The sequence below is a fragment of the Rhizobium rosettiformans genome (genome assembly GCF_016806065.1).
Taxonomy (GTDB): domain Bacteria; phylum Pseudomonadota; class Alphaproteobacteria; order Rhizobiales; family Rhizobiaceae; genus Allorhizobium.
The window spans coordinates 2,289,384-2,737,656 of the sequence record NZ_CP032405.1; the positions used below are offsets into that span (position 1 = coordinate 2,289,384).

At 62.0% G+C, this 448,273-nt stretch carries 456 protein-coding genes, 3 tRNA genes, 6 pseudogenes, 1 riboswitch and 1 other annotated feature (2 of these 467 only partly in view); of the genes and pseudogenes, 262 read left to right on the forward strand and 203 right to left on the reverse strand.

What is annotated here, in order from left to right; all coding sequences use genetic code 11:
• A protein-coding gene (locus D4A92_RS10980) for a hypothetical protein (protein ID WP_203012946.1) crosses the window boundary here: on the forward strand, positions 1-503 show its 3' portion. It extends 13 nt beyond the left edge of the window; the window shows 503 of its 516 coding nt (coding positions 14-516); its start codon lies off the left edge, out of view; it ends in the stop codon at positions 501-503.
• Between the two features lie 46 nt (positions 504-549).
• Here D4A92_RS10980 and D4A92_RS10985 read toward each other — a convergent pair whose 3' ends face one another.
• Entirely contained in the window at positions 550-2,082 is a 1,533-nt protein-coding gene (locus D4A92_RS10985; protein WP_203012948.1) for a sensor histidine kinase, read from the reverse strand.
• A gap of 233 nt (positions 2,083-2,315) precedes the next feature.
• Here D4A92_RS10985 and D4A92_RS10990 point away from each other — a divergent pair, with 233 nt between their 5' ends.
• Positions 2,316-2,549 carry a DUF6894 family protein gene (locus tag D4A92_RS10990; protein ID WP_203012949.1) on the forward strand — a complete coding sequence of 78 codons (234 nt, stop codon included), beginning with the start codon at positions 2,316-2,318 and terminating at the stop codon, positions 2,547-2,549.
• 357 nt (positions 2,550-2,906) lie between these two features.
• On the forward strand, positions 2,907-3,992 hold the full coding sequence (locus tag D4A92_RS10995; RefSeq protein WP_203012951.1) for an AI-2E family transporter: 1,086 nt from the start codon (positions 2,907-2,909) through the stop codon (positions 3,990-3,992).
• 346 nt (positions 3,993-4,338) lie between these two features.
• Here D4A92_RS10995 and D4A92_RS11000 read toward each other — a convergent pair.
• Together D4A92_RS11000 and D4A92_RS11005 are read right to left on the reverse strand one after the other, a co-directional pair.
• Positions 4,339-6,488 (reverse strand): annotated as a pseudogene (locus D4A92_RS11000) (sensor histidine kinase).
• Positions 6,485-7,225, reverse strand: coding sequence for a response regulator transcription factor (locus D4A92_RS11005; RefSeq protein ID WP_203012954.1), 741 nt, complete (start codon positions 7,223-7,225; stop codon positions 6,485-6,487). Before D4A92_RS11005 ends, D4A92_RS11000 begins: the two are co-directional and overlap by 4 nt.
• 215 nt (positions 7,226-7,440) lie before the next feature.
• On the opposite strand from D4A92_RS11005, the gene D4A92_RS11010 reads away from it, so the two are divergent.
• On the forward strand, positions 7,441-8,463 hold the full coding sequence (locus D4A92_RS11010) for an ABC transporter substrate-binding protein (RefSeq protein ID WP_203012956.1): 1,023 nt from the start codon (positions 7,441-7,443) through the stop codon (positions 8,461-8,463).
• On the opposite strand, the gene D4A92_RS25230 is transcribed toward D4A92_RS11010, so the two are convergent.
• Entirely contained in the window at positions 8,447-8,569 is a 123-nt protein-coding gene (locus D4A92_RS25230; protein WP_281435248.1) for a hypothetical protein, read from the reverse strand. The genes D4A92_RS11010 and D4A92_RS25230 overlap by 17 nt on opposite strands.
• Between D4A92_RS25230 and D4A92_RS11015 the strand changes: the two genes are divergently transcribed.
• From D4A92_RS11015 to D4A92_RS11030, 4 genes are all read left to right on the forward strand, one after another.
• Positions 8,568-9,593, forward strand: coding sequence for an ABC transporter substrate-binding protein (locus D4A92_RS11015; protein ID WP_203012958.1), 1,026 nt, complete (start codon positions 8,568-8,570; stop codon positions 9,591-9,593). The two genes, D4A92_RS25230 and D4A92_RS11015, sit on opposite strands and share 2 nt — an antisense overlap.
• A 77-nt stretch (positions 9,594-9,670) precedes the next feature.
• Positions 9,671-11,902, forward strand: coding sequence for an ABC transporter permease (locus D4A92_RS11020; RefSeq protein WP_203012960.1), 2,232 nt, complete (start codon positions 9,671-9,673; stop codon positions 11,900-11,902).
• Positions 11,899-12,957, forward strand: a complete 1,059-nt coding sequence (locus D4A92_RS11025; RefSeq protein WP_203012962.1) for an ABC transporter ATP-binding protein — start codon at positions 11,899-11,901, stop codon at positions 12,955-12,957. Before D4A92_RS11020 ends, D4A92_RS11025 begins: the two co-directional genes overlap by 4 nt.
• Positions 12,958-12,992: 35 nt before the next feature.
• The gene (locus tag D4A92_RS11030) at positions 12,993-13,796 is read left to right on the forward strand and encodes an inositol monophosphatase family protein (protein WP_203012964.1); all 804 of its coding nucleotides are present in this window, start codon (positions 12,993-12,995) and stop codon (positions 13,794-13,796) included.
• Between the two features lie 332 nt (positions 13,797-14,128).
• Here the strand turns inward: D4A92_RS11030 and D4A92_RS11035 are convergent, their stop codons facing one another.
• Both D4A92_RS11035 and D4A92_RS11040 read right to left on the reverse strand, forming a co-directional pair.
• Entirely contained in the window at positions 14,129-15,391 is a 1,263-nt protein-coding gene (locus D4A92_RS11035) for a type II toxin-antitoxin system HipA family toxin (protein ID WP_203012967.1), read from the reverse strand.
• Positions 15,388-15,612 carry a helix-turn-helix domain-containing protein gene (locus D4A92_RS11040; protein WP_203012970.1) on the reverse strand — a complete coding sequence of 75 codons (225 nt, stop codon included), beginning with the start codon at positions 15,610-15,612 and terminating at the stop codon, positions 15,388-15,390. The genes D4A92_RS11035 and D4A92_RS11040 overlap by 4 nt, the downstream gene beginning before the upstream one ends.
• Positions 15,613-16,408: 796 nt before the next feature.
• Here D4A92_RS11040 and D4A92_RS11045 point away from each other — a divergent pair.
• The 9 genes and pseudogenes from D4A92_RS11045 to D4A92_RS11085 form a co-directional block, all read left to right on the forward strand.
• A complete protein-coding gene (locus D4A92_RS11045; RefSeq protein WP_203012973.1) occupies positions 16,409-16,657 on the forward strand; it encodes a hypothetical protein in 249 nt (82 codons plus the stop codon).
• Positions 16,654-16,941 (forward strand): DUF1488 family protein, encoded by a 288-nt coding sequence (locus tag D4A92_RS11050; protein ID WP_203012976.1) that lies wholly within the window; start codon positions 16,654-16,656, stop codon positions 16,939-16,941. The genes D4A92_RS11045 and D4A92_RS11050 overlap by 4 nt, the downstream gene beginning before the upstream one ends.
• Positions 16,942-17,059: 118 nt before the next feature.
• The gene (locus D4A92_RS11055) at positions 17,060-17,362 is read left to right on the forward strand and encodes a hypothetical protein (RefSeq protein WP_203012978.1); all 303 of its coding nucleotides are present in this window, start codon (positions 17,060-17,062) and stop codon (positions 17,360-17,362) included.
• A gap of 244 nt (positions 17,363-17,606) precedes the next feature.
• Entirely contained in the window at positions 17,607-17,885 is a 279-nt protein-coding gene (locus D4A92_RS11060; RefSeq protein ID WP_203012980.1) for a hypothetical protein, read from the forward strand.
• Between the two features lie 15 nt (positions 17,886-17,900).
• Positions 17,901-18,104 carry a hypothetical protein gene (locus D4A92_RS11065; protein ID WP_006727798.1) on the forward strand — a complete coding sequence of 68 codons (204 nt, stop codon included), beginning with the start codon at positions 17,901-17,903 and terminating at the stop codon, positions 18,102-18,104.
• A 98-nt stretch (positions 18,105-18,202) separates the two neighbouring features.
• Positions 18,203-20,482, forward strand: a complete 2,280-nt coding sequence (locus tag D4A92_RS11070; protein WP_203012982.1) for a glycosyltransferase family 4 protein — start codon at positions 18,203-18,205, stop codon at positions 20,480-20,482.
• Positions 20,483-20,520: 38 nt separating this feature from the next.
• The gene (locus D4A92_RS11075) at positions 20,521-21,834 is read left to right on the forward strand and encodes a glycoside hydrolase family 130 protein (protein WP_203012984.1); all 1,314 of its coding nucleotides are present in this window, start codon (positions 20,521-20,523) and stop codon (positions 21,832-21,834) included.
• Positions 21,835-21,847: 13 nt separating this feature from the next.
• The gene (locus tag D4A92_RS11080; protein WP_246753927.1) at positions 21,848-23,038 is read left to right on the forward strand and encodes an AGE family epimerase/isomerase; all 1,191 of its coding nucleotides are present in this window, start codon (positions 21,848-21,850) and stop codon (positions 23,036-23,038) included.
• A 519-nt stretch (positions 23,039-23,557) separates the two neighbouring features.
• Positions 23,558-23,773 (forward strand): annotated as a pseudogene (locus tag D4A92_RS11085) (hypothetical protein); the annotation flags it as partial.
• A 43-nt stretch (positions 23,774-23,816) separates the two neighbouring features.
• Here D4A92_RS11085 and D4A92_RS11090 read toward each other — a convergent pair.
• From D4A92_RS11090 to D4A92_RS11100, 3 genes are all read right to left on the reverse strand, one after another.
• Entirely contained in the window at positions 23,817-24,209 is a 393-nt protein-coding gene (locus tag D4A92_RS11090; RefSeq protein WP_203012986.1) for a response regulator, read from the reverse strand.
• 67 nt (positions 24,210-24,276) lie between these two features.
• Positions 24,277-25,329: a sensor histidine kinase gene (locus D4A92_RS11095; protein WP_203012994.1), complete on the reverse strand. Its 1,053-nt coding sequence runs from the start codon at positions 25,327-25,329 to the stop codon at positions 24,277-24,279.
• 251 nt (positions 25,330-25,580) lie between these two features.
• Positions 25,581-26,582: a sensor histidine kinase gene (locus D4A92_RS11100; protein ID WP_203012996.1), complete on the reverse strand. Its 1,002-nt coding sequence runs from the start codon at positions 26,580-26,582 to the stop codon at positions 25,581-25,583.
• Positions 26,583-26,821: 239 nt separating this feature from the next.
• On the opposite strand from D4A92_RS11100, the gene D4A92_RS11105 reads away from it, so the two are divergent.
• The 7 genes from D4A92_RS11105 to D4A92_RS11135 all read left to right on the forward strand — a co-directional run bounded on the left by D4A92_RS11105 (position 26,822) and on the right by D4A92_RS11135 (position 32,928).
• A complete protein-coding gene (locus tag D4A92_RS11105; protein ID WP_203012998.1) occupies positions 26,822-27,139 on the forward strand; it encodes a PepSY domain-containing protein in 318 nt (105 codons plus the stop codon).
• Between the two features lie 31 nt (positions 27,140-27,170).
• Entirely contained in the window at positions 27,171-27,782 is a 612-nt protein-coding gene (locus D4A92_RS11110) for a general stress protein (protein WP_203013000.1), read from the forward strand.
• 107 nt (positions 27,783-27,889) lie between these two features.
• Positions 27,890-28,975: an extracellular catalytic domain type 1 short-chain-length polyhydroxyalkanoate depolymerase gene (locus tag D4A92_RS11115; RefSeq protein ID WP_203013002.1), complete on the forward strand. Its 1,086-nt coding sequence runs from the start codon at positions 27,890-27,892 to the stop codon at positions 28,973-28,975.
• Positions 28,976-29,577: 602 nt separating this feature from the next.
• Positions 29,578-29,736, forward strand: a complete 159-nt coding sequence (locus D4A92_RS11120) for a hypothetical protein (RefSeq protein WP_203013005.1) — start codon at positions 29,578-29,580, stop codon at positions 29,734-29,736.
• Positions 29,737-29,767: 31 nt separating this feature from the next.
• Positions 29,768-30,940 (forward strand): mechanosensitive ion channel family protein, encoded by a 1,173-nt coding sequence (locus tag D4A92_RS11125; protein ID WP_203013007.1) that lies wholly within the window; start codon positions 29,768-29,770, stop codon positions 30,938-30,940.
• Positions 30,937-31,401 (forward strand): hypothetical protein, encoded by a 465-nt coding sequence (locus D4A92_RS11130; protein WP_203013010.1) that lies wholly within the window; start codon positions 30,937-30,939, stop codon positions 31,399-31,401. The genes D4A92_RS11125 and D4A92_RS11130 overlap by 4 nt, the downstream gene beginning before the upstream one ends.
• Positions 31,402-31,476: 75 nt before the next feature.
• Positions 31,477-32,928: a phospholipase D-like domain-containing protein gene (locus tag D4A92_RS11135; RefSeq protein ID WP_203013012.1), complete on the forward strand. Its 1,452-nt coding sequence runs from the start codon at positions 31,477-31,479 to the stop codon at positions 32,926-32,928.
• Between the two features lie 22 nt (positions 32,929-32,950).
• Here D4A92_RS11135 and D4A92_RS25080 read toward each other — a convergent pair whose 3' ends face one another.
• Together D4A92_RS25080 and D4A92_RS25085 are read right to left on the reverse strand one after the other, a co-directional pair.
• Entirely contained in the window at positions 32,951-33,370 is a 420-nt protein-coding gene (locus tag D4A92_RS25080; RefSeq protein WP_246753928.1) for a CBS domain-containing protein, read from the reverse strand.
• Positions 33,360-33,983 carry a CNNM domain-containing protein gene (locus D4A92_RS25085; RefSeq protein WP_246753929.1) on the reverse strand — a complete coding sequence of 208 codons (624 nt, stop codon included), beginning with the start codon at positions 33,981-33,983 and terminating at the stop codon, positions 33,360-33,362. Before D4A92_RS25085 ends, D4A92_RS25080 begins: the two co-directional genes overlap by 11 nt.
• A gap of 853 nt (positions 33,984-34,836) precedes the next feature.
• Here D4A92_RS25085 and kdpF point away from each other — a divergent pair.
• The 6 genes from kdpF (at position 34,837) to D4A92_RS11170 (ending at position 42,766) form a co-directional block, all read left to right on the forward strand.
• The gene (gene kdpF / locus D4A92_RS11145) at positions 34,837-34,938 is read left to right on the forward strand and encodes a K(+)-transporting ATPase subunit F (protein ID WP_203013014.1); all 102 of its coding nucleotides are present in this window, start codon (positions 34,837-34,839) and stop codon (positions 34,936-34,938) included.
• A 14-nt stretch (positions 34,939-34,952) separates the two neighbouring features.
• Positions 34,953-36,662, forward strand: coding sequence for a potassium-transporting ATPase subunit KdpA (kdpA, locus tag D4A92_RS11150; RefSeq protein ID WP_203013016.1), 1,710 nt, complete (start codon positions 34,953-34,955; stop codon positions 36,660-36,662).
• 10 nt (positions 36,663-36,672) lie between these two features.
• On the forward strand, positions 36,673-38,709 hold the full coding sequence (gene kdpB / locus D4A92_RS11155; RefSeq protein ID WP_203013018.1) for a potassium-transporting ATPase subunit KdpB: 2,037 nt from the start codon (positions 36,673-36,675) through the stop codon (positions 38,707-38,709).
• A gap of 2 nt (positions 38,710-38,711) precedes the next feature.
• Positions 38,712-39,275 carry a potassium-transporting ATPase subunit KdpC gene (gene kdpC / locus D4A92_RS11160; protein WP_203013020.1) on the forward strand — a complete coding sequence of 188 codons (564 nt, stop codon included), beginning with the start codon at positions 38,712-38,714 and terminating at the stop codon, positions 39,273-39,275.
• Positions 39,276-39,389: 114 nt separating this feature from the next.
• A complete protein-coding gene (locus tag D4A92_RS11165) occupies positions 39,390-42,080 on the forward strand; it encodes a sensor histidine kinase (protein WP_203013022.1) in 2,691 nt (896 codons plus the stop codon).
• On the forward strand, positions 42,077-42,766 hold the full coding sequence (locus D4A92_RS11170) for a response regulator (RefSeq protein ID WP_203013024.1): 690 nt from the start codon (positions 42,077-42,079) through the stop codon (positions 42,764-42,766). The genes D4A92_RS11165 and D4A92_RS11170 overlap by 4 nt, the downstream gene beginning before the upstream one ends.
• A gap of 513 nt (positions 42,767-43,279) precedes the next feature.
• Here D4A92_RS11170 and D4A92_RS11175 read toward each other — a convergent pair.
• Complete coding sequence (locus D4A92_RS11175; RefSeq protein WP_203013027.1) at positions 43,280-44,740, reverse strand: FAD/NAD(P)-binding protein; 1,461 nt, start codon at positions 44,738-44,740, stop codon at positions 43,280-43,282.
• Between the two features lie 140 nt (positions 44,741-44,880).
• Between D4A92_RS11175 and D4A92_RS11180 the strand changes: the two genes are divergently transcribed.
• Together D4A92_RS11180 and D4A92_RS11185 are read left to right on the forward strand one after the other, a co-directional pair.
• On the forward strand, positions 44,881-45,435 hold the full coding sequence (locus tag D4A92_RS11180) for a flavin reductase family protein (RefSeq protein WP_203013030.1): 555 nt from the start codon (positions 44,881-44,883) through the stop codon (positions 45,433-45,435).
• Positions 45,436-45,465: 30 nt separating this feature from the next.
• Positions 45,466-46,344 (forward strand): hypothetical protein, encoded by an 879-nt coding sequence (locus tag D4A92_RS11185; RefSeq protein ID WP_203013033.1) that lies wholly within the window; start codon positions 45,466-45,468, stop codon positions 46,342-46,344.
• Here the strand turns inward: D4A92_RS11185 and D4A92_RS11190 are convergent.
• Positions 46,320-46,766 (reverse strand): Rrf2 family transcriptional regulator, encoded by a 447-nt coding sequence (locus tag D4A92_RS11190; protein ID WP_102019265.1) that lies wholly within the window; start codon positions 46,764-46,766, stop codon positions 46,320-46,322. The two genes, D4A92_RS11185 and D4A92_RS11190, sit on opposite strands and share 25 nt — an antisense overlap.
• Positions 46,767-47,030: 264 nt before the next feature.
• Between D4A92_RS11190 and D4A92_RS11195 the strand changes: the two genes are divergently transcribed.
• From D4A92_RS11195 to D4A92_RS11210, 4 genes are read left to right on the forward strand one after another with little or no spacing between them, the layout of a single operon-like run.
• Entirely contained in the window at positions 47,031-48,383 is a 1,353-nt protein-coding gene (locus D4A92_RS11195) for an LLM class flavin-dependent oxidoreductase (RefSeq protein ID WP_203013035.1), read from the forward strand.
• Positions 48,384-48,394: 11 nt separating this feature from the next.
• A complete protein-coding gene (locus tag D4A92_RS11200) occupies positions 48,395-49,234 on the forward strand; it encodes an ABC transporter permease (protein WP_203013037.1) in 840 nt (279 codons plus the stop codon).
• 47 nt (positions 49,235-49,281) lie between these two features.
• Positions 49,282-50,259, forward strand: coding sequence for an ABC transporter substrate-binding protein (locus D4A92_RS11205; RefSeq protein WP_203013039.1), 978 nt, complete (start codon positions 49,282-49,284; stop codon positions 50,257-50,259).
• Positions 50,260-50,261: 2 nt separating this feature from the next.
• Positions 50,262-51,035 carry an ABC transporter ATP-binding protein gene (locus D4A92_RS11210; protein WP_203013040.1) on the forward strand — a complete coding sequence of 258 codons (774 nt, stop codon included), beginning with the start codon at positions 50,262-50,264 and terminating at the stop codon, positions 51,033-51,035.
• A gap of 234 nt (positions 51,036-51,269) precedes the next feature.
• Here the strand turns inward: D4A92_RS11210 and D4A92_RS11215 are convergent.
• Positions 51,270-51,343: transfer RNA gene (locus D4A92_RS11215), tRNA-Gln, on the reverse strand.
• A gap of 297 nt (positions 51,344-51,640) precedes the next feature.
• Between D4A92_RS11215 and D4A92_RS11220 the strand changes: the two genes are divergently transcribed.
• From D4A92_RS11220 to D4A92_RS11230, 3 genes and pseudogenes are all read left to right on the forward strand, one after another.
• Positions 51,641-53,299 carry a Ppx/GppA phosphatase family protein gene (locus D4A92_RS11220; protein ID WP_203013042.1) on the forward strand — a complete coding sequence of 553 codons (1,659 nt, stop codon included), beginning with the start codon at positions 51,641-51,643 and terminating at the stop codon, positions 53,297-53,299.
• 2 nt (positions 53,300-53,301) lie between these two features.
• Entirely contained in the window at positions 53,302-54,084 is a 783-nt protein-coding gene (locus D4A92_RS11225; RefSeq protein WP_203013044.1) for an RlmE family RNA methyltransferase, read from the forward strand.
• 56 nt (positions 54,085-54,140) lie between these two features.
• Positions 54,141-54,523: pseudogene (locus D4A92_RS11230) on the forward strand (VOC family protein).
• On the opposite strand, the gene D4A92_RS11235 reads toward D4A92_RS11230, so the two are convergent.
• Positions 54,524-55,930, reverse strand: a complete 1,407-nt coding sequence (locus D4A92_RS11235; RefSeq protein WP_203013047.1) for a DHA2 family efflux MFS transporter permease subunit — start codon at positions 55,928-55,930, stop codon at positions 54,524-54,526.
• Between the two features lie 227 nt (positions 55,931-56,157).
• Here D4A92_RS11235 and D4A92_RS11240 point away from each other — a divergent pair, with 227 nt between their 5' ends.
• A complete protein-coding gene (locus D4A92_RS11240; RefSeq protein WP_203013050.1) occupies positions 56,158-57,147 on the forward strand; it encodes an MBL fold metallo-hydrolase in 990 nt (329 codons plus the stop codon).
• Between the two features lie 46 nt (positions 57,148-57,193).
• On the opposite strand, the gene D4A92_RS11245 is transcribed toward D4A92_RS11240, so the two are convergent.
• Positions 57,194-57,505, reverse strand: coding sequence for an ATPase inhibitor subunit zeta (locus D4A92_RS11245; RefSeq protein WP_203013051.1), 312 nt, complete (start codon positions 57,503-57,505; stop codon positions 57,194-57,196).
• Between the two features lie 301 nt (positions 57,506-57,806).
• Here D4A92_RS11245 and guaB point away from each other — a divergent pair, with 301 nt between their 5' ends.
• The 5 genes from guaB (at position 57,807) to adhP (ending at position 62,466) form a co-directional block, all read left to right on the forward strand.
• Positions 57,807-59,297 (forward strand): IMP dehydrogenase, encoded by a 1,491-nt coding sequence (guaB, locus tag D4A92_RS11250; RefSeq protein WP_203013053.1) that lies wholly within the window; start codon positions 57,807-57,809, stop codon positions 59,295-59,297.
• Positions 59,294-59,863, forward strand: coding sequence for a hypothetical protein (locus D4A92_RS11255; RefSeq protein WP_203013055.1), 570 nt, complete (start codon positions 59,294-59,296; stop codon positions 59,861-59,863). Before guaB ends, D4A92_RS11255 begins: the two co-directional genes overlap by 4 nt.
• Positions 59,864-59,899: 36 nt before the next feature.
• Positions 59,900-60,313, forward strand: a complete 414-nt coding sequence (locus D4A92_RS11260; protein ID WP_203013057.1) for an MAPEG family protein — start codon at positions 59,900-59,902, stop codon at positions 60,311-60,313.
• A 91-nt stretch (positions 60,314-60,404) separates the two neighbouring features.
• Entirely contained in the window at positions 60,405-61,280 is an 876-nt protein-coding gene (locus D4A92_RS11265) for a dienelactone hydrolase family protein (RefSeq protein ID WP_203013059.1), read from the forward strand.
• A 157-nt stretch (positions 61,281-61,437) separates the two neighbouring features.
• Positions 61,438-62,466, forward strand: a complete 1,029-nt coding sequence (adhP, locus tag D4A92_RS11270) for an alcohol dehydrogenase AdhP (RefSeq protein WP_203013061.1) — start codon at positions 61,438-61,440, stop codon at positions 62,464-62,466.
• Between the two features lie 69 nt (positions 62,467-62,535).
• Here adhP and D4A92_RS11275 read toward each other — a convergent pair whose 3' ends face one another.
• On the reverse strand, positions 62,536-62,991 hold the full coding sequence (locus tag D4A92_RS11275; protein ID WP_203013063.1) for a hypothetical protein: 456 nt from the start codon (positions 62,989-62,991) through the stop codon (positions 62,536-62,538).
• A gap of 186 nt (positions 62,992-63,177) precedes the next feature.
• Between D4A92_RS11275 and D4A92_RS11280 the strand changes: the two genes are divergently transcribed.
• On the forward strand, positions 63,178-64,317 hold the full coding sequence (locus D4A92_RS11280; protein WP_203013066.1) for a DUF3734 domain-containing protein: 1,140 nt from the start codon (positions 63,178-63,180) through the stop codon (positions 64,315-64,317).
• Positions 64,318-64,451: 134 nt separating this feature from the next.
• Positions 64,452-65,081: a TetR/AcrR family transcriptional regulator gene (locus tag D4A92_RS11285; protein ID WP_203013069.1), complete on the forward strand. Its 630-nt coding sequence runs from the start codon at positions 64,452-64,454 to the stop codon at positions 65,079-65,081.
• Between the two features lie 6 nt (positions 65,082-65,087).
• On the opposite strand, the gene D4A92_RS11290 is transcribed toward D4A92_RS11285, so the two are convergent.
• Positions 65,088-66,041, reverse strand: a complete 954-nt coding sequence (locus D4A92_RS11290; protein ID WP_203013072.1) for a LysR substrate-binding domain-containing protein — start codon at positions 66,039-66,041, stop codon at positions 65,088-65,090.
• A 194-nt stretch (positions 66,042-66,235) separates the two neighbouring features.
• Between D4A92_RS11290 and D4A92_RS11295 the strand changes: the two genes are divergently transcribed.
• Complete coding sequence (locus D4A92_RS11295) at positions 66,236-66,547, forward strand: DUF1127 domain-containing protein (RefSeq protein ID WP_203013074.1); 312 nt, start codon at positions 66,236-66,238, stop codon at positions 66,545-66,547.
• Positions 66,548-66,756: 209 nt separating this feature from the next.
• A complete protein-coding gene (locus D4A92_RS11300) occupies positions 66,757-69,264 on the forward strand; it encodes a methyl-accepting chemotaxis protein (protein WP_203013076.1) in 2,508 nt (835 codons plus the stop codon).
• Between the two features lie 75 nt (positions 69,265-69,339).
• On the opposite strand, the gene D4A92_RS11305 is transcribed toward D4A92_RS11300, so the two are convergent.
• The 11 genes from D4A92_RS11305 to D4A92_RS11355 form a co-directional block, all read right to left on the reverse strand.
• Positions 69,340-70,254, reverse strand: a complete 915-nt coding sequence (locus tag D4A92_RS11305) for a DUF937 domain-containing protein (RefSeq protein ID WP_203013078.1) — start codon at positions 70,252-70,254, stop codon at positions 69,340-69,342.
• A gap of 111 nt (positions 70,255-70,365) precedes the next feature.
• Complete coding sequence (locus tag D4A92_RS11310; protein WP_203013080.1) at positions 70,366-71,739, reverse strand: glutamate--cysteine ligase; 1,374 nt, start codon at positions 71,737-71,739, stop codon at positions 70,366-70,368.
• Positions 71,740-71,882: 143 nt separating this feature from the next.
• Positions 71,883-72,620, reverse strand: coding sequence for a 16S rRNA (uracil(1498)-N(3))-methyltransferase (locus D4A92_RS11315; RefSeq protein WP_203013082.1), 738 nt, complete (start codon positions 72,618-72,620; stop codon positions 71,883-71,885).
• A 19-nt stretch (positions 72,621-72,639) separates the two neighbouring features.
• Complete coding sequence (locus D4A92_RS11320; protein ID WP_203013084.1) at positions 72,640-74,145, reverse strand: inorganic phosphate transporter; 1,506 nt, start codon at positions 74,143-74,145, stop codon at positions 72,640-72,642.
• 177 nt (positions 74,146-74,322) lie between these two features.
• A complete protein-coding gene (locus tag D4A92_RS11325) occupies positions 74,323-74,832 on the reverse strand; it encodes an NUDIX hydrolase (protein ID WP_040300122.1) in 510 nt (169 codons plus the stop codon).
• Between the two features lie 174 nt (positions 74,833-75,006).
• Positions 75,007-75,765: an HAD-IIB family hydrolase gene (locus D4A92_RS11330; RefSeq protein WP_203013086.1), complete on the reverse strand. Its 759-nt coding sequence runs from the start codon at positions 75,763-75,765 to the stop codon at positions 75,007-75,009.
• Positions 75,762-77,099: a glycosyltransferase family 4 protein gene (locus D4A92_RS11335; protein WP_203013089.1), complete on the reverse strand. Its 1,338-nt coding sequence runs from the start codon at positions 77,097-77,099 to the stop codon at positions 75,762-75,764. The genes D4A92_RS11330 and D4A92_RS11335 overlap by 4 nt, the downstream gene beginning before the upstream one ends.
• Before the next feature lie 133 nt (positions 77,100-77,232).
• On the reverse strand, positions 77,233-77,910 hold the full coding sequence (locus D4A92_RS11340; RefSeq protein ID WP_203013092.1) for a LutC/YkgG family protein: 678 nt from the start codon (positions 77,908-77,910) through the stop codon (positions 77,233-77,235).
• A gap of 3 nt (positions 77,911-77,913) precedes the next feature.
• A complete protein-coding gene (locus D4A92_RS11345) occupies positions 77,914-79,338 on the reverse strand; it encodes a LutB/LldF family L-lactate oxidation iron-sulfur protein (RefSeq protein WP_203013094.1) in 1,425 nt (474 codons plus the stop codon).
• A gap of 23 nt (positions 79,339-79,361) precedes the next feature.
• Positions 79,362-80,135, reverse strand: coding sequence for a (Fe-S)-binding protein (locus tag D4A92_RS11350; protein ID WP_203013097.1), 774 nt, complete (start codon positions 80,133-80,135; stop codon positions 79,362-79,364).
• On the reverse strand, positions 80,132-80,962 hold the full coding sequence (locus D4A92_RS11355; protein WP_203013100.1) for a FadR/GntR family transcriptional regulator: 831 nt from the start codon (positions 80,960-80,962) through the stop codon (positions 80,132-80,134). The genes D4A92_RS11350 and D4A92_RS11355 overlap by 4 nt, the downstream gene beginning before the upstream one ends.
• A 165-nt stretch (positions 80,963-81,127) precedes the next feature.
• Between D4A92_RS11355 and D4A92_RS11360 the strand changes: the two genes are divergently transcribed.
• A complete protein-coding gene (locus tag D4A92_RS11360; protein WP_203013104.1) occupies positions 81,128-82,399 on the forward strand; it encodes a DUF3422 family protein in 1,272 nt (423 codons plus the stop codon).
• 66 nt (positions 82,400-82,465) lie between these two features.
• Positions 82,466-83,884 (forward strand): DUF6880 family protein, encoded by a 1,419-nt coding sequence (locus D4A92_RS11365; protein ID WP_203013108.1) that lies wholly within the window; start codon positions 82,466-82,468, stop codon positions 83,882-83,884.
• Here the strand turns inward: D4A92_RS11365 and D4A92_RS11370 are convergent.
• Positions 83,881-84,777: a LysR family transcriptional regulator gene (locus D4A92_RS11370; RefSeq protein ID WP_203013110.1), complete on the reverse strand. Its 897-nt coding sequence runs from the start codon at positions 84,775-84,777 to the stop codon at positions 83,881-83,883. The genes D4A92_RS11365 and D4A92_RS11370 overlap by 4 nt on opposite strands.
• Positions 84,778-84,916: 139 nt before the next feature.
• On the opposite strand from D4A92_RS11370, the gene D4A92_RS11375 reads away from it, so the two are divergent.
• From D4A92_RS11375 to D4A92_RS11395, 5 genes are all read left to right on the forward strand, one after another.
• Positions 84,917-86,350 carry an FAD-linked oxidase C-terminal domain-containing protein gene (locus tag D4A92_RS11375; RefSeq protein ID WP_203013113.1) on the forward strand — a complete coding sequence of 478 codons (1,434 nt, stop codon included), beginning with the start codon at positions 84,917-84,919 and terminating at the stop codon, positions 86,348-86,350.
• An 8-nt stretch (positions 86,351-86,358) separates the two neighbouring features.
• Positions 86,359-87,552, forward strand: coding sequence for an FAD-binding protein (locus tag D4A92_RS11380; RefSeq protein WP_203019925.1), 1,194 nt, complete (start codon positions 86,359-86,361; stop codon positions 87,550-87,552).
• Positions 87,553-87,564: 12 nt separating this feature from the next.
• Positions 87,565-87,942, forward strand: coding sequence for a DUF4870 family protein (locus tag D4A92_RS11385; RefSeq protein ID WP_203013116.1), 378 nt, complete (start codon positions 87,565-87,567; stop codon positions 87,940-87,942).
• 49 nt (positions 87,943-87,991) lie between these two features.
• A complete protein-coding gene (gene glcF / locus D4A92_RS11390) occupies positions 87,992-89,305 on the forward strand; it encodes a glycolate oxidase subunit GlcF (protein WP_203013119.1) in 1,314 nt (437 codons plus the stop codon).
• 63 nt (positions 89,306-89,368) lie between these two features.
• A complete protein-coding gene (locus D4A92_RS11395) occupies positions 89,369-89,842 on the forward strand; it encodes a hypothetical protein (RefSeq protein ID WP_203013122.1) in 474 nt (157 codons plus the stop codon).
• Between the two features lie 78 nt (positions 89,843-89,920).
• On the opposite strand, the gene D4A92_RS11400 is transcribed toward D4A92_RS11395, so the two are convergent.
• Together D4A92_RS11400 and D4A92_RS11405 are read right to left on the reverse strand one after the other, a co-directional pair.
• Entirely contained in the window at positions 89,921-90,607 is a 687-nt protein-coding gene (locus D4A92_RS11400) for a L,D-transpeptidase (RefSeq protein ID WP_203013125.1), read from the reverse strand.
• Between the two features lie 91 nt (positions 90,608-90,698).
• Complete coding sequence (locus tag D4A92_RS11405) at positions 90,699-91,520, reverse strand: L,D-transpeptidase (RefSeq protein WP_203013128.1); 822 nt, start codon at positions 91,518-91,520, stop codon at positions 90,699-90,701.
• A 206-nt stretch (positions 91,521-91,726) separates the two neighbouring features.
• Here D4A92_RS11405 and D4A92_RS11410 point away from each other — a divergent pair, with 206 nt between their 5' ends.
• Positions 91,727-92,362 carry a DNA-3-methyladenine glycosylase I gene (locus D4A92_RS11410; RefSeq protein ID WP_203013129.1) on the forward strand — a complete coding sequence of 212 codons (636 nt, stop codon included), beginning with the start codon at positions 91,727-91,729 and terminating at the stop codon, positions 92,360-92,362.
• Here D4A92_RS11410 and D4A92_RS11415 read toward each other — a convergent pair whose 3' ends face one another.
• The 6 genes from D4A92_RS11415 to relB all read right to left on the reverse strand — a co-directional run bounded on the left by D4A92_RS11415 (position 92,363) and on the right by relB (position 95,295).
• Positions 92,363-93,067, reverse strand: coding sequence for an HAD family hydrolase (locus tag D4A92_RS11415; RefSeq protein WP_203013132.1), 705 nt, complete (start codon positions 93,065-93,067; stop codon positions 92,363-92,365).
• Positions 93,068-93,166: 99 nt separating this feature from the next.
• Entirely contained in the window at positions 93,167-93,550 is a 384-nt protein-coding gene (gene copM / locus D4A92_RS11420) for a CopM family metallochaperone (RefSeq protein ID WP_203013134.1), read from the reverse strand.
• A gap of 65 nt (positions 93,551-93,615) precedes the next feature.
• A complete protein-coding gene (locus D4A92_RS11425; protein WP_203013136.1) occupies positions 93,616-94,068 on the reverse strand; it encodes a hypothetical protein in 453 nt (150 codons plus the stop codon).
• A complete protein-coding gene (locus D4A92_RS11430; RefSeq protein WP_203013139.1) occupies positions 94,065-94,811 on the reverse strand; it encodes a hypothetical protein in 747 nt (248 codons plus the stop codon). The genes D4A92_RS11425 and D4A92_RS11430 overlap by 4 nt, the downstream gene beginning before the upstream one ends.
• A gap of 3 nt (positions 94,812-94,814) precedes the next feature.
• Complete coding sequence (locus D4A92_RS11435; protein ID WP_203013142.1) at positions 94,815-95,084, reverse strand: type II toxin-antitoxin system RelE family toxin; 270 nt, start codon at positions 95,082-95,084, stop codon at positions 94,815-94,817.
• Positions 95,068-95,295 (reverse strand): type II toxin-antitoxin system RelB family antitoxin, encoded by a 228-nt coding sequence (gene relB, locus D4A92_RS11440; RefSeq protein WP_203013145.1) that lies wholly within the window; start codon positions 95,293-95,295, stop codon positions 95,068-95,070. Before relB ends, D4A92_RS11435 begins: the two co-directional genes overlap by 17 nt.
• A 153-nt stretch (positions 95,296-95,448) precedes the next feature.
• Between relB and hisS the strand changes: the two genes are divergently transcribed.
• The 3 genes from hisS (at position 95,449) to hisG (ending at position 98,918) form a co-directional block, all read left to right on the forward strand.
• Positions 95,449-96,939 carry a histidine--tRNA ligase gene (gene hisS, locus D4A92_RS11445; RefSeq protein ID WP_203013147.1) on the forward strand — a complete coding sequence of 497 codons (1,491 nt, stop codon included), beginning with the start codon at positions 95,449-95,451 and terminating at the stop codon, positions 96,937-96,939.
• Positions 96,940-97,104: 165 nt separating this feature from the next.
• Positions 97,105-98,226: an ATP phosphoribosyltransferase regulatory subunit gene (locus D4A92_RS11450; RefSeq protein ID WP_203013149.1), complete on the forward strand. Its 1,122-nt coding sequence runs from the start codon at positions 97,105-97,107 to the stop codon at positions 98,224-98,226.
• Complete coding sequence (hisG, locus tag D4A92_RS11455) at positions 98,223-98,918, forward strand: ATP phosphoribosyltransferase (RefSeq protein WP_203013151.1); 696 nt, start codon at positions 98,223-98,225, stop codon at positions 98,916-98,918. The genes D4A92_RS11450 and hisG overlap by 4 nt, the downstream gene beginning before the upstream one ends.
• A gap of 210 nt (positions 98,919-99,128) precedes the next feature.
• Here the strand turns inward: hisG and D4A92_RS11460 are convergent, their stop codons facing one another.
• Positions 99,129-99,578, reverse strand: coding sequence for a DoxX family protein (locus D4A92_RS11460; protein WP_203013153.1), 450 nt, complete (start codon positions 99,576-99,578; stop codon positions 99,129-99,131).
• A 223-nt stretch (positions 99,579-99,801) separates the two neighbouring features.
• On the opposite strand from D4A92_RS11460, the gene D4A92_RS11465 reads away from it, so the two are divergent.
• Entirely contained in the window at positions 99,802-100,509 is a 708-nt protein-coding gene (locus D4A92_RS11465) for a glutathione binding-like protein (protein WP_203013155.1), read from the forward strand.
• Between the two features lie 67 nt (positions 100,510-100,576).
• Here D4A92_RS11465 and D4A92_RS11470 read toward each other — a convergent pair whose 3' ends face one another.
• Positions 100,577-101,017, reverse strand: coding sequence for a hypothetical protein (locus tag D4A92_RS11470; protein WP_203013157.1), 441 nt, complete (start codon positions 101,015-101,017; stop codon positions 100,577-100,579).
• Positions 101,018-101,713: 696 nt separating this feature from the next.
• Between D4A92_RS11470 and D4A92_RS11475 the strand changes: the two genes are divergently transcribed.
• Positions 101,714-102,637: a lytic transglycosylase domain-containing protein gene (locus D4A92_RS11475; protein ID WP_203013160.1), complete on the forward strand. Its 924-nt coding sequence runs from the start codon at positions 101,714-101,716 to the stop codon at positions 102,635-102,637.
• Between the two features lie 223 nt (positions 102,638-102,860).
• Here D4A92_RS11475 and groL read toward each other — a convergent pair whose 3' ends face one another.
• Both groL and groES read right to left on the reverse strand, forming a co-directional pair.
• Positions 102,861-104,501, reverse strand: coding sequence for a chaperonin GroEL (groL, locus tag D4A92_RS11480; protein ID WP_006726593.1), 1,641 nt, complete (start codon positions 104,499-104,501; stop codon positions 102,861-102,863).
• A 69-nt stretch (positions 104,502-104,570) separates the two neighbouring features.
• On the reverse strand, positions 104,571-104,867 hold the full coding sequence (gene groES / locus D4A92_RS11485; RefSeq protein ID WP_006726594.1) for a co-chaperone GroES: 297 nt from the start codon (positions 104,865-104,867) through the stop codon (positions 104,571-104,573).
• A gap of 150 nt (positions 104,868-105,017) precedes the next feature.
• Between groES and chrA the strand changes: the two genes are divergently transcribed.
• The 6 genes from chrA to D4A92_RS11515 all read left to right on the forward strand — a co-directional run bounded on the left by chrA (position 105,018) and on the right by D4A92_RS11515 (position 109,647).
• Positions 105,018-106,373: a chromate efflux transporter gene (gene chrA / locus D4A92_RS11490; RefSeq protein WP_203013163.1), complete on the forward strand. Its 1,356-nt coding sequence runs from the start codon at positions 105,018-105,020 to the stop codon at positions 106,371-106,373.
• 109 nt (positions 106,374-106,482) lie between these two features.
• A complete protein-coding gene (locus D4A92_RS11495; RefSeq protein ID WP_203013166.1) occupies positions 106,483-107,331 on the forward strand; it encodes a TIGR01459 family HAD-type hydrolase in 849 nt (282 codons plus the stop codon).
• 13 nt (positions 107,332-107,344) lie between these two features.
• A complete protein-coding gene (locus tag D4A92_RS11500) occupies positions 107,345-108,325 on the forward strand; it encodes a bifunctional riboflavin kinase/FAD synthetase (RefSeq protein WP_203013168.1) in 981 nt (326 codons plus the stop codon).
• Positions 108,326-108,416: 91 nt separating this feature from the next.
• Positions 108,417-108,860 (forward strand): YeeE/YedE family protein, encoded by a 444-nt coding sequence (locus D4A92_RS11505; RefSeq protein ID WP_203013171.1) that lies wholly within the window; start codon positions 108,417-108,419, stop codon positions 108,858-108,860.
• Positions 108,860-109,306 (forward strand): DUF6691 family protein, encoded by a 447-nt coding sequence (locus D4A92_RS11510; protein WP_203013174.1) that lies wholly within the window; start codon positions 108,860-108,862, stop codon positions 109,304-109,306. The genes D4A92_RS11505 and D4A92_RS11510 overlap by 1 nt, the downstream gene beginning before the upstream one ends.
• A gap of 101 nt (positions 109,307-109,407) precedes the next feature.
• Positions 109,408-109,647 (forward strand): BrnA antitoxin family protein, encoded by a 240-nt coding sequence (locus D4A92_RS11515; RefSeq protein ID WP_203013177.1) that lies wholly within the window; start codon positions 109,408-109,410, stop codon positions 109,645-109,647.
• A gap of 39 nt (positions 109,648-109,686) precedes the next feature.
• On the opposite strand, the gene D4A92_RS11520 is transcribed toward D4A92_RS11515, so the two are convergent.
• The gene (locus tag D4A92_RS11520; protein ID WP_203013180.1) at positions 109,687-109,956 is read right to left on the reverse strand and encodes a hypothetical protein; all 270 of its coding nucleotides are present in this window, start codon (positions 109,954-109,956) and stop codon (positions 109,687-109,689) included.
• A 318-nt stretch (positions 109,957-110,274) separates the two neighbouring features.
• On the opposite strand from D4A92_RS11520, the gene ileS reads away from it, so the two are divergent.
• From ileS to D4A92_RS11535, 3 genes are all read left to right on the forward strand, one after another.
• Positions 110,275-113,253 (forward strand): isoleucine--tRNA ligase, encoded by a 2,979-nt coding sequence (gene ileS, locus D4A92_RS11525; RefSeq protein WP_203013183.1) that lies wholly within the window; start codon positions 110,275-110,277, stop codon positions 113,251-113,253.
• A 147-nt stretch (positions 113,254-113,400) separates the two neighbouring features.
• Entirely contained in the window at positions 113,401-114,033 is a 633-nt protein-coding gene (locus D4A92_RS11530) for a hypothetical protein (protein WP_203013186.1), read from the forward strand.
• A 68-nt stretch (positions 114,034-114,101) separates the two neighbouring features.
• Complete coding sequence (locus D4A92_RS11535; protein WP_203013189.1) at positions 114,102-114,584, forward strand: GNAT family N-acetyltransferase; 483 nt, start codon at positions 114,102-114,104, stop codon at positions 114,582-114,584.
• A gap of 7 nt (positions 114,585-114,591) precedes the next feature.
• Here D4A92_RS11535 and D4A92_RS11540 read toward each other — a convergent pair whose 3' ends face one another.
• The gene (locus tag D4A92_RS11540; RefSeq protein WP_203013191.1) at positions 114,592-114,912 is read right to left on the reverse strand and encodes a hypothetical protein; all 321 of its coding nucleotides are present in this window, start codon (positions 114,910-114,912) and stop codon (positions 114,592-114,594) included.
• Positions 114,912-115,364: a nucleoside deaminase gene (locus D4A92_RS11545; RefSeq protein WP_203013193.1), complete on the reverse strand. Its 453-nt coding sequence runs from the start codon at positions 115,362-115,364 to the stop codon at positions 114,912-114,914. Before D4A92_RS11545 ends, D4A92_RS11540 begins: the two co-directional genes overlap by 1 nt.
• 69 nt (positions 115,365-115,433) lie before the next feature.
• On the opposite strand from D4A92_RS11545, the gene D4A92_RS11550 reads away from it, so the two are divergent.
• The 3 genes from D4A92_RS11550 to D4A92_RS11560 are packed head-to-tail and all read left to right on the forward strand — an operon-like array spanning position 115,434 to position 118,841.
• A complete protein-coding gene (locus D4A92_RS11550) occupies positions 115,434-117,371 on the forward strand; it encodes a pseudouridine synthase (RefSeq protein ID WP_203013196.1) in 1,938 nt (645 codons plus the stop codon).
• Positions 117,372-117,377: 6 nt separating this feature from the next.
• Positions 117,378-117,938: a 16S rRNA (guanine(966)-N(2))-methyltransferase RsmD gene (gene rsmD / locus D4A92_RS11555; protein WP_006726609.1), complete on the forward strand. Its 561-nt coding sequence runs from the start codon at positions 117,378-117,380 to the stop codon at positions 117,936-117,938.
• Between the two features lie 27 nt (positions 117,939-117,965).
• Positions 117,966-118,841: a patatin-like phospholipase family protein gene (locus D4A92_RS11560; RefSeq protein ID WP_203013199.1), complete on the forward strand. Its 876-nt coding sequence runs from the start codon at positions 117,966-117,968 to the stop codon at positions 118,839-118,841.
• Between the two features lie 3 nt (positions 118,842-118,844).
• On the opposite strand, the gene D4A92_RS11565 is transcribed toward D4A92_RS11560, so the two are convergent.
• Entirely contained in the window at positions 118,845-120,653 is a 1,809-nt protein-coding gene (locus D4A92_RS11565; RefSeq protein ID WP_203013202.1) for a monovalent cation:proton antiporter-2 (CPA2) family protein, read from the reverse strand.
• A 136-nt stretch (positions 120,654-120,789) separates the two neighbouring features.
• On the opposite strand from D4A92_RS11565, the gene D4A92_RS11570 reads away from it, so the two are divergent.
• The 6 genes from D4A92_RS11570 to lpxK all read left to right on the forward strand — a co-directional run bounded on the left by D4A92_RS11570 (position 120,790) and on the right by lpxK (position 126,606).
• Positions 120,790-122,136 (forward strand): TldD/PmbA family protein, encoded by a 1,347-nt coding sequence (locus tag D4A92_RS11570; RefSeq protein WP_203013204.1) that lies wholly within the window; start codon positions 120,790-120,792, stop codon positions 122,134-122,136.
• Positions 122,123-122,953 (forward strand): 3'(2'),5'-bisphosphate nucleotidase CysQ, encoded by an 831-nt coding sequence (locus tag D4A92_RS11575; protein WP_203013206.1) that lies wholly within the window; start codon positions 122,123-122,125, stop codon positions 122,951-122,953. The genes D4A92_RS11570 and D4A92_RS11575 overlap by 14 nt, the downstream gene beginning before the upstream one ends.
• A gap of 63 nt (positions 122,954-123,016) precedes the next feature.
• Positions 123,017-123,253 (forward strand): DUF4170 domain-containing protein, encoded by a 237-nt coding sequence (locus D4A92_RS11580; RefSeq protein WP_203013208.1) that lies wholly within the window; start codon positions 123,017-123,019, stop codon positions 123,251-123,253.
• A 155-nt stretch (positions 123,254-123,408) separates the two neighbouring features.
• Complete coding sequence (gene waaA / locus D4A92_RS11585; protein ID WP_203019926.1) at positions 123,409-124,728, forward strand: lipid IV(A) 3-deoxy-D-manno-octulosonic acid transferase; 1,320 nt, start codon at positions 123,409-123,411, stop codon at positions 124,726-124,728.
• A gap of 22 nt (positions 124,729-124,750) precedes the next feature.
• On the forward strand, positions 124,751-125,458 hold the full coding sequence (locus D4A92_RS11590; protein WP_203013210.1) for an HAD family hydrolase: 708 nt from the start codon (positions 124,751-124,753) through the stop codon (positions 125,456-125,458).
• A gap of 113 nt (positions 125,459-125,571) precedes the next feature.
• Entirely contained in the window at positions 125,572-126,606 is a 1,035-nt protein-coding gene (gene lpxK / locus D4A92_RS11595; RefSeq protein ID WP_203013212.1) for a tetraacyldisaccharide 4'-kinase, read from the forward strand.
• Between the two features lie 5 nt (positions 126,607-126,611).
• On the opposite strand, the gene D4A92_RS11600 is transcribed toward lpxK, so the two are convergent.
• Positions 126,612-126,842: a DUF2093 domain-containing protein gene (locus D4A92_RS11600; RefSeq protein ID WP_006726618.1), complete on the reverse strand. Its 231-nt coding sequence runs from the start codon at positions 126,840-126,842 to the stop codon at positions 126,612-126,614.
• A gap of 94 nt (positions 126,843-126,936) precedes the next feature.
• The gene (gene mutL, locus D4A92_RS11605; protein ID WP_203013214.1) at positions 126,937-128,787 is read right to left on the reverse strand and encodes a DNA mismatch repair endonuclease MutL; all 1,851 of its coding nucleotides are present in this window, start codon (positions 128,785-128,787) and stop codon (positions 126,937-126,939) included.
• 277 nt (positions 128,788-129,064) lie between these two features.
• On the opposite strand from mutL, the gene D4A92_RS11610 reads away from it, so the two are divergent.
• Together D4A92_RS11610 and D4A92_RS11615 are read left to right on the forward strand one after the other, a co-directional pair.
• On the forward strand, positions 129,065-130,810 hold the full coding sequence (locus D4A92_RS11610) for a response regulator (protein ID WP_203013217.1): 1,746 nt from the start codon (positions 129,065-129,067) through the stop codon (positions 130,808-130,810).
• 116 nt (positions 130,811-130,926) lie between these two features.
• Positions 130,927-132,288: a putative bifunctional diguanylate cyclase/phosphodiesterase gene (locus tag D4A92_RS11615; protein WP_203013220.1), complete on the forward strand. Its 1,362-nt coding sequence runs from the start codon at positions 130,927-130,929 to the stop codon at positions 132,286-132,288.
• Between the two features lie 12 nt (positions 132,289-132,300).
• Here D4A92_RS11615 and D4A92_RS11620 read toward each other — a convergent pair whose 3' ends face one another.
• On the reverse strand, positions 132,301-133,203 hold the full coding sequence (locus D4A92_RS11620; protein WP_203013222.1) for a LysR substrate-binding domain-containing protein: 903 nt from the start codon (positions 133,201-133,203) through the stop codon (positions 132,301-132,303).
• Positions 133,204-133,291: 88 nt separating this feature from the next.
• Here D4A92_RS11620 and D4A92_RS11625 point away from each other — a divergent pair, with 88 nt between their 5' ends.
• Positions 133,292-134,833, forward strand: a complete 1,542-nt coding sequence (locus D4A92_RS11625; protein ID WP_203013223.1) for a trimethylamine methyltransferase family protein — start codon at positions 133,292-133,294, stop codon at positions 134,831-134,833.
• A 16-nt stretch (positions 134,834-134,849) separates the two neighbouring features.
• A complete protein-coding gene (locus D4A92_RS11630; RefSeq protein ID WP_203013225.1) occupies positions 134,850-136,892 on the forward strand; it encodes an NADH:flavin oxidoreductase in 2,043 nt (680 codons plus the stop codon).
• A 65-nt stretch (positions 136,893-136,957) separates the two neighbouring features.
• On the opposite strand, the gene D4A92_RS11635 is transcribed toward D4A92_RS11630, so the two are convergent.
• Together D4A92_RS11635 and D4A92_RS11640 are read right to left on the reverse strand one after the other, a co-directional pair.
• Entirely contained in the window at positions 136,958-137,620 is a 663-nt protein-coding gene (locus D4A92_RS11635) for a PRC-barrel domain-containing protein (RefSeq protein WP_203013227.1), read from the reverse strand.
• A 207-nt stretch (positions 137,621-137,827) separates the two neighbouring features.
• Positions 137,828-138,718 (reverse strand): SMP-30/gluconolactonase/LRE family protein, encoded by an 891-nt coding sequence (locus tag D4A92_RS11640; RefSeq protein ID WP_203013229.1) that lies wholly within the window; start codon positions 138,716-138,718, stop codon positions 137,828-137,830.
• Positions 138,719-139,060: 342 nt separating this feature from the next.
• Between D4A92_RS11640 and D4A92_RS11645 the strand changes: the two genes are divergently transcribed.
• The 5 genes from D4A92_RS11645 (at position 139,061) to D4A92_RS11665 (ending at position 145,711) form a co-directional block, all read left to right on the forward strand.
• Positions 139,061-139,798: a helix-turn-helix transcriptional regulator gene (locus D4A92_RS11645; protein WP_203013230.1), complete on the forward strand. Its 738-nt coding sequence runs from the start codon at positions 139,061-139,063 to the stop codon at positions 139,796-139,798.
• A 344-nt stretch (positions 139,799-140,142) separates the two neighbouring features.
• A complete protein-coding gene (gene apbC, locus D4A92_RS11650) occupies positions 140,143-141,294 on the forward strand; it encodes an iron-sulfur cluster carrier protein ApbC (RefSeq protein ID WP_203013232.1) in 1,152 nt (383 codons plus the stop codon).
• A gap of 154 nt (positions 141,295-141,448) precedes the next feature.
• Positions 141,449-142,426 (forward strand): magnesium transporter CorA family protein, encoded by a 978-nt coding sequence (locus tag D4A92_RS11655; RefSeq protein WP_203013235.1) that lies wholly within the window; start codon positions 141,449-141,451, stop codon positions 142,424-142,426.
• 15 nt (positions 142,427-142,441) lie between these two features.
• A complete protein-coding gene (locus D4A92_RS11660; protein ID WP_203013238.1) occupies positions 142,442-144,343 on the forward strand; it encodes a potassium transporter Kup in 1,902 nt (633 codons plus the stop codon).
• Positions 144,344-144,535: 192 nt separating this feature from the next.
• Entirely contained in the window at positions 144,536-145,711 is a 1,176-nt protein-coding gene (locus D4A92_RS11665; RefSeq protein ID WP_203013242.1) for a cell wall hydrolase, read from the forward strand.
• A 7-nt stretch (positions 145,712-145,718) separates the two neighbouring features.
• Here D4A92_RS11665 and D4A92_RS11670 read toward each other — a convergent pair whose 3' ends face one another.
• Positions 145,719-145,913 (reverse strand): hypothetical protein, encoded by a 195-nt coding sequence (locus D4A92_RS11670; protein WP_203013245.1) that lies wholly within the window; start codon positions 145,911-145,913, stop codon positions 145,719-145,721.
• A 383-nt stretch (positions 145,914-146,296) separates the two neighbouring features.
• Here D4A92_RS11670 and D4A92_RS11675 point away from each other — a divergent pair, with 383 nt between their 5' ends.
• The 5 genes from D4A92_RS11675 (at position 146,297) to D4A92_RS11695 (ending at position 148,923) form a co-directional block, all read left to right on the forward strand.
• A complete protein-coding gene (locus tag D4A92_RS11675) occupies positions 146,297-146,659 on the forward strand; it encodes an AtpZ/AtpI family protein (protein WP_006726633.1) in 363 nt (120 codons plus the stop codon).
• A gap of 57 nt (positions 146,660-146,716) precedes the next feature.
• Complete coding sequence (locus tag D4A92_RS11680) at positions 146,717-147,466, forward strand: F0F1 ATP synthase subunit A (protein WP_203019927.1); 750 nt, start codon at positions 146,717-146,719, stop codon at positions 147,464-147,466.
• A gap of 72 nt (positions 147,467-147,538) precedes the next feature.
• Positions 147,539-147,766 (forward strand): F0F1 ATP synthase subunit C, encoded by a 228-nt coding sequence (locus D4A92_RS11685; RefSeq protein ID WP_006726635.1) that lies wholly within the window; start codon positions 147,539-147,541, stop codon positions 147,764-147,766.
• Between the two features lie 81 nt (positions 147,767-147,847).
• On the forward strand, positions 147,848-148,438 hold the full coding sequence (locus tag D4A92_RS11690; protein ID WP_203013247.1) for a F0F1 ATP synthase subunit B: 591 nt from the start codon (positions 147,848-147,850) through the stop codon (positions 148,436-148,438).
• A 5-nt stretch (positions 148,439-148,443) separates the two neighbouring features.
• Positions 148,444-148,923, forward strand: a complete 480-nt coding sequence (locus tag D4A92_RS11695) for a F0F1 ATP synthase subunit B (RefSeq protein ID WP_203013249.1) — start codon at positions 148,444-148,446, stop codon at positions 148,921-148,923.
• Positions 148,924-149,094: 171 nt separating this feature from the next.
• Here D4A92_RS11695 and D4A92_RS11700 read toward each other — a convergent pair whose 3' ends face one another.
• Together D4A92_RS11700 and D4A92_RS11705 are read right to left on the reverse strand one after the other, a co-directional pair.
• Entirely contained in the window at positions 149,095-149,769 is a 675-nt protein-coding gene (locus D4A92_RS11700) for a ribonuclease HII (protein WP_203013251.1), read from the reverse strand.
• Between the two features lie 141 nt (positions 149,770-149,910).
• A complete protein-coding gene (locus D4A92_RS11705) occupies positions 149,911-151,068 on the reverse strand; it encodes a PA0069 family radical SAM protein (RefSeq protein WP_203013253.1) in 1,158 nt (385 codons plus the stop codon).
• Between the two features lie 131 nt (positions 151,069-151,199).
• Here D4A92_RS11705 and D4A92_RS11710 point away from each other — a divergent pair, with 131 nt between their 5' ends.
• Positions 151,200-151,721, forward strand: a complete 522-nt coding sequence (locus tag D4A92_RS11710; protein WP_203013255.1) for a glycosyl transferase — start codon at positions 151,200-151,202, stop codon at positions 151,719-151,721.
• Here D4A92_RS11710 and moaB read toward each other — a convergent pair whose 3' ends face one another.
• From moaB to D4A92_RS11730, 4 genes are all read right to left on the reverse strand, one after another.
• Complete coding sequence (gene moaB, locus D4A92_RS11715; protein WP_203013257.1) at positions 151,722-152,270, reverse strand: molybdenum cofactor biosynthesis protein B; 549 nt, start codon at positions 152,268-152,270, stop codon at positions 151,722-151,724. It lies immediately after the preceding gene.
• Positions 152,270-153,166, reverse strand: coding sequence for a 4-(cytidine 5'-diphospho)-2-C-methyl-D-erythritol kinase (locus tag D4A92_RS11720; protein ID WP_203013260.1), 897 nt, complete (start codon positions 153,164-153,166; stop codon positions 152,270-152,272). Before D4A92_RS11720 ends, moaB begins: the two co-directional genes overlap by 1 nt.
• 5 nt (positions 153,167-153,171) lie before the next feature.
• Entirely contained in the window at positions 153,172-154,983 is a 1,812-nt protein-coding gene (locus tag D4A92_RS11725; RefSeq protein WP_203013261.1) for a tetratricopeptide repeat protein, read from the reverse strand.
• A 120-nt stretch (positions 154,984-155,103) separates the two neighbouring features.
• Positions 155,104-156,120: a polyprenyl synthetase family protein gene (locus D4A92_RS11730; protein ID WP_203013263.1), complete on the reverse strand. Its 1,017-nt coding sequence runs from the start codon at positions 156,118-156,120 to the stop codon at positions 155,104-155,106.
• A gap of 125 nt (positions 156,121-156,245) precedes the next feature.
• Here D4A92_RS11730 and D4A92_RS11735 point away from each other — a divergent pair, with 125 nt between their 5' ends.
• The 6 genes from D4A92_RS11735 (at position 156,246) to D4A92_RS11760 (ending at position 160,786) form a co-directional block, all read left to right on the forward strand.
• The gene (locus tag D4A92_RS11735) at positions 156,246-156,476 is read left to right on the forward strand and encodes a DUF2007 domain-containing protein (protein WP_054148845.1); all 231 of its coding nucleotides are present in this window, start codon (positions 156,246-156,248) and stop codon (positions 156,474-156,476) included.
• A 7-nt stretch (positions 156,477-156,483) separates the two neighbouring features.
• Entirely contained in the window at positions 156,484-157,290 is an 807-nt protein-coding gene (locus tag D4A92_RS11740; RefSeq protein WP_203013265.1) for a tRNA1(Val) (adenine(37)-N6)-methyltransferase, read from the forward strand.
• Positions 157,291-157,383: 93 nt separating this feature from the next.
• On the forward strand, positions 157,384-158,247 hold the full coding sequence (locus D4A92_RS11745; protein ID WP_203013267.1) for a S49 family peptidase: 864 nt from the start codon (positions 157,384-157,386) through the stop codon (positions 158,245-158,247).
• A 36-nt stretch (positions 158,248-158,283) separates the two neighbouring features.
• On the forward strand, positions 158,284-158,478 hold the full coding sequence (locus tag D4A92_RS11750) for a hypothetical protein (protein WP_076392673.1): 195 nt from the start codon (positions 158,284-158,286) through the stop codon (positions 158,476-158,478).
• A gap of 110 nt (positions 158,479-158,588) precedes the next feature.
• On the forward strand, positions 158,589-159,728 hold the full coding sequence (locus D4A92_RS11755; RefSeq protein ID WP_203013269.1) for a sensor histidine kinase: 1,140 nt from the start codon (positions 158,589-158,591) through the stop codon (positions 159,726-159,728).
• A gap of 125 nt (positions 159,729-159,853) precedes the next feature.
• Positions 159,854-160,786, forward strand: coding sequence for a glycine--tRNA ligase subunit alpha (locus D4A92_RS11760; protein WP_203019928.1), 933 nt, complete (start codon positions 159,854-159,856; stop codon positions 160,784-160,786).
• Positions 160,787-160,789: 3 nt separating this feature from the next.
• On the opposite strand, the gene D4A92_RS11765 is transcribed toward D4A92_RS11760, so the two are convergent.
• Together D4A92_RS11765 and D4A92_RS11770 are read right to left on the reverse strand one after the other, a co-directional pair.
• Positions 160,790-161,191 carry a response regulator gene (locus D4A92_RS11765; RefSeq protein ID WP_203013271.1) on the reverse strand — a complete coding sequence of 134 codons (402 nt, stop codon included), beginning with the start codon at positions 161,189-161,191 and terminating at the stop codon, positions 160,790-160,792.
• A 26-nt stretch (positions 161,192-161,217) separates the two neighbouring features.
• Complete coding sequence (locus tag D4A92_RS11770) at positions 161,218-163,230, reverse strand: sensor histidine kinase (RefSeq protein ID WP_203013273.1); 2,013 nt, start codon at positions 163,228-163,230, stop codon at positions 161,218-161,220.
• 201 nt (positions 163,231-163,431) lie between these two features.
• On the opposite strand from D4A92_RS11770, the gene D4A92_RS11775 reads away from it, so the two are divergent.
• From D4A92_RS11775 to D4A92_RS11815, 9 genes are all read left to right on the forward strand, one after another.
• Complete coding sequence (locus tag D4A92_RS11775) at positions 163,432-163,983, forward strand: LemA family protein (protein WP_203013275.1); 552 nt, start codon at positions 163,432-163,434, stop codon at positions 163,981-163,983.
• Positions 163,984-164,107: 124 nt separating this feature from the next.
• Complete coding sequence (locus D4A92_RS11780) at positions 164,108-165,373, forward strand: 3-phosphoshikimate 1-carboxyvinyltransferase (RefSeq protein ID WP_203013278.1); 1,266 nt, start codon at positions 164,108-164,110, stop codon at positions 165,371-165,373.
• Positions 165,370-167,307: a DUF2207 domain-containing protein gene (locus tag D4A92_RS11785; RefSeq protein ID WP_203013282.1), complete on the forward strand. Its 1,938-nt coding sequence runs from the start codon at positions 165,370-165,372 to the stop codon at positions 167,305-167,307. The genes D4A92_RS11780 and D4A92_RS11785 overlap by 4 nt, the downstream gene beginning before the upstream one ends.
• 52 nt (positions 167,308-167,359) lie before the next feature.
• A complete protein-coding gene (locus D4A92_RS11790; RefSeq protein ID WP_203013285.1) occupies positions 167,360-167,641 on the forward strand; it encodes a type II toxin-antitoxin system RelE/ParE family toxin in 282 nt (93 codons plus the stop codon).
• Between the two features lie 14 nt (positions 167,642-167,655).
• Complete coding sequence (locus D4A92_RS11795) at positions 167,656-167,961, forward strand: HigA family addiction module antitoxin (RefSeq protein ID WP_203013288.1); 306 nt, start codon at positions 167,656-167,658, stop codon at positions 167,959-167,961.
• 97 nt (positions 167,962-168,058) lie between these two features.
• A complete protein-coding gene (gene glyS / locus D4A92_RS11800; protein ID WP_203013291.1) occupies positions 168,059-170,392 on the forward strand; it encodes a glycine--tRNA ligase subunit beta in 2,334 nt (777 codons plus the stop codon).
• Positions 170,393-170,497: 105 nt separating this feature from the next.
• The gene (locus D4A92_RS11805; RefSeq protein ID WP_203013294.1) at positions 170,498-170,743 is read left to right on the forward strand and encodes a type II toxin-antitoxin system ParD family antitoxin; all 246 of its coding nucleotides are present in this window, start codon (positions 170,498-170,500) and stop codon (positions 170,741-170,743) included.
• Positions 170,740-171,042, forward strand: coding sequence for a type II toxin-antitoxin system RelE/ParE family toxin (locus tag D4A92_RS11810; protein ID WP_203013296.1), 303 nt, complete (start codon positions 170,740-170,742; stop codon positions 171,040-171,042). The genes D4A92_RS11805 and D4A92_RS11810 overlap by 4 nt, the downstream gene beginning before the upstream one ends.
• Before the next feature lie 9 nt (positions 171,043-171,051).
• Complete coding sequence (locus D4A92_RS11815; RefSeq protein WP_203019930.1) at positions 171,052-171,534, forward strand: DUF523 domain-containing protein; 483 nt, start codon at positions 171,052-171,054, stop codon at positions 171,532-171,534.
• Between the two features lie 58 nt (positions 171,535-171,592).
• On the opposite strand, the gene D4A92_RS11820 is transcribed toward D4A92_RS11815, so the two are convergent.
• The 3 genes from D4A92_RS11820 to purD form a co-directional block, all read right to left on the reverse strand.
• Positions 171,593-173,413 (reverse strand): methyl-accepting chemotaxis protein, encoded by a 1,821-nt coding sequence (locus D4A92_RS11820; RefSeq protein ID WP_203013299.1) that lies wholly within the window; start codon positions 173,411-173,413, stop codon positions 171,593-171,595.
• A gap of 271 nt (positions 173,414-173,684) precedes the next feature.
• Positions 173,685-174,134 carry a plant virulence effector HPE1-like domain-containing protein gene (locus tag D4A92_RS11825; protein ID WP_203013302.1) on the reverse strand — a complete coding sequence of 150 codons (450 nt, stop codon included), beginning with the start codon at positions 174,132-174,134 and terminating at the stop codon, positions 173,685-173,687.
• A gap of 125 nt (positions 174,135-174,259) precedes the next feature.
• Complete coding sequence (gene purD / locus D4A92_RS11830) at positions 174,260-175,531, reverse strand: phosphoribosylamine--glycine ligase (RefSeq protein ID WP_203013305.1); 1,272 nt, start codon at positions 175,529-175,531, stop codon at positions 174,260-174,262.
• Positions 175,532-175,703: 172 nt separating this feature from the next.
• Between purD and D4A92_RS11835 the strand changes: the two genes are divergently transcribed.
• Positions 175,704-178,022 carry a Tex family protein gene (locus D4A92_RS11835; RefSeq protein ID WP_203013307.1) on the forward strand — a complete coding sequence of 773 codons (2,319 nt, stop codon included), beginning with the start codon at positions 175,704-175,706 and terminating at the stop codon, positions 178,020-178,022.
• A 63-nt stretch (positions 178,023-178,085) separates the two neighbouring features.
• On the opposite strand, the gene D4A92_RS11840 is transcribed toward D4A92_RS11835, so the two are convergent.
• Both D4A92_RS11840 and D4A92_RS11845 read right to left on the reverse strand, forming a co-directional pair.
• On the reverse strand, positions 178,086-178,406 hold the full coding sequence (locus D4A92_RS11840) for a TraR/DksA family transcriptional regulator (protein ID WP_040300134.1): 321 nt from the start codon (positions 178,404-178,406) through the stop codon (positions 178,086-178,088).
• 28 nt (positions 178,407-178,434) lie between these two features.
• Positions 178,435-178,845: a universal stress protein gene (locus D4A92_RS11845; RefSeq protein ID WP_203013310.1), complete on the reverse strand. Its 411-nt coding sequence runs from the start codon at positions 178,843-178,845 to the stop codon at positions 178,435-178,437.
• A 213-nt stretch (positions 178,846-179,058) separates the two neighbouring features.
• Here D4A92_RS11845 and D4A92_RS11850 point away from each other — a divergent pair, with 213 nt between their 5' ends.
• The 6 genes from D4A92_RS11850 (at position 179,059) to D4A92_RS11875 (ending at position 184,011) form a co-directional block, all read left to right on the forward strand.
• The gene (locus tag D4A92_RS11850) at positions 179,059-179,940 is read left to right on the forward strand and encodes a VOC family protein (RefSeq protein ID WP_203013313.1); all 882 of its coding nucleotides are present in this window, start codon (positions 179,059-179,061) and stop codon (positions 179,938-179,940) included.
• A gap of 136 nt (positions 179,941-180,076) precedes the next feature.
• Positions 180,077-181,153 carry an AI-2E family transporter gene (locus tag D4A92_RS11855; RefSeq protein WP_203013315.1) on the forward strand — a complete coding sequence of 359 codons (1,077 nt, stop codon included), beginning with the start codon at positions 180,077-180,079 and terminating at the stop codon, positions 181,151-181,153.
• Positions 181,154-181,218: 65 nt separating this feature from the next.
• Positions 181,219-182,115, forward strand: a complete 897-nt coding sequence (locus tag D4A92_RS11860; protein ID WP_203013317.1) for a metallophosphoesterase — start codon at positions 181,219-181,221, stop codon at positions 182,113-182,115.
• A 147-nt stretch (positions 182,116-182,262) separates the two neighbouring features.
• A complete protein-coding gene (locus D4A92_RS11865; RefSeq protein WP_203013319.1) occupies positions 182,263-182,706 on the forward strand; it encodes a c-type cytochrome in 444 nt (147 codons plus the stop codon).
• A gap of 86 nt (positions 182,707-182,792) precedes the next feature.
• A complete protein-coding gene (locus D4A92_RS11870; RefSeq protein WP_203013320.1) occupies positions 182,793-183,710 on the forward strand; it encodes a cytochrome c in 918 nt (305 codons plus the stop codon).
• A gap of 76 nt (positions 183,711-183,786) precedes the next feature.
• Positions 183,787-184,011, forward strand: coding sequence for a hypothetical protein (locus D4A92_RS11875; RefSeq protein WP_203013322.1), 225 nt, complete (start codon positions 183,787-183,789; stop codon positions 184,009-184,011).
• Positions 184,012-184,026: 15 nt separating this feature from the next.
• On the opposite strand, the gene D4A92_RS11880 is transcribed toward D4A92_RS11875, so the two are convergent.
• Together D4A92_RS11880 and D4A92_RS11885 are read right to left on the reverse strand one after the other, a co-directional pair.
• On the reverse strand, positions 184,027-184,596 hold the full coding sequence (locus tag D4A92_RS11880; RefSeq protein ID WP_203013324.1) for a DJ-1/PfpI family protein: 570 nt from the start codon (positions 184,594-184,596) through the stop codon (positions 184,027-184,029).
• 31 nt (positions 184,597-184,627) lie between these two features.
• Entirely contained in the window at positions 184,628-185,119 is a 492-nt protein-coding gene (locus D4A92_RS11885) for a GNAT family N-acetyltransferase (RefSeq protein ID WP_203013326.1), read from the reverse strand.
• A gap of 300 nt (positions 185,120-185,419) precedes the next feature.
• Between D4A92_RS11885 and D4A92_RS25090 the strand changes: the two genes are divergently transcribed.
• Positions 185,420-185,680: a toxin-antitoxin system TumE family protein gene (locus D4A92_RS25090; protein ID WP_348649880.1), complete on the forward strand. Its 261-nt coding sequence runs from the start codon at positions 185,420-185,422 to the stop codon at positions 185,678-185,680.
• Positions 185,661-186,020: a transcriptional regulator gene (locus D4A92_RS11890; RefSeq protein ID WP_203013329.1), complete on the forward strand. Its 360-nt coding sequence runs from the start codon at positions 185,661-185,663 to the stop codon at positions 186,018-186,020. The genes D4A92_RS25090 and D4A92_RS11890 overlap by 20 nt, the downstream gene beginning before the upstream one ends.
• Positions 186,021-186,064: 44 nt before the next feature.
• Here D4A92_RS11890 and D4A92_RS11895 read toward each other — a convergent pair whose 3' ends face one another.
• Positions 186,065-186,478 (reverse strand): MerR family transcriptional regulator, encoded by a 414-nt coding sequence (locus D4A92_RS11895; RefSeq protein WP_203013332.1) that lies wholly within the window; start codon positions 186,476-186,478, stop codon positions 186,065-186,067.
• An 80-nt stretch (positions 186,479-186,558) separates the two neighbouring features.
• On the opposite strand from D4A92_RS11895, the gene D4A92_RS11900 reads away from it, so the two are divergent.
• Positions 186,559-187,290: a cation transporter gene (locus tag D4A92_RS11900; protein ID WP_203013335.1), complete on the forward strand. Its 732-nt coding sequence runs from the start codon at positions 186,559-186,561 to the stop codon at positions 187,288-187,290.
• Positions 187,291-187,359: 69 nt separating this feature from the next.
• Here the strand turns inward: D4A92_RS11900 and D4A92_RS11905 are convergent, their stop codons facing one another.
• The 3 genes from D4A92_RS11905 to D4A92_RS11915 form a co-directional block, all read right to left on the reverse strand.
• On the reverse strand, positions 187,360-187,677 hold the full coding sequence (locus tag D4A92_RS11905; RefSeq protein WP_203013338.1) for a hypothetical protein: 318 nt from the start codon (positions 187,675-187,677) through the stop codon (positions 187,360-187,362).
• Between the two features lie 220 nt (positions 187,678-187,897).
• Positions 187,898-190,006 carry a S9 family peptidase gene (locus D4A92_RS11910; RefSeq protein WP_203013340.1) on the reverse strand — a complete coding sequence of 703 codons (2,109 nt, stop codon included), beginning with the start codon at positions 190,004-190,006 and terminating at the stop codon, positions 187,898-187,900.
• 100 nt (positions 190,007-190,106) lie between these two features.
• The gene (locus tag D4A92_RS11915; protein WP_203013342.1) at positions 190,107-190,994 is read right to left on the reverse strand and encodes a branched-chain amino acid aminotransferase; all 888 of its coding nucleotides are present in this window, start codon (positions 190,992-190,994) and stop codon (positions 190,107-190,109) included.
• A gap of 301 nt (positions 190,995-191,295) precedes the next feature.
• On the opposite strand from D4A92_RS11915, the gene D4A92_RS11920 reads away from it, so the two are divergent.
• A complete protein-coding gene (locus D4A92_RS11920) occupies positions 191,296-192,093 on the forward strand; it encodes a MipA/OmpV family protein (protein ID WP_203013344.1) in 798 nt (265 codons plus the stop codon).
• Positions 192,094-192,174: 81 nt separating this feature from the next.
• Positions 192,175-193,128 (forward strand): 4-hydroxybenzoate octaprenyltransferase, encoded by a 954-nt coding sequence (ubiA, locus tag D4A92_RS11925; RefSeq protein WP_203013345.1) that lies wholly within the window; start codon positions 192,175-192,177, stop codon positions 193,126-193,128.
• A gap of 132 nt (positions 193,129-193,260) precedes the next feature.
• Here the strand turns inward: ubiA and D4A92_RS11930 are convergent, their stop codons facing one another.
• The gene (locus D4A92_RS11930; RefSeq protein WP_006726684.1) at positions 193,261-193,827 is read right to left on the reverse strand and encodes a DUF6101 family protein; all 567 of its coding nucleotides are present in this window, start codon (positions 193,825-193,827) and stop codon (positions 193,261-193,263) included.
• A gap of 352 nt (positions 193,828-194,179) precedes the next feature.
• Here D4A92_RS11930 and D4A92_RS11935 point away from each other — a divergent pair, with 352 nt between their 5' ends.
• From D4A92_RS11935 to modC, 4 genes are all read left to right on the forward strand, one after another.
• A complete protein-coding gene (locus D4A92_RS11935) occupies positions 194,180-196,363 on the forward strand; it encodes a DUF1217 domain-containing protein (RefSeq protein WP_203013347.1) in 2,184 nt (727 codons plus the stop codon).
• Positions 196,364-196,446: 83 nt separating this feature from the next.
• On the forward strand, positions 196,447-197,256 hold the full coding sequence (gene modA / locus D4A92_RS11940; protein WP_246753930.1) for a molybdate ABC transporter substrate-binding protein: 810 nt from the start codon (positions 196,447-196,449) through the stop codon (positions 197,254-197,256).
• Positions 197,257-197,325: 69 nt separating this feature from the next.
• The gene (gene modB / locus D4A92_RS11945) at positions 197,326-197,988 is read left to right on the forward strand and encodes a molybdate ABC transporter permease subunit (RefSeq protein WP_246754106.1); all 663 of its coding nucleotides are present in this window, start codon (positions 197,326-197,328) and stop codon (positions 197,986-197,988) included.
• Positions 197,988-199,073, forward strand: coding sequence for a molybdenum ABC transporter ATP-binding protein (gene modC / locus D4A92_RS11950; protein WP_203013349.1), 1,086 nt, complete (start codon positions 197,988-197,990; stop codon positions 199,071-199,073). The genes modB and modC overlap by 1 nt, the downstream gene beginning before the upstream one ends.
• Before the next feature lie 4 nt (positions 199,074-199,077).
• Here the strand turns inward: modC and D4A92_RS11955 are convergent, their stop codons facing one another.
• The 3 genes from D4A92_RS11955 to D4A92_RS11965 are packed head-to-tail and all read right to left on the reverse strand — an operon-like array spanning position 199,078 to position 201,891.
• Positions 199,078-199,461: a winged helix-turn-helix domain-containing protein gene (locus D4A92_RS11955; RefSeq protein ID WP_203013351.1), complete on the reverse strand. Its 384-nt coding sequence runs from the start codon at positions 199,459-199,461 to the stop codon at positions 199,078-199,080.
• 4 nt (positions 199,462-199,465) lie between these two features.
• Positions 199,466-200,902, reverse strand: coding sequence for an FAD-binding oxidoreductase (locus tag D4A92_RS11960; RefSeq protein WP_203013353.1), 1,437 nt, complete (start codon positions 200,900-200,902; stop codon positions 199,466-199,468).
• Positions 200,899-201,891 (reverse strand): L-threonylcarbamoyladenylate synthase, encoded by a 993-nt coding sequence (locus tag D4A92_RS11965; RefSeq protein ID WP_203013356.1) that lies wholly within the window; start codon positions 201,889-201,891, stop codon positions 200,899-200,901. The genes D4A92_RS11960 and D4A92_RS11965 overlap by 4 nt, the downstream gene beginning before the upstream one ends.
• Before the next feature lie 217 nt (positions 201,892-202,108).
• On the opposite strand from D4A92_RS11965, the gene D4A92_RS11970 reads away from it, so the two are divergent.
• Positions 202,109-203,188, forward strand: a complete 1,080-nt coding sequence (locus D4A92_RS11970) for a GGDEF domain-containing protein (RefSeq protein ID WP_203013359.1) — start codon at positions 202,109-202,111, stop codon at positions 203,186-203,188.
• Between the two features lie 16 nt (positions 203,189-203,204).
• On the opposite strand, the gene D4A92_RS11975 is transcribed toward D4A92_RS11970, so the two are convergent.
• Positions 203,205-203,810, reverse strand: a complete 606-nt coding sequence (locus D4A92_RS11975; RefSeq protein ID WP_203013361.1) for a DUF6656 family protein — start codon at positions 203,808-203,810, stop codon at positions 203,205-203,207.
• Positions 203,811-204,113: 303 nt separating this feature from the next.
• Positions 204,114-204,316, forward strand: a riboswitch (cobalamin riboswitch).
• 99 nt (positions 204,317-204,415) lie between these two features.
• Between D4A92_RS11975 and D4A92_RS11980 the strand changes: the two genes are divergently transcribed.
• The 7 genes from D4A92_RS11980 to minE all read left to right on the forward strand — a co-directional run bounded on the left by D4A92_RS11980 (position 204,416) and on the right by minE (position 210,142).
• A complete protein-coding gene (locus D4A92_RS11980) occupies positions 204,416-205,660 on the forward strand; it encodes an aromatic ring-hydroxylating oxygenase subunit alpha (protein WP_203013362.1) in 1,245 nt (414 codons plus the stop codon).
• A gap of 1 nt (position 205,661) precedes the next feature.
• On the forward strand, positions 205,662-206,747 hold the full coding sequence (locus tag D4A92_RS11985) for a hybrid-cluster NAD(P)-dependent oxidoreductase (RefSeq protein WP_203013364.1): 1,086 nt from the start codon (positions 205,662-205,664) through the stop codon (positions 206,745-206,747).
• Between the two features lie 225 nt (positions 206,748-206,972).
• Positions 206,973-207,392, forward strand: coding sequence for a BA14K family protein (locus D4A92_RS11990; protein WP_203013366.1), 420 nt, complete (start codon positions 206,973-206,975; stop codon positions 207,390-207,392).
• A 207-nt stretch (positions 207,393-207,599) separates the two neighbouring features.
• Complete coding sequence (locus tag D4A92_RS11995) at positions 207,600-208,082, forward strand: BA14K family protein (protein ID WP_203013368.1); 483 nt, start codon at positions 207,600-207,602, stop codon at positions 208,080-208,082.
• Between the two features lie 187 nt (positions 208,083-208,269).
• Positions 208,270-209,040, forward strand: a complete 771-nt coding sequence (minC, locus tag D4A92_RS12000) for a septum site-determining protein MinC (protein WP_006726698.1) — start codon at positions 208,270-208,272, stop codon at positions 209,038-209,040.
• Between the two features lie 29 nt (positions 209,041-209,069).
• Positions 209,070-209,885, forward strand: coding sequence for a septum site-determining protein MinD (gene minD / locus D4A92_RS12005; RefSeq protein ID WP_076392751.1), 816 nt, complete (start codon positions 209,070-209,072; stop codon positions 209,883-209,885).
• The gene (gene minE, locus D4A92_RS12010; RefSeq protein ID WP_006726700.1) at positions 209,882-210,142 is read left to right on the forward strand and encodes a cell division topological specificity factor MinE; all 261 of its coding nucleotides are present in this window, start codon (positions 209,882-209,884) and stop codon (positions 210,140-210,142) included. Before minD ends, minE begins: the two co-directional genes overlap by 4 nt.
• 111 nt (positions 210,143-210,253) lie before the next feature.
• Here minE and D4A92_RS12015 read toward each other — a convergent pair whose 3' ends face one another.
• The gene (locus D4A92_RS12015; protein ID WP_203013370.1) at positions 210,254-212,164 is read right to left on the reverse strand and encodes a PhoX family protein; all 1,911 of its coding nucleotides are present in this window, start codon (positions 212,162-212,164) and stop codon (positions 210,254-210,256) included.
• A gap of 403 nt (positions 212,165-212,567) precedes the next feature.
• On the opposite strand from D4A92_RS12015, the gene D4A92_RS12020 reads away from it, so the two are divergent.
• The 4 genes from D4A92_RS12020 (at position 212,568) to D4A92_RS12035 (ending at position 218,052) form a co-directional block, all read left to right on the forward strand.
• Positions 212,568-214,346 (forward strand): acyl-CoA dehydrogenase, encoded by a 1,779-nt coding sequence (locus D4A92_RS12020; RefSeq protein ID WP_203013372.1) that lies wholly within the window; start codon positions 212,568-212,570, stop codon positions 214,344-214,346.
• A gap of 155 nt (positions 214,347-214,501) precedes the next feature.
• On the forward strand, positions 214,502-215,263 hold the full coding sequence (locus D4A92_RS12025) for a crotonase/enoyl-CoA hydratase family protein (RefSeq protein ID WP_203013374.1): 762 nt from the start codon (positions 214,502-214,504) through the stop codon (positions 215,261-215,263).
• Between the two features lie 183 nt (positions 215,264-215,446).
• Positions 215,447-217,537 carry a methyl-accepting chemotaxis protein gene (locus D4A92_RS12030; protein ID WP_203013376.1) on the forward strand — a complete coding sequence of 697 codons (2,091 nt, stop codon included), beginning with the start codon at positions 215,447-215,449 and terminating at the stop codon, positions 217,535-217,537.
• Between the two features lie 110 nt (positions 217,538-217,647).
• Positions 217,648-218,052: a hypothetical protein gene (locus tag D4A92_RS12035; RefSeq protein WP_203013377.1), complete on the forward strand. Its 405-nt coding sequence runs from the start codon at positions 217,648-217,650 to the stop codon at positions 218,050-218,052.
• Here the strand turns inward: D4A92_RS12035 and D4A92_RS12040 are convergent.
• The 3 genes from D4A92_RS12040 to D4A92_RS12050 all read right to left on the reverse strand — a co-directional run bounded on the left by D4A92_RS12040 (position 218,046) and on the right by D4A92_RS12050 (position 221,831).
• Entirely contained in the window at positions 218,046-219,650 is a 1,605-nt protein-coding gene (locus D4A92_RS12040; RefSeq protein ID WP_203013380.1) for a peroxidase family protein, read from the reverse strand. The two genes, D4A92_RS12035 and D4A92_RS12040, sit on opposite strands and share 7 nt — an antisense overlap.
• A 97-nt stretch (positions 219,651-219,747) precedes the next feature.
• Complete coding sequence (locus D4A92_RS12045; protein ID WP_203013383.1) at positions 219,748-221,004, reverse strand: class I SAM-dependent RNA methyltransferase; 1,257 nt, start codon at positions 221,002-221,004, stop codon at positions 219,748-219,750.
• Positions 221,001-221,831: a TlyA family RNA methyltransferase gene (locus tag D4A92_RS12050; RefSeq protein WP_203013386.1), complete on the reverse strand. Its 831-nt coding sequence runs from the start codon at positions 221,829-221,831 to the stop codon at positions 221,001-221,003. Before D4A92_RS12050 ends, D4A92_RS12045 begins: the two co-directional genes overlap by 4 nt.
• Before the next feature lie 613 nt (positions 221,832-222,444).
• On the opposite strand from D4A92_RS12050, the gene D4A92_RS12055 reads away from it, so the two are divergent.
• Positions 222,445-224,349, forward strand: a complete 1,905-nt coding sequence (locus D4A92_RS12055; RefSeq protein WP_203013389.1) for a methyl-accepting chemotaxis protein — start codon at positions 222,445-222,447, stop codon at positions 224,347-224,349.
• A gap of 86 nt (positions 224,350-224,435) precedes the next feature.
• Here D4A92_RS12055 and D4A92_RS12060 read toward each other — a convergent pair whose 3' ends face one another.
• Positions 224,436-224,837, reverse strand: a complete 402-nt coding sequence (locus D4A92_RS12060; protein WP_203013391.1) for an acyl-CoA thioesterase — start codon at positions 224,835-224,837, stop codon at positions 224,436-224,438.
• Positions 224,838-225,015: 178 nt separating this feature from the next.
• Here D4A92_RS12060 and D4A92_RS12065 point away from each other — a divergent pair, with 178 nt between their 5' ends.
• Both D4A92_RS12065 and D4A92_RS12070 read left to right on the forward strand, forming a co-directional pair.
• The gene (locus tag D4A92_RS12065; RefSeq protein WP_203013393.1) at positions 225,016-225,951 is read left to right on the forward strand and encodes a histone deacetylase family protein; all 936 of its coding nucleotides are present in this window, start codon (positions 225,016-225,018) and stop codon (positions 225,949-225,951) included.
• Positions 225,952-225,953: 2 nt separating this feature from the next.
• The gene (locus tag D4A92_RS12070) at positions 225,954-226,205 is read left to right on the forward strand and encodes an exodeoxyribonuclease VII small subunit (protein ID WP_054148903.1); all 252 of its coding nucleotides are present in this window, start codon (positions 225,954-225,956) and stop codon (positions 226,203-226,205) included.
• A gap of 100 nt (positions 226,206-226,305) precedes the next feature.
• Here the strand turns inward: D4A92_RS12070 and D4A92_RS12075 are convergent, their stop codons facing one another.
• From D4A92_RS12075 to D4A92_RS12105, 7 genes are all read right to left on the reverse strand, one after another.
• Positions 226,306-227,325, reverse strand: a complete 1,020-nt coding sequence (locus tag D4A92_RS12075; RefSeq protein WP_425958352.1) for a TerC family protein — start codon at positions 227,323-227,325, stop codon at positions 226,306-226,308.
• Positions 227,326-227,578: 253 nt separating this feature from the next.
• Positions 227,579-228,490 carry a homocysteine S-methyltransferase family protein gene (locus D4A92_RS12080; RefSeq protein ID WP_203013395.1) on the reverse strand — a complete coding sequence of 304 codons (912 nt, stop codon included), beginning with the start codon at positions 228,488-228,490 and terminating at the stop codon, positions 227,579-227,581.
• 23 nt (positions 228,491-228,513) lie between these two features.
• Positions 228,514-229,746 carry a trans-sulfuration enzyme family protein gene (locus D4A92_RS12085; protein ID WP_203013397.1) on the reverse strand — a complete coding sequence of 411 codons (1,233 nt, stop codon included), beginning with the start codon at positions 229,744-229,746 and terminating at the stop codon, positions 228,514-228,516.
• A 22-nt stretch (positions 229,747-229,768) separates the two neighbouring features.
• Positions 229,769-230,458 (reverse strand): ABC transporter permease, encoded by a 690-nt coding sequence (locus tag D4A92_RS12090; protein WP_203013399.1) that lies wholly within the window; start codon positions 230,456-230,458, stop codon positions 229,769-229,771.
• Between the two features lie 12 nt (positions 230,459-230,470).
• Positions 230,471-231,196 carry an ABC transporter permease gene (locus tag D4A92_RS12095; protein WP_203013401.1) on the reverse strand — a complete coding sequence of 242 codons (726 nt, stop codon included), beginning with the start codon at positions 231,194-231,196 and terminating at the stop codon, positions 230,471-230,473.
• Positions 231,197-231,217: 21 nt separating this feature from the next.
• Positions 231,218-231,988 carry a transporter substrate-binding domain-containing protein gene (locus D4A92_RS12100; protein ID WP_203013403.1) on the reverse strand — a complete coding sequence of 257 codons (771 nt, stop codon included), beginning with the start codon at positions 231,986-231,988 and terminating at the stop codon, positions 231,218-231,220.
• A gap of 41 nt (positions 231,989-232,029) precedes the next feature.
• Complete coding sequence (locus D4A92_RS12105) at positions 232,030-232,821, reverse strand: ABC transporter ATP-binding protein (RefSeq protein ID WP_203013405.1); 792 nt, start codon at positions 232,819-232,821, stop codon at positions 232,030-232,032.
• A 182-nt stretch (positions 232,822-233,003) separates the two neighbouring features.
• On the opposite strand from D4A92_RS12105, the gene D4A92_RS12110 reads away from it, so the two are divergent.
• The 4 genes from D4A92_RS12110 (at position 233,004) to D4A92_RS12125 (ending at position 237,127) form a co-directional block, all read left to right on the forward strand.
• Positions 233,004-233,474, forward strand: coding sequence for an Lrp/AsnC family transcriptional regulator (locus tag D4A92_RS12110; RefSeq protein WP_203013409.1), 471 nt, complete (start codon positions 233,004-233,006; stop codon positions 233,472-233,474).
• Between the two features lie 115 nt (positions 233,475-233,589).
• Positions 233,590-234,546, forward strand: a complete 957-nt coding sequence (locus D4A92_RS12115) for a TAXI family TRAP transporter solute-binding subunit (RefSeq protein WP_203013411.1) — start codon at positions 233,590-233,592, stop codon at positions 234,544-234,546.
• A gap of 92 nt (positions 234,547-234,638) precedes the next feature.
• Positions 234,639-236,756 carry a TRAP transporter permease gene (locus D4A92_RS12120; protein ID WP_203013414.1) on the forward strand — a complete coding sequence of 706 codons (2,118 nt, stop codon included), beginning with the start codon at positions 234,639-234,641 and terminating at the stop codon, positions 236,754-236,756.
• A complete protein-coding gene (locus D4A92_RS12125; RefSeq protein WP_203013417.1) occupies positions 236,753-237,127 on the forward strand; it encodes a DUF1850 domain-containing protein in 375 nt (124 codons plus the stop codon). Before D4A92_RS12120 ends, D4A92_RS12125 begins: the two co-directional genes overlap by 4 nt.
• Before the next feature lie 44 nt (positions 237,128-237,171).
• Here D4A92_RS12125 and D4A92_RS12130 read toward each other — a convergent pair.
• A pseudogene (locus D4A92_RS12130) lies at positions 237,172-237,525 on the reverse strand (response regulator).
• A gap of 263 nt (positions 237,526-237,788) precedes the next feature.
• On the opposite strand from D4A92_RS12130, the gene D4A92_RS12135 reads away from it, so the two are divergent.
• The 4 genes from D4A92_RS12135 (at position 237,789) to D4A92_RS12150 (ending at position 242,617) form a co-directional block, all read left to right on the forward strand.
• Complete coding sequence (locus D4A92_RS12135; protein ID WP_203013419.1) at positions 237,789-239,147, forward strand: GntP family permease; 1,359 nt, start codon at positions 237,789-237,791, stop codon at positions 239,145-239,147.
• Between the two features lie 155 nt (positions 239,148-239,302).
• A complete protein-coding gene (locus tag D4A92_RS12140) occupies positions 239,303-240,229 on the forward strand; it encodes a pirin family protein (protein ID WP_203013422.1) in 927 nt (308 codons plus the stop codon).
• Between the two features lie 89 nt (positions 240,230-240,318).
• Complete coding sequence (gene dxs / locus D4A92_RS12145; RefSeq protein ID WP_203013425.1) at positions 240,319-242,238, forward strand: 1-deoxy-D-xylulose-5-phosphate synthase; 1,920 nt, start codon at positions 240,319-240,321, stop codon at positions 242,236-242,238.
• A gap of 67 nt (positions 242,239-242,305) precedes the next feature.
• Positions 242,306-242,617 carry a helix-turn-helix domain-containing protein gene (locus D4A92_RS12150; protein ID WP_203013428.1) on the forward strand — a complete coding sequence of 104 codons (312 nt, stop codon included), beginning with the start codon at positions 242,306-242,308 and terminating at the stop codon, positions 242,615-242,617.
• Here the strand turns inward: D4A92_RS12150 and D4A92_RS12155 are convergent.
• Positions 242,614-242,955 (reverse strand): type II toxin-antitoxin system RelE/ParE family toxin, encoded by a 342-nt coding sequence (locus D4A92_RS12155; protein WP_203013431.1) that lies wholly within the window; start codon positions 242,953-242,955, stop codon positions 242,614-242,616. The two genes, D4A92_RS12150 and D4A92_RS12155, sit on opposite strands and share 4 nt — an antisense overlap.
• Positions 242,956-243,110: 155 nt before the next feature.
• Here D4A92_RS12155 and D4A92_RS12160 point away from each other — a divergent pair, with 155 nt between their 5' ends.
• Together D4A92_RS12160 and D4A92_RS12165 are read left to right on the forward strand one after the other, a co-directional pair.
• Entirely contained in the window at positions 243,111-244,295 is a 1,185-nt protein-coding gene (locus D4A92_RS12160; RefSeq protein ID WP_203013434.1) for an MFS transporter, read from the forward strand.
• 4 nt (positions 244,296-244,299) lie between these two features.
• The gene (locus D4A92_RS12165) at positions 244,300-244,641 is read left to right on the forward strand and encodes a YkgJ family cysteine cluster protein (protein WP_203013437.1); all 342 of its coding nucleotides are present in this window, start codon (positions 244,300-244,302) and stop codon (positions 244,639-244,641) included.
• A 5-nt stretch (positions 244,642-244,646) separates the two neighbouring features.
• On the opposite strand, the gene D4A92_RS12170 is transcribed toward D4A92_RS12165, so the two are convergent.
• Positions 244,647-244,976, reverse strand: a complete 330-nt coding sequence (locus D4A92_RS12170; RefSeq protein ID WP_203013439.1) for a hypothetical protein — start codon at positions 244,974-244,976, stop codon at positions 244,647-244,649.
• A gap of 193 nt (positions 244,977-245,169) precedes the next feature.
• On the opposite strand from D4A92_RS12170, the gene D4A92_RS12175 reads away from it, so the two are divergent.
• From D4A92_RS12175 to D4A92_RS12185, 3 genes are all read left to right on the forward strand, one after another.
• A complete protein-coding gene (locus tag D4A92_RS12175) occupies positions 245,170-245,772 on the forward strand; it encodes a superoxide dismutase (protein WP_054148921.1) in 603 nt (200 codons plus the stop codon).
• 147 nt (positions 245,773-245,919) lie between these two features.
• Positions 245,920-246,327 carry a hypothetical protein gene (locus tag D4A92_RS12180; RefSeq protein ID WP_136556160.1) on the forward strand — a complete coding sequence of 136 codons (408 nt, stop codon included), beginning with the start codon at positions 245,920-245,922 and terminating at the stop codon, positions 246,325-246,327.
• A gap of 8 nt (positions 246,328-246,335) precedes the next feature.
• On the forward strand, positions 246,336-246,593 hold the full coding sequence (locus tag D4A92_RS12185) for a DUF2188 domain-containing protein (RefSeq protein WP_054148923.1): 258 nt from the start codon (positions 246,336-246,338) through the stop codon (positions 246,591-246,593).
• A gap of 92 nt (positions 246,594-246,685) precedes the next feature.
• Here D4A92_RS12185 and D4A92_RS12190 read toward each other — a convergent pair whose 3' ends face one another.
• The 5 genes from D4A92_RS12190 to D4A92_RS12210 all read right to left on the reverse strand — a co-directional run bounded on the left by D4A92_RS12190 (position 246,686) and on the right by D4A92_RS12210 (position 251,912).
• Positions 246,686-248,701 carry a methyl-accepting chemotaxis protein gene (locus D4A92_RS12190; protein ID WP_203013441.1) on the reverse strand — a complete coding sequence of 672 codons (2,016 nt, stop codon included), beginning with the start codon at positions 248,699-248,701 and terminating at the stop codon, positions 246,686-246,688.
• A gap of 228 nt (positions 248,702-248,929) precedes the next feature.
• Positions 248,930-249,955, reverse strand: coding sequence for a DUF4424 domain-containing protein (locus D4A92_RS12195; protein ID WP_246753932.1), 1,026 nt, complete (start codon positions 249,953-249,955; stop codon positions 248,930-248,932).
• Positions 249,956-250,037: 82 nt separating this feature from the next.
• Entirely contained in the window at positions 250,038-250,601 is a 564-nt protein-coding gene (locus D4A92_RS12200) for a biotin transporter BioY (protein ID WP_203013443.1), read from the reverse strand.
• A gap of 31 nt (positions 250,602-250,632) precedes the next feature.
• Positions 250,633-251,238 (reverse strand): energy-coupling factor transporter transmembrane component T family protein, encoded by a 606-nt coding sequence (locus tag D4A92_RS12205; RefSeq protein WP_203013445.1) that lies wholly within the window; start codon positions 251,236-251,238, stop codon positions 250,633-250,635.
• Positions 251,232-251,912, reverse strand: coding sequence for an energy-coupling factor ABC transporter ATP-binding protein (locus D4A92_RS12210; RefSeq protein ID WP_203013447.1), 681 nt, complete (start codon positions 251,910-251,912; stop codon positions 251,232-251,234). Before D4A92_RS12210 ends, D4A92_RS12205 begins: the two co-directional genes overlap by 7 nt.
• Before the next feature lie 177 nt (positions 251,913-252,089).
• On the opposite strand from D4A92_RS12210, the gene D4A92_RS12215 reads away from it, so the two are divergent.
• The 4 genes from D4A92_RS12215 (at position 252,090) to D4A92_RS12230 (ending at position 254,978) form a co-directional block, all read left to right on the forward strand.
• A complete protein-coding gene (locus tag D4A92_RS12215) occupies positions 252,090-253,277 on the forward strand; it encodes a winged helix-turn-helix domain-containing protein (RefSeq protein ID WP_203013450.1) in 1,188 nt (395 codons plus the stop codon).
• A 91-nt stretch (positions 253,278-253,368) separates the two neighbouring features.
• Positions 253,369-253,728, forward strand: a complete 360-nt coding sequence (locus D4A92_RS12220; protein WP_425958354.1) for a GNAT family N-acetyltransferase — start codon at positions 253,369-253,371, stop codon at positions 253,726-253,728.
• Positions 253,729-253,846: 118 nt separating this feature from the next.
• Positions 253,847-254,278: an antitoxin Xre-like helix-turn-helix domain-containing protein gene (locus D4A92_RS12225; protein WP_203013456.1), complete on the forward strand. Its 432-nt coding sequence runs from the start codon at positions 253,847-253,849 to the stop codon at positions 254,276-254,278.
• Between the two features lies 1 nt (position 254,279).
• The gene (locus tag D4A92_RS12230) at positions 254,280-254,978 is read left to right on the forward strand and encodes an RES family NAD+ phosphorylase (RefSeq protein WP_203013459.1); all 699 of its coding nucleotides are present in this window, start codon (positions 254,280-254,282) and stop codon (positions 254,976-254,978) included.
• Positions 254,979-255,185: 207 nt separating this feature from the next.
• On the opposite strand, the gene ribB is transcribed toward D4A92_RS12230, so the two are convergent.
• The 3 genes from ribB to D4A92_RS12245 all read right to left on the reverse strand — a co-directional run bounded on the left by ribB (position 255,186) and on the right by D4A92_RS12245 (position 260,621).
• On the reverse strand, positions 255,186-256,286 hold the full coding sequence (gene ribB / locus D4A92_RS12235) for a 3,4-dihydroxy-2-butanone-4-phosphate synthase (protein ID WP_203013462.1): 1,101 nt from the start codon (positions 256,284-256,286) through the stop codon (positions 255,186-255,188).
• Between the two features lie 11 nt (positions 256,287-256,297).
• A complete protein-coding gene (gene aroC, locus D4A92_RS12240) occupies positions 256,298-257,392 on the reverse strand; it encodes a chorismate synthase (RefSeq protein WP_203013466.1) in 1,095 nt (364 codons plus the stop codon).
• A 175-nt stretch (positions 257,393-257,567) separates the two neighbouring features.
• Positions 257,568-260,621: a putative bifunctional diguanylate cyclase/phosphodiesterase gene (locus D4A92_RS12245; protein ID WP_203013469.1), complete on the reverse strand. Its 3,054-nt coding sequence runs from the start codon at positions 260,619-260,621 to the stop codon at positions 257,568-257,570.
• 279 nt (positions 260,622-260,900) lie between these two features.
• Between D4A92_RS12245 and D4A92_RS12250 the strand changes: the two genes are divergently transcribed.
• A complete protein-coding gene (locus D4A92_RS12250; RefSeq protein WP_203013472.1) occupies positions 260,901-261,161 on the forward strand; it encodes a DUF1344 domain-containing protein in 261 nt (86 codons plus the stop codon).
• 41 nt (positions 261,162-261,202) lie between these two features.
• Here the strand turns inward: D4A92_RS12250 and D4A92_RS12255 are convergent, their stop codons facing one another.
• Both D4A92_RS12255 and fabI read right to left on the reverse strand, forming a co-directional pair.
• On the reverse strand, positions 261,203-261,793 hold the full coding sequence (locus D4A92_RS12255) for a histidine phosphatase family protein (protein WP_203013475.1): 591 nt from the start codon (positions 261,791-261,793) through the stop codon (positions 261,203-261,205).
• 16 nt (positions 261,794-261,809) lie between these two features.
• Positions 261,810-262,628, reverse strand: coding sequence for an enoyl-ACP reductase FabI (gene fabI / locus D4A92_RS12260; protein ID WP_006726747.1), 819 nt, complete (start codon positions 262,626-262,628; stop codon positions 261,810-261,812).
• 222 nt (positions 262,629-262,850) lie between these two features.
• On the opposite strand from fabI, the gene D4A92_RS12265 reads away from it, so the two are divergent.
• Positions 262,851-263,633 (forward strand): DUF2243 domain-containing protein, encoded by a 783-nt coding sequence (locus tag D4A92_RS12265; protein ID WP_203013478.1) that lies wholly within the window; start codon positions 262,851-262,853, stop codon positions 263,631-263,633.
• A gap of 33 nt (positions 263,634-263,666) precedes the next feature.
• Here the strand turns inward: D4A92_RS12265 and D4A92_RS12270 are convergent, their stop codons facing one another.
• Both D4A92_RS12270 and D4A92_RS12275 read right to left on the reverse strand, forming a co-directional pair.
• A complete protein-coding gene (locus D4A92_RS12270; RefSeq protein ID WP_203013481.1) occupies positions 263,667-264,938 on the reverse strand; it encodes a J domain-containing protein in 1,272 nt (423 codons plus the stop codon).
• Between the two features lie 224 nt (positions 264,939-265,162).
• A complete protein-coding gene (locus D4A92_RS12275; protein ID WP_425958303.1) occupies positions 265,163-265,618 on the reverse strand; it encodes an RT0821/Lpp0805 family surface protein in 456 nt (151 codons plus the stop codon).
• A 65-nt stretch (positions 265,619-265,683) separates the two neighbouring features.
• Here D4A92_RS12275 and pdxH point away from each other — a divergent pair, with 65 nt between their 5' ends.
• Positions 265,684-266,298: a pyridoxamine 5'-phosphate oxidase gene (pdxH, locus tag D4A92_RS12280; RefSeq protein WP_203013487.1), complete on the forward strand. Its 615-nt coding sequence runs from the start codon at positions 265,684-265,686 to the stop codon at positions 266,296-266,298.
• A 13-nt stretch (positions 266,299-266,311) separates the two neighbouring features.
• On the opposite strand, the gene D4A92_RS12285 is transcribed toward pdxH, so the two are convergent.
• Together D4A92_RS12285 and D4A92_RS12290 are read right to left on the reverse strand one after the other, a co-directional pair.
• Positions 266,312-267,358 (reverse strand): polysaccharide deacetylase family protein, encoded by a 1,047-nt coding sequence (locus D4A92_RS12285; RefSeq protein WP_203013490.1) that lies wholly within the window; start codon positions 267,356-267,358, stop codon positions 266,312-266,314.
• Positions 267,359-267,437: 79 nt separating this feature from the next.
• Positions 267,438-268,931 (reverse strand): MFS transporter, encoded by a 1,494-nt coding sequence (locus tag D4A92_RS12290; RefSeq protein ID WP_203013492.1) that lies wholly within the window; start codon positions 268,929-268,931, stop codon positions 267,438-267,440.
• Between the two features lie 79 nt (positions 268,932-269,010).
• On the opposite strand from D4A92_RS12290, the gene soxR reads away from it, so the two are divergent.
• The 4 genes from soxR to D4A92_RS12310 all read left to right on the forward strand — a co-directional run bounded on the left by soxR (position 269,011) and on the right by D4A92_RS12310 (position 271,756).
• Positions 269,011-269,454 (forward strand): redox-sensitive transcriptional activator SoxR, encoded by a 444-nt coding sequence (soxR, locus tag D4A92_RS12295; RefSeq protein ID WP_203013494.1) that lies wholly within the window; start codon positions 269,011-269,013, stop codon positions 269,452-269,454.
• 214 nt (positions 269,455-269,668) lie between these two features.
• Positions 269,669-270,985, forward strand: coding sequence for a D-alanyl-D-alanine carboxypeptidase (locus D4A92_RS12300; protein WP_203013496.1), 1,317 nt, complete (start codon positions 269,669-269,671; stop codon positions 270,983-270,985).
• A 168-nt stretch (positions 270,986-271,153) separates the two neighbouring features.
• Entirely contained in the window at positions 271,154-271,318 is a 165-nt protein-coding gene (locus D4A92_RS12305; RefSeq protein ID WP_432445035.1) for a type II toxin-antitoxin system HicA family toxin, read from the forward strand.
• A gap of 24 nt (positions 271,319-271,342) precedes the next feature.
• The gene (locus tag D4A92_RS12310; RefSeq protein ID WP_203013500.1) at positions 271,343-271,756 is read left to right on the forward strand and encodes a type II toxin-antitoxin system HicB family antitoxin; all 414 of its coding nucleotides are present in this window, start codon (positions 271,343-271,345) and stop codon (positions 271,754-271,756) included.
• Position 271,757: 1 nt separating this feature from the next.
• Here D4A92_RS12310 and D4A92_RS12315 read toward each other — a convergent pair whose 3' ends face one another.
• From D4A92_RS12315 to D4A92_RS12325, 3 genes are all read right to left on the reverse strand, one after another.
• Complete coding sequence (locus D4A92_RS12315) at positions 271,758-272,429, reverse strand: HAD family hydrolase (RefSeq protein WP_246753933.1); 672 nt, start codon at positions 272,427-272,429, stop codon at positions 271,758-271,760.
• A 36-nt stretch (positions 272,430-272,465) separates the two neighbouring features.
• Positions 272,466-273,881: a metalloprotease TldD gene (gene tldD, locus D4A92_RS12320; RefSeq protein ID WP_203013502.1), complete on the reverse strand. Its 1,416-nt coding sequence runs from the start codon at positions 273,879-273,881 to the stop codon at positions 272,466-272,468.
• Between the two features lie 110 nt (positions 273,882-273,991).
• The gene (locus D4A92_RS12325) at positions 273,992-274,471 is read right to left on the reverse strand and encodes an invasion associated locus B family protein (protein ID WP_371418469.1); all 480 of its coding nucleotides are present in this window, start codon (positions 274,469-274,471) and stop codon (positions 273,992-273,994) included.
• Positions 274,472-274,847: 376 nt separating this feature from the next.
• On the opposite strand from D4A92_RS12325, the gene coxB reads away from it, so the two are divergent.
• From coxB to D4A92_RS12375, 11 genes are all read left to right on the forward strand, one after another.
• Complete coding sequence (coxB, locus tag D4A92_RS12330) at positions 274,848-275,732, forward strand: cytochrome c oxidase subunit II (RefSeq protein ID WP_203013504.1); 885 nt, start codon at positions 274,848-274,850, stop codon at positions 275,730-275,732.
• A gap of 14 nt (positions 275,733-275,746) precedes the next feature.
• The gene (gene ctaD, locus D4A92_RS12335) at positions 275,747-277,405 is read left to right on the forward strand and encodes a cytochrome c oxidase subunit I (protein WP_203013507.1); all 1,659 of its coding nucleotides are present in this window, start codon (positions 275,747-275,749) and stop codon (positions 277,403-277,405) included.
• A gap of 90 nt (positions 277,406-277,495) precedes the next feature.
• Positions 277,496-278,452: a heme o synthase gene (locus D4A92_RS12340; protein WP_203013510.1), complete on the forward strand. Its 957-nt coding sequence runs from the start codon at positions 277,496-277,498 to the stop codon at positions 278,450-278,452.
• Positions 278,452-278,586, forward strand: coding sequence for a hypothetical protein (locus D4A92_RS25235; protein WP_281435250.1), 135 nt, complete (start codon positions 278,452-278,454; stop codon positions 278,584-278,586). The genes D4A92_RS12340 and D4A92_RS25235 overlap by 1 nt, the downstream gene beginning before the upstream one ends.
• A gap of 14 nt (positions 278,587-278,600) precedes the next feature.
• A complete protein-coding gene (locus D4A92_RS12345; protein WP_203013513.1) occupies positions 278,601-279,209 on the forward strand; it encodes a cytochrome c oxidase assembly protein in 609 nt (202 codons plus the stop codon).
• Positions 279,210-279,264: 55 nt separating this feature from the next.
• Positions 279,265-280,140: a cytochrome c oxidase subunit 3 gene (locus D4A92_RS12350; RefSeq protein ID WP_203013516.1), complete on the forward strand. Its 876-nt coding sequence runs from the start codon at positions 279,265-279,267 to the stop codon at positions 280,138-280,140.
• A gap of 141 nt (positions 280,141-280,281) precedes the next feature.
• Positions 280,282-280,665, forward strand: a complete 384-nt coding sequence (locus tag D4A92_RS12355) for a DUF983 domain-containing protein (protein ID WP_203013519.1) — start codon at positions 280,282-280,284, stop codon at positions 280,663-280,665.
• Positions 280,666-280,672: 7 nt separating this feature from the next.
• A complete protein-coding gene (locus D4A92_RS12360) occupies positions 280,673-281,416 on the forward strand; it encodes an SURF1 family protein (RefSeq protein ID WP_203013521.1) in 744 nt (247 codons plus the stop codon).
• 72 nt (positions 281,417-281,488) lie between these two features.
• A complete protein-coding gene (locus D4A92_RS12365; RefSeq protein WP_203013523.1) occupies positions 281,489-281,854 on the forward strand; it encodes a DUF1304 domain-containing protein in 366 nt (121 codons plus the stop codon).
• Between the two features lie 10 nt (positions 281,855-281,864).
• Positions 281,865-282,863 carry a 4-hydroxy-3-methylbut-2-enyl diphosphate reductase gene (ispH, locus tag D4A92_RS12370; protein ID WP_425958356.1) on the forward strand — a complete coding sequence of 333 codons (999 nt, stop codon included), beginning with the start codon at positions 281,865-281,867 and terminating at the stop codon, positions 282,861-282,863.
• A 44-nt stretch (positions 282,864-282,907) separates the two neighbouring features.
• Entirely contained in the window at positions 282,908-283,306 is a 399-nt protein-coding gene (locus tag D4A92_RS12375) for a DUF5333 family protein (protein WP_246754108.1), read from the forward strand.
• 20 nt (positions 283,307-283,326) lie between these two features.
• Here D4A92_RS12375 and D4A92_RS12380 read toward each other — a convergent pair whose 3' ends face one another.
• Positions 283,327-285,030 (reverse strand): putative bifunctional diguanylate cyclase/phosphodiesterase, encoded by a 1,704-nt coding sequence (locus D4A92_RS12380; RefSeq protein ID WP_246753934.1) that lies wholly within the window; start codon positions 285,028-285,030, stop codon positions 283,327-283,329.
• Between the two features lie 236 nt (positions 285,031-285,266).
• Here D4A92_RS12380 and D4A92_RS12385 point away from each other — a divergent pair, with 236 nt between their 5' ends.
• The 3 genes from D4A92_RS12385 to D4A92_RS12395 all read left to right on the forward strand — a co-directional run bounded on the left by D4A92_RS12385 (position 285,267) and on the right by D4A92_RS12395 (position 287,102).
• A complete protein-coding gene (locus D4A92_RS12385; RefSeq protein WP_203013529.1) occupies positions 285,267-286,232 on the forward strand; it encodes a homoserine kinase in 966 nt (321 codons plus the stop codon).
• A complete protein-coding gene (gene rnhA, locus D4A92_RS12390; protein ID WP_203013531.1) occupies positions 286,229-286,699 on the forward strand; it encodes a ribonuclease HI in 471 nt (156 codons plus the stop codon). Before D4A92_RS12385 ends, rnhA begins: the two co-directional genes overlap by 4 nt.
• Positions 286,700-286,793: 94 nt before the next feature.
• Positions 286,794-287,102, forward strand: coding sequence for a Dabb family protein (locus D4A92_RS12395; RefSeq protein ID WP_203013533.1), 309 nt, complete (start codon positions 286,794-286,796; stop codon positions 287,100-287,102).
• 67 nt (positions 287,103-287,169) lie between these two features.
• Here D4A92_RS12395 and D4A92_RS12400 read toward each other — a convergent pair whose 3' ends face one another.
• Together D4A92_RS12400 and D4A92_RS12405 are read right to left on the reverse strand one after the other, a co-directional pair.
• The gene (locus D4A92_RS12400; protein WP_203013536.1) at positions 287,170-287,661 is read right to left on the reverse strand and encodes a peroxiredoxin; all 492 of its coding nucleotides are present in this window, start codon (positions 287,659-287,661) and stop codon (positions 287,170-287,172) included.
• 71 nt (positions 287,662-287,732) lie between these two features.
• Entirely contained in the window at positions 287,733-288,605 is an 873-nt protein-coding gene (locus D4A92_RS12405) for a protein-disulfide reductase DsbD domain-containing protein (RefSeq protein WP_246753935.1), read from the reverse strand.
• Between the two features lie 163 nt (positions 288,606-288,768).
• Between D4A92_RS12405 and D4A92_RS12410 the strand changes: the two genes are divergently transcribed.
• Positions 288,769-289,374, forward strand: coding sequence for a YqgE/AlgH family protein (locus D4A92_RS12410; RefSeq protein ID WP_006726783.1), 606 nt, complete (start codon positions 288,769-288,771; stop codon positions 289,372-289,374).
• 30 nt (positions 289,375-289,404) lie between these two features.
• Here D4A92_RS12410 and D4A92_RS12415 read toward each other — a convergent pair whose 3' ends face one another.
• The 4 genes from D4A92_RS12415 to thrC all read right to left on the reverse strand — a co-directional run bounded on the left by D4A92_RS12415 (position 289,405) and on the right by thrC (position 295,712).
• Positions 289,405-292,317, reverse strand: coding sequence for an EAL domain-containing protein (locus D4A92_RS12415; protein ID WP_203013539.1), 2,913 nt, complete (start codon positions 292,315-292,317; stop codon positions 289,405-289,407).
• Entirely contained in the window at positions 292,314-292,925 is a 612-nt protein-coding gene (locus tag D4A92_RS12420; protein WP_203019940.1) for a GNAT family N-acetyltransferase, read from the reverse strand. The genes D4A92_RS12415 and D4A92_RS12420 overlap by 4 nt, the downstream gene beginning before the upstream one ends.
• 61 nt (positions 292,926-292,986) lie before the next feature.
• Positions 292,987-294,285: a M16 family metallopeptidase gene (locus D4A92_RS12425; protein WP_203013543.1), complete on the reverse strand. Its 1,299-nt coding sequence runs from the start codon at positions 294,283-294,285 to the stop codon at positions 292,987-292,989.
• A 20-nt stretch (positions 294,286-294,305) separates the two neighbouring features.
• On the reverse strand, positions 294,306-295,712 hold the full coding sequence (gene thrC, locus D4A92_RS12430; protein WP_203013545.1) for a threonine synthase: 1,407 nt from the start codon (positions 295,710-295,712) through the stop codon (positions 294,306-294,308).
• Between the two features lie 303 nt (positions 295,713-296,015).
• Between thrC and D4A92_RS12435 the strand changes: the two genes are divergently transcribed.
• Positions 296,016-296,570 carry a hypothetical protein gene (locus tag D4A92_RS12435; RefSeq protein WP_203013548.1) on the forward strand — a complete coding sequence of 185 codons (555 nt, stop codon included), beginning with the start codon at positions 296,016-296,018 and terminating at the stop codon, positions 296,568-296,570.
• A 55-nt stretch (positions 296,571-296,625) separates the two neighbouring features.
• On the opposite strand, the gene D4A92_RS12440 is transcribed toward D4A92_RS12435, so the two are convergent.
• Together D4A92_RS12440 and D4A92_RS12445 are read right to left on the reverse strand one after the other, a co-directional pair.
• Positions 296,626-297,024 (reverse strand): hypothetical protein, encoded by a 399-nt coding sequence (locus tag D4A92_RS12440; protein WP_203013550.1) that lies wholly within the window; start codon positions 297,022-297,024, stop codon positions 296,626-296,628.
• Between the two features lie 83 nt (positions 297,025-297,107).
• Positions 297,108-297,698 (reverse strand): helix-turn-helix domain-containing protein, encoded by a 591-nt coding sequence (locus D4A92_RS12445; protein WP_246753936.1) that lies wholly within the window; start codon positions 297,696-297,698, stop codon positions 297,108-297,110.
• Between the two features lie 119 nt (positions 297,699-297,817).
• Between D4A92_RS12445 and D4A92_RS12450 the strand changes: the two genes are divergently transcribed.
• Together D4A92_RS12450 and D4A92_RS12455 are read left to right on the forward strand one after the other, a co-directional pair.
• Entirely contained in the window at positions 297,818-299,182 is a 1,365-nt protein-coding gene (locus tag D4A92_RS12450) for an LLM class flavin-dependent oxidoreductase (protein ID WP_203013553.1), read from the forward strand.
• A 178-nt stretch (positions 299,183-299,360) separates the two neighbouring features.
• Entirely contained in the window at positions 299,361-300,281 is a 921-nt protein-coding gene (locus D4A92_RS12455) for a diacylglycerol/lipid kinase family protein (protein ID WP_246753937.1), read from the forward strand.
• Between the two features lie 20 nt (positions 300,282-300,301).
• On the opposite strand, the gene D4A92_RS12460 is transcribed toward D4A92_RS12455, so the two are convergent.
• From D4A92_RS12460 to D4A92_RS12470, 3 genes are all read right to left on the reverse strand, one after another.
• Entirely contained in the window at positions 300,302-300,991 is a 690-nt protein-coding gene (locus D4A92_RS12460; RefSeq protein ID WP_203013556.1) for an HAD family hydrolase, read from the reverse strand.
• Positions 300,992-301,099: 108 nt separating this feature from the next.
• Complete coding sequence (locus tag D4A92_RS12465; RefSeq protein ID WP_203013559.1) at positions 301,100-301,696, reverse strand: TetR/AcrR family transcriptional regulator; 597 nt, start codon at positions 301,694-301,696, stop codon at positions 301,100-301,102.
• Positions 301,696-302,040, reverse strand: coding sequence for a DMT family transporter (locus D4A92_RS12470; RefSeq protein WP_203013562.1), 345 nt, complete (start codon positions 302,038-302,040; stop codon positions 301,696-301,698). The genes D4A92_RS12465 and D4A92_RS12470 overlap by 1 nt, the downstream gene beginning before the upstream one ends.
• A 217-nt stretch (positions 302,041-302,257) precedes the next feature.
• Here D4A92_RS12470 and D4A92_RS12475 point away from each other — a divergent pair, with 217 nt between their 5' ends.
• Positions 302,258-302,992, forward strand: a complete 735-nt coding sequence (locus tag D4A92_RS12475) for a carbonic anhydrase (protein WP_203013565.1) — start codon at positions 302,258-302,260, stop codon at positions 302,990-302,992.
• Between the two features lie 295 nt (positions 302,993-303,287).
• Here D4A92_RS12475 and D4A92_RS12480 read toward each other — a convergent pair whose 3' ends face one another.
• On the reverse strand, positions 303,288-303,662 hold the full coding sequence (locus tag D4A92_RS12480; RefSeq protein ID WP_246753938.1) for a DUF4440 domain-containing protein: 375 nt from the start codon (positions 303,660-303,662) through the stop codon (positions 303,288-303,290).
• Positions 303,663-303,753: 91 nt separating this feature from the next.
• A complete protein-coding gene (locus D4A92_RS12485) occupies positions 303,754-304,440 on the reverse strand; it encodes an ArsR/SmtB family transcription factor (protein WP_203013568.1) in 687 nt (228 codons plus the stop codon).
• A gap of 164 nt (positions 304,441-304,604) precedes the next feature.
• Between D4A92_RS12485 and D4A92_RS12490 the strand changes: the two genes are divergently transcribed.
• The 9 genes and pseudogenes from D4A92_RS12490 to D4A92_RS12525 all read left to right on the forward strand — a co-directional run bounded on the left by D4A92_RS12490 (position 304,605) and on the right by D4A92_RS12525 (position 309,939).
• A complete protein-coding gene (locus D4A92_RS12490; protein ID WP_203013571.1) occupies positions 304,605-304,934 on the forward strand; it encodes an NIPSNAP family protein in 330 nt (109 codons plus the stop codon).
• Positions 304,931-305,275 carry an antibiotic biosynthesis monooxygenase family protein gene (locus D4A92_RS12495; protein ID WP_203013574.1) on the forward strand — a complete coding sequence of 115 codons (345 nt, stop codon included), beginning with the start codon at positions 304,931-304,933 and terminating at the stop codon, positions 305,273-305,275. Before D4A92_RS12490 ends, D4A92_RS12495 begins: the two co-directional genes overlap by 4 nt.
• 107 nt (positions 305,276-305,382) lie before the next feature.
• Positions 305,383-306,063 (forward strand): GntR family transcriptional regulator, encoded by a 681-nt coding sequence (locus D4A92_RS12500; protein ID WP_203013577.1) that lies wholly within the window; start codon positions 305,383-305,385, stop codon positions 306,061-306,063.
• A 617-nt stretch (positions 306,064-306,680) separates the two neighbouring features.
• Positions 306,681-307,271, forward strand: coding sequence for a biotin transporter BioY (locus D4A92_RS12505; protein WP_203013580.1), 591 nt, complete (start codon positions 306,681-306,683; stop codon positions 307,269-307,271).
• Between the two features lie 26 nt (positions 307,272-307,297).
• Entirely contained in the window at positions 307,298-307,738 is a 441-nt protein-coding gene (locus D4A92_RS12510; RefSeq protein ID WP_203013582.1) for a DUF1284 domain-containing protein, read from the forward strand.
• Positions 307,739-307,811: 73 nt separating this feature from the next.
• Positions 307,812-308,054 carry a DUF1902 domain-containing protein gene (locus D4A92_RS12515; protein ID WP_203013584.1) on the forward strand — a complete coding sequence of 81 codons (243 nt, stop codon included), beginning with the start codon at positions 307,812-307,814 and terminating at the stop codon, positions 308,052-308,054.
• 7 nt (positions 308,055-308,061) lie between these two features.
• Positions 308,062-308,255, forward strand: a pseudogene (locus D4A92_RS25095) (type II toxin-antitoxin system HicA family toxin).
• Between the two features lie 18 nt (positions 308,256-308,273).
• Entirely contained in the window at positions 308,274-308,615 is a 342-nt protein-coding gene (locus D4A92_RS12520; RefSeq protein ID WP_203013586.1) for an MmcQ/YjbR family DNA-binding protein, read from the forward strand.
• Positions 308,616-308,808: 193 nt separating this feature from the next.
• Positions 308,809-309,939, forward strand: a complete 1,131-nt coding sequence (locus tag D4A92_RS12525; protein WP_203013588.1) for a site-specific DNA-methyltransferase — start codon at positions 308,809-308,811, stop codon at positions 309,937-309,939.
• 174 nt (positions 309,940-310,113) lie between these two features.
• Here the strand turns inward: D4A92_RS12525 and D4A92_RS12530 are convergent, their stop codons facing one another.
• The 4 genes from D4A92_RS12530 to mutY are packed head-to-tail and all read right to left on the reverse strand — an operon-like array spanning position 310,114 to position 312,585.
• Positions 310,114-310,455: an XRE family transcriptional regulator gene (locus D4A92_RS12530; protein ID WP_203013590.1), complete on the reverse strand. Its 342-nt coding sequence runs from the start codon at positions 310,453-310,455 to the stop codon at positions 310,114-310,116.
• Positions 310,456-310,457: 2 nt separating this feature from the next.
• A complete protein-coding gene (locus D4A92_RS12535; RefSeq protein ID WP_203013592.1) occupies positions 310,458-310,814 on the reverse strand; it encodes a type II toxin-antitoxin system RelE/ParE family toxin in 357 nt (118 codons plus the stop codon).
• Positions 310,815-310,863: 49 nt separating this feature from the next.
• Positions 310,864-311,475, reverse strand: coding sequence for an HAD family hydrolase (locus tag D4A92_RS12540; protein WP_203013594.1), 612 nt, complete (start codon positions 311,473-311,475; stop codon positions 310,864-310,866).
• A 3-nt stretch (positions 311,476-311,478) separates the two neighbouring features.
• The gene (gene mutY / locus D4A92_RS12545; protein WP_203013597.1) at positions 311,479-312,585 is read right to left on the reverse strand and encodes an A/G-specific adenine glycosylase; all 1,107 of its coding nucleotides are present in this window, start codon (positions 312,583-312,585) and stop codon (positions 311,479-311,481) included.
• An 82-nt stretch (positions 312,586-312,667) separates the two neighbouring features.
• Between mutY and D4A92_RS12550 the strand changes: the two genes are divergently transcribed.
• Positions 312,668-313,159 carry a DUF721 domain-containing protein gene (locus D4A92_RS12550; RefSeq protein ID WP_203013600.1) on the forward strand — a complete coding sequence of 164 codons (492 nt, stop codon included), beginning with the start codon at positions 312,668-312,670 and terminating at the stop codon, positions 313,157-313,159.
• A 199-nt stretch (positions 313,160-313,358) separates the two neighbouring features.
• Positions 313,359-315,629 (forward strand): SulP family inorganic anion transporter, encoded by a 2,271-nt coding sequence (locus tag D4A92_RS12555; protein ID WP_203013602.1) that lies wholly within the window; start codon positions 313,359-313,361, stop codon positions 315,627-315,629.
• An 11-nt stretch (positions 315,630-315,640) separates the two neighbouring features.
• On the opposite strand, the gene D4A92_RS12560 is transcribed toward D4A92_RS12555, so the two are convergent.
• The 3 genes from D4A92_RS12560 to D4A92_RS12570 are packed head-to-tail and all read right to left on the reverse strand — an operon-like array spanning position 315,641 to position 321,703.
• Entirely contained in the window at positions 315,641-317,875 is a 2,235-nt protein-coding gene (locus tag D4A92_RS12560; protein WP_203013604.1) for a CHASE2 domain-containing protein, read from the reverse strand.
• Positions 317,872-320,394, reverse strand: coding sequence for a FecR domain-containing protein (locus D4A92_RS12565; RefSeq protein WP_203013606.1), 2,523 nt, complete (start codon positions 320,392-320,394; stop codon positions 317,872-317,874). Before D4A92_RS12565 ends, D4A92_RS12560 begins: the two co-directional genes overlap by 4 nt.
• A gap of 10 nt (positions 320,395-320,404) precedes the next feature.
• On the reverse strand, positions 320,405-321,703 hold the full coding sequence (locus D4A92_RS12570) for a tetratricopeptide repeat protein (protein ID WP_203013608.1): 1,299 nt from the start codon (positions 321,701-321,703) through the stop codon (positions 320,405-320,407).
• 451 nt (positions 321,704-322,154) lie between these two features.
• Here D4A92_RS12570 and D4A92_RS12575 point away from each other — a divergent pair, with 451 nt between their 5' ends.
• The 6 genes from D4A92_RS12575 to D4A92_RS12600 all read left to right on the forward strand — a co-directional run bounded on the left by D4A92_RS12575 (position 322,155) and on the right by D4A92_RS12600 (position 328,999).
• Positions 322,155-323,456, forward strand: coding sequence for an NAD(P)/FAD-dependent oxidoreductase (locus tag D4A92_RS12575; RefSeq protein WP_203013610.1), 1,302 nt, complete (start codon positions 322,155-322,157; stop codon positions 323,454-323,456).
• 10 nt (positions 323,457-323,466) lie between these two features.
• On the forward strand, positions 323,467-323,820 hold the full coding sequence (locus D4A92_RS12580) for a DUF5368 domain-containing protein (protein WP_203013612.1): 354 nt from the start codon (positions 323,467-323,469) through the stop codon (positions 323,818-323,820).
• 185 nt (positions 323,821-324,005) lie between these two features.
• A complete protein-coding gene (locus D4A92_RS12585; RefSeq protein ID WP_203013614.1) occupies positions 324,006-324,752 on the forward strand; it encodes a DsbA family protein in 747 nt (248 codons plus the stop codon).
• Positions 324,753-324,833: 81 nt separating this feature from the next.
• Positions 324,834-328,298, forward strand: coding sequence for a chromosome segregation SMC family protein (locus tag D4A92_RS12590; protein ID WP_203013615.1), 3,465 nt, complete (start codon positions 324,834-324,836; stop codon positions 328,296-328,298).
• 93 nt (positions 328,299-328,391) lie between these two features.
• Positions 328,392-328,568 (forward strand): hypothetical protein, encoded by a 177-nt coding sequence (locus D4A92_RS12595; protein ID WP_203013618.1) that lies wholly within the window; start codon positions 328,392-328,394, stop codon positions 328,566-328,568.
• The gene (locus D4A92_RS12600) at positions 328,565-328,999 is read left to right on the forward strand and encodes an Ivy family c-type lysozyme inhibitor (RefSeq protein ID WP_203013621.1); all 435 of its coding nucleotides are present in this window, start codon (positions 328,565-328,567) and stop codon (positions 328,997-328,999) included. The genes D4A92_RS12595 and D4A92_RS12600 overlap by 4 nt, the downstream gene beginning before the upstream one ends.
• A 1-nt stretch (position 329,000) precedes the next feature.
• Here D4A92_RS12600 and D4A92_RS12605 read toward each other — a convergent pair whose 3' ends face one another.
• From D4A92_RS12605 to D4A92_RS12615, 3 genes are all read right to left on the reverse strand, one after another.
• Entirely contained in the window at positions 329,001-330,167 is a 1,167-nt protein-coding gene (locus D4A92_RS12605) for an MFS transporter (protein ID WP_203013624.1), read from the reverse strand.
• 383 nt (positions 330,168-330,550) lie between these two features.
• Positions 330,551-331,864, reverse strand: coding sequence for an enoyl ACP reductase FabMG family protein (locus tag D4A92_RS12610; protein ID WP_203019946.1), 1,314 nt, complete (start codon positions 331,862-331,864; stop codon positions 330,551-330,553).
• Between the two features lie 154 nt (positions 331,865-332,018).
• Positions 332,019-333,020, reverse strand: coding sequence for a VOC family protein (locus D4A92_RS12615; RefSeq protein WP_203013627.1), 1,002 nt, complete (start codon positions 333,018-333,020; stop codon positions 332,019-332,021).
• Between the two features lie 223 nt (positions 333,021-333,243).
• Here D4A92_RS12615 and ppdK point away from each other — a divergent pair, with 223 nt between their 5' ends.
• The 3 genes from ppdK to D4A92_RS12630 all read left to right on the forward strand — a co-directional run bounded on the left by ppdK (position 333,244) and on the right by D4A92_RS12630 (position 337,439).
• Positions 333,244-335,910 (forward strand): pyruvate, phosphate dikinase, encoded by a 2,667-nt coding sequence (gene ppdK, locus D4A92_RS12620; RefSeq protein ID WP_203013630.1) that lies wholly within the window; start codon positions 333,244-333,246, stop codon positions 335,908-335,910.
• 62 nt (positions 335,911-335,972) lie between these two features.
• Positions 335,973-336,176, forward strand: a complete 204-nt coding sequence (locus tag D4A92_RS12625; RefSeq protein WP_246754109.1) for an addiction module antidote protein — start codon at positions 335,973-335,975, stop codon at positions 336,174-336,176.
• Between the two features lie 519 nt (positions 336,177-336,695).
• Complete coding sequence (locus D4A92_RS12630; protein ID WP_203013633.1) at positions 336,696-337,439, forward strand: hypothetical protein; 744 nt, start codon at positions 336,696-336,698, stop codon at positions 337,437-337,439.
• A 22-nt stretch (positions 337,440-337,461) separates the two neighbouring features.
• On the opposite strand, the gene D4A92_RS12635 is transcribed toward D4A92_RS12630, so the two are convergent.
• A complete protein-coding gene (locus D4A92_RS12635) occupies positions 337,462-337,746 on the reverse strand; it encodes a ribbon-helix-helix domain-containing protein (RefSeq protein ID WP_203013636.1) in 285 nt (94 codons plus the stop codon).
• A 207-nt stretch (positions 337,747-337,953) separates the two neighbouring features.
• On the opposite strand from D4A92_RS12635, the gene D4A92_RS12640 reads away from it, so the two are divergent.
• Together D4A92_RS12640 and D4A92_RS12645 are read left to right on the forward strand one after the other, a co-directional pair.
• Positions 337,954-338,250, forward strand: a complete 297-nt coding sequence (locus D4A92_RS12640; RefSeq protein WP_203013638.1) for a cupin domain-containing protein — start codon at positions 337,954-337,956, stop codon at positions 338,248-338,250.
• Positions 338,247-339,185 (forward strand): MBL fold metallo-hydrolase, encoded by a 939-nt coding sequence (locus tag D4A92_RS12645; RefSeq protein ID WP_203013641.1) that lies wholly within the window; start codon positions 338,247-338,249, stop codon positions 339,183-339,185. The genes D4A92_RS12640 and D4A92_RS12645 overlap by 4 nt, the downstream gene beginning before the upstream one ends.
• A gap of 180 nt (positions 339,186-339,365) precedes the next feature.
• Here the strand turns inward: D4A92_RS12645 and D4A92_RS12650 are convergent, their stop codons facing one another.
• Positions 339,366-340,301, reverse strand: coding sequence for a DUF1499 domain-containing protein (locus tag D4A92_RS12650; protein WP_203013644.1), 936 nt, complete (start codon positions 340,299-340,301; stop codon positions 339,366-339,368).
• Positions 340,302-340,387: 86 nt separating this feature from the next.
• A complete protein-coding gene (locus D4A92_RS12655) occupies positions 340,388-341,389 on the reverse strand; it encodes a hypothetical protein (RefSeq protein ID WP_203013647.1) in 1,002 nt (333 codons plus the stop codon).
• A gap of 116 nt (positions 341,390-341,505) precedes the next feature.
• On the opposite strand from D4A92_RS12655, the gene D4A92_RS12660 reads away from it, so the two are divergent.
• Positions 341,506-341,832 (forward strand): hypothetical protein, encoded by a 327-nt coding sequence (locus tag D4A92_RS12660; protein WP_203013650.1) that lies wholly within the window; start codon positions 341,506-341,508, stop codon positions 341,830-341,832.
• A 77-nt stretch (positions 341,833-341,909) separates the two neighbouring features.
• On the opposite strand, the gene D4A92_RS12665 is transcribed toward D4A92_RS12660, so the two are convergent.
• The gene (locus tag D4A92_RS12665; RefSeq protein WP_203013653.1) at positions 341,910-342,470 is read right to left on the reverse strand and encodes a type 1 glutamine amidotransferase domain-containing protein; all 561 of its coding nucleotides are present in this window, start codon (positions 342,468-342,470) and stop codon (positions 341,910-341,912) included.
• A gap of 172 nt (positions 342,471-342,642) precedes the next feature.
• Here D4A92_RS12665 and D4A92_RS12670 point away from each other — a divergent pair.
• Together D4A92_RS12670 and D4A92_RS12675 are read left to right on the forward strand one after the other, a co-directional pair.
• A tRNA-Gln gene (locus D4A92_RS12670) sits at positions 342,643-342,717 on the forward strand.
• A 248-nt stretch (positions 342,718-342,965) separates the two neighbouring features.
• Positions 342,966-344,666, forward strand: a complete 1,701-nt coding sequence (locus D4A92_RS12675) for an ABC transporter ATP-binding protein (RefSeq protein ID WP_203013655.1) — start codon at positions 342,966-342,968, stop codon at positions 344,664-344,666.
• A gap of 260 nt (positions 344,667-344,926) precedes the next feature.
• Here D4A92_RS12675 and D4A92_RS12680 read toward each other — a convergent pair whose 3' ends face one another.
• The 7 genes from D4A92_RS12680 to D4A92_RS12710 form a co-directional block, all read right to left on the reverse strand.
• Positions 344,927-345,694 carry an iron ABC transporter ATP-binding protein gene (locus D4A92_RS12680; RefSeq protein ID WP_203013657.1) on the reverse strand — a complete coding sequence of 256 codons (768 nt, stop codon included), beginning with the start codon at positions 345,692-345,694 and terminating at the stop codon, positions 344,927-344,929.
• Complete coding sequence (locus D4A92_RS12685) at positions 345,691-346,635, reverse strand: iron chelate uptake ABC transporter family permease subunit (protein ID WP_203013658.1); 945 nt, start codon at positions 346,633-346,635, stop codon at positions 345,691-345,693. Before D4A92_RS12685 ends, D4A92_RS12680 begins: the two co-directional genes overlap by 4 nt.
• Positions 346,628-347,605 carry an ABC transporter permease gene (locus tag D4A92_RS12690; protein WP_203013660.1) on the reverse strand — a complete coding sequence of 326 codons (978 nt, stop codon included), beginning with the start codon at positions 347,603-347,605 and terminating at the stop codon, positions 346,628-346,630. Before D4A92_RS12690 ends, D4A92_RS12685 begins: the two co-directional genes overlap by 8 nt.
• A complete protein-coding gene (locus D4A92_RS12695; protein ID WP_203013662.1) occupies positions 347,605-348,516 on the reverse strand; it encodes a siderophore ABC transporter substrate-binding protein in 912 nt (303 codons plus the stop codon). The genes D4A92_RS12690 and D4A92_RS12695 overlap by 1 nt, the downstream gene beginning before the upstream one ends.
• 73 nt (positions 348,517-348,589) lie before the next feature.
• Positions 348,590-350,884, reverse strand: a complete 2,295-nt coding sequence (locus D4A92_RS12700; protein WP_203013664.1) for a TonB-dependent receptor — start codon at positions 350,882-350,884, stop codon at positions 348,590-348,592.
• Between the two features lie 140 nt (positions 350,885-351,024).
• Positions 351,025-352,035, reverse strand: coding sequence for a FecR family protein (locus D4A92_RS12705; protein WP_203013667.1), 1,011 nt, complete (start codon positions 352,033-352,035; stop codon positions 351,025-351,027).
• Between the two features lie 172 nt (positions 352,036-352,207).
• Positions 352,208-352,723, reverse strand: a complete 516-nt coding sequence (locus tag D4A92_RS12710; protein ID WP_203013671.1) for a sigma-70 family RNA polymerase sigma factor — start codon at positions 352,721-352,723, stop codon at positions 352,208-352,210.
• 242 nt (positions 352,724-352,965) lie between these two features.
• Here D4A92_RS12710 and D4A92_RS12715 point away from each other — a divergent pair, with 242 nt between their 5' ends.
• A complete protein-coding gene (locus tag D4A92_RS12715) occupies positions 352,966-353,889 on the forward strand; it encodes a fatty acid desaturase (RefSeq protein WP_203013673.1) in 924 nt (307 codons plus the stop codon).
• Positions 353,890-353,924: 35 nt separating this feature from the next.
• Positions 353,925-354,713 (forward strand): phosphate/phosphite/phosphonate ABC transporter substrate-binding protein, encoded by a 789-nt coding sequence (locus tag D4A92_RS12720; RefSeq protein WP_203013675.1) that lies wholly within the window; start codon positions 353,925-353,927, stop codon positions 354,711-354,713.
• Positions 354,714-354,755: 42 nt separating this feature from the next.
• Here D4A92_RS12720 and D4A92_RS12725 read toward each other — a convergent pair whose 3' ends face one another.
• Positions 354,756-355,016 (reverse strand): hypothetical protein, encoded by a 261-nt coding sequence (locus tag D4A92_RS12725; protein WP_040300825.1) that lies wholly within the window; start codon positions 355,014-355,016, stop codon positions 354,756-354,758.
• 446 nt (positions 355,017-355,462) lie between these two features.
• Complete coding sequence (locus D4A92_RS12730; protein WP_203013678.1) at positions 355,463-355,882, reverse strand: hypothetical protein; 420 nt, start codon at positions 355,880-355,882, stop codon at positions 355,463-355,465.
• A 339-nt stretch (positions 355,883-356,221) separates the two neighbouring features.
• Here D4A92_RS12730 and D4A92_RS12735 point away from each other — a divergent pair.
• Together D4A92_RS12735 and D4A92_RS12740 are read left to right on the forward strand one after the other, a co-directional pair.
• A tRNA-Pro gene (locus D4A92_RS12735) sits at positions 356,222-356,298 on the forward strand.
• A gap of 285 nt (positions 356,299-356,583) precedes the next feature.
• Positions 356,584-357,624 carry a LacI family DNA-binding transcriptional regulator gene (locus D4A92_RS12740; RefSeq protein WP_246753939.1) on the forward strand — a complete coding sequence of 347 codons (1,041 nt, stop codon included), beginning with the start codon at positions 356,584-356,586 and terminating at the stop codon, positions 357,622-357,624.
• A 39-nt stretch (positions 357,625-357,663) separates the two neighbouring features.
• Here the strand turns inward: D4A92_RS12740 and D4A92_RS12745 are convergent, their stop codons facing one another.
• The 5 genes from D4A92_RS12745 to D4A92_RS12765 all read right to left on the reverse strand — a co-directional run bounded on the left by D4A92_RS12745 (position 357,664) and on the right by D4A92_RS12765 (position 364,087).
• A complete protein-coding gene (locus D4A92_RS12745) occupies positions 357,664-359,355 on the reverse strand; it encodes a methyl-accepting chemotaxis protein (RefSeq protein ID WP_203013680.1) in 1,692 nt (563 codons plus the stop codon).
• A gap of 275 nt (positions 359,356-359,630) precedes the next feature.
• A complete protein-coding gene (locus D4A92_RS12750; RefSeq protein ID WP_203013682.1) occupies positions 359,631-360,539 on the reverse strand; it encodes a MerR family transcriptional regulator in 909 nt (302 codons plus the stop codon).
• 146 nt (positions 360,540-360,685) lie between these two features.
• Positions 360,686-362,173: a sulfate adenylyltransferase subunit CysN gene (cysN, locus tag D4A92_RS12755; RefSeq protein WP_203013684.1), complete on the reverse strand. Its 1,488-nt coding sequence runs from the start codon at positions 362,171-362,173 to the stop codon at positions 360,686-360,688.
• 1 nt (position 362,174) lies between these two features.
• On the reverse strand, positions 362,175-363,131 hold the full coding sequence (gene cysD / locus D4A92_RS12760) for a sulfate adenylyltransferase subunit CysD (protein WP_203013686.1): 957 nt from the start codon (positions 363,129-363,131) through the stop codon (positions 362,175-362,177).
• Positions 363,132-363,340: 209 nt separating this feature from the next.
• Positions 363,341-364,087, reverse strand: a complete 747-nt coding sequence (locus tag D4A92_RS12765; RefSeq protein WP_203013688.1) for a phosphoadenylyl-sulfate reductase — start codon at positions 364,085-364,087, stop codon at positions 363,341-363,343.
• Between the two features lie 221 nt (positions 364,088-364,308).
• Between D4A92_RS12765 and D4A92_RS12770 the strand changes: the two genes are divergently transcribed.
• A complete protein-coding gene (locus D4A92_RS12770) occupies positions 364,309-364,740 on the forward strand; it encodes an RrF2 family transcriptional regulator (RefSeq protein ID WP_203013691.1) in 432 nt (143 codons plus the stop codon).
• A gap of 89 nt (positions 364,741-364,829) precedes the next feature.
• Here the strand turns inward: D4A92_RS12770 and D4A92_RS12775 are convergent, their stop codons facing one another.
• The 5 genes from D4A92_RS12775 to D4A92_RS12795 all read right to left on the reverse strand — a co-directional run bounded on the left by D4A92_RS12775 (position 364,830) and on the right by D4A92_RS12795 (position 366,493).
• Positions 364,830-365,078 (reverse strand): hypothetical protein, encoded by a 249-nt coding sequence (locus D4A92_RS12775; RefSeq protein ID WP_136538455.1) that lies wholly within the window; start codon positions 365,076-365,078, stop codon positions 364,830-364,832.
• Between the two features lie 109 nt (positions 365,079-365,187).
• Entirely contained in the window at positions 365,188-365,436 is a 249-nt protein-coding gene (locus tag D4A92_RS12780; protein ID WP_203013693.1) for a hypothetical protein, read from the reverse strand.
• Between the two features lie 97 nt (positions 365,437-365,533).
• Positions 365,534-365,782: a hypothetical protein gene (locus D4A92_RS12785; protein ID WP_203013695.1), complete on the reverse strand. Its 249-nt coding sequence runs from the start codon at positions 365,780-365,782 to the stop codon at positions 365,534-365,536.
• A 119-nt stretch (positions 365,783-365,901) separates the two neighbouring features.
• Positions 365,902-366,150: a hypothetical protein gene (locus tag D4A92_RS12790; RefSeq protein ID WP_203013697.1), complete on the reverse strand. Its 249-nt coding sequence runs from the start codon at positions 366,148-366,150 to the stop codon at positions 365,902-365,904.
• Positions 366,151-366,253: 103 nt separating this feature from the next.
• Entirely contained in the window at positions 366,254-366,493 is a 240-nt protein-coding gene (locus D4A92_RS12795; protein WP_203013699.1) for a hypothetical protein, read from the reverse strand.
• Positions 366,494-367,093: 600 nt separating this feature from the next.
• On the opposite strand from D4A92_RS12795, the gene D4A92_RS12800 reads away from it, so the two are divergent.
• The 5 genes from D4A92_RS12800 (at position 367,094) to D4A92_RS12820 (ending at position 371,368) form a co-directional block, all read left to right on the forward strand.
• Positions 367,094-368,113 carry a sulfate ABC transporter substrate-binding protein gene (locus tag D4A92_RS12800; RefSeq protein WP_203013700.1) on the forward strand — a complete coding sequence of 340 codons (1,020 nt, stop codon included), beginning with the start codon at positions 367,094-367,096 and terminating at the stop codon, positions 368,111-368,113.
• Positions 368,114-368,252: 139 nt separating this feature from the next.
• Positions 368,253-368,308, forward strand: a sequence feature (sul1 is cis-regulatory element that is thought to sense ions involved in sulfur or methionine metabolism; They are found in Alphaproteobacteria).
• A gap of 73 nt (positions 368,309-368,381) precedes the next feature.
• Positions 368,382-369,869: a SulP family inorganic anion transporter gene (locus tag D4A92_RS12805; protein WP_203013701.1), complete on the forward strand. Its 1,488-nt coding sequence runs from the start codon at positions 368,382-368,384 to the stop codon at positions 369,867-369,869.
• Between the two features lie 159 nt (positions 369,870-370,028).
• Positions 370,029-370,406 (forward strand): DUF6152 family protein, encoded by a 378-nt coding sequence (locus D4A92_RS12810; protein ID WP_203019948.1) that lies wholly within the window; start codon positions 370,029-370,031, stop codon positions 370,404-370,406.
• 4 nt (positions 370,407-370,410) lie between these two features.
• Positions 370,411-370,881: a DUF6644 family protein gene (locus tag D4A92_RS12815; protein ID WP_203013703.1), complete on the forward strand. Its 471-nt coding sequence runs from the start codon at positions 370,411-370,413 to the stop codon at positions 370,879-370,881.
• Between the two features lie 115 nt (positions 370,882-370,996).
• Positions 370,997-371,368: a hypothetical protein gene (locus D4A92_RS12820; protein WP_203013705.1), complete on the forward strand. Its 372-nt coding sequence runs from the start codon at positions 370,997-370,999 to the stop codon at positions 371,366-371,368.
• 4 nt (positions 371,369-371,372) lie between these two features.
• Here the strand turns inward: D4A92_RS12820 and D4A92_RS12825 are convergent, their stop codons facing one another.
• Positions 371,373-372,032: a DUF2161 domain-containing phosphodiesterase gene (locus D4A92_RS12825; RefSeq protein ID WP_203019949.1), complete on the reverse strand. Its 660-nt coding sequence runs from the start codon at positions 372,030-372,032 to the stop codon at positions 371,373-371,375.
• Positions 372,033-372,181: 149 nt separating this feature from the next.
• Here D4A92_RS12825 and D4A92_RS12830 point away from each other — a divergent pair, with 149 nt between their 5' ends.
• A complete protein-coding gene (locus D4A92_RS12830) occupies positions 372,182-372,460 on the forward strand; it encodes an Ada metal-binding domain-containing protein (RefSeq protein WP_203013707.1) in 279 nt (92 codons plus the stop codon).
• Here the strand turns inward: D4A92_RS12830 and D4A92_RS12835 are convergent.
• The 3 genes from D4A92_RS12835 to D4A92_RS12845 all read right to left on the reverse strand — a co-directional run bounded on the left by D4A92_RS12835 (position 372,438) and on the right by D4A92_RS12845 (position 375,394).
• Positions 372,438-373,748: a TRAP transporter large permease gene (locus D4A92_RS12835; protein WP_203013709.1), complete on the reverse strand. Its 1,311-nt coding sequence runs from the start codon at positions 373,746-373,748 to the stop codon at positions 372,438-372,440. The two genes, D4A92_RS12830 and D4A92_RS12835, sit on opposite strands and share 23 nt — an antisense overlap.
• The gene (locus D4A92_RS12840; RefSeq protein WP_203013711.1) at positions 373,748-374,287 is read right to left on the reverse strand and encodes a TRAP transporter small permease; all 540 of its coding nucleotides are present in this window, start codon (positions 374,285-374,287) and stop codon (positions 373,748-373,750) included. Before D4A92_RS12840 ends, D4A92_RS12835 begins: the two co-directional genes overlap by 1 nt.
• A 72-nt stretch (positions 374,288-374,359) precedes the next feature.
• Positions 374,360-375,394: a TRAP transporter substrate-binding protein gene (locus D4A92_RS12845; RefSeq protein WP_203013713.1), complete on the reverse strand. Its 1,035-nt coding sequence runs from the start codon at positions 375,392-375,394 to the stop codon at positions 374,360-374,362.
• A gap of 372 nt (positions 375,395-375,766) precedes the next feature.
• Here D4A92_RS12845 and D4A92_RS12850 point away from each other — a divergent pair, with 372 nt between their 5' ends.
• The 4 genes from D4A92_RS12850 to D4A92_RS12865 all read left to right on the forward strand — a co-directional run bounded on the left by D4A92_RS12850 (position 375,767) and on the right by D4A92_RS12865 (position 377,831).
• On the forward strand, positions 375,767-376,909 hold the full coding sequence (locus tag D4A92_RS12850; protein ID WP_203013715.1) for an alpha/beta hydrolase: 1,143 nt from the start codon (positions 375,767-375,769) through the stop codon (positions 376,907-376,909).
• A gap of 193 nt (positions 376,910-377,102) precedes the next feature.
• Positions 377,103-377,186, forward strand: coding sequence for an AcvB/VirJ family lysyl-phosphatidylglycerol hydrolase (locus D4A92_RS25320; protein ID WP_203019950.1), 84 nt, complete (start codon positions 377,103-377,105; stop codon positions 377,184-377,186).
• A 64-nt stretch (positions 377,187-377,250) separates the two neighbouring features.
• The gene (locus D4A92_RS12860; RefSeq protein ID WP_203013717.1) at positions 377,251-377,529 is read left to right on the forward strand and encodes a prevent-host-death protein; all 279 of its coding nucleotides are present in this window, start codon (positions 377,251-377,253) and stop codon (positions 377,527-377,529) included.
• Positions 377,526-377,831, forward strand: coding sequence for a type II toxin-antitoxin system RelE/ParE family toxin (locus D4A92_RS12865; RefSeq protein WP_203013718.1), 306 nt, complete (start codon positions 377,526-377,528; stop codon positions 377,829-377,831). The genes D4A92_RS12860 and D4A92_RS12865 overlap by 4 nt, the downstream gene beginning before the upstream one ends.
• A 3-nt stretch (positions 377,832-377,834) precedes the next feature.
• Here D4A92_RS12865 and betA read toward each other — a convergent pair whose 3' ends face one another.
• Positions 377,835-379,487, reverse strand: coding sequence for a choline dehydrogenase (gene betA, locus D4A92_RS12870; protein ID WP_203013728.1), 1,653 nt, complete (start codon positions 379,485-379,487; stop codon positions 377,835-377,837).
• Positions 379,488-379,537: 50 nt separating this feature from the next.
• Between betA and D4A92_RS12875 the strand changes: the two genes are divergently transcribed.
• Positions 379,538-379,783: a type II toxin-antitoxin system RelE family toxin gene (locus tag D4A92_RS12875; RefSeq protein WP_203013730.1), complete on the forward strand. Its 246-nt coding sequence runs from the start codon at positions 379,538-379,540 to the stop codon at positions 379,781-379,783.
• A gap of 3 nt (positions 379,784-379,786) precedes the next feature.
• Positions 379,787-380,137: a helix-turn-helix domain-containing protein gene (locus D4A92_RS12880; protein ID WP_203013732.1), complete on the forward strand. Its 351-nt coding sequence runs from the start codon at positions 379,787-379,789 to the stop codon at positions 380,135-380,137.
• Between the two features lie 226 nt (positions 380,138-380,363).
• Here the strand turns inward: D4A92_RS12880 and betB are convergent, their stop codons facing one another.
• On the reverse strand, positions 380,364-381,827 hold the full coding sequence (betB, locus tag D4A92_RS12885) for a betaine-aldehyde dehydrogenase (protein WP_203013734.1): 1,464 nt from the start codon (positions 381,825-381,827) through the stop codon (positions 380,364-380,366).
• Positions 381,828-381,938: 111 nt separating this feature from the next.
• Entirely contained in the window at positions 381,939-382,571 is a 633-nt protein-coding gene (gene betI / locus D4A92_RS12890) for a transcriptional regulator BetI (protein WP_203013736.1), read from the reverse strand.
• A 344-nt stretch (positions 382,572-382,915) separates the two neighbouring features.
• Here betI and D4A92_RS12895 point away from each other — a divergent pair, with 344 nt between their 5' ends.
• Both D4A92_RS12895 and D4A92_RS12900 read left to right on the forward strand, forming a co-directional pair.
• Entirely contained in the window at positions 382,916-384,718 is a 1,803-nt protein-coding gene (locus D4A92_RS12895) for a bifunctional diguanylate cyclase/phosphodiesterase (protein ID WP_246753940.1), read from the forward strand.
• Positions 384,719-384,795: 77 nt separating this feature from the next.
• Positions 384,796-385,266: a GNAT family N-acetyltransferase gene (locus tag D4A92_RS12900; RefSeq protein WP_203013740.1), complete on the forward strand. Its 471-nt coding sequence runs from the start codon at positions 384,796-384,798 to the stop codon at positions 385,264-385,266.
• A gap of 23 nt (positions 385,267-385,289) precedes the next feature.
• Here the strand turns inward: D4A92_RS12900 and D4A92_RS12905 are convergent, their stop codons facing one another.
• Positions 385,290-387,002 (reverse strand): flagellin, encoded by a 1,713-nt coding sequence (locus D4A92_RS12905; protein WP_203013741.1) that lies wholly within the window; start codon positions 387,000-387,002, stop codon positions 385,290-385,292.
• A gap of 224 nt (positions 387,003-387,226) precedes the next feature.
• Between D4A92_RS12905 and D4A92_RS12910 the strand changes: the two genes are divergently transcribed.
• Positions 387,227-388,228 carry an NAD(P)H-quinone oxidoreductase gene (locus D4A92_RS12910; protein WP_203013744.1) on the forward strand — a complete coding sequence of 334 codons (1,002 nt, stop codon included), beginning with the start codon at positions 387,227-387,229 and terminating at the stop codon, positions 388,226-388,228.
• 39 nt (positions 388,229-388,267) lie between these two features.
• Here the strand turns inward: D4A92_RS12910 and D4A92_RS12915 are convergent, their stop codons facing one another.
• The 3 genes and pseudogenes from D4A92_RS12915 to D4A92_RS12920 all read right to left on the reverse strand — a co-directional run bounded on the left by D4A92_RS12915 (position 388,268) and on the right by D4A92_RS12920 (position 390,417).
• Positions 388,268-389,206 carry a hypothetical protein gene (locus tag D4A92_RS12915; RefSeq protein WP_203013747.1) on the reverse strand — a complete coding sequence of 313 codons (939 nt, stop codon included), beginning with the start codon at positions 389,204-389,206 and terminating at the stop codon, positions 388,268-388,270.
• A 73-nt stretch (positions 389,207-389,279) separates the two neighbouring features.
• Positions 389,280-389,363, reverse strand: a pseudogene (locus D4A92_RS25100) (VOC family protein); the annotation flags it as partial.
• A 28-nt stretch (positions 389,364-389,391) separates the two neighbouring features.
• Complete coding sequence (locus D4A92_RS12920) at positions 389,392-390,417, reverse strand: hydroxyacid dehydrogenase (RefSeq protein WP_203013749.1); 1,026 nt, start codon at positions 390,415-390,417, stop codon at positions 389,392-389,394.
• Between the two features lie 273 nt (positions 390,418-390,690).
• Between D4A92_RS12920 and D4A92_RS12925 the strand changes: the two genes are divergently transcribed.
• Positions 390,691-391,386, forward strand: a complete 696-nt coding sequence (locus D4A92_RS12925; RefSeq protein ID WP_203013752.1) for a proteasome protein — start codon at positions 390,691-390,693, stop codon at positions 391,384-391,386.
• Between the two features lie 11 nt (positions 391,387-391,397).
• On the opposite strand, the gene D4A92_RS12930 is transcribed toward D4A92_RS12925, so the two are convergent.
• The 4 genes from D4A92_RS12930 to D4A92_RS12945 form a co-directional block, all read right to left on the reverse strand.
• Positions 391,398-391,703: a hypothetical protein gene (locus tag D4A92_RS12930; protein ID WP_006727133.1), complete on the reverse strand. Its 306-nt coding sequence runs from the start codon at positions 391,701-391,703 to the stop codon at positions 391,398-391,400.
• A 78-nt stretch (positions 391,704-391,781) separates the two neighbouring features.
• Entirely contained in the window at positions 391,782-392,081 is a 300-nt protein-coding gene (locus D4A92_RS12935) for a type II toxin-antitoxin system RelE/ParE family toxin (protein ID WP_203013755.1), read from the reverse strand.
• Positions 392,078-392,350, reverse strand: a complete 273-nt coding sequence (locus D4A92_RS12940; RefSeq protein WP_203013759.1) for a hypothetical protein — start codon at positions 392,348-392,350, stop codon at positions 392,078-392,080. The genes D4A92_RS12935 and D4A92_RS12940 overlap by 4 nt, the downstream gene beginning before the upstream one ends.
• 269 nt (positions 392,351-392,619) lie before the next feature.
• Entirely contained in the window at positions 392,620-393,354 is a 735-nt protein-coding gene (locus D4A92_RS12945; protein ID WP_203013762.1) for a DUF3750 domain-containing protein, read from the reverse strand.
• Positions 393,355-393,426: 72 nt separating this feature from the next.
• Here D4A92_RS12945 and D4A92_RS12950 point away from each other — a divergent pair, with 72 nt between their 5' ends.
• The 3 genes from D4A92_RS12950 (at position 393,427) to D4A92_RS12960 (ending at position 397,164) form a co-directional block, all read left to right on the forward strand.
• The gene (locus tag D4A92_RS12950; RefSeq protein ID WP_203013765.1) at positions 393,427-394,434 is read left to right on the forward strand and encodes an asparaginase; all 1,008 of its coding nucleotides are present in this window, start codon (positions 393,427-393,429) and stop codon (positions 394,432-394,434) included.
• 118 nt (positions 394,435-394,552) lie between these two features.
• Positions 394,553-395,833, forward strand: coding sequence for a GNAT family N-acetyltransferase (locus D4A92_RS12955; RefSeq protein WP_203013768.1), 1,281 nt, complete (start codon positions 394,553-394,555; stop codon positions 395,831-395,833).
• A complete protein-coding gene (locus D4A92_RS12960) occupies positions 395,830-397,164 on the forward strand; it encodes a lipopolysaccharide biosynthesis protein (RefSeq protein ID WP_203013771.1) in 1,335 nt (444 codons plus the stop codon). The genes D4A92_RS12955 and D4A92_RS12960 overlap by 4 nt, the downstream gene beginning before the upstream one ends.
• Before the next feature lie 12 nt (positions 397,165-397,176).
• Here the strand turns inward: D4A92_RS12960 and D4A92_RS12965 are convergent, their stop codons facing one another.
• Complete coding sequence (locus tag D4A92_RS12965; protein WP_203013774.1) at positions 397,177-397,836, reverse strand: glutathione S-transferase family protein; 660 nt, start codon at positions 397,834-397,836, stop codon at positions 397,177-397,179.
• 301 nt (positions 397,837-398,137) lie between these two features.
• On the opposite strand from D4A92_RS12965, the gene D4A92_RS12970 reads away from it, so the two are divergent.
• Positions 398,138-398,695, forward strand: a complete 558-nt coding sequence (locus tag D4A92_RS12970; protein ID WP_203013776.1) for a DUF2087 domain-containing protein — start codon at positions 398,138-398,140, stop codon at positions 398,693-398,695.
• A 45-nt stretch (positions 398,696-398,740) separates the two neighbouring features.
• Here the strand turns inward: D4A92_RS12970 and D4A92_RS12975 are convergent, their stop codons facing one another.
• Positions 398,741-400,579 carry a putative bifunctional diguanylate cyclase/phosphodiesterase gene (locus tag D4A92_RS12975; RefSeq protein ID WP_203013778.1) on the reverse strand — a complete coding sequence of 613 codons (1,839 nt, stop codon included), beginning with the start codon at positions 400,577-400,579 and terminating at the stop codon, positions 398,741-398,743.
• Between the two features lie 122 nt (positions 400,580-400,701).
• A complete protein-coding gene (locus D4A92_RS12980; protein WP_203013780.1) occupies positions 400,702-402,081 on the reverse strand; it encodes a TIGR03808 family TAT-translocated repetitive protein in 1,380 nt (459 codons plus the stop codon).
• A gap of 219 nt (positions 402,082-402,300) precedes the next feature.
• On the opposite strand from D4A92_RS12980, the gene D4A92_RS12985 reads away from it, so the two are divergent.
• Positions 402,301-402,504 (forward strand): hypothetical protein, encoded by a 204-nt coding sequence (locus tag D4A92_RS12985; RefSeq protein WP_054151139.1) that lies wholly within the window; start codon positions 402,301-402,303, stop codon positions 402,502-402,504.
• A 164-nt stretch (positions 402,505-402,668) separates the two neighbouring features.
• Here D4A92_RS12985 and D4A92_RS12990 read toward each other — a convergent pair whose 3' ends face one another.
• Positions 402,669-403,277: a MarR family winged helix-turn-helix transcriptional regulator gene (locus tag D4A92_RS12990; protein ID WP_246754110.1), complete on the reverse strand. Its 609-nt coding sequence runs from the start codon at positions 403,275-403,277 to the stop codon at positions 402,669-402,671.
• A 64-nt stretch (positions 403,278-403,341) separates the two neighbouring features.
• Between D4A92_RS12990 and D4A92_RS12995 the strand changes: the two genes are divergently transcribed.
• From D4A92_RS12995 to D4A92_RS13005, 3 genes are all read left to right on the forward strand, one after another.
• Complete coding sequence (locus tag D4A92_RS12995; protein WP_246753941.1) at positions 403,342-404,946, forward strand: MDR family MFS transporter; 1,605 nt, start codon at positions 403,342-403,344, stop codon at positions 404,944-404,946.
• A 72-nt stretch (positions 404,947-405,018) separates the two neighbouring features.
• Positions 405,019-405,837, forward strand: coding sequence for a L,D-transpeptidase (locus D4A92_RS13000; protein WP_203013783.1), 819 nt, complete (start codon positions 405,019-405,021; stop codon positions 405,835-405,837).
• Positions 405,838-405,993: 156 nt separating this feature from the next.
• A complete protein-coding gene (locus D4A92_RS13005; protein WP_203013785.1) occupies positions 405,994-406,701 on the forward strand; it encodes a L,D-transpeptidase in 708 nt (235 codons plus the stop codon).
• Between the two features lie 110 nt (positions 406,702-406,811).
• On the opposite strand, the gene D4A92_RS13010 is transcribed toward D4A92_RS13005, so the two are convergent.
• From D4A92_RS13010 to D4A92_RS13030, 5 genes are all read right to left on the reverse strand, one after another.
• Complete coding sequence (locus tag D4A92_RS13010) at positions 406,812-407,216, reverse strand: host attachment family protein (protein WP_203013799.1); 405 nt, start codon at positions 407,214-407,216, stop codon at positions 406,812-406,814.
• 131 nt (positions 407,217-407,347) lie between these two features.
• Positions 407,348-407,713: a hypothetical protein gene (locus D4A92_RS13015; RefSeq protein WP_203013802.1), complete on the reverse strand. Its 366-nt coding sequence runs from the start codon at positions 407,711-407,713 to the stop codon at positions 407,348-407,350.
• Complete coding sequence (bla, locus tag D4A92_RS13020; RefSeq protein ID WP_203013805.1) at positions 407,710-408,606, reverse strand: class A beta-lactamase; 897 nt, start codon at positions 408,604-408,606, stop codon at positions 407,710-407,712. The genes D4A92_RS13015 and bla overlap by 4 nt, the downstream gene beginning before the upstream one ends.
• An 83-nt stretch (positions 408,607-408,689) precedes the next feature.
• Positions 408,690-410,030 carry a DUF2254 domain-containing protein gene (locus tag D4A92_RS13025; RefSeq protein WP_203013808.1) on the reverse strand — a complete coding sequence of 447 codons (1,341 nt, stop codon included), beginning with the start codon at positions 410,028-410,030 and terminating at the stop codon, positions 408,690-408,692.
• Positions 410,031-410,118: 88 nt separating this feature from the next.
• The gene (locus D4A92_RS13030) at positions 410,119-410,574 is read right to left on the reverse strand and encodes a MarR family winged helix-turn-helix transcriptional regulator (RefSeq protein WP_203013810.1); all 456 of its coding nucleotides are present in this window, start codon (positions 410,572-410,574) and stop codon (positions 410,119-410,121) included.
• Positions 410,575-410,718: 144 nt separating this feature from the next.
• Here D4A92_RS13030 and D4A92_RS13035 point away from each other — a divergent pair, with 144 nt between their 5' ends.
• Positions 410,719-411,141 carry an organic hydroperoxide resistance protein gene (locus tag D4A92_RS13035; protein WP_203013812.1) on the forward strand — a complete coding sequence of 141 codons (423 nt, stop codon included), beginning with the start codon at positions 410,719-410,721 and terminating at the stop codon, positions 411,139-411,141.
• A gap of 210 nt (positions 411,142-411,351) precedes the next feature.
• Entirely contained in the window at positions 411,352-411,564 is a 213-nt protein-coding gene (locus D4A92_RS13040) for a hypothetical protein (RefSeq protein WP_203013814.1), read from the forward strand.
• Between the two features lie 7 nt (positions 411,565-411,571).
• Here the strand turns inward: D4A92_RS13040 and D4A92_RS13045 are convergent, their stop codons facing one another.
• On the reverse strand, positions 411,572-412,018 hold the full coding sequence (locus D4A92_RS13045) for a MarR family winged helix-turn-helix transcriptional regulator (protein ID WP_203013817.1): 447 nt from the start codon (positions 412,016-412,018) through the stop codon (positions 411,572-411,574).
• Between the two features lie 50 nt (positions 412,019-412,068).
• On the opposite strand from D4A92_RS13045, the gene D4A92_RS13050 reads away from it, so the two are divergent.
• The 3 genes from D4A92_RS13050 to D4A92_RS13060 are packed head-to-tail and all read left to right on the forward strand — an operon-like array spanning position 412,069 to position 414,110.
• Positions 412,069-412,800, forward strand: a complete 732-nt coding sequence (locus D4A92_RS13050; protein WP_203013819.1) for a DUF899 domain-containing protein — start codon at positions 412,069-412,071, stop codon at positions 412,798-412,800.
• 12 nt (positions 412,801-412,812) lie between these two features.
• The gene (locus D4A92_RS13055) at positions 412,813-413,304 is read left to right on the forward strand and encodes a DUF1579 domain-containing protein (RefSeq protein WP_203013820.1); all 492 of its coding nucleotides are present in this window, start codon (positions 412,813-412,815) and stop codon (positions 413,302-413,304) included.
• A gap of 29 nt (positions 413,305-413,333) precedes the next feature.
• Positions 413,334-414,110 carry a VOC family protein gene (locus D4A92_RS13060; RefSeq protein WP_203013822.1) on the forward strand — a complete coding sequence of 259 codons (777 nt, stop codon included), beginning with the start codon at positions 413,334-413,336 and terminating at the stop codon, positions 414,108-414,110.
• 72 nt (positions 414,111-414,182) lie between these two features.
• Here the strand turns inward: D4A92_RS13060 and D4A92_RS13065 are convergent, their stop codons facing one another.
• The 4 genes from D4A92_RS13065 to D4A92_RS13080 all read right to left on the reverse strand — a co-directional run bounded on the left by D4A92_RS13065 (position 414,183) and on the right by D4A92_RS13080 (position 415,523).
• A complete protein-coding gene (locus D4A92_RS13065; RefSeq protein ID WP_006727163.1) occupies positions 414,183-414,410 on the reverse strand; it encodes a hypothetical protein in 228 nt (75 codons plus the stop codon).
• Positions 414,411-414,542: 132 nt separating this feature from the next.
• Positions 414,543-414,779, reverse strand: coding sequence for a 30S ribosomal protein S21 (gene rpsU / locus D4A92_RS13070; protein WP_054151125.1), 237 nt, complete (start codon positions 414,777-414,779; stop codon positions 414,543-414,545).
• A 240-nt stretch (positions 414,780-415,019) separates the two neighbouring features.
• Positions 415,020-415,229 (reverse strand): cold-shock protein, encoded by a 210-nt coding sequence (locus D4A92_RS13075; protein WP_006727165.1) that lies wholly within the window; start codon positions 415,227-415,229, stop codon positions 415,020-415,022.
• Between the two features lie 12 nt (positions 415,230-415,241).
• A complete protein-coding gene (locus D4A92_RS13080; RefSeq protein WP_203013824.1) occupies positions 415,242-415,523 on the reverse strand; it encodes a hypothetical protein in 282 nt (93 codons plus the stop codon).
• A gap of 168 nt (positions 415,524-415,691) precedes the next feature.
• On the opposite strand from D4A92_RS13080, the gene D4A92_RS13085 reads away from it, so the two are divergent.
• Both D4A92_RS13085 and D4A92_RS13090 read left to right on the forward strand, forming a co-directional pair.
• The gene (locus tag D4A92_RS13085) at positions 415,692-416,183 is read left to right on the forward strand and encodes a histidine kinase (protein ID WP_203013826.1); all 492 of its coding nucleotides are present in this window, start codon (positions 415,692-415,694) and stop codon (positions 416,181-416,183) included.
• A 315-nt stretch (positions 416,184-416,498) separates the two neighbouring features.
• Positions 416,499-417,551: a fatty acid desaturase gene (locus tag D4A92_RS13090; protein ID WP_203013828.1), complete on the forward strand. Its 1,053-nt coding sequence runs from the start codon at positions 416,499-416,501 to the stop codon at positions 417,549-417,551.
• Positions 417,552-417,640: 89 nt separating this feature from the next.
• Here D4A92_RS13090 and D4A92_RS13095 read toward each other — a convergent pair whose 3' ends face one another.
• Entirely contained in the window at positions 417,641-418,333 is a 693-nt protein-coding gene (locus tag D4A92_RS13095) for a helix-turn-helix transcriptional regulator (RefSeq protein ID WP_203013830.1), read from the reverse strand.
• Positions 418,334-418,454: 121 nt separating this feature from the next.
• On the opposite strand from D4A92_RS13095, the gene D4A92_RS13100 reads away from it, so the two are divergent.
• Positions 418,455-419,090 carry a LysE family translocator gene (locus tag D4A92_RS13100; RefSeq protein ID WP_203013832.1) on the forward strand — a complete coding sequence of 212 codons (636 nt, stop codon included), beginning with the start codon at positions 418,455-418,457 and terminating at the stop codon, positions 419,088-419,090.
• Between the two features lie 9 nt (positions 419,091-419,099).
• On the opposite strand, the gene D4A92_RS13105 is transcribed toward D4A92_RS13100, so the two are convergent.
• From D4A92_RS13105 to D4A92_RS13130, 6 genes are all read right to left on the reverse strand, one after another.
• Positions 419,100-419,591 (reverse strand): GNAT family N-acetyltransferase, encoded by a 492-nt coding sequence (locus D4A92_RS13105; protein ID WP_203019954.1) that lies wholly within the window; start codon positions 419,589-419,591, stop codon positions 419,100-419,102.
• Between the two features lie 29 nt (positions 419,592-419,620).
• Positions 419,621-419,932 (reverse strand): BrnA antitoxin family protein, encoded by a 312-nt coding sequence (locus D4A92_RS13110; RefSeq protein ID WP_203013833.1) that lies wholly within the window; start codon positions 419,930-419,932, stop codon positions 419,621-419,623.
• On the reverse strand, positions 419,929-420,177 hold the full coding sequence (locus D4A92_RS13115; RefSeq protein ID WP_203013835.1) for a BrnT family toxin: 249 nt from the start codon (positions 420,175-420,177) through the stop codon (positions 419,929-419,931). The genes D4A92_RS13110 and D4A92_RS13115 overlap by 4 nt, the downstream gene beginning before the upstream one ends.
• A gap of 60 nt (positions 420,178-420,237) precedes the next feature.
• Positions 420,238-420,558, reverse strand: coding sequence for a YnfA family protein (locus D4A92_RS13120; protein WP_203013837.1), 321 nt, complete (start codon positions 420,556-420,558; stop codon positions 420,238-420,240).
• A gap of 50 nt (positions 420,559-420,608) precedes the next feature.
• A complete protein-coding gene (locus tag D4A92_RS13125) occupies positions 420,609-421,415 on the reverse strand; it encodes an EAL domain-containing protein (RefSeq protein ID WP_246753942.1) in 807 nt (268 codons plus the stop codon).
• Between the two features lie 153 nt (positions 421,416-421,568).
• Positions 421,569-423,137, reverse strand: coding sequence for a helicase HerA-like C-terminal domain-containing protein (locus tag D4A92_RS13130; protein WP_203013840.1), 1,569 nt, complete (start codon positions 423,135-423,137; stop codon positions 421,569-421,571).
• Positions 423,138-423,363: 226 nt separating this feature from the next.
• Here D4A92_RS13130 and D4A92_RS13135 point away from each other — a divergent pair, with 226 nt between their 5' ends.
• Positions 423,364-423,756 (forward strand): DUF937 domain-containing protein, encoded by a 393-nt coding sequence (locus D4A92_RS13135; RefSeq protein WP_076395111.1) that lies wholly within the window; start codon positions 423,364-423,366, stop codon positions 423,754-423,756.
• A gap of 341 nt (positions 423,757-424,097) precedes the next feature.
• Positions 424,098-425,786, forward strand: coding sequence for a methyl-accepting chemotaxis protein (locus tag D4A92_RS13140; RefSeq protein ID WP_203013843.1), 1,689 nt, complete (start codon positions 424,098-424,100; stop codon positions 425,784-425,786).
• 22 nt (positions 425,787-425,808) lie between these two features.
• Here D4A92_RS13140 and D4A92_RS13145 read toward each other — a convergent pair whose 3' ends face one another.
• Complete coding sequence (locus D4A92_RS13145; RefSeq protein ID WP_203013846.1) at positions 425,809-426,867, reverse strand: LacI family DNA-binding transcriptional regulator; 1,059 nt, start codon at positions 426,865-426,867, stop codon at positions 425,809-425,811.
• A gap of 55 nt (positions 426,868-426,922) precedes the next feature.
• Here D4A92_RS13145 and D4A92_RS13150 point away from each other — a divergent pair, with 55 nt between their 5' ends.
• Together D4A92_RS13150 and D4A92_RS13155 are read left to right on the forward strand one after the other, a co-directional pair.
• Positions 426,923-428,116 (forward strand): phytanoyl-CoA dioxygenase family protein, encoded by a 1,194-nt coding sequence (locus D4A92_RS13150; RefSeq protein ID WP_203013849.1) that lies wholly within the window; start codon positions 426,923-426,925, stop codon positions 428,114-428,116.
• Positions 428,113-428,940, forward strand: coding sequence for an SDR family oxidoreductase (locus D4A92_RS13155; RefSeq protein WP_425959129.1), 828 nt, complete (start codon positions 428,113-428,115; stop codon positions 428,938-428,940). Before D4A92_RS13150 ends, D4A92_RS13155 begins: the two co-directional genes overlap by 4 nt.
• A gap of 42 nt (positions 428,941-428,982) precedes the next feature.
• Here the strand turns inward: D4A92_RS13155 and D4A92_RS13160 are convergent, their stop codons facing one another.
• Complete coding sequence (locus D4A92_RS13160) at positions 428,983-430,506, reverse strand: sensor histidine kinase (protein ID WP_203013854.1); 1,524 nt, start codon at positions 430,504-430,506, stop codon at positions 428,983-428,985.
• 220 nt (positions 430,507-430,726) lie between these two features.
• Here D4A92_RS13160 and D4A92_RS13165 point away from each other — a divergent pair, with 220 nt between their 5' ends.
• On the forward strand, positions 430,727-430,948 hold the full coding sequence (locus D4A92_RS13165; RefSeq protein ID WP_203013857.1) for a hypothetical protein: 222 nt from the start codon (positions 430,727-430,729) through the stop codon (positions 430,946-430,948).
• Positions 430,949-430,970: 22 nt separating this feature from the next.
• Positions 430,971-431,456, forward strand: a complete 486-nt coding sequence (locus D4A92_RS13170) for a DUF421 domain-containing protein (protein WP_203013860.1) — start codon at positions 430,971-430,973, stop codon at positions 431,454-431,456.
• Here the strand turns inward: D4A92_RS13170 and D4A92_RS13175 are convergent, their stop codons facing one another.
• Entirely contained in the window at positions 431,457-431,843 is a 387-nt protein-coding gene (locus D4A92_RS13175) for a DUF1622 domain-containing protein (protein WP_203013862.1), read from the reverse strand.
• 141 nt (positions 431,844-431,984) lie between these two features.
• On the opposite strand from D4A92_RS13175, the gene D4A92_RS13180 reads away from it, so the two are divergent.
• Positions 431,985-432,287 (forward strand): hypothetical protein, encoded by a 303-nt coding sequence (locus D4A92_RS13180; RefSeq protein ID WP_006727184.1) that lies wholly within the window; start codon positions 431,985-431,987, stop codon positions 432,285-432,287.
• 211 nt (positions 432,288-432,498) lie between these two features.
• Complete coding sequence (locus tag D4A92_RS13185) at positions 432,499-432,936, forward strand: YqaA family protein (protein WP_203019955.1); 438 nt, start codon at positions 432,499-432,501, stop codon at positions 432,934-432,936.
• Positions 432,937-432,975: 39 nt separating this feature from the next.
• Here D4A92_RS13185 and D4A92_RS13190 read toward each other — a convergent pair whose 3' ends face one another.
• Entirely contained in the window at positions 432,976-433,224 is a 249-nt protein-coding gene (locus tag D4A92_RS13190; RefSeq protein ID WP_203013865.1) for a DUF982 domain-containing protein, read from the reverse strand.
• 352 nt (positions 433,225-433,576) lie between these two features.
• On the opposite strand from D4A92_RS13190, the gene D4A92_RS13195 reads away from it, so the two are divergent.
• Complete coding sequence (locus D4A92_RS13195) at positions 433,577-434,665, forward strand: magnesium transporter CorA family protein (protein WP_203013868.1); 1,089 nt, start codon at positions 433,577-433,579, stop codon at positions 434,663-434,665.
• A 45-nt stretch (positions 434,666-434,710) separates the two neighbouring features.
• Here D4A92_RS13195 and tam read toward each other — a convergent pair whose 3' ends face one another.
• The 3 genes from tam to D4A92_RS13210 all read right to left on the reverse strand — a co-directional run bounded on the left by tam (position 434,711) and on the right by D4A92_RS13210 (position 436,474).
• Positions 434,711-435,481: a trans-aconitate 2-methyltransferase gene (gene tam / locus D4A92_RS13200; RefSeq protein ID WP_203013871.1), complete on the reverse strand. Its 771-nt coding sequence runs from the start codon at positions 435,479-435,481 to the stop codon at positions 434,711-434,713.
• Positions 435,478-436,185 carry a haloacid dehalogenase type II gene (locus tag D4A92_RS13205; RefSeq protein ID WP_203013874.1) on the reverse strand — a complete coding sequence of 236 codons (708 nt, stop codon included), beginning with the start codon at positions 436,183-436,185 and terminating at the stop codon, positions 435,478-435,480. Before D4A92_RS13205 ends, tam begins: the two co-directional genes overlap by 4 nt.
• A 76-nt stretch (positions 436,186-436,261) precedes the next feature.
• The gene (locus D4A92_RS13210) at positions 436,262-436,474 is read right to left on the reverse strand and encodes a hypothetical protein (protein ID WP_006727191.1); all 213 of its coding nucleotides are present in this window, start codon (positions 436,472-436,474) and stop codon (positions 436,262-436,264) included.
• 358 nt (positions 436,475-436,832) lie between these two features.
• Here D4A92_RS13210 and D4A92_RS13215 point away from each other — a divergent pair, with 358 nt between their 5' ends.
• A complete protein-coding gene (locus D4A92_RS13215; RefSeq protein ID WP_203013877.1) occupies positions 436,833-437,513 on the forward strand; it encodes a hypothetical protein in 681 nt (226 codons plus the stop codon).
• Positions 437,514-437,538: 25 nt separating this feature from the next.
• Here the strand turns inward: D4A92_RS13215 and D4A92_RS13220 are convergent, their stop codons facing one another.
• Entirely contained in the window at positions 437,539-438,750 is a 1,212-nt protein-coding gene (locus tag D4A92_RS13220; RefSeq protein ID WP_203019956.1) for an ROK family transcriptional regulator, read from the reverse strand.
• Between the two features lie 239 nt (positions 438,751-438,989).
• Between D4A92_RS13220 and xylF the strand changes: the two genes are divergently transcribed.
• The 4 genes from xylF to D4A92_RS25325 all read left to right on the forward strand — a co-directional run bounded on the left by xylF (position 438,990) and on the right by D4A92_RS25325 (position 443,365).
• A complete protein-coding gene (gene xylF / locus D4A92_RS13225) occupies positions 438,990-440,030 on the forward strand; it encodes a D-xylose ABC transporter substrate-binding protein (protein ID WP_006727194.1) in 1,041 nt (346 codons plus the stop codon).
• Positions 440,031-440,275: 245 nt separating this feature from the next.
• Positions 440,276-441,589 (forward strand): sugar ABC transporter permease, encoded by a 1,314-nt coding sequence (locus D4A92_RS13230; protein WP_203013880.1) that lies wholly within the window; start codon positions 440,276-440,278, stop codon positions 441,587-441,589.
• A 14-nt stretch (positions 441,590-441,603) separates the two neighbouring features.
• Positions 441,604-442,389, forward strand: a complete 786-nt coding sequence (locus D4A92_RS13235) for an ATP-binding cassette domain-containing protein (protein WP_006727196.1) — start codon at positions 441,604-441,606, stop codon at positions 442,387-442,389.
• Between the two features lie 241 nt (positions 442,390-442,630).
• Complete coding sequence (locus D4A92_RS25325) at positions 442,631-443,365, forward strand: metallophosphoesterase (protein ID WP_203013883.1); 735 nt, start codon at positions 442,631-442,633, stop codon at positions 443,363-443,365.
• A 73-nt stretch (positions 443,366-443,438) separates the two neighbouring features.
• Here the strand turns inward: D4A92_RS25325 and D4A92_RS13245 are convergent, their stop codons facing one another.
• The 3 genes from D4A92_RS13245 to D4A92_RS13255 form a co-directional block, all read right to left on the reverse strand.
• Positions 443,439-443,798, reverse strand: a complete 360-nt coding sequence (locus D4A92_RS13245; RefSeq protein WP_203013886.1) for a hypothetical protein — start codon at positions 443,796-443,798, stop codon at positions 443,439-443,441.
• A 126-nt stretch (positions 443,799-443,924) separates the two neighbouring features.
• Positions 443,925-445,736: a HAMP domain-containing methyl-accepting chemotaxis protein gene (locus D4A92_RS13250; RefSeq protein WP_203013889.1), complete on the reverse strand. Its 1,812-nt coding sequence runs from the start codon at positions 445,734-445,736 to the stop codon at positions 443,925-443,927.
• Between the two features lie 352 nt (positions 445,737-446,088).
• Positions 446,089-446,472 carry an MAPEG family protein gene (locus tag D4A92_RS13255; protein WP_203013892.1) on the reverse strand — a complete coding sequence of 128 codons (384 nt, stop codon included), beginning with the start codon at positions 446,470-446,472 and terminating at the stop codon, positions 446,089-446,091.
• Between the two features lie 201 nt (positions 446,473-446,673).
• On the opposite strand from D4A92_RS13255, the gene trhA reads away from it, so the two are divergent.
• Positions 446,674-447,333, forward strand: a complete 660-nt coding sequence (trhA, locus tag D4A92_RS13260) for a PAQR family membrane homeostasis protein TrhA (protein ID WP_006727200.1) — start codon at positions 446,674-446,676, stop codon at positions 447,331-447,333.
• A gap of 156 nt (positions 447,334-447,489) precedes the next feature.
• Here trhA and D4A92_RS13265 read toward each other — a convergent pair whose 3' ends face one another.
• Positions 447,490-447,969 carry an ABZJ_00895 family protein gene (locus D4A92_RS13265; RefSeq protein WP_203013894.1) on the reverse strand — a complete coding sequence of 160 codons (480 nt, stop codon included), beginning with the start codon at positions 447,967-447,969 and terminating at the stop codon, positions 447,490-447,492.
• 134 nt (positions 447,970-448,103) lie between these two features.
• On the opposite strand from D4A92_RS13265, the gene D4A92_RS13270 reads away from it, so the two are divergent.
• Positions 448,104-448,273, forward strand: the start of a protein-coding gene (locus D4A92_RS13270) for a GNAT family N-acetyltransferase (protein ID WP_006727202.1). It continues 328 nt past the right edge of the window; 170 of the gene's 498 nt are visible here — the first part of the coding sequence; it begins with the start codon at positions 448,104-448,106; its stop codon lies beyond the right edge, outside the window.

Here is a 448,273-nt window from a genome sequence, read left to right on the forward strand (position 1 = left end):
CTGCCAGGTCCATCGCTGCCGCTACGGTGATCGTCTTGGCCTCGGGAAGCATCGCCCATGCCGAGGACCCCGTCTTTCTGAAGTCCATTGCCGGGAGCTGGAGCGGCAAGGGCACAGTCAAGGTGCGGGCCAATTCCGCGCCGATAAACGTGACCTGCAGCTTTACGTCGGCCACGACGCCCCAATCGCTCTCGCTTGACGGAAGATGTACGAGCCTTGCGATATTCTCGCGTGCCATCAGCGCCGATCTCAAGGCCAGCGGAACGCGATACGCCGGCTCTTATGTCGGGGCTGGCACCGGTACTGCGGGACTGGGCGGACAGCGTGCCGGAGACAAGATCAATCTTGGCATCACCTGGGCGAAAGAGGTCAATGGCGACCGTCGCGCGCAGATGACGATCGAGAAGATCGGCGATTCCGGAATGCGTCTGACAACTGTCGATACGGATCCCGCCACCGGCCGGTCGATCGTCACCAGTCGTATCGATCTGCGTCGAGGTTGATACTGTCAGGTATCTCCCGCTCGAATATCGTCATTGCAGGCAATGACTAGATCAGCCTCACTCGCGCGGAAAAATGGGTGCCGTCACTGCCATCCAGGGTGTAGCTGCCGTCAAGTTGCCTGATGGAGCCTTCCATGAGCTTTGTCCCGGTGCCCCTGACGGCTGCCGCCGTGTCGAAACCTATCCCGTTGTCCGACACTTCGAGCAGTGACATATCGCCGGTCTCTTCCTTGTGGAGACGGACCTGGATTCTGCCGCTGTCCTTACCCCCGAACGCGTATTTGAGACTGTTGCTGACGACCTCGTTGACGAGCAGGGCAAGTGCTGTCGCTCGGTCATTGGATACGCAAAGCGGGGCAAGGTCAAAGTCGATGGCAACCCCACTACCATAGGCAGAGATCACGTTCTCCGTGACCCGCCGGACCAGTTGGGCCGCGTCAAGGGCTTCGAATGCATCGTGCTGGTAGATCAGTTCGTGCACGGCGACCATCGCTTTGATGCGGTCACTCAAGGCCTGTGACTGCTCTCCCGGCTTCAGATGGATGCGGATCAGCGACATGACGGACTGAAGGTTGTTCTTCACCCGATGATGGATCTCTCGCAGGAGAAGCTCATTTTTATCCAGTGCGTTTTGAAGCGCCGCTGCCTGGCCATCCTGGATGCGGAGCAGGCTTCTGATCCGAAACCCTGCAGCGACCGAACCCAGGCAGGCGAGAGCGGTGACCACCGACAAAACTTGGATGTTGTGCCAGAAGGGCCGCATGAGTACGCCCAGATCTGCGGCTGCGACCGCGACGAAGGGGGTGTCCTCCACTTTTCTGTATCCGACGATCCGTTGCACACCATCGAGCGGTGATGCAGCAGCAGTGTAGGTACCGCTTGATTGGCGCTTCAGATAGTCTGTGAAAAGCACATAGCCGCTCATATCGAGACCGGCTTCCGGCTTGGGGTAGCGCGCGACGAGTTGCCCGTCATCTCTGATAAAGCTGACGGCGAAGTTACCCCCGAGGTTGACGGCCTCCCAGATCGGCTCCATCAAATCTGTCGAGAGCGATACCGTGACGACGCCTGCAAAAACCCCGTTTAGCTCGAACCTGCGACTGAATACGAAGATCTGCTCGCCACTGAGTCGACTGATCAGAAGTGAGGACACATATTCCTCACGGCCAGCTGCGAGCTCTCTAAAATACTCGCGATCCCGGATGTCGATTGGCTTCAGATCCGGGTCAGTCGAGTAAAGGGTTTTTCCATCAGCGGCGACCACATAGGCCTTGACGGCTCCCGGCAGTCCTTCCAGAGCGCCCTTGATGTCCTGTACCGTGTTGACCTGCAGCGGGGCCCGACCAGATTCGACGAGATCGGCAAGCCGCCGCGTGGCTTGCCCGCCGAACTCATAGATCCATTTCGCGTGCGTTGCGACAACAAGGCTGGAGGTTGCAACGCGTTCCTCTGCGGCCTTGACTGTCGCTTGGTAGGACTGAAATGCCCAGGAGGACGCCAGGGCGATAAAGCCCACCCACGCCGCCACGATCGCCATGACGACGAACTTCTGGGCCTTGCCCGGTGCGTAACGCTCCATGAATTGTCCCGGCCCTGCGGTGCGGCTCATACTCGAGCCGGCCCGCTAATTTGTATTGTATTAGCAGAAGGATAGGGCATGCCGGAGATCCTATCAACCCGACACGACGAAGTAGTCCAAGCGATAGGCAGTTCTGTCGGCTGGTTGCCGGCTTTGCGCACACATCGTAGACCTCTTATAAATCCGCCCGGCGACCGGATCGGAACCTTCCACAGGGAATGCCGTTGAAGTGAATGCAAAGATATTTCTTTCACATTCGCGAGCGCAACGAATTGGAGCTGGATGTCGAAGGTGTCGAGTTTTTGGACGACGCTGCGGCTCGATGTGGAGCCATATCGGCTGCAAAGGAAATGGTTGTAGAGGCTGTGGTCGGTGACGCGAACATAGATGGCCGACAGCTTGAGGTGATGACTGCCGGCGGAGATCTTGTGGCTGTTGTGTCGTTACAGTCGGTCATTAAAATGTGATGGCCGCGTTTGCTTTTTTGTCTTCGTGATCACCAAGGGCCGGTTCCTGCTTTGGCTTGGCTAGTCTGGAGGAGCAGACCTGATGTAGGGACAGCAATTCACAGCCGCACGGGCCATGCCTGGTTTGACGCAAGAGGAGGTCGGTGATGGTGTGCACCTGTCCATTGCGGTCATGCTGGCGATCGAGGCGAGCGCGGGCAATGTAGGGATCCGGAGATGGCCAAGAATGGATCTTTCGGCGCCGGCGGCTAAAGTGAACAATCGGCTAACCGCAGTCGTGCGGCACGTCCTGGCGACAGCTGACCGCGAAGATTGCCGCCTCCCTCTCCCGAGCCGCAACAGAAAGAACACGCTAGAATGTCCATCCAAAGAGCAAGCTTTTATGTGCTCCTGGTCATCGTGACGGTGGCCTTCCTCTGGCTGCTCATACCGTATTACACTGCGGTTCTCTGGGCCGTCATCCTGGCAATCCTGTTCTTTCCCGTCCACAAACGGCTCGAAGGCTGGTTGGGAGGCCGTTCCACGATCGCGGCGCTGCTGACACTGCTTCTGTGTATCTGCCTCGTCATCCTGCCGGCACTCGCCATTCTGGCATCCCTGATCCAGGAGGGTTCGAGCCTCTACCAGCGCATCAGCAGCAATGAAATCGACCTGAACGCCCAACTGCTGCGTCTTCAGTCCATCCTTCCTACCTTCGTCGACAACTGGCTGACCTCGCTCAAGCTGGAAGGCTTTTCCGAATTGTGGACGAGACTGTCATCAGGTTTTATGGAGGCGGGCCAGTCGATTGCCGGCGGTGTGTTGAGCTTCGGACAGAACACGCTGCAGTTTTTCGTCAGCATGGGGCTCATGCTCTATCTCTTGTTCTTCCTGTTTCGGGATGGCGCATCCTTGGCACGAACCCTGCGTCACTCCATTCCGCTCAGTGATGACTATACGCGCCAGTTTGTCGACAAGTTCGCCGCCGTTGTCCGCGCCACGGTTCGCGGCAATGTGATCATTGCGATCATTCAGGGCGTGATCGGCGGCTTGACCTTCTGGGCCCTCGGCATTGAGGCCGCACTGCTCTGGGGCGTTGTCATGACCTTCCTGTCTATGCTGCCAGCGATCGGCGCCGCGATCGTCTGGGTGCCTGCTGCCATCTGGCTCTTCCTCATCGGCTCGTGGATCAAGGGCATCGTGATGGTGGTGATCGGCGCCTTCGTCATAGGGTTGATCGACAACCTCCTACGTCCCCCTCTGGTGGGTCAGGCGACCAGACTGCCGGATTATGTCGTCCTAATCTCCACCGTCGGCGGAATATCCCTCTTCGGCCTGAGCGGTTTTGTCATCGGGCCCCTGATTGCAGCCCTTTTCATTTCCGCATGGTCCCTCTTCACGCTTCAACAACACGAACCGCCATCGGCATCGGTCGGCCCGAGCGTCGAGCAGAGAGCCAGTTGAAGCGCACGGAACATGTCGTAACGCCAAAAAATGCACATGCCCCCAAATGGGGCTGAGCTGCTGCCAAGCGCAACTCCGCCGCTTTATTCTTCACTCCCCGAGTACGGACGCTACCTGCGGGTCCCCAGCCAATTCTGCGGAACCCGTTTCGAGCAGGAAGGATGGCCAGACATCAGTTGTCAGGCTTGCTCAAGTTCCTGAGAAGGCGTCGCTTTCTCGTGTGAGAAACAGTCGCTGATTTCCAGCATGAACCGACATGGAATGGCTCGCCTGCAGGGCGTGGATTCTTTCATTTTTCAAGGGTTTATTGTGCTTGCCCCTATTGAATGGTCAAGGCTAAACGCCTTCATTGGGTAGCGCAGACCCCCTCGTGTTCCGCCTGCCAAGACGTCGTATCCGACTTCGACGGAAGGAAACAAAGCTCCACGCGTGTGCCTTCCCCTAAGCGAGAGGTAATCCTGACTTCACCGCCGGACTGTCGGACGAACCCATAGACCATGGCGAGCCCGAGGCCGGACCCTCCGGTTTTCGATCGTGTGGTAAAGTAGGGTTCCATCGCCTGGTCGAGGACTTCAGGAGACATGCCCACACCCTGGTCAATGACCGCGATGGTCACGGTGTCTGCCTCCCCCCGCGCTTCCACGCGGACCACTCCGCCATCTGGCATGGCTGCAGATGCGTTGAGGCAAAGGTTGAGTATTGATTGCTCCAGCAGCGCAGGATCAAGGCTGACGGTTGGTAGATTGGCTCCAAGCTCCAGCTCCAGACGATTGCGGGTGCCAATTGCCATTTCCAATACATCAGCCATCCCTTGAAGGATCGTGGCAACCTCGATCGAGGCTGGACGGATCTGCTGCTGACTGCCGACGGATAACATGCTGGAGGCGAGTGCGCGCCCTCGTTCAGCGGCCTTGCGTATGCGCCCGAGGTGGCGCTTCTGCCGTTCGGTGAACCCCGGTTCGCGCTCGAGTAGGCCAAGACTTCCGGTGATGATGCCGATCATGTGCCAACCTCGTGGCTCACCTGATGCGTCATGCGCATGACCACATCCAGGCGCTGGGCGCGGGCCGCCTCGATCTCCTGGCGATCCATGGCCGTTACATCGCGGGCGAGCAGGACCACGCCGCCATCAGGTTGCCTTGATGCAGAAATCTCCACCACCTGGTCGTCGATGAACCGGTGCCGCAGCATCTGACGCTCGACGAGCGAGCCGCTCTCGTTTTCGTTTGGCATGAGAAGGGGATCGATCTCCGGGACCGTTCCAACGAACCGGCGCAGCGACATCTTCCGCGACGAGCCCGTCTGCCGCATCAGTTCGATGATACGACGGTTCATGGTGATCGGTCGGCCTGTCGGATCGAAGAGGGCGATCCCTTCATTCATCGACCGGAATGTCGATCGGATAGTCCGTGCAGCCGCTTCTGCCGTGCGTCTCAGACGGGACACGCGATCGACGCTCTCCTTGAAAGCGCGAAACGCGTCGAGCAACCGGATCAGTTCCGTCTCCGTCCCGGCATAGAGCGGTGGTCCGACATTTCCCTCCCCGCGGGCAAGGGCGTTCATGCCGCGCGAGAGATCTCCGATCCCGTGTGAAACACGCATGACCGAGCGGATGGAGATGATAGCGAGGATGACGACTGCGAAGGATGCAAGTACGATCATCACGAGCAACTGCCGCAAGGCACTGGATGTGGATTCGAGGTTTTGGTTGAGCGCATTGGCCACCAGCGCGCTCTGGGTTTCCGTCGCCTGCGAAAGATCACGCGAGACTGTGTGCAGGCGCGAGACGGATGCGCGGATTGTGAACATTTCGAGGAGGTAGCGTGTCTGTGCCTCGAAGATCCTGCGGTAGGGCTCAAGCTGCTCAGGCGATACCCTCAAGTTAGGTCCCGGTACCTGCATTCGGACGGTCGTCTCTGCCACGAAGCGTCGTTGAAGTTCTCCGAGCTGGAAGAGGCTGTCCGATGTCGATGCGGATTGTGCGATGCCATTCAGACGCTGGCGCAGATCCTGATCCTGAATGGCCCGTGCGGTCGCGATCTCTCCCAGTGCAACAGCGGCTTCAGCCTTGTGTGCTTGCGCCGCATCAGCGTTCTGAGCCAGTGCGAGTGTTTGCCCTTCGATACTTTCAAGTAGTTTGATGATCCGGCGTGCTTCAAAGCCCTGCAATCCAGTGCCGTCCTCATCCGGCGACATGGTCGTCAGGAGCGCCTCAACCTGCGCGACCACAGCGCGGCTTTCGCTGGAAACGCGATAGGGCGACGTGGCATTCATCAGAAACGGCGCACTTGAGACGAGGTCGGAAACTTGTCTTGAGACGAGCGAGGCCTTGGCGAGGCTCGAAAAGGCCTGCACGCTGTAGGCTGACATTTCACTGCGTGCCCTCTGTAGACCATATATGGCGACGGTCGACAGGAGGAGAACCGAGACGCAGATGAAGGCGATTGCGAAGGGCAATCGAAAGGCGATCGAGGAGAGGAAGGCGCGGTTGATCAAGGCACCAATCCAGCGTCGTCTGTATGCAAGACATAGCCCCTGCCGCGCCGGGTCTGGATATGGCGTGGGAGGTCCGGGTTCCGCTCGATCTTACGCCTGAGACGCAGCACCAGGACATCGACGTTGCGATCAACGAAACGATCAGAGTCGGCGCCCATTCGGTCGAGAATCTGGGCGCGGCTCACAGGCGTGTTCGGCGTTTCGGCGAGGATTTCTAGCAGGGCAAACTCGGCTGCCGTCAGCGTCTTTGTTGGATCGGCGAGGCAAACGGCACGGCGTTGACCGAGATCGACGGCCCATTCGCCAAGCCTGAGCGCCGTTGGCGCCTGCTCGCGTTCACTCTCCCTGTCGTGGCGAAGTTGCGGATGGGTCCGACGGAGCACGGCCTTGATCCGTGCTGTGAGTTCGTTCGGTTCGAAGGGTTTGACCACGTAGTCATCCGCCGCAGTTTCGAGCCCCAGCACCCGATCCGTCGCACTTCCTGCTGCCGTCACCATGACGATGCCGACATCGGTCTGCGCCCTCAGACGCTGCGCGAAGGCTCGGCCCGAAAGGCCCGGCAGATTGTGGTCGACCAGAACCAGTTGCACGGTCTCATGCTGCATCCGTTCCTGTGCAGCTTCGGCAGATGGGGCGGTCACTGGTATCCAGCCTTCTGCCTCCACCAGATCGCAGATGAGCTCCGCCATATCCGGATCGTCCTCGACGATCAGAATTTTCACCTTCTGGTTCAACACGTTGCAGTCCTCCCATGGGCATCATAACCGGGCAGGGAGAAAACGCCAAAGATTTGCTGGTTATCGCCTGACGTCACAATTGTAATATTTGAAATCTCTGAAACGCATGGAGGCGGCCGTGTTGAAAGATCGGTAACCATTCTCCGGGTTGCCAGCCGGAACCGATATGGACATGCTTCAGTCATTGGAACGGGGAGGTTCCAAGGGAGGACGACGTGAAGTTATTGACCGCCTTCGGCGCCGGGGTACTTGTGACCCTCGCCGCGGCTCCGGGTTCCCGGGCAGCCGACACTCTGAACATTCTGTGCGGTGTTGACGAGGTCTGGTGCGCCGTCATGGAGAAGACCTACGAGGCTAAGACCGGCCTGGCGATTAACATGCCGCGGATGAGCACCGGGGAGATACTCGACTACGTTCGGGCTGAGAAGGATGCGCCGACGGTCGATGTGTGGTGGGGCGGAACTGGGGTAACGCACCTTCAGGCCGCCTATGAAGGGCTCCTTGAGCCCCATCGGCCCCAACAGGAAGCAGACCTTCTGCCCTGGGCGCGAAACTTTCTCTCTTTGTCTGGCGGCACGGCCGTTGGCCTCTATGCCGGTGCGCTCGGCTTTGCCTACAACGCAGATCTTCTCTCTTCGGCAGGGTTGCCGGCACCCAACTGCTGGAGGGATCTCGCCAAGCCCGTCTATCGCGGCCATATCCTGTCAGGAAACCCGCATTCGTCAGGCACCGCTTTCACAACGCTTGTGACGCTTGTTCAGTTACTCGGCGAAGACGAGGCGTTTGGCTATATGCGCGAACTCGGTCGCAACATTACCGAATATACCAAGGCCGGTGCCGAGCCGGTCAAGGCGGCGGGCAGGGGAGAGATCACCATCGGCATCTCCTTCATGCATGATGCTGTCACGCAAAAGGAGGCGGGCGCTCCGCTCGTGATCGTCGCGCCCTGCGAGGGCACCGGCTACGAAATCGGTGCGGTCAGCATCGTCAAGGGCAGCCGCAATCTGGAAGAAGCACGCCGCTTCGTCGACTTTGCGCTCAGCCCCGAAGGTCAGGCAACCGGCGCCGCTTCGGGCCAGAACCAGGTGCCATCCAATGCCCGGGCCGTGCTGCCGCCCGCCGCCCCCGATATCTCGATGATCAAGATGGTGGATTATGACTTTGCCACCTTCGGCTCGCCCGAACAGCGAAGTCGGCTCTTGAGCCGCTTCGATAGCGAGATCAACCCGACGAACTGATTTCTTCAGACAGGACCATCTGCCACTGCGCCTCAGCGGCGCTGCCGCCGAAGGCTTGTCCGCTTTCTTCGACTTCCATCAGACGCAAAAACAGGAGGATACCCATGCGACTGACAGTGCTTTCCACCCTTTTTCTCGCCACGACCAGCCTAAGTGCGGGCGCAGCGCTCGCCGCTGGCGACCTTAACCTCATCTGCGCCGCCGACGTCGTCATCTGCGAACAGATGCAAGGCGATTTCCAGAAGGCCCATGACATCAAGGTCAACATGGTGCGCATGTCCTCTGGCGAGGCCTATGCCAAGATCCGGGCCGAGGCGCGCAACCCGAAGACTGATCTCTGGTGGGCCGGCACCGGTGACCCCCATCTGCAGGCGGCGTCCGAAGGACTGACCGAAGAATACAAGTCGCCGATGCTCGACCAATTGCAGGATTGGGCAAAGAGCCAGGCCGAGAGCTCTGGCTTCAAGACCGTCGGCGTCTATGCCGGTGCGCTCGGTTGGGGTTACAACACCGAGATCTTCAAGCAGAAGGGCTATAAGGAACCGGTCTGCTGGGCCGACCTCCTGGCGCCGGAACTGAAAGGTGAGATCCAGATCGCCAACCCCAATTCTTCGGGTACCGCCTACACCGCACTCGCATCGCTCGTACAGATCATGGGCGAAGACAAGGCCTTCGAATATCTGAAGTCCCTCAACGCCAATATCTCGCAATACACCAAGTCCGGCTCTGCGCCGGTCAAGGCTGCTGCCCGTGGCGAAATCGGCCTCGGTATTGTCTTCATGCATGACGCGGTCGCCCAGACTGCTGAGGGCTTCCCGGTCAAGTCGATCGCACCTTGCGAAGGCACCGGCTACGAGATCGGCTCGATGTCGATCGTCAAGGGCGCCCGCAACATGGAGAATGCCAAGACCTGGTATGACTGGTCGTTGAAGCCGGAGGTCCAATCCCGCATGAAGGATGCCAAGTCCTTCCAGCTTCCGTCGAACAAGACAGCCGAAATTCCGAAGGAAGCGCCGCGCTTCGAGGACATCAAGCTGATCGACTACGATTTCAAGACCTATGGCGATCCGGACAAGCGCAAGGCACTGCTCGAGCGCTGGGATCGTGAGATCGGTGCCGTCGCCAACTGACGCGTCATCCTTCCGGCCGGCGGTCTGCGGGCTGCCGGCCCCTCTCACTTTTGCTAGACTTACGAATGAGGTCGACCATGAGACATGGCAACCGCAGACTGGACCTGTTGCTCGCCTTCGGGGCCGCGTCCTTCATTCTGCTTCCCTGGTATCGGCTGGAATCCGGCTTTTTCGGCCTGAACTGGCTGGGTGATTTTCCTTTTTCGGAGCAAACCGCGCCGGGTCTGCTGCAGCTTCTGGGCTATGGTCGGCTATGGCTGCTCGGTGTTGTCCTCTTCTTCGGTCTCGGTCTTGGCTCCCGTTTCATCGCTGACCCAATGCGCCGCGGTGCGTTCTTCGCGGCAGCAGGTGCAGCGGGTCTCGTCTATCTCTGCCTTCAGGGACTTGCGGTCGGGTTTTCCGGATGGACCTGGGGGATCAGCGAATCCCTTTTTGGGCCACTCTCTGATGGGCAACCTTCGATGGGTGCCGGTGCCGTCTCCATGGCGATCGTCTTCGTGCTCATGTTCGCCTTCGGTCTTGTCGAACGCGGCGTGATGAAAGGCGACGCCTTCGTCGTCGGGTCGATCTCACTCCTGGTATTTCTGGTCTTCGTCTTCGTCTTCTATCCGATCGGCAGCATGCTGGTTGCGGCCGTCCAGGATTTCGATGGCTCCTTCAAGCCCGACGGGTTCATCAAGAATTTGCAGGATCCAGGCATCTGGAGCCTAAGCTGTGTGATCGGTGAAGGACGCTGCGGCGTTGCCTGGCGCACCTTTACCCTAGCCATCATGACGGCCTCCGCCTCGACGCTTCTCGGCCTCGCCTTTGCGCTCGTCGCCACCCGCACCCGATTCCCCTTCAAGAAGGGACTGCGGCTGCTGACCGTCCTGCCGATCATCACGCCGCCCTTCGTCATCGGCCTTGCACTCGTCCTGCTCTTCGGCCGCGCCGGTGTGGTCACCGAGACCCTGTCGAGCTTGTTTGGGATTGAACCTGGCCGCTGGCTTTATGGTCTGACCGGCATCTGGATCGCTCAGGTCCTGTCCTTCACCCCAATCTCCTTCCTGGTTCTGATCGGTGTCGTCGAGGGCGTCAGCCCGTCGATGGAGGAGGCATCCCAGACTCTGCGTGCGGATCGCTGGCGCACCTTCTGGCGTGTTTCGCTGCCGCTGATGAAGCCTGGCCTCGCCAATGCCTTTCTGATCGGCTTTATCGAAAGCATGGCCGACTTCGGCAATCCGCTGGTCCTCGGTGGAAGTAATGGCGTCCTCTCGACCGAAATCTTCTTTGCCGTCGTCGGCTCGCAGAACGATCCATCCCGGGCAGCAGTACTTGCGCTCGTCCTCCTCTTCTTCACGCTATCGGCTTTTCTTGCCCAGCGCCTCTGGCTGTCGGGAAAGAATTTCGCGACCGTCACCGGCAAGGGAGACAGCGGCGCCCATATCGCGCTGCCGCGTGGCATCTCCATCGGCGTGCACGCCATCGTCATTCCGTGGATGCTCTTCACCGTCGTCGTCTATGGCATGATCCTCGTCGGTGGCTTTGTCACCACCTGGGGTCTCGACAACACACTGACGCTCAAGCACTACGCCCGTGCGTTTTCGGTCAGCATTCAGGATGGTTCGATCGCCTGGACGGGTGTCGCCTGGAATTCCTTCTGGACCACCATGGAGATCTCGCTCATCTCCGCACCGCTGACGGCTGCCGTCGGTTTGCTGACCGCTTACATCATCGTGCGGCAGAAATTCGCCGGCCGGAACCTCTTCGAGTTCGCCCTGATGATGAGCTTTGCCATTCCCGGCACGGTCATCGGCGTCAGCTACATCATGGCCTTCAACCTGCCTCCGCTCGAAATGACCGGTTCGGCGCTCATCCTGATTGCCTGCTTCGTATTCCGCAACATGCCGGTTGGCGTGCGCGGCGGGATTGCGGCCATGAGCCAGCTCGACAAGAGCCTGGACGAAGCCTCGCTCACGCTTCGAGCCGACAGCTTCCGCACGGTGCGCAAGATCATCCTGCCGCTCCTGCGCCCCGCCATCACGGCAGCCCTGGTCTATTCCTTCGTCCGCGCCATCACGTCTATCAGCGCTGTTATCTTCCTCGTCAGCGCCGAACACAACATGGCGACATCCTACATCGTCGGTCTGGTCGAAAACGGCGAATACGGCGTGGCGATCGCCTATTCCTCCATGCTGATCGTCGTAATGATCACCGTCATCGCCGGTTTTCAGCTCCTCGTCGGCGAACGAAAGCTGCGCCGCGAAAATCGTGTTGCCGGTCTAGGTAACAAAAATCCCGTTCCTCTTGGTCAGGAGAAAACCGCATGATCAATGTCAAAGCCGGATCCGTCACCTTTCAGAATGTCCGCAAGACCTTCGGTGCCTTCACCGCCATCCACGATCTGTCACTCACCATTGAACCGGGCACGCTGGTCACCCTGCTCGGACCCTCCGGCTGCGGCAAGACGACGACACTGCGCATGCTGGCGGGCCTCGAACACCCAACCTCCGGCAAGATCCTGATCGGCGGCAAGGATGTGACCATGCTGCCGGCCAACGAACGCGACGTGTCGATGGTTTTCCAGTCCTATGCACTCTTTCCGCACATGACCTCGCTCGAAAACGTCGCCTATGGCTTACAGTCATCAGGCCTGGGCAAGAAGGAGGCGCGCGAGAAGGCAGAGGAGGGACTGAAGCTTGTCGGCCTCGCCGGTATGGGCCATCGCCTGCCGGCCGAGCTTTCGGGCGGCCAGCAGCAGCGCGTCGCCGTCGCCCGTGCCCTGGTGTTGGAGCCGCAGGTCCTGCTTCTCGACGAGCCGCTCTCCAATCTCGACGCGCGCTTGAGGCGCCGGGTCCGTACGGAAATCCGCGATCTCCAGCAGCGTCTGGGTTTCACCGCCGTCTATGTCACCCATGACCAAGACGAGGCGCTTGCCGTCTCCGACACGATCATCGTGATGAAGGACGGGGAAATCGCCCAGTCCGGGGCGCCCCGCGAACTATACGAAGCGCCGGCCTCGCCCTTCATCGCCGACTTCATGGGGGAGGCCAACGTGCTGCCCTGTGAGGTTGTCAAATCCGATGCCGGCGAGGTGCTGGTGCGGGTCAACAATCTTGAGCATCGCCTCCGTTCCAGCGCGGGTCGGGGTCCGGCCAAGCTTGCAGTCCGACCTGGTGCGATCAGGATCGGTGCAGCCGGCGCGGAGGGGTTGCGGGGCCGCGTCCTCCACTCCGCCTATCTCGGCGGTCATGTCGAATATGAGGTCGAGACCGATGTCGGCACGCTCTTCGTCATCGATCACGATGTCGATCATGCCCATGCCGCCACCAGTGATGTCACACTCGCGTTCAAGAACCGTGGCATTGCCGTCATCAGCGGCTGATGAATTTTTTTGAGAGAAGACCAAGGAAGAAGAGAATGACAGTGAATGATACGGCACTCGCGGCGCGTTTTGCGCTGGCCAAGACGCTTGCCGCCGAAGCGGGCGCCATGGCGCTCGACTATTTCAATCGGCGCGACACGCTGGTGATCGAGACGAAGCGCGACCTGCAGGATGTGGTGTCGATCGCCGACCGCAATGTTGAGACTTTCCTGAAGGAGCGTGTTGCCGAGATCTACGCCAATGACGGCTTCCTCGGCGAGGAGTTCGGCCACGACGAAGGCTCCTCAGGCTACACTTGGGTCGTCGACCCGATCGACGGCACTGCGCCCTTCGTCAACGGCATGCCGACCTGGTGTGTCTCTGTCGCCATCGTCCGGGATGGGGAGCCGGTTGTCGGCGTCATTCATGTGCCCTGCTCGGACGAGATTTACGCCTCGGCACTCGGTTTGGGTGCGTCCCTGAACGACAAGCCCCTGCGCCTCGATCCCAGCCGCAACCTGCAAAACGCGATGACTGGGATCGGGTGCAACAACTACGTCACCCCCGAACGCGTCGGTGCGATCATCGCCGGCCTCATGGCGCAGGGCGGAAACTTTATCCGCAATGGTTCCGGGGCGCTGATGCTGGCCTATGTCGCAGCCGGTCGCTTGGTGGGGTATTACGAACCACATATGCGTGCCTGGGATTGCATGGCCGGTTTCTGCCTTGTCCGCGAAGCCGGCGGCAAGAACCTTCATTTCCCGGGAAGTGGTCCCGAGTTCCTGAATGGGCATCCGGTTCTTGCCGCAAACCAGTCCTGCTTTGATGAACTGATGCAGCTTCACCTTGGCAATCTTTGACGCCTGCGGGGCCCGATGACCTGCCGTTCCACGCCGTGGGGCGGCTGACCACGTTGAGGAATATGATAGGCTGAGCTGCGCAGACGGGACGAAGCTACTCCCATACGCTTGCTCCTAAGATGATCGACAACAGCGAGAAGCACATTCGGCGAGCGAGGCCAGGTTACAAGCCGCTGGACGCTGGTGACCTCGTGACCAGAGAATATGAGCGCCATGGGGAACTCATGGAAGCGCTCAGGCAGTCCGAGGCTGATGAGGGCGCTGCCCAGGATCCGGTGAACAACACGGACGTCGAGCAGTAGGTCGTCCTTCCTGCGAGTCAGCTCTGGCACCTACAGGCTAGGCTTCTCCAGCGCCCTTCTGACCAGGGCGCATCTGGTGTCGATGATCTTTCGGACGGTCTTCAAGATCGGGTGGTCAGTGCCATTCTCGGACATCTCTTCCATCAGCGCATCGGCTTCCGGCCCGATCGCGTCTGCCATGCGGACCAATTCGCCGGCCAGCATACGCGTTGCAGCCTTGTTGGACGGCACGAGCGATGCCCAGTGTTCCATCTGGATCGTATCCGGCAGTGACCTGCCGCCGAGAGCCATCGCCATCTTCTTTGACAGTCGTGGATAGGCAGCCGTGCAAATAGCGTCATACATCGGTGCCAGGTCCGGCGCCTTCCCACGATAGAGCAGGGCATAATTCTTGGCATGGGCGTCGGCATTGCCAATCAGGTAGTGGAACATCAGCATTCGCTGGAAGCGCAATGTCTCGGCCGCGGGCCTGGCCGTCGTCTGTCGGATCAGCTGGAGGCACTGACTGATGCCGGGGCCACCCTCTTCCTCATACTTGAGCTCCGGAGGCACGCTCAGCGCCTGGCAGAAGTCTTCCTGGTGCAGCCGCTCGATCCGCCCGTCTTCAAGCGTCAGCCGATCGTAGCGCTCGACCAGGAAGTAATCGACCTTGCCGGCTGCGGCCTTCGACACAGCGGGGACATCGAGGCCGAGACGACGTCCCAGGCTCATGCAGAACACTTCGTTCTCCACCGTGCCGTCGAGGCCCTCGATGAACGGTTTCAGGATATGCGTCGTCGGGCGCCCGCCTCGCGGCAGCAATATCTGACCGTTGAGAACGGTGACAGCCAGCTTGTCCTGAGCGCCGGCAAGCGAAAGGCGTATGTCCGCTTCCCCGCCGAGCAAGGGCCTCTGTCTGAGCAGGGAGAGGATCTCTTCCAGGCGCTTCTCATCGAGTGCTTCGGCATCGTCTGTCGTCGAGGCCGGCGGGAGTTGTCCTGGTGGAACAAGCGACAAGGCACCCGCGCATTCCCCACCGATAACCTCCAGCAGCCCGAAGGCGTTGCCTGAGGATATGCCCAGTGCTGCAGCCAATCGACGCCTGGCGCCTTCATCAGGCAGGAGTCCAGAGAAGAAGGGGCGGGCGATTCGATCGAGGAATGGCTCTTCCCTCACCGGGAGCGACATTGACAATGCGACCGGATCATTGGCGAGGTAGTCGCCGTCATAAGTAAAGGTAAGCGAGGCGTCGCTATCCTGCCTAAGCTCGCCGGCCTTCCGATCTTTTGCGTAGACGTCCAGCACGCGGCTCATGAGGAAGCTCCACGGTTGGTGATGCTCACGGTCAAGCCGAGCGACTGAAGGACGGTCAAAGCAAGTCCGACACGGCAGCTTTCCTTGCCGCTCTCCAGTTCGCGCACGAACCGCACGCCCACGCCCGCGACGCCAGCAAGCTGTTCCTGGGTCAGTTGCTGACGCTTTCGCTCTGCGCGGATTAGCTGACCGAGAGCTGCGCTGTCAGAGATCGTCGACATGTGAATCATCCCTTTCGGGATTATTGAAGCACAATAGTCGAGTGATTGCACGAAAAAGCACCGAGCGGGATGATCGAGGCTTGAGCTGCTCGCCGCGAACTCAAATCGACCCGATCGGGACTGATGACGGACTGCGGGCAGGGAGGTGTCGATACGAAGGGCAACCAGCCGTCAGCCACAGGTCGGTGTGATCCGGAAAAGTGGTTCGGAAAACTGTTCCGGTTGCCCTTTGCGTCGGTCCGCTAAGTGTCTGAAAAATAACAGAAAAGAGAGGTTGGCCGGGGAACCTGGATTCTCACATGATTTCAATGACTTAGAAAAATCGCCTTTGATTTTCCTCTGTTTTCCTGCCGCGAGCGACCGTGGATACCATCTTTGTGCCCTGGGTTTGGGCCGACGTCAACATGGCGCGAGAGCGGAATTTATTTCCGTCCATCCACACCTGTGGAAGGCGTTGAATGATTGCGCGACGGCGCTTGCGCATTTGCTGCAACCGCGTCGATCAATTGATTGACTTGCCAGAGCAGACGGTCCTTATCTCGTCGCAAGATAACGGCGAGGGAACTCGACGTCCCTCCTTAAAGGCCAGTTTTTGAGGCATCATTCCGCCGTCGCCGAGAGCGATGTGCGGCGCTCGCCTAAAGTGGATGCTAACTCCACCACGCCCTATGGATGGTTTTCGAAGGCCCTTGCAAGTTCTGGTAGGAGAGCCCATATTCATTAAAGTGGCAGCCATTGAACGGGCACTGCTACTTTCTGGGCGGCACGCACCCTGGCCCCAATAAAGGAGGACATCATGTCTTCCGACCTTCATCAGCCTATCGGCAGCTTCGATATCAGCATCATCAGAAAAGCGCTCCGGCATGCCGGGTTTCGCTATGAAGAACCCCTCTGCGAGCTCGACCGTGGCGCGGCGCGTCATGCGATGACGCTTTACCAGAAGGGCGTCCACAGATCCGGCGAATTGATTTCCGCCGTGATCCTTTGGGCAGACAAGGCCGTCCTCGCGCGGCTGAACAGCAGCAGTCGGGTTACGAGTCCATGACCCTCTCCTTCCCCAATCCGACCCGTGCCTATGACGAGACCCGCGGTCTCATTCGTTTCATCGGGCATGATGGCCTCAACCAGGTTCTGTTTCTCTTGCCCGTCGCCGTGTTCGATCGCGAGGGCGCCCCCGGACGCCGGAAGGAACGCGACTATCTCCTGGCATTCGATCGCCTGCGGGAGCGCATTCTGACGACAGCGAGGAAAGCCTATCAGTCTCGGCCACGACATACGATCGAACTCGATCTCAGTGCATTCGGGTCGTCCCTCCAGTCGGCGACCTGACGACGCCAACACAGCGCTTGGCGAACTTCGAAGAGGAACAGGTCATGGTCGATCGTGAGCAATCCACTGCAGTGACCGTCCATGACGACCGCCTTGCGCAGACACTTGGCCTTCGACCATGCTGAAGAACGATCCTCCAGAGGGTGAGCGAGAGACGGCTGACCAGGCGCTGCTGCGTGCGCTGGTCCATCGCTCCAGCTATTCGAGCGCGGATCTCCGGGCGCAATCAAGTGGCAACTGTGCAAGGGAAATCGCGATCATCGATCGCCTTCGCAAGGGAATGGTCATGAGCGATATGCAGGCAGCCGTCTGGGAGAATGTCGTATTCAGTCACGCTGCGGCTCTGTCGCGCTGGGAAGGCGAGGGTGGAAGTCCGTGCGGTGGCGATCAGGCCGTCACGCCCGAGAAGCGAGGCATCTGATGGAGCCTTCGGACAAGGTGATCATACTGGCCGACATTCGCAAGAAACGGATCGCGTCTGCGACATGCCGACCGAACGTCTTCGAGATCAGGACAGGGGCCGGGAAGCGGCCCGATTGCAGTATCCATCCGTTTACAGCGCGGCCCGCTGTTCCGCCGAAGCAGGCGTGATGACCGCAGAGGTCGCATCTCGATCTGATCGCTACACCGTACTCCCGTGACACCGGTCCCAAAAGGAGACTCATATGTTTACGCGAACGAAGACAAGAACCGTGCATTTCGATGCGCCCTTCACACTGACAGGACTGGAGGGTGTGCAACCGCCCGGCGACTACCAGGTGCAGGACGACGAGGAACAGATCACCGGGATTTCCTGGCTCGCCTATCGGCGCGTGGGAACCATGATCGAAGTGTTTGCGGGGAAGAAGAAGAGCCTGGTCCAAATAGATCCGTCGGACCTGGATACCGCTCTCGACAGGGACCGGGTCCTGTCCGGCCAACAGAGCCTGAACACAACGCACTGAAGATTGGAAAAACTCATGTCGTCTCACCGTTTTACCGTCGGCCAAATGGTTCGTCTCGTGACCACGAAGGGGCTCTCGCCGGCTGCCGCTGTCACCTACACGATCGAGGCCCCCATGCCGGCCTATCGGAACAGCCCCCAGTACCGGCTCTGGAATCCGGAGCTCCGCCAAGGGCGCGTCGCCCTGGAGCGGGATCTGGAGCCTGTCGGCTCCGCGTGATTTAGATGCCGACGCGCGTGCATCCGCCTTGCGGTCGCGCTGTGCGTCCCTGGCTTTTTTTGGCGAGACCTCGCCACCATGTTCCGGAGGGAACGCAGATGAACAGACCGTCACGTATCGCCTTCATTGGCAACTCTCTTCCGCGCAAATGCGGCATAGCAACCTTCACCGGCGATCTTTCCCAGGCGCTGGTCGACGCGGTCGAGCCCGTCCAGACGAGCATCGTCGCCGTGACGGACGCCAGGCAGATTTACGCCTATCCGAGCGACGTGATCTTCGAGATCCGTGAGGAGGAAGTCGAAGACTATGTGACGGCCGCGCGGGTTCTGAATGAAGGCCGGTTCGATGTGGTTTCCCTGCAGCATGAATTCGGTATCTTCGGGGGGCCGGACGGCGAACACATTCTGATGCTTCTGGAAAACCTGCGTATTCCGCTCGTCACCACCTTCCATACGATCCTCGCCGAGCCGACTCCGTCTCAACACCGCGTGTTGCAGAAGGTCGCCGCCCATTCCAGCCGTGTCGTCGTCATGGCCGAGAAGGCGCGCACGCTGCTCACAGACATCTATGGCGTGGCCCCCCAGAAGATCGACGTCATTGCCCATGGCATACCCGACCGCCCCTTTCACGATCCGGACCTGGCCAAGATCGAGCGCGGTTACGCCGATCGCCCCATCATCCTGACATTTGGTCTGCTCTCTCCCAACAAGGGTATCGAGGTGGTCATCGATGCCATGCCCGCGATCCTGAAAGAGAGCCCCGAGGCCCTGTACATCGTCCTCGGCGCCACGCACCCGACCCTCCTGCGCCAGCAGGGCGAGGCCTATCGCGACAGTCTTCGCCAGCGCACCGAGCGGCTGGGTGTCGATCATGCCGTGCAGTTTCTCAATCGCTTCGTCGATCTGCCGACGCTTCTCGACTTCATTGCCATGTGTGATGTCTACGTGACGCCCTATCTCGACGAGGCGCAGATGACGTCGGGAACGCTCTCCTACAGTTTTGGCATGGGAAGTGCTGTGGTTTCTACACCCTATTGGCACGCCTGCGATCTCTTAGGCGACGGCCGAGGCATTTTGGTTCCTTTCGGCGACGCGTCGGCCACGGGTAAGGCAATCTCTACCTTGCTCGACGATGACGCGGCCCGGACGGCTATGCGCAAGAGGGCCTACGAGGCTGGCCGCGCGATGATCTGGTCGCATGTCGCCACGCTCTACCTCGACAGCATGGCGAAGGCGCGAACGGCCTTTCGGCCAAAGCTCGTCAGCGACCTCGTATCCTTGCGGATCAAACGCCCACCGCAGCAGACGGCTTTGAGGCTCGGCCATTTTCACGCGATGTGCGACGACACGGGAATTACGCAGCACGCGGTCTTCTCCGTGCCGGACAGGTCGCATGGCTACTGCGTCGATGACAATGCGCGAGCTTTGCTTTTATCCTCACTCCTCTCGGCCATCGGCGAAACGGGCATCGCGGACCGCATGACTGCCTCCTTCGCAGCCTTCGTCGAACACGCCTGGAACCCGGACACCGGTCGCTTCAGAAATTTCATGAGCTACGACCGCCGCTGGCTGGAAGATGAAGGCTCAGAAGATAGTCATGGGCGAACCCTCTGGGCGCTCGGAGCCTGCGCCCTGTCCGATACCGACGCGCCGCGCCGCCGATGGGCGAGTGCCCTTTTCGCCCGGGCGATGTCCGTCACACTCGACTTCCGTTCACCTCGCGCCTGGGCCTTCACGCTTCTCGGCCTCAACGATTATTGCGCGGCCAATCCCAACGATTCTCGCGCGCGCATGCTGCGCATACGGCTCGCTGAAAATCTCATGGACCTGGAGCGTCGTGTGTCGACGGGCGGGCGCCGTTGGTTCGAGCAGGGACTTTCCTATGAAAACGCCCGGCTGAGCCAAGCCTTGATAACAACGGGCCTGTCGACCAACGTGCCGGCTTTCGTCGAGATGGGTGTTGCGACGCTTGAATGGCTTATGACCCAGCAGACGGGCGAGAAAGGCTATTTCCGTCCCGTCGGCACCGATGGCTTCTTTGAGGTCGGACAGGCGCCCAAGCTCTTCGACCAACAGCCGGTCGAGGCGACGGCCACCGTGGCCGCCTGTCTTGCTGCCTATGAGGCGACCTCGGACAAAAGCTGGATTGAGGCTGCTAACAGGGCCTTCGACTGGTTCACCGGCAGCAATGACCACGGCGTCTCGCTGGTCGACCCGGAAACCGGCAGTTGCCGCGACGGCCTTCATGTGGATCGGCCCAACGAGAACCGTGGCGCCGAATCCGTGCTCTGTTACCTGATCTCCTGTGTCGAACTCGGGCGTGCCAACCAGATGCTGCGCCCGATACTTCCAAGGGTCGGCGTCAGGCAGTTGTCATGAGCCGCTCCACCCACAGCAAAAACTCCGAAAGACCAACGTTGACCCAGTCCAGCCTCCTCAACCGGCAGGCCCTCTATCTGAAGCCGGATCCGACACGGGTCATCGTGCGCCCGTTCAAGCCATCGACCGAACCTCGGCATCTCAATCCGCGCGACAAGACAAGGGCGAATGAAATCGTCGATCGCGTTCTGTCGCTCGACCCGACCTCGACCGCCAATCAGTTGCGCGACATCCTCGCCAATTTCGATGGCCGGCATCGCAACCTGTTGCGACAGTTCGAGGCGCGGGCGGATGCGATGGAGGATGCCTTTATCCACCATCAACAGTTCAGCCAGCAACAGAGGCAGTTGGTCGGGGCCTATTTCATGAACGAATATTCGTTCGAGTCCGCCGCCCTGTTCAATCCGAGCATCGTGCCGCATCCCGACCAGTCCGACATTGCCGAGGGAAGCCGCCGGGTGATCCTCAGTTTGAGGGCCGTAGGCGAAGGACATATCTCCTCGCTGACCTTCCGCTCCGGAGTGATCGACCCGGAGGGGGCCGTCACCATCGATGCGCCGACGCAAATGGCGGTGTTGCCCCACATTCATGCGAGCGACGGTCTGGCGCCCGCCGGCTGTATCGGGATTAGTTTCAAAAGCGAAAGCGATCTCAGCGAGCGGGTCATATTCCCGGTGACCGAGGCTCAAGCGAACGGCATAGAAGATGCCCGCTTCGTCGCCTTCGAAGACGATGGCAAAACGATCTACTTCGCCACCTACACCGCTTATAGCGGTTCTTCGATCCGCTCCGAGCTTCTGGAGACCACAGACTTCCTGAACTTAACCCTGACGCCGCTGCGGGGACCTGCCGCCCGCAACAAGGGCATGGCGCTCTTTCCCCGTCGCATCGACGGTCGCTATGCGATGATCGCCCGGCAGGACAGTGAAAACCTCTTTCTGCTTTATTCCGACGACCTGCATCAATGGGATGAGGGACGTCTCCTGATGAAGCCGGAATTCGCCTGGCAGTTTGTCCAGATCGGCAATTGTGGCTCCCCTGTAGAGATCGACGAGGGATGGCTCTTGTTCACCCACGGGGTGGGACCGATGCGGCGCTATGCGATTGGGGTGACCCTGCTCGACAAGCATGACCCGAGCATCATCTTGTCGCGCACGGTCGAACCGCTGCTGCAGCCCGAACCGACGGAGCGCGAGGGTTATGTGCCGAACGTCGTCTATTCTTGCGGTGCTATGCGGCATGGCGATCTGATCGCGCTGCCTTATGCGGTCTCGGACACCTATTCCAACTTCACCACCGTGAAGATCAGCAGGCTTCTGGAGACGATGCATCCCACCGGGACAGCCTTGTGAATGCGGAGGGCAGGTGTGGCGCCGCATCAGGCGATCGGCCATGAGCGTCCAGCAACTGAAACGCGTCTTCCTCGATGACATTCTGCCCACCTGGAGCAGATCCGGCTTCGATGAGACCTGCGGCCAATTCGTCGAATATCTGGAGCTGGATGGATCGCCTCAGAAGGGGGGTGACGTTCGGACCCGGACGGTAGCCCGCCAGATCTATGTTCATGCCCATGCGGCCCATCTCGGCGTTGCCCCTTCAGCTTCGCTCGACTTAGCTGAACGGGCATTCGCCAACCTGCACCGCGTCGCCTGGGTCGGCGGGAAGCGCGGTGGATATGTGAGAACCTTCAACCGCCACACCGAAATCATCACGGATCCCGTTCGCGACCTCTACGACAATGCCTGCGTGCTACTCGCACTCTCCTGGCTGCTGACGGCGACCGGCAAGAATGTCTACAGACACCAGGTCGACCAGACGATCCTGGCGGTTGACCGGACCCTGACGGATCCCTTTGGCGGTTGGGCCGAAGACAGCGACGGCACGCTGCCTCGCCGCCAGAACCCGCATATGCATTACCTCGAAGCGACACTGGCCTTGTGCGAGAACAACCGGACCTCCAGTCATATGAGGTCGGAAAGCAACGCCTTCGCACTCTTGCGCTCCCATTTTCTAGTCGGACCGAATGGGCCGCTACACGAATTCTTCGGCCCCGAATGGGAGCTTGCCGACCGATACGGATCCGATCGGCTGGAGCCAGGCCACATGTGCGAGTGGGTCTGGTTGACGACTCGTCACGATATGCTCGCTCACAGCGATAACACAAAGATATGTATGGACCTGTTTTACACAGCATTAGCGGTTGGGCGCACGGAAGGATCGCTCTTTTTGGTCGACGCCGTTTCGGCAAGCAAGCCCATCAGCCCGTCAAGGCGGTTGTGGCCGCAAGTGGAGATGCTAAAGGCTTTCTTAGCGCTCCATAAGCGACTGGGCGTTCCGCGCTATTGCACAGAGGCAGACGACGTAGCCTCTGCAATCATTGCTTCATACATGACGGGCGTGCCACAAGGCTGCTGGCACGACCGTCTGGACATGAACGACACTCCAATGGGTAGCACGATCCCGGCCAGCTCCCTTTATCACCTCTGGACGGCTGTCGGAGATCAAGTCGAGGGTGTCAAACCAATCGGCTCTATACAGGAAGCTGAAAGCCGTTAAGTATTCGCGCGGGTTAGCAACTGCAATCGATCGCTAGTGACTAAGTGCGACGTTAGTAGCAGCAGCGGCAAGGACCGATGACACTGAGTTTCGAGGTATCAGCAGATGGTTCATGCGGCACCATCGCGGAAATTAGGTGTGGGTCCCCAGTCAGTTTTGCGAGACCCGCTCAAGCACGAACGGACCAGACATCAGCAGCCACAATTGCTCAAGGTGTTGAGAAGGCGTCGTTTTCTCTGTGAGAAACAGTCGCTGATTTGAGCGGAAAAACAACCTACAACGGCCTGCCTGAAAAACTTTGATTCCGACATAATTTTAAAGGCTTAGCGGAACAGCCTTGAAGCTCCCTTGGTTTTCCCCTCGCGAGCGACCGTGGATGCCACTTTCGTGCCCTGGCTTTGGGCATCAGTCAACAAGACGGCCGAGCGGCAATAATTTCCGTTTTCAGGCAAAAGCTTACGCTATCGCGGTCACCGCGGGGATGGCCGCTTCCCGCCTTCATGTCAGTCGTGCAGCCATTTCGTCGCCGATGCCTTTCAGCATTGCAAGTTCATCGGCTACGACCAGTCGGCCATGGCGCTTCTGGAAAAAGCAGGCATTGCGGATGCGCTCGATGAGGGCGTGATTGCCTTGCCTGGAGACGGTCTTGCTGCGTTCGTATCATCCCTTCGCAAGCTCAGGGTCTGGGGACGAGAGCCGTCCGTGAAACTGGGCAAGGCTTCCGTACCGAAGTAACAGGTTAGGCCCCCAGTTGAGGGGGCCAGCCATCATCTCTGCTTCAGAGCGACCGGGCCTTCGGGTCGTCGCTCGCAAGCAGGCGCGCCATCGCTTCGGTGATGGTGAGGTCGTCATAGGGCTTGGGGAAGAAGCGGCTTCCGACCGGCAGCATGCTTTCTTCGACGATGGCTGCACCGGAGGCGACAATCAGTTTCAAGGGCGGCCAACGATCGCGGATGTAGTGGGACAGTTTGATACCGTCCATCGTCCCTGGCATCTGGACATCGGTGAATACGAGATCGATGTCGTCCCGTCCTTCGAGAATGCGGATCGCCTCGTCGGCGTCGCCAGCCTCCAGCGCTTCGTAACCCGCCGACAAGACGAGATCGACTGCACTCATGCGGATTATCGCACTGTCTTCCACGATCAGGACGACGGGTTTGCCGTTCTTCATTGTTCACTCGCTGTATGAGAATGGCTGCAGTTCTGCAGCCTTGGGCGCCTCAGGAACCGATCTGTCCCTATGCCGCCGGCGAAAAGTCGGTCCGAAGGCCTGACCTTTCCGTATGCCTGATCGTCACGACCGTGCCTGGAGAAGCGTCGCTAACCGTCAATTCGCCGTCGAGATTCTTGACGAGTGCCTCGACGATACCGGTGCCTAACCCGGCCTTGGGCGCTTCGTTCCCGATGGGCATTCCAATTCCGTCGTCGGAAATGGAAAGGGTCCAGTCTTTTCCCGAAGACAGATAATTGATCTCGATCGTTCCGTTCCGATCGTCGCTGAAGGCATGCTTCAGAGCGTTGATCACGAGTTCGGTAACGATCAGACCCAGACTGATTGAGACATCCGCCGGGACGGTGCTGTCATCGACCGTCACCTGGATCGACAGCCGCTCGGGGTCCGCGATCATCGATGCGCCGAGACTTTGGCTAAGCTGCGTGAAATAGGCACGCAGCTCAACACTGCCGCCGGCAGAGGTGGAGAGCTGACGCTGCAGGGCTGCAATCGACATGATGCGATGACGGGCGTCATGGAGATGCCCGCGGACCTCCTCCGACTGAACGCGGCGCGCACTCTGCATGAGCACGCTAGCAATGATCTGCAGACTGTTGGCGACCCTGTGCTGGACTTCCTGCAGAAGGATGGCCTTGTCGCGAACCAGATCGTCTTTCAGGCGAGCTTCAGCGCGCATGTCGGTCACGTCGGTAATGGCGACAAGCAGGCGAATATGCTCCAGGTCGCCATCGTCGAGCTTTCGCGCATTGATGATCAACTGTCGCGTTTTCTGGTCCGGACGCTTCAGGTCGATCTCGTAGGCATCAATGCTCACACTGCCGGTGACGGTCGCCGTCAACAAGGAGTCGAGCCTCGGCATGGCCCATTCCCCGTGCCCGAGTTCGCCGAGGCGCTTGCCTGTGACGGAGGCCGGGGCAATCTCGAATGCTCGGCAGAAGGATGCGCTCGCTGCAATGATCCTCAGATCATCGGACAGAAATAGCAGTGGTTCGTTGGACGAGGTCACAACGGCAAGTGTGCTTGCCGCTTCGAAATGCACTGCTGGTGTCTGTGGCATATAGAGGCCCTCAAGGGCCGAAGACTCACGGCGCAAGTCATGACTCGGCAGGAGTGTCGACAGAAACGATAAGGTCAATTCCGACAGGGGGATGGTAACACACCGGATGTGCGTTCCCTGCATCATTTGTTCGATTGATTGGCAAAAACGAACCTGGAGCACCAGAAACTTGCTGATTATCAAGCGAATGCGGCGTTCTACCTCCAGGAGCGACTGAAGGCCCCTCCCATCTGCAGTCGGCACAGGTCCGATCAATGTGTCAGATCGCTCACCCGCATCGTCAAGGTCACAACGACCCCTCCGGCGGTCCACTCGTGCGCAATCGAGCCCCCGAGGTGACCACTCACTGTGCGGTGGAGAAGCTTGCTTCCATATCCTTCAGGTGAGCGGCTCGGTATCTCTGGCCCGCCCTGTTCGCTCCAGAGGATCTCGACATTCTCTTCGACGGTAGAGCCGGAGATATCGAGCAAACCTTGCTCGGAGGACAGGGCGCCGTATTTCAAAGAATTGGTCGCCAGCTCATGGATCACGAGGGCAAGGCTTGTCGCCGCCTTTTCGCCGATCCCCATGCGCGGAACGGCGACACGGATCCGACCTGCGAAGGCGCCGATCTCATCATAAGGCGCCAGCAGCACCGAGAACAGGTCGCCAAGCAGGGCGGCACTCCCCTGACCATTGGGTAGAGGCCGCACCAGGTCATGGGCACGCCCCAGCGCGGTCAGTCGCTGGGTCAACTGCTTCGCCATCTCCTCTTTCGTCTCGGTCGTCCGTGACGTGATTGTCGTCAGGCCAGACGCGAGAGCGAGAAGGTTCTTCACCCTATGGCTCATTTCACCTGCCAGCAACTCGTGGCCTTCCTCCGCCTGCTTGCGCCCCGTAACATCGAGGAAAATGCCCGACATCTTTCCGGCGGCGGTATCTCCGTTGCTTCCTTGGCCCCGCGCCGAAATCCATCGCACATCCGATGCGCTCGTCAGAATTCTAAAGTCGATCTCGAACTGGCCTTCGATGACACGGGTAGCCATGAAGGCCGTCCTCACGCGGTCGCGATCCGCAGGATGAACCTGCGCGGACAGGTGTTCAAAAGTCAGTACGGTGTCCGGAGAGATGTCCCAGAGTTCGAAGCCTCGTGCATCCATGACGAATTCATCGTTCTCGATAATCCAGGTCCAGAGAGCGACCCCGGCGGAGTCAATCGCGCTTCGCAGTGCTTGCACGTCCCAGTCTGTATGCGTTGGACCGTCGTCTTTCATTCAGGCTCTCCCGTTCGACGGTGCAGCGCATCGATCCACAATCCGTGGACGACCTTATAGGCAAAAGACTGCCCGTGACCAGTCGGTTCCCTTCGCAGCACATTTCCGCCACGCGCTTTGGAGTGCGGCGGGAAGAAGTTGTCGATTATAACGAAAGGCAGGCAAGGTGCGGAACTTTAATCACGCGCTCGTGTTCTTGCTGCGAGACCTAGCAACCAGGTCTGCAAAGAGGAAAACCCATGAAAAAGATGATTTTCGCGGCGGCGCTCGTGTGCGCCTCGGCAGTGTCTGCCTATGCCCAGACCACGACGGTTCCGGCCACGGATGGCGATACTCCTGCCGTTGCGACACCGGATACGCCAAATGCTGCTGCCCCTGTGGAGGGCGCAAATTCCTTCACCGAGGAACAGGCACGGCAGCGCATTGAAGAGGCAGGCTACACCGGCATTGCCGACCTAATGCTCGACGACCAGGGCGTTTGGCAGGCCACGGCGATGAAGGATGGCAGGTCCATGCCGGTGGCCATGGATTACCAGGGCAACGTCGTCTCGAAATAATTTTGCGGAAACGCAGAGAAAGGTCATTCCAATGAAAACCATTACCGGACTTTTTGACAACTATGCTGAGGCAACTTCGGCCGTCAGTGCACTTGAAGCCCGTGGCGTCCCATCCGACGACATCAGCATTGTTTCCAACAATGCCGACAACCGCCACAAGCATGAAGACAACGACAACGGTGCCGCAGAAGGTGCGGGCGCCGGTGCCGGTATCGGCGCTGTCGTTGGTGGTGCAGGTGGTCTTCTAACTGGCCTTGGCATCATGGCCATTCCCGGTGTCGGCCCGGTCGTGGCGGCCGGTTGGCTTGCCGCCACTGCCGCCGGTGCGGTCGCCGGCGCGGTTGCCGGTGGTGCAGCGGGCGGATTGATCGGCGCACTCACCGATTCCGGCGTCTCCGAAGATGAAGCCCATGTCTACGCCGAAGGTGTTCGCCGTGGCGGCACACTTGTCACCGCTCGGGTGGATGACGGAATGGAAATCGAAGCAGAATCGATCCTCAAGCAGTCAAACCGCGTCGATCCGATGGCGCGCCGCCAGGCCTATTCGGAGCAGGGCTGGACGAAGTTCGACCACGCAGCTGATCCTTACGGCCCAGCCGAAATCGAACAGGAGCGGGACCGCTATCGCGTTCGCACTCTCTAACCGATAACAATCGAGGATCGGTTCATGCCGGTCCTCGAACTCGCTGTGAAACATCATCTATCAACAGGGATGTCGGTTGGCTTTCCGGAACCCCAGAAGGTCACCCCATGCGAAGCATTTCCGATACCATCGAGCGGCTCGCTCGTGCCCGCGCTCAAACACACGGCGCCGTCGACCAGCCGAACAAGCTGACCAGACTGGCTGACCCTGCGCAAAACCCCGGCCAGCTTACGGGCTGGTATCAGTGCCCGGATAGTCCGGCGTCCCCTCCCGCCCTCGTAGTCGTCCTGCATGGCTGCACACAGTCGGCAGCCGCCTATGATCATGGTTCCGGCTGGTCGCGGCTCGCGGACGACTATGGTTTCGCGGTCCTCTTTCCAGAACAGTCCCGCCAGAACAATGCAAATCTCTGCTTCAACTGGTTCCAGAGCAATGACGTCACGCGCGACGAGGGAGAGATCCTGTCGATCCGCGAGATGATCGCGAGCATGATCGACCTTCACGGTGTCGATCCGCGTCGTGTGTTCGTCACCGGCCTTTCGGCAGGTGGCGCAATGGCCAATGCACTTCTCGCCTCCTATCCCGAAGTCTTTACCGGTGGTGCGATCATCGCTGGCCTTCCCTTCGGCGTCGCCTCCACGGTGCCGGAAGCATTTGATCGGATGCGGGGGCATGGTCTTCCATCCTCCACGATGCTTGATGCCAAGCTGAGGAACGCCTCAGCCCATGAAGGACCTTGGCCGACGGTATCCGTATGGCACGGAACGACCGACAACACCGTTTCAGACGCAAACTCCCGTGCGATCATCGATCAGTGGCTCGGTGTCCACGGGGCGGACGTGGGATCGAGCGAGGCTCAGCTTCTCGATGGCGGCCACGCGCTGGAAACGTGGAAAGACGCATCCGGCCGTGATGCCATCGAGCATTACCGCATTGTCGGAATGGGTCACGGAACACCCGTCGATGCAGCCTCCGGATACGGCCGGCCTGCCGCCCATATGCTCGATGCCGGGATTTCCTCGACCGTGCACATCGCGCGAGCCTGGGGGCTTACACCATCCTTCGAACGGCGGGGGACCGCAACCGAGCGCGATACCGCGTGCGTAGCTCCACGGCAGAGTGAACCCTCGAAGCCTGATAGCATTCAGGAGGTCATCGAGAGCGCGCTGCGGGCTTCGGGCCTCATGAGATGAGGTTATCGGGTGCGCGCTTGCTGGCTGTCGATCATTTAAACACTACCCAAGCGGATTTCGGAGCCTCGTGCAGGCTTACGCGACCATAGTTCCGGTGTTCACGTAGCTTACTGGCTGCCATGAGGTTCGCCAACACAACTTCGTGCGAGATCTGCCCGCGTCACGCGCCAGTCATCCGCGAGTGGAAGACAGGTTCGCGATGAGATTTTCTGCCATGATCCATGGCCAGTTGCTGCGGTGCTCGCCTTTGGGTGAGCACGCTTTGCTCATGCCAAGCAGCCTTCCCAAGCCCATGGCCGGAAATTGGAACGGTAGGGTCTCGGGCGCCTGCCGTCCGATTTTCAGGCTTCCTGGCAGACTTCCCTGATTTCGTGGGGTCGTTCATCTGTTTGGCCTGCAACAGCCGCGCGTTGGTGTGGAGGGAACTATGTGTCCCCCGAACCTGTTCCCTCAATGGAACGCGAAGTTCGAAAGGCTCGCCGATTCCTCCGTTCAACTCGGTAAAGGCGATTATTCATGCTGAAGTTTCTCGGCGGCACGATTGGTGTCATATTTCTCATCGGCTTGGCCGTGGTGGTTCTTCTCCTGATGCTGATCTTCTGATGCCTGAAGGTGCTGGCGCAGGCAGGCGGTTCAGCCTGCTGGTGGCCACGCTGTTCCTCGGGATCCTCCTCATTCTGGTCGATCGGGCCGTGGCGCAGGAGGGGGGCGGAGACGGTCAGGCTGGATGGTCGCGCGCTTTTCTCTGTCAGCTCGAGTGATACCCTTGGCGCTGAAGAACGGGCTCGGCGGGTGGAACAGCGGCTTGGTGTTCTGGTCAGGGCGCTCGAAACTGTGCCGAATGCTGCCGTCGAAGCTTCGGGAAACGAGCGCGTCATCGTCGTAGCGGGTGTGCGGATCACGACCGTCTCGCCGATCGATGCGGAAGACAGTCTGACTGACATCGACACTCTGGCCGCCCGTTGGGCAAATGCGATCGAATTGGGTTTACGAGATGCTGTCGATCGCCGTCAGGGTTTCGGTGGCAGTTTTTTCGCAGACACACTCGCGGCCCTGCAAACCGTTCTCTCGCGAGCCTGGAGTTCGGTGGTCAGCGTTGTTCCGCGATTGCTGGCTGCGGCACTGGTGATGGGAACCACCTTGCTGGTTGCTTCAGGTGTCAACCGTGTGCTCGTGGTCGTCTTCAAACGCCGAATCGCTGACAGAACACTCGAGAACCTGATCCGGCAGTTGTCGTACTACTCTCTCATTCTACTCGGCGTGCTCGTTGCCGCTGATGCGCTGGGGTTCAGCCCGGGCGCGCTGGTGACCGGGCTTGGCCTGACGGGTCTCGTGCTCGGTTTCGCGCTCAAGGACATCTTGTCGAATTTCGTCAGCGGTCTATTGATCCTGGCGCTTCGGCCGTTCGAAATCGGGGACCAGATTGTTGTCGGACCGACGGAGGGTTCGGTCGAACGGATCGAACTGCGTGCAACGCAGATCCGCACCTATGATGGCCGCGTGGCACTGGTGCCCAATGCCGAAGTCTTCACTTCGCGTATTGTCAACAACACCGCAGATCCGATCCGTCGTGGCAATGTTCTGCTTCAGGTCGGATATAGCACTGATCTCGACACTCTCGTCGAGCGTTTGCGCGGATCTGTCGCTTCGGTACAGGGGGTGCTTGACGACCGCCCGGTGACGGTTCGGATCGATGAACTGGCTGCCGATGCGATCACCATGAACATCGGTTTCTGGACGGATTCACTCCGGTCCGATTACAAGCAAACCACATCCGATGTTCGCCGGCACATCGCCTCCACCATGGAAGACATGGGCCTTCCGCTTCCAGAGCCTGACCTTTGGCGCGTCGCACCTGCCCATCTGGAAGAATGGAAAACGGCTTTGTCATCACGCCGAGAGCCATTGCATCCGACATCAGGCGCAGAGAAGAACGATTATATGAAAGGAAAGAGCAGCAAATGAAACACAATCAAGCCATTGCATTGTTGGTCGCCCTCGCCAGTTCGGCCGCAGCGTCACAGGCTTTTGCACAGTCGGCCCCTTATCCGGGAGAAGATCCGGCCAAGCTGTTCGGATACGAAATCGATGCCAGGGAGACGGACAGCACGCGGGTTGCTGAGAAGGCGCTAAGAGCCGTTCAGCGGGCCAGAGAAACTGCCGATGAAGTGAAGATGGTCTTTGGCGCCAACCGCTTCCATTTCGTTGCGTTGAAACCGGACAGCATGGACATGGTAAGGCCGGAGGTTGGAAAGCGAGAGTCCGACGTCTCGCGCTTGCAGGCAGCGATCGAAAGCAACGCATTGTTTTACACAGCCATGCGAAGCGAGGGCATCGCCGCGAGCGATATCATTGGAGCGGAACTTGCAGACGGAGAAAGTGGCTTGAGTTCCGAAAAACGAGTGACGATCTATCTGGCGCCATGACTGGCTCGTTCCCAGAACTACATCTCCGGAAGAGTAGCGATCGCGCCTCTTTTTCAAGGACAGAATGAGCGAAGCATGACATCGAGCATCCTGCAATCAGGTCGCAACTGTTGGAAGAAGGCGCGCGCAGATCGTTTCGGCGTCATCTTCGACGCCGAAGACTATTTCGTTGCCGTCAAGCAGGCCATCCTCGAAGCTCGGCAGGTGGTTTACCTGATCGGCTGGGATTTCGACACCCGGATCGAGTTCGAGCCTGAGGGTGCCAGTCTTGAAGGGCCGAACAAGCTGGGACGGTTTCTGAAGTGGATCGGCAAGACACGTCCAGACCTGCAAGTCCACATCCTCAAATGGCATCTGGGCTTGTTCACTTCATTGGGACGCGGAAGCATGCCCTTTCGTCTGCTGAACCTTATGTCCACTTCCAATATCCACTTCAAACTGGATGGCGCGCATCCGCCTGCCTCCGCCCATCACCAGAAGATCGTGGTCATCGACGACGTGCTGGCCTTCTGCGGCGGGATCGACATCACCACCGAGCGCTGGGACACGCGCTGGCATTTGGACGACGACGCGCGTCGCAAAATGCCGAATGGCAAGCCCCATGGCCCCTGGCACGATGCGACATCTGTTCTGAGCGGACCTGTTGCAAAACTGCTGGGGGATGTCGCCCGGGAGCGATGGTTTGCCGCCACCAGCGAAAAACTCCTCGAGCCCAACCGCAGCGATCCCCTGTGGCCGGAGGCAGTCCAGGTGCTGCTTAGAGATGTCGAGGTTGCAATCGCACGCACGCTCCCCGCCTATCGCGATCAATCCGAGGTCCGGGAAATCGAGACGCTCTATCTCGACGCGATCGCCGGCGCAAAAGACATCATCTATTGCGAGAGCCAGTATTTCGCATCCCGACGGATTGCAGAGGCCATGGCAGCCCGCCTGCAGGAGCCGGCTGGTCCCGAGATCATCGTGATCAACCCCGAATCCGCAGATGGATATCTGGAAGCCAAAACCATGGATACGGCGCGAGCACGTTTGCTCCAACTCGTAGGCGCGGCAGACCGCCACGACAGGTTTCGCATCTTCACGCCCGTCACCGAGCAGGGAAGACCGATCTACGTGCATGCGAAGATCACGATTATCGACGATCGGCTGCTGCGTGTAGGCTCCTCCAACTTCAACAACCGCTCTCTGGGATTTGATTCCGAATGTGATGTTGCCATCGAGGTCCCATCTGACGATAGGGCAGGCGCAACCGCATCGGTAATCGAGACGATCCGGACAGAGCTATTGGCCGAGCATCTTGCGACCGAGCCGCATGCGATCCGCGACGCCATCGCTTTGGCGAAAGGGTCGTTCGTGAAAGCGATTGATCGTCTGCTCGGGCCGGGAAAGACGCTGCGGCCTTATGTGCCTGACGAGGTCGGCGCCTTCGAGGAGATGTTGGCAGAGAATGATCTGCTCGATCCTGAAAGCCCGAGAAACTTCTTTGTAAGCTTGACGGGAGGCAGTTGGCGCCCTGAGGCTTTGCGGTGAACTGGAACCTCTGCGTGGCGCGCTAGCTCTTGACGTTACGGTCGCTCCATTTCTGGCGGGCATGGGCTTGAAGATCCGGTATGCTGTCGAACTCATCGACGATCTCTTCGCCGATCAGCGTTTCGATCAGATCCTCCAAGGTCACGATGCCGGCAGTTCCTCCGAATTCATCGACGACCAGAGCGACATGCCGATCCTTGTGGATGAGGAAATCGAAAAGCTCCTCAAGTGGCATCGCCTCTGTGATCGCCTCCAGATCGCGCTTCATGTCCTGTAGACGCGTGCCGCCCTTGCCCTCCACGGCTTCGTAGAGAATGTCTGTCTTGAGCACGAAGCCTGTGACCTGATCGATCGACCCTTCGAAGACCGGGATGCGAGAGAACTTGAGCTCGGCCTTGCATGCTATCACCGCATCGATCGTCGACTTCTGTTCAAGGGGCATAAACGACAGTACGCGGTGTCATGATGTCAGCGACGGTCAGTCGATCAAACTTCAGAAGGTTACGGAAGACCTTAGAATCCCCCTTGTCGATGACCCCTTCGCGATGACCGATGTCGGCCATTGCCGCAATCTCGTCGCGGCTGACGGGCGGCTGCGGCCTGCCGCGCGACAGGAGACGGGTGATGAGCTGAGACATCTTCACCAATGGCCACATCGACCAGATCATCGGCGGCAGGATGCGCGCGGCCAGCGGCGTAAATGCTCTCCAATACATCGCACCCAGCGTCTTCGGGATGATCTCCGAAAGCACCAGGATCAGCAGTGTCAGCACGGCCGAGAAAACGGCGATCGCGGCATCTCCGAAGACATGGGCCGCTTGGGCGCCCGCTCCGGCCGCACCCGCAGTGTGGGCAACGGTATTTAGGCTGAGGATGGCTGCCAAGGGACGATCGACATCGTCCTTGAGCATCTTCACCTTGCGGGCTGTCTCTGGCTGTGTCGCTTCCAGCGTAGCAGTATAACTCGGCGTAATGCTCAACAATACAGCTTCGAGTATCGAGCATACAAACGAGATGGAGATCGCAATTGCAACGTAGACGACAAGAAGGGTCATGGGGTTTTCCAGACTCGAAGTAGAGCTCGGGGCGCAACCTCGTAAGGCTCCATCCATTCGCCAATGGTTTCGACGCTGGATTGTTCCTAACTCCTCGGCCTTCCCTTTACTCACCGCTACCGCGCAGTAGACGGCCGATTATCTGGGTGACGACGTTGAACATGTCCTGGAGCTCGTTGCGCGAACTGAGAACTGAGCAAATATGATGTGCTGCGGCCGGTGCGTTTCTTACTGTGGAGCTTGGATGCGAAATGTCTGCTTGCGTGGCGTGTTAGACAAGAGCGGACTGCCACTCACGGCCCCAACACGGAGATTGCCTGCGGGTCCCCAGCCAGTTTTGTGAGGCCCGCTCAGGCACGACGGATGGCCTGAAGAACAACAGCCACGATTGCTCAAGTTGTTGAGAAGACGTCGCCTGACGCGAGCGACCGTAGATGCCAACTTTGTGCCCTGGCTCTGGGCCGACGTCAACATGGCGGGAGAGCGGCAATTATTTCCGTTCGGGAGCGCCAAGCCGGAGGTGAGGGGAGCATTTTCGCGTGGCACCTTCGCGTCAATTCGGTCGTACACGTCGGCATCCTCGCACCGACAAGCGGACATCCCGTTCCGCGGGACACGGACCACCATTTGCTCTGAGTTCAAGCGGTCATCGATCGACAGTCAGCCCTGCTGATGCATCCTTATTTTTTCTTTACGCCCGCCATGCCGCTTCCCAATCGAAGCCTTATCCGCCCGGGCGTAAATCATCTTCTGTATCAACGGGAGATCCTGATGTGTCCGACCTCATCTTTATTGCGCTCACCTCTGGCACGCTTCTCGTGCTCGCATTTTACGCCCGCGCGCTCGACCGGCTGTGAGGGCAAAGCCAATGCTTGAACCCCTCTTCGGCCTCGCCGTCGCCATTGCCCTTGGCGTCTATCTCGTCGTGACGCTTCTGCGTCCCGAACGCTTCTGATCGGGAGCAGACCCATGACACTAGTCGGATGGCTGCAGATCAGCCTCCTCTTCCTCGCCGTCCTTCTCGTCATCAAACCACTCGGCCTTTACATGGCGCGGGTGTTTTCCGGCGAGCGGGCCTCTCTGTCCCCCGTGCTCGGCCGCGTGGAGCGTGATCTCTACCGCGTGAGCGGCATCAGCCCCGAGAAGGAGCAGAGCTGGCTCGGCTATACGCTCGCCATGCTGACTTTCTCGCTCGGGGGCTTTCTTGCGCTCTATGCGATGCTGCGGCTGCAGGCCTATCTGCCGCTGAACCCCCACGGGTTCCCCGGTCTCCCTTCGGATCTCGCCTTCAACACGGCTGTCTCCTTCGTCACCAACACCAACTGGCAGAACTACGGTGGTGAGACGACGATGAGCCACTTCTCCCAGATGGCCGGCCTCACCGTGCAGAACTTCCTATCGGCGGCCACAGGCATGGCACTCGCGATCGCCGTCACCCGCGCACTCGCTCGTTCGAAGGTCGCAACGCTCGGTAATTTCTGGGTGGATATGACGAGAGCCACTCTCTACGTCCTGTTGCCGCTCGCCATCGTCGTCGCACTTGCCTTCGTCGCCATGGGGCTCCCCCAGACGCTCGACGGCTCCGTCACCGCGACGACGCTGGAAGGCGCCAATCAGGTGATTTCGCTCGGCCCCGTCGCCTCCCAGGAAGCGATCAAGCAGCTCGGCACCAATGGCGGCGGCTTCTTCAACGTCAATGCCGCGCATCCGTTCGAGAACCCGACCGCGTGGTCGAACTATCTCAACATCTTCGCCATGCTGTCGATCTCGGCGTCGCTCGTCTACACCTTCGGGCAGATGGTCGGCAATCGCCGACAAGGCTGGGCGTTGCTCGCTGCCATGGCCTTCCTGCTGATCTCGGGCGTGGCCGTGACCTACTGGGCCGAGGCCCAAGGCAACACCATCCTGACAGCGATCGGAGTCGATCCCTCGCTTGGGAACATGGAAGGCAAGGAAGTCCGCTTCGGCCAGGCCATGACCGCGCTTTATGCGGCAGTGACGACAGGCCTGTCCGATGGCGGCGTCAACGGCATGCACGGCTCGTTCACGGGCTTGGGTGGTCTGGTGCCGATGTTCCTCATCCAGCTCGGCGAAGTGCTGCCGGGCGGCGTCGGCTCGGGTCTCTACGGCATGCTGGTCTTTGCAATTCTGTCCGTCTTCGTCGCCGGCCTGATGGTCGGGCGCACGCCGGAATTCCTCGGCAAGAAGATCGAGGGACGCGAGATGAAGTTCGCCATGCTCGCCGTGCTGATCCTGCCGCTGGTCATCCTCGGCTTCACATCAGTCTCGGCCATGCTGCCCTTTGCAGCGGCAAGCGTCGGCACCGCAGGCCCGCACGGTCTGTCGGAAATCCTCTATGCCTACAGCTCGGCAGCCGGCAACAATGGCTCGGCCTTCGGCAGTCTGTCAGGCAACACGCCCTGGTACAACACGACGCTTGGCATCGCGATGCTGCTCGGCCGCTTCGCATATGTCGTGCCGGTCATGGCAATCGCCGGATCGCTCGCCGCTAAGGTGAAGTCACCGGCCTCCGCCGGCACCTTCCCGACCGATGGCCCGCTGTTCGTCGGCCTCTTGATCGGCATCATCCTCATTCTCGGCGGCCTGCAATTCCTGCCCGCACTGGTGCTCGGCCCGATCGTCGAACACTTCGCCATGCTCGCCGGCCAGACCTTCTAAAGGACCCATCATGTCAAAAGAAAACAAGGCATCAGGTCTTCTCGACCCGTCGATCCTGTTTCCGGCGATGCGTGACGCAGTCGTCAAACTCGATCCGCGCAAGCTGATGCGCAACCCGGTCATATTCGTGACTGAAATCGTCGCCGTCGTCGTCACGATCCTCTTCATCCGTGACCTCGCCGCCAATCCCGGCGAGGCAGGTTTCTCCGGCCAGATCGCCGCCTGGCTCTGGTTCACCGTGCTCTTCGCCACTTTTGCCGAAGCCGTGGCCGAGGGCCGGGGCCGTGCCCAGGCGGACAGCCTGAAGAAGACCAAATCCGAACTCGTCGCCCGCCGTCTTGGAGCTAACGGCAAGACGGAAACCATTCCGGCTTCCAGCCTCAAGGTTGGCGACATCGTTCTGGTCGCGGCCGGCGAACTGATCCCCGGCGACGGCGAAGTGATCGAAGGTGTCGCCTCGGTCAACGAAAGCGCCATCACTGGTGAATCCGCCCCGGTCATCCGCGAATCCGGCGGCGACCGGTCGGCGGTCACAGGCGGCACCCAGGTTCTGTCAGACGAGATCAAGATCAAGATCACCGTCCAGCCCGGCTCCTCCTTCGTCGACCGCATGATCGCGCTGATCGAAGGGGCCAAGCGCCAGAAGACGCCGAACGAGATCGCGCTGTCGATCCTCCTCTCCGGCCTGACGCTGATTTTCCTGTTCGTCTGCGTTGCGATCTGGGGCCTTGCCGGTTATTCCGGCACGGTGCTTTCGGTCACGGTGCTGGCAGCACTGTTGGTCACCCTGATCCCGACCACGATTGGCGGCCTGCTCTCGGCCACCGGCATCGCCGGTATGGACCGTCTGGTGCGCTTTAACGTGATCGCCACCTCCGGCCGCGCCGTCGAAGCCGCCGGCGACGTCGACACTCTGCTCCTCGACAAGACAGGCACGATTACCTTCGGCAACCGCATGGCCAGCGACTTCCTCGCCGCTCCGGGCGTCACGCCGACCGAACTTGCGGAAGCCGCCCTCATCGCCTCGCTGTCGGACGAAACGCCGGAAGGGCGCTCTGTCGTCGCGCTGGCGACAGGTGAATTCGGCGTGCCCATGCCGAAGGCCGAGTTCGATGCCGTCATAGACTTCACCGCCGAAACGCGTCTCTCTGGCGTCGACATCGGCCAGCGCCGCCTGCGCAAGGGCGCCGTCGATGCGGTGCTGAAATTCGCTGGTCTCACCGATCAGGATGCGCCGGCCGAATTTCGTCGCGCCGTCGACCAGGTCGCTCGCACCGGTGGCACGCCGCTTGGCGTTGCCGACGGTGACCGCCTGCTCGGCGTCATCCATCTCAAGGACGTCGTCAAACCCGGTATCAAGGAACGTTTTGCGGCCCTGCGCGCCATGGGCATTCGTACGGTCATGGTCACCGGCGACAACCCGGTCACGGCAGCTGCCATTGCCTCGGAAGCCGGCGTCGACGATTTCCTCGCCCAGGCAACACCGGAAGACAAGCTCGCCTATATCCGCCGCGAGCAGCAGGGCGGCCGCCTGATCGCCATGTGCGGCGACGGGACCAATGATGCGCCGGCGCTTGCCCAGGCGGATGTCGGTGTCGCCATGCAGACCGGCACCCAGGCCGCGCGCGAGGCCGCCAATATGGTGGACCTCGATTCCAGTCCGACCAAACTCATCGAGATCGTCGAGATCGGCAAGCAGCTCCTGATGACGCGCGGGTCGCTGACGACGTTTTCGATCGCCAATGATGTGGCCAAATACTTCGCCATCATCCCGGCCTTGTTCGTGGCCACCTATCCGGCGCTCGAAGCCCTCAACATCATGGCGCTGACCTCACCGCAATCCGCCATCCTGTCTGCCGTCATCTTCAACGCGCTGATCATCGTGGCACTCATTCCGCTGGCATTGAAAGGCGTGGCTTACCGTCCGGCGGGTGCCGCAGCACTGCTTCGCCGCAACCTCTTGGTATACGGTCTCGGCGGCCTGATCCTGCCTTTTGCCGGGATCAAGGTTATCGACATCGCTGTCAGCGCTCTTCATCTGGTGTAATCATGCTCAGCCATATCAGACCCGCACTTACCCTCGTTGTCGCCATGACCGCACTCACCGGTCTCGCCTATCCGCTGGCGATCAACGGCATCGCCCAGGCGGTCATGCCTGTAAACGCGAATGGCAGCCTGATCGAACGCGACGGCGCGGTCGTAGGCTCCGCCTTGATCGGCCAGAACTTCACCTCCGACCGGTATTTCTGGCCGCGTCCCTCTGCGACGGGGCCAGACCCCTACAATGCGACAGCCTCGTCCGGCTCGAACCTCGGCACGACCTCGGCGACATTGAAGGAGCGCGTCACAGCCGATGTCGCCCGTTTGACCGAAACCGGCATCGCGCAGCCTATCCCAGCTGATGCGGTCACTGCCTCCGGCTCCGGTCTCGACCCGCATATCTCGCCGGCCTTCGCGGAAGCTCAGGTGGCGCGCGTTGCGCAGGCGAGGGGAATACCGCCGGCTGCCATCGCCTCGCTCGTCGCGCAGCAGAACGAAGTTCCGACCTTCGGCATTATCGGCCAAGCAAGGGTCAATGTGCTAGAGCTCAACCTGGCACTCGATGCCCTCTAGAGCATTTCCGGCGAAATCAGATCGCCTGCAATGCTCTATTTCTTTGCTTTAACGCAATTCCGAACGCAAAACCGGTTCCCACTTTGCTGGAATTGCTCTGGATGTGAGACCTGAATGGCGGATGACGACCGCAGGGACGATAGACGTCCCGATCCCGATGCCCTGCTTGCCCTGGCGGATAAGGACCGCCGGGGCAAGCTGACCGTTTTTCTGGGTGCCGCACCCGGCGTCGGCAAGACCTATGCGATGCTCTCACGGGCCAGGCGCCTCAAGGCTGACGGCATCGACGTCGTCATCGGGCTGGTCGAGACCCATGGTCGCGGTGAGACGGCAGCACTACTCGACGGTCTCGAGATCCTGCCTCGACGCAGGGTGGCTCATCGTGGCCGGATGCTCGAGGAGTTCGACCTTGATGCGGCGCTTGAACGGCGTCCCCGCATCGTCATCGTCGACGAGCTCGCCCATTCCAACCCCGAGGACAGCCGCCACCCCAAGCGGCATCAGGACATTGAGGAGCTGATATCATCAGGCATCGATGTCTGGACGGCGCTCAACATCCAGCATTTGGAAAGCCTGGCCGATCTTGTCGCCCAGATCACCGGTGTCACGGTGCGCGAGCGGGTGCCCGATGTCGTCCTCAAACGCGCCGATGAAGTTCTGCTCGTCGACCTTGCGCCATCCGAGCTGATCGAGCGTCTGAAGGAGGGCAAGGTCTATCTTCCCGAAAGCGCCAACCGCGCTGTCGACCGCTTCTTCCGCCTCGGCAATCTGACGGCGCTGCGCGAACTGGCGCTGCGTCGCACCGCCGACAGAGTCGACGATCAGATGGTCGACTATCTCAAGCAGAACGCCATCGATGGTCCCTGGGCCACGGGCGAACGCCTCATCGTCTGCGTCGGCTCCGACCCGCTATCGGAGAAGGTTGTCCGCGTTGCGAGCCGGCTCGCCTCAGGGCTCAACGCACCTTGGCTGGTTATCTCGATCGAGCGGGCCGACCGGGAAGTCGAGACGCCGGAACGCCTGCAGAGGATAGAGACGCTCTTCCGGCTTGCCGAACAGTTGGGCGCTGAAACACGCCGTATCATCGGCAATGATTTCGTCGAGGAGATCCTGAAACTCGCCCGGCGCGAGCATGCGACCCAGATCGTCATCGGCACGCGCAAGCGCAGCCGCTGGCAAAAGCTCGTCTCGCGGTCCCTGCCGGATACTCTGGCGCGTGAGGCATCAGGTCTCGGCATCCATATCGTCACGCCGGACGGCCCGACGGTCGACCGGGCAGGCAAGACTCTGATCGTGCCACCGAGTGCCGTGCTTCGGCAATCGGCGCTGACGGCACTGGGTTTCGTCGCTGTGACCACGCTGCTGGGTAAGGCAATCGACGTCTTCGTTGTGCTGCCCAACATATCCCTGCTTTTCCTGCTCGCCGTTCTCGGCGCGTCGGTGATTGGCGGTTACGTCGCGGCCTTCCTCGCCGCAGTTCTTTCCGCACTCGCCTACAACTTCTTCTTCATCGATCCCCGTCACACCTTCACAATCGCCGCACCGCACGAGGTCTTCGCGCTCTTCGTCTTTCTGGCCGTGGCCATCATCGCAGGCGGTCTTGCCTCGCGCATCCGCGAACAGGCCGATGTCGCGCGGATCCGCGCGACCGCGTTGCAATCGCTCTACGATTTCTCCCGAAAGCTCGCGAGCACGGGAAAGGGCGAGGACGCGATCTGGCTTGCTGTCTCCCAATTGCAGGCGAGCCTCAAGCGCAAGGTCGTACTGCTCGTTCCGCGCAAGGGCGATCTCGGCGTGGCCGCCGCCTGGCCGCCGGATGCCGAGCTCGACGTGACGGACATGACCGCCGCTCGCTGGTCCCATGACAAGCGCGAGCCCGCCGGCCACGGCACGGGCACGCTGCCGAACAGCCGCTTCGAGTTCCGCCCGCTGCTCGGACCCCATGGCATCGTCGGGGTCTGCGGCATCGAGCACAGGCGCGATCGGCTCGACCTGAACGCCGAACGCGCGCTGACCGCCATTCTTGACCAGACGGCGATCGCGCTCGATCGGGCACGCCTCGCCGACGAGACTGTCGAGCAGGCGGCAAGGCTTGAGGGTGAACGTTATCGGGAAGCGCTGCTCTCCTCCATCTCCCATGACCTGCGAACCCCGCTGGCGACGATCACCGGTGCTGTCACCGGCTTACGTCAGCTCGGTGAGCGCATGACGCCTGAAAACCGCGATGATCTTCTTCAGTCGATCGAGGAGGAAAGCGGTCGGATGAGCCGCTTCGTCGCCAATTTGCTTGACATGACACGCATCGAGGCGGGCACGCTGAAGCCGAAACAGGATTGGGTGGATGTCGCAGACGTGGTGCAGTCCGCTGTCGAGCGGACGCGCAAATACGCGCCGGGACGTGTCGTCGAGACGGGCATTGCCTCTGACCTGCCCCTGATCCGGGGTGACAGTGTTCTGATCGGTCAAGTGCTGTTCAACCTTCTGGACAATGCGGTGAAATATGGCGGCGACGAGCCGATCAACGTTTACGCCCGCCGCGACGGCAAGGATGTGCTGATCTCGGTCACCGATCACGGCAAGGGCATTCCGCCTGAGGATCTGGACCGGATCTTCGAAAAATTCTATCGCAGGGGAAAGCCGGATGGACGGGCTCCCGGCACGGGGCTCGGCCTTTCCATCGCCCGTGGCTTTGTCGAGGCGATGGGCGGCAAGATCCATGCGGAGAGCCCGGCTCTCAAGAAGCGGGGCACGCGCATCGTTATGCGGTTTCCCGGAAGCAATGAACCAAGGGGCGATGTCCAATGAACCAGTCCCGCATTCTGGTCGTCGATGACGAGCCCCAGATCCAGCGTTTCCTGAAACCGTCTCTGACGGCCGCAGGCTACGAGGTCGTCGAAGCCGGAACGGGCGCCGAAGCGCTGAAGGCTGTCGCCACCCAGGCGCCGGATCTGGTCATCCTTGATCTCGGTCTGCCGGATATGGACGGCAAGGAGGTCATCGCCAGCCTGCGCGGCTGGTCGGATATCCCGATCGTCATCCTCTCGGCCAGGGATCGCGAGAGCGAGAAGATTGCGGCACTCGATCTGGGCGCCGACGACTATGTCGAGAAGCCCTTCGGCATTGGAGAGCTGACTGCCCGTATCCGCACCGCGCTGCGTCATCGTGGACGCCGGGACGCGATCCCCACCGTGATGGAAATCGACGGCCTGACGATCGATCCGGTGAAGCGGCTCGTCTCGCGAGGCGGCGAGTTCGTGCATTTGACGCCGAAGGAGTACGACCTGCTCCTGTTGCTCGCCCGCCATACCGGTCGGGTCGTTACGCACCGCACATTGCTGACATCCGTCTGGGGCCCCGCCCACGGCGACGACCTGCATTACCTGCGCGTCTTCATCGGCCAGCTCCGCCAGAAGATCGAACGCGATCCGACCCAGCCCCGGATCGTGCGCACGGAACCGGGCGTGGGCTATCGGATGGCGGAGCAGGAGTAAAACCTGCTGCCGGTACCCAGCCAATTTTCGCGAGACCCGTTTCGGAACGACGGATGGACTGAAGACCAGCAGCCGGGATTGCTCAAGTTGTTGAGAAGGCGTCGCTTTTTTCTGTGAGAAGCAGCCGCCAAATTTACGCGGAAAACCAACTTAAAATGGCCTGCCTGGAAAACCTGGATTCTCACACGATTTCAAAGGCTTAAAAAAATTGCCTTTGATTTTCCTCTGTTTTCCTGTCGCGAGCGACCGTGGATGCCATCTTTGTGCCCTGGCTTTGGGCCGACGTCAACATGGCGGGAGAGCGGCAATAATTTCCGCTCAAGAACGCGCTGCTGACGGCTAATATTGGCGACCTGGGATGAGGTGATTAGCGTAAGTAAAGGCTGACCGTTACGGGGTCCGGACGGGTACCAGTTTGCGCGCAGCGCCGCCACCAACCTGCTGACCTTCTTCGTCCCATGGCAGGTGTGGGGTTGTTCGCTACGGGCTTAGGCAAGGCTAGTTGCCAGCCATTCACACCGTGGGGCTAATGACGATGGTCCTCGTCTCGCGGGCACAACAGCCGATGATCCGGTCCACCAAGCTCGCAGCTTGCGCGGCAATTTCCGGGACGCCTGTCAGCTCACCGAATGCTGGGCGAGCGGGCGGTCCGGCGACGAAGAGCGTGGATTTCGGTGTTCCTGCAACAGTGAGGGCTCTGCCAGCAAAGTCGCAAGCAAGGCCGAGACCGAGCGGATCCGGTTGGATGAAGCCATCCCGGTGCATGCCGAGCAGAAACCGCTGATGGGCCGCATAGTCCTGGAAATCAGGGCCAGTCGCCAGAAGGATGTGGCGGCAGCGAAACTCGGTCTTTCCTTCGCGGGTATCCACCGCCGCAAGAAGCTCTTGTCCGTCGTCCCTGATGGACATGAGATCGCCCGTTTCCAGTCTGACCCGACCAGTGTCGATGCCCAGTTCGAGGATGGCGGCCCCTTGGGGTGGCATCCGGTACCGATGAACATCATACCAGCGGCGGAGGCGCCTCAGGAATTTTTGTCGCTCGCGCATCGGCAGCGCTTGCCACAATGACGGTGCATGCTGACGCAGAGCATCGAACACGGACTGCCAGGGTATGCCATGCACCTGCGCATCTCTGATCGTCGCTCGCACCTTCGAGAGAAGCTTTCTGGCCGACGTGAGGTCGGTGCTGCTGAAGTCACCAAAGGGTGAAAAGCCACCGCCAGCATGCTTTCGCGGCATAAGGCCTGTGCGGGAGAGTAGGCTGACGGTCCCGGTGTGGCCAAGGGCCTTCAGGCGGCAGAGGGCATCAATTGCGGTGAGACCGGAGCCGACGATAAGGACGGGATCGCACTTTCCGATTTCGTTGAACGCATCAGCGGCAAGGATATCTTTGACACGGCTCGTTGCCAAAGCGCTCAGCCTGTCGACGACGGGTGGTCTAGAGGCAGGAGGATGCCCGGTCGCAAGGATCAGAATGTCGGCCATGACGATGGTGCCGTTAGCCCCGCATATCCGCCACTGCTCGTTCTCTCGCTCGACAACCCGAACGACATCTCGGATGTGTCGCACCGCGCCACTGTCGAGATGGGGCGCAAGTTGCGCCTGCATGAAACGTCCGAAATCTCGACGCCGGGCAAAGATGCCTTCCGGGGTCACGGCCTGTGGATCGACCGTGAGCGTTCCGCTGGTCTGCAGCCAGTCGAGGAAGGCTGTCGGCGCGCCGGGGATGGCGCGCATTCTGTGTGCCGCGACATTCAGGCGAACATCGATGTTCTGGACATCATAGGCAAGGCCACATCCGAGCTGCTCGCGGGACTCGAAGACCGTTACCTCTTCGATCTCCCGAACCCCGCGCTCGACCAGAAGTTTGGCAACAATCGCGCCCGTATATCCGCCGCCGATGATTGCGACGCGGGAGCCGGGGCGCGGCGTTTGCGCCTGCAGTCTCGGGGACGACATCCTGATCTTCAACATGGCAGTCTTCCTTCCGGTTCGCGGGTGGCAGATCTGGGCATATTTTCTATAAAATATATGGAGATTAAAAACGCTTGTCTACTGCTTCGGTTCCGCGGCTGTTACCCATGCTTCAGATGCAGTCTTCACGGAGAGGTCAGATGAACGTTTTTGTCGCCAGCGAATTCAGCGAGCCCCGCCTTCGCCCAGCGTCAGATCGACTGGTGTCCGATAGACCAGCCGACGCGGCCGGTTTGAAGGAGGCCTTGAGAACACTGGGTGGCGGTGTCAGCGTGATCACGGCAGGTGAAGGTGCCGAGCGCTCAGGCGCCACGGTCACCTCTGCGACGGCTCTGTCCGTCGATCCCCCGCGTATGCTGGTGTCCCTCAACAGATCCTCCTCCACCTGGCCCGTCGTGGAGCGCTATCGCCACTTCGCGGTCAATGTGATTGGTGCCGCCCATCAGGATATTGCAAACCGCTTTGCGGGCATTGGTGGATTGAAGGGACCCGAGCGCTATGTTGGTGCCGAATGGACAAGGCTTGCCAGCGGAGCGCCCGTGCTGGAAGATGCGGTAGCAGCACTCGACTGCGAAGTTGAGGAGGCGATCGAGCGACACAGCCATGTCATCCTGATTGGTCGCGTCCTTTCGATACGTTTGAGCGGTGGGAGTTCACTCCTGTATCAGAATGGCAAATACCACGCAGTGACGTAACTCTGGCTTGAGTGGAGGAGGGTCTGTTTGATGGTGGTATCGACGGCTGATCGATTGCGACCCGTACCGGTTGCCCTGACGCGTGAGGCCGATGTCTTGGCCGCACTCGATCGCTTGGGACCTTCGGCGACAAGTCACAATCTGGATCAGGTCTCCGGTCTGCCCACGAGTGGGCTTCTCGCCATGTCCATTCCCGCGAGCTTCGGGGGAGCGGACATCTCGAACCTCATCGTCGCCGAGGCCGTCAGCCGACTGACCACCTGGAACGCAAAGGCGGCGGAGAAACTGCTCCGACATCTTGTGGCCTTGGAACTGGTTCGCACCAGCGGATCAGCAGAACAGCGCAGGGCGATTTACGGACGCGTTGTGCTGGGCGATGTCTTCGACTTGAGCGCCCATCGCGAGGGTGTTTCGCCGCCGAGGCTGGTACAGTCGGGTCTGGCTTTCGCCTTGGACAATGCTGGCTCGGATTTCGAGGTTGGTGCGGCAGACTGGCAAATCATCAGGGCGTCTGGATCAGGTTCTGAACCGGTGGCCGCCATTCTCGACAGCAAGCGCGTGTCACTCCGCGGCGAAGAGTCGTCATCGGAGTTGACCGTGCATCCCGATTACATTCTCTCCCTCGGTGAGAATGCGGACTGTCTGGCGCGGCTGATGGCGGCGTTTCTGATGGCTGCCGCAGCCCGCGGACGAGTTGGCGCGAAGACACTGACCTCAGGGGCAGTTCCTTCTGCTGCAATCGAACTCGAACTTCTGGACGCGATGATCCAGAAGGCAGCCTCCTTCATCGATGGCATTCAGGTGGACGACCCGCCAGTCGACTTAGCGCAGATCGATCGGTGTTGCCTCGCACTGGACACGGCGCGTTTGCGCTGTTCCGCGGATCACTCGCCGGCGATCAGATCCTGATCGGGCTGTTCCGACGCCACGAATTGCGTCAGCGTCATTGTGTCGAGAACAGCGGCCATGGCATCGCGAACCTGCGTCATGGAAATCCGGATCTGGCATGATGCTGGGTCCCGGCAATCGTCGCAGGCTTCGAATGCCGTACGACTGGCGCAGCGGATTGGCGCAAGTGGCCCGTCAAGGGCGCGGATGACCTGACCGATCATGATCTCGTCGGCGGGTTTTGACAGCGCGTAACCGCCATTCGGCCCCTTCTTCGAGCGCAGGAAGCCGTTGTTGCGCAGCTCCAGCAGGATCGTGTCGAGGAACTTCTTCGGAATATTGTTTCGCGTCGCGATGTCGGTCACGAACGCCGTCTGCCCTGGCTCCAGACCCGCGAGGTCGACCAGCGCTTTCAGACCATACTTGCCTTTGTTGGTGAGCATCGCGGAGATATCCGGCCGAAGGCCTCAAGGGTGATTTTGCTCATCGTATATAGTTTTTATGAAGTAAGCGTTCAAGCCGTATTCCGGATCGAGTGAGCCAAGTGCGTCAGCCTTTTTGCTTCCGCGTCGCAGATGTCTCAGATCGGCGTCACATTCGAAAATCCATTCGCCGACGGGCTGAATCTTTGCAATCCCATTTCTCTATATAAATTATAGACATTGTAGGCTGACCTCATTCGATAATCGAGTGAGAGAGGACCAGCCATGACACGCAAGATCAGATTAGGCGCATTTCTTCCCGGCGGCGGACAGCATGTCGCCTCCTGGCGGCATCCGGATCAGCCGGCGGATGGTGCCCTCAGCTTCGAGTTTCACAAGCAGTTGGCTCTCACCGCCGAGAGGGGATTGTTCGACGCCTACTTCCTTGCCGACGGTCTGGCCGTCGGCTTCGGCGGCGCGCGGGAAGGCGGAAATGCAAGGGTCGCCGGCTTTGAGCCCGTTACGCTGTTTTCGGCGCTTGCCCCGTTCACCACCCATCTCGGTTTCATCGCGACGGCGTCGACGACCTATGAGGAGCCCTACAATACGGCGCGCAAGTTCGCCTCGCTTGACCTGATCTCGGACGGCCGGGCCGGCTGGAACGTCGTCACGACAACGGGCGATGCCACGGCGCAGAACTTCAACCGTGATCAGCAGCTCCCGCATGCCGACCGCTACAAGCGCGCCGCCGAGCATGTCGATGTCGTCAAGAAGCTCTGGGACAGTTTTGAGGACGATGCCTTCATCCGCGACAAGGAAACGGGTGTCTTCTTCGATCCCGGCAAGCTGCATGATGCCGCGCACAAGGGCGAGCACTTCAAGGTCAAGGGACCACTCAACGTCTCTCGCTCGCGCCAGGGGCATCCTGTCATCGTCCAGGCAGGCCAATCCGATGACGGCCGTGGTCTGGCCGCTGCGACGGCAGAGGTGATCTTCACCGCCCACCAGCACATCGAGACCGCGCAGGAATTCTACCGCGACATCAAGAATCGTGCCCGTGGCCTAGGGCGCAACCCCGACCACATCCTGATCATGCCCGGTGTCTCGCCCTTCGTCGGTCGCACAGAGGAAGAAGCGCGCGAGAAATACGATCGCCTGACCTCGCTGATCCTGGAGGAAGACGGCATCGGCCTGCTCAACGGCCTGACAGGTGGCACGCTCGACTTGAGGGGCTACGATCTCGACGGTCCACTGCCACCCGCGCCCCCGACTGAGGGCATGAAGAGCCGGCAGGCGTTGATCCGCCAGATCGCCGACGAGAACAATTTCTCGATCCGCCAGCTCTACCAGTGGGTCGCCTCGGCGCGCGGTCACTTCACCATTGTCGGAACGCCCGTGCAGATTGCTGACACGCTGCAGCAATGGTTCGAAAATGAAGCGGCTGACGGCTTCAACATCCTGCCGCCCTGGCTTCCGACAGGTCTCAACGACTTCGTCGATCTCGTCATTTCCGAGCTGCAACGCCGCGGGCTCTTCCGCACCGCCTATGAGGGCCGGACGCTCCGCGAAAACCTTGGCCTGCCGTTTCCGATCAACCGCTATGCCGCCGACCATCAGGTCGTGCAGGCCGCCGAATGAGGAGGTCCCCCATGTCCTACGAAGACATCCATCACGGACGGGCTTATGGCCTCGATCTCTCCCCAAATGTCGACACCGCACCCCGCTGGCTCAGTCAGGCAACGGCAGCGATCGGGCCCCTCCTGGGCCGCTATGGTCTCGTGATCGCCTTCCTCATCCTCTGGCAGGCCTCGTCGAAACTCGGATGGGTGAATGCATCCGTCTTCCCGCCGCTCGATCAGATCATCGGCGCCTTGTGGAAGGCGCTCTCCTCGGGCGCCATCGTCGATGACATCGCGATCAGCCTGCAGCGCTCCGGCATCGCCTTTGTTGCCGCCGTCGGCCTTGGCATTCCGCTCGGCCTCTTCATGGGACAGGTCAGGGCTGTCGAGCGGGCACTTGATCCGCTCTTGCAGTTCTTCCGCCAGACCTCGGCGCTCGCCCTTTATCCGGTTTTCATCCTGCTTCTCGGTCTGGGCGAAGCGTCGAAGGTCTTCGTCATCTTCTGGGCGACGCTCTTCCCGATCCTCCTGTCGACGATCGGTGGGGTGAAGGAGGTCGACAAGAAGCTTATCGAGATGGCTCGCACTTATGGTGCTGGGTCTTTGCAGATATTCCGTCGTGTCGTGCTTCCAGCCTCAGTGCCCGCAATCTTCGTCGGCCTCAGGCTTTCCGCGACGACGGCGCTGCTGCTCCTCATCGCAGCGGAGATGATCGGTGCCAACAAGGGCATCGGCTTCCAGGTGATGAATGCCCAATACAACTTCCAGATCCCGCTGATGTTCGCGGCCATCCTGCTTCTCGCGCTGCTTGGCCTCGCCGCGAACGCCGCCCTCGTCCTTCTGCAGCGGCGACTTTGCCGCTGGGCCTGACCAGACATCGCACGCATCCCTCCATTCTCGTTACAAAGGAAACTCTCATGACCTTCCATTCCCGCAAGCTCGCTCTTTCCGCAGCACTCGCAATAGCCCTCTCGGGTTCCGCCTACGCTGCCGATGAGGTCAAGTTCCGCTATCTCGCTAGCCAGGGCGGATTGTCCGCCCATGAGTTGGCCGCTGAACTCGGCTATTTCGAAGGCACCGGCATCACCATCGAGAATGTCGGCTATGCCACTGGCGGCCCGGCCTCGCTCATTGCGCTGGCCTCCGGCGATGTCGAGATCGGCAGTGCTGCCACCTCTGCTGTCTTGAACTCGATCATCGGTGGCAACGACTTCGTCGCGGCCTATCCCTCGAACGGCATCAACGACGAGGTCCAGTCGATCTTCTACGTGTTGGAAGGCAGTCCAATCCGCGAGATCAAGGACATTGCCGGAAAGACCGTCGCAGTGAACACGCTCGGTGCTCATCTCGACTACACGATCCGCGAAGCGCTGCATTCCGTCGGTTTGCCGTCGGATGCCGCCAATCAGATCGTCGTTCCTGGGCCGCAGCTTGAACAGGTCCTGCGCTCCGGTCAGGTCGACGTCTCGGCCTTCGGCTACTGGCAGACGACCTTCGAGGGTGCGGCGAAGCAGAAGGGTGGGCTCCGTGCGATCTTCGACGACACTGATGTTCTGGGCGAAATCGCCGGTGGCTTCATCGTCCTGCGCCGCGACTTCATCCAAAAACATCCGGAAGCTGCCAAGGTCTTCGTCGAACAGTCCGAGCGTGCACTCGACTATGCCCGCGAAAACCCTGAGGAAACCAAGGCAATCCTTGGCAAGGCACTGGCAGAGCGCGGCGAGAACGCTGATATCGCCCAGTTCTTCCGAGGCTATGGAGTTCGCCCCGGCGGCAAGGCAGTCGAGCGTGACCTGCAGTTCTGGATCGATGTCCTGGTTCGGGAAGGCAAGCTGAAGGAAGGTCAGCTCTCGGCCAACGAGATCCTCTATTCCCCCGAGACGGCGAGCAATTGATCATGGCGCTCGCTCAGTCCAACAGCATTCGCGGAGAGGTGACGATCCGTAACCTCTCCAAGACCTTCACCCTCAATGGACAGCCGCTGCCGGTCCTGAAGGATCTAAACCTCACCATCCGCTCGGGCGAAAGCCTGGCGATCGTCGGTGCCAGCGGTTCGGGCAAGACGACCCTTCTGCGGATACTGGCGGGGCTCGAAGATGCGGACAGCGGCGATGTCCTGATCGACGGCCGTCGCATCCGCGGCGTTGGCACGGAACGGGCCGTCATCTTCCAGGAGCCGCGCCTCCTGCCCTGGCTGACAGTTATCGACAATATCGGCTTCGGATTGGAGACCAGAGGCCTCTCCCGCGACGAGGCGCACTTCATCTCACAGCGCTATGTCGATCTGGTCGGCTTGAAGGGCTTTGAAACCGCCTATCCACGCCAGCTCTCCGGAGGTATGGCACAAAGGGTCGGTATCGCGCGCGCGCTCGCTGTCCAGCCGGAAATCCTGCTGCTCGACGAACCGCTCGGTGCGCTGGATGCCATGACGAAGATCGGCATGCAGCAGGAGCTGGCGCGGATTTGGAAGGAGGAGGACGTGACAACAGTGCTCGTCACCCACGATCTCGAAGAAGCGATTTTCCTTGCCGACCGAATCCTGATTCTGCCTCGAGACAAGGGCGGAGAGCCCCGGCTGATCAACATCGACTTGCCCCGGCCCCGCGATCGCAGCGCGCCCGATTTCGTGCGCCAGCGAGAGGAACTGCTTGGGCTGTTTGGACTGCATTGAAATGGATGAGCAGGAAAGAGGAAGCGCGGTCTTTGGCTGCGCTTCTTTCTTCGACTTTAGCTGGGCGGTAAGCGAAGCGAGCCAAACTGTGGCAGCTATTTTTACATGATGCCGATAACCGGAAATTTGCCTCCGCAGCCCTTTGAGGTCGGCGTTCGCGGGAGAGGTCCGCACACGCCATAGCGGCTGCACCAAGTCACTGTTATCCATACGCAATTTTTAGCTGAAAAAGTTTGGCTGGGGAACCTGGATTCGAACCAAGATTAACGGAGTCAGAGTCCGTCGTTCTACCGTTGAACTATTCCCCACCAGGGTATCGCTGCCGCGATCGGTGAGCGGGCTTATAGCCAAAACATCCGGCATTGCAAAGACTGAATTTAAAAAAAATGACAGCTTTCGCAAAAGAGCGTGACGCGAGGTTGAAAGCCGCTTGATGAGCGCTGTGGCCGGCCGCTTGCAGCCGTGCCTCATGCTCCCGGCGGCCCATTCGAAAAACCGTTTGGTGCTCGGGGCAGGCGCTGGTATGCTTTGCCCAACGAAACGAATGATGACACCAGCGGCATGCGTCGATCTTGGCGCCTTGCGCGGTGCAGTGGAAAACTTCAGTGACAGACCCCAATCGCGGCGGACAGCCGAACAGCGAGGGGGCGTCGACAGGCAAGCGCAAGGGCGGGTCTCCCCGTCGGCGCGGCAAGGGCAAGAAGACGGGACCGGGTAAAAACGGTCACGAGGCTTCTGCCTCGGCAGGATCGGCGGGCACGCCGGTCGCCGAGCGACGTTCCGAAACAGTCTTTGCGGATGGTCCCATCCGCAAGCGAAAGCGCCGTCGTCGCGGCAAGGGCGGCGGTCCCGGCGCTGCGGATGCGACGATTGGCAACCCCAACGGTAAGATCCATGACCGTGGTGTGACGGGCAGCACAGAGACTGCGGCGTCCGCGAACCTGCGGGACAACGGCCGCAGCGAGCAGGGCATGCAGCCTCAGTCGCGTGCGGCGCGGATCCGAGAGCAAGGCGGGTCGGATCCGGCAAGCCCGCGCTCCGGTCGCAAGCGCAAGCGCAATCGAAATCGCCATGCGGTAGCCCAGAAGCCGGGCCATGTGCGCCCGCTGGCCGGTTCCGAGCCGCCCTCGGCCGCTGCGGCAAAGCCGAGTCGAGCCCAGGCGCATGCTGCACCCCACGCAGATCCGGTTGCCCATGTGCCGCAAAAGACCGTGCCCGCTGTTGAGCGGGTCCGCCCGGCCCAGGACGGCGGGCCGGATGACCTCTATGCGGCACTCGATCTTGGCACCAACAATTGCCGCCTGCTGATTGCCCAGCCGACCCGGCCTGGCCAGTTCCGTGTCGTGGATGCCTTTTCCCGCATCGTGCGTCTCGGCGAAGGCCTTGGCACCACCGGCCGCCTGTCGCAGGACGCCATGGACCGCGCGGTCGACGCCCTGCGCGTCTGCGCCAGCAAGCTGTCTGGCCGTGACATCAGGCGGATGCGGCTGATCGCAACCGAAGCCTGCCGTGCGGCGGAAAACGGTGAGCTCTTCCTGGAGCGGGTCACCGCCGAAACCGGGTTGCAGCTTGAGATCATCAATCGCGAGACCGAGGCGCGCCTTGCCGTTTCCGGCTGCTCTTCGCTCGTCGGCCGGGAAGCGCGCTCCGTCGTGCTCTTCGATATCGGCGGCGGGTCCTCGGAGATTGCGGTCATTCGCATCCATGACAATCGCTCCAGCCGGCTTGCCAACCACATCACCCACTGGACCTCGCTTCCCGTGGGCGTGGTGACGCTCTCCGAGCGCCATGGCGGTCGCGACGTCACGCCTGATATTTTCGAAGGCATGATCCGCGAGGTCGAAGGCATGCTGGCCAAGTTCGAATGCCCCGATATCCCGCGCAGCATGGACGATTTCCACCTGATCGGCACCTCGGGAACGGTGACGACGCTCGCCGGCGTGCATCTCGACTTGCCGCGCTACGATCGCCGCAAGGTCGATGGCCTCTGGCTCTCCGATGCCGAGGTGACCGCCATGCAGGCAAAACTTCTGTCCTGGGATTATGCCGGCCGCGCCGCCAATCCCTGCATCGGCCCTGATCGTGCCGACCTCGTTCTGGCCGGCTGCGCCATCCTCGAAGCGATCCGCCGTCGCTGGCCCTCGAGCCGCATGCGCGTCGCCGATCGCGGCCTTCGCGAAGGCCTGCTCACCGACATGATGGCCGATGACGGCGTTTGGCGCCGCGGCCGCAACCGACGTCCTCCAGTTTTGAGGGAGCGCTGACCATGGCGAAACCACCCATCGGCGGCAACCGCACGGGCCGCAAGCTCGGCCAGAAGGTCAAGAAGGGCAAGCTCAAGGCCTCTTCTAGACGCTGGCTCGAGCGGCATATCAATGATCCCTATGTCCAGCGGGCGAAGCTTGAGGGTTACCGCGCCCGTGCAGCCTTCAAGCTGCTGGAGATCGACGAGAAGCATCAGGTCCTGAAGGGCGCCAAGCGCATCATCGACCTTGGCGCTGCCCCCGGCAGCTGGTCGCAGATCGCCGCCAAGGTGACCGATTCCACCGACGAGGACATCCGCGTCGCCGCAATCGATTTCCTCGAAATGGCGCAGATCCCGGGCGTGAAGATCCTGCATCTTGACTTCCTGGATCCGGACGCACCCCGCCAGCTGATCGAAGCCGTCGGCGGCACGCCGAACCTCGTCCTGTCGGACATGGCAGCCCCCACCACCGGCCACCAGAAGACCGACCACATTCGCACCATGCATCTCTGCGAAGTGGCGGCACACTTTGCCGTCGAGGTTCTGGCCGAAGGCGGACATTTCCTTGCCAAGACCTTCCAGGGCGGCACGGAAAAGGATCTGCTCAACATGTTGAAGCAGAATTTCCGCCAGGTCCTGCATATCAAGCCAGCCTCGTCGCGCCAGGAATCGGTCGAGATGTTCCTGCTTGCCAAAGGCTTCAAGGGCCGCAATGGCCCAGGCGTTGTCGAACTCGACGAGGAAGGTTTCGCCCGCGATCCGCGCGAAGATATTCCCGCCACCGAGGATCTGGATCAGGACTGAGGCCAAGCTGGAAGCGCGGTGTCTTGAGCCGGGGCTAAGCGGAGGGATCGTCCGTCATGTTTACTTATATCACCGTCGGCATCAACGATCTGCCTCGCGCCATCCGCTTCTATGATGCCGTCCTTGCCACGCTCGGTATCGAGCGCCGTGAAACGGACGAGAACGAGGCGGGTTATGCCACCACCGGCGATAGCCGCTGCCGGTTCTGGATCAATCATCCCTTCGATCGCCGCGCGGCATCGGTGGGCAATGGCTCCATGCGGCCTTCGAGGCGTCTTCGCGGGCGGCAGTCGATGCGTTCCATGCCGCAGCAATCGTCCATGGCGGCACGGACGACGGCGCCCCCGGCATTCGCCACTTTCATCCCAATTTCTATGCCTGCTACGTGCGCGATCCGGACGGCAACAAGCTTTCGGCGCTTTGCGAGCGGCCCGAATAGTCACTTCACACTAATGGTCTCGTCCTCGCTTGCCCGCCGGTAGCCGGAAACGGCCGAGCCGACGTCGCGCGGCAGGCCGAAAAAGGGCACGACCGCAAACAGCGACAGTCCTGCGACGATCGCAAACGCCAGATGGAAATCACCGAGCGACAGCTCCCCGCCTGACATCCGCGTGCTGGCTTCCAGGATCGAGGCGGCGGCTGCAACGCCGAGCGCCAGGCTCACCTGCTGCATTACGGAGGTGAGCGAGGTCGCTTGAGAGGCGGCACGATCCTCGATCTCCGCATAACCCAACGTATTCACTCCGGTGAAGAAGAACGAGCGGCAGAAGCCGCCGACAAGCAGGACCGCCATGATCAGAAGAACAGGCGTGGCCGGCGTGAACAGCGCATTGGCGGCCGTGGTGAGCGCGCCGAAGATGCCGGCCATGATCAGCACGTTTCGAAAACCCAGAGCGGCAAAGGCACGTCTTGCGATGAACTTGGTGGAAATTGCCCCGACGGCGGCAATGAAGGTGATCATGCCGGATTCAAAGGCAGACATGCCGAAGCCGAGCTGCAGCATCAGCGGCAGCAGGAAAGGCGTGGCACCGGCGGCGATGCGAAACAGCGTTCCGCCGACGATCGAGGCGCGGAAGCTTCTGTTGGCAAAGAGGGTCAGGTTCAGGATTGGTGCGGGATGTCGCCGGGCATGCAGCACGTAGAGGATCATCGACAGCAAGCCGATCAAGGTCGCGGCAGCACCGACCCAGACGGGCAGGGCCGGCAGGCTCATCACCGATAGCCCGAAGACCAGACCGGATGCCGCCACCGCACTCAGGAAAAAGCCCTTCCAGTCGATCCGCGCCGTCTCCACCAGCTCGATCTCGGGAAGGTAGACGCTGGACAGCCAGAGGCCGGCGAGACCGATCGGGATATTGATCAGGAAGATCCAGTGCCAGCTGAAGAATGTCGTGATGAACCCGCCGACCGGCGGCCCGGTAATCGGGCCAAGCAGGCCGGGAATGGTCAGGAGCGCCATGGCGGAGACCAGTTCGCTCTTCTTCGTGGTGCGCAAGAGAACGAGACGTCCGACCGGCGTCATCATCGCCCCGCCCATGCCCTGCAGGAAGCGGGCAGAAACGAAGGTAAGAAGCGAATCGGAGATGGCGCAGAAGAGCGAACCGAGCATGAAGACGACAATCGCCGCCCGGAATACCCGCTTGGCGCCGTAACGATCCGCCATCCAGCCACTCGCCGGAATAAAGATCGCAAGCGCCACCATATAGGAAGTGAGCGCGAGCTTCAGCGTAATCGGCCCCACCCCGAGATCAGCTGCGATCGTGGGAAGCGCCGTGGCGATCACGGTCGAGTCCATTTGCTCCATGAAGAGCGCGACGGCGAGGATCAGGGGCGTGATGCGGTTCATCGGCATTCCGGGCGGAGCCGCAGCTGCGGCAGAGGCCGGTTCTCATACCCCAATCGCGCTGCGGTTGAAACTCGACAATTACGATCGGCAGCCTTCAGCAAGCACGGTTCCGGCGCCCAGTGTGAAACACCATCACGATGGTGTGAGAGCGCTACCCGGCGCGAAGCTCTCCCCTATGTCGAGGTCAGCCCGCGCAGGGGCGAGGTGATTTTTTTGAGGAGATTGCAATGGTTTCGATGAAAAGACGCATGTTGCTCGGAAGCGCCGGTGTAGCCTTGGCCGCCCCGCTGATCATGACCCGGGCTGCAGTTGCACAGCAGTCGGGAGCCGATACGTCAATGAATATCAATCACGCCATGCCGCCGGAAACCCACCGCTTCAACGTCGGCAAGTTCGAGGTCGTCGTGGTCAAGGATGGCGCACGGCCCTCCGGCAACCCGCAGGAAACCTTCGGCACCAATCAGAGCGTGGAAACTGTGGGCGCCCTTCTGGAAGCGAACTTTCTGCCGCCTGACAACTTCGTCAACAGCTTCGCCCCCGTGCTCGTGAACACCGGCTCCGAGGTCATTCTGTTCGACACCGGTCTCGGTGAGGGCGGTCGCGCCAATGGTCTTGGTCGACTGGCAGAAGGTCTGACCGCTGCTGGCTACAAGCGCGAGGACGTCAGCATCGTGGTCCTGACCCACATGCATGGCGACCATATCGGCGGCCTGATGGAGGGCGGTCAGCCGGCCTTCCCGAATGCGCGCTATGTGACAGGTCAGGCTGAGTACGACTTCTGGGTCGATACGGCCCGCGCCGGCACCCCGGCCGAAAACGGCCACAACGCGGTCCTCGCCAATGTTCAGCCCATGGCAGACAAGATGACCTTCATCGGCGATGGAGGCGAAGTTGTCTCCGGCGTGACTGGCATGGCGGCCTTCGGCCATTCGCCGGGCCACATGATCTATCGTCTGGAATCGGAAGGTCGCGAACTTGTTCTGACGGCGGACACCGCGAACCACTTCGTCCTGTCGCTGCAGCGTCCGGATTGGGAAGTGCGATTCGACATGGATAAGGCCGCCGCCGCCGCGACCCGTGCCAGGGTCTTCGACATGCTGGCGACCGACAAGCTCGCTTTCCTCGGCTATCACATGCCGTTCCCGGCTGTCGGTTATGTCGAGAAGGTCGACCAGGGCTATCGCTACGTGCCGAAGGCCTACCAGTTCGACATCTGAGCCAGATCAGGGGCCGCGCAAAGGTGCGGCCCCTTCATTGTAAGGATTACTGACCGGCGAAGATTTCGTCGGTGGCCTGCTCGATGAACTGATGGATGCGGCTGTCGATATCGGCATCGCTCACAGCGACACCTGCCGAGGAAAAGTCCTGGCGCAACTGCTCAAGCAGCCGATGCGGCTCGACAACCTGCTTGACGGCAACGGTGCGCGCATAGGCTTCGACATCGTCGAGCCCCATCGTATAGGCAGCCCATCGGCCGAGCATCTTGCTGCCGCGCACGCGGGCCTTGAACTGGATTTCCGCCTGGCGGGCGAACTGGTTTTCGAGTGCCTGAGCACGCTTCTTCAATGCAGTCATTGTCGATCCCCTGGTCTTCTTGTTCTTGGTTGTGCCCCCAGCCCCGAGAGCACATCCCTTATATAAGCAAGAGCTTCAAGGACCGTGTAGCAGCTCGATACAATTCTAACGATCGCGGATTTTTCTGTATTGGCGCGGCCTCGATCGGCCGCCTGGGAACTTTGCCAGCTTTTGCTATTCCTTTCCTGTCATGAACGTGTTACCAGCCCTCGCCAACTTCCAAGCATTTCATGCAGAAGCGACCGAACGGGATTTCTCGTTTTCCGGCCGGATTCTGCCTATTCAAACGAAGGAATTGGCAATGGCACGCATCGTAATGTCGGCAACTGGCGCAGAAGCGCTCACCTTTGACGACGTCCTCCTGCAGCCGGGGCACTCCGAAGTGATGCCGGGGCAGACCAACATCGCGACGCGGATTGCCCGGGACATCGACCTCTCTCTTCCGATCCTCTCCTCCGCCATGGATACCGTAACCGAAAGCCGCCTTGCGATCGCCATGGCCCAGGCCGGCGGCATCGGCGTCATCCACCGCAACCTGACCCCCACCGAGCAGGCCGAAGAGGTCCGCCAGGTCAAGAAGTTCGAGAGCGGCATGGTCGTCAATCCGGTGACCATCGGCCCCGAGGCAACACTGGCCGAAGCCAAGGCGCTGATGGGCGCCCATGGCATTTCCGGCATTCCGGTTGTCGAAGGCTCGAGCCGTCCCGGCCGCCTCGTCGGCATTCTGACCAACCGCGACGTGCGCTTTGCGTCTGATCCGAGCCAGAAAATCTACGAACTGATGACCCGCGAAAACCTCGTGACGGTCAAGGATGGGGTCGATCAACAAGAAGCCAAGCGCCTCCTGCATGCCCACCGCATCGAGAAGCTCCTGGTCATCGACAATGAAGGCCGCTGCGTTGGCCTGATCACCGTCAAGGACATCGAGAAGTCGCAGCTCAACCCGCATGCCGCCAAGGATGCGCAAGGCCGCCTGCGAGTCGCGGCTGCCATCTCCACCGGTGATGATGGCGTCGAGCGTGCCGAGCGCCTGATCGACGCCGGCTGTGACGTGATCGTCGTCGATACCGCCCATGGCCACAGCCAGAAGGTTCTGGATGCCGTCGCGCATGTGAAGAAGATGTCGAACGCCATCCGCATCATCGCCGGCAACGTGGCAACGGGCGAGGGCACTCGCGCGCTCATCGATGCCGGCGCTGACTGCGTCAAGGTCGGTATTGGCCCGGGCTCGATCTGCACCACCCGCGTCGTCGCCGGCGTCGGCGTTCCCCAGCTCGCAGCCGTCATGGCGGCTGTCGAGGAAGCCAACAAGCTCGACATTCCCGTCATCGCCGATGGTGGCCTGAAGTTCTCGGGCGACGTCGCCAAGGCGATCGCGGCCGGCGCCTCCGCCGTCATGGTCGGCTCGCTGCTCGCTGGCACGGATGAAAGCCCGGGCGAGGTCTATCTCTACCAGGGCCGCTCCTTCAAGGCCTATCGCGGCATGGGCTCCGTCGGTGCCATGGCCCGCGGCTCGGCCGACCGTTACTTCCAGGCGGAAGTGCGCGACACGTTGAAACTCGTGCCCGAAGGCATTGAAGGCCAGGTTCCCTATAAGGGTCCGGTCTCGGCTGTGCTGCACCAGCTCGCCGGCGGCCTGAAGGCCGCCATGGGTTATGTCGGCGGCAAGGACATCAAGGACTTCCAGGAAAAGGCGACCTTTGTGCGCATTTCCGGTGCCGGCCTTCGCGAAAGCCATCCGCATGGGGTGACCATCACCCGCGAAAGCCCGAATTACCCGGGCGCCGCGTGATCCTGGAACGAACACCCGGACCGCGCCGGGCGCCGCTCCTCTGGGCAAGCGGCGTCCTGTCGGCTGGGCTGCTCGCCTGGATGCATATTGGCTTTGCACGACCGTTCGCCGCATTGACCGGCGGACGGGCCATGCCCGACCTGGATATTGAGAGCACGGGGCAGGGGCTGCTTGCGCTGAAGTCGCTTCTGGAGACGAGGCCGGAAGCGGCCGAACTCTTGCGCGCCATGCATCTCGGTCCCGACCTCCTGCTCCCGGCGGTGCTTGGCCTGTTTCTCTTCCTGCTGATGCGACAGGCCGCGCCGGGTGCGACCCTCTATGGCCGCCCGGCCGAGCGTCTGCTGCCGGCACTGACGGCTCTGCCCGCGGCCTATGTGGCAGTCGACTATGCCGAAAACATCCTGAGCCTGATGCTTTTTCCGCCCGCGATGCCGGCGTCGGGCACCGCAGACCTTCTGGCGGAAGCCATCTCCTGGCTCACGCGTCTGAAGTTTGCCGCTCTCGTCATTTCGGGCATCCTCATTCTGCGGCTGACTTTTGGCCCGAAGCCCGAAAACGAGCCCTGATTCCTCCGCCGCATCAATTTAAGGACGTGATTTTCCATGACCGGTTTTGAAATGTTCTGGCCCCTCGCGGCCCATGCCTTTCTCGTTTTCTGCCTCTATGCCCTGCTGGTCATGCGCCGCGCCTCGGTCGTCCGTTCGGGCAAGGTCGAGCGCATTGCCTTCCGCGAAAACCTCGCCGAGCCAGAAGAGAGCCGTGTCGTCAATCGGGCAATCGCCAACCAGTTCGAACTGCCGGTCCTCTTCTATGCGGTGTCCGTGCTGCTCTTCATCACCGAAGCCGACAATATTGTCGCCGTCGTGCTCGCCTGGTTCTTCGTCGCCGCCCGCTACGTCCAGGTTGCCATGCAATTGACCGGCAACCTTCCGCTTCGCCGTCTCTCCTTCATGCTGGGCTTCGTCGCGCTCTTCCTCATGTGGGTGTGGCTCGTCGCCTGGATGGCGACCAGCTGACGGCTTGACCCTTCACGGCAACGTGTCTGGGCGCTCCGTGCCTCGGCCCTATCTTGCCGTGGCATCCCATCCGTCCCCCGAGGAGAGTGTCATGTCGAAGCCCGAAATCACGCAAGGTATGATCGATGCCTATGATGAGTACACTCACCTGACCCTGGACCGCCGCGGCTTCATGCAGAAGCTGACGGCGCTTGCAGGTTCCGGTGCCGCCGCTGCCGCCATCATGCCGATGCTCGCCGCCAATCAGGCAAATGCCGCAATCGTCGAAGAGACGGACGCGCGCCTCGACGTGTCGGACGTGACCTATCCCGGCGCATCCGGCGAAATGAAGGGTTATCTGGCGATCCCCAAGGACGCCGCTGACCGGCTGCCCGCTGTCATCGTCATTCACGAAAACCGTGGCCTCAACCCGCATATCCGCGATGTCGCTCGCCGCATGGCGCTCGAGGGCTTCGTGGCGCTCGCCCCCGATTTCCTGTCGCCCAATGACGGCACGCCGGCCAATGAAGACGAGGCGCGCAACATGTTCCAGTCGCTGGACATGGCGGGCGCCACGGCCAATGGCGAGGCGACACGCGCGTTCCTCGCCGGCCATGAGAAAACCAATGGCAAGGTCGGCGCGATCGGCTTCTGCTGGGGCGGCGGCATGGTCAACCGCATGGCGGTCGCATCCCCAGAACTCGGCGCAGGCGTCGCCTATTACGGCTCACAGGCCCCGGCCGACCAGGTGCCTTCTATCCAGGCACCGCTGATGCTGCACTATGCGGGCCTCGACGAGCGCATCAATGCAGGCATCGACGCCTACAAGGCGGCCCTCGACGCCAATGGCAAGACCTACGAGCTGCACATGTACGAGGGCGTCAACCACGCCTTCAACAACGACACCTCGTCGGCGCGCTACGACAAGGCCGCCGCAGATCTTGCCTGGTCACGCACCGTCGAATTCCTCAAGAAAAACCTTGCCTGATCGGATGGGGGGAGCGTCGCGCTCCCCCACTCCATGACATTTCGATGAAATCTCCGTACCTTTTGACACCGATCAAACCGCTTCACCTCTCCTGCGCCTAGCTTGCCCTCAATTCGCCGGCACACGCGCCGCGCGCAATCAAGCGAGGGAGATTGACATGGCATCAATGATGAAAGCTGCGGTGGTCCGCGAATTCGGCAAGCCGTTGGTGATCGAGGAAATGCCCATCCCGGATCCGGGCCCTGGCCAGATCCTGGTGAAATACGAGGCGACGGGCGTATGCCACACGGACCTGCATGCCGCCAATGGTGACTGGCCGGTCAAGCCCAACCCGCCTTTCATTCCCGGCCATGAGGGTGTCGGCTATGTTGCGAAGCTCGGCTCCGGTGTCTCGCGCATCAAGGAAGGCGACCGGATCGGCGTGCCGTGGCTGCACACAGCCTGCGGCTGCTGCAATCCCTGCCGCACCGGCTGGGAAACGCTTTGCGGTAGCCAGCAGAACACCGGCTACTCGGTGAACGGCACCTTTGCTCAGTATGGCCTTGCCGACCCCGACTATGTCGGCCGCTTGCCGGATAATCTTGAATTCGGTCCGGCAGCCCCCGTGCTCTGCGCCGGCGTTACCGTCTACAAGGGCCTGAAGGAAACCGAAGTCCGTCCGGGCGAATGGGTGGTCATCTCGGGGATAGGCGGCCTCGGCCACATGGCCGTGCAATATGCCAAAGCCATGGGAATGCATGTGGTCGCCGCCGACATCTTCGACGACAAGCTGAAGCTTGCCAAGGATCTCGGCGCCGATGTTGTGGTGAACGGCACGGCCGCCGATGCCATCGAACAGGTGCAGAAGGCAACCGGCGGCGTACATGGCGCACTCGTCACAGCCGTCTCGCCAAAGGCCATGGAACAGGCCTATGGCTTCCTGCGCTCCAAGGGCACCATGGCGCTGGTCGGTCTGCCGCCAGGCTTCATCTCGCTGCCGGTCTTCGAGACGGTGCTGAAGCGCATCACCGTACGCGGCTCGATCGTCGGCACGCGTCAGGACCTTGAGGAGAGCCTGCAATTTGCCGGTGAAGGCAAGGTCGCCTCGCATTTCAGCTGGGACAAGCTGGAAAACATCAACGCGATTTTCGACCGTATGAAGGAAGGCAAGATCGACGGCCGTATCGTTCTCGATCTCGCAGCCTGATCCGAAACGACAAATGGAGGCGGTATCACGGATGCCGCCTCTCTTGCATTTCTGACAGGTGGGCTTGGACTAGTTGCCCGACTGGATGACGGCGATCCGCGGCGGTGCGCTGGTGCAGGCGGTGTCTTCGCAGATGCCCGAGATCCAGACCTCGCCATTGCCGATCATGACGCCTTCTGAGTTGACGAAGAGATCGCCGTATTCCTGGTTGGACACGGCTTCGACGATCGTTTCGGTGAAGACGCTGTCATAAGCCTCCAGCAACTCCTGCTCCGAAGCATAGGTCGCCTCGTCACCGTCGATGGTCACGGTGATCGGATAGTTCACGAGGCTGACCACGATATCGGACTTGCCTTCCTCGAGCGCCACCTTGAAGGCGTAAAACAGCTCCTTGTAGTCTGCGACATCGCCGAGGAGGGTGTCGATCTGTTGATCGACCGAGGCTTCATCGGCTCGCGTGACCTGGGTTGTGAAGACGGCTGCGGCAAGCGCAGCGGAAAAGAGAATGGCAGTCGATCGGATCATGTGATGTCGGTCCCCGGACAAGCTTCACCCTCCTGATAATCCAGATCCGCGACGGTGCATCGCATCACTTTTGGAGGGACCTGCAATAGATCGCGGTAATTGTGAACGCAGAGTGAAGGAGGCCGATCTGGTTGCCCGACTGGCGCGTCGCTATATATTGCGTTGCAGCAAGATAGGGATCGCGACATGACGCAAACAGAGACCAACGCCGCAACGGACAAGATTTACGTCTTTCAGGGTGGTGGCGCGCTCGGCGCGTATCAGGCGGGCGCCTACGAGGCCTTGCATGAAAACGAGGTGGAGCCCGACTGGCTGGCCGGCATTTCCATCGGTGCGATCAATGCTGCCATCATTGCCGGCAGCCCGCGTGAAACGCGCATCGCCAATCTCCGGGACTTTTGGCACACCGTGTCATCGACCCTCGATTTCGGCTGGACCGCCAAGGACAATACGTTGCGCCGGATGCAGAACGATGCCGCGGCGATGACCGCCATGGCCTTCGGCATTCCGGGTTTCTTCTCGCCGCGTTTACCGACCTTCCAGCAGTTGTTCGCCAATCCGGATCACCGCGTCAGCTTCTACGACACCGAGCCGCTGATGAAGACACTCGACCGGCTGATCGATTTCGACCTCCTCAACGACTGCCAGACGCGGCTGAGCCTCGGCGCAGTAGAAGTCCGCTCCGGCAATTTCGCCTATTTCGACAATCGCAAGAACCGTCTCGACGCCCGTCACATCGCCGCCTCCGGCGCCTTGCCGCCGGGATTTCCGCCGATCGAAATCGATGGCCGACACTATTGGGACGGCGGCCTTGTCTCCAACACGCCGTTGCAGCACGTGCTCAATGTCAACGATGCCTCGCGCGACCTCGAAATCTTCCAGGTGGATCTCTTCAATGCGCGGGGTGACATGCCGCGCGACCAGTTCGAGGTGGAAAGCCGGATCAAGGAGATCCGCTACTCCAGCCGCACGCGCATGAACACCGACGATTTTGCGAGGCGGCAGATTGTCCGCCGCGCTGCCAAGCGTCTCCTCGAAAAGCTGCCGCCGGAGTTCCGCGACGACGAGGACGCGCAGATCCTCCGTTCCATCGGTCACGAGTATGACGTGACCATCGTTCACCTGATCCACCGGCGCGCGTCGCACGCCACCCATGCCATGGATGCGGAATTCTCCCGCCGCTCGATCGAGGAGCATTGGAAGGCAGGTTACGACGACGCCTCCTATACGCTAAAGCATCCGAAGTGGCGCAATCGCGGTCGCCCGAAGGACGGCATCCAGATCTTCGACCTGGCGCGCGAGCGTCATCTGCAACTGGAAGCTTGAGGACCGCGACCTTTTTTGTGGGAGAAGCAACCAAAGATGGGTGCTGCCTCTTGCATTAACACTTTTGCCAGACCGCTCGATTTATGTCGGTGACACAAATCTGACAGCCATGACGGTTGCAGCGGATGGGGGGAATGATGAGCGATTACGCCGTGGAGGGGCGACTGCAACTTCGCAAGAAGCCGCAGCAGGAACGAAGCATCCAGCGACTGGAGGCCATTCTCGAGGCTGCCATCGAGCTTTTTCTCGAAAAGGGCGTCGCAGAGACAACGATGAGCGAAATCGCGGTACGGGCCGGAATTTCGATCGGTTCGCTGTACCAGTTTTTTCCCCAGAAGGCGGCCGTGATCAAGGCGCTGCATGAGCGGTTCTCGGCCGAGCTCGAAGGATTCATCCGGCAGATCTTTGCAAATGTCCAAACGCTGGATGAGGCGGCAGAGCGCGCCGCGGACAGTTTGATTGAGCTGAATGCCATGTTTCGCGAACAACGCATCTATATGTCGTTGTGGCAGGCAATCGTCGTCGACAAGGATCTCTCCCAGCTGTCGCACGAATTTCACGAGCAGATCATCGCAAGTTTCTACCGCGATCTGGCCCATCTCGTCCCGCAAAGCGAATTCGAGCGTTTTCGCGTCAACATCAAGCTGATGATCCTCGCCACCGGCGAGGTCATCCGCTTCACCACCCAGCAGCCGGACGAGGTTGCACGGGTTCACCTCGACCAGTGGCGCCGCATTATTCGCAGCAGCATCTTCGCCTTTTGATCGGCCTCACCAGCCGGGGATCATGTTGCCGGCGCGTAGCCGTGGATAGTAGCGCGAATAGGTTTTCGGCTCGCCGTCCATGTCGTCTTCGACCTGTGCGGGGGTAATGTTGTCCAGGCAGGCAGTGATGTGGTCTGTGATCGCATTGACCAGCGAGGTCGAAAGCCCTGGCCGCTTCATCAGGCCGATCTGCACCGGCGGCAGCGGCGGAAAGCCGTCATTCGCCGTCAGGACCTTCATCCCCGTTCGCAGCGCTGATTCCGGCAGGATCGACACCGCCATGCCGGCAAGCACAGCGGCCGCAACGACGGTCGAAGACCAACTGGTGAACAGGATCTGATACTCACGACCATCCGCATCCAGCGCCGAGCAGGCGAGCTGCCGCCACTGGCAGTCGCGTCGTCCGACCGCGAGCGGAACGGGAGCGTCATCCTTCAGTGGATGGTTGGCGGATCCGACCCAGCAGAGCGGTTCGGTACGCACGACATCGGACTGTCTGAGCAGCGGATTGTGGGTTACCAGCGCGATATCGAGTTCGCCCTTGCCCATCTTGTCGGCGAGATCCATCGAGGGCTCGCAGACGATGTAGAGCTCTACATTCGGATGGGTCTTGGCGAAGCGCCCGATGATCTCGGGCATGTAGCGGTCGGCATAATCATCCGGCGTGCCGATCCTGAGCGTTCCCTCGAGCCTGTTGTCGTCGAAGGCCGCGATCGCCTCGGAGTTCAGTCGGATGATGCGACGCGCATAGTTCAGCAGCTTGTCGCCATCGGCTGTGAGCCGGTTGCCCCGGCCATCCTTGATGAACAGCTGCTTTCCGACCCGTTCTTCCAGGCGGCGCATCTGCATGGAAACGGCGGACTGTGTCTTGAAAACACGCCCGGCAGCCTTGGTGAAGCTGCCGGTGTCGACGATGGCAATAAAGGTCTGCAACTGATCGATATCGAGGGGAGCCGACATGAGAGTGATCCATCAGAAGGGTTGATGGCTACCATTAGAAACATTCGTTGGACTGATCAATATCCTTTCGGCATCTTCGTAATTGTAATCCTCACCGACCGGTCTCCGGCCAAGCATCCACTTCCAACCCTCGTCGCCTGTCCGCTTTCTGGCGGACGGGAGAAATTTCTCGTGCCCGCTGAAAGGAAATAGCCATGCGCACGAACGATCGGATCCTCGACTTTGACCTCGACCTCGCCGTTGACCGGCCGGCCCGGACGCTTGCCGCACGTCTCGCCCGCCTCCAGGCATGGATCGGATCCCTTCGCGTGGCGCTGCGCAATCGACTTGCCGCGAACAGCCTCGCCGATCTCGACGAGCGCCTTTTGAATGACCTCGGCCTCAGCGGGGCCGAGGTACAGGAGGTGCTGCGCCGTCACGGCTATACTGACGATCCTTCGCAGCAGTTGACCCGTCTCGCGCGTCGCCGCGCCGAGCGATCCCTTCGCGGTCACAAGAGCGACTGAGACCCCCTCGACCATCCCCGCAGGGTGACAGCCAATAGCCCTGCCTCTTGCCCGGTCCGTTTATTCTGGATCGGGCTTTTTTGTAAACGCTAAAATAACGATGAATGGTGTGAAATACGAGGGGAAAAGCGACCGGAAGTAACCTGTTGCTAACGAGCGTATGTCAGCGATGAAAACGCCTGACGTGCTACCTTTTTCGGAGACCCCTCATGCGTATATCGACCAAGCTGCCCCTGGCCGCCACGCTGTTTGCCCTCGTGATCCTGAGTGCCTCCGTGGCCATCGGTCTGGTTCAGCAGAGCCGCATCCTTGATGAGCAGGTCTACCAGAAGCTTGAGGCGACAGCCGACGGTCGCCGCAACGAGGCACGCCGCTTCCTCGAAGCCATCAGGCTCGACGCGCGCGGCACCGCCGCCGACATGATGACCCAGCAGGCGCTGTTCGGCATCACCGGTGCCTGGCCGAAGCTGGGAGACGATCCGGCCGCTGAACTGCAAAAGCGCTATATCGACGAAAACCCCAATCCCGCCGGCGAGAAGCAGAATCTCGACAGCGCCAAGAAGGACAGCTACGACCGCGCCCACCGTCAGGGCCATGCAACCTTCCTCAAGCATCTTGAGGCGCAGGGTTACTACGACATCTTCCTGATCGATGCCGATGGCAACATCGTCTATACCGTGAAGAAGGAACGGGACTTCGCCACCAATCTCATTGATGGCCCCTACAAGGACACAGGCCTGGCGCAGGTCTTCAAGAAGGCGATCGCGAGCGACGATCCCGAAAGTTTTGCTAATTCGGAATTCGAGGCCTATGCGCCCTCCGGCGGCGCGCCGGCAGCCTTTGTCGCTGTTCCCATCATCATGAATGAGCGCAAACTCGGGGTGCTGGCCTATCAGCTGCCCAATGATCAGTTGAACAGCATCTTTGCCAACACCCGAGGCCTTGGTCAGACCGGGGAAACGGTCCTGATCGACAAGGCCGGCATGCTGGTGTCTGACAGCGCCCGGACGTCAGATGTCGACAGTCTGAAGGTGAGCCTGTCCTCATCCATGCTGGCCAGCGCCATTGGCGGCCAGGATGCGAGCGGCGACATCACTGGCTATCGCAACATGACGAGCTATGCGGCCGTGGTTCCGCTCGACTTCGGCGACGTCCGCTGGGCGGTTGTGGCGCTGATCGGCGAGGACGAGGTGGGCGCGCAGCTGGTCACCGCGGGCCTGAAATCAGTCGGCATCGGTGCAGTGCTCGTGCTGGTCGGCTCGCTGGTCGGCTTTATCTTCTCGCGCAGCCTCACCCGTCCGATTTCCGAACTCGTTAGCTCCATGGGTCAGCTGGCCGACGGCAATACGAACATCGACCTCAAAGGTATCGACCGTTCCGACGAAATCGGCGACATGGTGCGGTCGGTCGCCGTCTTCCGCCAGGCCGAGATCGACAAGCGCGAACTCGAGGCGGAAAACGAAAGCCGGCGCACGGCCACCGAAAGCGAGCGTCACCAGCGCGAGGCAGAGCGTGCTGCTGCCCAAGCAGAGCTTACCGAAGCCATCGACGTGCTCGGAACAGGTCTGCAGCGTCTGGCCAATGGCGATCTGACCGGCACGATCCGCAAGCCGCTTGCCGGCAATCTCGACCGGCTGCGCCTCGACTTCAACGCCTCGCTCGAACGCCTGTCGGGCACCGTTGCCGCCGTGCACGGCAATGTCACCGAGATCAACCGCAAGAGCAGCACGGTGAGCTCGTCCACCGCCGACCTCAGCCTGCGCACCGAACAGCAGGCGGCGGCTCTGGTCGAGACCTCGACTGCCATCCGGCAGATCATGGATGCGATCCGCCATTCCTCGGAACGCGCCGAGAATGCCTCGCGTCTTGCTCGCGAGGCCCGGGCCAATTCCGACCGCTCTGGCGAAATCGTCGGCGGCGCCGTCGATGCCATGCAGCGCATCGAGAATGCGTCGAGCGAGATTTCCAAGATCATCAACGTCATCGACGAGATCGCCTTCCAGACCAACCTGCTGGCCTTGAACGCAGGTGTTGAGGCGGCCCGTGCCGGTGAAGCCGGCAAGGGCTTTGCCGTCGTCGCCCAGGAAGTCCGCGAACTTGCTCAGCGCTCGGCGACCGCCGCCAAGGACATCAAGGCCCTCATCACCAAGTCGGGTGATGAAGTCGCAACCGGGGTCGGCATGGTTCGTGAAACCGGCACCGTGCTCTCGTCGATCGCGGGCCAGGTGGTGCAGATCGGCGATCACATCCATTCGATCGCGTCGGCTGCCAAGCAGCAGTCGGCAAGCCTCAACGAGATCAATGATGCGGTTGCCCGCATGGAGAATGTCACCCAGCAGAATGCACGGGCTGCCGAACAGACCAATGCCGACATGGCGGGGCTGACCCGCGATGCCGAGATGCTCTCCGGTCTCGTCGGGCAGTTCACGCTCGAAGCCAATGCCACGACCATTCAGAACCGCTTCGCCGACCAGCGCGACACGAGCTTCGGTCGTCCGGTTCCGCCGGCACCGTCCCAGCCTGCCTCATCAACCGGAGCCGCGGCAAAGCCCGCGACGCGATCTTTCATCAAGCCGAAGGTGGCACCGGCAGAAGCCGGAAGCCGAGCCGTGGCGTCTCCAGCACGCTCGCTGATGGACAAGATCTCGATCGGCCTTGGCGCCAAGCTCAACCAGGCGAAGGACGGTAAGCCTGACGGAGAATGGGAAGAATTCTGAGGCTGCACGACCGCTGAAATGGAAAACGGCGCGGGAAACCGCGCCGTTTTCGTTTGCCTGCGATGCTTCGGCCGCTTAAGCCTTGTCTTCGGGAGCCTGATCGGCAGGCTCCGGCGCGTCCTTCCGCGATGCCGTAAGGTAGGTGTCGAAGATCTGCTCCATGCTCTTCTGGTAGCTCTTCTGCACTTCAAGCCCGCTGTCGAACATGGTGTTGACCATGGCCGCAAAGCTTTCCTGCGCTTCCTTCTCCGGAGCCTTTGGCGCTTCTTGCTGAGGTTTCGGCGCTTCTGCTGGCTGCCCGGTCATCTGCGCCGTATAGGCGGTAGCCATGTCCTGGAAGGCCTTGGTGAAGGGGTTGTCGAGGAAGGGGTTGGCGGCTGCCTGGGGTTCCGGCTTTTTCTGACCGCCCATCATGTCCTGGAAGGCGCGCATGAACGGATTGTCGAACATCGCCGCCGCCATCGCAGCCGGCTGGGGCTGCGGCTTCGGCTGCAGGCCGGTGTTCTCCAGCCATTGCTGCATCATTGCCGCCATGGGCGTTCCGGCAAAGGCATTGGCGCCCGGGAACTGCCCCGTCGTCTGCTTGAAGAGCCCACCCATCAGCGTGTCAGCCATGGCGGGCATCATCTGTTTCAGTATGTCCTGTCCGATGCCCGTCAGTTGGGCTGCCTGCGCGGCGATCGCCCGCGACACTTCCTTGGAGCCGAAGAGTTGCTGCAGAACCTGGTTGCCGTCGGCGATGCCCTGTGGCGTGAATGCCGAGCTCATGTCCTCGAAATACTTGGCATAGTTGCCCGACGTCATCGCCTGGACGAGCGCGGAGAAATCGTAAGGATTGGTGGTGTTGCGCTTGAAGCCCGAGGCGAAGGCCGGCATCAGCGCTGCAACGGCCTTGGCGGCCTGTTCCTGCGCCAGACCATATTGTTTGGCCATGGCGTCCATCGCCATGCCGTTCTGGGCCTGCAGCATCATGTCGAACAGTGGCAGCATGGCATTTCTCCCCGGATGCGTGCAGATGATTCAGCACTATATCCGGAATGGCCTTCAGGCAAACCGCTTTTTGCCTGAAGGCTCAATGCCAGGCGCGGCGCGATCGCTTGCTCAGTACTGATAGTCCTCGAAGACCGGCTCGACCGACGCGTTCCACCGTCCGTGGTAGAGAGCCAGCATGTCATCGGCCAGCGTCATCCGCTTGGCGAGAACCTCGTCCAGCGTGTTCAGGAACACCGTCTCGTCCTGGCCTTCGGAATTCAATTGGCCGCGCGCCTTCAGCCCCGCGCGGGACATTTCGACGACCTCGCGTGCCACCTCCATCAGCGGGCGCCCCGCGACTGATGCCTTGAGCCCCTGGACCGGAACCGCATCGCGCATGGCAATCACGTCCTCGACGGTCCAGTCGGCAGTCAGATCGTCGGCCGCAGCCAGCGCCGTTTCATCGTAGAGCAGGCCGACCCAGAGCGCAGGCAGCGCACAGATGCGCCGCCACGGGCCACCGTCAGCGCCACGCATTTCGAGGAAGCGCTTCAGGCGCACATCGGGGAAGAGGGTGGAGAGGTGGTTGGTCCAGTCGCCCAGCTGCGGCGCCCAGTCGGCGATCTCGCCCTTCAGCGCGCCATCCATGAACTGGCGGAAGGTGATGTGGGTACAGTCGTGGTAGCGCCCGTCGCGCACGATGAAATACATCGGGGCATCGATGGCCCAGGCGACGTAATCGCCGAACGAGAAGTCCTTCGAGAAGGTGAAGGGCAGCACGCCGGCGCGGCGGTTGTCGGTGTCGCGCCAGATGTCGCCGCGCCAGGAGAGAAGCCCGTTCGGCTTGCCTTCCGTGAACGGCGAGGAGGCGAACAGCGCGGTTGCCAGCGACTGCAGCTTCATCGACACACGCATCTTCTGCCGCATGTCGGCTTCCGACGAGAAGTCGAGGTTCACCTGGATCGTGCAGGTCCGGTACATCATGTCGAGACCCTGGCTGCCGACCTTCGGCATATAGCGGGTCATGATGTCGTAGCGTGATTTCGGCATACGCGGCGTCTCGGCCAGCGACCACTTCGGGCTGCCGCCGATCCCCAGGAAGCGGATGCCCATCGGCTCCGCGATTTCCCGAAGCACTGCGAGATGCTGGTTCGATTCCCTGCAGGTCTGGTGGAGCGTCTCGACGGGTGCACCGGACAGTTCGAACTGGCCGCCTGGCTCGATCGAAATCGCGCCCATGCCGTGTTGCTCGCCGAGACCGATGATGTTCTCGCCGTCCATGATCGGCTCCCAGCCGAGCTTCTCCTGCATGCCTTTGAGCAGAGCGGAGATGCTGGCGTCCCCATGATAGGGAACCGGGCTGTTGTCGGTCCGGAAGAAGGCAAACTTCTCGTGCTCGGTGCCGATCCGGAACTGCTCCTTCGGCTTCGACCCGGCTGCCATATAGGCTGCCATGTCGTCGAGAGTGCCGAGAGGGGTCTGGTCGGTGGTATCACGGGCCATGGAAGCTACCTTGCTGGGCGTCGTCGGTGGGCAAGAATGGGCCCATCACTGATGGCTGATTGAACCGGATTTCTGTGCCGTGCAAGTGAAAATCTCTCATGCACGGCTCAAAAAACTGGAACGAAGTGAAGTGGAAATAAAGGCTAGCGCCAGTCGCCGATGGCGGCCTGCACGACGGCCATTGCGGCGACCGCTGCCGTGTCTGCTCTCAAGATGCGGGGGCCGAGCGGAATGGCCGTCACGAAGGGCAGGGACCGCAGCAGAGCCCGCTCGTCTTCCGAGAAGCCGCCTTCCGGGCCGACCAGAAGCGCGAGCGACTTCTCTTCGATCCGCGAGAGCGCGGGGAGGGGATTTTGCGTGGTGCTGTCTTCGTCGCAATAGATGATCCGGCGATCGGACGGCCAGCGCTCGAGGAGGTCGCGCAGCTTGACCGGCTCGACGACCTTCGGAATGGCGAGCACACCACATTGCTCGGCGGCTTCCACCGCATTGGCCTGCAGGCGATCGATGTTGCCGATCTTGCCCTGAACGTGTTGTGTCATTACCGGCTGTAGAATGCCGGCGCCCATCTCGACGGCTTTCTGCACGAGGTAATCCATGCGGCCGACCTTGAGCGGTGCGAAGAGAAAATGCAGGTCGCAATCGTCAGGCTGCGGGCGTGTCTCTTCGGCCGGCGTGATCATGATCTTTTTGCGTGTCGGAAAATGCACGCGCGCCTTCCACTCGCCATGCCGCCCGTTGAAGACGAGTAATTCGGCACCCTCTTCGAAACGCAGCACATTGGCGAGGTAGTTGAACTGCTCCGCCGTCGCCTCGAAGGCTTGGGCAAGAGCAAGGTCGGCGGTCACAAAGAGCCGCTGCATCCGGTAATTGGCACGCATGATTGTCTCGTCTCCGGGATCAAAGAGCGATCAGAGACATAACCCAATAAAGCATGGCTGCAAGGGCAGCCGACGCCGGAACGGTGATGATCCACGCCGCCACGATCGTCATGAAGTGCGAACGGCGCACGAGATAACGACGGCGGATCTCTTCGGGATTGCGCTCCGGCTTCGGCTCGATCACGAAACGCTCCGCCTTGTTGCGCATGTATTCCATGCGCCGCTTGGAATTGCGCGTGTACCATTCACGGAAGAAGCCGACGCCGAAGACGGCACCGACGGCAATGTGGGTGGAGCTGACCGGCAGGCCCAGCGCCGACGCCACGATCACGGTGATGGCTGCCGAAAGCGAGACGCAGAAGGCGCGCATCGGGTTAAGCTTGGTGATCTGCTCGCCGACGAGCCGGATTAGGCGCGGACCGAAGAGAAGCAGACCAAGCGAAATGCCGGCAGCACCGATGACCATGACCCAGAAGGGCACCGTGACCTGCCCCGAAATCTCGCTGTCCTGCGCGGCATGCACGATCGCCGAGAGCGGGCCGATGGCATTGGCCACATCATTGGCGCCATGGGCGAAGGAGAGCAGTGCGGCCGAGAAAATGAGCGGCAGCTGGAAGAGCTTGCGCAGCGACTGGTTTCGGTTCTCCAGCCCGCGCGACTGTCGGCGGATCAGCGGCACGCTGAGCCACCACGACAGGAAGCCGAAGGCAAGGCCGATCAGGCAGGCCTGCAACAGGCTGATCGAGATGAGCTTATTAAGGCCCTTGAGCGCAAGATAGGCGATGAAGGAGCCGGTCATGATCCCGATCAGCACCGGCACCCAGCGCTGAGCCGCCGAGATCTTGTCTTCGCGATAGATGATGAATTCTTTGATGAAGGCGAGGAAGAGTGCAGCAATGACTCCGCCAAGGACTGGCGAAATGACCCAGCTTGCCGCGATGCCGCCCATGACGCCCCAGTCGACGGCAGACATGCCGGCTGCCGCGACACCTGCGCCAAGAACGCCGCCCACGACTGCATGGGTCGTGGAGACAGGTGCGCCGATCCATGTCGCGAGATTGACCCAGAGCGCTGACGATAGGAGCGAGGCCATCATCGCCCAGATGAAGACATCGGCACTCGGCATCTTGCCCGGATCGACGATGCCACGCGAGATCGTGGAGACGACATCGCCGCCTGCGATCAGCGCACCGGCCGTCTCGAAGACCACGGCGATGGCGAGCGCGACCCCCATGGTCATCGCACGAGATCCGACCGCGGGGCCGACATTGTTGGTAACGTCATTCGCGCCGATGTTCATCGCCATATAAGCGCCGATCGCGGCTGCAGCGACGATGATCCAGGCGCCCGGCCGGTCCATGGCAAGCGCTCCGGCAAACACGGTGGCGAGCACCATGAAGATCAGCGCAATGCCGAGTGGCGCAAAACCTCTGGACACGTGCTGCGCCGCTTCCTCGACATGGGCGATCTTGTCGAGATCCTTGTCGAGGGTCGGCTTCACAAGTTTCGGCTTTTGCTTGCCCATGGCGGGTGTCTCCGGAAGAGGGTCCCTGTCCGGTTTCCTCGTTCTCTTGTTGTAGCGGCGGATGATGACGCTTGATCCGTTCGCGATAGGCGCGCCACGGCAGATCTCATCGGGTCGCAGAAGCCCCTAGCGACAAAGGGGCCGCGCTGCAATATGACAGTTTTGTGACAGTCGCTTTCAGGCCCGTTTTGCAGCCTTTTCTGGGATCGGCGCGGGCATTTGTGTCAGTTTCGGGAATTCCAGAAACAGCGCCTTGAGTTCCGGCTCCTCGACGCGGGTGGCTGCTTCCGCGCAACTGACCCATTCGAGACGACGTACGCCCTTCTCGGGGAACTCCTTGACGAAGCCCTTCACGTCGAGCGCATGGACCTGAACGCGGGTCGGGACCTTGTGCCCGCCACGCATCTTCTTCATGTAGGTATAGTAGCCGACGGGCTCGATACCCGCCTTCCCCTTGATGCCGGCCTCTTCAAAGGCCTCCCGCTCGGCAATGGCATGGGGCTGCTTGCCCGGCATGTGCCAACCCTTCGGAATGACCCAGCGCCCGGTATCCCGGCTTGTGATCAGCAACACCTCGAGCTCACCTGTCTTCTTGCGCGTCCGGTGACAGATCGCAGCAAACTGCTGCCGCGGCGGACGCTGCAGCATGAGCCTGAGGTCGGATGTGATACGGCCAATGATACCCAATGAACTTGCACCTCGATTCGTCTATCAGAATACGCCAAAATACCGCGCTTTCGCGGCCAATCTTGTGCGGATGATACGCTTTTCACACGATGGTTATCGCTGCCTATCAGGTGTAGGCGCCATGTGTTCAATTCAATGCGACATTCGGTACTCGAAAGTCGCATTACCCGACATCTAGCTGTCTTTCGGCTTCGCAAACACGCCGAATTCCTTCAGCCCGTCAATCACGCCGCGGGCAGCGGTCCCTTGAGTGGCCATCATGCCTGGCCTTTCCTGCGCGAGGCTGACGAGTTCGGGCAGCGCATTGCCGGGCATGATGCCGCGCACGCCATCAAGCTCGAACATCGCCCGGTCATTGCCGGTGTCGCCGGCAACCACCACCTCGTCCAAGCCGATCTCAAGCTCGCCGCAGAGCCAGGTGAGCGCCTTTCCCTTGTCGGCGAGATCAGGCAGCACGTCGAGATCACGAGCGCTGGAATAGACGACCCGTGTTCGATGGCCCGAACTGGCGAGCATCTGTTCCAGTTCCAGAATATCCTCCGCCGACGCATCATGAAGATACCAGCTCGACTTGTAGGCGTGCTGATACTGTGCCGGTTGCCGCGTCAGCCGGTCCATCATCACGAGTTCCGCCTCGATCAGGTCGACATCGAAGCCATCAGCGATCAGCGCCGTATACTGGTCCGACAGATGGGGATGGTCATACGAATGCACCATGGTGCCGACGCCACCGATCAGAAAATCAGCTTGCGGCAAACCTTGTTCCCATGTGAATTCCATGATGTCGTCGATCAGGCGGCCACTGTTGTAGACCAACAGCGGTCGCTCGCCGTCCGGCAAGGCTTGCCACAGCCGCGCAAACTCGACCGACGCATCGCGGTCCCCCGCGAGCGTCCCGTCGAGATCGGACGAAAAGAGCCGGATCGGTTTCAATCCCCGTCGTTCCATGGTTCTGCCCAGTCGCTTTCTTCAAGAGCTTGCGCCACCGGACGGCCTTCGACAAGAGCCACGAGTTGCTGAGCGATCCCGGTCCAGGTGAAAAGACTGCGCGCCTTATGCGCGCCCATGCGCGACAATCGCCCGTAAAGCCTCGGATGCTTGAAGGGCTTCATCATGGTGATGCCGAGATCGTATTTGTCGAAGGGATCCGCAAATAGGGCATGGCGACCATAGCTGACGGCGCGGAACAGGCCACCGTGAATGGTGACGATCGTTGGCGTGCCGCTGGCCATCGCCTCGATCGCGGTCATGCCGAAGGGCTCGTAGCGACTGGAGAGCACGAAGAGATCGGCGGCCCGGTACATGTCGGGCAGGTCGTCATCGGGAATGAAGCCAGAGAATTCGACCTTGTCTGAGATGCCGAGATCGGCCACCTGCTGCTTGAGTTGGGCAAGGATCGTCTCTTCCTGCGCATCGAGGCTTTCACCACCAAGCGCCAGCCGCAACCGCGCTTCCGGCACCCGCTCCGCCATGACGGCAAAACCGTCGATCAGGAGGTCGTAGCCCTTGTTGGTCGCAAGCCGGCCGAGCGCCAGAACCGTTTTGCCTTCGAACCCAAAGCGCTGGCGCACCATCTGCCGCGAGGATTCCGACACCGGGTAGAAGCGATTGTCGTCATAGCCCGGCGGGATCATGTGCACGCGATTGCGTGCCAGTCCGTAATCCTCGGTCAGCATGTCCAGCTGGATGGGGGTCGTGGCGATCACCAGCTGGCAGCTGCGATAGACGATCAGCTCGTGCTGAATGCGTTCCTTGAAGTTGAATTCTTCTTCGAACCGGTCGGCGCGTTCCGGATAGTCGGTCTCCATCTGACGCTTCTTCCACATGCCGAGCGAATGCGGCGTGTGGATATGCGGCACACGCAACGCTTCGGACAGGCGCTGCCCGGCAACGCCTGCATCCCAGTAGTGACTGTTGATGAAGAGATAGGTCAGCCCCTCGCGCTTGATCCAGCGCAGCGCCTTCTCGTTCCATTCGGTCAGATGCCGGTGCAGATATTCCTTGGGAATGAAGTCAGGCCCGCCACAGGGAATCCGCACGACGCGCACATTATCGTCCACCGCGTCGATCTCCGGCTGGTCTTCGAAGCGGCGGGTAAAGATATCGACCTTGTGGCCGAGCTGGGCGAGTTTCTTTGCAAGTTCGAGAACATAGACCACCTGGCCACCGGTATCGGCGGCTCCGAGTGGCGGCTGGGCTGCGACATAGCCATGCGTTGAGACGAGCGCGATGCGCGGCGTCTCATGCGGATCCGTTTGAAGTGCCATAATCCCCACCTTCTGAAAATTTCGTTCTTAAGAAGCGGGAATGATAACGCGTTGTGGCAGGAATTGTTTCATTTTTTGGATGAAATTTTCGCGACGGCCCGGAACTTTTACGTCCGGGCACTTTCGCAAGCGCTCACGCCGGCGTCCCGACGATGATGATATGGAGTGCCCGCGGACCGTGGGCACCCAGGAGCAGCGTCTGTTCAATGTCGGCGGAACGGGACGGGCCGGTGATCATGTTGACCGTCCGCGGCATGGTCTCTTCGTCAGCCTTTCGCAGATTGGCCCAGACGCTTTCCATGTCTCCGACAATCGCGGCGGCCTCGACGACGACGATGTGATGGTCGGGCAGGAAGTTGAGCGTCACCGGGTTGTCGGGTCCTGAGAGAACGCAAAGCGTCCCTGTCTCGGCGATCCCGCCAAAGGCGTGGCTCACTGCGACCAGATCATTGCCGTCGGATGCGCCGTGACGGATATCCAGAGCGCCAGCACTATGCCACGGGAGTGATGTCAGGCGCGCATCCGCGCCGATCCGTATTGCAGCGGGCAGGTTGCGCTGCTTCAGATACTCGGCAACAGACTGCGGCAGCGCCTCGAGGGTGGAAAGACGCTCCGTCGTCGCGTTGTATTTCTCGGCCATCGCGATGAAGAGAGCCAGACGCTCTGCAGGCGGCAGCTGGCCCCTTTTCGGAATGATCCCTTGTGGGCGCTCGGCAAGCCGTTTTGCCACGACGGCAGCGCGCTCCGTATCGCCAGCGTCAACCTTCAGCGAGGTGCGGATGCGGGAAAGAATGGCTTGGCGGCTGTCCATCGGTCAGGCTCCCTGCTTCTGGCGTGCGGCCCATTGCTGGGCAAAGGTCTGCCCCTCTGGCGCCGGCAGATCGCGGATATCGGTCCAGCCCGAGGCAAAGGGCAGGGACGCGATCCGTCCACGACTACCGCCGATGAGGTTCAGCATTCGCGCGCCGATCGAGGTCGCCATGCGGTAGAGCTTCGGTCGCTTGGCAAAGAAGGCCCAGACACCGAGCCCGTAGCGCGCCGTCGCCGGATTGAGATGCTTCTCGAACTCGCGCTCGCGCCAATGCCGCATCATTTTCGGCAGCGGGATATGCATGGGACAGACACTCTCGCAGCGCCCGCAAAAGGTCGAGGCATTCGGCAGATGGCCTGAAATGTCGACGCCAAAGAGAGACGGTGTGAGGACAGCGCCCATCGGCCCCGGATAGACCGAGCCATAAGCATGGCCACCGACAGCGTGATAGACGGGACAGTGGTTCATGCAGGCGCCGCAGCGGATGCAGCGCAGCATGTCCTGGAACTCGCTGCCGAGCATGGCGGTACGGCCGTTGTCGAGCAGGATGACGTGATATTCCTCCGGCCCATCAGGGTCTTCAGCCCGGCGCGGCCCTGTCGAGAAGGTTGTATAGACGGAGATGTCCTGGCCGGTCGCCGAGCGGGCGAGCAGCCTGAGGATCTGTGAGCAGTCTTCGAGCGTCGGCACCAGCTTTTCGATCGAGGCGACGACGATATGCACCTTCGGCAGCGATTGCGTCAGGTCGCCATTCCCCTCGTTGGTGACGATCACGGAGGTGCCGGTCTCGGCGATCAAGAAGTTGGCGCCGGTGATCCCCACATCCGCCTGGAAATAGCGCTTGCGTAGTACCTGCCGCGCTTCCGACAGCAGCGTCTCCGGCGCCGTCAGGTCGCGCTTCGGGTCCAGATGCGTATGCACCCGGCGGAAGTCCTCCTCCACCTGTTCCTTGTTGAGATGCACCGCCGGCGCGATGATATGGCTCGGATGCTCGCCGCGAAGCTGGATGATGTATTCGCCGAGATCGGTCTCGACCGGCTCGATCGCATGCTCGAAGAGGAAGTCGTTGAGATTGATCTCCTCGGTGATCATCGACTTGCCCTTGGTCACGGTCTTTGCCCCGACCCGCTGGCAGATGTCGAGCACCAGCCGGCGCGCATCCTCGGCGCTCTCGGCCCAATGCACATGCCCGCCGGTTTCCGTTATCTTGCGCTCATAGGCTTCGAGATAGAGATCGAGGTGGGCAAGCGTGTGGTTCTTGATCTCCCGGCCCTTGTCGCGCAGGGCGTCAAACTCTGGAAGGGCGGCGGCGGCCGCGGCACGCTTGGCGATGAAACCCTTTTCGACATTGGTGAGCGCCTTCTGCAACTGGCCATCGGCCAGCGCTCGGGCTGCATTGTCCTTGAACTGCGGGGCGGTGAATTGCATGCCTTCCTCCTCCCTCGTGTCGTCTATTTGCCGCTGCCGGCAATCGGCCGGCTGTCGGTCATCCCGGCCAGCACCTCCGCGACATGGCGCACTTCGATGGTCGAGCCCTCGCGCTTCAGCTTGCCGCCCATGTTCATCAGGCAGCCCATGTCGCCGGCGAGCAGCAGTTCGGCGCCGGTCTCTGAAATCATCGCCGTTTTCTTCGAAACGATCTTGCCGGAAATATCGGGATATTTGACGCAGAAGGTGCCGCCGAAACCGCAGCAGACATCCGGTCCGGCCATCTCCTTGAGCTCCAGCCCCTCGACGCTCGACAGAAGCGCGCGCGGTTGCTTCGAAATGCCAAGCTCCCTGAGGCCAGAACAGCTGTCGTGATAGGTGACGGTTCTGTCGAGCCGGACCTCGACTTCGGTCATCCCTCTGACGTCGGTGAGAAAGGAAACGAGCTCGAACACCTTGTCCGAGAAGCGCCGACAGCGCTCTTCCCAGAGCGAGTCACCCTTGAAGAGCTCCGGATAATGCATCTTCAGCATGGCCCCGCAGGACCCGGAGGGGGCAACGACATAGTCGAAGCCTTCGAACTGCTCGATCACCTGCTTTGCCAGATCGCGCGTATCCTTGGTGTCGCCGGAATTATAGGCCGGTTGACCGCAACAGGTCTGGGCGATCGGCACATGCACGTCGCAGCCGGCATCCTCGATCAGCTTGGCCGCTGAAAAGCCGACGCTCGGCCGGAAGAGATCGACAAGACAGGTGGCGAAGAGGCCGACCTTCGGCCGGGTTTGGACTTGGCTCACGCTTTTGTCTCCGTCTTCGAGTGGCTGGCTGCACGGCCCGTGCGACCGCCGTCGCGGCGGATCAGCCTGAGTTTTGCGACGCGACCCCATTCGCCGGCGCGGGCACTTTCATCGGCCGCACGCATGACGAAATCGATATGCGCCTGGGCTGCGGCCTTGGCCGCTTCCGGATCGCCGGTGAGGATCGCGTCATGGATCGCCACGTGCTGGTCCAGAAGCTGTTCGCGCGCATTGGGCAGCGAGAAGACAGCCTTACGATTGAAGAAGATGCCCTCAGACAAAAGCCGGTAGCAGGCCCGCATGGTGTGTAGGAGGATGATGTTGTGTGCCGCCTCACCGACGGCATTGTGGAAATCGACGTCGGCCGCGAGCTCGTCTTCCGGCTCCTGTGTCCCATGGGCGTTCCGCATGTCCTCGATGATCCGGGACAAGAGTGCCTTGTCGGTTTCCGTCGCGCGTTGCGCCGCAAGCTCCGCCGTCAGCCCTTCGAGTTCGCGGCGATATTCGAGATAATCGCGCGTCGCACGGGCATGGCGGGAGATGAGATCGGTGATCGGCTTTGAAAACACCTGTCCGATGATATCGGCGACGAAGGTGCCGCCGCCATGATGGCTGATCAGCAGCCCCCGGGTCTCCAGCTCCTTCAGCGCATCGCGCAGGATCGGCCGCGATACTTCCAGCGACTGCGCCAGTTCCCGCTCGCCCGGCAGCCTGTCGCCATCCCGCAGCACACCGTCGAGGATCAACAGCTCGATCTGCTGCACCACCTCGTCGGCGGTGCGGCTGTGGCTCACGCCGGAAAACAGTGTCTGGTCGCTCTCGGTCATCACCCTCTCCAATGCCGTTTCATAGCAAGCGAAACGACAAGTGGTCAACTTTCTTGTCCAGTCGATGCGTGAGCACTTTGTCGAATGCGGGTCTGTGACGTTTGCACCTTTGCGCGGAGACGAGCGCACTGCTAGCTTGAGGAACGGGCAAGGGAGACGGTCGGCGTGGCAAAGGGTGATTTTGCATTTCCAATGGCGCCGGAGCGGGCGCTGGCGCTCGGGGAAATCCACGCGCGGCCCTATGCGCTGGTCAAATCCGGCCGGGTCATCTTTCAGCTCGCCTTCATGATGGATGGCGGCTCGGCCGTGCATCACGCAGCCATTTCCGAACTGTCCCGCGCCCGCGGCGTCGCCCCGCCGGAGAAAAATGGGCGCTATCATTCACTCGCCTGGGGACAGGGGACGCTCCGTTGGGAACGGCATACCGAGTTTTCCACCTGGTTCTGGGATGGACCGCTGCCGGAAAGCTTCGGTGGTGATGTGCCGATCCACCCCTTCGGCGACGGCTTCATCGCGCCCGGTCCGCTGATTTCGGGGATCCGCCTCGAACTTCGTCCTGATGGTCCCGAAATCGCCGATGCCCATGCCGCCTTCGATCCGGCAAGCCTTTGCTACAGCGAACTCAAGAACGGCCAGGCCGCCGTCCTCACCGACTTCCGCCAGGATGGACATGGCCTCACCCAGATCCTCGTCATCGATCGCGGCATGACCGAGGCCGGCCGCGGCGCAGTCGTCCAGCGCCTGCTCGACATCGAAACCTATCGCACCATGGCCATGCTCGGCCTGCCGCTTGCCCAGACGCTGTCCCCCGAAATCCGCCGCATCGAGGACGGTCTGACCGCCGTCACCCAGCGGATGAAGGCGCATGCCCGCGACGAATCCGACGAGATGCTCTCCGAGCTCACGCGCCTGGCTGCCGAGCTCGAAGCCAATGCAGCCTTGAGCCTCTACCGTTTCGGTGCCAGCCGCGCCTATGACGGCATTGTGCGCGAACGCATCAAGACGCTGGATGAAACACCGGTGCCCGGTCACGAGACGCTGGGCTCCTTCCTCGAGCGGCGCCTGGCGCCCGCCATGCGCACCTGCCAGTCCGTCGAGGAGCGCCAGGCCAACCTGTCGCGAAAACTTTCCCGTGCGACTGCGCTCGTTCGCTCCTGGATCGATGTCGAGCTGGAGCGTCAGAACTCCGACCTGCTGACCGCCATGAACAGCCGTGCCGAAATGCAGCTTCGCCTGCAGCAGACGGTCGAAGGCCTCTCGGTCGCCGCTATCTCCTATTATGTCGTCGGTCTCGTCGGTTACGCCGCCAAGGCGATCCCGCACGACCTCCTGCCCTTCGACACGGCCATCATCACCGGCATTTCGGTGCCGCTCTCCGTGCTTGGCGTCTGGTGGGTTGTTCGACGGATCCGCAGAAGCCACGAACGGCAGGGCTGATCAGGTCTTGCTGACGCGCCCTGCGGATCGATATAAGATCGCACACAGTGGCGGGTAACAGGCAGTATGGCGAAGCAGACCAAGGCGAAACTCGACAAGAAGGGGCTATCAGGCCTTGGGCTCGAGAAACTGGTCGATATCCTCTTGGAGGAATCCGCTGCCAACAAGGCGCTGAAGGCCAGACTCCAGACGGCGCTCGCCGGCGAGACAGGTCCGGACGAGATGGCGCGACTGATCGACAAGCGCCTCGACGCGATCGACCAGGCAACGACGCGCATCAACCGCGCCCGCGCCAGGGATCTCGCCGGAGAGTTTGCCGCCCTGGCCCGCAATATCCTCTCCGAACTCGGCGCTGCCGATCCCCAGGCTGCTGCCGAGCGCATCCTGCGTTTCCTCGGCCTGCGCTTCCCCGTTTCCGCCCGTCTCGCCACCGACAATGCCCGTCTCTGGAAGGTCTTCGAGGATACGGAACTTGCCACGCTTGAGCTCATCAAGGGAGTTGGTGCCGAGGAGCAGGTCCTGCTGGTGCCGCATCTGGAACGCTTGCGGTTGCGGGATCGCTACGGCGAGCATACGGGTTTCCTTCGCGCGCTGACCGGCGTGGTCTCAGGCCCGGCCGCCAAGGCCTGGCGAACGGTGCTGGCGGAGGTCCTGCCCTCTGAACCCCTGAAGCTCGGCGCGCTCGACCTTCTCCAGTCGCTCGCTTTGCACCAGGGCGATATCGACGACTTCCTGGCGCTCGAACGCCAGAAGCCCGACAACCGCCGCGACACGCTGGCCGTGGCCAGCATGCTGCATCAGGCCGGTCGCCATGAGGACGCACTCGAATGGGTCCGCGAGCGCCCGCGCGGCGTGCGCCTCATCCCGGTCAACGGCGTGCTCGCCTCCGTCGGTCCAGACTACGGCGCCCATGAGCGCCGCCTGCTGGAGGCCGAGATCCTCGACAAGCTGAAGCGCCGCGAGGACGCCCAGGAACTGCGCTGGCGGGAATTCGGCGAAACCCTCGATCCAGCCGTACTGAAACTCTATTTGTCGAAGCTCGACGATTTCGCCGAGTTCGACGAACTCGACCGTGCCTTGGCGCTCGCGAAGGAGCACGAGGACATCTACCTCACGCTCGACTTTTTCCTCGCCTGGCCGCGTCTCGATCTGGCGGCCGCCCACGTCCTGCGCCACCAGCATGATTGGGAGGGCCGCCACTACGACGATCTCGCCCCCGCCGCCGAGGCGCTCTCGGCCAAGGAGCCGCTGGCCGCCGTGGTGCTTTACCGTGTGCTCGTCGAAGATATCCTCAGGCGCGGCATCGGCATGGCCTATCCGCATGCCGGGCGTTACGTCGGTGAACTCGCGCGCCTCATGCCGAACCTGCCCGAAGGTCACGGTCTAACGACCCATGCCGCCTTCCTCGCAGAACTCAGGCGCATTCACTCGAAGAAGTATGGTTTCTGGAGCTCGGTACCGGGCGGGCTTTCCGGGCAGCCCTAACGTTCCCAATAAGGCACCGGCCCATAAAGCTCCGCCAGATAATCGATGAACAGCCGTACTTTCGCGGGCAAAAACTGGCGGCTCGGATAGACGGCCGACAGAGCCACATTGCGCGAGCTTTCATATTGCGGCAGCACCTGTACCAGCTTGCCGCTCTTCAGTTCCGCGCCCACATCCCAGGTGGAGCGAAGCGCGATCCCGAGGCCCGCGATCACGGCTTCACGGATCACTTCGCTGGAATTGGTGATCAGCATGCCCTCGGGGCGCAGGGTGATCGGACCGGTCGGACCTTCCAGGCGCCAGGATTCATGGTTATGCGCTGGCAGGCAGCGATGCTTTTTCAGGTCGTCGAGTGTTTCAGGCGTTCCGTGTTCGGCAACATAGCTTGGTGCTGCGCAAAGCACGCGGCGTACGGGCGCAAGCCGCCGAGCGACCAGCGAGGAATCGTTCAGCTCCGCAATACGGATCGCGAGATCGAAGCCACCGCCGACGATGTCGGTGAATTCGTCCGACAGCACCAGATGTATCGCCAGATCCGGATGCGCCTCCATGAAGGGTTTCAGGTGCGGCGCGACATGCATGCGACCGAAGGAGGTCGACGCCGAGATCTTCAGCGTGCCGTTGACCTCCGAAGAACGTCCTGACGCGAAAGCCTCCGCCTCTTCCAGCCCGCCCAGCACCGTCAGCACCCGCTCGTGAAACCCCAGGCCGGCTTCCGTCAGCGAGATCTGCCGCGTCGTGCGCTGCAGGAGCCGCGTGCCGAGCTTGTCCTCCAGCCGCTTGATGCGCTTGGAAACAACGGCAGGGGACAGCCCGAGGTCGCGCGCCGCCGTCGACATGCTGCCGGCCGCGATCACCCGGACGAAGACTTCGAGATCACCGAGATTGGTCATGAGTGGATCTTACTATTTCCGATTTGGTCATAAGTGCATAGCATTTGCCCTGCGAAAGTCCTAGTGGTAAGAAAAATAGACCAGTTGAGCGGCGCGGCCCATCCGGCTAGGATCGGGGGCACATGGGGAGGAAACCGTCATGAGCGAGGCCATCGCCTTTTTGCCGCCGAGACCGGAGGTGCTTTCGCGCCGCGCCGAGATCCTTGCCGATCTGAAGGAACTGGTGCCGCCAGGCCGCCTTGTCGAGGAGCGAAACGCGCTCGTCCCCTTCGAGACGGACGGCTTCATCGCCTATCGCCGCCGTCCGCTAGCCGTCGTCCTGCCTGAGACGACAGCCCAGGTCGCGGCCGTTATGAAATACTGCCACCGCTATGGCATCCCTGTCGTACCGCGCGGCGCCGGCACGTCGTTGTCGGGCGGCGCAATCCCGCAGGAAGATGCCGTGGTCCTCGGCCTGTCCGCCATGACGCGCATCCTTGACATCGATTATCAGAACCGCACGGCTACCGTGCAGGCCGGCGTCACCAATCTTGCCATCTCCGATGCGGTCGGCGCCGACGGCTATTTCTACGCCCCCGATCCGAGCTCTCAGCTCGCCTGCACGATCGGCGGTAATATCGCCATGAATTCCGGCGGCGCCCACTGCCTGAAATACGGTGTCACCACCAACAACCTCCTTGGGGTCAAGATGGTCCTCGTCGATGGCACGGTGGTCGATCTCGGCGGCAAGCATCTCGATGCCGAAGGTTATGACCTGCTCGGCCTCGTCTGCGGCTCGGAGGGCCAGCTCGGCGTGGTCACCGAAGCGACCGTTCGTCTGCTCGCCAAGCCCGAAGGCGCACGCCCCGTGCTCTTCGGCTTCGACAGCGCGGAAGCAGCCGGCTCCTGCGTCGCCGACGTCATTGGCGCCGGCATCATTCCGGTCGCCATCGAGTTCATGGACAAGCCCGCGATCGAGATCTGCGAGGCCTTCGCCAAGGCCGGCTATCCGCTGGATGTCGAAGCGCTGCTGATCATCGAGGTCGAGGGCTCCGAAGCCGAAATGGAGGCAATGCTCGCCGCGATCGTCGAGATCGCCAAGCGCCATGGCGTGAAGACGGTGCGCGAAAGCCAGTCGGCGACGGAAGCGGCCCTCATCTGGAAAGGCCGTAAATCTGCCTTCGGTGCCACCGGCCGCATCGCCGACTATATCTGCATGGACGGAACCGTGCCGCTCAGCCAGCTCGCTTACGTGTTGCGCAAGACTTCCGAGATCATCGACCGCTACGGCCTGCGTGTCGCCAACGTCTTCCATGCTGGTGACGGCAACATGCACCCGCTGATCCTCTACAACATCAACGACCCGGAAGATGCCGCGAAAGCCGAAGCCGCCGGCATGGAGATCCTCAAGCTCTGCGTCGATGCGGGGGGATGCCTGACCGGCGAACACGGTGTCGGGATCGAAAAACGAGATCTGATGCTGCACCAGTTCACCCAGGTCGATCTTGATCAGCAGATGGCCGTGCGCTCGGCCTTCGACGCGGACTGGATTCTCAATCCGTCGAAGGTCTTTCCGCTGGAGGGGAGGGGATGATGACGAGTATGCTGACCCCCTCGACCGAAGCCGAAGCCGTCGAACTCATCCGCAACCATGCCTCCCGCAAGATCCCGCTCCACATCCGTGGCGGCGGCAGCCGTGCAGGCTTCGGCAATCCTGTAGCCGCAGACGCCACCCTGTCTTCCGCAGCCTTGTCTGGCATCGTCGAATACAACCCCGCCGAAATGGTCATCACGGCCCGCACTGGCACGCCTGTTGCGGAGATCGAGGCAGCCCTTGCCGCAAATGGCCAGGCAATGGCCTTCGAACCCATGGATCATCGTGGCGCCATGGGTACGTCTGGCACGCCCACGATTGGCGGCCTCTTTGCGGTCAACAGCTCCGGTCCGCGCCGCATTACCGCAGGTGCCGCCCGCGACCATCTGCTCGGCGTCCGCTTCGTCAACGGGGCCGGCGATGTCGTGAAGGCCGGTGGCAAGGTGATGAAGAACGTCACCGGTCTCGATCTCGTCAAGCTGCTCGCCGGATCCCACGGCACGCTCGGCTTTCTCACCGAAGTTACCTTCAAGGTCCTGCCCGTGCCGAAGACGGCCACCACGATCGTCCTTTCAGGGCTGGAAGACGAGCAGGCCATGAATGCGCTCGCCGCTGCCCTGTCGCTCTCCGTCGAAGTCTCCGGTGCAGCCCACCTACCGGAAAGTGTCCGCGGTCGTTTCATCGGCGGCAAGCTTCCCGAAGGTGCTGCCACGGTGATGCGTCTGGAAGGGTTGGAAGCCTCGGTGGCCGTCCGTGCGGAAAAGCTGATCGCAGCCATGGCAGTCTTTGGACCGGTGAGCCGCCTCGACGCGGAGCACTCGAAGACCCTCTGGGCAGAAATCCGCGATGTCATGCCCTATGCTGATGGCACGGCCCGTCCGCTCTGGCGCCTGTCCATGGCTCCGACGCAAGCCTGGAAGCTGGTCGCGGGCCTCAGGCTCCGGGCCGGTATCGACGCCTATTACGACTGGCAGGGCGGCCTTGTCTGGATGCGCATGGAAGCCGACCCGGAGGCTGAGGTCTTGCGCCATGGCATCCGCACCCTTGGCGGCGGCCATGCCACGCTGCTCCGAGCCGCCCCCCAGATCCGCGCCGAGGCGGCAGCCTTTGAACCGCAGACCCCGGCGGTCGCCTTGCTATCCGGCCGGGTCAGGGCAAAACTCGATCCTCATGGGATTTTCAATCCCGGACTGATGGCATGAAGGAGTTTTCTGATGGCTGATCCGAATTACCGTCCCCCGGTGACCTCCGGCGAAGGCTGGTTCTCGCCCGGCCGCCTCAATGTCCAGCTGGTCTACTGCCTCTATCTCGTGAGCTTCGTCGTCGGCATCACCGGCATCATCGGCTTGATCTTGGCTTATGTGAACCGCGGCAAGAGCGAGCCTTGGATCGATACCCATTACACCTATGCGATCAGAACCTTCTGGATCGGTCTGCTCTATGCGCTGATATCGAGCATCCTGATGCTTGTGGCCATCGGCGCCATCCTGATCTTCGGCGTCGCCATCTGGATTGTCGTCCGTTGCGTCATCGGCTTGCAGAAGGCCTCTGCCGGCGAGCCGATCGCCCGTCCCACCAGCTGGTGGATTTGAATTTAAGCCATGGGCGCGGCCATGCCGGCCGCTCCGGGGGAGGAACAGCGTGCAGACCAATTTCACCGCCGAGCAGCTCACCGATCCCCATGTCGCGGAAGCCGAAAGCATTCTGCGCAAATGCGTGCATTGCGGCTTCTGCACCGCCACCTGTCCCACCTATGTGACGCTCGGCAACGAGCTCGACAGCCCGCGCGGCCGCATCTACCTGATCAAGGACATGCTGGAAAACGGCCGCCCGGCGGATGACCAGATCGTCACCCATATCGACCGTTGTCTCTCCTGCCTCGCCTGCACCACGACCTGTCCCTCCGGCGTCGACTACATGCATCTGGTCGACCATGCCCGCATCCATATCGAAAAGACCTATCGCCGCCCGCTGATGAACCGGCTGACCCGCAACATGCTGGCGATGGTCCTTCCCTATCCGGGCCGCTTCCGTTTGGCGCTCAGACTCGCCGCTCTCGGTCGCCCCTTCGCCGGCCTTTTCGATCAGGTGAAGTCACTCAAGCCCATGGCCGCCATGTTGAGGCTCGCGCCTTCCAAGGTCGCGCCACCCTCGGACTTCGCCAAGCCCGCCATCCATGCCGCAGCCGCAACCCGTCGTGGCCGCGTCGCGATACTCACCGGCTGCGCTCAGCCTGTCCTCGATCCCGGCATCAACGAAGCGGCGATTTCGCTTCTCACCCGCTTGGGCGTCGAGGTTATTGTACCTCAGGGTGAAGGCTGCTGTGGCGCGCTCGTCCACCATATGGGTCGCGAAGAACAGGCGCTCGACAGCGCTCGCCGCAATGTCGATGTCTGGACCCGTGCGATTGAAGCGGGTGGTCTCGACGCGATCATTGTCACGACCTCGGGCTGCGGCACGACGATAAAGGACTATGGCCACATGCTGCGTCTCGATCCGGCTTATGCTGAAAAGGCCGCGCGCGTTTCGGCACTCGCCAAGGACGTCACCGAATATCTTTCGACCATCGATCTGCCGATCGCGGAGACGAAGGGGCTGACGGTTGCCTATCATTCCGCCTGTTCGCTGCAGCACGGTCAGAAGGTGACGATGGCACCAAAACTCCTTCTGAAATCGGCCGGCTTCACCGTCAAGGACCCGCCGGAAGGCCATCTCTGCTGCGGTTCAGCCGGCACCTACAACATCATGCAGCCGGAGATTTCCGCCAAGCTGAAGGCCCGCAAGGTGAAGAACATCGAGTCGACGAAACCTGACATCATCTCTGCCGGCAACATCGGCTGCATGACCCAGATCGGCTCGGCGACGGGCATTCCCGTTGTCCATACGGTCGAGTTGCTGAACTGGGCCTATGGCGGTCCGCGTCCGAAAGCGCTCGATCGCCGCGCGGCGGTTTGAGCGAATTGTTAAGCGATAGCTGTAATGATTGTCCCGGGATGGAGCAGCCCGGGAGAGGCCATCATGGCGAGAAAGACGATTGTTATCGCATTGCTGTTGCTGTGTCCGACCGTGACCCCGGCGGCAGCGATCGAGCGGATTTACTGCGCCACTTCCGACAGTGTCATAGACATGTCGCTGGAAAGCGGCTTCAGCAGCAAGGATCAGGAAAAGCTGGTGCATTTCCGTGGCATGGCCGGGGTCAAAGACAAGGCCGCACCATCCGGTTTTCGCCGCTTCCAGATCCGATCCGATATGCTGCGCCAATACTGGATCGATGAGCGCGACCTGCGCTTCAGCATCCATGCCTTTGCCCCGGAAAGGGAGCCGCTCTATCGCGTGTCTGTGGCGATGATCACAGACCGTGGTTCGACCACCGCAAAGCGGTTTACCGGGCGCTATGACCTGAAGGTCGTTAAGCTGAAGATGGGCAGCGCCGTCGGCGGTGAGCAGATCCTCTCCCACGAGGGTGATATTTTCTGCGACATCAAGCGTTGACCGAGTGACACGAACCGAAAAGACAACGGCCGCATCTTGGCGATGCGGCCGTCTGCATTTCATGAGCGGTGTTTGGGCTCAGCCGCCGAAGATCGTGCGCAGGATATCGACACCCTTGTCGTCGAAGGAGACGTCACCCTGGCGGTTGCCGGGGCCGATGACGATCACCTTGCTGCCAATCGCGGCGCGCTCGTAGAGATGCTCGACATCCTTGTTCATCATCCGGATGCAGCCCGACGACATGTTGAGACCGATCGTCCAGGGCTGGTTGGTGCCGTGGATGCGGAAGATCGTGTCGCGACCGCCCTTGTAAAGATACATGGCGCGCGCACCGAGCGGATTGTCCGGTCCGCCTTCCTGCACGACCGGCAGAATATGGCCCTTGGCGGCTTCGCGGCGGCGCATCTCTGCCGGCGGACGCCATTCGGGCCATTCCGCCTTGCGGCCGATCTTCACCACGCCAGACCAGCCGAAGCCTTCACGACCCACGCCGACGCCGTAGCGGGTCGCGCGGTTCTTGCCCTCGACATAGTAGAGAAACTTGTTGTTCGTATCGATGATGATCGTGCCCGGCTTCTCGTCCGTCGTCAGGCGCACGACCTTGCGCTTGAACTTCTCCGGCACTTCCTTGCGCTGCTGCGCAACGAGTGTGACGTCACTCGTCGTCTGGATGCGATTGAGGCTGATGGCGCTGGCGGGCGCCGGCAAGGCGATGGTAAGCGCGATCACCGCCACCGCCGCCTTGCGGAAAGTCGTGTTGAACATAGGCAGTCCCCCTGATTTACAGGGCTTAGAGCCTAGCCGCTTCCCCTCTCAAAGCAAGCGCTAATCGATCGATTGTGATATTTCCTGTGTCTCAGATCACAATGACCTTGGTGCCGACCTTCACGCGCTCATAGAGATCGGTCACGTCCTCGTTGCGCATGCGAATGCAGCCGGAGGACACGCCATTGCCGATCGACCACGGCGCATTCGTTCCGTGGATGCGGTAAAGCGTCGAGCCGAGATAGAGCGCGCGCGCGCCGAGGGGATTTTCCGGGCCGCCGGGCATGTGGGCAGGCAGGAAGTGCCCCTTGGCTGCCTCGCGGGCGATCATCTCCTGCGGCGGGCGCCAGTCCGGCCATTCGCGCTTGGACGTCACCTTGTGGGTGCCGGCCCATTCGAAGCCCGGCTTGCCGACGCCGACACCGTAACGCTTTGCCATGCCGTCGGCCATGACGAGATAGAGGAAGCGCTCGCGCGTATCGATGACGATCGTACCCGGCTTGTGCTTGGTCTGGTACTGGACCATCTGCGGCAGGAATTTCGGCTCGATCTGGGTGCGCACCGGCTTGTCCGGCCGCATCGCGACCTGCTGCGGCGCCGGCTGCTGCTGCGGGAAAAGCACGCGCCGCTGCTGCACGAGACGACGCTGCTGCTGCACCGGCTGCTGGCGCAGCACCTGTTGCGGCTGCTGCACCACCCGCTGACGCCCTGCCGGAACGGCCTGACGCATCCGCTGTGGCGTGGCAGAACTGCGCGTCTGTGCCGGGACGCCGCCGAGTTGCAGGACCCAGGACGCCTGGAGGTCGGGACTGACCATCACAGGCGGACGGCTCTTGTAGCGATCACTCGCATGGACGGGCAGGGCAATCGACAGGCTGGTCAGCAAGGCCAGTAACAGGGAACGCTTCGACATCGGACAACTCATGAACTAGGGACCGGATGCGGCGGCACAACATGCCGCCAATTCGAGCCGATGGTGCCAGAGCGAAGGCCGCCAATTGGTAAAGAGGCGTTCATGAAAATGCGATCGAAGTCGTAAACCTTTCGGAAGGGTTAGCGTCCGGTTTGGAAAACTCGTGAACAAATGGTAAACGCGTTTCCGCATTGGGGGAGAATCGCATGGAGACGACAGCGGAAGGCCTGATCCGGGGAGAGGACGGTCTCGACCGCTGCTTCTGGCATGGCGGCCTCGACGACTATCGCCGCTACCATGATGAAGAGTGGGGCCGCCCGGTCACCGATGATGTCAGGCTCTTCGAGAAGATCTGCCTCGAAGGATTTCAGTCCGGCCTCTCCTGGCTGACGATCCTGAGAAAGCGCGAGAACTTCCGCGCAGCCTTCGCCGGCTTCGACTTCCATCAGGTCGCCCGCTTCGGCGATGACGAGATTGCCCGATGCCTGGCGGACGCGGGCATCATCCGCCATCGCGGCAAAATCGTCTCGACCATCAACAACGCCCGCCATGCGATCGACCTCACGGCGGAATTCGGCTCGCTGTCTCGTTACTTCTGGAGTTACGAACCCGACGCATCGGAACGCCCGGAACGCATGGACTATGCAACACTCAGGGCCAATCCGACCTCGCCCACCTCGATCCGCCTGTCGAAGGATCTGAAGAAGCGTGGCTGGACCTTTGTTGGCCCGACAACGGTCTATGCCTTCATGCAGGCCATGGGCCTGGTCAATGACCATATCGAAGGCTGCTGCCGTCGCGCGCCGACCGAGGAACTTCGGTCCCGGCTCGTCCGCCCCTGACTAGGCCAGGTTGGCGACAAGCTCAGGTACATGCCCGAGATCCGGGATCTCGCGGAAGCGCGGCGCCTCCTCGGGCTTGTCGACATGCTCCAGCACCCAGGTCAGTTCATGCGGCACGAACACGCCCCAGGCGCCGGCGGCAATCGCCGGCACGATGTCTGACTTCAGCGAATTGCCGATCATCATCCCCCGCTCCGGTCCTTCGCCATGTTTGCCGAAGATCCGCCGATAGGTGGTGGCGGTCTTGTCCGAGACGATCTCGACTGCGTCGAAATAGTCGCCGAGGCCGGATTGTGCCAGCTTGCGCTCCTGGTCGAAGAGATCGCCCTTGGTGATCAGCACCAGGAAGTACTTGCCCGAAAGCGCCTCCAGCGCATCTCGTGCATGCGGCAGACATTCGACGGGGTGGCTCAAGAGATCGCGTCCAATCGCCAGGATTTCGCTGATCACGGAAGAGGGCGCACGGCCCTCCGTGACCTCCAGCGCCGTCTCGATCATCGAGAGCGTGAAACCTTTGATGCCGAAGCCGTAATGGGCGAGATTGCGCTTTTCCGCCTCCAGCAGACGGTCGGACACATGCTCACCTTCGGCATAATCGGCAAGCAGGCTGCGGAAATGGCCTTCGGTCAGCTTGTAATACTGCTCGTTCTGCCAGAGCGTGTCGTCGGCATCAAAGCCGATCACGGAGACAGGGCGGTTGGACATGACGCCTCCTTATCGATCAGGGAGCGTGAGACTAATCCGTCTGAACGGCAAAGCAATGGCGCCCGAAGGCGCCATTGCGGTTTTCGGATCTGGCGGAGCTTATTGCCCGTTCTTGGCAAGCCATTCCTTCATCATGGCGATCTCGCCTTCCTGGGCTGAGATCACCTCTTCGGCGAGCTTGCGGATCTCCGGATCCTTGCCGTGCTCCAGCACGATCTTGGCCATGTCGATCGCGCCCTGGTGATGCGGGATCATGCCCCGGACGAAATCGACATCGGCATTGCCGGTCAATTCCATGGTCATGTCCTTGTGCATCTTCGCATTGGCCTCCTGGAAGGCCTTGGAAGAGGGGCTATCGTTCATCATGCCATGGTCCATGCTGGACATGTCGTGGCCCTGATGCATGTTTGCGTCCTGGGCGAAGGCGGCAGAGGTGTAAAGCGCGGTCGTGAGCGACGCGGCAACGAGAATTGTCTTCAGCATTGAAGTCTCCTGTGCTGATCTGATGAGAAAAATGCGCGTGCCAAAGGCAGCGCGGTGTCATCGGATCAGGCGCGGGGAGGGGGCGTCTGCGGCGCCATCAGCTGAGACACGAGCCGTGGCGCAAGAGTGATCGCTTCGGCGGCGCGCGCCGGCTTTCCGCTGTCGGCAACGGCGGGAAGGGCCGGCAGGGTCAAACAGGCTGAGCAATGCCAGCTTCTCTTCATCGGCTTGGAGCTGTGCTCAGTAGCATCGTCATTATCGGCAGCCGTCATGCGGCTGACCAAATGAGGGCAATCGACATCGATCATGGCTTGGATCGTGGGTGCGGAAAACGTCCCATGCGGATCGCTGGCGTCCATCGCATGTGCCATGGGCATCGCCATCACCGACATGCCGGTCATCGGCATGGTGCCATAGGCGAAAGCTGCGATCAGCAGCAGGAGGCGGGCGAGCACTTGCATGCGATGAAGATGATGCTGGATCGAGGCGAATGCAAGGCCGACAGTGCCGCCGCTCAATGCGCAATCACGTGATGCACGATCTGATAGTCGCGGCTTTCCTCGCCGAAGGGAACCACCGGCCAGTCCCAACGCTCCCGAGCTGCGCCCGTATCGACGCCGTGCATCAGGTCTATAGTCTCCTGCGCAGCTCCGGAGCGGTCGATGACGGTACAGCTGACATCTGTCACGAGGCAGGTCTCGGCCGAAACCTGTGCCAGTCCCTCGACATGCGCGGCGATCGCCTGACGGATCAGCGCTTCTTCCTCGGCATGACCTTCGAGACGCCGGCTCATGCCGATCCCGATCTGCGACAAGAGATTGGCAGAGACGACAAGATCGAGATAGGGCACCTGTCGGAGAAACGCGAGCGGCTGCAAAGGCTGGCGGGCAAGCAGCGCATCCAGCCCGGAAAGATCCCGCTCGATCAGCCGGACATTCTTCAGCCGCTTGACCGTGAGCCAGCTTCTTACGCTTGCCAGATGCACGAGATCCACCAGCACCACCGTGTCGAACAAGCGCGACAGCTCAATGACCGGCACATCGCGCAACAGCCCGGAACCGAGCACCACCACCGTCCGCCGCTGCCGGCATCCTTTAGCAGCCCCGAGAATGGCCGCCTTCGTCCGGCGTTCATGCTCGACCCATGCCGCACGACAGCGATTGGCACGCGCCCAGAGATTGACGGAGGAACGGATCAACGGGCGATGCGCTGTCGAGGTTAAAGGCCACGTCGCGGCATAGTTCAGGGCTTCGAGGATCATGTCTTACCGATAGACGGAACAGCGATGGCCGATCTCGACCACAAGCACGATGAGTTTTCCGTCTTGGATATCGCAGATGATGCGGTAGTCGCCAACTGTGTAGCGCCAATAGGCACCGAGTTTGCTCCCATGGAGCGGGTCTCCAAGGCTTCTGGGATTATCGTGTTTGGCAAGCCGCTCTTCCAGAAACCGTTTTATACGGCGGCGAATGACAGGATCGAGTTTCTCGACCGTTTTCCGAACGGGCTGACGATACTCAATCGTCCAGGCCACGCCAGAACTCCTCGGAACTGACAACCTTGTCTTCGCCGCTCCTGATACGCTTCACGGCCTCGTCGGCAGCGGCGAGATCCTGGAGATTTTCAAGTTCGCGCTGAATCATCTGGCGCAGATAATCATCCGGCTCCGCGCCGGCTTCCGAGGCGTATTCGACGATCAACTGATGCATTTCTTCCGGCATATCGAGCGTGACGCGCTTGTTCATCGGAGCGATCCCTGTTTCGAAGCCTCAGCATACCAGTGAAAGCGCCCATTTTCCAGCATCCGCCCTCGCGCCCACCCGCCTTCGCCCTTGCCGCCAAATCCTTGATCCTCTAAGACACCGGCACCTTTTTGAAACGAAATTCCGGTTGTCATCATGAGCGATAAGAACAAGAAGCCCCAGAAGCTGAAGGCCCGCCTGCCGCGCGGCTTCGTCGATCGCGAGGCTGCCGACATCCGTGCTGCCAACCAGATGATGGAGACCATCCGCGAGGTCTATGAGCGCTATGGTTTCGACCCGATCGAGACCCCGCTCTTCGAGTATACCGACGCACTCGGCAAGTTCCTGCCGGATTCGGACCGCCCGAACGAAGGCGTCTTCTCGCTGCAGGACGATGACGACCAGTGGATGTCGCTGCGCTACGACCTGACCGCGCCCATGGCCCGCCATGTCGCGGAGAATTTTCAGGAAATCCAGCTGCCGTTCCGCACCTATCGTGCAGGCTATGTCTTCCGCAACGAGAAGCCGGGTCCTGGACGCTTCCGTCAGTTCATGCAGTTCGATGCAGACACTGTCGGCGCGCCGGGCGTCCAGTCCGATGCCGAAATGTGCATGATGATGGCCGATACGCTGGAAGCGCTCGGCATCAAGCGCGGCGACTATGTGATCCGGGTCAACAACCGCAAGGTTTTTGACGGTGTGCTCGACTCTATCGGCTTGAGCGGCGATGAAAATGCTGCGCAGAGGCTGAATGTTTTGCGGGCTATCGACAAGCTCGACAAATTTGGATTGGACGGCGTCAAGTTGCTGCTCGGCGCAGGTCGTAAAGACGACAGCGGAGACTTCACCAGAGGCGCAGGCCTGAACGATACGCAGATCCAGTCGGTCTTGTCCTACCTTTCTGACGATGACTTCTACCCATCGAGCGACTTGTATGTTCAGGGGCAGAGCGAACTCATGCAGATAGAACAGCTAGTCACGGCTGCTGGCTATCAATCCGATCGCATCAAGATTGATCCGTCGGTAATTCGCGGTCTCGAATATTACACCGGCCCCGTCTACGAAGCCGAACTCACCTTCGACGTCACCAATGAAAAGGGCGAAAAGGTCGTCTTCGGCTCGGTCGGCGGCGGCGGACGGTATGATGGCCTCGTCTCGCGCTTCATGGGCCAGCCGGTGCCGGCCACCGGCTTTTCCATCGGCGTCTCGCGCCTGATGACGGCGCTCAAAAACCTCGGCAAGCTCGGCCAGGACGAAGTGCTTGGTCCGGTCCTCGTCACCGTCATGGATGGCGATGTCGAGAGCATGGGCCGCTACCAGCGCTTCACGCAAGCGCTGCGTGCCGAAGGCATCCGCGCCGAAATGTACCAGGGCAACTGGAAGAAATTCGGCAACCAGCTGAAATATGCCGACCGCCGCAATGCTCCCATTGCCATCATCCAGGGCGGCGACGAGCGCGCGCAAGGCGTCGTGCAGATCAAGGACCTGATCGAGGGCAAGCGCCTCTCCGGCGAGATCACCGACAATGCCGAATGGCGCGAGGCGCGCGTGGCCCAGGAAGTCGTGGCCGAGGCGGACCTGGTCGCCAAGGTCAAGGAGATCCTGGCCGCCCAGGCGGAAGATCGCCGTCGGGCGAAGGGTGTTTGAGTTGAGTTCGTGGTTTTACCCCCCTCTGTCACTTCGTGACATCTCCCCCACAAGGGGGGAGAGTGGGGTCAGCGCGAGAGGTCGGCCCCAACCCGCTCTCCCCCCTTGTGGGGGAGATGCCCGGCAGGGCAGAGGGGGGTATCAACACATTCCAGGTTCAATTCCATGCCCCTGACCGACATGCCCGATTTCGCCGGCACCATCCTGCAAGAATTCACATCCCGCGGCACGACCCGCGTCGATACGCCCGTGATCCAGCCGGCGGCGCCCTTCCTCGATATGGCCGGCGAGGACCTGCGTCGTCGCATCTTCCTCACCGAAAACGAGCGCGGCGAAAGCTTGTGCCTGCGTCCGGAATTCACCATCCCCGTCTGCCTCCGCCACATCGAAACCGCGACCGGCACGCCGAAGCGTTATGCCTATCTCGGCGAAGTCTTCCGCCAGCGCCGCGAAGGCCCGCAGGAATTCTACCAAGCCGGCATTGAGGATCTCGGTGACATCGCCGTTGCCGCCTCGGATGCCCGCGCGATTTCAGACAGCGTCGCCATCCTTACCCGACTGCTGCCGACAAAGCCGCTCACAGTCACCCTTGGCGACCAGTCGGTCTTCGAAGCCGTGGTCAAGGCGCTCGGTCTGCCCGCCGGCTGGCAGAAGCGCCTGATCCAGGCTTTCGGCAATTCCGCCCAGATCGAGCAGCTGCTGCGCACTCTGGCGACCCCGACGCCTGTGCCGGGTCTCGATCCGCAAGTTTCCGCACTCCTCGCCAAGGGAGATCAGGAGGCCCTGATCGCCCATATCGATCAAACCATGCAGGAAACCGGCTATCTCACTAATGCCAGCCGCACGCCGGCCGAGATCGCCCGCCGTCTGAAGGAAAAGCTGGAGCTCTCGGAGACTCGCCTTGATGGCGCCGCCCTGCTGCTGCTGCGCGAATTCCTCTCGCTCGAACTGCCGCTTGCCGATGCCTCGGCCGCCCTTGCCGGCTTTGCCGATGCCGCAGGCCTGAAGCTTGGGGCAGCACTCAGCCGCTTCGACGAACGCGTTGCGGCACTCGCCAGCACGGGCGTCGATCTCGATCGGATCACCTACCGCGCCGCCTTCGGTCGTCCGCTGGATTATTACACCGGCCTCGTCTTCGAGGTCGCGGTGAAGGGGAAACCCGCAGTCCTCGCCGGCGGTGGCCGCTTCGACCGGCTGCTCACCCTGCTTGGCGCCGAGACGCATATTCCGGCCGTCGGCTTCTCGCTCTGGCTGGATCGCATCGAAACCGAGAGGAGCGCGTCATGACCATCACCATCGGTCTGCCCTCCAAGGGCCGCATGAAGGACGATGCTTCCGCGATCTTCGAGCGCGCGGGAATGAAGATTGTCGCCGTCGGCAACGACCGCTCCTATCGCGGCCGCGTCGAAGGTTTTGATGATGTCGAGATCGCCTATCTCTCGGCCTCCGAGATCTCGCGCGAGATCGGCAATGGCACGGTCGATTTCGGCGTCACCGGCGAAGACCTGATCCGCGAGGGGCTCGCCGAAGCTGATGCCCGCGTCGAGATCGCGGCTCGCCTCGGCTTCGGCCATGCCGATGTCGTCGTCGCCGTCCCCGAGATCTGGTACGACGTCGATACCATGGCTGACCTCGGCGATGTCGCCGCCGAATTCCGCACCCGCCATGGCCGCCGGCTCGCCATCGCCACCAAATACTGGCGCCTGACCCAGCAGCATTTTTCCGGCAGCCACGGCATCCAGCTCTATCGCATCGTCGAAAGCCTGGGCGCCACCGAAGGCGCGCCCGCTGCCGGCCAAGCCGATATCATCGTCGACATCACCTCGACCGGCTCGACTTTGCGCGCCAATCACCTGAAGGTGCTCTCCGATGGCGTCATCCTGCGCTCCGAGGCCTGCCTCGTGCGGGCAAGGAAGCCGGAGCACGAGGGTAATGAGATGATCGGCCGTATCATCGAGGCTGTGCGCGGCGTACTCTGAGTCTGCTTGAGATTTGCCCCTCACCCTGACCCTCTCCCCGCGAGCGGGGAGAGGGGACTGCAGGCCTTGGCGGGTTCGTCCTTCTCCCCGCCTGCGAGGAGAAGGTGCCGGCAGGCGGATGAGGGGCATTTTCAGAACATAACTCTCACTCACGAAAAAACCCGCCGGATCGCTCCAGCGGGTTTCTTTTTGCCTTGTGGGGCAGGGATATCAGGCTGCGACGGCCTGGGCCGAACCGCGGCGGGCGTCGATCGAGTAGGCGCCGGCGCCGACGATGGCGAGAGCGATATAGCCGCCAGCCAGCGTGACGTTCTTCATCACCATGATCTGGTTCAGGGTGTTGATCCAGCCGAGTGCGCCTTCCGGCCAGCCTTCGATGGCAACGGTGCCGGTGTGGAAGACGAGACCGGTGAACACGCAGAAGAGAGCGATGGTCCAGGCGGTGATCTTGGTCTGGAAGCCGACGAGGATGAAGAGACCGGCAACCAGCTCATAGAGACCGGCGGCATAGGCCAGAAGGTCGGCGGCGGGAAGGCCTGCGCCGGAGATCATGCCGGCAGTGCCGGCCGGATCGGTCAGCTTGCCGAAGCCGGACATGATGAACATGAATGAGAGAAGGATACGGACGAGAACGAGAAGGCCGTTATTGGTCGCGGACATGGGGGAACTCCGTTGAGCGTTGACGCTGAAACCCCCATCGGTGGCGGCCTCAGTCAGTGCCGCCTTGATGCATGCTTTTTTGTCGCAGGCATAGGTAAACAGTCTTTGACTGATCGTTCACAAAAATGAAACGCTCAAAGCGGTTTCGTTCTCCGCCGAACCCTTCCCGTCGTCGCCCGCGCTCCCTACCTTTGCCCTGTCAAACCGCAAAGGAGCCTCCCCCATGGCAGATCTTTCGACCTTTCCCATCACCGCCAAATGGCCGTCCGCCGATCCCGGCATCATCCAGCTCTATTCCCTGCCGACCCCGAACGGCGTGAAAGTCTCCATCGCTCTGGAAGAGCTCGGGCTCGCCTATGAACCGCATCTGGTGGATTTCGGCAGTAACGCGCAGAAGAGCCCTGAATTCGTCTCGCTCAATCCGAATGGTCGCATACCCGCCCTGATCGATCCCAATGGCCCGGACGGCAAGCCGATCGGCCTCTTCGAGTCCGGTGCGATCCTGATCTATCTCGCCGACAAGACCGGCAAGCTGCTCCCCAAGGACGGCGCAGCCCGTTATACGGTCCTGCAATGGTTGATGTTCCAGATGGGCGGTGTCGGCCCGATGTTCGGCCAGTATGGCCACTTCTACAAATTTGCCGCCGACAAGGTGAAGAACAATCCCTATCCGGCGGAGCGCTATCGTGACGAGACCCGCCGCCTGCTGGGCGTGCTGGAGGCTGCTCTTGCGAAGGGGCCGTGGTTGACGGGAGAGGACTACACCATTGCCGACATCGCCACCTGGCCCTGGGTCCGTTGCCTGAAGGTTTTCTACGACGGCGAGGAGGATATCGGCCTTGCCGATTTCCCGCGCGTGCTTGACTGGTGGGCGAGGGCCGAAGCCCGCCCGGCGAGCCAGAAGGGCCTGAACATACCGTCGCGAGACTGAGACGGTATCAAATCCTCAGAGAAGGTGCCGGATCACGGCGCCTTCTCTGACTTCGCCCTCAGAAGGCTCAACTCGGCGTGACGGATGCGGTCGTCGGCAGTTGAAAACGCGGGAAGATAAACAGGCCGACCATGTTGCCGCCGCTGCCTTCGAATCCGGAGGACTCGCCGATGCAGAATACCGGTTGCCGGTGCTGGGCGCCCGACACAATGGTGGTCGAATAGCAGAAGCGCGACGGCTGTGTTGCCGCCTGTTCGAATAGGCGCAGGATATGGCCGCGATCCGTCTGATCATAGCAGCGCATCACGGTCAGCAGGCCGCATTCATGGTTTTCGAGGCCATGCAGGCTGCGTGCATGGTTCCCGAGCTTCAGCAGGCCGTTGGTCAGGTCGCCGGTCCAGTCCTCGGACAGTCCGAAACGGCAGGCATGCTGCCCCAGCAGGCCGTTTCCATCCTGTTCGCTCACCGTGAAGGTGGTCGCAAGATTGGCATTTGCTATTTTGAACAAGGCGTTCCCCAAGTCGATAGCCAGAACTGGCCCCAATTTCCCCGGCCCGAAGTATGTGACCCCGCAGCCGACCCCATCCGGCCGAAACCGAAAACGCCGGCGAGCGGATGCCCGTTCACCAGGTTCTTCAAGCGGTCCGCCAGAACCGCAGACACCGTGCTTCCGTCCATCGGGACCACACGACGTTGACGCTGAGACCTTGCGGCGGATCCGAAAGGTCAGCAGGCGTAAAACACCGTCGCGAGTTGCCCCCAATCGCCACGATGTGTGCCCCTTGCGCGCAAGCTAGAGAAGGCTTTCAACCGACTCCCACAAGAAGGTTGAAGAAGAAAATCTTGCACGCATCGGAATTAACAGTTTCGATACCATGATTTATTCAGCGTGAAAACGGTTCATGTCCCGAATTGGTGCAGGAACTGTGTCAATTCCAAAAGCACTAAATATTAGAATAATATAAAATTAAGAATTTCGAAGAAGGTCTTTTCGCCGATGTGACTTGCGAACACATCCGGTGCAACGCAACTTGTTATACGATGCTGACCACTGTCAACTGCCCGCAGGCCGATACAGCTTGGCCATCTTTGGATCTATCAACGAGAAGTACGAGAGAAGGCGGGTCGAGGGAATCCCCGGTTGTGCTGGTGGTAAACGCGAATAAGATAATGGTCCGAAGTTCGGTCGAGGGGAGTGGTCTGGATGGATGTCACGCGGCGAGCCCTCATCCTGACGGGTATAATTCTCGTGACTGCGGCTGCATCCGCGCCGTCAAGCGCGCGGGCCGAGCCGTCCGCCGATGAGCCGGAATGTCTTTATGAGGGAACCTATGGCTCATCTTCGCTGTGCATCAGGCGAGACACGTTCAACGCCGATCTCTGCGGTGCGATCGAACATTTGTCGGTGGCACATGACGTGCCGCCTTCGTTTTTTGCGCGCCTGATCTGGCGGGAAAGCCTTTTCAGGCCGGAAGCGGTCAGTCCGAAAGGGGCGGAAGGCATCGCCCAGTTCATGCCCGGCACGGCGCGCATGCGCGGGCTGTCCAACAGCTTTGACGTTCTGGACGCGCTCGATGCCTCCGCCGCCTATCTTGGCGAGTTGAAAACGCGCTTTGGCAATTTCGGCTTTGCTGCCGCGGCCTATAATGCAGGCGAATACGGGTTTTCCCGGTACCTCACCACCGAACGCCTGCCCATCGAAACGCGCGATTATGTCTTCGCCATCACCGGTGCCACCGTCGAGATGTGGCGGGACAAGCCACCGGAGATCGTGGCGCCGGCGCTTGATGAAGCCTCCAGCTTTCAAGATGCTTGCGTGGTGCTCGCCGACAAGCGCCGGATGAAGGAGCCGGTATTTGCAGGCTCGGCCGATTGGGCGCCCTGGGGCGTGCAATTGGCCGGGCATTTCCGGCCAGCCGTGGTCGATCAGCTGTTCACCCAAGCCATCAGCCGGCTGCCGGCACCGCTCAATGCCGAGCGCGCGCTCATCGTGCGCCAGCGCGGCGGCAATTTCGGCTACAGCCCGCGTTACGCCGCAAGGATCGGCCGCGAGACCCGTGCCGAAGCGAACAGGCTCTGCGCCGAGATCCGGGCCGCAGGTGGCTATTGCACGGTTCTCAGGAACTAGAGCTGCAACGAAGGGAAGTCCGAGGGCTCCCGATCCCATCCTCGCACAAAACAAAAGGGCGGCCCGAGGGCCGCCCTTCCGAAAGACTGAACCGGATGGCTCAGATGTCAGACCCGATAGGTCCTACATCATGTCCATGCCGCCTGTTCAGCGCGCTTGACGCGCTGAACCACTTTAGGTGATGGGCGGCTTTTCTGGACCCGATGGTAAGACCCGATGGGTCTTACATCATGTCCATGCCGCCCATGCCGCCCATGCCGCCCGGCATGCCGCCAGCAGCTTCCTTCTTCGGAAGTTCGGCGATCATGGCTTCGGTGGTGATCAGCAGGGAAGCAACCGAAGCTGCGTTCTGCAGAGCCGTACGGACAACCTTAACCGGATCGACGATACCCATGGCGATCATGTCGCCGAATTCGCCGGTCTGGGCGTTGTAGCCGTAGTTTTCTTCGTTCTTGTCGAGGATCTTGCCGACGATGATCGAAGCTTCGTCACCAGCATTGGTGGCGATCTGGCGAACCAGCGACTGCAGGGCGCGGCGAACGATGTTGATGCCGGCTTCCTGGTCGTCGTTGACGCCCTTGACCGTGATCTTGGTCGAGGAGCGAAGCAGAGCCGTACCACCGCCAGGAACGATGCCTTCCTGAACAGCAGCGCGCGTTGCGTTCAGCGCGTCGTCGATGCGGTCCTTGCGTTCCTTGACTTCGATTTCGGTCGAGCCGCCAACGCGGATGACGGCAACGCCACCAGCCAGCTTGGCAAGGCGTTCCTGCAGCTTCTCGCGGTCGTAGTCCGAAGAGGTTTCTTCGATCTGCGCCTTGATCTGGGCAACGCGGCCTTCGATGTCGGACTTCTGGCCAGCACCATCAACGATGGTGGTGTTTTCCTTGGTGATCGAGACCTTCTTGGCGCGGCCGAGCATGTCGAGGGTGACAGACTCGAGCTTGATGCCGAGGTCCTCCGAGATGACAGTGCCGCCCGAGAGGATGGCGATGTCTTCCAGCATGGCCTTGCGGCGATCGCCGAAGCCAGGAGCCTTGACGGCAGCGATCTTCAGGCCGCCACGCAGCTTGTTGACGACGAGCGTAGCAAGAGCTTCGCCTTCGACGTCTTCAGCGATGATGACGAGCGGCTTGCCGGTCTGAACGACGGCTTCGAGAACCGGCAGCATGGCCTGAAGGTTCGAGAGCTTCTTTTCGTGCAGCAGGATGTACGCGTCGTCGAGATCGGCGACCATCTTTTCCGGGTTGGTCACGAAGTAGGGCGACAGGTAGCCGCGGTCGAACTGCATGCCTTCGACGACTTCGAGTTCGGTTTCAGCGGTCTTGGCTTCTTCGACGGTGATAACACCTTCGTTGCCAACCTTCTGCATGGCTTCAGCGATATCGCGGCCAACCTGGGTGTCGCCGTTTGCCGAGATCGTGCCGACCTGAGCTACTTCTTCCGAAGTCGAGATCTTCTTTGCCTTGGCCTGCAGGTCCTTGACGACTTCTGCAACAGCGAGGTCGATACCGCGCTTCAGGTCCATCGGGTTCATGCCGGCAGCAACGGCCTTGTTGCCTTCGCGAACGATGGCCTGGGCAAGAACGGTAGCCGTGGTGGTGCCGTCGCCAGCGATGTCGTTGGTCTTCGAAGCAACTTCGCGGACCATCTGGGCGCCCATGTTTTCGAACTTGTCTTCGAGTTCGATTTCCTTGGCAACCGATACACCGTCCTTGGTGATGCGCGGAGCACCGAAGGACTTGTCGATGATGACGTTGCGACCCTTCGGGCCGAGCGTTACCTTCACGGCGTCTGCGAGGATGTCGACGCCATGCAGCATCTTTTCGCGCGCGGTGCGGCCAAACTTGATTTCTTTAGCAGCCATGTTCAAACTCCCGGGCGTCTAGCCCATTGTTGACTTGGTTAAATATGAAGAGGGGTGATCGCGCTGAAATCAGCCGATGACGCCCATGATGTCGGCTTCCTTCATGATCAGCAGGTCGACGCCATCGAGCTTGACCTCGGTGCCGGACCACTTGCCGAACAGGACGCGATCGCCGACCTTGACGTCGAGAGCAACCTGCTTGCCGCTTTCGTCGCGGGCGCCCGGGCCAACAGCGATGACTTCGCCTTCGGCCGGCTTTTCCTTGGCGGTGTCGGGAATGATGATGCCGCCCTTGGTCTTTTCTTCAGACTCAACGCGCTTGACTACAACGCGGTCATGAAGCGGACGGAAAGTTGTGCTTGCCATTGTCTAATCCCTCGATCAAATGACATTCGCGGACCGCAGAGCGGGTCCGCATCGATACTGTTAGCACTCGCCCTTGGTGAGTGCCAGCGAGGTTGAGATAAGAACAGCGCTCGGCCGAGTCAAGCGAGCGCGTGAAAAAAGGACTGGTGAATGCCGGCGAATTCCACCGACATCCACGCAAGTGAAGTTTCCCTGCAGCCCCAGGTTTCGCCTGCATTTCCCGAGTTGGTCTCGGCCTTCGCCCGCATCGGCCTCATGTCCTTTGGTGGTCCAGCGGCGCAGATTGCGCTGATGCACAAGATCTGCGTCGAGGAAAAGCGCTGGATCGACGAGGACCGTTATCTGCATGCCCTGAATTATTGCATGCTGCTTCCGGGGCCCGAAGCCCAGCAGCTTGCGACCTATATCGGCTGGCTGTTGCACGGCGTACGCGGCGGCATCGCCGCGGGTCTGCTCTTCGTCGCTCCGGGTCTGGCCGTCATTCTTGTTTTGTCTGGCCTCTATGCGGTCTATCAGGAGGCGAGCCTGGTCACGGGCCTGTTCTTCGGCCTTAAGGCGGCGGTTCTCGCGATTGTCGTGGAAGCTGTGGTCCGGATCGGCAAACGGGCCTTGAAGAGCGGTTTCCATCGCGGCCTCGCGGCGGCCGCCTTCATCGCGCTTTTTCTCTTTTCTCTGCCGTTTCCGCTAGTCGTCCTTGCGGCAGCCCTGGCGGGCCTCGTTCACGCCCGAGGCACCACCTCGGCCGCCGTCGAGATCACCGAAGAAGTGCGGGCAAGACCACCGCTTCTCGGCCAGATCGCAACGCTGCTGTTCTGGGTCGCCGTCTGGCTGGCACCCCTGCCACTTCTGTGGCTACTGCTGGCGGAAACGGCACTTCCCGAAATCCAGAGCTTCTTCTCGAAGATGGCGCTCGTCACCTTCGGCGGCGCCTATGCCGTGCTCGCCTATGTCGCGCAGGTCGCCGTCGATCACTATGCCTGGCTGAAACCCGGCGAAATGCTCGATGGTCTGGCGCTGGCCGAAACGACGCCGGGACCGCTGGTTCTCGTGCTCTCCTATGTCGGTTTCCTCGCCGGCTTCCGGGAAAGCGGCACGCTTGACCCGCTCGTCGGCGGTCTCCTCGGTGGCCTGATCGCGGCTTGGGCCACCTTCATCCCAAGTTTCATCTGGATCTTCGCCGGCGCTCCCTATATCGAGCGGCTGCGTGGTAACCGGCTCCTCAGCGCAGCCCTCTCCGCCATCACCGCCGCTGTGGTCGGCGTCATTCTGAACCTGGCCGTGTGGTTCGCGCTGCACGTGATCTTCACGGAGGTCGAGCCGGTCGTACTCGCCAGGCTCGGCCCGCTCACCCTCTCCCTGCCGCATCCCACCTGGTCATCGCTTGACTGGCAGGCACTGGTCATCGCCGTGCTCTCCGCAGTCATGATCTTCCGCTTCCACCTTGGCATCGGCAAGACGCTTCTGGTTGCCGGCGCGCTTGGTCTCGCGGCGCGTTTCCTGCTCTGAAGCGCTGCGAGCAGCCGGAGCAATTTCGATCTCCGGCGCTCTTGCCCCTTGCCTTGCCGCCCGTCCTTTGCCATGTCACCGGTCACACTTTGACCAGTCAGGACAGACGATGACCCGCAGCATTTCCACCCTCGGCGACGTGACCGGCTCCTATGATGTCATCCTCTGCGATGTCTGGGGCGTGCTGCACAATGGCATCGATGCCTTTCCGCTCGCCGGTGAAGCGCTGACGGCAGCCCGCGAAAAGGGCCTGACGGTGGTGCTGATCACCAATTCGCCGCGTCCGGCCATCGGCGTCATTCCGCAATTGCGCGCCATCGGCGTTCCCGACACGGCTTACGACCGCATCGTCACCTCGGGTGACGTCACCCGCACACTGATCGCTGCCGGCCCGAAGAAGGTGTTCCTGCTTGGCCCCGAGCGTGACATGCCGCTCTTCGACGGGCTCGACGTGACGGTTGTCTCGGCAGACGAAGCCGATTGCGTCGTTTGCACCGGTTTCTTCGACGACGAAGTCGAGACGCCCGAAGATTACCGCGACATGCTGACCGCCTTCGTCGCCCGCAAGGTGCCGTTCATCTGCGCCAACCCGGATCTCGTGGTCGAGCGTGGGCACCGCATCATCCCTTGCGCTGGCGCAGTCGCTGCTTTCTACACCGCACTCGGTGGCGAGACCCGCATTGCCGGCAAGCCGCACAGCCCGATTTATGAAGCGACGCTGGCGGCTGCCCGCGAAGCCCGCGGCGAGTTCGACAAGTCCCGCGTGCTTGCCATCGGCGACGGCATGCCGACCGACGTCAAGGGTGCGGTGGATGCAGGCCTCGATCTCCTCTACATCTCTGGTGGCATTCACGCTGCCGACTACGCGACGAACAATGTGACCGACGAGGCCCGCCTTAAGCTTTTCCTCGACCGGGAAAAGGTCGCGCCTCAATTCTGGATGCACAGGCTGGCATGAGGCGGGACCTGCGATGACCGTCTTTCACCGCAATGAGAAGAAAGAGCCGCTGCCATCAGCCCTGCGCGGTGGCGTGGTCGCAATCGGCAATTTCGATGGCGTGCATCGCGGTCATCAGGCAGTCTTGAGCCGTGCGCTGGAGCGCGCGGAAGCGCTTGGCGTTCCCGCCTTGGTCCTCACCTTCGAGCCGCATCCGCGCACTGTTTTCAACCCCGACAAGCCGGTCTTCCGTCTGACGCCGCCGCCCCTTCGCGCCCGCATCCTCGAGGCCATGGGTTTCCATTCGGTGATCGAATATCCCTTCGACCGGGAATTCTCGCAGCGCTCGGCCGAGGATTTCGTCCAGTCGATCCTGGGCGAATGGCTGGGTGCGAAAGAAGTCGTGACCGGCTTTGATTTCCATTTCGGCAAGGGCAGGGAAGGCGGCCCCGCCTATCTCATGCAGGCCGGCAGCCGTCATGGTTTTGGTGTCTGCCTCGTGGATGCCTTCCGCGACGAGGGAACCGAGGTCATTTCCTCGAGCCGCATCCGCGGCCTGATCGCAGATGGCGACGTCGCCCAGGCGGCCGGTCTCCTCGGCTATCGCTATACGGTCGAGGCGGAAATCATGAAGGGCCAGCAGCTCGGCCGCACGCTTGGCTTCCCGACTGCCAACATGCATCTGCCGCCGGAAGCAACGCTCAAGCCTGGCATCTATGCCGTCCGCTTCCGCCGCCCCGACGGCATCATCCGTGATGGCGTCGCGAGCTTCGGCTATCGCCCGACGGTCACCAGCAATGGCGACCCCTGGCTCGAGACCTTCGTCTTCGATTTCTCCGGCGATCTCTACGGCGAAATCTGTTCGGTTTCGCTCTTCGGCTTCTTGCGCGACGAGTGGAAGTTCGACGGGCTGGATCCGCTCGTCGCCCAGATCCGCAAGGATGCGGAGGAGGCGAGAGCGCTTCTCGCGGGCGTCAAGCCAATTGGCGCCCTCGACGCTGCCATCGCGTTCTGAGGCACCTCGGTCTCGCCGATTTGAATTGCCGCCTGGCATTGTCTCACATATGGATGCGCCTATGTGATTGATCCCCCGTGTCAAAGCGGGAATGCCGGAGTTTGTCTTGACCGAATTCACCCCCCTGATGTCCTTTGCCGGTGGCCTGCTGATCGGCCTCTCGGCGCTCCTCCTGATGCTCACCTGGGGCCGGATTGCCGGCATGACCGCGATCATCGGCGGCATCCTGCCGCCGCTCGGTTCTGACTGGAAATGGAAGGCCGCCTTTCTCGCCGGGGCGATCCTTGCGCCGCTTGCCCTGACGCTCGGCGGCTACGAGGTCGAGTATTCGGTGCCGGTCTCAACGACCGCTCTCGTCGTCGGCGGCCTGATCGCCGGCATCGGCGTTACCTTCGGCTCGGGCTGCACCTCCGGCCACGGCATCTGCGGCATGGCGCGCCTGTCGCGCCGCTCGATTGCGGCCACCGCTACCTTCATGGCATTCGCCATCCTGACCGTCTTCCTCATCCGCCACGTCTTCGGGGTCACGATCTGATGCGCTTTCTCCTGGTCTTCCTGATCGGTGCCCTCTTCGGAACCGGTATCGCCCTTTCCGGCATGGCAAACCCTGCCAAGGTGCTCAACTTCTTCGATCTTGCAGGCAGTTTCGATCCGAGCCTCGCCTTCGTCATGGCGGGAGCGTTGTCCGTTGCAGCTCCCGGCTATGCGATCCTTTTCCGGATGCGCGAGAAGCCACTCTTCGACCAGTCCTTCCGCCTGCCCAAGGCGAGCGCCATCGATGCGAAACTGATTGGCGGCTCGGCCGTCTTCGGCATCGGCTGGGGCATTGCCGGCTTCTGTCCTGGCGCCTCGATCCCCGCACTCGGCCTCGGCCACAGCTCCGCGGCGATATTCGTTGTGGCCCTGCTCGTCGGGATCCTCATCGCCCGTAGGCTGGCCAAGGCCGAATTTTTTGCCGATGCGGCCGGTCGATCGGGCTGAGTTGTTCCCGGTATCCTCACGACCGTCTCTGCTTGACGCCTGGCACACATTGACGCCTAGTGCGCCCAGCAAATCACTTGAGACAGCCCGAAAGGCATCCCATGGCCATGACGCCGCGTAGACCCGTAAACCCGAAGGATGCCGCCGAGGCGCTGTTCAAGCCCGTGAAAAAGCCGGCAGCCCCGGTTGTCGAGCGCCGCGCGGCACCCGACGTCAAGGAACTCGTCTCGATCAAGCTCGACAGCGCAGTGCTCTCCCATTTCCAGAAGGACGGCCCCGGCTGGCAGGACCGCATCAACGACGCCCTGCGTGCGGTCGTCGAGGCAGACGGCGGCGAGTAAAACCGCGGTCGAACTGACGAGGCAAGGCAGGAGCAATGGTCAGGCGACTATTTCCCGTCGCTCTGCAAACATCTGTTCGGCATCGTCTGCCGCGACGACCTCTCCGGCAGCCACGTCTTCGCGGCCACGCGCAACCTTGGCCTCCAGAAACTGACGATAGCTGCTATCGACCTTCTGGCGCTCGACGTAGTGTTCGACCATCTCCCGCAGCGCTGCGGCTTCAGACGTCTGCGCGGAGGTAACCGCGGCAGCGAATTCATCGGCCAGTTTTGCCTCGATGTCGATTTGAATATGCGCCTTGCGCGTCATGGCACTTCCGTTCTGCCGTCAAAATGGCTCAGGACCTGCAGTTGTGAAATGAGTTTAGGCGTGTCGTTTCGACCTCTCCATCTCGCCCATCTTGCCCCTTCCTTTTGCCGCGAAAAACCCCTAAAGAACGCGGCAACATGACGTATCTTTCGGCGGCCCGGATCATTCGAATTATTGGCCCGGCCCTCCCGGTGGCTTGAAGAGCTGCGGGAAGGTCCGGGTTTTTGGCGTTGGGTCTGAAAGCTCGGCGCCCGCTTGCCGCCAATCCATGACATAATTCCGCGACCGCTTGAGGTCGCCCCATCCGATGGCTGATCCATGACCGATACCCCTGAAAAGATCGACTACTCCAAGACCCTCTATCTGCCTGAGACCGAATTCCCGATGCGCGCCGGCCTTCCCCAGAAGGAGCCGGAAATGGCGGCGAAGTGGAAGCAGATGGGTCTCTACAAGAAGCTGCGCGCCTCGGCCGCCGGCCGCGAGAAATTCGTCCTGCATGACGGCCCGCCCTATGCCAACGGCAACATCCATATCGGCCATGCGCTGAACAAGGTGCTGAAGGATGTCATCACCCGCTCGTTCCAGATGCGCGGCTTCGATAGCAACTACGTGCCCGGCTGGGACTGCCACGGCCTGCCGATCGAATGGAAGATCGAAGAAAAGTATCGCGAAAAGGGCAAGGACAAGAACGAGGTCCCGGTCAACGAATTCCGCAAGGAATGCCGCGAGTTTGCGCAGGGCTGGATCAACATCCAGTCGGACGAGTTCCGCCGCCTCGGCATCGAGGGTGACTTCGACAATCCCTACACGACCATGGCCTTCCACTCGGAAGCCCGCATCGCCGGCGAACTCCTGAAGATCGCCATGTCCGGACAGCTTTACCGTGGCTCCAAGCCGATCATGTGGTCGGTCGTCGAGCGCACGGCGCTGGCCGAGGCCGAAGTGGAATATGCCGAGGTCGAGAGCGACACGATCTGGGTGAAGTTCCCTGTGAAGGATGTGCGTGGGGCATTGCAGCTCCGGGGAGGCGATGGTGCGCATGCAGTCGCTGATGCGGTGGCCGACACTAAGGCGCTGAACGAGCTTTTGCAGGCCTCCGTCGTCATCTGGACCACCACCCCCTGGACCATCCCCGGCAACCGCGCGATCTCCTACTCCTCGAAGATCGAATACGGTCTCTACGAGATCACGGAAGCCACGAACGATTTCGGTCCGCAGCCGGGCGAAAAGCTGATCTTCGCCAAGCGCCTTGCCGAAGACGCAGCAAACAAGGCCAAGGTGACCTTCAAGCTGGTCCGCGACGTGACCGGTGCCGAACTTGGCGCCATCACCTGCGCCCATCCGCTGGCCGACCTTGGCTACACCTTCGCCGTGCCCATGCTCGATGGCGACCACGTCACCGATGACGCCGGTACCGGTTTCGTCCACACCGCGCCGTCCCACGGTCGCGAAGACTTTGAAGCCTGGATGGCAAACGTCCGTGCACTGGAAGCCCGTGGCATCGACGTGAAGATCCCGTTCCCGGTCGATGATGCCGGCTTCTACACGGAAGACGCGCCGGGCTTTGGCCCCTCGGCCGAAGGCGGTGCTGCCCGTGTGCTCGACGACAACGGCAAGAAGGGCGACGCCAACAAGCGCGTCATGGATGCCTTGATCAAAACGAACAATCTCTTTGCCCGTGGCCGCATCAAGCACGAGTATCCGCATTCCTGGCGCTCCAAGAAGCCGGTCATCTTCCGCAACACGCCCCAGTGGTTTGTCTACATGGACAAGGAACTCGGCGACGGCACGACGCTGCGCACCCGCGCCTTGTCTGCCATCGACCAGACCCGCTTTGTCCCCGCCGGCGGCCAGAACCGCCTGCGCGCCATGATCGAGCAGCGTCCGGATTGGGTTCTTTCTCGTCAAAGAGCATGGGGTGTCCCGATCTGCGTGTTCGCCGATGCCGAAGGCAATGTTCTGCAGGATGAGAAGGTCAATGCCCGCATCCTCGAAGCCTTCGAAGTCGAGGGTGCCGATGCCTGGTTCGCTGAAGGTGCCAAGGAACGCTTCCTGGCCGGCGAGCATGACGGCGAAAAGTGGCAGATGGTCACCGACATCCTCGATGTCTGGTTCGACTCTGGCTCGACCCACACCTTCACGCTGGAAGACCGCCCGGACCTGAAATGGCCGGCGGACGTCTATCTGGAAGGCTCCGACCAGCATCGCGGCTGGTTCCATTCCTCGCTGCTCGAAAGCTGCGCCACCCGCGGCCGCGCGCCCTACAATGCCGTCGTCACCCATGGCTTCACGATGGCGGAAGACGGTCGCAAGATGTCGAAGTCGCTCGGCAACACGGTGACGCCGCAGGAAGTCATGAGCCAGTCCGGCGCTGATATCCTGCGCCTCTGGGTGATGAACACCGACTATTGGGAAGATCAGCGTCTCGGCAAGACGATCATCCAGACCAATATCGACAGCTACCGCAAGATCCGCAACACTGTTCGTTGGATGCTCGGCACACTCGCCCATGATCATGGCGACGAGATTGCCTATGCCGATCTGCCGGAACTCGAAAAGCTGATGCTGCATCGCCTGGCCGAGCTCGACCAGATCGTCCGCAAGGGCTACGACGAATTCGACTTCAAGCGCATCGTCCGTGCTCTCAGCGACTTCGCCAATGTCGAACTCTCGGCCTTCTACTTCGACATCCGCAAGGACACGCTGTATTGCGACGCCCCGTCGAGCCTGAAGCGCCGCTCGGCCCTCTTCGTCATCCGCAAGCTCTTCGACTGCCTGGTCCTGTGGTTTGCGCCGATGATGCCGTTTACGACGGAAGAGGCCTGGCTGTCGCGTGACCCGAACGCCGAGTCGGTGCATCTCGAACAGTTCCCGACTGTTCCGGCCGAGTGGTCAAACGAGGCTGTTGCCGAGAAGTGGAAGGGCGTTCGCGCCGTCCGCCGTGCCGTCACCGGCGCGCTCGAAATCGAGCGCAAGGAAAAGCGCATCGGCTCCTCGCTGGAAGCAGCCCCGGTCGTGCATGTCGCCGATGCCGAGCTTCTGAAGGCGCTCGATGGGCTCGACTTCGCCGAGATCTGCATCACCTCGGATATCCAGGTCGTGGCAGGTGAAGGTCCGTCGGAAGCCTTCCGTCTGGACGATGGCACCAAGGTCGCGGTCGAGCCAAAGCTGGCAGAGGGCACGAAATGCGCCCGCTCCTGGAAGATCACCAAGGATGTGGGTTCCGATCCTGATTATCCTGACGTGTCGGCCCGCGATGCACAGGCGCTGCGCGAGCTCGCTCAGGCGGCCGGATAAGGGCAGTTTGAGGAAATGTGACCGGATGATTTGCGCTTTCGCGGGTCATCCGGTAAAACTGCCTGAAAATGGCCGAAATCGACCGGCAGGGCTGGTCGCTAGCATTCGGCATGACTGATGTAACTGCGGCGAGGCTGGTAGGCATTCATGAATTCGGCATATCTGTTCAGAGTTGGCCTCGGTCTGGTTGGTCTCTTCGGCGTGACGGCAGGTTTGTCCGGCTGCGTCGGCAGCCCGACCTACGGCACGGACAAGACGGCGATGGAGCAATTGGTGGACGACGTCGGCTCGGCCGTGTCGATCGCGCCGCGCGAGCCCGCCAACAAGGGCACGAAGTACAATCCCCGTCCTGACCTCGTGCTGCCTCCGGGCGGTACGCAGACGGCAGGGCTCGTCGCGCCGCAGCAGTCGGTAGCAAGCCGCGAAGCGAACCCGCAATGGGTTGAATCGCCGGAAGAAGCCCGCGAACGTCTCGTTGCCGAGGCGGATGCGAATGCAGACAACCCGCGTTATCGCTCGCCGTTGCTCGCCGGTTACGGCACGGCCGGCACGATGACCGAGACACAGAAATGGCAGGCCTTCCGCGACGCGCGCGCCCTGCAGAAGGGCGCCTATCTCGACCAGCGTCGCCTGCTTTCGGATCCGCCGACCGAATATCGCCAGACCCAGGACGTGGCCCTGAGCGATTTGGGCGAGCCGGAAGCCAAGAAGGAAAAGCGCCGCAAGGCCGAAGCCAAGGCGGCGCGTCAGGGCAGCTCCTGGTGGATGCCCTTCCAGTAAGTCTTCTTCGATATCGTGATTTTCAGGGCAGGGCGGAAACGGCCTGCCCTTTTGCTTGAGGTGCCACCATGTCCTTCACCATCCGCTCCGCAACCCCAGACGATGCCGCCACCATTCTCGGCTTCATCACCGAACTCGCCGTCTACGAAAAGGCGGGCCATGAGGTGGAGGCGACGGAGGAAACGATCCGCACCTCGATCTTCGGCGAGGGCTCGGTGACTGAAGCTGCCATTCTCGAACATGATGGACGTCCGGCGGGGTTTGCCGTCTGGTTCTACAGCTATTCCACCTGGCAGGCGAAAAATGGCCTCTATCTGGAGGATCTCTATGTTTCGCCCGATCACCGCGGATCGGGCGCCGGCAAGCTTCTGCTCCGGCATTTAGCAAAGGTTGCGGTGGCGAAAGGCTGTGGCCGCTTCGAGTGGAGCGTGCTCGACTGGAACGAGCCTGCCATACGCGTTTATGAAGCTGTCGGTGCCGAGCCGCAGAACGAATGGATCCGCTACCGCCTGGCCGGTGACAAGCTGAAAGACTTCGCCGGCGCAGAGTAAGTTTGCCTCACTCCTCGTTCTCGGCCGTCCGCGCCACCAGCGCCATGTGCAGGGCGTGAAGCGCCGGCCCGAGGAAGGAGATCCACAGGAGTGCCATGTTCCGCTCGGCATGATCATCGCGCGAGAAGATGAAGATCACGACGATCAGTGTCAACATCAGCAGCGGTGTTACCGCAACGGCAATCAAGCGTGGCGCCCGCCAGTTGACCTCGCCGCGCACAGACCACTGCATCGGTAGCCGATCGGCGTCCGGAGCGACGTTGCGATAGGCCCAGATCGCGATGCCAGCCATGGCCGCAATCGACACGGCAAGCACGACATAGATCATCAATCTCTTCTTTCCTGAAAGAAGCTGCGCAACAGTTCCGCGGCCTCGCTTTCCCGAATACCGGAATAGACCTCCGGAACATGGTGGCATGTCGGTTGCTGGTAGAAGCGCACGCCGTTCTCGACCCCGCCGCCCTTGATATCCTGCGCGGCATAATAAAGTCGGCGAATTCGAGCGAAGGAGATCGCGGCCGCGCACATCGTGCATGGCTCGAGCGTTACATAGAGATCGGCATCGATGAGACGCTCGTCGCCGACGGCGGCCGCGGCGCGGCGAATGGCGAGGATTTCGGCGTGAGCGGTCACGTCGTTGCACGCCCGGGACTCGTTGCCGGCACGCCCGATGATCTCGCCGTCGCGCACCACCACCGCGCCGATCGGAACTTCGCCGCGCGCCCCGGCGGCATGTGCCTCCTCGAAGGCCGCCTCCATGAAGCCGTTTGTCTTCCCCATGCACGAACTTTCCACTTAACCAGAGCCGCGCGACCTGATACGACAGCCCAAACCACAGGCAAACAACAAATGACATTCAAAGACAAGTCCAAGCGTCCGGGGGCAAAGTCCTCCGACCGCAGCGGCAAGCCGCAAACCAGAAAACCGTCCGCCAAGCCGTCCGTAGCCGCCGCAGACAAGCCCGCCCGTGCGCCGCGCGCCGATGCGCCGGCCGGCGACGAGACGATGAAGCCCGAACGCATTTCCAAGCTTCTCGCTCGCGCCGGCGTCGCGTCGCGCCGTGATATCGAGCGTATGATCATGGAAGGCCGCGTTTCCGTGAACGGCAAGGTGCTGGAGACCCCGGTCCACAACGCCACGCTTGCCGACACGATCGAGGTCGATGGCCAGCCGATCCGCGGCATTGAGCGCACGCGCCTCTGGCTTTACCACAAGCCGGCCGGCCTGGTGACCACCAATTCCGATCCGGAAGGCCGCCCGACAGTGTTCGAAAACCTGCCGGAAGAGCTGCCGCGCGTCATGTCGATCGGCCGCCTCGACATCAACACCGAGGGCCTGCTGCTGCTGACCAATGACGGTGGTCTCGCCCGCGTGCTGGAATTGCCGACCACCGGCTGGCTGCGCCGTTACCGCGTGCGCGCCTATGGCGAGGTCGATCAGCCGGCACTCGATGCGCTGAAGGAAGGCATCGCCGTCGATGGCGTGCTCTATGGCGCGATTGACGCCACGCTCGACCGCAAGCAGGGCCACAATGTCTGGATCACCATGGGTCTGCGCGAAGGCAAGAACCGCGAGATCAAGAACGTGCTCGGCGCGCTCGGTCTCGAGGTCAACCGCCTGATCCGCATCTCCTATGGCCCGTTCCAGCTCGGCGATCTGCCGGAAGGCAAGGTGCTTGAGGTCCGCGGCCGCATGCTGCGCGATCAGCTCGGCCCACGCCTGATCGAGGAATCCAAGGCCAATTTCGATGCTCCGATCTACGCCCATGGGGCCGAGGTCGACGACGAGGACGCCCCAGCAGTATCGGGGAAGAAGCCTGCTCGCGAAGCGAAGCCCGAATGGGGTCGCGACGAACGCTCAGCTGAAAAGAAGCGCGCGCCGAAGGATTGGTCCGACAAGGGTGACCGTCGCGAGAAGGTCCTCGGACGCCTCGACACCCGCCGCGACGAGGGTGCCAAATCCGGCGACAAGTTCTCTGACAAGCCGAAGCGCCCGGCCGGCAACACCAAGGGCCGCACCGCCAACGTCTGGATGGCGCCCGGTGCGCGTCCGCTCGGCGAAAAGGCGGCAGCAGCAGCTGCCCGTCGCAAGCCCGATCCGCGTGGGCCTAAGCCCGCAGAGCGCTTCGACGATCGTCCGACCTCCACCGTTCAGATCACCCGTGCCCGGGACGAAGAGGGCGATTGGATCCGCGCCGACGGCCCGGACCAGAAGCCCGGCGGTCGCGGTGGTGACCGTGGTGACCGTGGTGGAAAGCCCGGTGGCTTCGGCGCCCGTCCACCCCGCCGCGACGGTGATGATCGTGCACCGCGTCGTGAGGGATCGGATCGTGGCCCGCGCCGCGAGGGAGCAGAACGCGGCCCCAAGCGTGATTTCGGCGATCGCTCCGAGCGTGCGCCGCGCCGTGACGGCGACGAGCGTGGCCCGCGCCGCGATTTTTCCGACCGTGGCCCGAAACGCGATTTCGGTGACCGGCCCCCGCGCGGCGACCGCCCCCGTGATGATCGCCCCCGCGACGACAGACCCCGCGATGACCGGCCCCGTGGTGAGCGTCCATTCGGCGACAAGCCGCGTGGTGCAAAGCCCTTTGGCGACAGACCGGCGGGCAAGTCCTTCGGCGGCAAGCCGTCTGGCAAACCTGCTGGCAAGTCATTTGGTGGCAAGCCGGGTGGCGGCAAGAGCTTCGGCGGCAAGCCGGGCGGACGCCCCGCGGGCGGCCCGCGCTCCGGTGGTCCCGGGGCTAAGCCCTCGGGCAGCCGCGGCGGTGCGCCGAAGGGCAAGAGGTAAGCCGTCATGCGCATCGTCGGCGGTGAGTTTCGTGGCCGCAGCCTGGCCACGCCGAAGTCGAATGACATCAGGCCGACCGTCGACCGGACGCGCGAGAGCCTGTTCAACATCCTGGCGCATGCCCATCCGGGCGTGCTCGACGGCACCCGCATCCTCGATCTCTTTGCAGGCACAGGTGCTGTCGGCATCGAGGCGTTGTCGAGGGGATGCAAGTCGGCACTCTTCGTCGAAAATAGCGTCGAGGGTCGCGGTCTACTCTGGGAAAACATTGATGCGTTCGGTCTACATGGCCGCGCCCGCATGTTGAGGCGCGACGCCACCGATCTCGGCCCAGCTAACAACATCGAGCCCTTCGAACTGGTTTTTGCCGATCCACCCTATGGCAAGGGTCTGGGTGAGAAGGCGCTGCTCTCGGCCCATCGAGGCGGCTGGCTGGCGAAGGACGCCCTCGTCATCCTCGAAGAGCGCGCCGATGTTCAGGTTTCTGTCGATCCGGTTTTCGCCTTCGTCGAGGAGCGGACCTTCGGTGACACGAAAATGTACTTCTTTTCCTATAGGCCGTCCTGATCCCCTCAGCGGAGAAAGGCTCAGCCCATGGATCTCGTCGCCGAAACGCCCATTCCCTCTGAAGCCGTAAAGGCCGATCCGACCATCGGTCTGGCACTCGGGGCAGGGGGCGCGCGCGGCTTTGCCCATATCCCGGTTCTTGAAGTCTTCGATGAACTCGGAATCAAGCCGGCGCTGATCGCCGGCTCCTCAATGGGAGCGATCCTCGGTGCCGGTTATGCCGCCGGCATGTCCGGCCGTGACATCAGGGACTATACGCTGCAGCTTGCCGACAACCGGGGCCTCGTGCTCAACCGCTTCTGGGGCTTGCGGCCTGCCAGCATTCGCGCCCTTGGTGGCGTCCGTCTGGGACAGTTCAATCTGCCGCGCCTCTTGCGGGCCTTCCTCCCGCCTGAGATCCCCGAGAGCTTTGCCGATCTCCGGCTGCCGCTTACGGTGATCGCCACCGACTACTACGGCCAGTGCGAACTGGTCCGCAGTGAAGGCGATCTCTATGAGGCGCTCTCGGCTTCTGCCGCCATTCCCGCGCTCTTTGCACCCGTCACCATCGATGGCCGCCTGATGATCGATGGAGGCATCTTCAACCCGGTGCCCTATGACCATCTGGTAGGCAAGGTCGACATCATGATTGCCGTTGATGTAATCGGCGCCCCGGAAGGTGATGGCTCCCTGGTGCCGAACCGCATCGACAGCCTGTTCGGAGCCTCGCAGCTGATGATGCAGTCCCACATTGCGCTGAAGATGAAGATCTGCCAGCCGGACATCTATCTGCGGCCTGAGGTCAACAGTTACAAGGTCCTCGATTTCTTCAAGGCGCGGCAGATCCTTGACCTCTGCGATCGTCTCAAGGAGCCCCTGAAGCGGGACCTATCGGCCCGCATGGAGGATTTCATACGTCGGTGAGGATCAGGCGGCCGGCGCTTGTTCTTCCTCCTCGACGGCCTGGATCGGCTTCTTAGGCTTGATCAGCGGTTCGGGCTTGACCGGTCGCTTGTGCATGAGCTCCCGGCCCGCCAGAATGCCTTCCTGGGCCTGCAACCTCAGCCGCTCCTCGTCACGCCGACGGATATCCTCGGCGATGTCATAGGCCTCGTCTTCGCTGGCGCCCAAGCCTTCCAGCGTCCGCCGTCCGAAGAGCAGACCGGACTCGAAGGTTTCGCGCAACTCGTATTCCACGTCCCGTGCCCGCAGTTCCAGGCTGTGGATTCGGTCATAGGACCGCACAAAAAGGCGCACGTCCGGATATTCGGAGCGGATGAGATCGACGATCTTGTCGGTGATCTCCTTCTTGTGGGTGCAGACCGCGACAATCTTCGCCTTCTCGATGCCGGCAGCCCTCAGCATGTCGAGCCGTGTGCCGTCACCGAAATAGATGCGGAAGCCGAAGGTTGCCGCCTGTCGCACGCGATCGGGGCTGTCATCGAGAATGGTTACGTCCCGCCCGCTTGCGAGCAGGATTTGCGCTGCGATCTGGCCGAAGCGGGAAAAGCCGACCATCAGCACGTCCGAGCCGGCGCCCTCGAAGTCCTCGTCCATGTGTTCTTTATCGACTGCCTGTCGGGCCAGGAGCCGTTGGCCGAGCAGCGCCGTCAACGGCGTGAGCGCCATGGACAAGGTGACGATGGAAATCAGCAGTGAAGATTGCGCACTGCTGAAAAGTCCCGCTGCAGCAGCCGTGGTGAAGAGCACGAAACCGAACTCGCCACCTTGCGGCAACAACATGCCGATACGGATCGCATCGTTGCGCGACGAGCCCGAGACGCGGCAGATCGCGTAGATCACCAGCGCCTTGACCGCCATCAGCACCGGTACCGCAACGGCAATCAGGACCAGGTTGTCGACGATGACCTGCAGCTCCATAGACAACCCGACAGCGATGAAGAAGAGCGCCAGCAGGAGTCCGCGGAAGGGCTCGATATCGGCCTCCAGCTCGTGGCGATAGGAAGACTCGGCCAGCATGACGCCGGCCAGGAAGGCGCCCATCGCCATCGAGAGGCCTGCCACCTGCATCAGATAGGCCGATCCGAGAACAACGAAGAGTGCTGCCGCGATCATCACCTCGCGCGCACCCGTCCGCGCGATGATCTGGAACATCGGTGTGAGCAGGTAGCGCCCGGCCAGGATCATCCCAATCACCGCGCCAACCGCGATACCGATTTCGATCAGCGGAGATTGCTGCGTCTCGCCACCCTGGGAGCTGAGGATCGTGACCATGGCCAGCAGCGGCACGATGGCGAGGTCCTGGAAGAGCAGGATGGAGAAGGAGCGCTGCCCGTAGCGGCTGTTCATGTCGCCATAGTCTTCGAGCAATTGCAGCGCAAAGGCTGTCGACGACAGCGCGAGGCCGAAGCCGGCAACCAACGCGCCGCGCCAGTCAAGCAGGCCTGCCGCATAGACCAGCGCCGTCAGCACGAGGCCGGTCAGCACGACCTGACTGGTCCCCAGCCCGAAAATGTCGCGTCGCATGTGCCACAATCGGCTGGGCTTCAGTTCCAGTCCGATGATGAAGAGCAGGAGTACGACGCCAAGTTCGGCGACCGCCAGGATTTCCCCCGAGCCACCGATCAGGTGCAGGACGGGGCCGATCACCACGCCGGCGGCGAGATAGCCGAGCACGGTTCCAAGCCCGAGCTTGCGGAAGAGTGGCGCTGCGATGACCGCCCCTCCGAGGAGAAGCAGGGGTTGGGCGAACAGGGCTTCGGTTGCGCTGGCCAAGGGTTCTGTCTCCTCGTTTGCCCGAACGGGCTGACCTGAAATGAGCCTATGCCGGGCTCGTGAACGGAAAAGCCCGATCCACCCTTGATGCCCCATCACAGTCACAATAAATGGAGCGGGAAGGAAAGGCCAACCTATGCCCAATCAAATCGATTCCGCCAACCTCCTCGAACGCGCCGAGCAGCTCGTCGACCTCGCCGTCAAGGCAGGCGCCGACAAGGCGGATGCGGTCGTCGTGCGCTCCCGGTCCAAGGGGGTCAGCGTCCGGCTCGGCAAGGTCGAGTCGACCGAGGCATCCGAGAGCGACGACTTTTCGCTGCGCGTCTTCATCGGTCGCCAGGTGGCGAGCGTGTCGGCCAATCCGGGCTTCGACCTCAAGGCGCTCGCCGAACGCGCCGTCGCCATGGCCAAGGTCTCGCCCGAAGATCCCTTTGCCGGTCTCGCCGACGAGAGCGATCTCGCCCGGGATATTCCCGACCTGGAGCTCTTTGATGAGACGGAAGTCTCTGGCGACCAGTTGCGCGAAAGCGCACTCGCCATGGAAGAAGCGGCCCGTTCGGTCAGCGGCGTCAGCAATTCTCTGGGCGCCGGAGCCTCGGCCGGCATGGGTGGCCTCGTGCTCGTCACCTCACATGGCTTTTCCGGCAGCTATGCCGCGTCACGCTTCTCCCGTTCGGTTGGCGTGATCGCCGGCGAGGGGACCAAGATGGAGCGCGACCATGATTTCGACAGCCGCCTCTATTTCGCCGAACTCGACAGCCCCGAGGAAATCGGCCGCCGCGCCGCGGAGCGCGCGATCCGGCGACTGAACCCGCGCCAGGTGCCGACCGCCTCCAACCTCACCGTCGTCTTCGACCCGCGCGTCGCCAGAGGCTTCGCGGGCACGATCGCCGGCGCCATCAATGGTGCGTCGGTTGCCCGCAAGACCTCCTTCCTGCGCGACAAGATGGGCCAACAGGTTCTGAAGGCCGGCCTCAACATCACCGATGATCCGCTGAAGGTCCGCGGCTCCTCGTCTCGCCCCTTCGATGGCGAGGGTGTGTCGGGCAAGCCGCTGACGATGATCGAGGACGGTGTGTTGAAGCACTGGTTCCTGTCGTCGTCCACCGCCCGGGAGCTTGGCCTCAAGACCAATGGCCGTGGCGTACGGGGCGGCACCTCGGTCTCGCCGTCCTCCACCAACCTGGCGCTGGAGCCTGGTGACATGTCTCCGCAAGACCTGATCCGCAGCGTCGGCACGGGGCTCTACATCACCGATATGATCGGAAGTGGCGTCGACATGATCACCGGCGAATACAGCCGGGGTGCAAGCGGTTTCTGGATCGAGAATGGTGAACTCACCTATCCTGTCTCCGAGATCACGATCGCGTCCAATCTGAAGGACATGTTCATGCGGATCACGGTGGCGAATGACATCGACCGCAAGTTCGGTGTCGCAGCTCCCACCCTTGCCATCGAGGGTATGACCCTTGCCGGACTCTGATCGAAAGGCCGAGGCCATACCGCATTTCGACTGGCAGGCGGACCTTGCGCTGATCACCGAGGCGGCCCGCGAGGCCGGCAAGGTGGCAATGGCCCATTTCGGCCAGTCGCCGGAGGTTTGGTGGAAGAACGAGGGCCGCTCGCCGGTGAGCGCGGCCGACTACGCCGCCAACCGCATCCTTGAGGAGATCCTTCGTCACGCCCGGCCGAATTACGGCTGGCTGTCTGAGGAGACCGACGACGATCCGGCTAGGCTTTTCTGCGACACGCTCTTTGTCATCGACCCGATCGACGGCACCCGGGCCTTCCTCGCAGGCAAGGATACCTGGTGCGTGTCTGTGGCGGTTGTCCACAAGGGGAAGCCTGTGGCCGGCATCCTGGTTGCGCCATCCCTGGGCGAGGAATTTACCGCGACGATCAACGGCCCCGCGCGCCGCAACGGGCAGGACATATCGGTTTCGTCGGCCGGCATCGAGGGCAGCCTGAAGCTCGCCTCGGCACAGGACATGGTTGCAAGTTTCAGCTCGGTGCTCAGGCCCCGCATCGAGCGCGTCGATCACATACCCTCGCTCGCCTACCGGCTGGCATTGGTGGCCGACGGGCGCATCGATGCGACGCTGGTGAAGAAGAGCTCCCACGACTGGGACCTTGCCGCTGCCGATCTGATCCTCGCGCGTGCCGGCGGGTCGCTCACCGATCTCGACGGTGAAGCGCTCGTATACAACAGGCAGGAGGTGACGCATCCGGTGCTCTGCGCAGCATCGCGAGAGCTACTTCCAGCCTTGCTGAAGAACATCTCCCGAATTCCTCGGAGTTGACCTTTGGGGCGAAATCGCGCAGATGGTTCCCAACAGACTAGGAATGAGAAAAAGGCCGCAAACATGACGGAATCCAACGAAAACAAGCAGCTTCTCCATCTCGTTTTTGGCGGTGAATTGTCAAACCTTGAACAGGTGCAGTTCCGTGATCTGACCACGCTCGATATCGTCGGCATTTTTCCGGACTATGCCAGCGCGCTTGTCGCCTGGAAGGCGAAAGCGCAGGAGACGGTCGACAACGCCCATATGCGTTACTTCATCGTCCACATGCATCGGCTGCTCAATCCTTCAGAGAAGTAAGGACGGGTCGGCGGCCACCGGGCCGCCATCGCATTCGACCTCCAATGGTCACGGTTTCAACTCAGTCTTCTTGCATCTCTCTTGTTGCGTAGCGACGCCTCCTGAACGGGAAGAACGGCATTGTCGATGAAGATGAGCAGGTTTGATCGATGGCACTGAGCGACGGTCTCGCATCCCTCGCTCTGACGTCCTACGGCTGGTTGGGCCTCGCGGCCTATCCGCTGTCGCGTCCCCTGCTTGCCTATCGGGCCGCCAAGGGCAAGGAAGATCGTGCTCGCCGCAGTGAACGCTTCGGCCATGCGAGCCTTGCTAGACCCGCCGGTCCGCTCGTCTGGATCCATGCCGCGAGCGTTGGCGAAACGACGGCCGTCGTCGCCCTGATGCGCGAACTGCGCCGCCGCGACATTCATGTGCTCTTGACCACCGGCACGGTCACCTCTGCGGAAGTTGCAAAGAACCGCCTCGGCGACATGGTCCTGCACCAGTATGTGCCGCTCGACCTTCTCCCCTGCATCCGTCGTTTCCTCGACTACTGGCAGCCGGATGTCGCGATCGGTGTCGAATCCGAGATCTGGCCCACAACGCTTGCAGAACTGCATCGGCGGCATATCCCGCAGATCCTGGTCAATGCCCGCATGTCCGATCGGTCCTTCGATCGCTGGAAGCGCCATCCCTCGATCGCCGAAACCCTGTTCGGCAAACTGGCGCTGGTGATTGCCCAGTCCGACCTTGATGCGGAACGCTTCCGTGATCTGGCCGCCTGGCCGGTTAGCGTGTCGGGCAATATCAAGGTCGATAGCGATGCACCGCCCTGCGATGAACAGGTGCTGGAGCGCTACCGCCAGCAGATCGGCGACCGCAAGACCTGGGCGGCGATCTCGACCTTCGAGGGCGAAGAGAAGATCGCCTCCATGGTGCATCGGGCACTCAAGGCCCATACCGGCATGCTGACCGTTCTGGTGCCGCGCCATCCCGACCGCTGCGATGAGATCGAGGCCATGCTGGTCGAAAAGGGTCTGGTGGTCGCGCGCCGTACGCGCGGTGATGTCATCACGCCCGAGACCGATGTGTTCCTCGGCGATACCATCGGCGAGATGGGGCTTTATCTGCGCCTGACGGAGGTCGCATTCGTCGGCCGTTCGCTCTCCGCCGAAGGCGGTCAGAACCCGCTGGAGCCTGCCATGCTCGGCTGCGCCGTGCTGTCGGGCCCGCAGGTCAGCAATTTCCGCGAAAGTTACCAGCGCCTCGTGCGCAAGGGCTCGGCCCGGATCGTCCGCGATGCCGAAATGCTGGCCAAGGCCGTCCACTTCCTGCTCAATAATGAAGTCGCGCGCGCGAAGATGATCGACGCCGGCCTCGAGAGCATGCAGGAAATGCGCGGTGCGCTGACGACGACCCTCAAGGGTCTCGAACCCTATATCAGCCCACTCTCCGTCAAGGCCAAGCTCGAGCCGCGCGCCGCGGGCCAGAGCTGACACGCACCTCAGGACCTCTTCCATGAACGACAAACCCCGGATTGCCGGCATCCTGTTCGACAAGGACGGGACGCTGCTCGATTTTGACGCCAGCTGGGGTCCGGTCAACCGGGAAGTGGCGCTAATGGCGGCGGATGGTGATCAGGCACTGGCCGATGCGCTGCTTCAGGCCTGCGGCATGGATCCGGTGTCCGGTGACATCGTGCCTGACAGCCTGTTTGCGGCCGGCAATACGGTCGAGATCGCCGAAGGCATGATCGTGGCTGGCTCGCCCTTCGCTCTGGATATTCTGGTGCCGAAGATCGACGCGTGCTTCGCCAAGGCCGCCGAGTTTTCCGTGCCGGTTACAGAGCTGCAACCGCTTTTCGCCAGCCTGCATGGCAAGGGCCTTCGCCTCGGCATCGCCTCCAGCGACAACGAACGCTCGATCCGGGTTGCTGCCGAACGGTTCGGCATCCTGCCCTTCGTGGACTACATCGCCGGCTACGACAGCGGCCACGGCAAGAAGCCGGAGGCCGGTATGGTGCTCGGCTTTTGCGCGGCAACCGGGCTTGCCCCGTCGGAAGTCGCCGTCGTCGGAGACAACAATCACGATCTGCATATGGGGCTGAATGCCGGGGCCGGTCTGAAGATCGGTGTCCTCTCAGGAACCGGCTCGCGGGAAACGCTGACCCAACATTCCGACATGATCTTGAGCGACATCACCGGGCTCGAAGCCCTTTTCGCCTGAGACGCGCCGTACCATTTCGGCACGCTCGCGCTTGACCATCTTGCGTCGCAATGGTTCTTGTTGCGCCGATGAGAAGGCGTCCGCGGGGCGCTGAGGTCACGACAGGGACAAGAATGGTATCCGAGGCACCGCCCTTCTGGTGGACCAAGACCGGCTGGCAGGCGATCTGCCTCTATCCGCTCTCCTTCGCCTATGGCCGCATTTCCGGTGCCGTCATGCGCCACCGCCGCAGGCATGCCTTATCCGTCCCCGTCATCTGTGTCGGAAACTTCACCGTCGGCGGCGCCGGCAAGACGCCGACCGCGATCGCCATCGCCAGAGCCGCGAAGGCGCGGGGGCTGAAGCCTGGTTTTCTAAGCCGTGGCTACGGCGGCTCTCTCGATGTCACGACCGTCGTCGATCCGCATCATCATCGTTCGACCGCCGTCGGTGACGAGCCCTTGCTGCTCGCCCGCGAAGCGCTGACGGTTATCTCCCGTCGGCGGGTCGCCGGAGCCGAAAAGTTGGTGGCCGAGGGTGCCGATCTCATCATCATGGATGACGGTTTCCAGAGTGCGCGCCTCACGGTCGACTACGCCCTGATCGTCATCGACAGCCAGCGCGGCATCGGCAATGGCTGGGTCGTGCCCGCAGGGCCGGTCCGCGCCCCGATCGGCATCCAGATGTGGCACCTCGATGCGATCCTCAAGGTCGGCAAGGGCGATGCCGCCGACCAGTTCGTCCGCAAGGCGTCCCGCAGCGGCAAGCCGGTCCTGGTCGCCAATGTCGTGCCGAGCACTGGCTCGGAGCTTTCCGGTCAGTCAGTGCTCGCTTACGCAGGGATCGCCGACCCCAACAAGTTTTACCGGACCTTGGACGAACTCGGCGCCGTCATCGCCGATCGTCAGGATTTCCCCGATCACCATCACCTCGCCGAGGACGAGATATCCGATCTGATCAGCCGCGCCAAAAAGCAGGGGCTGCAACTCGTCACGACGGCCAAGGACAGCGTCCGCCTGTCGGGCGGTCATGGACGTTCGGAAGAGCTTCGGGAAAAATCGAGGGTCGTCGACGTCGACATGCTCTTCGACGATCCGAAGGCACCGGACCTGATCATTGACCGGGCCATTGAGGCCTTCCGCCGCAGGCGTCTCGACAAGAAGGCGTGAAGAGCTCAGCGCCGCTGGTTCGGCAGGGCGCCTGCGCGCTTTTCGGCCTCGAGCGAAGCTGCCGCATCCACATAGGCCTCTTGTCGTGCCACGCTCCAGTATTTCAGCTCATCAACCAGCACCGGTCGACCGGTGATCGCGCAGGTGACGAAGGTCCCCGGTGTCAGGATCTGGAAATCGGCATCGAGATAGCGGATCTTGGCTTCGCGGTTTCCGCCGCCTTCGAAACGGTTCATCACTCTTCTCCTGCGCCGCGTGTCACGGAACTGCAATACAGCGCCCTCCGGGCGATTGAAAGATGGCTCGCCCTAAAACCCACCATCCGGCGGCTCAGCTGCGTCCGAACAGCCGTTCGATATCAGAGAGCTTGAGCTCCACATAGGTCGGCCGCCCATGATTGCATTGGCCGGAGCCCGGCGTCTGCTCCATCTGGCGCAGAAGCGCGTTCATTTCCTCGACCCGAAGCCGCCGGCCTGATCGCACCGAACCATGGCATGCCATGGTCGCGGCGACATGTTCGAGCTTGGCCGACAGCCGGTCGGCCGTGTCCCATTCGGCAATCTCGTCGGCAAGGTCGCGCACGAGCTGCGTCGCGTCCATCTCGCCCAGCATGGCGGGCGTCTCGCGAACCGCAATTGCCCCCGGGCCGAAGCGTTCGATCGCAAGTCCCAGCTGTTCCAGGCTTTCCGCGTGTAGCATCAGCCGGTCGCAATCCTCTTCCGGCAGGTCGACGATCTCGGGGATGAGAAGCCCCTGCGAGGGAAGCCGGCGCCCCGTCAAAGCCTTGCGCATCTGCTCGAAGACCAGCCGCTCATGGGCGGCATGCTGGTCGACGATGACAAGCCCGTCATCCGTCTGCGCCACGATATAGTTGGCATGCACCTGTGCCCGGGCGGCACCCAGCGGATAGTTCGAGATCGCCTCGACAGAAGTGCTTGTAGGGGCAGGGGCAGTCACCATCGGTTCGCTGCGGGCGGTCGGCACGGAGAGGCTGTCGAATGCCGCCTGTGCCACCTCACCAAAACCGCGCGCAGCCGGTGCGGCCGCTGCCGCAAGCCCGCCGCCAAAGCTCGGCGCACCTCCATAGAGAGGCCGCGACGGCGAACTGGCCGGTGACCACGCCTGTGCCGGTTGCGGCGAGAAACCCGGACGGAAGGCGCGCAGCATGCCACCGGCCCCGGTCGTCGCTGCCCGGTCGCCCTCGCGCTGCAGCGATTGCCTGATGGCACCGACGATCAGCCCGCGCACCAGCGCCGGATCGCGGAAACGCACGTCCGATTTCGCCGGATGCACGTTGACGTCGACAAGCGCCGGATCGAGCGTCAGCGAGAGAACCGCCACCGGATAACGTCCCTGCGGGATCGTCTCGGCATAGGCGCCACGGATGGCCGACAGGATCTGCTTGTCCTGCACGGGGCGGCCGTTGACGAAGGCATATTGATGGGCGGAATTGCCCCGATTGAAAGTCGGCACACCGGCAAAGCCTGTGAGCCGCACATCCTCCCGCTCGGCATCGAGCTCGATCGCGTTGTCCTTGAAATCGGCGCCCAGTATCTGCGCAATCCGCGCCAGATGATCGTCGCCGGTGCCGGGAAATTCGAGCGTCGAGCGGTCGGTGCCTGAGAGCACGAAACGGATCGCCGGAAAGGCGATCGCCATGCGTTTGACGATCTCGGTGATCGCACCCGCTTCCGCCTTTTCCGTCTTCATGAATTTGAGCCGCGCCGGTGTCGCAAAGAACAGGTCGCGCACCTCGACCGTCGTCCCCGGATTGGCCGCCGCCGGACGAACATCCCCGACCTTGCCACCGACCACAGCGATCTCCGCGCCGCTGCCGGCACCCACCGGGCGGCTTGTGATCGTGAGCTTGGCGACCGAGCCGATCGAAGGCAGGGCCTCGCCCCGGAAACCGAGCGAGCGGATGTCGAACAGCGTCTCGTTGAGCTTCGACGTGCAATGCCGGCGAATGGCAAGCGCCAGATCCTCCGGCCCCATGCCGCAGCCATTGTCGATGACACGCAAAAGCGTCTTGCCGCCGCCAGCAGTCGCCACCTCGATCCGGGTAGCGCCGGCGTCGATCGCATTCTCGATCAATTCCTTCGCCGCGCTGGCCGGTCTTTCGATGACCTCGCCGGCGGCGATCTGGTTGATGAGCGTTTCGGAAAGCTGCTTGATGATCATCTGTCTATTTTCGCGGATTCGGGGCTGCGACGAAAGACGAAATCGCAACGGCTGAGACGATGCCCATCATTAAGTGGGCCTTAACGGAATGTCTCTAATCTGAACAATGACTTGCAATGTCTCTGAGCGCAGGTCCGCTGGCAGCGGAATGAGGACACAGCCGCGGTGTCTCTCGTGTGGGTTCCCGCCAGAAGCATGGTTCGGCATGTCTCCGTCATGGCATCAGCCCCACAAAAGTCTTGTTGCGTTCAGCAACGAGGTTCTAAGAGGCAGCAGTGTGAGCGAGTTTCCACCGGCCCCCGGCCAGGATAAGAGACGGCAGGGGCACGACAATCCGTCGGCCGAAGCTGCGCTCGACGCTGCCCTGCTGGATGCGGTGTCCGAAGCCTTCTCCTCCGCCTTCATCGTCTATGATCGCAACGATCATCTGATCTTTGCCAGCCGCAGCGCCCGCCAGTTCCTGCCGCTGCCAGCCGCCTTCTTCGCGCCCGGCACGCGCCTGAGAGATATTCTCGGCGCTGCCTATGACCTCGGCCTGCGCCAGCCGGCGAGTGGCCAGTCGGAGACAATTCTCAGTCGCGAGGAATGGCTGACCCGCCAGATCGCCGCCCACTGGAAGGAGCGCTACGAAATTCAGTCCTGCGACGACAGCAAGCGCTGGACCCGCTTCTCCAAGCGTCGTCTGCCCTCCGGTTTCGGCTTCTGCGTCATGAGCGACATCACCGAGCAGAAACGCCGGGAAGAGCAGTGGCGTGCCGATATCGAGCGCGTCCAGCTGACGGAGGAAATCCTCGACAATCTGGCCCACCCTGTTTTCGTGCAGGACCGCAACCTCCAGCTCGTGGCGGTCAACAAGGTCTTCTGTTCGGCAATTTCCGTTGGTGCGGACAACGCACTGGGCGGGACGATCGCCCCCTTGTTCGAGGCAGAGGTCGCCCAGCGGCTCACGACGGTGTCGCGCCAGGTGCTGGAAACCGGTGTCACATCCTCGCTGACCCTGACCATGCGTCTCAACGGCGATCCACCACGGCCGATCCTCGTGCATGTCCAGCGGGTCGGGACGCCCGGTCGCTATCTGGTTGTCGCAAGCCTTGGCGAAGTCGGCAGTGGTGCTGACCTGCAGTCACCTCCGGTAGACACACCTGAGACGAGGCAGGACGAGGGCGGTGGATATGCGGCAGTCGACGGACGGTTGATCGGCCGCAAGGCATTGCTCATCACCGGCGACCGCGAGTTCGAGGCGAGAGCGCTGGAGATCCTGCAGCTCCTGGGTCTCGACAGCTGCTGCGTCCGCAACGACGACGAACTCGACGCATTCCTGTCCGTCGCCCGCTCGGTGGGTGTGGTCATTGATCTTGCCATCGTCGATGTCGACCTCGACATGCAATGCCTGGAGCTGCTGCAGGCCGTCGATATCGATTACATGACGCTTGCGGAAAACGAAATCGCAACGGACCTCGCCTTTACCGTCCTCGACCGCATGACCGCCCTGCAGGCGCGACCATCTCCTGCGGACGACTGGGAAATCACCACGGAGGATGGTCCGACAGCACGGGAGCCGGCTGTGACCATGCGGCCGGCGGAGCCCGCCGCGGCGGTCCCTGTCAAGCCAACACCGCCACGCCAGCCCTCTCTGGTGCTCGTGGCCGAAGACAACGAGATCAACCAGATCGTCTTTTCGCAGATCCTCGAAGGGCTTGGCTATGCCTATCGCATCTGCGCCGACGGCGAAGCGGCGGTAAACCTCTGCTCTGAATTGAAGCCGGCCATCGTGCTCATGGATGTGACGCTGCCGGGTCTGAACGGTTTCGAGGCCGCCCGCCGCATCCGTCAGTCACCGGAGGACACATTGGTTCCGACGCCGATTATCGGTGTCCTCGCCCAGGCCTTCGACAGGGACCGCGAAGCTTGCTTCGCATCGGGCATGAACGACGTCATCCTGAAGCCGCTGAGCCCTGACGTCGTCGATCAGGCCATTCGCCGCCTCGTTCCCGATATCGCAAGACTGGCGTCCACAGCCTGATCCAGACCCCGATTTTTGGGGTGTCCTTGGTAGCCGCTTTACATGCATCGATATGATAATTTTAATGTTTTGGACCCATTCTGGGACGTGTGAAAGAACCGTACCAGGAAGCATGAATGGGTCCCGCCGGACTAGGCCCTGAGCACCAACGCCAGAGCGACCAGACGACGACAGGCTACACCGATCGCTTGACCGGCCTTGGCAATCGCCATCGGCTGGGCGACAAGGTGCGCCAGCTTGCCGCCGACCGCGCATCGGATCCTGCCCCTTTCACCGTCGGCATCGTCAATCTCGACGGCTTCAAACCGATCAACGACCTGTTCGGCCAGGCCGCGGGCGACGAGATCCTCTGCCAGGTCGCTCATCGGTTAAAGGCCTGTGTGCCGGATGGCGCGACCGTCACCCGCCACGATGGCGATGAATTCGCAATTGTTCTGCCGCTGGTCTTCGAGCGCCTTGGCGCCGAGCGTGCCGGCCAGCTGATCAAGGATGTGCTTTCCGCCCCTTACGATCTCGGCGACCGCAATGTGCGCCTTTCCGCTTCCCTCGGCTTTGCCGTCTATCCCTTTGCCGGCGAAGATTTTGAAGAACTGATGAAGAGTGCCGAGACGGCGCTTTACCGCTCCAAGCGTCGTGGCCGTGGCCAGATCACTGTCTATTCGCGCGAGATCGCCCAGGAGATGAAACAGGCGACGCAGCTCGAACAGGCGCTGCGCAACGCCATCATCAACGATACGGTCGATGTGCATTTCCAGCCGATCGTGCGCCTGCGGGACAACCGCATCGTCGGCTTCGAGGCGCTCGCCCGCTGGATCGATCCCGATCTCGGTTTCGTCTCGCCTGCCGTCTTCGTGCCGCTCGCCGAAGAGCGCGGCTTCATCGACACGCTGTCTGAAACGCTGCTACGCAAGGCAGCCGAAGCGACGCTCGCCTGGCCGCGTGATCTCTTCCTGTCCTTCAATCTCTCCTCGGTCCAGCTGATGGACCTTAGGACCTCGTTCAACACGCTCTCGATTCTGAATAGCGTCGGCTTTGACCCGCGCCGCCTTGAGATGGAAATCACCGAGACGGCCGTCATGTCCTCGGCCGATACTGCACGGCGTATCATCAAGGAATTGAAGGACGCCGGCATCCGCATTTCGCTCGACGATTTCGGCACTGGCCAGTCGAGCCTCGGGCGCTTGCGCGAATTCACCTTCGACAAGGTGAAGATCGACCGCGCCTTCGTCTCGGCCATCACCACTGACCGCACCTCGGAACACATCATCAAGGCGATCGTCAGCATGTGCGAAGGCCTCGATCTCGAGGTTGTTGCCGAAGGCATCGAGACAGATGCAGAAGCCCAGAAGCTGCGCGAACTCGGCTGCGGCATGGGGCAGGGCTATTATTTCGGCAAGCCGGTCGATGCTGCCGCCACCTTGCGTTACCTCGCCGAGAACCACCACGACTTCGCGCTCGTCGATCGCGCCTCCGCCTGATCCTCTTGTCCCTCAGGTCTGTTTCAGCAGCCAGTCGCGCACCCGTGTGGCAGCCGCGCTAAGTTCGCGCGACCGCGGCCAGACGACATGGAAGGCCTGACCGGTTCTAAGCGCATGGCCGCCGACTTCCACGAGTTGCCCCTGGTCGATCAACCGCTCGACCAGATGCTTCCAGCCGAGCGAAATGCCTTGGCCGGCGAGCACCGCCTGGATCACCAGAACATAGTCGTTGATCGCCAGTCGTCGCCCCGTTGGCCGATAGTCTATCCCGGCCGAGGCAAACCATTCCGGCCAGCTGCAGGCCTGGCGCACCGGTTCTTCCAGCCAGATCAGCCGGTGCCGGGCGATCGCTTCGGGACTGTCCGGCAAGCCGTTCGCCTCGACGAAGGCGGGGCTCGCGACGGCCGTCACGATCTCCGGCGCCAGCTCCGCCGAATGATAATGCGGCCAGTCTTGCGGATTACCACCGCGCACCCCGAGCGGAATGTCTTCCTCGTCGAGATCGAGATCCCGCACGCTGGTCTGGATCCGGAGGTCGATATCGGGCAGGTCGTCCCTGAGGGCGGAAAGTCGCGGCAGCATCCACATTGAAGCAAAGGCAGTGGAGGCCGCCAGCGTCACGTTCACCTCGCGCCCCTTCATCCTGATCTCTTCTGCCGCCCGGCCGATCCGCGATAGCCCGGCCGAGACATCGGCATGAAACCGCTCGCCAACCTCCGTCAGCCGCGCTGCCCGGTGCTGCCGCTCGAAGAGCTGCGTGCCGAGCTGTTGTTCGAGCCCACGGATGGCATAGGAGACCGCCACCTGCGACATGCCGAGCTCTTCGGCCGCCCGAGTGAAGTTCTCGTGTCGACCCGCGGCTTCGAAGATCACCAGCGCATTGGCCGAGGGGATGAGGCTGCGAAATGTAGTCATAAGTTGAGCTTATCGCATCTCCAGCAATTTTCCAGCGTCACAGCAGCTTTGGCCTGAACTAGCCTCTGAGAAAACGAGGGGAAGCGTCATGGATCAGGCACTTGCGGAAAACCCGGGCACGCGCAGGCAGCGATCGGCTCGCAGGGGTGGGGCGATCGTTTCGCCGCTCGTAGTGCCGTACATCCGACGCAACATCCCGACCTACGACATCCTGTCGGAGGAAAATCTCGAACGTATCGAAGCGGTTGCCGATCGCATCCTCGCCGAAATCGGCATCGAGTTTCGCGACGACCCGGCAGCGCTGGAGCTCTGGCGCAAGGCGGGCGCCGAGATGGATGGACTTCGCGTGCGGTTCCCCAAGGGAATGCTGCGCGAGATCCTTGCCTCGGCCCCGGCAGTCTTTACCCAGCACGCCCGCAATCCGGCCAACAATGTCGAAATCGGCGGCAATGCCGTCGTCTTCTCGCCGGCCTATGGCTCGCCCTTCGTCATGGACCTCGATAAGGGCCGCCGCTATGGCACGATCGAGGACTTCCGCAACCTGATAAAGCTTGCCCAGTCCTCGCCCTGGCTGCACCATTCCGGCGGCACGATCTGCGAACCTGTCGACGTGCCCGTCAACAAGCGCCACCTCGACATGGTCTACAGCCACATGAAATATTCCGACCGCCCTTTCATGGGCTCGGTGACGGCAGAGGACCGTGCCGAAGAATCGATCGAAATGGCCCGCATTCTCTTCGGAGCCGATTTCGTCGACCGGAACTGCGTCATCCTCGGCAATGTCAACGTCAACTCGCCGCTCGTCTGGGACGGCACGATGACCCGGGCCCTGCGTGCCTATGCCCGGGCCAACCAGGCAGCCGTCATCGTCCCCTTCATCCTCGGCGGTGCCATGGGCCCGGTCACCAATGCCGGGGCAATCGCCCAGTCGCTGGCTGAGACCATGGCCGGCTGTGCCCTGACCCAGCTGGAACGTAAGGGTGCGCCGGTCATCTTCGGCAACTTCCTCTCCTCAATGTCCCTGCGTTCGGGCTCGCCGACCTTCGGCACGCCGGAACCTGCGATCGGCTCCATGGTCATAGGCCAGCTCGCCCGGCGGCTGAAGCTGCCGCTCCGCTGTGCCGGAAACTTCTCCAATTCCAAACTGCCGGATGCCCAGGCCATGCAGGAGGGCGTCATGTCGATGCTATCAGCCGTGCATTGCGGCGCGAACTTCATCCTTCATTCGGCCGGCTTCGTCGACGGACTGCTGGCCATGTCCTACGAGAAATTCGTCATGGACACCGATTTCTGCGGCGCCCTCCATTCCTATCTCGCCGGTGTCGTGGTCGACGACAACACACTCGCCATGGATGCCTTCGAAGAGGTCGGCCCCGGCAGTCATTTCCTCGGTTCGGCTCACACCATGCGCAACTACCAGACCGCTTTCTGGGATTCGGCCCTATCGGACAACGAGCCCTTCGAAAAGTGGTCGGAAGCCGGCTCGACCGACATGGCGACGCGTGCCAATGCCCGCTGGAAAAAGACGCTCGCCGAATACGAAGCGCCGCCTTTGGACATCGCCATCGACGAAGCGCTTCTAGACTATGTGGATCGCACAAAGCGCGCCAAGCCGGACGCCTGGTATTGAACGGAATGCATGACGAATGACCGGGAACCGTGATCCCCTTCTCCAGCCTTTCCAGCTGAAGCACCTGACGCTGAAGAACCGCATCATGTCGACGGCGCATGAACCGGCCTATTCGGAAGCGGGCATGCCGACAGAGCGCTACCGGCTCTATCATGTCGAAAAGGCGAAAGGCGGCATCGCGCTCACCATGACGGCGGGCTCGGCCAGTGTGAGTCGCGACAGCCCGCCGGCCTTTGGCAATCTCTTGGCTTGGAAGGACGAGATCGTCCCGCATCTGAAGCGTCTGACCGATGACTGTCACGAGCATGGCTGCGCCGTGATGATCCAGCTCACCCATCTCGGCCGTCGTACCAATTGGAACAAGGGTGACTGGCTGCCGGTGCTGGCGCCTTCGCCGATCCGCGAGCCGGCCCACCGGCATTTTCCCAAGGAGATCGAGGACTGGGACATCGAGCGCATCGTCGAGGATTACGCGACGGCCGCCGCCCGTATGCAGGAAGCCGGCCTCGATGGGATCGAGTTTGAAGCTTACGGCCATCTGATGGACAGCTTCTGGTCGCCGGCCACCAACCGGCGCGAGGATGAGTACGGCGGCTCCCTCGACAACCGCATGCGCTTTTCCAACCTGGTGATATCAGCCGTTAGAAAAGCCGTCGGTCCGGATTTCATCGTCGGCATCCGCATGGTCGCCGATGAGGATTGGGACAAAGGTCTTTCGCGCCACGAGGGCGTCGAGATCGCGAAGCGCTTCGCAAGCTCCGGCAAGATCGATTTCCTGAACATCATCAGGGGCCATATCGAGCACGACGCGGCACTCAACAACGTCATCCCCATCCAGGGCATGGCGGCCTCGCCACATCTCGACTTCGCCGGTGATATCAGGGCGGCGACCAAGTTCCCGGTCTTCCATGCTGCCCGCATCGCCGATGTCGCAACCGCCCGCCATGCGATTGCCGAGGGAAAGCTCGACATGGTCGGCATGACCCGTGCCCATATCGCCGATCCGCACATCGTCAGAAAAATCATCGAGGGCCGCGAGCACCAGATCCGCCCCTGTGTCGGCGCGACCTATTGTCTCGACCGCATCTATGAAGGCGGCGAGGCGCTTTGCATCCACAATGCCGCGACCAGCCGCGAGGCGCTGATCCCGCATGATCTGCCAAAGGCGGAAAAGCCACGCAAGGCGGTGGTGGTTGGGGCAGGGCCGGCAGGCCTGGAAGCCGCACGCGTGCTCGCCGAGCGCGGCCATCATGTCGAGGTGCTGGAAGCGTCGAGCCGGGCTGGCGGTCAGGTGAACCTACTGACCCGCAATCCGCGCCGCAAGGAAATGGTTGGCATTGTCGATTGGCGTCTGGCGGAACTGGAGCGGCTGGGGGTGAGCATCCACTATGACACCTATGCCGGTGTCGACGACGTGCTTGGCTTCGATCCCGATCTTGTTGTCATCGCAACCGGCGGCATCGCTCAGTCGCCGGAACTGGAGGCAGGCGATGATCTCGTCATCTCCAGCTGGGACATCCTCGCCGGCAGCGTAAAGCCCGAGGGGCCGGTTCTTCTCTACGACGACAATGGCGGTCATCCCGGCATGAGTGCCGCAGAAGTCATTGCCAATGCCGGCGTCGAACTTGAAGTCGTCTCGCCGGAACGCTTCTTTGCGCCGGAGATGGGCGGCATGAACCATGTGCCCTATGCCAAGACCTTCGCTGAAAAGAATGTCCGGGTCACGATCAACACCAAGTTGGTGGGCCTTCGCCGCGATGGCAATGCTTTGCTCGCGACACTCGGCTCGGATTTCTCGGATGTGCGGGTGGAGCGACGCGTCGCCCAAGTGGTCGTGGAGCACGGCACCATGGCCAATGCCGATCTCTATCTGGACCTCAAGCCGCTTTCACGCAATCGCGGCGCCGTCGACTATTCCGCGCTAATCGCGAGACGCGATCCACTGCCGCTCAAGGATGAGGCCGCCAGCTTCGACCTTCTGCGCATCGGTGACGCCATCGAAAGCCGCAACATCCACGCTGCCGTCTACGATGCCCTGCGCTTTTGCAGCCTTCTGTAGCGCATAGCAAAAGACGGCGCCGAAGCGCCGCCCCTTAGGACCTTAACACGTCCCACGTTCCAGGATTAGTTGTCCGTCGACGAGGTGGTGGTGCCGTCGGTCGGAGCCATTGTGCCCGTGTTACCAGCGTCGGCAGCCTGGTCAGACAGAGTACGGAACTCCGGCGCGTTGCGCAGGCTGTCAGCCGTTTCCGTGGTGGTCAGGCGAACTTCTGCGTCAGCGACAGCCTCGGTGGTAGTCGTCGTCGTGGCTGCATCGCCCGTGCCGGTCATGGTCGCATCATCCATTTCGCGGCTGATGGTGATCTTGTCGAACGGGATGGCGACGTTCTTCTGGCCAATGCCGAGGAAGCCACCCACGCCGACAACTGCGGCGACGATGCCACCGTCTTCCTGCACGAGCAGGTCGTTGATGTCACCGATCGACTGGTTGTCGGAGGTGTAGATCGGCTGGCCCATGAAATCGTTGACCGAGATCTGGTTTTCAGCCTGTTCCGTCAGATAAGTGGCCGAGCCGGCAGCGTCAGCGGGAGCCTGGGCAGTGGTGCCCATCGTGCCGTCCGTCGAAGCGCCCGGGGTGACCGGAGCAGGCGTCGTGGTGGTGCCGTCCATAGTGGCCGGCGGCGTCGTCGTTGCACCCGGAGTTGCGTCCTGAGCGACGGCAAACGGGGCCATTGCGGTGGAACCGAGCAGCATGGCTGCGGCGAGGGTCTTGAGAGACTTGTTCATGGTGGACCTACCTTTCCTCTGAGATGGTCTGCGACTGACACTGCCCTTGCTGAAGTGCTGGGCGGCGTCGGTTCGAGAGGAAAATGTCCGGCGGCCTAGATCGTTCCGCTGGCGAAGTCCTGAATATTTTGAGGGGGTTGCGGGAACAAATTACGCCGATCGCAGTTTGCGGGGCCGCTTCAGGCCCCGCCCCTCAGAGCCAGACACTCAGAGTTTGAACCGCGGCTCGGTCTTGCCCTTGACGCTCACGCCGAGATCGAAGGTGACGCCTGCGAGCGGGTCTTTGGACCGTTCCGCATCTGTGAGTCCCTCCCAGCAGGAGGTCACGGCGAGGCGATCGAGATTGACGCCATAGAATGCCGGGCAGGTCGGCCGGCGCATCGGGGCTGCGTAGCGAGCGATATGGCGACCGTCAGGCGCGTAGCGATCCACCGCGCCGCCGTCCCAGTTGGCATTCCAGATCGTGCCTTCGAGATCGACGACCGATCCGTCAATGACGCCCTCGCGCTGAGACTGATCGATGAAGACAGTCGGAGCGGCAGTGGGCAGACCGGTCGCCGAATCGAGCTCGACCCGCATCATGTGGTTGACCTTCGAATCGTTGAAGTAGCCGACAGACCCATCCGGCGAGAAGCAGATACCGTTCGGAATGCTGACTGCGTCAAAGAGCTTGGTCACGGTTGTCCCGGACACATGATAGATGGCGCCGGCACCGGTCTCCGCTGTACGGCTCATCGTGCCGATCCACAGGGCGCCGCTCGGATGGACGCGGCCGTCATTCGAGCGGTTCTGCGGCTTGTCCTCGATATTTCCATAAAGGGAGAGGGTGCCGCTCATCGTGTCGCGCAGGAAGAGCCCCTGGTCGGAAGCGATAAGCTGCCGCGTCTCATCGACGATAGCGAGCACGCTGCCGAGGAAGGGCAGGGCATGTCTGGTCAGACGGCCGCCGGCAACATCGAGTTCGCACAGCGTCTTGCCGAGGATGTCGAACCAGAACAGCGCGCCGGTCGTCGGATCGTAAGTCGGACCCTCTCCCAGTTCCATACGCTCTTCGGTTAGCGTCCTGCCGGTGAAGCTCTCTGTCGCGATCACGCTCATCCTCCTTGTCGATTTCGTCTATCTCTGCCGTGCGACTAAGGTCGCAAACAGGGGTTTACGGTAAAATTTATGGGGTATCTGGACCCTCGGCGCTTTACAAGTCTATGCTCCGGCAACCCAAGGGAACAGATTCGGTTTTGGTATCGCCTTTGGGGGGCCTTCAAGCATTCTTATCGCAAGGTCTCTGACACGGGAGCACGCGAGATCAAAGGATCGGCTGAAGCCAGGTTTCGCCACGCCTTCGATCCGCAGCCAATGGCAGGTGTTTTAGCAGTTGACGTATACGTCTTGGACAATCTCCTCGATAATCACGACCGGTGACCCGGTATGGACGGGTGTGTGATGACGAACCAGGACATGGCAGCCGCCGAGCGCGTCGAGGGTCTGATCACCGACGTCAAAGGTTTCAAGACCCAGTTCGACGTCTTCCGTTTTATGAAGCGTGTGACGGAGCTTTACGGCGCCCGTGCCTTTATGGTGCTGAATATGCCGGGCGCGACGGCGCAGGAACTCGGCAGCAGCTCGATCATCACCAACTGGCCTTCCGATCTCCTGACTGAGTTCGATCAGATTTCCCTGTTGTCGGGCAGTCCTGTGCTGGCGCATCTGCGCCGCTCGTCCGTCCCCCTGCGTTTCGACATCGATGACGTGGCACTGCAGCGTGATCCTCGATCCGGCGAGGTCTCGAAGGCGCTGTTTACCCGCTTCCGCATGAACCGCGGATCCTATTTCCCCGTCCATGATGCAACGGGTGCCCGAGGGGCCGTCTCCTTCATCGGCGACCGCGACCCCTTCAACACGCTTGAGATGATGGAACTCGCCTATATCGCGACGCATGTCTTCAATCGCCTCGCTGAAATCCGCGAGATGGACAGCCGCAACAGTGACATGCTGACCGAACGGGAACTCGACTGCCTCAACTGGACGGCGGCCGGAAAGACCAGCGTTGAGATCGCGGAAATCTTGACGCTCTCGGAGCACACGATCAACCACTACCTGAACCGCGCGACGAAGAAGCTGGACGCGGTCAACCGCACCCAGGCCGTCGCCAAGGCCCTCCGGCTCGGCTTGATCAAGTAAGAGTAAACGCTGGTGCATTTTTGTGCGCCACCCACCACGTCAGCCTAGTTTCCCGGCACAATTCCGATCTGGTGAGGCACATAACGCCTTTGCAGCCACATTTCCCGCCCTTTGAAAACTGGCACGCTTTCTGCATTGCTAGTGCCAGTCCAGAGGGGACGTTGCACGACACCCGTTAACGGGTGCAGCCTGACAAGCCGCCGCGGGGGGTGCTCTCCGCAGGCGGCTTGTCTGTTTTGGCCGCAATGGTCGCAGCCACGATCCGTATTTGCTGTTGGCGAATGTCTCCTGCTCCCTTATCTGATTTCGCAGACGTGAAAGACGTAAGTGGAAAGAAGATTGAAATGGCCGAACTGTCGCGTGATCGGGTGATTGAGGCGCTGAAGGGGATCCGCGGACCGGATCTCGATGGCAACATTGTCGACCTTGGCATGGTATCGGATGTCTTCATCTCCGACGGCAAGGTCTACTTCTCCATTAATGTGCCTGCCGAGCGCGCCCAGGAACTGGAGCCACTGCGCCAGGCTGCCGAGCGAACAGTGAAGGCTCTGCCCGGTGTGAGCGGTGCGGTGGTCAGCCTGACAGCCGAGCGCAAACAGGGCGCCACCCCGCCGCCGCGCCCGCAGCCTGCAGCCCCCGCCCACAACCACGCCCACAGTCATGGCCCGGCGCAGAGCGGACCACAGCGCACGAAGGCTGGAGTCCCTGGCATCGAAGCCATCATCGCGGTCGCCTCCGGCAAGGGTGGCGTCGGCAAGTCGACCACGGCCGTCAACCTGGCCCTGGCGATGAAGGCGAACGGCCTGCGTGTCGGCATTCTTGACGCCGATGTCTACGGTCCTTCCATGCCGCGCCTTCTCGGCATTACCGGGCGCCCGCAGCAGATCGAGAACCGCATCATCGTGCCGATGGAGAATTACGGCATCAAGGTTATGTCGATGGGCTTCCTCGTCGATGAAGGGACCGCGATGATCTGGCGCGGCCCGATGGTCCAGTCCGCCCTGATGCAGATGCTGCGCGAAGTCGCCTGGGGCGATCTCGACGTGCTGGTCGTCGACATGCCGCCGGGCACCGGTGATGCGCAGCTGACCATGGCCCAGCAGGTGCCGCTGTCGGGGGCGGTCATTGTCTCCACCCCGCAGGACCTTGCCCTTATCGATGCGCGCAAGGGCCTGAACATGTTCAACAAGGTCGAAGTGCCCGTGCTCGGCATCGTCGAGAACATGAGCTACTTCATCGCGCCGGATACGGGCAATCGCTACGACATCTTCGGTCATGGTGGCGCGAGGGCCGAGGCCGAGAAGATCGGCGTGCCCTTCCTCGGCGAAGTGCCGCTCACCATCTCGATCCGCGAGACCTCGGATGCCGGAACGCCTGTTGTGGTGAGTGAGCCCGACGGGCCGCAGGCGAAGATCTACCGCGACATCGCGACCAAGGCCTGGGAACAGGTCAAGGCTCGATCGGGTCGCGCAGCGCCGGCGATCGTCTTCGAATGATCGCCGCTTGAAGGGGGCTTCGGCCGGCATCGCGCCTTCTTGAAGCGTGCGCCGGCTGCATTGCTGTGCTGCAACAATTGCTTTGGCGTTCCATCCGGGACTATGATTGGTTCCGGATCCAAACCGCGCGGCGTGCCATGAAGGTGACCAGTCCTTGATACGGGCCTATCGACGAGACGGAAGTGCCGAAATCATCGGCGCCGAGCCTCAAGCCAGCAATTTCCCCGATGACATCATCTGGATCGACCTGATCAAGCCGAGCCGCGACGAGGAGCACTTCGTCGAGAGCCGGATCGGCATTCCACTTCCGACACCGGAAGAGCTGAAGGACATCGAACCGTCCAGCCGGCTGTATGTCGAGCACGATGCGATCTACATGACGGCCTCGCTGCTCTACAGAGCCGATTCCAGCTATCCGTTGCTCACCGACGTCGCTTTCATTCTCCATCGCGGACGCCTGATCACCATCCGCTATGCCGAGCCCAAGGCCTTCGAACTCTTCAGTGCGAGCCTCCTGCGCCTGAACGGACAGTGCGACACCGGCGCGAAACTGCTCGGCCATCTCTTGGAGACGATTGTCGACCGGACCGCCGAGATCCTGGAAACGCTGGCTTCACGCCTCGATGCGCTCTCGATCACGGTCTTCGTCAATCGCAAGGCCGCCAAGCGCCGTCCGCCGCGCTTCCTGGAAGACAAGCTGCTCGATATCGCCAGCCATCATCAGCTTGTAGGCAAGGTGCGTGATAGCCTCGTCTCCTTGTCTCGCCTGGTTCTATTCCTGCAGTCGCAGCCGGCGGTGCGCCGGGAGGAAGATGCCGCCGAACTCTGCGGCCTGGTTGTCCGCGACCTTCAATCCCTTGGCGAGCACGCGGCTTTTGTCGCCAACAACATCACCTTCATGCTTGATGCCTCGCTCGGCCTCATCAATGTCGAGCAGAATGCCATCATCAAGATCTTCTCGATCGCCTCGGTGGTCTTTCTGCCGCCGACCCTTGTCGCGTCGATCTACGGCATGAATTTTGAAGTCATGCCCGAACTCGCATGGAACTTCGGATACCCCATGGCGCTTTTTGCCATGCTGCTCTCCGCCATCATCCCCTTCTTGTTTTTCCGTTGGAAAGGCTGGCTCTGACGAGCCTGGTATCCCATGCCACAACTCGATCACCAGCCCGCGGCTGGTCCGAAGGATGCACGCAGTCTTTTTCTTCTAGCCCTCGGTTCGGTCGGTGTCGTCTACGGCGACATCGGCACCAGCCCGCTTTATGCCTTCCGCGAGGCCCTGAAGCCGATCGGTGTCGACGGCATCACCCGCGTCGAAATCATCGGCCTTATCTCGCTGATGATCTGGTCGCTGACGATCATCGTCACGCTCAAATATGTCCTCTTTCTGCTGCGTGCTGACAATGACGGCGAAGGCGGCACCCTGTCGCTTCTGGCGCTGCTCTCTAAGTCGGCAAACGGTCACGGCCCGGTCCTGATGGTGCTGGGCCTGATTGGCGCCGCACTCTTCCTCGGCGATTCCATGATCACGCCGGCGCTCTCGGTCTTGTCGGCCGTCGAGGGCTTGAAGCTCGTTGCGCCGGATATGTCCGATTACATCGTGCCGATTTCGCTTGCGATCCTGATTGGCCTTTTCGCGGTCCAGTCACGCGGTACGGCAGCCGTCGCCCGTTACTTCGGGCCGATCACGGCGCTCTGGTTCATCGTCATGGCAGCTGGCGGCATTATTCATATCTTTGATGACATCGGCATCTTTGCCGCCTTCAATCCATGGTATGCGGCAAGCTTCCTGCTGCACGAAGGCTTTCTCGGCATTGTTGTCCTCGGCGCCGTCTTCCTCACCGTCACGGGTGCGGAAGCGCTCTATGCCGACCTTGGACATTTCGGCCGCAAGCCGATCCAGCTTGCCTGGTTCGCGCTCGTCTTTCCGGCGCTCGTGCTGAATTATCTGGGGCAGGGGGCGCTGGTCCTCAGCGATCCCTCCACGGCCTCGGATCCCTTCTTCCTGATGTTTCCATCCTGGGCGCTGCTGCCGATCGTCATCCTCGCGACCTTCGCCACCATCATCGCCAGTCAGGCCGTGATCACCGGCGCGTTTTCGCTGGTTCGCCAGGCGATACACCTCGGCTTCCTGCCGCGCATGCAGATCCTGTTCACGTCCGAAACCCAGAGCGGCCAGATCTATCTGCCCTCGGTCAACACACTTCTGCTCGTCGGCGTGCTCTCGCTGGTTCTTCTCTTCGAAAGCTCGGAGGCGCTCGCCACCGCCTACGGCATCTCGGTAACCGGTGCCATGGTGGTGACGACCGTCATGGCTTTCGAATTCGTTCGCAAGAGATGGAACTGGAGCCTGGCGCTCGCAGCCGCGGTGCTGACCCCGTTACTCCTTCTCGAATTGGTCTTCCTCGGCGCGAACCTTCTGAAGATCCATGATGGCGGCTACATACCGGTCCTCTTCGCCGCAGCCTTCACCGTGGTCATGTGGACCTGGCGCCGCGGCACGGCGATCCTCTTCCAGAAGACCCGCCGCGACGATGTCCCGCTTGAAGCCTTCATCGCCATGATCGAGAAGAAGGGCGAACACGGCCCGACCTGCGTCGCCGGCACGGCCATCTTCCTGACCAGCGACCCGACCTGTGCGCCGGCCGCCTTGATGCACAATCTGAAGCACAACCATGTCATCCACGAGCGCAACATCATCCTGACGATCCGCACACTTGGACGCCCCCGGATCGCCGAGGTGGATCGGTTTGCGGTCGAGGAATTGTCCGAACGTTTCTCGCGGGTCGAGATCCGCTTCGGTTTCATGGAAACGCAGAACGTCTCCAAGACGCTGGCGAGCCTCCGCCGTGGCGGGTTGAAGTTCGACATCATGTCGACCTCCTTCTATCTCGGCCGTCGCAAGCTGGTCGCCGGCCAGGGCATGGGCATGCCCCACTGGCAGGACCGGCTTTACATCGCGCTTGCGGAGGCAGCGGCCGACCCGTCCGACTATTTTCGCCTGCCGGCAAACCGCGTGATCGAACTCGGATCACACGTCATCATCTGACCGGCCCAACATACCTCCATGAGCTTCAGGACCGTCGGCATGCCCGGCGGTCCTGCCATTTTTGCCCTGCTGCTCCCAAAGCTGTGATCGCGCATTAACCAAGCATCAAGGTTAACGAGAGATATTCCTCTAATGTAATCCTGTTTGGGTTCGAAGCGTCGGACCCGTGTCAGCGTGTGTTGGAGTGTGGCCTTGCGTCCCAAGTTTCGTCCTTCGAAGAAGGTCCTCTCCCGACTGGAGAACTGGACCTCTCCCCTGGTCTTCGGCCTTGCGTCGTGGCTGATCTTCCCCACCGTCGCCGCTCAGGCCGATATGGCGGGCCTTCTGACCGGTCTCGACCGCGGTGCCAGCAATTGGCGCATGGTGATGACGTCGACGCCGGCCGGCTCGATCCACGAAGCCAGTCTCGCCTTCTCGGAAGGGGAGGCGTCCGAGGCGCTGTCCGGTGGTGCTGGCTTGATCCTGCCCGACGGTCGCCGCATCGCTTTCGATGGCGGCAAGGCCGATCCTGATTCCTTGCCGGACGAAATGCGTGTCACCCGCGACCAGAAGAAGGGCCGGGTCATGGCCGTCGAGCCCATGCTGCCGCCGCGCGCCTTCTCGGCCGGATCTATCTTGCAGCGGACGAGCTCGCTTATGGAGCCGGAGCTCAAGACACCGTCCGTCTTTGCCCGCGAGGAAGACAAGTCCAAGCCCGTCGAACTCGCAAGCTTCTATTTCAAGCGCGAAAAGCCGGTCGCCGATCCCTCACTGTCGCCGATGATTGCAGATCTCGTGACCAATTCCGTGCCTGATGTGCTGGCGACTGCCTATGCGCCACCGGCCCCGGACTATGCGAGCGTTTCGCCCTTCGACAGCATCCTGACCGACAAGCAGCAAGACCAGGGCCGTTTCATCCCCGATATCGATCCCGAGGATCACGCCTGGGCCGCGACGCCGCTGCCGGCGGCCGTCTTTTCCGACAAGGAACAGAAGTGCCTGGCGGAAGGCATCTATTTTGAAGCCCGTGGCGAATCGGTGAAGGGCCAGGCGGCCGTCGCCCAGGTCATCCTCAACCGGGTGCGCAATCCGCATTATCCCGACACGATCTGCGGAGTGGTCTATCAGAACGAAAATTGGCGCAACCGCTGCCAGTTCTCCTTCGCCTGCGATCGTATCCCCGACATCGTCACGTCTCCGCGCCACTGGAAGATTGCCAAGGAGATTGCCATGGCCGTCACTGCCGGCAAGATCTGGTTCAAGGATGTCGGCTCCGCCACCCACTACCACGCGACCTATGTGAAGCCCGCCTGGGGCCCGACGATGAAGCGCGTGGACAAGATCGGCAAGCACATCTTCTATCGCACCTATGGCGGCGGCTGGAGCTGAAAACCCTTCAGCGCTGCCTGTCGAGCCAGTTCGACAGCAGCGGCACGACCAGGAATGACAAGGCATAGGTGAGTGGCACCGTGACGAAGATGTAAAGCATCGGCGTCAGATTGCCTTCCGGGCCGAAGGCGAATGCTGCCTGCACGCCGATCATCCAGCCGAGGATGACACTGATCAGGATGCGGACTAGAAAGCGCGTCATCTCTTCCCCCCGGGCAGGACGTCTCCCAGGAGCCTCCCATGTCCGTCCCCGTTCCGCAATCGTCACGCATGCCCGCCCTGAGCCTGCAATCAACCGACCCACACGTCTCCGTGAATGTGGCAGATTCTGGTCCATGGTTGCGACGGATTGACCGGATTTGTCGTCCGTCATCTGCGACGATTCTGCATCTTGGACTTAAGTCTATGATTTTTCGGGGTTAATTTGTGGTGAAACTTGGTGCTGTCACGCCTTGACTATGCAGGGGCTCAAAATTATGGTGCGCCCGACTTCAAAGCGGGCCAGAAGGGTTTCTATCTCGCCGTTTCTGCATTCAATTCGGGCGCATAAACGGCGCTTGAGACAGGCGACGGTCGGAGAAAGCCATGACGGACCACCGGGAAGAAGATCTGGAAGAGCGCCGCAGACGGCTGACCACGGAACTCGCTGAGCGGGACGCCAAGGTCAAGGACGACGAGCGAGCCGAGATCAATGCCGACCAGACCCGTAAGGGATATGGTATGGCAATGAAGATCTCGAGCGAATTCATCTCCGCCATCATTGTCGGTGCCCTCCTGGGTTATCTTTTCGACTACTTTGTGGGCACGGGGCCGTGGGGCATGATCGTCATGCTTATGATCGGTTTCTGCGCCGGCGTGTTGAACGTCATGCGCGTCGTCGGGGTCGTGGCATCGCCACATCCTGCGGATCGCAGACTGGACTTGGACGACAAGGGCAACGGTCGCTGACGCGCCGGCCCGGAAACGAGAATGACCGCTTCGGCGGCGAAAGCGAAAGAGCAGAACGTGGCAAACGATCCCACTTCCCAGTTCCTTGTGAAGCCGATTGTACCGATCGAAATCGGCGGGATTGATTTTTCGTTCACCAACGCATCCCTGTTCATGGTGGCAACCGTTGCCGCTGCGTCGGGCTTCCTCTACTTCTCGACAGCCAATCGCGGCCTGATCCCGACGCGCATGCAGTCGGTCGCCGAAATGGCCTATGAGTTCATTGCCTCCATGCTGCGCGAAGGTGCTGGCGCCAAGGGCATGCACTTCTTCCCGATGGTGTTCTCGCTGTTCATGTTCGTCCTGACGGCAAACCTGCTCGGCATGTTCCCCTACTTCTTCACGATCACCAGCCAGATCATCGTGACCTTCGCGCTGGCCCTGTTTGTGATCCTGACGGTCCTGATCTACGGCTTCTACAAGCACGGACTGCACTTCCTCTCGATCTTCGCGCCGTCTGGCGTGCCGGTGGCCCTGTTGCCGCTGGTGTCTGCAATCGAGGTCGTGTCCTTCCTGTCGCGTCCGATCAGCCTTTCCGTCCGTCTTTTCGCCAACATGCTGGCCGGTCACATCACGCTGAAGGTCTTCGCAGGCTTCGTCGTGTCGATGAGTGCTGCCGGTGCCGTCGGCGTCGCAGGCTCCATCCTGCCTCTCATCATGACGGTCGCCATGACCGCTCTCGAATTTCTCGTTGCCTTCCTGCAGGCTTACGTCTTCGCGGTACTGACTTGCATGTACCTGAACGACGCCGTGCACGGTGGTCACTGAGAATAAAGTCGCTGGCCCCGGTGTCCCGGGTGTCAAAAACAGCCGCAACAACCCATTCGAAGGAGTATCCATATGGAAGCGGAAGCAGCAAAGTACATCGGCGCGGGTCTCGCATGCCTCGGCATGGCTGGTACGTCCCTCGCTCTCGGCCGTATCTTCGGTGACTACCTGACCGGCGCACTGCGCAACCCGTCTGCTGCTGACAGCCAGTTCGGCCGTCTGGTATTCGGCTTCGCCGTTACGGAAGCTCTGGGCATCTTCTCGCTGCTCATCGCTCTCCTTCTCCTGTTCGCCGTCTAATAACGGCTGGAGTTTGAGATCACGGCGCGCCGACAAGGCAGCCGTGATCTCGCGCATTTGAGCATACACCTGGAGGTGAGCATGTTTGTGACCCCCGCCTTTGCCCAGGAAACCCCGGCAGAAGGCCAGCTTCACACAGAGACCGGCGTGGCCCACGACGAGGCTCATGGCGGCGGCGTGTTCCCGCCGTTCGATTTTTCGACCTATCCGTCGCAGCTTCTGTGGCTGGTGATCACGTTCAGCGTGTTCTACATGCTCATGCAGAAGGTCATCGTTCCGCGCCTTGGCGGCATTCTTGAGAACCGCCACGACCGCATCGCTCAGGATCTCGACGAGGCTGCTCGTCTGAAGTCCGAAGCCGATGCCGCCATCGAAACCTACGAGCGCGAGCTGACCGCGGCCAAGGCGAAAGCCGGCCAGATCGCTTCTGCCGCTCGTGACGCATCCAAGGCCAAGGCCGATGCGGAGCGTGCTGCGATTGAGACGGAACTCTCCGCCAAGATCGCCGCTGCCGAAAGCCGCATTGCCGATATCAAGGCGCGCGCTTTCGCGGAAGTCGACACGATCGCCATCGACACCGTTGGCACGATCGTTGAAGAACTGATCGGCGCCAAGTCGACCGCAGCCGACATCAAGGCCGCCGTCTCCGGCGTCGCCAAGCAGGGAGCGTAAGCATCATGGACGCTTCATTTTTCGCACTCGTTGCCCTCGTTCTCTTCTTCGTCCTGCTCGCCTACCTGAAGGTACCGGGCATGATGGGCAAGGCTCTCGACGAGCGCGCCGACAAGATCCGTGACGAACTGGCCGAGGCCAAGCGTCTGCGCGAAGAGGCCCAGCACCTGCTGGCCGAGTACCAGCGCAAGCGCAAGGAAGCCGAAGCCGAGGCTGCAGCCATTGTGGCTGCCGCCGAGCGCGAAGCGGCTGCCCTGACCGCGGAAGCCAAGCAGAAGACCGAAGAGTTCGTTGCACGCCGCAACGCGCTTTCCGAGCAGAAGATCAAGCAGGCCGAGACTGAAGCCGTGAACGCCGTTCGCGCCGCAGCCGTCGACCTGGCGATTGCCGCTGCCGAGAAGGTTCTGGCTAAGAAGTCTGACGAAGCCGTGCAGCAGACGCTGTTCAAGGCCTCCGTCGGTGAAGTGAAGTCGCGCCTGAATTAAGGCCGGCCGACTGCCGACATCATCTTCATTCTGACGCCCCGATCGGTCTCCGCTCGGGGCGTTTTCTTGTTCGGCTGAGGGCCGTCGAGTGAAGCAGCGTGACCTTTGATCGGCTGTGCCTCGCCGACGCACATGCGCGGGCAAGATCGTGGCTAAGCGCGGACAAGGATTTTAGAGATTTTCGTCCGCTGGCGCTGCGATTTTCAACGGCCGGAAGCTCATCCGATGCAAGGGGCAGGGGCCGTGCGTCGCGATGGCGCTGCGGTGGCGATCCGTGCCGTATCCGGCATGGACCTCGAAACCATAGCCGGGATAGACGAGACCTGCCCTCACCATCATGCGGTCCCGCATCACCTTGGCGATGATAGAGGCGGCGGCGATAGAGACCGATCGCGCATCGCCCTTCACGACGGCCTCGCCGGCGCAAACCAGGCCGGGGGGAACATCTCGGCCATCGGCCAGCACATGCCGGGCCTCGTGGTCGAGACCGGCGACGGCCCGGCGCATGGCATCGAGGCTCGCCTTGCGGATATCGATGAGATCGATGCGCTTAGGCGAAGAGGACGCAATCGAAACTGTCGCCTCGGCCAAGATATGCTCATAGAGCACGTCGCGCTGGGCGGCGGAGAGCTTCTTGGAATCGTTCAGCCCATCAGGGATCCGCTTCGGATCGAGGATCACGGCTGCGGCGACCACAGGGCCCGCCAGAGGACCGCGGCCGGCCTCATCCGTCCCGGCCACCGGCCAAAGGCCTTGACGCTTGGCGCGGCTCTCCAGCGAGAAATCCGGGACAAGCGGCATGTCTGGAAAGAGGCCAGGAGAATCGGGTGGCGTGCGACGTTTCATGCGGCAGAAATCGCACGCGCACCCGACCTCCTGCAAGTCCCCGGTCCCGATCGCGATCATGGCGAAGGGGGCGGCTTACCAGGGACTACATCCGGTGCGAGGCGGCGGACAACGGCACCGGAAAACAAAAACAAACCCAAATCAGAGCAGCGACAGTTGCACGCCGTCGCTATTGGGCGAGATGAACAGGTCTTCCCTCAAATGCAGGCTGCGACGCATCAGACCGAGTCGCTTGGTCGCCATCTCGAAGCGACGGCTGATCTGCCACGCATAGGGACCGGCCCCCTTCATCCGCTTGCCAAATTCGGCATCATAATCCTTGCCGTCGCGCATCGAGCGCACCAGCGACATCACGTGCCGATAGCGATCCGGGTAATGCTGCAGCAACCAGTCACGGAAGAGCGGGCTCACTTCGAGCGGCAGGCGCAACAGCACATAACTCGCCTCCGTCGCCCCTGCGGCTTTGCCGCTGTCGAGGATCCGTTCGATCTCGTGGTCGTTGAGGGCCGGAATAACGGGCGCCATCATCACGGCCACGGGAATGCCGGCCTCCGACAGGGTCTTGATCGCCTCCAGCCGCTTGGCCGGCGTCGAGGCACGGGGCTCCATCGTGCGTGAGAGCTTGCGATCCAGTGTGGTCACTGAGATGCCGACCTTGACCAGCCCGCGCTCGGCCATCGACTTTAAGATGTCGATATCGCGCAGGATGAGCGCCGACTTCGTCACGATCACCACGGGGTGGTTCGCCTTGTCCAGCACTTCGAGGATCTGTCGCATGATGCGCCATTCCCGCTCGATCGGCTGATAGGGATCGGTGTTGGTGCCGATCGCGATCGGCTTCACCTTGTAGCCCGGCTTCGACAGTTCTCGTTCCAGCAGGCGCGGCGCATCGGGCTTGGCAAACAGCTTTGCCTCGAAGTCGAGACCTGCCGACAGGCCCATATAGCTGTGGGTCGGCCGGGCAAAGCAGTAGATGCAGCCGTGCTCGCAGCCCCGGTAGGGGTTGATCGACCGGTCGAAGGGAATGTCGGGTGAATCGTTGCGGGTGATGACCGTGCGCGGCTTCTCGACCTGAACTTCGGTCCGGAAGGGTGGCATGTCCTCGAGCGTGTGCCAGCCGTCGTCGAAGGCGACGCGTTCCTGGCTCTCGAACCGGCCGGCCGGATTGATCCCGGCCGCACGTCCGCGCCGCCGATCGATCTCGATCCGCATGCCGGACGCATTCATCAGTGCATCGGCAATATCTGCCGTATTGCCGGGCTGAAATGCAGCTTGGCTCACAAGAGACAGCTCGGTCATGTTTGGCTCCTCGCGGGCGTTGCCGCCTCGCTCAATGACTTTATTCCTAGCGGCAAAAGGAGAACAATGCAAGAACAAACTTCAAGAAACTGGCTGTGGCAAAACTTTGTGCAATGCGATAGATATAGGCAATGCTGACAGTGATCATGGAATGCCACGACCAGGAACCCGAGCTCGCACAGACCTTGTCCGTGCTGGTGGCCGGCGCGGTCGAGGGTCTGGTCAGCGATGTCATCGTGCTCGATCACGGCTCGACCGATGGCTCGTCCGTGGTTGCGGACGCTGCGGGATGCCGCTTTTATCAGCAATGGGACATGAAGCATGTGCTGGCGACAGCGCGGGGCGAATGGCTGCTGCTGATCGAACCGGGCGCGCGGCTCGGGCAGGGTTGGGTGGATGAGGTTGCGGAATATGTCGCGCTCAACAAGGCGCCGGCCCGGTTCTCCGAATCGCGGTTATACCGGCTGCCCTTCTATCGGCGGCTCACGCGCTCGACGCCGCTGCTTGAGAATGGCCTGCTGATCCCGAAGCGTCAGGCACAGGGGCTCGCAGGTGAGGGCAGGGAGCTGTTACAGCTGGCCCGCGGCCATAAGCCCCGCCGTCTCGACTCCGAGATCATTCCCTCCTGGGTCGCCCGCGAAGCGCGCCGCTAATCAGCCTTGGCTGCGTCTCAGGTGTTCGTCGAGCCTGGGCATGATTTCCACGAAATTGCAGGGCATGTGGCGATAGTCGAGCTGAAGCTTGATGATCCCGTCCCAGGCATCCTTGCAGGCGCCGGGAGAGCCCGGCAGCACGAAGATGAAGGTGGCATTGGCGACGCCACCCGTCGCGCGTGACTGGATCGTGGAGGTGCCGATCTTGTCGTAGGAGATTCGGTGGAAGACTTCCGAAAAGCCATCCATGCGCTTTTCGAACAGCGGCTCCAGCGCCTCGGGCGTCACGTCGCGCCCGGTGAAGCCCGTGCCACCGGTGGTGATGACGACATCGATCTCGGACGTCTTCGTCCAGGTCTCGACCTGTTCTCGGATCGCCGTCTTGTCGTCCTTGACGATCGCCCGGGCGACAAGCCGGTGACCAGCCTCTTCGATGCGCGCCACCAGAGTGTCGCCGGATTTGTCGTCGGAAAGGCTGCGGGTGTCGGAAACGGTGAGCACGGCAATGCCCACGGGAATGAAGGGGCGGCTCTCGTCGATGCGGCTCATCATCTCTCTCCCGGAACGGTGCGTGTCAGCAGCACATACCAGTTCGGCCGATAGGCCGAAAGAGCCAAGGCCGCCTTCATCGCCGCAGCCTCGGTGTCGTAGAGCCCAAAACAGGTGGCGCCCGAGCCGGACATGCGCACGTAACCGGCAAGGCTCTGCCGCAACAGGTCGCAGGCCTCGGCAATCTCCGGCACCAGCGCTTCCGCCGGCGGCTGAAGGTCGTTGCGCAGGGCTGAAAGCGACTGCATCCACGCAGAGACATTGGAAGATGGGTCCATCTCGCCGATCGGATCATTGTCGCGGCGCTGAAGGCTGCGAAAGATCTCCGGCGTGGAAACCCGTTTCAGCGGGTTGACGAGCACCAGCGGTACGGAGGGCATGGCGACTGTCTCGATTTCCTCGCCGATCCCGCGCGCGCGCAGCGGCATCGAGGCAAGACACATCGGCACATCGGCGCCGAGCTGCACTGCGATCTGCTGCAGCCTCTCCGCCGGCAGCTGCGCCTTCCAAAGCCGCAAGAGTCCGCGCAGTGTCGCTGCCGCATCCGCTGAGCCACCGCCAATTCCGGACGCAATCGGTAGGCTCTTGTCGAGGACAATCGACACGGCGCCATGCGGCTGGCCGCATTCGTTGAGGGCGGCCCGAAGCAGATCGCGCGCCTTCAGTACCAGATTGTCATCGCCTGAGAGCGCAGCCGCGAAGCGCCCGACGACACGGAAGCTGTCGCTGTCTGCCGTCTCGAAAATGAGCTCGTCGCCGTCCTCGGCAAAGGTCACGAGACTGTCGATAAGATGATAGCCATCGTCCCGCCGACCTGTGACGTGCAGAGCAAGGTTGATCTTGGCCGGAGCCGTCTCGACGATCCGCTCCGGCCGGCGCTCTGCAGTGTCTGTCATGCGGTTCAGGTCTTCTTATCGTCTTTCTTGGGCTCTTCGACCGGCTTGGTCTCGACCTTGGCAGCATCCGCCTCGATCGCCGGCAAGCCCTTTTCGATCTTCGCCTGGATCTTCGGAACTTCCGCCTCTTCGGGCTCGGAGGCGAGCGCACGCTTCCACTGATACTTGGCTTCGAGTTTGCGCCCGACCCGCCAGTAGGCATCGCCCAGGTGATCGTTGATGGTGGCGTCGCCGGCGCGCAGTTCGACGGCCCGTTCGAGCTCCACCACCGCTTCCTCGAATCGGCCAAGGCGGTAATAGGCCCAGCCGAGCGAGTCTACGATATAGCCGTCGTCAGGACGCAGCTCGACCGCCTTCTTGATCATCTCCAGGCCCTCCTGGAGGTTGCGGTTCATGTCGACCCAGGAATAGCCGAGATAGTTCAGCACTTGCGGCTGATCGGGATTGAGCTCCAGAGCCTTGTGGAAGTTCGGCTCCGCCTTGTCCCACTTCTTCAGGCGCTCATAGGCGATGCCGCGCTGGAAGAAGACCGACCAGTGGTTCCGCGCCGGGTTCGGACCGATGATCTCGATCGCCTTGTCGTAATTGTCCGCCATGGCCGCATAGTCCTTGGCGTCGGACAGCACGCTGCCATAGGCGAGATAGCTTCTGATATCCTGCGGATCGGAGGCGATCAGGGCGAGCAGATGTTCACGCGCCTCCTGAACCTTTCCGGTCTCGGCCAGCGTCAGACCAAGCTGCAGCTCGGAGATACGCCGCATCGGCGAGGTCTCGGGCACCTGGCGGTAGAAGGCGATCGCCTTTTCCGGCTGCTTCGCATTCTCGGCGATCCCGCCAAGCAGGATCAGCGTGTCGGCGGCATCCTTGTCCAGCGCATGCGACAGCTGGAGATAGAGCATGACCGTGTCTTCGGCACCTTCGCGGTTCAGCGCACCACCGATCGAGAAGAGAACGCCGGCTGCACCCTGAGCTGCCGTTGCGACAACCGGCTTCGGCTGGCCGCCGGCTTCGATCTCGGTGCGGAGCGCCTTGAAGGGGGCGAAGTTGGTGATCAGTTCGTCACCGGCCGAGAGGGCGTCGAGAGCCTTTTGCTTGTTGCCGGCCTGGGCCTCCAGGGTTGCAAGCGCGATCACCGAACGGGCGAAGGTATCAGGCGCGGTTGCCCCCCCATTGCGGTCTGTCACCGTATCGGTGAGTGCCTTTCGGGCGGCATCGACATCGCCGATCATCGCGGCCATGACGCCGACATTGTAGTTGCGGAAAATCCCGTACCAGCTCGGACCATCGAGATCCTGCACGAGCTTCAGCGCTTCCTTGCCCTTGCCTTCGCCGACCTTGGTCCAGGCGATCAGCAGCTGGTTCATCAGCCGGTCGAGATCGTTCGGTCCCTGATACTTGAAGTGCTTGAGCGCTTGCGCGTAGTCGCCGTCTCGGATGGCGCGAAAGCCGAGCGCCACGGAGGTGACTCGCTCCACGGCCGGATCTTTCTCCAGAACCTTGGCGAGATCCACGCCCTCGTCGAACTCGCCGTTCATGATGAGCGCAATCATCAGCCGCTGCTGAAGCTCAAGCTCGTTCGGCGTGAATTCCAGGGCCTTCTTGTAGAACTTCACAGCACTCGGATAATCGCGATCCGCTTCCGCTGTCCGGGCGGCCAGGAAGGCGCCCGCGAAGGAATCGACGCTACCGATATCGAAACTCTCGGCCTCGGTGGGCTGGGTATTGGCAGCAGCAAGAGCCAGCGGCGCCTGGGAGACGCTGAGCAGCAGCGCAACCGCGGTGCCGGCGAGAGTGCGAAGGGCAAAGCTTTGCCGCATGAACGAGCCTTTCAAGAACCGAGAGCAAGCGCGGGTCGCCCGCGCGCGGGCGATTGGCGATGATTCACGGACAGAATGGCTTTTTTGAAGCAGCCTCGCAAGGCAATCGCTGGATCTGCGTCAATTCACGCGCGCGATGCAGAAGTCGATCACGTCGTTGAGGGCGCTTTTCCACGGCGTTTCGGGCAAGGGCGCCAAGGCATCGCGTGCAATGGTGCCGTAATGCTGCGCCCGCTGGATCGTGTCGTTGAGGGCGCCATATTTGCCGATCAGGCCGAGCGCCTTTTCGAGCCTTGCATCGTCGTTCTGTCCACCTTCGATGGATTCCTTCCAGAAATCCCGCTCGGCAGCCGTGCCACGGCGATAGGAGAGGATGACCGGAAGCGTGATCTTGCCCTCGCGGAAATCGTCGCCGACATTCTTGCCGGTCTCGGCAGCCTTGCCGCCGTAGTCCAGCACGTCGTCGACCAGTTGGAAGGCAAGGCCGAGATTCATGCCATAGGATTTCATCGCGCTGCGGGTTGCCTTGTCGGTGCCAGCCACGATCGGGCCGACTTCGGCGGCCGCTGCAAAGAGCGCCGCGGTCTTGGCGCGGATGACGGCGAGATAATCGTCTTCCGTCGTTTCCATGTTCTTGGCGACGGAGAGCTGCAGAACTTCGCCCTCCGCGATCACGCAGGCCGCTGTCGAGAGCACGTCGAGCGCCTCAAGCGACCCGACTTCGACCATCATGCGAAACGCCTGACCGAGCAGGAAGTCGCCGACGAGTACGCTTGCCTGGTTGCCCCAGATGGTGCGGGCGGTGTTCTTGCCGCGGCGCAGATCGCTTTCGTCGACCACATCGTCATGCAGAAGCGTCGCCGTATGCATGAATTCGACAGAGGTCGCGAGCTTGATGTGATGATCGCCCTCGTAGCCGAACATGGCGGCTGTCGCGAGCGTGAGCATCGGCCGCAGTCGCTTTCCGCCCGATGAGATCAGGTGGTTTGCCACCTCCGGGATCATCTGGACGTCCGAGCCTGCCTTCGACAGGATCAGCTGATTGACGCGCTCCATGCCGCTTTTGGTCAGGTCCACCAGAGGCTTGACGGATGCCTGTTTGTTTTTGCTTTCCTCAAGCGGTATGACTACGCCCAACGCACCGGACTCCTGTTCAGTTTGGTCGCCGACCATAAAAAGCCGGGAAGGCCACGGCAAGGGGCGAATTGCCTCGGTCCGGGCCTGAAAGCCGGTTTAGCTGTTAACAGTGAGTTCTGAAATCGATGCATGAGATCATTCGCAGCAACGACGTCGTCCTGCTCTCCTTTGCCGAAAGCCTGATGCGTGACGCCGGGATCGCCTCGATGATCGCAGACCAGTCCATGAGCATCCTTGAGGGTTCGCTCGGCATGCTGCAGCGCCGCCTGTTGGTCGATTCGGACTGTGTCGACCAGGCCCGCCGCATCCTGACCGATGCCGGCCTTGGGGCAGAACTGCGCGACCGCGAAGCGTGAGGGCGCGATGGTCACAAGACTAGAGCCCCTCGTCGACACGCCCTTGGCCGAGACGGTCGACGCCTTTCATCGTGGCCGCTTTCATCTCGTGCAGCCGGTTGGACGCGGCCATCGCGCCGGCATGGATGCCATGCTGCTCGCCTCTCTCGTTGTGGACGATCGCCCGATCCGGGTTGCCGATCTCGGTGCTGGAGCAGGAGCCGCCGGTCTGGCTGTTGCCACCCGCCTTCCCGATGCTGCCGTCGTGCTTGTCGAGCGCTCGAGCGACATGGCCGCCTTTGCCCGCAAGAGCCTCGCACTGCCGGAAAACGCGAAGTTCGCGCAGCGCGCCGAAGTGATCGAGGCCGATGTCACCTTGACCGGTAAGGCGCGCTTCGCAGCGGGCCTTGCCGACGACAGCTTCCACCACGTCATCATGAACCCGCCTTTCAACGATCCCGGCGACCGCAAGACGCCAGATGTCCTGAAGGCCGAGGCCCATGCGATGACGGAGAATCTGTTCGACCGCTGGATCCGAACCGCCGGCGCCATCACGACTCCCGGCGGACAGCTGTCGCTTATCGCCAGACCACAGTCGATTGGCGAGATCATCGCCGCCTGCGGCCGGCGGTTCGGCGGCCTGGAGATCACGGCGATCCATCCACGCGAGGGCGAAAATGCCACCCGTATCCTGGTCTCCGCGATCAAAGGCTCGCGGGCGAAGCTACAGCTGCGCGCGCCGCTCCTGATGCACGACAAACCCGACAGTCACGCCTTCGCGACCTTTGTCGACAATCTGAGCAACGGTCGCGCCGGCTATCCGCGGCTGCGTTGAAAACACTGATTTTTTGAGCAAACCATTGTGTTTGCGTCGGCGCGTCTTACATCTCCGCTCAGAGTGAAGATCGTGAGGAGTTGAAACGCGACCATGGCAGACTTTCTGAAACGGCTGGTTCCCAAGCGCTTCCAGAAAAAGGGCGTCGTCATTCCGGTCGTCAGGCTGCACGGACCGATCATGAGCGGCGGCTCGCGGTTCCGCCCCGCGCTCAATCTCTCCTCGATTGCCGGCCAGCTGGAAAAGGCATTCGGCATGAAGGACAGCCCCGCCGTGGCGCTGTCGATCAACTCGCCGGGTGGTTCTCCCGTGCAGTCGCGTATGATCTACGACCGTATCCGCGCGCTGGCCGAGGAAAAGAATAAGCGTGTCCTCGTTTTCGTTGAGGATGTCGCAGCCTCCGGCGGCTACATGATTGCGATCGCAGGCGATGAGATTATTGCCGATGCGACCTCGATTGTCGGCTCGATCGGCGTCGTTTCTGGCGGTTTCGGCTTCCCCGAACTCCTGAAGAAGATCGGCGTCGAACGCCGTGTCTATACAGCGGGTGAGAACAAGGTGATCCTCGATCCTTTCCAGCCGGAAAAGGAAAGCGACATCGAATACCTGAAGACGCTGCAGCTCGAGATCCACGAAATCTTTATCGACATGGTCAAGGCGCGGCGCAGCACGGTGCTTGCAGACGATCCGACGCTGTTCTCCGGTCTGTTCTGGACGGGCCGCAAGGGCCTGGAACTCGGTCTCGTTGATCGCCTCGGCGGACTGCGCGAAGAGATCAAGACCCGCTACGGCAAGGATGCGCGCCTCGAACTGATTGGTGCCCAGAAGGGCCTTTTCGGTCGGCGGGCGCCTGGCATTGGTGCTTTTGCCGCGCCTGACCAGATTGCGGTCCAGGCGGTCGCCGGCCTTGCCGAAACGCTCGAAGAAAAGGCACTATGGGGCCGCTACGGTCTTTGACCGGCGTGGCGAAGAAGGGCTTAACGGCGAGGGGACATGGCGCAGCTGATATTTCTGACGATCCTGGTGGGTGGAGCCTGGTTGCTCTATCGCCGCTTCGTCGCGGATGCGGAGAAACTGGCGGCAAAATCGCGTGCCGAGGAAAAGGAGCGGGAGAACCAGGCGATCGGGACCCTCATTCAGGATCCCGAGACCGGAGAGTACCGCCCGCGTCGGGAGGATGATGATTGATCGACATGCTTGTGACTTGAGTTCAGCACGTCGAGCCGATACCTAAGGAAACTCAGTGGCGTTCAGGGCGTTTCGAGCCCGCTTCGCGTATCGCCCAATCCCGGAGTCCCATGAGCCAGACCATGCATTTTCTCGGTGTGCCGGGACGAGTGGCAGACGATATCAGTGCATTCGACTGGAGCAGCACATCGCTCGGGCCGCCCGAAACCTGGCCGCCCGCCTTGGTGACGACGCTTCGGCAGGTTCTCGCCACGCGTCAACCCATGTGCTTCTGGTGGGGAGACGATCTTCTCCAGTTCTACAACGACGCCTATCTGCCGATGCTTGCCGGTCGGGCGACAAGCGCGCTCGGTCAGCCGTTTCGCGAGTATTGGGGCGATGTCTGGGACGGTGTCGAGCCATTCGTGCTGCGTGCCCAGGCGGGCGAGGGCACCTGGATCGAGAACCTTCCCTTGCGCATCCTCCGCAACGGGGTCATGCAGGACAGCTTCTGGACCTTTTCCTACAGCCCTCTCTATGATGACCAGGGAGCGATTGCCGGCATCTTGAACGTGGTCACCGAGACCACGAGCGCGGTTTTGGACCGTCAGGCGCTGCAGCAGGCCTATCTCGAGGCGCAGAAGCATCTCGACGAGCGCGAACGGCATGAGGACGAACTCAAGCTCCTGAACCGCGAACTCGCGCACCGGATGAAAAATACGCTCGCCATGGTCCAGTCGATCGTTAGTCAGAGCCTGCGCGGCGCGACGTCGATTCCGGAAGCGGCAACCACGATCGGCGGACGCATCCAGACGCTGGCCAAGGCGCAGGACGTGCTGACCGGCATGAGTGTCACGGCCGCCGAGATCACCGCGATCGCACGAACGGCCGTTGCGCCCCATGTCGACGGCGACGACCGCATCTCGATTGTCGGCCCTCAGGTCTATCTCTCCGCCCAGCAGGCACTGGGTCTATCGCTCGCAATCCACGAGCTCGCCACCAATGCCACGAAATACGGCGCCCTTGCGCGACCGGAGGGCCGCATCAGCGTCCGCTGGAGCAAGGGCGAGGACAACCGTTTCACCTTCGACTGGCAGGAAAGCGGCGGCCCGCCGGTGACGGAGCCGAGCCGTCGCGGTTTCGGCTCTCGGTTGACCGAACGTGTCGTTTCCGATCTCTTCCAGGGGCAGGCTGCGATCCTCTTCGAGCCCACGGGCGTGTCCTTTTCCCTGATCGGCAAACTGCACAATGCGGATGATCTCGACACGTGATCCTTCCGGGCTTGCAAAGCCAAGAGCCGAGACGCTTGACCCTTCCGCCCGCTCATGGCACCAGACGGGCCGCAAACTGAGCCAACCCGATGGATAGCCCGATGACCACGCCCCTTGCCCCGCACATGGACCCCAAGCGCTCGTTCCAGGCGCTGATCCTGACGCTGCATGCCTATTGGGCAGACAAGGGTTGCGCGGTGCTGCAGCCCTACGACATGGAAGTGGGCGCCGGCACCTTCCATCCTGCGACCACGCTCAGGGCACTCGGTCCGAAGCCCTGGCGCGCCGCTTACGTCCAGCCTTCGCGCCGTCCGTCCGACGGCCGCTACGGCGAAAACCCGAACCGGTTGCAGCATTATTACCAGTACCAGGTGATCCTGAAGCCGAACCCGTCCAACCTGCAGGAGCTTTACCTCGGCTCGCTGAAGGCGATCGGCCTTGATCCACTGCTGCATGATATCCGCTTCGTTGAAGACGACTGGGAAAGCCCGACGCTCGGCGCCTGGGGTCTCGGCTGGGAATGCTGGTGTGACGGCATGGAAGTCTCGCAGTTCACCTATTTTCAGGCCGTCTGCGGCATCGACTGCTCGCCGGTCGCGGGCGAACTGACCTATGGTCTCGAGCGCCTCGCCATGTATGTTCAGGGCGTCGACAGCATCTACGACATCAATTACAACGGGCGCGAAGGCGAAGAGAAGATCTCCTATGGGGACGTCTTCCTGCAGGCCGAGCAGGAATATTCCCGCCACAACTTCGAATTCGCCAATACCGAGATGCTGCATCGCCATTTCATCGATGCCGAGAAGGAATGTCAGGCCCTGCTCGCCGCCGGCGCGCCCTCGGATTCGGAAAACCAGCGCCTGCACAAATGCGTCTTCCCGGCCTATGACCAGTGCATAAAGGCCTCCCACATCTTCAACCTGCTCGATGCCCGCGGCGTCATTTCGGTCACCGAACGCCAGGCCTATATCGGCCGCGTTCGTGCGCTGGCGAAAAGCTGCGGCGAGGCGTTCCTGCTGACCGATGCAGGTGGGGTGAACTTCGGCCGGGCTGCGTAAGGGCTAAAACTCCAGCCCCGCCGCTACCCGGTTTTCGATCCGGACCACCAGTCCGTGGATCTTGGCCATCAGCACATCGAAGTCGATCGGTTTGGTGAGGTAGCTTTCGGCGCCCGCGCCCAGTCCCTCGATCATCTTGTCCCGGTCGGCGAGCGCCGTGAGGAAGAGGAAGGGCATGTTGGAGAGTTGCGGGTGGTTGATCTGCAGTTCGCCGAGCATGGAGATCCCGTCCATCTCCGGCATGGTGATGTCGGAAATCACGATGTCGGGCCGATGGGTGAGGATCTTGTCGAGGCCCTCCTTGCCGTTCTCCGCCTGCAGCACGCGGATGCCGGCCTCCTCGAGTTCCTCGGCGATCAGTTCGCGGACGTCTCTTTCGTCTTCGACGCAAAGCACGGTGATCATGGCAGTTATCCTTTCTGACCTATGGTTCAGGCGGCGCTGACCTCCGGCGCCGGTTCGGCAGTGTCTTTGGCTGCCGGTCCCTGGATCGGCAGCACAAGCGTGAAACAGGTACCCTTTCCCCGTTCGCTTTCGACAAAGATGTCGCCGTCATGCAGGGCTACGATCTGCTTGACGAGCGACAGGCCGATCCCCGTACCGGCAATGCCGGTCGAGGTGCGGGCGCGGAAATAGGGTTGGAAGAGTTTCGGCACATCCTCCGCGTCGATGCCGACGCCTTTGTCCTTGACTGAGAGAAAGACAAAGCCGTCCTCCTCCCAGCCGCGGATGGTGATGTCGGGCGCGCGCGGCGCATATTTGACGGCGTTGGACAGCAGGTTGGTCAGTACCTGGGAAATCCCCAGCGCATCGCATCGAATGACGGACGGCAAAGCCTCGATTTCGGCATCGAAACGGTGATGCTGGGATGAGAGCTTCTGCCGCTTGATGGCCTGCTCGATCAACTTGTGCAGGGAGCAGTCGACCAGTGTCAGCTCGATCTTGCCGGTGTCCATGCGCCCGGCAGACAGGAAGCTTTCCATCAGCACCACCATGCGGGCAACGGCCGATCGGATCTGCTGCGTCTTGTCCGCGAGAAAGCGCGCTTCCATCTCGCCCTTCTTGCGCTGGATGCGCTGCGCAGCGCCGTCGATGATCGCGAGCGGCGTGCGGAATTCGTGGCTGGTCATCGCCACGAACTGCCGCTGCATCGCGTTGATGTTCTTCTCCTGCTGTAACGCCTCTTCCAGCGCTGCTGCCTGGGCGGCGATTTCGGCGGTGCGCTGATGGACCGTTCTTTCGAGCGCGTCACGGTGGCGGATGAGATCCTTTTCGGCCCGCTTGCGCAGCGTGATGTCGGAGTAACTCAACACATAGCCGCCATTCGAAAGCGGCTCCGAGCGCACGGCGAGCACCTTGCCGCTCTTGCGCTCTCGCTCGAAGCTGTAGGGCAGTCCGAGAGCTGCCTGCTCCACCCGCTCGCGGACCATGGCTTCAGGGTCGCCATCGCCCCATTCTCCGCGGCTGGCATTGTAGCGGAGGATGTCTTCGAACTTGGAACCAGGTGGAAACATCTCCGGCGGAATGTTCATCAGGTCATAGAGCCGCCGGTTTGCCATCAAGAGCCGCGAGCGATTGTCGAAGACGCCGATCCCGCCCGGAATGGCATCGAAGACTTGCTCCAGCAGCCCAAAGGCCTTGCGCTGGTCGGCGGTTGCGATTGCAACCTCGGCAAAGAGGTCGGAAGAGGGGCCGCGGATCCGCCAGACATGCACCTTGACCGGATAGACGGTCCCGTTTCGCCGCCGCTGGGTCGCGTCAAAGGTCACGCTCTGGGTGCTGCCCTCGACGAGCGGCATGAGCTTGGCGCGATAATCGAGTTCGGAGATGCCCACCTTGAGCGATGCGGGCGTCATGCCGTTCAGGGCTTCGCGCGCATAGCCCGTCCGGACACTCGCCGTCGCATTCGTCCGGCTGATCGTGAAGCGCTGCGGCTCGAAGATATAGATCTCGTCGGTCGAGAGCTCGACCATGTCGAGAAGGGACGACGTGCAGCCATTGCGCTGCTGGATGATCGGTCCGATGTCCTGAGTGAGCAGCCGCAGTGCAGACAGGCTCTCCAGGTTGATCGGTCTGTCGCTGCGGCTGAAGAAGACGCCGGTGCCGAAATCCGGATTGCCGGGCAGACTGATGGGTATCCAGTAGGGATGGAGGTCTTCTCGATCCGCAATGCATTCGGGCATCCGTGCGCCCAGCGGCAGGTCAATCGGCAGTTCCAACTGGTCCGCCGTGTTGTGGTGCAGCAGCCGTTGCCGGTCCTGTCCTGCGTCGCGGATATAGATCGCCGCCATCTCCGAAAGATCGAGTTGCGGCAGCGCAGTGATGATCGAAAGAACATCCTTCAGCGTATCGCTGAGCCGTCGCTCCGGAAGCGCCGCTTTCAGGATGTCGCGGCTGGCGAGCAGGGCCCACGGGGGTAGAGAATTCCAGCTTATTGTCTGCATGCGTGGCTCCGCTGCAAAACCTTTCGGAATGTTACATTAGAAGACTCGGATTAACGGAACGGTTTTCGCATGCGTCGAATTTGACGCAATTTCCTCCGGCATTTTCCAGTCAGGCACCTGGGGATCCCCGGAAGTTCGGTCATGACTTTCTTTCGGTGACCCGCTAACGTGCGGCCAATTCAGCTGGGGAGCCCTCGCATTATGTTCACGACACTTGCCATTCTTGCCGCCATCGGCGCCTATCTCGTCTTCATCTACAACGGCCTGGTGAAGGCCCGGCAGATGGCCGAGGAAGCCTGGTCGGGCATCGACGTGCAGCTGAAGCGCCGGGCAGACCTCATCCCCAACCTGATCGAGACGGTGAAGGGCTATGCCGGCCATGAGAAGGAGACGCTTGAGAACGTCGTCGAGCTGCGCAACAGGGCGCAGGCCGTGCCCGCGGGCGATGTTGCCGGTCGCGCGCAGGCCGAAGGTCTGCTCGGGGCAGCGCTCGGCAGGATCATCGCGCTGGCAGAAGCCTATCCGGATCTGAAAGCCAACGAGAATTTCCTTGAGCTGCAGCGTTCGCTGGAAACCGTCGAAGGCGAGCTCCAGATGTCGCGCCGCTATTACAATGGCGCGGCCCGCGATCTGAACGTCAAGGTCGAGAGCTTCCCCAACAACCTCGTCGCCGGCCAGTTCGGCTTCTCGAAGAAACCCTATTTCGAGATTGCCAACGAGGCCGACCGTGCGGTACCGACGGTCAAGTTCTGACGTCCGTTCCAGCGGGTTCCGGAAAAGTGTTCCTCGGTTTCCCGACAAGAACCCGCGAGACAACAATAAACCAAGCAAGCTTCTTTTGAAGGCTGCTTAGGACGATGCATTGAGACTGGGATCCATGACGACTGACAGCGTGACCATCCTCCCGCCCGCCCATGCCCTGACCGGCAAGGTGAGCCCTCCGGGTTCGAAATCCATCACCAACCGTGCGCTTCTCTTGGCAGGCCTCGCCAAGGGCACCAGCCGCCTGACCGGCGCGCTGAAGAGCGACGACACCCGCTATATGGCCGAAGCGCTCCGCCAGATGGGCGTCACCGTCGAGGAGCCTGACGCCACCACCTTCGTCGTCACCAGCACGGGCGAGTTGAAGTCGCCAGCAGAACCGCTCTTCCTTGGCAACGCCGGCACCGCCACCCGCTTTCTCACCGCGGCCCTCGCGCTGGGCAAGGGCCGCTACGTCGTTGACGGCGATGAACACATGCGCAAGCGGCCGATCAAGCCGCTGGTCGAGGCGCTGCAGTCGCTCGGCGTGGCCATCGCCGCGCCCTCGGGGTGCCCGCCGGTCGCGATCGACGCCAATGGCGCCTTCAAGAAAAACCACGTCATCATCGATGCCGGCCTGTCGAGCCAGTATGTCTCGGCCCTGCAGATGGCAGCTGCCTGCGGTTCCGAGCCGTTCACCATCGAGCTTGCCGGTGCCGATATCGGCGCCCGCGGTTACATCGATCTGACGTTGTCGGCCATGCGTGCTTTCGGTGCCAAGGTCGAGCAACCGACGCCATCATCCTGGGTCATCCAGCCCACCGGTTATACCGCGACCGATTTTCACATCGAGCCCGATGCCTCTGCCGCCACCTATCTCTGGGGCGCGGAAGTTCTGACCAAGGGCCAGATCGATATCGGCACGCCGTCTGACGCTTTCACCCAGCCGGACGCCAAGGCCTATGACGTGATCGCCCAGTTCCCGAACATGCCCGCCGTCATCGACGGCAGCCAGATGCAGGATGCGATCCCGACGATTGCCGTGCTGGCAGCCTTCAACGAGACGCCGGTGCGCTTCGTCGGCATCGAGAACCTCCGCGTCAAGGAATGCGACCGCATCCGCGCCGTCTCGACGGGGCTGAACAACATCCGCGAGGGCCTTGCCAAGGAAGAGGGCGACGATCTCCTCGTCTTCTCTGACCCCTCGCTCGCAGGCCAGTCGCTGCCGGCTGACATCGACACCTTCGCCGATCACCGCATCGCCATGAGCTTTGCACTGGCGGGTCTCAAGATCCGCGACATCACCATCCTCGACCCCGGCTGCGTGGCCAAGACTTATCCCGCTTACTGGGATGCGCTCGCCTCACTCGGCGTCGATCTCGTCAGGAACGACCCGAAATGACTACGCTTCTTCGCCTCTGCTCCGCTTTCCTTCTCCTCATCTGGATGGCATGCGGCGCGCAGGCCGAAGAGGTCATCCGCGAATACCACGCGGATATCACGGTCCTGCCCGATGCCACGATTGAGGTGACGGAAACGATCACCGTCAATGCCGAGGGCAACGAGATCAGGCGCGGCATTTTTCGCGACTTCCCGCTTTATGCGCGGGACGCGCGGGGCTTCCGCCAGAAGGTCGATTTCGAGCTGATTTCGGTGGAGCGGGACGGTCGGCCGGAGCCCAATCACACCGAATCCGTCTCCGGCGGCATCCGCATCTATACCGGCTCGGCCGACGTCTTCCTCCAGCCGGGCGAATACACCTACACCATCACCTATCGCACCGGTCGTCAGATCCGCTATTTCGAGGACCATGACGAACTCTACTGGAACGTGACCGGCAATGGCTGGCTCTTCCCGATCGATCGCGCGGGCGCGACCGTCACGCTGCCAGAAGGCGCGCTTCCGACGAGGACCACCGTCTACACCGGTCCCTCGGGGTCCACCGCCCAGAATGCTCGTGAAATTCCGGGATCGAATGGCCTCGAATTTGAGACCACACGACCGCTCGGCCCGAACGAGGGACTGACCATCGTGCTCGCCTTCGACAAGGGCGTGGTCGCAGCACCCTCGTCGGAAGACAGCACCTGGTGGTTCATCCGCGACAACCTCAACACCATCATCGGCTTCGGCGGCCTGGCCGTCATTTTCCTCTACTACCTGCGTTCCTGGGCAGCCGTCGGCCGCGACCCGCCGAAGGGCGTCGTGGTCCCGCGCTGGGATCCGCCGGAGGGAATTTCACCGGCGCTCGTCAACTATATCGACAACAGGGGTTTCTCCGGAGCCGGCTGGACCGCACTTTCGGCCGCGGCACTCAATCTCGCCGTGGCTGGCTATGTCGAACTCGATGATCTCGACAACAGCATTACCATCCGCCGCACGAAGAAGGCCGTCACCGGCAAGCTGCAGTCCGGTGAGGCCGCACTGATTGCGGAAATCCCGTCTGCCGGCGACGCGCTCATCATCGACAAGGCCAATGGCAAGAAGGTGCAATCGGTCGGCAATCGCTTTCGCCAGGCGATCGAAAAAGAACACCGCAACAAGTATTACAAGGGCAATGCCGGCTACACGTCGCTCGGCATCGGCCTCTCGATCGCCGTCGTCGCCTCGCTCTTCATCTTCGGCGACCTCGACGAGGATGTCTATGCGCTGATCTTCGTGCCCACCTTCTTCTCGGTCTTCTTCGGTACTTTCACGATCGGGTTGGTCAACTCGTTCAGGCGGGGCCGCTCTCTGTTCAGCAAGATCATCGCCATCCTGGCGCTGGCCCTGATCGGCTTTGTCGCGCTCTCCACCATGGGCCTGATGCTGATCTCCATGTGGATTGATCTCGAAGCCACCCACCAGTTCCCAGTGCTCATCGCCTTCGGCGGCATCCTTCTGGTCAACCTCCTCTTTTTCTTCCTGATGGGCGCGCCGACGCCGCTCGGGCGCAAGCTGATGGACGGCATCGAGGGCCTGCGCATCTATCTGACACTCGCCGAGAAAGACCGGATGAACATGGCCGGCGCGCCGACCATGTCGCCCAGCCATTTCGAAAAGCTCCTGCCCTATGCCGTGGCGCTCGGCGTCGAAAAGCCATGGTCGCGTACCTTCGAAACCTGGCTCGCGACAGCCGCTGCCGGAGCCGCAGCCGCGACAGCTTACAATCCGGCCTGGTACCACGGCAGCAATCGCGGCAATCTCGGCGACCGGATCGGCGGCTTCTCCTCCTCCATGGCCTCGACGATCGCCTCCACCATCCCGACACCCCCTCCATCCAGCTCCTCGTCGTCGTCAGGCTTCTCCGGCGGCTCTTCCGGCGGCGGCGGTGGCGGCGGCGGCGGGGGAGGGTGGTAGTCCTCGACAAATGTATCGTGTGATGATACATCTGTGATCTCTGAGGCACTACATGATCCGGTCTTATGCGAGTGCAATGACGGAGGCGGTGGCCTCTGGAAAAGCGCCTAAGGGCTTCCCCGCAGATCTTCTTAGGCGTGCAGTCGTCAAGTTGACACTGATCGACAATGCCACCTCCCTGACAGATCTGATGCGCCCACCCGGCAACCGGTTGGAAGCTTTGAAGGGCGACAGGGCTGGGCAACATTCGATCCGGATCAACGACCAATGGCGTATCTGCTTCGTCTGGTCCGACAACGGTGCCGAACAGGTTGAGATCGTCGACTGCCACTGAGAAGGAGACATGCCATGACCATCGTCCTGCCGCCCGTCCATCCCGGTGAAATTCTGCGCGACGAATTCCTTGAGCCGCTGAACATGAGCGCTGGCGCCCTTGCGCGCCTCTTGAACGTGCCGCGCACCCGGATTGAGCGTCTTGTCGCAGAGCAGACGTCGTTGACGCCCGATACGGCTCTGCGCCTTGCCCGCTATTTCGATATGTCGCCTCAGTTCTGGATGAACCTTCAGACCAGCTACGACCTGAAGACGGAAGCGACGGCGAAAGCCGCCGAGCTGGCAACCATTCCGGTGCGAACAGATCTGACCGCCGCCTGATCCACCCGCCTTTTTGCACGCATCCATGGATGACTTTTGCCGCGCGGCTTGCTAAGTCCCGCGCAGCCTTTCGCAACAGTTCAAAAAGTCAGTCCCTATGCCCGATCTCCTGCTCGAACTCCGCTCCGAAGAAATCCCGGCCCGTATGCAGCGCAAGGCGGCTGGCGATCTGAAGAAGATGGTCACCGATGCGCTTGTCGATGCCGGTCTGACCTATGAAGGCGCGCGCGAATACTGGACGCCGCGACGTCTGACACTGGACATCCGTGGCCTCACAGCCCGCTCGGCCGATATCAAGGAAGAGAAGAAGGGCCCGAGCGTCTCGGCGCCTCAGGGTGCCATCGACGGCTTCCTGCGAGGTGCCGGCCTCACCTCGATCGAGCAGGCCATCATCAAGACCGATCCGAAGAAGGGCGATTTCTACGTCGCCTACATGGAAAAGCCCGGCCGTGCGGCGGAAGAGATCATCGCCGATGTCATGCCCGGCATCATCCGCACATTCCCCTGGCCGAAATCGATGCGCTCCGGTTTCGCCTCCATGCCCAAGGGCTCGGGCTATGGCGGCATTGAGGGCAAGGGCATGGAAAGCCTGCGCTGGGTGCGCCCGCTGCAGTCCATCGTCTGCACCTTCGGCCCCGAGCATGACGAAGTCCAGGTCATCCCCTTCGAGATCGATGGCATCGTCGCATCCAATATCACCTATGGTCACCGATTCCACGCGCCTGACGCCATCACCGTCCGCCGCTTCGACGACTACGTGACGAGCCTGGAGCGCGCCAAGGTCATCCTCGACGCCGAGCGCCGCAAGGACATGATCCTGCACGATGCCCGCGACATCGCCTTTGCCAATGGCCTGGAACTCGTCGAGGACGACGGGCTGCTGGAGGAAGTCTCCGGCCTCGTCGAATGGCCGCAGGTTCTGCTCGGCACGTTTGAAGAGGACTATCTCTCGATCCCGGCCGAGATCATCCGCCTGACGATCAAGACCAACCAGAAGTGCTTCGTCGTGCGCCCGCAGGGCGAGAGCGACAAGCTCTCCAACCATTTCATCCTGATCTCCAACATCCAGGCCACCGATGGCGGCCGTGAGATCATGCATGGCAATGGCAAGGTTGTGCGCGCCCGCCTCTCCGATGCCCTGCATTTCTGGAAGCGCGACCAGGGCGACCTGCCCGACCTCGACACGCTCAAGGCCTCCGCTGCCAAGTTCGATCTGGACTTGAGGAAGCCGCTCGACCAGCGCATGGCCAAGCTCGATGCGCTGAACGTCACCTTCCACGCCAAGCTCGGCACGCAAGGGGAGCGCGTCGCGCGCATCCGCGAACTGGCCAAGGTGCTGACGCCTGTTGTCGGCGCCGATGCCGCCCTCGTTGACCGCGCCGTAGTGCTGGCGAAAGCAGACCTGCGCACCGAAGCCGTCGGCGAATTTCCCGAACTCCAGGGCGCGATGGGCCGCAAATATGCGCTCCTGCAGGGCGAAGACGCCTCTGTCGCCGCCGCCATCGAAGACCACTGGAAGCCGAACGGCCCCTCGGACCGTCTGCCGGAAGACAAGGTCGGTCTCACCGTCGCGCTCGCCGACAAGCTGGATACGCTCGTCGGCTTCTGGGCCATCGACGAAAAGCCGACCGGCTCGAAGGACCCCTATGCGCTGCGTCGTGCAGCGCTCGGCGTGGTGCGGATGATTTTGGAGAGGGGAGTCAGAGTAAAATTGGCCTCTCAGTTCGTGGCGCCGTTGCGCTTTTCTCGTATCCACTCGAACATTGCAGAACAGAGAGTTCTCAGCGCAAAGCAAGCGAAGGATAACGACGCCACTTCAGCGCGCCTTAAGCAGCTAGCGGTAGAAGCTAATGAGATCGGCAATCGCTTTCGCTTCGTTGCCTCCGTGCAAGCGGATGAGCGGTCGATTGTAGCCGACCTCCTCTCCTTCTTCCACGACCGCCTGAAAGTCTACCTGCGCGACCAGGGCGCCCGCCACGACATCATCGATGCCGTGCTGACGCCTGAAGCCGACGACCTGTTGATGGTTGCCCGCAAGGCCGAAGCCCTGACCGCCTTCATCACCTCGGAAGACGGCCTGAACCTGCTCGCCGGCACCAAGCGCGCCACCCAGCTTTTGGCTGCCGAAGAGAAGAAGGGCACCGTCGTCGCCGATGGCGTCTCGGACGCGCTGTTGAAGCTCGACGCCGAAAAGGCGCTCTTCGCCGCCATCCAGTCCGCCTCGAAATCGGCGGCTGAAGCCGTGGCATCGGAAGACTTCCGCTCCGCCATGCAGGCACTCTCGACGCTCCGCAGCCCGGTCGACAAGTTCTTCGAGGATGTCCTGGTCAACGACGAAGACGCCGCCATCCGCGCCAACCGCCTGGCGCTCTTGAAGGCGATCCGCGAGGCGACGGCAACGGTCGCGGATTTCTCCAAGATCACAGGCTGAATGTTTAGGACCCCGCTTCGGCGGGGTCTTTCGTTTCACACAGCGAGTTTTCCGAAGTTGGCATCCTGTGCTAGACTGAACGAGCAGTCCAGAGGAAGCCACCCCATGAACAAGCCCGTTCAGGTCACCATTGCCGAGCCCTATGACAGCTTCGTCGAGTCCCAGCTCGAAAGCGGTGCGTTCAAGTCTGCCGAAGACGTGGTCGAGGCCGGCCTCAAGCTTTTGAAGGAAGAGCAGGCGCGGATCGAATGGCTGCGCAATGCGTTGATCGAGGGTGAAAACAGCGGGCCGGCGCGTCCGGTTGATCGCGAGGAATTCAAAGCCCGCATGCGCGAGAAATACATGCGATGAGCGGCTACCGTTTGCGTCCCTCTGCCGAGGAGGACATGGATGCGATCTGGGATTATACGTGCCGCACGCGATCCCCAGCGCGGGCAGATCGGTATATCGACGATCTCTTCGATGCATTTGAACGCCTGGTCCAGACACCGGAGTTAGGGCCGCAGGCCTACATGGTCGCGAGCGGCTACCGGCGCCTGCGTGTCAATCACCACTTGATCTTTTATCGGAAAGTGGAGCTGGACGAGATCGAAGTCGTGCGAATTCTGCACGAAAAGAGCGACTTCCTGCGGCACCTCGGCGATCTCTGATGCGCCAAAATCCTCATAAGCGCCTGTCTTCTCGGCCGCCCCGTCCGTTACGACGGCAAGGGCAAGCCGCTCGCTGATCCCCTGATCGAGCGTTGGAAGGCCGAGGGTCGCCTTGTCGGTTACTGCCCCGAACAGGCCGGCGGCCTGCCGACGCCACGTCCACCCGCGGAAATCGAAGGCGGCAAAAACGGTGACGATGTGCTTGCCGGTCGGGCCCGCGTGCTGGAAGTCACCGGTGGTGACGTGACAGAGGAATTCCTCGCCGGTGGCCGCAAGGCCGTCGCCTTTGCCCAGGAGCAGGGCTGCGAGATTGCGCTCCTCATCGACGGCAGCCCCTCCTGCGGTTCCAGCTTCATCTATGACGGCTCGTTTTCCGGCACGCGCCATCCCGGTTTCGGCGTCACCGCAGCCCTGATGCGTCAGGCCGGCATCGAAGTCTTCTCCGACCTGGAACTCGACAAGCTCGAAGCACACATCAAAAGCATCCGCTGAAACGAGAAAGGCCGCCCGATTGCTCCGGCGGCCTTGTGTTCATGGAAGCGGTGTTCGCTCAGCTCGCCATGCGATACTGCGGCTGACCAGCACCAGCCTGGCTGGTCTTGAAGCTGCGGATCAGCTCGAGCAGGTCGCCGGTGTCATTGGCGAGAACCTCGGCGGACGCCGTGGTTTCCTCGGCCATCGCCGCATTCTGCTGGGTTGCCGTATCGAGCTGGTTGACCGCGGACGAGATCGACCGGAGCGTCGTGTCCTGTTCCTGGGCGCTGTGCGAGATCTTCGAAACGATGTCGTTGGCGCTGGCGATCTGGTCGGAGATGCGTTTCAGCGCTTCGCCGGTCTGGCCGACCAGCTGCACGCCCTGTTCGACCTGAGCCGACGAGCGGGCGATCTGATCCTTGATCTCCTTGGCAGCCGCCGCCGAACGCTGGGCAAGCTCGCGAACTTCCTGTGCAACGACGGCAAAGCCCTTGCCGCTTTCGCCCGCACGCGCCGCCTCGACACCGGCGTTCAGTGCAAGGAGGTTGGTCTGGAAGGCGATTTCATCGATCACGCCGATGATCTTGGTGATCTCGGCGGAAGACTGCTCGATGCCGCTCATCGCGTTGATCGCCTTGGTGACGATCTCGTCGCTCTGACGGGCCTCATCGCTGACCGTGCCGACGCGATTGGCGGCTTCGCGGGCGCCATCCGCTGTCTGGCGGACCGCGACGGTGAGTTCGTCGAGGGCAGCAGACGTCTCTTCGAGATTGGCAGCCTGACGTTCGGTGCGGGTGGCAAGTTCACCCGAGGCGCGACGGATCTCTTCCTTCGACACGGCAATATCGTTGCCCTTCAGGTTGACGCGGGCCATGGCCTCTTCGAGGCGGGCCAGTGCATCGTTGAAGTTATCGCGGAGTGCCGCGTATTTCGGTCCGAGATCGGCGCAGCGTACGGTGAGGTCGCCGTCGGCGAGCTTTTCCAGCGACTGGCCGATGGTGGAGACGACATGCGCCTGCTGGCGCGCTTCAGCGAGCTGTGCTTCCGCGTTCTGGCTGCGCTCGCCGTCGAGTTCGCGCTGCTGCTCTTCCTGGCGGGCGGCGAGCGCATGACGCTCGCGCACCTTGTCCTGCAGGCTCTTCGTTGCCGTTGCCATCATGCCGATCTCGTTGCTGAGGTCGGTATGCGGGATGGCGATGTTGACATTCTCGTCGGCCACGGCCTCCAGCGCGTCATGGATGGCCTTGAGCGGCTTGGTGATATTGCGGATGACGAAATAGGCGGCGATCAGCGCAAGCACGAAGATGCCGGCGGACATGCCGACCGTCTTGATGATGCTGGAGCGGATCTCGGCCTTCAGGTCGTCGGTATAGAGGCCGGTGACGACGACGAGGTTCCAGGGCTCGAAGGCCTTGCCGTAAGCGGCCTTGGGGAAGCTGTAGTCGTTCGGATCCTGGCCTGGCTTGGGGCCGATGAATTCGACGAAGCCGCCACCGGCGCGACCGAGCTTGACCAGTTCGTCGCGGTAGAGGAAGCCGTTCGTGTCGCCCTTGCCCTTGCTGGAATTGCCGACCAGCTTGGCGTTGGGGTGAAAGACCATCACGACGTCGTAGTCATAGGCGAAGAAGTAGCCGTCCGGCTCGAAGCGCATCTTGCCGACCTGGCCGTAAGCGAGCTTCCGGGCCTCTTCGACGGAGAATTCGCCAGCCACGGCACGGTCATTGTAATCCTTCATGACCGAGAGCGCCGATTCCACCTGGGTTCTCAGGAGTTCGTAGCGCTGCTGGTAGATGGTCTCGGTGGAGGAGCGAACCTGCAGATAGGTGGCGGCGGCAAAGGCCGCCATCAGGCCACCGATCAGCAAGATCAGCTGGAGGGAAATCCGGAGGTTTTTCATGGGCGAGGGAGCTTTCGTCTGTCGTGCGGTTCGGGCGCTGGGGAGATGGATCAGTCGAACGGATCGGCACGTCATGTCCCGAAGACTTGCAGACAGTCTCGCCTTCAAAGATTGAAATGATTTTAAGCAGCCAAGTATATGGCGCTATGAGAATATACTGGTGATATTTAGGGGTGCCTTACGGCATAACGCCCGGGACTGGGCCGGGCGTTATGTCCGTGTCGACCACGAGAGACCGCCGCGCCCGGATCGTTAGGCGGGCGGATGGGGATCAGTCGAGGCGCAGGTCGAAGCCTGCGAGCACCGGTGCCGTGTCGGCCTCTACCGGTGCGTCGACGGCGGCGGTCGTTGCGCCATGGTCGATTTCGTTGACAGCGGGCAGGCCACCCGCAACGATGGTCGAGCCATCAGTGGCCCAGCCTGTCGCGGATGTGTAGACCACGACGGGCGAGCCGCCGAGCCAGCTTTCCACCCGCTTCAGCTTCTTTTCACCATCGACATCGACCACTTCGGCGGTCTGGCTGCCGGCGGGAACGGTGGGGACCTGGTAGGCCGTCCGGCCAACCCGTGCGGCCGGCGGCGGGCAGTGGGCGCAATCGATCGCAACAATGCTGGGCTGGGTCGCAGAAAGGCCCGTCACCGTCGAGATCGACCCGGCGTTGGCAGGCATTGCGAGAGCCGAGACGGCAAGGATCATGGATGTCGAAACGATGAGACGCATCACGTTATTCCCCGATTGTTGGGATGAACATTAGCGAGTGTTTCTTTCGATCCGGTCAGGAGCTTTGGTAAAATTTGAACGAATGATCGATTTCGTGCTCCAGGCGGTGCGAGACCGCCTGTGTCTCAGGCCTTCTCGCGCTCGATCGCCCGCCAGCCGATATCGCGACGGCAGAAGCCGTTCTCCCATTTTACGGCATCAACCAGGCCATAGGCTGCAGCCTGAGCCTCTGCAACGTTCGAGCCGCGGGCCGTGGCGTTGAGCACACGTCCACCGGTCGCAACGAGCTGTCCGTCCTTCATCGCCGTGCCGGCATGGAAGACCTTGGCGCCATCAGCGGCGTCCGGCAGGGCCGCAATCGGCGTCGCCTTGTCATAGGCACCCGGATAGCCCTTCGACGCCAGAACCACGGTGAGCGCCGGATCGTCGCTCCACTCGGCTGTGACCTGATCCAGCGTGCCGGTGGCAGAAGCATGGAGGATCGCTAGAAGATCGCTTTTCAGCCGCATCATCAGCACCTGGCATTCCGGATCGCCGAAGCGGACATTGTATTCGATCAGTTCCGGACCCTTGGCCGTGATCATCAGCCCGGCAAAGAACACGCCCTGGAAGGGATGACCCATCTCCGCCATGCCGCGCATGGTCGGCTCGATGATCTCCTTCATCGTCCGTTCGACCATCTCTGATGTCATGACCGGTGCCGGTGAATAGGCGCCCATGCCACCGGTATTCGGGCCGGTGTCGCCATCGCCGACACGCTTGTGGTCCTGAGCGGTCGCAAGCGGCAAAAGCGACTTGCCGTCGGAAAGGCAAAAGAAGCTCGCTTCCTCGCCGTCGAGAAAAGCTTCGACCACGACTTCCGCACCGGCCGCCCCAAAGGCGCCTTCGAAGCAATCGTCGATCGCGGCAAGCGCCTCATCCAGCGTCATGGCAACCGTGACGCCCTTGCCGGCGGCCAGGCCATCGGCCTTGATGACGATCGGCGCGCCCTGTTCGCGCACATAGGCTTTGGCCTTGGGCGCATTGTTGAAACGCTGATAGGCACCGGTTGGAATGTTGAAGCGGGCGCAGACATCCTTGGTGAAGCCCTTGGAACCCTCGAGCTGTGCTGCGGCCGCCGACGGTCCGAAAACCGCGATGTCGGCCTCGCGCAAACGATCGGCAATGCCGGCGACCAGCGGTGCTTCCGGCCCAACGACGACGAAGTCGATCGCCTTATCCTTGCAGAACTGTACGACGGCAGCGTGATCCTCGGTATCGAGCGAAACGAGTTCCGCCTCTTCCGCGATGCCGGGATTGCCGGGCGCTGCATAAAGCTTGGTCAGAAGCGGCGACTGGGCGATCTTCCAGGCCAGTGCATGTTCGCGTCCGCCCGACCCGATCAACAATACCTTCATCACCAGCCTCCAAAGCTCAAGGGAATGCCCGGCGGTTAAGGGGGAAGGGGAGAAAGGTCAAGCCGAATTGACTTCGGATGGCCCTGCTTTCCTGTGAAGTGGGCCGCATGCCCGTTGCCTTGCCGCATTCGCCCGCTATGGTCCGCCCTGAATCGAAATATGCGGAAGACCCATGGCCGACGATATCAGATCCATTGCTGCCCTCATCGCCACCGAGATCAATGCCCGCCCCGATCAGGTCACGGCGGCGGTCGGCCTGCTGGACGAGGGTGCCACAGTTCCCTTCATCGCCCGCTACCGCAAGGAAGTGACCGGCGGTCTTGACGACACGCAGCTGCGCAATCTCGCCGAACGGCTGATCTACCTGCGTGAGCTTGCCGCTCGCCGCAAGTCGATCTTCGAGAGCATCAATGGCCAGGGCAAGATGACCGATGAGCTCGCCCGCAAGATCGCCCAGGTGACCACCAAGGCCGAGCTCGAAGATCTCTATCTGCCCTATAAGCCGAAGCGCCGCACCCGCGCCGAGATCGCCCGCGAAAAGGGTCTGCAGCCGCTCGCCGACGCGATCATGGCCGACCGCACGAGCGATCCGCAGAAGCTGGCGGAAGCCTATATCACCGCGGAAGTCCTCGACGTGAAGGCAGCGCTCGAAGGTGCTCGCGACATCATCGCCGAGCAGATCTCGGAAAATGCCGATCTGATTGGCCGGCTTCGCAATGACATGAAGGATCGCGCGATCCTCTATTCCAAGCTCGTCGACGGCAAGGCCGAGGCCGGCGCCAAGTTCGCCGACTATTTCGACCATTCCGAACGCTGGGCAACGGTCCCCGGCCACCGTGCGCTTGCGATGCTGCGCGGCTGGAACGAGGAATTTCTGTCACTGTCGATCGAAGTCGACCGCGACGACACGTCCCCTGTCAAAACCAGCCAGCGCATGATCGCGGCTGCCTATCAGGTCGCCGGCAAAGGCCCTGCCGACCAGTGGCTGATGGACGTTGCTGGCTGGACCTGGCGCGTCAAGCTCTCTGTTTCCCTTTCGCTCGATCTGATGCGTGAATTGCGTGAGCGGGCCGAGGAAGAAGCCATCCACGTCTTTGCGCGTAATCTGAAAGATCTGCTGCTCGCAGCGCCCGCAGGCTCCCGTCCGACCATGGGGCTCGACCCGGGCATCCGCACCGGCGTCAAGGTCGCCGTCGTCGATGGCACCGGCAAGGTGGTGGAAACGACGACCGTCTATCCCTTCCCGCCGAAGAACGACATTCGCGGCACCCAGGCCGAACTCGCCTCGCTGATCCGCAAGCACAAGGTCGAGCTGATCTCGATCGGTAACGGCACGGGCAGCCGCGAGACGGAAAAGCTGGTGGCCGACATGCTCGCCCAATTCCCGTCCACCGCGCCGAAGCCCACCAAGGTCATCGTCTCGGAAGCCGGCGCCTCCGTCTATTCAGCCTCGGAAACGGCGGCCAAGGAATTCCCCAATCTCGACGTCTCTCTGCGTGGCGCCGTCTCGATTGCCCGGCGCCTGCAGGACCCGCTCGCCGAACTCGTCAAGATCGAGCCGAAGTCGATCGGCGTCGGCCAGTACCAGCACGACGTCGACCAGGGCCGCCTCGGCCGCTCGCTCGATGCCGTCGTCGAAGATGCGGTGAATGCCGTTGGCGTCGACGTGAATACGGCGTCCGCCCCGCTGCTCGCCCGCGTGTCGGGTCTCGGCAAGACGACGGCGGAAGCCATTGTCGCCCATCGCGACGAGACCGGACCTTTCGCCAGCCGCAAGGATCTCCTGAAAGTCCCGCGCCTCGGCGCCCGCACCTTTGAGCAATGCGCCGGCTTCCTGCGCATCCCGAACGGCAAGGAGCCGCTCGACGCCTCCTCCGTCCACCCGGAAGCTTACGGTGTGGCGAAGAAGATCGTCGCCGCCTGCGGACGTGACCTGCGCTCGCTGATGGGCGATAGCGCCACACTGAAGAGCCTCGACCCGAAGCGCTTCATCGATGAACAGTTTGGCCTGCCGACGGTCAAGGACATCCTCGCCGAACTCGAAAAGCCGGGTCGCGACCCGCGCCCGTCCTTCAAGACGGCGACCTTCGCAGAAGGGGTCGAGGAAATCACCGATCTCAAGGTCGGCATGACGCTGGAAGGGACCGTGACCAATGTCGCCGCCTTCGGCGCCTTCGTCGATATCGGCGTGCATCAGGATGGCCTCGTCCACGTCTCCCAGCTCGCCGATCGTTTCGTCAAGGACCCGCATGAGGTGGTGAAGGCCGGTGACGTGGTGAAGGTCCGCGTCGTCGAGGTCGACGTCAAGCGCAAGCGTATCGCGCTCACCATGCGGAAAGACGGCGGCGAGGCGCAACAGCCCTCGATGCGCGGCGATGCCAAAGGCAATGCCAGCGCCATGAAGCATTCGAACGCCCGCCCGCCGAAGCCGGAGCAGCCCGCAATGGGCGGTCTGGGCGCGGCCTTGGCCGAGGCCATGCGCAAGAAATAACAAAAAAGAAACAGGCCGGAGCTCATCACTCCGGCCTGCCCATCGCCCCTCGAAAAGTACCTCTCAATGAGAGGCTGCACAGTCCTGGCAGAATGGCGTATGAGGCACGGCTTTCAGCCGCTCGATCGAAATCGGCTCACCGCATTTCATGCACTGACCATACCGTCCCTTGGCAATTCGGTCCAGAGCGGCGTCGATTGCCCTGAGTTCCTCTTCGCCGACCTGGCCGAATTCTTCCAGCACTTCGTCGTTTTCCGCCTCAGTGGCGCGTTCGGCGCTATCGGCGCTTTTCAGGGTGCCGAGATCGGTGTCGATCTTTTTCAGCCGCCGTTCGATCTCGTCCTTGCGGGCGAGTAGGATGCGTTCGAAATGCGCCGTGTCCATGGCTTGTACGGGGTTCTCCATCATGACCTCACCGAACGACCAGCACAGAGATCTTCGAGTGGCGCACCACCCGGTCTGCCGTCGCACCGATGAAGTAGTTCGAGAAATCGGGCACATGCGAACCGACGATGATCAGGTCTGCCTTGTGCTCCTCGGCTGTCGCCAGGATCTCGCGGGCAGGAGCACCGGAGCGGATCTCGAGATGGGCGCTGACACCGGTCTTTTCCTTAAGCGTGACGAGCTTGGCCTTGGCGTCGGTGATCGCGCCTTCGATGAGATCGACCGGAACGTCGATCGCCAGATAACCGGGGATGTCCTCGATGATCGTCAGAAGCACGATCTCGCCGCCTGCATCGAGCAGGGACTTGGCCTTGGTCAGGATCGTCTCGCCGACCGCAATGGCTGCCGGATCGACCGGAACGATGATCTTCTTGTACATCTTGCTCTCCTTTATCACCCGCCGGGTGTTTCCTCTTTATGGCGGCAGAATGCGTCCGGCAGCGCTGTGGCGCATTGATCAAGATCAACTTTGGGACGTGGTAGAGCGTCAATCTTTGTCGAACGATGTTTCGAGAAAATGTCATCTTTTGTGAACGACGGTTTTGTCCCATATCTCTGTTAAGAGGCCCCAGACGGCCGCAGGAGAAACATGATGACCCACGCCGATGACCAATCAGCATCCTTTGCCCTGAGCCGCCCCGTGCATGTCGGCCGGGCGCATCTTGTCGTGCGTGATCTGGAGATGATGGCGGGTTTCTACGAGAAGGCGCTCGGCTTGAAGCGCCTTGCGCATGGCCAAAGTGGTGTCGATCTCGGCGCCGGTGACCGCGTTCTGCTGACGCTGACGACACGTAGCGATGCAGCCCCTGCACCCCGCAATGCCGCAGGTCTCTTTCACAATGCCTTCCTCATGCCGGATCGCGCCGAGCTTGCCCATTGGCTGGTGCACGCTGCCCATCTTGGCCTCCAGTTCGACGGCGCCAGCGACCATCTGGTCAGCGAGGCGATCTATCTTTCGGACCCAGAAGGCAACGGCATTGAGGTCTACCGGGATCGCCAGCCAAGCGAATGGACCTATCATCCAGACGGAACCGTCGAAATGGATACACGCCGGCTGGATCTGCAGGCGCTCTATGACAGTGCTCCGAAGACGCCGTGGGCGGGGATCTCTTCCGAGGCCGCGCTCGGCCACATTCATCTCCAGGTCGGCGACGTACCGGAGGCGGACCGCTTCTATGAAGGCGTGCTGGGTCTGAAGAAGATGGCGAGCTATCCGGGCGCGAGTTTCTATGCCTCCGGCAACTATCATCATCATGTGGCCGCCAACATCTGGAACAGCCGCAAGGCGCCGGCGCGCACAGGGGCGATGACCGGGCTCCAGGACTACGAACTCGCCTTCAACGATCACTCTGTCCTGAGCGGTGTGCTCGCCACGCTGGAGGGCCTGGAAATCAAGGTCGACCGCACCGCGCGCGGCTTCAGTCTCGCAGACCCATGGGGCATTGGTCTGACGCTGGTTGCCCCTCAGGGCTGATTCGCCAGGTCCCAGGTGTCGACCATGGGTTTCCCGGTGGAACGGATATTGTTCCCGGGCGTTGAGAGACGTCGCGAGGGAACAATATCATGTCGCCATCTATCCGCCGAGAGAATTACCTGTCCGGGAGCGTCCGGTGAACGTCCAGGTCAACCATCGCAAAAGCCCTTCTCGCAAGGTCCGCTTCAAGAAGACCGGGCTCGACTATGTCGTGTCCTGGTCGGTGATCGGTCTTTTTCTGATCTTTGCGCTCGTTGCGCTGCATTTGGCCTCCTTCGTCCTCATCCCGCTGACCATGGCGATCGTGGTCGGCCTCATCCTCGGAATTGCGGCCGACCGTCTCGGCAATCTCGGCGTCCCGCCGACCGTAACGGCCATCATTCTCTCCGGGCTCTTCCTCGTGCTGCTCATCGTTCTGACCAGCATCGTCTGGACACCGGTCAATATGTTGATCGAGAACGGCCCCGACATGGTCAACCGGGTCATCGAATACCTGCAGAGCATTCCCTGGTTGGAACGCCCGATGGCGATCCTGTCTCGGGGGCCCGATTCCATGGAAACGATGCTGGAGAATTCGGGCTCCATTCTGTCGACCATTGCAACCGGCGTGACGCCAGCCTTGATCCAGCTGTTCATCTTCATCGCCGGCCTGTTGCTTTTCCTCTCCTGCCGTCTGGCACTGCGTCGGGAACTGATCCGCACCTTTTCAGACCGTGCCCGTCGGCTGAGGGCCATCCGTCTGTTCAACGAGGTTGAGGAAGCGCTGGGCTACTATTTCGCCACGGCCGTCGTCGTCTACGGCCTCTTCGGAGTTGTTGCCGCCATGGTGGCCTGGTTCGGTGGTCTGGGAACCCCAGCGCTGTGGGGCGTGGCGACCTTCCTCCTGAGCTTCATTCCGTTTATCGGCATCGCCACCGTAACCCTTGCCATGGCCTTTGGCGGTTTGCTGGCACATGAAGGCATATTGCTGGGCCTGCTGCCGGCGATCGTCTTTTTCATGCTCAACGGCCTGCTGGAAAATCTGCTGATCCCCGCCGTGATGGGCAAACGCCTGCAAATGAACGCTTTCATGCTGTTCGTCGCCATCGTCTTCTGGACCTGGCTATGGGGAGCGGTGGGGGCCATGCTGGCGGTCCCGCTGACGCTGATCTGCATCACGATTTATGGTGGCATCGTGCCGCCGACCCGGATCCAGCCGAATCTTCCTGACTGAGCAACTGTCATTCAGCCGTCACGGCAAAGACCTATGCACCGTCGAAAACGGCAAACGGTGCATCCATGACTAACGATCTCGCCCGCCTGCGGCTCGGCATCATCGCCGATCCCCAATATGCCGATCTCGATCCGGATCGCGAGCGAGGGCGCTACTTTCGCCGCTCGCTCGACAAGCTGGGAGAAGCCGTGGAGCATTTCAACGCCCAGAACCTCGATGCCGTGGTGGTGCTGGGTGACCTGATCGATCGTGGCTGGGATAATTTCCCACCCGTTCTCGATCTCCTCGAGACGCTGCAGGCGCCGCGCATCCTGCTGCCGGGCAATCACGACTTCATGGTCGACCCGGTGCATCTACCAGAGGTTTACGCGAGGCTCGGCATGCCGGCTCCCTACCATGCGGTGCAGATCAAGGGTCTTCGCCTACTTGTCACCGATGGCAATGAGATCTCGCTTTTCGCTCCGCCGGAGGGCGACCCTCGGCGGATAGAAGCCGAGCAGCGTCTTGCAGCAATGCGGGCAAAGGGCGCAACAAATGCAAACAGGTGGAATGCCGGCATCTCCGATCGCCAGATGACCTGGATTGCCGATCAGCTGGCGGCCGCGGAGGAAAGCGGCGAAGACGTCATTCTTCTCGGACACTACCCCATCTATCCGCCATCCGATCATGCGCTGTGGAGTGCCGAGGCTCTCTCTGATCTCATCGCCGATTCCCCCGCGGCCCTGGCCTATCTCTGCGGCCATCAGCACACCGGCAATTATGGCGAGAAGAACGGCGTTCACTTCGTCAACTTCCGCGGCATGGTCGATACGGAGCATCAGAACGCCTTCGCGATCCTTTCCGTCTTCGACGACCGGATCGAGATCGCGGGACACGGACGCGAGCCTGACCGTAGCCTCCAGCTTCGTCTCGAAAAGCACCGTGCAGGCCTGTTCGCTGACAATTTGCTGACAGCCGACTGACGTGAATTCGTTATAAATATCTGAAACTTGCCGGGGGCAGGACTCATCACTCCTTTGTGACTTCAATCGGATGTTCCAAGGCGTCAAACATAGGGTGCCCCGCTAACGATCGCCGGCGCGTCCGGCTGAGCCCCTGGAGAAAAGCTGATGAAGTTGAAACTCGTTCTGTCTGCCGCGACGGCGATCTGTCTTGGCGTGACCGCAGCGATTGCTGCGGGGGAACCGCAGGCCGTCCGGCAGGAAGAAATGAAGAAGGTCGGCGGTGCCATGGGCGCGCTCGGCGCCATCGCCAAGGGCGAGAAGCCCTATGACGCGGAAGCGGTGACGGCTGCGCTGACCACGCTTGCCGAAGTTGGCAAGACCTTCCCCGATCACTTCCCGGCAGGCAGCGAAACCGGCATGGATTCAGAAGCCGCCCCCGCGATCTGGCAGAACATGGACGACTTCAAGGCCAAGTCCGCAAAGCTCGCTTCCGCTGCAGAAGCGCAACTTGCTACCCTGCCGGCCGATCAGGCGGGCGTTGCCGCCGCCATGCAGGCCGTCGGCGCCACCTGCGGCGATTGCCACCAGACCTACCGTCTGAAGAAATAAGGCCTTCCCGGCGGGCGTCCTTCCGGATTGCCGGATCGCCCGCCGAACAGTTGCCCGCAGGGCACTATCAGACATTGGAGGCCTAGATGGCGTCGACTTGGATCAAGGGGCTCGGCACGCTCGCCGTGCTCGGTGCAGCCGGTTTCGGCACGTTCCTTTTCATCACCGCGCCTCAGCGCCAGGACCCTGCGGTCTGGGCCAATCTAGGTGAACCGGATCTCGCGCATGGTCGTGAGGTCTTCTTCGCCGGCGGCTGCGCCAGTTGCCATGCACCGGCAGGCGCCACGGGGGATGCCCGGCTGGTGCTGTCAGGCGGCGCGCCGCTCAAGAGTGATTTCGGCACCTTCCATGCGCCAAACATCTCCAGCGACCCGGAAGCCGGGATCGGCGCCTGGACACTCGCAGAATTCGGCGATGCCATGACCCGTGGGGTCGGTCGCGACGGCGAACACCTCTACCCGTCCTTCCCCTATGGCTCCTATGCGCGCATGACGCCCAAGGATATCAACGACCTCTACGGTTTCATGAAGACGCTGCCGGCGAGTGATGCCGTAGCACCTGCGCATGAGCTGGGCTTCCCCTTCAACCAGCGTGTCGTGCTGGGCGGCTGGAAGTTCCTCTACTATAGCGATGCGCCTCGGGTCGAACTGGCTGACGCCTCCGACATGGTGAAGCGCGGGCAATATCTCGTCGAAGGTCCCGGCCATTGCGGCGAATGCCACACACCACGCAACGCGCTTGGCGGTTTCCTGGCAGGCCAGTGGCTCGCGGGCGGTCCGAACCCTGAAGGCGAGGGATCGATTCCCAATATTACCCCGGGTTCCAGAAGCATGGGCTCCTGGAGCGAGGGCGACATCGTCAACTATCTGGAGACCGGCTTCACACCCGACTACGACAGCGTCGGCGGCTCCATGGTCGAAGTGCAGAAGAACATGGCGGAGCTTCCCGCCGCCGATAGAGAGGCAATCGCTGCCTACCTGAAGGCCATTCCGGCGGTGCAATAACGGGCGTCAGGCCTGTTCAGCATCGCGCAAGCCTTGCCTGTCATCTTTCCGTCGTCGAACTGACTGCGGAGGGGATATGAGCATTGAACGACGGCGGATGGAGTATGCGCTCCAATCCCTGCTCGACAATTATCCCGATCCGGCCTTGCATCGCTGGGTGGACGAGACGGTTCGCGCCTTCGAAAAACGTCTTTCTGCAATTGTGGATCCTCGCGAGCGCGATCACGCGCAGCAAGCGGCTCTCATCCTGATCAAGACGACGCTGCAGAAATGGTCGGAAAACCCGCCCGTTCGCCACTGACCCCAAGGGACTCATTCAGCGGCGGTGTTCGGCGGCAAAGTCCGCCAGCTCTGCTTCCGCTTCGGGTCCGTAAAGACCAAGCGCTTTCAACACCTCGACGGTAAACGTATCCGGCGCAGTGCCGGCGGCCGTCACGATTGTGCCATCGCGCATCGCTTGCGGCTGGTCGACATAGCGCGCTTCGCCGCGATAGGCGGGATGCTTCTTGTGCGAAGCGAGCGAGTTGCCTGTATGCGCCACGTCATCGAGAACACCCGTTGCCGCCAGCGCGCTCGCGGCCGCACAGATCCCGCCGAGAACCTTGCCTTTGTCACGAAACGCCGTGGCGAGCGCTGTGAAGTCAAACGACACACCTTTTTCCCAGGCATAACCGCCGGGAATGATCAGCGCATCGAACTGCTCGGCATCGATGGCGTAAAAGCCGATATCGGGCGTCACCTTCAGCCCGCCCATGGAGGTAACCGGCTTGCCATCCGGGCTTGCCGTCACCACTTCACAGTCGAGCCAATAACGCGTTGCCGCCATCAGAAGTGCGGGCTCCCAATCGGCATAGTCATTCTGAAGCGCAATCACGATACGGGGCATCAAACGTCTCCTCGCGTCTCTCAAGTAAGGCTCAGCTCAAGGCCTGCAGGTAACGCATGCCGGTGACCGGGCGCGGAATGAAATCCATGTTTTCGTAGAAGCGGTGTGCGGCGAAATTGCCGGTGGCGGCAGAGACAGAGAGGAAGTCGCAGCCTGCAGCGCGGGCGATCTGGCGGGCCCGGTCGACGAGATGCTGGCCGATGCCGTTGCCGCGCTGTCCGTCGCGCACGAAGAGATGATGCAACTCCATGCCGCGCTTGCCTTCCTGCGCCTTGTAGAGCGGAACGAGGATGGCGTAGCCGATCAAGCCTTCTTCGCCGCTGTCGGCGACCAGCGCCTGGATCCAGGGCATCGGTCCGAACAGATCGCGCTCAAGGACATCGGGCGTCATCGCCGAAGCATCGCCGTGATGCTGCGCGAGCGCCAGGATCATTGCGTTGAGTTCCGGCAGGTCGCGCGGCTTTGCATGGCGAATGGCCACGATCGGCGGGCGGGGGAGGGTGAGATCAGTATCTTCGGTCATGTTGCTTTCCCTTGGTCTCATTTCGTGCCGTCAGGGGGAAAGTCGTCCGGAAAACAACAAGGCCGCCTGACGGCGGCCTGTTGACAATGTGATCTTGTCGGGCCGCCGGTTACCGGTAGGCCCAAAAATACGTGCAGGTGATGTTTGCGCGAATGTCGATCATGGCCGGTGTGATGCGCCAGTTTAAATCGATTGTCAACGGCGATCTTTTCGGACGGCCGGTGATGGAGTAGAGTCCATCAATGACCGTGAGGTGAGGGATGGCGAATGCGACGTTGATCCGTAGGATGCGCAGCTTTTGTGCGCGACGGGCTTTTCGTCGAGGTCTTGATTTGGCATGTCCCGGTTGTCGTCCGGGGTAGCCTTCATGAGTTCAAATACAGCCTCGCCCTGGTTTCCGAAGGTGTATGCGTGTTGCGTTATGACAATGAGGCTGGGAAGGGTGATCACCGGCATATTGGAGCGATTGAAACTCCTTACGCGTTTAGTGGCATAGACCAATTGACTGCGGATTTTCTGGCAGACGTGGAAGGGTGGTTGGATGACAACGCTCAAGGTTAAGATCGAAAGTCTCGATGAGACAATGGAAGTGCTCGCCGATGCCATGAAGGCTGCTACGGGGCAGTCGGCACCACGCAGCGAGTGCAGCTTCAGTTTCCCCTCTTGGGAAGCAATGCATCGGGTTTTGACACCCAAAAGGCTTGAGATCATGAAGGTCATGACAGGGCAGGGTCCGCTGACCAAGCGCGAAGTCGCTCGACGTGTCGGTCGCGACTTCAAGGCCGTTCATGCCGATCTTGAGACCCTCTTGAACAGCGGTGTTATCGACAGGTCAGATGAAGGTGTCGTCTTCCCCTATGACCGGGTCCACTTCGAGTTCGAAATCGAGTCGGCTGCGTGATCGAGCCGATCACGGTGTGAGCGACGGGAGCTGAAAGAGCTTCCTCAATGCTCGTGATCGCACAAGCCGTGGTCGGACAGCGCCCTGATCACATAGCAATCGCCCACCGTATGGCACCCGTCATGCGATACGATCCGCGCCAGTTCCGCCTCCAGCTTCTTCAGCCGCGTAATCTTCTCCCTGACGTCGTCGAGCTGTTCCCGGGCGATGTGGTCTGCCCGTTCGCAGGGCTCCTCCGGGTGGCGGCTGAGTGTCAGGAGCTCCCGGATCGCCTCGATCGGGAAGCCGAGATCGCGGGCATGGCGGATGAAGGTCAGTCGCTCCAGGTCGCTTTTCTCGTAGCGCCTCTGATTGCCTTCCGTGCGGTCGGGCGCCGAGATCAGCCCCATCTGCTCGTAGTAACGGATGGTTGGCACCTTCACACCGGCGCGCCGCGACAGATCCCCGATCGAAAACATGAAAAAACCTCTTGAACCTCTAGTCGCTAGAGATCCTAAGGTGGATGCAGGACCACATCAAGATCTGAAGGATTCTGGAAATGAGTGCTGCCTGCGGCCATGATCACGCGCCTTTCGACGGCATGTCCGACACCTACAAGCGCCGGCTCTGGCTGGTGATCGCCATCAATGCCGCCATGTTCGCCGTCGAGATGACCGCCGGCCAGCTCGCCCGTTCCCAGGCGCTGCAGGCCGATGCGCTGGATTTCTTCGCCGATGCCGTAACCTACGGTATCTCGCTCGCCGTTATCGGCGCCTCGCTGAAAACCCGCAGCATGGCCGCTGCCGCCAAGGGTATCAGCCTCTTCCTCATGGGCCTCTGGGTCTTCGGCTCCACCATCTGGCGTGTCTTCCAGGGTGGTGTGCCTGAGGCGCCGGTCATGGGTCTCATCGGCTTTCTGGCGCTCGCCGCCAACGTCGCCAGCGTGCTTCTCCTGATGTCCTACAAGGATGGAGACGCCAATGTCCGCTCCGTCTGGCTCTGCTCGCGCAACGATGCGATCGGCAATGTCATCGTCATGATCGCAGCCCTTGGCGTCTGGGGCACCGCGACTGCCTGGCCCGACCTGATCGTCGCCGGTATCATGGCGGGCCTCTTCCTCAATTCTTCTGTCCAGATCCTCAGTCAGAGCTACCGGGAGTGGCGAGCAGGAGAAACAATCACCCTGTCATCGTCCTGCTGTGGGACGGGGAAGGCGTCCTGCGAGGAGGCGCATGGTCATGATCACGCTCACCATGGGCACGGCGCAGATCATGCGCATCAACACCCCTAAGGGAATGCCCAGACGCAAGAAGGCCGGCCAGGCATCATGCCGGCCGGCCTTCTTGACCGCATCGTCTCATCAGAATTCCTGATAGGGCGAAGGGGCTATCTCGTATTCCCGGTAGGCGGCTTCCACCATCTGCACCCGGGAATCGGCGGGCTGGCGATCCCGGTTCGGGCTATTGCCGATGTCGACGATCGCCTTGCGCGATCCTTCGACGGTCCAGAGCGCCGAAGCCAGCTGGTTCGACAGAAGCGTGCTCGAAAACGTGCTGGCGCCGCTCGCGCGGGGCGCGCTGGTGTTGGACGTTTCGGGGGCAGCATCCTCCGAGCCGGTCGTATTTGGCACGTACCGGCTTTGGTAGGAGTAGCCGCTCAGGCCGCTATCGATCCTCATGGCGGACACCTCAGTTGAAGAATTAACCTTTTGTTAACCTTTCAACCTTGCGCGAAGCTTGCGCTAGCGATGTCGCTATAAGAATTGCCCCTTGCGCAATGTCGCGACTGAAAGTACGGGCCGCGAATCAAGACCTTGAGGCGTGGCTGTTTAAGGCATTGCCGAAGCAATGCCAAAAACGCACCCGTTATTGCTTGGAGCCTGCGACCGCGCTGCCGCTTTAGACCTTCCCCGCCACCTTGATCGCATAGGCATATTCAAAGGCGATCTCTTCCAATCGCTGGAAGCGCCCGGACTTGCCGCCATGGCCTGCGGCCATGTTGGTCTTCAGCAGGAACGGTCCAGCCTCAGGCGCCGTCTCGCGCAGCTTGGCGATCCACTTGGTCGGCTCCCAATAGGTCACGCGCGGGTCGGTGAGGCCTGACAATGCGATGATCGGCGGGTAAGGCTTCTTCTCGACATTGTCGTAAGGGCTATAGGCCGCGATCCAGCGATATTCCTCTTCCGACTCGATCGGGTTGCCCCATTCCGGCCATTCCGGCGGGGTGAGCGGCAGGGTGTCGTCGAGCATGGTGTTGAGCACGTCGACGAAGGGCACGGCGGCGATAATGCCGGCGAACTTCTCCGGCGCCATGTTGGCGACGGCCCCCATCAGCATGCCGCCGGCAGATCCGCCTTCGGCGATGATCCGGTCGTAGGCGGTAAAGCCCTCTTTCACCAGGTGGTCGGCAGCCGAGATGAAGTCCTTGAAGGTGTTGACCTTCTTTTCCATCTTTCCGTCTTTATACCAGGAAAATCCCTTGTCCTTGCCGCCGCGGATATGGGCGATGGCATAGACGAAGCCGCGATCGGCGAGTGACAGGCAATTGGTGTTGAAGCCGGCCGGAATGGTGATGCCATAGGCCCCGTAGCCGTAGAGCAGGCAGGGTGCAGAGCCGTCGAGCTTGGTGTCGCGGCGATAGAGCAGGGTGACCGGCACCTTCTCGCCGTCATGCGCTTCGGCGAACACCCGGCGGGTGACGTAGTACTCCGGCTTGTGACCCGAGGGCACTTCCTGGGTCTTCAGAAGCGTGCGCTCGCGCGTTGCCATGTTGTAGTCGAAGAGCTGGGAGGGCGTCGTCATCGACGAATAGGAAAAGCGGATGACATCCGTCTCGTATTCGGCTGCCCCCTGAAGCCCGAGCGAATAGGCTTCTTCCGCAAAGGCGATCGAATGCTCTTCGCCCGACTTGCGGTCGCGGATCATGATGACCGGCAGACCCTCGCGACGTTCCAGCCAGACGAGGTGGCGGGCAAAGGCCATGTGGTTGAGGATCAGACGGCCCGGCTCATGCGGCACCACCTCTTTCCAGTTCTCCTTGCCGGGAGCAGTCACCGGCGCCTCGACGATCTTGAAGTCCTTGGCATCATCGGCATTGGTCAGGATGTAGAAAACGTCTCCGCCTTCCGTCATCGAATATTCGACGCCTTCCTCGCGTTCTGCGACCAGCACCGGCTCGGCCATCAGGTCCTTGGTCGAAAGCAGGCGGTATTCGGATGTCTCGTGGTCATGAATGTCGATGAAGATGAAGTCATCGAGCAGCGAACCGCCGACGCCCATGAAGAAGCCGGGGTCCTTCTCCTCGTAGACGAGCCGGTCGGACGACTGCGGCTGACCCACGATATGGTGGAAGACCTTGGACGGACGGTGGTTCTCGTCCTGCAGCGTATAGAAGAAGCTCTTGCCGTCGGGCGCCCAGACGCCGCCGCCGGCGGTGTTTTCCAAGATGTCGTCGAGATCCTGCTTCGTGGAGAGATCGCGGATGCGCAGCGTGTAGTATTCCGAGCCCTTGTCGTCGTAACCCCAGATGCCGAAGGCGTGGTCAGTCGTGTGGTCGATGCCGGACAGGCGGAAATAGTCCTTACCCGTTGCCTCCTTGTCGCCGTCGAGCAGCAGCTCGCGGATCGTCTCGTCCTTCGGATTGCCGTCCCGCGGAATGCGGAAATAGCGCGGCTGCTCGCCGCCGGTGACGAAGGCCGAGCCATAGGCAAACGGCCCGTCCTTCATCGGGATGGAGGAATCGTCTTCCTTGATGCGACCCTTCATCTCGGCAAACAGCGTCTTCTGCAGCTCTTTGGTGTCCGCCATCGCCGCTTCCATGTAGGCGTTTTCGGCCTCCAGGTAGGAGCGGATATCCGGATCGAGGATCGAGGTGTCCTTGAACATTGCCTGCCAGTTGTCGGCGCGCAGCCAGGCGTAATCGTCCGTGCGTGTGATGCCATGACGGGTATCGGAAACGGGCTTCTTTGCGACGACGGGCGGGGAGGGCAGGTTCTTGAAGACGGACAAGGGAGATCCTTCCGAAAATGGAAACAGTCAGTTCAGCGAGAGATAGAGAGGCGAGGGGCCGCGATCAAGCGGCCCAGAGGGGAAGGTCGGGGCGCGCCGATCAGCCGTCCGTGCCGGCCGTCGATTTTGCCCAGTCCATGTAGAGTTCCAGGGCCTTGCGCGTCACCGGCCCTTCCTGGAACTGCGCATCGTCGAGACGTGTCACCGGAACGACCTTGGAATAATTCCCGGTCTGGAAGATTTCGTCGGCATTCATGAAGTCCTCGACCGAGAGCGTCACCTCGCGCACCTCGAAGCCTGCCTGGCGCAGAAGGCCCATGACGCGGGCGCGGGTAATGCCGGCAAGGAAGGTGCGATTGGCGGCAGGGGTGAAGACCACGCCATCTTTCACCATGAAGACGTTGGAGGAGGCCGTCTCGACCACATTGCCGTTCATGTCGCGCACCAGCGCATTGTCGAAGCCGCGATTGCGGGCATCGATGATCATGCGGCCGGAATTCGGATAGAGGCTGCCGGTCTTGGCATCCGTCATTGCGCATTCGGGCGTCGGACGCCGGAAGGGCGATACCGTCAGCGAGGAGGGCTTTGCCGTGTGCATCGGGGCTTCGAACAGGCAGAGCGCAAAGCGCGTCGATTCCGGATCGGCGGCGACAACCGAGCCTGCCTGACCATGCTCGGCCCAATACATCGGCTTGATGTAGATTGCCGTCTTGCCATCGAACTTCGCGACGCCTTCCCAGGCGAGGCGTTCGATTTCCTCGGCCTCCATAGTCGCCTTCATGCCCATATTGGCGGCCGAGCGATTGACTCGCTGGCAATGCAGGTCGAGATCGGGGGCGATACCGTCGAACCAGCGCGCCCCGTCGAACACCGTCGACCCCAGCCACATAGCATGCGAGACCGGCCCGATCAGCGGCGGGTTGCCGGCAAACCATTCGCCGTCGACATAGGTGAAGGTGGGGGTGCGGGCGGATGTATCGACGGCCATGACGGGTCTCCTGTTCTCGTTGCTTCGCAGCAAAGTCGCCTCGGGCCCCAAGGTCAAGGCGAAACACGCCCTCAGGACACGATTTGGCAAACATCCGGTTCAAAGCCGCCGATCGACAAGGATTTCCACATGAATCCAGAAGCTTGGCTGATGGATCGATCAGTGCGCCTGATGGTCGTGACAGGCAAGCGGTCCGTGCACGCCGACGTGGTTAAAGATCCTGTAACAGATTCCTGAAATATTGAAGGAAGTTGAGATCGCGATCTTCGGTCTTGTGTACTGCGTTTTCTTGGGGGTCTTCATGCACAGGCTGCGTATCATCGCCCTGCTGTCCGCATCGGTTGCGGTCTCGTCTTCGCCGGCATTTGCGGATGGTCTCTTCTCCGGAAACTGGTATGTCACCCTCGGCGGCGCTGGCATCTCCGCGCCGACCTTCGAAGGCTCCAAGAACCGCAAGCTCTTTTTCCAGCCGATCATTTCGGTCGGTCGTGGCGGGGCGCCGCGCTTCTCTTCGCGCAACGACAATCCGTCTTTCGCGATCTACAACACCGACGTGCTGCGTGCAGGGGTCGTCGGCAAATTCGTGCCCTCGCGCGACGCTGGCACTGACGATGCGTTGCGGGGTCTCTCCGAGGTCAAGTGGGGCGGCGAGCTCGGCGGTTTCGCCGATGTCTATGTTACCGACTGGATGCGTGGCCGCGCCGAAGTCCGCCAGGGCATCCGCGCCCATGATGGCCTTGTCGCCGATATCGCCGTCGATGCCTTTACAGATATCGCGCCCGATCTCAGGGTCTCGGCCGGTCCGCGCATGACCTTCGCCACCAGCGGTTACACCAACGCCTATTACGGCGTGGACGCTGCCGAATCTGCCGCGTCGGGGCTGAGCCAATACAATCCGGACGGTGGCGTCACCTCTTATGGTGCGGGCGGGGCGATCACCTGGAACGCCACCGACAAGATCACGATGAGCGCCTTCACCGAATACAAGCGGCTCGCCGGCCCGGCTGCCGATTCGAGCCTGGTGCAGGAACGCGGCACCAAGAATCAGCTGATGTTCGGCGTCTCCGCCAGCTACAAGTTCGGCGTCAGCTTCAACTGACGAAAAGGCCGCAGCCGATTTTGCGGCGTCGATGGGAGCGGGCGGTTTTCTTGAACCCGCCCATGCTCTATCAGTTTGACCATGAGCACCACTGAGCCGAACATCGACCGCGTCATCGACGCGCCCTCCGACAACTTCGTCTATCGCATCCTGCCGCGATGGCTTTGGCCGCATGCCCAGCTCGCGCGCTGGGATAGGCCAATCGGCTGGCAGCTCCTGATGTGGCCCTGCTTCTGGTCCTCGGCGCTTGCCGCCAACGCGCTCGCCGCCGAGGGGCGCCTCGGCCTCGGCCTCTTCGTCTTCCATCTTTTCTTGTTCTTCGTCGGCTCGGTCGCCATGCGCGGTGCGGGCTGCACCTACAACGATCTCGTCGACCACGAGATCGACAACATGGTCGCGCGCACGCGCTCGCGTCCACTGCCGTCGGGGCGCATCTCGCGCCGCAATGCCAAGATCTTCATGGTGGTGCAGTCGCTGGTCGGACTTGCCGTGCTCTTGTGCTTCAACAGCTTCTCGATCGTGCTTGGCATCCTGTCGCTCGCCGTCGTTGCGATCTATCCCTTCGCCAAGCGCTTCACCGACTGGCCGCAATTCTTCCTCGGGCTCGCCTTCTCCTGGGGCGGCCTCATGGGCTGGGCCGGCCTGCACGGCAATCTCTCGCTGGCGGCGATCCTCGTTTATGTCGGCGCGGTCGCCTGGACGATCGGCTACGACACGATCTACGCCCATCAGGACCGCGAAGACGATGCGCTGGTCGGAGTGCGCTCGACGGCGCGCCTCTTCGATCGCGACACCAAGATCTGGCTGAGCGGGCTTTATGGGCTGACGCTGGTCCTGCTTCTGTCTGCCTTCATAGCGGCGGGGGCGGCTTTCCCTGCAATCATAGGTCTCTTGATTGCAGCCGGGCTTTTCGCCTGGCAGATCAAGGTGCTCGACATTGATGACGGAGCGCAGTGCCTGGCGCTGTTCAAGTCGAACAACCGCGTCGGCCTGATCATTTTCTTAGGCCTCGTCGCCGCCATTCCCTTCGCCTGAGCTTTGTTCAGGCGGCGCTAATCAACGCGACGATCTCGTTCCATTTCGAGACGCCTACAGCCGATATCCCTCAAAAGCCAGAGGCCCGGAAGTTGCCTTCCGGGCCTCTGGCTGTTCAGTCTTGGGACGCAATCAGTTGCGTGCGATGATTTCCTTTCCGGAAATCTTCATGGTTACACCCAGCTTGCCGGTGGTGCGGCGCACCAGGAAGCGCGGCCGACGCTCGGCGAAATAGGAGTGGCGGCGACGCGGCTGCGTCTCCTTGGTGCGCACATCGCCGAGGTGGTCTTCGAGCGGGCGGGCAACGCCGTCGGCCTCGACCATCAGCATCGGGATGCGGAAGGCATCTGCCCAGCCGCGCCAGTCAGCGGCGATATCGCAGAGATCATGCGCGACCAGGAGCGGAATGCACAGATCCGGATCCTCGTGATGCAGTTCGAGCGTCACGGTGACTTCGCCGTCGCCATGGTCGATGGCCCGAGCGGCAACGCCCTTGAAGGCGCGCGTTGGAAGAGCGAAGGAAAGCGGCAGGCCGCTACCCGGAAGGACCTTGCGCAGAACGGCACCGCGCTCATCTATGGTGATTGTGACGTCGCCCAGAGCGCCCCGCAAAGCGTAAGTCACCTGCTGGGGGAACCGCGAGGGATCCAGACGCAGAGTGGCGCCGGCCCATGCTGGCTTCAAAACCGTGTTCGTCATCTTCATGCTACCCTTGTTTTACCCGAGAGCGCGTCATGTGCTCGTCTGTTCGGGACTTTTCGTCCTCTGTGGGGGCAAGATAGCCAGCCGCTGTTGGAGACAGCTTAAAAGACGCGGTAAAGAAAACCTTGCGAGGTCAAATGGTTAGTTTTGTCGTACCGGTCACGGTTTCGAAAAGGTGAAAGTCCGTACCGATCTGTTCCGACACGAAACGGATCCTGCCCGAGTGGGCTGCGCATCGACATTAGAGCGCAGAAACAACCTGAGGCTTCTTCATGAATTCATAAAGCTTGAGGCAAGGAATTTGCGCCATACTGTGATTCGCGCGCGCTGTGTTCTCTAAGGAATTCTGATGGTCTCGACCTATCTGAGCTACAATCTCGTCAACCGTGACATCAAGGGGAGCATCAACCGCACCGCTTCCGATCCGCTCGTCGCGCGCCAGACCGAGTACTTTAAAGAGAACATCGGCAAGGTCACGACGCTTGAGGGCTTCCTCGACGACTACCAGCTCTATTCCTATGCGATGAAAGCACATGGTCTCGAAGAGATGACCTATGCCAAGGCTTTCATGAAGAAGGTGCTGGAAAGCGATCTGTCGGATGAAAAGAGCTTTGCCAACCAGCTGACGGACGAGCGCTACCGCAACTTCGCCGCCTCTTTCCAGTTCTCGGTGGAAAAGACTGATCTGCAGACCGATTCCCAGCAGGCAAGATTGCTCGAGAAATACGAAGCCTCGCTTGCCGCCCAGAGCGACACGCTGGAGGCGGAAGCCTTCTATTACGAGTCGATGATCGACAAGGTCACGAATGTCAGCGGGCTGGTCAACAACAGCCGCCTGATGACATTTGCGCTCGATGCCTATGGCATCGACGGCACGTATTACACCAAGGATCATCTGACCAAGGTGCTCACCAGCGACACGTCCGATCCGGACAGCTACGTCAATCAATTGGTCGCGAATGGTGCAGCAAATGCAGCGAGCTTCCTCAAGCTCGCCCAGGCTTTCAGCTTCAATGCCGACGGTTCGCTGTCGGGCGCAACCGCCCAAACTGCCGCCCAGAAGGAGGCAACTGTCTCGCTCTATGTCGACGAAGAGCAGATCTACGTCACCGACTACTATCGTCAGCGTGAGCGCGCCTATTACGAATCCAAGATCTCGACCTTGACCTCGGTCGATGAGCTGACCGCCGATACGCGTCTGTTCAACTATGTCCGGACGGCGTTCGAGCTCGGCTCGATGACTGCCTCGACCTTCAAGCAGATCGTGACGAGCGACACCTCCGATCCGGACAGCTATGCCGCCACGAATGGTGGCGATGCCTGGGTCGCGATTGCCGGCAAGTTCAACTTCGCCAGCGATGGCACGGTGGAATCAGGCATGACTGCCCAGGGCTCGACCCAGCTCGCATCGACCCATTCCGGCTTTGCAACCTTCTATGACGATGCGGACCAAGAGCGGAAGGAAGCGCTCATCGATCTCTTCAAGACGAGGATCGCCGATGTTCAGAATGTCGACAAGCTTTTGGCTGACACGACGATGCGTCTCGTCCTGCAGCGCACCTTCGGCTTCGAGGCCAACGAGTTCTCGACCCGCGACCTGAAGCGCGCGCTTACCAGCGATTTCACCGATCCGAACAGCTTTGCCAACAAGTCCAAGGACACGCGCCTGATCGAAATGTCGAAGCTCTTCAACTTCGACAGCGAAGGCAATGCCGGCGTGCCGCTTGCGCCGCACAACACCCTGACGGCGACAATGATCGCCAAGCAGTTCGTCATCAATGAGGTCCGCTTCCTTGATGCAAACGAGAAGACGGCCGCACGGGAAGCTGCGACCAAGAAGGCCGAGGTCTACCAGGAGCGCATCCAGTCGATCGGTACCGTCAAGGAGCTTCTGGCCGATCGCGAAGTGCTCGATGTCGTCATCGGCGCCTATGGGCTCGATCCCAAGGACGTCACCGACGACTTCCTCAAGCAGGCTTTCGGTTCGGACCTCTCCGACCGCAAGAGCTTCGTCAATCAGCAGCCGGACAGCCGCTGGGCCGAACTCGTCGCTTCCTTCAACTTTGATGCCAATGGCAATCTCACCCGCGAGACGATGGGCACGATCCAGCAGCGCGGCGAGACCATGGAAACGGTCAACAAATATCTCCGGCAGACGCTGGAAGAGGCCGAAGGGGCGAGCAACGAGGCGGTGCGCCTGGCGCTCTACTTCCAGCGCGCCGCGCCCAACATCACCGATGCCTATGGCCTCATCGCCGACGACGCGCTCATGGCGGTCTTCCGGACGACCTTCGGCTTCTCGGACGAATTCTCCAATATGGATGTCGACCAGCAGGCACGTATCATCAACGAAAACCTCAAGCTCGCCGATCTCCAGGACCCGACCAAACTCGAGCGGTTCCTGCAGCGCTACACGGCGATGTACGATACGCAAAACAATGTCGGAGCCTCTTCTGCGGCCACCATTCTGGCGGGCGGAGGCGGCACCATCTCGGCCGATCTGCTGTTCAGTCTGGCGCAGCTGAAGGCCTGATCACGCGGTTTCAAAGCGACCCGCCGGCCTCTTGTCGGCGGGTTTGTTTTTGACTATCGATATATCCCAAGAGATATATCGAAATGGAGTTCCCCGTGGTCCGGGTTCTGAAAACGGCAGTGTTCGCGGTCACCGCGCTGATCGCCGTGGCCGCAGCAAGCCTGCCCTTGACGGCGGCCCGCGCCGAGGAGCCCGTTACCGTCTTCGCAGCTGCCAGTCTGAAAGAGAGCATCGAACAGGTTGCCGCCGCCTGGAAGCAAGCGGGTGGCACGGAGGTCCGGCTGTCCCTGGCCGGCAGTTCGGCCCTGGCGCGGCAGATCGAGCAGGGCGCGCCTGCAGACCTCTTCATCTCCGCCGACCTCAGATGGATGGACCACCTGGAACAGGCGGGCCACATCAAGGCGGATACCCGGATCAACCTTCTCGGCAACAGGCTCGTACTGGTTGCGCCGGAGAACTCGACCGTGACCACGACCATCGCCAATGGCTTCCCGCTCGCAAGCCTTCTCGGCAATGAACGTCTGGCCATGGCCAATGTCGATGCCGTGCCCGCCGGCTCCTATGGCAAAGCGGCGCTGGAAAGCCTCGGCGTATGGGAGAGCGTCAAGGACAAGGTCGCCCAGGCGGAGAATGTCCGCGCTGCCCTGCTGCTCGTTTCGCGCGGCGAAGTACCACTCGGCATAGTTTACGAGACGGATGCCAGGGTCGAGTCCAGTGTGAAGATCCTCGACCGCTTCCCCGAGGAGAGCCATCCCGCCATTGTCTACCCGGCGGCGCTCACGACCGAGAGCGAAAACCCGCGCGCTGCCGACTTTCTCGCTTACTTGCAGGGCGCAGACGCCCATGCCATCTTCACCGCTGCCGGCTTCACCGTGCTCGCCAAGACCAACTGAAGCCAGAACCGCCATGACCAAGCATCCGGGATACCACATTTGACCCTGACGGCCGAAGAATGGACCGCGATGCTCTTGAGCCTGAAGGTCGCGGCCGTCGCCGTCACCTTCTCGCTGCCGCTGGGTCTGCTGGTGGCCTGGCTGCTGTCGCGCAAGGAGTTCTGGGGCAAGTCGCTTCTGAACGGCCTCGTGCATCTGCCGCTGATCCTGCCGCCTGTCGTCACGGGTTACCTTCTTCTCATCACCTTCGGCAGACGGGGCACGGTCGGCGCCTTCCTGGAGCACAGCTTCGGCCTTGTCTTCTCCTTCCGCTGGACCGGGGCAGCACTCGCTGCGGCCGTGATGGGCTTTCCGCTGCTCGTCCGCTCCATCCGTCTGTCACTCGATGCCGTCGATCGCCGCCTGGAGGCCGCCGCCGCCACGCTCGGCGCACCACCAGCTTACGTCTTCTTCACGGTGACCCTGCCGCTCATCCTGCCTGGAGTTGCCGCCGGCGTCATCCTCGCCTTCGCCAAGGCGATGGGCGAATTCGGAGCCACGATCACCTTCGTCTCCAACATTCCCGGTGAGACCCAGACACTCGCCTCGGCAATCTACACCTATACCCAAGTGCCCGGCGGTGACCTCGCCGCCATGCGCCTCACCGTCATCTCGATCGTCCTGTCGCTCGGTGCCCTCATCGCTTCCGAGTTTCTGTCGCGCCGCATCGCCGCTCGCGTGGGAGCCGCCTGATGCTGGAGCTGTCGATCCGCCATCGTCAGGGTGATTTCACGCTCGAGGCCGATCTCGTGCTGGGCGAGGGCCTGACGGCGCTGTTCGGCGCTTCCGGCTCCGGCAAGACGACGCTGATCAACATCGTCGCTGGCCTGATCCGTCCTGAGGCCGGCAATGTCAGCTTCAATGGCGAAACATGGAGCGACGCCTCGATCTTCCTGCCGCCACATCGCCGGCGCATCGGCTACGTCTTCCAGGAGGGACGCCTCTTTCCGCACCTGACCGTTGTGCAAAACCTCCGCTATGGCGAACGCCTGCTTCCCCGCGCCGAACGCCGCGAAGACCTCGATCGTATCGCCTCCTTGCTCGGCATCACCGATCTGCTCGCCCGTCGCCCGTCCCATCTCTCCGGCGGCGAAAAGCAGCGCGTGGCCCTTGGCCGCGCGCTGATGGCAAGCCCGAAGCTGCTTCTGATGGACGAGCCGCTATCGGCGCTCGATGGCGCGCTGAAGGCGCAGATCCTGCCCTATATTGAGCGCATACGCGACGAGTTCGGCGTGCCGATCCTCTATGTCAGCCACTCCGTCGAGGAGGTGGCACGGCTGGCGACGGCCGTCGTCACCTTCGACGCCGGCAGGGCAACTGCCGTCGGGCGCCCCGATGAGGCACTGGCGATCGTGTCTCAGGCTTCAGGCGAGCTTCCGGCAGGCAATTTCATCGAAGCCGAGATCACGGGTCACCATGAGGACGACGGCCTGACGGGAGCGCTGTCGCGTGCTGGCCCGATCCTGCTGCGGCGCAGTTCGCTGCCGGTTGGCACCCATGTCCGCGTTTTCGTCCCCGTCTCCGATATCGTCGTCGCGACCGAGGCTGGCGAGGGGCTTTCGGCGCTCAACCGCCTCTCGGGTCACATCGTCGATCTTGCGGAGCGCGATGGAGGCAGCGTGACACTGACCGTCAATTGCCACGGCCAGCCCCTAATCGCCGAGGTCACCTGGCGCTCGTGCCGCCAACTCGCCCTCGCGCCTGGAATGCGCGTGCATCTGCTGTTCAAGACCGTCTCGATCGCTTCGGAAGGTCTGTTTCGCCAGGCTCCACGCTGAGGCCTCAGCCTTCGTCATCGCCCTTTCGACCGCCGGCGAACTCCACTGACTGCATGCTCTCAAGCCATGCGAGATCGGTCTGGAGTGCTTTCCGGCTTTCTGCATCCATGCGCCGGCATGCACCGAGCAAAGTCTCGCCGAACGGTGTCAGTCCGGCTCCACCGCCGCTTCTGCCGCCATGCCGGGTGAAGATCGACGGCTCCTTGAACATCCGGTTGATCTCGTCGGCTAGCAGCCAGGCCCGCCGATAGGACATGCCCATGGCGGCTCCTGCAGCGCGGATCGATCCGTGTTCTTCGATCAGCGCCAGCAGCTGCGCCTTGCCCGGCCCCAGTCGCGCACCATTGGAAAGATCGATCCGCAGCGAGAGGCGAGGGGAGCCGGTCATGGGCTCAGCCGATCACCTTGCCGGGGTTCATGATACCGGCGGGGTCGAAGGCCTGCTTGATGCGCCGCATCAGCTCGGTTTCGATCGCCGGTCGGCTCGCAGCCAATTCGTCGCGCTTCAGCTGACCCACGCCATGCTCCGCCGAAATCGAGCCCGTATGCTTGTGCACGACCGCATGTACGACGGCATTCACTTCGCGCCAGCGGGCGATAAAGGCCGCCTTGTCGGCGCCGACGGGCTGGCTGATGTTGTAATGGATATTGCCGTCGCCGAGATGGCCGAAGGCACAGATACGGGCATCCGGCATCAGCGCATGCACGGCGGCATCCGCTTCCGCGAGGAAGGCCGGAATGCTCGAGACAGGCACGGATACGTCATGCTTGATCGATCCGCCCTCCGGCCGCTGGGCCTCGGACATGCTTTCGCGCAGATGCCAGAAGGCCTTCTGCTGGGCGAGTGAACTGGCGATCGCTGCATCCGACACGAGACCTATCTCATGCGCTTCTGCCAAAAGCTCATGCATCATCGTATCTGCAGACTCGGCCGAATCCGATGTCGAGATGTCGACAAGCGCATACCAGGGATGAACCGAGGTGAGCGGGTCGCGCACGCCGGCAATATGCTTCGTGGTGAATTCGATGCCGATCCTCGGCATCAGCTCGAAGCCTGTGAGCGCCGAGCCGCAGCGCTGCGAGGCCTTTTCGAACAGCTTGAGGGCGGCTTCCGGCGAGGCGAGCCCGACATAGGCCACCTGTCGCCCGCGCGGACGCGGCACCATCTTCAGCACTGCGCCTGTGATCACACCCAGCGTGCCCTCCGCGCCGATGAAGAGGTCGCGCAGGTCGTAACCGCTATTGTCCTTCTTCAGGCGCCTAAGGCCATCCCAGATCTCGCCCGTCGGCAGCACGACTTCGAGCCCGAGGCAGAGCTGGCGCATATTGCCATAGGCAAGCACGGCCGTGCCTCCGGCATTGGTCGCGAGATTGCCGCCGATCCGGCAGGAGCCTTCCGAGCCGAGCGACAGCGGGAACAGCCGGTCATGCGCCTCGGCCGCCTTCTGCACGTCGGCAAGTATGGCGCCGCCATCGGCGACGATCACGTCGGCGACCGGATCGACTTCCCGGATCCTGTTCATCCGCTCGAGGGAGAGCAGAACGTCCTGCCCGTCCTCGCGCGGCACCTGTCCGCCGACAAGGCCCGTGCGGCCGCTGACCGGCACGATCGATGTGCCCGTCTCGGAGGCGAGCTTGAGGATGGCTGAAACCTCCTGGGTCGAGCCCGGCTTCAGCACCAGCGGCGAGGCGCCGTGATAGAGGCCCCGGTTCTCCGTCAGATAGGGTTTGATATCAGCAGTCGCGGTCAACGCATTGGCCTCGCCGACGATATCGACGAAGGCGCGCAGCCGGTCCGCAAGGCTCATGGTCACATTCATGCTTGTCATCCCTCCGTGCCACGCGGTGCTGCCGCCCGCATCAGCCGGTCATTGATCGCCTCGCCCAAACCCTCGTCGGGGATTTGCATGACGGCAATACCCGCAGCCCCGCTCGCATCCGCGCGCTTCAGATAGTCGAAGAGATTGCTGGCCGCCTCGGTAAGGTCTGCCGTCGGGCTCAGGTTGAAAACCGCATGCGCGGCCGCCGCGCCGGATATGTCGCCGGGACCAAAGGCGATCAAGGCTTCCCTATGGGACACCTCTGTCGCATTCAGCCGCACGGCAGCATTGGGTGCATAATGCGAAGCGAGCATGCCCGGCGCCTCGATCGCTGCCGTTCCCGTAGCCTTGGGACGAACGACCTGCTTGCCGGTGACGGACTCGATCGCTTCGACGGCGATGCCGCCCGGTCGGAGCAATCGGATCTCGCTGTCCTCCACCTTCACGATCGTCGATTCCACGCCGACAGGGCAGGGGCCGCCATCGACGATCACCTCGATCTTCTGGCCGAGATCGGCGTCCACATGCTCTGCTGTCGTCGGGCTGATCCGCCCGGAGGAATTGGCGCTCGGAGCCGCAAGCGGTCGGCCGAGACTGCGGATGAGCTCTGCCGTAAATCCGACCGGGACGCGTATGCCGACCGTGTCGAGCCCGGCGGTCGCAAGCGGATGAATGCCGGAATGTTCGTTAAGCGGCAGAACCAGCGTCAAAGGCCCTGGCCAGAAGGCCTCGGCCAGCTTGCGCGAGATCGGGTCGAACACGGCGTAGCGTTCCGCCATGGCGAGATCCGCCATGTGGCAGATCAGCGGATTGAAGCGCGGCCGCCCCTTGGTCTCGTAAATGGACGTAATGGCAGTCGGATGGGTTGCGTCGGCTGCAAGCCCGTAGACGGTCTCGGTGGGGATCGCCACCGGAAGATGCCGCAGAAGCACCTCGGTCGCTGCCGAAATTGCCTCCGCCTTGTCCGTGTCGTGAGCGATCGGGATGATCCGCGCCATTTTCGAGAGCCTTCCAGTCTGCCTGCGATCGTCCTTATCGCGTGCGGAACGAGGCGGCAAACCTCTTTTTCAGCGCAGCCAGGGGCAGTTTCCACCCTAATTTTTAAAGGGGGAGGCGAAATCGTTCGAATTTTAACTACCGACGTAACTGAAAGAAAGAATTGTTCGCCTATGGTCCAGATAAGAGACGGAAAGCCTCACTCGGGGAAATGGACAGATGCAGCAAGTCAAGAATCCGGCCGCCAGCATTGCGCTTCGTGTCGCGACCGCCATGCATCAGATGGGCATCGACGGTCTGCCGCGCAATTACGAGCTGGTCTATGAGGCCTATTCAGGCAGCAATCCCGAACTGGTGCGTGAGTTCATCGCGCTCGGCAAGGTGAAGACCCAGGAAGCCCTCGACGAACTCGGCCGTAAATATCTGCCGCATCACCATGAAGACGGGCTTCTGAGCCGCCAGAATGGCCAGGTTCGCGCCGAGATGAGCAATTTCATCAGCCTGCTGAACGAAGAGAAGATTTCGCTCACCGATTACGGCCGCGTCATCGGCCATGCCTCCAAGACCATCCTGACTGAAGCCGATCTCGAAGGCACGCCGCTCGGCCAGTCGATCAAGATGCTGAAGGCCGCGACCGAAAAGCGCGCCCACCAGAACAGCAATGTCGTGCGCGCGGTGGTCGACAAGACGGCATCGCTCGCCGACCTCCAGCGCGAGGCCGAAGAGGCCGAAGCCGCGAAGTTCGTCGATCCGGTTACCCGCCTTGCCTCCCGCCGCGCCTTCAACAAGGCCGTTGCCAAGATCTACGTCAACCCGGAAATGCCGGTGCTCTGCGGCGTCGCGATCGGCGAGATCGACGACTATGCCCGAATCCAGGAGCAGATGGGCCCGGCGGTCGCCGAGCGGTTCCTGATGCAGGTCGCCAAGGTGCTGGAAGCCGTCTCCGGCGGTGGCGATCTCGCCTGCCGCTTCGATGCAGGCCGCTTTGGTCTGCTGCTCTACACGTCCGACCAGGAAGAGATCAGCCGCGTCGTCGAACTCGTCCGCGCCAAGCTCAAGGCCACCAATTTCGTCGGCTCGTCGACGGGTGCGCGCATGGGCCAACTCGGCATGTCCTTTGGCATCTGCTATTCCGAACAGGCCCCGAACGCCTTCGACTTCACCAACTTCGCCGAAAAGGCGCTCGCCACATCCAAGGCAGCCGGCGGCGATACCGTGACGATCTACGGTGCAAGCGATTATGTCTCGAAGGATTGGCTGCTCTACAAGAAGAAGCCGGTCGGCGGTTTCGGCGCCTGAGCGTCGAAGTCCACTTTCAAAGTTTTGCGATGATCTTCCTGAGCTCGGCGTCTCGTGCGCCGAGCATCAGCACGTTTCGCAGCGCCTCTTTCGGATCCACGGTCTGGAACAGCAGCCCGTTGTCGCGGACTGAACGGTCGATGGTCATCGACTTGGCCTCTGCTTCCGGCTTGATCGCCACGGCGAAATACATTCGTCCGTAATTCTGCTTGATCTGCTCGAAGAACACCTCTTCGCCACCGAGTTCGGCAAAGAAGTTGGCGATGTAGAAGGCCCATTTGACATCGGCATACTGCGCGAAGTTCGTGCGCGCCGCCGTCACGTGACAGTAGCCCAGATGCGGGCTGTTGTTTAGCGTGCGGTGGAAAATGACCTTGGGAAACTTGATCGAGCGATGGAAGGCGTTGATCCGCTCATGCGTCGTCTCGGCGGCCCGCTCGAGCCGGCGCCCGGTACGCGCAGCCACTTCCTCGTAGGTCAGATACCGGCGTTCGTCCGGCAGCCAATCCTCGCGGCTGCGCGAAATCCGTCCGGTTCGAAGGAATTCGGTATGGACGGCCTTGGATGGCGACGGCGGCTTCGTTTCCGCTTTCGGAGCCGCGTAGTATCTGAGTTTCTGCATCTTGACGCTCTGACGGTACCCGGACTGATTGCTTGAGCTTAACGCAGCATGGTTAATCATGATTTGATGGTATTCTACATCGGCGAGATTTCGCGAGGCTTGCCGCAGTGCAATTCCGGAGAATGGCCTTGAATCGCCCGTTTGCGCCATGATTTCAGCGGCCGGAAAGATGCCGCCGCCACACCCTTCGGAAAACAATGGGAAATTCCCGAAATCTCTCCCCTAGATCGCCATCTGTGCGATGTCGCAAACGATTTGGGCCGTGTCGTTCCGCAATGCAGCGCAGCCCTGCGCCCTGTGATTAGATGCAGGCAAGCTCGAGGTGCTGCCCTGCTAGGGAGGGTGGGAAATCGGGAAGCCGGTCAAAATCCGGCGCTGCCCCCGCAACGGTGGTGGAGAATGCGTTTTGGCACAAGGCCACTGGGGGCAACCCTGGGAAGGCGCCGACGCGGTCCGCAAATGGACCACTCCTGAGCCCGGAAACCAGCCTCGGCAGACGGACATTTGAGGTTGCGGAGGGCGACCGGAGATAGCCATGCACACCGCCTTCTTAAGGCGGGCGCTGTGCTCTCTTCTCCCCCGAATTTTTGAAACACGAGGACGACATGGACCTGCAGGCCAACGTGCTGCGCCAGCTGAAGAACCGCCGCGAGGGTTTCTCCCTTGAGCAACCATTCTACATCGACCAGGACTATTTCAAGCTCGACATGGAGATGATCTGGTATCGCGACTGGCTGTTCATCGGCCATGACTGCGAGATCCCGCGCGCCGGCAACTATTTCACCGCCCAGATCGGCGACTATCCCGTCGTCATCGTGCGCGGCAAGGATCAGGTCATCCGGGCCTTCCACAACACCTGTCGCCACCGCGGCCACCGCGTCTGCACCAAGGACAAGGGCGCTGCGGCGAAGCTCGTCTGCCCTTATCACAACTGGACCTATGACCTTGACGGTTCGCTGGTCTTCGCCCGCCAGATGGGCGAGACTTTCGACAAGGCCGAATTCGGCCTGAAGACCTTGCATTGCGAAAGCGTCGGCGGCTACATCTTCGTCTGCCTCGCCAATGAGCCTGCCGATTTCGCGCCCGTCCGCGCTTCCATCGAGCCTTATCTCCGACCGCATCGCCTCTGGGAAGCCAAGGTCGCCCACAAGAACACGATCATCGAAAAGGGCAACTGGAAGCTCGTCTGGGAAAACAACCGCGAATGCTACCACTGCGCCGGCAACCATCCGGAGCTCTGCCGTACCTATCCGGAAGCCCCGACTGCAACCGGCGTCCAGGGTGCAGGCGATGATCCGTTCATTTCCGAGCACTGGGCGCGCTGCGAAGCCGCAGGCCTGCCGTCCACGTTCAACATGGACCCGTCGGGCCAGTTCCGCACCGCCCGCATGCCGCTGATAGAGGATGCCGAGAGCTACACCATGTCCGGCAAGCGCGCCGTGAAGAAGCCGCTCTCCGCCGATGTGCCGATCAGCCATATCGGCACCATGCTGCTCTTCCACTATCCGACGACCTGGAACCACATTCTCGGCGACCACGCGATCTCCTTCCGCGTCCTGCCGATCTCGGCGGAGGAAACCGCCGTCACCACCACCTGGCTGGTCAACAAGGATGCGGTCGAAGGCGTCGATTACGACTTGGAAGAGCTGACCCATGTCTGGAACATGACCAACGACCAGGACCGCTCGATCGTTGAAGAGAACGCCTTTGGTATCCGCTCGCCGGCCTATGAGCCCGGTCCCTATTCCGTCGATCACGAAGGTGGCGTCATGCAGTTCGTCGAATGGTATTCCAACTTCATGATGGGCCGCCTGCAGGGCGACAAGGCCCGCCTGTCCGTGGTGGCGTGAGATGAACATCGCCGTCACCCAGTATCGCCATGTCGATGAGATGCGCCCCTGGTCCGACCGAGAGCATCTCTTGGAATGCGTCGCCGTCACGCCGGAAGCTGCCGACGTGATGACCTTCACCTTCAAGCCGAACAAGCCGGGCCTCTGGTTCCGTTATCTGCCCGGCCAGTTCGTGACGCTCGAGATCCCCGTCGGGCCAGAGCCGGTCATGCGCACCTACACGCTCTCCTCCAGCCCCTCGCGTCCCTATACTGTGGCCGTGACTGTCAAGGCGCAGAAGGAGAGCATCGGCACCCGCTGGATGCTCGACAATCTGAAGCCCGGCATGGCGCTGAAGGCCTTCGGCCCGCTCGGCGACTTCTCCTATGCCAAGTATCCGGGCAAAAAGTATCTGTTCATTTCGGCCGGCTCCGGCATCACGCCGATGATGTCGATGACCCGTGATCTGAGCGACCGTGCGCCCGACAGCGACATCACCTTCCTCAACTGTGCTCGTTCGCCCGACGATATCATCTTCCGCTGGGAGCTGGAGGCCAAGGCACGTGATATGCCGAACTTCCAGCTCGGCTTCATCATTGAGCAACTGGGGCGCGGCCAGCTCTGGTCTGGCCTGAAGGGCCGCATCGACAAGGCGAAGATCGCGCTACTCGCCCCAGATTTCCTCGAGCGTACCGTCTTCTGCTGCGGTCCGGCCCCCTTCATGGCGACCGTGCGCGAGGCGCTGGAAGGGGCAGGCTTCGACATGAAGCAGTATCATGAGGAGGCCTTCCAGCCGGTCAAGTCCGAGCCCTTGGTCGTGGTCGCTGACCATGCCGATGGCGAGCAGGCCACCAAGGTCACCTTCGCCATGTCGGGCAAGGACGGCCTCTGCGCTCCCGGTCATACGGTTCTGCAGGCGGCCCGCGCCGCCGGTGTCCGCATCGGCGCTGCCTGCGAATCTGGCCTTTGCGGCACCTGCAAGGTCATGAAGCTCTCGGGCGAAGTCGAGATGGACCACAATGGCGGCATCCTCGATGACGAGATCGACGAGGGCTACATCCTCGCCTGCTGTTCGCGGCCGAAGGGCGATATTGAGATCGAAGCCTAAGCGTCGGACAAGACATCAATTGACCGTGAAGCGAGGGCGGGTCCGGAGTGGGCTCGCCCTCCTGCCTTTCTGCGGGGTCTCGCCATCCCTTAACCCCTTGCAGCGCAGGCCCTTGCGGTTTAGCATCCTCTGATGGAGGCTTGCGATCGCCACATGCGATCGGATCTGGCCTCGGCCATGAAGGCCGGCTGGTCGACGGTGTCTCCGGGTCAAGGGGGATCACGCATGAAGCTTGTCTCTGCTTTCGCCGTCGCATGCCTGGCTTTGGCCGGGGTCATGACATCCGGGACCGACGTCCGCGCCGGCGGCATCGAAGTCCGCATCTATCAAAGCCATACCAGCTACCGTCACTACGAGCGCGTGACAGTCTACTCGCGCCACCACGTCTATCGTGGCCATGGGCACCGGCTGCATCGGCCGGGCTATGTCTATCGCAACGGGCTCTGGTTCTCGCCGCGCTCTATGCGAGCCGGCGTGATTGTCGACAGGCCGGTGCCGCGCCGCCACGTCGTGCAATATAGTGCGGGCATCAACCCGAAGCACTACAGCTGGTGCGCCGAACGCTACCGCTCCTATCACTGGCGCAGCAACAGCTTCCAGCCGTATCACGGGCCGCGCCGGACCTGCCTGTCACCCTATTACTGAGCCGTTCGGGAACAATTGGCCTCTCCCTCCGTTGACGGGCACTTGTGCGCGAGAACGGTCGCTGGACCGTTGCGCGCGGAACGCGAAGCATGAACACGGTGTTAATCCTGAGTTCAGGCTCGCCTCACTAACTTATGTCTCAAGGTCGAGGACCGGGCGTAACCGTCCGTTTCGGTCGACCCTGATAAACATGCAGGGAGAAGCATCATGAAGACTGCATTGAAGACGACCGCCGTGGCAGCACTCGCGTCCATCATGGCAATTACAGGCATGATCCCGGCCCAGGCCCAGGTCATCCGCCCGGTCGCGTCGATCGCGTCCACCACAGATGCCACCAATGTTCAGTACCGAGATCGCTACGATCGTCGTTATGACCGCCGTGTCGACCGTCGCATCGATCGCTACGAGCGCGCCCGCTACTACAATGGCCATCGTGGCTATCGTGAGCGCCGCGCCGGCTACCGTTACCACAACGGTTACTGGTATCCGCTCGCAGCCTTTGCGGCCGGTGCGATCATCGGCGGCGCGATTGCCCAGCCGCGTCCGGCCCCCGTCGCGCCACGCGCAGCCGGTCTCAACCCGCGCCACTACGACTGGTGCAATGCCCGCTACCGCTCCTACGATAGCCGCTCGAACACCTTCCAGCCGTATAACGGCCCCCGTCAGCAGTGCCTGTCGCCCTATTATTGATCGACAGGGCCCACTGCTCCGGCTCCCACAAGGAGCCGGAAAGGGTTAACATCAAGCCGCCCCGGTGCTCGCCGCGGGCGGCTTTTTTACATTCCGATCCGTCTGTTTCCTAACGGCAAATTCGCCGCGTTAACCATTTGTTAACCAAATCGGCCGTACTTCTTTCGTCAACGATTTGTTTACATAGATGACCAAAGTGCTAACCGAACCTCGCTCCATCCGCATCAAGGGTAGATCCTTCCTGGCCGTCGTACTGACGCCGGATCCGCCATTCGACGACTGGCTCGTCCGTCTCGATGATCTCGCGGCCCGCTCGGCCGGGTTCTTCCTCGGTCGCCCCGTCGTGCTCGACGTGTCCGACATCGAGATCGACCGTCCGCAATTGAAAGCACTGATCGCCGAACTCGCGGCGCGCAATGTCTCGATCATGGGCATCGAAGGCGGCCGCCCCTCGCTGGTTGAGCCCGGCATGCCGCCGCAGCTCAAGGGCGGCAAGCCGGCCGCCGACTACGAGGTACCACGCAACGAGGCGGGCGAATCGGAGAAGGCCACCGGCACGGAAGAGGCCGCACGCGAGCATGCAGGGCAGGCAGCCCCCCAGGTCGTGGTGCAGCAGAGCCCGGTCTCGGCCCCGTCGATGATCGTGCGCGAAACCATCCGCTCTGGTCAGTCGGTCATCTATACCCAGGGCGATGTCACGGTCATCGGTTCGGTTCAGTCGGGTGCCGAAGTGATCGCCGGTGGCTCCGTCCATATCTACGGTGCGCTGCGCGGCAGAGCGCTCGCCGGATGCGTTGGCAATGCCGACGCAAGGATCTTCTGTCGTAAGTTCGAATCCGAGCTGGTTGCGATCGACGGCGTCTACGCGATGACCGACGATATGGATCCAGAATTGAAGGGGCATCCTGTCCAGCTTTGGCTGGAGGGGGATGCAATCATGACAGAGAGAATGACGTGAACTTGAGCGGGGATAGACAGGAGAACCACATGGGCAAGGTGATAGTCGTGACATCCGGCAAGGGCGGGGTCGGCAAGACCACCTCGACGGCCGCTCTCGGTGCAGCGCTGGCACAGCGCAATGAAAAGGTCGTCGTCGTCGATTTCGACGTAGGCCTTCGCAATCTCGATCTGGTGATGGGTGCCGAGCGCCGCGTCGTCTACGATCTCGTCAATGTGATCCAGGGCGACGCCAAGCTGCCCCAGGCTCTCATCCGCGACAAGCGGCTGGAAACGCTCTTCCTGCTGCCGGCCTCGCAGACCCGCGACAAGGACAACCTGACCGCCGAAGGCGTCGAGCAGGTCATCAACGAGCTGAAGAAGTATTTCGACTGGATCATCTGCGACAGCCCGGCCGGCATCGAACGTGGTGCAACGCTTGCCATGCGCCATGCCGACATGGCCGTCGTCGTCACCAATCCGGAAGTCTCCTCGGTACGCGACTCGGACCGCATCATCGGTCTGCTCGATTCCAAGACGCTGAAGGCCGAGCGCGGCGAGCGCATGGAGAAGCATCTTCTGCTGACGCGCTACGACGCCAATCGCGCCCAGCGCGGCGACATGCTGAAGGTCGATGACGTGCTCGAGATCCTGTCGATCCCGCTGCTCGGCATCATTCCGGAAAGCATGGACGTCCTGCGCGCTTCGAACATCGGCGCCCCGGTCACGCTTGCCGACGCCCGCAGCGCGCCGGCCATGGCCTATTTCGACGCTGCCCGTCGTCTGGCCGGCGAGAATGTTCCAATCACCATTCCTGGCGAGAAGCGCGGCTTCCTCGACAAGATCTTCGCGCGGAGGGCCGCATGAGCATTTTCTCTCTGTTCCGCAAACAGCGGTCCGCACCAATGGCGCGGGAACGCCTGCAGGTTCTGCTCGCCCATGAGCGCGCCTCGCTCGAAAGCGATCTGGTGGCCATCCTGCGCGAGGAAATTCTCGCCGTGATCGCCAAGCATGTCGAATTCGACCGTGACAAGGTGCAGATCAAGATGGACCGCGACGAAGACGTCTCGATCCTGGAGATCGATGTCGAGATCCCGCGCAACGCCCAGCGCCTCGCCGCCTGATCGATCAGGTCTCCACACACGAGAAAGGCCGCCGCCGGTATCCCCGGTCGGCGGCCTTCTTCGTTTGGAGTGAGGGCAGGGCAGATCACATCCGCCCTGCCGACCGAACCGTCAGCCCACGAGAGCGTTGTCGTCGCGCTTGATCGCCACGATCGTCGAGCGCGGCAGCTTGCCTTCTCCGTCCGGGAAGGGCGCGTCGGGATGCTGGATGCCGGCAAACATGGTCCGCTTGTCGGCAGACCAGGTGAGGCCGGTAACTTCCGAGCCCTTCGGGCCGGTCATGAAACGCTCGATGCGACCGGTGACCGGATCGCCGGCGAGCATCTGGTTGTTGCCCTGACCAGCGAACTCGCCTTCGTTCGAGTCTTCGCCGTCGGTCTGAATCCAGACGAGACCGGTCGAATCGAACATCATGCCATCGGGCGAGTTGAACATGTTGCCTTCGTTGATGTTCGACGAGCCGGCATAAGCGCCATCCTTGTGCACGGCCGGATTGCCGGCCATGGCGAACAGGTCCCAGCTGAAGGTCGAATCGGTGTGGTCGTCATTGGCCGGATACCAGCGAACGATCTGGCCGTATTCGTTCTTCTCACGCGGATTGGCCGCGTTGACGGCCATCTCGTCGCCGCCGGCATTGGTGCGCAGCTTGCCGTCCTTGACTTCGCCGCGACGGCTGTTGTTGGTCAGGCAGCAATAGGCTTCGACCGCAACCGGATTGACCGCAACCCATTCCGGGCGGTCCATGGTGGTGGCACCAACCTTGGAGGCCGCCTGACGGGTGAACACGGCGATCTCGTCCGCCTTCATGCCGGTGGTTTCTTCGGTGAGAGCCAGCCACTCGCCCGTGCCTTCGTCGGAGAACTTGGCGACGTGGAGCGTGCCTTCGTCGAGCAGCTTGGAGGTGTCGCCACCCGGCACATAGATCCCGTTGGAGACGAACTTGTAGAGGAACTCGCCACGCTCGTCGTCGCCCATATAGACAACCACGCGACCATCGCGTGCGATGACGACGGCAGCGTTTTCATGCTTGATGCGGCCAAGTGCCGTGCGCTTGATCGGCGTCGAGGAGGCGTCCGACGGATCGATCTCGACCACGTAACCGGCGCGGCGCGGCTCGTTCGGGTTCTTCGAAACGTCGAAGCGCTCGTCGAACTTCTCGTAGCCGTAGCGGGTCTCGGCGACGATGCCGTAGCGCTTGTAGTCCTCAGGCATTTCGAACTCGGCATTGGTCGAGCCGAAGTAGCCGTTGAAGTTCTCTTCGCAGGTGAGGTAGGTGCCCCACGGCGTCTTGCCGGCGCCGCAGTTGTTGAAGGTCCCGAGACAGTCGACACCAGCGGGATCGGCAGCCGTCTTGACGAGCTCGGAGCCGGCAGCCGGACCCGAAAGCTTCATCGGCGTGTTGTGGTGGATGCGGCGGTTGAACTTGCTGTCGACGACGATCGCCCAGCCATTTTCGCCTTCGGCCACTTCCATGACGGTGACGCCCTGCATGTTCTGCAGGATCTTCACGTCGTCGAGCGACTGCGGCATGCCTTCCGGCGCGTGCGGCAGGTTCGTTTCGTTGTTGACGTATTCGTGGTTGACGGCAATCACCTGGGCACCGCCGATGACGAAGAGTTCCATACCGTCGGTGTTTTCACCGAAGACCTTGTCGGAATTCTCCAGCGACACACCCTTCATCGGATCGATGTCGGAAGCCGTGGAGAACAGCGGCTCACCCCAACGGGCGAGCGGCTTCCAGTTGTAGCCTTCCGGCACATGGATGGTGTTGTCGGTCGCAATGTCGATCGGCTTGAAGGCGAAGCGCGAGGCGGCTTCCTGCGCCTGGGCCGAGGTCGAGCTCATCAGGTTGCCGACGGAGCCCATGGCAACCGCAGCCGAACCCATGGCCAGCACGCTAAGAAAACCGCGGCGAGAGATGGCGCGTTCGACGACGCGGTCGAAGTCGGTCACGGCCGGCGGCGGATTGTGCAGCTCGTCCCACTCGTCCCAGGAAAGATGATTGGTGTTGGTGTCGGTCATGGCAGAGCCTCCTATTGGTTGAAGTCCACCCTCCGACTAGTCAGCGCGGGTAACAGTGATGTGACGAAAGCGGGGCAGGCCGATAGTTGTGAGAACTCTCAATTAGGTATTCCCGCGAAGGCCCCGCCGGTCGTCGTTTTAAGTCATTGGCGCATCTTGGGTTTGCTTTGGAGGCTGCCGTTCTCTCCCGAAGCGAGGCGTCTGACCGCTCACGCATCTATATTGCGGCGGTAATCTTCACCTCGACATTCACCTGCATGGCACCGGGAACGAGGCCTCCTGTCGCATGCAAAAGATTTGACGTTTACGTAAAAATCAATTAGCCAGAAGTGAGAATGAGCCGCGCCTCCTGGGTGGGAGTCTGGGCGTGGCATGAAGCATACGCCAGATGGAGGAGCACGTCATGTACAAGGCGCCCGTAGAAGAGATCGCGTTCACCCTGAAGCACGTCGCTGGCCTCACCAAGTCTATCGAAGACGGCAAGCTGGGCGAGCTGAGCGACGACCTCGTTGATGCCATCCTCTCCGAAGCCGGCCGTTTCGCCAGTGACGAAGTCGCACCGCTCGCCGAAATCGGCGACAGGCAGGGCGCCCGCATGGTCGACGGCAAGGTCGTGGTGCCCGATGGCTGGGACAATCTCTACCGCGCCTGGGCCGAAGGCGGCTGGAACTCCCTGACCGCGGCGGAAGATTTCGGCGGGCAGGGGCTTCCCCATATGCTCAACGTCGCGGCCTTGGAAATGTGGAACTCCGGCTCCATGGGCTTCGCGCTCGGGCCGACGCTGACCATGGGTGCGGTCGACGCCGTCACCGCCCACGGCTCTGAGGACCTGAAGGCTAAATACCTGCCCAAGATGGTCTCCGGCGAATGGACCGGCACCATGAACCTGACCGAGCCGCATGCCGGCTCTGACCTCGGCGTCATGAAATCCCGCGCCGAGCGCCGCGATGACGGCACCTACCGCATCTTCGGCCAGAAGATCTACATCACCTGGGGCGAACACGAGATCACCGAGAACATCATCCATCTGGTTCTCGCGCGTCTTCCCGATGCCCCCGCCGGCACGCGCGGCATCTCGCTCTTCCTCGTGCCCAAGTATCTCGTCAACGACGACGGCTCGATCGGCGCCCGCAACGACCTGCATTGTCATTCGCTGGAGCACAAGGTCGGCATCCACGGCTCGCCGACCTGCACTATGATCTATGGCGACGGCAAATATGGCGATGAAGCCGGCGCGATCGGCTATCTGATCGGCGAGGAGAACAAGGGCCTCGCCTGCATGTTCACCATGATGAACAATGCCCGCCTCGCGGTCGGCATGCAGGGTGTCGCCATCTGCGAAGCCGCCACCCAGAAGGCCGTGCAATACGCCAAGGACCGCACGCAAGGGAAGGCGCCAGGCTGGACCGGCCAGGGCATGTCGCCGATCATCGAACATCCCGATGTCGCGCGCATGCTGGTGACCATGAAGGCGCTGACCCAAGGCTCGCGCGCCATCTGCTATGTCTGCGCCCACGCCACCGACATGAGCCATCACGCGGATGGTGACGAAGCCCGCCATTGGGCCGAGCGCGCAGCTCTGCTGACCCCGATTGCCAAATCCTTTGCAACCGATGCCGGCGTTGACGTCGCCTCGCTTGGCATCCAGACCCATGGCGGCATGGGCTTCATTGAGGAAACCGGGGCTGCCCGCTTCTGGCGCGACAGCCGCATTGCCCCGATCTACGAAGGCACCAACGGCATTCAGGCCGCCGACCTCGTCACCCGCAAGCTGCCGCTCTCCAACGGCAATCATATCAGGGGCTACATCACCGAGCTGAAGCAGATCGTGAATGCGGTGCGCGGCTCCAATCTCGACGGCTTCGGCGAGACCGCTGATCGCCTCGACGCGAGCCTGGTCGACCTCGAAGACGCCACCGAATGGCTGCTTTCGCAGATGGCCGCCGGCAATGCCTCCGCAGCACTCGCGGGTGCCACACCCTATCAGCGTCTTTTTGGCCTTGTCCTGACCGGCGTCTATCTCGCCAAGGGCGCCCTTGCCGATGAGGACCACGGCCGCGACAACCGCCTGGCGCTCTGCCGCTTCGCCGCCGAAAACCTGATCGCCGAGACCGCAGCGCTGAAGGACCGCGTCGTCAACGGTGCAGCGAGCCTGGAAGCGGCACGCGCACTGTTTGCCTGATCTCACACCTCCCCCTTGAGGGGGGAGGTCGCCGCAAGGCGGCGGGTGGGGGTGACTCCGCCAAGTCCAGCATATGTCGTTGATTACCCCATCCCGGAGCTGCGCTCCGACCCTCCCCCTCAAGGGGAGGGTGGGGACCACCCGAGGAAGCCGAGATGACCGACCACATTGAGATCACCCGCCCGGAAGCCCATCCCGGCGTCCTCGTCCTGCGCTTCAACCGCCCGGACAAGAAGAATGCCATCACGCAGGCCATGTACCAGAAGCTCACCGCAGGTCTGCTGGAGGGCGAGCAGGACGACACGATCCGCGCCATCGTCTTCCTGGGCACCGAGGGATGTTTCTCCGCTGGCAATGACATGGCCGACTTTCTCGGTTTCGCCATGGCCGGCGCCGTCGGCGAACCCGCAGCCTTTGGCCTTCTCAAGGCCCTCACCGAAGTCACCAAGCCTCTGGTCTCCGGCGTCGATGGTCTGGCAATCGGCATCGGCACGACGCTGCACATGCATTGCGACCTGACCGTTGCCTCCGATCGTAGCCTGTTCAAGACCCCCTTCGTCGATCTGGCGCTCGTCCCGGAAGCCGCCTCAAGCCTGATCGCCCCGCGCGTCATGGGTCACCAGCGCGCCTTTGCAATGCTGGCGGCCAGCGAAGGCTTCTCCGCCGAACAGGCTCGCGAGGCTGGTCTCATCTGGAAGGTGGTCTCACCGGATCAGGTCGAGACGGAGACCCTGAAGATCGCGTCCTCGCTCGCCTCCAAGCCGCCGGCCGCGATGAAGATCGCCCGGGCGCTGGTCAAGGGCAGCCCCGACGAGGTCCGCTCCCGCATGCAGGAAGAGCTCGTTCACTTCGTCGCGCAGCTGAAAAGCGCCGAGGCCCGCGCTGCCTTTGAAGCCTTCATGAAAGGACGCGGATGAAAGGCCCGTACGTAGAGCTTACGAGCTCTTTCGGTTCTTCTTAATTACCCATTAAATCCTGCAGGCTAAACATGGAGAGGCGGTGATTTCCCCGTCTCCTCACCATGATGGTGTCGTAAACACACAATGCCCCATGACGTCCTCGCGCCGAAGTTGCGCGGAGAGTTTTTGCAGGACCGTATCGTGAAGACCAGTTCCAATCTGATGACGAAGATCCTGGTGGTCGCTTCCCTCGTGGTCGTGGCCGCCCTTACCGGTTTCTCTTTCTATATCGACAGCCTTCAGCGCAATGCGACGAGTGCCGCGGTCAAGAGTGAGATCGACAGTTCCGGTCTCCAGGCGTCTCAGAGCATTGCCAACTGGCTCGGCGCGCGCGTCATGCTGACGGAACTGGCGGGCAATGCGGCAGCCAAGGCGCCTGATGCCGCTGCCATCACCGCAGCCTTCGACAACCCCGTGCTGATCCGCGAATTCATGTCGACCTATGTCGGCGATGAACAAGGCGTCTTTACCAGCGTTCCCAACCAGCCGCTGCCGGAGGGCTACGATCCGCGCAAGCGCCCGTGGTACCAGGACGCGGTCAAGGCCGACAAGATGGTGCTGACAGACCCTTACGCCGACGCTTCGACCGGCAATCTGATCATCAGCGCCGCCATTCCGGTCAAGAAGGACGGCAAGCTCTATGGCGTGGCGGCTTCTGACTTCTCACTGACTTCGCTTGTCGACATGGTCAACTCGGTCGACATGGGCGGCAAGGGTTCGGCCTTCCTCGTCAAGCAGGACGGCACGATCCTCGTGCATCGTGACGGCAACCTCGTCACCAAGACGCTGAAGGACGCCTTCCCGGCAAATACGCCGGCCATCGGCTCAGGCATCACCGAAACCACCTTCGCCGATACCAATGTCCTCGTCTCCTTCCTGCCGATCAAGGGTCTGCCGCGCGAAGACTGGTATCTCGGCGTGCAGATCGATCGCGATCTCGCATTCGCTGCGATCGGCGAGTTCCGCACGGCGGCTGCCGTCGCCACGCTGGTCGGCGTGGTCGCCATGATTGGCATCCTTGCAGCCCTCCTGTCGCGCCTTGTCGTCCGCCCCGTTGTCGATATGACCGGTGTCATGGGCAAGCTTGCCGGCGGTGACGTATCGGCTGAAATTCCGGGCACGGCCCGCACCGACGAAATCGGCCAGATGGCCGCAGCCGTCGCCGTCTTCCGCGACAACATCATCGAGCGCGGACGCCTCGCCCGCGAAGCCGATGAAACCCGCACCATGACCGAACAGGAACGCCGCGAACGCGAAGCCGCCAAGGCCCGTGAAGCCGAACAGGTTTCCTTTGCGGTCCACTCCTTGGCCGACGGTCTCGGCCGCCTCGCCAATGGCGACCTCGTCTCGCGCATCGAGACCCCGTTCGCCGGTGACCTCGACCGTCTGCGCGTCGACTTCAATGCTTCCGTCGAGAAGCTGCATGACGCGCTCGCCACTGTCGGCCGTAATGCCCGTGCTATCGACGGCGGTGCAGCCGAAATCCGCTCCTCTGCCGACAACCTCGCCCGCCGCACCGAGCAGCAGGCCGCCTCAGTCGAAGAGACGGCAGCAGCACTTGAGGAAATCACCACCACGGTCAAGGACAGCGCCCGCCGCGCCGAAGAAGTCGGCCAGTTGGTCACCCGCGCCCGCGCCGGTGCCGAAAAGTCCGGCGAGATCGTCGAAAAGGCCGTCGGTGCCATGCAGGGCATCGAGAAGTCTTCGGGCGAGATCTCCAACATCATCGGCGTGATCGACGAGATCGCCTTCCAGACAAACCTGCTCGCCTTGAATGCCGGGGTTGAGGCCGCACGCGCCGGTGAAGCCGGCAAGGGCTTCGCCGTCGTTGCTCAGGAAGTCCGCGAACTTGCTCAGCGCTCCGCGAATGCTGCGAAGGAGATTAAGGCCCTGATCAGCGCCTCCGGCGACCAGGTCAAGGTTGGCGTCGATCTGGTCAACGAGACCGGCAAGGCGCTCGACGTCATCGTCCGCGAGGTCCAGGAGATCAATGGCCACGTCAACGCCATCGTGACCGCCTCGCGCGAACAGTCGACCGGCCTGCAGGAGATCAACACGGCTGTGAACACCATGGACCAGGGCACCCAGCAGAACGCCGCCATGGTCGAGGAACAGACGGCAGCCAGCCACGGCCTTGCCCAGGAAGCGGCAGCGCTCACGGCTCTGCTCAACCAGTTCCGCATTGATGAGCGCTCGACAAGCACATCGTCCGGTCAGCGTCGCGCCGCCTGATCGGGCGACCCGTAGTCTACAGAATGAACGGCGCCCCTGCGGCGCCGTTTTTCGTTAATGGTTGCGAGGGTTCAGCCTGTGTTCAGTGTTTGGCTCTAATCTCTGCAACCATGTCGGCGCTCGACCGTTCGGATCTTGTCCGCGACGGCCCGAAGGTCGTCATCTGCGAAATCCAGCTGTCAGCTGCTACCCGTCTTGCCGAGGTTCTCATGTTGCGTTTGTTTTGTGTCGCACTCAGCCTGCTTTTCATCGTCGCGCCGGCTTCAGCCGAAATGGCCATAAGCCCTTCGCTCCCTCTCGTGCTGGTCAATGATGCCGACGGCGCGATCAGCGAGAGCCAGAATACCCCTCGCCAGACCCGGCCGGCCCGCCCACAGCGTTATATCTGCGTCATCGACCAGTCCGGCAGCATCGGCGGTGGCGGGCAGGTGTCCTGCCCGGCCAACCCGGGCCGCGTCGGTGGCCGGTGCCGTTGCGCAAATGTGACGGGATCCGGCACGCTTCTGACCTACTGAGCGGGCTTTTCCTCGAGCACCACCCCGACGCCGTCGCCGACCGGATTGATGTCGCCGACGAAGGTGATCAGGTCCGCCATGGTGAAATGCCCTGGCGTCTTGGACGGTAGGTGCGGCGTCCAGTTGGTTCTCCGTCCGAGAAACGAGTTGTCGTCTCCGTGGATCAGCCCGAGAAAGGTCTCGGCGACGATTGTCGAGCCGACCGGTCCGAGCCTCAGCCCGTCATGCAACTGCTCGGCTTCCTTCAGGATGTAGTACCAGAGCGGTGTCGCCTTGTGGAAGCCGTGCTTTGCGGCAGCGTCGCCGTCTCTACCTTGGGAAAGCTGGGTGTCGCTGAGCGGCTCGAAACCCATGGCGCGGGCAACATCTTGGCCCGATGGCAGGCCGATTTGTGAACCGCGCCTGAGGTTGCGGAAGGGCAGGACGAACTGCCGCGCGGCAATCGTCGTCATGTCTTCGGGATGATCGGGCAGAGTATGCAGGGCCGGCACGATCAGGGGATCCAGGCGGCGGGCATGGTTGAGCGTGAAATTGTCTTCAGGAGGTGTTTCCAGATCGAAGAAGCGACGCCAGTCGATCACCCAGTTGGATGGCAGCGTATGATGCGGCCCAAGCGGTGAGGGAGGGGTCTCCGGCGCAAGGTCTCCTGCGATCAGACCGGATTTGCCCGTGAAGTTGAACATGAATTCGAGTGTACCGTCGGCAAGGCCGCCGGGACGGAAAACGGCGTTGTGGCTGTAGGTCTCCCGGACCATCGAATGCCCCAGCCGGTAGGCGGCGGCCGCAAATTCGGCCGGCATATAGGGCCGGCTGCGGAAACGATAGAAGCGCCGTCCCTCATGCTTGATCCTGCGGATCAGCCCAGGCTCGGTCAGGCGTTCGACGAAATCGAACAGCACGATCCATTGATAGTGCCAGGTGACGATCAGTCGTGCCTCCGCGAACAGCTCCGGATCTTTCAGGCCGGTCGTCGTCTTCTTGAGATGATCCACCACTGCGTTATGGAACTTCAGCATCAGCAAGTGGAACTGCGCCACCAGCAGGTTTTCGTCATTGCGCTCGTCAAAGATCAGGGCGCGGCCATGGGCATTGCGCGGTAGGTCGTTGTCGAGCTCGGGGATCTTCCTATCTGGTCCCCCGTCTCGTCGGGGAAGTGCGTCGGAAACCTGTGCCTTGCCGATTAGGAATTTCGGCCCCGGCAGCTTCCGGACACCCTCCTTGGCATAGAGATATGGGTGCAGGCCCGGCCCATCCCCATACAGGGAATCGAGGTCCAGCGCCGGCGTGCGGAAGTTCTGTGTGGCCAACGGATCGGCGCGCTGCTTGTCGAGCGGGGTCGTGTCGAGCGTAATGTCGTGATCGACGAACTGGCCGAGATAGGTATAGCCGGCCGGCAAATTGGGATGATCGCCCTCCGCCCCCTTCTCGTCGCGCATGGCCTTCGCGAGCTCAAAAAGCGCATCATCCTCGGCATGTAGCGGCGCGAGACGCGGAAACATTTTGCCGAACTTCCCGGGATCGGCATTGCCGGCAAGCGCCTGCAGGGATTCACGGCTCATGCCACGAACGCCATGTCCGTGGGCTGCGACTTCAGACATCGTCATTCCCCCTCTGATCACGTCATTTTCTGGATGACGTGATCAGAGATGATTATCCGGAGTGGCGCAACAAATCACACGCAACCAAAAGGTGCATTTAAGTCTTGTTCTTGCTGAGCGTTGCAACCGCCTCGACATGCGGCGACCAGAGGAACTGGTCGATCGGCGTCACCTCGTCGACCCGGTAGCCGCCAGCGATCAGGATCGAGAGGTCGCGGGCAAGCGTCAGCGGGTTGCAGCTGATCGCGACCACCTTCTTCACCTGGCTTTTCGCCAGTTCCGCACACTGGGCCTCGGCACCCGCCCGTGGCGGATCGAAGACGACGGCGTCGAACGTCTTGAACTCGGATGTCATCAGCGGCCTGCGGAAGAGGTCACGCCGCTCGACGGTCACCGGTTTCAGCCCCTGCGTGTTGCGGGCGGCAAAGTCGAGAGACTTTACGGCCTTCTCGTCGGACTCCACCGCGAGCACGGAGGAAGCGCGGGCAAGCCGCAGCGCGAAGGTGCCGACGCCGGAAAACAGATCGACGACTTTCTTCGCCTTACCGATATGGGCAATCGCAAGCGCCGCCATATGCTCTTCCGCCTCATGCGTCGCCTGGGTGAATCCACCCGGCGGCAGCACGACGCGAGCACCGGCGAAATCCAGCAGCGGCTTGTGCGGCTCGATGATGATCTCGCCATTGGCCGAGACGCGGGCAATGTTCTTGAGCCTGAGGACGGCATTGGTGACCGCCCGCCGTTCCTGGTCGCCGAGCCCGCCACGCAGCCCGTCGAGCGAAATGTCGAGGCCGGTGGTGGTCTCGGTCACGGTGACGCGGAAATGCTCGGCACCACAGGCATTGGCGATGGTCTTGATCGCGTCCAGCCGGGAGATCAGCCCGTCCGACGCGATGGGACATTCCTCGACCGGCACGACATGATGCGTCTCCGCCTGCATGAAGCCCATGACCAGGCCCTGTTCACGCCGCCTTGCGGTAAAGACCAGGCGCCGGCGCTGATGCGGATGTGCCTCGAAGATCTCGCCCACGGGAGCCTCGATCCCCTTTGACTTCAGGGCGTCGATCAGAATCTGCCGCTTGAAGGCATTGTAGGCGGGTTTTGCCATATGCTGCAGCGAACAGCCGCCGCACACACCACCGACGCCATCGGGACCGAAATGCTTGCAAGGCGGCTGAACGCGATCGGGCGAGGGGCTGGTGATCGACATGATCGTGCCCTCGTTCTTCACCTTTGCGATCGAGACGGTCTCGCCGGGCAGCGCGAAGGGCACAAACACCGGACCGTCTGCGCCATGCGCAACCCCATCGCCCTTGGCGCCGAGGCTCGAGATCGTGACGGTTTGCGCGCTCATGCCTCGTCTCCTTCGATGTCGTCCCCGAGGTCCATGTCCTCGCTGTCGCCGCCATCCTCGTCGTGATCGGCGCCGAGCGGCTTAACACCGGCAAGCAGGAATTCCTCGTTGCCATCGCCGCCTGATATCGGGGAGGGGATGAGGCCGAGGCTCGTCCACCCCATGTCTTCCGCAAGCCAGCGTTCCAGTTCGGCGGCCACTAGAGGCGCCGTTTCCGGTTCCTTCAGAAGGCCCGCCTTGCTGATCGCTTCACGGCCCGCCTCGAATTGCGGCTTGACCAGAAGCAGGCAATGCGCGCCCGGCTCGGCCTGATCGAGGGCGGGCGCCAGCGCCAGCTTCAGCGAAATGAAGGAAACGTCGGAGACGAGAAAGTCGAAAGGCTGATCGTCGTAATCCTCAGGCTCCAGGTAACGCGCATTCAATCCCTCCAGATTGGTCACGCGCGGGTCGCTTGCCAGTCGCGGATGCAGCTGGTCGTGGCCGACATCGATCGCCGTCACATGCGCCGCGCCCCGCTTCAACAGCACTTCCGTAAACCCACCGGTGGATGCGCCGACGTCAAGACAGTGGCAGCCCTCGGGCGAGAGGTTGAAATGGTCGAGCGCAGCCTCGAGTTTGAGCGCCGCGCGCGAGACGTAATCCTGTGCCGGATCGTCGATATCGAACTGGTGCGTGGCGGCAAAGACGAGGCTGGGCTTCGCCACCACCTTGCCGTCCACCTTCACCGTGCCGCGCTGGATGGCGTCACGGGAGCGGGAGCGGCTGGCGAAAAGGCCGAGGGCGACCAGGAGCTGGTCGAGGCGCTGGGGTTCTGGGAGCTTCTTCATGCCCCGTCAATGCGGTGAGATGCGCCGCCGCGCAAGTCTTTTTCGCGCGATCCCCTCCTGCCGCATTGGTGGCGCCGGCAAGGAGTTGCGATTTTCGCCCGATGATCCATTCAAGGTTTTATTAGCGATGCTTTAAGCAATTGATTCTAATGTTCAGTGGCCGGCGCGATGCGATCCTCCCTCCCAAGCAGCGTGCTCCGACACAAGACTGCAGGCCCTCCTCCTCCTTCTGGCCGGCAGGAATAGAAGCCCCCCGGTTTCGGGCCCGGGGGGCTTCATTTGTTTTGGGGGGCGGATCGTGGCAGCCTTCGCAAATCAAAGTTGACGATTATCAAATATATTGAGCAATCGTTTCAAGGTGATGACAAAAACTCGCATGATTTAGACGTTCATTAATATGTGGAAGCTAACTTGACGACACGTTCGCGTGAGTGAACCGGGCTGAGGGCAAGATTGATCAGGTTAGGCGAGAGGCGCGGATTCGCTGTGTCGTCCTACACATGATCAGCGGTGCCTTGCGCTCTTCCAACGCCTCAAGTTCGATCTGTTTGTAAACTCTCTCGACAGCCTGCGGTCCCGTAAGCTGATTGCCCAACCTCGTGTGGAAAACTCCATGAAATTCCTGAATAACCTCGGCACGTTGACGAAGATGATAGCGGCCTTCGGGCTCGTCATTGCAATCAGCGTCATCGTCAACATCATGAGCTGGTCGTCTCTGGCATACCAACAAACCTCCAATGGCTGGACGGTCCATACCTATGAGGTATTGGACCGGGTCGATGCGATCGTCGCTGCCATGGTCGATCGCGAGACGGGCGTCCGCGGCTACCTCTTGTCCGGTGATGAGGGCTTTCTGGAGCCGTACAAGGCCGGATCGAAGAACTACCAGGAAGCCTTCGATAAGGCAGTTCAGCTGACGTCGGACAATGCAACGCAGCAAAAGCGTTTCGCTGAGCTGGATGTGCTGGTGAAGGGATGGGTGACTGAGGTTGCCGAAAAGGAAATCGCGCTGATGGCGGATCCGGCCACGGTCGAACAGGCCCGCGCCATGGAAATTGGCGGAGCTGGCAAGAAGTGGATGGATGGTATCCGCACGAAAGCAGCGGAGATCGCGGCTGACGAGTCCGGTCTCCTCGAGAAGCGGGCTCGCGATGCCGCAGAAGCCGCAGACCAAGCGCGCTGGACACTCATTGAGGGAGCCGCAGCGACAGTTGTGGCAGTCATCGCAATCCTGATCCTCTTGCAGAAGACGCTTGTCACCCCGCTTCTCGGCATGGCAGGCGCAATGCGCAACCTCGCTAACGGCGACACCACGATCACAGTGCCGGGCATCGGTCGTCACGACGAGGTTGGCCAGATGGCCGAGGCCGTGGAAGTCTTCCGCCAGAATGCGATTGCCGCACGCGAGCTTGAGCAGCAGGCGGAAGCCAGCCGAGGGGAAACAGAGGCGACGCGACGCGCGAACCAGAAGCGCATGGAGCAGGAAGCCGAAAAACTGCGTTTTGCGACCGCCACGCTCGGCGCCGGTTTGAAGCGCCTGGCGGACGGAGATGTCTCTTTCCAGCTCGACGAAGCTTTTTCGGCCGAATACGAAGCGCTGCGCGAGGATTTCAACGCCTCCCTCAAGCAGCTTGGCTCGACTCTCTCATCGGTCATGCAGTCGGTCGAGAACATCGACAACGGCACCCGCGAGATTTCCTCCGGCGCCAACGATCTCTCCAAGCGCACGGAGCAACAGGCTGCGGCACTCGAGCAGACCGCTGCCGCCCTCGACGAGATCACCGTCAACGTCTCGACCTCGTCCAAGCGTACAGATGAAGCCCGCACCGTGGCGATCCTCGCAAACCAGGATGCCGCGAAGTCGGCTGAGGTCGTGTCCAATGCGGTCGAAGCTATGCGCCGCATCGAGGAGAGTTCGCAGCAGATCTCCAATATCATCGGCGTGATCGACGAGATCGCCTTCCAGACCAACCTGCTCGCCTTGAACGCCGGTGTCGAAGCCGCGCGTGCCGGTGAAGCCGGCAAGGGCTTTGCGGTCGTCGCCCAGGAAGTCCGCGAGCTCGCCCAGCGCTCGGCCAGTGCGGCCAAGGAGATCAAGGGGTTGATCCAGAACTCCTCGACCGAGGTCGACAACGGCGTCAAGCTGGTGCGTGATACCGGCGTGGCGTTGAAGGCGATCGGCGACTATGTCTCGCAGATCAACCAGCTGATGGATGCGATTGCCACCTCCGCCCGCGAACAGTCGACCGGTCTCGCTGAGGTCAATACTGCCGTCAACCAGATGGACCAGACCACGCAGCAGAACGCGGCCATGGTCGAACAGTCGACGGCAGCCTCTGCGGCACTGGCTCAGGAATCCACCCGCCTGCGCTCCCTCGTCAGCCAGTTCACGCTGTCGGGTCGGGCCACGGCTCCGGCCCAGGTGGAGCGTCGCCCCGCAGCCGTGCAGGCACCGGTACGCCGGGCACCTGCGGTCCAGGGCAATCTTGCCGTCAAGGAAGAGTGGAGCGAGTTCTGATCGCACCACGCTTCGTCTGAAATGCGGACGCCCCTGCCGGAATGACCGGCAGGGGCGTTTGTCGTTTCAGGTGCTAAGGTCCGCGCTCAGGGCAAGTAGCGATACAGCCAGTCGCGGATCTCTTCGGGCAGGGCGATTGGTTCGCCGGTCTCCGGCTGCCTGGCCGTCCAGGTGATGTCGACCTCGGCCACGGTCTGTCCGTCCTTCTCCATCGCGACTTCAAACCCAACAGATTTGCCGCCGATCTTGTCGACCTGCACGGTCATGCGCACTTGGTCCTCGGCTCTGAGCGGCTGATGTAGGCGGACCTCGAACTTGGTCGGGCTGTAATGCGGCTCGTCTTCGAGCGGTGGGCGATAGCGCCAGAAGTGGCGCACCGCCTCTTCGGCATGGATGACATAGGCAGCAGCCTGCATTTCACCGGTCGGAGCAATGTCGCGATAGGCGACAACCAGCGCGCTCACCTCCAACCGTTCCGTTTCGTCCATGCAGATCCCCCGATGCGTTTCTGTGTTAGAGGCATCTAACGGCATAGGGACGGGCTTCACAAGCACCGAGCGAGGCAGACACCGGCATGCCACCCGCATGGACTGGGTAAAACCCCGATATGAGGTGGAAGATGGCGGGCGGTCGCATTATCTTCTGCACAACCCCGGAAGGATGCCCATGGCCACCCGCCTCTACGAGAACCCGATTTTCCTCGAACACAACACACCGGAAGGCCACCCCGAACGGGCCGACCGGCTGCGCTCGCTCAACATCGCGCTGGAACATCCGAACTTCGCCCGGCTCGAGCGGATCGAGGCGACACAGGCCAACGAGGATATGGTCACGCTCGCCCATCCCGAGGAGCATCTCTTCGCTGTCATGCGCGAGATCCCGGAAGAGGACGATCGCATCAACCAGCTGGAGGCCGACACCTATGCCTCGCAGAAGAGCCTGCAGGTGGCGCTGACCGCAATCGGCGGCGCGATCTCGGCCGTCGACGACGTGATGACCGGTAAGGCCGACAACGCCTTCGTCGCCGGCCGCCCACCGGGCCACCATGCGGAAAAGTCGAAGGCCATGGGCTTCTGCCTGTTCAACACGGTGGCAATCGCCGCCCGCCATGTGCAGAAGGCCTATGGCGTAGAACGCGTTGCAATCGTCGACTGGGACGTTCACCACGGAAACGGCACGCAGGATATCTTCTGGGACGATCCGTCGGTGTTGTTCTGCTCGACCCATCAGATGCCGCTTTATCCCTATACCGGAGCGAAGGACGAGACGGGCCAGCATCGCAACATCGTCAACGCGCCGCTCTCGCCGAATGTCGGCTCGGACCATTTCCGCGAGGCCTTCAAGAGCCGCGTTCTGCCGGCTCTCAACGATTTCTCGCCCGACTTCATTCTGATCTCCGCCGGCTTCGACGCCCATCACCGCGATCCGCTGGCCCAGATCAATCTCGTCGGCGAGGATTTCGACTGGGCGACGGGAAGGCTCCTGGAAGTCGCCGACCGTTTCGCCCATAACCGGGTCGTCAGCCTGCTCGAAGGCGGCTATGATCTCGAAGGTCTGGCCGAATCGGCCGGCCTGCACATCTTAAGACTGATGAAGGGTTGAGTATGTCCGACGCCGTTACCGCCGATCTCACCGGCTATTCCTTCGAAAAGGCCGTGGCCGAGCTCGAAAGCATCGTGGCGCGCCTCGAACGCGGCGACGTGGCGCTTGACGAATCCATCGCCATCTACGAGCGCGGCGAGCTCCTGAAAAAGCATTGCGAGCAGCTCTTGTCCGCGGCCGAAAACCGCATCGAGAAGATCCGCCTCGACCGCGCCGGCAAGCCGACCGCTGTCGAGCCGCTCGACGGCGCTTGAGCAAGCCAGCGGCATCGCCGCTTGGTTTCTAACGCGTTCCATCAAATGCAAATGGCCCCGCGAGGGGCCATTTGTCGTTTTCGATGTCCAGGTGCCGGGTTTACTCGGCCGGGTTCCGCGCTTCGACAGCCTTGGTCTCTGCCTGCTGCGCACCGCTCCCTGTCTTCCACAGCGAATAGCCAACGCCCACGCCGAGGATGAGGAAGGTGATGCCGAGCGACCACTCCGGCGGGAACTTCTCCCAGCCCATGCCCCAGGCAATGAAGATCTTCGAGCCGATGAACATCAGCAGCACCGACAGAGCGTACTTGAGATAGGCGAAGCGGTGCAGGATGGCATCCAGCGCGAAATAGAGGGCGCGCAGACCCAGGATCGCGAAGATGTTCGAGGTGTAGACGATGTACGGATCGGTGGTGATGGTGAAGACAGCCGGCACCGAGTCGACCGCAAAGACGAGGTCGGCGATCTCGATCGTCACCAGGGCCAGCAGGAGCGGGGTGGCAAAACGGCGGATCTTGCCCGTCACCGGATCCGGCTTCTTGACGATGAAGGCGTGGCCATGGATCTCTTCCGTCACGTTCATGCGACGCTTGAGGAAGCGGATCAGGGCATTGTCCTCGATCTTGTGCTCCTTGTCGGCGACGAAGAGCATCTTGACGCCCGTCAGGATCAGGAAGCCGGCGAAGAAGTAGAGCACCCAGTGATACTGGTCGACGATCGTGGCACCCAGACCAATCATGATGCCGCGCAGCACGATCACCCCGAGAATACCCCAGAACAGCACGCGGTGCTGGTATTCGCGCGGGATGGCGAAGAAGCCGAAGATCAGTGCGATGACGAAGATATTGTCCATCGCCAGCGTCTTCTCGACCACGAAGGCGGTCAGATACTGCGCGGTCGCGGTCGTATCCATCTGCCAGTAGATGAAGCCGGAGAAGAGCAATCCCAGCGTGATGTACATGGCCGAAAGCTTCAAACTTTCGGCGATACCGATTTCATGGTCCTTCTTGTTGAGAACGCCGAGATCGAAGGCGAGAAGCGCCACGACCAGCAGGATGAACAGCAACCACATCCAGAGTGGCTTGCCGAGAAACAGAATGAGCAGGAGTTCCAAGTGTATGACCTCTGTTGCATTGATCCGGCTCGATGCAATGCACGCACGGTCTCAGCTTTAGAGAGGTCCGGTCCGGGCATGGCATCGAGCGTGCTCGATGCGGTCCGACATCACGAGGGAAATCCGTCGTCAGAGGGGCCCGGTCCGCAGGAGCGGAAATGGGGGCCTGACACGGGGAGTTCAAGCCCCGTGACGAGATAAAAACACAGGAATGCCATAATTGGAACGACGCTCTTTGGTCAGAGTGGCGCTGAAGCGATCAGCTCCTCGCTCTAAGCGCCCCCGCAACCCGATGGATATGCTCCGCCCCGATCCCGCAGCAGCCGCCGATCATCGTGGCGCCTGCCTCTGCCCAGTCGCAGGCGAAGCGGGAATAGGTGTCGCCGGTGAGGTCCTGGCGCGTGTCGTGCAGCCCTTCATTCGCGGCCTTGTCGTCGGTGTCCGTCTCGAAGGCGTTGGCATAGACGCCGATCTTCAGGCTGACACCCTTTTCGGCAAACACCGCTGCCGCCGTCTCAACCGCCTTTTTCATCACTTCGGGCTTGGCGCAGTTGAAGAGCAGTGCCTGAGCCCCAGAGCCCGCCGCCCATTCGGCAGCCGCGCGCACGGTTTCGCCCGACCGCAGCTTCGGCTCGCCACCGGCCACCTGGGCCGCATCGTCGGCGAGCGTAAACGAGATCCAGAAGGGCTTCGGCTGGGCCTGGATCGCCTTGCGCACGGCCTCGCCCTCGGCAATCAGGCTCAGCGTTTCGCCGAGCCAGACATCGACATGGGGGCTAAGGTTCTCGACCAGCACCTTCAGATAATCCTGCACCGTCGACGGGTCGAAATTCTCCGGCTCGTAGGAGCCGAAGATCGGCGGCAGTGACCCTGCGACGACAACCTTGCGACCTGCCGCATCGGCAGCCTCCCGCGCCAACTGGCCGGAGAGCGCGATCAGGGCAGGGCCGTCCGCACGAAACCGCTCCTCCCCGATATGGAAGGGCACCAGCGCATAGGAATTGGTGGTGACGACATCGGCGCCGGCGGCAATGAACTCCTCATGCACCTGGCGGACGATATCGGGGCTGTTCATCAGTGCCAGCGCCGACCATTCCGGCTGCTTCAGCTCCGCGCCGAGCCGGAGAAGTTCGCGGCTCATGCCGCCGTCGAGGATCAGTGTGTCAGCCATGGAATGGTCTCCGTTGGATACGGTCAAGGGGTGAGCGCCTGGTCGAGATCGGCGATGATGTCTGCGGGTGTCTCAAGGCCGATCGACAGGCGGAAGAGCCCGTCGCTGGCATAGGCGCGATAATCGGAAAGGGCTTCGCCGGTGAGGCGGAAGGTGGAGGTCATCATTTCCTCGGTATCGAGCAGCACCACGAGGCTGCGCTGGTGACCGAGCGAAAAGGCATAGTGGGCAACACGTAGACGTGTCGCGAGCCGCTCTGCGGCGGCTTTCGGCTCGCGCGTGCGAAACGCAATCATGCCGCCGAACACGTCCATCTGGCGCTTGGCGAGATCATGTTGAGGGTGGGAGCTCAGACCCGGATAAATCACACGCTCGACCTCTGGATGCCCTTCCAGGAAGGTTGCGACCGCAAGGGCGCTGTCCGACGCCATGCGCAGGCGCGGATAAAGCGTGTCTATGCCACGCATGATCAGCCAGGCCGACTGGGCCGCAAGCGACGCTCCGAGATAGACGCCGGCGCGGCCCCTGATACGGGCAATCAGTTCCTTGCGTCCGATCACGGCCCCACCCAGCACGTCGCCATGGCCATTGATGAACTTGGTCAGCGAATGGATGACGAGATCGACGCCGAGCGACAGCGGCCGTGTGGCAACCGGTGTGGCAAAGGTGGAATCGACCGAGATCAGCGCGCCATGTTTATGGGCGATGGCCGCCAGCGCCTCGAGATCGACGATGCGCAGGATCGGATTGACGGGGCTCTCGCAATGCACGAGCCGCGTATTCGGCCGCATGGCGGCTTCAACCAGATCGAGCCGCGCCATATTCACCGGTGTCACCTCAATGCCGAAATCCGGCAACACCCGCTGCGTGAGTTCGACAGCGCCCGCGTAGCAGACATCCGAGACGACGAGATGGTCGCCGGCCTGGAGAAAGGTGAAGAGCGTTCCGGCAATCGCCGCCATGCCGGTCGCCGTCGCCAGCGCCTCCTCGGCGCCTTCGAGCGCTGCCAGCCGCTGTTCCAGCTGCCGCACGGTAGGGTTCGTCCAGCGGGCATAGAGATAGGGCAGATCGGCGAGATCAGCGACGCCATCGGCGGAGAAGGCACCGTCGCCCGGCATCAGCGCATTGTTGACCGACATCGAGACATTGGGCGCAATCGCCCCGGTCGTGGGATCGATCAACAGGCCGGCATCGAGTGCCCGGGTTTCAGGACCGGCAGACGCGGGCAGGGGATGGGTCACGAAGGTTTTCGTCATGGCATTACACTTTCGGGCCGCCTCAGCGGCGGATCGGCACCTGCGCCTCGACAATGCCGAAGGCACGGGTGATGAGCGCAGTGAGCGCGACATAGAAGAGGGTGACGACGAGCAGCGGTTCGTAGACGAGGAGCGTGTCCTGGCGAACCTTGAAGGCGACCGCATAGAGATCCATGACCGTCACGGTAAAGGCCAGCGGCGTGGCTTTCAGCTGCAGCACGATTTCGCCGGCAATCGTCGGCAGTGCCGTGCGGATCGCGCGGGGCAACCATATTCGCCGTGTGAGCTGCCACGGGCTCATGCCGAGCGAGCGTCCGGCTTCGAGTTCGCCCTTCGGCACGGACAAGAGCGCACCGCGCAGCACTTCCGACTGGTAGGCCGCGAAGTTGAGCGTGAAGGAGACGGCGGCGAAGAAGAAGCCTTCGCGCAGGATCGGCCAGAGGAAGCTCTGGCGAAGTCCTGGCACCATCGGCAGCAGCGAGCCCACGCCGTAATAGAGCAGCCACAGCTGGATCAGCAGGGGCGTTCCGCGAAACACCGTGGAATAGCCGAGCGCGAGATTGCGGATGACAGGCCCGCCGCTAACCCGCGCAAAGGCGAGGCCGACGGCCAGCACGAAGCCGATGCTCACCGAAATCACCAGCAGGGCCACGGTCTGCACGGCGCCGTCGATCAGAAGCGGCCAATATTTCGCGATCCATTCAAAGTTCATCTCACGTCCCCCTCAATGCGCCGGCTTCTGGCCCCGGCGCACGCGGCGCTCGATGCCATGGAAGACGAGGTTGGAGAGAAGCGTGATGACCAGATAGAGAACTGCCGCCGCCAGGAAGAAGAGGAAATATTCCTTGGTATTGGCACCCGCGAGGCGCGTCGTCAGCGCCAGTTCCTGATAGCCGACGACGGCGACCAGAGCACTGTCCTTGGTGACCGACATCCAGAGATTGGCCATGCCGGGCAGGGCGTTAGGAAGCAGTGCCGGCAGGGTCACCCGACGAAAGCGCAGCAACGGCGACATGCCGAAGGCCCGCGCCGCCTCGAGCTGACCGGTGGGGATGGCGAGGATCGCGCCGCGCAGCACCTCGGTCATGTAAGCGCCCTGCACGAAGCCGAGCACGGCGACGGCGGCAATGAAACCGTTGACCTCTACGGTAGGCAGGCCAAATGCCATCAGCAGCCGGTTGAGGCCGTCGGTGCCGGCATAATAGAGCCCGACGATCAGGATCAGCTCCGGCACCGCCCGGATGACAGAGGTATAGCCCTTGAGGATCAGTCCGACCGTCCGGTTGTTGGAAAGCTTGCCGAGCGCCCCGAACAGACCGATGACGAGGCCGATCGTATAGGCGCAGGCCGAGATGGCGACGGTGGTCGCAGCACCTGTCAAAAGCGCGCCGCCCCAGCCCGGAGGCTGAAGCGCCAGCAATTGCCATGCCGTCATTGATCCCGTCGCCATCTCGTCTGCGATCCCTGCCGATTACTGGCCGTAGACGTCGAAGGTGAAATAGGCCTTCGTGATCTCGTCATACTTTCCGGAAGCGCGGACGGCAGCGATCGCCGCATTCAGCTTGGCCTTCAGCTCTGTGTCTTCCTTGCGCAACCCACCGCCGATCCCGGTGCCGAGAACCGACGGATCAGCCGCCACGTCGCCCATGTCGGCGCAGCAAGCCTTGCCGAAATCGGTCTTGAGGAAATCGGCAAGCGGGATCGCGTCGCCAAAGACATAGTCGATGCGGCCGGCGGAAAGGTCCTGGAAGGCTTCGTCGAGGGTAGCGTAGGTCTGCTCTTCGGCCTTGTCGGCGAAGTGCTTCGCATAATAGGCCGACTGCACGGTCGAAACCTGGATGCCGATCGTCTTGCCGTCGACCGCCTCAGGCGTCGCACCCGGGGTCGCGTCCTTCGGTCCGATCAGCTTGCTCGGCGTATTGTAGTATTTGTCGGTGAAGTCGATCGTCTTGAGACGCTCCTCGGTGATCGACATCGACGACCAGATGACGTCGAACTTCTTCGTCTGCAGCGCCGGGATCAGGCCGTCCCAGGAGACGTCGACGACCGAGCAGGTCTCCTTCATCTCCGCGCAGACGGCGTTCATCAGATCGATTTCCCAACCCTTCCAGGTGCCGGAGGCATCCTTGGCGAAGAAGGGCGGATAGGCCTCGTTCATGATGCCGAAGCGGACTTCGGCCTGGGCGGTGACGGCGGTTGCCGCAAAGGCGGCACCGGCGAGAAGAAGAGAGATCAGTTTCATCGTCGTTTTCCCCGAGTAGTTGGATGGTTCTGGATCTGTGTTCAATCAGTCCCGCGCCCACCAAGGCTGCGGGTGAATTCACGGCAACGGGCGCTTTTCGGATCGCCGAAGACCTGGTCCGGCGGTCCCTCTTCCTCGACGCGCCCCTTGTCGAGGAACATCACATGGCTGGAGACCTCGCGGGCAAAGCTCATCTCATGCGTGACGAGCAGCATGGTGCGGCCCTCTTCGGCGAGATCGCGGATGACCTTCAGCACCTCGCCGACCAGTTCGGGATCGAGCGCAGAGGTCGGCTCGTCGAACAGCATGACGGCCGGATCGACGCAGAGTGCGCGGGCAATCGCCGCCCGCTGTTGCTGGCCGCCGGAGAGAAATGCCGGATAGGCATCACGCTTGTCGTAGAGCCCGACCTTGGCAAGCAGCGCTTCCGCCTTTTCGATCGCTTCGCGGCGCGGCATTTTCAGAACGTGAACAGGTGCCTCGATGACGTTTTCCAGTACCGTGCGATGAGCCCAGAGATTGAAGCTCTGGAACACCATGCCAAGGCCGGTGCGCAGCCGTTCCAGCTGCTTGCGGTCGGCGGCTTCGAGGCTGCCCTTGCGGGACGGGCGTAACTTGAGCTCTTCACCGCCCACCACGATGCGGCCGCGGTCGGGCGCTTCGAGCAGGTTGATGCAGCGCAGGAAGGTGCTCTTGCCGGAACCGGACGAGCCGATGATCGAGATCACGTCCCCGCGTTGGGCCGTGGCAGAGATGCCCTTCAGAACCTCGATGCCGGCGAAACTCTTGTGGATGTCGTGCACGTCGAGCGCGGCCGGGGCGGTTCCTGTCATCTTGATCCCAGGTAGTTTGACAATTGCGAGACCATAGGAGGCCGAAGCTGCGGATTTCGAGCGCATTTCAGCGGCAATGTGGGAAAATCCTGCGTCAGAGCATCAGATGGTGCGGAAAGATGGCGCAATAAGTCAAAATCGGATAAGGGGGCGAAAACGAGGTCGCGCAAGGAGGGGGAACCATGCCGGAAAAGCTCGATCAATTCGACCGCAGCATTCTCGAAGTGGTGCAGAGGGATTGCCAGCTTAAGGCGGAAGCCATCGCCGACAAGGTGGGTCTGTCGCCATCGGCCGTGCAGCGCAGGCTTCGCCGTCTCCGCGACGAAGGCATCATCACCGCCGAGATTGCCGTGGTGAACCGCAAGGCAACGAGCTTCCCGATGACCTTCATCACCGGCATGGAAATCGAACGCGACAATTACGATGCGCTTGCCCGCTTCAGAGCCTGGGCCGACAAGCAGGAGCACGTCCAGCAGGTCTATTACGTCACCGGCCAAGTCGATCTCGTCGCCATCATCACCGCCCGCGACGTTGAGCATTACGACGATATCAGCGCGCAATTGATGGCGGAGAACCCGCAGATACGCCGCATGCACACCAATGTCGTGCTGCGCGACGTCAAGGTCGGCCTGCATATTCCGGTCGGGGAATGAGCGAAGATTTCCGCCTGCGCCAGCATATCCCTGAACTTCGTCAAATACGAGGTTGACGCCCCTCTCTCGCCTCCCCATGATGTCGCAATTGCTTACATTGTTTGGGAGGACAATCATGCATTTTTCGAGACTTAGCACTTTGGCTGCTGCCGCGCTGGCCGCATCTGTCGCATTTGGTACATCCGGCGCACGCGCCGAGCAGTTCGTCAACGTGCTGACTGGTGGCACCTCGGGCGTCTACTATCCGCTGGGCGTCGCCCTGTCGAAGATCTACGGCGACAAGATCCCGGATGTCCGCACCCAGGTGCAGGCGACCAAGGCCTCGGTCGAAAACCTCAATCTGTTGCAGCAGGGCAAGGGCGAAATCGGCTTCTCGCTCGGCGATAGCGTCAAGCTCGCGGCGGAAGGCGATGCCGATGCCGGCTTCAAGGCACCGCTCGACAAGCTGCGTGGCATCGCCGCCATCTACCCCAACTTCATTCAGATCGTCGCGACGAAGGATTCCGGCGTGACCTCGCTTGCCGATCTCAAGGGCAAGAGCCTGTCCGTTGGCGCCCCGAAGTCGGGCACGGAACTCAATGCCCGTGCCATCCTCGAAGCCGCGAGCATGAGCTATGAAGATCTCGGCAAGACCGAATATCTGCCCTTTGCGGAGTCCGTCGAACTGATCAAGAACCGCCAGCTCGACGCGACGCTCCAGTCCGCTGGCCTCGGGGTTGCCTCGCTGAAAGACTTGTCCACCTCGTTGCCGGTCTCTTTGGTTGCCGTTCCGGCCGAAGTGGCAACCGCACTCGGCGATCCCTACATCGCGGCGACCATTCCCGCTGGCACCTATGAGGGCCAGACGGAGGACGTGCCGACGGTCGCGGTCGTGAACTTCCTCGTGACCCATTCCGAGGTGTCCGACGATCTCGCCTACGAGATGACCAAGCAACTCTTTGAGAACCTGCCGGAGATCCAGGCTGCGCATAACGCCGCCAAGGACATCAAGCTGGAAGATGCCACCAAGGGCATGCCGATCCCGCTGCATCCGGGTGCTGAGCGCTACTACAAGGAAAAGGGAATGCTGTGAGCCCTGCGGGCTTCTGAAATTCTCGGAAGGGCCGGGCGGCAACCATGCCGTCCGGTCCTTTGCCCCTTTGCTTACCCTTCGGACGGATACCCATGAGCGCCACGACTGCGGACCAGACCCTGTCGCATGAACCGAACACCCATGAGCAGCTTTTTCCGGCGACGGCCGAGGGCAAGCTGCTCTATGGCATCGCCGTTGCCTTCTCGCTCTTTCAGATCGCAACCGCGGCCCATCTGATCGACCTGCCGAGCCAGCTCGTCCGCTCCACCCATGTCGCCTTCCTTCTGCTGCTCGGCTTCCCGCTGGTGGCCGCCAATCTGCGCAAAGGCGCGATCTACACCGCAGGCGCCTGGGCGCTAGCCACTGCAGGCGTCGCCGTCGCCGTCTACCAGTATGTCGAATACGAGCCGCTGATCCTGCGCGCCGGTGATCTCGTCACCATGGATCTCTATTTCGGGGTCCTCGCCATCGCCACCGTCTTCGTCGGCGCCTGGGTGATCATGGGGCCGGCCCTGCCGATTATCTCGGGCCTCTTCCTCGGCTATTGTTTCTTCGGTGAGTATCTTCCATCGCCGCTCAATCACCGCGGCTACGATTTTTCCCAGGTGATCGACCATATGGCTTATGGCACCGAGGGCATCTATGGCGTGCCGACCTATGTGTCGTCGTCCTATATTTTCCTCTTCATCCTGTTCGGCTCCTTCCTGGAACGAGCCGGCATGATCAAGCTGTTCACCGATGTGTCCCTCGGCCTCGTCGGCCACAAGCGCGGCGGCCCGGCCAAGGTCTCGGTCATCTCGTCGGGCCTGATGGGCACGATCTCAGGCTCGGGCGTCGCCAATGTCGTCACGACAGGCCAGTTCACCATCCCCCTGATGAAGCGCTTCGGCTATCGCCCCGCCTTTGCCGGCGGCGTCGAGGCGACCTCGTCCATGGGCGGCCAGATCATGCCACCGGTTATGGGCGCCGTCGCTTTCATCATGGCCGAAACGCTCGGCGTCGAATATGCCGAGATCGTCAAGGCAGCGCTGATCCCCGCCATTCTCTATTTCTGCTCGGTCTTCTGGATGGTGCATCTCGAAGCCGGCAAGCGCGGCCTGAGCGGCCTCGACCCGAAGGATCTTCCGTCTGCGACTGCGGCGATCCGCCAGCACTGGTACCTATTGCTGCCGCTGGCAGCCCTCGTCTGGCTGCTCTTCTCAGGCTACACGCCACTCTTTGCAGGAACCGCAGGCCTAGCGCTCACCATGCTGCTCATCCTCGGCAGCTCGATCGCCATCGGTATGTCGAACACCGCGATCCGCACCATCTTCTGGATCGGCATCGGCCTCGCCGGTGCCTCCTTCTTCCAGTATGGCTTCCGCGCAGTCCTGATTGCTATTCTGGTGCTGATTGCCTGGAATTTTCTGGTCAAGGGTGGCCGACAAGCCCTGAAACTGAGCGTCGATAGCCTGGCGGATGGTGCCAAGACGGCGCTGCCGGTCGGCGTCGCCTGTGCCGTGGTCGGCATCATCGTCGGCACCATGACGCTCACGGGCGCTGCCAACACCTTCGGCCAGTTCGTCGTTGCGGTCGGCCAGCACAGCCTCTTCCTGTCGCTGGTCCTCACCATGCTCACCTGCATCCTGCTCGGCATGGGCATTCCGACCATCCCGAATTACATCATCACTTCCTCGATCGCCGGCCCCGCATTGCTCGAACTCGGCGTCCCGCTGATCGTTAGCCACATGTTCGTCTTCTATTTCGGCATTCTCGCCGACCTGACCCCACCGGTGGCGCTTGCATGCTTCGCGGCGGCCCCGATCGCGAGGGAATCGGGCCTGCGCATCTCCTTCGAGGCGGTGAAGGTGGCGGCCGCTGGCTTCGTCATTCCCTTCATGGCCGTCTACACGCCGGCCCTGATGCTACAGGATGGCGGTCCGCTCGCCGAGGCCATCGGCTATCCGCTCGCTGTCCTCTACATTGTCCTCAAAGCGAGCCTGTCGATCGGTCTCTGGGGTGTTGCCGTCATCGGCTATCTCAACCGGCCGCTGCCGCTCCTGCACCGCCTGATCGCTGCCGCCGCCGCCTTCTTCCTCGTCGCGGCCCTGCCGATCACCGATGAGATCGGTGGCGCGCTCGTCCTGATCTTTGCCCTCATGGCCTGGAAGTTCCCTGGCAAGGCCTCTGGGCCAATCGCCACGGCACCGCCCAAGACAGGGGCGCCATGAGCCTTTGCGTCGCGCTTGCCGCAACCGTTCTGACCATCCCGACCACGAGTTTTTCACTCTCCTGGGAGCATTCGGTCGAAAAGGTGGAATGGCGTGAAGAGTGGGCGGTGACGTCTTCCGGGCTTCAGCTGACACAGGCAAACGTCAAGGGATCCGGCGCCGGCATGGAGCCGGGCGAGGGGGCGGTGCTTGAAGACGGCTGGTGGCGCTGGAAACCGACGCTGCCGCCGGTTTCCGAGATACGCCTCGCCGCTTCTGGAGAAACACCGGGTGGTTGGGAACTCTGCCACGAGGGTGGATGCCTGACATTGGGCGGACAGGCCGGCGAGGACAGCGTGATATCCCCCTGCACGCCGGCTTCCGTCCCCTGATAAGGGTTGCGTCAAAATGAGGTTTGCAAGGGGGCGTCGGAAGCTCAGGCGCTCAACCGTCCCACAGCGTCGACAAGTTTGGCCGCTTCGACAGGCTTGACGATCCAGCCGTGGCGCCGGCTTTGCGGGCGCGTTTGCGCTTCTGAGGTTCGTTTTCGGTCGTTGGCGCAAGGATGGGGATGGCTCTGTAGCGATCGCTGTTGCGAATTCGCTCGATGAGCCCGAACCGGTCAAGCCTTGGCATTTGATGTCGGTGATAACAAGGTCAGGCGCGCTGCCTTCCAGCACTTCCAGGCCCTCGATGCCATCTTCCGCCTGCAGCGTCTCATAACCAGCGCTTTCCAGCATCTGGGTGACCATGGACAAGATGTGGTTTTGGAATCATCAACTGCCAGAATTCTCTTTACCGGAGATTGCCTCGCTTCCTACGTCTGTCGGGCGAGTCACACCGGATGATCAATCAGTTACGATGAAAATGATTAGGTGTAACTGATAAAGAGCCAATGCATGCAAGTCTGTTCCTGGTCTGAGCTCGACGTTGCAAATTTCCTTCATGCTCATATCCTTGCCCCGCAAGAATGGTCGATAATGCGAGCCAGTTGCCGGTAGCTCACCGGGTCGGATTCCTCTATATATTGCGGCGCAATAAAGAGGGGCCCCCATGTCTGTCCTGATCATCCTGCTTGCCCTGACGCTGCTCATTGCCGGGGCCTGGGCTGGCGCATCCGTCCTGGCACTTGCGCCGCTGCTTGCCGTGGTTGCCGCCTTGCTGTCCGGAGATCCGGCGCTGGCCAGCTATACCCAAGTCTTCATGAAGGGAGCGGGAGGGTTCGTCATCTCCTTCTTCCCGCTCTTTCTGCTGGGAGCCATGTTCGGGCGAGTTATGGAGATGTCCGGGGCCGCAGACACCCTGGCAAGGGCGATTGCCGACCTGGTGGGCCGCAAGAACGCGATACCTGCCGTGGTGCTTGCTTGCGCCGTTTTGACCTATGGTGGCGTCTCGTTGTTCGTCGTGGCCTTCACTGCCTGGCCGCTGGCCCGTGCTCTCTTCATTCAGACCGCTCTTCCAGCCCGGCTGATCCCGGCGACCATTGCGCTCGGTGCCTTCACCTTCACCATGACGGCACTTCCCGGAACGCCGTCGATCCAGAACGCCATTCCGATGACGACCTTCGCCACGACGCCTTTTGCTGCCCCGGGTCTCGGCCTGATTGCTGGCGGCATCATGCTTGGTCTTGGACTACTCTGGCTTCGGACAAGAACCGCACGTCTGGCCGGAGAGCCGCCACCTGTTCGAAACGGTGCCCCGTCGGAGACAGTTGCGCTGCCCCTGTGGCGGGCGGCCCTCCCGATTGCATCGGTGGCGCCGATGACGCTGCTGATGGATCAGTTCATTCTGCCGGGTCTCGATACCAGCTATCTGGCAGACCCGGTTTACGGCGCAACGGAGCTGGCAAGGGTCAAGGGGCTCTGGTCCGTCATCGCGGCCCTGACCTTCGGCCTGGTCCTCGCCCTTGTCGTCAGCCCACCACCGAAGATCCTCGAAACGACTGGGGCGGGCGCAGAAAGCTCGCTCCTTCCACTGTTCAATACGGCAAGCCTCGTCGGCTTCGGCGCCGTGATTGCCATCCTCCCGGGCTTCGAAGTCTTGCGGTCGGCGATCGATGGCCTGTCGGGCGGCAATGTCGTGATATCGGCAGCCCTCTCCTCGGGGCTTCTCTCCGGGATTACGGGCTCGGCCTCTGGCGGAATGTCGATTGCGCTGGATGTGCTGGGTCCGACGCTCGTTGCGCAGGCGGCAAGCCAGAACGTGGATCCCGCTCTCTTGCACAGGGTGATCGCTGTTGCGACGGGAGGGCTCGATACCTTGCCGCACAACGGCGCCGTCATCACCCTGCTCGGGATCTGTGGCATGACCCACCGTCAGGCTTACGGCGACATCTTCGTCGTCGCAGTCCTGGTGCCGCTGGTTGCCTGTGCGGCGATCGTCGCATTGGGGATCGGCTTCGGAAGCTTCTGAATTTCGATGGCTATCGGATGCAGAGGCCGATCACGCCTCTTTCCGTTCTCGTGACCATCGAAAAAAAAGCCCTCGGTGGTCGCTCGGTAGCGCCCTATGATGGGAGCATCACCCTACGAGAGCGGCGCGTTCTGAACGTAAACGAAGAGGTTTTCATGTCCTTCTTTCCCGGCAACGACCCCGTACCCGGCGACGCCTTTGCCTGTGACGCCATTGAACATCTGATCATTCCCCGTTCCAGCGACATCGGCGGTTTTGCGGTGCGGCGCGCGCTCCCCTCTGTCCGGCGCCGTCTCGTCGGGCCCTTCATCTTCTTCGACCGCATGGGGCCTGCCGTTCTGAAGGCGGGCGAAGCCATGGATGTGCGTCCGCATCCGCATATCGGACTCTCGACCGTCACCTATCTCTTCGACGGCGAGATCAAGCATCGCGACAGCCTCGGCACGGAGCTGGTGATCGCTCCGGGCGACATCAACCTGATGACCGCGGGCTCCGGCATCGTCCATTCCGAGCGCACGCCGGAAAACTTGCGTGGTCATCCACTCTCGATGTCGGGGCTGCAGACCTGGATCGCGCTCCCGGATCATCTGGAGGAGATCGACCCGGCCTTCGCCCATACGGCAAAGGGCGAGCTGCCGACCTTCAATGATCGCGGCGCTTCCGGACGCGTTGTGATCGGATCGATGAGCGGATTGCGTTCACCGGTCACGACGTTCTCCGAGACCCTCTATGTCGACCTCGCTCTCGAGCCCGGAGCCCGCTTCCCCTTCGATGCCGGCCAGGAAGAGCGCGCGCTCTACATTCTCTCGGGCGAGATCGAGATCGCCGGCGATCGCTTTGCCCAGGACCAGTTGCTCGTCTTCCGCCCCGGCGACGAGATCACCCTGATCGGCTGCGCGACAGGCTGTCACGTCATGCTCTTCGGTGGCGCTGCCATGGAAACCCGGAAACATATCTGGTGGAACTTTGTATCGTCGTCCAAGGAGCGCATCGAACAGGCCAAGGAAGAGTGGAGAACCGGCCGTTTTGACATCGTTCCCGGTGACGAAGACGAGTTCGTACCTTTGCCGGAGGGCCGTTGACCGCTATATAAGCGCTTGATGACGTGGAATTGCCCTGATCGTCGGGGGATGGTATCGCGCATCCAAACAGACTGAAGAGGCATCAGCCCGTGACATCCCTGCCCGATACCCCGCTCCTGGACAAGGTCAATCTCCCGAAAGACTTGAAGGCCATTGAGGATCGCGACCTGCCGCAGCTGGCGCGCGAGGTCCGCGACGAGATGATCGATGCGGTGTCGAAAACGGGAGGGCATCTGGGCGCGGGCCTCGGCGTGGTCGAGCTGACGATCGCGATCCACAAGGTCTTCGAGACGCCGGATGACCGGTTGATCTTCGACGTTGGTCACCAGTGTTATCCGCACAAGATCCTGACCGGCCGCCGTGACCGCATCCGCACGCTGCGCCAGGAAGACGGCCTCTCCGGCTTCACCAAGCGCGCCGAGAGCGAATACGATCCCTTCGGTGCTGCCCATTCCTCGACCTCAATCTCTGCCGGTCTCGGCATGGCCGTTGCCGCGGAGTTGTCCAAGACCGACCGCAAGGTGATCGCCGTGATCGGCGATGGCGCCATGTCCGCCGGCATGGCCTATGAGGCACTGAACAATGCCGGCGCCCTCGATGCGCGCCTGATCGTCATCCTCAACGACAACGACATGTCGATCGCTCCGCCGACGGGCGCGATGAGCGCCTATCTCGCGCGCCTCGCCTCCGGTCGCAGCTATATGGGCTTCCGCGAGTTCGGCAAGAAGCTGACCGCCTATCTCGGCAAGACCGTCGACCGCGCGATCACCCGCGCCGTCGAGCATGCCCGAGGTTATGTCACCGGCGGCACGATGTTCGAGGAGCTCGGCTTTTATCATATCGGCCCGATCGACGGTCACTCCTTCGATCACCTTCTGCCGGTGTTGCGCAATGTCCGTGACAATGCCAAGGGCCCGGTGCTGATCCATGTCGTGACCCAGAAGGGCAAAGGCTATGCGCCGGCCGAAGCTGCTGCCGACAAGTATCACGGCGTCAACAAGTTCGATGTCATCACCGGCACCCAGGCCAAGGCCAAGCCGAATGCGCCGGCTTATACCTCCGTATTCGCCGACGCGCTGGTCGAGGAAGCTCGCCACGATGAAAAGATCGTCGGCATCACCGCCGCCATGCCCTCTGGCACCGGCCTCGACAAGCTGCAGTCGCTCTTCCCCGAGCGCACCTTCGATGTCGGCATTGCCGAACAGCATGCGGTAACCTTTGCAGCCGGTCTCGCCGCCGAAGGCTTCAAGCCCTTCTGCGCGCTCTATTCCACCTTCCTGCAGCGCGGCTACGACCAGGTCGTGCATGACGTTGGCATCCAGGGTCTGCCGGTCCGCTTCCCCATCGACCGCGCCGGTTTCGTCGGCGCCGACGGCCCGACCCATGCCGGCTCCTTCGACACCGGCTTCCTTGCAGCACTGCCTGGCTTCGTCGTCATGGCCGCTGCCGACGAGGCAGAACTGAAGCATATGGTCCGCACGGCTGCTGCCTACGACGAAGGCCCGATCTCCTTCCGCTATCCGCGCGGCGAAGGTGTCGGCGTTGCCATGCCGGAGCGTGGCGAGATCCTTGAAATCGGCCGCGGCCGCATCGTCAAGCAGGGCTCCAAGGTCGCGCTCCTCTCCTTCGGAACGCGTCTCGCCGACTGTCTGCTGGCCGCCGAAGACCTCGATGCTGCCGGCCTATCGACCACGGTCGCCGACGCCCGCTTCGCCAAGCCCCTCGATCACGACCTGATCCGCCAGCTTGCCCGCCACCACCAGGTGGTCGTGACAGTCGAGGAAGGCGCCGTCGGCGGCTTCGGCAGCCATGTCATGCATTTCCTCGTCAACGAGGGCCTGCTCGATAACGGCCTGAAGGTCCGCTCGCTCGTGCTGCCCGACGTCTGGATGGATCAGGCCAAGCCGGAGGTGATGTATGCCCGAGCCGGACTGGATGCTGCGGGTATTCTGAAGACGGTGTTTGCAGCACTTGGGCAGGACGTGCCGGGTGTGATTGCGGCAGGTTGAGGTGGATTGACAGGACGGCAAGCACGACGGATTATACGTAAAACCGTATAAGTCTCGGAGTTGCCCGTTGGAGCGCCTGGAATACGACAATATCTTCGATGTCATAGCGGACAGTTCGACCGAAGCTGCGGATCTGCAGTTTCGCGCGGACCTGATGTTGACGCTTCGCAAGTTGCTTGAGGAAAGAAAGCTGCGGCAGGCTGAGATCGCAGAGGCGCTCGGAGTGTCCCAGCCGCGCGTCAGCGAACTGATGCGCGGCAAGATCGACCTTTTCTCCGCCGATAAGCTGATTGGTTTGCTCGCACGCCTCGACGTTCGGCTCAGGCCCTCGGTTGACGCAGCCGGCCGGGTCGTTTGCGAGGTCGTCCAAGCTGCCTAAGGCTTTGCTTTCAACGTCTGCAACATGATCTTGTATCGCTCGGCGGCTGTTTTCATCGCATGTCGATCAACGCCGTTCGTCGTCTTCGTAAACGCGTGCAGTATGTAGACCGTCTCGGCAAACTTGGCGCAGTAAATGGCCCGATAGGCGTTCGGTGCATTCTCGATAAGCTCAATAGCACCGGGACCTACGGTTTCCGTCAGGTGCTTCCAGCGCGAAAACGGCGGTTCACCGCGCTGAACCGCCTGCAGATCGGCGCCGAACTGGCGCTGCATCTCTCTTGGTAGATCGAGAAAGGCGCGTTTGGCTGCTTCGTCGACAAAGACGAACTTCCTCATGCTTCGACCGTGCCAGACAATGAGGCAACGCTCTGGGTTGCATTTCCGCATATTCGCCTCCGGACTGCAAGCACACCCCTCTCTGGACTTCCACCAATCCCCCCGCTAGACCGGGCCTTCAATCGACGGGCGCTGAAACGCGCCTCGGAGGCCCCATGCAGACGGCACACACCACGGATATCGCAGCCGACATCGCGCCCGATTGGGCAGCGATCGCGGTTGTCATCCTTGGGGTCACTGCCTTTGCGGTGGGGCAGGGGCTCACCTATCCCCTGATCGCGCTGATCCTCGAAAGCCGCGGTGTCTCCTCCAGCATGGCGGGGCTCAACGCCTCGGTCTTTGCGCTGGGCCTCGCCTCATCGACGCTTCTAATCGGGACGCTGACGCAGAAGATACGCGGCGACCGGTTGATCGTCGCCTCGCTGTGTGGCGTCTCCGCCTGCCTCGCCACCTTCTCGGCCTTCGATGAGCTCTGGATCTGGTTCGTCGCCCGCTTCCTGCTCGGATTCTGCACCAGCATCATCTACACCGTCTCCGAAGCCTGGCTGAACACCGCCTGTCCCGACCGCCTGCGCGGACGTGTCTCCGGGGCCTATAGCGCCGGCATGTGTGCAGGTTTTGCCGCAGGTCCGCTCGCCATCCCGCTCGTCGGCATCGAGGACGGCTTCGCCTTCGCCCTGACGGCAGCTTACGTGGCACTCGTCGCCTTTGCCTCGGTCATGCTCGGTCGTTATGCCAAGACCAAGCCGGAAGCCTCGGAAGCCGGCGGCCTCCTGACCTTCGTCAAAATGGCGCCGGTTCTGACGCTGATGGTCGTCGCCTTCGGCTTTTCGGACATCGCGGCGATCTCGATGATCCCACTCTATTTCGTAGAACGCGGCTACAGCCAGAATTTCGCAGCCTTTGTCGTCACCATGGTGGCTTTGCCGACGGCGCTCGCCCAGCCCTTCGTCGGCTGGCTGCTGGATCGCCTGTCGCGACCGGTGATCGCCGTCTCCGGCTCGCTGATTGCCGCCATCGCCTTCCTCGCTCTGCCCTTCATGACGTCGCAGGTCGCTCTGCTGATCGCCATCTCAATCCTTGGTGCTGCGAGCTTCTCGCTCTACACCGCAGCGCTGACCCTGCTCGGCGAACGCTTTCGTGGCGGCCTGCTGGTCTCGGGCGCCGCCGTCTTCGCACTCGCTTACTCGATCGGGAGTGCCGCCGGCTCCGGCAGCACGGGGCTGACCATGGATCTGATCTCGGTCGATGCCGGTCCGGTCTTTGTCGGCCTGCTGATGCTCGTCTTTACCGGCTTTTTCGCCTTCAATCTCGTGCGCTTGCGCGCAGCAAAGCGCTGAAGCTATGCTTGAGACATCCCCACCCGAGATCTTCGATTGTCAATCCTGCGGTGCCTGTTGCGCCTATTCCGCCGATTGGCCACGCTTCTCCATGGAAAGCGATGAGGAGATCGCCGCCATTCCCGAAGCAATGATCGCCAAGGACGAGAGTGGCATGAAGTTCGAGAATGGACGCTGTGCAGCACTGACCGGCGAGGTCGGCAAACATGTCGGCTGCGCGGTCTATCTCGTGCGCCCGCATGTCTGTCGCACCTGCATGCCCGGCGATGAGGAATGCAAGATCGCCCGCGCAGAGTTCGGTTTCCCGATCGACGGCCTGCCGGAGCCCGATATCTACGAGGCCTGACCTTCTCAGGGGATGCTGATGACCACTTGGTCAGCCGGCAGTTCGCCACCGATTTCCGCCTTCTGACTCTTCTTGTCATAGACGCAGATCGAGCTGACCGTCGCATCGGCTCCGACAGCCTTGCCGGTGAGGATGGCGACGCCATAGCTCTCGGTGCCAAAGGGATCGACGACCACCTTCGGCTGTTCGATCTTACCTTCCGCAAGCGCAGTGCATTTTGCCGCGACATCCTTGGCAAACGCGTCCCAAGCATCGCCGGACGAGGCGAGCGCCGGTGAGGAAAGGCTGATCAAGGCAAGTGCTGTAGCGGCGAGAAGCGGGCGGGAACGGAACATGGGAACCTCGGTTGGGTGCATTATGGCGCAGAGCGTCGGCCGGAACGCAAAGTCGCGCAAGTCCAAAAACGGAAGACATTTCTTTCTCTTGAAGTCCCGATTTTGGAAGAGCGAAGGTTGCCTGAGCGATGTTCCGCACCTATGTTCCCGTCACCTGCCAAAACGCAATCCATTTGCCAAAAGGAGATCTCACATGGCCTTCGAATTGCCCGCCCTCCCGTATGCTTACGACTCGCTGGCACCGTTCATGTCTGCTGAAACGCTCGAGTTTCACCACGACAAGCACCACCAGGCCTATGTGACCAACGGCAACAACCTCCTGAAGGATTCGGGCCTTGAAGGCCTGTCGCTCGAGGAAGTCGTCAAGCAGTCCTATGGCAAGAATGCCGGCCTCTTCAACAATGCCGGCCAGCACTACAACCACATCCACTTCTGGAACTGGATGAAGAAGGATGGCGGCGGCAACAAGCTTCCGGGCAAGCTGCAGGCTGCAGTCGACAGCGACCTTGGCGGCTATGACAAGTTCAAGGCCGATTTCGTTGCAGCCGGCACCACCCAGTTCGGCTCCGGCTGGGCCTGGCTCTCCGTCAAGGACGGCAAGCTCGAAATCTCCAAGACACCGAACGGCGAAAGCCCGCTGATCCACGGCGCATCCCCGATCCTCGGCGTCGACGTCTGGGAACATTCCTACTACATCGACTACCGCAATGCCCGTCCGAAGTACCTCGAAGCCTTCGTCGACAGCCTGATCAACTGGGATTACGTCCTGGAAATGTACGAAGCCGCGACGAAGTAATCGTCCAGCAAAATGCGCTTTTTGACGCCCGGTGCCTCGCACCGGGCGTTTTTCGTTTCTGACGAGCTCTGAGATTCTGCAAATGGAACCATCCGGCATTCGCAACGTTTCTTCGGCAACAACACGAACAACGGAAAGGGTATCACCATGGCGTCTTCCAACCTCCAGGCAGAACTTCGTGAACTGCGCGAACAGATGAATGATCTCAAGGACATGATCAGCCGCGAAGCAGGCCGAAGCAGCCGCAACATGCGCAACCGCGCCTCCGAAGCGCTGGACGAAGCAGGCCGCGCGGCTTCTTCTGTGACGGGCTACGACCGCGATGACATCCGCAACCGCGCGTCTGATGTCGTCAACGGTGCTTCGCGCACGGCCCATGTCGTGGCAGACTACGCCCGCGAAGGCGCAGATACGGTCGCTGGCGTGGTTCGCCGTCATCCGGCTGCCGCCACCTCCGCCGGCCTGATCACGCTCGGCATCGTCGGCGGTGTCGTCGGCTACCTGCTTGCCAATTCCACGCCTCCGGCCCGCGACAGCCGCTGGCGCTGGAACTGAGACCAGCCATGGTCAAGGTCACCTATCACGTCGTGGAGCATGACGAAGGTTATGCCTACCGTCTTGGCAACGTCTATTCGGAGCCCTTTCCGACGCACGACGAAGCGGTGGCTGCAGCCCGAAAGGCCGCAGGCGCCCAGCAGCTTGCCGATGGCGACGCCGAAATCAGTTGGCAGGACGCCGAGGGCGAGTGGCATCATGAACATGCGGACGGTGCGGACCGCCCCATGACGGACGTCGTCGATGATGTCGAGGACGACCGGTAGCCTGACTGTTTTGAGTCCAGGCAAAAGAGAAAGCCCGTGGCGCAAGCCACGGGCTTTCTTGATTCAGCTGCAAGGTGATGGGCGCGTGCCGATCAGAATTCCGTCCAGTCCTGCTTTGCCGGTTCTGCAGGCGCCGCAGAACTCATGCCGAAGGCGCGGCCGAGCTTTCCGGCGAGCGCGCGCGCCGGCGACGGGGCAGGGGTATGGGCGGCAGAGGCGGCAGCCGGCTGGCGCGGTGCCGGCCGAGCAGCGGGTGCAGGCATCTCATTCGCAGGCGCTGTTGCGCGGTGCTGCGTCCGGATAGGCGCGGCCGCTGATGCGCCCTGACCCAGACGGAACTGGGCGAGCAGCGTGTTGAGCGAATCCGCCTCCGCCGCAAGTGTATGGGAGGCAGCAGTCTGCTCTTCGACCATGGCCGCATTCTGCTGCGTGCCCTGGTCCATCGCGGTGACGGCGAGGTTGATCTCTTGCAGTCCGGTGGACTGTTCGCGCGCCGCAGTGACGATCGCGCCGACATGGTGGCTGATCTCCTGAACGGCGCTGACGATCTTTTCGAGTTCCGTGCCGGTCTCGCCGACCAGCGCCACGCCATTGCCGACCTGCGCGGTCGAACGAGAAATCAGCGACTTGATCTCCTTGGCGGCATTGGCCGAACGTTGCGCGAGTTCCCGCACTTCCTGGGCGACGACGGCAAAACCCTTGCCGGCCTCGCCGGCACGGGCCGCCTCGACGCCGGCATTCAGTGCCAGGAGATTGGTCTGGAAGGCGATGTCTTCGATCACGCCGATGATGCTGGAGATCGACTGCGACGACTGCTCGATCTCTGTCATCGCCTGAACGGCGTTCCGGACAACCTCACCGGAGCGTTCGGCACCGGAACGCGTGCTGTCGACGAGCTGACCGACATCTTCGGCGCGTTTGGCCGTGTCGCGCACGGTCTTGGTGACCTGCTCGACGGCAGCGGCCGTTTCTTCGACAGACGCTGCCTGCTGTTCGGTGCGACGGGCTAGGTCGTCTGCAGAGGCGCGAATTTCGGCTGCACCGGCATGTATCGCATGGGCGTTGGCGCCCACGGTTCTCAGCGCCGCATGCAGCTTCTCGAGAGACTCGTTGAAGTTGCCACGCAGACTATCGAGATGGGCTGCGAAGGGCTTTTCGAGCCGGAACACCACATCCCCTTCCGAGAGTGCCGAGAGGCCCTTGGCGAGTTCGGTCATCGCGAAGCGCACTTCTTCCGCCTCGCGGGTCTTCTCGGCCTCGGCTTTCTGACGGTCCGCCTCGACCTGTTCGCGCATCGTGCGGCGCTCGTCGGACATGCGCGCGCTTTCGATTGCGGCATCCTTGAACACCAGCACGGCTTTCGCCATGCGGCCAACTTCGTCACCACGGTCGACGGCCGGCACTTCGACGGCGTGGTCGCCGGAAGCGAGACGGGCCATGGCATCGGTCATGCCGGTGATCGGCGTGACGATCGATCGTGCGAGCAGCCAGATCAGGCCGACCGCAAAGACGCCGGCGACGGCTGCACCGAGGGTCAATGCCAGTTCGAGGGCGAAATGCGCCGCGTCGAGACGGGCGCGAGTGGCAGCTGTCTCCGCTGACAGCAGGCTCTTGATATCGGCGGCAGCAGCACGAAAGGTGTCGAGCGCACCGGCGGCGTCCGACTTGCCGATCGCCGCAATGTCTTCGATCGATGTCTGGCCTGCCTTACGGGCGGCGATCTGCGGATCGGCGATCTGTTTTGCATAGGTTTCGGCAGCGGCCCGCATGGCATCAAGCCGGGCGACGAGCGCATTGTCGCTTGCCGCCAGCGTTTTCGCTTCGGTGATCGCTGCATCAAGGGCCTGACGCTCGGTCGTCACCGCAGCAAGCGTGCTTTCGCTGCCGAACAGCAGGTAGCCGCGCTCGTTGGCAGCCTGCTCGGCCATGGCGGTCTTTGCGGCATCGACGAGATTGACGATGCGCTGGGCACGGTCCTGGTCGACCAGCGCGGACTTGGCCGTATAGGCCTGCACAAAAACGACGACGGAGGCCAGGAAACATCCGGCCATGATGGTGCAAAAGGTGAGGATCAGCTTTTTGCTGAGCGAAAGGTTTTTGAGGAACATGATCATGACTTTCGGGCGCGCGAAAACGGCGGGACAGCCGGAAGGCCGGCGTCCAGATGCAGCGGTGACATGATCCGTTCGGGCGTTTGCGCCTCCATCATGGAGTGCTCAGGGGGACACCGGAAACGATCGATCGCTGGCAATCCTGTCGGAAACGATTTTACAAGCCGTTACCAAGACATGGCCGAATGACCGCAGTCGCCGAATTTGGTGGAATTTGCCACCATTTCACGGAGCCTGCATCGCCACCTTGTTCGACACGACGAGAAGGATGTTGAGGTCGCGTTCGGGATAGAAGTCCTTGGCGCGCATCTCGAATGTCGTCGGGCCGGTCTTCTTCACGCCTTGCCCGCAGAAACTGACGATGGATTCCGGGTTCAGCTTGTCGACGGTGAGGCGGAAGTCGCCGATCGGACCATACCAGTTGTTGCCGGTGGTCAGAATGTAGGACAGCCACTGCTCGAAATAGTAGATCCCGGCATCCGGGTTCTGCTTCTTCTCCAGCTTGATCGCCGCATTGAGGAATGCGTCGTCGATGCAATAACGCTGCTGGTATTCGGCATAGGCATCCGATGGTTTGCCGTCCCACATGAAGACAAGGCCGGCGCTCCCGCCGACACTCGGGCGATAACTGTGTTCGACTTCAACGTCGGCGCCGGCCGGGAAGGTCGTCTCCCACCAATAGATGGATTCGAGTTCCCAGACGGGCGCATATTCCGGAGCAGCCTCACCACCGGTGCCGTAGTTGATATCGACGATCAGTCCCTTCGACAGCCAATCCTTGATCACGTCGGGCTCCAACGTCTTCAGCGCTTCCGTTGTCTCCTTGAGGAGGGGCTGAAGCGGGATCTCCTGCTCTTCGACATCCGCGGTAAAGTCGATGCCGCGAACGAGCACGCGCTGTTGCAGGTTTGGCTCGATCTCCTCGCCGTCCTGGACCACGGAGAAGTCCATGAAATTGTCGCTCTGCTCGTCCGGCACCGCCGACATGATCTCGATCGGGCCGCCGATCTTCGGCATGGGGAAGGCGACGATGGTGCTGACCGGCTTGTCGCTGGTATTGCGGTAGAGATATTTCACCTCCACCTTCTCCGGCGAAATGTAGAGATCTTCCCGCGCCATGGTGATCTCTTCGCTGCGCGTGAAGACTAGGCCTCCGGCCTCGAGCGTTGCCATGGAATCATTTGCCAGGACTGTAGTGGTGGCGAGGGCCTGCAGAGCGCAGGCGAGCATCAGTTTCGGCGCGGTGGTCACGGTTCGAAATCCCCCAGAACCCAGAACGGAAAATGCCACCTTAGCGGTGGCATTTCGATTCTTGAACGACGCTTTCTGGGTGTTATGCGCGGGCCGGCAGCAGCGGATAGCCGACGAGCACGGCGCGTGCCGCAAGCGTGGCGATCGCAGCCTTGACCAGGTCGCCCGGGATGAAGGCGAGCGAGCCGAGGACGACTTTGTCGAAGGGCGTGCCGGCCACGAGCGACAGCCACGGCATGCCGCAGAGATAGACGACACCGATGCCGCCGACGACGCTGGCGACAAAGAAGCCGGTCATCTGCCGGACGGCCGACTGGCCCTCGCGCACGAGCTTTTCCGCAAGGAAACCGGTGACGAAGGCGCCGATGATCCAGCCGAAGATATAGCCGCCCGTCGGTCCCATCAGCACGTGGAGGCCGCCACGACCACCCGAGAGGACGGGAAGGCCGACGGCGACGAGCACGACCAGCAGCGCATAGGCGGCGGCACCGCGTTTCGCCCCGATGATGCAGCCGGCGAGCATGACGCCCATGGACTGCGCCGTGATCGGTACCGGCAGTAGCGGGATTGGCACCGGCGGGATGAAGCCGAGCACGATGATGATCGCGGTGAAGAGGGCGGCGAGCACGAGGTCTCTGGTGGTCATGGAACGGGTCCCCGGTAAACTTGGAGGCTTTTTAGTGACCTCGAATTCCCCGGGCGTCAATCGCTTCGGCGATCCGATCGGCATCCTTCAACGTCGAAATGATGAGCGGCCCGAGCATGCGCGAGAGCTTCACCGGAATGCCGCGCGCCGCATGGGCTTCTTTCAGCGCATCATAACGCACCGCGATTTCCGGCACGAAACGGAGCACGAGCCCAAGGGCAAGGCCCAGATCGGCCGCCTTCATTAACCCCAGCTGCTCGAGTGGTCGGGCAAGATCGGTGACGGCGGCCATGAAGTCGGCAATGGTGGTGGAAGCCGTAACGGCAGCCGCGAGCAACAGGATCGCAACGAGCCTGAGCGTGATCACGAGGGCCTCGTGAGGCGACAGAAGCAGCAGATTGACCAAAGCGAGAAAGGCAATCGTGAACAGCACCGGCTTCAACCGCCGAAATCCTTCCGACAGGCCGACACCGGTCGACAGATAGAGAGTGCCGGTCGCGATCATGGCAAAGGTCAGGGCGAACGGTTGATCGACAAGATAGAGCCCCAGCCCGAAAGCCATCAGCCCAACAAGCTTCGGCTTGACCGGGATGCGATGCAGGAGGCTTTGCCCCTCCACATGCAGGCTCGTCAGCATCCGGCGATCTCCCGGTAGCGGGCGATTGCTTCGATAGCCTCTCCGTCAAAGACGAGCGCCCCTTCGTGGAAGACCAGCACGCGGGAAAAATCCGCCACCAGATCGAGGTCGTGGCTGATGACCACGGCCTGTTCGCCCAACCCCTCAATCGCCGACTTCACCCGCGCCCGGTTTCTAAGGTCCAGCTGATTGGTCGGTTCGTCGAAGATCACCACGTCAGGACGGTTGACGCAGACGGCCGCCAGCGCTGCAAGCTGTAGCTCCCCTCCGGATAGCTCGTGGGGCCGCCTTGCCGCGAGATCGCTGATCCCGAACCGGGCAAGGACCTCATCCACCAGTCGATCCACCTCGTGAGCGGCCATCCCCCTCGATTTCGGCCCGAGCGCGATATCCTCGCGAATGACAGGCAAAATGATCTGATGGCCCGGGTTCTGGAAGATGAACCCCGTCTTTGCCCGGGCCGCCTTCTCGTCGGCAACCGTATCCAGCCCATCCAGCGTCACCGTGCCGGATGACGGCTTGGCAAGCCCCCCGATCAGCCGCGCGAAACTCGTCTTGCCCGAACCATTAAGCCCGATCACGCCGATACGCGTCTCGACGAGCGACAGCGAAAGCGGCGAGAGAGCAACTCGGTCGCCGAAGCGCAACTCGGCCTGGTCGAAACGGATGTGCAAGGTGAGGGCTCTCCTGAAAGATCCGTTCCTATAGACCGCTGGAGCCCGGGCTTCCAGCCTCTGCTGTGAAGCAATCGATGCGCTATGTGGATCCTTGTCCGGCCAAGGTTGCAGATCGTGGCCCCCTACAAGTTTCCGCCATTGAACAAACCGCGAACATGTCCTAGCCTCTCAGTCATGACGATTCCCGTCCCCAACACGCTTGCGCGAAAAATCTTCCTTGAACGGCAGGGCCTGTCGCGCTCGCCGAGCAGGGCGCTCGGGCGTCAGGGGCTTTACGACCTGATCCACGAACTCGGTTTCGTTCAGGTCGACAGCATTCAGTGGGTCGAGCGCGCCCATCACCAGATCCTCTTCTCGCGCAACCAGACTTATCGGCCAAAGGATCTGCAGCATCTCCTCGAAAATGACCGCTCGCTTTTCGAGCACTGGACCCATGATGCCTCGGTCATCCCTTCAGCCTTCTTTCCCTATTGGAAGCACCGCTTCGTCCGCCGCGAAGAGCGTATCCGGCAAAACTGGGCGAAATGGCAGGGGGAAGGCTTCGACCAGGCCTTCGAAGAAACCTATGCCCGCATCCGTGACCGCGGTCCGGTCATGGCCCGCGATGTGAAGGCTGAGGACCACAAGTCCGGTGGCTGGTGGAACTGGCATCCTTCGAAGACGGCGCTGGAATTTCTGTGGCATACCGGCAAACTGTCGATTGCCCGCCGCGAAGGTTTTCAGAAGGTCTATGACCTCTCCGAGCGGGTCATCCCCGCCGAACATCACTCCGCAGAAGTAGACCACGACACCTTCGTCGACTGGGCCTGCCGGGCGGCACTCACCCGCCTCGGCTTCGCCACCTCGGGTGAAATCGCCGCCTTCTTCGATATCGTCACGCCAGACGAGGCCAAGGCCTGGGTCATCGCCCACCGCGACGAACTGCAGGAACTTGCGCTCGAAACCGTTGATGGCAAACCTCGCGCTTCCTTCGCCTTCGCCGACACGATGGCATCGCTCCTCGACGCCCCTGAGCCGCCGGCACGCATCCGTGTGCTCTCGCCCTTCGATCCCTTGATCCGCGACCGGAACCGCACCGAACGCCTTTTCGGTTTCTTCTATCGCATCGAGGTCTTCGTGCCCGAGCCGAAGCGGAAATACGGCTATTACGTCTTTCCGCTGCTCGAGGGCGATCGCCTGATCGGCCGCATCGACATGAAGGCCGAGCGCAAAGAGGGCGTTCTCGACGTGCGCCGCTTGTGGCTGGAGGCGGGCGTGAAGCCCACGGCCGGCCGCCTCGACAAGCTGGAAGCCGAACTCCAGCGTATCGCCCGCTTTGCCGGCATGGAGGCCGTGCGCTTGCAGCCCGGTTGGCTCGGCTGAACAAACACAATCACCACAGACAGAAAGATCCGACGTGACCGACAACAGCGCCTACCGCATCGAACCTCGTATGCCCGCCATCGACGACTACATGCGTCTTCGCCTCGAATCGGGCCTCACGCCTTTTGCGCGCGAAGCCGCTGAAAAGGGCCTGCCGAACTCGATCTTTGGCGTGAGCCTGATGCTGGGCGACGAGACCGTCGGCATGGGCCGCATCATCGGCGATGGCGGCTGCTTCTTCCAGGTGACCGACATCGCCATCCTGCCCGCGCATCAGGGCAGGGGCCTCGCCAAATGGATCATGGCGGCACTCTCCGACTTCATCGCCACGCTGCCCAAGACCGCCTATGTCAGCCTGATCGCCGACGTGCCCGCCAACCGTCTCTACAGCCAGTTCGGCTTCGACGAGACGGCACCGGGCTCGGTCGGCATGGCGCGACGAGTGGTTTAAGGGCGAGCGGCCACCGGCGTTGCACAATGTCCACTCCGTGGGCCCCAGCGTTGCCATCGACTTGAAAACACCTTCAAATGAGTTATATTATTATTGTCATTTGAAGGAGTGATCTAACGTGCTGCTTCCTGTTCAGACCTCTCCTGCGGCTTCCGTCCCGCCTCAGGGCTTCTCGATCGAGGCCGATCGGAAACGTCTTTCGACAACTGCGCTGAAAGCCTTCCGCCGCTTGGTCATGCATTGGGACCTGACCAGCCAGCAGGCGGCGGCGCTGCTCGGTGTCTCGCTCAGCACCTGGGAGCGGTTGAAGCCTGAGAGCGTGACGAAAACCCTGAGCCAGGACCAGATGACCCGGATATCGGCGCTCACCGGCATCTACAAGGCCCTGCATCTGCTGTTCGTCGATGCCATGGCCGATCGCTGGCCGATGCTGGAAAACACCGGGCCGCTTTTTGATCGCCGCACGCCCGTTGCTGCCATGATCGAAGGCGGCATCCCGCATATGCTCGAGGTGCGCCGCTATCTCGACGCCGTGCGCGGGGGTCTCTGACTTGGACGTCGCCGGCGTTCCGGTGAGCACGCTTGCCTATCCGAAGACCGTGCGTCTCGTCTCTACCGCACGCTTGCGGCAGGCGGTGCTCGCGCCGCTCGCCGATACTGCCGATGAACTTGCCGAACTCGCCGAAATCGAGGCAGCCACGTCGACCCGCATCCAGGCCCAGTCGACGGGCATTTCCGGGCTGGCTGCCAACGAGCTCGTCTACGATGTGCCGCATGCCCATTTCATCAATGCGAGCTTCGCCTATGCCAAGCCCCGCGAGCCCAATCGCTTCAACGGCGAGACGCGCGGCGCCTGGTATGCAGCACTCGGCGTCGAGACCTGCCTCGCGGAAATCGCTTTTCACATGACGGAATTCCTGTCGCGGACGGGCGTCTTTGAAGCGGTCGCCGATTATGCGGAAATGCTGTGCAGCACATCGGGAGAATTTCTCGACCTCAGGGCGTTGCCCCATCATCCGTCGCTCTCGCCGGAAAAGGCAGTCGGCTACCCCGAGGGCAACCGCCTGGCATTCGAAGCGAGGCGCGCAGGCTTGAACGGCATCGTCTACCCGTCGGTCCGCCATGATAGCGGAACCTGCTTTGCCATCCTGCGTCCCGCTGCCGTCCAGTCGGTGCGCCAGGGGGACGTCTGGCGGCTGAGCTGGAAGGGTAGGCCGGAGCCGGTGGTGGAAGGGCCGATCGGGACTTGAGTATTTTGACTGGGGTCACCCCCACCCGACGCTGCGCGTCGACCTCCCCCCTCAAGGGGGAGGTGGGTGGTCGCCGTTAGCCTTGGTGCGAGCGCTAGCGGTAACACTCCACCCTCCCCTTGAGGGGGAGGGTCGGACCGAAGGTCCGGGGTGGGGTGATCAGGCGGCCGTAAGCCGCCACATGGCATCAATCGAGAGGGAAGACCCTCAGACGATTTCCGTCGCCGCAATGCGGATCCCGAAGCCTTCGAGGCCGACATAGTGGCGCTCGCGCGACGAGAAGAGCCGGATCGAGGTGACGCCGAGATCCTTGAGGATCTGCGCGCCGAGGCCGATTTCCAGCCACTCGCTCTCGCGCGCCTGCGCTTCGGAATGGTCCTCGCGCTCGTGTTTGCCGCTGCGCGCCGTCGTCGAGACGCCGACGCCGACGGATCCCTCGCGTAGATAGACGATGACGCCACGGCCCTTTTCGGCGATCCGCTTCATGATTCCGTCGATCTGACGATCCGTCCCAAACACGTCCTTGCCGACATGCTCCAGATGCAGGCGAACCGGAATGTCTTCGCCGTCCCGGATGTCGCCGAAGACGACGGCGAGATGCTGCATCGGATCCCAGGGCAGGGAATAGGCATAGGCTTTGGCCGGACCATAGGGGGTCTGCAGATCGAACTTGGAGACGAGCTGGATCAGCGTCTCCTTGCGCTGGCGATAGGCGATGAGGTCGGCGACCGACACCTGCTTCAAGCGATGCTTGACGGCGAAATCGGCAACCTGCTGGCCACGCGTCACGCTGCCGTCGTCATTGACGAGTTCGCAGATGACGCCGATCGGCGGCAGGCCCGCGAGCTTGCAGAGGTCGACGGCAGCTTCTGTATGCCCTGACCGCATCAGAACTCCGCCTTCGCGGGCGACCAGCGGGAAGATATGGCCTGGGCGAACGAAATCGGAAGGGCCGACATTCGGGTTGGCGAGGTTGCGCACCGTCAGCGTCCGGTCGTCCGCCGAAATGCCTGTTGTCGTGCCATGCTTGAAGTCGACGGAGACGGTGAAAGCGGTTGTATGGGCGCTGTCGTTCTCCGCCACCATGGCCGAGAGGTTCAGGCGCTTGGCCTCTTCCTTCGGCATTGGCGTGCAGACGATGCCCGAGGTGTGGCGCACGATGAAGGCCATCTTGTCGGCGGTGCAGTGAACGGCGGCAACGATCAGGTCCCCTTCGTTCTCGCGGCCGTCATCGTCGGTGACGACGACGATTTCGCCGGCTTCGAAGGCGCGGATCGCCTCGACGACGCGCTTCTGGTCATAGCTCATGGGACAAGTCCTTATCTGGTCCGGCCGTTCTGGCCGCGGTCTCTCAGGATATGGTCGAGAATGGTGCAGGCGAGCATCGCCTCGCCGACGGGCACGGCGCGGATGCCGACGCAGGGGTCGTGGCGGCCCTTGGTGCGCACATCGACTTCATTGCCATCGGCATCGATCGAGCGCTTCTCGGTCAGGATCGACGAAGTCGGCTTGATGGCGAAGCGCGCGACGATCGGCTCGCCGGTCGAAATGCCGCCAAGCACGCCGCCGGCATGGTTCGACAGGAAGACGGGCTTGCCGTCCGCCCCGATCCGCATCTCGTCGGCGTTCTCCTCACCGGTGATTTCGGCCGCCTGGAAACCGTTCCCGACCTCGACGCCCTTGACCGCATTGATCGACATCAGGCCGGCTGCAATCTCCTGATCGAGCTTGCCATAGACGGGTGCGCCAATGCCGGCCGGCACGCCTTCGGCGATGACTTCGATCACGGCTCCGACAGAGGAGCCTGCCTTGCGAATGCTGTCGAGATACTCCTCGAAGACGGGAACCATCGCGGCATCAGGGCAGAAGAACGGGTTCTGTTCGACCTGCGCCCAGTCCCAGTTCTCGCGGTTAATCTTGTGCGTGCCGATCTGCACCAGCGCGCCACGAATGGTAACGCCGGGCATGGCAAGGCGGGCCAGCGCACCGGCTGCCACGCGGGCGGCCGTCTCGCGGGCGGAAGAGCGCCCACCGCCACGATAGTCGCGGATCCCGTATTTCAGATCATAGGTATAATCGGCATGGCCGGGGCGATAACGCTTGGCGATCTCGCCGTAATCCTTCGAGCGCTGGTCGGTATTCTCGATGAACAGCGAGACCGGCGTGCCGGTCGTGATCATCGTTCCGTCTTCCTGCGGCATAACGCCGGAGAGCACTTTCACGATATCGTCTTCGCGCCGCTGGGTGACGAAGCGCGACTGGCCGGGTTTGCGCTTGTCCATGAAGACCTGCAGATCCTCCTGGGCGAAGCGGACACCCGGAGGGCAGCCGTCGACAACAGCGCCGAGCGCCGGCCCGTGGCTTTCGCCCCAGGTGGTGACGCGGAAGAGATGACCGAAGGTATTGTGCGACATGCGTATGCTACCGTCCCATTCTCGCCTTCCGGAACGTCTTCCGGCGGGCCCTGCCTTGGATGGCGTCACTCATAGAGCAAATTGACAATTTCTGTGAAGCGCTTTTGCGCCGCGCGCCGCCGATTTGCGACGACACAGTGTCACCGAAGCGTCTGTGATCCGCCCATGCGCCGGCTCAAGACGCCTTGCGCTGCGGCAGGCGGTCGACGAAGCGGGTGAAATCCTCGAAGGAGAGCGGTTTGGCGAAGGCGTAACCCTGCAGGTAGTCGCAGCCGAGCTGCCGCAGGATGCCCGCATGTTCCTGCGTTTCGACGCCTTCGGCAACGGTCTCGATGCCGAGCGAGCGGGCGATCTCGACGATATTGCGCACGAGGCTTCGTTCCTGTGGCTGCACGGTGACCGGCATGACCAGCTGGCGGTCAATCTTCAGCCGTTTCGGCTTGAGCTTCAGGAGCGAGACGATCGAGGTATGGCCGGTACCGAAATCGTCGATTTCGATGTCGATGCCGAGCGCCTTGATCCTCTCGATATTCTCGGAGGCAAACGTGTCGCTATCGTCAAGGAAGATCGACTCCACCAATTCGAAACAAATCGAACCGGGCGCAATGGCAAGGCCTTTCAACTGGTCGATCAGGTTGTCGTCATGCAGGCGCTTGGACGATACGTTGACCGAAATGCGAGGCACCTGCATGCCAAGCGCCGTCCAGCGCATCTGGTCCTTGAGCGCGGTCTGCAGCACGAGTTCGTCGATGCGTGCCATCACGTTCAGGTCTTCGGCGACCTTCAGGAAGTTGCCGGAGGCAAGGATGCCGCGGTCCGGATGGCGCCAGCGGATCAGGGCTTCCGCGCCACAGAGCTGCATGCTGGAGGCCTCGAATTGCGGCTGGTACCAGACGATGAACTCGTCGCGGTCGAGACCGGCCAGCATGTCGTCGGCCATGCGTTTCTTGGCGACGATGTTGGCCTGCAGGTCCGGGGTGAAGAACTCGTAGCAGTTCCGGCCCTTTTCCTTGGCTTGGTAGAGCGCGATGTCGGCGTTGATCAGCACCTTACGCGGGTCGGGTGCCGCGCCATGCGATTGCGCGATCCCGATCGAGACGCCGCAGCGGCAATCGAAACCTTCGAAGTCGAGCGGCTGGCGCATCTCGTCGATGATCTTGTTGGCGAGCGTCGCGAGCTCGTCGACCGAAGTCTGCCGCCGTGCCAGGACCACGAATTCATCGCCGCCGATACGAGCGACCAAATCACCGCGCGGGACATGTTTCATCAGGATGCGCGACGCATGTACCAGCATGGCATCACCCGCCGCATGTCCAAGCGTGTCGTTGATTTCCTTGAAGCGGTCGAGGTCGAGATGCAGGATCGCGAATTTGGACGATAGACGGTCGCCGTTGCGCACTAGCGTGTCCAGCTCGAGATCGAGCTTGCGGCGATTGGCGAGCGAGGTCAGTGGATCGTGCAGGGCGTTGAACTCGATCCGGTTCTTGGCAAGCTCCAGCTCGATGTTGCGCATGTCGGCTTCCGCCTTGGCATTGCGCAGCTGTTCGGCAAGCAGCGCGTCGGCCGTGACGTCAAAGGCAATGCCGATCAGCTTCTTCTTGCCGTCGCGCCCGATATGCGGCTGGCCGACCGAGCGGATGTAGCGGGTCTCACCGTTTTGAAGGACGACGCGCTGAGTCGTGTTGAGCGTCTGATCCAGCGTCGCGGCCCGCTTGGTGGCGAGCTGGATTTCTCCGCGATCGTCGGCATGCAGGCGAGACAGCCAGAGATGCTCGGTCACAGGCTTGTCACTGTAGGGGATCCCGTAGAGCTGGTGCATGCGCTCGTCCCAGATCGCGCTCCGTGTCACCGGATCGCCCTCCCAGGTGCCGCAATTGTAGGAGCCGAGCGCCAGATCCAGGCGCTGCGAGGCTTCTGCCAGCTGGTGCTCGCGGCTGGAAAGTTCCTCGAGAGCAAGCTCCAGCTCGGCATTCTTGATGTCGCTGTTCTCCTTGGCGCGGCTCAGCGATTGGGTGACCAGCGTATCGGTCGTCACGTCGCAGACGATGCCGGTAATGCTGCCATCGCTGGTGCGGGCACCCACCGAGCGCAGATAGCGGAAACTGTCGTCGGACAGCGGAACGCGGTAGCTGATGTCCCATTGATCGGCGGTCGCGGCGACGACGGCGTCGAAATAGAGCTGTTCGGCGCGACCGATATCATCGGCATGCAGCGATGCGAACCAGTCCGCCAGTCGGTCTTCCTCATCCGTGAGGCTGTTGGGCAGGCCATGCAGGCCGGCACTGCGACTGTCCCAGATCAGCGCATGGGTCGAGGCGTCGATCTCCCAGATGCCGATATTGGACGTCTCCAGCGCGAGCTGAAACCGCTGCGACAGTTCGAGCAGCCGCTGTTCGCGACCCCGCAAACGCTTGATGTTCAGGTTGCGCTCGCGCAGCAGGAAAAGGGCAAGCAGCACGGAGCTGGTCATCGCGACGACGCCGGCGAGTACCAGGAGGCGGCTCGGCAAGAGCCTGTTCATGGCGGCATTCCAGCCCTCTGCCGGCACGCCATACAGAGTGTAGCTCAGATGTTCGTCGGCAGACGTGGCGGTGACCGGGTTATCATCGAAAATCGTCTCGTCACCGAAGACTTCATCGGTTCCATCGGCGGAGGGCATGACGATGGCGACCTTGGTATGGTCGTGACCGTCATGGTCCGGCAGGTCCACTTCCGTCAGCAGTTCATAGTGATCGAAGAAGCGGTCCGCATTGATCTCGACGACGAGGGCGATCCATGCCGCGCTCGACTGCCACGAAACGGGCGGCACCGGAATATCGATGCTGATGGTGCGCGAATCCCTGGTGACTTTCGGGGTGAAGGCCATGCGAGCGGGATCGTCGAGCGTGGCGAGGCGAATACTATCAAACTGAGGGTTGTCGACGATCAGGCGGTTTACAGTCCGATTGAACTCCAACGGAGACAACATGCCGTCATCGGCGATGTCGTCCGCCAAAGACAACGCAAGATTGATGTCGTGATCCAGATGGGTCTTGATGTCCGACTGCACCCGCAGGAGGCGATCCAGTATGCCGTGCTCGATGCGGCCCTTCTCGGTCAGCGCGGTCTGGCGGTCGATCATCAGCCCGGCGGACACGATGAGCACGCTCAGCACTGCAGCACCGATCAGCCAGAGCATGCCGTTGCTCAGTCGCCTGTCGGCACGCGCGTCCATCGTCAACTTGCGCAAGTGTAAGCTTCCCTTGACCCCGATTGCGCTAAGCCTATGGGTCTGCGGTTAATTTAGGATTTCGTCAGGGGCAGGTTTTTTTATCGTTTCGCTGTTTATCGGACGCACGAAAGACCTTGAGCCCATAGTTTGTCGGGGGACAGCGGCGAACGCGCTTGATCCCGGTTGCCCTTCGGGTCCACTATCCCCCGAAATGACATTGTCAGGGGCGAATTCCGCCACATTCAGGAGGCTAGTTTGCAGTCGGTTTCAGCAGTGATTTGGTCGAGGGTGGTTTGCATGCGTATCGTTATATCCCTGCTTCTCGCCACCGCGGGCTTCCTGTCACCGGTCAGCGTCTATGCCGGCAGCGCCGATGTGGAAGCCACCATTCGTGATGTGAACGTCGACGGCATGAGCCTCGTCCTGGATGACGGCAAGACCTATGCCGTTCCCTCGGAATTCAACTTCGAGGGTCTGGAGCCGGGCCAGAAGGTCATCGTCTTCTACACCGAGGTGGATGGCAAGCGCGTCGTCGATGATCTGGAAGTTCTCCAGTAGAAAGCGCGGGGCTGCCCGAAGACGGCGGCCCGTTCGGGACCTCAGATCCAGCCTATCAGTTTCCGGTCGCGATCGATCTTCAGGATCCGGTCCTGCGGAATGTTCATCTCGCAGGCTTCGTCCTCACTGACATTGCCAATCAGCCGGAAGCAGCTGCGGATGACGCCACCATGGCTGACGCAGACGGTCTGCTGCTCGACAGAGGTCAGCCAAGCGCCAATCCGCCAGGACAGGATCTCATAGCTTTCCGCATCGTCGCCGGGCGGTATGAACCCCCACTTCTGGCGCGCCCGTTCTTCGACCCGCTCTGGCGCGCGTTGTGCCAGTTCCGGCAGTGTCGAGCCCTCCCAATCGCCGAAGGAGAGCTCCTTCAACCGATCGTCGAGCCGGTAGTCGCCCGGCGGCAGACCCATGGCGCCACGCACCCGTTCCATCGTGTCGCGCGTGCGTCCGAGCGGGGAGCTCACAAAGTCGAAATCCCCGGCGCGGCGACCGAGGATTTCACCGAGCTTGCGCCCGTTTTCAGTGGCCTGCTGGCGGCCGGTGTCGTTGAGGCCGATATCCTTCTGGCCTTGCATCCGGCCCTCGGCATTCCAATCGGTCTGGCCGTGGCGGATCATGTAGATGAGCACGGCGTAGTCTCCGAATTCAGTCTTTGCCGAGAACGATGTCGGGCGCGTCGACCGACTTCATGCCAACCGTGTGATAACCGCAGTCGACATGGTGCACTTCGCCGGAAACGCCGGTCGAGAGGTCGGACAAGAGATACATGCCCGACTTGCCGACCTCGTCGGTCGTGACGTTGCGCTTCAGCGGCGAATGATACTCGTTCCACTTGAGGATGTAGCGGAAGTCGCCGATGCCGGAAGCCGCAAGCGTCTTGATCGGGCCGGCCGAGATGGCGTTGACGCGGATGCCGCGACCGCCCATGTCGACGGCGAGATAGCGCACGGACGCCTCGAGTGCAGCCTTCGCCACGCCCATCACGTTGTAGTGCGGCATGACCTTTTCGGCACCGTAATAGGTGAGCGTCAGCAGCGAACCGCCGTCGTTCATGATCTTTTCCGCACGCGCCGCGACGGCGGTGAACGAATAGACCGAGATGTCCATGGTCCGGGCAAAGTTGTCGCGCGTCGTCTCGATGTAGCGGCCCGTCAGCTCGTCCTTGTCGGAGAAGGCGATGGCATGCACGACGAAGTCGATCTTGCCCCACTTGGCTTCGATATTGTTGAAGACGGCGTCGATGCTCTCGAGATTGGTGACATCGCAGTCGCCGGCGAGGAAGGCATCCAGTTCCTGGGCGAGCGGCTCGACGCGCTTCTTCAGGGCATCGCCCTGCCAGGTCAGCGCAATCTCGGCGCCCTGGTCGCGGCAGGCCTTGGCGATACCCCAGGCGATGGAGCGATTGTTGGCGACACCCATGATGACGCCGCGCTTGCCTGCCATGAGGCCGGAACCTTGAACCATATCGGGATCCTTTGAGACTTTCGTTGGGGAGCCTATGGCATAGGCCGATCCGGGGTTCAAGATTGAACCAGATCATCGATGGTGCGAACGGGGGACATTGCCTGTGTACTTCAAAATTCCCTCATAAATCAGCGATGAAGCACCGTGCTGCCTCTTTGCCGGTCTCGGAATTGGGAACCCTCTGTCGCTCTTGCTGTTGGGCTCGTCATGACGGAGGGCACGATGATGGACGAGATATTCACAGCAAGGCGCAAGACGGGCTACGCGGTCATGGGATCAGCCGCCCTCGGTTTTGCGCTGGGAGGATTCTTCGACGGCATCCTGCTGCACCAGATCCTGCAATGGCACCATCTCTTAAGTGGCCTGCCTGAAGCCGCCGCCGATCTCCGATTTCTGGTCATGACGGATGGGATGTTCCATCTCGCCATGTATGGCGTTGCCGCTCTCGGGATCTTCTGGCTCTGGCGGGGTCGCAAGGCGATCGCAGCGGAGGGCGCAGGCCGCCTCGGGCTGGCCTGGGCAATGATCGGTTTCGGCAGCTGGCACGTCGTCGACGCTGTTCTGTCCCACTGGCTTCTCGGCATCCACCGCATACGGATGGACAGCGAAACGCCGCTCTTTTGGGACATTCTCTGGCTTTGTCTCTTCGGGCTCGGACCCATCCTGCTCGGCATCTGGATCAAGAGTGGGGGCAGGGGAATGGGCCTCCGCTCTGCGCCTCTCGTTCTGGCCGCGATCACCATCGCTGCCGGCACGATGCAGGCTTTCCCACCAGCAGCAGAGGGGCCGGTAGTTGTCCTCTTCCGGTCCGGAATGGCGGAGGCCGAAGTCATGGCCGCGATCGAAGCGGTTGATGGGGTATTCGCGGCAAGTGATGCCACCGGCACCCTCTGGGCGATCGCTCTGCCTGACGGCGCGTCAGCAACCAGCCTCTATGCTCATGGTGCATTGGTCGTCAGCGGCGCGGGCCTGTCGGCCGGCTGCCTCGACTACGTCAGAGCCTGATGATCCGATGAGTATGTTCAGGAAGGGAAGGGCTCAGATATAGAGCCCTTCGCGCATCAGCCGCATCAGGTCGGTGACCTTCTCGTCCGGCTTCTCCCAGAGCATCACGCGCAGTTCGACGACAAGCGCGCCACGGCCGCCTTCGGCGTTGGGAAGGCCGAGGTCGTCGATTCGGATGACCTGATCCGAGTTCGACCAGGCCGGGACCGTGACGGGCACCATGGTTCCGTCAGGTCCTTCGACCTGTGTCTCGCAGCCCAGCACGGCGTTTTCGAGCGTGATCGGCAACACGGTGCGGATATCGAACTGGTCGACAGCGAAGCGTTCGGCGCGCAGCACCTTGATCGTCACGGCGACATCGCCGCGCTGAAGGCCCTGGAATTTTAGCCCCTGACCCTTGAGGCGCACGACATGGCCCTCGGTCACACCGTTGAGCGGCACGCGCACTTCGCGTCCGTCGTTCAGTGTGATCGACACGGATTTCTGCTCGAGCAGATCGGCAATCGCGACCACGGCATCAGCAAAGATATCGGGTGCCTTTTCCGGCAGCGGCGGCGGGGCGCCGCGCAGGCGACGCACCAGCGAACTGAAGAGCTCGATCGGCGCCAGCAGGGGCGATGCCGCCGGCTTCAGGGGAATGCCCTCCTGAAGCTCTGCGGCCTCCTGCTCGCGGCGCAGGCTTTCAGCAGCTGCTGCCGCTTCGGGGCTATCGCCGAAAATGCGTGAAGCGGTTTCTTCCGGGCCTGAAGCCGTGCCGCCGACGGTGGCGCTTGGACCCGATTTAGGGCCAGCGCTTGCACCGGCAGTCGAAGTCTTATCGGTGCCGGCCGCAGTAGCCGTTTCTGCGGCTGCATCCTTTTCACCGGATTCGGCCTGGGCTTTGGTCTTTGCCTCGGCGGCCTGTTCCTTTGCAGCCTTCGCCTTGGCGGCTTGGGCTGCCTGGGTCGCATCCGCCTTGGCCTTCTCCGCCTCGGCGCGCGCCAGCTCCTCAAGCACGCGCTCGGCATTTATCTTGGCCTGCTTGGCTTTTTCCGCCGCCTCGCGCGCAGCCTGGCGCTGCTGCATGATCGTCTGTTCGCGTTCCAGAGCTTCGACCTTCATGCGCTGTTGATCGTACCGGCTTCGCTTGGCCGGATCCTTGAGCACTTCATAGGCGCGGCCAATCTCGGCGAAACGGTTGTGGGCGTGCGGATCGTCACGATTCTGGTCGGGATGCACGGATTTCGCCTTCGTGCGCCATGCTGCCTTGATCTCGTCAGAGCCGGCATCGCGCTTCACGCCAAGGATCGAATAAAAATCACGCATCGAGGACACCAACACACCTCAGGCGGAAAAGGTCCGTTCATGGGGCCCCGTCCGCGAAACTTTTATGCCGTCCTGCGGAATTCATGCAGATCCGGGCGCTACAGTCTCGGGAACCGTCGCATGTCATATGCTAATCGAGTGTTAGCTGTCGGCCGGCAGGGCGACCTCATTCTTCCGGTTTGCTTAAGCAAGTCTTTCGAATGCGACCGAAACCGATCCGCCGTTTACGATTGGCGGTCGAAGCTCAACAGCTGCCAGTTTCCGGTGCCGGACGTGCATGTCTTGCCGGAGAAATAGGCGATGCCTTCATAGGAATGGCGGGTCGTCGAGAAGTTGCGGCAGATGACGCCATTTCCCTTCTCTTCCTGGATCGCAGTCACGACACCGGCACTGCCCGTTGTCGCATTCGCCCAGGGAAGCGGCTTGCCTTCGGTCTTGGTGAGATCGGCTGAAGAGACCGCACTCTGCACGGTAAGCTCGTCGGAGCGGCTCGTGGGATTGCCGCCCTTGACGACCGTCGATGTGGAGATCGAGCTATCGACCGTATCGGAGCCGAACAGGTCCATGCTGCTGCCGAAGCAACCGCTGAGCGGAAGTGTCGCAGAGATGACGAGCAAGATAGAGCTTCTACGCATGCACCAACCCTTTGTCCGCTCGACCGATTTTGCTATGTCTGCCAAGGGGCCTGCGATCCAGTGCTTCGTCATCGACGGCCAATATGCATATCGGGAGCATTTTAAACAATATGTCAGATATCGGGTTAACAAGTGGTGACTTCACCGAAGAGAGCGAACCCTTTGCGCTCTTCGCGACCTGGCTGAAGGATGCCGAGGCCTCGGAGATCAACGATCCCAATGCCGTGGCGCTCGCCACCGTCGATGCGGATGGCCTGCCAAATGTCCGTATGGTGCTGCTCAAGGGTTTCGATGTCAGGGGTTTCGTTTTCTACACGAATTTCGAGAGCCAGAAGGGACAGGAAATTCTCGGCCAGAAAAAGGCAGCCATGTGTTTTCATTGGAAATCGCTGCGCCGCCAGATCCGCCTGAGGGGCGAAGTCGAGGTGGTTTCCGATGAAGAGGCCGACGAATATTACCAGTCCCGGCCGCTCGGCAGCCGGATCGGAGCCTGGGCTTCGAAGCAGTCCCGTCCGCTTGAAGGCCGCTTCGCTCTGGAAAAGGCGGTCGCCGAATACACCGCCAAGTACGCGCTCGGAAACGTCCCCCGTCCGCCGCACTGGTCGGGCTTCCGCATCATCCCCCGCTCGATCGAGTTCTGGCATGATCGCAAGTTCCGTCTGCACGACCGCATCGAGTTCCACCGCGACGGCGACGGCTGGTCTAAGGTCCGGATGTATCCCTGATCAGGGGAGGGGCTCAACCGCCGACAAGCTTCGACGGCAGCCCCGACGCCAGCGCCTCGACATAGCGCGGCTTCTGGTAGAGCCCGTTCAGCGAGATCCGCGGCAGAAGCTGCGGGCTCGCCATCGAAGCCGGCGTCAATGTGCCCGGCCGAGTGGTCACCGACAGCTTGAAGCCCGCCCAGTCTGCATAGCCAGCCGTCCGAACCGTGGCGCTGCGGGCATCGCCGTAAGGATAGGCGAAGGTGACGGGCCGCGTACCGGTGATGCCAGCAACATATTCGGCGCTCTCGTTATACTCCTGCAACAATGCCTCATCGTTGAGATCGGCAAGACCGCGATGGCTCACGGTATGCGCGCCGTAGGAGACGAGCGGGTTGCTGGTCAGGGCAGCCAGCTCTTCCCGATCCATGACCGTTTCCGCGACCAGTGCATGCGGGTTGATACCGGCAGCATTCGCCGCCGCATCGAGTTGCGCCACCCCCTTCGCCTCGTCGCCCGCCATGAGCAGGCGCGCCACGGCATCGAATGCGGCGCGCTTGGCGGCCGTCGAACTGCAGTCGATGTCGATCCGTCCTGCCGGCAGGCAGAGCGCCACTCTCTGCCGGGCCCCGATCAGGGCCGCAAGTGTATCCCACCACATCGTATGGCTGCGCTCCGAAAGCCCCTTGCAGACGAAGATGGTGAAAGGCACCCCGTGACGCTCGAAGACCGGCAGGGCATGGTCGCGATTGTCTCGAAACCCGTCGTCGAGGGTGAAGACGGCAAACGGCTGACCAACTTCGGGTTCGGCAAGGGCGGCCGGCACCTCGTCCAGTCGGATGAAGCGATAGCCGCGCCGGATTAGCGTCTGGATCGCCGCGTCGAGAAAGTCGGGCGTGATGTCGAGATGCCGGTTCGGCTGGAACGGTCTGGCATCGGCGGGCCGGACATGATGCAGGGTGAAGATTACCCCGCAGCCTCGAAGGCCGCCCGCCAGCCCGAGCCGAGACAACAGAAAGGACGCCTCCAGTCCTCCCGCAATCGCCGCGCGCCTTATCTGCTGCTTGATCCGTCCTGCCATAGTCCTGCCTGAAAACAACTTTGTCACAATGCCGCCAAGGCTAGCCCCAGAGTCCTTAAGCGAGGTTCAACGGTATCTCTCAATGTTGTTGAGAATACTTCGGCAGTTCTGCTGCCAATCTGGTTGCACGCCGCGCCAGGAGGATGGCGGGGATTGTCCAGAGCACAGGGATCAGGAAGGTCGTGGAAAAGGCGCCATTCGCCCCCTCATGGATGGAGAGGTTGCCCAATCCGAAACTGTTGCCGGTCAGGCCCGCAAGCGCAGCGCCAATCGCAAAGCCGGCCGATTGCAGCGTCGGGATCAGGCCTGAGGTCTTGTCCCGCTCCGTAACCGCACTCGCTTCCATCAACATCTGGCTCAGGAAGGCCCAGCTCGAGCCGAAGGCTGCGCCGACGATGATCTGGCCGACGACGAGCAGGGTGAGTGATCCCTGGTAAAATCCGAGTGCCACCAGCATCATGCCGGCGCATTGCAGGATAGGGCCTGCTTCGATGGCCCGTCGCCTTGCTTTTGCGGTGCCCACATGGGCGACCAGGACCGCAACCAGGCTCCAACTCATGGCCATGATGGCGCCGAGCCCGCCCGCCGCCAGCGGCCCAAAGCCGAAGCCGTGTTGCAGGCCGAAGACGAAGTAGACGCTGCTCGTTGCCTGGGCCACGGGCATCAGCAGCACCAGCCAGAGACCGGTGCCGACCGTAGAGGACAGACGGAAGGCATTGTGAGACATGAGGCTGACCGGCGAGGCTCGATCGCGCTGGACGCTGAAGGCCAACAGGATCAGACCCGAGACGACAAGCACAGCCGACAGCCAGGCCTCCGCCATGACGCCCGAGGACAGGATCATCAGCAGGCCGATCGACAGAAGCAACAGTGGCGAAAGCGGGAGCCCATGCGCATCGGCAACCTCTTCGCGTGCTCGCGCCGTCAAGAGTGCCAGCAGAAGGAAGACGAGGCCAAACGGCAGGTTGATCAGGAATGCCATGCGCCAGGAAAAGCTCTCTGCCAGCCAGCCTGCGGCAAACGGGCCACCGAAGGAAGCCAGGGTCCAGACAAGCGCCTCGACTCCGAAGACCTTGGGAACCAGGCGGGAGGGATAGAGAGCGGGGATGAGGGCATAGCAGATCGCCGCGACGACGCCCTCTCCGAGACCCTGTCCAATCCGTCCCAGCAGGACCTGCTCCATGGAGGACGCCATGGCGGCAGTCACTGTTCCCGTGAGAAAGACCAGTGTGGCGACCACCAGCACGCGGCGAGCCCCGAACCTCTGCTTCAGCCGCGCAGCGGTCGCGCCGGCCACAATCGAGCCGATGAGGTAGAGGGAAACCGACCAGGCTATGAATTGACCGCCGCCGATCTCGGCGATCGCGCTTGGCAGCACGGTCGAGACAAAGAAGCCGTTGAAGGCGAAGAGGGCGACGCCCATGCTGAGCATCAGCGTGGTGGTGAGGTGATCGCGTGACACCAGATCGAGCCAGCCGCGGGTCTCGCCGGAAGGGCGCGCGACGTCATCAGGGCTGTCAGCAAACGCCGGCAGGGAAGGGCTTTCCGGGCTGCCGGTCACACGGTCTGTCATGGGAATACTCTCTGCATGAACTGGAATTGGATGCGATTTGCCCGGATGCTACAACCTCAACCAAGGTTGAGGTAAAGCCATGTCCGAGAAGAAAATGCATCTGACCGTCGGAGACGTCGCCCGCCGCACAGGGATCGCCGTTTCTGCCATCCATTTCTACGAACGCAAGGGTCTGATCGTCGCCGACAGAACAGGTGGAAACCAGCGCCGCTACGGTCGTGATGTCTTGCGGCGCCTTGCGCTCATTCGGGCCGCGCAAGAGGTGGGATTGCCACTCTCGGACGTTGCCGACGCCTTGGCAGGCCTTCCGCAGAAACGCACGCCGACACCGGAAGACTGGCGACAGATTGCCAGCATCTGGGCCGAAAAGCTCGATGCGCGTATCCGTATCCTCCAGCGTCTTCGCCATGATCTCGACGGCTGCATCGGCTGCGGCTGCCTGTCTCTTCAGCGCTGTCAGCTCGTCAATCCAGCGGACAGATTGGCAGAGGAGGGCACAGGCGCGGTAACACTTGCCCGCTGACGGTTTCGTGAGCGCTGCTGCGAGCTTTCGCCCTGTGGATTAACTCTCCATTCACCATGATTGAGCGACGTTATGGGGAATGACGGTTGCATTTGATTCCGATCGGCTGATTGTCGCCCCATTCTTGCCATAGGGGCTCAAGCCCAAGACGGCGGATCGATCGAATCGGACCAGTCGCAGTCATCAATGAAATCCGGGCGGCATTGGAGTTTTCATGAGCAAGTTGCTGATCGCGTTCTCGTTTTGCGTGGCGATCCTTACCCTCTCGGCGACAGCCCAGGCAGGAAGTGCCCAGCTTCTCCTCGATGCCCGCACCGGCGAAGTTCTCGCCTCCGAAAACGCGGATGTGCTCAATCACCCAGCATCGCTGACCAAGATGATGTCCGTCTACATGGTTTTCGACGCGATCAAGGCCGGCAAGCTCAGCTGGGATAGCCCCGTTCCCTTTTCGAAACATGCCGCCTCCCGCCCGCCGACAAAGCTCTTCGTCAAGGCAGGCGACAGCATCACCGTCCGCGAAGCTGTTCTGGCCATGATCGTTCGCTCGGCCAATGACGCTTCGGCCGCGATCGGCGAGAAGATCGGCGGCAGCGAAGAGGGCTTTGCGGCCCTGATGACGCGCAAGGCCCGCTCGCTCGGCATGATGAACACCACTTTCTTCAATGCCTCCGGCCTGCCGCATGCGCAGCAGTTCACCACCGCCCGCGACATGTCGACCCTCGGTGTCGCCCTGATGCGCGACTTCCCGAAGGAATATGAGCTCTTTGCCACCAAGAGCTTCAAGTTTCGCGGCAAGACCATCAATGGTCATAACAACCTGATGTATCGCTACAAGGGCATGGACGGCATCAAGACCGGCTATACCAATGCCTCAGGCTTCAATTTGGTCAGCGCCGTCGAGCATGATGGCCGCCGCGTCATCGGCGTCGTCTTGGGCGGACGCACGGCGGCGGGCCGCGACAAGATCATGGAGCGTCTGATCGACGCCAACATCAAGAAGGCATCGACCGGCCGCCAACTTCTCGTCTCCCGCTCGACCGGCGCGCAGATGGATCTTGCCCGCCTTGGCGACGCGGTGCCGGTTCCGGGTTCACGGCAGTCTGCGCTGGCTGCAGTACAGGGGCTCGCCGGCGCTTCTGAAGTCGCAACGCCGGGTACCGCCTCGGCTTATGCGCCGTCGTCTGGGACCGCAACCGCAGAGATCGTCGCGACGCCGGCAAGTCGCTTTGCCGCCGTCGACCCGCAGCAGACCGCCAGCACGCCCTCGTTGTCGTTCGAAAGCAGATGGCAGGTCCAGATTGCCGCTGCGACATCCGCCCAGGCCGCCATGGACTTACTGTCCCAGGCCCGCCAGAAGGTCGGCGGTCCGCTTCAGGGCCTCGACACCTATACCGAAATGGTCATCCGCAACGGCGTCACCTTCTACCGCGCCCGTTTCACCGGATTCGAGACCAAGGAAGCGGCCCGTGCGGCCTGCGACAAGCTGGTCCGCCAGCGCTACGACTGCGTCCTGATGCCGGCGCGTGGGTGACTGTCCGCTCGTAAACCCTAGAATGCTGGAGCTTTCACAACCTCCGGCTTGCGCTAACGTACCCGAGCAGGCAGCGATACTTGATAGCTGCGTCGATTTGTGTATATATACACAAGGTGCGACATGGGTTCAAAACATGCGCCGCTGACACCGAGAGAGGTGGACCGTATGCTCTGCACCGATGGCTGGTCCATCAAGCGAAAAGGGCCGGGTGATCATGTTCAGTACGCCCACACGGAAAAGCCAGGTAAAGTTACTCTGGACATGGGCGTCCGGGAAATCCCGACCGGCACCTTGCGATCCATCTTCAAGCAGGCTGGCTGGGAGTGGTAGCGCCCGGCACGAGGGAGAGTGGCGATGCCTTTCGCACATGCTGTGATGCATGAAGAAAACGGCGCCTTCGGCATTTCCTTTCCCGATTTTCCTGGCTGCATTACGGGCGCCGATAGCGAGGAAGAGGCTATCCGTAAGGCTGACGAGGTCTTGACCTTTCACGTCGCCGGTATGCTGGAAGACGGCGAAATGCTGCCGGTCAGGAGAAGCCTCAAGGAGCTGCTCTCGGATCCTGAGGCCAAAGAGGGGCTGGCCGACGGCGTGCTGTTTCTGGCGCGCTACGAATTGCCCCGGAAATCCGTGCGGATCAACATCTCAATGGACGAGACGCTCATCGAGGCAATTGACCGCGCCGCCGAGCATGCCAATCAGTCGCGCTCCGGATTTCTGGCTGATGCCGCACGCCAGCGAATTCGTGACCTCCTGAAGACCGAGTGAGCTACCCCACCTCCACCACCGCAAAGAACCCCATGCACTCGGTCAGATCCTGCGCCACAAATGCGCAAAGTGCCTCGATCTCCTCAGTTGGCGCCAGCAGGTCCGGCACCATCACTGCCATCATCCCGGCTGCATGGGCAGAGCGGATGCCGTTGTGGCTGTCCTCAAGTGCCAGGCAATCCCGTGGCGCCACGCCCAGCCGTTCGGCCGCGACGAGATAGGGGTCGGGCGCCGGTTTTCCTCTCGCATAATCGCCTTGCGCCACCACGGCATCGAAGCGTCGATGCAGGTCGAAACCGGCGAGGTGATGCTCCACTTGATGATGCGCTGAGGAGGTGGCGATGGCACGCGGCAGGCCAAGCGTATCCAGCAGGTCGAGCATTTCGACCACGCCTGTCTTCAGCCTGAGATCTTTCTCCAGAAGTGCGTGGAAATGCTCGAGCCAAAGAACACGGAAGCCATCCGCGTCGAACTCCGTGCCCCAGCTCCGCTTGAAGAGCGCCGCGATGCCAGCCCAGGGCTGGCCCAACATGCCCTCATAGACGCGCTCGTCTATCGGCAGGCCCCATTCGCGCGCCGCCGAAATCACCGAGGCGCGGTAGTGGATCTCGGTATCGAGCAGCAAGCCGTCCATGTCGAAGACCACGGCCTTGGGCGGGCGAGGGAGCGTCAAGAGCTTATCTTTTCGGTGGGGTAGCGGTGACGTCCCTCAAGCCTTGGTCCCGCCCACCGTGATCTGGTCCATCCGCAGATGCGGCTGACCAACGCCGACGGGCACCCATTGACCGGCCTTGCCGCAATTGCCGATGCCGGTGTCGAGCTTGGTGTCGTTGCCGATCATCGAGATGCGCTTCATCGCATCGGGACCGTTGCCAATCAGCATGGCGCCTTTGACCGGTGCACCGATCTTGCCGTTTTCGATCAGATAGGCCTCGGTGCAGCCGAAGACGAATTTGCCCGAGGTGATGTCGACCTGGCCGCCGCCGAAGGACACGGCATAGATGCCCCTCGTCACCGAGGCGATGATCTCTTCCGGCGTCTTGTCGCCCGACAGCATATAGGTATTGGTCATGCGCGGCATGGGCTGGTGCGCATAGCCCTGACGGCGGCCGTTGCCGGTCGCCTTCATGCCCATCAGGCGGGCATTCTGCCGGTCCTGCATGTAGCCGACGAGTTTGCCGTTCTCGATCAGCACATTGTAGGCGGACGGCGTGCCCTCGTCATCGACGGTGATCGAGCCGCGCCGGTCGTTGATTGTGCCGTCGTCGACGACGGTCACGCCGGGGGCAGCCACCATCTCGCCCATCAGGCCGGCAAAGGCAGAGGTTTTCTTGCGGTTGAAGTCACCTTCCAGCCCGTGGCCAACCGCTTCGTGGAGCATGACACCCGGCCACCCATTGCCAAGCACGATGTCCATGGTGCCGGCTGGGGCCTCCTGGGCTTCAAGATTGATCAGCGCCTGACGCAATGCGTCGTCGGCACCGCGTCTCCAGCTCTCCTCGGTCAGAAACTCCTTGAAACCCATGCGTCCGCCCACGCCGAAGGAGCCGCTTTCCTGGCGGTCGCCCTGGCCGGTGACAACGGAAATGCTGATGCGGGTCATCGGCCGGATGTCGCGCACGCGGTGGCCGTCGGCGCGCAGGATCTCGACCACCTGCCAGCTTGCGCCGATGGTTGCCGTCACCTGCCGCACCTTGGGGTCCTTGTCACGCAGATAGGCATCGATCTCCGAGAGCAGCTTCACCTTCTCCTCGAAGGTCGGGGAGCCGATCGGATTGCCGTCGCCATAAAGTTTCGCATTGGTCCGCTGCGGTGCCGTCGCATAGGAGCCGGAATAACCATGCGTTACCGCACCGACGGCGTCGGCAGCACGGGAGAGGGCGGCAAGCGACAATTCCCCGGAATGGGCATAGCCGACCGCTTCGTCGGCCACGGCGCGAAGTCCGAATCCCTGGTCCGTGTTAAACGAGCCACCCTTCAGGCGACCATTGTCGAAGGTTAGCGATTCCGCCTGGGCATGTTCGACGAACAGCTCGCCGTCGTCAGCGCCCTTCAGAGCATCCGCAACGCGCCGCGTCAGCGTGGCTTCGTCGCAATCGAAGAGGGAGAGAAGGTCCTGGGTCATGCATGTCTCCTTGGGCGCTGGCATCCAGCATGTAGGCGCGCAACGAAAGAGGGGCAAGCCCGCCGGACTTGCCCCTCTAGAGAATGTCATCACGATCCGGCGACTGCGCCTTACGGCAGCGTGTCATAGCCTTCGCCGAAACCGGCAAGCTCGATCGGAATGCCGACGCGGTCCTGATCTGCCGATTCGCGCAGTGCAAAGACGGCAGCCTTGCCGGCACGCAGGATCTTCATCAGCTCTTCGTCGATCTCGACTTCGACATAGCAGCCTTCCGAGAAGCAGCGGGTGAAATAGGCGCGGCCAATATTGTTGCCGTCGACGAAGAGCTCCATGCCGTCCTTCAGGAGAACGCCAAGCGGTGCGAGGATGCGCAGGATGCGGGCCTTGCGATCGGCGGTCTTCAGAACGACAACAGAGAGACCGACTTCCGGCCTGTCTTCCGCAATCACGTTCTGCATCAGCGCACATTGCTCTTCCGAGGCGCCGGCCGGCTTGTCGCAGATGACAGACCAGGCACCATGGTTGGAACGGATCGAGCCCGGCTGTTGTTGCGGTTGCTGGCTCAGCGCCGGTGTGGCGAGTGCGGCCATCAACACGGCGCTCGCGGTCAGGCTCGACCAGGCAAGTCTAGGCAGACCCATGAAAACCTCTGGAAAACGAATCATTGACGACATTCTTGTCGCGAGGGTCCGTAAATGGAAGCCCCGACCCCTGTTTTAAGGTCGAGTGCGGCATAATTGGGACTGCCGGTTTGCGATGCGAGCGCAATCATGAGCCCTTTTCGACGCGATCTGGAGAAAGCGTGTGAATGCAAGGCGCATCTATTTGATGAAGCGCAAAAATGCCGCACCGCCTTTCGCGCGGGCGTATTGCGATTGCGGCCAATCTGTGATTTGAAACGGCGACACTAGCATGATTTTTGCGCTATGGTTTGATGTGGATCAAGCGCTTGTGGGAGACCAAACCGTGATGAAGAGAACCTATGCAGCCTTGGCCGCCTTGGCCTGTCTGCTTTTCGCTTCTGTAGGCTTCGCCGATCAGCCGAAGCCCTGGCAGATGGGTATGCAGGAACCAGCCACCTCCATCATGGAGTTCAACAGCTGGTTCGAGCAGTACACACTGTGGTTCATCGTTCCGATCACCATCTTTGTTCTGATTCTCCTGATCATCGTGGTCGTGAAGTTCCGCGCCGCCGCCAATCCCGTGCCATCGAAGACGAGCCACAACACGGCGATTGAGATCGTCTGGACGGTTGCGCCGGTTCTCATTCTCTTCGCGATCGCGATCCCGTCCTTCAACCTGCTGACCTACCAGCTGAAGATGCCGGAAAACCCCGACATCACCATCAAGGCGACCGCCACCCAGTGGCTCTGGTCCTACGAATACGAGGGCGAGCAGGCCGTCTCCTTCGATAGCTACATGCTGAAGGAAACCGACCGCGCGGCCACCGGCAAGGAAGATGTCGCCCGTTATCCGCGCCTTCTGGCTGTTGACAACGAAGTCGTCGTTCCCGTCGGCAAGACGGTCCGTCTGCTGGTCACGGCTGCTCCGACCGACGTTATCCACGCCTTTGCAATGCCCGCCTTCGGCATCAAGATCGACGCCATCCCGGGCCGCCTGAACGAAACCTGGTTCCGCGCCGACCGTGAAGGTCTGTACTACGGCCAGTGTTCGGAGCTGTGTGGCAAGGACCACGCCTACATGCCAATCGCCATCCGCGTCGTCACCGACGAGCAGTACGCGACCTGGCTTGAGGCTGCGACCTCGGATCTGTCGGGCGCCAACCGCGCTCTCATGGCTGCTGTCGACGGCGCTCCCGCCGTCCAGACTGCCGAAAACACCACGAACTGAGAGGAGTGAGGTCAATGGCTGGCTCTGTTGCCCACGACGAACACGCACATCACGACCATAAGCCGGGCTTCTTCGCTCGCTGGTTTCTGTCGACCAACCACAAGGACATCGGTACCCTCTACCTGATCTTCGCGATCGTCGCGGGTATCATCGGTGCCGCCATGTCGGTTGCCATGCGCATGGAGCTGCAGGAGCCTGGCATCCAGATCTTCCACGGTCTGGCTTCCATGGTCTACGGCTTCGAGGGTGATGCTGCCATCGACGGCGGCAAGCACATGTACAACGTCTTCACCACGGCGCACGCCCTGATCATGATCTTCTTCATGGTCATGCCAGCGCTGATCGGTGGCTTCGCCAACTGGATGATCCCGATCATGATCGGTGCTCCGGACATGGCCTTCCCGCGCCTGAACAACATCTCCTTCTGGCTGATCGTGCCGGCCTTCCTGCTGCTCGTGCTGTCGATGTTCGTCGAAGGCCCGGCCGGCGGTTATGGTGTCGGTGGTGGCTGGACGCTCTATCCGCCGCTTGCGACCTCCGGCCAGCCCGGTCCGGCCGTTGACCTTGCGATCTTCGCGCTCCACGTCTCCGGTGCGTCGTCGATCCTCGGTGCTATCAATTTCATCACCACGATCCTGAACATGCGCGCTCCGGGCATGACGCTGCACAAGATGCCGCTGTTTGCCTGGGCCGTTCTGGTCACAGCCTTCCTGCTGCTGCTGTCCTTGCCCGTTCTCGCAGGCGGCATCACCATGCTGCTCACCGACCGCAACTTCGGCACGACCTTCTTCTCGCCTGAAGGCGGTGGTGACCCGGTTCTCTACCAGCACCTGTTCTGGTTCTTCGGTCACCCGGAGGTCTACATCCTGATCCTGCCCGGTTTCGGCATTGTCAGCCACATCATCTCGACCTTCTCGAAGAAGCCGGTCTTCGGTTACCTCGGCATGGCCTACGCCATGGTCGGCATCGGTGCCGTCGGCTTCGTCGTGTGGGCGCACCACATGTACACGGTCGGTCTGTCGCTTCAGGCGCAGCGCTACTTCCTCTTCGCAACCATGGTCATCGCGGTGCCGACCGGCATCAAGATCTTCTCTTGGATTGCAACGATGTGGGGAGGTTCGCTGACCTTCAAGACCCCTATGGTCTGGGCGATTGGCTTCATCTTCCTGTTCACCGTCGGTGGTGTCACGGGCGTCCAGCTCGCCAATGCCGGCCTCGACCGCTCGCTGCATGACACCTATTACGTCGTGGCCCACTTCCACTACGTTCTGTCGCTCGGTGCCGTCTTCGCGATCTTCGCCGGCTGGTACTACTGGTTCCCGAAGATCACCGGCTACATGTACAACGAGTTTGTTGGACACCTCCACTTCTGGGTCATGTTCATCGGCGTGAACCTGGTGTTCTTCCCGCAGCACTTCCTTGGCCTTGCCGGCATGCCGCGCCGTTACATCGACTATCCGGATGCCTATGCCGGCTGGAACTATGTCTCATCCATCGGCTCCTACATCTCGGCCTTTGCGGTTCTCGTCTTCCTCTACGGCGTCTTCGAAGCCTTCGCCAAGAAGCGCGTCGCTGGCGACAACCCCTGGGGTGAAGGTGCGACCACGCTGGAATGGCAGCTGTCTTCGCCGCCGCCGTACCACCAGTGGGAACAGCTGCCGAAGATCAAGTAAGCAGCGCCTAACCTGCGAAACGATATCGGGCGTCGCGATCATCAGGATCGCGGCGCCCGCAAAGCCAAACGAAAGACGGAATTCGAAAGCATGACGGTCATCGACAATCGCGACGTATTCGGCATCGAAGGGGAGGTACGCCTGTCCGAAGCCGGCCCGCGCGATTTCTTCGCGCTCCTGAAGCCGCGGGTCATGTCGCTCGTCGTCTTCACTGCACTGGCCGGCCTCGTGCTCGCCCCCGGCTCCATCAATCCGGTCATTGGTTTCATCGCGATCCTCTGCATCGCCGTCGGCGCCGGCGCATCCGGCGCGCTGAACATGTGGTACGATGCCGACATCGACGCCATCATGAGCCGCACGGCAACCCGTCCGGTGCCATCAGGTCGCGTGACGCCCGAAGAGGCGCTCGCTTTCGGCCTCGTTCTATCGGTCTTTTCGGTCGGCGTGCTCGGCCTTGCCGTGAACTGGTTTGCCGCCTTCCTGCTCGCCTTCACCATTTTCTTCTATGCCGTCGTCTATACGATGTGGCTGAAGCGCTCGACCCCGCAGAACATCGTCATCGGCGGTGCGGCCGGCGCCTTTCCGCCCATGGTAGGCTGGGCCTGCGTGACGGGTGGCGTCTCGCTCGACAGCTTCATCCTGTTCATGATCATCTTCCTCTGGACGCCGGCGCATTTCTGGGCGCTCGCGCTGTTCAAGATGAAGGACTACGGCGATGTCGGCGTGCCGATGATGCCCAACGTGGCTGGCATCGCATCGACCAAGCGTCAGATCGCCGCTTATGCCGTCCTGACGGCCGTGACCGGCGTGCTGCCGACCTTCACCGGTCTGTCTTCCATCGGTTATGGCATTGTCGCAGCCATTCTCGGCGCCGTCTTTGTTCACTGTTCCATCGCCGTCTGGCGCATGGCCGACGGCGACGAGAAAATGGTGCCGGCCAAAAAGCTGTTCGCCTATTCGATCTTCTATCTCTTCGCGATCTTCTCGGCCCTGATGATCGACCTCTACGTCGCTCCCTTTGCGGCAATCCTTGGAGGTGCTGCCTGATGGAAACTATCGAGCTGAACGACAAGCAGAAGAAGTCCCGCCGCGGTCGCAACATTGCGCTCGGCGTGGTTCTCGCAGCTTTGGTGGTCATCTTCTACGTCGTGACCATCATCAAGATCGGCAACGTGGGTTAACGAGGCTTCACACCGTGACTGTATCCTACGATGACAAAAAGGCTACGGAGCGTCGCAATGCCAGCGTCGCGACCGCTTGCGTGGTGTTCGTCGGCGCAATGGTGGGCATGGCCTATGCGGCCGTTCCGCTCTATCAGCTCTTCTGTCAGGTGACCGGCTACGGCGGCACGACGCAGCGCGTTGAGCAGCTATCCGATGTCGTGCTCGACCGCACGATCAACGTCACCTTTGACGCCAATGCGTCTTCCGGTCTGAACTGGGATTTCAAGGCGGTCGACAAGAAGGTCACGCCGAAGATCGGCGAGACCGTTCAGATCACCTATACAGCGACAAACAATTCGTCCCATCCGGTTACGGGTGAGGCGGTCTTCAACGTCACGCCCGGCGAAGCCGGCGCCTACTTCAACAAGGTCCAGTGCTTCTGCTTCACCAAGACCACGTTGCAGCCGGGCGAAACACTGGAAATGCCGGTCGTCTTCTTTGTCGACCCCGCCATCGTCGAGGCGGATGAGACAAAGGGCATCGGAACGATTACGCTGTCCTACACCTTCTACCCGCGCAATGATCAGGAGCCGGTGGCCGCACTGTCGGTTGGTGAGGACAAGGAACAGCCGAAACTGTGAGAGGGCTCCGGTTCGCCGGAACTCGTAATGAAATTGACATTCGGGGATTGCTGAAATGGCCGAAGCGCACCAGAAGAACCACGACTACCACATCATTGATCCGAGCCCCTGGCCGCTTCTGGCCTCGATCGGCGCCTTCGTCCTCACCTTCGGTGGCGTCGGCTACATGCGCTACCTCAACGGCGGTTCGCTGAACCTGTTCGGCGTGGATTGGGCCAACCCGTGGCTCTTCTATATCGGCCTTGCGATCGTGCTTTTCACCATGTTCGCCTGGTGGGCAGATACCATCAAGGAAGCTCACGAAGGTCATCACACCCGCGTCGTGTCGCTGCATCTGCGTTACGGCATGATCATGTTCATCGCTTCTGAAGTGATGTTCTTCGTTGCCTGGTTCTGGGCTTTCTTCGATGCCAGCCTCTTCGCGAACGAAGTGATCCAGACGAGCCGCGTCGAGTTCACCGGTGGCCAGTGGCCGCCTGTCGGCATCGAGGTCGTCGATCCCTGGCACCTGCCGCTCTACAACACCGTGATCTTGCTGCTCTCGGGCACCTGCGTGACCTGGGCCCACCATGCCATGCTGCACAACGACCGCAAGGGCCTCGTCTACGGACTGCTCTTGACCGTGCTGCTCGGCGTCCTGTTTTCCTTCGTGCAGGCCTATGAATACGCAGTCTCGCCGTTCGACTTCAAGAACTCGATCTATGGTGCGACCTTCTTCATGGCGACCGGCTTCCACGGCTTCCACGTTCTGGTCGGCACGATCTTCCTGATCGTCTGCCTGTTCCGTGCGCTTGCTGGCCACTTTACCCCGCAGCAGCATTTCGGCTTCGAAGCCGCCGCCTGGTACTGGCACTTCGTCGACGTGGTCTGGCTGTTCCTCTTCTTCGCCATCTACATCTGGGGCGACTGGGGTGCACCGCTTGCCCATTGATCCGGGTGACGACAGTTCCAGAAGGGCGGCGAAAGCCGCCCTTCGTGTTTTCGGCCCGTGCGACGATCCGGCACTCGTCGGGAACCACTGCATGCTCTAAGGGTTGGCCGGGGACACGTAGCAGCATCAAGGAGAGGTTGTGTGACCGAAGACAGTGCAAAATTCCCGCCGGTGGATCCGGTCAAGGCGGCCCTGACCGCGTCGTGCCCCCGCTGCGGCAATGGCAAGCTCTTCGACGGGCTCACCAAGCCGAAGGCCCGCTGCAATTCCTGCGGTCTCGATCTTTCTTGGATCGACGCCGGTGATGGTCCTGCTATCTTCGTCATCCTGCTCGCCGACCTGCTCGTCGTTGGCTTCGCGGTCTGGGTGGAGCTGACCTATCAACCCTCAATGTGGTTGCACATCCTCGTTTTTGCCCCGCTTGGCGTGGCGCTGACGCTTTGGCTCATGCGCTTCCTGAAGGCGCTGCTGATCGCCCTGCAATACAAGCACAACGCCTCGCAAGGGGTGATCGATCGTGGCTGAGACGCGGATGAACGAGGCAGATCGCGAGGGCCGCCGCACCTGGCGGTTCTGGGCCGCACTGGTTCTGGTGCCGGTGGCGCTCGTCATCCTGCTTTCGCTCGGCACGTGGCAGGTCAATCGACTGCACTGGAAAGAAAGCCTGCTCGCCGACATCCAGGAGCGCAGCAATGCAGCTCCCGTGGATATCGCGGGTTTGGAGCGCCTGATGGCCGAGGGCGGGGCGATCGACTATCGCCACGCCACCGTCAGCGGTCGCTACCTGCATGACAAGGAACGTCACTTCCTGGCGACCTTCGGCGGTCAGTCGGGTTTCTACCTCTACACTCCACTCGAACTCGCCGACGGGCGCTATCTCCTGGTCAACCGAGGCTTCGTTCCCTACGACCGCAAGGATCCCGCCAGCCGCACCGAGGGACAGATAGAGGGCGTGCAGACGGTCACCGGTCTTGCCCGCGCGGAACTCACGGAAAAGCCGTCTTCGCTTGTGCCTGATAACGACGAGCAGGCGAACATCTTCTACTGGAAGGATCTGGGCCGCATGGCCGCTTCCGTGGATCTGCCGGCCGATCGCGTTCTGCCCTTCTTCCTCGATGCCGATTCGACCCCGATAGCCGGCGGTCTGCCGAGGGGTGGCGTGACGCAGATCGACCTGCCCAACAACCACATGCAATATGTCATCACCTGGTACGGCCTGGCCGTCGCCCTCGTGGCCGTCGCGGTCGCAGGTCTGTTCAGGCGCAAAACCCGATAGTCCGAAGAGAGCTTTTCGGCTAAACACGCAAGGCCGAGCGGTCCCGATCGATCGCCGCCAAGGGGTACATGCATGTCCTATCTCGCTTCGACACTGGTCGCGCTGGTTGCGCTTGAACACATCTATATTCTGATCCTCGAGATGTTTCTCTGGACCACGCCCACCGGCCGCCGTGCCTTCGGCATGAAACCCGAACAAGCCGAAGCGACCAAGGTCATGGCCGCCAATCAGGGCCTCTATAACGGCTTCCTCGCGGCCGGCCTGATCTGGGGCCTGCTCCATCCCGATGTCGCCCTTGGTTTTCAAATTCAGTTGTTTTTCCTTGGCTGCGTACTGGTCGCCGGCCTATATGGGGGTGCAACGGCCTCGCGGAAGATCTTCGTCATCCAGGCGCTTCCCGCAGCCATCGCCATTATTGCTGTCCTGATTGCCGGCTGACCCGATGAACATGCACATGAACCGCCCCCCTCTGACGATCAGGCTCTGCGGCCCGCGCGGCTTTTGCGCCGGTGTCGACCGCGCGATCCAGATCGTCGTGCTCGCCCTCAAACGTTATGGCGCGCCGGTCTATGTCCGCCACGAAATCGTCCACAACCGTTATGTCGTGGAAGGGCTTGAGGCCAAGGGGGCGATCTTTGTCGAGGAACTCGACGAGATCCCAGCCGAGCACCGCCAGCAACCCGTGGTCTTTTCCGCCCATGGCGTGCCGAAATCCGTCCCGGAAGACGCGGCAAGCCGCAATCTCTTCTATCTCGATGCCACCTGTCCGCTGGTTTCCAAGGTCCACAAGCAGGCCATGCGTCACCAGCGCCTTGGCCGCCACGTGATCCTGATCGGCCATGCCGGCCATCCCGAAGTCATCGGCACCATGGGCCAGCTTCCGGAAGGCACCGTTTCCCTGGTCGAGACGGTCGAAGATGCCGATGCCTACCAGCCGGCGGACCCTGACAATCTCGGCTACGTCACCCAGACGACGCTTTCCGTGGACGACACCGCCGGCGTCATCGCCCGCCTGATGCAACGCTTCCCGAACCTGACTGCCCCCTCGGCCGACAGTATCTGCTACGCCACCACCAACCGCCAGGAAGCGGTGAAGGCGGCCGCTCCCGGCTGCGACCTCTTCATCGTCGTCGGTGCTCCCAATTCGTCGAATTCCAAGCGCCTCGTCGAAGTCGCCTTGCGGGCAGGGGCCACCCGCTCGATGCTGGTTCAGCGGGCCTCCGAGATCGACTGGTCCGAGATCGGCGAGATCGGAACGCTCGGCATTTCCGCCGGTGCGTCTGCCCCGGAAGTCATCGTTGACGAAATCATCGACGCCTTCCGCGAACGCTTCGATGCCAAGGTCGAACTGGCGATCACGGCGGAAGAGAACGAACACTTCCTGGTCAACCGCGAATTGCGCGATGTTGAACTGACCCGAGAGGATATGGCTTGGGTCAATGGATGACCGCCTCAGCAGCCTGAAATTTGAGGATATCGATTTTGAAAAAGATGGTTTCGTCTGGCCTCGTTTGCCTTCTGTCTCTCACCGCTTGTTCCACTTCGTCCGAAGCGCCGAAACCTGCAGCCAGTCCAGCCATCGAAGAAGCTTTCTTTGACTACACGCTCGAGGTCGGCAAGGCGCGCCTCCTGCAGCGCAAATGCCCGGAGCTCGCCATGAACTTCGATGGCCTGATGGCTGAACTCAGGTCGCGCCCGCAACTGGCCGGCTCACAGGGGCGGCTATCCGCCGACAGCATCGACAAGGGTCGGTTGGCGGACGCTTTCGATCGGTTCGAGAAACAGAACGGCCTGTACCGCGCCGATCAGAGCGCCTATTGCGCCTTCGGCAAGAAGCAGATTGCGGCCAAGACCAGAACCGGCCGACTGCTGCAGCTCCGGAGCAAATAGGACGACCGAGGTTTTTCGCGTTAGCGCCCCGTCGACGGGATCTTCGTTGCGATCCCTCCAGTCCGGTCGACGCATGCCAGCGCATCCATAAGGCGCATCGGGCGGCCATAGAGATAACCTTGGCCTTCCTGGCAACCGATCTCGCGCAAGACCCTCTCTTGCGCGACAACCTCTATCCCCTCGGCCACCGTGCGCAATCCCATCTCCCGGCTCATCGCAACCAGCGCCTTGGTGATCGCGGCATCCGAAGGTCGCGTGCGAATATCGCGGATGAAGCCGCGATCGATTTTGAGGGTGGTCAGCGGATAGCGTTGCAGCGAACTCAAGGACGCAAAGCCGGTCCCGAAATCGTCGAAGGCGACACCCACGCCGAGGTCGCGGATTGCCTTCAGGGCCTGGACGCTTGCATCCGCATCGTTCAGCGCCACCTGTTCGGTGATCTCCAGTTCGAGCCACTCGGGCGCCACATGATGGCGTTCCAGCGCCTCTCCGACGCGGTCGCACAGATGCGGCGACCGGAACTGTTGCGGAAAGAGATTGACGGCGATCCGGTATCGGCCGTCCGGTCGATTAACGAGCGCAGCCATCCGGCACGCCTCTTCAATGGTCCACCAGCCGATATCGCAGGCAAGCGAGCTCTGCTCCAGAGACGGCAGAAAGGCGCCCGGCAAAAGCAGGCCGAGCTCGGGATGGTTCCAGCGGATCAGCGCTTCGAAGCCCACAACGCTGCGTGTCGCAAGGTCGACCTGCGGCTGGTAGAACATCTCGAATTCATCATTCTGCAGCGCGCGACGCAGCCGGTCGCGCATGTCGCGTTTGGCCTGGCTTTCGTTGCGCATGGATGTCTCGAAGAAGCGATAGGCTCGGCCACCGGCCGCCTTGGCGCGGTAGAGGGCGAAATCAGCCGAGGCCAGCAGTTCTTCCGCTTCGCCGCCATGCGAGGGCGAAAGCGCAATCCCGATGCTCGCCCCCAGTTCGAGCTCCAGACCTCCGAGGCTGAAAGGCTTGCGGAATGCTTCGAGGATCCGCGCTGCCTCGCTTTGTGCAAAGAGCGGATCACCACTGTCAGGGAGGAGCACCGCAAACTCGTCGCCGCCGAGGCGTCCGATCACCGCGTTCTCTCCAAGCAGATAGGGTAGCCGCACACCGACTGCTTGCAACAGGCTGTCACCGACAAGATGGCCATGCGTATCGTTGACGTCCTTGAAGCCGTCGAGATCCATCATCAGGAGCGTGCAGGCAGCACCCAAGGATAGCTTTTCAGCCAGAACGCTCATGAATTCGTGCCGGTTGTGCAGCCCGGTCAAAGTGTCGTGCGAGGCAAGGCGCATCAACCGCGCATCCCGCTCGCGCCGTTCGGAGATGTCGCGAATGGTGCCGCCGGCCCAGAATTGACCCTGTTCACTCCAGGTGGCGAGCGTGATTTCAATCGGAAACTCGCTGCCGTCGCTTTTGATCGCGCACACTTCGACGGCTCGTCCGGCAAGGCCGGGCTTCGAGCCCCCTGCAACATTGGACATGCCCGCCGTATGCGCGCCCCGCATGCGTTCGGGAATGATCCGCGTAAGAGGTTGGCCAATGATATTCTCCGGCAGATAGCCGAACATGTCGCAGAAGGCCGGATTGGCAAAACGAATGGTCCCGGACCGATCTGCGACGATGAGCGCGAGATGCATGGCCTTGGCAAATTCGTCAGCCAGTCGCGGCGAGTCCGGTAGATTCATGGTTGCGCCCCGGTTTCATGAATACCGACCAAAGTAGGGGGCTGAGATTAGGGAAAGGTAAAATTCGAGATCGGGCTTCAATCCGAGCTTGCGGAGAGCAAGGAGACGGGAGTGCGCAGCGCGACCCCCGGCCTGCAAGCACCATTTCCTGTGCCCCGTGTCGCAGCAGGGCTGGCATGCCCGCCGCGCCCGTTATAGGACTGCTGTCATCCCCGAAGCGGCACGGAACCAACGCTGTGGCAGTCTATACCGATATCAACGAAATCGACTTGAAGGCCTTCCTGGCGCAGTATGAGGCAGGCGAGCTGCTCTCCTACAAGGGCATCGCCGAAGGCGTGGAGAACTCCAACTTCCTGCTGCACACCTCGAAGTTTCCGCTGATCCTGACGCTCTACGAGAAGCGGGTCGAAAAGTCGGACCTGCCTTTCTTCCTCGGCCTGATGCATCATCTCTCCGAGCGCGGCCTCAATTGTCCGCTGCCCTTGCCACGCAAGGACGGCGAGCTGCTCGGAGAACTCTCGGGCCGCCCGGCCGCTCTTATCTCCTTCCTCGAAGGCATGTGGCTGAGAAAGCCCGAGGCGCAGCATTGCCGCGAGGTGGGGGCTGCTCTTGCCAAGATGCACATCGCCGGCGAAGGCTTCGAACTCACGCGACCAAATGCCCTGTCGCTCGAAGGCTGGCAGGTGCTCTGGGCGAAGTCCGAGGCACGCGCCGACGAGGTGGAGGAGGGGTTGGAGGCCGAGATCGGCGCTGAGCTGGATTTCCTCTCCATCCATTGGCCGAAGGACCTGCCGGCCGGCGTCATCCATGCCGATCTCTTCCCGGACAATGTCTTCTTCCTCGGTGATACCCTGTCAGGCCTGATCGACTTCTATTTCGCCTGCAATGACCTTCTGGTCTATGACCTCTCGATCTGCCTGAATTCCTGGTGCTTCGAAAAGGACGGCGCCTACAACATCACCAAGGGCAAGGCGATGATCGAGGGCTACCAGTCGGTCCGTCCGCTCTCGGCCGCCGAAATCGAGGCTCTGCCGATCCTCTGCCGCGGTTCTGCTCTCCGCTTCTTCCTGACCCGCCTCTATGACTGGCTGACGACGCCGGCAGGCGCCTTGGTGGTGAAGAAGGATCCGCTCGAATATCTGAAGAAGCTGCGCTTCCACCGCGCGGTCACCAACGCCTCCGAATACGGACTGATTGCATGAAACATGTCGAGATCTACACAGACGGCGCCTGCTCGGGAAATCCCGGCCCCGGAGGCTGGGGCGCGGTGCTGCGCTACGGCGAGGTAGAAAAGGAGCTTTCCGGCGGCGAGGCGGATACCACCAACAACCGGATGGAACTGCTCGCCACGATCACCGCACTGAATGCGCTGAAAGACGCCTGTGAAGTCGACCTCTACACCGACAGCAAATATGTCATGGACGGCATCTCCAAGTGGATCTTCGGCTGGAAGAAGAACGGCTGGAAGACGGCCGACAAGAAGCCGGTGAAGAATGGCGAACTCTGGCAGGCGCTCGACGTCGCCAATCAGCGCCACAAGGTCAAGTGGCACTGGGTCAAGGGCCATGCCGGTCATCCGGAAAATGAACGCGCCGACGAATTGGCGCGCAAGGGCATGGAGCCCTTCAAGAAATCGGGCGGCTTTCCCAAGTCCCTGATGGTGAAGTGAGCTGAGTGGGAAAGGGCAAGGCGCGTCCTCATCCCCTTGCCCTTTCGCCCGTTGCCCCTATGCTCCGGTCAAAACACCATCACGGGAGACATCCATGATCCAGCACTGCGTGTTCTTGCGCTTCAAGGCCGCTGTTCAGGAGGCCGAAAAGCAGGCGATCTATGCGGCCATTTCCGATCTGAAGGACGTGGTACCAGGCATGCTGGAGGTGAAGGCCGGGGCAAATGTCTCGCCGGAAGGGCTGGCAGGCGGCTATAACGATGGCTTCATCGTCACCTTCGAGGACGAGATGGTCCGAGACTATTACCTGAAACATCCGAAGCATGTTGAAGTCGGCGAACGCATCGTCGGCGCGACCGATGGCGGGCTGGCCGGCATCCTCGTCTTCGATCTGGCGTACTGACCCTTCCCAAAACGAGGAGAGGCCCGGTTTCCCGAGCCTCTTCAGTTCTAAAATCTCTCTTGCGGGCTCAGGCGCTGAGCTGCTCGATCATCGTTGCAGCCGAGGAAACCGTCGCCTGGCCCGGGTTCTCCTCGATGTTGAGGCTCTTCAGCACGCCGTCTTCGACCAGCATCGAATAGCGCTTCGAGCGTACCCCTAGCCCGCCGCCCGACAGGTCGATGTCGAGGCCGAGTGCCTTGGTGAAGGAGGCGTCCCAGTCGGCGAGGAAATGGATCTTGCCCTGGCCACCCGAATGCTGCGCCCAGGCGCCCATGACATGCCAGTCGTTGACAGAGACGACGGCGATGTCGTCGACGCCCCGCGCCATCAGCGCATCACGGTTTTCCAGGTAACCCGGCAGGTGATTCAGCGTGCAGGTGGGAGTAAACGCGCCCGGAACGGCGAAGACGACGACCTTCTTGCCCGCGAACAGCTGTTCCGTGGTGATCTCCACCGGACCATCGGCGGTCTTTTCCTTGAAGGTGGCCTGGGGCAGCTTGTCGCCAATGGCAATGGTCATGAAATCGTCCTCGCTTGGTTGCTCCATCCAGAACCCCTCCGAATGGCAATCGAGGCGAATATAGGAATGGGTCAATCAAAGGCAAGCGTGGTTTCCATGGTCCTGTCGCCGCTGACCACGAGAATTCCCCACTGCTTGCCGGCGATCTTGTATTTCTTCGGCAACTTGCCGATCGGCAATGTCAGAACCGTCTCGCCATCGGCGCCTCGGGAGGCAACGGAATGGGTGAAGACATGGCCGCTTGGCCCGCTCACAAAAGCCTTCGGACTGACCGCGTCAGCAGGCATCTTGAGCCGGACGACGAGCTCCCTTTGATCTGCGCCGAGTTGGTGGTCGACGACGTGAAACTCGGGCGAGGGGCCGGGCGGCACCTGGGCCTGGGCGGAGCGAACAAGCGCTGTTTCGACAGAATTGGCGATCCCGTCTTCGTCCGGCGGCACGCTGAGATCGGCCTGGAAGGGAATGCAGATGTTCTGGCAGACCCCGACAAAGGCACTCAGCGTCACGGCGGTGTCATCGGGCGCGTTCTTGAGGGTGATCGGCAAGGTCACAGGATGGTCATAGCCGACATCGGTCATGTCGCCATTGGTCAGGACCTTGGGCACGGGAAAGCCGACACGTTCGACGGTGTAGGCGGCGCCCGGCGCCGGCGTGATTGCGGGCGGAATGCCGACATCGCCCGGCTCTTTCCAATAGGTGATCCAGCCCTGTTTGGGCTCGATTACGAGCGCACCATGTCTCGTCCCGTCGGCCTCCTTGGGAAGCAGGATCAGGCGCATCCGCCCGCCTTCGTTCAGGGCCCAGTCGCTGCTCGCCGCAAGTGACGGCATGGCGGGGAAGAGCGAGACCAGGCCGATGGCTGCCGCAACCATCCATGCGCGGCTGCCGCGGGAAATGACTGAGAGATTGGAACAAGACATCGCGAAGTTCATTCTGGGGGTCATGTCTCCGGCTCTAGAAGATCGTCGTCGGCTTGGCCAGTCACGCTTGCTTCATGGTCATCATTTTGGGTTGATCGGAACCCGCTTCTGGCCCATCTTGAATGGGAGACTACATCTGAACCACGCGTGAAGCCGATTGCCGACAAGGCGAACCAAGGAGGCGGGCATGGCATTGTCGTCGAAAACCGATCTGAGAGAACGCGGCTTCCTGGATGGACAGCTGCTGATTGCCATGCCGGGCATGCCCGATGGCAATTTTGCCCGCGCGGTCGTCTATATCTGCGCCCATTCCGATGCCGGCGCCATGGGCTTCATCATCAACCGTTCGCAATCGGTGACCTTCGCCGATCTCCTCCTGCATCTGGAGCTGATCGACCGCAACGATGCCATCATGCTGCCCGATCACGCCCGGCATTTCCCCATCCAGTGCGGCGGCCCGGTCGAGCAGAACCGCGGCTTCGTGCTGCATTCGGACGACTATCTGTCGGATAGCTCCATCCCCGTCAGCGACGACATCTCGCTCACCGCCACGCTCGACATCGTCCGCGCGATCTCGGATGGCCGAGGTCCCCGCCACGCCACCATGCTGCTCGGCTATGCCGGCTGGGGCCCGGGGCAGCTGGAAGAAGAGATCGCCCAGAACGGCTGGCTGCATTGCGCGGCCACCGAAAGCCTGATCTTCGACCGTAGCCTGGATAACAAATACGACCGGGCGCTGGGGCTGATGGGCATCAATCCCGCGATGCTGTCCATGGATGCCGGCCACGCTTGAGGGCCGGCGGGGAGGCGGTAACTCCGTCTCTCACGCCCGCTTCATCAGCGGAAACCGTTCCTTCAACAACCTCAGCACCGACTCGGCGCCAAGCGGCGGTCCGAACAGATAGCTCTGGCCGTAGTCGCAGCCCATCATGGCGAGGTCGGCAGCATCCTGGTCGGTCTGGATGCCCTCGGCCACGACCTGCATGTCGAGCCCGCGGGCCATCGAGACGACGGAGCGCAAGAGCACGGACTTCTTGTCCGACTGGTCGCAGACCAGCGCCTTGTCGAGCTTGATCGTGTCGAAAGGGAAGCGGGTGAGATAGGCGAGCGACGAATAGCCGGTGCCGAAATCGTCGAGCGCCAGGCTGATGCCGGTGTCCTTCAGCTTTTCCAGCATCAGGCGCGCCTGTTCCGGGTTTTCCATCACGACGCTTTCGGTCAGCTCCAGCTTGATCCGCTTCGGATCGCACTGTGTCTTCACCAGCATGGCGCGGATGTCGTTATAGATCTCGCTCGAAATCAGCTGGGCCGAGGAGAGGTTCACCGAGACGAAGACCGGAAGCTCGCCGGTCTGGCGTTCCCACTCCATCAGGTCGCTGGAGGCGCGCTCCAGCGCGAACATACCGAGCGGCTCGATCAGGTCGGACATTTCCGCGATCGGAATGAATTCCGTCGGCGAGATATTGCCCCGCTTCGGATGATCCCAGCGCATCAGCGCCTCGAAACCAGCGATCTCGCCATTGGAGAGATTGACGATCGGCTGATAGGCCATCGACAGCTCCTTGCGCTCGATGGCGCGGCGGAGATCCGTTTCGAGCTGCAGCCGGTCGGTGCTGACGGTGCGGAACGCCGGGCGGAAAGGCTCGACGCGATTGCCGCCTGATCGTTTCGCCCGGTACATGGCAAGCTCCGCATCGGCAAGCAGGCTCGCGGCACTTTCCTGCTGGTCGACCCAGGAGACAAGGCCGATCGAGGCCGTCAGGCTGATCTCGCGATTGGCAAAGTTGAGCGGCACCATGATCGCCTTGGAAACGGCATCGGCAAAGTCGGCGATCTTGGCCGGATCCTTTTCCGACACCAGGATCAGGCCGAATTCGTCGCCGGAAAGCCGCGCCAGCGTATCCTGAGGCTTCAAGAGCCGGCGCAGGCGGCGCGTGATCGCGATCAGGATATTGTCGCCGGCCGCGATGCCAAGAGCGTCATTGACCTGCTTGTAACGGTCGATGTCGATGGCAAGAACGGTGGGTCGCACGCTGTCGGAGGTGGAAGCCAGCGACAGGATCGCCTGCAGCCGGTCGAGGAAGACTTCGCGGTTCGGCAGGCCCGTCAGGTTGTCATGCATGGCATCGACCAGCAGCCGGTCGATCGAGTTCTTCTGCTCGGTGACGTCAATGATCGTGCCGACACAGCGGATGACTTCGCCATTCGAGCCGAGCACCGGCCGTGCGCGGATCTTCAGCCAGTGGAAATGCCCATCTTCGGCGCGAATTCGGAATTCGTGGCTGAGGCGGCCCTTGCGATGCTCCAGCAGCACGTCGAGCGTCGCGCGGAAGCGATCGCGGTCGTCTGGATGCAGGCGCGGCAGCCAGTTGCGGGCAGGGCCGTGCATGGTGCCGGGCGACAGGCCGAGACGTATCGAGACGTCAGGGCTCGTCACCACGCGGTCGCGCGCCACGTCCCAGTCCCAGACGGTGTCGCCAGAACCGGTCAGCGCCAGCGACTGGCGTTCGAGATCGGAGAACAGGCCCTGCTGATAGGCGCCGCCGGCAAAGGCGTGCTGCATGACGGTGAAGCCGATCAGGAGAACGATGAGAACCAGACCACCGCCAAGCGCCGGCTGGATGATGTCATTGTCAAGCTGGCCGGTCACGGTCAGCCAGCCGGCGAAGAGCCAGACGAGGATCAGGGCCCAGGTCGGCACCAGAAGCACGGCCCGGTCATAGCGATTGAAGCCGAGATAGATGATCAGACCGATGCCGACCACGCCCGTCAGCGCAAAGGAAACACGCGCAATGCCGGCCGCAATCGACGGGTCGAAGATCGCCACGCCGAAGAGAACGGTCAGGCCAAGCATCCAGGCAAGCGTCGCGTAGCCGAGATGCACGTGCCAGCGATTGAGATTGAGATAGGTGAACAGGAAGATCACGAGCGATGAGGCAAGCGCGACCTCCGCCCCCGCACGCCATATTCTGATGTCGGAGGAGGTGAGCGAGATCAGCTTTTCGAGGAAGCCGAAGTCGACGCAGATATAGGCAAGAACCGCCCAGGCAAGCGCTGCCGCCGCCGGCAGCATGGACGTTCCCTTGACCACGAAGAGGATGGTAAGGAAGACAGCCAGCAGGCCGGCAATCCCAAGCACGATGCCGCGATAGAGTGTGAAGGCGTTGACCGTGTCCTTGTAGGCGTCCGGTTCCCACAGATAGATCTGCGGCAATTCCGGCGTCGCGAGCTCGGCTACAAAGGTAATGACGGTGCCGGGATTGAGCGTGATGCGGAAGACGTCGGCATCGGGGCTTGGCACGCGGTCGAGCGCAAAGCCTTCCGACGGCGTGATCGCCATGATGCGCTGCGAACCGAGATCCGGCCAGAACATCCGGGAGCCGGAAAGACGGAAATGCGGTGCGACGATGACGCGCTCCAGCTGTTCTTCCGAGACATTGGCGAGCGCGAAGACCGCCCAGTCGCCCTGGTGCTCCGGCGAGCTCGAGCGCACCTCGATGCGTCGGCGAATGCCATCAGCGCCGGCTGCGGTCGAGACCTGAAAGGCCTCGCCTTGGTTCGTATAGATCTCGGTCGTGGCCGTGAGGTCGAGTGCGTTGTCGTCGCGCGCAATCTTCACCGGCTCGACGGCGAAGGCCGCCGATGCGGCGAGGCACAGATAGGCTGTCGTAAGCGCAGCAATCCACAGGGCGGCGAGGCGAGGCACGGCGCGCGAAAGGGTTCGGGTATTCGTCATGAGGGCGTCTTGCCGTTCCGCGCCTTATGGCCGCCGATCCGGGAATACAGCAGATGGTCGCGCCATTCCCCGTTGATTTTCAGATAATCGCGCAAAAGACCTTCCCGCTCAAATCCCGCTTTTTCGAGTAGCCTCAGGCTGTTGACGTTGTCCGGAATACAGGCTGCTTCGATACGGTGCAACTCGAGTGGCCCGAAGATGTAGGGAATAGCCAGTTGAAGTGCGGCAAACATGTGGCCCTGGCCGGCATGACGTTCGCCCATCCAGTAGCCGATCATGCAGCTTTGTGCCGCTCCGCGGCGGATGAGACCGATGGTAAGCCCGCCCAGCAAGGTGTTCTCGGCCCGATCGAAGACAAAGAAGGGCACAGCCATGCCGGAGTGAAATTCCTGTTCATTACGCAGGACACGCTGCCGAAACGCGCGCTCGGTCAGTTCATCAGTGCGCCAGGACGGCTCCCATGGCTGCAGGAAGGCGCGGCTCTCTTTGCGCAGCTGGTGCCATTGCTCGAAATCGCGGAAGCGGGGCAGGCGAAGGAGATGATGTTCGCTGGCAATCTCCGGCATATCCGGCTGCCGGGACAGAAACCGAAACACAGAGCGCGTCATCGTCAATCCCCAAGCGATGTCCGGCGGGGTCCCCGCCGGTCGCGGTCTATGCCGGCGGCCTTTAGCCGACGGCCTTGCGGATACCGGCAGGCTGTGTGGTCAGCGCGCCCTTGATATCGTCGAGCGGAACCAGGTGGTCCATCGGGCCGATGGCCGACAGCGTCGGAACCGTGTCGAAGAACAGGCGACCGGCAAGGTCGGTCAGGCGTTCGGTGGTGATGCCGGCAAGCCGTTCCATCATTTCCTGGTTCGGAATGGTGCGTCCGTAGAGCATCATCTGCCGGGCGATCTGGCCGGCACGAGCGGCCGGGCTCTCCTGGCCCATCAGAAGCTGGGCGCGGATCTGCGCCCGCGAGCGCTCGATTTCCTGCTGATCGATATGGTCGGATGCCTTGCGCAGCTCGTCGATGATCACGGGCACCAGTTCCGGCAGGTTCTCGCCGCCGGTCGCGGCATGAATGCCGAAGATGCCGGTATCGGAAAAGCCCCAGTGGAAGGCATAGACCGAATAGCAAAGGCCACGGATCTCGCGCACTTCCTGGAAGAGGCGGGACGACATGCCGCCGCCGAGAATGTTTGCGAGGATCTGCGAGCAGTAGAAATCGCGCATGTGATAGGCCTTGCCCTCGAAACCGAGCAGGACCTGGGTATCCATCAGGTCGCGTTCCTCGCGGGACTCGCCACCGGTATAGTGGGCGGCATCCATCACCGGCGTCGCAGACGGCTTTGTCGGCAGCGAGGCGAAACGCTGCTCCACCTGCTTGACGAAGGCATCGTGGTCGACCTTGCCGGCGGCCACGACGAACATCCGGTCGGTCGTGTAATTGCGCGACAGATAGGCGCGGATCTGGTCGCTGGAGAAGGATTGCACCGTCTCTGGCGTGCCGAGAATGCTGCGGCCGATCGTCTGGCCGCGATAGGCCTGTTCGGAGAAACGGTCGAAGACCACGTCGTCTGGCGTATCGTCGGCCGCGCCGATTTCCTGCAGGATGACGTGCTTCTCGCGCTCCAGTTCCTCCTCGTCGAAGACGCTGTCCGTCAGGATGTCGGCGAGAATATCGACCGCGAGCGGCACGTTGTCCTTCAGAACGCGGGCATAATAGGAGGTCGTTTCCGTCGAGGTGGCGGCGTTCACTTCGCCGCCGACATTCTCGATTTGCTCGGCGATCTGCCGGGCCGTGCGCGTATTCGTACCCTTGAACGCCATGTGCTCGAGCAGATGCGCAATGCCATGCTCGGCTTCGGTCTCGTTACGCGAGCCGGACTTGATCCAGGTGCCGAGAGCCACGCTTTCCAGATGGGGCATGTTCTCGGTTACGACAGTCAAACCCGATGGAAGCCGGGTGCACTCAACATTCATGGTCCGTCTTTCTGCACTTCCTACCTGACTGCTCGCGCCTGTTTACCGACAAAGCTTTCGATGGCTTTCAGTTCCGCGGGCAGGACTTCGAAGCGCTCCTCCCTGTCCATCAGATCAGCAAGCCACGCCGGAAGCGCGGGGTCAATACCGGAGGCCGATTTTACTGCGGCGGGGAACTTGGCCGGGTGTGCCGTCGCCAGAACCACCATGGGGCTTTGCGGCTTTTCGAATTTTTTCGCGACATGCACGCCGACGGCCGTATGCGGATCGAGCAGGTAGCCGGTCTCGTCGAGAACGGCGCGGATCGTCTTCGCCACTTCCTTCTCAGTCGCGCGTCCTGCGCGGAAATCCTTGCGGATGAACTTGAGAGCTTCCGGCTTGATCTCGAAAGCGCCGGACTGCTTTAGCCCCTCCATCGACGAACGGATGGCAGAGGCATCGCGGCCATAGGCCTCGAACAGCAGCCGCTCGAAGTTCGACGAAATCTGGATGTCCATCGATGGCGACGTGGTCGCGGAGACGCCCTTCATTTCGTAGCGACCGGTCTTCAGCGTGCGCGCCAGAATGTCGTTGTCGTTGGTCGCGATGACAAGCTTGTCGATCGGCAGGCCCATTTTCTTGGCGACGTAACCGGCAAAGATGTCACCGAAATTGCCGGTCGGCACGGTGAACGACACCTTGCGATCGGGGGCGCCAAGCGCGACTGCAGAGGTGAAGTAGTAAACCACCTGTGCCATGATGCGGGCCCAGTTGATCGAGTTGACACCGGAAAGACCGACGCGATCCCGAAACGGTACGTCGTTGAACATCGCCTTCACCAGGTTCTGGCAGTCGTCGAAATTGCCTTCGACGGCGATGGCATGAACGTTTTCATCCTTCGACGAGGTCATCTGGCGCTGCTGCACCGGAGAGACCTTGCCGTGGGGGAAGAGGATGAAGATGTCGGTGCGCGCGCGACCGGCAAAGGCGTCGATCGCAGCACCACCGGTGTCGCCCGACGTCGCGCCGACGATCGTCGCCCGTTCGCCGCGCTGTTCCAGAACATGATCCATCAGCCGGGCTATCAGCTGCATCGCCACGTCCTTGAAGGCGAGCGTCGTGCCGTGGAAGAGTTCGAGCACGAAGGAATTCGGCCCGGTCTGCACGAGCGGCGCCACGGCCGGATGCTTGAAGGTCGCGTAAGCCTCGTCGATCATCGCCCGGAAGACCTCCGGCTCGATCTCGCCATTGGTGAAGGGCAGCAGAACCTCGAAGGCGACGTCCTCATAGGACTTGCCACGCAAGCCGCGGATCGCCTTTTTCGACATCTGCGGCCATTCGCGCGGCACGTAGAGACCGCCGTCACGGGCAAGGCCCGCCAGCAATGCGTCACAAAAGCCGAGGCTCGGGGCCTCGCCGCGGGTCGAAACATATTCCACGTCGCTCATCCCTAAAGTTCAAGAATTCGGAGCCGAAGCCGCCGTCAAATCTATGGCGTTTCGGATAAAGAGGTTTGCCCGTTTGCGCCAGTGCACCGGCCAGGATTTCGCAAGCCCGGCAGTCCTGCATGCCCGCGCTGATGTGGAGACTCCTGCCGGCTCTCGAAGGTCCATCGAAAATTGAAGCAAATTGCCGGCTACCCAATCGATTTTTGTCGTGGCCGCTGGTATAGACCATCCGCGAGGGCGCTGAAAAGCCTCAAGTTTGACTGTTTTTCGGCCTTGGGCCGAGCATGCGGAAGGTGAAGTCTCGTGTCTGTAAACGTGTCGCGCGGTGTTGTCGCCGTCTCGCTGATGATGGTTCTCTCGGGCTGCAATGCCGGCGGTATCGGCAGTAGTCTTGGCCTTTCGCCATCGGAGCCAGGCAACGCGGCTGCAGCCGCGGATCGGCAGGCTTTCGTCCAGGGTTTCTGCCCGCAGATCTCGTTGCGTGACGGCACCGCCTCCTATCGCACCTATGCGCGCGGCAAGGATGGTGACGCCGAACAGGTCATCTTCCAGGCCTCGCTCGCCGACACCACGCGCTCCTGCGCTCGCACCGAAACATCGTTGACGATCAACGCGCTTGTGCAGGGGCGCCTCGTCGCAGGCCCGCAGGGCAAGGCCGGCACGATCAATCTGCCGGTGCGCGTCACTGTCGTGGATGGCGGTCAGGAAGTCTTCAACGAGGTCGAGCAGTATGCCGTGACGCTTGCCGACGTGAACCAGCCGACGCAGTTCATCTACAGCAAGGTGGCAACCGTTCCCGGCAATATCTCCGGCACGGCCCGCGTCTTCATCGGCTTCGAACAGCCGAAGAAGAAGTAACCCTTTCAAGGGAATTCGGCTGGTCGAAAGATTGGGGTCTCATCCGACCCCTTTCTCAACCAAGCGATAGCTTGCTCTCGACAGCGATGAGGCGAGTGTTCAGGTCCTCCGCGATGCGCATCGCGTTTGCGGCGTCCTGAAGTGCAGTCAGCACCTCATTGTACTGCCCGACAACTTCAATCTGGGTGCGCTTGATGTCGCGGGATCGCTCGTCGAGCATGGTTTCCGCCTCGTCCAGTCGGGAAATGATCGCACCAAGTCGGGTGGACGTCTCGCTATGATGTTGGGACGCCAGTTCATGCAGGGAGTTCATCTTGCGATTGAGCTTCGTGATTTCGATCTCTATGGAACCGAATTTCTCGATAGCCGCCTCTACCATGCTCAATGTCCGCCTTTGGCCATTGAAGACAGATTCAATCAGTGCGAGCAGCTTGGTCTCATCCATGCCAGTCATGCCGAAATCCTCAGGTTTCAAGGCAATATGGCATCCAGTCACGTTTAGGACAAGAAAAGCGTCATCGATGCGATCGGCTACGCCTATGAGCGCCGCGTCAGGGCCACCAGATAGCGGGTTGCTTGCTCGCTGCCGTTGACGAACACGCAATCGCTGGGCGCGCCGAGTTGCAGGCAGTCACCCGTCGAAAGCTGATGGCTACGTGTGCCTTCGATAAAGTCGAGGCGACCTTCGAGCACGTAGATCTGCTGGTGCTGGAAGCTGAAGGCAGAGGCCGGGTAGGGCACTCGGACACCAGGCGGCAAAACCACTTCCAGAAGTTCGAGTTGGCCGCCATTGGCGGGGGAAAGCGTGCGCCTCGTATAGCCCGTGTCCGGATCGGTCCAGAGCGGCTGCTCCTCGCGGCGCGTCAGCCGATCCCCCTCGCGTTCGGCAAGGGCAAGAAGAACGGAAAGCGGCAGGCCGAAGGCGCCGGAGAGGCGGCCGAGCACGGTCGCCGTCGGGCTCGCCTCGCAGCGCTCCACCTTGCTGATCATCGCCTTCGAAACACCCGATCGCGCCGCGAGTTCTGCAAGCGACCAGCCACGCGTTTCCCGCTCCAGCCGGACGCGCTCGGCGATCGCCCGCGCCTGGCGGTCCTCGGTGTGAGCATCATCTCTGTGCACGGTGTTCATCATCTCGCCCCTTGCCAAATGATCCGGCTGCGTCTTCTATAGTGGACGGGAACATACGATAGATGACGGCGCATCCACAAGTCGCCGCCTGTCGACAAAAGAGAGGGACGAATACGAGCATGGCACGCGAAATCCGTTTCAACGCCTTCGACATGAATTGCGTCGGTCATATCCAGCAGGGACTCTGGAGCCACCCGCGCGACCGCTCGATGGAATATACGAGCCTCGCCTACTGGACCGATTATGCAAAACGCCTGGAGGCGGGCCTGTTCGATGGTATCTTCCTCGCCGATGTCGTCGGCATTTACGACGTTTTGAGCGGCAGTCCGGCGCCGGCGCTCCGCGGTGCCGTGCAGGTGCCGGTCAACGACCCCATGATGCTGGTTCCGGCCATGGCCGCGGCCACCCGCCATCTCGGCTTCGGCGTCACGGCCAATCTCACTTACGAACAGCCCTTCCTCTTTGCCCGCCGCATGGCAACGCTCGATCATCTGACCGGTGGCCGCATCGGTTGGAACATCGTGACCGGTTATCTCGACAGTGCGGCCCGCGCCATCGGCCTCGATGGCCAGATGGCCCATGATGATCGCTACGATCTCGCCGACGAATACATGGAGGTGATCTACAAGCTCCTCGAAGGAAGCTGGGAGGACGGCGCCGTGGTGGCTGACAAGGCGGCAAAGGTCTATGCCGATCCGCAGCGCGTCCATCCCGTCCATCATCATGGACGCCAATACAAGGTCGATGCCTATCACCTCTCCGAACCCTCGCCGCAGCGAACGCCGGTGCTCTATCAGGCCGGGTCCTCGCCGCGTGGCCGACAGTTCGCCGCAACCCACGCCGAATGTGTCTTCGTCAACGGTCAGAAGAAGGAAGGCGTGCGCGAGATCGTCACCGACATCCGTGCGCGTGCCGAGGGCTTGGGACGGCATGGCGATGACATCAAGGTTTTCCTTGGTGCCACCATCGTCACCGGCCGCACCGAAAAGGAGGCACGCGACAAGTTCGAGGACTACCGCCAGTACGTGAGCTCCGAGGCCGCGCTCACCCATGCAGCCGCCTCGATGGGCATTGATTTCGACAAGTTCGACATGGACGAACCGGTCGAGACGGGCAAGAGCCAGGCGATCACCTCCAATATCAAGGCCATGGACCGCGCGGCCGGACCGCAATGGACGAAGCGCAAGCTGATCGAGCAGATGGTGCTCGGCAGCCGCCAGCCGCCGCTCGTCGCCTCCGCCGACCAAGTGGTCGACTGGCTAGTTGATTGGGTCGAGGACACCGGCGTCGACGGCTTCAACCTGTCGCGCACGGTCGTGCCGGAATGCTTTGACGACATCATCGAGCTGGTCGTACCCCGCCTGCAGGAGAAAGGTCTCTACAAGACCGAATACCGCGAAGGGCCGCTGCGGGAAAAGCTCTTCGGCAACGCCCGTCTGACCGATCGCCACATTGCCTCCACCCACCGGCATCAGCGGGGCTGATCACGTCTTTCTCATGTTGTGCAAGGCATCGGTCCGGGCCGGTGCCTCGCCTTGCTCTCTCTGCTCGGCGGATGCTAGCGTGCAATCCATATGGCGGAGCATGCCTGCCCCCTCGGGATGCACGCGCTGGCATTGAGAGGGAGTGGGGCACCAAGGCGGTGTCCCCGGGGAGGCCTTGTTGAAAATTGCTGTCGTGAGAAACCCAATTGCGGGCGGCCGAGCCGGCCAGAAGCAATGGGCTCCCTTGCTTGCCGCCTTCCGCCATCGTTTCCCGGATCTGGAAATCCATGAAAGCCGCTCCAGCGGGGATGCCCGCAGGCTCGCCCGCGAGCTTGCCGCGGGGCCTTATGACGTCATCGTGGTGGCAGGTGGTGACGGCACGATCAGCGATGTCGTCGATGGTGTGCTGACCTCGTCGCGCCCCGAGATGCCGCTCGCCTTTCTGCCGATCGGCACGGGCTGCGATTTCATCCGCAACTTCAAGCTCCCGAGCGATCCGGCAGCCCTCGCAGAGCACATCACAAACGCCTCGGTCCGCCGGATCGATGCCGGGCTGCTGGTCAGCCGCGATGCATCCGGACACGAGCAGCGCCGCCACTTCGCCAACATCGCCAGTGTCGGCATCTCCGGCGAGATCGTCGATGCTGTGAACGCGCCCGGGCGCAAACGCATATTGAACGGTCCCGTCCGGTTCCTCGTCCATGCGGCGCTCGCGATCCTGCGCTATCGTCCCTATGATTTCGAAGTGCTGATCGATGGCATGCAGGTGCATCAGGGTCTGCTGGCGATCGCGGCGATTGCCAATGGCGGCTGGTTCGGCGGCGGCATGAACATCACGCCGGATGCCGATGTCGCCGATGGCCTGTTCGACATCGCCGTCATGCGCGAGGAAAAGATCCTCGGCCTTCTGAATTTACTGGGACGCCTGCATTCCGCCGGCCATGTCGGCCATCCGCTCTTGAGTTTTCACAAAGGACGTCGCGTCGAGGTGCGGCCGCGCGATCCCAAGCGTTTCCCCGTCGAAATCGACGGCGAAATGCCGATCCGGGGCGGTTTCGTCGCGGAAATCCTGCCCCAGGCACTGACCATCCGGACCTGAGCCCGGCGATCGTCAGAAAATTAGAACGCGCCTTCCCACTCGGCCATGGCGGCGATCACGCCCGGCAGATCCTGCATGCGGGCAATCACGGTCTCCGCGCCGGCATCCGTCAACCGGTCTGCATGTGAAGGATAGGTATGCGACGCACCGGTAAAGCCGATGACGCGCATGCCGGCTTCGCGCGCCGCATGCACGCCGTGAACGGAATCCTCGATGACGATGCACTTGGACGGGCTGACATTGAACTGCTTGGCACCATGCAGGAAGATATCAGGCTTCGGCTTGACCCTGTCAGCACCGAGATCCTTCGCCGAATAGATATGCGGGGCGAAGAACTCCTTGAGGCCGACCTTGGTCAGCATCATGTCGAGGCGATGCGAGGACGAGTTCGAGCAGATGCAGCGCGGACCCGCGAGCCGCGCCAGCGCATATTGCACGCCTTCGATCGCCTTCACCTCGCGGGCAAGCCTCTGGTCGAGCAGCTGTTCCGATTTGTCGATCAGGCTGGCCGAGAGCGGGATATCGATCTCCTTCTCGATCGACAGGAGAATGTTCTTCCAGGTCATGCCGGCGAAGCGCTCGCCCATCTCCTCGACCGAGATCGGATAACCGGCCTCCGTCAGAAGCTTCGATTCGACCTTGGCCGCAATGATCTCGGAATCGACGAGCACGCCGTCGCAATCGAAAAGGGTGAGATCGAAGCCGCTCATGGAAATATCCGTCCTGTGGTCCTGAAGAAGGCGGCTTCCTACACGATCGGGAGGGCGAGGACAATCACGCGTCATGCAGGGCTGCCGTGCTGAAGATCGCAGGGCCGTCTAGTTTCCACCCTCAGCCATAGCAAGCAGCACGACCTCGAAATCCTGGGGGTAGCGCTTGAGCCCGCCGTCCTTCTCCATCATGTCCGCGAGCCACACGCCGTCGGCAGCAAGCCGCACGGCAACGAGCCGCTGATCGCCATCGGTTTCGGCATGCCGCGCCATCCGCCCGTCGAGCCAGGCCGACCACAGGGCGCGCAGCGCCGGTTCCGAAACGATCGCAACCGAAAGCGCACCCCAGAGGCTGCGGTCGCCGAGCAGGCGGTCCGAGAAGCAAGCGCGCACATAGGCCCGCGTGAACCGTCCCCGCGATGCGGGATCATCCGCCAGAGTCCGGTCGATTTCCTGATCCATCTTGTCGAGAAGATCCTCAAAGACGGCGGCCAGCAGCGCCTGCTTGCTGTCGAAATGATGCAGCAGTCCGCCCTTAGTCACCCCGGCGCGCTCGGCGACTGCCTGGATGGTGATCGCCGACGCACCCTGTTCGGCAGCGATCTGCGCCGCACAGTCCAGCAAAGCCCGGCGCACCTGCTCCGGCTGTTTCTTGCGGTGATGCGCGGAAAGCGTTCTGTCTCTGCGCGAGGGAGAGGCCGCCATCAGTGCGACACCGTGCTCGACAGCGTGTTCATCACGATGACGCCGGTAACGATCAGGGCGATGCCCACAAGCGCCGCCATGTCCAGGCTCTGCTTGAGGTAGAACACGCTGATCAGAGCCGTCAGCACGATGCCGAGCCCGCCCCACATGGCATAGGCGATGCCGAGCGGCATGCCCTTCAGCGCTTGCGACAAGAGGTAGAAGGAGGCGACATAGAACATCACCATGCCAGCCGTCGGCAGAAGCTTGGTGAACTGCGCCGACTTCTGCAGCAAGGTGGTGCCGATCACTTCGAGCACGATGGCGGCGGCGAGTGCGCCATAGGCGGTCAATACGGGGTTCATGGACAGAGCTCCGGAAATGGGACGGCTTAAACATACCGTATGGTCGGTTTGTTCGGCAAGCGCGCCCTGGATGCAAAAGCGAGGCGGTCCCTGCAATCTGCAGGAGGTCAAAAATTAATTATAGAACACAATATTAACATATCACAATTTCGCCGAGTTCCGCGAGCGAGCTTGCCCTCGGCCGTCCGGCCACCCCATCATCAACAGGACATCCAGCATGTGCCAGGAATGCGAAACGCAAGGTCTCAACCGTCGCAACCTTTTCAAGCTCGCCGGCGTCGGCCTGACCACGGCCGCCCTCATCGGCAGCGCGCCCGCGCGCGCCGCCGCCACGGCGCCCTCCAGCTCATCGGTGACGACGCCGGCAGAAGCGCTGGCGCGGCTGAAGCAGGGAAATAGGCGTTTCGTCGAGGATGCCGAAGCCTGCGCCTCCAACCTTGTGGCGATCCGCGGCGAACTGGCCGGCGGCCAGCAGCCCTGGGCCACGATCCTCACCTGCTCGGACAGTCGCGTCAGCCCTGAACTGGTCTTCGGCGGCTCGACGCTCGGCGAACTCTTCGTCATCCGCAATGCCGGCAACGTGCTCGATACCGGTGCGCTTGGCACGATCGAATACGGAACAGAACATCTGAAGTCGCCGCTGGTCGTCGTCATGGGTCACAGCAAATGTGGCGCCGTCACCGCCGCCTGCGACGAAGTCACCAAGGGTGCCGTGCCCGGCGGTTCGATCGGCAAGATGGTTCAGCCGATCCTTCCCGTCGTGCTCTCCGCCAAGGACAAGGGCGATGGGCTTGTTGCCGAGACGGTCCGCCTCAACGCGATCTCCGGCGCTCGTCGCATCGCCGATGAAAGCCATATCGTCAGCGAACTGGTGACCTCTGGCGCGGTCCGTGTTGTGGCAGCCGTCTATGACATCGCCAGTGGCGAAGTCGAATTCATCGAAGACATCTGAGCAAAGAGGGCAGGGGGCAGTAATGCCCCCTCCAGCGCCGGTGTACGCAGCTTGTTCTCGGTTCAGTCTGCTGCCGGAAACATCGGGAGAAACCGCCTCGCGGAAAAGTTCATCAGGCTCTCGGTCATTGCCTTGACCTGCCGATCCTCGGCACGAACTTGCGATGTGGCCGATGCTTTCGCAGGGAAAGCAGCCTAAGAACGAGGCGCCGCAAAGTATCCCACGCCCTCGGCAGGATAGTGGTCGCCAAACCTGGTGAGCACAAAGGTTGGTGAGAACTGTGTTGCCTTACGCGTCAAGGTTTGACTGTCCCTTGATGAAAAAGCATTTGCCATTTGCACCCGTCATATTTCCAAATGGAGCTTCTCAGCACACACTGCAACGAACCATTGGCTGTAGAGCGTTTGGTCTCGTAGGTGAGCAGCACAGCATCGCTGGAAATCGGTTTCAATGCGTAGTTCGCTGTCTCCAGATTGTTTCCGCCGGTTCCAGGCTCTCGCTCCAGCAGTTCCATGATGGTCGTCCGGTCGTAGACGCTCCCGGACGCTCCAATTTCCATGAAGCCGTCAGCGAGCAGGATTTCTAAAGTTTGCCGGCAGCGTCTCGTGCCGGGCTGATGAAGGGCTTCTTCCAATGACTGGATTTCCTCGAGGCTGGGAATGCTGGTCAATGTCTTACCTCGCTGGCACTATTGTCTAACCTGCTACCTGCACGCGACGGGCAACTGCCTTGGCTCTGTTCCCTTTTCTACCTGCGTCCGTTCAGTCTGCTGCCGGAAACATCGCCAGAAATCGCCGCTCGCCCTCGGGTGAAAACCGGATGATCCGGCTCTCCTCCACCCGCCTTGCATGGCCACGATCGAGGAAATGCGAGAGCAGTGCCGCCCCGAGCGAGCCCGCGAGATGAGTGCGCCGTTCACTCCAGTCGAGGCATCCGCGACAGAGCGGCCGCCGCTTGGCTCTGAGGCTGGCGATATCGAGACCCTGACCCGCGAGCAGGGTCTCGCCCTCGGCCGTCAGCGACAGCGCCTCGTCCTCAGCTCGGATCGCGCCTTGCGTGACCAAGCTGTCCAGCATCCGTACGCCGAAATCGCCGGCCAGATGGTCGTAGCAGATCCGCGCCTTGCGCAGTTCCGGCTCCTTCGGCCCGGTGCGGTGGCGCAGGTGCCCGCGCGTCGCCGAAAAACTCATCAGGCTCTCGATCATCACGCCCACCTGATCATCCGCCAGCGCGAAATAGCGATGCCGCCCCTGTTTACGCTGGGCAAGCAGGCCACCCTCTTCGAGCTTCGACAGATGTGAACTTGCCGTCTGCAGCGTGACGCCGGCAGCGCCTGCCAGTTCCGTTGCCGTCAGCGCTTTGCCGCCGATCAGCGCCAACAGCATGTTGGAGCGGGCAGGATCGCCGATCAGCGAAGCGATGCGCGCGATATCAGGTCCTTCCGCCATATTCGTCTCCGTGAGCCAGTAGCAGTCGCATGTCCAGTGTAGTCGATGCTTCGATCCCGGTCGAACTATCGAGTATACACAATGCTTGCGAGACTTCGATGCCGATCGAAGCATCGCCTTGTGTCGCCATGGCAAACCCACCTCGCAAACCACGAGGAGCCAACATGATCACCTGCATCATCCGTTACCGCATCGACCCCTTTGGTCGCGACGACTTCGCCACTTACGCCCGCAACTGGGGCGAGGCGATCCCTCGCTGCGGCGCCGACCTCGTGGGCTATTTCGCTCCGCATGAGGGGTCTGCGAGCACGGCCTATGGCATCTACAACATCGAAAACCTCGCAGCTTATGAAGCCTACCGAGCAAGGCTTGCTGCCGATCCGCTCGGCAAGGCCAATTATGAATTCGCCAGGAACGCCCGCTTCATCCTGGAGGAAGATCGCCTCTTCCTGAAGAAAGTTTCCAGCTCGCCATCGTCGAAGGTTCAGCCATGATCGCCGTCATCTTCGAGGTGGTGCCCTTCGTCGGCGAGCGCCATCGCTATCTCGATCTCGCCGGCGAATTGCGAGAGCAGCTGGAAGCGACCGACGGCTTCCTCTCCGTCGAGCGTTTCGAAAGCCTGACGACCCGCGGAAAGCTCCTGTCACTGTCCTTCTGGCGCGACGAGGAGGCCGTGCGCCGCTGGCGCGAAACGGAAGAACACCGCGCTGCCCAGATCGCCGGACGAAGCGGTGTCTTCGCCGCCTATCGCCTGCGCGTCGCCCAAGTGCTGCGCGACTACGGTCTTGAGGATCGTGCCGAGGCGCCGGAGGACAGCCGCGCACGGCACGGGTGAGAGGAGGACAGGTGATTGCCACAGCTCGCACGTCGTCGCCATCGACTGAAGGGCCACGACACCGGCCTCCCTCGACAAGCCGCCACCTGCTGACTATGCAGGAACCCATGCCCAAGACGCGCGACGATTCCTCGAAGGACACGGTGGCGAGCCGCATCAGCCGCGCGCTGGCGGAGCGCATCATCCATGGCGAACTGGTGCCTGGATCGCGTCTCGCGCAGGATCATATCGCCGAGGAATTCGGCGCAAGCCATGTGCCCGTGCGCGAAGCCTTCCGCCGGCTGGAGGCGCAGGGCTTGGTCGTCTCGCTGCCCCGTCGGGGCGTGCGGGTCGCAAGTTTCGACCTGAAACAGGTGCGCGAAGTGGCCGAGATGCGCGCCGCCCTTGAGGTCCTGGCGCTCCGCCACGCCGCCCCGAACCTCACGCCGGAGGTGCTGGCCGCCGCCGAACAGGCCGCAGCTGACGCGGACGACGCCAAGGATGTGCGCAGCTGGGAGGAGGCCAACCGCCGCTTCCATCGTCTGATCGTCTCGACCTGCGGCATGCCGCGACTGCTGTCCGTGATCGACGATCTCCACGCCGTCTCCGCCCGCTTCCTCTTCGTCGCCTGGCGCGCCACCTGGGAAGCCCGCACCGACCACGACCACCGCGCCATCCTCGAAGCCCTGAAATCAGGCGACCCTGCAGAGGCTGTCCGCATTCTCGAGCGCCACGTCCAGTGGATCGGCCGCGCGCCAATGCCTGTGCCGGGTCGCGCCGAAACCGAAGGCTTTGCCATCGTCGGTTAAACTCCCACCTCCCCTTAAGGGGGGCGCCGCAAAGCGGTGGGTGGGGGTGACCTCGCTGACATGTCAAGCTTCCACCTGCTTCGATCGCTGCCGTATCGGCTTCGTTTTCTGGAAACGTCGGGTTACCCCACCCCGGACCTTTGGTCCGACCCTCCCCCTCAAGGGGAGGGTGTTGGCGGCGTCTATCATTGACCAGCCCTCGTCCTGAGGCGGGAGCGAATGCTCCCCTCGAAGGACGAGGGGCTCCTCCATGGTCTCGCCCTTCGAGGCCTGCTGGCGCAGGCACCTCAGGGGGAGGGTTTGCGCGCTCAGCCCCTCATCCGCCTGCCGGAACCTTCTCCCCGCATGCGGGGAGAAGGCCGAAGCGCCGACCACGCGTGCCACCCTCTCCCCGCCTCCGGGAAGAGGGGAGGGGTGAGGGGCAAGGTGCCATCCCTCAGTATAAAATTATAGATAAAAGGGACTAACTGCCACCAGATCGTGCCGCGATCACCAAATCCAATCCCTAGTTTAGCAATCTTGCCCAAGATTCCTCAACCCAACACCTTGGCATCCGCCGATTCCATAGATAAAAGATTCTTCGTCACTTCAAATTATCTATAAAATGGAGTTTGCCCATGACGACCATTCTCGCGCCCGCTACTCGCGGTTTCGATCCGCTCGGCATATCGGGCCGTTCGCTTCCCATGCAGGCCTCCCTTCTCCTCTTCGGCACGGGCGTGCTGGCGCTTGCCTCGCAGATCTCTGTGCCCATGGTGCCGGTGCCGATCACCATGCAGACCTTTGCGCTCACCATGATCGGTGTGCTCTATGGCTGGCGTCTCGGCGCACTGACCGTGCTTGCGTGGTTGGGGGAAGCGCTGATGGGCCTGCCGGTGCTGGCCAATGGCAGCGGCGGTCTTGCGCCCTTTGTCGGCCCGACGGCCGGCTATCTCGCAGCCTTCCCGATCATCGCAGCGCTCGCAGGCTACCTCGCCGAAAAGGGCTGGACGGGCAGCCACGTGGTCAAGAGCTTCATCGCCCATCTCTCCGCCAACATCCTGTGCTTGTGCATCGGCGGCGCCTGGCTTGGCTATCTGATCGGTGCCGAAAAGGGCTTGAGCCTCGGCGTCACACCCTTCATCCTCGGTGCCGTCCTGAAATCCGCGCTCGCTGCTGCTCTGCTGCTGGCGCTGGCCCGCCGCCAGACGAGCAGGCTCGACCTCTGAGCGCCTGACAACAGACTGAAACACGCATGACCGTCCGGCTCCGCGCCCACCACCTGCTCTGCGTGCTGACCTATGTCGGCAGGGGCTATTCGCCCGCCTTCGTCGAGAATTACGAGGCAATCGCCACGCGTCTTTCCGAAGGCGAGGAGATCGAGCTGGTGGCGGGGCCGGACGATATCTGCGGCCCGCTGACCGCAGATCCGGAGGCTCATTGCCATGGGCCAGGCGTCATCGAGCGGGACCGGGTGGCAGCAGACGCCATCGCCCGCCTGATCGGCAGCCCGCTGCCGCCGGGCGCCCGCCTCACGCCATCAGCCGCACTCATCGCCCGCCTCCGGAAAACCTTCGCCACCGGCGAGATCCGCGCGGCCTGTTCGGGCTGCGAATGGGCGGGCCTTTGCGATCATGTCGCGGATGGCGACTATCTGGGTGTGAAGGTGAGTGTCTACCACTCCTGCGAAAAATGAGGGCTTCGTCTATGTCACAGCACAGAGTATATTGGCTCCGCTGATCAATGCTGTTGCCTTGGGAGTGAACACAATGAACATGCGGTCAATCATCGTGCGCGCGACCTGGGACGACGAGGCTGAGGTCTGGGTGGCCACAAGCCATGATATCGAAGGTCTTGCGGTTGAGTCGGAGAGCATGGAAAAGCTTCAACCGAAGGTCATGGCGGCTGTCGCAGATCTATTGGAGCTGAACGGGGTCGGCTCGGATCTGCCGGAAATTCCTGTACACATTGTTGCCGAACAGATCGGCAAGGTGCCGAACCCGAGCTTTTGACGCGGATATGGCAAGCTATCTCCGCGAGTTGAAGGAGCGCTTGTCCGCAGCGGGCTGCACCTTCGTGCGGCCGGGAAAGGGCGATCACGAGATTTGTATAGCCCCATCACCAATCGCCACTTCACCGTCGATCACGGTGTGAAGTCCCGCCATACAGCCAACGAAACGCTCAAACAGGCAGGTCTGCCGAAAGCGTTCTGAGTGGAAGGTGAAATAGCCATGATCACCCTCGACATGCTCCGCCAGATCATCCTTGCCCTGCCGACCACGGAGGAAACCACCTCCTGGAATGCCGTGTCCTTCAAGGTCAACGGCAAGGCCATGCTGTTCTGGAACCCGACCCATGACTGTCCGGTCTTTAAGGTCCCTTTCGAGGAGCGCGACCACCTGATCGAGATGGAGCCCGACACCTTTTTCACCACTGATCATCACCGACCCCATCGGCTGGTGCTCGCCCGTCCGGACCGGCTCGACCTCGAATGGGCGCGCGAAAACCTGACGCGTGTCTGGCGAGCGCAGGCGAAGAAAGCGGTGGTGAAGGCCTGGGATTCGGGGCGGTGAGGGGTATTGCCAAGGAAAACAAGAAGCTTCGCGACCCTTCATCTGTCATTCCGACATCTTTTTCCCCACTGGGGAGAAGATGGAGCATCCCATCCCCGCACAAATTCTCAACCCTCTTCACCCTTCGGTAACCAAGTTCGGTAACCATAAGCCTCGTGTTCCCGTGCTGCGTCAGCGTAAGAGTGAGTAACCGATGGCTTCTGTATTTCCGATTGCCGAACTCCGCCGTTCGTCCGACCCGCTTGCCTGGGTCGACAGCATCATCAAGGGCGATTGCGTCTCCGCTCTCGAAGCCCTTCCCGACAAATCCGTCGACGTTATCTTCGCCGATCCGCCGTATAACCTGCAGCTCGGCGGTGCCCTGCATCGTCCCGACCAGTCGCTCGTCGATGCCTGCGACGACGAATGGGACCAGTTCGCCTCGTTCGAAGCCTATGATGCCTTCACCCGCGCCTGGCTCTTGGCCTGCCGCCGCGTGCTGAAGCCGACAGGCACGATCTGGGTCATCGGCTCCTATCACAACATTTTCCGCGTCGGCGCGACGCTTCAGGACCTGAATTTCTGGATCCTCAACGACATCGTCTGGCGCAAGACCAACCCGATGCCGAACTTCAAGGGTCGTCGCTTCCAGAACGCCCATGAGACCATGATCTGGGCCTCGCCCGATCCGAAGGCCAAGGGTTATACCTTCAATTACGATGCCCTAAAGGCCTCGAACGATGACGTGCAGATGCGCTCCGACTGGCTCTTCCCGATCTGCTCGGGCGGCGAACGGCTGAAGGGCGATGACGGCAAGAAGGTCCATCCGACCCAGAAGCCGGAAGCGCTTCTCGCCCGCGTCATCATGGCCTCCACCAAGCCGGGCGACATCGTGCTCGATCCCTTCTTCGGCTCTGGCACCACGGGTGCGGTCGCCAAGCGTCTCGGTCGCCATTTCGTCGGCATCGAGCGCGAGCAGGATTACATCGATGCGGCCTCGGCCCGCATTGCCGCCGTCGAGCCTTTGGGCAAGGTCGAACTGACTGTCCTGACCGGCAAGAAGGCCGAACCCCGCGTCGCCTTCAACGTGCTGCTGGAGGCCGGCCTCGTGAAGCCCGGCCAGGTCCTGACCGATGCCAAGCGCCGCCATTCCGCCATCATCCGTGCCGATGGCACGTTGACGGCAAATGGCGAGGCGGGCTCGATCCACCGCGTTGGTGCCAAGGTGCAAGGGCTCGATGCCTGCAATGGCTGGACCTTCTGGCATGTCGAAGAAAAGGGCGCCCTGAAGCCGATCGACGACCTGCGCTCGATCATCCGCAGCCGCATGGGCGGCCTGGAGTAAAAACATCGGATCGGCCCCTAAATCGCGCCGATCCGATTTTAATATAAGTTAGAATAACTTCACATTCTTGTGATCAGCTTCGAGCAAGTCGAAGCCTTTAATCGGGCTGCATTCGATCTCAAGGGATCGATCTGGCGCGGGCAGGGGTCCGCCAACTCCACCCGCGCCAGCGCCTTATTCCTTCGATGGGCGTTCCGTCTCCGTATCCTGGAGAAGGCCACTCAGCCGCACGGGTTCCCTATCCGGAAAGCGAGCGACGATTTCCAGATCTCCTCCCATAGCCTCCACATAGTCTCTCAGCGTCGACAACAGCAGATCGTTGCGCCGTTCGAGGCGCGAGACGTTCTCCTGATTGATGCCGAGCAGGGCGGCAAGCTTCTCCTGCGTCAGATCCCGGGATTTGCGCAGTTCCTGCAGGGTCCGATAGTCCTCAAGCCGAGCCTGACCGCGCGCTTCGAGGTCCTTCCGCTTTTCGCTCGGCAGTTCCGCCAGCAGATCGTCCAAGGCACGTACCATGATCATTCACCCTCGACAGTTTTTAAGTGCGCGGCAAAGCGTCTGTCGGCCTTGTCGATCAGCACCTTGTAGAACCGCTGCTCGCTCACGCCGGATTTGTCGGCTGCGACCAGCAGGATCGCCTGCCGCTTCGGATCAAAGGCAAAGGCGAGTCGCCAGACACCATCGGCCGCTCGAAACCGCAGCTCCTTCATATTGGCGAAGCGCGACCCTTTGAGCGTGTCCACCCAGGGCCTGCCAAGCGTCGGCCCGTAGGTTTTCATCATCGGCAGCGAGACGAAGATTTCATCCCGCACCGCTTCCGGCAGGGCCTGAAACTCCGGCTCGAAATCCGGATGCAGAAGAACGGGCCAACTCATGGCTCAATATGCTCTTCAATGCATATGCGCTCAAGAGCATTTTTCTTGATCAGGCAGAGACGCTCAGCGCCTGCAGATCCGCCTTAAGTTTTTCCGCACCCGTAAAATGCAAAGCCTGCCAGCCGGCAGCCCGCGCGCCTTCGACATTCGCTAGACTGTCGTCGATGAAGACGGAGTGCTCTGGCGAAAGCCCAAAATCCTTCGCATGCCGCTCATAGATCGCCACATCAGGTTTGATCAGGCCCACTTCGCCTGAGACCGTCACGCCGCGCGGCAGGTTGAGGAAGGGATACATCTTGCGCGCTTCGGAAAAGGTATCGGCGGCGAAGTTGGTGAGCATGGTCACGTCGCGGCCCGAATCGATCAGACCGGTCATGATGGAAACGCTGTCCTCATAGGCATGCGGCACCATCTCGGCCCAGTGTTTGCGGAAAGCGCGGATATGCGCTTCCTTCTCGGGAAACTCTGAGATCAGCAGCGCTTCGGCATCGGCCCAGCTGCGGCCGCGGTCCTGCTCGATATTCCAGTCATGCGTGCAGACCGTTGCGAAGAACTCCGCCCGCTCGTCGGCGTCCGGGATGATCCGCTGATAAGGCAGGTTGGGATCGTAATGGATCAGCACCTTGCCGATGTCGAAGACGATATGGCGGATTTCGGTCATGTCTTAACCTTTGAGTGTTGGAAAGGCGGTTGGAATAGCCGCTGCAATTGCTTTCTTCATGACAGTCGGCAGCGCTTGACCATCAAGTTCGGTGACCGGCACCCAGAAACCGTGATTGACGGGGGGGCGGTCGATCGGCCCGACGCGGAATACCGAAAGCCTGAGCTCGAAATGGGTGAAGACATGGGAGATCGCGCCCGCCGCCTGCCAGTCGGCGGGGAAGGGGGCACCCTCGATCCCCGTCTCGCTGTCCTGTCGCGAGGTCCACTCGGTCGTCGGCACTTCCGTCATGCCGCCGAGAAGCCCGCTGTCGATGCGCTTGCGCAGGAGGATCTGTCCTTCGCGATCGACCGCGATGAAGGCAGCGCCGAGGCGCAGCGGTTTCGCCTTCTTTGCCGCCTTCACCGGAAAACGCTCCGGCTCGTCGGTCGCGAGCGCGACGCAAGCATCGTTGAACGGACAGAGCGCGCAGGCCGGACGCTTCGGCGTGCAGATCGTGGCCCCCAGATCCATCATCGCCTGGGCAAAGTCCCCGGGCCGGTCGGTCGGCGTCAGTTCCGCCACCTTCGCCTTCATCTGCGGCTTGGATCCCGGAAGCGGCGCCTCGATGGCAAAGAGCCGCGAGATCACGCGCTCGACATTGCCGTCCATGACGGCGGATGGCCGGTTGAAAGCGATCGCCGCAACTGCCGCCGAGGTATAGTCGCCAATGCCCGGAAGTGCGCGCAACCCCTCTTCGGTATCGGGAAACACGCCGCCATGCTCTAATGCCACCGCCTCCGCGCATTTCTTCAGATTGCGTGCGCGGGCGTAATAGCCAAGCCCTGCCCAGGCGGCCATGACATCCTCGTTCGGCGCCTCCGCAAGATCTTTCACCGTCGGCCAACGGCTGACGAACTTGGCAAAGTAGGCCTTCACCGCCGCAACCGTCGTCTGCTGCAGCATCACCTCTGACATCCAGATGTGATAGGGATCGGGTCTTACTCCGCGCTTCGCCGCTGCGGGCGAGATGCGCCAGGGAAGCTCGCGATGATGCCGGTCATACCAGGCAAGAAGCGTGGCGGCCGTCGGTCTTGTCGGTGCTTTGCTGGGGAGTGTCACGCCGGTCATTTGCGAAGAGAGGGGAGGATGGCCTATATCTGGCCAAAGCAGTCGCCCATTCAAGGGCGGATTTTAAGGATCCCCAGAGGCCATGGCCACGTTCAAGGGCGCAAACCAGATTTCCGAGATTGCCAATGGCATCGTCGACCCGGTGCTGGCAAGGCGTGCGGGCATCAACACGGCGCTGCTCGGCTCCTGGGAAGACATTGTCGGCGAAGGTTTTGCCGATTGCACCCGGCCTGAAAAGATCGCCTGGCCACGCCGCTCCGATCTGCCTGAGGATGGCGGCCACCGTCCGGGCGTGCTCACGGTTGCCTGCGAGGGCGCGCGTGCGCTCTTTCTCTCCCATGCCCAGGGCGAGCTGATCGCCCGCATCAACGGCTTCTTCGGCTATCCCGCAATCGGCCAGGTACGCATCGTCCAGAAACCGGTTTCGGTGGCGACCACCAGACCCCGTATCCGCAAGCTTGAAGGTGAGAAGGCCCGCCGGCTGGAAGCGATGATGGACGGCATCGAAAACGAGAACCTGCGTCGCGCCGTCGAGCGTCTGGGTACTGCCGTTTTGCAGGCAAAGCGCAAATAGCCGTCGCTTCTCCCCTGAGGCGTTGACCCGTTGAAGGCGACGGGTTGTCTCCTTCCACTGAAGCCTTTTTCTACACCCGATCCGGCCAAGTTTGGGCCGATCCGGATGGTCGCGTTGCCCGTCACGCCAGCGCCGTCTACCAGTCGATGAGCCCGCTGATATCCCGGCGGCGAATGCCTTTTCATCAGCAGGAAAAGCCGTGAACATCCACAATCCAGCGCCAGCCCCGGATCGCAAGGCTGCGGTCGATGTCGTCTCACGACAGCGGGCATGGCGCTATCCGGTTCCAAGCGCGGCGAGACGCCATGTCGCTCCCGTGTTGTTCGCACTGATCGCCGGCATCGATGGCCTCGGCACCAGCATCGCCTTTGCCGCGCTGATCTTTGCCGGGCCGCTGGCGGCGGGCTTTTCCATGGGCGTCGGCGTCATCCTGCTCTCCAGCATCGTCATGGCTCTGTGGATTGCCTTGCGCAGCCGCTATCCCTCGAGCATCGGACAGGTGCAGGAGGCAAGCATCGCTATCCTTGCGACCGCGATTGCCGCCGCCACCCTGCAGCTCGAACTGGCCCCCGAGGAGGTCAAGGTCGCCACTGCCTTTGCCATCCTCGGATCGAGCGCCGTGGTCACCGGTACGGTTTTCTGGCTTTTCGGCCTTGGCCGGTTCGGCCGGCTGGTGCGCTTCATGCCCTATCCGGTTGTCGCCGGTTTCCTCGCCGGCTCCGGCTGGCTGCTCATCCAGGGCGCCGTGATGATGATCATCGGCGACCGCAACCTCGTCGATCTCCTGGTCCGCCCCGAGGGGCAGCAGGCGATCGCCAATCTCTATGTCGCCGTTGTCTTTTCGATTGTCATGGTCTTTGCCATCAGGCGCTCGACGAGCCCATTGACCATGCCGCTCATCCTCATTGGCGGCGGTCTCCTTTTTTATGGCATGCTGGCGGTGATCGGTGTCGAAAGCGAGCAGGCAAGGGCAATGCAGTGGTTGCCGGCCATGTCTGCGGATCAGGGTTTTGCCCTCCCGAACCCCGTCGAAGTCGTCGCCTCTGCCGATTGGTCGGTGGTCCTCCATGCCCTGCCGGCGATCATCTCGGTGGCGCTGCTCGGCATGGTCGGGCTGCTGCTCAACACCAGTGGCCTGGAGGTCGCGACCCGCCAGGAAATCGATGCCGATGCCGAACTGCGCACGACCGGCATCGCCAATATCGTGGCTGGCGGCTTCGGTGGTGCGCCCGGCTTTACCGGTCTGTCCATGACGCTGCTGGCAAACCGCATGGGGGCTAAGGCCCGTTCCGTCGGTATCGCGACTGCCCTCATGCTGGCGCTGATGCTGCCCTTTGCCGGCGAACTGGCCGGCGCCATGCCGACTTTCGTGGCCGCCGGTCTGATGATCGCGCTCGGCATTGAACTGATCCAGGACTGGCTCTGGCGCACACGCACGCAACTGCCGCGCATGGAGTGGCTGGTCGTCCTCGCCATTCCCCTCGGCATGGCCGCCTTCGGTTTCATGGGCGGCATGGCCCTCGGCCTCGCGCTCTCCATCGCCAGCTTCGTTTACAATTATGCCCGTCTCTCGGTTATCCGCGTCAACGCCTCGCTGCGCGAACGCAAGAGCAGCATCGACCGCCCGCCGGCAGAAAACAGCCTGATCGAGCTGGAGGGCGAACAGGTCCAGGTGCTGGAATTGCAGGAATTTCTGTTCTTCGGAACGGCAGAACAGATCATCGAGGCGATCCGGCGCCGACAGCAGGATCGCAGCCGCCTGTCGCTGCGCTTTGTCGTCATCGATTTCCGCCGCGTGAGCGGCATGGATGCGGCCGCTGCCGCCACCTTTGTCAAGATCCGCAACCTCTTGGCCGGCAGCGAGATCGAGCTCGTCTTCAGCAGCCTCTCGCCCGAGATCGAGCAGGCCCTCGCCAGAAACGGCATCGATTTCGTCTCCGACCCTTCTGTCGGCCGCGAGCGTGATCTCGACCATGCCCTGGAGCGCTGTGAGGAACGGCTGATCGCCGCCATCAGTCGCGAAGAGACCTGGCAGGATATCGAGGATTATTTCGCCCAGACCATTGGCCCGAGTGCAAGGCTCAAGGACCTGGTCGCCTCGATGGAGGAAATCCGCCTGCAGACGGGTGATCGTTTCATCCGGGCGGGGGAACCGGGAGAGGATCTCTTCCTACTCTGGACGGGCCGCGCCAAGGTCGAGGCCGTGCTCGCCAACGGCAAGCGCCTGCGTTTGAGAACCGTCAAGCCTGGCGTCGTGCTCGGCGAGATCGCCATCTATCGCGGTGGCCCGCGCACGGCTGACGTCGTCGCGGAAGTGCCCTCGACCGTCTATCGCCTGGCCCGGCGCCAGCTGCGTTATCTCGAGCAGGCCGATCCCGAGCTGGCGCTTCTCGTCCACCGCCTCTGTGCCACCACGCTCGCCGAACGCCTGACCATCGCCAACCGGGTTGTCCAGTCGCTGCACGAGTAGCAGTTCGAGGGCTATTTGCTGCTCGCGGTAAACACGCCGTCCCAGTCTGCCGGAGCAGTTTCCGGCAGCATGGCGAGCCGTTCACTGTAGAGCCTGTGCGTGCCGGAGAGCGGGTTCCGCGGCAGTGCCAGAAGGTCTTTCAGGAGGTTGCGTGCAATTCCGAGATCGCCCGCCTGCCAGGCAGCGATGAATGCCGCATGGACTTGCAGCAGATCAGCCAGATCCGAACTCGTCGCGTTCGCAACCCCAATCAGCGCATGAAGCGTCACCGGCGCCTGCCGCCCGACCACGCGCACCCGGTCCACTTCCGCAAAAACGAGACTGGTCGTGCCAGCCCGTACCTCCTCGGTGACCAGGATCGAGATATCGTAAAGCTTGGTCATCCCTTCGACGCGCGAGGCGAGATTGACGCTGTCACCGAGGCAGGAATAGCTGAAGCGTTGGTCGGAGCCGAGATTGCCGACACAGGCCATGCCGGTGTTGAGGCCAATACCGATCTTCAGGTTCATGCCGCTCTCGCGGTTGAGCCGGTCGAGGGCTGCGACCATGTCGAGCGCCGCGAGGCACGCTTTCTGCGGATGTTCGGCAATGTCGAGCGGCGCGTTCCAGAAGGCCATGATCGCATCGCCGATATATTTGTCGATCGTGGCCTCGCGCTCTAAAAGCACGTCGGTCATCGGCGTCAGGAAGTTGTTGAGCAGCCCGGTGAGCTCGGTCGGCGTCATCGTTTCGGAGAGACTGGTAAAGCCCCTGATGTCGGAGAACAGGATGGTGAGCTCGCGATCCTCGCCGCCAAGCGTCAGCCCCGCCGGGTTTTCGGAGAGGCGTTCGACCAGGGTCGGAGAGAGGTAGCGCCCGAAGCTCTCACGCACGAAGCGTTTCTCCCGATGGGTGAGCATCAGGAGGAGGGGCAGGGCGGTCAGCAGGACTGCTCCGAGGGCCGCCATGGGCATCAGCGGGTCGAAAAGCGTCAGCGCCCGGGAAAAGGCAAGCCAGGATCCGCCAGCGACAAGCCCGGCCAGAACCGTGCCTGTCGCCAAAGAAAGTGCAGGGGCGGCTGTTGCGAGGACCGTCAGCAGGATCAGGCCGCCGATAATAGCTGCTGCCCGTTCTGCCCCGATGATCCAGTCGGGCCGCTGAAGGAATACCCCGCTGGCGATCTGGTCGATGATCTCGGCATGCACCTTGACGCCGGGCATGGCCGGATCGACCGGTGTGGCCACGATATCGCGCAGTCCGACGGCACTGGTGCCGACCAGCATGATGCGTCCCTGGATCAGCCCTGCCAATGTTTCAGCCTTCTCCGGATCGAAGAGATCGGCGGCCGATATCACCGGCATATTCGGCAGGCCGGAATAGTAGATCCAGATCTCGCCGTCGGCCGAGAGCGGCACGTCGAGCGTCCCGACCCTGAGGTCGGTGAAGGCCGAGCCCTCTTCGCTTCCGGCCGAGCGCAGCACGAAGGAGCCTTCTTGTTGTGCGATCCTCAGCACCTCGATCGAAAGCGCCGGGTAGAGCAGGTCGCCGCTCATGGAGACGAGCGGAAAGGTGCGGATGATGTTGTCAGGCGTCGGCGGGAAGGAGAAATAGCCCATTGCGGTCGCGCGTTCGGTCAGCGCGGAAAGGTTCGACAAGGCGCCTGAATAGGGCGTGAGCCGCGCCCGAGGGTCGGGTCCCAGAAACGAAAACCCTGCCTTCGGCTCCGGTGCCGGCACGGTGGTCTCGTTGCTGAGCGCGATCCCGAGCGCCACGGCATTTAAGGCGACGGCGTCGGCCAGCTGGGCGTCCGGGTCAGGCAGATCGGCGCCGATGTCGATGGCGATCCCCTGGCGCCGCATCGCTTCGACGAGCCGCACCGGCGCCGTTCGATCCGGTTCGGAAAACACGATGTCGAAGCCGATGACTGCCGCGCCAAGACCGCTTGCCTTGGTCACCATCTCGGCCACCGTACCGCGTGACCAGGGCCATTGTCCGAGCTTGCTGATCGACACTTCGTCGATATCGATGACCGCGACCGGCGGATCGGTCGCGTCACGCGGTTTCATCACCTGATAGGTGTCGAAGACCAGCGCCGTGAGCCGAAAGGCCTGGGAGGAGAAAGCGGCATGGCCGACAATGACCGCCACGAGTGCAGCCAGGCCGATCAGCACAACGCCGAGCTTGCGGCGCTGCGAGGAAGACAGGCGGCGCAATGTCGGCCGTCCTTGTCTCTGTTCGGGGCGCGGGCCGCCGGCTGCCTTCGTCACGGAACGACGCCTGTCGTGCTGCCCGCGAAGATCCCGGTCGATCCCCAACTCCCGTCCGTTACCGTGAAGTTGCCCATGATGCCCTGGACCGGGTCGGTGCCGTTGGCGGCGAAAGCGCCGGTGACTGTGCCCGAGGCGACGCCGCTCGTCACGTTGCCGCTGAAAGTCGCCGCGCCGCTGCCGAAGTTCACCCCGGCGCTGAAACTCTTGCTGTCATAGTTGGAAACGGAAACCGTCCCGGACCGCGTGCCGAAATTCATCGTCGAGGTCATCGTCCCCGTGGCGATATATTGAGCACCGTCGTTGAGAACGGTGCCGACCGCATTGCCGTTGTAGGTTGCGGTCCCCGAGGTCGGCAGGGCGCTGTTCTCCGGCTGCTTGCCGATGATCCAGTTGCCGAGATGAACCGTGTAGTTGACTTCGCCATAGACATTGCGACCCCACCAGCCCCAGGTCATGAATTCACAGGCATTGCAGATTGTGGAGCTGGTACTGTTGTTGAAGATCTTCGCCGGCACCACGGCAGACGACACCATATAGGCGCCGTCCTTTGAATTGGTTCCGGCAATCACTTGGTCGGACAAATAGGATCGGTCGGCTTCTCCGTAGAATTCGGCGAAGTAGCTTCCGCCGCCCGTGCTGATGCCCCCGGTGAATGTGCCCGCAGCATTGTCGAAGTTGAGGCTGAAGCTGCCGCGCGTCAGATTGTTGCTGCCCCACTGCCGGATCACGGCGGAGGAGAAGCCGTCAACATTCCCGCTGAATGTGCGACTGCCTGAAACAGTTGCCGTGTCGTCACGGCTCGCAACATGTACCTGCTCGTAGCCCTGAAAAGCGGGAGCAGGATCGCCGAATTCTGTTGCGCCGATCGATCCCGACCCGATCACCAGATACTCGCCGTTTGAACCGAGGAAGTGATCCTTCCCGGCGGTCGAGCCAATACTCCCGGCCTGACCCTGGCTGTTCTCGGCGAGCTCGATTGCATCGGTGCGGATCGATCCCGCCGTCGAGGCGACGAGGCCATAGCCTCCACCGGACAAGGACTCGACGCTGCCGCTGAAGATATTGATGGCACTCTTCTGGCCGGCGCCAGTGCCGCTGATGACGAGCGAGGCCTGGAGGGCGCGTCCTACAACAGAGCCGCCGCCGTTGACCCCGCTCACGAGGAGATCGCTCACCACGGCTGCGTCACTGTCCGCGTCGAAACTACCGGTGAACGGGATCGTTGTGCCACTGCCATTCGTCAGCGCAGCAAGCAGATCGGGTTCCAGCACATACGACAGGATTTCCCCGGTCGAGAGTGTTTCCCGTGCATCGGCAGGCGTGCCGCCGATGACATAAAAGGCCTTGGGATCGTCGTTGCCGGCCGTCAGCATGTAGGTGAAGAAACCACCGCTTCCGGTATAAGCCGTACCGCTCACGGCTGTGCCGTTGACCGCGGCCGAAACGTTGCGCTCGGTGAAGACGCTGGTAGAGCTCAGCGCCGGCAGGGTGAAGCGGTTGCTGTCACCGTCGGTCCCGCTCAGTGTCCCGTCGGCGTTGCGGGTGAGTGTCCCGCGTGATGCAGTAAGCCTTAGCCCACTGGAGCCGCCACCGTCACCGCCTGTCGGCGAAAGCACGGAAACGGCGATCTCGGTGTCGGCGCCGCCGTTGCCATTATCGTTGCTGACCGGCACCTGCGGCCTCGTCCCCACATCCCGCTGCGACGCACTTGCCACCTCTTCGACCGGTGTTGTCACGATCGGGCGCGGCGTCGGCACGGGTATGGCGTTATCCGAAGGCAACTGGGCGGAATTGCTCTGGGCAACCGTGCTGCTGGCCACTGTCTGCTCCGTCGGCGCATTGCTCGCGCCTCCGCTCTGGCCAGGCCGGCCGGCGAGCACCTGCTGCAGCCCGCTCACCCATTGCGGCGGGGTGCGCTGGACGCGCGGCTGGCCGTCGCCGGCAACGATGGAAAAGCCCTGTTTGAACAGCCGCTGCGGCGCGCCATTGCCGGTGAGCTGCACTTCCTTGCCATAAACCAGCGTCATGTGCGGTGGTAGGGGCTGGCCGTCGGGCGTCTGGCCGCTGAGGTTGATATCGACCACCGCGCCGCGAATGCCGGCCGTGCCGATCGGTGTCTTGATCGTCACATTGCCGCTCGCCTTCGATGCCTTGCCGCCGATGAAGCGCAGCGCCCCCTTGCTCATCGTCGCCGCCAGCGAGGCCGTGTTCTTCTCCGGATCATAGACGAAGCTGTCGATCACCACGGAGGAGTTCGGACCGACCGTAAACGAGGTGCCGTCGGCGAGCAGGATCTGCACGAGGCCGGCACCGCTCGTTTCGATGCGGTGATTGCGGACCACGGGGTCGCCGAGCGAGATCAGCCGCGCCTTGCCTGCGCGGTCGATGGCGCTTGCTTCAGGATTGACCGCCGCGGTGACGCCGGCGACATCGGTCTCCGCGCTGACGGGATGCGCTATGATGACGAAAAGTGCCGCGGATGCGGCGAGCAGGGCATGACGGGTGTTTGGCTTCATCGTGATGCTCCTAGAACGCGGACTGGATGCCGATCGACAGCGAGATATTGTCGAAGCTCTTGATGTCATAGTTCGACCAGACTTTGCGGTAGCCGGCCTCTGCGACGAGGGCCACGCGCTCGCTGAACGGCATGATCTGGCGCAGGTTGAGGCTGAAGTCGGTGTCGCGCTGGCGCTCCGCCGAATTGATCATGCTGTCGGGATCGTCATAGCCGCGTCCGGCCACGGCCGCTTCCACCCCGGTGATCCAGGCTGGCCCTTCGCCGATAAGGGCGGCATAGCGATAGGTGCCGGAGATCGCTCCGCCCAGTTCGCTGGAGGACAGGTAACCCACCTCCGCGTCGCGCCGGGTCGCAAGAATGCGTCCCGTCAGGCTTAGGTCTTGTGTGAGATTGTGCGACCAGGAAAACTGGCCGTCGAACCGATGGCCGCTCTGCAGGTTTGCGGTCCGGCGGGATTTGGTGTTGGAAAAATCCTCGTAGCGGTATTGCAGGCTGCCAGAGAGAGTGTCGACCGGTGTCACCTGCCAGTCGATCGTCGTCGAGACCCCGGCGGATGCCATATACCGGTCGCCCTCGATCAGCACGCCGCTGGTGGTCAGGAGGACGGAGAGTGTCCGGTCGTCGAGCCCGAAACGTCCGAGATCGAAGACCGGGCCGGCATAGGCCTCGACCGCTGCCGTGTTCAGTGTGTTGCGGTCGCGGTAGCCGGCGGCATAGCCGGACAGGCCCGCCTCCAGCGATAGTCCCTGGATATCGGTGTCATGGCGATAGCGCAGCTCGCCATTGACGAAGCCGTTGAAGTCCTCGCCTGCGACGCTCAAGCCGTCCAGCGTGTAGGACAGGCCGTTCAGCGTCACCGTCGAATTGCCCGGGCCCGCATTGGCATTGCTCTGATAGCGGATGCCGGTCCTGATCATGCCGGAGAACTGCGAGGGGGCGCCGCGCTGGTCGATGGCCGAAAGATACTGATCGACCTTGGCGGAGACCTCCGGCGGCATGTCGCCTGCGGACTTCGCCCCATCAAAATACTGGCGCGCGGTCTCGTAGGCGCCGAGGCGATAGTAGAGAACGCCGAGCTCCAGCTGCAGCCGGGGCAGGCCGGGCGCGTAGATCAGCATGCGTTCGAGCGTCGAGATCGCCCCTTCCAGATCGCCGGCTTCGGAGGACAGCGCTGCATATTCGAAGGCGGTGTCGAGATCGTCGGGTGCAGCCATCATCCGGCCGAACAAGGCTTTGCGCTTGGCCTCGACCTCGTTGATCGATGCGCTGCCCGTACGCGGCGCAACGTTTTGGGATTGCTGCGCCAAGGCTCCGCCCACGGACAACGCCAGGCATACCGCGGCAAGGGCAAGACTGAAATGAGGGGCAGCGAGAGAGAAGGTCTCCCGGCTCTTCGGAAACGTCATGGGAAAAGGAACTCTGACTTTGATCGAGCTTAAATCTCTAGGGCACGTTAAGGTCTTGTTAGAATAAGTTAAATGCGACCTGACCGGCCAAGTTTGGGTCTTTGCCAGCTTCATCGGTCATACGCGATGAATTCTTATAGGCCTGAGGAACCAGCGGCAATGCGCGGGCGCGGATATCCCCGACGACAGTCTAGTGCTGGATCCCTATAACTACGTTGCATTGAAGATACGAAATAGTATATATATTGAATGATGATCAACGATGGGAGCTTCAGCGGTAGGCGAAGCTGTTTCGGCGAAGCGTCATCCAGAAGAGGCGAGGGGCGCCTGCGTCACCCCGGGGGAGGAAACAATGAAAACCAGCAGACGACAGTTTTTCGGTCTGGCGGCCGGCGGAGCGGCACTGGCCGCAGCACCTTTGCAGGGCGCGACGGCACAGCCCGTCAAGACCAGTGCCCGCATTCTGATCCTGGGTGCTGGCGCGGCCGGAACGGCACTTGCCAACCAGCTGTCCACCCGGCTCGACGGTGCCAAGATCACCATTCTCGATCCGCGCAAGCAGCACTGGTACCAGCCGGGCTTCACGCTGATCGCCGCGGGCCTCAAGCCCGCGTCCTATTCTGTGTCCGGCACGGCCGACTGGCTGCCTTCAGGCGTCGAATGGATCGAGGAAGGTGCGGCCGAAATCGATCCCGACGGCAAGAAGGTGGTGACGGAGAGCGGCAAGGCGATTGAATACGATTTCCTCTTCGTCGCGACCGGTTTGAAGCTCGACTACGCGGCGATCGAAGGCATGTCGCTCGATCTGATCGGCAAGGACGGCATCGGTTCTGTCTATGCAGGCCCTGATTACGCCGAGAAGACCTGGGCGGAGATGGACCGCTTCACCGACAAGGGCGGTCTTGCCCTCTTCTCGCGCCCGGCGACCGAGATGAAATGCGCTGGCGCTCCGCTGAAATACACCTTCCTCACCGAGGATTATCTCACCCGCAAGGGTACCCGCAGCAACTCCAAGATCGTCTATGCTGCCCACAACAAGGCGCTTTTCGGGGTGCCTATCGTCTCCGAAAAGGTGCGCATGCTCTATGAGGAGCGAGGCATCGAGACGGTCTACGAGCACGTGATGAAGAAGATCGATCCCGTGCGCAAGATCGCCACCTTCACCACGCCGGAAGGCGACAAGGAACTCGGCTACGACTTCACCAACGTCATCCCGCCCATGCGTGCGCCCGATGTCATCCTGCACAGCCCGCTGCCCTGGGCCGACAAATGGGTAGGCCAGGGCTGGGTCGAGGTCGACAAGCACACCCTGCGCCATGCCCGTTACCCCGATGTCTTCGCCGTCGGCGACATTGCAGGCGTGCCCAAGGGCAAGACGGCCGCCAGCGTAAAATGGCAGGTGCCGGTCGCGGTCGACCAGCTCGTCGCCCAGATCGAGGGCCGCGAGAGCAAGGAAAGCTACGATGGCTACACGTCCTGCCCGCTGATCACCCGCATCGGCTCGGCCATGCTGGTCGAGTTCGACTACAAGGACAATCTCGTCCCGTCCTTCCCCGGACTGATCGCCCCGCTGGAAGAGCTCTGGATTTCCTGGTTGATGAAGGAGATCGCCTTGAAACCCACCTATAACGCCATGCTGCGCGGTCGCGCCTGAGGAGGATGCCATGAAGGACATGACTGTCGGAATGATCGTTGCGGTTCTCGAGGAGATCTTCGGCCACACCCTGTTCTGGGTCATGGTCGCATTCGCTGCCGTCATCACGCTTGCCTATCTCTACGTGCTGATCCGCGATCGCCAGGTTTCCTGGAAGAAGTTTCTGCTGGCCCAGCTTACCATGCCGGTCGGCGCCATCGGCGCCGTCTGGTTCGTCCAGGCCGTGACCCGCTCCGGCTTCGGCGACATCGGCGGCCCCGTCGATGTCATCGTGTTGCTCGGCGTCGCTGCCATGGGTGCCATCGGCATCGCGATACTCGTCTATACGGTGCAATCGCTGGTGAGCCGTCCTGCGGCTCGCTGAAAAGCGCGTTGAAGTCAGATCAGACCGGCAGGCACATCGCTTGCCGGTCTCTGCAATTTTGCCGTGGCTACGGTGAAAAGGTCACGGATCTTTGATTTTTCAGGGGGGAGCCTGCCTTGTTTGGCGCCTTTTGCCGTTATAACGGTGAAGCCATCCAAGATCCTTGCAACGCAGGTAACTGACCCATGTCGACATCCGAACTCTCGATCACCAAGCGCCGCCTCCTCGGCGGTATCGCCATTGCCGCCGTCGGCTTCGCGCTCACTGCCTGCAGCGACGCAGAAGACAAGGCCGCCAGTGCCGAGCCCAAACCCGCCGTCAGCAACGAGACCACGGCCTCGACGACCTCTGCCCAGATCCCGACTGCGGATCGCGACGTCGACATGGAAGAGGCATTGAAGCCCGGTCCGCTCAAGGAAATGGCCCTCGGCGACCCGAATGCGCCGGTCAAGATCATCGAATACATGTCGATGACCTGCTCGCATTGTGCAAACTTCCACGTCCGCACCTTCGACGAAATCAAGACGCGCTATGTCGACACCGGCAAGGTCTATTTCATCGTGCGCGAATTCCCGTTCCCGCAGGACACCGCATCGCTGGCGGCCTTCATGCTGGCCCGCTGCACGACCGAAGAGCGCTACTTCCCCTTCGTCTCCACGCTTCTCAAGCAGCAGTCCGCCTGGGCGGCGCCGGCTGACGGCGACGTGCGCAATGCTATGCTGCAAATGTCCAAGCTTGCCGGTTTTACACAGGAGAGCTTCGACGCCTGCTTGACGAACGCCCAGCTTGCCGGTGATGTGTCGGCAGTCCGCGACCGCGGCGCCCAGGAATTCGGTGTCCAGTCGACGCCGACCTTCCTGATCAATGGCAAGGCCTATTCGGGGGACATGTCGGTTGACTCCATGTCGGCCCTCATCGACAGCATGCTCTGATCGACGATCCGTTCTGACGACGGGCGCCGGGGAAACCCGTGCGCCCGTTTTTCGTGCGTTTCTTCGCGGGTGGGTGGCGCCATGAAATTCAACCGCCTGCGCGTCGTTGGCTTCAAGTCCTTCGTCGAACCCTCCGAATTCGTCATCGAACGGGGCCTCACCGGCATTGTCGGGCCGAATGGCTGCGGCAAGTCGAACCTCGTCGAGGCCCTGCGCTGGGTGATGGGCGAGAACTCCTACAAGAACATGCGCGCCTCCGGCATGGACGACGTCATCTTCTCGGGCTCCGGCAACCGCCCCGCCCGCAACTCCGCCGAAGTCGGCCTCCACCTCGACAATTCCGACCGCACGGCCCCAGCCGCCTTCAACGATGCCGATGAAATCCAGGTGACCCGCCGCATCGAGCGCGGCAATGGCTCAGTTTATCGCATCAACGGCAAGGAAGCCCGCGCCAAGGATGTGCAGCTTCTCTTCGCAGATGCCTCGACCGGTGCCCGCTCGCCCTCGATGGTCGGCCAGGGGCGTATCGGCGAACTGATTTCAGCCAAGCCTCAGGCCCGCCGGCAATTGCTCGAAGAGGCCGCCGGCATTTCCGGCCTGCACTCCCGCCGTCATGAGGCGGAACTCAGGCTGCGCGCGGCGGAAACCAATCTGGAGCGCCTGGAAGACATCACCGCCCAGCTGGAAAGCCAGATCGAGAGCCTGAAGCGCCAGGCCCGACAGGCCAACCGCTTCAAGCAGCTGTCTGCCGACATCCGCGCCCATGATGCCATGCTCCTGCACATCCGCTGGTCGCAGGCCAAGCAGGCGGAGGGCGAGGCGGAAAGCGCCCTGAACCAGGCCATGTCTACGGTTGCCGAAAAGGCGAACCACCAGATGGAGGCGGCCAAGCTCCAGGCCGTGGCGAGCCTCAAGATGCCGGAACTGCGCGAGGAGGAGGCGAAGGCCGCCGCAGCTCTCCAGCGCCTGCAGATCGCCCGTAGCCAGCTCGACGAGGAAGCCAACCGTATCCTTCGCCGCCGCGATGAACTCACCCGCCGCCTCGCCCAGCTCGACGAGGACATCCGCCGCGAAGAGCGCCTCGTGTCGGAAAATGCCGAGGTCATCCAGCGGCTCGCCGAAGAAGAGGCGGAACTCGAGGAAATTCTCGCCGATGCCGGCCGCTTCGGTGAAGAGGCAAAGGAAGCTTTCGAAGCCGCCGCCGCAACGCTCGCCGACAGCGAACGCGATTTCACAAGGCTCACCGCCGAACGCGCCGAAGCCGCTGCCGGTCGCAACCAGCTGGAACGCGCGATCCGCGATCTGACGGAGCGCCGCGCTCGCCTGGAGCGCCAGGTGTCGGAAGCCTCGCGTGAACTCTCCGACATCTCCGACCGCATCGCCGCTCTCCCCGATCCGGACGAAAAGCGCGAAATGGTCGAGATCGCCGAACAGGCGGTTGCCGATGCCGAAAGTGCGGCCATGGAAGCCGAGGCTGCCCTCAATGAGGCCCGCCGCACCGAAGGCCATCTGCGCCAGCCGCTTGAGGCCGCGCGCGCCCGCGTCAACGGGCTGGAGACCGAAGCGCGCACCATCGCCCGCATTCTGGCCTCCACCACGACGGGTGATTTTCCGCCCGTCGCCGACGAACTCTCGGTTGATCGCGGCTATGAAACCGCCCTGGGCGCTGCCCTCGGCGACGATCTCGACAGCGCGCTCGACCAATCCGCCCCCGCCCATTGGCACGGCAATGGCGATGGGGCAGGGGATCCGGCCCTGCCGACGGGCGCCAAGCCCCTCATTGCCCATGTCCGCGCACCGGCGGCACTCACCCGTGCGCTGCGCCAGATCGGCGTGGTCGAGGAAACCGACGCTCTCCGCCTGATGGCAAGCCTCGCCCCCGGCCAGCGGCTCGTCACCCGCGACGGTGCCGTCTATCGCTGGGACGGCCATGTCACCGGTGCCGATGCCCCGAGTGCCGCAGCCCTCCGCCTGGCACAGAAGAACCGTCTCTCCGAAATCGAGATCGAAACCGAGGAAGCCCGCGACCAGATGGTCGAGGCCGAGGATCGCTTGAGCGAAGCCGCCGATGCCATCCGCGCCGAGGAAGCCCGCCTAACCGATGCCCGCGACCGCAGCCGCCTGACGGTCCGAAGCCTGGCCGAAGCCCGCGATGCGCTCGCCCAGGCCGAACGCGCCTCGGGCGATCTCATCCGCCGCCGCGAGGTGATCGAGGAGGCGGTGAATGGCTTGAAGGCCCAGATCGAGGAGATCGTCGAGCAGGAGGAAACCGCCCGTGTAGAGATGGAGGAGACGCCCGACCTCTCTGCCCTCGACGCCCGCCTGCGCGAGGCCGAGGCTATTGTCGCCCGCGATCGTGGCCTTCTTGCCGAAGCGCGCGCCCGTTTCGAAGGGCTCGCCCGCGAAGACGAGATGCGCCGCCGCCGCATTCTTTCCATTCGCCAGGAAAAGCAGAACTGGCAGAACCGCGCGAAATCCGCCGAGGAACACATCGCGACGCTGCGCGAGCGCGAGGCCGAGGCCCGCGAGGAGATCACCGATCTCGAAATGGCCCCCGACGAATTCGAGGATAAGCGCCGCAATCTGATGACCGCCCTCGACAAGGCCGAGAAGGACCGCCGCGACGCCGCCGACCGTTTGGTGGAAGCCGAGACCCGCCAGCGCGAGGCCGATCAGAAGGCGGCAGCCGCCCTTGCTGAACTTGCTGAAAGCAGAGAAAAGCGCGGCCGCGCCGAGGAGCGCCTGGTCTCTGCCCGCGAATGGCGCATCGAGGCTGAGACCCGTATCGGTGACACGCTGAATGTCGGCCCTCATGACGCTTTCCGCCTGACCGGCCTTAAAGATCCCTCCGAGATCGGCGACCTGCGCGAGGTCGAGCGCAATCTCGATCGGCTGAAGATGGAGCGCGAGCGGCTCGGCGCCGTCAACCTGCGCGCCGAGGAAGAGCAGAAGGAACTGTCCGACAAGCTCGCCGCCCTCATCAAGGAGCGCGACGACATCATAGACGCGATCCGCAAGCTGCGTGGCGCCATCCAGAGCCTCAACCGCGAGGGCCGCGAACGGCTTATCGCCGCCTTCGACGTCGTCAACGCCCAGTTCCAGCGCCTCTTCACCCACCTGTTCAACGGCGGCACGGCCGAACTGCAGCTGATCGAAAGCGACGACCCGCTTGAAGCCGGCCTCGAAATTCTCGCCCGCCCGCCGGGCAAGAAGCCGCAGACCATGACGCTGCTCTCGGGCGGCGAACAGGCGCTGACCGCCATGGCTCTGATTTTCGCGGTGTTTCTCACCAACCCGGCGCCGATCTGCGTGCTGGACGAAGTGGACGCGCCGCTCGACGACCACAATGTCGAGCGCTACTGCAATCTGATGGACGAAATGGCCGCCTCCACCGAGACCCGCTTCGTCATCATCACCCACAACCCCATCACCATGGCTCGCATGAACCGCCTCTTCGGGGTGACGATGGCCGAGCAGGGTGTGTCCCAGCTCGTCTCCGTCGACCTGCAGACCGCGGAGGCGCTGCGCGAGAGGGAGCTGGTGTAAGCCGGCCGGTTGCCGACCATCGGCCGATGCAAGTACAATCGATGCATGTGATGGTTTTACGGTACAGGTTATTCTGTCGAGGTGCAGCGAGCCATGTTGAAAGAGATCTCCAACGACAGCGATTATCGAACGGCGCTCTCGGCGGTCCGCCCGTTTTTCGACCATGAGCCTGAAGACGGCACCGCAGAAGCGCTGGAATTCGACCGCTTAGTTGCGCTCATCGAAGGCTATGAGGCTCTTCATTTTCCGGTGACGGAGAAGGCGGCGTGAAGTTAAACCGTTTCTCGACCCAGCTTGCTCTTCTCGCAGTGCTCCTTCTGAGCGCCGCCCCCCTCCATGCCCAAACCGCGTCCACCTCGCTCGCCGGCAACTACCTGCCGAGCGTGCTTGCGGCCTCGCCGGCTCATCGCGACAGCCTGATGGAGATGATCAAGGGCCAGCCGGGTCTGCCTTTCTGGGTGCGCGCCCTGGTGCGCCAGCCGCGTTACGTCGCGCTCGCCTCCGAGGAGGTCGCGGTCAAGGACAAGCGCATGCAACTCTTCCGCGCCTGCGAGCCGCGGACCTGCGAAACAAGCTGGATCCGCGTGCTTTACTCCGAAGACGGCAAGCGAGCCCTGCTTTACGTCTCCGATGCCAAGCTTGGCATCAAGATCTTCGGCGATCCGACACCGGAGGAATTGACGTTTCTGGCGCGCCCCTGAATCAAGCCGCCAGCTTCTTGCGCCGAGCAGGCCCCACCGGCAGCGCGCCGCTCGCCAGGATCGATCCGAGCACCAGCGGCAGGCAGACGAGATAGGCGTTGCGGATGCCGAAGGCCTCGGCCACGAAGCCGAGCAGCGGCGGTCCGAGGAAGAACACGACAAAGGCCATCTGGGCGATCGCCGCGACATTGATCACGGCCGGTCTGTCGGTGCGCTGGGCAGCGGCCGAGACCGCCATCGGATAGACGGCGCTGCAGCCGGCGCCCATCAGCGCGAAGCCGAAAAGGGCCAGCGTCGGAGACGGCGCAATCCACGCCATGGCGATACCCAGTGCCGCCACCGACAGGAGCACACGGCCCACGAGCCGCGCCCCGTGGCGATCGACCACCGGATCGACGGTGAGGCGCGCCAGTGCCATGAAGAAGGCAAACAGCGTCAGTCCAGAACCGGAGATGAAGGGCGAGACGTCGAAGACCTCTTCCATGTAGATCGTCGACCAGTCGATGCCGGCCCCCTCGATCAGGAAGGCCGAGGTGCCGATGATGCAAAGCGGCAGCAGCGCCAAGGTCGGCAGCGCAAAATGCGGTGCCTTGTCCTCTGCACCTGCGGTGGTGAGGACAGGGGCGTTCTTCATGCCGGCGATTGTAACAGCACCGATGACGAACATCAGCCCGAGCAGCACATGCATATGCATCTGCATGCTGATCCCAGCCTGGCGCACCAATGAGGCCGTGATCGCGGTGACGAAGAATCCGAGGCTCCAGCAGCCATGCGCGCGGTTCATGATGCCGAAACCTGCCTGCGCCTCGATACGGCCGATCTCAACATTGAGGCAGATCTCCAGCGCGCCGGCGAGCAGGCCCATGAGGAAAAGGGTCGCAAAGACGAAGGGTGCGGAGGGCAGCAACGGGATGAGGGACAAGAGCGCCATCACCCCGAGCAGGCAGATGGCGAGCGTCGTGCGCGAACCGAGCCGCACGATGATGGGCGAAGACAGTGTCAGCGAGATCAGCGAGCCGATCGCCATGCCGATCAGCGTCATGCCGAGTTCGGCCTTATTCACCCCGAGTTGCACCTGCAGGTCCGGCAGCCGCGAGAACAGCGAGCCGGTCGACATGGCAAACAGGAAGAAGGCGATATAGACGCGGTACTGCGGCTGGAAATGCATCGGGGAGACTCGATTTGTCTGATGACCAGTCAACGGCGTGCCAGCATTCGTCGGGCAAGTCCAGTGACGCCAGACGCCGATCGGTTCGCCCCCGGAAAAAGCCTGTTGTGTGGCGCTGTACGCCGAGACATCTGACGGGCAGGGGGCATGCCCCATAAGCGCCGTCATCCTCGGCCCTGTGCCGAGGATCTGCCAAGGGTGGCCAGGAAGGTGACGCTTAGGGAAGGTTCCAAACGTCGAGCCAATAGCAACGGCAGTAGATCCTCGGGACAAGCCCGAGGATGACGATCCACCGAAAAGAAAATGCCGGAAGCAAGCTCCAGGCATCGTCCTATTGGCTACCGCCTATTCGCTATTCGCTATTCGCTATTCGCTTCGCCCGCTCAGCCGGCCTTGTTGATCTGCTGCGCGACCACATCGTGGTTGAGCCAGAGCACTGGCGCAGACGGGTTGGCCATTTCGCCAAAGATCAGCGCGCCGGTTGCCTCGACCACGAGCACGCTCAGATAGTCCGAGATCAGCGCCTTGCCGTCCTTGTGCATCTGGGCGATTTCTTGCGAGGTGCCGATGGTGATGTCGGACTGGCCCTGGCTGTTGGGCATCGGCCAGTTGTTGAAGTCGTAGAACGGCTTCATCACATCGCTGACCTGGAAGTCGGCGATCTTCTGGAGCACGTCATCGACGGTGACACCCTCGACGAGAAGGGCTTCGCAATCCGCCCAGATCTTCTCGGCGCGGGCGCCGGGATTTTCCTTCTTCAAGGCCTTCAGAAGCGGCAGAAGCGGCAGCTCGATGCCGGCAAAGACATCAGACGAATTGGTGCGGATCTCGGGGCAGTTGAAGACGGTCGCCTTGATGCCGGAAGCGTAAGCCTCTTCGGCGATCGCCTCGAGCCTCATCTTGGCATAGCCCTGGGTGTAGTTCGTGTAGGTTTGCCAGCGATATTCGTCGCCGATCAGGATGCCCGTGCCGTGATAGCCATAGGCCGAGTAACGCACCTGGCCGCCGCTCTTTTCGATGCGGGCGCGGATCGCGGCACTGCCTTCGATCAGGTGGCGGAAAGTATTGGCCGAGACTTCGTCGAAGTTCTGCAGGATGAGCTTGCCGAGATCGCTGTCGAGCAGCACCTGCGAAGACATGTGGCGCGCGCCACGGCCCTTGTAGATGCGGTTTGCCAGAACGAGGAAGACCTTGGCCTTCGGAATGCCGCCGGCCATGGTGTGGGCGAAGTGCACATTCCGGCCATCGGCAATCATGCCTTCCAGCTCGTCCATGATCTTGGCAACGGCATCCTGGAAACGCTTGACGCCAACCTGACGGCACTTTTCGATATGCGCCCAGTCGAGCTTTTCCGTTTCCCAGTTTTCCAGCGTCAGCGTAGCAAGCAGGTCCGTCGGCGTCTTCTCGCCTTCCGGCGCGTCGAGATCGAAGCCGGCCATGGCGGGAAGGTTGATGATCCGGCCACCGAGATTGGCCTCCGCCTGGGCGAGCTCTTCTTCGGTCAGCGGACGCAGCTTGTTGTTCTCGTCACGGCGACCGACGGTGATTCCGATGATCTCCATGCCGGCTTTCTTGGCCTGGTCGAGCAGGCCCGTGACGTAGCCCCGGCCGAACAATTCGCCGAAGAGAACAAACACGTCGCCCTTGCGGTAAAGGTTGTTCTGCGGGATCTCAGTCAGTGAAACCGGGCTGGTCAGGGTCATTTTTGATTCCGGATTACAATTTACTAGAATGCCACCTAGCAAACGCTGGCCCTGAACGCATCACCCTCAATTGATTTGTCTGGTCATTTTGCGTGACCGTTTATTGCATTGCGTGATGACCCTGTAACAATTTCCGGGTCCTGGCACGTCAAACCAGCAGCAGCCGAACCCTCGTACCCCAGGGATCCAGTGCCTCGAACCCGCCTTCGATGGCGCTGACGGCAAAGCCCTTCGCCTGAAGATCCGCGCGGCGCCCCTCGAGGATCGCCTGATCACTCGTGTGCAGCGAGAACCAGTCGAGCCCGGTCATGGCGTCCTGACGCGGGCCGGCATCCCGGCTTTCCCAGATATTGGCGCCGATATGGTGGTGATAGCGGCCGGACGACAGGAAGGTCGCGCCACGCTCGTCGCTGCCGGCCACAACATCGAGGCCGAGCCCATCGGCATAAAAGCCGCGCGCCGTTTCCAGCCCGCCGACCCTCAGATGGATATGGCCGATCCGCAGCCCGGCCGGCACGGTCGTATACTCGTCGCGGTCCGTGCGCGTCTGCGTCTTGAGGAAGATGTCGTCGATGTTCAGTTCCTTGCTGCCCATGGTGACCGTGTTGCCGGCCCAGAGCCAGGTCTCCTGCGGGCGATCGCTATAGACCTCGACGCCATTGCCCTCGGGATCCGTCAGATAGACGGCCTCCGACACCGAGTGATCGGCAAAGCCAGTGAGCGGAATTTGGCTGCGGGCCACATGCACCAGCCAGCGGGCGAGATCGGCACGGTCAGGCATCAGGAAGGCGGTGTGATAAAGGCCGGCCTGGCCCGGAGCCTCGGGCGTCGCATCCGGCCGGGCCAGGATATGCAGGAGTGGCGTCCCGCCGGCCCCGAGCGTCACGGCATCGGGCGCATCCGTCAGCACGTCGAGCCCCAGCATGCTGGTGTAATAGGCCTTCAGCCGCGCGACATCTTTCGCCCGCAGGCAAACCTCGCCGACATGCACCGGTCGCGTCAGACCGAAAGGCAGATGCGGCGTCTGTGCGGCCGGAAGGGCGGTCTGGGTCTCGATCCCCTCCGCCCTTAGCGCACCGGTGAGCGCCCCCGTCAGCGTTGCCGTCCCGGCCAGCCGCAAAAGCTGGCGCCGCGTCCAATGAACAGTCATTCTGGTCCCCATCTACGCCCGCACTTGTAGGTCTTGCTTACAATGCCGTCTCGAAATCCGTGTTTCACGTCTCTCCACGCAGTTTCACATCCGCGTGAGCCTTCGAGGCGAGATCTGCCGCAATTATGATGCATTGCAGCATAAACTTGTCTGTTGAACATTTCCAATCCGTCACAATTGCTGTAAACGGTGGAAAAACAAGCCTGTTCGGGTGGAGAGGGCAATGCGCAAGTGGGTTTACACCTTCGGCGGAGGAGCGGCCGAGGGGAGTAGGGCCGAGATCGAGCAGCTGGGAGGCAAGGGGGCCAATCTCGCCGAAATGGCGGCGCTTGGCCTGCCTGTTCCGCCCGGCCTCACGATCGTGTCAGATGCTTGTGGCCTTTTCTACAAAAGTGGAAAGACGCTCGCCGACGAACTGAAGACCCAGGTTCTCCACGGCATATCCGGCATCGAGGCCGCCACCGGCCGCGCCTTTGGCGACACCAGCCAGCCGCTTCTCCTGTCCGTCCGTTCCGGCTCGCGCACCTCCATGCCCGGTATGATGGACACCGTCCTCAATCTCGGCCTCAACGACCACACGGTCGAGGCGCTCGCGGAGCACTCGGGCGACGCCCGTTTCGCCTGGGACAGCTATCGCCGTTTCATCCAGATGTATGGCGATGTCGTCATGGGCCTCGACCACGAGGTCTTCGAGGAAATCCTCGAAGACGAGAAGGCAAGGCTCGGCCACGAACTCGACACCGATCTCTCGGCCTCCGAGTGGCAGCATGTCGTGAAACTCTACAAGGAAGTGCTGGAGCAGGAACTCGGCGAGCCCTTTCCGCAGGATCCGCATGTCCAGCTCTGGGGCGCGATCGGCGCTGTCTTTTCCAGCTGGATGAACCCGCGCGCCCAGACCTATCGTTTGCTGCATTCGATCCCGGAAGGCTGGGGCACGTCTGTTACCGTGCAGACCATGGTTTTCGGCAATCTTGGTTCGACCTCGGCCACCGGTGTAGCCTTCACCCGCAATCCCTCGACCGGGGCACGAGAGCTCTACGGCGAGTTCCTCGTCAATGCGCAGGGCGAAGACGTCGTTGCCGGCATCCGCACGCCGCAATCGATCACCGAGGCGGCCCGCATCGACAGTGGCTCCGACAAGCCCTCGCTCGAAAAGCTGATGCCGGAGGCCTTCGCCGAATTCCAGGCGATCTGTGACCGGCTCGAATCCCATTACCGTGATATGCAGGATCTCGAATTCACCATCGAGCGCGGTAAGCTCTGGATGCTGCAGGCCCGGTCGGGCAAGCGCACGACCAAGGCCGCGATGAAGATCGCCGTCGACATGGTGGCGGAAGGGCTGATCTCGGAGGAAGAGGCGGTGATGCGAATCGAGCCCTCATCGCTCGACCAGCTGCTGCACCCGACCATCGATCCGCGGGTCACCCGCCATGTCATCGGCTCGGGACTTCCCGCCTCGCCGGGGGCGGCAACCGGCGCCATCGTCTTTACCGCCGAAGAGGCGGTCGAGGCGGAGAGCGAGGGCCGGAAGGTCATCCTGGTGCGCGTCGAGACGAGCCCCGAAGACATCCACGGCATGCATGCAGCCCAAGGCATTTTGACGACCCGTGGCGGCATGACCAGCCACGCCGCCGTGGTTGCCCGTGGCATGGGCATCCCTTGCGTCTCCGGCGCCGGCACCATGCGCGTCGACCTGCGCAACGAAAAGCTCATCGGCATGGGCGTGACGCTGGGGAAGGGCGACATCGTCACCATCGACGGCTCCTCCGGCCAGGTGCTGAAGGGCGAGGTGCCCATGCTGCAGCCCGAACTCTCGGGCGATTTTGCAAAGCTTATGCAATGGGCCGACAGCACCCGCCGCATGACGGTGCGCACTAATGCCGACACGCCCGCCGACGCCCGCGCCGCCCGCTCCTTCGGCGCCGAAGGCATCGGGTTGTGCCGCACCGAACACATGTTCTTCGAGGGTGAGCGGATCCATGTGATGCGCGAGATGATCCTCGCCGAAGACGAAGCCGGCCGCCGCGCGGCGCTCGACAAGCTGCTCCCCATGCAGCGCTCTGACTTCACCGAGCTCTTCACCATCATGCATGGCCTGCCGGTGACGATCCGCATGCTCGACCCGCCGCTGCACGAATTCCTGCCGAAGAGCGATGACGAGATCGAGGAAGTGGCAAACGCCATGGGCCTCGAACCCGGCTTTATGCGCCGCCGCATCGACGCGCTGCACGAGTTCAACCCCATGCTCGGCCATCGCGGCTGCCGGCTCGCCATCTCCTATCCCGAGATCGCCGAAATGCAGGCCCGCGCCATTTTCGAGGCCGCTGTTGCTGCGGCCCGGGAAACCGGCGCCCCGGTCGTGCCGGAAATCATGGTTCCGCTCGTCGGCCTGCGCTCAGAGCTCGACTACGTGAAGGCCGTCATCGACCGTGTCGCAAAGGAAGTCATGGGGGAAGCCGAACTCGAGATCTCCTATCTCGTCGGCACCATGATCGAGCTGCCGCGCGCCGCCATCCGCGCCCATATCATCGCGGAAGCCGCCGAATTCTTTTCCTTCGGCACCAACGACCTGACCCAGACCACCTTCGGCATGTCCCGCGACGACGCCGCCCGCTTCATCCCGACCTACCAGAAGAAGGGCATCATCATCCAGGACCCCTTCGTGTCGCTCGATTTCGACGGCGTCGGCGAACTCATCCGCATCGCCGCCGAACGCGGCCGCAAAACCCGCCCCGACATGAAACTCGGCATCTGCGGCGAACACGGCGGCGACCCGACCTCGATCCACTTCTGCGAGGATGTCGGCCTGGATTACGTCTCGTGCTCGCCGTTCCGCGTGCCGATCGCGCGGCTCGCGGCGGCCCAGGCGGCGATCAAGGCGCGGGGGTGAGGGGCATGGCTGAGATTGTTTCTGACTAAGATCCAGCCGAAGGCCTCACTTCACCGGAAGCCATCGCCGCGTTCGTTAACGGAGCGCTGGGGACCGAAGATGCCGCATACATTGCACATGCACTCGGTGTCGTTGCCCGGGCTAAAGGAATGGCCGGAGTTGCCGAGGTGGCTGAGCTTTCGAGCGAGGGTAATCCGACCCTCAAGACGACGCTTGCGGTGATGAAGGCGCTGGGGATTTCGCTGGCGGCGGATGTGGCGGGGTGAGGGGTTTTGCGGTCGTTCTGAATTCCGATCAATCTTTTCCAGGGTGAAGTCAGACCAGTGACGCATAAGAAACGGATCGCGCCGTCGCGCAGACGCCATATGCTCTGCACCTAAGTTAGAAAACGAAAAAATACCATGATTGATTGGTTGCCCATTGTGGTTCTGCCCAACGCTCAAATGCGTGAGCCTCTTGAAATGGAGAACGTTGCCCTTTGCCCTCCCTCTGACATGAGGGTGATTGCGGCTATCGCACAGCATCCGAGGCTGGGTATTTTCTTGGACAAGTTTACGGATGCGTTTGGCCAGAAAATCTCGCCGGCCGTACTTCTCGTCCGGGAAGGCACTCCAGAAATCTACCGGACTACTGCGGCAATTGGCGGCTTTCGAGACGCTATGGCAGCTTCGACCCTGACAAGTGGGCGTGCCGTTTTGGTCAGTCATAGTGCCAGTATGCGGCGCCCAATTTGGGCTGAATAACTGTTATTCTATCCATGGATGATTGACAGGAATGGCACGTATTTGATCGCCAATACACCGTCGATGATGGGTATGCACCATGTAGATGAATTCCGAGGTCAATCCTTTGCAGGTTTTAGCCCCAACGAAATCGGCCAAAGTGACATTGATGGGCCTCTTTTCACCCAACTTTCTCTCCGGTGGACTAGTCGCTTCCGAGAGGAGGATGTGTCTTGGGAGGATCGGGCACTTTTTCGTTCGCTCAATATGGCGTACCAAGCGTGCATGATGCCCGGCGGCTTGGAGGCAACATTCTACGATGTCGGTCGCCTAATTTCGCTATGGGTAAGTGCATGCGAGATTCTTGTTCATCCAGGCCCCGGCGGTGGCTCCGGGAAAACGCAAGTCATGGACATACTTGACTGCGCGGATTGGTGTAGCGAGCTATTGAAAACAAAATCTGAACAGGTGGGTGGAAAAAAGCAAATGGCGCGGACAGTCGCGTCCGCACTCTACTTCCGCATCGACTCCCTTCGGAGTTCATTCTTGCACGGTAATGACGTCGATCAGAGTGAACTCCTTACTGAAAGTGGTGTTCATCTGCTGCACGTGGCCGCATGCATCTATCGAGTTCTGCTTACGACAAGACTCGAAGTTCACCGACCGCAATTTGAAGAAAATTCCGAGTTCAATGAACGCCGATTCGTAAATGAGTTTGGCGCTTATTGTGATTGGAAAGACGCACAACGGCGGCACGAAAGAGCCATATTGAAAGCTGCCGGTTTGGATAGCTTATCTGACAAGTAGTGGGTCAGGCGAAGCCGATATCTCATTCCCCAGCCGAAGCCTTGCCGCTTCGCAGAACCTCGCGAATGCCATCGAACACTGTGTCTAGATCCAGTAAACTCCCGGGCTCGGCCATCGCCCGGTCATAGGTCGGCGCCACCTCGTCGCGAAGCCACACCTCCAGCGCGTCCTCGTTCGACGCGAGCAGCCTTAAGCTCTCCGAAACGAGCTGACTTTCATCGGCATAGTCGCCCGATGCCACCTTGGCACGAATCAGGTCGAGGAGGTCTCCTGGCAATGTGACGGTCATTGTCTCATGTCTCGACATGAGGATCCCTCCTGGCAGGGCGCAGCATATCTCAGGCCATCCAGCTCCGTCCTCCCGCTCTCCCCCGTGTGGGGGAGATGCCCGGCAGGGCAGAGGGGGGTACCGTTCCATATGTGAAAGCTCTTTTCATCCCCGCATCCCCCCAATTGCCCCCGCCACCCCCGCAGGCTAGGTTGCCCCGTCATCGCCCACCCGGAGTCCCCATCCATGCCTGGCTATTCCGCCCGTCCGCCCGCCATCCCGACCGTGGTCCTCGACGATGCCGTGACCCGCATCACCCGCTGGGATTTCGAGCCGGGTGCTGCAACAGGCCATCACACCCATGGGCTGGGCTATGTCGTCGTGCCGCTCACCGAATGCCATTTCCTGATCGAGGATGCCGACGGTTCGCGCCGCGTGACGAGCAAAGCCGGTGAGGCCTATCGCCGCGATGCCGGCGTCGAGCACAATGTCATCAATGGCGGCGACCAGCCGATGAGCTTTATCGAGATCGAATACAAATGAGCGGCAAGGACGCCGAGACGGGCTCGAAGGTGGTGCCGCAATTCGTCACCACCTTCGAGCCGCAGCATGGGAGGGCGGTGCCGGTTGCAGACGGCGTCGAGCGTCTGACTGCGCCCAATCCCAGCCCCTTCACCTTCCACGGCACCAACACCTATATCATTGGCCAAAAATCGGTCTGCGTCATCGATCCCGGTCCGGACATCGACGCGCATTTCGAAGCCTTGATGGCGGCACTTAAGGGCCGTGAGGTGACCCACATCGCCGTCAGCCACACCCATCGCGATCATTCGCCGCTCGCCCGCCGCCTGAAAGAAGAGACCGGTGCCGTGATCGTTGCCGAGGGCCCGCATCGCCCGTCGCGCCCCTTGCTCGAGGGCGAGGTGAATCCCTTCGCCGAGAGTTCCGATACGGATTTCATCCCCGATCATGCACTTGCCGATGGCGCGACGGTCGAAGGCGACGGCTGGCGGCTGACGGCCGTGCACACACCCGGCCACACGGCAAACCATGCCGCCTTCGCGCTCGAAGACACCGGCATCCTCTTTTCCGCCGATCACGTCATGGCCTGGGCGACCTCGATCGTCGCGCCCCCCGATGGTGCGATGAGTGACTACATGGCCTCGCTCGACCGCTTGCTGACCCGCGATGACCGGCTCTATCTGCCGGGTCACGGCGGTCCGGTCAGCGAGCCCCGCGCTTTCGTCCGGGCGCTGCGCACCCACCGTCTGATGCGCGAGCGCGCGGTGCTGGAGCGCATTCGACAAGGCGATCGCTTCATTCCCGACATGGTCAAGGTCATCTATGCCTCAACCGATCCGCGCCTGCACGGGGCGGCAGCCCTCTCCGTGCTCGCCCATCTCGAGGATCTGGTGGAGAAGGGCCTGATCGCCACGGACGGCCCACCGAAACTCTCGGGAGAGTATCGGCCGGGCTGAGAGGTCACGAGCCTTCGGCTTACACCCCTCTGTCGGCTTCGCCGACATCTCCCCCACAGGTGGGAGAGTGGAGGTTGTTGTCGGCGCCCGCGTTCATCCGCTCTCCCCCCGTGTGGGGGAGATGCCCGCCCTTCGACAGGCTCGGGAGGGCAGGGGGTACCAAGCGCCACAAGGCCAGCCTCAGTTCCCGGCAATCCCCAGCAGTTCCGCGTCCAGCGCATGCAGAAAACCTTCCGCAATCCGGTCGCTGATCCCGAGATCATGCGGCCCGTAGCGGGAGGCGACGCGGATGTCGACGAGCGTCATTTCCGCTTCTTCGCGAAGCCGGACCACCGCATCGAAGGGCAGGCCGAGCACCAGTGTGCGGGTGGCAAACTGCAGTCGGGCCGTCCCCTCCGGTTCGCCGTCGGAAAGCGGCACGAGCAGGCTCGGCTCGGGGCGCGCGGTGGGCAGCGGCCCGCTTTCCGGCAGCGCGTCCTGGGTAGCGGGTACTGCGCCCTCGGCTTCCGCCTCGACCGGGCTTTCCGTCGTCGGCCGCAGTTCCAGCGCCGGCAGGCCATATTCCTCGCCGCGGCTTGCCGTCACAACCAGCCGGTTCTCCGTCGCCACCTTGCGCACCGCCTGATAAACGCGGTCGATTGCCCCTTCATAACGCCGGCCGTTCAAGCCCGGATAGGCGGCAAGCTGGGCTTCGCCGGCATTGTCAGGCAGGGCAGGGCGGGGCAGGAGATTTTGCGGCGCATCCGGCAGGGACACGAAGGCCGGCCGGTCGGCGAGATCGGTGGAAACCTCGGTTAGCTTCGGCTTGCTGACATAGAGGTAATAGCCATAGCCGGGCAAAGCGAGCGGCAGGACCGCATAGATCAGCGCCCAGGCGGAAGCCACGCCCCCAAGCGCCCCGATCTGCCAGAGCCGGGCAAGGCCGAGAAGCGCAAGCGGAACGGCAAGCGCCGCCGGTACCGCAGTTGCCAGAACCAAAAGCACGAAATCCGGCGTTGAAAGCGGCCCGAAGCGATGCGCCAGCACGACGATCAGCAGCAAGCCAAGCGAAAACAGCGCCAGCCGTCGCGCGAGAAAGGCGGAACGGGACACCGGGCGGTCATAGCGGATATGCATCAGGATCTACCGGAATCAGAGGCGACAATGACCGCTTGTAACGGCTGACGCTGAAGGCGTCGACTGGCAATGCGGTCTGCGTCGCTTCACGGCTGGCGGTTGCGCCCGCCGCCGAGCAGCGGATTGTCCCCGAGTTCCGGTGGCGGAATGGCGTTGTCGTCGACGGGGCTATCGAAGCTCCCCGGCGCTTCCATCAGCCCGTCCTCGACCGCCGGATCGAGCGGCGCAAGCGACGGGTCATCAAGGAGCTCGGGCAGCGGCGGAGCATCGGGTGAAAGCGGCACGTAGAGCGAGACGGTAACGATGACCGCGATCACCATCAGCCAGGAACCGATGATCCGTGCCGGGATGGTGAGCCAGGCGCCCCGGAACGGGCGCAGCATCAAGCCGGGAACCACGAGGATCCACAGTGCGGCAAGGACGGCGGTGAACGCGAATTCCTTGATGCCGATGCCGAAGTCGTCGAGCCCGATGAACAGCGCGAAGGAGAAGCCGACGACAGCGGCCGCAAGCGGGGCTGCAATCCGGCGGACCCGCGCCGGCAGCCACAGGACCACACCGGACAGCATCACGGCAATCGGTGCGATCAGGAAGAGCTCGTGCCCGAGCGGGCTCTGCAGGATGGCGCTGAAGATCGGGTCGAAGAAGAGGAGCATCGGCGTGATCACGCCGAGAAAGGCGACGACAATCGCGACGACCTCGCTGCGCCGCCCGGCCATGCCGATGGCGACTGACAGGCCAAGCATGGCCAGCACGAGGTCGTAGATCGACAGCGTGAAGAGATAGCCGAGCTCGAAGAAGGCAAATTCATGCGGAATGGCAAGCGAACCTGCAACCGTGAGAACACCGGCGAGAAACACGGCAAAGGCGATCCGAAACGCCGATGTGCGAACACCGGTGCGGAAGCGTTCGGCAGCAGCGCTCGCCTTGCTCTCGGTGTGTTTGCCCCCGGTGACCTCGTCCACAGCCGTCTCGCGGATCACGGCGTCGCCACCCTTGTCGGGAGCCATGCTGCGGGCGGCCCCTGAAGGCCCGCTCTTCGTGACAGCCCGCCCCGATTTCCTGTGTGGGTGCTTCTGCTTCTTCATGCCCAAGGTCCGATCTCGCGTGGCCAAGTCGCGGCATCTCAGCCTATTTCACAGGAGACTTGATTTGTCACCGCTCGCCGCTGCACTCTCTCGTGAGAGGGGAAAGAATCAGGGCCATGGCCATCGTCATGCTGACGGCCGTGACGCACGTCGAGCGCAAGGCCGCAACGAGTTTCGTCTTCGACACCGTCAACCGCCTCGGCGGCTGGATCGACGACACGCGCATGTATTCGAACCTGATGAACACGATCCGCATGACGCTGCCGGCCGGCGCATTTGGCACGCTGGTCAACGCATTGGAAGAGGGCGGCATTTCAGTTGGGCCACCGGAGGGGCTGGGTGATGTCAGCGATCCCGCTATTGAGCGCATGGCAACGCTGCAACTCACCTTCTTCCATGACGAGCCGGATCTGAAGCGCGAGGTGCCCTCGGTTCCGGGCTGAAGATGCCGTGAGCGCAGGCATAACACAAAAAAACCGGCGGTTGCCCGCCGGGTCTCTCGTATTGTCTGCAGAAGCGATCAGGCGGCGCGGCGCTGATGCCGGCCTTCCTCGATCTCCTCGACGATCTTCGCCACGAAGGCATCGAGATCGCCGGGATTGCGCGAGGTGATGATAGCCTGATCCGTGACCACGGCCTCGTCGCGCCAGTCGGCACCGGCATTGATCATGTCGGTCTTGATCGAGGAAAAGGAGGTCGCCTTGCGACCCTTGACGGCGCCAGCCTCGATCAGAAGCCATGGGCCGTGACAGATAGCGGCGACCGCCTTGCCGGAATTGACGAAGGTCTTCACCACGTCGACGGCCTTCTGCTCCTTGCGCAGGAGGTCGGGATTGATCTGGCCGCCGGGAATGACCAGAGCGTCGAAGTCATCGAGATTGACCTCTTCCAGGGTGAGGTCGACATCGACGGTGTCGCCCCAGTTATCCTCGTCCCAGCTCTTGATCGGCGCCTTTTCCAGCGAGGCGATCTTGACCTTGGCGCCCTTGGCGGTGAGCTGTTCCAGCGGCACGCGCAGCTCGGAGCGCTCATAGCCATGGGTGGCGAGAATGAGGATGCGGGCGGAAGTGATGGAAGGCATGGGATATCCTTGTCGTTGGGTTTTTCTCATCGAGGATGACAAGGAAACGACGCCGCCGCCGCATCGTTCCGGGAAAAACGCACGTTCCTCCTTCCGAAGGTGTTGCCGCCCGGCTTTCGCTTTGCTAATCAGGCCGCGATTTGCAGCGCATCTTTTCCGCCTGCAACTCTGTTGGGGCGTCGCCAAGCGGTAAGGCACCGGTTTTTGGTACCGGCATTCCCAGGTTCGAATCCTGGCGCCCCAGCCATTGTCTAAGCCACCACTCATGTCTCGGACAATCAGCCCTGACCAAGTCCTCGCGTCCGCCACGCTGCATGACCACCGTGGGCATCTCCCGGCTTACCTGCCGCAAACGGCTGACCTGCAAAAATCCATAACTTGACTGAAATTGTTATATATTGCATGCCCATGCGGCCTTTGCCGTAGTTGATCCTACCCTGCATCCGCCGCCCGCCAGCGCCATTGATCACCCGGCAGACCTTGCAGGAACTTCGCATGCTGAAACAGTTTTTCGCCTATTATCGCCCGTGGAAAGGCCTTTTCTGGCTGGATTTTTCCTGTGCTGTTGTCTCCGGCCTCCTGGAGCTTGCCTTCCCGCTTGCCGTCACCGCTTTCATCGACAGGCTGCTGCCGACCGGCAACTGGACGCTGACGCTGATGGCCTCCGCTGGCCTGCTCGCCATCTATGTCGTGAATGCGGCCCTCATGGCCATCGTCATCTATTGGGGCCACAAGCTCGGCATCAACATCGAAACGTCGATGCGCGCCAAGGCCTTCGAACATCTGACGACGCTCTCCTGGCGCTGGTATGATACGGCCCGCACCGGCAAACTGGTGGCGCGCGTCACGCGTGACCTGGAGGAAGTGGGCGAAGTCGCCCATCACGGGCCGGAAGACCTGTTCATCGCCATCATGACCTTTGTCGGCGCTTTCATCCTGATGCTCAACCTGCATGTGGAGCTCGCGCTGGTCACGGCGCTCATCGTTCCGGGCACGGTTGCCATCGTCTCGATCTATGGCAGCCGCATGACCCGCACCTGGCAGGAGATCTATGGCCGCATCGGCGCCTTCAACGTTCGGCTGGAAGAAACGATCGGCGGCATTCGCGTGGTCCAGGCCTATGCCAACGAGGATCATGAGCGGAAACTCTTTGCGAAAGACAATGCCCGCTATCGCAAGACCAAGCTCGACGCCTACAAGGTCATGGCCGCCTCGTCCTCGCTGCATTACATGGGTATGCGCTTCGTCCAGGTGGTGATCATGGTGATCGGCTCGGCCTATGTGCTCTCGGGCGCCATGACGACCGGCAGCTTTGTCGGTTTCCTGCTTCTGGTCGGCGTCTTCTTTCGCCCGCTCGACAAGATCAGCGCCGTCATCGAAACCTATCCGCGCGGCATCGCCGGCTTCCGCCGTTACCTGGATCTGCTCGCCACCGAACCTGAAATCACCGACAGCCCGAACGCCCGCCCGGTCTCGACGCTATCAGGCGAGATCATCTTCTCCAACCTCTCCTTCGCTTTCACGCCCGGCCGCCCCGTCCTGCACGACATTTCGCTGCATGTGAAGCCGGGCGAGACGATCGCCTTCGTCGGTGAATCCGGAGCCGGAAAATCGACGCTTCTGTCACTTTTGCCGCGCTTCTACGAGCCGACCTCGGGCACCATCACCATAGACGGTCTGGCGCTGCCGGACATGACTGTCGAGAGCCTGCGACGCCAGATCGGCCTCGTCTCGCAGGATGTCTTCCTGTTCGGCGGAACACTGCGGGAAAACATCGTCTATGGCCGGATCGGTGCCAGCGACGAAGAGGTGCTGGAGGCCTGCCGCCGTGCCCAGTTGTCGACCATGCTGGAAAACCTGCCGGAAGGTCTGGACACCATCGTCGGCGAGCGCGGCATCATGCTATCAGGCGGCCAGAAGCAGCGCGTCGCGATCGCCCGCGCTTTCCTCAAGGATCCGCCGATCCTTTTGCTCGACGAGGCGACCTCGGCCCTCGACAGCACGACGGAGCGCGAGATCCAGTCGGCACTGGAGGAACTTTCCAAAGGCCGCACGACGCTCGTCGTCGCCCATAGGCTCGGCACCATCCGCAATGCCGATCGTATCGTCGTCATGCAGCAGGGCCGTATCGTGGAAGTCGGCAACCATGCCGAACTGATGAAGCGGGAAGGCGCCTATGCCAGGCTCGCTGCCTGACGGAGCGTGGGTGGGGCTCCTCTGCCCGGGGCCTCATCTGTAATCGATGGCTGGTTTGGCCCCTGATCGAGCCGGTCGGTCGATGTGTCAATGTGGGCTCACGGCAGGCGCAGTTCACCGCAGTTTCGATCAGAACCTAGTGCAGGCGGCGGGGATCGCGCGGCTGAGATGCCGCCGATAACCCGCCGGGAGTTTTCTCCCGATGGCCCAACTGCAGCCGTCCACATAAGCGCGCTTCGGACCAAGGACGGCTTACGCGCCTAGGCCATCCGGGCATATTGCAGCGCAAGCCGCATGCCGGCGGTTTCGACCACCGGCACTTCAAACCCGTAGATCGCCTCCAGCACCTCTGTCCGCATGATCTGATCGGGCGTGCCATCGGCTTCGATCCGGCCATGTTTCATGGCAATGATCCGGTCGGCGCTCGCCGAGGCATGGTTGATGTCATGCAGCACGATGACGATGGTGCGGCCAGTCTCGTCGGCGAGCCGGCGCAGCTCCAGCATCAGCTGGCGGGCGTGATACATGTCGAGATTGTTCAAGGGCTCGTCGAGCAGGATGTAGTCGGTCGCCTGCGCATAGGTCATCGCCACCATCACCCGCTGCCTTTGGCCGCCGGAGAGACGGTCGAGCGAGCGGTTGGCGAGCCCTTCGAGCTCGAAACGGGCAAGCGCCTCCTCGACCATCGCCTTGTCCTCGGCCGTCATCCGCCCGCCGCTATGCGGAAAGCGGCCGAAGCCCACCATTTCGCGTACGGTGACGCGTGGCGGCGGGCCGGAATCCTGGCGGAGGATCGCGAGCTTTTTGGCGAGCACCTTGCCGGGTGTCGAGCCGACCTGCAGTCCGTCGATGGTGATGGACCCCTGTTGCACCGGCAGCAGCCGGGCTGCGAGCGAGAGCAGCGTCGATTTCCCAGCACCGTTTGGGCCGACCAGAGCGGTGAGGCCACCCCTCGGCAGAACAAGGTCTATGCCGTCGAGCACGCGCTGGCCCTCGCGATCGAGGCTGACGGATTGGATTTCGATCATCGGGTGCGCCTCGCAAACAGAAGCAGAATGAAGACAAGGCCGCCGACGAAGTCGACGACGACAGAGAGCGTGCCGGCCTGACCAAGCCCGTGCTGCAACAGCGTCTGTCCGCCGACGAGCACGATCACGCCGAGAGCGGAGGCAACGACGAAGACGGTGCCATGCCTGCGCGAGGATGTGAGCCGTTCGGCAAGCGCTGCGATCAGCAGGCCGAAAAAGGTGACGGGGCCGACGAGTGCTGTGGAGACGGCGACCAGCAGTGAGACGGTGATGAGCTGCACCAGCACCACCCGGTTCCAGTCGAGACCGAGGCCGATCGCCGTGTCGCGTCCGAGTGCGGCGATATCGAGCAGATGGCGACGCGAGACGAGGAAGGCGCCTGCGATCGCGGTGACGAGGGCTGCGATGGCAAGCAGATCCGTATTCGGCGCGGAGAAATTCGCATACATCGCGCGTTGCGCCACCGCGAATTCCTGCGGATCGATCAGCCGGGCCAGAAGATTGGTGAGGCTGCGGAAGAGCCCGCCGATCACGACGCCGGCAAGCAGCATCAGTGTCAGGTCCATCCGGCTTTTCAGCGCCGGCCAGAGGATGAGCATGGCGAGCAGCATCAGGGCTGGTGCCTCCATGCCGAACTTCAGATGCGGCGAGAGCGAGACATAACCCAGCCCGCCAAGCGCAAAGACGAGGGCTGCCTGACCGAACTGGTAGAGCGCGTCGAGCCCCATGATCGACGGGGTGAGGATCCGGTTGCCAGTGATCGTCTGGAAGGTGACGGTCGAGAGCGCGATGGCAACCGCGACGGTCACAAGTGCTGCAAGCCGGATGCCGCGCAGCTCCAGCGCAAAAGCGATATTGCCGCGCAGGTTGACCGTCATGAAGGCGATGATGGCCAAGAGCGCAAGACAGATTAGAAGGCCAATCACGATCCGGTCACGCATCGCGGCGCTCCCGAAGGATGAACCAGAGGAAGACCGCAGGTCCGATCACGCCCATCACGGTGCCGACGGGGATCTCGTATGGAAAGCGCATGACGCGGCCCGCAATATCGGAGGCGAGAACGAGGATTGCCCCGCCGAGCGCCACGAGCGGCAGCGTGCCGCGCAGATTGTCGCCCGAGATACGCGAGACGAGATTGGGCACGACGAGGCCGACAAAGGGGATGAGCCCGACGACAACGACCGAGAGCGCCGACATGACAGAGACCAGCACCAGCCCGATCTGGGTCATGCGGCGATAATCGATGCCGAGGCTGGTCGCCTGGTCCTCCCCGAGCGCCATGATCGTCAGCCGGTCGGCAATCACGATGGCAGAGCCGACGATGATGACGGCGACGAAGAGCAATTCGTAGCGGCCCTTCAGCACGCCGGAGAATTCGCCATTGGTCCAGATGTCGAGATATTGCAGGAGATCACTCTGCCAGGCGACATAGGTGACGGCAGCCCCCACCACGCCGCCATAGACAAGGCCGAAAAGCGGTACGAGATGCGGCTGTTCCGGCGGCAGGCGATGGGCGGTCGCGAGGAAGAGGGCTGTGCCCGCAAGCGCAAAGCCGCTGGCGACGAGGGCCTTCACACCAAGGCCGGCGGCCGGCAGGAACAGTGTCACGATCAGGATGCCGAGCGCCGCACTCTGGGCGGTGCCAGCCGTCGAGGGCTCGACGAAGCGGTTGCGCGTCAGCGTTTGCATGATCTGGCCGGCAACCGCCAACCCTGCGCCGCAGAGCACGGCGGAAAGCGTGCGCGGCAGCCGGCTGATGGCCATGAGATCGGCAAAGGGCATCGCCCCGTCACTGCCGGAGAGCGACAGCTCCTGCACGCCGATGGCGAGGCTCAAGACGACGAGAAGCGCCAGGCAGAGCCCGGCGCCAATCATCACGCGGCGATGTGGTCTATCAGCGATGGCAGACATCACTGGCTGGCGGAGAAACCGGCCTCGATCGTCGCCAGCACCCGTTCGGTGGCCTTCAATCCGCCGGCTGCAATGTAGAAATCCGCCGACGGCAGATAGATCACCTGACCGCTCTTCCAGGCCGTGGTCTCGGCGACCAGCGCATTGTCGAGCGTCGCCTTGGCATTCTGGTCGTTGGCGCCGATGGCGGCGGCCCGGTCGAGCACCAGCAGCCAGTCCGGATTGGCCTTGGCGATGAATTCGAAGGAGACAGGCTCGCCATGGGTGGCGGCCTCGACATCCTCGACCGCTGCCGGCAGGTCGAGCGCCTTGTGCACCCAGCCGAACCGGGAATCGATCCCGTAAGCGGTGATCTTCGGCCCGTTGGTCATCAGGATCAGGCCTTTGCCCTTGCCCTGAACGGCGGCCTTGGCGCGGGCGAGCGCTGCGTCGAAATCGGCGACGGCTTTTTCGGCCTCTACCTGCTTTCCGAGGATCGCGCCATAGGTGAAGGCCCGCTCGCGCGCCTGCTCGATCACGTCGACACCGTCCATGGTCATGTCGAGGGAGGGCGCGACCTTGCCCGTTTCCTTCTCCTTGCCGGAGGAGCGACCGCCGACGATGATAAGGTCGGGCTCAAGCGCACTCAGGGCTTCGAGATCCGGCTCGAATATATCGCCGACGACCTCGGTCTTGCCCTTCAGGTCCGAGAGTTCCGGCAGATACAGGTTTTCCGGAACGCCCGCCGGCATGACTCCGATGGCCAGCAGCGTATCAAGCGCGGCAATGTCGAAGACGGCGACCTTCGACGGTGTTCCCTCGACAGTGACCTTGCCGGTATAGGTCTCGACATCGAGTGCCAGCGCCGGCAGGGCGGCAAGGGTGAGGCCGGCGGCAATCAGCGCGCGGCGGGTAAAGGGGCGGATGGTCATCGCAGTCTCTCCGAAACGTAAGCAGGTGGTCGTGGTTTAGCCTCGCGCCTTCAGGCGCGATGCAGTCTTGTTGTCAGAAGGTCGCCTTGACGGAGAGAAGGAAGCTTCGCCCCTTCTCGTGAAGCGGCGTCACATTGCCGAATTCCTGGCCGTAGGTTGCGCGGCTCGCATAGGTCTCGTTCAGCAGGTTCTGCACCTCCGCGCGAAACGTCATGTGCGGCAGTTGCTCGGGTTTCCATTCGCCATAGAGGTTCACGACCTCGTAGGATCGGTAGGTCGCATCGCCGGAGGTGTATTCCGGCGCTATCTCGACATCGCCGCCGATGGTCACACCCCAATCGGCAAAGCTATGGCCAGCCGAGAGCACGATGATGTCGCCGACCGGCGTGGTCAGGTAATTGCCGGTATCGGAATCGGCCGGACGGCCGTCGATCTCGGCCTCGACATGCGCATACTTCACCTTGATGAAGCCGTCGATCCAGTCATAGCCCGCCGCAAGCTCGAAGCCCTCGGTCTCCACCTCGTAGTTCTGGTTGGCGAGCGCCACCGCGAATTTGGCAACGCGGGCATTGTGGATACGGCTGCGGAAAAGGCTCGCTTCCGCCGTGAAACCATCGTGATGGAATTCGAGACCGGCCATCAGGTTGTCGGCGGTCGTCACCTCCGGCCCTGCCGCGCCATAGGACCAGCCGGGGTTCATGATGAAGGCTTCCGCCAAGGGAATGCCGGCCCAGACATGCGAGGCGCCGGCTTTTGCCGTGAGGACGCTCGTGAGGTCGTATTCGATCGCGGCATTGCCGCTCAGGCCCGCATGATCCCATGTCTGGCCCGTGGTGCCCTCGAACCATTGCCGATCGGCCCGCCCGCCGAAGGACAGTCGCATGGTGTCGAACGGCTCGAGACGGGCCTGGGCATAGACCCCGATATTCCGGGCCGTCTCTGCCGCATCCTCCGCGTCGCGTGCCGTATCGAGCTCGATCCGGTCGCTGTAGAAATCGAGACCGGCAACGAGATCACCATTCTCGAGCGCGAACCTGTTCTGCACGCGTCCGTTCAGGCTTCCGCTTGCGCCCCGGCCCGCATAGGACGCCGGGTTGCCGCTGCCGTCATCGAAATAAACAGGCGTTTCGACCGCGCTGTGGCTATAGGCGAGTCGAACCAGCGGATCCCACCAGCCTTCCGGCGTGGTGTCGCTATAGGTGAAGACGGTGTTGTCCCGGTCGAGCTTGTAGTTTCTGTAGCGCGGTTCCCAGCTGCGGCCGGTGGTCACCACGCTGGCATTGGCGCGGAATGGCCGCTCGGCATCGTCGCGGATGCGCTCGTGGCTGATCTCGAAACGCTCGCCGCTCTCCGCTTCGTAGGCGAATTTGCCAAGGCCGCTCAAAAGGTTGGTCGCGGTGCCGCGGACCTCCTCGCCATTGCCGGCCTGGTAATTCTCTCCCTTGCCATAGTTGAGAAAACCGAGGAATTCGAACCCGTCCTGCATCGCCCAGCCACCGAGCCCGGTGGTGAAGGTCTGGGCATTGCTGTCATAGGTCTCCGACACCAGTCCCCCGAAACCATCCACGGGCAGCAGGTCCTTCACGGTCCGGGTCTCATAGGCGATCGAGCCGGTAAGTGCGCCGGGACCACCATCGGCCGGCGCGATGCCGGCGTCGATGGTGACGCTGCGCAACAGGGCGGGGTCGATCAGGTTGGTAGCATTGTGGTGGAAGACGCGGTTGTTCTGCCGGCTGCCGTCGATGGTGACGGCAAGCGTCGTCTCTTCGAGGCCGTTGACGAAAACCTTCTGCGAGGTCGCGATCGAGCTTCCGACGCTGACGCCCGCCGTGTCGCGAAAGACATCGGCGATGTCGGACGGATTGCGCTCCGCAAGCGCTTCGGCGTCAACAGTGACTGTGCTGACGCCGCCTTGGATCCGCCGATCCGTGACCTTGATCTCGTCGATCACGGTCGAACCATCCGTCGCGGAGATATCGTCGAGCAGGGCGGGCGACGTGGCGCCGATGACGACGACGCCATCCTCGATGCGATAGGCAAGGCCGGTTCCGGTGAGCATTTGCGCGAGCGCCGTGTCCATCGTCAGGGCGCCGGAGACGGCGGCCGAGCGCGTGTGGCGGGCAAGCTCCGCCGCGAGCGACACCTGCAGCCCTGACTGCTGCCCAAAGGCGCGCAATGCGTTCGCAAGTGGCTGTGCCGGAATGTCATACGCCTGCACGGTCTCGCTACCGGCTGCCGTCTGCGCCGCGACTGGCAGGCTGGAGGCCCCCGCCAGAAGCGAAAGCGCGCAAGCCGTCCCCGTCAGCCGGCGGCGCAACGCCGCGCTGATCAAGGCGTCCTGCTTCGCGGGCAGTCTCGTCGAACGCATACTCATTTCCATGCAGAAACCGATCTGGGCTCTGCTTAGATGAAAATACGAGTAATTCAGACAAGTTTTTCAGTGTCGTCCGAATTTTTTGCGTCTGGTATGCCTCTTTCCATCTAGTCGATTGATATTGAACCTAAAAATTATCGACTGGAGATGATCCGCAGATAGGGCGAGGCCTTGCGGACCTGCAGCCCGAAGGGTGCGACAAGCGCCATCAGCGCCTTGTCGGGATCGCTGAGATCATAGAGGCCGGTCACCCTCAAAGCGGCAATGTCGCTTTCGGGCATGACGATCCAGCCGGAATGCTGGCGCTGGATGAGCGCCACGACGTCGCCCAGCGGCTGGTCGGTGACGGCAAGCTTTCCCGTCCGCCAGAGCGCGATGTCGGCGGGGTCGACCTGGCTGCGCTCCGCCTTGCCATCGGCACGTTCGACATTCACGACGTCGCCGGGCTGGAGCGTTAGTTCTGTGCGGTCTTCTGCCGCCTCTGGCGTCAGAGCGATCGCCCCATGCGCCAGTTCCACCCGCGTGCCGTGACCGGTATCGCGCACGCTGAAGGCCGTGCCGAGCACGCGGACCGATGCATCCGGCGCCGCGACGACAAAGGGGCGGGCGGTATCGCGTTCGACTTCGAAAAACGCCTCGCCGGAGATGAGACGGACATGCCGCGCGCCTCCGTCGAAGTCCTCGGCCAGCGCCGTTTCAGGGGCGAGCGTCACCTTGGATCCATCCGCCAGCGTCACGATCTGCGTCTCGCCGGCCCCGGTGCGGAAATCCGCCTCGAGGCGTGTCTGGACGGTAGGAGCAACGAAAACTGCGACCAGTGCCGCAGACATCAAGGTGGTGGCCGCCAGACCGAAGCCGCGGCGCGAGAACCGCCAGCCGTGCCTAGATGTGGATCGGCTCGGGACGGCGGCGATGACCGGCAGAACAGGTTCCGGCGCGGCAGTCGGCATGTCGCCGAGCACCGCCCAGGTGCGACAGATCCGGGTCCAGGCTCCGGCATGGGCCTCAGAGGCTTCCAGCCAGTCTTCCCAGGCCGCGATCAGCGTCGCATCCGTCGGCGCCTCGTTGAGGCGCATCAGCCAGTCCATCGCGTCTTCGAGAAGCCGCTCCTGCTGCTGCTGCTGTGGATGATCCGTGACGCTCACCGGCCGACCGTTCCCTGACTGCTGCGTTCCTGTCTCGCCACGACGGCACGCGATCCGCCGTCACCGCACGACATGGCCGCACCTATCGCACCTTTATCCGTGCCTATTGAAGATACGATCGACGCCCTGGTTTTTTTCATCTTTCCCCCGCCATTTTTCAGTGTCGCCCCCATCAATGGCTCGCCCGATCCATGGAGAGCGCGATCTTGACCATGCCGCTGCGGATCAGCCGATGGGCCGTCGCAACCGAAATCTTGAGTTCGCCCGCAATCGCCTCCAGCGTCCAGCCTTCGATGCGGTAGAGTTCGATCGCCCGGCGCATGTCCGCAGGTAATCCCTTTAGCGCCTCGCTGGCGACCCGTGCCTGATCGGCGAAAAGCACCGTCTCCTCGGGCGAGCCCGGATCTTGCGGCAGGATCCAGAAGGGCGGATCGACATCGCGCCCGCGCGTCTCGACATTGCGTCGCTTCAGCTGATCGAAAGCGAGATTGCGCACGATGCTGTAGAGATAGGCGAGGATCTGGCGCGGCGCATAGCCGACGCCATCCTCCGGCTTCAGCCGCAGAAAGGCATCTTGCACGATGTCTTCCGCTTGGTCACGCGAGCCCAAGAGCCGGGCTGCATAGCTCACCAGGGCCGTTCTGTTCTCGAGGAAAACCTCAAGGGGGCTCTTGGTTTCTGCGCCCATCTTGCGTTCGGTGTCGCCAGTTTAAATGTGAGAATAAAAGGAAGCTTTCGCTTAGCCGATTAATCCGGGTGATTCAATCACACTGACGGCCTGCCCCGGAGGTGCGCTCCTCGGTGGCGCAAACCCTCATATTTCCAGCATTTCTGCTCAATTCGCGCCGTGCCTTGCCGCTTTTGTTCCATCAGGCTCCCACAGACTCAGTTAATCTGAACTTCCATAGGGGATTCGTCTATGGGGACTGCATGGCACATCTTGCCGAGGGTGAGATCGCAATACCGCGCATTGCGCGCATCGAATGGCTGACCGTCGCATTGGCCTTTTTGATCTACGGGGGATTTATCGCCCTCACTTATTTCTGGCGCGACATTCCGCTTCTGATCCTTGTGCCCTTGGGGGCCTGGCTGATCGCCTGGCATGGGTCGCTGCAGCACGAGGTGATCCACCATCATCCGACCCGCCATCAATGGCTCAACGATGCGATCGGGTTTCCGCCGATTTCGCTTTGGCTGCCCTATCATGTCTACAGAGAAAGCCATCTTGCCCATCACCGCGACGAACACCTGACCGATCCGATCGAGGACCCGGAATCCTACTATTTCACCCGAGCAGACTGGGAGCGTTTCGGCTGGGCTGGTCGGACGCTGTGGGAATTCAATCTGACCCTGATCGGCCGCCTGACGGTGGGTCCGGCGATCATCCTCGCTTCCTTCCTCTGGCACGAGGCGATCAAGGTGATCCGCGGCGAGGGCGATAGCCGGCGCCTCTGGGCCTGGCATGGTGTCGGTATGGCCATCGTGCTCTGGTGGGTGCTCATCGTCTGCGACATGCCTTTCCTGCTCTTCTTCTTCGGCTTCGTCTATTCCGGCACGGCGCTGTCTCGTCTGCGCTCCTATGCCGAACACCGCTTTGCCGACAATCACGAGGAGCGCACGGCGATCGTCGAGAGAAGCCCGCTCTTCGGCCTGCTCTTCCTCTACAACAACCTGCATGTGCTGCATCACCGCGTGCCGGCGCTGCCCTGGTACATGCTGCCCGGCATCTATGAGCGGCACCGCGATTTTCTCGTGCGGCTGAACGGTGGTCTGGTCTATCGCGGCTATTTCGATGTCGCGCGCCGGTTCCTTTTCAGGAAACATGACGCTCCGACCCATCCGAGGCACTCCTGACCGCGCGTCCTGACAACAGGCTTGCGAGCCTGCGGATGTATGTCGCGCCATCCGTGGTGGCAGAGGCGCAGCGGGTGCTCTGGGCCTTCCTGCGCGACCATCTGCGCAGTGCAGGCATGGTCGGCCTGCCCGAGATCCTGGACGAGATCTTGCCCCACCACGAGGCCTGGCTCGATCCGCGCCTCGTCCTTGCTCAGACCTGCGGCTTCCCCTTCGTCAAGCATCTGAAGGGCAGGGTCCGCCTCGTCGCCACCCCGGTCTACGAGGTGCCGGGCTGCTCCGGCGCTGACATGTCCAGTTTCATCATCGTCAGAGAGAAGGACGCCCCGGCAAACCTTGCAGCCTGCCGCGGGCTGAGGGCCGCGATCAACGAAACCGGCAGCAATTCCGGCTACAATCTGCTGCGCGCGGCAATCGCCCCCTATGCCGGCGGCCGCGCCTTCTTCACCGAAATCCTTGAGACCGGTGGCCATCTCGCGAGTATCGAGGCTGTTCGCAGTGGTGAGGCCGATCTCGCGGCGATCGACTGCATCACCTATGATCTCCTGCGCCGCCATGTCCCGGAACGGATCGGCGGCCTTGTCATCCTCGCTGAGACCCCGCGCGGCCCCAATCTGCCCTTCATCACCAGATTGTCGGCCTCGGATCATGAGATCGACTTACTCCGCGCCGCACTGAAGGCCGCCATCGTCGCACCCGAACTTGACAAGGTCCGTCAAACCCTCGGGCTGAAGGACGTGACGGTGCTGGACGAGAGCGCCTACGACATCCTGCTCGCGCATGAACAGGCGGCGATCGCAGCGGGCTATCCGGATCTGCGCTAGGCTTCCTTCCGAGACCGTGGCAGTTCGGGAGCACCCGTTAACTCAAAGCTTCACCTTCACCGGGCGCCAGACGATGGTCTCCGGCGTACGGTCGTAAGGGTTGTCCATCAGGGTGATCTTGCAGTTGCGCGTGTCACATTGCTTGCAGCGGAACTTCAGCGAGAAGGGGTCGCGGCCGTGGCCGTAGAAGCTTGCGAGATCCTTGGCGAGAAACCGACCCTGGTTCTGACATTCACGACAGGTGGCAACCACCAGCATGTTGTGGCGAAGCGCTTTTCCAAGGGTATCGATCGTCTGGGTCATGATCGTGATCTTGAACAAAACAAGAACATCGTCAAGTGCGCAAATGATCACGAAATGCTGCTGCCCCTGGTTTCCAAGGCTTTTTCAAGGGCGACGAGAATTACAACGCGTTATTTCTCTCGTCAGCTAGATCACTGAAAATTAACCATAAATTCTGCGGTCTGTAAGGTAACTGTTAACCTTGATCTTCCTATAAAGGGGGGCTTCCACCAAGGTAGTGCGTCGCGAAGCGCTCGGTTTCTGTATTGCGTATCGGGGAGGGCGTCATCCACGGCGTCCTCCCGCGCACGCCCTAAACCGGGTGTTCAGAGGGCATGAGGCCCCGGCGGCGATTGGTGCACGGCCCATGCCACGAAGCCCGTCTGGTTGGACCGGACCTGGAAAGAAAAAGCCTCCACGCCATGCTGGCGGGAGGCTTTTCCATTTTCTGGAGTGCGCGGCGGGGATCAGCTCGCCGTCAGGAACTCCGCGCAGTAACTCTTGCCGCCATTTGTGCCCGGACGGTCGACGACCGTGCGAACGCTGCGGATAATGTAGTCGGAGGAGACCGTCAGCTGGACTTCGCAGCGCAGATACTCCGTGCGCGCGCGGGTCAGCATCTTGCCCCTTTTGCCGTCGCCGAGATCCTCGTATGTCGCGGGCACGACCCGGGTCTTGAAGCCGCCGCGCCAGGTATAGAGTGTTGCCGTACCGGAGGCCGCATCCGAGACGGGCGGTCCGAACTTGGCGAAGAAGGCCCCGGCTTGCTGCCCGTTCCAGCGCGTTTCGATCTCGTTCGTCGGTGCTCCACCCACCGTCGTGCAGCCTGCAGCAGCCAGGCAAAGCGCTGCGATCAGACCCGTCGTCGTGCTTTTCAGCAAATTCATTGTCACTGTCCCTTGAACCCATGAGGGCCGTCGTCGGCGCCATGCCGCCGGGCGCATTCGGCCCACACCTGCTTTACTGCGAAACCGGCGCAGACGAAACGGTCGTGACTCCTTGTGCCGTGCAATTTTTCCAAAGGTGACTTCCCCGCAACGCCGCGCCGCAGTCCGGCGCGCCGGGCGGTGCTCGTGCCAGGTCAAAGCCTCGTCACCGCGGACTCTTCTGGTAATGAATTCAGCAACATGCAGACCCTGTCACGAAAACTTCAACTTTCTAGCCGCTTTTTTCGTTTCCCTGCTTGTGCAACGAAAATCGCTGGTCTATAGAAGCGCCGCTGGTCACGGAGTGTAGCGCAGTCTGGTAGCGCACCACGTTCGGGACGTGGGGGTCGAGTGTTCGAATCACTCCACTCCGACCAGTTTAATTTCCCGAAATTTCCCCACTTGTCCCTGATATAGAACTGCCCGCAGTTGATCTGCGGCGTCGGCTGTCCGTATCTCTCGTCCGGTCAAGTTGTATATCTTGCAAACAGTGGTAGCGGATACACTTCCCCAATTTCGCTCCTGGATGGGGATTGCCTCTGCAAGTCATTGCTGAGGAAGGAAGATTAGGCTATCTTGAATTGTATTCGACGAGGCGGGCGGGGGTGTTTGGTCCGGCCGAGGCTGCCACCAATGATTGCAATCAAACTGGTCGGGTGAGCATGATCCCAGGGACGAGAAAACGTCGTCAGCGCCAGGACAAGGTGACCCTTTCCGACGTGGCGCAAAGGGCCGGTGTCAGCGCGATCACCGTGTCCCGCGCCTTGCGCGACCCGGAAAAAGTCTCGCCGCAGCTGCGCGACACGATCCTGACGGTTGTCGAGGAGATGGGCTATGTGCCCGATCTTGCGGCCCGCGCCCTTGCCAGCAAGAACAGCGGTCTCGTCGGCGTGCTCTCGCCCGGCCTGACCAGCCACGCTTTCCTCGCCCTCATCCGCGGCATCGAGGACCGCGTTCGTCCCTCCGACCTGCGCATCCAATATGCCAACGCCGACAGCAACAGCGAGGATCAGCTACGCCAGCTGCGCTTCTTCATGTCGCAGAACCCCGCCGGCCTCATCCATGTCGGCCAGATCGGCGATCCCGCGATCGACGATCTCCTGCGTCGCGCGCCGTGCCCCGTGGTCGAGATCATGGATGTCAGCCGCCAGCCGACGGATATGGCAATCGGCATCGATCACCGTCTGGCCGCCGAAACGGCAACCCGGCATCTGCTTGCGAAGGGCTATAGGCGCATCGCCATGCTGGGTGGTGCCTGGGATTTTCGTGGCCGGCGCCGGCAGGAGGGCTTTCAGGCCGTGCTGGAGGAGGCCGGGCTTTTTGATCCGGCCCTCGTGCTTTCGATCGACAGCAGCACAAGCGTAGGCCTCGGCTGTCATTTGCTGGATCGGCTGAGAAACGAGTTTCCGGATGCCGATGCCGCCTTCTGCCACAATGACGATATTGCGCTCGGCGTGTTGTTCGAATGCCAGCGGCGGGGGCTTGCCGTCCCCGGTGATTTCGGCATCTGCGGCTTCAACGATCTCGAATATGCCGGCTTTGCCTTTCCGGCGATCACGTCGGTGCGCGTTCCCCGCTACGAGATCGGCTACCGCGCCGTGGACATGATCATCCGCGCCTCCGGATCGGGAGCCTATCCGGCAAAGGTCGTCGATCTCGGCTATCAGCTTGTGTCGCGGGGATCGACGGCCCGCGACGGATGACACCAGGGTCGTCCGCGCGGGCACGTGTGTCTGGGCCGCTCAGGCAGCCCTGTTCATCCGGAAGGCAGCCGCGCCGGACTGCTGGTCGCCGAGATTGAACTGCCCGATCATGCCGCGCAGCTTGTCTGTTTCCGTCGACAGCGTCGAGGCGGCGGCACTGCTTTCCTCGACCATGGCCGCGTTCTGCTGGGTCATCTGGTCCATGCCGTTCACGGCGCTGTTGACCTCGACCAGACCGGACGACTGTTCGCGCGCCGCAGTGGAAATGGCAACGACATGGTCGTTGATCTCGACGATGAGCTGACTGATCGATTTCAGCGCCCCGCCGGTGTCGCTGACGAGCTTCACGCCAGAAGCGACTTCCGTGGCCGAATTCTGAATGAGATCCTTGATCTCCTTGGCAGCCTTGGCTGAGCGCTGGGCGAGTTCGCGGACCTCCTGGGCAACGACGGCAAAGCCGCGACCGGCCTCACCGGCACGCGCCGCCTCGACACCGGCATTCAGCGCCAAGAGGTTGGTCTGGAAGGCGATCTCGTCGATCACGCCGATGATGTTGGAGATCTTCGACGAGGAATCCTCGATGCGGCTCATCGCATCGACGGCATGAGCCACGACGTCGCCCGACTTTTCGGCGCTTGCCTTGGCCGAGCCGGCGACGGTTCGGGCCTCCTGCGCACGCTGGGCGGACGAGCCGACATTGGCGGTGATTTCCTCAAGCGCGGCGGCCGTTTCCTCGAGATTGGCCGCCTGGCTCTCGGTGCGCCGTGAGAGGTCGCCGACGCCTTGGGTGATTTCCCGTGTCCCCTGGCTGATCAGCTCGACACTGGCCGAGATTTCCCGGAAGGTGTCGCAGAGCTGCGAAACCGATCGGTTGAGATCGTGACGCAGGAATTCGAATTCGGCGGAGAAGGGTTCAGTCAACTGGAAGCCGAAGTCACCGGAACAGAGGCGTTTCAGCGCATCGCCGAGCGAGCTCACGGTCCGTACGCGCGCGGTGACATCGGTCGCGAACTTGACCACCTTCACCACCTTGCCGTGGATGTCGAGGATCGGGTTGTAGGAAGCCGAAATGATGACTTCCTTGCCTCCCTTGGTCATGCGCGGGAACTCAGCGGCGACATACTGGCCATCACGCAGCGTCTGCCAGAACTTCTTGTATTCCTCGGAATTGGCATGCGCCTTGTCGACAAACATGCTGTGGTGCTGCCCGATGATCTCCGCCGGCGAATAGCCCATCAGGTTGAAGAAGTTCTGATTGGCACTCGTGATCTTGCCATCGACGGTAAACTCGATGATTGCCTGTGAGCGAGAGATCGCGGCAATCTGTGCTGCATAATCGACATTCAGCAGGCGCGCTTTGGCGTCGGCCCATTCGACCACGAAGCCCACCGTTTTCGAACCTTCCTTGAGCGGTGTGACGAGCAGGTCGAATACCCGGTTGCCGACGGTGATCGTCGCGCTGTGGCGGTTCTTCAGCGCGGCCAGCATGTTGCGCTGATGCGAGGGGTTCTTGTGAAACACGTCGATATTACTGCCGATCAGGCTCGCAACGCTGAACTTCGGCAATTCCTTCTTCAGGTCGGCTTCGGCCTCCTTGAGCAGCTCCATGACGGCGGGGTTCATATAGGTGATGTTGAGATTGGCGTCCGCCACCATGACGTTTGCCTGGAGCGCATCGAGCGCCAGGGTCTTGGCAACAGTTCGTGCATTCGAGAAGCCCGGAAATCCCATGTGTCCTCCAATCGCCCAGCAGCCCCTCCGCTGGTTCCGCGAAAATCAGATGGAGGTAAAATGCATACAAAAAATAAATGAAGAGCTAAAATATGAATGCCTTGTCTATCTTTCATGCGAAATCTTGTAATGGCCGTTGCCGACAATGCTGGACCCGGGTCGGACGGGGCAGCGAGAAACAGGCTGGACGATCCGGCGGCGAACGAACTCGCAGCCTTGCTGGGGGACGGGGCGTCAGGAAGAAGGGAAACCTGAGTGCGAGGTGAGGGCTGCGCTCACTCGGCCTTCGGAAGCGCCGGGGCGGCCGTTGCCAGAGCGTCCAGGAAGACATCCATATTGGACATGAAGGAGACGCCAGCCATCGGAGCGAGGTTCGCGTAAGCCGCCCCGCCGATCCAGATGTCGATGTCGGGCGAAAGTGCCGATCGCAGCGCCTGCAGATGGCGCTGCAAGCCTGCCTTGCGTCCGGTGAGGGCACTCAGACAGACGCAGGAGGCGTCACGCCGATGGGCTGCATCGGCAATTTCGCTGGCCGGCAGGCTTGCCCCAAGAAACAGCGCATTCCAGCCCCTGAGCCGCGCGAGCAGGGTCGCGACCAGCGCCCCGATGTCGTGATCCTCCTTTTCCGGGGTCGTGGCAACAAGGCGCGGTGCATCGGGTGGTGGCATCGGGCATCGGTCGAAGAGCCCGCCGAGGATACGCTTGATATGCGCCGTCGTCATGTGCTCGGCCGCGATCGATACCTCGCCCTCGGCCCACATGGAGCCGATTTCGCGCATCAGCGGCAAGGCGGTGGCCCGAATGAATTGCTCGGGCGCCTCGGTTTCGGCGCGGGTCTGCAACAGCGCCTGCAGACGATCGCTGTCCAGAGCCTGTATGGCGTCGATGATTTCCGAAAGCGCCTGACGGGCTGCCAACTCGCATTCGAGCCGCAACAAGGCCTCGTTGGAGAGGGGAACGAGCGAACTGATCCGATAGCCGCCGTCGCTGCAGGACTTCAACAGCCGCAGCCGTTCCACCTGTTCGCGTGTATAGAAGCGCCGTCCTGTAGGGCTGCGCTCTTGAGGCTCGATCCCGTAGCGCCGTTCCCAGGCATGCAGCAGAAGTTTCGAGATCCCGCTCGTGGCAAGCGTTTCGGCCAGGCCGATCAACACTTCCCGTTCCTGCTGCCTGTTGCGATGCATGCCGGCCCCTAGCTGATTTGCATCGTATATTAGCGTGTCATTTCAGGAAGAAAAGCAGGTTGGCAACAGCGGCTCGAAACGCAAACGGCCCGCGCAAGGCGAGCCGTTCTCAATCGGGTGTAGCGGTTCAGCCGAAAAGCGGCCGATCAACCGTCGATATCGTCGAGCAGTTGCCGTGCCGCACTTGTCGTCACGCGGCGTGTCTCCACCTCGTCGCGCCGGTTGGCGAGCAGCTCGGTCGCCAACAGCTGTTCGGCGAGATCCGCCGGCAGCGACAGGATCACACGCCCCTCATGGGCGTTGAGCCCGCCGAGTTCGGTGCGCTTGGCGGTGATCATCCCGCCAGCCACCGTATTGTTGGTGTCCGGATCGATCAGGATGAAGGCGCCGGTGCCGCGGTTCAGCTCGTAAGGGTCAAAGATCGCCGTCTCGTCAAAGGAAAGATGCACCTTGCCGATCGCGTTCATCTGCAGCATGTCGGCTGACTGCCACTTTCCGGACTTGAGATCCAGCTGCTGTACCGGCTCGACCTGCACGCGCTGGCGGCGCGAGCCGGCCTTCAGCCAGTAGCGCTTGCCGGGCACGATGCCATCGGGCTGCAGGGCCACGATCTGGGCGTCGAAGGCAAGGCCCGTCTGCGGCTGGGCATCGAGCGAGACGATCATATCGCCGCGCGCCACGTCCACCTGGCGGTCGAGCACCAAGGTGATCGCATCGCCGGAAACGGCGGCGTTGCGCACGAGGTCGAAGGTGACGATCTGCTTGACATTGGCGACCTGGCCGGAGGGCAGGATGGCGACGCTGTCGCCGGGCTTCACGGCACCGCCGGCAACCGTGCCCTGATAGCCGCGGAAGCTCTCACCCGGACGCGAAACGCGCTGGACGGGCAGGCGGAAGCCGGTCGACTGGCCGGAACGCAGCGTGGCGAGTTCCAGTGTCTCGACCAGCGTCGGTCCTTCATACCACGGGATCACCGATCGCGCGGAATAGACGACGTTTTCGCCCTTCAGCGCCGACATCGGGATCGCGGTCACCTGGCGCACGCCGAGCGACAAGGCGAGCGCCTTGAAATCGGTGCTGATCTGGTCGAACACGGCGCGGTCATAAGCCACGAGGTCGAACTTGTTCACCGCCAGCACGAACTGCTTGATGCCCATCAGTGAGGCGATGGTGGCATGGCGGCGTGTCTGCTCGAGCAGTCCGGCACGGGCATCGACCAGCAGGATGGCGAGATCCGCCGTCGAGGCGCCGGTTGCCATGTTGCGGGTGTACTGCTCATGGCCGGGCGTGTCGGCGACGATGAAGGAGCGGCGGTCGGTGGCGAAATAGCGATAGGCGACATCGATGGTGATGCCCTGTTCGCGCTCCGCCTGCAACCCGTCGAGAAGCAGGGCGAAATCGGGCAGGCCAAGGTCGTTCTGCTGGCCGCTATCACGACGCAGCGTCGCCGCCTGGTCTTCCTTGACGGCCTTGGTATCCCACAGCAGACGCCCGATCAGCGTCGACTTGCCGTCATCGACGGAGCCGCAGGTGATCAGACGCAGCGGACGGCTGTCGCGAATGACCGCTGCGGCTTCGGCGTGCGGCACCTCGAGGATTTCGGCGGCGAGGGCGGTGTTGGCTTGAGCGGTCATCTCAGAAATATCCTTCGCGCTTCTTCTTTTCCATCGAACCGGCCTGGTCGCGGTCGATGGCGCGGCCCTGGCGTTCGGAGACGGTGGCGATTTCGAGTTCGGCGATCACCTCGTCGAGGGTGGTCGCATGGGAGCGGATGCCGCCGGTGAGCGGCCAGCAACCGAGGGTGCGGAAGCGCAGCATGCCTTCCTGGATCTGTTCGCCGGGCAGCGCTTCGAAGCGCGGATCTTCGGCCCACATCAGCATCCCGTCCCGCTCCACATACTTCTGCTTCTTCGCATAATAGAGCGGCGGCAGTTCGATGTTTTCGGCCTGGATGTAGCGCCAGATGTCGACCTCGGTCCAGTTCGACAGCGGGAAGGCGCGCACGCTTTCACCGCGGCGGATCATGCCGTTATAGATGTTCCAGAGTTCCGGGCGCTGGTTGCGCGGATCCCATTTATGGTCGGGCGTGCGGAAGGAATAGATGCGCTCCTTGGCGCGGGAGGCTTCCTCGTCGCGGCGCGCGCCGCCGAAGGCCGCGTCATACTTGCCGGCATCGAGTGCTTGGCGGAGCGCCTCCGTCTTCATCACGTCGGTATGATAGGCCGAGCCATGGCTGAAGGGACCGATGCCTTCTTCCTTGCCGCGCGGATTGGTGTGTACGATGAGGTCGAGATCGAACTTCTCCGCCGTCGCATCGCGAAACGCGATCATCTCGGGGAATTTCCAGCCGGTGTCGATATGCAACAGCGGGAAGGGCACACGACCGGGGAAGAAGGCCTTGCGCGCCAGATGCAGGAGCACCGACGAGTCCTTGCCGATCGAGTAGAGCATGACCGGCTTTTCAAACTCGGCCGCCACTTCGCGGAAGATATAGATCGCCTCATTCTCCAGCGCCTTCAGATGCGGATCGAGCGGCGGCTTGGTGATCGGGTCGCGCGAATGCGGATCGAATTCGGATGTGTGCGTGTGCATGGTCTCTGTCTGCCTTGATGGCCATCGACGATGGCATTTCGTGGCACCCCCCTCTGCCTGCCGGCATCTCCCCCACAAGGAGGGAGACCGAAATCCGCTTCCCTAGCGCCCAGTCCAGGCAGGGAGGCGAGTGGCTGGCGCCCCGCTCTCCCCCCTTGTGGGGGAGATGTCACGGAGTGACAGAGGGGGGTGAATTCTAAAGTCTCAACTCAAGCCGGCGTTGGCACCAGAGACGTCGCCGCCTCCGGCACATGCAGGCCGCATTCGCGCTTCTCGTCATTCTCCCACCACCAGCGGCCGGCGCGCTCCGGCTCGCCAGGCTTGATTGCCCTTGTGCAGGGCTCGCAGCCGATCGACGGATAGCCTCGGGCATGCAGCGGATTGATCGGCACGCTTTCGGCTTCGACATAGGCGTTGATGTCGTCGAGCGACCAGTCGGCCAGCGGGTTGACCTTGATCAGGTCGCGCTCGGCGTCATATTCGGCAAAGGGCGTGGTTGCCCGGTTGCCGGATTGCGAGCGGCGCAAGCCCGTGATCCAGAAGCGGGCGCCTGACAGCGCCTCCGCCAGCGGAACCAGCTTGCGCACATGACAGCAGGCATGCCGCGCTTCGACGCTTTCGTAAAAGCCGTTCAAACCAAATTTCGCCGCATAGGCGTCGATGTCGTCCTGGTGCGGATGGAAACGCTTGATGGCGATGCCGAAGCGCTCTTCGGTCTCGGCGATCAGGTCGACCGTTTCCTTGAACAGCCGCCCGGTCTCCAGCGTCGAAACATCGATCGGTAGCTGGCCAAGCCCGATCGCTGCCGTGATCACCTGATCCTCGATGCCGAGCGACGTCGTGAAGACGGCGCGGCCATCGAGGCTCGCTACGATGCGCAGGCGTTCGGTGAGGTCTGCGGATGCGAGTTGCTGGTCCAGTGCCCTGGCCAGGTCTGCGGAGGTGTTGATGGTCATGTCGGTTCCCTGCTCAGTCGTGCCATTATCCAGCATGAGCGGCGGGGCGGACAGAAATCGACATGCGCGGAGGCGCGGACAAAGAGCAAATATCTCTCTCTCACGCGCCTATCGCGGCAATTCGTGCCGCAGCGTCGAAATGATCCGTGGAATGCCATGGCAAATTGCGCTATGGCCGGACCCACGATTGTGGCACCGGTTCTGGCAGATTTAGACGCTCGATGATCACACAGAAAGCCAAATACGCGCTGAGGGCGCTGACACTCCTCGCTCGCGCAGAGCCGGGCGAGCCGATCCAGATTCCCGATATCGCCGACCGCCAAAAGATCCCGAAGAAGTTTCTCGAGCAGATCATGCTGGATTTGAAACGTGGCGGCATGGTCGAAAGCCGGCGTGGAAAACAGGGCGGTTATCTGCTGCACCGGCCGGCAAGCGAGATCACCTATGGCGAAGTGCTGCGCCTGATCGACGGTCCCGTCGCACCCTTGCCCTGCCTTTCGCTCACCGCCTATCGCCGCTGCGAGGATTGTGATGGCGAGACCGATTGCGAGATCCGCCGGGTGTTCGCTCGCGTGGCCGACGAGACCCGGGCGGTGCTGCTCTCGACGAGCCTTGCGGATGCCGCAGGCGAAGTCACCGAACCTGCCCACTGAAAGGGACAGGCCGAAAGTCCTTCACGATATCAAAAAATGCAAAAAAGGCCCCGGGACCGAAGCCCCGAGGCCCACCACGCACCCTTGAATCAGGAAGCGTTGGAAACAGTGCGGTTAACCAGGGTCACCGTCTTGTCGGCGTTGACCTTGTAGACTTCGCGAACGTCGCGGCCGTCACCGTTGGAGAAGGTGTGGAAGAAGGTCGAACCGGCGGGTGCCTTTTCCAGCTGAACATTGGCGTTGTCATAGGTGATCGAGCCCGGGATCGGCTGGACGGCTGCAAAAGCGGCCGAACCGGCTGCGAGGGAAATGAGGGCTGCAGAGATGATGGTCTTCATGATCGTGTTCCTTGTGTAGCGTTGGGTTGGCGGCGGCCCGGTTGGGGGGAAGGGGGAGGGGAAACCGAGCCTGCCGTCGAAGGGTGTTGCGTCCTGGGAGGCGCGCTGATTACGAAGCGTTGGAGATCGTGCGGGTGACGAGGGTCACCGTCTGGTCGGCGTTGACCTTGTAGACTTCGTTGACGTCACGACCGCTGCCGTCTGAGAAGGTGTGGAAGAAGGTCGAACCGGCGGGAGCCTTTTCGAGCTGGGCGTTCGGGTTGTCATAGGTGATCGAGCCCGGGATCGGCTGGACGGAAGCGAAAGCGGCCGAGCCGGCTGCGAGCGAGATGAGGGCTGCAGAGATGATGGTCTTCATGGTGATGGTCCTTTGTGCGTTTTGTGGGCGGCGGCTCAGTGTCAGAGGGGAGGGGCCGAGCCTGCCGCCGAAGGGTGCGTCCTGGGAGGCGCGCTGATTACGAAGCGTTGGAGATCGTGCGGGTGACGAGAGTCACCGTCTGGTCGGCATTGACCTTGTAGACTTCGTTGACGTCACGACCGCTGCCGTCTGAGAACGTGTGGAAGAAGGTCGAACCAACAGGTGCCTTCTCAAGCTGTGCGTTCGGGTTGTCATAGGTGATCGAGCCCGGGATCGGCTGGACGGAAGCGAAAGCGGCCGAGCCGGCTGCGAGGGAGATGAGGGCTGCGGAGATGATGGTCTTCATGGTGATAGTCCTTGTGTAGCGTTCTTGTGGGGCGGCGGCTCGGGGCGGTGGAGTGGGCCAAGCCTGCCGCTGGAGGTCTTCACGTCTTGGGAGGCGTGTTGGGTTGATGCGCTTCGAGATTACGAAGCGTTGGAGATCGTGCGGGTGACGAGGGTCACCGTCTGGTCGGCGTTGACCTTGTAGACTTCGTTGACGTCACGACCGCTGCCGTCCGAGAAGGTGTGGAAGAAGGTCGAACCGGCGGGCGCCCGCTCCAGCTGGACGTTCGGGTTGTCATAGGTGATCGAGCCCGGGATCGGCTGGACGGAGGCGAAAGCGGCCGAGCCGGCTGCGAGGGTGATGAGGGCTGCAGAAAGAATGGTCTTCATGGTCAGGTTTCCTTATCTAAGATTGAGTTACGCCTCAGGTTATCAGCTCTAGATTGTGGTCATGGGTAGCGTCTACCCTTGATGGGGATCGTCCTGCGTGCCGTCAGTCGTTCGACGTCGAACGGGAGACGAGGGAGACGGTCCGGTCTGCATTCACCTTGTAGATCTCATGGACTTCCGTGCCGTTGAGATGGAAGGTGTGGAAGAAGTTCGAACCGGCGGGTGCCTGTTCGAGCCTTGGCTGCGCACCGCCATAGGTGATTGAGCCTGGGACTGGCTCGATCGCGAAAGCGGCCGAAGCGGCTGCGATGGTGGTCAGGAGTGCTGCTGCGATGGTCTTCATTGTGTTGGCCTTTAGAACCTTGCGTAATCGAACTGCTCGGTTCGATGAGATGTATTTGGCGTATTGCGATTGGGAAATCAATACCCCTTTGCGCACAATCGAACTGATTGGTTCGGTGAAAGTGCCCGGTATCATGGAGGATACTTGAATGAAGGATTGAGGAAAAACAGCGGGTTAGGCTGGAAAGACACCGTCATTTAACTATGACATACAACGATTATTTTTTGTCACAATCACCCTTTTGTGACGATGATGTGGGGTAGGGAGGCGAGGGGCAGGTCCTCCAATCACCCTGATTGATCGCTGACTGACGGCCACCGGGCAGGCCCTGTGAAGCGCAGGCGCGACTGCCATCACGAGATCGCCGATTGCCAGGCATTGCTGAGCACTCGGTCCACGTCGACCGTCCGCGAGGATGGCTCCGCCATTTCGTCCGTTGCCGATATGGCGGGAGATTTCCCCATGATCGATGACCTTGCCAGCCTGTCCATTCTGTCGCCGCCACCTCTTTCGAGCACCGTTTTGCTATTTTCCCGACCGTGTTGACTAAGACGACTTGTGCGGTAGTCTTAAATCGTTAGCGCCAGAGAGGAGGCACAGATGAAAAAGTGCATTGGGAAAAATCTTGCGGCGTTTCTCGTCGGACTGAGCCTGTCCACCGGACTTGTGCTGCCGGCTGGAGCAACTGAGCTGCTGAACGTGTCCTATGATCCGACGCGCGAGCTCTATTCCGAGTTCAACACCGCCTTCGCCACGCATTGGAAGCAGGAGACGGGCGAGGACGTGCGGATCAGCCAGTCGCATGGCGGCTCGGGTCGTCAGGCGCGCGCCGTGATGGAAGGCCTTGAGGCCGATGTCGTAACCCTCGCCCTGCAAAGCGACATCGACATCATCTCCGAGCGGACAAATCTCATCGCGCCCGACTGGCGTGCACGCCTGCCGAACAATTCGTCCCCCTACACCTCGACCATCGTCTTTCTGGTGCGCAAGGGCAATCCGAAGGGCATCCAGGATTGGGGCGATCTGGTGAAGGGCGATGTGCAGATCGTCACCCCGAACCCGAAGACCTCGGGCGGCGCGCGCTGGAATTATCTCGCCGCCTGGGCCTGGGCCAACAAGGAATTCGGCGGCGACCAGCAGAAGATCCGCGACTATATCGCCGAGATCTACCGCCGCGCCCCCGTGCTCGATACCGGTGCCCGAGGCTCGCTGACGAGCTTTGCCCAGCGCGAGATCGGCGACGTGCTGATCTCCTGGGAAAACGAGGCCTATCTCGCCGGCAAGGAATTCGGCGCTGACCAGTTCGACATCGTCACCCCCTCGCTGTCGATCCTCGCCGAACCGCCGGTCGCGGTCGTCGATGTCGTCGTCGACAAGAAGGGCACCCGCAAACAGGCGGAAGCCTATCTGAACTACCTCTATTCGGCAGAAGGCCAGGCGCTTGCCGCCAAGCACTTCTATCGCCCCTCGCGTCCGGATCTTGTGGCCCCAGGCTCCGGCCCCGAACTGCCGAAGCTCGATCTCGTCACCATCGACGATCCGCTTTTCGGCGGCTGGGCCAAGGCGCAGCCGGAGCATTTCGGCGAAGGCGGTGTCTTCGACCAGATCTACCGCCCCTGACGGGCGGCTCCTCCCAAGGGTCAGGAAGGCGGTTCCGAAAGGGCCGCCTTTTTTGTCTAGAGTAGGCAAGGTCGCATTGCTCGCCGTCAGTCGCCCATCGTTGCGCCGCGCCAGCTTTTCCGCTACACACCCTCATCCACAAGGACCCGGTGCAAATCCGGGTGGCTCTTCTGGCCGCCGATCCGCCAGACAACACAGCAACGCAACCCTTTTCGTTTCCTGGCCCGAGACCCGCTCGGACCGTTGCAACAACTGTGAAAAATCAAGAATGCAAACACTTATCCAGTACCGCCGCGAGTGGTTCTCCAACATCCGTGGCGACATCCTCTCGGGCATCGTCGTGGCGCTCGCCCTCATCCCTGAGGCCATCGGCTTCTCGGTCATCGCCGGCGTCGATCCCAAGGTTGGCCTTTATGCCTCCTTCGCCATTGCCTGCGTCACCGCCTTCGTCGGCGGCCGTCCCGGTATGATCTCGGCAGCGACTGCCGCCACAGCCGTCATCATGGTCTCGCTGGTGAAGGACCACGGCCTGCAATATCTCTTCGCCGCCACCATCCTGATGGGTGTCATCCAGATCCTCGCCGGCTTCCTGAAGCTCGGCCGCGTCATGCGCTTCGTCTCCCGCTCGGTCATCACTGGCTTCGTCAACGCGCTCGCCATCCTGATCTTCATGGCACAGCTGCCAGAACTGATCGGCGTGCCGGGCCTGACCTATGCCATGATCGCCGGCGGCCTCGCGATCATCTACCTCTTCCCCTATGTGACCAAGGCGATCCCGTCGCCGCTGGTCGCCATCATCGTGTTGACGACGCTTGCCTGGTGGACGGGCATGGACTTGCGCACCGTCGCCGACCTCGGCGAACTGCCCTCGACGCTGCCCGTCTTCCTGCTGCCGGATGTGCCGCTCACCTGGGAGACGCTGCAGATCATCCTGCCCTATTCGCTGACGCTCGCCGCCGTCGGCCTGCTGGAGTCCTTGCTGACCGCGCAGATCGTCGATGACATGACCGACACCCCGAGCAACAAGAGCCAGGAATGCATCGGTCAGGGCACGGGCAACATCGCCTCCGCCATGATCGGCGGCATGGGCGGCTGCGCCATGATCGGCCAGTCTGTCATCAACGTCACCTCGGGCGGCCGCGGACGCCTGTCGGCCTTCGTTGCCGGCGCCTTCCTGCTCTTCCTGATCGTGGTGCTCGACGATCTCGTCCGCATCATTCCGATGGCAGCCCTGGTCGCCATCATGATCATGGTCTCGATCGGAACCTTCTCCTGGCGCTCGATCCTGGATCTCCGTCGCAATCCCTGGCAGTCCTCTGTCGTCATGCTGGCAACGGTCGTGACAGTGGTCGCCACCCATGACCTCGCCAAGGGCGTCATTGTCGGCGTGCTGCTCTCCGGCATCTTCTTCGCCGGCAAGGTGGCCAAGCTCTTCCGCATCACCCGCCATAGCGAAGAAACCTCCGGCGCCGTCACCTACCGCGTCACGGGCCAGATCTTCTTCGCCTCGGCCGAGAGCTTTATTCACGCCTTCGATTTCACGGACAGGGCAAGCAAGATCGTCATCGACGTGACAGCGGCCCATCTCTGGGACATCACCGCCGTCGGTGCGCTCGACAAGATCGTGCTGAAATACCGCAAGGCCGGTCTCGAGGTCGACGTTCTCGGCTTCAACGAGGCCAGCGCCGACATGGTCGACCGCTTCGCCCTGCACGACAAGGACGAGCGGCTGGCCGCCAGCGCTGCCTTGCACTGAGATGAGGACAGGGGGCGCCCGCAAACCAGCGCCCTTGTCCCGCTTCACCGCACGATCAAGCAAAGGTGAGGTCGCAAATCCGGATCCGCGCACTACCCTTGAGAGTAGCTGTGACCAAATCCGGAGACGATCATGACCCGCGCATTTTCCCTGCCGTCCATGCCCAAGTTCACGCTGTCCCTCTCGGCCCTGGCCGGCGCTACCCTTATCGCCGGCGCTGCCATGGCCCATCACGGCTGGTCCTGGGCCGAGGCCGACCAGATCGATCTGACCGGCACAATCACCGCCATCTCCTTTGCCCCGCCGCATCCGACGCTCGAACTGGAGACGGCGGAAGGCCCTTGGCGCATCGAACTCGGCAACCCGAACCAGACTCAGCGATCGGGCTTCGTCGAAGGGATCGCTACGGTAGGCGACGAGATCACGGTGCGCGGCAACCGTTCGCTCGATCCGGATGAAAAGCGCCTGAAGGCCGTGCGCGTCATCGTCGAGGGCACGAACTACGACATTTATCCGAGCCGCATCGTCACCAATTGACACCATGGAGTGGCTCTCAGTCCTTGGCGAGACCTCTGTGGCGAGAGCGCTGATCCGTGCGCCGGTGCTCTACATCTTTGCCAGTGCCGCGCACATCCTGTCGCTTGCCATGCTGGTTGGCGCAAGCGTCATCCTCGATCTGCGCCTGCTCGGCCGGTTTAAGAGCCTGCCGCTCGCCGAAACAGCCGAACTGCTTTCGCGGATCGCAGCCCTTGCGCTTTGCCTTGCGGTGTTGACCGGTGCTGTCCTCTTTTCCGTGCGTCCGGTCGAGTATGCCGGCAACACGGCCTTTCTGATCAAGCTAATGCTCGTCGGGCTTGGAACGGCGAATGCCGTGTTCGTTCATCTCTCCCGGGACTGGGCCGAGATGATCGTGGCAGGGGAGGCGTCGCTTCTGTTGAAACTCGGCGCTGTTTTCTCGTTGACAACATGGCTGTCCGCCGTCCTCGCCGGCCGCTGGATCGGCTTCCTCTGAAAGTCTCCGGTCTAAGGTTTCACCCCTTGGTCCACCCGAAAATGACGATTGTCAGTCTGTTTGCGCAGCAATCGACTGGTGTTACTCTGCGACCGTTGTTTCGGGGGATTTCAACATGCCACAACTTTCCATCTGGTATTTCCGCACGGCCATCCTGTTCCTGATCGCTGGCATCTGTGTCGGCCTCTACATGTCGATCACCCACCAGTTCGAGGCGACCGGCGCGCATGCCCATATCAACCTGCTCGGCTGGGTCACCATGGCGATCTTCGGCATCTACTATGCGCTGAACCCGGTGCAGGCCGCGAGCCGCATCGCCAGGATCCAGTACATGCTCTACACGCTGGGCATCCTGGTCATGGCACCTTCGCTCTTCCTGATGCTGACCGGCAATCCGTCGCTCGAACCCGTGGTCGCGGTCTCCTCGCTGGTGACCTTCGCCGGCGTTCTGCTTTTCGCGGTGATCCTGTTTACCCGGAAGGCGTGACGGATCAGCGGGCCACTCCGTCCTGCCACCATGCGAGCGCTTCCAGCCCCGCCGGTGTCAGCCCGTAGACGCCGCGGTCCACCCGTTCGAACCATCCATAGACATTCGCCTGCAGGATCTTGCCCGCTTCGGGAACGCTTGCCCTGACGTCGCGCACCTTCAGGGGCCCGCAGGCAAGTGCTGCAGCACAGCTCAGCGCCTGCTGGCGATAGGCGGTCATCAAGGGGGTGCGGGTGCTGCCGCCGACGGCTGGGTCACCCCGGCGTTTCTGGTGCTCGCGCATCAGGCGTGAGCGGCGCTTGGGATTGGTTCGCGGCATTGGTGTCACCGAACCGACGATGACGTTGACCGTGCCGTTGTCGGCAACGCCGAGCATGCCGATGCCGAGCCTGCGGCAGAGATCGCGGTAGCGTTTGTCGCTCTCGCGGCCTTTGCCCTTGGCGGAGATGCGCGCCGCGATCCAGAGCTCGTCGGCGACCACAGCGCGGTCGACCGCCTGCAGGATGAGCTCGAGATTGAAGCTCAGCTTCAGTTCGCAGACGACCACAACCGGCGGATCGTCGTCGCTTAAGCCCACGAGATCGCAGCCGCCGATCTCGCCCTTCACGGTATAGCCCGCCTGTTCGAGGAAGCTTTTGACGGGAAGGTAGAGCGAGGTTTCCATGGAGCTCGGGATCAGGTTGCGCAAGAATCGACACCTAGCCTGCTTTGTCGGTGAGCGTCATCAGGAAATCTGAGGGGGCACAGGAAACGGGTGGCCCGTTCGGTCCTCTCTGGCGATGCTTATCCGCGTGTTCGCGAGAGGAGATAGCCATGAACCCTGATCAGACCGACGATGCCCGCTGGCAGGCGGTCCGCACCCGTGATGCGTCAATGGACGGCCATTTCGTCTACGGCGTGCTGTCGACCCGGATCTTCTGCCGTCCGTCCTGCCCCTCTCGTCCGGCGCGACCGGAAAACGTCACCTTCCACGAAACGGCTGAGGCCGCCCGGGCGGGCGGCTTCAGGGCCTGTCTGCGCTGCTGTCCGGATCAGCCCGAAACCTGGGCCGAACAGGTGCCGCGCTCTCTCACACCAGGAAGATCGAGATGATCGGAAAGGCCGTCAGAAGCACGATGCGGAAGACGTCGGCGGTGACGAAGGGCACGATCCCCTTATAGGTCTCGCGGATCGGCACGTCGCGCGACATGGCCGATATGATGAAGAGATTTAAGCCCACCGGTGGCGTTATCATGCCGATCTCGGCCACCATCAGCACCAGAATGCCGAACCAGATGGCGAAGTGCTCCGGGCTCATGCCGAAATCCATCGCCGTCACGATCGGGAAGAAGATCGGGATGGTGAGCACGATCATGGAGAGCGAGTCCATGATGCAGCCGAAGATGATGTAGAGCAGGAGGATGATGATCAGCACGGTCATCGGTGCAAAGCCCTGCGCCGTCACCCATTCCGCACCCATTTGCGGCAGGCGGGAGAAGGCGAGGAAGGAGTTGAATACCGAGGCGCCGAGAATGATGAAGAAGATCATGCCGGTGGAAACCGCCGTTTCCTTGAAGCAGGCGATCAGCGACGCGCGGTCGAGCCCGCCATTGGCAAAGGCGACGAGACCGGCACCGACGGCACCGACGGCGGCGGCCTGTGTCGGCGTAAACCAGCCGAGATAGATGCCGCCGACGACGGCAAAGAAGATTGCGACGACCGGCCAGACGGCAATCAGCGCCGGAATGCGATCCTTCCACGGAATGCGCGGCGCCTGGCCGGCACTTTCCGGCTTCAGCCGGACATAGATGGCAATGACGATCAGATAGGAGATCGCCGCGATCAGGCCCGGCACGAAGGCGGCAAGGAAGAGTTTGGCGATGTTCTGCTCGGCGAGGATCGCATAGATGACCAGCACGACCGAGGGCGGGATGAGGATCCCCAGCGTGCCGCCGGCTGCCAGCGTCGCGGTTGCAAGCCCACCGGCATAACCGTTGCGCTTCAGTTCCGGAAGCGCCACCTGCGCCATGGTCGCAGCCGTCGCGAGCGACGAGCCGCAGATCGAGCCGAAACCGGCAGACGCTCCGATCGCCGCCATGGCAACCCCGCCCTTGCGATGCCCGACAAAGGCCGCCGCCGCGTTGAATAGGGCCTGGCTCATGCCGCCGCGGGCGGCAAACTGGCCCATCAGCAGGAAGAGCGGGATGATCGACAGCGAATAATTCGCGTTCGTGTTCCAGGCCAGAACCTTCATCTGCGCCATGATCGGCGTCCAGCGGTCGAGCACCAGATAGGTGCCCACGACGCCGGTGGCGAGCATGGCGGCGCCAATCGGCACGCGCAGGAAAATCAGCAGAATGAGGACGGGGAAAGACCAGAGGCCGATTTCAATGCTGCTCATCAGTGCGCTCCCATCGCAGCGACGATCGTCTTGCCGCGGCGGATGTCGCGGATATCGGCGGCGATCACATAGAGGCAGACGAGGAGATTGGCGATAAGAAGGGCAAGCGCAATGGCAAAGCCCCACCAGACAGGCAGAAGCAGCAGCGGGGTGATTTCGCCATTGCCGAATTTGTCCATGGTGCCGATGGTGTGGCGCCAGGTAACGAGCCCGATCAGCGCGGCGATGACGATGTCGCCGATCAGCTGCGTCCAGTTCATCGCCTTCGGTCCGAAGGCGGAAATCAGGATGTCGACGCCCACATGGCCGCGCTTCAACTGGCAGAAGGGCAGGAAGGCAAAGACTGCGAGCCCGCAGAGCGCTTCGACCAGTTCGATTTCACCGGGCAGGGGGCGGATGGTGACCGAACCGACGATCGAGGCGACGGTCAGCGCGCAGGCAACCACGAGACAGAAGCCGCCGAACAGGACGAGTGCGGAGGCCAGGCTATGGCAAGCCCGCTCCAGTCGTTCGAAGCTGGTGGAAACGGCAGTCGCCATCAGAAAGTCCCTTGAAAATCCGTGCAAAGGGTCCGGGCGCCTTCCGACAAGCGCCCGGACAAGGCGGGGAGGTTATTGGGTATTGGCCTGAATGAGCGAAAGGGCGTCGTTGTAGAGCGCCGTGCCATCAAGACCCTTGCCGTCCATTTCGGCGATCCAGGCCTTGGTCACGGCTTCGCCCGCAGCCTTCCAGCGTGCAGTCTCGGCTTCGTCCAGGGTGATGATCTTGTTGCCGTTCTTTTCGGCAATGTCCTTGCCGCGGATATCGCCTTCATCCATGGCCTGTCCGAAGAGACGGGCGAGTTCCTTGCCGGAATTGTCGTCGATCACCTTCTTCAGGTCGTCTGGCATCGCGTCATAGCTGTCCTTGTTCATCGCGAACACGAAGGTGCCGGTGTAAAGCCCGTTCGGACCGGAGAAGCCGGTGTGGTTCGGCGCAAGCTCGGCGATCTTGATCGCAGGCGTCACTTCCCACGGAACGACCGAGCCGTCGATGACGCTCTTCGACAGGCTCTCCGGAACAGCCGTGACCGGCATGCCGACGGCAGACGCGCCCATGGCTTCGAGCATCTGGTTGATCACCTTCGAGGTGCCGCGCAGCTTCAGACCTTGCATGTCCTCGAGCTTTTCGACCGGCTTGGAGGCGATGGTGTGGATGAGGCCAGGGCCATGGGTGTGGACCGCCAGAACGTGGTAGTCGGTCAACTCGTCCTTCAGGTGCTTCTCGTAATAGTCCTGGAAGGCGAGCGAGGTGGCCTCGGCTGTCGTCACCATGAAGGGGAGTTCGAAGGCTTCCGACTTCGGGAAACGGCCGGGCGTGTAGCCGAACAGCGTCCAGGTCAGATCGACAACGCCGTCCTTCACCTGGTCCACGAGGTCGGCCGGCCTGCCGCCGAGCTGCATGGCAGGATAGAGTTCCACGGCGATGCGGCCACCGGAATCGGCCTGGATCTTCTCGGCCCAGGGCTGCAGCACCTTGGCAGGGATCGTCGCCTGTGGCGGCAACATCTGGTGAAGCTTGAGGGTAACGTCTGCGGCGAAGCTGGCGGACGCCATCATCGACAATGCGGCACCGGACAATCCGGCGATAAGAAACTGGCGCAACATGATTTCCTCCCATGTCTTGTTGATCTGGAAAAATCGTCCGGCTCGAGGCAACAGAGCAATCAGAAAACATGACGAAAGTCATGTAAAGATCGCGTCGCCCGGTTCCTCACTCCCATCCGGCAGACTCTTCCTTATAAGTTATGATTACAGATGGGATGCGGCCACGCAAATAATTATGTGGCCGTAAATCATAACCAGATTAGTATGCATGGCGCTGTGCAAAGCCGCGCGTCGCGGCCCCGTGCCGCGATCGTGACGACGGGCCGGCCGCCGGGCCTTGGCTCCATCCTCGTCTCCGGTTATAGCTCGCGGCTCCGGCCCGGTCATGACGACACGAGGCGGGCGATTGTCGATCTGCAAGGATGATCCCGGATGCGTCTTCTTCCCTTCGGCCCCCGCCGCCGATCGCGCGCGGCCTTCGTGGCGCTCTGCCTGCTTTCGGCAACGGGGCTTGCTTCCTGCGCCGGTCGCCCGGGCCCGGAGACGCTGGGGACGGTGGCGCTGGGTGACTACGAGCCGACGCGCGTCGAGACGCTCTACACGGTCACGACCCGTGACCGCGCCCAACCCGGGGAGAACGTCTTCACGACGACCAAGACCCGGGAGCCCAATTATGCGAGCTTCGCCGTCTCCATCCCGCCGAACCATCAGCCTGCTAACATCGAATGGCCGAAACCCGGCCGCAAGGTCGATCCGAGGACCGACTTCGCCGTCGTTTCGCAATCGGTGATGGACCGTCAGGGCCTCCTGCAGGCGATCCGCGCCCGCGATGCCGGCGCACCGGTGGTCTTCGTGCACGGCTACAACTACAATTTCCAGGAAGCGCTGTTCCGCCTCGCCCAGCTGAAGACGGACAGCAATCTCGACGGAACGCCGGTCCTGTTTTCCTGGCCCTCGCTTGCGGCTCTTCCGGCCTATGTGGCCGACAAGGAGTCCGCGACCTATTCTCGTGATGCGCTTGCCGACCTCTTGAGCGACATGGTGCGGGCGCGCAAGGGCGACGTCGACGTCTTCGCCCATTCGATGGGCGGTTGGCTGACCGTCGAAGCGCTCCGCCAGCTGAGGCTGCAGGGCAAGGGTGACGTCCTTGATCGGCTGAGGGTCATCATGGCCGCACCCGATATCGATGAAGATGTCTTCACGGCCCAGCTCGATGTCATCGGTCGGATGCGGATCCCGATCACCATTCTGGTCTCGCCGGATGACCGCGCGCTGCAGGTCTCGAGCATTCTCGGCGCTGGCACCCAGCGCGTCGGCGCGCTGGACGCGCGCAATCCGGAAGTGGCTGAGGCCGCCAAGCGCTATGGCGTGACGGTCATCGATATCTCGTCGCTCGAATCCGTCGATGCCACCAATCACAACCGCTTCTTCGACGTGAAACAGCTGGCCGCAACCCTTGGCACACCTACCTCGAGTGCGACGCTCGGCGATGCAGGAGCCTTCGTGCTGGATGCTGCCGCCCAGACCGTGTCCAGTCCCTTCTCCCTTGCCGCCAGGGTGCTGCGTCAGCAATGAAGTTGGGCTGAGCGTAGCCATCTGAGAAGTATGACGCGACGCGCAGCTCAGTCTTGCGTTTCGGCAGGTTGACGAGGGACGAAATTCGGTGTCTTGCGCAATTTATGCCAAGATCCAATGCGTCTATGGACTGGAAGAGAGGATACCGCCTGACCGGCGCTAAAAAGGGCGCGCAAAGGACGGCCTCGAACTCATCGCCCGCCCCGGTGGCCATCACTTCGACGAGAATTACGAGATGATTGCAGACAAGATTCTAGGGCGGGTCATGGCACCCTGAACCCGCCCGCCTTATCAGCGCGCGACTTTCGCAGTATGATCCCGCGATATCAGGGAGCCAGCCCATGAACGAGACCGTCAAACCATCAGTCCTCGACGACGAGGAATTCCACGCCGCCGCGGAAAGCGTGTTGCGCGAAGGCGAGACCGTGGCCGATCTGATCGACCGTTCGGCGAGGGCTGAAGTGGAGTATCGGCGCGAAGAGGCGGATTTCATCGCGAGGGGACTGGCGGCGCGCGAACACATGGCCCGCACTGGCATTTCCTACACGACCGACGAGGTCCTTGGCATGATGCGCGAGATCCGCGACGAGGCAAGGGCAAAGGCCGTGAAGTCGAGATGAGCCGAAAGCTGCACTATTCCGAAAGCTTCTTTCGCGACATGCAGCGCTACTATCGGCAACTGGCAACCGTCAATCCGCCCGCGGCAGACAAGGTCTACGACGCGGTCGCTCACCATCTGGTACTTCTCGTCGACTTCCCGATGATTGGTCGCCGCGTGAATGTGTATGTCGATACGATCATGCTGCGCGAAATCCTAGTGCCCTTTGGACAGGCTGGTTACATCATCCTCTTCGAAGTCGTCGATGCCGACACACTCTCCATCCTCGCCATTCGCCACCAGCGCGAAGACGACTATCGCTGACCCTTACCGGTCGCTGATTTCCCAACGCGGATTGATCCATGGCTCCTGATTGCTGCGGGGGAGTGGCTGCTTGCCCAGGATATGATCAGCCGCCTTCTCGCCGGTCATGATCGAGGGGCCGTTGAGGTTGCCATAGGTCAGCCGCGGAAAGATCGACGAGTCCACGACGCGCAGACCCTCCACGCCGATGACGCGGCATTCCGGATCGACCACGGCCATCGGATCGTCCTTCGATCCCATCTTCGATGTCCCGCAGGGATGATAGGCGCTTTCCAGATGCTCGCGCAGGAAGGCGTCGATCTGATCGTCCGTCTGAACCCCTTCGCCCGGCTGGATTTCCGGTCCGCGAAAGGCGTCGAAAGCCTTCTGGCCGAAGATCTCGCGGGTAAGCCGAACGCAGTGACGGAACTTCACCCAGTCTTCCTCATGGCTCATATAGTTGAACTTGATCACCGGATCGGCCATCGGATCGGACGAGCGCAGGGTGACGGCGCCGCGTGATTTCGAGTGATTGTAGCCCACATGCACCTGGAAGCCATGGCTTCTCGCTGCCGCCTTGCCGTCATAGGAAATGGCGACGGGCAGGAAGTGGAACTGGATGTCAGGCTGCTTCACACCGGCTGCCGAGCGTACGAAGGCGCAGGATTCGAACTGGTTGGAGCTGCCAAGCCCGGTGCCGGAAAACAGCCATTGCGCGCCAGCCACCCCTTGCCAGAACCAGGGCAGCCAGGAATAGAGCGAGACCGGTTTGGTTGCGACCTGCTGGAAGTAGAACTCCATGTGGTCCATCAGGTTGGCGCCCACGCCCGGCCGGTCGACCTTCACCTCGATGCCCATGTCCTTCAGATGCTGCGCCGGTCCGATGCCCGAAAGCATCAGGAGCTTCGGCGAGTTGAAGGTCGAAGCGGAAACGATGACCTCCCGATTGGCCTTCACCACCTCGATTTTGCCATTACGCTCGATCTCGACGCCGACGGCCCGGCCGTTCTCGATGACGATCTTGCGGGCAAAGCAGCGCACCAGCTCGACATTGCCGCGCTTCATCGCTGGCTTGAGATAGGCATTGGCGGCGGACCAGCGGCGCGAGCGCCAGATAGTCTGCTCCATCAGGCCGAAGCCTTCCTGTTTCTCGCCGTTATAGTCTTCCGTCGTCTCGAAGCCGGCCTGCTTGCCGGCTTCCACGAAAGCGCGCACCAGCGGGTTCTTCGCGGGGCCACGCTGGACATGCAGCGGCCCGTCGGTGCCGCGCCAGCCTTCCTGGCCGCCATGCGAGTTCTCCATGCGTTTGAAGTAGGGCAACACGTCCGCATAGCCCCAGCCCTTGGCACCACTCTCCTCCCAGCCTTCGAAATCCTCGGCCGATCCGCGCACATAGACCATCCCGTTGATCGAGGAGGAGCCGCCGATCACCTTGCCACGCGGTGCCGTGATGCGCCGGTTGTTGAGGTTCGGCTCTGGCTCGGAGAGGTAGCCCCAGTTGTAGCGCTTCATGCTCATCGGCCAGGCAAGGGCAGCCGGCATCTGAATGAACGGCCCGATATCCGATCCGCCATATTCGAGCACCATGACGCTGTTCTTGCCGTCTTCCGAAAGCCGGTAAGCCAGCGCCGAACCGGCAGAGCCGGAACCGATGATGATGAAGTCTGCGTTCTGCATGGTCAGATCCGAGCGGTTGAAGAGTTATAGCTATTTGCTATAGTGGGCCGATGAAGAAGGTGGAGTATTCTAGGGCCGCCAGCAAAGTGTTGGACCGGATGCAGCCCAGGCGACGGGAGGCGATCCGCCAGAAAGTCGATGCGTTCGCACGAGGCGAGCGGGTCGATTTGAAGAAGCTGAAGGGCAGCCCGCTTCTCAGAATTCGCGTCGGAGACGACCGGGTCATCATCGATGAGCAGAGGATGCTGGTCCTTGTCGTCGAAGTCGGGCCGCGCGGCGGCATCTACAAGGAGTGAACCATGGGCGAACTGCGCAAGACCGTCATCGACGGCGAGACCTATGTTCTCATCCCCGAGGACGAGTACGAAGACCTGATCGATGGCATTGAGGCCGAGAAGATTCTGGCTCGTGTCCGGGCCGGCGAGGAGACCTGGCCGGCGGAACTCGTTTACGAACTCTGGGAAACCGACAGCCGCATCCGCACCTACCGCAATTACCGCAAGCTGTCCGTCTCCGACCTCGCCGCCGCTGCCGGCATCTCGCAGCCCTATCTCTCCGAGATCGAGAGCGGCAAGAAGACCGGCTCGGTTGATGTGCTGAAGCGTATTGCCGCGGCGCTCAAGGTCGATCTCGACGATATCGTGGTTTGACGGATAGGCTTCACTCCGGGCACACCCCCCTCTGTCGGCTGCGCCGACATCTCCCCCACACGGGGGGAGAGTGTTCGCCGACGCTTTACCTCCCGAGTGATCGATCGGCCGAGCGCTCGACGTTTGCAGTGAGCCGACCGCCCAGCCTCCATCCACTCTCCCTCCGGGTGGGTGAGATGCCCGGCAGGGCAGAGGGAGGCGAACTTGCGCGACGGCCACGCTCATCTCAATACGGCGCCTCACACTTGCCCATGCCGACATAAATCGTCTTCAGCTCGGAATAATGCTCCAGCGCCGTTGCCGAATTCTCGCGGCCAAAGCCGGACTGCTTGGACCCGCCGAAGGGGATTTCGACCGGGCAGAGATTGTATGTGTTGATCCACAGCGTGCCCGCCTCCAACTGACCGACCACGCGATGCGCGCGGGAGAAATCAGCCGTAAACACGCCCGCCGAAAGCCCGAACTCGGTGGCGTTCGCGCGTGCGATCACCTCCGCCTCGTCCTCGAAATCGAGCACGCACATCACAGGCCCGAAGATCTCTTCGCGCGCGATGGTCATGTCGTCGGTGACATCGGCAAAGACGGTCGGCTGGATGTAGAAGCCTTCGCCGGTGACGCTGTTGGGAATGCCGCCGCCGGTGATAAGTGTCGCGCCCTCCGCCTTGCCCTTGTCGATATAGGAGAGCACCTTCTCGCGCTGCGCGAGCGAGACCATCGGCCCCATCTGGGTTGCCTCGTCCTGCGGATCGCCGATCAGGATCGCTTCCGTGCGGGCCTTGAGCCGCGTAAGAAACGTCTCCTTGATTGCCTTGTGCACGAAGACGCGCGTGCCGTTCGAGCAGACCTGGCCGGTCGAATAGAAATTGCCAAGCATGGCGCCCGAGATCGCGCCGTCGATATCGGCATCGTCAAAGACGACGATCGGCGACTTGCCGCCGAGTTCCATCGTCACATGCTTGAGCTGCGATGCGGCAGCGCCTGCCACCTTGCGGCCCGTCGGCACGGAGCCGGTCAGCGACACCTTGGCAACGTCAGGATGCGACACGAGCAGCGGCCCGGTCTCGCGATCCCCCTGGATGACATTGTAGACGCCCTTCGGCGCGCCGGCCTCGATCAGGATCTCGGCGATCTTCAAGGCGCCGAGCGGGGTGACTTCCGAGGGCTTGAACACCATGGCATTGCCGGCAGCGAGTGCGGGTGCGCCCTTCCAGCAGGCGATCTGCTGCGGATAGTTCCAGGCACCGATGCCGACGACCACGCCGAGCGGCACGCGCTTGGTATAGGCCCAGTCGCCACCCAGCGGGATTTGACTGCCATTCATGGCAGTCGCGATGATGCCGCCGAAGAATTCGAAACTGTCGGCCCCCGAGGTCGGGTCGGCCACGATCGTCTCCTGGATCGGCTTGCCGGTGTCGAGCGTCTCGAGCTCGGAAAGCTCGCGGTTGCGCTCGCGCATGATCTCGGCCGCCTTCTTCAACACGCGTCCGCGCGCTGCCGGGCTCCAGGACGCCCATTCCTTCTGCGCCCGCTTGGCCGACGCGATCGCCTTCTCGATGATCTGAGGGGTCGCGGCATGCAGCCTTGCGATCACCTCGCCGGTCGCCGGATAGATGCTCTCGATGACGGTGCCGGCTGTATCCTCGACATATTCCCCGTCGATGAAGTGGGAGGCTTGCGGTTGGGCTTTCATGTCCTGTCTCCAGACGGGTGGTTTCTCTCCACCTCCCCCTTGAGGGGGAGGTCGCCGCGAAGCGGCGGGTGGGGGTGATCTTCTGCTGTCGTTTCGTTCTGTCTGCGGCGCTCACGGCTCACCCCACCCCGGACCTTTGGTCCGACCCTCCCCCTCAAGGGGAGGGTGGGAGGCGAGCTGCCCCGTCACATAATCCTCGACCAATGCGACAGAGGCATCAATCGACAAGGGCGCGGCCTTCAGCGATTGGCGGATATAGAGCCCGTCGATCATTGCGGCTGCACCATCGGCGATCCGGCTTGCTCCAGGGGAGCCACACAGGGGCTTCAGTCCCGAAAGAAGGTTCGAATGCAGCCGCCGCGCATAGAGCGCGAGCAACCGGCGCACCTCTTCCGAACGCTGCGCCTCCGAATAAAAGGCAAGCCAGGCGGCAACCACTTCCGGCGCAAACTGGTCGGCATTGAAGGAGATGCGGATCACCGCCGTAATGCGCTCCCGCGGCGTCTGCGCCCGGCCGAGCGCCTCGACCGCATCCGCCCGCAATTGCCTGAGCAGCGAGCGGATCGTCTCGATCAGCAGGCGGTCTTTCGAGCCGAAATAGTGATGCGCTAACGCCGGAGAAACACCCGCCTCGCGGGCGATCTCCGACATGGTGACCGTCAGCGAGCCGTGATGGCCGATCGTCTTCAACGCGGCATCAACAAGCGCCTTTCGGCGCACTGGCTCCATTCCGACCTTCGGCATCCGGCTTCTCCTATGCTGCCCATGATAAATTTGATTGACTGATCAATCAATAAAAATCCGCAGTGCCGTCATTTCCGGCCGTGGGGATCGGCCGTTAACGGTAAAGCGGTTCCGCAAAGCGGGTCGGGGAAGCTGCGATCTGGCTGCTCGGCGACCGGAAACGGAACGCCGGACCGCCTGACTTCCAAGGACTTGCGGTCATCATGCGGGCAGGCGAACGCCCGTTTCAGCAGTTGGTGTCGCGTGAAACTTTCATCCAGCTGTCACACTAGGGAAAGCTTTTGTTGACGATTGTTCAGCCACATTTCCGCCCATAAAAACAAATGCATACTGGAGTATCGTCTATGGGTGCGGGGGTCGCGGAAGATTTGGGCGCGCTCAGGCGTTTTGCCTCTGACCAGCTCGTCACGCTGGCCAAGCTCGTCGTCGAAAACGCCTTCCAGCCGATCGTCGAGGTCGGCACAGGGGCTGTCTTCGGCCATGAGAGCCTGATGCGCGGCCATGACCGCATCGGCTTTGAAAGCCCGCTCGACCTGCTCGATCAGGCGGCCTCGACCGGCCAGCTTCTGGCTCTTGAACAGATGGTCGCGAGCCGCGCTCTTGCCAAATTTGCGACCCTGCCGGATTGCGCCGGCGCCACCCTGTTTCTCAATCTCGACGTCCGCCTGATCCCGGACGGCAATGCGCTGGTCGATACGCTGCTCGACCAGTTGCGCAAGGCGCATGTCCCGCCGTCTTCCGTCTGCTTCGAACTCTCCGAGCGCTTCGACAACACCCGCGTGCCGGAATTTGCCGGCCTCGTCGAGCGCCTGCGCCGCTCCGGCTTCAAGCTTGCCATCGATGATTTCGGCGTCGGCCATGGCGAAATGAAGCTGCTCTGCGACTATCCCGTCGACTATGTGAAGATTGACCGCCATTTCATCGCCGGGCTCGACAGCAATCCGCGCAAGCGCCATCTGGTGAAGAACATCGTCAACTTCTGCCATGTGCTCGGCGTGCGCGTCATTGCCGAAGGCATCGAGACGGAAGGGGAGTTCCTCGCCTGCCGCGAATTCGGCGTCGATCTGGTCCAGGGCTGGTATATCGCCCGTCCCAGCACCATCGTCTCTGAGTTGAAGAGCGCCTTTCCCCACCTCCAGGATGTCGGCAAGGCTCGCCGCACGACGCAGTCGCTCGACGAGATCCTGATCCGCAAGCAGATCGAGACGCTTCCCACCGTCTACGAGCACGAGAACATTGACCACGTCTTCGATCTCTTCCGGCGCAATCCGGGCCAATCCTTCTTTCCGGTGCTGAATGCCAATGGCGAGCCGCGCGGCATCATCAACGAGCGGCATCTGAAGGAGTTCATCTACCAGCCCTTCGGCCGTGATCTCCTGAAAAACAAGATCTACGAGCGCGCCATTTCCCATTTCGTTGACCGCGCACCGATCGTCGGGCTCGATGCCGATGCCGAGCGGCTGATGACCATGTTTGCCAATATGGAAGGCTCCGACTGCGTCATCCTGACGGAAAACATGCGTTATGCCGGCGTCGTCTCGGCAGCCTCGCTGATCCGCATCATGAGCGAAAAGCAGCTGAAAACCGCCCAGGACCAGAACCCGCTGACGGGCCTGCCCGGCAACCGTGCCATCCGCGATTTCATGCGCTCGGCCGCGCTGGATGGCGACGGCGCCCGTTTCTTCTGCTACTGCGATTTCGACCACTTCAAGCCGTTCAACGACCACTACGGCTTCCACCAGGGCGACCACGCCATCTCGCTCTTTGCCGCTCTGCTGCGCCGCTACTTCTTCTCCGAAGGCGATTTTCTCGGCCATGTCGGCGGCGATGATTTCTTCATCGGTGTCAGCGACTGGTCCCGCGAGGAGCTGACCGAAATCCTCGATCGTCTGCTGTCGGACTTCCATGACGACGTCATCGACCTCTACTCCGATGCCGATCGCCAGACCGGCCACATCAGGGGCCTCGACCGCCAGGGCCTGGAACGCGATTTCCCCCTGATGCGCTGCTCGATCGGCGTCCTGGAACTGCCACCCGGCCTCGTCATCGACGACGTCAACCGCATCAGCGGCGAGATCGCGGAGTTGAAGAAGCTCGCGAAGGAAAGTGCCGAGGGCGTGGTGATCGGCCAATCAGGCAGGGAATGAGCAACGTCGCCATCCTTGCCGCTTGAACCTGCAATCCCATCGATCATGATGCGCCTGTGGGAACAGGAAGCGTTCAGGTGACCGAGGGACAGATGCTTTTGACCGCCGTCGAGCCAGCCGACCAGCCCGAAATCCAGCGGCTCCTTGATCTGTCCGACGCGGTCGCCGCCCGCCTTTATCCCGGCGCCTTCCGCCAGTCGTTGACGGCTGCCAGACTTGCGCTTCCCAGCGTCACGCTCTTCGTCGCCCGCGATGCTTTTGGTCAGGCGCTCGGCTGTGCCGCCCTGATGGACCTGTCGGACGGTGTCGTCGAACTCAAACGCATGATCGTCGATCCTGTTCATGCCGGGAAGGGTGTCGGACGCAGCCTGCTATCCGCAATCCTGCAGGCGGCGCGGGAGCGCGGCCTCCGCTCCGTGGTGCTCGAGGTCGGCATCCGCAATGTCGCGGCGCGCCGGCTCTACGAAAGCTTGGGCTTCCGCGACCGGGGACCGTTCGGTAACTATCGCCAGACCCCGATTGCCACCTTCATGCAGATCGACCTTTAGCGGAAACACTCCGCCGCCTTGCCTTAGCGGAACAGCTGCATCAGGCTTTCGCTGTTGCTGTTTGCGATGGACAGGGACTGCACCGCGATCTGCTGCTGGGTCTGCAGCGCCTTCAGGCGTGTCGAGACCTCGTTCATGTCGGCATCCACCAGTCGGCCGACACCGCTGTCGATGCTGTCGGAAAGCTTCTCGGCAAACTCCGCCTGCAGCTCGATGCGTGTCTGCAAGGAACCCAGGCGGCTGGCGCTGCTGATCGCCATCTTCTCCATGTGATCAACGCCCCGCAGATACTGGTCGATGGTTCTAATGTTCTGGGTGATGTCGACCTCGGCCAGATCGAAATCCGGTGCATAGGGCGGGTTGGACTGGACGTTGCCGACATAGACACGCGCGGCGCGATTGCCGGCCTCGGGATAGACCGTCTGGTCGGCGGAGAAGGTGATCGAGTTGCCCGTCGCAACCGCCATCAGATTGCTGCCGCTCGAGGCCTGGCTGATGACGGCCGCGAGATCCGCCGCACTGCCGATATAGCCGTCGACCGTGCCGAGTGCCGCATCAACGACCGCCCGGTTGATCGTATAGGTCGTCATCGCCCCGGGGCCGACCTGCACGTCGAAATAGACTTCCGCCAGCGGCGACACCGTGAACGCCGTAGAAAAGGAGATGGATGCCTTGGGATACATGTTGTCATGCTTGTCAGTTGGCGCATTCTCAAGCCCCAGGGCGAAACCGGCAGGGTAGGAGCCGCTGAGGTTCGAGATCACATTCGAGATCGCGATGCTCGACCCGACATGCCCTGATGTCTCGAGAGAGCCGATTTCGAATTCTGTCGTTGAGGTGAGAGAGGTGAACATACGCTCCATGGCGGTGGCAGGCACGCCATTTGCGACAAATATGCTCTCCAGCACCGTACGAAGCTGCGGCGCGGTGGCGATCTTGCCATCGGTCGTGCCGAGCGCTGTATCGATCGTTGCCTTGTCGATTGTCAGAACATAGGCACTGCCCGGCGAATAGTCGCCGGCGTCTACGGTAAGGGTGAAGGTGATGGAGTCTGTCGCCGCCAGCTCCACACCGCCCGTGAACCTGTAGCTCTCATGTCCCTGATGCGCGACGGAGTTGACGCCCGTGCCGCGGAAGCCGCCGATGTCGCCGACGCTGTGAACCTGCTTTTGCAGGATCCCGCCACCGCCGCCGACATTGAGCATGCTGGATTGTTTCAGGTCGATCGCCATGGTCTTGACCTGCACATTGCTGTTCGCGTCGCGGACGAAGGAGGAGACCACGCTCGTCGTCATCGGCCCCTCTTCGAGCAGCGGCAAGGTCGACTTCGTTTTCAGCAGGTTTTCACCGCTGAAACTTGCCGATTCGACGATGGATTCGGCCTGCGCGTTCAGTTGCGTCAACTCTTCCTGGACCTTCGCCCGGTCGACGCCTTGCTCCTTGGCCGCGACCAGTCTCGCCTTGAACTCTCCGAGAATGTCGACGATGGCAGCCGTCCCGGCATAGGCCGTGTCGATCTTGGCCGCCCCCAGGCCGAGCGCATCGGATACGGCCGAGATCGCCAGATTGTCCGAGCGCATCGTCGTGGAAATCGACCAGTAGGCTGCATTGTCTGCGGCAACGGCAATCCGCAGGCCGGATGCGGCCTTCTGCTGATGATCGGTCAGATCGCTGGCAACGCTCCGCAGCGTCTGGAGCGCGGCAATCGCGCCCAGATTCGTGTGAATACTGGTCATGAAAAAGACTCTCGGGGAAGGAAGATGCTGGCACGTCATGTGCCGAATAGTGATGCCTGTTTAAGCGCGGCCATGGTTAATGAGATCTGAATTTTCGACTGTGAGGTTTCATGCTTTGAGCATTGCAACCAAAAATGATCAGACGTCCTTCCGAGGCGATTTACCGCATTTGTCCGGACACCACCCCGTATAAGGTGTCCGTCCTGTCCATAGGAGTTTCCCCCATGTCTCTGCCCGCCACCATGCGCCATGTCGATCTCACCACCCATGGCGACCCGGAGGTCATGCACCTCGTCGAGGGGCCGCTGCCGAGCCCGCGGCCGGGCGAAGTGCTGGTGAGGGTCGAGGCGGCGGGCGTCAACCGGCCGGATGTCGCCCAGCGCCAGGGCGCCTATCCGCCACCGAAGGATGCAAGCCCCATTCTCGGCCTGGAGATCGCAGGCGAGATCGTCAGTCTGGGTGCCGGCGTCACCGATTTCCAGCTCGGCGACCGGATCTGTGCGCTGGCAAACGGCGGCGGATACGCCGAATACTGCGCCGTGCCGGCAAGCCAGGCCATGCCGTTTCCGAAGGGATACGATGCCGTGAAGGCGGCAGCACTGCCGGAAACCTTCTTCACCGTCTGGGCCAATCTCTTCCAGATGGCCGGCCTGACCGAAGGCGAGACCGTGCTCATCCATGGCGGATCCTCAGGCATCGGCACCACCGCCATTCAGCTCGCAAAAGCCTTCGGCGCCACCGTCTACACCACCGCTGGCTCGGCTGAAAAATGCGCCGCGTGCATGGATCTGGGGGCCGTGAGAGCCATCAACTACAAGGCCGAGGATTTCGTCGAGATCGTCAAGGAAGAGACGCAAGGCAAAGGCGTCGATGTCGTGCTCGACATGATCGGTGCCGCCTATTTCGACCGCAACCTGCAGGTCCTCGCCAAGGACGGCTGCCTCTCCATCATCGCCTTCCTCGGTGGCTCGACCGTCGAAAAGGCGAGCCTTGCGCCGATCATGATGAAGCGCCTGACCGTGACAGGCTCGACCATGCGCCCGCGCAGCCCGGAAGAAAAACGCGCCATCCGCGACGACCTGATGACGGAAGTCTGGCCCCGCCTGGAGCGCGGCGAACTCGCCCCCGTCATCCACACCGTCCTGCCCTTCGAAGAGGTCATCGAGGCCCACCGGCTGATGGAAAGCTCCGAACATATCGGCAAGATCGTGCTGAAGCTGGGGTGAGGAAATCTAGTCTCTTCAATCGAAGGCGCTTGTGCAATTCTAGTGCCTGTTGAACATGAAATATGGTTCGTGCCCCGGCCTCCGTCTTGTCCTCTTGAGTTTCTTCTCAAACAAATCGGCCGCGTCTTTGACCTCTTTCAGCGTGAAGTTGACGGGGCGGTCGATAAAAAACCGCCTTCCATACTTATCGATAAGGCGGGCATTCGGCCTAAGGTTTTCCCTAACCCATCGGCGATAAGCTTTCATCTCACTCGCAGGCAATCCCTGCGTTCTCGCAAAAGTTAGGGCTCTCTCGCGCCGTGTGCGGAGGAACTGACCCCTTGTCGTCTGAAGCACGTAATTCACCAGTATTTCGAACAGGTACTTTTCTGCCAGCCAAAGCCGTGGAGAATCCTGCCACACCTCTTCGCAGGCCGTTGCCAAGTCTTGGGCCTCAAATACCCGCTTGTAGAACCGCATTGCCCGTTCTTCGATATCGCCAGCAGCGATTTCCCGATCAGACCCGACCAGCGCGTAGAATGGCGTGGGTTTTTTGAAATCCAAATCTTTCAAAATATGAAATCCGAAACACGCCAATGAAATCACGCAAAGACAGTTGTTCATGGCTATATTGATTTCGCGAAAAAGCTCCACCATGTGCGGCCAAGGTGCGTTCTCACCGCTTGCCGCGACTTTGAGGCCATCTTGAGCGTGACCGTGCATATCTAAGTGAATGATCGGGCGGAACGAACTTACCGCCTTTTCGCGAAGCATGTCGAGGAATGCATATAGCTCATCTCGGGACCTCGGCTCGAAACGAGTGAAACCAATTCCAAGCCTATTCAGATGTGGTTCGAGGTCTTCGAGAATACGGTCTGTTACACCCTTCTCTGAGTCACGTAAGGAAGTGATCCAAACCAAACTATTAACTCGCACCTCAGTCTCGTAAGCATCAGGAATGTCCTCACCTTCGCCCGCGCTTTTGGTCACAATGTCCATCCAGTCCTGTCTTCACAATGAGGCAATGCCCTCTCTTCTCTCAGCAGGGTTCGCAAGCCGGTACGGCAGGCTAGCCGCCGAGACCAACAAAGATGGCGTCGTAGAAGCATCTTGAGCGCTCCAAATCGTTGCTTCCAATCATGACATGCCTGAACATCTTTCATCTTCAGTATTGTGTGGGGGCATCACGACACAGTCACCGGCTTCGACCGCAGCCGGCTCACCGTTGCCGGGTCGGCGCGGCGGCAGAGGCGGGGCGGCAGGCCCTTCATGATCAGTTCGGCATCGGCAACGGCCATGGAGCCCAGCGCATAGAAGGCGTCCCGCGTGCCGCCGGTCCTGTGGGCAGATAAGAGAATGCCCGATGCCTGGCGCACGGGATCGTCGGCTGCGACAGGCTCCTCCGGAAACACATCCGTTGCCACCTTGATATGGCCGGATTGCGCAGCTTCGATCATCGCCGGAAAATCGACGACGGCAGCCCGGCTCATCAGCAGGAAGGCCGCGCCCGGCCTCATCATCGCGAACTCTCTGCTGCCGATGAAGCCCTCGTTCTCGCTGGTGACGCTCGCAAACACGAAGACCACCTGGCTTTCGCTCAGCACCTCATCGAGCGTCGCCGGCTCGCAATCCTGGCCCTCGATGATCTCCTTCGGAAGCCACGGGTCGAAAACGCGAACCCGATTCTTGAACGGGCGAATGAGGTCGCGAAACGCATGGCCGAGATCGCCGAAGCCGATGATCCCGACGGGTGCTCCAGCGAAGCGGAACGTCTCGGCATTGCCCTCCAGCCCATAGCGCTCGACGCCCAGGCGAAAATCCCGATCCGCTGCCGTGATGCCGCGGGCGAGATCCAGCGCCATGGCAAGGGCTGCCTCCGCCACCGGCGAGGCAAAGGCCGAGGCTGGTGTGATCACCCAGATCCCGCGCTCGACACAGGCTTGGTAGTCGATATTCGGCAGGAAATTCGATTCCACATTGATGATCGCCTTCAGCCTCGGCGCCCTGTCCAGACGTTCTCTCGGCATGTCCGTCTGGCCGAAGATCAGGACAGTGTCGGGAAGGTACCGCTCGACCTCTTCGGGCGGCATCGGGCGATCCTCCGACACGATCAACTCGCCCAGCGCCTCGAGCCGTGCCCGGACGGACGGCTCCATGATCAGATCGAGTGTCCTCGGCAAAGGATCGACCAGAATGATATCGCGGCTCAATGTTTCCTCCCTCGAGAATCTTTGCTTGGTTGCAGCTTAGCGCGAAAACCCTCTCGCATGGCAGGCCGTCTTTGCGGGCCATACCCGGCCATATCTTCGCCGGTGGAGGCGAAAAGCGGAGCCTGAATGGAACGGCTTGAGGGCCAAAGGCGTCTATTGGATGCGGATGATATGTTCCCTCGCACTGTCTGAACGCCGGGACGCCAACCGATTGCCGCCACTTCGAGCTGCCAGTCGGGGTGTCGGAGACGCTGAAATTGAAAGGATTGCCAAATGACTGTCGTGCTTGCCACCGTGTGTGAAGATGGCGTGGTCATGGGATCGGATTCCCAGATCACCGACAAGGGGCGCGGCATGACATATCCGGCCCAGAAGCTTCATCCCCTCGGCACCGACGCTGCCTGGGGCGGCAGCGGTGCAAGGTCGGTGCTGACAGACGTGCAGCGCAGCTTCAACGAAAACAGTGCGGCGATCCTCGAGGCGCCGGATATCGGCCGTGCCATGCAGAATCAGGTCCTGCCGATCCTTCGCCACCACTACGAGACCTTCATCCCCGACGTGCCCGGCGAGGAAGGCAGTGGCACGCCCTCGGCCTATGTGATGGCCGCTGGATGGCGTGACGGCGAGCCTTGGATCATCGAGATCACCCCCTCGGGCATGATCGGACACTATGCCGATATCGGATTCCATGCGATCGGCAGCGGGGCGGCCATGGCCCAGCAGGCGGGCTCTCTGCTCTCGCATTTCCGCCTCGGCAAGCGATCGGTTGAAGTCGGCTGTGCGGCGGTCTTGCGCGTGCTGCAGTCCCTCGACCTCACCTCCGCCAGCGTCGGCAAGCCGTTCAGCTTGTGCCGCATCACCAAGGACGGCGCCCATCACCTGACCGACGAGGAGATCGACAAGGTCGGCGAAGTCGTGGCTCGCTGGGAAAAGGCCGAACAGGCCGCTATCGCCAAGATATTCGACTGAGCCGCTGAGGCTCAGATCCCGGAGCCATCCAGTTCCGTCTCGTCCTCGCCCTCCCAGGCCGGTGGGCGGACCATGGCATCCAGATTTGCCCCCGGCAGCGGCATCCAGCATTTCAGCTCCGGCTCCGCATAGGCGATGATCAGTCCTGGCGTCGAATCGGACGACCGCCAGCCCTCCGCTCCGAACCGGTCGCCCTTCGACCAGTAGACGAGATCGACCGCCCCCGGCCCCTGTTCGGATGCGCGGATGGTCACGAGAATGCGGCTGCCGTCGCGCGGCGCCGTGCGCATGTTTCGCCAGCGGATGGATTCGTCCATGATATGTCCTCCCATTACGCTCAGGAGTGTCGCCGCCGGAGAGGGGGCGGTCAACAGCAATGCTTGCCATCCGGCAGATCATATCGCGTCGTCATCGGTCCAGATCATCGGATGCCGTCGGGCGTTGTAGACCCTCAGCACCCAGAGAATGTCACCGCGAACGGTGTAGGGGAGAATGAAGCCGAAGCGAGGCTCGACCGCTTCGCGAATATCCGGACGCTCTGTCAGCCGTCCGCTCTGCGGCTGCTCTTGGATCCGACGCAGCGTCGTTCGAATGGTGGTTACCACATGTTTGTGCCCAGACGGAGAGCGTGGCCGCAGCCAGTCTCTTAAGTCTTCAAGGTCTCGAACCGCATCGCGCGTGAACCGGAGCTTCATGAGCGCTCGACGAACGACGGTGGAGGCGGCGGAACCGCTTCGTCACCCCAACTCTCCATCCAGGTCAGCACCTCGTCGCCGTCATGGCCGAGGTCTCGGTCGACATCGCCCAAGGCGCGATCCATGTCCGCCTGCCAGCGATTGCGACCATCGATATAGGCCTCAACTGCGCGCGCGACGATGTCTTCGCGCGACTGGCCTGTCTGGCGTGAAAGCGTCTCGATGGCGACGGTCACCACATCCGGTAACATAATTTCGAGCTTCGTCATATTTCGTGCCTTGCCGTATCCACTCGACGCACCTACCTTATCTCTATCGGCAACGTAACGAAAGGAAGGTGATCCAATGTCTAATGAGATTTCGGTCTGCGTGTGTGACTTTGGAAAGGGTGCGGTTTTGACGGGGCAGCCCTCGGCCTGATCCAGCCTTCCTTCGGGCGGTTTCCCCGTCCGGGTCCAGACAAAGGACTAAAACTCATGGGAGCCACCCTCGCGGGTGGCTCTTTTGATTCAGGGGATTTGTTTTGAGGGCAGGGCGCTTAAAGCCCGACAGTCCCGAATCCCGGCACCTTGATCCCCGGTCGGGCGACATCGATGCCAGCCACGAGGCCGAGGAAATTCACCTCCAGCCCGCTGCGCGCCCCGACCGATAGCCCGGCAAAGCCGCCGAGACTCAAATGCAGGTCCCGCCCGTCCTTGTCGAGATGGTAGAAGGCACCGCCCGGCAGATAGTCGCGGCCGACCGCATCGGATGGCAGAACAGCCCCCAGTTCCGGCACTTCGCGCAGCACATGCGCGACGAAAGTGTTGGAGTTCGGTCCCGGATAGATCCGGTAGCCACCCGGCTGGCCATAGGCATAGCCGGCAATCGCCGCTTCCACCATCGGGATCAGTCGTTTGGCCTCTTCGCCCTTCACTTCGGCGACGAGCCGCGGCGGGTTGGAATACCAATAGGCATCCGGCGCCCGATGATTGCGGCGGATCGGCGAGCCCCAGCCCACCTTGTCATAGCGCTGATAGTCGCCGTTTTCGTCCTTGGTGACGATCCAGGCATGGCTGGCGATCGCCCCCTTCAGTCCCCCGGTCATCGCCGAGAAAATGTAGATCGCCGCCTCCGGACTTTCGTCTGCCGTCGGCAGCAGCCCGGACGAGCTCCATCGCGCCGAACTCCAGCCCTCCGGATGGTCGCGCGTCGCCCAGAGCCCGGCCGAAACCAGGGTCGGCAGCACGAAGACAAGCAGGATGACGGAGACGATGCGCAGCAGAAATTTCAACGCGGACCTCGAACAGCAGGACGATGCATGCTTTAAGAAGCATCAGAGAATATTGGCTTTTTGAGGCACGTCATGGAAAATCCTGTTACGGTCGAGGTCACGCGCGGTCAACTCGTCGAGAGCCGCCATCGCGGCATGGCCGTCGTGATCGATGCCGAGGGCGCCATCGTCTTCTCCGCCGGCGATGTCGATTCCGGCGTTTTCCCGCGTTCTGCCTGCAAGGCCATGCAGGCTTTGCCGTTGGTCGAAAGCGGTGCGGCCGATGCTTACGGCTTCGGCAACCGCGAACTGGCACTCGCCTGCGCCTCCCATTCGGGCGAACCGGAACATGTCGCAACCGCAGCCTTCATGCTGAAGGCTGCCGGCCGGGACGAAAGCGTGCTCGAATGCGGTGCCCACTGGTCCTCGCACCAGTCCGTGCTTATCGATCAGGCCCGCACGCTGGACAAGCCCACCGCCCTCCACAACAATTGCTCAGGCAAGCATTCCGGCTTCGTCTGCACCTGCGTGCATACCGGCGAAGACCCGCGCGGCTATGCCGGTTTCGACCACCCGCTGCAGCAGGCGATCCGCGCCATCATAACGGATCTGACCGGGGCCGTGCTTTCGAGAGACAATTGCGGCACCGATGGCTGCTCTATCCCGACCTATGCCGTGCCGCTCACGGGCCTGGCCCGTGGCTTCGGCAAGCTGGTCACCGGCAAGGGACTGGAGCCCTTGCGCGCCGCTGCCGCCCGCCGCCTGATCAATGCCTGCATGGCAGAACCCTTTTACGTTGCCGGCACGAAACGCTTCTGCACGAAGCTGATGCAGGTCGCGCCGGGCAGGATCTTCGCCAAGACCGGTGCGGAAGGCGTCTTCTGCGCGCTTCTGCCGGACAAGGGCCTCTCCTTCGCCGTCAAGGCCGAGGATGGCGCAACCCGTGCCGCAGAGGCGATGATCGCAGCCCTGCTTGCCCGTCATTTCGATGCGGATAGTGAGGAGCGGGCCGCCCTGATGAAGCTTGCCCATCACGGCATGACGAACTGGAATGGCCTCTCCGTCGGCACAGTCAGGACGACGGACGTGCTGTTCGCCTGAGCCTTCGGCCGTCAGCCGGTCAGCCACGTCGGGGCCACCTGCCTCAAGGGAGGTTTAACCCTTGTCGGTCTAGAGTGCCTTTACGACCCATCGTGGGCAAACGACGAGGCCGAGTTTCATGACTGTTGCGATCAGAGGGCGAGACCGCACCGCCGGCCGTAGCCGGTCCATTCCGCTTGTGCGTCATGGCCGCCACCTGGAGCTCGAATGCCTCGAAACGCTCGATGAACTCGAGGCACTGAAGGATGCTTGGCAGGGGCTTGAAGAGCGCTGCCCGGAGCCTTTCGGTTATTTCCAGAGTTTCGACTGGTGCTTGTCCTGGTGCCGGGTTTTCCTCGCGCCGGAAAAGACGGAGGTGCGCGCTCGGGTCTATGTGCTGTGGGATGGCGCCGAGTGCGTGATGATCTGGCCGATGATGACCCGCCGCATCAGTCCGGCAATCACGCTTCTCGTTCCGCTGACGGCGCCGATGAACCAGTATTCGACGCTGCTTTACGATCCCGCTCGTTTTGATCGGGACGCTGGTCGCGCAGTCCTCGATGAGATCCGCCGGGATCGTGGGCTCGATGCCGTCTGCCTCGACCATGTACCGCAATTAGCCCTGCTCTCAGCTATTCTGGAAGGTCAGGGGGTAAGCCCCGAGGAGGGGCAGCAATCCTCCATCCTCGATCTCTCTGCTATCACTGACTGGGAAAGCCATCACCGCGCCTTGCCGAAGAAACAGCGCCTGCAGCGCAACAGCCGCCGCAACCGGTTGGAGAAGCTTGGCGCCCTCGATTATCGCGTCTATCCGGCGGGAAGTCCCGGATACGCAGACAACATCGAGCGCTGCATCGCCCTGAAACAGGCCTGGCTCAGAGACACGGGCCGCCTCGGCCGCGACGTGTTTGACCCACGTTTTGCCGCCTTCCTCCGCGATCTCGGCACCAGGGCAAACGCGGGCGACGATGGCGTCTACCTGCATGCCCTGACGCTCGACAGCAGCCCGATCGCCATGGAAATCGGCATGCGCTTCCGCGATGACTATTACTGTTTCCTCGGCGCCATCGATCTCGCCTATCAGAAACACTCGCCGGGCAAGGTGCAGATGGAGAGTGCGCAACGCTGGGCGATCGAAACCGGGATCCGCCGCTTCGATTTTCTCAATGACCCTTCCGCCTACAAGTCGAGCTGGACCAACGCCACCGAGCCGCTGACCGCCTGCTATGTTCCGCTGACCAGCCTCGGCCGGCTCTATTGCCATCACTGGATGGCAGGCCTTCGCCCGCATATGCGCTCCATCTACCATCGCTTCGGTGCGCAGATCCGGGCCCGCCTCCTGTCGGCGGTCGGTCCGGTCCAGCGTCTGCTTGGACGCCATGGCGGCAGCATGGGCCTCGTCCTGTGCTGCATGCCATGATCGCGCGGTCAGTCGCCAGGCTGCAGCAGGCGGTGCGTGACCCCGGGCTGCGCGGGGCGCTTGTCAGCATCTCCGTCCGCATCGCTGCCGCCTTTGTCGGACTTGGCCTGCAGATCCTGCTCGCCCGGCTGATGGCGCTCGAGGATTACGGCGTCTATGTCATTCTCTGGACCTGGGTCAGCGTCGTCGGACAGATCGGTGTTCTCGGCTTCTACGATTCCGCCGCCCGCTTCATCCCCCGTTATGGCCGGCGCGAAAAACATGCCCACCTGACCGGCTATCTCGCGACCGGCTTCCGCGCTGTCATCCTCGGCTCCGGCCTGCTGGCGCTACTTGCCATTGCCTTCCTGCTGGTCCTGCCGGGCCTTGTCGACCCGGCCTTCCTGCTGCCGATCGGCGTGCTTGCCCTCGGCTTCCCCGTCTTGTCGCTCGAAACCTATGTGACAGGCGTTGCCCGCGGCTTCGGCTGGTATGCGCTCTCAACCTTGCCGGGTTTCATCCTGCGGCCGGTGCTGATCATGACCGGCGTCGGTCTGGCGAAGCTTTCGGGCCTGCCCCTCGATGCGGTGACCGTGCTCGCTCTTGTCGTGCTCTCCTCGATCGTCGTCCTTGTCGTCCAGGCGCTCCTCCTGCGCGCCCGCCTGCCGAAGACGGCCGCGCCTGTCGTCATGACACCGGAGCGCCGCCGCTTCTGGCTTCTGGCCTCCGTGCTGATGATGCCGGCAATGACGGCGGAAGAACTCTTCGTCTGGATCGACGTGCTGATCCTCGGTTTCCTGGTGAGCCCGGATCAGGCCTCTCTCTACTTCGCCGCCCAGCGCTCCCTCTCGCTCGCCGCCTTTGTGCAATATGGCTTCATGCTGGTCGCCGCGCGTGGCTTTTCGCTGTCGCTCGCCTCGGCCGACAGGGCCGGGCTGCAGGCCCGCATCACCCGCTCGACCAATGCAACCTTCTGGCTCACCATCCCCTCGGTCGCGCTGACGCTAGCCGCCGGCTATCCACTGCTGCACCTCTTCGGAGAGGCCTTCGTCACCGCCTATCCCTGTCTCGTCTTGCTGGGCCTTGCTTATGTCATCCGCGCCGCAACCGGCCAGGCGGCCGAACTCCTCGTCGTTCAGGGCCGCTACCGCCTGAGCCTCGCCATCGTCTCGATCTCGGTTGCCGTCTGCGTCGCGGCGATGCTCGTCCTCGTGCCCCTCTGGGGCATAACAGGCGCTGCCGCCGCGATGGTCCTGGTGCAGATCATCCGGCTGGTGGTGGTCACGGGGCTGGTCTATCGCCACACGGGCTATTGGGTGCTGGTTCGGCTGTTTGCACGGGCCAACGGATAGGGCCCGAGGTGGTCACTCCGCCTCTGCCAGCCGCTTCTCCCACATCGCCTTGAAACCTGGACGGCCCTGGACGCGGGCGAGCCATTCGGCGGTCTTCGGATGCGCGTCGAACAGGGGCTGGTAGGTCTGAGCGTAGCGGACGACTTCCGCCAGGTTGATATCGGCGACGGTAAAGCGCCCGCCGACGGCGTAGTCATGCTGGGTGAAGTGCTTCTCCAGCACGCCAAGCGGCCGCGCGAGCATCTTGGCGACTTCGGCCGCTTCCGCCTGTCCTTCCGGTGTGGAGAGCTTACCGCTGACATTGGCCATCGAGATCTTCAGGGCCTCGGTCTCGATCGAGGTCGCCGCAAACAGCGACCATTGCAGTGTCAGCGCGTCTTCGGCGGCATCCTTGGGCGCGATCGGCCCGCCGATCGTCTTTGCCACATGAATGGTCTGGGCCAGCGACTCGTTCAAGACCAGCCCGTCGTCCTCGATCGTCGGAATGCTGCCCATCGGGTTCACAGCGAGGAATTCCGGCGACCGCGTATTGAGCCGCGCATCCGCCGCCATCGGATCCTTGAGCTTGTAGGCCTGAATGACCGGCACCAGCTCGAAGGGCGCGCCGAGTTCCTCCATCAGCCAGAGAATGCGCGTCGCCCGCGACTTGTAGACGCCATAGATCTTCAGCATGCCGGTCTCCCTTGATTGTTGCGCCGGAGGCTATCGCGCCGACGGGCTCTGGAAAAGCCGTTCGCGCTGATGGGATCGATGAATTTTGCTGATCGTCGCCGCAATTGACAGCATGCCCGAGCTGCGCTTATTTCTGGGCCTCCAGGGTCTGCAGTTCACCCAGGCGTCACCGCCCCGACAAGGGGAGCTAAACCTGCTTTTCTTCTGATCGACGAAGCTCGTTTTTCCGTGCCCCGTCGGAAGTCGGTGACCACCGGCCTTGTGGTCCTTTCAAAGACCGGGCACGACCAGGAGAAATGAGATGTCGAAGACGACACATGCCTTCGCAGCCCCCGATCTGTCGGCGCTGGCGAAAAACCTCAAGCGCGAACTGGAGGCCCGGGTGGACCTGCCCGGCCATGTCGAGCTCTTGAACATGCTGACGCGTGCCGTCGGCTACCGAAACTACCAGCATTTCAAGGCGAGCCGGGCGGCAGAGGATCGCCTGGCCAATCCGCCCGTCGTCGAGGCCGAGCCCGCGGTCGATTTCCGCCGCGTCGAACTCACCGCCCGCTGCTTTGCCGGAACCGATAGTCTCGTCCGCTGGCCGGGCAAGCTCAACCAGCAGCAGCTCGCGCTCTGGGTGCTCTGGTCCTTCCTGCCGGCCGGTCAGGAGATGCCGGAAAAGGCGGTCAACGAGGTGCTGATGCGCCACAACGGTTTTGGCGATCACGTGCTGATCCGCCGGGAACTGGTGAATATGGGGCTTTTGTCGCGCACCCGCGATTGCCGCCTCTATCGTCGTGTCGAGAAGCGTCCGCCACCGGAAGCGCGTGAACTGATCCGCTGGGTCGGCAACCGTCAATCGTCACGGAACTGACGGGGAGCGAGGTTGCAGGGACGGGCGGCCTTCGCCCTCCGTCCCTCAGCCGGCCCGCGGCACAAGCTGCCGTTCGCGACCGAGCAGAATGCGTGACCAGTCCGGATGGAACTGGCTGACTTCAAGCATCTCCCGCACGCTGTCGCGATCCATGGGACGCGAGAAATAATAGCCCTGGCCTGCCTTGCAATCGAGCGACAGCAGATGCTCAGCCTGGCCCTCTTCTTCGATGCCCTCTGCAATCACCCATATGCCGAGCCCTCGTGCGATGTCGAGCAGTCCTTTCGTGATCACCGATCCGCTGCCGGCGTCGGCCAGGCGGCGAACGAAGCACTTGTCGATCTTGATGACATCGACCGGCACCGTCAGCAGATGGGTGAGCGACGCAAAACCGGTGCCGAAATCGTCGAGCGCCACCTTGATGCCGGCCTCGCGCATGGCGCGGATCTCTTCGGCAATCACGTTGTCCTTCTGGGCGAGATAGACGGATTCGGTGACCTCGGCGACGATCGAGTTGGGTTGCAGGCCGACGCGGCTCACCGCATCGACGATCCGCTGCGTCAGCCGACCACGGTGGAAATCGGCGGCGGACAGATTGAGGCCGACACGCGAGAATTGCAGACCTTCTCGTTGCCATTCGATACATGCCGCCGAGATGCGTTCCAGCATGCGCTCGGTGATCTCGATCGCCACATGCGCATCCTTCATCGCCTCCTGGAAATGGGCGGCGGCAACCAGGCTGCCATCGGCCATCCTCATCCGGCAGAGCGACTCGAACCCCATGATCCGCCCGGTGGCGAGTTCGATGATCGGCTGGTAATGAGCGTCGATGCGGTCATCGCGCAGCGCCCGATCTACCTCCTGCACGGCGCGGAAGCGCTTGACGATCGAGGTGCCGAGACCGGGGGCATATTCGAGATAGCGCCCGCGCGCCCGTTCCTTGGCGTGATAGAGTGCGTAGTCGGCATTCTGGCGCACTTGCTGCGGGCTGCGCTCGATGCCGGCCTTTGCGCCGCCGAGTGTCGCGGCAGGGTAGATCAGGTGCCCGGCGCAGTCGGCCGGCTCCTTGATCCGCTGGATCAGCGCTTCGGCGAGTTCTGTCGGGTCCGTCGCCTCCAGGCAGGGCACGATCACGGCAAACTCGTCACCGCCGAGGCGGAAGGTCATCTCCGCAGGTGCGCGATCCTGAAGGCGATGCGCCACGATGCGGATCAGGTCGTCGCCGGCGCTGTGGCCGAAAGTGTCGTTGACCATCTTCAGATTGTCGAGGTCGATCAGCATCAGTGCCCAGTCCTGGCCCCGGCGCGCCACGTCCTCGATTGTCTCGTTGAAGCGGCTGCGGTTGGGCAGACCGGTCAGGTTATCGGTTTCAGCGAGCTTGCGTCGCTCGGCGATCCGCTGGTCGCGCTCGATGGCGATGGCGCAGAGATGCACGCAGGCTTCGACGGCCGCCTTTTCTGCATCCGATGGGCCACGCGTGACACGGTAGTAGAAGGCGAAGGTCCCGAGCACCTTGCCGGCACCGATGATCGGTGTGGACCAGCATGCCCTCAGGCCGTTCGGCAGGGCCAGGCTCTTGAAGGCCTGCCAGTAGGGATGCGTGTCGATATCCTCGACCAGAATCGGCTCGCCGAAATGCGCTGCGGTCCCGCAGGAGCCGACGCCGGGTCCGATCGCGGTGCCATCGATGGCGGAGGTGTATTCGAGCGGCAGCGATGGACCGGCTAGATGCCTCAACCGCTGCTCGTCGTCGAGCAGCAGCACCGAGCAGACGACATCGTCGCTGATCGCTTCCACCTCGCGGCAGAGTCTATCGACCGTCTCCGCCAGGGGATGTCCCATGGCGATCATTTCGAGGATGGTGTTCTGCAGTTTCAGGAACATGGGCGTCGCTGCATTAGGGTCGACAGCGATTAGATCAGCGCGACCTTAAACAGAGATTACGACTACCCGAAAATACCGGCTTTGGTTTCTACTTGGTTAATGCGAGCATGGCTTTGATCGCGTCACCGCGCGATGCGCGCATTGTCTGCGAGGCTGAGATGCCCGTAGTCGGTCTCTCCATCCGAAAGCGCGTCGCCCACACGCTCCTTCCAGCGATATCCGAGGATCGCACCCTTATCCGCACCTTCGACGATATTGCCGCGGATGACCGTCTTTCCCGCACCCTCGACCACGCTTACCCGCATGCCTTCCGGGCTGTCGCGCAGAATGTTGTCGCTGACGATGACGTTGCGGAGATAAGGACCCCAGCCGATCGCAAGTGCCGCCGTCTCAGCACCTTCGACGAGATTGCCGCTGACCAGCGTATCGGCCTCCACCGAGATGCCGAAGCCGAAGCTGCTGATCGTCGGCACATAGGGGCCCTTGTTGACGATCCGCCTGATGATGTTGTTGCTGACGGTCGACAGGCGGCCGCCATGATCGAAATTGGCGACCGAAATGCCGATCGCTGCGCCATCGATGATGTTGCCTGTGATCAGCGCGCCCTCGAACTCGAATTCGACATAGATGGCCGTTTCGCCGGATCGGAGGGCCTGGTTGCCACTGATCGTGATGTTGGAAGCGGAATTGGCCCGGATCGCCGAGAAGGCGCAGTCCGAGACATGGTTCTGCGACACCAGCACATTGTCGGCGCGGAAGACGTTGATCCCGTTGCCATATTGCCCGGTGCCGCCATTGGTCGCGCCGATCCGCGCCACCCTGTTGCCTGTAATGACTGTGCCGTCCTCGCCCTTTGTCCAGCGATGCACCAGAATGCCGCCATTGCCGCAATCGAAGATCTGGTTGTTGCGGATCGAGAAGGCCTTGCCCTCGATCGCCCAGATGCCGGCTTCAGCAGCGCCCGAGATCCGTGTCGTATCGATCCGGCCGCCGCAGCGTGCCAGATAGATCCCGCATTTGCGGCTGCCGGTGATCTCGCAGGCCTCGATCGAGACCTCGTCGACACTGCGGAAGGAGAGAAGCCCCTCGGTGTAGTCGGCCAGCCAGCGATTGGCGCCGTCGAAGGTGAGACCCGACAGGCTGACACGCCGGATATCCTGAGCCGCTATCAGATGCCCGTCGCCGCGATAGACGAGGCGCGTCAGACCCGGCACGCCGACGATCCGGCTGCCATCGCGCAGTTCGAGATTGGCGACCTCATAGGTCCCGGCCGGCAGGAAGACCGGTTGCCCCACGGCGGCGGCCCGGTCGATCAGATCCTGCAGCTTGGCGCTCTGGTCGTCTTCGGTGCCCGGCAGGATCCCGGCTTCGGCCGCGTCGAAGCCGCCGCGCAGTTCCGCCATGGCAAGCGTCTGGGCGGATGCGAGACGCACGCCGCTGGGCAGGCCAGCTGTCGCGAAAAGCCCGCCAAGGCCGATCATGACCGAGCGTCGAGAAGGCATGTGTCCGTTCCGTTTCCGGCTTCAACTGTAATGGCGGCAACCTTGGAGGAGGCAGACGGCCCCGGCAAGAACAGGCTTAAAACAGTGTTAACGGTGCACGTGAAGCGCTTCGCCTTTGGTCTAAGCAATTTCAGGCAAAGACTTGAGCCAGATCAAGGAAACTTGCCGGCTTCATCCTATTCTCACACCAGAAAGACATGAACACGAAGGAACACGATCATGCTTCGCCTCGCTGCAGTTCTCTACATCCTCGTCGCCAGCGCCGTCGGCGGTGCGGCGGTGATCGCGGTCCTGTCGCTCGACATGCGCGAGGGCTGGCAGATCGCATCCGCCTTCGCAGCCGGTCTCGTCCTCTCGGTCCCGATTTCGGCAATCCTGGCGAAGAAGATCTACAACGCCTTGCAAGGGCCGAAACCGGTCTGAGCCATTCCCTTCGGCGTGGGACGCAAGCCCTTCCTGTCCTGGCGGAGCGGGGAGGGTGGTGAACAACCAGTCCCATGACGACCGGCCGGCATTTTCTCGGGGGAGGGAATGCCGGTCGGGTCGTTTCCGTTCCAGCGACCCGCTGCCATGCCGACCTCCGACCGTCAGCCTTCGTCCTGCTCGAATCGCTTGAACTGTGCCTCCAGGCCCTCGGTGAACCGGGCATAGAGCCGTCCGAACGCCTCCACATCCTCGTTTGACCAACCGGCGGTCGCCTCGGTGATCGTCTCGCGCTTGATGGCCTCGATCTCGTCGAGCACCTTGCGCCCGGCCGCCGTCACCCTGACAAGGCTGCGGCGTCCGTCCTCCTGTGAGGCCGCGCGCTCGAGGAGGCCCTGTTTCACGAGATCGGCCACGATCCGGCTGCCGCGCGAGGGATCAATCCTCAGCTGTTCGGCGATCGTGCCGACCGTGACCTCTTGCTGGCTGCCGATCCGCTTGATGACGCCGATGGCATCGAGGTCAGACAGTTCCAGCCCCGTCCCGATGCGTTGCAAGGCCATGCGCCCGATGAAGCGCCGGCCGATCAACAGCCGCATGCGCGTCATGGCATGCCCGATGGTCGCGAGAGACGAGTCTCCGCCAACGGAGAGAGCGTCCTGAGTTTCGGTCACCGGCTCGTCGCCAGCGGGGTGGGGGTGCGAAGAAGACATCATGGTTCCAGCATAGCAAAGGTCCAACGGTGCGAAAAGCAAAATGAATGCCTTCGGCAAATATGTGCTATTGACATATAAATGCGAGGGGCACATTTTGAAGCCAGACAGGAGCCCCCGATCCATGACCAGAGCCACCACCGCCGCCCCCTCCGGGCCTGATCCCCGTTTCGAACCGCATCCGACAACGAGCGCCACCGCCGCGCCGACAGCGGACAATACGCCGCTGGTCACCGATCCCACGCTCCGCCTCTTCGTCTATCTCCTGCTGATGTCGGCCATGTTCATGGCGACCCTCGACAACCAGATCGTCTCGACCGCGCTGCCCACCATTGTCGGCGAGTTCGGTGAACTCGAACGCTTCGGCTGGGTCGGCTCGGCCTATCTGCTGACGACCAGCGCCGTCATGCCGCTCTATGGCAAACTGGGCGATCTCTTCGGCCGCAAATATGTGATCATGGCGGCAATCGCGATCTTCACCATTGGCTCGCTGGTCTGCGGTCTCGCCGTCTCCATGGATACGCTGATCGCCGCCCGCGTCCTACAGGCATTGGGCGGCGGTGGCATCATGGTCTCGATCTTCTCGATCAATGCCGATCTCTTCGAACCGCGCGAACGCGCCCGCTATCAGAGCTATTCCAGCCTCGTGCTGATGGCATCCGGCGCCCTCGGTCCCGTGCTCGGTGGCACGCTGTCGGATCTCTTCGGCTGGCGCTCGATCTTCCTCGTCAACCTGCCGATCGGCATCGCGGTCCTCATCGGCCTTGCCTTCCTGCTCCCCTATCGCAAACCGAACCGGAAGCCGAAGATCGACTACGCCGGTGCGATCCTGCTCGCAGGCGCCGTCGCCTCCATCGTCTTCTGGGCCGATAGCGGTCAGATCTTCGGCTCGCTGATCGCCTGGGAAAGCCTCGCCGTCGTCGCCTTCGGTGCGCTCTGCGCGATCGGTTGGGTCCTCGTTGAGCGTCGCGCACCCGAACCCGTCGTGCCGCTTTCGCTCTTCTCCAAGCCGACCATCAACCTGCTGCTGATCATCTCGCTGGTTTCGGGGGCCATCGGCATCGGCTCCGTCAACTACATCGCGCTCTTCCTTCAGACGACGACCGGCCTCTCGCCCTCCATGGCCGGCTTGCTCTTCGTCGCGACAACAGGTGGCATCGCCATCGGTTCAATCGCCGCCGGCCGCCTGATTGCTCGTACCGGCCGCTACAAGCCCTTCTCTATTGCCTCGGCAGCCCTCGGCGTCATCAGCCTCGGCATCTTCTCCTTCCTGCATGCCGGAACCCCGCTGATCTTCATCGCGCTGGTCATGCTGCTCCAGGGCTTTGGCGTCGGCATCGGCCAGCAGGTTCCCGTCATCGGCGTCCAGAACGCCGCCTCCAGAGCTGATGTCGGCGCCGCCACCGGAACGGTCACGCTGACGCGCATGGGCGGCGCCGCGATCGCCATCTCCATTTACGGCGCCATCGTCAGTTCAGGCCTCACCCATGTCCAGATCGCACTGCCCGGCGGTGTCGATTTCCGCAACCTCACACCCGAAGGTCTCGCCGCCCTGCCGGATGCCGCTCGTGCCCTGGTCGCCAATGCCTATTCCGACGCCTTCGTGCCGCTCTTCCTGACCGCCTCGGGCATGATGGTCATTGGCCTGATCGCAGCGCTCCTGCTGCCCAACATCCGCCTGCCGCGCGAAAGCGAGGGGAAGGTGACGAAAGCGGTCGAGGCGGAGTGAGGTGCCAGCCATAAGCTTCGCGCCAGCCGCGGCTGACAGGGTGGGGCAGTGATGTCAGTGAATCGGTGCAGCATGTTGAAGCCTCTCCCGTCCGGCCCGGCCTCCCTCCTGTCGAAGCGGCTCCTGTCGCTCGGCCTCGGCACGGCATTGGTCGGCTCGCTCTCGGGCTGCATCCTGATGACCGATACCAGCCGCATGAACATCGAGGTCTTTCAGGATGAGGTGGCTCCCGTCTGGTACGATCCAGCCCGTACGCCGCCGGCCGCCGATCAGTCAGCACCGCAGAAGCGCAATCTCTATCAGACGCAGTTCCACCAGACCTATGGTCTTCCGGTCTCCAACCCGCTGCACCGCACACTCTACGGCGTGATGGTCGATGACGGCCACACGCTTCCTGCCATTCCGCTCGACCGCGTGCGTTCCGACATGCTGCGCCAGGAAGTAAGTTACCAGTCGACGGAAGCCCCAGGCACCATCGTCGTCGATACCAGGGCGCACTACCTCTATCTCGTTCAGCCAAATGGCAAGGCGATCCGCTACGGCGTCGGGCTCGGTCGTGACGGTTATGCTTGGTCGGGCAGGGGTGTGATCAAGCGTAAGGCGAAATGGCCGCACTGGACGCCGACCGACACCATGGTCGAGAACAATCCGAACTTACGGCCTGTTTCGGCCGCGCGCGGCGGTCTGGTCGCCGGCCTTAACAATCCCCTCGGCGCGCGGGCGCTCTATATCTATCAGGACGGCAAGGATACGCTCTACCGCGTCCACGGCACGCCGGACTGGCAGTCGGTCGGCAAGGCGACGTCCTCGGGCTGCGTGCGCATGTTCAATCAGGATGTCATCGATCTCTTTGACCGCGTGCCCGAGAACACCCCGATTGTTGTCATTTAGCGACACCTGATCGCAGCGTTTGCCTCTCTCCAAAACGTGAAAGGGGGCTCGCGTTGCTTTCATTGAAGCTTTCCTGTTTGCATCGGATCATCGCGGAACAAAGCGCACCTCCCAGCGTCTTCCTCCGCAGAACTGCTACAGGAAACCCATACCTAAATGTCCTCTACACCAAATCTGACCCGTCGTTCGCTTCTGTCCCTGACAGGCCTCGGCGCGGCATCCCTGCTGGCCAGCTGCACCACCTCCCGTCCGCTTCCGGCGGATGCCCGTCTCGAGGGCCCCGTCGTGCCGGCCGCGCCGAGCGGTCGCACGCCCGAACTCGATGCCATGTATGGCGAGGTCTATGACGGCGGCTACGTCATTCCGGCCGTACCCTACTGGCGCATTCCCGAGCGTTTCTATCGCCAGCAGGTGATCGATCCGACCGGCGAAGCCCCCGGCACCGTTGTCGTCGATACCCCGAACCGCTTCCTCTATCTCGTCGAGCGCGGCGGCACCGCCATGCGCTACGGCGTCGGCATCGGCCGCGACGGTTTTGCCTGGGGTGGCGCCGGCGTCATCCAGTGGCGCCAGAAATGGCCCAAGTGGACCCCGCCGGATGAGATGATCGCCCGCCAGCCGGAGCTCGAGAAGTACTCCGTCCGCAACGGCGGCAAGCCGGGTGGCATCGACAACCCGCTCGGCGCCCGCGCGCTCTACATCTTCAAGAATGGCCAGGACACGCTCTACCGCCTGCACGGCTCGCCGGAATGGAATTCCATCGGCAAGGCCGTCTCCTCGGGTTGCGTGCGTCTGATGAACCAGGACATCATCGACCTTTACGAGCGCGTGCCGACCAAGGCGAAGATCATCGTCAAGCAGTAACCTGCCGTTTCGAACAGATCTCGCAGGGCAATCGCCTCAAGACAAAAAGAAGGCCCCGCCGGTGACGGCGGGGCCTCTCTACATCATGGGGTCGCAAATGCTTGGCGTGATCAAGCGGCCTCAAGGGCCTTCTCGATTGCCTGCACGGAATGGCCGGTCAGGTCCTTGTCGAGCTCGCCGATCAGCACAGCCGACAGCTGCTTGTGGTAGCTCTTGCGCATCTCGCCGAGCGTCCGAGGTGCCGCAATGATCACGAGGTTCTTGATCTTGCCGTCGAGAACCTGCCTGTTCAGCATCTCGGTGATGCCGTTGCTGAAGCCGTCCTCGTCCTGCTGGCTGTCGTCAGGATTGGCGGCACTGCTGGAATGGCGGGAGCCGGATGGGATCTTCGAACCGTCGATCTCGTCTGACGGAATGGCCCTCAGCTTGATATCAAGCGCATTGCCCTCATTCTCGAAAAGGCTCAGCTTCTCGCCATCGGCGACGGCAATCACGGCATTCTGCGGTACTTGCATGGACATTCTCCTTGATGGTCTGTGCGACGTCCACCGAAGGTGGAGCGGCCGCAGTTGACCCAAGAACAACCCCTCGCAGCGGGATCGGTTCCGCGTTCCGGGCCCTCGCCGGGACGACGGATTGACGCGGTTTACTGCCGGCAGCGAAACGGGCTGAACGAGCTCGCGGCGCCTGCATTCATGCTGGCGATGGTCAGACCGTTTGCGACCTCGATATCCGCCTTCGTCTGCGGACAGGCATCGACATCGGCAAGACAGCCGCTTTCGATGAAAGCCTCATTCTTGGCGATGAAGGCGGGCGAAACGCCCTCGCGCCCTACATGATCGAGGATCTCGGCAAAGGCCTGCCGGTAGACGTCGCATTTCTTCCGCTGCCAGTCGGAGCGCTCCTCCGCTGTCGTGCCGGCTTCCTCAGCTTCGGCCAGGAAGGGCGATGTCACGCCGGAAAGCAAAAGGGCGAAGGCCGCAATCAGATGCAAGGCGTCGCGCGAGCTCATCGTGTATGATCCGCAAAAACGGCGGCGCCGATCTCGGCAATCGCCGCGTCCCGCGTCTTCAGCGGATGGGTCTTGCCGTCCATGTAGATCGCAATGACGAGCGGCTGAGCCCCGGGCGGCCGCACCACGGCAATCACCCCACGCGTGCCATGCCCGCCAGCCCCGCTGCGATCGGCAATCTGCCAGCCCTTCGGCAGCCTGGACCGCAAGAGGCCGTCGGCCACCGCATTGGCGGACATCCATGCGTCGAGTTGGTCGCGGGCAGCGGGGGCAAGTGCCGCGCCGACGAGCAGGCGTTCGAGCGTCTGCGCCATCGCCTGCGGCGTCGTCGTGTCGCGCAGATCGCCGGGTGTCGCCTCGTTGACCTCTGGCTCGTAACGGTCGAGCCGCGTGGTCGTATCGCCGATGCCGCGCAGGAAGCTTGTCACCTCGGCCGGCCCGCCGAGGACTTTCAGGATCGCATTGGCCGCGGCATTGTCACTGGTCCGAAGCGTGATCTCGCAGAGTTCCCGTGCGGAGAGGCTTGTCCCCACCCGCGTCTCCATCACCGGCGAATGCGGCCGCAGATCCGCTTTTGTGATGCGTGTCGTCTGCTCAAGCACCGCATCGCCACCCGACAGGGCAGCCGCACAGGCGAGCGACTTGAAGGTGCTCGCCATCGCAAAACGCTCCGTCTCGCGGTAGGCGACCACCGTGCCACGGCCCGTGTCGATGACGGAGAGCCCGACCCGCATCCCAAGCTTCTGCTCCAAGCGCTTGGCCGCCGCGATGACCTCTCCATCGGCAGCCTGCCCGGACGCCGGTATAGCGGCACCCAAGAGCATCAGCGGCAGAACGAGACGCCGGATTTGGGCAGTGATCAGGACGGCGGTTACAGGTCTCGATGGTGTCATGTGGTGCTCTCCTTCTCTGGCCCTCATCGTTGGCAATCAAGGCATCAGGGAGGCACGCGGCAGGAGAGGTGGAAAAGCCGGCTTCATGCCGGTTGGGAGGCCGGCTCAGTCCCGACTGCCGCCAGAACAGTCTTCGTCTCGCTGAGATAGGTCTGCATCGACGCCTGGTCGTGTTCGATGGAATGGCACTTCTCCACCGTCTCCTCGAGTGCTGCCAACTGCTCTCGCAGCGCGTCTGCCTGATCGGGCGAGCGGACGGAATGGGCGAGGTCGGCGAGCCGGGCGGCAATCCGCATCAGCACCAGCGGCTGGTCGGCGCCCGCCTGGCGGATCGACCGGAAGCCGGTGTTCAGCATGTGGCGATAGTCGGAACGGTTGACGATCAGACGCAGGATACCGTCGTCGTCGTGATACTGCCGATAGGGCAGGGGGCGCTGCTGCACCGCCTCGAAGGAGGCTGCCAGCCGATCGACGACGGCGACCGCCGTGAAGGGGTCGTTGATCCCCGGCGACAGCGCCCGCACCGCGATTTCGGTGAGCTGCCGGATGCTGTACTCGAGGTCCTGCGCCGTCGTGTTCTGCAGCCCGATGGTGAAACACCCGCGCAAGGCTGCGATCGTCTCGTCGTCGATATCGGTCCCATCGCCGCCAGCTCCGGAAAAGATGGTGAAATGGTCGCCTTGCGACAGCAGATATTGGCCGGCCCTGACCGCCACGTCGATCCGCAGATCCTTTTCCGCCGCAATTCGGGTCAGCGCGCCGTAGTCGATCACCTGCACATGCCCGACCTTGCCGAGCGCGACCGGCTCGCCGATACCGGCAAAGCGGGCGACGTCTTCGCCATGGCTCGGCGGTGTGGCGGGCAAAACCTCGCCGACTGTCGAGATCAGATCGCGGTGCAATGCGTGAATCATATTGTCGGCGATGATCAGCCGCGCCACCTTGTGGATGTAGAACAACAGCGCCATCAGGCAGATGACCGTCAGCAGGCTGCCGGCCGAGATCGCCAGATGCGGAACCCCGTCCGCGCCCAGCGTGTCGGAGATCGTCCGCAAGACGAGGATGAGATAGAGGATCGTGCCAATGAACAGGCCCAGCACGACCTGGATCTGCCGGTCGGCCATGAAGTGGGAAATGAGTCGCGGACCGAGCTGGTTGGCAGCCAGCGTCAGGATGACGAAGGTGACGGAGATCACCAGCGAGGTCATGGTCATCAGCCCTGACAACAGGCTGCTCAGCAGCTGCCGCGCCGTCTCGGCCTCGCCGCTGTAAAGCCACCATGCCCCGCGCACCACATCAGGCCCCAGGAGATGCCCGTAGCTGATCAGCAAGATGGCGAGCAGGGCCGCAAGGCCGGAGAAGATGAGAGGCAGAAGCCAGAGCTGACTCCTGACGATGTCGAAAAGATTGCGCGCCTTGTCCATTGTTCCACAACGCGCAGAACTGCGGATTGCTCCCCTACAAAGAGGTCGAGGTCAGGCGTTCTGATGAGGCATCGCGAACGGGGTCGCGTCAGTTCCCGTCGATCGCTTCGAGATGCCCCTTCAGGCGCTTGAGGCTGTCACGCAGGCTCTCGATCTCGGAGATGTCGCAGCCGATCTGGTTGCCGATCGTCGAGAATACTTCGAGCGCCCGGGCCTTCAGGGCGCGCCCTTCCTCCGTCAGCGTGATGAACACCACGCGTTCATCGGCCGCATCCCGGCGGCGCGAGACGTAATGGATCTGTTCAAGCCGCTTCAGAAGCGGCGACAGCGTGCCGGAATCAAGCCCGACCTTTTCACCCAGCGCCTTCACCGAGATGTCGTCTTCTTCCCACAGCGCCATCATCACCACATATTGCGGATAGGTGAGCCCCAGCGGGGAAAGCAGCGGCTTGTAGGCACGCGTAAAGGCGTGCGCTGCGCCGTAAAGCGCAAAGCACAGCTGCTTGTCCAGCCTCAATTCCTTTTCGAGTGTTTCGTCGTCCATGTCCCTTGATGAACCCCTTTCGGCATCTATTGTTTCCACAGTGGCCAAAACTGGCGCACATTTCAATGCGCAAAAAACAATTGCGCACAATTCAATTGTGTACTATATAGAAGCTCACCAACTGCAAAACAAGGAGAACACCCTATGGCTATTCTTTACACCGCACATGGACATGCCACCGGCGGCCGCTCGGGCCACGGCGCCTCCGACAACGGCGTTCTCGATGTCACGCTGACCACCCCGAAGGAACTCGGCGGTGACGGCGCAACCGGCACCAATCCCGAGCAGCTCTTCGCGGTCGGCTATTCCGCCTGCTTCCTCGGCGCTCTGAAGGCCGTCGCCGGCAAGGAAAAGGTGAAGATCCCGGAAAACGCCAAGGTTCATGCCGACGTCGGCATCGGCCCGCGCGAGGATGGCACCGGCTTCGGCATCGAAGTGAAGCTCTCGGTGGAGATCCCCGGCATGGAGCGCGAACTGGCCCAGAAGCTGGTTGCTGCAGCCCACATCGTCTGCCCCTACAGCCACGCCATGCGCACCTCGACCGAAGTTCCGGTCTCGGTCATCTGATCGGCACACCGCCGACCCCATGCATCCACCGCCCGAAGGCCGGCCTCGCGCCGGCCTTTTTCATGCGCGCGCGTCCGTCATTAGTGTCGGCATGGATCGCCGTTTCCGCAGGTGGTCAGCGTAGCGCGGTCACAAGCATCAGGCGGAGGAGGGGAACCCTTTGCCTTTGTTCCCGGTTCGACTTTCATACCAACAATCGAGGACGAAACCATGCAAACCACCACAGCCAATGCAATCTACGAGGATCACCGCCTGTCGCCGGATCTTCCGGTCGAGGAAGTCACGCGTCACGAGATCCGCCACCGCTACCCCGCCTCGGCCTTCCAGGGCCCGCTTTTTGAAGGACGTGACCGCGTGGCGCTCGCCATGGCAGCCGTCATGCTGATCGGCCCGCTGGTCGCGCTGCCGCTCGGCATGGGCTGAGGCGCCTTTAGGCGCTAACCTCCAGCAGTCCGCGGCGAAGGATCGCGGGGTCGGCCTGCATGCCGGCCTCGATCTCGCCATGCAGATCGGTCCAGATCGGCACGGCGCGGGACAGGGCGCGTGCGCCCTCAGCAGTCAGCCGCAGCCGCTTGCCGCGCTTGTCCTTCGGATCCGGCTCGACCGAGACCCAGCCGCGCGCCGAAAGCGGCTTCAGCGCTGCCGTCAGCGTGGTCCGGTCCATCGCCAGAAGCTTGGCCACCGGCCCCATCGGCGGCGGTTCCGGTCGGTTCAACGCCATCATCAGGGAAAATTGCTGATTGGTGAGCCCGACTGGCTTCAATGCCAGATCGAAGCGGCGGGCAAGTGCCCGCGCCGCGCGCTGGGCATGCAGGCAAAGGCAGTTATCTCGGACATGAATGGTGGTTGCATAGGGAATCAGGGGCATGTTTGACATGGACTAAATATGTTGATATCAACGTAAATGTCAAGAGGAGGAACAGCAAAATGGAATATTCGGTTGTTTCGCGGGAGGAGTGGCTGGAGGCCCGCAAATCCCTGCTTCAGCAAGAGAAGGAACTGACCCGTCAGCGCGACCGGGTAAACGCCGCGCGCCTCGCTCTGCCCTGGGTGCGCATGGACAAGGATTACCGCTTTCGGTCACCCACGGGCGAAAAGACGCTCGCCGATCTCTTCGATGGTCGCAGCCAGCTGATGATCAACCATTTTATGTTTCATCCCGATTGGGATGCCGGCTGCGAGGGCTGCTCCTTCTTCGCCGATCATATCGACGGCATGCTGCCGCATCTCAACAATCACGACGTCACCTTCGTCACCGTCTCCCGTGCGCCGCTTGAGAAGATCGAAGCCTACAAGCGGCGCATGAACTGGCATTTCCCCTGGGTCTCGTCCGGCGGCAGTGATTTCAACTACGACTTCCACGTCTCCTTCACCAAGGAGGAGCTCGCGTCCGGTTCGGTGAACTACAATTTCCGCGAGACGCCCAGCGACCGGGCCTTCGACGAACTGCCCGGCCTGTCTGCCTTCTATCGCAACGACAAGGGCGAGATCTTCCATACCTATTCGCAATATGCCCGCGGCGGGGAGGAGGCTCTCGGCACGCTGATGATCCTCGATCATGCGCCGCTCGGCCGCAACGAGACGGGCACGCTGAGCTTCGTCAAGCGCAAGGATGAATACGCTGAGAAGCCGGTCGAGATGGCCGGTTGCTGCCACTGAAGGAGATGGGACATGGAATTTCCAAAACCCACCGAACATCACCGCTTCCTCGACCGGCTGGTCGGCGACTGGCTCTTCCTGACCTCGACCGGCATGGACGGCTACGATCCCGACGATCCCGAGAAGCGCTGGACCGAAAAGGTCCGTTCCATCGGCGGCCTCTGGGTGGTCGCGGAAGGTGAGGGCGGCATGGGCGATGGTGGCGAGCGTGCCACCATGATCATGATCCTCGGCTACGATCCCCGCGAGGGCCATTATGTCGGCAGCTGGATCGGCTCGATGATGGACAAATTCTGGGTCTACAAGGGCTGGCTGGAAGACGACGGTCAGACGCTTGTGCTCGAGGCGGAGGGGCCGAGCATGCAGGATCCGTCCCGCACCGAGACCTATCGTGATGTCATTCACTTCAAGGATGACGACACCCGAACCTTCTCGGGCAGCGTCCGCCAGCCCGATGGCAGCTTTCATACTTTCATGACGAGCGAAGCAAAACGCATCGGCTGATCGCCGACAGATTTGGAGAGAGACTGCGCATGCATGGCACATTCATCTGGCACGAGCTGATGACCCCCGATCCGGCCGCAGCCAAGGCCTTTTATGGCCCGCTGCTCGGCTGGGAGCCGACCGATATGCAGATGGAAGGCTTCACCTATACCACCTTCGCCGTCCCCGGCTTCCCGTCCGGCGTCGCCGGCATGATGGCGCTGACGGAAGACATGAAAGGGCAGGGCATCCCGCCGAACTGGACCGGTTACATCGGCGTCGATGATGTCGACCAGACGGCGGCCGATTATGCGGCAAATGGCGGCACGATCTGCCGCCCCGCTGAAGATATCCCCGGCGTTGGCCGATTCGCAGTGGTCGCGGACCCGCAGGGCGCTGTCCTTTGCATCATGACACCGAAGATGGAAGACGGCTCGGAAGGCAGCTGGCCGACCCCGGGCAGCGTTGGCACGGTCGGTTGGAACGAGCTGATGGCCGGTGATTGGGAAAAGGTCTGGGACTTCTACGCCGCCCGATTCGGCTGGGAAAAGGATATGGCCGTCGACATGGGGCCGCTTGGCACCTATCAGACCTTCAAGCTTAGCGGTCGCGGCATCGGCGGCATGATGACCAAGACGCCGGAGATCCCGGCACCTTACTGGGGGTTCTTCTTCATCGTCCCGGCCATCGATGCAGCCATCGAGAAGATGAAGTCCATCGGCGGGAGCCTCATGTTCGGCCCCCACGAGGTGCCTGGTGGATCGTGGATCGCCGCCTGCCAGGATCCGCAAGGCGCCTATTTCAACCTGACGGCAGCGAAAAAGTGATACGCAAAGGCCGGAGAGGCGTTCTGCCGCTCCGGCCTTTGTCGAATTCTGCTGCGATTGTGGGCGCTCGGCTCAGCCGCGCTTCACGGCCTTTTTCACCGCACGCTTTTTCGGTGCGGGGGCCTGCTCGGCTTCGAGCGCTTCCCGTTGCATGCGCAACGCCTTCAGCGTTTCCGTCTTGCGTTCGCGCGCGGTCGCTTCCTGAGCGATCAGCGAGCGGGCAACGCTGTCGGTCGTGGCGGCCTTGTCCTGCGGGGAAACCTTTTCAGGCTTGAAGAAGGTCTCTTTGGTGGCGGTCATGTCCGGATCCTTCCTGCAGCCTGGCTGCCTGTCTCGGCATGTCTGGACCCTGCCCGCGTCGCAAACTGCGTTGCGCCTTCGTGGCGGGGAGGGCGGGTCCGCGCGCCCGAGGGCGCACGGATCATAGCGTCATTAGCGCGTACGCACTGCCTTCTTCGGAGCCGGCAGGAGGCCTTCGCGCTGCATCTTCTTGCGCGCGAGCTTGCGCTGGCGACGAATGGCTTCCGCCTTTTCGCGCACGCGCTTTTCCGACGGCTTTTCAAAGGCGCTGCGGGCCTTCATCTCGCGGAAGAGACCTTCGCGCTGCATCTTCTTCTTCAGCACGCGGAGTGCTTGGTCGACATTGTTGTCACGAACGAGAACTTGCACGGTCGTTTCCTTTCCGGGCGTTGATGCCCGCTTGTTTTCGAGTTTCAAAGGAGGGGATACGACAGGCTAACGCGCCATGCCCCGGCGAAGATCCCGACAAAATCGGGCAAAGATGTGGATCGCGGCTGAAGGCTTCGATCACAGGATAAACAAAAAAGGCCGGGCGGAACCCGACCTTCCCTCGCCACTCAGCCCCCTCTGCCGGTAGATCCGTTATCAGCGGGGGCGAGCGACAAATTATTAAGCGGCGCGCAGGTTGTCGGCCGAGCTCTTGCCCGAACGCTTGTCCTGGACGATGTCGTAGCCGATCTTCTGGCCTTCGACGAGGTCGCGCATGCCGGCGCGCTGAACTGCAGAGATGTGGACGAACACGTCGGCAGAGCCTTCATCCGGCTGGATGAAACCAAAACCCTTGGTGCTGTTGAACCACTTTACGGTACCTGTGTTCATAACGATTTCCTTTCAATCGTTGGGCTTGCCGCCGAGACATTCGACGGCTGGTATATCGACGTTGAAGGAAATCTGGCGTGCGCTAAAAGCGCGTAGACAAAGTCGCTCGCAATCTTCGATGGCGGCAATATAGGGAAAGGATGGCGCCGACACAAGCAAAAACCGGAAAACCGCTGTTTCAAGGCTGTTCACGAAGCGAAAGGCACGAGGGAAGCAGCGGAAAACATTGCGGAAATCGGCTTTCGCACCGCGGCGAAAAAGTGATGTGGCAAGCCGTAGAATACGCTCCTTCAATATTTCTTCATCATATCGTGAAGGATTGATATTTTTTGATCGCTTTAGGCTGTTTCACGCAAAAACAGTACGACGATCTTGACCTCTGCTTGCTACGACAACGCGCCACCTGCGGCTTGAAAAAAGCCATCATCTGGCACGTCTCATCCCTCATCAACGGACCCTCCGATGAACAAGTTTCTCGCCGCAACCGCAATCCTCCTGATCACCGCGTCCACTGCCCTTGCAGGCAGTTTTACCTTCCCCTCCGACGAGCCGGCCGCGTCAGTCGAAATCCCGGATGACTGGCAGCCGACCGAGACCGATTACGGCGTCGAGGCGAACTCTCCTGACGCCGGCACCTATATCTCCTTCGACATTGCAGGCGCCGAAGACATGGACCAGGTCATGACCGACGTCTTCGGCTTCCTGGAAGAAAACGGCGTCGTGCCCGATCCGGCGTCTCAGAAAGAATCAAAGGACCAGCTGAACGGTATGTCTTTCGAGACCATCGACTGGAAGGGCACGGACAAGGACGGTCCCGTCTCGATCGGCGTGGGCATTATTGGCCTTTCCGACGAAAAGATCGCCATCGTCACCTATTGGGCATCCACGGAAACCGAAGCCCAGAACATGCCCGAAGTCGGCAAGATCCTCGCAACACTGAAGCCGGCCGGCTGATTGGCGCCGCTCGTCGCTGACCAGAAGACCAGCGTCCCGGTTCTTGAACGTTCCGGGACGCCATGCACAATCGCCGGCGAAATGCCGCAGCCGGACAAGCGACAGTGTTCCATGGCGACAAGGCCTCCATGATCTGATAGGAGAGGCCACCCGTTCCAGGAGTGACGGGCGATCTCTAAGTCACGAAAGCCAGCCGACCATGACAATTGCTGCGGGCCTCTCCTTCGGATGCCCCGTGTCGTGCGCCCCGATATCGGGCGTCTTTAGCCTCTCTGCCGCCTTTCCCGATCAAACCAACCTTTCGGAGGCCGGCCTGTGAGCGCTGCATTCGATTACCGCGACGATCAGATCGTCGAAGACGAGTCCCCTGACGCCAAGGCCTGGCTGAAAATCGTCAATACCTATCGCAAACCGGACCTGACGCGCTCGAGCTTCGAGCTCGGCGTCACGCTCGTGCCCTTCGTCCTGCTCTGGCTCGGTGCGTGGGCAAGCTTCGAATACGCCTTCTGGCCGGGCCTCGTGCTCGTCGTGCCGGCAGCAGCCTTCCTGCTGCGCCTGTTCATCATCCAGCATGACTGCGGCCACGGCGCCTTCTTCGCCCGTCGCTCGGTGGACGATTGGACCGGTCGCCTGCTCGGTGTCCTGACATTCACGCCCTACGACTACTGGCGTCGCGCTCACGCCGAACACCATGCGACCGCCGGCAATCTGGAAGAACGCGGCGTCGGCGACATCACCACGCTGACGGTTGCCGAATACAAGGCCCTGTCCCCGATGGGCCGCCTCGGCTACCGCCTCTATCGCAATCCGGTCGTGCTCTTCGGCATCGGCCCGATCTGGGTCTTCCTCCTGAAGCAGCGTCTGCCCTTCGGCATGATGAAGGATGGCGCTCTGCCCTGGGTCTCCACCATGGCAACGAATGTCGGCATGGTGATCATGGCGGCACTGATGATCTGGCTTGCCGGCCTTGATGCCTTCCTGATCGTGCATCTGCCGATCGTGCTGCTCGCCGGCGCATTGGGCATCTGGCTCTTCTATGTCCAGCACCAGTTCGAGGACACCCACTGGTCCAACCCGCCGGAATGGCAGTTCCAGCACGCAGCGCTCCACGGCGCCTCGCATTACGATCTGCCTTGGGGCCTGCGCTGGCTGACCGGCCATATCGGCGTGCATCACGTGCATCACCTGTCGAGCAAGATCCCCTTCTACCGCCTCCCGGAAGTTCTGCGCGACCATCCGGAGTTGAAGTCGATCAGCCGCATCACCTTGAAGGAAAGCTTCGCCTGCGTGAAGCTCGTGTTGTGGGACGAAGCCCGCGGCCGCCTTGTGTCCTTCCGCGAAGCCCGCCGGATGGCTGTGGCCGCCTGATCTCTGCAGTAAAATCTGAAAATCGGGACGCCCGTTGCTCAGCCGAGCAGCGAGCGTTTCCCTAGGGCGATGGGAAACGAGACTGCGGCTTAGCTTTTCGTACCCGTCTCCCAGCCCGCCACCCAAAGCTTGCGCAGCCTGTCGCCCTCACGCCGGAAATGCACCCCCGTCGCGCGGCAGTCCCTGATCCGATCGACCCGGAAATTGCGGATGCCTTGGCGCAATTCGCACCAGCCGACGACGACTTCGGCCTCGGCATAATGGATGACGGCGATCGGCCGGATCCGCCGCGTCGTCGCCTGCTGCTGCTCGTTGACATAGTCGATATCGAGCTTTTCCTCGTCGCGGATCGCCCGACGGATCATCGAGAAGTCGATCGCTTCAGGAGTTTCCGCCACCCGCCCCCAGGCATAGAGCGAGCGTGAGACGATCGCCTCGCGCAACGGTCCCGGCACAGCCGCCGCGATCTTGTCCATCACCCGCGCCGAGGCCTCGCGCAGCTCGGGGTCCGCCGTGCGCTTCGTGAGCGCCATGCCAAGCACGATGGCTTCCGTCTCCTCGGCCGTGAACATCAACGGCGGCAGGTGAAAGCCGGGCCTGAGGATATAGCCGATCCCGCGCTCTCCTTCGATCGGCACGCGCATCGCCTGAAGGGCGGCGATATCGCGGTAGATCGACCGCTGCGTGACCTCCAGTTTTTCGGCAATCTGCTGCGCCGTTATCGGGTGGTCGGCGAGCCTCAAGATCTGGATGATCTCGAACAGCCGGGAAGCCTTGCGCATGTGATCCCCCGTCACAACTGACACAGCTCTGTCAGTTGGCTATCTGTATAGCATGCCAGAACAGGCTGAAAACAGGCGAAAGCCTGGATCGGTCGTCCTCTTCACAGCACAGGCAACTGACATGACCTACGCCGAAAACCTCTGGCTCTTCACGCTGCTTCTAGCCGGCATCATCACCGTGCCCGGCATGGACATGATCTTCGTCATGGCCAATACCCTGACCGGCGGGCGCCGGGCCGGCGTGGCGGCAACTTCGGGCATCATGTTGGGTGGCGTCTTCCACACCCTCTTCGGCACAGTTGCCGTTACGGCCCTCTCGACGCTAGTGCCGCAGCTTGCCGGCCCCATGCTGGTAATCGGCTCCGCCTACATGATCTGGATCGGCTACACGCTCGCCAAAAGCGCCATCGTCATCGACGGTATCGAGGCGTCAAAACTGCACCGCTCGGCCCGCATCTTCACCCAGGGCCTGATTACCTGCCTGCTGAACCCGAAAGCCTGGCTCTTCATCCTCGCCGTCTACCCGCAATTCATGCGCCCCGAGTACGGCCCATTCTGGCGCCAAGCGCTGGTCATGGGCGCGCTCACACTGCTGCTCCAGGCAACCGTCTACGGCGGTCTCGCGCTCGCCGCCGCCAAAGGAAGAGATGCGCTGACCTCGATACCGCAGGTGACCATATGGATCGGCCGCGCCGCCGGCTGGCTGCTGGTCGCGGTGGCGGTGCTGATGCTGGTGGAGGGGTGGAGGAGTTGGTGAGCGATTAGCTCAACCGTTCAGTCGCTTCTCCATGAACAGGCTCAACGGATCGGGCTGGTAGGCGCCAAAGGGCGGGATCTCCCGATAACCCGCCTTTCGGTAAAGCCCGATCGCCTCGGGCTGATAGATCCCCGTTTCAAGCCGAATGACCGACATGTTGCGCTGCAACGCCCTTTCCTCCAGCGCCTGCAGCAATTGTTTGCCGAGCTTCAGCCCACGAGCGGCTTCATCGACGAACATCCGCTTGATCTCGGCGCTGCCATCGTCATGACCGACAAGGGCGGCGCAACCAAGTATCGCCTCGCCGGAGCGTGCGACGAAGAAGGAGACTTTGGCCTCCTCAAGTTCGTTAAGCGGAACCATGTGGTTGCTTTCGCCTGGATAGAGCGAAGCCGCATAGGCGTTTGACAGCTCAAGCAGTCGGATCACACCTGCTTGGCGCGGCGTCTCCTGGGCAATCGAAATGGCATCCTGATTGGGGCGGCCCTCATCGACAAGCATTGCGAAGCGCGGGTCGCCGGGCAGGGGGCTCACAGCCCCACCGCCTTGCGCAAGGCCTCGTTCATCCGCGACTGCCAGCCGTCGCCTGTTGCCTTGAAGCGGTCGATCACCTCCTGATCGAGCCGGATGCTGATCGCCTTTTTTGGGCTCTCTGCCTTCGGCCGGCCGAGCTTGCGGTCTATTGCCTCGGCGAGATCCGGAAAGACCTCACGGAAGGGGCGGAACTCTTTCAACTCTTCTTCTGTGATTTCCGGATTGTCGGGATCGGACGCGATCATCGCCTGGATCTCCGCCTCTTCTTCATCTGTCAGCGGTCTCTTGGACGAAAACTTCCCGCTCATATGAGGCTCCTCTCCCGCCGGCTGGCCGCGCGCATGGAAATGATCGACAGCGCTTCGGGGCCCAAAGGCATATAGATCACTGCAACAACGATACGACCGTTCAGCTCACCGATCGCGATAGTCCGGCCCGATTTTGCCGGACGGATGCTGGCACCGACGAAGAAGCGCTCATCGAGCTCGGCAAAGTCGAGGCCGTGCTTTGCCAGATTCTGCAGCCGCTTCGGTTCGTCCCAGACGATGATCATAGTTTATGTATATACGGAAATTCCGCAAGTCGGCATCCTGCGATTTGAGGGGCTTTCCGCTCAGCCCCGCTGCGGGAGCAGGATCACGGCTGCCCCGACAAGGCAGATTGCAGCACCCGTGAGGTCGAAGCGATCCGGCCGCTGCCCCTCGATCAGCCAGAGCCAGGCGAGTGATGCGGCGATATAGACACCGCCATAGGCCGCATAGGCCCGTCCCGCCGCGTCTGAGGGCACGAGCGTCAACAGCCAGGCGAAGAGGGAGAGCGAGACAAGGCCGGGCACGAGCCAGAGCGGCGAGCGGTCGAGTTTCAGCCAGGCCCAGAAGGCGAAGCATCCGGCGATTTCGGCAAGCGCGGCGAGGGGATAGATCAGCAGGGTCATGACGCCATCCTGCCATCTCGTGAAGGAGGGCGGAAGGGCAGGGGCGACGCTCAGCCGGTGCGGCCTTGCAGGTTCAATACGTGACAGACGCGAGGCAGAAGCTCGGCTTCCTTCGGGAAGCAGACGAAGAAGCCCTGCACGCTATCAAAGCCAAGCTGCACGGCGATTTCCATCTGGTCTTCGTTCTCAACGCCCGCTGCCGTGACGATCATGCCGAGATCATGGCCAAGTGCGATCACATGGCGCACGATCGCCTTGTCGACGGCATTGGTAAGCGCGCTGCGCATCAGCGAGTGGTCGATCTTCAGGCGCCGGAAGCTATGGTTGCGCAGCGCGGCAAGCCCGGCATGGGTCGCGCCGAAATTGTCCATGGCGAGCGAAAAGCCGCAATAGTGCAAGGCTTCGAGCGCAAGGCTTACAGACTTTGCCAGCGGTCCATAGAAGGCCGGCTCCGCCACCTCGATCTCCAGCATGTCGGGAGTGAGGCCGAAGCCCTGCACCATGTCGGTGAGCCGCAGGGCAAAGTCGCCGGCACAAAGGTCGAAGGCCGTGGCATTGACGCTGATGCGCCCCATGTCGTGGCCCTCGGCCCGCCAGCGCGCCGCCTGGCGCAGCGTCGTCGTCAGCACGAAGTCGCGGATCGACAGCGACAGCATGGGATCCCGGAACACCGAGCGGAAATCCTGCGCGGCCGCCAGCCGGCCCGGCGCAACGCGCCAGCGCAGCAGTGTTTCGACACTGTCCACTTCCCGTTGATCGACGGAGTAAATCGGCTGATAGGTGAGCTCGAAGCGTCCGCGTTCCAGCGCGCGCTTTGCATTGTTGACCAGAACGACGTGATCCAGACTGCTGTCCAAGCTCGACCCCATGGATTCCCGGAGACAGGTCCGCGAATTGTACCAGTGTTCAGTATATATCAGGGATGGTTGCGCGGAAGTGAACAAAAACCCGCCGATAACGGCGAGCTTTCGTCACTCAGTTCTTGTGGCGCGCGAGAAAAATGCAAGTTTTCACCGGCGAAGACTTCCCAGGATCCCGCGAACCAGGGCGCGGCCAACCGAGGTCGCAACCGAGCGTGCCGCACTTTTCATGGCGGCCTCGATCACCGTCTCGCGCTGATAGCCGCCGGATCGTTTCGTCGTTGTCGTCTTGCGGCTGTTTTGCGTCTCTTCGGGCTCGTCGCCGAAGCCGGGCAGCGTCCATCGACCAGCCGCGCTGTCGCCGCCCTTGGCCTTCTCCTCCTCCGCGCGCCGGGCAGCCTCCGCGTCTGCGGCCTTCTTCGCCCGTGCCAAGAGGATCTCGTAGGCCGATTCCGAATCGAGATCGATGTCGTATTGCCCGGCGACGGGCGAAAGGTTCATCACCTTCTGCCGCGTTGCATCGTCGATCGGTCCCACCTTGGCAGATGGCGGCCGGATCAGCGTGCGCTCGACCATGGAGGGAATGCCCTTGGCCTCCAGCGTCGACACCAGCGCCTCGCCGATGCCGAGCTGGGTGATGGCCTCTGCGCAATCGAAGGCCGGGTTGGGACGGAAGGTATCCGCTGCCGTCTTTACCGCCTTCTGCTCGCGCGGCGTATAAGCGCGAAGCGCATGCTGTACGCGGTTGCCGAGCTGGGCGAGCACGGTTTCCGGCACGTCGAGCGGGTTCTGCGTGACGAAATAGACCCCGACCCCCTTGGAGCGAATGAGCCGCACCACCTGCTCGACCCGTTCGATCAGAACCTTCGGCGCGTCATTGAACAAGAGATGCGCCTCGTCGAAGAAGAAGACCAGCTTCGGCTTGTCGAGATCGCCCACCTCCGGCAGCTCTTCGAAGAGTTCCGAGAGCAGCCAGAGCAGGAAGGTCGCGTAAAGACGCGGGTTCATCATCAGCTTATCGGCGGCCAGGATCGAGATCGCGCCGCGTCCGTCATGCGTCGTGCGCATGATGTCGGCCACCTTGAGCGCCGGCTCGCCGAAGAAGTTCTCCGCCCCCTGCTGCTCGAGAATCAAAAGGCCGCGCTGCAAGGTCGCGATCGACGCCTTGGAGATGAGCCCGAACTGGCTCGAAAGCTCGGTCGCATGCTCGGCCATGTAATTGAGGAGCGCCTGCAGGTCCTTGAAATCCATCAGCGGCAGTCCGCCCTGATCGGCGATCTTGAAGGCGATGTTGAGCGCGCCTTCCTGCGCTTCCGATGCATTCATCAGCCGCGACAAGAGCAGCGGTCCCATCTCGGCCACCGTGGTGCGAACGCGATGACCCTTTTCGCCATAGAGATCCCAGAAGATGACGGGGAATTCGGCCGGTGCATAATCGGTAAAGCCGATCTGCTCCGCCCGCTGGGTGATCCAGTCCTTCGGCTCGCCCATGGCGGCAAGGCCGGAAAGGTCGCCCTTGATGTCGGAGGCAAAGACGGGAACGCCGGCCTCGGAGAAGCTCTCGGCCAGCACCTGCAGCGTCACGGTCTTGCCGGTGCCGGTCGCGCCGGTGATGATGCCGTGGCGGTTGCCGTATTTCAGCGCCAGATATTCCGCCTTGTTCAGGCTGTCGTCCGGGTTGCGGCTGGTGCCGAGATAAAGCGAACCTTCTTGCAGCATGCGGACGTTTCTCCCTGCGTCGCCAACACTTCAGCTTGCTCTTATAGGTGGACTGTGGAACATCGACAACGGTCGACCGTCCCGTTTCGGTACGCCTGGCGATGCGGTCGCATTCCTGTGCCGTCCCCGGCAAATTTCGCTGCGCCATGGCCGGACCGCTTGAGTTCGGGATGAACATCCATTACGTTGACGTTAACGTCAAAATCGCCTCAGGAGGACTTCGAAGATGAGCGAAATCGTCACCCGCATCGCCGACAATGTCGGCATTTCCCAGGAAAAGGCCGAAACCGCGCTTGGCATGATGCTCGGCTTCCTGCAGCGCGAAGCAGCCGACGGCCCGGTCGCCCGCATGATCGAAGCGATCCCCGGTGCCGCTGAACTGGTCGCCAAGCACAATGGCGAAGGTGCCGGCGGTGGCGGTCTGCTTGGCGGCCTGATGAGCGCCATCGGCGGCGGCGGCATCATGGGCCTCGGCCAGCAGCTGATGTCCCAAGGCCTCGGCATGGGCGAAATCTCCACCCTCGCCAAGGAAACCATGGCCGTCGCCCGCGAATATGCCGGCGCCGACGTAGTCGACGAAGTCGTCGCCTCGGTCCCGGGCTTGAGCCAGTTCGTCTGATCGCCTGTCCGCCACAAAACGTGTGATCAACCGCCGGGTGCAGATCCGGCGGTTTTTTCATGCAACCTCGTCCGGGGTCATTGTTCCATGCGCGGGACCTCCGGTTATACCGGCGCAGCCATCATCAGGAGCAAGACACCTTATCAATCCATACCCCTCAAAAATGGTGGTCGCCTTGTTTGTCAGTCTTTCTGAGGAATTCCGAATTCAACTATTTTTGGTCTTTTGGCGAAATTTCCCGCTTAACGATTGTCATTTGTCGCGAAACACACGCTCCCATTTAGCAGGCGTTAACATAACGCAGGTTTGATTGACGCATAGATCCACGCCTGGGGGCCAAGATGCTGTCGAACTACCTGAACGCGAATAAGCTTGCCGATGACATGAGAGCAATTTCCACGGCGCAGGCGATGATCTCGTTTTCGCCCGACGGCACCATCCTTCACGCCAACGAGAATTTTTTGAAGACGCTGGGCTACAGCCTTCAGGAGATCGTCGGCAAGCATCACCGCATGTTCTGCGAGGAAGCGATCCGCACGTCTCCGGACTATCAGCGCTTCTGGTCAGAGCTTGCGGCCGGTCGCTTCCAGAGCGGCCAGTTCCGCCGCCAGAGCAAGGCGGGCGACGATGTCTGGATCGAGGCCACCTACAACCCGGTCTTCAGCGGCGGCCGCGTGGTCCGCATCCTGAAGATCGCCTCCGACATCACGGCAAGCAAGATCGCCTCCCTGCATGACGGCAACCGCCTGCGCGCGATCGATCAGTCGCAGGCGATCATCGAGTTCGAGATCGACGGCACCATCGTCCAGGCCAATGACAACTTCCTGAAAGCCATGGGATATGACGCAGCCGAGATTGTCGGCAAACATCACCGCATGTTCTGCGATCCGGCCTATGGTGAAACCGCCGAATATGCCCAGTTCTGGGAGCGGCTGCGCGCCGGTGAGTTCATCTCGTCCAATTTCGTCCGCTACGGCAAGGGCGGCCGCGAGGTCTGGATCCAGGCCGCCTACACGCCCGTCTTCAATTCGCGTGGCAAGGTCTACAAGGTGATCAAGGTCGCCACGGACATCAGCCCGCGCATGCGGGCAGTCAAGATCATCGGCCAGGCCATCAAGCGCCTTGCCGATGGCGACCTCACCGTGCGTCTGAACGAGCCGCTCGATGCCGTCCTGGAAGCGACAAGGCTCGACGTCAACACCGCAGCCCAGGCGCTCGATGAAACCATGACCGGCATCGTCCGGGCCGCCCAGGCGCTGTCGGAAAATGCTGCCGTGATTAGCGACGTCTCCAACAGCATCGCTGCAAACGGTGAACGCCAGGCCGCGACCGTCGAGGAAACGGCGGCAGCTCTCGAAGAGATCAACCGCACGGTCAAGGACACGACGACCCGCACGCTTGCCACCACCCGCCTCGTCAGCGAGACCCGCGCCAATGCCGAAGCTTCCGGCACCGTCGTCACCCAGGCGACGACGGCCATGGACGAGATCGCCGGCTCCTCGCGCGAGATCGAAAACATCATCGGCGTGATCGACGAGATCGCCTTCCAGACCAACCTTCTGGCGCTCAATGCCGGTGTCGAGGCAGCAAGAGCAGGCGAGGCCGGCAAGGGTTTTGCCGTCGTTGCCCAGGAAGTTCGCGAACTCGCCCAACGCTCGGCAAGTGCCGCGAAGGACATCAAGGGCCTGATCGCCAAGTCGGCGAATGCCGTCAGCCACGGCGTCGCCCTGGTCGATCAGACCGGCCAAGCGCTGGAATCGATCGTCAATCAGGTTCAGGAAATCGACGGCAATGTCGATGCCATCTCAGTCTCTGCCCGCGATCAGGCGCAGGGCATCGGTGAGATCAACAGCTCGATCGGAATGCTCGACAAGGTCACGCAACAAAGTGCGGCGACCGTCGAAGAGGCAAGTGCCGCTGCAAGCTCGCTCGCCGATGGCGCCCGCGATCTCTACGGCCTCGTCTCCCGCTTCCAGACATCGGCACTGAAGCCCGGCCAGGTGCAGCACGCGATGGGCAGGGCGGCCTGACCGGCTGCGGCCGACTGACCCCTCACATCACCTCATGCGGCGTGGCAATCGCCACCCGCGACGGTGCCACCTGGAAATCCCGGGGCAGCATGCGGTGATGGGCCATGACCATCTGGCAGGCGCTGCGGGCGTCCTGGCGCAGGTCGTGATGGATGACGAAGGTGAGGCGACCCTCCGCCAAAAGCGCGCGATTGTCTGCATCGAGATCATGGGCGGCAAAGACATCGATCCGGCGCCGCTCCTCGGCGAACGCGCGCAGGATCGCCCGGTTGCCACCACCGATCGAATAGACCGCGCGGATCTCGGGATGGCTGACCAGCGCCGTCTTCACCAGCTGCTCGGTCGTGCGATCGACGCCGAACCCTTCGGAAATCGTCACGGCGCCCAGATGCGGCGCATCCTTTTGCAGGGCGGCCCGAAAGCCGCGCTCGCGCTCCTCTTCGCCGGAAAAGCGGGCGCTCGACAGCGTTACGAGCACCTTGCCGCCGGCCGGCCCCGCCATGCGCGCCATGAGATAGGCCGCCGTTGCCCCCGCCACCCGGTTGTCCATACCGACGTAACCCTGCCGCACATTGCCAGGCAGATCGGTCACCAACGTCACCACAGGAATGCCGCTCGCCATCAACTCGGCTGCCATCGCCGCGATCGCCGGCGTCGAGGGCACCTTGACGACGACGCCATGGCTGCCGCGCCGGCGGATTCGCTTGAGGATGGCAAGAAGATCGCGTTCCTCCATTGTCTCGGCCACATGAAAGCGCGCCGAGAGCGAAGCCGGCCGCATGCCCGGCAGCTCGGCGTCAAAGGCCGCGCGCACGGCATTCGAAAATCGCTGCGGCGTTTCCATGACGACGTCGATGATGAGGCGCCGCCCCGCGATGCGTGCCTCGGCATATTGCCGCTCGAGTTCGGCGATCGCCGCCTCGATGCGAAGTGCGGTTGCCTTCGCCACATGCCCACGTCCGTGCAGCGCCCGATCGACGGTGGCGAGACTGAGGCCCGATTGCAGGGCAATGTCCTTGAGCGGGAAGGGCGGGCGCATGGCTTCGGCCTTGAGGTGTTTTTGAGGTGTTTTGCCGCTCATCTCTCGCCCGTCGCCTGACTATGGTCAAGCGGGATGAGGATCTCGGGAGGAAACCATGGACCAGAGAACATTGACCAGCCGTCGCCGCGACAAGGTCTGGCTCGACAGTGAGGCCGGTGACATCGAGGCCTTCAAGGCGCTGGTGGCGCAGAAGACCAGGCGCGAAGACTGGCCATTGTCAGCCGGCGTCGAGAAGAACGTGCTCCTCTATGATGGATCGAACGTGCGCGACATCGCCCGCGACCCGGAGGGCCGTCGCGACTTGATGGCAGAATGGGTCGAAGCCTTCTCGACCGGCCCCGGCGTCATCGTCATTAAAAATGCCATTGCCGATCTTGCGGTCGTCGATCGTGCCACCGAGGTCTTCAACGCCATCGTCCAGGCCGAGAAGGAAGGCGGCAAGGCGGCCGCCGACCATTTCGCCAAGCCCGGCGCCAATGACCGCATCTGGAACTCCCTGCAGAAACACGCGCTCGCCGACCCCGACAACTTCGCCCGCTACTATGCCTCCGACGCGATCGCCATGGCCTCGGAAGCCTGGCTCGGCCGTGGCTACCAGATGACGGCGCAGATGAACCGGGTGAACCCCGGCGGCAAGGCGCAGGTCCCGCATCGCGATTATCACCTCGGCTTCATGTCGCCGGAACAGATGCAGGCCTATCCCGGCCACATCCACGCCGTGTCGCCGCTGCTCACCCTGCAGGGCGCGGTCGCCCATTGCGACATGCCGGTCGAGAGCGGCCCGACGCTCTTCCTGCCCTATTCGCAGAGCTTCTTTGAAGGTTACCTCGCCTTCGGCCGTCCTGACTTCCAGGCCGTCTTTGCCGAGAGCCACGTGCAGCTGCCGCTGTCGAAGGGCGACGCCGTCTTCTTCAATCCGGCCCTGATGCACGGCGCCGGCAACAACGTGTCGACCGATATCTGGCGCATGGCAAACCTCCTGCAGGTCTCCTCAGCCTTCGGCCGTGCCATGGAAAGCGTCGACCGCGACGCCATGTGCAAGGCGGTCTATCCGGCGCTATTCGCGGCCCACAGGACGGGCACGCTGACTTCGGCCGAAATCGCCAATGCCATTGCGGCCACCGCGGAAGGTTATGCCTTCCCGACCAATCTCGACAGCGATCCGCCGGTCGGTGGCCTTGCGCCGAAGACGCAGAACACCATGATGGCGGAAGCGCTCGAGGCGGGCATGGAGCCGGAGGCCTTCGCAGCGCTCGTCGAGATACAGGCTGCCAAGCGCAGGGCATGAGGAAGACAATGGGAAGACTGGACAACAAGATCGCCGTCGTTACCGGCGGCACACAAGGGCTTGGCGCGGAAGTCGCGCGGCTCTTTGCCGAGCGCGGAGCAAAGGGCCTCGTCATCTGCGGCCGCAGCCGCGACAAGGGCGAGGCGAAGGCCCGTGAGATCACCGAGCGCTACGGCACCACGGTGCATTTCGTCCCGGCCGATCTCGGCGAGGTCGCCGACTGCCGCCAGGTGATTGCCGAGGCCGCCGAAAAATTCGGCCGCATTGATGCCCTCGTCAATGTCGCTGCCATCACCGATCGCGGCACGATCCTCGACACCGACGAGGCGCTGTTCGACCGCATGTTCGCGATCAACACTCGCGCGCCCTTCTTCTTGATCCAGGATGCGGTGAAGCTGATGCTGCGCGACGGTGTCGAGGGCACGATCGTCAACATCTCCTCCATGTCATCGATGGCCGGCCAGCCCTTCATCGCCGCCTATTGCGCCTCCAAGGGCGCGCTGGACACCTTGACCCGCAATGTCGCCTTCGGCCTCCTGAAAAACCGCATCCGCTGCAATGCGCTGAACATCGGCTGGATGGCGAGCGACGGCGAAGATCGCATCCAGCGGGAATATCACGGCGCGCCCGCCGACTGGCTGAAGGAAGCGGCCGCTCGCCAGCCCTTCGGTCGCCTCGTCGATCCGGCCGAGGTCGCGCGTGCCTGCGCTTATCTCTCGTCGGAAGAAAGTGGCCTGATGACCGGCGCTACCATCAATTTCGACCAGTCGATCTGGGGCGCCTATGAGGACAGCCCGCATCCGACGGCAAAGATGACGCTCTGAGGGGACGCGAGGGAAGTCGCGGAACCCCCGACGCGGCTTCCCTCACAGGCCGAACCGGATCACGTAACGCGTGCCGCCGCCCATCTCGCGGGTGATCTCGCCGCCCACCTGCTTGACGAAGGCATCGACGAGGCGGGTGCCGGAGCGCCGCGCGGTCTCTTCCTCCATGCCGATGCCGTCATCGGCAATGGTGAGGCGGGCCTGACCGTCGTTTTCGGCTGTCAGCGTCAGGCGGATCGTGCCGCTCTCGCGGTCGGCAAAGGCATGTTTCACCGCATTGGTCACCAGTTCCAGCGTTGCAAGCGCCAGCGGCGAGGCCCGGTCGGCCGGCAGCAGAATTCCGTTTGGCAGAACGGCCTCGAGTGTGATGTGACGATCTTCCGGCACCAGCGTCGCCGGGTCGCAGGCGCGGGTCAGGAGTTCGCCAAGATCGATCTTCTCGCCATGGCTGGAACGATAGAGCAGGTCATGCACCTCGGCCAGCGCCCTGACCCGCATCTGCAGCGCCTGCACATCGACACTGCCGCGCCTTGCTTGCATGTTGATGAGGCTCGTCACCAGTGCGAGATTGTTCTTGATCCGATGGTTCATCTCGCGCACGAGCTCGGCCCGTTGATGCGCAAGGTTCTCCGCCTCGGCTCGCTTCAGCGCCTGCCGGTCGCTTTCGCGTTGAACCAGCATGCTGCGTCTCGCAAGCGACGTCGCAACAAGCGTGAAGGCGCAAATTGCGAGCATCAACAGCCAGACGGGCAGGGCGCTGCGGATGGTGGCCGCACGAATGCCGTCGATCGGCACGCCGAAATTGGCGACGAGGGGTATGCCGCCGAGCCGGCTGAAGGCGTAGATGCGCCGGATACCGTCGGAGACCGCCAGCGCCTCGTAGACACCTTCATTGCTGATCGCCATGTTCTGCCGCGCCGGTGTGTCGGGTTCAAGAACGATCGGCTCGGCCGGAACCTGGCGCACCAGGAGCTTGCCATCGTCGCGGGTAAGCGACGCCGCCTCGTTTTTCTGAGCGGCAACGCTGCGCAGGAAGGTGCGGCTGGTGTCGGTCGCGATCGACGATACGATCATGCCGCGGAAATCATTGGTGACGAAGGGTGTCGCGACGATGATCGCGTCCTCGCCGCCCGGCTCCAGCTTGATCCGGTCGATGAAGAGCCGACTGCCACCCCGGATCGCGTCGATATAGTCGCGAGACCCCATTTCCATGTCGACCGGGAAGGCACGGCTCGAAGCGAGCATCCGCCCCTCGTCGCTGATCACCACCAGTCCGAAATTGTCCGGTTGGCGACCGTCGAGTCCGGCTAGAAAGCTGTGAAAGGCCTGCGAACGCAGGAAGTCGGCCGGCTCATCGTTGACACGGCTGCGGGCCGCACCATGCTTGATGAGCTCGGTCTCGATCAGGCGCTGGGAATATTGGCGGACAAGGGTGACGGTGTCGACCGCATGATCGGTCGCGATCGCCTTCTGCTCCTGCCAGGCGATCCCGCCCCAGATCAGTCCACCCACGACCGGGATCAGGACACTCCCGATTTGAATGGTCCGGAACCAGCGTAACACCATATCGGGACCCCAGACTGCCAAGCCGTGCGCCCTTTCGAAGTTGCGTCGAAAATTGTTCAAGGCTGTGCTTATAGAGCAGTTCGTAACCACCATTGCAACACGATGACCTGCCCCTGGAACCAGTTTTGCCACCGCAAGTCGGAACGAAGCGATCACATGCCCGTTCGGCAGAGAGGACAAGCCTGAACGCAATCCCCGAATACAATCATGGAGAAAGACGATGACCTCAGACAGCGAAAACCATCGCGAGGAAGGCGTTCGCAAGCTCGCCGAGCCAGCCGGCGCCGCGATCCGCCCCGACGCACGCCGCGAGGCGAACCGGCTGGGCTCCGACACCTATCTCGTCGACCAGGACATGGAAGACAGCGATCAGCGCGAGGGACAGGACGGCCCGGACGGTCGCCCATCGCCGCTCGCCAATGCCGACAATCCGGAGCGCTGAAAGGCCGGGAAGGAGTAAAGGCATGGACTGGCAGGAGATGCTGTTTCAGGGCTGGCCGGGCATTCTGCGCACACTGCTCGTCGGAACGCTCGCCTATGTTACTCTGGTGCTCTTCCTGCGCATCTCCGGCAAGCGAACGCTGTCGAAGCTCAATGCCTTCGATCTGGTGGTGACGGTGGCGCTCGGCTCCACCCTCTCTGCAATTCTCTTGCAGGAATCGATCGCGCTCGCCGAAGGGGCAACCGCGCTCGGCTTGCTGATCCTCCTGCAATACATCGTCACGTTCGCCTCGGTACGTTCGAACAGTGTGGCGAAGGCTCTTCGCTCGGAGCCGACACTTCTCGTACGCAACGGCAGTTTTTGCCACGACGCCATGATGCGACAGCGCATCACCGAGGATGAGATCAAGAGCGCGGCCCGCTCCAGTGGCCGCGAAAGCCTCGATCAGGTGGCGGCCATCGTGCTGGAGAGTGACGGCACGCTCAGCATCATCGGCGAGCCGCGCTGATCACACATTTTTATCCGCTGAGCCATCCGTCTTGCCGCGATGCACACTCTGTGTCCCCCGTTCCCCCTGCCAGGGCCAGCGACCGGAAATCTCGACTTCCAGCGACAGGCTGAGGAAGGTCCTGATGATCACGATCACGCCGAGCACCACCACGGAATCGAGGCTAGGCTCCACCGCCACCGTGTTGATGATGTCGCCGGCCACCATCAGCTCGAGCCCGAGCAGGATCGCCCGTCCCATGCCGGCCCTCAGATTCCCATAGGCGTCCAGGCCGCGCGGGCTCTTCAGATAGGCAAATCCCGAGACCGTTATGCCGATGACGATGACAGCGACGCCGACCGCTTCGATCACCCGGGTGATGATGTGCATGATGCTGACGAAATCCATGGCTCCGGCTCCCCTTTGATCAGGGTGCAACGTTCCCCCATCCGATCGATTTCCACAATCGCCAAGAGATCACGGCACCTTTCGCTGCGTCGTGCGTTGATGAGACGAACACCGTCCATATCGAGAAGCAGGGAGACCCCGATGCAGGATTTCGATCTCAGCGCCATGACCGAGGACGAGCTCGACCGTTTGATTGCGGATGCGACCCGCGAACGCGAAACGCGCAGCAATCCGGATGAACGCAAAGCCGACGCCGACGGCGTCCGCGGTCAGGACGTCAACGACCCGAAGCACGGCGCCATCACCACGCCCGCCCCGCATCAGGTCCGTGAACATGGGCCCGAGGGTCTGGAGCCGGGCGCGCGCGTCGAAGGAAGCCGCGTGATCGATGCCGATGAGGCCGCTGGTACGGATATCGAGCACGCCGCCCGCCGCGTCGTCTGACCAGAACCGTCTGATACAGTTTCGATGGCCTGCCCCCGGCCATCCGGCCGCCATGCATCGCCCCCCGGATGCATGGCGGCCCTTCTTTTGGACCATACGGTTCCGAAGCCGTCGCGTGTCCAGCCTGAGAGACTGAAGCCAGAAACCTAGGCCGACCAACTCCGCCCGCCACATTGCCAGCCGGAACTCGCCGCGCTAGACCGGGCCGGTGATCACAGCTTTCGCCGCCTACACAGCGCTTTTCCTGGCAGCTTTCCTCGCCGCGACCATTGTCCCGGCGCAGTCCGAGGCCGTGCTGGTCGGCCTGATCCTCGCGAAAGAGCAGCCGGTTGTCCTGCTGCTCCTCGTCGCAACGGCAGGCAATGTGCTCGGCTCGGTCGTCAACTGGCTGCTCGGCCGCTTTATCGAGCATTTCCGCGCCCGTCCCTGGTTTCCCGTCTCCGAACAGAAGCTCGCCCGTGCCGAAGCCTGGTACCGGCGCTTCGGCATCTGGTCGCTGCTACTCTCCTGGGTGCCGATCATCGGCGATCCCTTGACGGTCGTCGCGGGTCTCCTGCGAACGCCGTTCCCGACCTTCCTGATCCTCGTCACCATCGCCAAGGCCGGGCGCTACGCCGTGCTCGCCGCACTCACCCTCGGTCTGATGTGAGCCTGGCCGTCTGTCCCGGCTTCAAGCAGGTTGCAGAACTCAAGCGGTAAACTTCACGCCCGCCGCCATCGCCGCCGAAATCAGCGCTTTTCGCCCGTCCTCTTCCTTGGCCTTGCCCTGGGCCACGGCGCCGAGCACCAGAAGCGCCTTGTCCAGCACCTCGCTCTCTTCCTCCGGCCAGTCCTCGATCAACGCCCAGGAGGCGCCGAGCGAGCTGTCGACCACCACATCCTCGCCCTCTTCGCCGATCCCGTGCAGGATCACGGGCTTGCTCCAGGTCTTCGTCATCGCTTTCACTTTCCTGTCTTGCTGCCACCTTAAGGGTCGGTGGCCCGATCTGGGATCTGCATAACCGAGAGTGACGTCCGTCGCCACGCTTTCTGATCTCGGCGGCTATATGGACCGGATGTGCCGTTGCCGCAATTCGGCATGGCAGACCAGCAGCGGGCAAAGATTGACTTTCGTCCGTTCCGGGAACATCTCTTCGTCGTGGGCGCCCGTCAGGAGCGCGCCAACCAAAAGGACCAGGAAGATGAACCCCGACAGTCGAAGTTCGACGTCACATATTGGGCCGAAGCCCCGTCTCTAGTCCTGCATGCGCATGGGGAGGCGGGCTTGACGTCCGCCGAAGGAGAGACCCATGCTGCGCCTGTTTTCCCGCGAAGCCGACCACCTCGTGCCCGTTGATTCTGCCGTTCTCGTCGAAGCGCGCGCGCCTGTTCCAGCGCTTGCCATGTTCGGGGCAGGGGACGAGGCTCTGGCGCCAGCGGCTGCCCCATCCATCCCGATCTGGTTCGACCTCGTCAATCCGGAGCCCGGCGAAATCCGGCTCGTCGAGCAGGCATTGGCGATCGCGCTGCCGACCCGTGACGAGATGGAGGAGATCGAACTCTCCGCGCGCCTTTATCAGGAGGACGGTGCCGAATTCATGACCATGACCGCGCTTGCCGGCCTCGATGGCGACGATCCGGTGAAGACGCCCGTCACCTTCGTCCTGAAGGGCGCAAGCCTCGTCACCATCCGCTATGCCGATCCGAAGCCCTTTGCCGCGTTCAGCGCCCGGGCCTGCCGGCCGAACGGTCTCGCCTGCATCAGCGGTGACACGGTCATGCTCGGTCTCCTGGAAGCGATCATCGATCGGCTCGCCGACGTGCTGGAGCGCGCCGGCAACGAAATCGATGCCGTTTCCCGCGGGGTCTTTCGCGCCAAGACCGCAAAGGGCAAGACCGGCAGCAAGGATGACGGCAAGGGCAAAACCGGCGCCAGCAGCCGCGACCTGCAGGCGCTCATCGAACAGATCGGCCGCAAGGGCGACCTGATGACGGCGACCCGCGAAAGCCTGGTCTCGATCTCCCGGCTCGTCGCCTATCACGCCGCTCTTGAAGTGCCGGTGCGCAAGACCGCGAAGGACATCCGTCAGCGGATCAAGCTCCTGCAGCGCGATGCCGGCTCGCTTGGCGACCATGCCGAATTCCTGCAGGACAAGGTCAATTTCCTGCTCGATGCGACGCTCGGTCTGATCAATCTCGAGCAGAGCCAGATCATCAAGATCTTCACCGTCGCCTCGGTCGCCTTCCTGCCGCCGACGCTGGTCGCGTCGATCTATGGCATGAACTTCGAGACCATGCCGGAACTCAGCTGGAAGATCGGCTATCCGATGGCGCTGGGGATCATGCTGCTCTCCGCGCTCCTGCCCTTCCTCGTCTTCAAGCGCAAGGGCTGGCTCTGACCAGGAAGCGCCCGGCAGCCCCTGATGCTGCCGATCCCTGGCTGCTCATGCCTTCACGGCAAGGACGAACAGCCGGGGAAAGGCGAGAAGCCGCCGCCCGTCCGCCATCGGCGGATAGGCGGCGTCGATCCGCTGCAGATAGGACTGCCGAAAGGCCTCCCGTTGCTCAGGCGCGACGGCGGCCAGATAGGGCCTGAGCCCGGTGCCCTCCACCCAGGCGACGATCGCCTCGGCATCGCGCATCGGGTGGTAGTAGACGGTGTGCCAGACATCGACCGATAAGCAGTGCGGCTGCAGGCGCTGCAGATAGTCGGCCGGCCGTGGCAGCCCGGCGTGGCGCAGGCGGCCACCGGCAAAGGCTTCCGACCACGGACCGTCGGCCCCCGTCTCCTCCATGGCAAGATGGCTGGGCTCGCCGAGATTGTCGGGCATCTGGACCGCCAGCACGCCGCCGGGCTTCAGCCCCTCCATCAACCGTTCGAAAATGTCGAGATGGCCGGGGAGCCACTGAAAGACGGCATTGGCGAAGAGAAGATCGACCGGCACCTCCGGTTGCCAGGTCGCAAGATCGGCCTTGACGAAGGGGATCTCCGGCAGGCGCGCCCGTGCCTTTGCCAGCATGTCGTCGTCACTGTCGATCCCGCTGACGGAGCATGCACCGAAGCGCGCAACGAGAAGCTCCGTCGAGTTGCCCGGTCCGCAGCCAAGATCGATCACCCGTTCGGCGGAAGGCAGCGGCACCCTTGCGAGAAGATCGCGCGCCGGCCGCGTCCGCTCGTCCTCGAAACGGAGATATTGCGTCGCCGACCAGCTCACGCCGGTGCCTCGACCAGGCCGGAGAGCGACGACAGCACCTTGTCGGGGAGAAATTCCATATATTCGTCCGGTGCACCCGACCGGTTGATCCAGTGGCAGGTCATGCCGAAGGCCTTGGCTCCGGCAATGTCCCAGCGATTGGAGGATTGGAAAGCGATGTCGGGGGCGGAAATGCGCAGGCTCGACGTAACCAGCGCATAAGCCGCTGGCGCCGTCTTGTAGATCTTGAGAGGGTCGACTGAGAAGATCTCGTCGATCAGATGCCCGATCCCGGCCGCATCGACCGCGTCTTCGAGCATGGCGGGCGTGCCATTCGAGAGGATCGCGATCCGTGCCCCGGTCTCGCGCAGTGCTGCCAGCACGTCTGGCACCTCGGCAAAACAGTCGAGCTTGCGATAGGCGTCGAGGAGATCCGCCCGCAGACCCTTGTCGACGCCGGGATATCGGGCAAGGCAAAAGTCGAGCGCATCTTCGGTGAGCGCGCGAAAATCCCGGTATTGCCCCATCAGGCTGGTCACCCAGGTATATTCCAGCTGCTTCACCCGCCAGAGATCGGACAGCGCCTGGGCATCCGGCCCGATGGCCGCAGAATGCCGGCGCACCGCCGCATGCACATCGAACAGCGTACCATAGGCATCGAAGACATAGGCTTGGCGCCCGGACCCGGTCCTGCCGTCAGCATGGGATGCGATCGCGTCTGTCATGAAGCTTCCTCCTTGAAGGAGGGTAGGGCGCAGGCGTCGGCCGTTCAAGCGGGCAGGGGCCGACCTCAAATCACAATCAGCTGCGACGCGCCGCGAGCCGCTTCCGGTCGTGTTCGACAGTCGAAAAGCCGCGTGTCGTCAGCCGGAATTGCCGCTTCTGGAATTCGCCACGCACCTCGATCAGCCCCTGTTCCTCAGCCTCGGCCAAGGTCTTCAGGCTCGTGCCCTTCGGCGGCGTCTGCCAGTCGCGGCCTTGAGCGGCATGCAGCAATACCATGATCTTGATCATCGGGGTCTTTCTCTTGGCATGGCCGATCGCAGCCGTCCCAGTCTTAGGGCTACGCCGCTGATCGCTGACGCGAGCACCGCGAATGTCCGCCGGCGCGCCAAAACCTGAATTATGTGTTCCTATGCCTGAGGTTTCAGGCTCCAGCAATGACCGGATTTGCAATCGCTGGCGAATAGCTGCGAGCTTTGACTCCTAACGCTTCTGTCGAGGTGCACTCTTTTTCATCGAGGGTGCCAGTGGGCCGCTCCCGCTAGCGGGGAGAGCAGGCGGCCCCTCTCGAACAAACGTCGAATCTAACTTTTCTCGCCATGGCGAAAGCGTCAAGTCAGGTATTTCCTCGTCAGTCGACGGAGCCTGATTGACTACATCAGCCATCAAATTTCTCCTTTGCGTGAATCGCTTCCCAGATCATTCTCTTGCTAAACCGACGCAATACTCGACGGGTGCGATGGGTAAAATTGTCAGATCAGTTTCTCGCTGGATATTCTCGGGATTTATCTTGGGGGCTGCCCTTATGGTTTTCAACAAAATCTCAGGACAATTCTTAGATGAGCTCCTCGCAAACATTGGCTTGAATGGCGCTGCTTTCGTAGCCCCTTTCTTAAAAGGCGTTCAGCATACGTGGTTTCAGATATTGGTTTTTGTTTTTGCCGGTTTCTCAGCAGGTGTTCTGGCCCACCACTATGCGACAGTTTATGATCGAAGCAGGCGTCTCGACCTGCAGCTTGCTGGCGTGAAGCTGTCCGAGCTTGAGCGATCACTCGCCGAGATTGAAACTCAAATCTGGGCAAGTCCACCGCAGTTTGAGCTCGGTGCACTGGAACGCGTGGTGAATCAGTGCCGCTCTCTGGAGTTAACTTTGAATGGGTTCGGCCTAGAAACGCCGCAACTTGCTTATGAAGTAGATCCTGTGGGCTACATCGAGAGAATGCGTCGTTACGCCTCTAGGTTGGCGCCTTTAATTGAAGAGGGACACAAATGGCATGCAATCGAGGTGTCTAGAGACCTATCAGGCGCATTGAGTAACGAGGCTCCATAGCCATGGCGTCTTCTGCGGATGTCCATCACCCACCCAGATCCTGATCGATCTCCGTCAGAGCCCGGTCCACATGCCCCTCGAAGACAAGCGTCTCCTCCTCGGTGATAATAAGGATTTCCGGCGCGCCGCGCACGCGCACATGCTGCGATTGGCCCAGCCCTTCGTCGAGCCCTCGGGTGAGCAGGTCCATGAAGCGCGTGCCCGGCCCGGTGATCGCGATCGGCATGGTTTCCTCGGCAAGGCTCAGCATGCGCGACAGTCCCTGGCCAAGCGCAAGCCCTGCCTGCCGAAAGGCATATTCCGACGCCCGATGCCCCTGGCGGGCGCGGCTTGCGATCTTTTCCATCTCGGCCAGCGGCACGAATTTCGCCGGGATCGTGTCCGGCGGTACTTCAAATGCCATGCGCAGAATGCCGTAAAAGCCGGCGGAGGCCTCAATGCAACCGATCGCGCCGCAGCGGCAGAGCTTGCCGTCGCTCGCATGCAGCATATGGCCGAAATTCGGCGCCCGGATTTCGAGATCGCCATGCTGGTCGCGATACGCGATCCCAAGCCCGATCGAGTGGCCGAGCGACAGCGTGGCAAGTGAGGCAAGCGGTGCGCCCCTGTTCTTCTCCAGCCGAAGCGCCAGCGCATGAGTGACGAGCAGGCTCTCGTTGAAGAGGTGGATCCGGCTGCCGCTGAAGTCGGAAAGGGCTGTCTCGAAGTCGAGCTCCTGATAGCCGAAAACCGGTGACCACAAAAGTTTCGCCCCCTCGCGGTCGACCAACCCCTTGCTGGAAATCGAAATGGTCGAAATCGAAGACGCTGGCAGACGCGACCGCTGTATCAGCCGTTCGAGGGCCGCCCGGAAGCCGTCGAGAAAGCGCTTCGGCGATTCCGTCCCCTGTTCGCGCGCCTCCTCGAAACGGTCGATCATCGTGCCGCGATAATCGGCGAGCGAATATTGAACCGCATGCGAGGAGATGCGCGCCGCAATCACATGGGCGGCGTCTCGGCGCCGGGCGAAAAGCGCACGAGGACGGCCGCGTTGGCCGGCATTCGCCACCTCGCGCCGTTCCAGCAAACCATTTTTCTCGAGATGCGAGGTAATTGCCGAAACGGTCGCCGAAGAGAGCCCAGTCGCCGTGGACAGATCGGTATGGGCAAGCGGCCCTTCGCGCCTGAGCACCTTGAGCACGAGCCCGTTGTTCTGATGGCGAACGGCCTCGGTGCTCGCCCTCGGACTGGCTGTCATGTTGGGCTTATCGCCCGCTCTCGTCTGGTCCACCGCATGCTCCTCCCAAAGCATTTGGCAACTGTCTTTGCAAGCCTCCTCCGGCTCGTGTTGACAGCGTGAGAATCTTCTGACAGTTATTTTCTCGACTGTCGAGAAAAACCATTGGACGGGGGTCCATGGGGTAAGGGCAGTTTCGCAGCGGGTCGTAGGTTGGGAGGTCTTCCGACGGTCCGCTTTCACCTTGGGAGGTTTTAAAAATGAAATCCGTTATGAAGCTGATGGCAGCGACTGCCGTCATCGTGAGCCTGCATTCTGTCGCCAATGCCGAAGGTCTGACCGTCGGCGTCTCCTGGTCGAACTTCCAGGAAGAGCGTTGGAAGACGGACGAGGCAGCGATCAAGGCAGCACTCGAAGCCGCCGGCAACAAGTACATCTCTGCCGACGCCCAGACGTCTGCCGCCAAGCAGCTCACCGACATCGAAAGCCTGATCGCCCAGGGCGCAAACGCCCTGATCGTTCTCGCTCAGGACTCCGAAGCCATTGCTCCGGCGATCGAAAAGGCGACGGCTGAAGGTATCCCGGTCGTCGGTTACGACCGTCTGATCGAGAACCCGGACGCTTACTACATCACCTTCGACAATAAGGAAGTGGGCCGCATGCAGGCTCGCGAAGTGTTCAAGGCGAAGCCGGAAGGCAACTACGTCTTCATCAAGGGCGCCTCGACCGATCCGAACTCCGACTTCCTCTATTCCGGCCAGGTTGAAGTGCTGAAGGAAGCCATGGATTCCGGCAAGATCAAGAACGTCGGCGAAGCCTACACGGACGGCTGGAAGCCGGAAGCTGCCCAGAAGAACATGGAGCAGTTCCTGACCGCCAACAACAACGCCGTTGACGCTGTTGTCTCGTCGAACGACGGCATGGCCGGTGGTGTTGTCGCCGCTCTAGAAGCCCAGGGTCTTGCCGGTTCCGTTCCGGTCTCCGGCCAGGACGGCGACAAGGCCGCTCTGAACCGCGTCGCACTCGGCACCCAGACCGTGTCTGTCTGGAAGGACAGCCGCGAACTCGGCAAGAAGGCCGCTGAAATCGCCAACGAACTCGCCGCTGGCAAGTCGATGGACGAAGTCGAAGGCACCGTGAAGTTCTCCGGCGGTCCGAAGGGCGTCGAAATGAACTCCTACTTCATCGCTCCGCTGCCGATCACCAAGGACAACCTCAACGTCGTCATCGACGCTGGCTGGATCTCCAAGGAAGAAGCCTGCCAGGGCGTTGCCGCCGGTTCTGTTGCCGCCTGCAACTGATCCTGAAGTGACTGACCACAGAGCTTGAGCCGGAACGCCGCAGCCTTTTGCGCTGCGGCGTTTCGACTGGTCGAGAGCATCGCGGCAGCAAGGTATCGGCTGGCTTTAAGGGGCCACCGCAGACCTCAGCAACAGCCGCCGAAGAACGTCAGATGCCTCGATCCGCATGGCGGGTCCAATGCCCGCAAGTCCGCGCAAGGCGCGGCCCTTCGCAAGCCGACAAACGACTGGGGAGAATTTTTCGTATGGCGGATCACAGCCTTGCCACACCCGCGCATGGTGCCCGGGCATCCAATGTTTCAGCGCTCAAGCGCTTCTTTCAAGCCACCGAAATCGATACGCGCCTGCTCGGCATGGTCATCGCCCTCGGGTTCATCTGGGTCGGCTTCGACATCCTGTCGAACGGCCTGTTCCTGACCCCGCGTAACCTCTGGAACCTCTCGGTCCAGGCGGCCTCCGTTTCGGTCATGGCGACGGGCATGGTGCTGGTCATCGTCACCCGCAACATCGACTTGTCCGTCGGCTCTATCCTCGGTTTCGTCGGCATGATCATGGCGGTGCTGCAGGCCCGCATCCTGCCGCCGATCATCGGCTTCGAACATCCGATGATGTGGATCATCGCGCTTGGCGCCGGCATCCTCGTCGGCACGGCGATCGGTGCGCTGCATGGCGCAATCATCGCCTTCCTCGGCGTACCCGCCTTCATCGTCACGCTCGGCGGCCTGCTCGTCTGGCGCGGTGCAGCCTGGATGGTCACGTCTGGTGCGACCGTGGCACCCATGGATACCACCTATCGCCTGATGGGCGGTGGTGCCGATGGTTCGATCGGCGTGACCGCAAGCTGGGTCGTCGGCCTCGTCGCCTGCCTGATGATTGTGCTCACCATCCTCAACACCCGCCGTCAGCGTCGTCGCTTCGGCTTCCCGCTGCGTCCGGTCTGGGCCGAGTATTTCCTCGTCATCTCCGGCTGCATCGCGGTTCTCGGTGCCGTGTGGGTCGCCAACAGCTACTACATGCCGGTCAACCTCGCCCGTCGTTATGCCGAAGCCAATGGCATTGCCTGGCCGGAAGGTGGCCTGCAGATTGGTCTCGGCATCGCCGTTCCGGTTCTGATCGCCATCGGCATCGCCATGGTCATGGCCTTCATTACCAACCGCACGCGCTTTGGCCGCTATGTCTTTGCGATCGGCGGTAACCCGGAAGCTGCCGAACTCGCCGGCATCAAGGTGAAGTGGGTCATCGTCAAGCTGTTCGCGCTGATGGGTGCGCTCTGCGCCATCGCCGCCGCCATCTCGACGGCCCGCCTGAATGCCGCGACCAATGCCCAGGGCACGCTCGACGAGCTCTATACCATCGCGGCTGCCGTCATCGGTGGCACCTCGCTTGCCGGCGGTGTCGGCACCATCGCCGGCGCCATGCTCGGCGCCATCGTCATGCAATCACTGAACTCGGGCATGGTTCTGCTCGGTCTCGACACACCGCTCCAGAGCATCGTCATCGGTATCGTGCTCGTCGTCGCGGTCTGGCTCGACACCGTCTACCGCTCGCGTGCGAAGTAAGGGGAGTTGAACTCATGTCTGAAAATCGCACCCCCCTCGTGGAAATGCGCAACGTTTCCATTTCCTTCGGCGGCATTCACGCCGTCGACGACGCCTCGATCGACCTCTTCCCGGGCGAAGTCGTGGCCCTGCTCGGCCATAACGGTGCCGGCAAGTCGACCCTGATTAAGATCCTCTCCGGCGCCTACAAGCGCGACAACGGCGATATCCTGGTCCGCGGCGAGTTCGCCGACATCAACAATCCGCGCGACGCCAAGAAGTACGGCATCGAAACGATCTATCAGACGCTCGCCGTCGCCGATAACGTCGATGCCGCCGCCAATCTCTATCTCGGCCGCGAGCTGCGCACCGCCTGGGGCACGCTCGACGATGTCGCGATGGAAGCCAAAGCCCGCGAAGTCATGGGGCGCCTCAACCCCAACTTCCAGCGCTTCAAGGAGCCGGTGAAGGCACTGTCCGGCGGTCAGCGCCAGTCGGTGGCGATCGCTCGCGCGATCCTCTTCGACGCCCAGATCCTGATCATGGACGAACCGACGGCCGCCTTGGGCCCGCAGGAAACCGCCCAGGTCGGCGATCTCATCCAGCAGCTGAAGAAGGACGGCATCGGCATCTTCCTGATCAGCCACGACATCCACGACGTCTTCGACCTCGCCGACCGCGTCTTCGTCATGAAGAACGGCCGTGTGGTCGGCCATGCCCGCACCGAGGATGTCACCAAGGACGAAGTCCTCGGCATGATCATCCTCGGCAAGTGCCCTCCCGGCGCTGTGCCCGGACCGGGCGCCATGCAGGTGGCGTGAGCCGCTGCAACGCTTCGCACATACTTAAGGGGGCCTCGGCCCCCTTTTCATTTTTGACCGTGGTTCTGGATGGGGAAGGGGGCTGGCTGGAGGCTTCCGCCTCGCGCCAAGAGCAGTCATACTCTGACCTGACGCTAACGCCGTGTTTCAATCGGAGCGAGAATTATCGCTAGGCTCGACGGCGTCTTCCGCCGACAGGTATTCGGCCCTACAGTGGGACAGCGAGTTTGCGAGGTGCAAAATGATCGTCGCGCAGATTTCCGATATTCACGCAGCGCCGGGCAACGATAATTTGTCACGTCTCGCTCGTGCAGTGTCATGGCTTGCCGAAGTCAAGCCTGATGCTGTTGTGCTGTCGGGAGACCTTATCGATGAGGGGTGGACAGAGGGATATGCTGAAGTCGGGGGGCGCCTTAACGAGCTAAATTGTCCTGTTTTGGTGGTTCCAGGAAATTCAGACAATCGGCGTGCGCTTAGCTCGGCATTCATGAATCGTCACGGTCAGGTCGATAGCAGGGAAGCTATTCATTTCAGAGCCGAGTTCGGCGCAATTCGGTTGGTAGGGTTGGACACTACCCTATATGGATCGGCGGCCGGTGACGTAGCTCGCCATCTGGACTGGCTGAACCAAGCTCTATATCTCCCCGGAGCACAATCAACACTCATCTTCACGCACCACCACGTCGTGCCATGCGGGATTCCACCGATAGACGCGGTGATCGCGCAGGGACGAGAGGAGCTCAGTGCACTGTTGACCCAGCGCTCCGTTAGACCACTGGCAATCTCGTCCGGCCACGTACACCGACCTATGAGCGCGACTCTCGCGGCGATACCTACCCACATTTGCGGCTCGATCTGCGCCGCAAACCCACTTTGGTTCGGAGGCCCTACTGCTCCTGCCGTGAATGATCCGCCCATGATTATGGTTCATCGGTTCTCATCCGATGGATTGATCAGCAGTCATGTCGGCGTCTGAACGGCCGGTTGGGCCAACGGCCGTCATGGCGCAAAAGCGCCAAAAGCGGTCATACGCTACAGAGCATTCAACTTCAGGAACGTGTACCAGCAAGACCTGTTGACTTGGGCCTCGACTTCGACTTGCCCCAGTGGCTGAGCCGTGCTGGTGGCGTCTCCTTGACCACTTCGATATTGAGCTTTGTCTCTAAGTCGGCTTTGAATTTTGCTGCGTTGCGCGCGCCCCAGATACCAAAAAAGCACATCCCAGTTTTACCGTTCTTGTAAATAGCCGCACCACCGAACGCATCCGAGAGTCCGCCTTCACCGATAAGGCCGCCGGAGCCGTAGACTGAAATAACTGCCTCCATTGGCGCTACGGCCACAACAGTGTCAGGCGACCGGGAGAATTCGTCGCTTCGGAACTGATAAACAGGGATTATAGCGTTGGACATGATCGGACTATACTTGTGGCAACCGAGGCCGCAAGGCCGCTTCGGGCCAAACGCGGACGATGACTTTCCTTGCCCCTTGGACAAAAGAAATCGTCGGCCTTTGTTGCATTCGGATCTCCCGCCGCCTCACGCCGCCCGGCGCATGCCCGGCTCGCCCGGACGGCTCTGCCCGCCGATCTCGAACTTCCCAATCAGCTGGAACAGCGCTTCGGCCTCCCTGGCCAGGGAATGGCTGGCGGCAGTCGATTCCTCGACCATGGCGGCATTCTGTTGGGTGCCTTGGTCCATGATGGCCACGGCTGTGTTGATTTCCTTCAGACCGCTTGCCTGTTCGTTTGCTCCATCGACGATCGCCTTGACATTCATGCTGACGGCCTGGAACTGCGAGACGATCTGTTCCAGAGCCTGACCGGTGTCCATCACCAGCGTCACGCCGCTCTTCACCTGCTCGCCGGATTTGCCGATCAGCCCGCGAATATCCTTGGCCGCGCTGGCAGAGCGTTGCGCCAGTTCGCGCACCTCCTGGGCGACGACGGCGAAGCCTTTGCCACTTTCGCCCGCCCGCGCGGCCTCCACGCCCGCGTTCAACGCCAGAAGATTGGTCTGGAAGGCGATCTCGTCGATCACGCCGACAATACTGGTGATTTCCTTCGACGAATGCTCGATTGCCTGCATGGCGGTGACGGCACGCTCGACGATCGCGCCGGAGGTTTCGGCCGCATGGCGTGTATCTTCTACCTGCTGTCCGGCTTCGCGCGCCCTGAGACTGTTACTGGCAACGGTGGTGCTGATCTGCTCGAGCGCTGCGGCTGTCTCTTCGACAGAGGCAGCCTGTCGCCCTGTGCGTTGGGCCAGATCGTCGGCAGCCGAATGGATCTGTCGAGAGCCGGCGGCGATCGCCTGCGCATTCTCGCCCACCCGGCGCATCGCATCTTCCAGTGTGGCCACAGCGCTGTTGAAATCGGTTCGCAAGGCATCCAGTCGCTCGGCGAAGGTCTCGCTGATCCGGTAGGTCAGGCGGCCCTTCGACAATTCTCCCAGAGCATGGCCGATACTATCGACCGCAAAGCGGACTTCAGCTGCATCTTTCGCGGCCAGTCGCTCCCGTTCTTGCCGCTGCTGTTCGGACAGGGTCCGGTTGTCTTCGGCCTCCTTCTCCAGCCGAACCCGTTCGCGGGCATTGTCGCGGAAGACGGCAACAGTCGAGGCCATCACGCCGATCTCGTCGCGACGGCCTTCGCCGTAGATGGCCACGTCGAGATCGCCATGCGCCAGCCGGTCCATGGCCGCAGTGATCGAACTGACCGGGCGGATGACGCCGGCCGTGACGGTCCAGATCGAGAATGCCGCAACGCCGGCCGCCATCACAGACAGCGCCACCATCAGCGTCGTCAGCATGGACTTCAGCGCATTGCCGGTCGCCAGATTCTCCTTTGCCACGCGGATCTGCAAGTCGATCAGCCGGGATATCTCGGTGCCGAGCGGATCGATCGTCGGGTAGAGCTTCTGGTCGGCGAAGCTGGCCAGTCCCTGCATGTCCTTGGCCACAAGCAGTGCCTGCAACTCCTTCACGCCTGCATCAGCTTCCTGCCGCACTATGAGAAACTCGTCGGCAATGGCCTTCTCCTCAGGCGTCAGGTAGGTAGCGATGTATTCCGCCCATTTGCTTTCGATCTTGCCCATTGCGGCATCGACGCTTTGCTGCCCCTGCTCGACGCTGAAAGCGCCGGACCGCACCTTGTGCACGGCATCGACAATCTCGACTGCATAGGCATCGGCAATCACCTTGAGTTGCTCCATCGGAACGACGCGATCAGCCACAATTGAGTTGGCGAGCTTCGATTGCTCGTTCATCGCAAAGAAGGAGAAGGCGGAAATTACAACGATGACGGTGGTCAGAAGGGAGATGCAGGCCAGCAATTTCACTCGGATGCTCATGATTTCCTCAGAAGCCTGTAAGGTTTGAATTCACAACGGCGCAGGTCATCGCATTACGGGTCACGGCCACAGCCCTGATCTTGCTGTGGCCCCTGTCATGGGCAGCGTGCATTTCGGCCTGCGCAACGAAAGCCAAGGCGTGCGCGAATGCCGATCTCTACAAAATCTAGGAGTGATCTGTTTACGCTTTGCTAAACCCTGTGCTCAAATGCACAATGAGCGTAAGTATTTGCGCAAATTCAGAACAATGCCGGGTTTATCGCGGCGCCCTTGCGTGCATGACCGGGCGCCTATGATCGGCACATGCATCATCTGTAGCCAGGGAATTATGTCGGGCTAGCCGACCCAACCCTCACGCCCCCTTGACCAACGCCCCGATCGTCCCGCCGACCAGGAGCACGATCCCGATCAGGAAGGTCAGGGCCGCCCCCGGTCCGCGCGTTTTGGCATCGGCGTAGTATTCGGCGGCGTAGAGCGCCCGTGCTGCCGTCCAGCCAAGGCCGAGCAGTCCGGCCAGGATGTCGGAGACGTAGAAACCGAAGATCCACAGCGACGGCAGAAACAGCACCAGCTGCTCCACTGTGTTCTGCTGCACCCGGAAGATCCGCTCGAAATCGGCATTGCCGGTCGTCTTCGGCGCCTCGACGCCGAATTTTCGGCGCGCCTGGCCAACCTTGAGCAGGAACCAGCAATAGGTGAGGAGGGCGGCAAAGGTCGCGAGAATGGTAAAACGCATTGTCTATCCGAAGCGTGAAAAGGCATTGGTAACCATTGATTGGTAGGCGGCGTGGGGTGAGAAGGCAAGCAAGCAAGATTACCGGGTCGACAGGTTCGTGATGGTCCTTCGGCTTGTCGTCTGCAGGCTTTTCCGCCATCATTGCCGCATTGCTTCGGCCACCCGCCGATCCGTCTTCATGCCGAGAAACGAAGAGACCCGATGACTTCCGATCCTTTCAAGTTTGGCCGCGCCTACGACCTGCATGAGCTGGTCGCCGACGGGATCATCCATGGCATCGGCGTGGTCTTTGCGCTGGTCGGCGCGACCGCGCTGATCTTCTACGCCACCGTCTATTCCGACTATGCCAATATTGCCGCCAGCTGGATCTACGGGCTGGGCCTGATCATCTCGCTCGGCGTCTCCTTCACCTACAACATGTGGCCGCATTCCCGCGTGAAATGGATCCTGCGCCGCTTCGACCATTCGGCGATCTTCATCCTGATCGCCTCGACCTACACGCCCTTCCTCGTCCAGGGCGCAGATCGCCCGATGATCCTGGCGCTCCTCATCGGCATCTGGATCACGGCGTTCACCGGCATCTGGCTGAAGTTCCGCTTTCCCGGCCGCTATGACCGTCTCGCCATCCTGCTCTATCTCGGCATGGGCTGGAGCGGTGCGCTCGCCATGGGCCCGATCTCTGAGATCATTCCCGGCGTGACCCTGACGCTGATCATCGTCGGCGGCTGCATCTATTCCGCCGGCGTCGTCTTCCATGTCTGGGAACGTCTACGCTTCCAGAACGCCATCTGGCACGCCTTCGTCGTGACGGCCGCCATCGTCCACTATTCGGCAGTCTTCACGGCCATCAGCCTGGGCTAAGGGGCCTCAACCTTTCCCGACCGTCATCCTCGGGCTTGTCCCGAGGATCTACCGAGGCCGGCCCCGGTCTCGACGCTTCCGCTCTCGTCACACCCGTTGCAACGGCAATGGATGCTCGGCACAAGGCCGAGCATGACGGCCTAACGCCTAAGCCCCTCAGATCCCCGTCATCTTCGCCTGCTTTTCGATCTGCTTGGCCACCTGGCCGGCACCGATGCGAAAGCCTGCAAGCGTCATCGGAAAACTGAGCGCCAGCGACACCGCCGCCAGAACCAGTGTCGCCATGCGCGGCGTCATGCCCATCTGCGCGGCAAGAAGCTGCAGTTCGGCGCCGGTGATCCCGTTCACCCAGATGATGGCAAGAAGGATCAGCGAGCCGATCAGCACCGCGAAGACGGCGAGCAGAGCCGAAAGCTTGAGGCTCAAACCCCAGCTCGGCCGGGCCTTCAGCCGCTGCGCGACGAAGGTGCCGGCAGACGAGCCGGCGGCCATCAGCACGGCGACATTGCCGGCCGAAGACAGGCTGTCGCCCCAGCCGAAATTGTCGAGCACCAGCACGAGAAGATAGATGAACAGCTGTGCGGCGACAAAGACGAGCACATAGCGGGTGAGGAGGCCGGGAAGCATGGAGGTCATGAAATCTGTTTTCCGTCTGTAATGGTCTTGCCTTTGCACCCTTGTTGCCTGATGTGTCGATGCGGCGAAGTATCGCCCGTCACACCTCGATCCCGCATGGCGGTTTTTCCGCCAGAAATTGCAGAAGCCGCATCATGCCCCTCATTCTCCGCGACGCAACGCCAGCCGATCTTCCCGCCATCCTCGCCATCTACAATCACGCCGTCGCCGAGACCACCGCGATCTGGAACGAAACGCTGGTTGATCTCGACAACCGTCGCGCCTGGTTCGATCTCCGCCAGACGAGAGGCTTCCCTATCCTGGT

Coding starts and splice junctions, on each gene's coding strand:
- D4A92_RS25230 (WP_281435248.1), bottom strand. CDS start 8,569: ATGGGTATCCTCCTGTTTTTGCGTCTGATGGAAGTCGAAGAAAGCGGA.
- groL (WP_006726593.1), bottom strand. CDS start 104,501: ATGGCTGCTAAAGAAATCAAGTTTGGCCGCACCGCGCGCGAAAAGATG.
- D4A92_RS11320 (WP_203013084.1), bottom strand. CDS start 74,145: ATGGGCAAGCAAAAGCCGAAACTTGTGAAGCCGACCCTCGACAAGGAT.
- D4A92_RS12340 (WP_203013510.1), top strand. CDS start 277,496: ATGACGGTCATCGACAATCGCGACGTATTCGGCATCGAAGGGGAGGTA.
- D4A92_RS11885 (WP_203013326.1), bottom strand. CDS start 185,119: ATGACCGAAGATACTGATCTCACCCTCCCCCGCCCGCCGATCGTGGCC.
- cysN (WP_203013684.1), bottom strand. CDS start 362,173: ATGACCGCTCAAGCCAACACCGCCCTCGCCGCCGAAATCCTCGAGGTG.
- D4A92_RS11035 (WP_203012967.1), bottom strand. CDS start 15,391: ATGAGCCGCGTGCTGGACGTCTACGCAAAAGATCGGAAGGCCGGCGAG.
- D4A92_RS13220 (WP_203019956.1), bottom strand. CDS start 438,750: ATGACAGCCAGTCCGAGGGCGAGCACCGAGGCCGTTCGCCATCAGAAC.
- D4A92_RS25080 (WP_246753928.1), bottom strand. CDS start 33,370: ATGCCCCTTGAACAGAAGTCGACGATCGATGCGGTGATAGCATGCAAG.
- D4A92_RS12690 (WP_203013660.1), bottom strand. CDS start 347,605: ATGTCTGCCATCGCTGATAGACCACATCGCCGCGTGATGATTGGCGCC.
- D4A92_RS13140 (WP_203013843.1), top strand. CDS start 424,098: ATGCTGTCGAACTACCTGAACGCGAATAAGCTTGCCGATGACATGAGA.
- D4A92_RS11335 (WP_203013089.1), bottom strand. CDS start 77,099: ATGGCACTTCAAACGGATCCGCATGAGACGCCGCGCATCGCGCTCGTC.
- D4A92_RS12530 (WP_203013590.1), bottom strand. CDS start 310,455: ATGGTACGTGCCTTGGACGATCTGCTGGCGGAACTGCCGAGCGAAAAG.
- D4A92_RS12715 (WP_203013673.1), top strand. CDS start 352,966: ATGGCACATCTTGCCGAGGGTGAGATCGCAATACCGCGCATTGCGCGC.
- cysD (WP_203013686.1), bottom strand. CDS start 363,131: ATGCACACGCACACATCCGAATTCGATCCGCATTCGCGCGACCCGATC.
- D4A92_RS12015 (WP_203013370.1), bottom strand. CDS start 212,164: ATGACCGACACCAACACCAATCATCTTTCCTGGGACGAGTGGGACGAG.
- D4A92_RS12125 (WP_203013417.1), top strand. CDS start 236,753: ATGAGCCTTTGCGTCGCGCTTGCCGCAACCGTTCTGACCATCCCGACC.
- D4A92_RS12595 (WP_203013618.1), top strand. CDS start 328,392: ATGTTGAAAGAGATCTCCAACGACAGCGATTATCGAACGGCGCTCTCG.
- D4A92_RS12640 (WP_203013638.1), top strand. CDS start 337,954: ATGCCTGGCTATTCCGCCCGTCCGCCCGCCATCCCGACCGTGGTCCTC.
- D4A92_RS11875 (WP_203013322.1), top strand. CDS start 183,787: ATGAGCATTGAACGACGGCGGATGGAGTATGCGCTCCAATCCCTGCTC.
- D4A92_RS12875 (WP_203013730.1), top strand. CDS start 379,538: ATGAAGAAGGTGGAGTATTCTAGGGCCGCCAGCAAAGTGTTGGACCGG.
- D4A92_RS12040 (WP_203013380.1), bottom strand. CDS start 219,650: ATGTCTGAAGTCGCAGCCCACGGACATGGCGTTCGTGGCATGAGCCGT.
- D4A92_RS12205 (WP_203013445.1), bottom strand. CDS start 251,238: ATGCTGACGAGCCTGCATGTGGAGGGGCAAAGCCTCCTGCATCGCATC.
- D4A92_RS10985 (WP_203012948.1), bottom strand. CDS start 2,082: ATGGAGCGTTACGCACCGGGCAAGGCCCAGAAGTTCGTCGTCATGGCG.
- D4A92_RS11065 (WP_006727798.1), top strand. CDS start 17,901: ATGTCGTCTCACCGTTTTACCGTCGGCCAAATGGTTCGTCTCGTGACC.
- modB (WP_246754106.1), top strand. CDS start 197,326: ATGCTCTTGAGCCTGAAGGTCGCGGCCGTCGCCGTCACCTTCTCGCTG.
- D4A92_RS11745 (WP_203013267.1), top strand. CDS start 157,384: ATGGCAGACTTTCTGAAACGGCTGGTTCCCAAGCGCTTCCAGAAAAAG.
- D4A92_RS13250 (WP_203013889.1), bottom strand. CDS start 445,736: ATGAGCATCCGAGTGAAATTGCTGGCCTGCATCTCCCTTCTGACCACC.
- D4A92_RS11505 (WP_203013171.1), top strand. CDS start 108,417: ATGCCGGAGTTTGTCTTGACCGAATTCACCCCCCTGATGTCCTTTGCC.
- D4A92_RS13235 (WP_006727196.1), top strand. CDS start 441,604: ATGTCTGAAAATCGCACCCCCCTCGTGGAAATGCGCAACGTTTCCATT.
- D4A92_RS12550 (WP_203013600.1), top strand. CDS start 312,668: ATGGCCACGTTCAAGGGCGCAAACCAGATTTCCGAGATTGCCAATGGC.
- D4A92_RS12100 (WP_203013403.1), bottom strand. CDS start 231,988: ATGAAACTGATCTCTCTTCTTCTCGCCGGTGCCGCCTTTGCGGCAACC.
- D4A92_RS13035 (WP_203013812.1), top strand. CDS start 410,719: ATGGCTATTCTTTACACCGCACATGGACATGCCACCGGCGGCCGCTCG.
- D4A92_RS11315 (WP_203013082.1), bottom strand. CDS start 72,620: ATGCGTGCCAATTACCGGATGCAGCGGCTCTTTGTGACCGCCGACCTT.
- D4A92_RS11375 (WP_203013113.1), top strand. CDS start 84,917: ATGAGCGAGGCCATCGCCTTTTTGCCGCCGAGACCGGAGGTGCTTTCG.
- D4A92_RS11355 (WP_203013100.1), bottom strand. CDS start 80,962: ATGACCGAGAGCGACCAGACACTGTTTTCCGGCGTGAGCCACAGCCGC.
- D4A92_RS13155 (WP_425959129.1), top strand. CDS start 428,113: ATGAGGAAGACAATGGGAAGACTGGACAACAAGATCGCCGTCGTTACC.
- D4A92_RS13130 (WP_203013840.1), bottom strand. CDS start 423,137: ATGCTGCAAGAAGGTTCGCTTTATCTCGGCACCAGCCGCAACCCGGAC.
- D4A92_RS11620 (WP_203013222.1), bottom strand. CDS start 133,203: ATGACTACATTTCGCAGCCTCATCCCCTCGGCCAATGCGCTGGTGATC.
- D4A92_RS11570 (WP_203013204.1), top strand. CDS start 120,790: ATGCCCAATCAAATCGATTCCGCCAACCTCCTCGAACGCGCCGAGCAG.
- groES (WP_006726594.1), bottom strand. CDS start 104,867: ATGGCAAGCACAACTTTCCGTCCGCTTCATGACCGCGTTGTAGTCAAG.
- D4A92_RS13175 (WP_203013862.1), bottom strand. CDS start 431,843: ATGGATTTCGTCAGCATCATGCACATCATCACCCGGGTGATCGAAGCG.
- D4A92_RS12695 (WP_203013662.1), bottom strand. CDS start 348,516: ATGACCATCCGCCCCTTTACCCGCCGCGCGCTGATTGCCGCCGGCCTC.
- D4A92_RS12665 (WP_203013653.1), bottom strand. CDS start 342,470: ATGCCTTCCATCACTTCCGCCCGCATCCTCATTCTCGCCACCCATGGC.
- D4A92_RS13000 (WP_203013783.1), top strand. CDS start 405,019: ATGTTGAAGCCTCTCCCGTCCGGCCCGGCCTCCCTCCTGTCGAAGCGG.
- D4A92_RS11785 (WP_203013282.1), top strand. CDS start 165,370: ATGACTACGCTTCTTCGCCTCTGCTCCGCTTTCCTTCTCCTCATCTGG.
- D4A92_RS12930 (WP_006727133.1), bottom strand. CDS start 391,703: ATGGACGAATCCATCCGCTGGCGAAACATGCGCACGGCGCCGCGCGAC.
- D4A92_RS11895 (WP_203013332.1), bottom strand. CDS start 186,478: ATGTTTTCGATCGGGGATCTGTCGCGGCGCGCCGGTGTGAAGGTGCCA.
- D4A92_RS12215 (WP_203013450.1), top strand. CDS start 252,090: ATGACGATTCCCGTCCCCAACACGCTTGCGCGAAAAATCTTCCTTGAA.
- D4A92_RS11205 (WP_203013039.1), top strand. CDS start 49,282: ATGACCTTCCATTCCCGCAAGCTCGCTCTTTCCGCAGCACTCGCAATA.
- D4A92_RS12515 (WP_203013584.1), top strand. CDS start 307,812: ATGAACATGCGGTCAATCATCGTGCGCGCGACCTGGGACGACGAGGCT.
- D4A92_RS12510 (WP_203013582.1), top strand. CDS start 307,298: ATGACCGTCCGGCTCCGCGCCCACCACCTGCTCTGCGTGCTGACCTAT.
- D4A92_RS12325 (WP_371418469.1), bottom strand. CDS start 274,471: ATGGCCGCACTCGCCACACCGGCGCTGAGCCAGCAACCGCAACAACAG.
- D4A92_RS11020 (WP_203012960.1), top strand. CDS start 9,671: ATGAGACATGGCAACCGCAGACTGGACCTGTTGCTCGCCTTCGGGGCC.
- mutY (WP_203013597.1), bottom strand. CDS start 312,585: ATGACCGGCGTGACACTCCCCAGCAAAGCACCGACAAGACCGACGGCC.
- D4A92_RS12375 (WP_246754108.1), top strand. CDS start 282,908: ATGGTTTCGTCTGGCCTCGTTTGCCTTCTGTCTCTCACCGCTTGTTCC.
- D4A92_RS13150 (WP_203013849.1), top strand. CDS start 426,923: ATGGACCAGAGAACATTGACCAGCCGTCGCCGCGACAAGGTCTGGCTC.
- D4A92_RS12360 (WP_203013521.1), top strand. CDS start 280,673: ATGAACGAGGCAGATCGCGAGGGCCGCCGCACCTGGCGGTTCTGGGCC.
- D4A92_RS12645 (WP_203013641.1), top strand. CDS start 338,247: ATGAGCGGCAAGGACGCCGAGACGGGCTCGAAGGTGGTGCCGCAATTC.
- D4A92_RS10995 (WP_203012951.1), top strand. CDS start 2,907: ATGTCCATCCAAAGAGCAAGCTTTTATGTGCTCCTGGTCATCGTGACG.
- D4A92_RS11060 (WP_203012980.1), top strand. CDS start 17,607: ATGTTTACGCGAACGAAGACAAGAACCGTGCATTTCGATGCGCCCTTC.
- D4A92_RS12080 (WP_203013395.1), bottom strand. CDS start 228,490: ATGGCTGACACACTGATCCTCGACGGCGGCATGAGCCGCGAACTTCTC.
- aroC (WP_203013466.1), bottom strand. CDS start 257,392: ATGTCGCACAATACCTTCGGTCATCTCTTCCGCGTCACCACCTGGGGC.
- D4A92_RS12910 (WP_203013744.1), top strand. CDS start 387,227: ATGTCTCTGCCCGCCACCATGCGCCATGTCGATCTCACCACCCATGGC.
- D4A92_RS12810 (WP_203019948.1), top strand. CDS start 370,029: ATGCCCAAGTTCACGCTGTCCCTCTCGGCCCTGGCCGGCGCTACCCTT.
- D4A92_RS12185 (WP_054148923.1), top strand. CDS start 246,336: ATGGTCAAGGTCACCTATCACGTCGTGGAGCATGACGAAGGTTATGCC.
- D4A92_RS12850 (WP_203013715.1), top strand. CDS start 375,767: ATGCGTCTTCTTCCCTTCGGCCCCCGCCGCCGATCGCGCGCGGCCTTC.
- D4A92_RS11045 (WP_203012973.1), top strand. CDS start 16,409: ATGTCTTCCGACCTTCATCAGCCTATCGGCAGCTTCGATATCAGCATC.
- D4A92_RS13075 (WP_006727165.1), bottom strand. CDS start 415,229: ATGAACACAGGTACCGTAAAGTGGTTCAACAGCACCAAGGGTTTTGGT.
- modA (WP_246753930.1), top strand. CDS start 196,447: ATGGAGTTCCCCGTGGTCCGGGTTCTGAAAACGGCAGTGTTCGCGGTC.
- D4A92_RS11780 (WP_203013278.1), top strand. CDS start 164,108: ATGACGACTGACAGCGTGACCATCCTCCCGCCCGCCCATGCCCTGACC.
- D4A92_RS12085 (WP_203013397.1), bottom strand. CDS start 229,746: ATGACGAAAACCTTCGTGACCCATCCCCTGCCCGCGTCTGCCGGTCCT.
- D4A92_RS11865 (WP_203013319.1), top strand. CDS start 182,263: ATGAAGTTGAAACTCGTTCTGTCTGCCGCGACGGCGATCTGTCTTGGC.
- D4A92_RS11545 (WP_203013193.1), bottom strand. CDS start 115,364: ATGGGGAAGACAAACGGCTTCATGGAGGCGGCCTTCGAGGAGGCACAT.
- D4A92_RS12405 (WP_246753935.1), bottom strand. CDS start 288,605: ATGACCCCCAGAATGAACTTCGCGATGTCTTGTTCCAATCTCTCAGTC.
- D4A92_RS12615 (WP_203013627.1), bottom strand. CDS start 333,020: ATGACTGTTCATTGGACGCGGCGCCAGCTTTTGCGGCTGGCCGGGACG.
- D4A92_RS12725 (WP_040300825.1), bottom strand. CDS start 355,016: ATGACCCAGACGATCGATACCCTTGGAAAAGCGCTTCGCCACAACATG.
- D4A92_RS11670 (WP_203013245.1), bottom strand. CDS start 145,913: ATGACGCGCTTTCTAGTCCGCATCCTGATCAGTGTCATCCTCGGCTGG.
- D4A92_RS11500 (WP_203013168.1), top strand. CDS start 107,345: ATGACCGTCTTTCACCGCAATGAGAAGAAAGAGCCGCTGCCATCAGCC.
- D4A92_RS11120 (WP_203013005.1), top strand. CDS start 29,578: ATGCCTGAAGGTGCTGGCGCAGGCAGGCGGTTCAGCCTGCTGGTGGCC.
- D4A92_RS13230 (WP_203013880.1), top strand. CDS start 440,276: ATGGCGGATCACAGCCTTGCCACACCCGCGCATGGTGCCCGGGCATCC.
- D4A92_RS12650 (WP_203013644.1), bottom strand. CDS start 340,301: ATGCATATCCGCTATGACCGCCCGGTGTCCCGTTCCGCCTTTCTCGCG.
- D4A92_RS12955 (WP_203013768.1), top strand. CDS start 394,553: ATGACTGTTGCGATCAGAGGGCGAGACCGCACCGCCGGCCGTAGCCGG.
- D4A92_RS12605 (WP_203013624.1), bottom strand. CDS start 330,167: ATGCATTTCCAGCCGCAGTACCGCGTCTATATCGCCTTCTTCCTGTTT.
- ubiA (WP_203013345.1), top strand. CDS start 192,175: ATGAGCACCACTGAGCCGAACATCGACCGCGTCATCGACGCGCCCTCC.
- D4A92_RS12935 (WP_203013755.1), bottom strand. CDS start 392,081: ATGAAGCTCCGGTTCACGCGCGATGCGGTTCGAGACCTTGAAGACTTA.
- D4A92_RS12580 (WP_203013612.1), top strand. CDS start 323,467: ATGAAGGACATGACTGTCGGAATGATCGTTGCGGTTCTCGAGGAGATC.
- D4A92_RS12065 (WP_203013393.1), top strand. CDS start 225,016: ATGGCCACCCGCCTCTACGAGAACCCGATTTTCCTCGAACACAACACA.
- D4A92_RS12305 (WP_432445035.1), top strand. CDS start 271,154: ATGCTCTGCACCGATGGCTGGTCCATCAAGCGAAAAGGGCCGGGTGAT.
- D4A92_RS12710 (WP_203013671.1), bottom strand. CDS start 352,723: ATGGGCGCAGAAACCAAGAGCCCCCTTGAGGTTTTCCTCGAGAACAGA.
- D4A92_RS11850 (WP_203013313.1), top strand. CDS start 179,059: ATGACCCACGCCGATGACCAATCAGCATCCTTTGCCCTGAGCCGCCCC.
- D4A92_RS13120 (WP_203013837.1), bottom strand. CDS start 420,558: ATGACCCTGCTGATCTATCCCCTCGCCGCGCTTGCCGAAATCGCCGGA.
- D4A92_RS12860 (WP_203013717.1), top strand. CDS start 377,251: ATGAACGAGACCGTCAAACCATCAGTCCTCGACGACGAGGAATTCCAC.
- D4A92_RS12845 (WP_203013713.1), bottom strand. CDS start 375,394: ATGTTGCGCCAGTTTCTTATCGCCGGATTGTCCGGTGCCGCATTGTCG.
- D4A92_RS11200 (WP_203013037.1), top strand. CDS start 48,395: ATGTCCTACGAAGACATCCATCACGGACGGGCTTATGGCCTCGATCTC.
- D4A92_RS11430 (WP_203013139.1), bottom strand. CDS start 94,811: ATGATCCTCGAAGCCCTGAACTATGCCGCGACGTGGCCTTTAACCTCG.
- D4A92_RS11305 (WP_203013078.1), bottom strand. CDS start 70,254: ATGCTGCCACTGTTCGACATGATGCTGCAGGCCCAGAACGGCATGGCG.
- D4A92_RS13095 (WP_203013830.1), bottom strand. CDS start 418,333: ATGCGCAAGGCTTCCCGGCTGTTCGAGATCATCCAGATCTTGAGGCTC.
- D4A92_RS12400 (WP_203013536.1), bottom strand. CDS start 287,661: ATGACCATTGCCATTGGCGACAAGCTGCCCCAGGCCACCTTCAAGGAA.
- purD (WP_203013305.1), bottom strand. CDS start 175,531: ATGAAGGTATTGTTGATCGGGTCGGGCGGACGCGAACATGCACTGGCC.
- D4A92_RS12730 (WP_203013678.1), bottom strand. CDS start 355,882: ATGAATTTGCTGAAAAGCACGACGACGGGTCTGATCGCAGCGCTTTGC.
- D4A92_RS11025 (WP_203012962.1), top strand. CDS start 11,899: ATGATCAATGTCAAAGCCGGATCCGTCACCTTTCAGAATGTCCGCAAG.
- D4A92_RS12180 (WP_136556160.1), top strand. CDS start 245,920: ATGGCGTCTTCCAACCTCCAGGCAGAACTTCGTGAACTGCGCGAACAG.
- D4A92_RS12865 (WP_203013718.1), top strand. CDS start 377,526: ATGAGCCGAAAGCTGCACTATTCCGAAAGCTTCTTTCGCGACATGCAG.
- D4A92_RS12175 (WP_054148921.1), top strand. CDS start 245,170: ATGGCCTTCGAATTGCCCGCCCTCCCGTATGCTTACGACTCGCTGGCA.
- D4A92_RS11415 (WP_203013132.1), bottom strand. CDS start 93,067: ATGTCCAACCGCCCTGTCTCCGTGATCGGCTTTGATGCCGACGACACG.
- D4A92_RS12525 (WP_203013588.1), top strand. CDS start 308,809: ATGGCTTCTGTATTTCCGATTGCCGAACTCCGCCGTTCGTCCGACCCG.
- D4A92_RS12050 (WP_203013386.1), bottom strand. CDS start 221,831: ATGAAGAAGCTCCCAGAACCCCAGCGCCTCGACCAGCTCCTGGTCGCC.
- D4A92_RS12750 (WP_203013682.1), bottom strand. CDS start 360,539: ATGCATCGCAACAGGCAGCAGGAACGGGAAGTGTTGATCGGCCTGGCC.
- D4A92_RS11740 (WP_203013265.1), top strand. CDS start 156,484: ATGGTCACAAGACTAGAGCCCCTCGTCGACACGCCCTTGGCCGAGACG.
- D4A92_RS12365 (WP_203013523.1), top strand. CDS start 281,489: ATGTCCTATCTCGCTTCGACACTGGTCGCGCTGGTTGCGCTTGAACAC.
- D4A92_RS12460 (WP_203013556.1), bottom strand. CDS start 300,991: ATGAGCGGCTTCGATCTCACCCTTTTCGATTGCGACGGCGTGCTCGTC.
- D4A92_RS11400 (WP_203013125.1), bottom strand. CDS start 90,607: ATGTTCAACACGACTTTCCGCAAGGCGGCGGTGGCGGTGATCGCGCTT.
- minE (WP_006726700.1), top strand. CDS start 209,882: ATGAGCATTTTCTCTCTGTTCCGCAAACAGCGGTCCGCACCAATGGCG.
- glyS (WP_203013291.1), top strand. CDS start 168,059: ATGCCCGATCTCCTGCTCGAACTCCGCTCCGAAGAAATCCCGGCCCGT.
- D4A92_RS11405 (WP_203013128.1), bottom strand. CDS start 91,520: ATGTCGAAGCGTTCCCTGTTACTGGCCTTGCTGACCAGCCTGTCGATT.
- D4A92_RS11100 (WP_203012996.1), bottom strand. CDS start 26,582: ATGAAAGACGACGGTCCAACGCATACAGACTGGGACGTGCAAGCACTG.
- D4A92_RS11975 (WP_203013361.1), bottom strand. CDS start 203,810: ATGCAGAAACTCAGATACTACGCGGCTCCGAAAGCGGAAACGAAGCCG.
- D4A92_RS12940 (WP_203013759.1), bottom strand. CDS start 392,350: ATGACGAAGCTCGAAATTATGTTACCGGATGTGGTGACCGTCGCCATC.
- D4A92_RS11510 (WP_203013174.1), top strand. CDS start 108,860: ATGCGCTTTCTCCTGGTCTTCCTGATCGGTGCCCTCTTCGGAACCGGT.
- D4A92_RS12140 (WP_203013422.1), top strand. CDS start 239,303: ATGTCCTTCTTTCCCGGCAACGACCCCGTACCCGGCGACGCCTTTGCC.
- D4A92_RS12770 (WP_203013691.1), top strand. CDS start 364,309: ATGATCACACAGAAAGCCAAATACGCGCTGAGGGCGCTGACACTCCTC.
- D4A92_RS11930 (WP_006726684.1), bottom strand. CDS start 193,827: ATGACGAACACGGTTTTGAAGCCAGCATGGGCCGGCGCCACTCTGCGT.
- D4A92_RS12590 (WP_203013615.1), top strand. CDS start 324,834: ATGAAATTCAACCGCCTGCGCGTCGTTGGCTTCAAGTCCTTCGTCGAA.
- D4A92_RS11280 (WP_203013066.1), top strand. CDS start 63,178: ATGACGCAAACAGAGACCAACGCCGCAACGGACAAGATTTACGTCTTT.
- D4A92_RS12055 (WP_203013389.1), top strand. CDS start 222,445: ATGAAATTCCTGAATAACCTCGGCACGTTGACGAAGATGATAGCGGCC.
- D4A92_RS12500 (WP_203013577.1), top strand. CDS start 305,383: ATGCCCAAGACGCGCGACGATTCCTCGAAGGACACGGTGGCGAGCCGC.
- D4A92_RS11265 (WP_203013059.1), top strand. CDS start 60,405: ATGTCGAAGCCCGAAATCACGCAAGGTATGATCGATGCCTATGATGAG.
- D4A92_RS12380 (WP_246753934.1), bottom strand. CDS start 285,030: ATGAATCTACCGGACTCGCCGCGACTGGCTGACGAATTTGCCAAGGCC.
- D4A92_RS11625 (WP_203013223.1), top strand. CDS start 133,292: ATGGATCAGGCACTTGCGGAAAACCCGGGCACGCGCAGGCAGCGATCG.
- adhP (WP_203013061.1), top strand. CDS start 61,438: ATGGCATCAATGATGAAAGCTGCGGTGGTCCGCGAATTCGGCAAGCCG.
- mutL (WP_203013214.1), bottom strand. CDS start 128,787: ATGATCATCAAGCAGCTTTCCGAAACGCTCATCAACCAGATCGCCGCC.
- D4A92_RS13060 (WP_203013822.1), top strand. CDS start 413,334: ATGCATGGCACATTCATCTGGCACGAGCTGATGACCCCCGATCCGGCC.
- D4A92_RS11310 (WP_203013080.1), bottom strand. CDS start 71,739: ATGGCCCGTGATACCACCGACCAGACCCCTCTCGGCACTCTCGACGAC.
- pdxH (WP_203013487.1), top strand. CDS start 265,684: ATGTCAGATATCGGGTTAACAAGTGGTGACTTCACCGAAGAGAGCGAA.
- D4A92_RS12160 (WP_203013434.1), top strand. CDS start 243,111: ATGCAGACGGCACACACCACGGATATCGCAGCCGACATCGCGCCCGAT.
- D4A92_RS12200 (WP_203013443.1), bottom strand. CDS start 250,601: ATGACCACCAGAGACCTCGTGCTCGCCGCCCTCTTCACCGCGATCATC.
- D4A92_RS11590 (WP_203013210.1), top strand. CDS start 124,751: ATGAACGACAAACCCCGGATTGCCGGCATCCTGTTCGACAAGGACGGG.
- D4A92_RS12470 (WP_203013562.1), bottom strand. CDS start 302,040: ATGAACCCCGTATTGACCGCCTATGGCGCACTCGCCGCCGCCATCGTG.
- D4A92_RS12825 (WP_203019949.1), bottom strand. CDS start 372,032: ATGGAAACCTCGCTCTACCTTCCCGTCAAAAGCTTCCTCGAACAGGCG.
- D4A92_RS12350 (WP_203013516.1), top strand. CDS start 279,265: ATGGCCGAAGCGCACCAGAAGAACCACGACTACCACATCATTGATCCG.
- D4A92_RS11810 (WP_203013296.1), top strand. CDS start 170,740: ATGAGCGGCTACCGTTTGCGTCCCTCTGCCGAGGAGGACATGGATGCG.
- xylF (WP_006727194.1), top strand. CDS start 438,990: ATGAAATCCGTTATGAAGCTGATGGCAGCGACTGCCGTCATCGTGAGC.
- D4A92_RS11960 (WP_203013353.1), bottom strand. CDS start 200,902: ATGACAAGCATGAATGTGACCATGAGCCTTGCGGACCGGCTGCGCGCC.
- D4A92_RS11030 (WP_203012964.1), top strand. CDS start 12,993: ATGACAGTGAATGATACGGCACTCGCGGCGCGTTTTGCGCTGGCCAAG.
- D4A92_RS12880 (WP_203013732.1), top strand. CDS start 379,787: ATGGGCGAACTGCGCAAGACCGTCATCGACGGCGAGACCTATGTTCTC.
- D4A92_RS11840 (WP_040300134.1), bottom strand. CDS start 178,406: ATGGACACGGCGCATTTCGAACGCATCCTACTCGCCCGCAAGGACGAG.
- D4A92_RS12450 (WP_203013553.1), top strand. CDS start 297,818: ATGGCACGCGAAATCCGTTTCAACGCCTTCGACATGAATTGCGTCGGT.
- D4A92_RS11535 (WP_203013189.1), top strand. CDS start 114,102: ATGTCCTTCACCATCCGCTCCGCAACCCCAGACGATGCCGCCACCATT.
- ileS (WP_203013183.1), top strand. CDS start 110,275: ATGACCGATACCCCTGAAAAGATCGACTACTCCAAGACCCTCTATCTG.
- D4A92_RS11825 (WP_203013302.1), bottom strand. CDS start 174,134: ATGCGTCTCATCGTTTCGACATCCATGATCCTTGCCGTCTCGGCTCTC.
- D4A92_RS11970 (WP_203013359.1), top strand. CDS start 202,109: ATGCAGCAAGTCAAGAATCCGGCCGCCAGCATTGCGCTTCGTGTCGCG.
- D4A92_RS12905 (WP_203013741.1), bottom strand. CDS start 387,002: ATGACCAGTATTCACACGAATCTGGGCGCGATTGCCGCGCTCCAGACG.
- relB (WP_203013145.1), bottom strand. CDS start 95,295: ATGAACAAGCGCGTCACGCTCGATATGCCGGAAGAAATGCATCAGTTG.
- D4A92_RS11070 (WP_203012982.1), top strand. CDS start 18,203: ATGAACAGACCGTCACGTATCGCCTTCATTGGCAACTCTCTTCCGCGC.
- D4A92_RS12300 (WP_203013496.1), top strand. CDS start 269,669: ATGAGCAAGTTGCTGATCGCGTTCTCGTTTTGCGTGGCGATCCTTACC.
- D4A92_RS12965 (WP_203013774.1), bottom strand. CDS start 397,836: ATGCTGAAGATCTATGGCGTCTACAAGTCGCGGGCGACGCGCATTCTC.
- D4A92_RS13025 (WP_203013808.1), bottom strand. CDS start 410,030: ATGGACAAGGCGCGCAATCTTTTCGACATCGTCAGGAGTCAGCTCTGG.
- D4A92_RS11465 (WP_203013155.1), top strand. CDS start 99,802: ATGGCAGATCTTTCGACCTTTCCCATCACCGCCAAATGGCCGTCCGCC.
- D4A92_RS12895 (WP_246753940.1), top strand. CDS start 382,916: ATGGGTGCGGGGGTCGCGGAAGATTTGGGCGCGCTCAGGCGTTTTGCC.
- fabI (WP_006726747.1), bottom strand. CDS start 262,628: ATGGTTCAAGGTTCCGGCCTCATGGCAGGCAAGCGCGGCGTCATCATG.
- D4A92_RS11635 (WP_203013227.1), bottom strand. CDS start 137,620: ATGAACAAGTCTCTCAAGACCCTCGCCGCAGCCATGCTGCTCGGTTCC.
- D4A92_RS12775 (WP_136538455.1), bottom strand. CDS start 365,078: ATGAAGACCATCATCTCTGCAGCCCTCATTTCCCTCGCAGCCGGTTCG.
- D4A92_RS11135 (WP_203013012.1), top strand. CDS start 31,477: ATGACATCGAGCATCCTGCAATCAGGTCGCAACTGTTGGAAGAAGGCG.
- D4A92_RS12835 (WP_203013709.1), bottom strand. CDS start 373,748: ATGAGCAGCATTGAAATCGGCCTCTGGTCTTTCCCCGTCCTCATTCTG.
- D4A92_RS11630 (WP_203013225.1), top strand. CDS start 134,850: ATGACCGGGAACCGTGATCCCCTTCTCCAGCCTTTCCAGCTGAAGCAC.
- D4A92_RS12165 (WP_203013437.1), top strand. CDS start 244,300: ATGCTTGAGACATCCCCACCCGAGATCTTCGATTGTCAATCCTGCGGT.
- D4A92_RS12095 (WP_203013401.1), bottom strand. CDS start 231,196: ATGGCGACGGGATCAATGACGGCATGGCAATTGCTGGCGCTTCAGCCT.
- betB (WP_203013734.1), bottom strand. CDS start 381,827: ATGAAAGCCCAACCGCAAGCCTCCCACTTCATCGACGGGGAATATGTC.
- D4A92_RS11370 (WP_203013110.1), bottom strand. CDS start 84,777: ATGACCAATCTCGGTGATCTCGAAGTCTTCGTCCGGGTGATCGCGGCC.
- D4A92_RS12745 (WP_203013680.1), bottom strand. CDS start 359,355: ATGGGATTTCCGGGCTTCTCGAATGCACGAACTGTTGCCAAGACCCTG.
- D4A92_RS11685 (WP_006726635.1), top strand. CDS start 147,539: ATGGAAGCGGAAGCAGCAAAGTACATCGGCGCGGGTCTCGCATGCCTC.
- lpxK (WP_203013212.1), top strand. CDS start 125,572: ATGGTATCCGAGGCACCGCCCTTCTGGTGGACCAAGACCGGCTGGCAG.
- D4A92_RS12410 (WP_006726783.1), top strand. CDS start 288,769: ATGGCATTGTCGTCGAAAACCGATCTGAGAGAACGCGGCTTCCTGGAT.
- minD (WP_076392751.1), top strand. CDS start 209,070: ATGGGCAAGGTGATAGTCGTGACATCCGGCAAGGGCGGGGTCGGCAAG.
- D4A92_RS12115 (WP_203013411.1), top strand. CDS start 233,590: ATGCATTTTTCGAGACTTAGCACTTTGGCTGCTGCCGCGCTGGCCGCA.
- D4A92_RS11165 (WP_203013022.1), top strand. CDS start 39,390: ATGGCGGATGACGACCGCAGGGACGATAGACGTCCCGATCCCGATGCC.
- D4A92_RS11775 (WP_203013275.1), top strand. CDS start 163,432: ATGTTCACGACACTTGCCATTCTTGCCGCCATCGGCGCCTATCTCGTC.
- D4A92_RS11530 (WP_203013186.1), top strand. CDS start 113,401: ATGAATTCGGCATATCTGTTCAGAGTTGGCCTCGGTCTGGTTGGTCTC.
- D4A92_RS13165 (WP_203013857.1), top strand. CDS start 430,727: ATGACCTCAGACAGCGAAAACCATCGCGAGGAAGGCGTTCGCAAGCTC.
- D4A92_RS11710 (WP_203013255.1), top strand. CDS start 151,200: ATGCTGACAGTGATCATGGAATGCCACGACCAGGAACCCGAGCTCGCA.
- D4A92_RS11890 (WP_203013329.1), top strand. CDS start 185,661: ATGACAACGCTCAAGGTTAAGATCGAAAGTCTCGATGAGACAATGGAA.
- hisG (WP_203013151.1), top strand. CDS start 98,223: ATGACCATCACCATCGGTCTGCCCTCCAAGGGCCGCATGAAGGACGAT.
- D4A92_RS11690 (WP_203013247.1), top strand. CDS start 147,848: ATGTTTGTGACCCCCGCCTTTGCCCAGGAAACCCCGGCAGAAGGCCAG.
- copM (WP_203013134.1), bottom strand. CDS start 93,550: ATGCTGAAGACAATTCTCGTTGCCGCGTCGCTCACGACCGCGCTTTAC.
- D4A92_RS12520 (WP_203013586.1), top strand. CDS start 308,274: ATGATCACCCTCGACATGCTCCGCCAGATCATCCTTGCCCTGCCGACC.
- D4A92_RS11110 (WP_203013000.1), top strand. CDS start 27,171: ATGAAAACCATTACCGGACTTTTTGACAACTATGCTGAGGCAACTTCG.
- ppdK (WP_203013630.1), top strand. CDS start 333,244: ATGCGCAAGTGGGTTTACACCTTCGGCGGAGGAGCGGCCGAGGGGAGT.
- D4A92_RS13105 (WP_203019954.1), bottom strand. CDS start 419,591: ATGCTTGTCGATGAGGGCCGCCCCAATCAGGATGCCATTTCGATTGCC.
- D4A92_RS12685 (WP_203013658.1), bottom strand. CDS start 346,635: ATGCGTGACCGGATCGTGATTGGCCTTCTAATCTGTCTTGCGCTCTTG.
- bla (WP_203013805.1), bottom strand. CDS start 408,606: ATGACACCATCGAGACCTGTAACCGCCGTCCTGATCACTGCCCAAATC.
- D4A92_RS12840 (WP_203013711.1), bottom strand. CDS start 374,287: ATGGCGACTGCCGTTTCCACCAGCTTCGAACGACTGGAGCGGGCTTGC.
- D4A92_RS13205 (WP_203013874.1), bottom strand. CDS start 436,185: ATGACAGACGCGATCGCATCCCATGCTGACGGCAGGACCGGGTCCGGG.
- hisS (WP_203013147.1), top strand. CDS start 95,449: ATGAGCGATAAGAACAAGAAGCCCCAGAAGCTGAAGGCCCGCCTGCCG.
- D4A92_RS12155 (WP_203013431.1), bottom strand. CDS start 242,955: ATGAGGAAGTTCGTCTTTGTCGACGAAGCAGCCAAACGCGCCTTTCTC.
- D4A92_RS25235 (WP_281435250.1), top strand. CDS start 278,452: ATGGAAACTATCGAGCTGAACGACAAGCAGAAGAAGTCCCGCCGCGGT.
- betA (WP_203013728.1), bottom strand. CDS start 379,487: ATGCAGAACGCAGACTTCATCATCATCGGTTCCGGCTCTGCCGGTTCG.
- D4A92_RS12815 (WP_203013703.1), top strand. CDS start 370,411: ATGGAGTGGCTCTCAGTCCTTGGCGAGACCTCTGTGGCGAGAGCGCTG.
- D4A92_RS11040 (WP_203012970.1), bottom strand. CDS start 15,612: ATGTCGACGATCTCTGACAGCGCAGCTCTCGGTCAGCTAATCCGCGCA.
- D4A92_RS12505 (WP_203013580.1), top strand. CDS start 306,681: ATGACGACCATTCTCGCGCCCGCTACTCGCGGTTTCGATCCGCTCGGC.
- D4A92_RS12110 (WP_203013409.1), top strand. CDS start 233,004: ATGCCGGAAAAGCTCGATCAATTCGACCGCAGCATTCTCGAAGTGGTG.
- D4A92_RS11115 (WP_203013002.1), top strand. CDS start 27,890: ATGCGAAGCATTTCCGATACCATCGAGCGGCTCGCTCGTGCCCGCGCT.
- D4A92_RS11170 (WP_203013024.1), top strand. CDS start 42,077: ATGAACCAGTCCCGCATTCTGGTCGTCGATGACGAGCCCCAGATCCAG.
- chrA (WP_203013163.1), top strand. CDS start 105,018: ATGCCGGCGAATTCCACCGACATCCACGCAAGTGAAGTTTCCCTGCAG.
- D4A92_RS12830 (WP_203013707.1), top strand. CDS start 372,182: ATGAACCCTGATCAGACCGACGATGCCCGCTGGCAGGCGGTCCGCACC.
- D4A92_RS11180 (WP_203013030.1), top strand. CDS start 44,881: ATGAACGTTTTTGTCGCCAGCGAATTCAGCGAGCCCCGCCTTCGCCCA.
- kdpC (WP_203013020.1), top strand. CDS start 38,712: ATGCTCAGCCATATCAGACCCGCACTTACCCTCGTTGTCGCCATGACC.
- D4A92_RS11095 (WP_203012994.1), bottom strand. CDS start 25,329: ATGCCACAGACACCAGCAGTGCATTTCGAAGCGGCAAGCACACTTGCC.
- D4A92_RS12925 (WP_203013752.1), top strand. CDS start 390,691: ATGACTGTCGTGCTTGCCACCGTGTGTGAAGATGGCGTGGTCATGGGA.
- D4A92_RS11520 (WP_203013180.1), bottom strand. CDS start 109,956: ATGACGCGCAAGGCGCATATTCAAATCGACATCGAGGCAAAACTGGCC.
- D4A92_RS12915 (WP_203013747.1), bottom strand. CDS start 389,206: ATGGACATTGTGACCAAAAGCGCGGGCGAAGGTGAGGACATTCCTGAT.
- D4A92_RS13085 (WP_203013826.1), top strand. CDS start 415,692: ATGAACAAGTTTCTCGCCGCAACCGCAATCCTCCTGATCACCGCGTCC.
- D4A92_RS13245 (WP_203013886.1), bottom strand. CDS start 443,798: ATGTCCAACGCTATAATCCCTGTTTATCAGTTCCGAAGCGACGAATTC.
- D4A92_RS12540 (WP_203013594.1), bottom strand. CDS start 311,475: ATGACCGAAATCCGCCATATCGTCTTCGACATCGGCAAGGTGCTGATC.
- D4A92_RS12170 (WP_203013439.1), bottom strand. CDS start 244,976: ATGTTCCGTTCCCGCCCGCTTCTCGCCGCTACAGCACTTGCCTTGATC.
- D4A92_RS11050 (WP_203012976.1), top strand. CDS start 16,654: ATGACCCTCTCCTTCCCCAATCCGACCCGTGCCTATGACGAGACCCGC.
- D4A92_RS12445 (WP_246753936.1), bottom strand. CDS start 297,698: ATGAACACCGTGCACAGAGATGATGCTCACACCGAGGACCGCCAGGCG.
- D4A92_RS12265 (WP_203013478.1), top strand. CDS start 262,851: ATGATGGACGAGATATTCACAGCAAGGCGCAAGACGGGCTACGCGGTC.
- D4A92_RS13210 (WP_006727191.1), bottom strand. CDS start 436,474: ATGATCAAGATCATGGTATTGCTGCATGCCGCTCAAGGCCGCGACTGG.
- D4A92_RS12790 (WP_203013697.1), bottom strand. CDS start 366,150: ATGAAGACCATTCTTTCTGCAGCCCTCATCACCCTCGCAGCCGGCTCG.
- D4A92_RS11675 (WP_006726633.1), top strand. CDS start 146,297: ATGACGGACCACCGGGAAGAAGATCTGGAAGAGCGCCGCAGACGGCTG.
- D4A92_RS13055 (WP_203013820.1), top strand. CDS start 412,813: ATGGAATTTCCAAAACCCACCGAACATCACCGCTTCCTCGACCGGCTG.
- D4A92_RS11450 (WP_203013149.1), top strand. CDS start 97,105: ATGCCCCTGACCGACATGCCCGATTTCGCCGGCACCATCCTGCAAGAA.
- D4A92_RS11915 (WP_203013342.1), bottom strand. CDS start 190,994: ATGGCCGTCGATACATCCGCCCGCACCCCCACCTTCACCTATGTCGAC.
- D4A92_RS11995 (WP_203013368.1), top strand. CDS start 207,600: ATGAAGACTGCATTGAAGACGACCGCCGTGGCAGCACTCGCGTCCATC.
- D4A92_RS12135 (WP_203013419.1), top strand. CDS start 237,789: ATGTCTGTCCTGATCATCCTGCTTGCCCTGACGCTGCTCATTGCCGGG.
- D4A92_RS12420 (WP_203019940.1), bottom strand. CDS start 292,925: ATGACGCGCTCTGTGTTTCGGTTTCTGTCCCGGCAGCCGGATATGCCG.
- D4A92_RS11860 (WP_203013317.1), top strand. CDS start 181,219: ATGACTAACGATCTCGCCCGCCTGCGGCTCGGCATCATCGCCGATCCC.
- D4A92_RS11175 (WP_203013027.1), bottom strand. CDS start 44,740: ATGTTGAAGATCAGGATGTCGTCCCCGAGACTGCAGGCGCAAACGCCG.
- D4A92_RS11770 (WP_203013273.1), bottom strand. CDS start 163,230: ATGCAGACAATAAGCTGGAATTCTCTACCCCCGTGGGCCCTGCTCGCC.
- D4A92_RS12060 (WP_203013391.1), bottom strand. CDS start 224,837: ATGGACGAAACGGAACGGTTGGAGGTGAGCGCGCTGGTTGTCGCCTAT.
- D4A92_RS11980 (WP_203013362.1), top strand. CDS start 204,416: ATGGACCTGCAGGCCAACGTGCTGCGCCAGCTGAAGAACCGCCGCGAG.
- D4A92_RS13040 (WP_203013814.1), top strand. CDS start 411,352: ATGCAAACCACCACAGCCAATGCAATCTACGAGGATCACCGCCTGTCG.
- D4A92_RS12090 (WP_203013399.1), bottom strand. CDS start 230,458: ATGAACTTTGAATGGATCGCGAAATATTGGCCGCTTCTGATCGACGGC.
- D4A92_RS11660 (WP_203013238.1), top strand. CDS start 142,442: ATGCCACAACTCGATCACCAGCCCGCGGCTGGTCCGAAGGATGCACGC.
- D4A92_RS12270 (WP_203013481.1), bottom strand. CDS start 264,938: ATGCGTGATTTTTATTCGATCCTTGGCGTGAAGCGCGATGCCGGCTCT.
- D4A92_RS11395 (WP_203013122.1), top strand. CDS start 89,369: ATGGCGAGAAAGACGATTGTTATCGCATTGCTGTTGCTGTGTCCGACC.
- D4A92_RS11015 (WP_203012958.1), top strand. CDS start 8,568: ATGCGACTGACAGTGCTTTCCACCCTTTTTCTCGCCACGACCAGCCTA.
- D4A92_RS11540 (WP_203013191.1), bottom strand. CDS start 114,912: ATGATCTATGTCGTGCTTGCCGTGTCGATTGCGGCCATGGCTGGCATC.
- D4A92_RS12415 (WP_203013539.1), bottom strand. CDS start 292,317: ATGACGAATACCCGAACCCTTTCGCGCGCCGTGCCTCGCCTCGCCGCC.
- D4A92_RS11880 (WP_203013324.1), bottom strand. CDS start 184,596: ATGCCCCGTATCGTGATTGCGCTTCAGAATGACTATGCCGATTGGGAG.
- D4A92_RS11750 (WP_076392673.1), top strand. CDS start 158,284: ATGGCGCAGCTGATATTTCTGACGATCCTGGTGGGTGGAGCCTGGTTG.
- D4A92_RS12105 (WP_203013405.1), bottom strand. CDS start 232,821: ATGACAGGAACCGCCCCGGCCGCGCTCGACGTGCACGACATCCACAAG.
- D4A92_RS12985 (WP_054151139.1), top strand. CDS start 402,301: ATGCTTCGCCTCGCTGCAGTTCTCTACATCCTCGTCGCCAGCGCCGTC.
- guaB (WP_203013053.1), top strand. CDS start 57,807: ATGGCACGCATCGTAATGTCGGCAACTGGCGCAGAAGCGCTCACCTTT.
- D4A92_RS11385 (WP_203013116.1), top strand. CDS start 87,565: ATGGCTGATCCGAATTACCGTCCCCCGGTGACCTCCGGCGAAGGCTGG.
- D4A92_RS11460 (WP_203013153.1), bottom strand. CDS start 99,578: ATGTCCGCGACCAATAACGGCCTTCTCGTTCTCGTCCGTATCCTTCTC.
- D4A92_RS11245 (WP_203013051.1), bottom strand. CDS start 57,505: ATGACTGCATTGAAGAAGCGTGCTCAGGCACTCGAAAACCAGTTCGCC.
- D4A92_RS12575 (WP_203013610.1), top strand. CDS start 322,155: ATGAAAACCAGCAGACGACAGTTTTTCGGTCTGGCGGCCGGCGGAGCG.
- tldD (WP_203013502.1), bottom strand. CDS start 273,881: ATGACCCAGGACCTTCTCTCCCTCTTCGATTGCGACGAAGCCACGCTG.
- D4A92_RS11985 (WP_203013364.1), top strand. CDS start 205,662: ATGAACATCGCCGTCACCCAGTATCGCCATGTCGATGAGATGCGCCCC.
- D4A92_RS11580 (WP_203013208.1), top strand. CDS start 123,017: ATGACGGAATCCAACGAAAACAAGCAGCTTCTCCATCTCGTTTTTGGC.
- D4A92_RS12425 (WP_203013543.1), bottom strand. CDS start 294,285: ATGAATGTTGAGTGCACCCGGCTTCCATCGGGTTTGACTGTCGTAACC.
- D4A92_RS11920 (WP_203013344.1), top strand. CDS start 191,296: ATGCACAGGCTGCGTATCATCGCCCTGCTGTCCGCATCGGTTGCGGTC.
- D4A92_RS12045 (WP_203013383.1), bottom strand. CDS start 221,004: ATGAGCGCGCAAACCGTCACGATCTCGAGCCTCGGCGCCAAGGGCGAT.
- D4A92_RS12720 (WP_203013675.1), top strand. CDS start 353,925: ATGTATGTCGCGCCATCCGTGGTGGCAGAGGCGCAGCGGGTGCTCTGG.
- D4A92_RS12190 (WP_203013441.1), bottom strand. CDS start 248,701: ATGTTCCTCAAAAACCTTTCGCTCAGCAAAAAGCTGATCCTCACCTTT.
- D4A92_RS11300 (WP_203013076.1), top strand. CDS start 66,757: ATGCGTATATCGACCAAGCTGCCCCTGGCCGCCACGCTGTTTGCCCTC.
- D4A92_RS12035 (WP_203013377.1), top strand. CDS start 217,648: ATGTCGGCGCTCGACCGTTCGGATCTTGTCCGCGACGGCCCGAAGGTC.
- D4A92_RS11795 (WP_203013288.1), top strand. CDS start 167,656: ATGACCATCGTCCTGCCGCCCGTCCATCCCGGTGAAATTCTGCGCGAC.
- D4A92_RS11735 (WP_054148845.1), top strand. CDS start 156,246: ATGCATGAGATCATTCGCAGCAACGACGTCGTCCTGCTCTCCTTTGCC.
- D4A92_RS10990 (WP_203012949.1), top strand. CDS start 2,316: ATGCAAAGATATTTCTTTCACATTCGCGAGCGCAACGAATTGGAGCTG.
- D4A92_RS13010 (WP_203013799.1), bottom strand. CDS start 407,216: ATGCAAGTACCGCAGAATGCCGTGATTGCCGTCGCCGATGGCGAGAAG.
- D4A92_RS12250 (WP_203013472.1), top strand. CDS start 260,901: ATGCGTATCGTTATATCCCTGCTTCTCGCCACCGCGGGCTTCCTGTCA.
- D4A92_RS13170 (WP_203013860.1), top strand. CDS start 430,971: ATGGACTGGCAGGAGATGCTGTTTCAGGGCTGGCCGGGCATTCTGCGC.
- D4A92_RS11640 (WP_203013229.1), bottom strand. CDS start 138,718: ATGAGCGTGATCGCGACAGAGAGCTTCACCGGCAGGACGCTAACCGAA.
- D4A92_RS13115 (WP_203013835.1), bottom strand. CDS start 420,177: ATGATCATCGTCTGGGACGAACCGAAGCGGCTGCAGAATCTGGCAAAG.
- D4A92_RS11720 (WP_203013260.1), bottom strand. CDS start 153,166: ATGACAGACACTGCAGAGCGCCGGCCGGAGCGGATCGTCGAGACGGCT.
- D4A92_RS12795 (WP_203013699.1), bottom strand. CDS start 366,493: ATGAAGACCATCGCAGCAGCACTCCTGACCACCATCGCAGCCGCTTCG.
- D4A92_RS11695 (WP_203013249.1), top strand. CDS start 148,444: ATGGACGCTTCATTTTTCGCACTCGTTGCCCTCGTTCTCTTCTTCGTC.
- D4A92_RS11055 (WP_203012978.1), top strand. CDS start 17,060: ATGCTGAAGAACGATCCTCCAGAGGGTGAGCGAGAGACGGCTGACCAG.
- D4A92_RS13065 (WP_006727163.1), bottom strand. CDS start 414,410: ATGACCGCCACCAAAGAGACCTTCTTCAAGCCTGAAAAGGTTTCCCCG.
- D4A92_RS11275 (WP_203013063.1), bottom strand. CDS start 62,991: ATGATCCGATCGACTGCCATTCTCTTTTCCGCTGCGCTTGCCGCAGCC.
- rsmD (WP_006726609.1), top strand. CDS start 117,378: ATGCGCATCGTCGGCGGTGAGTTTCGTGGCCGCAGCCTGGCCACGCCG.
- D4A92_RS11130 (WP_203013010.1), top strand. CDS start 30,937: ATGAAACACAATCAAGCCATTGCATTGTTGGTCGCCCTCGCCAGTTCG.
- D4A92_RS12995 (WP_246753941.1), top strand. CDS start 403,342: ATGACCAGAGCCACCACCGCCGCCCCCTCCGGGCCTGATCCCCGTTTC.
- trhA (WP_006727200.1), top strand. CDS start 446,674: ATGACTTCCGATCCTTTCAAGTTTGGCCGCGCCTACGACCTGCATGAG.
- D4A92_RS13135 (WP_076395111.1), top strand. CDS start 423,364: ATGAGCGAAATCGTCACCCGCATCGCCGACAATGTCGGCATTTCCCAG.
- D4A92_RS11295 (WP_203013074.1), top strand. CDS start 66,236: ATGCGCACGAACGATCGGATCCTCGACTTTGACCTCGACCTCGCCGTT.
- D4A92_RS13110 (WP_203013833.1), bottom strand. CDS start 419,932: ATGAGCGGGAAGTTTTCGTCCAAGAGACCGCTGACAGATGAAGAAGAG.
- D4A92_RS11225 (WP_203013044.1), top strand. CDS start 53,302: ATGGCGAAACCACCCATCGGCGGCAACCGCACGGGCCGCAAGCTCGGC.
- D4A92_RS12680 (WP_203013657.1), bottom strand. CDS start 345,694: ATGATCGAAATCCAATCCGTCAGCCTCGATCGCGAGGGCCAGCGCGTG.
- D4A92_RS12800 (WP_203013700.1), top strand. CDS start 367,094: ATGAAAAAGTGCATTGGGAAAAATCTTGCGGCGTTTCTCGTCGGACTG.
- D4A92_RS11700 (WP_203013251.1), bottom strand. CDS start 149,769: ATGAAACGTCGCACGCCACCCGATTCTCCTGGCCTCTTTCCAGACATG.
- ispH (WP_425958356.1), top strand. CDS start 281,865: ATGCACATGAACCGCCCCCCTCTGACGATCAGGCTCTGCGGCCCGCGC.
- D4A92_RS11475 (WP_203013160.1), top strand. CDS start 101,714: ATGGATGTCACGCGGCGAGCCCTCATCCTGACGGGTATAATTCTCGTG.
- D4A92_RS12675 (WP_203013655.1), top strand. CDS start 342,966: ATGCTGAAACAGTTTTTCGCCTATTATCGCCCGTGGAAAGGCCTTTTC.
- D4A92_RS12820 (WP_203013705.1), top strand. CDS start 370,997: ATGCCACAACTTTCCATCTGGTATTTCCGCACGGCCATCCTGTTCCTG.
- D4A92_RS13195 (WP_203013868.1), top strand. CDS start 433,577: ATGCTGCGCCTGTTTTCCCGCGAAGCCGACCACCTCGTGCCCGTTGAT.
- D4A92_RS11955 (WP_203013351.1), bottom strand. CDS start 199,461: ATGACCGGCTCCCCTCGCCTCTCGCTGCGGATCGATCTTTCCAATGGT.
- D4A92_RS12740 (WP_246753939.1), top strand. CDS start 356,584: ATGATCCCAGGGACGAGAAAACGTCGTCAGCGCCAGGACAAGGTGACC.
- D4A92_RS25085 (WP_246753929.1), bottom strand. CDS start 33,983: ATGACCCTTCTTGTCGTCTACGTTGCAATTGCGATCTCCATCTCGTTT.
- D4A92_RS11805 (WP_203013294.1), top strand. CDS start 170,498: ATGAACAAGCCCGTTCAGGTCACCATTGCCGAGCCCTATGACAGCTTC.
- D4A92_RS11550 (WP_203013196.1), top strand. CDS start 115,434: ATGACATTCAAAGACAAGTCCAAGCGTCCGGGGGCAAAGTCCTCCGAC.
- D4A92_RS13100 (WP_203013832.1), top strand. CDS start 418,455: ATGACCTACGCCGAAAACCTCTGGCTCTTCACGCTGCTTCTAGCCGGC.
- D4A92_RS11600 (WP_006726618.1), bottom strand. CDS start 126,842: ATGAACCGTTTCGAAGGCGGCGGAAACCGCGAAGCCAAGATCCGCTAT.
- D4A92_RS12310 (WP_203013500.1), top strand. CDS start 271,343: ATGCCTTTCGCACATGCTGTGATGCATGAAGAAAACGGCGCCTTCGGC.
- D4A92_RS12285 (WP_203013490.1), bottom strand. CDS start 267,358: ATGGCAGGACGGATCAAGCAGCAGATAAGGCGCGCGGCGATTGCGGGA.
- soxR (WP_203013494.1), top strand. CDS start 269,011: ATGTCCGAGAAGAAAATGCATCTGACCGTCGGAGACGTCGCCCGCCGC.
- D4A92_RS11345 (WP_203013094.1), bottom strand. CDS start 79,338: ATGCAATTCACCGCCCCGCAGTTCAAGGACAATGCAGCCCGAGCGCTG.
- D4A92_RS11340 (WP_203013092.1), bottom strand. CDS start 77,910: ATGGACAGCCGCCAAGCCATTCTTTCCCGCATCCGCACCTCGCTGAAG.
- D4A92_RS11235 (WP_203013047.1), bottom strand. CDS start 55,930: ATGAACCGCATCACGCCCCTGATCCTCGCCGTCGCGCTCTTCATGGAG.
- ribB (WP_203013462.1), bottom strand. CDS start 256,286: ATGAGCTATGACCAGAAGCGCGTCGTCGAGGCGATCCGCGCCTTCGAA.
- D4A92_RS12475 (WP_203013565.1), top strand. CDS start 302,258: ATGTGCCAGGAATGCGAAACGCAAGGTCTCAACCGTCGCAACCTTTTC.
- D4A92_RS13160 (WP_203013854.1), bottom strand. CDS start 430,506: ATGGTGTTACGCTGGTTCCGGACCATTCAAATCGGGAGTGTCCTGATC.
- D4A92_RS12765 (WP_203013688.1), bottom strand. CDS start 364,087: ATGACCATCAACACCTCCGCAGACCTGGCCAGGGCACTGGACCAGCAA.
- D4A92_RS11765 (WP_203013271.1), bottom strand. CDS start 161,191: ATGATCACCGTGCTTTGCGTCGAAGACGAAAGAGACGTCCGCGAACTG.
- D4A92_RS11705 (WP_203013253.1), bottom strand. CDS start 151,068: ATGACCGAGCTGTCTCTTGTGAGCCAAGCTGCATTTCAGCCCGGCAAT.
- D4A92_RS12220 (WP_425958354.1), top strand. CDS start 253,369: ATGCGTCTTCGCCTCGAATCGGGCCTCACGCCTTTTGCGCGCGAAGCC.
- D4A92_RS11105 (WP_203012998.1), top strand. CDS start 26,822: ATGAAAAAGATGATTTTCGCGGCGGCGCTCGTGTGCGCCTCGGCAGTG.
- D4A92_RS12585 (WP_203013614.1), top strand. CDS start 324,006: ATGTCGACATCCGAACTCTCGATCACCAAGCGCCGCCTCCTCGGCGGT.
- D4A92_RS12290 (WP_203013492.1), bottom strand. CDS start 268,931: ATGACAGACCGTGTGACCGGCAGCCCGGAAAGCCCTTCCCTGCCGGCG.
- D4A92_RS12490 (WP_203013571.1), top strand. CDS start 304,605: ATGATCACCTGCATCATCCGTTACCGCATCGACCCCTTTGGTCGCGAC.
- D4A92_RS11835 (WP_203013307.1), top strand. CDS start 175,704: ATGGCCGACGATATCAGATCCATTGCTGCCCTCATCGCCACCGAGATC.
- D4A92_RS12950 (WP_203013765.1), top strand. CDS start 393,427: ATGGAAAATCCTGTTACGGTCGAGGTCACGCGCGGTCAACTCGTCGAG.
- D4A92_RS12465 (WP_203013559.1), bottom strand. CDS start 301,696: ATGGCGGCCTCTCCCTCGCGCAGAGACAGAACGCTTTCCGCGCATCAC.
- D4A92_RS11285 (WP_203013069.1), top strand. CDS start 64,452: ATGATGAGCGATTACGCCGTGGAGGGGCGACTGCAACTTCGCAAGAAG.
- modC (WP_203013349.1), top strand. CDS start 197,988: ATGCTGGAGCTGTCGATCCGCCATCGTCAGGGTGATTTCACGCTCGAG.
- kdpB (WP_203013018.1), top strand. CDS start 36,673: ATGTCAAAAGAAAACAAGGCATCAGGTCTTCTCGACCCGTCGATCCTG.
- thrC (WP_203013545.1), bottom strand. CDS start 295,712: ATGAGCGACGTGGAATATGTTTCGACCCGCGGCGAGGCCCCGAGCCTC.
- D4A92_RS12635 (WP_203013636.1), bottom strand. CDS start 337,746: ATGTCGAGACATGAGACAATGACCGTCACATTGCCAGGAGACCTCCTC.
- minC (WP_006726698.1), top strand. CDS start 208,270: ATGACCAAAGTGCTAACCGAACCTCGCTCCATCCGCATCAAGGGTAGA.
- D4A92_RS13050 (WP_203013819.1), top strand. CDS start 412,069: ATGGAATATTCGGTTGTTTCGCGGGAGGAGTGGCTGGAGGCCCGCAAA.
- D4A92_RS13180 (WP_006727184.1), top strand. CDS start 431,985: ATGCAGGATTTCGATCTCAGCGCCATGACCGAGGACGAGCTCGACCGT.
- D4A92_RS12780 (WP_203013693.1), bottom strand. CDS start 365,436: ATGAAGACCATCATCTCTGCAGCCCTCATCTCGCTCGCAGCCGGCTCG.
- D4A92_RS11240 (WP_203013050.1), top strand. CDS start 56,158: ATGGTTTCGATGAAAAGACGCATGTTGCTCGGAAGCGCCGGTGTAGCC.
- D4A92_RS11845 (WP_203013310.1), bottom strand. CDS start 178,845: ATGTACAAGAAGATCATCGTTCCGGTCGATCCGGCAGCCATTGCGGTC.
- D4A92_RS11645 (WP_203013230.1), top strand. CDS start 139,061: ATGACGAACCAGGACATGGCAGCCGCCGAGCGCGTCGAGGGTCTGATC.
- ctaD (WP_203013507.1), top strand. CDS start 275,747: ATGGCTGGCTCTGTTGCCCACGACGAACACGCACATCACGACCATAAG.
- D4A92_RS11615 (WP_203013220.1), top strand. CDS start 130,927: ATGGGTCCCGCCGGACTAGGCCCTGAGCACCAACGCCAGAGCGACCAG.
- apbC (WP_203013232.1), top strand. CDS start 140,143: ATGGCCGAACTGTCGCGTGATCGGGTGATTGAGGCGCTGAAGGGGATC.
- D4A92_RS11380 (WP_203019925.1), top strand. CDS start 86,359: ATGCTGACCCCCTCGACCGAAGCCGAAGCCGTCGAACTCATCCGCAAC.
- D4A92_RS12960 (WP_203013771.1), top strand. CDS start 395,830: ATGATCGCGCGGTCAGTCGCCAGGCTGCAGCAGGCGGTGCGTGACCCC.
- D4A92_RS11365 (WP_203013108.1), top strand. CDS start 82,466: ATGGCGAAGCAGACCAAGGCGAAACTCGACAAGAAGGGGCTATCAGGC.
- D4A92_RS12980 (WP_203013780.1), bottom strand. CDS start 402,081: ATGCCTTCTCGACGCTCGGTCATGATCGGCCTTGGCGGGCTTTTCGCG.
- D4A92_RS12785 (WP_203013695.1), bottom strand. CDS start 365,782: ATGAAGACCATCATCTCCGCAGCCCTCATCTCCCTCGCAGCCGGCTCG.
- D4A92_RS12395 (WP_203013533.1), top strand. CDS start 286,794: ATGATCCAGCACTGCGTGTTCTTGCGCTTCAAGGCCGCTGTTCAGGAG.
- D4A92_RS25325 (WP_203013883.1), top strand. CDS start 442,631: ATGATCGTCGCGCAGATTTCCGATATTCACGCAGCGCCGGGCAACGAT.
- D4A92_RS11900 (WP_203013335.1), top strand. CDS start 186,559: ATGAGTGCTGCCTGCGGCCATGATCACGCGCCTTTCGACGGCATGTCC.
- D4A92_RS13145 (WP_203013846.1), bottom strand. CDS start 426,867: ATGAGCGGCAAAACACCTCAAAAACACCTCAAGGCCGAAGCCATGCGC.
- D4A92_RS11410 (WP_203013129.1), top strand. CDS start 91,727: ATGGAGACGACAGCGGAAGGCCTGATCCGGGGAGAGGACGGTCTCGAC.
- D4A92_RS12655 (WP_203013647.1), bottom strand. CDS start 341,389: ATGAAGAAGCAGAAGCACCCACACAGGAAATCGGGGCGGGCTGTCACG.
- rnhA (WP_203013531.1), top strand. CDS start 286,229: ATGAAACATGTCGAGATCTACACAGACGGCGCCTGCTCGGGAAATCCC.
- D4A92_RS11495 (WP_203013166.1), top strand. CDS start 106,483: ATGACCCGCAGCATTTCCACCCTCGGCGACGTGACCGGCTCCTATGAT.
- D4A92_RS11725 (WP_203013261.1), bottom strand. CDS start 154,983: ATGCGGCAAAGCTTTGCCCTTCGCACTCTCGCCGGCACCGCGGTTGCG.
- D4A92_RS12495 (WP_203013574.1), top strand. CDS start 304,931: ATGATCGCCGTCATCTTCGAGGTGGTGCCCTTCGTCGGCGAGCGCCAT.
- D4A92_RS13005 (WP_203013785.1), top strand. CDS start 405,994: ATGTCCTCTACACCAAATCTGACCCGTCGTTCGCTTCTGTCCCTGACA.
- D4A92_RS11210 (WP_203013040.1), top strand. CDS start 50,262: ATGGCGCTCGCTCAGTCCAACAGCATTCGCGGAGAGGTGACGATCCGT.
- D4A92_RS12975 (WP_203013778.1), bottom strand. CDS start 400,579: ATGTTCCTGAAACTGCAGAACACCATCCTCGAAATGATCGCCATGGGA.
- D4A92_RS13030 (WP_203013810.1), bottom strand. CDS start 410,574: ATGGACGACGAAACACTCGAAAAGGAATTGAGGCTGGACAAGCAGCTG.
- D4A92_RS11190 (WP_102019265.1), bottom strand. CDS start 46,766: ATGCTCACCAACAAAGGCAAGTATGGTCTGAAAGCGCTGGTCGACCTC.
- D4A92_RS11090 (WP_203012986.1), bottom strand. CDS start 24,209: ATGAAGAACGGCAAACCCGTCGTCCTGATCGTGGAAGACAGTGCGATA.
- D4A92_RS12120 (WP_203013414.1), top strand. CDS start 234,639: ATGAGCGCCACGACTGCGGACCAGACCCTGTCGCATGAACCGAACACC.
- D4A92_RS11990 (WP_203013366.1), top strand. CDS start 206,973: ATGAAGCTTGTCTCTGCTTTCGCCGTCGCATGCCTGGCTTTGGCCGGG.
- D4A92_RS12485 (WP_203013568.1), bottom strand. CDS start 304,440: ATGGCGGAAGGACCTGATATCGCGCGCATCGCTTCGCTGATCGGCGAT.
- D4A92_RS12660 (WP_203013650.1), top strand. CDS start 341,506: ATGGCCATCGTCATGCTGACGGCCGTGACGCACGTCGAGCGCAAGGCC.
- D4A92_RS11195 (WP_203013035.1), top strand. CDS start 47,031: ATGACACGCAAGATCAGATTAGGCGCATTTCTTCCCGGCGGCGGACAG.
- D4A92_RS12025 (WP_203013374.1), top strand. CDS start 214,502: ATGACCGACCACATTGAGATCACCCGCCCGGAAGCCCATCCCGGCGTC.
- D4A92_RS12440 (WP_203013550.1), bottom strand. CDS start 297,024: ATGACTGGCATGGATGAGACCAAGCTGCTCGCACTGATTGAATCTGTC.
- D4A92_RS12020 (WP_203013372.1), top strand. CDS start 212,568: ATGTACAAGGCGCCCGTAGAAGAGATCGCGTTCACCCTGAAGCACGTC.
- D4A92_RS13255 (WP_203013892.1), bottom strand. CDS start 446,472: ATGCGTTTTACCATTCTCGCGACCTTTGCCGCCCTCCTCACCTATTGC.
- D4A92_RS12970 (WP_203013776.1), top strand. CDS start 398,138: ATGTCGAAGACGACACATGCCTTCGCAGCCCCCGATCTGTCGGCGCTG.
- D4A92_RS11905 (WP_203013338.1), bottom strand. CDS start 187,677: ATGAGGATCGATAGCGGCCTGAGCGGCTACTCCTACCAAAGCCGGTAC.
- betI (WP_203013736.1), bottom strand. CDS start 382,571: ATGCCGAAGGTCGGAATGGAGCCAGTGCGCCGAAAGGCGCTTGTTGAT.
- D4A92_RS11260 (WP_203013057.1), top strand. CDS start 59,900: ATGACCGGTTTTGAAATGTTCTGGCCCCTCGCGGCCCATGCCTTTCTC.
- moaB (WP_203013257.1), bottom strand. CDS start 152,270: ATGAGCCGCATCGACGAGAGCCGCCCCTTCATTCCCGTGGGCATTGCC.
- D4A92_RS13265 (WP_203013894.1), bottom strand. CDS start 447,969: ATGACCTCCATGCTTCCCGGCCTCCTCACCCGCTATGTGCTCGTCTTT.
- D4A92_RS11935 (WP_203013347.1), top strand. CDS start 194,180: ATGGTCTCGACCTATCTGAGCTACAATCTCGTCAACCGTGACATCAAG.
- D4A92_RS11755 (WP_203013269.1), top strand. CDS start 158,589: ATGAGCCAGACCATGCATTTTCTCGGTGTGCCGGGACGAGTGGCAGAC.
- D4A92_RS13190 (WP_203013865.1), bottom strand. CDS start 433,224: ATGACGAAGACCTGGAGCAAGCCCGTGATCCTGCACGGGATCGGCGAA.
- D4A92_RS13045 (WP_203013817.1), bottom strand. CDS start 412,018: ATGTCAAACATGCCCCTGATTCCCTATGCAACCACCATTCATGTCCGA.
- D4A92_RS11790 (WP_203013285.1), top strand. CDS start 167,360: ATGATCCGGTCTTATGCGAGTGCAATGACGGAGGCGGTGGCCTCTGGA.
- D4A92_RS12565 (WP_203013606.1), bottom strand. CDS start 320,394: ATGAAGCCAAACACCCGTCATGCCCTGCTCGCCGCATCCGCGGCACTT.
- D4A92_RS12805 (WP_203013701.1), top strand. CDS start 368,382: ATGCAAACACTTATCCAGTACCGCCGCGAGTGGTTCTCCAACATCCGT.
- D4A92_RS13015 (WP_203013802.1), bottom strand. CDS start 407,713: ATGAGCTCGCGCGACGCCTTGCATCTGATTGCGGCCTTCGCCCTTTTG.
- D4A92_RS11515 (WP_203013177.1), top strand. CDS start 109,408: ATGGCCATGACGCCGCGTAGACCCGTAAACCCGAAGGATGCCGCCGAG.
- D4A92_RS11870 (WP_203013320.1), top strand. CDS start 182,793: ATGGCGTCGACTTGGATCAAGGGGCTCGGCACGCTCGCCGTGCTCGGT.
- kdpA (WP_203013016.1), top strand. CDS start 34,953: ATGACACTAGTCGGATGGCTGCAGATCAGCCTCCTCTTCCTCGCCGTC.
- D4A92_RS12700 (WP_203013664.1), bottom strand. CDS start 350,884: ATGCGTTCGACGAGACTGCCCGCGAAGCAGGACGCCTTGATCAGCGCG.
- D4A92_RS12070 (WP_054148903.1), top strand. CDS start 225,954: ATGTCCGACGCCGTTACCGCCGATCTCACCGGCTATTCCTTCGAAAAG.
- D4A92_RS11185 (WP_203013033.1), top strand. CDS start 45,466: ATGGTGGTATCGACGGCTGATCGATTGCGACCCGTACCGGTTGCCCTG.
- D4A92_RS11965 (WP_203013356.1), bottom strand. CDS start 201,891: ATGGCGCGGATCATCCCGATCGCTCACGACACGGACAAGGCGGAGGCA.
- D4A92_RS11290 (WP_203013072.1), bottom strand. CDS start 66,041: ATGTCGGCTCCCCTCGATATCGATCAGTTGCAGACCTTTATTGCCATC.
- D4A92_RS11820 (WP_203013299.1), bottom strand. CDS start 173,413: ATGAAAAACCTCCGGATTTCCCTCCAGCTGATCTTGCTGATCGGTGGC.
- D4A92_RS12535 (WP_203013592.1), bottom strand. CDS start 310,814: ATGAGTTGGCCCGTTCTTCTGCATCCGGATTTCGAGCCGGAGTTTCAG.
- D4A92_RS11560 (WP_203013199.1), top strand. CDS start 117,966: ATGGATCTCGTCGCCGAAACGCCCATTCCCTCTGAAGCCGTAAAGGCC.
- D4A92_RS11760 (WP_203019928.1), top strand. CDS start 159,854: ATGGACCCCAAGCGCTCGTTCCAGGCGCTGATCCTGACGCTGCATGCC.